The following is a 454,784-nucleotide window of genomic DNA, read 5'->3' as shown; positions in this document are numbered from 1 at the left end:
CGAGCGCGAGCAACGGCAACGCGGTCACGGCCGCGCACATCAGTCCCAGCGGCAGCAATCGCCGCGGTGCGAGCCGGTACATCACCAGCCCGGACAGCAACGCGCCGACAGCGCGCGAACTCAGCACCAGGCCCCACGCGGTCGCGCCGATCGTGTCCTGCGCGATGCCGGGCCCGAGCACCAGCCAGCCACCGGTGAAGACGATGTTGTAGACGGTGAACGCCGTGACCACCCGCCACAGCCAGCCGATCCGCCAAAACTCCCGCCAGCCGGTTCGCACACTGCGCAAGACACTGTCCTGCTCGGAGTGCTTCGCCGGGGGCAAGGTGATTGTCTGGTAGAGCAAGGCGGCGAGCACGAACGACACCCCGTCCGCGGCGATCGTCCAGCCGCCGCCGACCGTGCCGACCAGCACCCCGGCCACGGCCGGGCCGCCGACCTTGGTGAGGTTCTTGCTGGTCGCCAGCAGCGAGTTCGCCTGGCGCAGAGACTCCGGCGGGACGATCTGCGGCACGATCCCGCGCAGTGCCGGAGTGGTGAACGCGGTGCAGATCCCGCCGAGGAACTCGGTGCCGGCCAGCGCGGCCAGCGAGTAGTGGCCGGTGAGCAGGACGGCCGCGGCGGCCAGCTGCGCCGCGCCCGCGCCGAGGTTCGACAGCCGCAGCACCCGGTTGCGCGGGAACCGGTCGCCGACCGCGCCGCCGACGAGCAGGAACGCCAGCAGCGGCACGATCCCGGCGGCGAGCACGACGCCGAGGTCGGTCGGGCGGTGGCTGCTGCCGAGCACCGCGAACGACAGGGCGACCGGGGTCATCGCGCTGCCCAGCAGCGAGACCAGGCGTCCGGCGTAGAAAACGGCGAACGCGCGATGGCGCAGCGGCGTGGCGCGTCCTTCCCCCATCGCGGCGATCTTGCCGGGAACGGGTCGGGAACGCCACAGAGTATTGGCGCGGCCGGGGGCTCCGGTTCAGACTCACGGGTCAGCCGGGAGAAAGGGCAGGGAATGAGCGGGATCGACGCCGAGGTCTTCGGGGGACGGATGCCGTCCGGAGCAGGGGATTTCGCGATCGAAACGCACGGAATCACCCCGATCCCGCACGCGAACCGGTTCGGCAGGCCGTGGCGGCTGGCGGGCGTGTGGTTCGCGCCGAACCTCACCATGACCGCCGTGTTCACCGGCACCCTCGGCGCGACGCTCGGGCTCGGCTTCACCACCGGGTTCGTCATCGCGCTGCTCGGGACCGTGGTCGGTTCGCTGCCGGTCGCGTGGCTGTCCACCTGGGGTCCGCGCACCGGAACCGGCCAGCTGCCGCTCGCGCGGCTCCCGTTCGGCCGCGGCGTCGTGCTGCCCGGCCTGGTGCAATGGCTTGGTTCGATCGCGTGGGACGCGCTGGTCGGGTTGTTCGGCGGCGAAGCGCTGGCCCAGCTCACCGGGCTGCCGTTCTGGGCCGCGGTGCTCGTGGTGCTGGTGCTGCAGTGCACGCTCGGCGTGTTCGGCTACGCGGTGATCCACCGGGTCCAGGCCGTGATGAGTGTGGTGCTGGTTGTCGCATTTGTCGCGCTCGCGGTAAAGGTGGTGCTTGATCACCCGATCACGTTCGCCGATTCCGCGACCGGCGGCGATTTCGCCGGTGCGGTGGTGCTGTTTTCCACCATTACGCTCAGCCTCGCTATTTCCTGGGCTCCTTATGCGTCCGATTTCAGTCGTTACCTGCCCGCCTCGACGCGGCCGAGCGGCGTCTTCTGGTTCACTCTGCTCGGGCTGACCGCGTCGTACGCGATCGGCGAGGGCATCGGTCTCGCGCTCGGCACGGCATTGGGCGACCAGACCGCCGCCGGGGTGTCGACGCTGCTCGGCGGCGGGGTGCTGGGCGCGGTGGCGTTGCTGGTGATCGCGCTGGCCGCGGTGTCGTCCAACGCGATGAACGACTACAGCGGCTCGCTCGCGCTGCAGACCGTCGGCGTGCGGGTGCGGCGTCCGGTGTCGGCGGTGGTCGTGACGGTGCTGGCGTTCGCGCTGATCCTCTGGATGCACAGCGGCGATTTGGCGGCGAAGTTCCAGAACGTGCTGCTGGTGGTGAGTTACTGGATCCCGCCGTTCCTCGGCGTCGTCGTACCGGATTGGCTGCGCCGCACGCGTCGTGGCCGCGAGGTCGATGTGCTGGCTGAGCTGCAGCGTCCGGTGCGCGGCTGGGCCGCGATCGTGGCGTTCGTGGTCGGTTTCGCGGCGGCGGTGCCGTTCATGAACACGACTGTCTACACCGGACCGGTCGCCGCCGCGCTGCACGGCGCGGATCTGGCTTACTACGCCGGGTTCGTGGTTTCGCTGCTGGCGTATCTCCTGCTGCGCGGCCGCCGGGCAGTTGACCTCCAGTAAGGTAGAGGTCGCACGCTGGCAGGTGCCTACTTTCTGGAGGGACCCATGCCAGTAGCTGTTGTCACCGGCGCTTCCGCCGGTCTGGGCCGGGCGCTCGCCTCGGCCCTCGTCCGTCGCGAATGGACAGTGCTGGGCACCGGACGCGACCCGGAAACGCTGCGCGCCGCCGCGGCGGACGCCGGGTTCACCCCGGTTCCCGGCGACGTCACCGATCCCGCGCATCGCGCCCAGCTCGCCGAAACCGCCGGACCCCGGCTCGACCTGCTCGTCAACAACGCCAGCACGCTCGGCGTCAGCCCGCTGCCGCCGCTGGCCGAGTATCCGCCGGACGAGCTGGAAACTGTCTTCCGCACCAACGTTTTCGCGCCGCTCGCGCTCTCCCGGCTGCTATTGCCCGCGCTCGCCGCGGCAACGGGAGTGCTGATCAACATCAGCTCCGACGCCGCGGTGGAGGCGTATGAGGGCTGGGGCGGTTACGGTTCGGCGAAAGCCGCGCTGGACCACGTGAGCGCGGTGCTCGGCGTGGAAAACCCGGACCTCGCGGTGTACGCCGTCGATCCCGGCGATCTGCGCACGGCCATGCACCAAGCGGCTTTCCCGGGCGAGGACATTTCGGACCGGCCGCTGCCGGAGACCGCGGTACCGGCTTTCCTTCGGCTGCTGGAGGAACGCCCGCCGAGCGGCCGGTTCAAGGCAACCGATCTGCTGGTGCGGTCATGACCGCTCCGCGTACCCGGTTCGACCTGGCCGAAGGCCGGAGTGCGTCCGTGCCGCCCGAAGCGCGCGGGCTCGCCCGGGATGAAGTACGGCTGCTCGCGGCCGGTCCGGCAGGCGTGCAGCACGCCACTTTCCGGGACTTGGCTGAGTTCTTGCAGCCCGGAGATTTGCTGGTAATCAACACTTCCGGCACGCTGCCCGCCGCCGTCGACGCGGTCCGGGGCGACCACGTCATCACCCTCCACTTCTCCACCGAACTCGACGACGGCACCTGGGTCGTCGAACTCCGCGCGCCCGGCGGGCCTCTCCTCGACGGCCACGCGGGGGAGCGGCTCAACCTGCCCGCCGGTGCCGTCGTCACCCTCAGCGAGCCGCACGTCGCCGGTGCGCAACGGTTGTGGCGCGCGAAGATCGAAGTGGAAGGCGAGGTGCCCCGGTATCTCGCGAAGGTCGGTCGGCCGATCCGCTACGGCTATGTCCCGCGCGCGTGGCCGTTGCCGAATTACCAGACGGTGTTCGCGCTCGACCCGGGTTCGGCGGAAATGCCGAGCGCGGCCCGGCCGTTCACCGCGGAGCTGGTCACCCGACTCGTCTCTCGGGGGGTGTTGTTCGCGCCGATCTTGTTGCACACCGGCGTCTCCTCGCCGGAAGCCGGAGAACCGCCGTACGGCGAACGATTTCGCGTTCCGGCGACGACGGCCGCGTTGGTCAATTGGGTACGGGACCAGGGTGGACGCGTTATCGCAGTAGGGACAACGGCGGTGCGCGCGATCGAATCGGCGGCGAATCCAGGCGGACTCGTCACCGCGGCGGCGGGATGGACGGAACTGGTGCTCGGTCCGGACCGGCCCGCCCGCGCGGTCGACGGGTTGCTCACCGGACTGCACCCTCCCGAGGCTTCTCATTTGCTGCTTCTCGAAGCCGTCGTGGGGCCGGAGCTGGTGCAGCGGGCTTACGACGCGGCAGTGCGAAGGGAGTATCTGTGGCACGAGTTCGGCGACGTCTCGCTCCTGACAAGCAGGTGAGGCCCGGGCCTGTCAAGTAATCCCACACAATTTCCCGGGATGCGGATGCCTATGCAGTCTCGCGGGTGAACGTGTCATTCTCCCCGCGTTCCGTTGACCGCGAAAGGGCCATTTGTGCGTACATTTCCGCGAACCCGATTGCTCGCTTCCGCACTCGCCGCGCTGACGGCGCTCGGGGCGCTCGCCGGGTGTTCCCGCGCGGACCGCACCGAGGCCGCCGCCAACCAGGGCGCCGCCGGGGAGGTGCGCGTCGGCTTCTTCCCGAACGTGACGCACACGCCCGCGCTGATCGGGGTCAAGAAGAACTTCTTCGCGCAGAACCTCGGCGGCACGAAACTCACGACACAGACGTTCAACGCCGGTCCGTCCGAAGTGAACGCGCTGCTCGGCGGTTCGCTCGACGTCGCGTTCATCGGCTCCGGGCCGGCGATCAACGCCTTCACCAAGTCCAAGGGCGCGATCCAGCTCGTGGCCGGCGCGGTCACCGGCGGCGCCCAGCTGGTGGTCAAGCCGGGCATCGACTCGGTCGATCAGCTCAAGGGCAAGACGATCGCGACGCCGCAGCTGGCCAACACCCAGGACGTCGCGCTCAAGAAGTTCCTCGCCGAGAAGCACCTCACCGGCCAGGTCAACGTGACCAACCTGGACAACCCGAAGACGCTCGACGCGTTCCGCAAGGGCGAGGTCGACGGCGGCTGGCTGCCCGAGCCGTGGTCGTCGCGGCTGGTCACCGACGCGGGCGCGAAGGTGCTGGTGGACGAGAAGTCGCTGTGGCCCAACGGCCGGTTCCCGACCACCGTCGCGATCGTGCGCAGCGAATTCCTCAAGCAGCACCCGGACACCGTGCGCGCGCTGCTGAAGGGCGAGCTGCAGGCGATCGACTGGGCGAAGAAGAACCCGGCCGAGGCGAAGACCGTCGTCAACGGCGCGCTCAAGGAGCTGTCCGGCAGCTCGCTCAGCCCGGCCGTGCTCGACCGCGCCTTCGCGAACATCGAACTGACCACCGACCCGGTGCCCGCGCAGTTCCCGCAGCTGGCCAAGGACTCGGTGACCGCGGGCGTGGTCGACAAGGTGGTGGACCTGAAGGGGTTCGCCGACTTCGGCCCGCTCAACGAGGTCCTCAAGGCACAGCAGCTGCCCGCCGTCAACGCGCCCGAACTGGCGAAGTGACGTCCCGACCGGAAGGCGATCCGCGATGACCACCACCTTGGCGCGACCAGTGACCGCCGCCGTGCACCTCGACCGCGTCGGCAAGGTGTTCGGCACCGCGGGCAGCGCGGTGACCGCGCTCGACGGGGTCGACCTCACCGTCGAACCGGGCGAGTTCGTCTGCCTGCTCGGCGCGTCCGGCTGCGGCAAGAGCACGCTGCTGAACCTCGTCGCCGGTCTCGACCAGCCGTCCGCCGGTGAGATCACTCTCACCACTTCGCGGCCCGCGGTGATGTTCCAGGAGGCCGCGCTGATGCCGTGGCTGACCGCGTCCCGGAACGTGGAACTGCCGCTGCGGCTCGCCGGCTTCGGCCGCTCCGAGCGCCGCGAGAAGGCCGCTGAGCTGCTGGACCTGGTGCGGCTGAGCGACGCCGCGCGCAAGCGTCCGCACGAGCTGTCCGGCGGGATGCGGCAGCGGGTCGCGCTGGCCCGCGCGCTCGCCGCGACCCACCGCGTCGGCGGCGACGACGGCAACGCGTTGCTGCTCATGGACGAACCGTTCGCCGCGCTCGACGCGATCACCCGCGACGTGCTGCAGGGCGAGCTGCTGCGGGTGTGGCGCAGCACCGGTACGTCGGTGCTGTTCGTGACGCACGATGTGCGCGAGGCAGTCCGGCTTGGCCAGCGAGTGGTGCTGCTGTCGTCGCGTCCGGGTCGCGTCGTGCGCGAATGGCACGACGTGCCGTCCGCCGACGCCGAACTGCTGGCCGAGGAGATCACAGCCGATCTGCGAAAGGTGATCAGCACCCATGCCGCAGCCTGACCAGGCGGCCCCCGACCTCGACGAAGCCGTCGGTGCCGGCCTGGACCGGCTCGACACCCCCGCCGGCGCGCGGCCGACGTCGCTGCGCCGCCGGTTCGTGCGCGGATTCCTGCCGCCGGTCGGCGCGCTCGTGCTGCTGATCGCCCTCTGGCAGATCCTGTGGGCCGCCGCGTTCTGGCCGGAAACGACGCTGCCCGCGCCGCTGGACGTCTGGGCCGAGTTCTGGAGGACGGTCACCGACGGTTCGGTGTTCGGCTTCGTCTGGACCTCCGTGCACCGCGCCGCGCTCGGCTTCGCCGCCGGGGTGCTCATCGGCACGCCGCTGGGCATCCTGGTGGCGAAGGTCCGCGTGGTGCGCGCCGCGATCGGCCCGCTGCTGAGCGGATTGCAGAGCCTGCCGTCGGTGGCCTGGGTGCCCGCCGCGGTGATCTGGTTCGGCATCAACGACGCGGCGATCTACTTCGTGGTGCTGCTCGGCTCGGTCCCGTCGATCGCGAACGGCCTCGTGGCGGGCATCGACCAGATCCCGCCGATCCTGCCGCGCGTCGGCAAGGTGATGGGAGCCGGCCGGTTCGCCGCGGCCCGGCACATCCTGCTGCCCGCCGCGCTGCCCGGGTTCCTGGCCGGGCTCAAACAGGGCTGGGCGTTCTCGTGGCGTTCGCTGATGGCCGCGGAACTGATCGCCCGGTCGCCGAGCCTCGGCGTCGGGCTGGGCACGTATTTGAACGACGGTTCGTCGTACAACTCGATGCCCATGGTGATCGCGGCGATCTTCCTGATCCTGTTCGTCGGGGTGGCGATCGAACTGGCCGTGTTCCGCCCGCTGGAGCGGTCGGTGCTGCGCGCGCGGGGCCTGACGACGTCACTCTGAGTACCTGCCCGCACGACGCACGGGCACGCCAGACAGAATGCTGGACCATGACCTCCGGGCTGTTCGCGCTGGCTTCCGTGCTCGTGTTCGCCGTACGGTTCGCGCGCGAGCCCCGACGGGTCGGCAACGCGGTGTGGTTCCTGGTCGCGCTCTTCTTCACCGGGCTGTGGCTGCTGTCGTTGTTCAACCACGTCGAATGGGCCCAGATCGCGGTCATCGCGCTGGTGGCGCTCGTCGGCGGGCTCGGCGCGCTGGCCCTGCCGTGGGCGTTGATCGCGAACGGCGTCGTGATGCTGCGGCGGGAAGGGCGGCGGCTGGCGAACCTGCTGTCGCTGCTGGCCGGGCTGGGCCTGCTCGCGGTGTTCGCGCTCGCGGTGAGTTCGCTCGTTTTCGACGATCAGCCGCTGCTGCGGGTGGCCGCGATGGCGGTGCTCTTCGTGACGGGCTATCTCGCGTTTTTGTTCACCGCGTTGCTGCTGTACTCGATTCTCTACAGCCGGGTCACCCGCCGCGCCCGCGCCGGCGCGGTGGTCGTTCTCGGCTCCGGACTGCGAGGCGACCGGGTGCCGCCGCTGCTGGCCAGCCGGCTCGACCGCGCGGTGCAGGTGCAGCAGCGGTCGCCGGGTGCGTTGCTCGTGGTGTCCGGCGGCCAGGGCGCGGACGAACTGACCTCGGAAGCCGATGCGATGGCGCGGTATCTCGTCGCGGCCGGGGTGCCCGCGGACCAGATCGTGCTGGAGGACCGCGCGACGACCACCGGCGAGAACCTGCGGTTCAGCGTCGCTTTGCTGGAGCAGCGCGGGTTTTCCGGCCCGATCCTGGCGGTGACGAACAACTACCACGTCTTCCGCACGGCGGTGCTGGCACGGCAGCTGGGGTTGCGGCTCAACGTGATCGGGGCGAGGACGGCGTCGTACTTCGTGCCCAGCGCGTTCTTGCGGGAGTTCGTGGCGTTGCTGGTGGAGTACCGGAAGACGAACGCCGCGGCCTTGTTGTTGCTGGGGGCGGGACCCTTCGTGCTCTACCTGCTCAGCCACTGAGCAAACGGTGCGCACCCCGGGTCCCGCTCCTGGACGCTCCTTAAGAGTTCGGCTGCCGCCGCCCGCCGGAACCGTTGCGCCGGTTGCGCGAGGGCTGACCCGATCCGCGCCGGTCGGCGCCAGCGGTACGGCCGGTGCCGGAACCGCGGCGCTGGTCCTCGCGGCGAGCCTGCCCCGGCTGCCGCTCCGAACCCGAAGCAGCTCGAGCAGCGCGCGGCTCCGTCCCCTGCCGAGGTCCGCCGCGGCCGCCGCCGGAACGCCGGGACTGCGAACCGGTCCGGGCGCCGAGCCCGCCTCGGTTTTCCGAAGGCGCGCCGCGGCGTCGGCCGGCGCCCGGCGCGGCACCGGAAGCGGTCACCGTCTTCGGGCGGTTGTCCACCACCGGACGGCGCGGCGAAGCGGTGAACGAGCGGTCCCCAGGGGCCAGCTCGGCCAGCAGCGGGTGCGACGGCGAGATCCGCGTGGTGGTCGGCGAGATCCCGGCCTTGCGGGTCAGCGCGCGGACATCCGCGACCTGCTCGTCGGTCATCAGCGTCACCACGGTGCCCGACGCGCCCGCCCGCGCGGTGCGGCCGGAGCGGTGCAGGTACGCCTTGTGCTCGACCGGCGGGTCGGCGTGGATCACCAGCGTGACGTCGTCCACGTGGATGCCCCGGGCCGCGATGTCCGTGGCCACCAGGGTTTTCGCGGTGCCCGACGAGAACGCTTCCAGGTTGCGCGTGCGCGCGTTCTGGCCGAGGTTGCCGTGCAGTTCGACCGCGGGGACGCCGCTCGCGACGAGTTTGCGCGTGAGCGCCTTCGCGCGGTGCTTCGTGCGGGTGAAGACCAGGGTGCGGCCCGGCGCCGCGGTCAGGTCGACCAGGACCGGCAGGCGGTGCGTTTCCTCGAGGTGCAGCACGTGGTGCGTCATCGTGGAGACGGGCGACTGCGCCGAATCGACGCTGTGCAGCATCGGGTCGTTCATGAAGCGCTTCGCCAGCACGTCGATGCCGTTGTCGAGCGTCGCGGAGAACAGCATGCGCTGGCCGCGCTCGGGAGTGGCCGCCATGATGCGGCGGACCTCGGGCAGGAAGCCCAGGTCGGCCATGTGGTCGGCCTCGTCGAGGACGGTGATCTCGATCTTGTCCAGCTTCGCCTCGCCGGAGCGCATGTGGTCGGCGAGCCGTCCGGGGCAGGCGACGACGATGTCGACGCCGTCGCGCAGGCGGGTGATCTGCGGGTTCGCGCTCACGCCGCCGAAAATCGTGGTGGCCTTGAGGCCGAGCGGACGCGCCAGCGGCACGATCGCGGCCTCGATCTGGGTGGCCAGCTCGCGCGTCGGGGCGAGGATCAGCGCCCGCGGCCGGCCGGGGCGGCGCCGGGTGGGGCCGGCGGCGAGGCGGGCCAGCACGGGCAGCACGAAGCCGTAGGTCTTGCCGGAGCCGGTGCGGCCGCGGCCGAGCACGTCGCGGCCCGCCAGCGTGTGCGGGAGCGTGGCGGCCTGGATCGGGAACGGCTCGGTGACGCCCTGCGCGGCGAGTGCGTCGACCAGGGGCTTGGGCAGGCCGAGTTCAGTGAAAGTCGTCATGGTTGGTGCGGACGCGAAAGCGTCCCGTATCTCCGTACGTAGCGCGGTTGTCCTGCCCGGCGCGGCCTCGGGTGGCTGCGGCGCGTGGTCGTCGACAACATCGAAACGCGGTCCGAGGCAGAACTGAGCGGACCGCACGCTCCACTATACCGTCCCAAGATCCGGCGGGCTACGTGATATCGCCCGCAGGCCGCCACGCGCGAACCGACGAAGCGGACGCGCGATGTTCGTCCGTTTCCACCATCGCCGCCGCGCCGGCGGGTGCGAGGCTGGCCGCATGAGCGCAGACGAACTCCGGGGACTGCTGGGCGAATGGGCGCGGGAAGCGAACGTGCCCGGCGTCTCGGTGGGGATTTTCCACGAGGGCAACGAAACCCTGCTGACCGCCGGAGTGTCCAGTGTGGACACCGGAACGCCGGTGGACGACGACACGCTGTTCATGATCGGCTCCACCAGCAAGACGTTCGCCGCCGCCGCGGTGCTCGTGCTGGTCGAGGACGGCGTGCTCGAACTGGACCAGCCGGTGATCGAGTACCTCCCGGATCTGCGGCTGTCCGATCCGCTCGCGGCCAAGACGGTGACGCTGCGCCACCTCCTCACGCATTCCTCCGGCTTCCTCGGCGACATCGAGGTCGACACCGGCTGGGGCGACGACGCGCTCGCTCGCGCGGTGCAGGGGTTCGACGAGCTGCCGCAGGTGTTCCCGGTCGGCGAGGCGTTCTCCTACTGCAACGCCGGATTCCTGCTGGCCGGCCGCGTCGCCGAGGCGGTCTCCGGCGGCACCTACGAGGACCTGGTCCGCACCCGGCTGCTCGAACCGCTCGGCATGACCGATTCGTTCTTCCAGCCCTGGGAGGTGCTGACCCGGCGGCACGCGGTCGGGCACGCGCTGCGCGAGGACGGCCCGGCGGTCGCGCACACCGTCGGGCTCGCCCGGGCGGACGCGCCGGCCGGCGGTCTCTGGTCGACCGCCCGTGACCAGCTGAAATGGGCTCGATTCCAGCTGACCGGCGGGGAAGTGCTGAGTGCCGAGGCCCGTCGGCTGATGCACGCCGCGCAGCGCAAGGGCGCGTTGCCGTTCGAGGAGGTCGGGCTGTCCTGGCTGCGGCTGAGCCACGGCGACGCGCAGCTGGTGCGGCACGGCGGGAACATCAGCAATCTGCAGCTGTCGGAGTTCGTCATGGTGCCGAGCGAGAACTTCGCGGTCAACGTGCTCACCAACAGCGCGGGCGGCGGGGCGCTCGGCCCGCGGGTCGTCGACTGGTGCCTGGAGAACCTGGCTCACCTGCCGAAACCGGGCAGTCGTCCGCCCCGGGCGATCGACCCGGGCGACTGCCCTGGACGGTATCGGACCGGCTCGCTCGTCTTCGAGGTCACCGAGCGCGACGGCTCGCTCTGGGCGCAGATGATCCTCGACACCGACGATCCGGACATCCTCTCCGCGCCGCCGTTCGAGGTCGTCTTCGTCGCCGAGGACGTGCTCGCCCGCGCCTCGGACACCCGCAGGCCCAGCGCGCGTTTCCGCCGCGATGGCCGCGGCCGGGTGGACGCGGTGGAGTTCGGCGGTCGCACCGCGCTAAAGTTACCGGGCAGTAATATCAGCTGACCTGGAGATGCGATGAGCGAAACGGCGACGGCGCTGCTGAACCCGCGGGACTACGACGCCCGGAAGTTCGACCCGGAGACCCAGCGCTTGCTGCGGGCGACGATCGACTGGTTCGAAGCGCGCGGCAAACGCCGTCTCGCGCAGGCGTATCACGACCGCGAGTTCTACGCCGATTTCCTGGAGTTCGCGGGCAAGGAAGGACTGTTCGCCACCTTCCTGACCCCGGCCGCGGATTCCGCCGGAAATCCGGACAAACGCTGGGACACCAGCCGGATCGCCGCGCTGGCGGAAATTCTCGGCTTCTATGGACTCAATTATTGGTACCCCTTTCAAGTTACCGTTCTCGGCCTCGGACCGGTATGGCAGAGCGGAAACGCGGCCGCCCGCAAGCGTGCCGCGGAAGCATTGGCCGAGGGTGGCGTCGGCGCGTTCGGACTGTCCGAAAAAGAACACGGCGCGGACATTTACTCCACCGACCTCGTGCTCACCCCGGACGGCGAGGGCGGCTACCGTGCGAACGGGTCGAAGTACTACATCGGCAATGGAAACTGCGCGCGCACGGTGTCGGTGTTCGGCCGGATCGACGGCGTCGAAGGACCTGAGCAGTACGTGTTCTTCTACGCCGATTCCGAGCACCCGAATTACCACGTCGTGAAGAACATCGTGCCGTCGCAGATGTACGTCGCGGAATTCCGCCTCGAGGATTACCCGGTGCGCGCCGAGGACATTCTCCACACTGGGGCTGAAGCCTTCAGTGCCGCGCTGAACACGGTCAACATCGGCAAGTTCAACCTGTGCTTCGGCGGCATCGGAATGGCGACGCATTCGCTGTACGAGGCGATCACGCACGCGCAGAACCGGATCCTGTACGGCAACCCGGTCACCGATTTCCCGCACGTGCGCCGCGAATTCGTCGAGGCCTACGCGCGGTTGACCGGGATGAAGCTGTTCTCCGACCGCGCGATCGACTACTTCCGCTCGGCGAACCAGCAGGACCGCCGCTACCTGCTGTACAACCCGATCACCAAGATGAAGGTGACCACCGAGGCGCAGAAGGTGATCGGGCTGGTCGCGGACGTCGTGGCGGCCAAGGGGTTCGAGGCCGACACCTATCTCGCGATGGCCAAGAACGACATCGACGGCCTGCCCAAACTTGAGGGCACGGTCGCGGTGAACCTCGCGCTGATCGCGAAGTTCATGCCCGCGTACCTGTTCGCCCCGCAGGAATACCCGGCGGTGCCGACCCGCGACGACGCCTCCGACGACGATTTCCTGTTCCGCCAGGGCCCGGCGCGCGGGTTGTCGAAGATCCGGTTCCACGACTGGAAACCGGCGTACGAGAACGCGAAGCACCTGCCGAACGTCGCCCGGTTCACCGAACAGGCCGACGTGCTGGTGCGCCTGCTTTCCGAGGCGACGCCGGACGAGGCGCAGCAGAAGGACCTGGACTTCGGGCTCGCGCTGACCGAGCTGTTCACCCTCGTCGTGTACGGGCAGCTGATCCTGGAGCAGGCCGAGCTGACCGGCGTGTCCGACGATGTGCTGGACCAGCTGTTCGCCGTGCTGGTGCAGGACTTCAGCGTCGCGGCGGTCGAGCTGCACGGGAAGCCGAGTTCCACGGAGAAGCAGCAGGAGCTGGCACTGGCCGCGCTGCGGAAGCCGGTGGTGGACCACGAACGGTTCGGCCGCGTGTGGGAGAAGGTGCGCGAGCTTTCCGGCGCGTACGAGATGAATCCGTAAGCCACCCCACGGAAACGGCCTCCGCGCTCGAAAGCGTGGAGGCCGTTTCCGTCTCTGCGTTACTTGCCGAATCCGGCGCGCCGCAGCGCTTCCGCCATCGCGCCGCCGCCTCCGGAGTCACGACGGTCCCGGCCGCCGCGCTGCTGCGGCTGGTTCCGGCGCTGACCGCCGCCGCTCTGGCCGCGGTCCCGGCCGCCGCCACCGCCGCGGTTGTTGCCCGCGCCGGGCTCGTCGTCCAAGCGCAGCGTCAGCGAGATCCGCTTGCGCGGCACGTCGACGTCCAGCACCTTCACCTTGACGATGTCGCCCGGCTTCACGACGTCGCGCGGGTCCTTCACGAAGTTCTTCGACAGCGCCGAAACGTGCGCGAGGCCGTCCTGGTGCACGCCGACGTCGATGAACGCGCCGAACGCGGCCACGTTCGTCACCACGCCCTCCAGGCGCATGCCCGGCTTGAGGTCGGCGATCTTCTCGACGCCCTCGGCGAAGGTCGCGGTCTTGAACGCCGGACGCGGGTCGCGGCCCGGTTTCTCCAGCTCGGCCAGGATGTCGGTGACCGTCGGGAGCCCGAAGGTGTCGTCGACGAACTCGGCGGGCTTCAGCGACTGCAGGGTCCGCGCGTTGCCGATCAGCTCGCGGATGCCGGTGCCGGTGCGGTCGAGGATCCGCCGCACGACCGGGTAGGCCTCCGGGTGCACCGAGGACGCGTCGAGCGGGTCGTCGCCGTCCGGGATGCGGAGGAAGCCCGCGCACTGCTCGAACGCCTTCGGGCCGAGCCGCGGGACCTCCTTGAGCGCGGTGCGGGTGCGGAACGGGCCGTTGCTGTCCCGGTGCGCCACGATGTTCTCCGCGAGCGACGTCGTGATGCCCGAAACCCGCGTCAGCAGCGGCGCGGACGCGGTGTTCACGTCCACGCCGACCGCGTTCACGCAGTCCTCGACCACCGCGTCCAGCGACCGCGACAGCGACACCTCGGACAGGTCGTGCTGGTACTGGCCGACGCCGATCGACTTCGGGTCGATCTTCACCAGTTCGGCCAGCGGGTCCTGCAGCCGCCGCGCGATCGAGACCGCGCCGCGCAGCGAGACGTCCATGCCCGGCAGTTCCTGCGAAGCGAACGCCGAAGCCGAGTACACCGACGCGCCCGCCTCGGACACGACCGCCTTGGTGAGCTTCAGCTCCGGGTGCTTCTTGATCAGCTCGATCGCCAGCTTGTCGGTTTCGCGCGAGGCGGTGCCGTTGCCGATCGAGATCAGGTCGACGTTGTGCTTCTTGGCCAGCGCCGCCAGCTCGGCGATCGACTGGTCCCATTTGTTCGCCGGCTGGTGCGGGTAGATCACGTGGGTGTCGACGACCTTGCCGGTCGGGTCGACCACGGCCACCTTCACGCCGGTGCGGAAGCCCGGGTCGAGGCCCATCGTCGCGCGGGTGCCCGCCGGGGCGGCCAGCAGCAGGTCGCGCAGGTTCGCCGCGAACACGCGCACGGCGTCGTCCTCGGCCGACTGGCGCAGCCGCATCCGCAGGTCGATGCCCAGGTGCAGGAGGATCTTGGTGCGCCAGGCCCAGCGCACGGTGTCGCCGAGCCACTTGTCCGCCGGGCGGTCCTGCTGGCTGATCCCGAACCGGGCGGCGATGCGCTGCTCGTACTCGGTCGGGCCGACGCGGACCGGAGCGTCCTCGGCCACCGGCTCGGACGGCTCCATCGTGAGATCGAGGATCTCCTCCTTCTCGCCGCGCAGCATCGCGAGGATCCGGTGCGAGGGGAGCTTGGTGTAGGGCTCGGAGAAGTCGAAGTAGTCGGAGAACTTGGCCCCGTCGGTCTCCTTGCCCGGGCGGACCTTCGACGACAGGTGGCCCTCGGCCCACATCTTCTCGCGCAGCTCGCCGATCAGGTCGGCGTCCTCGGCGAAGCGCTCGACCAGGATGGCGCGCGCGCCGTCGAGGGCGGCCTGCGCGTCCGCGACGCCCTTGTCCGCGTCGACGAACACCGCGGCGGCCGCCTGTGGGTCCTTCGTCGGGTCGTTCAGCAGGCCGTCGGCCAGCGGCTCCAGGCCGGCCTCGCGGGCGATCTGCGCCTTGGTCCGCCGCTTCGGCTTGTACGGGAGGTAGATGTCCTCCAGCCGCGACTTGGTGTCCGCGGCGAGGATCTGCGCCTCGAGGGCCTCGTCCAGCTTGCCCTGGCTCCGGATGGACTCCAGGACCGCGGCGCGGCGCTCGTCCAGCTCGCGCAGGTAGCGCAGCCGCTCCTCGAGCGTGCGCAGCTGCGCGTCGTCCAGCTCTCCGGTGACTTCCTTGCGGTACCGGGCGATGAACGGCACCGTGGACCCCTCGTCGAGGAGGGTCACGGCGGCCTTGACCTGCCCTTCGCGCACCCCCAGCTCTTCGGCGATCCGCTGCTCGACCGACTGCACGCTCAAAACCAGGCTCCTGCTTCGTCTCGGGTTGCTCCGAGCCTGCATTGTGCCGCTGCCCGCCCGGCCCGCCGCGCATGGCCCGCCGAAGCACCTCCGGAAGTTCCTTGACATCCGTATTGGTCTAGTCCATTTTGAGGTGACCTGGCTCACTGTCGTGCGGAGGTCTGCCCGTGTCCCCACACCCGTCCCCCCGGCGGCTGCCTGCCCTGGTGTCCCTGCTGGCCTCGGTCGCGCTCGCGCTCGGTGTCACGCTGGCCCTCGGCACCGGCAGCGCTTCGGCCGCGAACATCCTCGCCAATCCCGGCTTCGAGAGCGGCTCGCTCTCCGGCTGGACCTGCACCGGCACCGCCTCGGTCGTGTCGGCCCAGGCGCACGACGGCAGCCACTCGCTGAGCGCGGCGCCCTCGGGCTCCGACACCGGGCAGTGCTCCCAGCAGGTCACCGTGGCGCCTAACACCGCGTACAAGCTGTCCGCGTGGGTCCAGGGCAGCTACGTCTACCTCGGCGTCTCCGGCTCCGCGGTGCAGAACACCTGGACGCCCGGCGCGACCGGCTGGCAGCAGCTCAGCCTGAGCTTCACCACCGGCTCCTCCACGAGCCTCACGGTGTACCTGCACGGCTGGTACGGCCAGCCCGCCTACCTCGCCGACGACGTCAACCTCGACGGCCCCGGCACCCCGCCCACGACGTCCACCACACCGACTTCGCCGACGAAGTCCACCACTCCCACGACGCCGACCACCCCGACTACGACCACCAGCACGCCGCCGCACAACGGCGACCTGCCGAAGCACATCCTCACCGGCTACTGGCAGAACTTCGACAACGGCGCGAAGACGCTGAAGCTCGCGGACGTGCCCACGACGTACAACGTCATCGCGATCGCTTTCGCCGACGCCACCACGACGCCCGGCGCGGTGAGCTTCACTCTCGACCCGGCGTTGTCGGCGAAACTCGGCGGCTACACCGACGCGCAGTTCCGCGCGGACATCAAGACCGTGCAGGCGCGCGGCCAGAAGGTGATCATCTCGGTCGGCGGCGAGAAGGGCACGATCAGCGTCGGCGACAGCCAGTCGGCGAGCAACTTCGCCAGCTCGGTGAAGCAGCTGATCTCCACTTACGGCTTCGACGGCGTCGACATCGACCTGGAGAACGGCATCAACGCCACCTACATGGGACAGGCGCTGCGCAGCATCCACGACGGCGGCGGCTCGGTGATCACCATGGCGCCGCAGACGATCGACATGCAGTCCACCCAGGGCGGCTACTTCCAGCTGGCGCTGAACGTCAAGGACATCCTCACCGTCGTCAACATGCAGTACTACAACTCGGGCGCGATGAACGGCTGCAACGGGAACGTCTACTCCCAGGGCACCGTCGACTTCCTCACCGCGCTCTCGTGCATCCAGCTGCAGGGCGGCCTGCGGGCCGACCAGGTCGCGTTCGGGCTGCCGGCCTCGGGCTCGGCGGCGGGCGGCGGGTACCAGTCGCCGTCGAACGTCGTGTCGGCGATGAACTGCATGGCCAAGGGCACCGGCTGCGCGTCGTTCAAGCCGTCGACCACGTATCCGGAGTTCCGCGGCGCGATGACCTGGTCCATCAACTGGGACGCGTCGAACGGCTACTCCTTCGCCAACACGGTCAGCGCGGGCCTGAAGAACCTGCCCTGAGGAAAAGCTCGTGAGTGGCGATCACGGTTCTCACCGTGATCGCCACTCACGAGCGCACCAGGTAGTCGGCCGGGTCGAGGACCCTGGTCCGGCGGTCGTATTCGGTGACCAGTCCGGGCCAGTTGGTGCTCACCCGGCCGTTTTCCTGGCGGTACCAGCTCGTGCAGCCGCTCCAGACGCTGTGCGAAAGCCGCGCTTGCACTTCGCGGTCGTAACGCTGTTCGACCTCGGCCCGCACCTCCAGCGCCGCGACGCCCGGCCGGGCGAGGTGCTCGACAGCCTGGCGGAGATAGCGGGCTTGCCGCTCGATCATGTAGATGATCGAACCGGCGCCGAGGTTGGTGTTGGGGCCGTAGACGCAGAACATGTTCGGAAATCCCGGCACGGTCAAGCCGAGGTACGCCCGCGCGCCGCCGCTCCACGCCTCGGCCAGCGACCGGCCGTCGCGGCCGAACACCTTCATCGGGCCGAGGAATTCCGTCGCCTTGAATCCGGTGCCGTAGATCAGCACGTCCGCCTCGTGCTCCACGCCGTCCGCGGTGCGCACGCCGCGCGGGGTGATCTCCGTGATCGAGGACGTTTCGACGGAGACGTTCGGCTGGGCGAGCGCGGGCAGGTAGTCGTTGGTGAACAGGATCCGCTTGCAGCCCAACGGATAGTTCGGCGTGACTTTGCGGCGCAGCGTGCGGTCCTTGAGATGACGCCGGCGCAGCTGAGCGGTGCGCAGCTCGAAGATCTTGGTCAGCACCGGGTGTTTCGTCATGCCGTAGGTGGCGTACTCGGCGAGCAGGAAGATCCGCGCGCGGCCGAGCAGCTGTGTCTTCGGCAGGCGACGGAAAAGCCGCTGCTGCCAGGCTTTGTAGCGGCCGTCGTTCTTGGCCATGGTGTACGGCGGCGTGCGCTGGAAAATGGTGACGTGCGCGGCTTCCTTGCGGATCTCCGGCACGAACTGGATCGCGCTCGCGCCGGTGCCGATCACCGCGATCCGCTTGCCCGCCAACGAGATTTCGTGGTTCCACTCCGCGGAATGGAATGCTTCGCCGGAGAAGGTCTCGCGGCCGGGGATCGAGGGGAACGCGGGCCGCGACAACTGGCCGACGGCGGGCACGAAGACGTCCGCCTCGAACGTTTCGCCCTGCGCGGTTTCGACCCGCCAGCGGCCGTTGTCGTAGGTCGCGGACGTGACTTCGCGGCCGTAGCGGATGTGCGGTTCGATGCCGTACTTCGCGATGACGCGCTTGAGGTAGGCGTGGATGTCCGGCTGCATCGCGTACCGCTTCGGCCAGTCCGGGTTGGGCTCGTAGGAGAACGAGTACAGCGGCGACGGGATGTCGCAGGCCGCGCCGGGATAGGTGTTCTCGCGCCACACGCCGCCCGGTTCGGTCGCCCGCTCCAGGATCGTGACGTTCGGGAAACCGGCGCGCTTCAGCTCGATCGCGGCGCCGATTCCGCCGAATCCGGTGCCCACTATCAGCACCGACGGGGTGTCGTCCATAGGCCGAAGCTACGCAGGCGGCCGCCGGTGCGGAAGGGCACGAACGGCCACTCGATCGAGAATTCCGGCCAGTGGACGCGGTTATCCGGGCACGACCTGGACCTCGTGCGTCTTGCCGGGTTCGGTCCAGGCGAGCAGCTTCCGCGCGTTGCTCTCCAGCGCGGCGGTGTCGCGTTTCGAGAGCCGTTCGAACGGCGTGAGGACCAGCGTCGCCGACCCGCGGGTGGTCGTGGTTTCCCAACCGCCGCGGACCTGGCCGTCGACCAGGAGGGTGCCTTTGACCAGGCCGTTGACGGTGATCACGCGCTTGCGGTGCTCGTCGCTGATCATCCGCGTGCGGTCGGCGTAGGACAGCAGCGTCTGGTCGAACGGACCGAGCAGCCGCGGCGGGACGGGCGTGTCCTCGTCGGGCAGCGTGGCGTCCGGCAGGTCGTAGAGCGTGCGGCCTTCGGGAGCGCGGTAGGTGCGCAGATCCATCCCCTCGACCACCTCGCCGAGCTTCGTGACGCCCGCCCAGGCCTGCATGTCCGCCACCGTCGCCGGGCCGAACGCGGCGAGGTAGCGGCGGATCAGTTCGGCGGCGGACGGTTCCGGCGCGGCGACGCCGTCGAGCCAATGGTCCGCGACCTGGTAGGTCGGCTGCCCGGCCTTGCCCCACACGCCGCGCGGCGGGATCTGCACGAGCGGCAGGATGGCCCGGACGAGGAACATCAGCGACGCGGCCGGTGTCTCCGGATAGTGCTCGACCAGCGCCTTGCCGAGCTGATCGCTCGAATACGGCCGTTCGCGCAGCAGTTCGGCGGTCGTCTTCGCCACCGCGTCGTGGTCGAGTTTCGCCAGCGGTTCCCGGTGCTGGTTGGCCGCGGTCAGGGCGCGGTCCATGACGACCTGCACGAGCGGACGCCACGCCAGCGCGTCGGCGGCCGGGACGAGGTGCACGGTGCCGCGCATCAGCACCATCCGCACCACGCTGCGGTCGAGCAGCAGGCTCGCCAGTTGGTCCGGCTGAAACCCTTGCACCCGGCACCACAACGCGTAATACGGCGGGGACGGAGCCTGCGCTTGCAGGCCGGCGAGGTGTGCGACGGCGTCGAGAACCGGCATCTTGGCGGGCTTGAGGAGCAGTTGCCGGTGGAGGGTCGCGCGGTTGAGGACGCGGCGGGAAAGGTGCACGGCGGGAGCTTAACGAGCGGCCCCGACAGTTTTGGCCCTCGAACGGCACGCGGGCGGCCGGTTCATCCATAATTCCGGCCATGGCCGAGCTAGCCGCACCCGCCATCCGCGACTGGGACTTCCCGCGCGGCACGGCGAGCGTCCTGCTCATGCACCGGTTCGCCGAGGACCGCGGCGTCTCGCTGCCCGGCCTCCAGGTCGAGGAACTGCGCGCGCCGGATCGGCAGCTCGACGCGCGGCAGGAGCTGGCGGTGGTGCGCGCCTTGCTGGCGACGGTCGGCTCGGGCGACGACGTCGCGCTCAGCCTCGGCTGCCGGTACCGCGTGACGACGTTCGGCATTTTCGGCTTCGCCTGCATCAGCAGCCCGACGATGCGCGACGCGATGGTCTTCGCGTTGCGGTATCTGGATTTGTCCTTCACCTTCTGTATTCCGCACGTCGAGCTGGACGCTGCCGGACTCCGCCTGGTGCTGGACGATTCGCGGGTGCCAGACGACGTCGCCCGGTTCCTCGCGCTGCGCGACCTGTCCGCGATCTGCACCGTCATGCGGGACCTGCTGCCGGAGATTTCCCTGGCGGGACTGGAGTTCCGTTTTCCGTCTTCGTCCTTTGTGGACTCGTACCGGACGGCTTTCGGGATCGACCCGATTTTCGGTGCGGCCGAGCATCAGGCGATCTTCGACCCCGATCTGCTGAACCGCCCGTTGCCGCAGGCCAACGAACAAACCGTCGCACTGTGCGCCGCGCAATGCGACGCCCTGGTCGCCCGCCGCCGCGCACGCTCGGGAGTCCCGCAGCTGGTGCGCGAACGACTGGTGCGGCTGGGCGGCGCGGACGCCGGGATGGACGAGATCGCCCGCCAGCTCACCCTCAGCACGCGAACCCTGCGCCGGCGGCTGACCGAAGCGGGTACCGGCTACCGCCAGCTGCTCGACGAAGTCCGCCAGACGCTCGCGGAGGAGATGCTCGACACCGGCGCATTGTCCGTTGACGACGTCGCCTTGCGTCTTGGCTATGCCGAAGCGTCGAGCTTCATCTACGCCTTCAAACGCTGGACCGGCACGACGCCCGCCGCGTACGCCCGTCGCAACCGCTGAGCCCCCCGTTATGGACACTGCGTTACACAATGCCGTAGGCTGCCCGCATGGCCCGACCGCGTACCTTCGATCGCGAGCAAGTGCTCACCGCCGCCACTGAGCTGTTCTGGCGGCGCGGCTTTCACGCGACCAGCGCCGAAGAACTGTGTCAGGCAACCGGTCTCGGCCGCAGCAGCCTGTACAACACGTTCGGCAGCAAAGGCGCGCTGTTCGCGGAATGCCTTGCCCGCTATCTCGATGCCACCGCGCAAGCCACGGCCGAGGTCATCGCGAAGAAGGGCGACGCGGTGTCGCGGATCGAGGCTTACCTGACGAAGGTGGTCCTCGAGGAAGCCGAGCGGTCGAGCACCGGTGCGCCGAGCGGATGTCTCGCGGTCAACTCCGTCGCGGAACTGGCCGGCGACACCGAGAACGCGGAGTTCCTGGAGCAGGTGGCCCGGGACACCGATGCCCGGCTGCGCTTGCTGACCGACCTCTTGCGGGCAGGTCAAGCGGCGGGTGAAGTCACCGCTGAGGTTCCGGCGGAGGGGCTGGCCGCGTATGTGAACGCCAGCGTCGCGGGGCTGCGGATCTCCGCGCAAGGCGGTGCGCCGCTGGCCCGGCTTGCCGACATCGTCCAGGCGGCCGCCCGGGCGCTTCGTCCGTAATCCCGTCCCTTCCGGCTTCCCGCTGGCCAAGTTTTGAACCGATCGTTACAGGAAAGGGTTTCCCATGTCCCGTGTGCCGTCCGCGGTCTATGTACTGGCCGCTGGCATCTTCGCCATGGTCACCAGCGAATTCGCGGTAGCCGGGCTGATGCCGCAGCTAGCCGCCGGACTCGGCGTCGAGGTCGCGCAGATCGGCTATCTCATCACCGTGTTCGCCGTCGCGATGGCGGTCGGCGGCCCGGTGCTGACGGTGGCTTTGCTGCGCGTCCGGCCGAAAGCCGCGCTGATGGTCGTCTTCGCGGTGTTCTTGGCCGGCAACGTGCTGGCCGCGCTCGCGACGACGTATTCGGCGATGGTGGTCGCCCGCGTGGTCAGCGGCGTCGCGTCCCAAGCGTTCTTCGGCATCGCGATCTCCCTGTGCGGGCAGCTGGCCGGCGAACGGATGCGCGGCCGGGCGATCGGCGTCGCGATGAACGGGCTCATGCTCGGCACCCTGCTCGGGCTGCCGCTGGCGACCTTCGCGGGCGGCCATTTCGGCTGGCGGGCGGCGTTCTGGACGATCACCGTGCTGACCGTCCTCGCCGCGCTGCTGACTCAGTTCCAGGTGCGCGATCCGGGGCGGGCCGAACGCCGGGAAGCCGCGGACTTCCGCGTTTTCCGTCGTCCGCGGCTGCTTCTCGCGCTCGTCTCCAGCACGCTGATCATCGGCGCGACGTTTTCCGCGTTCAGCTTCTTCACTCCGATCCTGACCCAGGTGAGCGGGTTCTCCGCGGACACGGTCCCGGTGCTGCTGCTCGGCTACGGCGCGGCCACGGTCGTCGGCAACAGCGTCGTCGGCAGGCTCGCCGACCGGCACCCCGTCTCGACGCTCGCCGCCGGCACGCTCCTGAACGCGCTCTTCCTCACCGGCTTCGCGCTGTTCACCGACGTGCCCGCGGCGGCGGTGGGGTTCCTGCTCGCGATCGGACTGGCCGGGGTGACGATGAACCCGGCGATGGCGGTGCGGGTGCAGCGGGCCGGGAACCCGAGCCCGCTGGTCAACACGGTGCACTCGTCGTTCATCACGCTCGGGGTGATGCTCGGCTCGTCGGTCGGGGCCAGCCTGATCGAACCGTACGGCCTGCGCGCGCCGATCGTCCTCGGCGCCGCGATGGCGGTGGCCGCTGTCCTGACGATCCTGCCCGCGTTCCGGGCGGTTCAGCCGCCGCTGCCCGCTCCGGAGGTGTGCTGCGCCAGCACGGCCGGGTAGGTGGTTTCCAGCAGTTGCACCAGCGTTTCGACCAGGAACGTGCGCAGTTCGGCTCGTTCCAGTGTGCCGCGGACCAGCCATTCCCGGGACGCGGCGCGCAGCATGCCGCCGTATGCGCGGATCATCGCCCGCAGCTGCGGATGCCCGTTCGCGGGCAGCAGGGCGGCGGCGAGCACGCGGTCGGCGGCGATCTCGTCCGCCTCCCGCATGATCCGCTCGACCTCCGGGTCGTGCGCCGCGTCGATCACCGTGAGCCAGGCGTCGCGGTTGCGTTCCACGACGTCGATCCACCGGTCGATGCCGACCTCGAGACGCAGCCGCGGCGGGCCGTCCGGCAGCGCGTCGACGACCGGGGCCGGCACGATCGTCATCTGCCGCACCACTTCGAGATACAGCTCGCGTTTGCCGCCGAAATAGTGGTTGATCAGCGGCCGGGCCACTCCCGCCGCCGCCGCGATGTCCGAAGTGGACACCGAGGAGTAGCTGCCCGCGCCGAAGCACCGCCGGGCCGCGGCGAGGATCTCCGCGCGGCGCTCGGCGGGGTCCAGCCGCCGCCGGGTTCCGCTGCTCACCGGGCCAGCCTCGCCGCCGGGCGACGTCGTTGTCAACACGGCGCGGAGCCGCCGGCGCCGGATGCCGTTACCCAACCGGAACAACCGGCCGGTAACTCCGGCGCCCCCGGCCGCGACCTTCAGCCGGGGGACCTGGGGCGGAGCGGGAGCGGGTGATGGAGGGCACGGACCAGCGGCCTCGGCCGCCCGGCCGGTGGGTCGGGGTGCGGCTGCACTGCCGGCACGTCCGGATGGACGACCGGCCGTGCGCGACCGGCTGCCCGGAGGACGAGCTGACGGTGTCGTATCCGGGAATACTGATCAGCAGCTACGACGACGGCGAACTGGTGGAGGAGCGCTGGGTCCCGCTGGGGGCCGAGCCGACCGAGGAGGACGACGAGACGCTGATCGAACACCTGAGGGCGGCGCTGTGGTGGCAGCTCGGGGAGAATCAGCCCTGAGCCGGCTCAAGGACGGTTCAGCCGCCGTTCGACGCCGTCGAGGAGCAGACGCAGGCCGTACTCGAAGGTCTGGTCGAGGGTGAGCCGGGTCTGGATGCTCGTCAGGCGGTCGAGGGCGGGGTAGCGGCCGGTCTCGACGATCCGGCGGAACTCGGCCTCGTGGCCGTCGAGCCACGCGTCGTTGGCGAGGCCGGTGTCCTGGCGCGCCCACGCCTCCGACTGCCAGGTGAGCGCCAGGCCCCGGACGTGGCCGAACAGATTCAGGTGCACGAGAAGCAGTTCCCCCTCGGGCAGCCCGGCCCGGTGCAGTGCGGCCAGCGCCCACTCGGAGTAGCGCATCAGATTCGGCGCGGGCCGCGGCCGCGTCATGGACAGCGCCTCGGCGACCCACGGATGACGCCGGCACACCGTCCACAAGAGACGGACGGTGTGTTCCAGGCACGCACGCCACGGAACCGGCGGTTCGCGGCGGATCTCTTCGCCCGCGACGACGTCGGCCATCAGGTGGACCAGTTCGTCCTTGTCGCCGACGTGCCGGTACAGCGACATCGTCGCCGCGCCGAGTTCGGTGGCGATCCGCCGCATCGACACCGCGGGCAACCCGTCCGCGTCGGCGATTTCGACGGCGACGCGCACGATCCGGTCCCGGCTCAGCTCCGGTTCCCGTTCCCGCCGCACCGAACGCACGACGGTGCCCGCGCCCGGTTTGGGGTCGACCAGCCCTTGGTCGCGCAGTTCGGCGATGACCTTCGTCGCGGTCGCCATCGCGACGCCCCATTCCCGGGTGATCTGCCGGGTCGACGGCGCGCGGTCACCCGGCCGGAGCCGCCCGCTCGTGATGCGCTCGCGGATCTCGGCCACGATCCGCTGGTAGGGCGCGGGGTCCATCGCCGCCTCCAGTGCACTAGTGCGCTCCGCCGCTCTTGTGGTGCGGCAGAAGAACTGCACTAGAACAAAGGTACTCGCCGGAAAAGCGCTCGTACGGTGTACACATGCGCACTGTCCTGATTTCCGGCGCGGGTGTCGCCGGACTATCCCTCGCTTACTGGCTGCGGCAGCACGGTTTTCACCCGACGCTGGTCGAACGCGCCCCTGGCCCGCGCCAGGGCGGGCAGGCGGTCGACCTTCGCGGCGCGGCCCGGGAGGTCGTCGCGCGGATGGGACTGCTGGACGAAGTCCGCGCCGCGCACACCGGCATCCGCGGCATCGCGTGGGTCGACGAACGCGGCCGTCGAGCGGCGGAGATGGCGGCGGACGCGCTCGGCGATTCCGGCGGGGTGGTCGCGGACCTCGAAATCCTTCGCAGCGACCTCGTCCGGATCCTGCACGACGCCGCTGGCGTCGACATCGAGTACCGCACCGAAATCACCGCGCTGGACGAAAAGCCCGACGGGATCCGTGCCGCCTTCGCTCGCGGGCCGGCGCGAACGTTCGACGTCGTGGTCGGCGCGGACGGAATCGGCTCGGGTGTGCGGTCGCTGGTGTTCGGCCCGGACTCCGTTCGCGACCTGGGCTACCACCTCGGGTACTTCCCGGCCCGGACGCGGCTCGACCTCGACGGCTGGGAGACCGTCTGCAACCTGCCCGCGGGCAACGGCGTCGGCGGCCGCGTCGTCATGCTGTACCCGTTGGGCGCCTCGGGAGAATGCCGGGTCCTGGTCGGTTTCGTCTCGCCGAAACCGCTTGCCCCGGAAGAAAACCCGGCCGCGGTGGTCGCCGAGGCGTTCGCCGGCGCCGGATGGGAAATCCCCGCGCTCCTGGAGCAGCTCCCGGACGACCTGTACTTCTCCCGCGCCGGGGAGGTCCGGCTGACCGAATGGCACCGCGGCCGCACGGTCCTGCTCGGCGACGCGGCCTTCGGCGGCTCGCTCGGCATGGGAACCAGCCTGGCGCTCGTCGGCGCCTACGTCCTCGCCGGTGAACTATCCACTGTGGACGATCCGAGGACCGCCTTCGCCCGCTACGCCGACGAGATGCGGGATTACGTGGCAGCGAACCGGAAACGCCCGCCCGGCGGAGCCAGCGGATTCGCCCCGCGGACCCGGACTGGCATCCGGTTGCGCAACGCCTTCCTGCGTGCGCTGCCGCATCTGCCGGGCAGGCACCGGATGCTGGGCGGGCTTCAGCGCTCGGCGAACGCCATCACGCTGAAGCCCTACCCGGCCTTACGCCCCTGACCCGGTGACCGCCCGGTCGGGGGTCTCGGCCTTCTCCCGCAGGTCCACGCCCCGGGTTTCCGGCAGCGTGAACACCACCAGCGCACTGACCACCATCAGCACGATCCCGTAGATGATGAACAGCGACGGATGCCCGTTCCCGGCGAACAGCGTCTGCAAGTACGGCGCCGTGCCGCCGAAGGCCGCGACCGCGATCGAATACGGCACGCCGACTCCGACCGCTCGGATGCGGGTCGGGAAGATCTCCGCGTAGACCGCCGGGCCGATCGAGGAGAACCCGGCCATGAACAGCAGCGCGATCGACATCGCCACGAACAGCTGCCACGGTTCGTGCCCGACCATCGCGTTCAGCGGGAAGCTCAGCAGGAGCAGGCCCGCGATCGCGAGGAACAGCACCGGTTTGCGGCCGATGCGGTCGGACAGCATGCCCCACAGCGGCAAGGCGACCAGGAAGACCACGTTCGCGAACACGCCCGCCCACAGCGCGCCGGTCGGGGGGACGCCGCGCACGGTGATCGCGTACGACGGCGCGGCGACGGCCCACATGTAGTAGATGACCGTCGCGCCGACGGTGAGCCCGACGACCTGCGCGAGCAGCTTCGGGTTCTGCTTGATCGTCTGCCAGATCTGGCCCTTCTCCTTCGCCGTGTCCTTCTTCGCGGCCTGGAAAACCTCGGTCTCGCGCATGCGCAGCCGCACGTAAAGCGAGTAGATCCCGAAAACGCCGCCGAGGATGAACGGGATCCGCCAGCCGAAGGAGAGCATCTGCTCGTGGCTCAGCACGCCGGAGAGCACCGCGCCGAGCAGGGTGCCGACGAGCACGCCGCAGGTGCCGGAGAAGTAGATGAGGCTCGACCACAGTCCGCGGCGGGCGGGCGGCGCGACTTCGGCGATGTAGGTCTGCGCGGACGGCAGTTCGCCGCCGTGCGCGAGGCCTTGCGCCAGCCGCGCGACCACGAGGATCACCGACGCCCACACGCCGATTTGGCCGTAGGTCGGGGAAAGGCCGATGACCAGGCTGCCCGCGGCGGCGATCGCGACGGTCAGCGACATCGCCAGCTGCCGGCCCTTGCGGTCGGCGATCCAGCCGAACACCCACCCGCCGATCGGCCGCGCGGCGAACCCGACCGCGAACACCGCCAGCGTGCTCAGCAGAGCCGAAACCGCGCTGTGGGCGTTGAAGAACTGCGCGGCGAAGAACGACGCGAACGTGGCGTAGACGTTCCAGTCGAACCATTCCATCGCGTTGCCGGCACCGAGCCCCAAGAGGGTGCGGCGCCGGTCTGGGACCACAGAAGTCATCGCAGTGCTCCTTCGGCGAACCGGTCGAGCCGGCGGACGGCGAGTTCGGCGTAAACGGTGGCGGCACGGGACAGCACGGACGGGTCGAAATCGGCGTACGGGCTGTGGTTGTTGGGCGCGGTGTGCGGTTCGAGGCCCGGCATCAGCGCGCCGAGGCCGAGAAAGGTTCCCGGCACCGCGGCGAGCACGCGGGAGAAGTCCTCGGAACCGGCGACCGGGTTGGGCAGATCGGTGTAGTACTGCTCGCCGATCGTCTCGCGGACGACCTCGGCGCCGAACGCCGTCTCGTCGGCATCCGTTACGGTCACTGGATATTCGTTCTCGAACACGACATCCGCGGTGACGCCGTTCGCCCGCGCGACACCGTCGATCGTTTCGCGGATCGCGGTGTCGAGCAGCGCGGCGGTGTCGTCGGAGAAGCAGCGGACGGTGGCCTCGAACTCGGCGGTCGCCGGGATGACGTTGCGCTTCGTTCCGCCGCGGATGACGCCGACGGTCAGCACGGCCGGGTCGAAGATGTCCAGACGACGCGTGATCATCGTCTGCAGCGCGGTAATCATCGCCGCGGCGGCCGAGATCGGGTCCTTGGCGCGGTGCGGCATCGACCCGTGGCCGCCTTCGCCGTGCACGGTCACCAGCAGCTTGTGCGAGGCGGACATCAGCGTTCCGGGACGGCTGGCGAACTGGCCGCTGGGCAGCATCGAGGAGAAGACGTGCAGCCCGTACGCGGCGTCAACGCGTCGGCCGGCGGCGTCGAGTACGCCTTCCTTCAGCATCACGCCCGCGCCGTCCCAGCCTTCTTCGCCGGGCTGGAACATCAGGACGACGTCGCCGTTGAGCCGGTCGCGGTGGGTGTGCAGCAGCCGGGCCGCACCGACCAGCGACGTGGTGTGCAAATCGTGGCCGCACGCGTGCATCGCGCCGTTGGTGGCAGCGAAATCGAGCCCGGTCGCCTCCTGAACCGGAAGCGCGTCCATGTCCGCCCGCAACAGAACCGTGCGCGGCTGAGCCGCGTCGCGAGCCGAACCCTCGCCGCGGAGCACGGCGGTCACCGACGTCGTTTCGGTTCCGGTCGAGATCTCCAGCCCGAGCCCGTCGAGTTCGCGCAGGACCCGTTCCTGGGTGCGCGGCAGGTCGAGGCCGATCTCAGGCTCGCGGTGCAGTTCGCGGCGCAGCTGCGCCAGGTCGTCCTGCTGGCTGCGGGCGTCTTCGTGGAGGTCCACCGGCTCGGCTCCTCTTCGTCGGGGAACGGCGTCTTGGTGGTCGAGTGTGCGAACTCACGCCCGATATCGCGTTAGAGTTGTCGGAATCGCTCGCAAAGCCGCCTTCTGGAGAAGAAACAATGATCGAAGCACTGGAGGAGGAAGACTTTTCGCTCATCCACGCACTGCAACTGCGCCCCCGCGCCACCTGGACGCAACTGGCCGCGGCACTCGACTCCTCCCCGGTGACGCTGGCCCGGCGCTGGGAGCGGCTGCGCGACGGGGGAGCGGCGTGGGTGACGGCGTATCCGCACGTGCCCGGGCTGTACCAGGTGCAGGCCGCGTACGTGGAAATCCGCTGCGCGAGCGGCCAGGTGCGAGAGCTGATCCGGGAACTGTCGACGTGGCCCTCGGTGGCCAGCATCGAGGAAGCTTCGCGCGAATACAGCCTGGTGCTGACCGTTTTCGGCCTCGGTTTGCGCGACCTCTCCGCCCTGCTGCTGGACGCGATCCCCAGCCTGCCCGGCGTGCTCAACACGCGATCGCACCTGGCGTCGCGACTGCACGTCGAAGGCAGCTCATGGCGAGTGGGCGCACTCGACCGACGGCGCGTGCAGGCCCTGTCGCAACTCCCGTCCATCGGCGGCGGGCGGACGGCGAAACTGCAGCCGTGGGAAGAGCCTTACGCTCCGCTGACGGTGGCCCTGGGCGAGGACGGCCGGCGCAGCGCCGCGGACCTGGCGCGGATCACCGGCCGTCCGGTGTCGACCGTGCGCCGCCAGCTCGGCCACCTGCTGGGCGCCGATGCGTTGACGTTCCGCTGCGAGATCGCACAGGGGCTGACGCCGTCGCCGATCGTGGTCAACTGGTGGTGCCAGGTCCCGGTGGCACACGTGTCGACGTGCGTGGATCGCTTGCGCGCCAACCCGACGGTGCGGCAGATGGCGAGCCTGCCCGGTCCGGCGAATCTTCTGGTGACCACGTGGATGCGGTCGATCGAGGAGTCGATGCGGATGCAGGAATATCTGGAACAGGACCTGGCGCCGCTGTCGGTGGTGGACTCGGCGCTGATCCTGCGGACGGTCAAGCGGATGGGCTGGCTGCTGGACGATGTGGGGCGGAGTACCGGGTTTGTGGTGACTATGCCTGCTCCGGCCCGGGAGGAAACGCCCTAGCGCTGCATCAGGTCAACCGGAACGTCGCACGGTATTCGGACGGCGAAACGCCCAGTGCGTCGCGGAAGTGCCGGCGCAAGGTGGCGGCGCTGCCCATTCCGCAGCTCGCGGCGATCTGGCCGACCGAGGAATCCGTGCGCTCGAGAAGTTCCTGCGCGCGGGCGAGCCGCTGCTGATGCAGCCAGTTCAGCGGTGCGGTGCCGAATTCGGCACGCATCCGGCGGGCGAGTTGCCGCGAGCTGAGTCCGGCGTGCCGGGCGAGGTCGACGACCGTGAGCGGCTGGTCCAGCCGGGACCGCGCCCACTCCGCGGTGCGGGCCAGTCCGGAACCTCCGCGGGGAGGCGGCGGCGACACGAACTGCGCCTGGCCGCCGTGCCGATGGGGCGGGACGACCAGCCTGCGGCCGAGGTCGTTGGCGACTGCCGCGCCCAGGTCCCGGCGCACCAGGTGCAGGCACAGGTCGAGGGCGGCCGTCTTGCCCGCGGAAGTGAGGATGTCGCCCTCGTCGACGTAGAGCACGTCGGAACGCACTTTCACCTGCGGATAACGGCGGGCCAGGTCGTCCGCGTGCATCCAGTGGGTGGTCGCGATCCGGTCGTCCAGCAGCCCCGCCTCGGCGAGGACGAACGAGCCGGTGCACAGGGCCGCGATCCGGATTCCCCGCGCGTGCGCCTCCCGGAGCGCGGCCGCGAGCGCTGGATCGATCTCCTCGCCGGGAGAATCCGTGGAAGGGACCACGATCAGGTCGGCGGCGGCTTCGCCGATTTCCGAGACGCCGATCGCGGGCAGGTGCGGCAGCCAGTGCCGCGGCGACCTGTCCGAGCAAGCGACGACGACGTCGTACCAGGTGCCGACGGGGGAGAGAGCCGAACGGTCGACGCCGAAGACTTCCGCGGCGATCGCGACCTCGTACAGCATCGCGTGCTCATGCAGGACCAGCACCAGACGCGGCATGTCCGATACTGTACGCAACTCGTCCTTTCAGACACTCACTGGTGACGCGGGACAGCGTCCAGGATTGGCGTCATGGCAGATTTCCAGCGTGTTCTGGTTTATGGCGCGAGCGGGCACACCGGAAGGTTCGTGGTCGCCGAGTTGCTGCGCCGCGGTCTTCCGCCGGTGGTCGCGGGGCGCAGTCTCCCGCGGTTCGCCGATTTGGACCGGCGTGCGGCGAGCATCGAGGACGGCCCCGGCCTGCGGGCGCTCCTGGACGACGTCGCGGTCGTGATCAACTGCGCCGGACCGTTTCTGGACACCGCGCTCCCGCTGGCGACGGCAGCCGTCGAGACCGGCACCCACTACCTGGACGTCACCGCTGAGCAGCCAGCCGTCCAGCAGCTCTACCGCGAACTCGACGCGCCCGCCCGCTCGGCCGGGACAGCCGTAGTGGCCGCCATGGCGTTCTACGGCGGACTGGCTGACCTGCTCCTCACCGCAGTGCTCGGTCCCGAAACGTCCGCCGCCGAGGCCGAGATCGCCATCGGACTCGACCGGTGGTGGCCCACGGCGGGCACCCGGGCCACCGGCGCGCGCAACACCGCGACTCGGCAGGTGATCCGCGACGGCGCCCTCGTCCCGCTCCCCGCCCCGGCGCCGACCGGCAAGTGGGACTTCCCGGAGCCGATCGGGGCACAGTCCACTGTGGAGCTTCCGTTTTCCGAGGTCGTCACCATCGACCGGCATCTCAAGGTCAAAACACTGCGCTCCTGGCTGAACACCGCCCCGCTCGACGACCTCCACGACCCGGACACTCCGGCCCCGCACGCCGGCGACGAGCGCGGGCGCTCGGCACAACGCTTTGCCGTCGAAGTGACAGCCGGCTCCGGTGCGCAGCGTCGCCGCGGCAGCGCGACCGGGCGCGACATCTACGCCACGACCGCCCCGATGCTGGCCGAAGCAGCCGTCCGGCTTCTCGACGGCCGGTACCGAGGCTCTGGCGCGCTGGCCCCTGGCGAAGCATTCGCCGCGGCCGACTTTCTGGCGGCGATACAGCAGTCCGACCCTGATTTCGAAGCCAGCTGGCAGTGAACCGCAGTCAAGCGCGCAACCCGTCGAACGCCATCTTGCACACCGCGTCCGCCAGCTCCTCCGGCGATGCCCCGCGCCGCGGCCGGTACCACTCGATCAGCGAGTTCACCGTCCCGAACAGCAACCGCGCCGCGATCGCCGGGTCGATGTCCGGGCGGACGTCCCCTTCCGCCTCGGCCTGCTTGACCAGATCCGTCACCAGATGGTCGAACTCGCGCCGTCGCGCCAGTGCCGCTCGTTCGGCCTTCGTATTGCCTCGCACCCGCAGCAGCAGCGTCACGAACGGCAACCGGTCCGCCAGCACCAAGACGCTTCCGCGCACCAGGTGCTCCAGACGGTCGATCGCGCGCCCGTCCAGTGCCTCCGTCGATTCCGCGACCTCGAAAAGCCCGTCCAAAGCCCGGTCCACCGCCAGGCGCAGCAGTTCTTCCTTGCTCGGGACGTGGTGGTAGATCGCGGATTTCGTGATGCCGAGCTTGCGCGACAGGTCCTCCATGCTGGTCCCGTCGTAGCCGCGGTCGTTGAAAAGCTTGACCGCGACCTGGAGCAGCGACTCCAGGTCGTAGCCGGGCCGGCCGCGGCGGGCGGGGGCGGTCACGAGCGTTCGTCCAGCACGCGGCGCATTTTACCGAGCGAGCGCTCCAGCGTGTCCGGGTCCACGACCTCCACCGAAACGCTTACCCCGACGCCGTCCTTCACCCCGGCGGCCACCGCGGACGCCGCCGCGGACCGGCCCTCGGCGGTGGTGTCGGCGCGGGCTTCGACGCGCACAGTCAGGTGGTCCAGGCGGCCGCGGGTCGAGCGGACCAGCTGGAAATGCGGGCTCAGTCCCTCGGTGCGCAGCACGATTTCCTCGATCTGCGTGGGGAAAACGTTGACGCCGCGCACAATGATCAGGTCGTCGCTGCGGCCGGTCACCTTCTCCATCCGGCGGAAGGCCGGACGCGCGGTGCCGGGAAGCAGACGCGTCAGGTCGCGCGTGCGGTAGCGGATGATCGGCAGCGCCTGCTTGGTCAGCGACGTGAACAGCAGTTCGCCGCGTTCGCCCTCGGGCAGCACCTGCTCGGTGAACGGGTCGATCACCTCGGGGAAGAAGTGGTCCTCCCAGATGTGCAGGCCGTCCTTGGTTTCCGCGCATTCCTGCGCGACGCCCGGGCCCATCACCTCGGACAGGCCGTAGATGTCGACCGCGTCCAGGTCGAACCGTTCCTCGATCTCGGACCGCATCTGCTCGGTCCACGGTTCCGCGCCGAAAATGCCGACCTTGAGCGAGCTGGCCCGCGGATCCACGCCCTGGCGCTCGAACTCGTCGAGCAGCGTCAGCATGTACGACGGCGTGATCATGATGATTTCCGGCTTGAAGTCCGTGATCAGCTGGACCTGCCGGGCGGTCATGCCGCCGGACGCCGGAATCACCGTGCAGCCAAGCTTTTCCGCGCCGTAATGCGCACCGAGTCCGCCGGTGAACAGGCCGTATCCGTACGCGACGTGCACCTTGTGCCCTGGCCGGCCGCCCGCGGCGTGGATCGAGCGCGCCATCACCGTGGCCCAGGTGTCGAGGTCGTCCTCGGTGTATCCGACGACGGTCGGCTTCCCGGTGGTGCCGCTGGACGCGTGCAGCCGGCGGATCTGGTCCTGCGGCACCGCGAACATCCCGAACGGATAGCTCTCGCGCAGGTCGGCCTTGGTGGTGAAGGGGAACTTCGTCAGGTCGCCCAGCTCGCGGCAGTCGTCCGGGTGCACGCCCGCTTCGGCGAACTTCTTGCGGTACAGCGGGACGTTCTCGTACGCGTGCCGCAGGGTCCACTGCAGCCGTTCCAGCTGGAGCGCGGCCAGCTCGTCGGCGCTGAGGGTTTCGGAGAGATCGGCAGTCACTGTGGTTCCCGGGTTTTCTCGATGACGCGGCTGCGGCCGCGGAATTCGGCGACGACCTCGGGCCCGCCGGGGGTCTCCCGGTGCACCGTGACGTCGTAGATGCCGTTGCGGCCGTAGCGGGTGCGCTCGGCGGCCGTCGCGACGAGGTGGTCGCCCAGTTTTCCGGCGGCGACGAACGAGATTTCCGCGCCCGCGGCGACGGTGACCGGTCCGTGCGTGTTGCAGGCGAGGGCGAAAGCGGTGTCGGCGAGCAGGAACACGTAACCGCCGTGAGCGATGTCGTGCCCGTTGACCATCGTCTCGGTGACCTTCATCGTCGCCACCGCCCGGCCGTCGGCCGCCTCGACGAGTTCGATGCCGAGGGCGCGGGACGCCTCGTCGGTGTCGAACATGGCGTGCGCGGCGTTGCGGGTCACGAGCTAGGCCTCCGGGACGGTGACTTACTGACCGAATGGCCGGTAATCCCGGCTGGAGCCCAGTAAAGGCCGCGGCTTCGGCGGTGTCAAGCAATGCGGGGGTTCCGATCAGCGGGGGGAACGGCTATCCTGCGAATTACTGAACGTCCGGTTGGTAATTCGGCGAGAGGGTCGGCATGGTTCTGCTCCGCAGCTACGTCTCCGGGGGATGGCACACGGCGCCTGGCGAGGGCGCTCCGTTGCACGACGCGGCGACCGGGGAGGAAGTGGCCCGGATTTCGTCGGAGGGGATCGACTTCGCCGCGGCGCTCGAGTACGGCCGCAAGGTCGGCGGTCCGGCGCTGCGGAAGCTGACGTTCCATCAGCGGGCCGCGCTGCTGAAGGCGCTCGCCTCGCACCTCCGCGAGCACCGCGAAGAGCTGTACGCGCTGTCGGCGCGCACGGGCGCGACGCTCGGCGACTCGAAGTTCGACATCGACGGCGGCATCGGCGTCCTGTTCAGCTACGGCTCGAAGGGCAAGCGCGAGCTGCCGAACGACACGGTGTACGTCGAGGGCGCGGTTGAGCCGCTGAGCCGCGGCGGCACGTTCGTCGCGCAGCACATCGCCACGCCGCTGCAGGGCGTCGCGATCCAGATCAACGCCTTCAACTTCCCGGTATGGGGCCCCCTGGAGAAGTTCGCGCCCGCGTTCCTCGCCGGCGTGCCGAGCCTGATCAAACCGGCCAGCCAGACCGCGTACCTGACCGCGCGGCTCGTGGAGCTGATCGTCGATTCCGGGATCCTGCCCGAGGGCGCGGTGCAGTTCGTCGCGGGCAGCGTCGGCGACCTGCTCGACCACGTCACCGCGCAGGACCTGGTGTCGTTCACCGGTTCCGCGTCCACCGCGCAGAAGCTGCGCGCGCACCCGGCGATCGTGCGGAACTCGGTGCGGTTCAACGCCGAGGCCGACTCGCTGAACTGCTCGATCCTCGCCCCGGACGCCCGGCCGTCCACGCCGGAGTTCGACCTCTTCGTCAAGCAGCTGGTCACCGAGATGACGGTGAAGGCGGGCCAGAAGTGCACCGCGATCCGCCGCGCGTTCGTCCCGGCCGAGATGCTGGACGACGTCGCCGAAGCGGTCAGCGCCCGGCTCGCCAAGGTGACCGTCGGCAACCCGAGCGCCGAGGGTGTCCGGATGGGCGCGTTGGCCAGCCTGGAGCAGAGGGAAGAAGTACGCCGTTCGCTGAAGGCGCTGCTCGACGCGGGCAGCATCGTCTTCGGCGACCCGGAGCACGTCGACGTGGTGGACGGCGACGAGGCGACCGGCGCGTTCATCTCGCCGATCCTGCTCAAGGCGGACCCGGAACGCGCCGAACCGCACGAGGTCGAGGCGTTCGGCCCGGTGTCCACGCTGATGCCGTACACGTCGGTCAAGCAGGTCATCGAGTTCGCGGCGCGCGGCGGTGGCAGCCTGGCCGGGTCCGTCGTGACCGGCGACCCGGTGTTCGCCCGCGAGATCGTGCTGGGCGTCGCGCCGTACCACGGCCGGCTGCTCGTGCTCGACAGCGAGGACGCGAAGGAATCCACCGGGCACGGTTCGCCGATGCCGCAGCTGGTGCACGGCGGCCCCGGTCGCGCGGGCGGCGGCGAGGAGATGGGCGGTATCCGCGGCGTGCTGCACCACATGCAGCGCACGGCCGTGCAGGGCAGCCCGAAGGTGCTCGGCACGGTCACCGGCCGGTGGGTCGAGGGCGGGCCGCGCGTCGAAGGCGAGCACCCGTTCCGGAAGTCGCTGGCGGAGCTGAGCATCGGCGACACCGTGGTGGCCGGTCCGCGCACCGTCACCCGCGCCGACATCGACCACTTCGCCGAGTTCACCGGCGACACCTTCTACGCGCACACCGATGAAGCGGCGGCCGCGGCCAACCCGCTGTTCGGCGGCATCGTGGCGCACGGCTACCTGGTCGTCTCGTTCGCGGCGGGCCTGTTCGTCTCGCCCGAGCCGGGCCCGGTGCTGGCCAACTACGGCCTGGAAAACCTGCGCTTCCTCACGCCGGTGAAGGTGGACGACCAGCTGACGGTCACCTTGACCGCCAAGCAGATCACGCCGCGGATCGACCAGGAGTACGGCGAAGTCCGCTGGGACGCCGACGTCACCAATCAGAACGGCGACTCGGTCGCGAAGTACGACGTGCTCACCCTCGTCTCGAAGGAGCAGCCGTGACCGCTGTAGCCGATTTGGAGACCCAGTTCGAGCACACCATCGAACGGGACCAGCGCATCGAACCGCGCGACTGGATCCCCGAGGGCTACCGCAAGACGATGATCCGCCAGATCGCGCAGCACGCGCATTCGGAAATCATCGGCATGCAGCCGGAGGGCAACTGGATCACGCGCGCGCCTTCGTTGCGGCGCAAGGCGATCCTGCTCGCGAAGGTGCAGGACGAGGCCGGGCACGGGCTGTACCTGTACTCCGCGGCGGCGACGCTCGGCGCGGACCGCGCGGACCTCACCGACAAGCTGATCAACGGCAAGCAGAAGTACTCGTCGATCTTCAACTACCCGACGCTGACCTTCGCCGACGTCGGCGTGATCGGCTGGCTGGTGGACGGCGCGGCGATCTGCAACCAGGTGCCGCTGTGCCGGTCGTCGTACGGGCCGTACGCGCGGGCGATGATCCGGATCTGCAAGGAGGAGTCCTTCCACCAGCGGCAGGGCTACGAACTGCTGATGACCATGATGCGCGGGACCCAGCAGCAGCGGGACATGGTGCAGGAGGCGGTGAACCGCTGGTGGTGGCCGTCGCTGATGATGTTCGGCCCGCCGGACGCGGATTCGCCGAACACCGCGCAGTCGATGGCGTGGAAGATCAAGCGGCACACCAATGACGAGCTGCGGCAGCGCTTTGTCGACATGTCCGTGCCGCAGGCCGAGGCGCTCGGCGTGACCTTCCCGGACCCGGAGCTGCGCTGGAACGAAGAGCGCCAGCACTACGACTTCGGCGCGGTCGACTGGGACGAGTTCAAGAACGTGCTCAAGGGCAACGGGCCGTGCAACGCGCAGCGGATCGCGCACCGGCGGCGGGCGCACGAAGAAGGTGCCTGGGTTCGGGAAGCTGCCGCGGCGCACGCGGCCAAGAAAGAGGTTTCGGCATGAAGCACGACTGGCCGTTGTACGAGGTTTTCGTCCGCGGGAAGCGCGGACTGAACCACGTGCACGTGGGTTCGCTGCACGCGGCGGACGACGAGATGGCGCTGCACCACGCGCGCGATCTCTACACGCGCCGCAATGAAGGGGTGTCGATCTGGGTCGTGCGCGCCTCGGACATCACCGCGTCGTCGCCGGACGAGAAGGATCCGTTCTTCGCGCCCAGCGGCGACAAGGTGTACCGGCACCCGACGTTCTACGACATTCCCGACAACGTTCCGCACATGTGAGGTCTGGGATGTCTTTCGACAACGTCTACGAAGCCATCACCGAGGACAACGACGCCCGGTGGGCCTTCGGTACCGGCTTCGCCGATCCGCTGTCCGGAGTGGACACTTCGGTGCCGTCCGGAGTGGACGGTGCGCGGCTGGCCGCGTACTGCCTGATGCTGGGTGACGACGCGTTGATCTTCTCGCACCGGTTGCAGGAGTGGGTGAGCAACGCGCCGGAGCTGGAGGACGAGGTCGCGATCGCGAACATCGCCCTCGACCTGCTCGGCCAGGCCCGGTTGCTGCTGGCCCGGTCCGGCAAGGCGGACGGCACGGATCGTTCTGAGGACACGTTGGCGTTCTTGCGCGCGGAGAACGAGTTCCGGAACGTGCGGCTGGCTGAGCTGGGCGGTGGGCATTTCGGGCATCTGATCGCGCAGCTGTTCGTGTTCTCGACTTGGCGGCTGGCGTTGTTCCAGAAGCTGGAGTCCAGTGTGGACCCGGTGCTGGCGGCTATCGCGGCCAAGGGTGTGAAGGAATTGGCCTATCACCGGGATTACGCCGCGCAGTGGCTGGTGCGGTTGGGCGACGGGACGCCGTTGTCGCATGAGCGGATGGCCGAGGGGCTGGCCGCGGTGTGGCCGTATGTCGAGGAACTGTTCGCGACGCATCCGGATGAGCTGGTGGACGCGGCTTCGTTGCGGCCGGAGTTCGACGCGGTGATGGATCAGGCGTTGGCGGCGGCTACCTTGGCGCGGCCGGAGATCGGGGCTATCGCCGGGGTTTCCGGGCGTACTGGGCGCGATGGGGTGCATACCGAGCAGATGGGGTTCCTGCTGGCTGAGCTGCAGAGCGTGGCTCGGGCGATGCCGGGGGCGTCGTGGTGACCGCGCTGGCGGTGGCCTCGACGGTCACTGATCCCGAGTTGCCGATGCTGACGCTCGCGGATCTCGGCGTGTTGCGCGAAGTGTCCGAAGAGGACGGTCGGGTGACGGTTTCCATTACGCCGACTTATACCGGTTGCCCGGCTATGGACACTATGCGGGACGACCTGGAGCATGCGCTGCGCGGTGCGGGGTATGCCGAGGTGGATATCCGTACGGTGCTGGAACCGGCTTGGACGTCGGATTGGATCAGCGAGGACGGGCGGCGGAAGCTGGCGGAGGCGGGGATCGCGCCGCCGGGGGCCGCGCCGCGGCGGTCGGGCCCGATTCCGTTGACGCTAGGGCCTTCGGTGCGACGGGTGGCTTGTCCGCGGTGCGGGTCGATGGATACCGAAGAGCAGTCTCGGTTCAGTGCGACCGCATGCAAAGCGTTGCGGCGGTGCCGGTCTTGCTGGGAGCCGTTCGAACACGTCAAGGAGATTTGAGTGACTGCCACCGTTTCCCGCCGTGCCGGGTTCCATCCGTTGCGGGTGGCTGAGGTTGAGCGGCTTTGCGACGACGCTGTGGCCGTGACGTTCGACGTGCCTGCCGAGCTGGCCTCGGTGTATGCCTTCGCGCCTGGGCAGTCGTTGACCTTGCGCCGGGTTGTTGACGGGCGGGAGGAGCGGCGGTCGTATTCGATCTGTGCGGCGGTGGGGGAGCGGCCTCGGGTCGGGGTGCGGCTGGTGCCGGACGGGGTGTTCTCGTCTTGGCTGGTCAATGAGGTTCGGCCGGGGGATGTGGTCGAGGTTTCCGCGCCCGCTGGGTCGTTTACTCCTGATCTTGGCGCTGGTGGTCATCATGTGCTGATCGCTGCTGGGTCAGGGATTACGCCGGTGTTGTCGATCGCGGCTTCGCTGCTGGCTACGCCGGACGCTTCGGTGACTGTGCTTTACGGCAACCGGCGGACGGACACGGTGATGTTCGCTGACGAGCTGGCGGATTTGAAGGATCGGTATCCGGCTCGGCTGGAGCTGGTGCATGTGCTGTCCCGGGAGCCGCGTGAGGCTGAGTTGTTCACGGGGCGGTTGGACGCGGACAAGCTGCGGGCGTTGTTCGCATCAATCGTGCCGGTCGAGGATGTCGATCATTTCTGGCTGTGCGGGCCGTTCGGGATGGTGACTTCGGCTCAGGATGTTCTGGCTGCGCTGGGGGTGCCGGAGGAGCGGGTGCATCAGGAGCTGTTCTATGTGGACGACGTGCCGCCGGAGCCGGTCAAACATGTCGATCCCGCGGTGGCTGGGGCTTCGTCCGAGGTGACGCTGGTGCTGGACGGGCGGTCTACGACGATGAGTTTGCCTCGGGAATCGTCGGTGTTGGACGGGGCGCAGCGGTTTCGGCCGGATTTGCCGTTTGCTTGCAAGGGCGGGGTTTGCGGGACTTGCCGGGCCCGGGTGACCGAGGGGGCGGTGGAGATGCGGCGGAATTTCGCGTTGGAGAAGGCTGAGGTGGAGGCTGGGTTTGTGCTGACTTGCCAGTCGCATCCGGTTTCTGAGCGGGTTACTGTGGATTTTGATGCTTGATTTCGGCTCGTCGCCCTGGCGGGCGACATTGCCGGTTAGTGGTTGCGTGGGGCACCCCGAAGCTTGATTGTGCTGACGGTCTGGGGGTGCTTGTCAAGGCGGGAAAGATGCCTTGACAAGCACCCCCAGACCGCAGGGAGGCTTCGTATCGGGGTGTGGGGGAGGGGCTGGGTGCCTCGATTTTTGGGTGCAGCGGCTGCGGTTTTAGGGTCTCGCGGACGGTTAGCGGCGTCGGCGGCGTTTGCGTGGGGTGGGGAAGTCTTCTGGGTCTGGGGTTTCCGGCGGGGGTGGGTCGCCTAGGCCCAGCATTTCCGCGGCCAGTTGCTGGGAAGAGGCGAAGCGGCCGGTGGGTTTGTCTTTTGCTCGGCGCAGGGCGGAGGGGCGCAGGCGGTTGTAGCCGCGGACTGCGATCGGGCGGCGGGTGCGTAGGTCGAACTGGGGCAGTGATTCCAGTTCTGCGGCCAGTTCTCGGTCTACCAGCACGGTTCCGGGGCGGGCGGCTGAAGTGAGCCGGGCGGCCAGGTTCACCACGGAGCCGTAGACGTCGCCGAAGCGGGACAGGACTCTTCCCGACGCCATTCCGCCTCGGACTGGGGGCAGGCCGCCGTCTTCGCCGGTGCGTTCGGCTAGCGTCAGGGCGATTTCCGCGCCGTCCGCGGGGGTGTCGGTGACGAAGAGGACTTCGTCGCCGATCATTTTCACTACTCTGCCGTGGTGTTCTGCGATGACTTCCGTCGCCAAAGACTCGAAGCCGTCCAGGACTTGGGTTAGTTCTTCTTCGTCTGCTTCTCTCGTGAAACGCGTGTAGCCGACCATGTCTACGAAGCCGACTACCAGAGCGCGTGTTTCCAGGTCCTCGTCTGGGCTGGCGAAGGCGCGTCCGGCGAAGGCGGCCAGGTGGCGGCGCCAGACGTAGCTTTGCACTTGCTCCAGTTCGGGGAGCAGGCGTTCGACCAGCCGAGTCACCTGGCGGTCGCTGCGGGCCAGTTCCGGGTTTTCCGTGATCAGTTCCCACAGCATGTGGACCTGCCACTCGGCCAGCCTGGACAGATGCTGGCCGAGGGCACGGGTCACCGCGACTTCCATGCCCGGCGCGACCAGGCCCGAACTCACCAGGCCGTCGGCGATGCGCATCGCTTCGACGTCCGCGTCGGTGAAGACCACCTCGTCGTCCTCGACGGTGGCGAAACCCAGGGCCCGCCACAGCCGGCGCGAGCGTTCTTCGGGCACACCGGCCCGTTTCGCGACTTCGAGCCGGGTGTAGCGGCGGGGCCCGCCCAGCAGGGCGCGTTCCAGCCGCTGCTGCAGGTCCCGGGAAGTATCGGCCACGGCCTCAGGTGGTGTGCACGATCAGCACGTCGACGCCCGACTTCCGGGCCACCTCCGACGGCACCGAGCCCAGGATCCGCCCGGCCAGGGTGTTGAGGCCGCGGTTGCCGACCACGAGCAGATCGGCCCCGCGGTCCTTCACGACCTTCCGCAGCATGTCGACCGGCTGGCCCTCGAGGGCGACCGTTTCGATCTTCGTGGCTCCGGCCTTCGCCGCGCGGTCCCGGGCGGACTGCAGCGTGTCCTCCGCGGGCGCGGACCCGACCACCTGGTAGGCCTCGTCGCCCAGTTCGTCCTGCGCGCGTTCCACGTCTTGGCGGCTGGCCGGGTGGTACGCGCAGACGACGACCAGCGTCGCCCCCGCGTCGGCAGCCACTCCGGCGGCCTTGTCCACCGCGGCGAAGGACGAGTCGGACCCGTCCGTGCCCACCACCACAGTCCGATAGACAGCCATCCACAACCTCCCGGCGAATCGGTCAGCGGGGCGGCGCGGCCCCTTCGCGGGGGAAGGTTACTCGCCAGTCGGTTTTCCCGCCGGACGCGGTTGCGGCTGCGGCTTGGGCACGTCGGACGTGCGCAGCCGGACGGTCTGCTCGACATCGCCGCCCGCCACCGGCTTCCCGCTGGCCGCCGGGGCGTTCTTGCCGCTCTGACCAGCGGAGTTCTGCCCGGCCGGAGTGCTGGGCTTGCCGGTCTTCGCGGCCGTGGCTCCGCCGCCCGGGGCCGCCTTGCCGGGTGCGGGCGGCGGGGCAGGCGGGGCAGGCGTGGCCGCTTTGCCGCCGCTCGGCGAGCCGTTGGCTCCGGACTTGGGCCCGGACCCGTTGGCGGTCTCGGCCTTGATGTCCGCGGGCACCTCGCCGTCCATCTCGCCGAGCACGTGCTGCGCCTCGGCCAGCACGGTGCGGGCCGCCCGGACCTGCTCGGCCAGGCTCGCCCGGACCGCGCGCAGGGCCTCGACCCGCTCGTTGGCCTGGGTGATCCGGCGGTTGGACTCGTCGGTGGCGGTGCGCACGCGGCGGCGGGCCTCGTCGGCCGCTTCCGCGAGCCGCGCGTTGGCCTCGGTGATCGAGTCCTGACGGCGCTTGTTCGCGTCGGCGACCGATTCGCGCTGGCGGCGGTCGATGTCGGCCTTCGCGGCCGTCTCCTCTTCCAGCACCTTCGCCCGGATCGCGGCCGCGTCCTCGGCGGCCTCGCGGACCCGGCGCTCGGCTTCGGCCTTGCTGGCCGCCTCCTGCTCGGCCAGCACGCGCATCGCCTCGGCCCGGCGCGTGGCCATGGCGATCTCGAAGTCCTCCTCGACCTGCGTGCGGCGGGCCTCGGACTCCGCGTCGAGCTTCTTGCGCTCGGCCTCGGCCTCGTCGGTGATCCGCTTGGCCTCGGTGCGCGCGTCCTCGAGCACCTTGCGGTGCTCGGCTTCCATCTCCTTGCGGCGCAGGTCCAGCTCGGTGAGCAGCTGCTCGTACCGGGCGCGCATGGCGCTGGCGTCGGTCTCCGCCTTGGCCCGGATGTGGCCCGCCTCGGCCTCGGCCCTGGCGCGGGTGTCCGCGGCCTCGTCCTGCGCCAGCCGCAGCATCCGCTGGAGGCGCTCGGACAGGCCCTCGACGCTCGTCGGCGGCTGCGCGAGCCGGTCGACCTGACCGCGCAGGTCGGCGATCTCGCCGCGCGCGACCTCCAGCTGCCGGGCCAGATCGCCGGCTTGGGCGATGGCGGCGTCGCGGTCGGCGGTGAGCATCTTCAGGTCGCCGTCGAGCCGTTCCAGGTGTTCGTCGACCTGGGCCCGGCTGTATCCCCGCTTCGCTACGTCGAAGCCGGCTCCCAGCGGCACGAGTTCGCGTTCATCGCCAAGACTCATGACACCACCGTAGTCGCTCCGCGGTCACGGACGGGTGAGCACCCACGGGGTCCGGCCGCTCGTGCGGCGAGCGGCCGGACCGAAGAGGCAGGTGGTCTGCCCTCACGCCCCGCGGAAGGCGTTGATGCCGTCGAGGTGCTTCGCGCGCAGCTCCTCGTCGCGCACGCCGAGCCCTTCCTCGGGGGCCAGCGCGAGCACGCCGACCTTGCCCTGGTGCGCGTTGCGGTGCACGTCAAGGGCGGCCTGGCCGGTTTCCTCGAGCGAGTACGTCTTCGACAGCGTCGGGTGGATGAGGCCCTTCGCGATCAGCCGGTTGGCCTCCCACGATTCGCGGTAGTTCGCGAAGTGCGAGCCGATGATCCGCTTCAGGTTCATCCACAGGTACCGGTTGTCGTACTGGTGCATATACCCGGACGTGGACGCACAGGTGACGATGGTGCCGCCCTTGCGCGCCGCGTACACGGACGCGCCGAAGGTCTCGCGGCCCGGGTGCTCGAACACGATGTCCGGATCCTCGCCGCCGGTCAGCTCGCGGATCTTCGCGCCGAACCGCTGCCATTCCTTCGGGTCTTGCTCGTTCTCGTTCTTCCAGAACTGGTAGCCCTCGGCGGTGCGGTCGATGATCAGCTCCGCGCCCAGCTTCCGGCAGATCTCCGCCTTCTCCGGGCTGGACACGACGCACACCGGGATCGCGCCGCCGTTGAGCGCGTACTGCGTCGCGTACGAGCCCAGACCGCCCGACGCGCCCCAGATCAGCACGACGTCGCCCTGCTTCATGTCCGCGCCGTTGCGCGACACCAGCTGCCGGTACGCGGTCGAGTTCACCAGCCCGGGGGAGGCGGCTTCCTCCCAGGTCAGGTGCCCCGGCTTCGGCATCAGCTGGTTCGCCTTGACCAGCGCGATCTCGGCGAGCCCGCCGAAGTTCGTCTCGAAGCCCCAGATCCGCTGCTCGGTGTCGAGCATCGTGTCGTTGTGCCCGTCCGGGCCCTCCAGCTCGACGTTCAGGCAGTGCGCGACGACCTCGTCGCCCGGCTTCCAGTTGTGCACGCCCGCACCGGTGCGCAGCACCACGCCGGACAGATCGGAGCCGACCACGTGATACGGCAGGTCGTGCCGCTTGGCCAGCGGCGAGAGCTTGCCGTACTTGCGCAGGAACTTGAACGTCGGGATCGGCTCGAAGATCGACGTCCACACGGTGTTGTAGTTGATCGCGCTGGCCATCACCGCGACCAGCGCCTCGCCCGGACCCAGCTCCGGCGTCGGCACCTCGTCCACGTGCAGCGAACGGCGCGGGTCCTTGTCCCGGCTTTCCAGGCCCTCGAACATGTCGACCTCGTCGGCGTGCACGGTGACGCCCCGGTAGCTCTCGGGCACGGGCAGCTCGGCGATCGCGTCGAGGCGGCCGTTCAAGATCGCCTGCTGGATCTCGTCGAGGTGCGTCATCGGGAACCTCCAGGGGTCGGTCGCGGCGCGACAGGACGAAATTACTCGTCGGTAACCGGGGGCCTCACTGTACGAGACAGACACCCCGTACACGAGTCGAAGTGTGACGCACGAATCTTGACCGGCTGGCCAGTCAAGGCGCATAGTCGGGAGTGGGAAATCTCCCTGAACGGCTCTTTTCCGGCGGAGGTGAGCACGAATGAGTGAAGTCTCGACGCGCGCCTGGACGCGGCCCTACGACTGGGCCGAGGTCGTCATCGGTGTTGTCGCCGCTCTTTCACCCCTTTGGCTGAGCACGAACACCACGATGGTGTGGACGATGGTGATCCTCGGCGCGCTGATCGCGATCGACGGCCTGGTGTCGCTCGCGGCGCCGAGCATGGTTTACGGCGAGGGCGTGCAGATCGTCCTCGGCGCGTTGCTGTTCATCGCGCCGTGGGTGATGGGGTACACGGAACTCAACGGGGCGTCGTGGACGTCCTGGGTGGCCGGTGCGCTGACGATCATCGCCGGCGCGGCCGCGATGCCGGAGGCCAACGCCGCGCACCGGATGGCTGGCCAGCACTGATCGGGGCAGCGGAGCCCTGACGAGGAAGGCGGACATGACCGACGACTCGGCGAAAGAACGGATCCTGTGCGCGGCGGAGGAGCTGTTCGCCGAGTCCGGCTTCGAAGCGACCCCGACGTCCCGCATCGCGGAGCGCGCCGGGGTCCCGAAGGGCCTGGTCCACTATTACTTCCGCCGCAAGTCCGACCTGCTGGCCGCCTTGGTCGACCGGCTGCCGGACGAACGCATCGAACCCGCCGCGGTCGTCGTTCCGGGCGACCTGGCGGGTTCCCTGCGCAGACTGGTCGGCGAACTCGACCGCCGGTTCACCGGTTCGCTCGGGCTCTCGCACCTGCTGTGGCGCGAGGCCGACACCCACCACGTGGTCCGCGACGCGCTGTCCGAACGCTTCCAGCAACTGGTCCGGCTGATGCGGTCGGTGATCGTGGCCGCCACCGGCGGGCGGCTCGCCGGAGCGGACATCGACCACGCGTCGGGCCTTTTGGCGCGCGCGGTCACCCACCGGCACGCGACGGCCCGGCACACCGGCGACGACCGGCCCGCGGAGTTCGACGGCGAGCTGACGTTCGTGGCGAACGCGTTGTCCGCCCGGGCGGGCAAGGGGACGCCGCCCGCTTCGGCGGTGTGAGGGTGCTCGTGAGCGTTCATCCCGGTTAGAACCGCGATCGCCGCTCACGACCCCCCGCGATTCAGTGCGCGGAGGCGGCGGGCTCCACCAGCTCGACCAAAACCCCGCCCGCGTCCTTCGGGTGGACGAAGTTGACCCGGCTGTTCGACGTCCCGCGCTTGGCCTCGTCGTACAGCAGCCGCAGCCCCTTCTCCCGCAGCGCCGCCGCGGCGGCGTCCACATCGGACACTCGCAGTGCGAGCTGCTGCAGGCCCGGCCCGTTGCGGCCGATGAACTTGGCGATCGTGGAATCGTCCCGGGACGGGGCGAGCAGCTGGATCATCGTCTCGGTGCCCGCGGCACCCGGGGCGCGCAGCATCGCCTCGCGCACGCCCTGCTCGTCGTTCACCTCCTCGTGCGCGACCTCCAGGCCGAAGTGGTCGCGGTGGAAGGCGATGGCCGCGTCGAGGTCGGGCACGGCGATGCCGACGTGGTCGATCGCGGTCACGAACGGCTTGAGCACGGATGCGCTGGGCTCGGTGTCCATACCGGGGAGGATAAGCCCCGGCGGGCCTCGCGGAACCCCGCGTGCGCCCCCTCACACTGGCTCCATCAAGACGCACCGCGAACCCCGCGCAGGCCGTATCGTGGGAACACTGCCAGTGCACCGATGCTTTGGAGGACGACGTGTCCGGTTCCGTGATCCTGGGCGCTGCCCGTACCCCGATCGGGCGGCTGCTCGGCTCGTTGAAGGACTTCTCGGGAGCCCAGCTGGGCGGGATCGCGATCAAGGCCGCGCTCGAGCGCGCCGGCGTCTCCCCGGACCAGGTCCAGTACACGATCATGGGCCAGGTGCTCACCGCCGGCGCGGGCCAGATCCCGGCGCGCCAGGCCGCGGTCGCCGCGGGCATCCCGATGGACGTCCCGGCGCTGACCATCAACAAGGTCTGCCTGTCCGGCCTCGACGCGATCGCGCTCGCCGACCAGCTGATCCGCGCGGGCGAGTTCGACCTCGTCGTCGCGGGCGGCCAGGAGTCGATGACCCAGGCGCCGCACCTGCTGCCGAAGTCCCGTTCCGGCTTCAAGTACGGCGACACCACGCTGGTCGACCACATGGCCTACGACGGCCTGTTCTGCGCGTTCGACCAGGTCGCGATGGGCTCGTCGACGGAGAAGTACAACAGCCGCTACGGCGTGACCCGCGAGCAGCAGGACGCGTTCTCCGCGCGTTCGCACCAGCGCGCCGCCGCCGCGATCGAGGCCGGGTTCTTCCGCGAGGAGATCGCGCCGGTGTCGATTCCGCAGCGCAAGGGCGACCCGGTGGTGTTTTCCACTGACGAGGGCGTGCGGGCGGACACCACCGGCGAGAGCCTCGCGAAGCTGCGTCCAGCGTTCGCCTCGGACGGCACCATCACCGCCGGTTCGGCGTCGCAGATTTCCGACGGCGCGGCCGCGGTGATCGTGGCCAGCCCGGAGAAGGCGGCCGAACTGGGCATCACGCCGCTGGCCGAGATCGGCGCGCACGGCGTCGTCGCCGGTCCGGACGCGAGCCTGCACGAGCAGCCGTCGAACGCGATCCGCGCCGCGCTGAAGAAGGCGAAGCTGGACGTGTCCGACCTGGACCTGGTGGAGATCAACGAGGCGTTCGCCGCGGTCGGCCTGGTGTCGAGCGAGAAGCTCGGGCTGGACGAGTCGAAGGTGAACGTCAACGGCGGCGCGATCGCGCTCGGCCACCCGATCGGCGCGTCCGGGGCGCGGCTGGCGGTGCACCTGGTGCACGAGCTGCGCCGGCGCGGCGGCGGTCTCGGCGCGGCCGCGCTGTGCGGTGGCGGCGGCCAGGGCGACGCGCTGCTGATCCGCGTTCCGTCGGCGTAAGTTGGCCGGCCCGGACCTCGACGAGCTGGTCGGCCGCGCGCGGGAAGGACAGCCGCGCGCGGTCGCCCGGCTCATTTCGCTCATTGAGTCGGACACTGCTTCGTCGCCGCAAGCCGCGGACATCGCCCGCGCTTTGACGCCGTACACCGGGCGGGCTCGCGTCGTCGGGCTCACCGGGCCTCCTGGGGTCGGGAAATCGACGTCGACGTCCGCGCTGCTCACCGCGTTGCGCGGCGAGGGATTGCGGGTCGGGGTGCTGGCGATCGACCCGTCGTCGCCGTTCTCCGGCGGGGCTTTGCTCGGCGACCGGATCCGGATGACCGAGCACGCCACCGATCCCGGGGTCTTCATCCGCTCGATGGCCACCCGGGGGCACCTCGGCGGCCTGTCCTGGGCGACCCCGCAGGCGGTGCGGGTGCTGGACGCCGCCGGGTTCGACGTGGTGCTGATCGAGACTGTCGGGGTTGGACAGTCCGAAGTGGACGTCGTGAAACTGGCCGACACCACGGTGGTGCTGCTGGCCCCGGGCATGGGCGACGGCATCCAGGCGGCGAAAGCCGGGGTGCTGGAAATCGCGGACGTGTTCGTGGTCAACAAAGCCGACCGCGACGGCGCCGACGCGACGGTGCACGACCTCAAGCAGATGATCACCCTGGCCCGTCGTGAAGTGCGCGGACCGAGCTGGCGGCAGCCGATCGTCCGCACGGTGGCGGCGAAGGGCGAGGGCGTCGACGAGGTGGTGTCGGCGTTGCGCACGCACCACGAATGGCTTGTGGCGCACGGGGAATTGGACCGCCGCCGCGCCGCTCGCGCCCGGGAGGAAGTCGCCGCGATCGCCTTGCGGAGGTTGCACGCGGAGCTGGCGGACCTCCGGGACGGCGACCGGCTGGGCGACGTGGCGGCGCGAGTGGTGGCCCGGGAGCTGGACCCGTTCGCGGCGGCGGACCAGTTGATCGCGGAGCTGAAGCGCTAACGCTGCGCGGCTTCGTACAGCGGCTTGGTCACCTTGCTGCTGAACTGCGGTCCGACCAGATACCGAGTGCAGCCCTCGTCATAGGTGCACGGTTTTCCGTTCGCGGCAAAGAATCCCGCATGCGTGTTGTCTCCGACGACAATGCCCGAACCGGTCGCCGGGTCGAAGTCGCGCAACCGGGGACCGCCGCTCGAACCGCCGCCCATGACGCACGCCGTGCCCCACTGGTCGGGAGAATCCGGGTGCGCCGGCGTGCCGGGCCACTGCCGGGCGGTGCCAGTGCAATACGCCAGCCTCGCCCCGGTGTACTCCGGCAGTCCTTCGCGAGCCAGATCGGACGCCGCCCGCGGGTAGCCGAACTGGGTCACCTTCGCCGCGCCCGGAAGGTCGAAACCGATCTGCTGCGCGCCGACCGCGTCCTGCACCAGCTGTCCGGACTCGTTCGGGCCGAGGACCGCGAAGGCTTGGTCGTAGGTGTCGTATTTCCGCCCGTCCTGCTGGTCGTTCGCGAGCCAGGTGCGGTCGACGACGCCGAACCGGGCGGCGAACTTCCCGTACGGCGCCTGGCCGTCGCGGTAGCCGGGGACGAACATGACGTGTGCGTTCCAGGCGTTGTGCTCGCCGAGGAGATCGGTGTTGTTGACGCAGTGCCCGGCCGTGACGATCGTGCTGCGGTTCTTGCTGCGCACGACGGTCGCCGTGCAGCTCGCGTCCTCGCCGTGGTCGGTGTAGAAGAGCCGGCCGACGGTCTTCGGGAGCGGATCCGGCCACGGGGCTCCGTCCGGACCGCTCTTCGGCGGATTCTGCGACGACGGTTCGGTCAGCGCGGCCAAGCGTTGCGGGGTCCAGTAGGCGAGCACCGCCTGCTGTTCGGCGGCGGACGACGCGAGCGGTTGCCGCACCGGACCGGCGGGGACGGCCAGCAGCCCGGCGACCAGTCCGGCGAGGAGGGAAGCGATCATGAAACCGCACCGTAGGACGCGGGTGTCAGGAACCGGTCAGGATGCGACTTTCGCCGGAAGCGCGGGCAGTTTCCCGTCCCTATACTGCGATCCTCCGTGCACTGGGAGGGAACCGGAATGAAAAGACTGCTCGTGTCCGTGCTGACCGCGTTGTCGCTGGTCGCCGTCGCGGTACCGGCTTCGGCCGCGGACTCGGCACCGCCGAAGGTCACGTCGGGGCCGTGCCAGTACACCTCGACTCCGGACGATCCCGCGGTGCGCCCGGTTTCGCTGCCGCGCGACCCGAAGCACACGCCGAACCACGGCAGTGTCGACGTCGCCGTGTTCTCCAACCAGGGCCTGCTTCCGCTGAAGCTCGACCGCGCGCAGGCCCCGTGCACCGTGCAGAGCTTCCTGCACCTGGCCGCCCACGGTTTCTACAACCAGACGACCTGCCACCGGCTCACCGCGTACCCGACGCTGAAGGTCCTGCAGTGCGGCGACCCGTCGGGCACCGGCGAGGGCGGGCCGGGCTACAAGTTCCGCGACGAACTCCCGACGACGCTCCCGCCCGCCCCGACCGACCCGACCGGCAAGCGCCGCACGTACGCCCGCGGCCTGCTGGCGATGGCGAACGCCGGCCCGGACACGAACGGCTCGCAGTTCTTCGTGGTGTACGGAGATTCCAGCCTGCTGCCGAACTACACGGTCTTCGGCACGGTCGGCGAGGCCGGACTGCGCACGCTGGACCGCGTCGCGGCGGGCGGCATCGAACCGGACGCGGACACGCCGCCGGGGAAGACGCCGGTGGACGGGAAACCGGTGCGGAAGACGGATCTGGAGCTGGTTTTGCCGCTTTGCCTGTTCTGCGGTCGCTGACCGAGCGGGACAACGGGCGGATGCGTCCAGAGCCTGGCCAGGTACTGCACTTTTCCGCGGACCCGGGGATCACGCGGTTCATGCCCCACGTCGCGGCGACTGCCCGGCAACCGCAGCGGTACGTCTGGGCAGTCGACGCCGCCCGCTGTCCGGATTATGGGTTCCCGCGACAGTGCCCGCGGGCGATGGCGTGGGCCACGCCGCTGACCACGGACGCCGACCGGGAACGCATTCTCGGCGGCGACGACCGGGTCCACGCCGTCGAATACCGCTGCGGTGACCGCCAGCACCACGGGGTTCAGCGGGATCCGGCTCCGCAACGCCCGGCCGCGCGCCTGACTGGCCCAAGCCGTCCACGCTGAACTGGACCACCCGGTTAGGCCAATCCTGATTAGCGTGGGTGGCATGACGAAGCGAATCGCGCTCGCGACGGGCGCGTTGTATCAAGCGATGTCCCACTTGCAGGGCGAGGTGAAGAAGGCCAGCGCGAACGCGGGGCTCGACGTGAAGCTCATCGAGCTGGTCAAGATGCGCGCGTCGCAGATCAACGGATGCGCCTACTGCCTGGACATGCACGCGGCGGAGGCCGTCGCGGCCGGGGAATCGCCGCGGCGGCTTTACGTGCTCGAAGGCTGGCGCGAGACCGACCTGTTCACCGAACAGGAACGCGCCGCGCTCGCGTACACCGAGGCGATGACGCTCATCTCGGACCACAAGGACGTGCCGGAAGACGTTTACGCCGAGGCGGTCCGCGTGTTCACCGAGGACCAGTACCGCGCGCTGGCGTGGTGCATCGTCGCCATCAACACCTGGAACCGGCTCATGGTCACGAGTCACGCCGAGTTGCCGGAGCGTGCGGAGTGAGCGCCGAGCAGTTGCGGGCGCTGCATGTGCCCGGGAAGCCGTTGCTTCTGCCGAACGCTTGGGACGCGGATACCGCGAAGGCGGTGGAAGCGGCCGGATTCCCCGTGGTGGCAACGAGTTCCGCGGCGGTCGCGGCGGCGCTCGGGCACGCCGACCACGAAGGGGCGGCGGCGGACGAGATGCTCGCGGCGGCCAAGCGGATCGTGGACGCGGTGTCGGTGCCGGTGACCGTGGACGCCGAGGCCGGGTACGGCTTGGCTCCGGCCGAACTCGCGGCCCGGCTGAAGGAAATCGGTGCGGTCGGCTGCAACATCGAGGACACCGACCACAGCCGGGGCGCGCTGCGCCCGGCGGCCGAGCAAGCCGAGCGGATCGCCGGACTGCGGCAGGCGGCCGGCGACGGGCTGGTGCTCAACGCCCGGGTGGATTCGTTCCTCGGCGCACCGGACGAGCAGGCAGTACTCGACGATGCTGTCGCGCGCGGGCGGGCGTATCTCGAAGCCGGGGCCGACTGCGTGTACCCGATTCTCGTGCGTTCGCCGGAAGTGCTGGCCGAATTCGTCCGTCAGGTCGGCGGTCCGGTCAACGCTTCGGCGCTTCCCGGCGGTCCGGGGCTGGCCGGGCTCGCAGAACTGGGGGTAGCCCGGATTTCGCTCGGCGCGGGATTGTGGCGGTATCTGCGGAGCCTGCTGGAAAGCACGCTCGGCGAGATCGCGCAGGGGAAGCTGCCGTACTGAAAAACCGCTGGGCGCCGCGGCAAAAGCGGCGCCCAGCGGTTTCCTTGCGCTGAGAATCAGTGCTGCACGGCCTTTTCCGCGCCCGCGCCGGTCAGTGCCCGTACTTCCATTTCGGCGAACTTCGCCTGGTCGTGTTCCTTCGACAGGATCGTGCCCAGCCAGCCGAGAACGAACGCGATCGGGATCGACACCAGACCCGGGTTGTCGAGCGGGAACCAGTGGAAGTCCACGCCCTGCAGCATCGACGCGCTCTTGCCGGTCTTCGGGTCGACCGGCTTCCCGGAAACGGCGGGCGAGAACACGATGAGCACGATCGTCACGATCAGCCCGCCGTAAATGCTCCACAGCGCGCCCTGGGTGTTGAACCGTTTCCAGAACAGCGAGTACAGAATCGTCGGCAGGTTCGCCGAGGCCGCCACCGCGAAGGCCAGCGCCACCAGGAACGCGACGTTCTGCCCGTTCGCCAGAATGCCGCCGAGAATCGCGACGATGCCGATCACCACGGCGGTGATCCGCGCGACGCGGACCTCCGACCCGGTGTTGGCCTTGCCCTTCTTCAGCACGTTCGCGTAGACGTCGTGCGCGAACGAGGCGGACGCGGTGATCGTCAGACCCGCCACCACGGCGAGGATCGTGGCGAACGCGATCGCCGAGATCAACCCGAGCAGCACCGGACCGCCGAGGTTCAGCGCCAGCAACGGCGCCGCGGAGTTCACGCCGCCGGGCGCCTTCTTGATCGCGTCCGGTCCGACCAGCGCGCCCGCGCCGTAGCCGAGCACCAGGGTGAACAGGTAGAACACGCCGATCAGCACGATCGCCCACACCACCGAACGCCGCGCCTCGCGCGCGGTCGGCACCGTGTAGAAGCGCATCAGCACGTGCGGCAGGCCCGCGGTGCCCAGCACCAGCGCGATGCCGAGGGAGAAGAAGTCCAGCTTCGTCGTGCCGTCCTTGCCGTACTGCTTGCCCGGCCCGAGCAGCGCTTCGCCGGCCTTGCCCGCCTTGTCGACCGCGCCCTGCAGCAGGGAGGAGAAGTTGAAGCCGTACTTGCCGAGCACCCACAGCGTCATCGCCAGCGCGCCGACGATCAGCAGCGCCGCCTTGATGATCTGCACCCACGTGGTGCCCTTCATGCCGCCGATCAGGACGTAGGCGATCATGATCACGCCGACCACCGCGATCACCAGCGACTGCGCGGCCTTGCCCTCGATGCCCAGCAGCAGCGCGACCAGCCCGCCCGCGCCGGCCATCTGCGCCAGCAGGTAGAAGAACGACACCACGAGCGTGGAAATCGCCGCCGCCGCGCGCACCGGACGCTGTTTCATCCGGAACGCCAGCACGTCGCCCATGGTGAACTTGCCGGTGTTGCGCAGCAGTTCCGCCACCAGCAGCAGCGCGACCAGCCACGCCACCAGGAAGCCGATCGAGTACAGGAACCCGTCGTAGCCGTACACCGCGATGGCGCCGGCGATGCCGAGGAACGACGCCGCCGACAGGTAGTCGCCGGAGATCGCGATGCCGTTCTGCGGGCCGGTGAACGCGCGGCCGGCCGCGTAGTAGTCGGACGCGGTCTTCGTGTTGCGGCTCGCGCGGAACACGATCACCAGGGTGATGACCACGAACAGCGCGAAGATGGTGATGTTGAGCGCCGGGTTGCTTCCTTCGACGCTCGCGGCGAGTGTCTTCACGCCCCCTCCTTCGCCGGGTTCTCGATGTCGTCCCTGATCCGCTCAGCCAGCGGGTCGAGCTTCTTGTTGGCGTAGCGCACGTACAGCCACGTGATCAGGAACGTGGACACGAACTGCAGCAGCCCGAAAAGCAGGCCGACGGTGAAGTTGCCGGCGATCTTCGTGCTCATGAAGCCGTGCGCGTAGTCGGCGAGCAGGACGTAGAGCAGGTACCAGGCGAGGAAGAGTCCGGCCATCGGGAAGACGAACCGGCGGAGCCGCCCGCGGAGTTGGCGGAACTCGGCGCTGTCGTGCACCTGCTCCCAGGTCGGGTCCGGCGGCGCGCCGGACGGGTCGCCTGCGCTCATGGGATCTCCCTTGTGCGACGCTGCGGATGTGGTGCGCGACACAGTAGGGAGGACGCCGGGGCGAGGGAAGGCGTCAGCGGCTCAAACGCCTCGCCGCACGACGAACGGTTGACGAACGGTCCCCGGAAGCGGACGAAGGGCCTTCGTCGAGATGCAACCGCAACATCGCGGCCCCGGCCCAGGACGGTGGGCGCCCGCGCAGTGACACCGCGATCATCACGCCGAACGCGAGCGGTACCGACCAGGGTGCCGGTTGCGAGACCAAGATCGCCACCCAGCCTCGCATCGGCGGTCCGGCCAGCGCGAACAAGATCGACCCGGAGGAGGCGGCCAGCCCGGTCAGCACCCCGGCGATCGCGCCGGCCGCGGTGAGCCGCTGCCACCAGATGCCGAGCACGAGAAGCGGGCAGAACGTCGAGGCGGCGACGGTGAACCCCCACGTCACCAGCACCCCGGCGTCGAGCCGCGCGGACGGCAGCGCGAGCAGCACCATCGCGATCGCGGCGAACCCGACGGTCACCCGCAGGCGGCGCAGCCCACCAGGCATCAGGTCGTAGGCGAGCGCGCCGGACATCACCAGCAGCAGCCCCAGCGACGTCGCCAAGAACGCGGCGAACGCGCCCGCGGTGAGCAGCGCGGTGAACAACTGCCCGGCCCAGCTGTGATCCACTTGCGACGGCAGCGCGACGACCACGGTGTCGGTGTTGCCGGACAGGTACAGCTGCGGCACGAGCACCCGGCCGAGCACGCCGTAGACGCCGGGGAAAAGGTAGAAAACCCCAAGCAGCGCCACGGTAATCGCAGCGGTGCGGCGCGCGGCGCGGCCGTCCGGGCTGGTGTGGAAGCGCATCAGGACGTGCGGGAGGCCCATTGTGCCGAGGACGGTCGCGATGAGGACCGCCCAGGTGCCGAGCAGCGGGTAGCCCTTGTCGATTTCCAGCAGCGGGCGTTGCCAGTCCGGGCCGCCGAGCGCGACCTCGCCGCTGACGCCCGGGACCTGTGCCCCGGCGGCGAAGGTGAGCTGTTCTCCTTTGTGCACCACCAGTTGCCCGGGCGCGACCGTGCCGCGGTTCTCGATCGCGGTGGGTTCGCGGAAGGTGAGGGTGACGTCGTGGTCGAACTGCACCGGGGTGGCGTGCGAGAAGCGGGTGAACTCGACCGGGGTAAGGCTCGCGTCGCGGGTTTCGGCACCGATCTGGAGCACCAGCCACAACGCGGGGACGAGGAACAGCACGAGTTTCAGGAAGAACTGGAACGCCTGGACGTACGTCGCCGCGCGCATCCCGCCGAGCGCGAGCGTGACGCTGACCGCGGTGCCCGCGATGACCACGCCGACCCAGTACGGAGTCCCGCCGACCGCGGTGAGCACCAGCCCGGCGGTGCGGAATTGCGGGACTACGTAAATGGTGCCGATCACCAGCACGACGACCGCGGCGAGGCGGCGTAGCGCGGGGGAGGCGAGGCGTGCTTCGGCGAAGTCGGGGACGGTGAGTGCGCCGGATCTGCGCATCGGCGCGGCGACGAGGACCAGCATCGCAACGTATCCCGCGGTGAAGCCGACCGGGTACCAGAGCGCGCCGACGCCGTCCTTCACCATCAACCCGGCGACCCCGAGGAACGACGCCGCGGAGAGGTACTCGCCGGAGACCGCGGCGGAGTTGACGAAGGGGGAGATGCGCCGGGACGCCACGAGGAAGTCGGAGGTGGTGCGCATGGCGGCGACCCCGCGCACGCCGATGAGCAGCGTGACGAGGACGACCGGGGCTACCGCGAGCGCGATGTCCATCTCACCGATCGTCCTCGATCTTCTCCGCGCGGCGCAGCTGCCACCAGGAGAGCCCGGCCAGCACCGGGTACGGCAGGACCGCGATCAGCAGCCAGGACAGCGGAATTCCCCACAGCCGCACGGCGTCGAGCGACGGGGCGAGCGAGAACAGCACCGGCAAACCCAGCACCAGCACGAACATCGCCACCAGCGCGGGAATCCCGCGACGCCGCTGGATCCGGTACAGGACCGCCGCGCGTTCCGCTTCCGGCGCGCGCAGCCGGGGCATCCGCCACCGGCCGCGTTCGAGCCGCCGCGACCGGGCGAGCCTGGTCTGCGGACTGGTGACGGCGACACGTTTGGTGCGGCTCACCGGACGGCCCGCGCAAACCTCGTGCGCGGCGATCCCGGTTCTAACCGGGAACGCCACTCACGAGACGCAAGCAGGCACCTAACCGCACCGCTCCCCGGCTGCTCCCGAACTGCCCGCGCTCCGCCGCTCACCGGGCACTCCCGAGCTGCCCGCGCTGCGCCGCCTCCAGCAACCGGTCCCGGAGATCGCGCGCATGCCGTCGGCTCACCGGCACATCACCGGCCTCGGTGTGCGCCAGCAGCCCGCCCGTCGTGTCGCTCCGCAGCTCCAGCACCGCGCTCACCGCGAGCAAAAACCCGCGGTGCACCCGGGTAAAACCGGTGCCCTCCCAATATTCCTCGAGCCGCGAGATCGGCATTCGCACCGGATGCACGCCGTTGCGGGTGTGGAGCCGGACGTAATCGCCGTTGGCTTCGGCGAACAGCACGTCGTCGCGGCGGACGTACCGCGTGCGGCCGCCGGAATCGACCGGCAGCGCGGCCATCGCGTCCGGCGTGGACCGCCGAACACCGCTTGGCGCCAACCGGGTCACCTTCGCCAACGCGGCGGAAAGGCGTTCCGTGCGCACCGGTTTGAGCAGGTAGTCCACCGCGCCGATGCCGTACGCGGTCACCGCGTGCCCGTCGTGCGCGGTGACGAACACGATCACCGGCGGTTCGGACAGTTTCGCCAGCAGCGACGCGAGTTCCAGCCCGTCCAGGCCAGGCATGGAAATGTCGAGGAAAACCGCGTCGAAATGGTCTGCCTGCAACAGTTTCAACGCCTTCAACGCATCGCTCGCGCCGACGACCTCGCCGACTTCCGGCGCCTCCCGCAGCATCCGGCACAGTTCGGCCAGGGCCGGCGCGAGGTCGTCGACCGCCAGCACCCGCAGCCCGCTCACGGCAGCACCCCCGGCTGGAACCGCGGCACGCGCAGGACGACCCGGGTGCCCTCGCCGACCGCCGTTTCCACCGTCAGCCCGTACCAGGCCCCGTACACGGTGCGCAATCGTCTGTCCACATTGGCCAGTCCGAGCCCGGTGCCGTCGCCGCTGCCCGCGAGGATGGCCGCGGCGCGCTCGGGCTCCATGCCGACCCCGTCGTCCTCGACGCTGATCACGCAGTCGTTCCCTTCCGCCTGTCCGTGCACCTGGACGAGCCCGGTGCCCGACCGCGGCTCGATGCCGTGCCGGATCGCGTTTTCCACGAGGGGTTCGAGTACCAGGTACGGCACCGCCACCGCAAGCACTTCCGGCGCGACCCGCACCTGCACCTTCAGTCTTTCGCCCAGCACCGCCCGCTGCAGCGCGAGATACGTTTCCACCGCGCGGAACTCCTCGGCGACGACGGTGTACTCGCCGTGCCTCGACAGGCTGTAGCGGGTGTAGTCGGCGAAATCGAGCATCAGGTCGCGGGCGCGGTCCGGTTCCGATCGGACGAACGAGGCGATCACGGTCAGGGCGTTGTAGACGAAATGCGGCGACATCTCCGCGCGCAGCGCCCGGAGTTCGGCTTGCGCGGCCTGGTCCGCCGACGCTTCGAGCCGACCGCGCTCCAGAGCCTGCACGACCAGGTCCGCGGCTTGCCGGGGCACCCCGCTGGAAACCTCGCCGACCAGCAGCAACGCACCCACCAGTTCGTCGTGGACGTGCAGCGGAACCGCGGTCACGCCACGCGAGGTGATCGGCTCTTCCCGGTGCAGCACGTCGTCCAGGATCTGGGACACCGCGTCGTCGGCGCCAGGGCGGCCGGACCACATCAGGGTGCCGGACAGGTCGGAGAGCCCCAGCCCGGGGACGTCGAACAGCCGCCGCAGACCGTGGGCGGCGCGTCGCGCGCGGACCCCGGACAGGCCGTCCTTCAGGTCGTCGGAGACTTTCCGCGCCGCGCCGAGCACGCCGACGGCGTCCGGGCGGGAGCGCCACCGCAGCCGGGCACTTTCGGTCATCGACGAGCCTCCCCTCAGGTACCTGGGGGAGTAGATCCTAGCCCGTAACATGGCGAAGGGGACTTTCCGCGCGAAAAGTCCCCTTCGGCCGGACCAGCGGTCAGCAGCTCTGCTTGTAGAAGTACTTCGAGTTGGCGTCCAGGTCGTCCTTGGTGATCGAGTGCAGCTGCGCGGTCAGGTTCCGCTCGTTCGGCTTGCCCTCGTGCGCGGCCACCGCCTGGTCGACGCCCTTGGTGCCGATCTGCGCCGGGTCCTGCGCGATGAGCGCCTGGTACTCGCCCTTCTTCAGACCGTCCACTTCGGACGGGCTGGCGTCGAACCCGACCAGGTTGACCTTGCCGATCTTGCCCGCGTTGCGCAGGCCGGTCGCCGCGCCCTCGCCGGTGTTGAGGTTGGTGGCGAAAATCCCGACGAGGTCCGGCGTCGAGACGAGCGCCGCGGTCACCTTCGACGCGGCCTGCTCCGGTTCGTTCTGGGTGAACTGGACGCCCACCGACTTGAGGTTCGGGTGGTTCTTCAACTCGTCCTCGAAGCCCTTCGCCCGGGCGGCCGTGGTGGACGTGCCCGCGATGGTGTCGAGGACCAGCACCGAACCCGGCTTGTCGCCGACCAGCTTCGCCATGGTCTGCGCGGCCAGCTTGCCGCCCTCGGCGTTGTCCGAGGAAACCGACGACACCGCGACGCTCTTGTCCTTGAGCGACGTGTCGACCTCGACGATCTTCGCGCCGCGGTTCTTCACCTGCTGGATCGGCGCGAACATGGCCTGGTCGTCGGTCGGGGCGATGAGCAGCGCGGCGGGAGGGTTGGACCCCATCGCGTTGACGATCGACGTCTGCATCGCCGCGTCGAATTTCTGCGGTGCCTGCACGGTCAGTTCGTAGCCGAGCTTCTTCGCTTCTTCCTGCGCGCCGCACTGCATCGAGATGTAGAACGGCTCTGCTTGCACGCCCGGCACCAGCGCGAGCTTCTTGCTGTTCGCGGAGTTGCCGCCGGGTTTGTCCCCGGACCCGCTCTGCCCCACCTGCCCGGCGCCGCACGCGGCCACCAGCATCGCCGCGGACGCGAGGGTCCCCGCGGCGAGGACGGTTTTGCTGAATTTCATCGTAAGCACCTCTTTGTACTCGGGGACCGATTCAGCGGGAGTTGCGTTTGCGCCGGTGGCGCTGGTCGAACCACACCGCCGCGACCAGGACCGCGCCGACCGCGATGTACTGCCAGTAGTCCTGCACGTGCGTGATGTTGAAGCCCTTCCGCAGCACCGCCGGGATGAACACCCCGATCACCGTGCCCAGCATCGAGCCGACGCCGCCGAAGAGGCTCGTGCCGCCCATCACCGTCGCGGAGATGGAGTTGAGATTGTCGTTGGTGTGCGCGGAAATCGTGGTCGACGCGTAGTAGGCGAGCGACATGAAACCCGCGACCCCGGCGAGGAAACCGGTGAGCAGGTACACCTTCAGCAGGTGCGCGGTCACGCCGATGCCCGCCCGGCGCGCCGCCTCGGCGTTCGAACCGACGGCGAACGTGTAGCGGCCGAACCGCGTGGTGTGCAGCAGCCAGGAGCCGATCAGCGTGATCACCACGGCCACCAGCACGAGGTTCGGGATCCCGCCGAACGACGTGCCGTACCCGAGGACCTTGTTCAGTTCGGCCGGCACGCTGCGCACGTCCGATCCGCTGTTGAGCAGCAGCGACACGCCGAGCGCGGCGCCCATGGTGCCGAGCGTGACGATCAGCGGCGGGATGCCCGCCACGGCGATGAGGAATCCGTTGATCAGGCCCCAGACCGCCCCCGCCAGCACCGCCGCGACCAGCCCGGCGGTGATCACGCCCCAGCCCGCGTGCGAGGCGTCGCCGCCGCTGAGCGCTTCCATGGTCTTGCCCGCGACCATCCCGGCGAAGATCAGCACCGATCCGACGGACAGGTCGATGCCGGAGGTGATGATCACGAACGTCATGCCGACCGAAAGCACCAGCAGCACGGACGTTTCGATCAGCAGCGTCTGGAAGGTGAACAGGGTCGCGAACTCGGCGGGCGCGATGGCGGTGAACACCGCGATCAGCGCGACCAGCACGAGCGCGATCCAGAACGTGTTGGCCCCGACGAGCCGTTTCCCCAGCGGCGGCTTGACGAACTCGCCGTCCACAGTGGTCTGAATGTCCTTCACCGGGGTGCTCATCAGGCCGCCTCCTCCTGGACCAGCGAGCCGGTCATCGCCGCGACCAGGTCCTCGAGTTTCGTGTCCGCGCCGGCGAACCGGGCGACGCGCCTGCCCTGCAGCAGCACCTCGACCCGGTCCGCCACCGAAAGCACGTCGGGCATGTTGTGGCTGATCAGCACCACCGCGATGCCCTTGTCCCGGACTTTCTTGATCACGTCCAGCACCCGTCCGCGCTGCCGCACGCCCAGCGCCGCGGTCGGTTCGTCCATGAACACGACCTTCGACGCCCACGCCACCGACCGGGCCACCGCGACGCTTTGCCGCTGCCCGCCGGACAGGGAGCCGATCGGCACCTCGGTGCTCTGCAGCTTGACGCCGAGCTTCTCGAACTCGGCGACCGCCTGCCGGCGCATTTCCGCCTTGTCGAGCATGCCGAGCTTGCCCAGCAGGCCCTTGCGCGGGATTTCCCGGCCGAGGAACAGATTCGCCGCCGGGTCGAGGTCCGGCGCGACGGCGAGATCCTGGTACACCGTCTCGATGCCGAGCCGGCGCGCGGCCACCGGCGAGTCCAGGCGGACTTCCGTGCCTTCGAGCAAGATCCGGCCCGACGTCGGCTGTTCGGCCCCGGACAGGCACTTCACGAGCGTGGACTTGCCCGCGCCGTTGTCGCCGATCAGTGCGGTCACCTCGCCCGCGCGCGCCTGGAAAGACGCGCCGCCCAAGGCTTCCACCGATCCGTAGTGCTTGGTCAGGTCCACCGCTTCGAGCAGGATCTCGCTCATCGGCGCTAACTCCTTTCCGGGGCGGGCGGACGGCAGCGGATGACGGTGAGCGAGCCGGACAGTTCGGTCTGGCCCGCGGAGTACGGCACCGCGTAGGTGTCGCCCTTGGCCACCGGGAACTCGCCGCCGTTCTCGGTGCGCAGGGTGCCCTCGCCGTCGAGCGCGACGAGCACGCTGAACGACGGGTCGAGCGAGAACGCGTTGCCGGACAACTGGATCCGGTCGGCGCGGAAGAACTCCGCCGAGTCCGGCGCGAGCAAGTCCACTGTGGTCGCTTCGGCGCCGGAGGTGTGCTTCACGATCGTCTTGAGCCGGTCGTCGTCCCAGCCCGAGGTGTCGAGCGTTTCGATCGCGGTGTCGAAGCCGATCCCGAGGTGGCCCTTTTCCGGCGAGGCGAGGAAATCGCGCCATTCCAGGGTCAGCGAGAAGTCCGTCGGCTGCTGCAGTTCGACCACGAACACGCCCTCGCCGATCGCGTGCGGCAGCCCGGCCGGGATGTAGACCGTGTCGCCGGGCTGAACCGGGATGCTGTTGAGCGCGCCCAGCATGCTCGGCGCGTCCTGCTCGCGGGTCCACTCGGCGACGGTTTCCTTGCTCAGCGTCTCCCGGAAACCCGGGTACACGCGCGGGTCGTCGCCGTAGGTGCCGACCACGATCCACGCCTCGGTCTTGCCGAAGTGCGAGTCGAAGTGCTTGCGGGCGAAGGAATCCGACGGGTGGAAGTGCACCGGAAGCCGCTGTCCGGCGTCGAGCAGCTTCACCAGCAGACCGGTCGAATCGCCGAGCTTGGCGACGTGCGCCGCGCCCAGCCACGCCTCGGCGTCCGCGCGGATCGCGTCGCGCAGCCAGATCCCGCTGGGCAGCTTGGTGAGGCCGTTGGTCTCCTGGCCGAACATGGTGGTGACGGAACCGACCCAGTCCTCCGGCCCGAATTTCGAGTCGGTGCCGCTGGCCCCGCGCAGGGCGGCGATCGCGTCGCCGCCCCGGTAGAACTGCGGCGGCTGGTTGGCCGGGAGCGAGACCGGCTCGAGGTGCTGGGTCACAGGGCGGCCTCACCGGAACCGCGGGCGACTAGGTGCACGGGCAGAACTACCTTTCTCGGGGCGGACTGGTCGCCCTGGATGCGGGCGAACAGCAGCTCGGCCGCAGCGCGGCCGAGGGCGCTGACGTCGTGGGCGATCACGGTGACCGGCGGGTCGAGCAGGTCCGCCAGTTCGAAATCGTCGAAGCTCACCAGGGCGGGCCGTCGTTCGGCGTGCGCGAGCGCGCGCAGCAGGTGCACCGCGACCCGGTTGTTGCCCGCGATCACGGCGGTGGCCGGATTCGGGCCGTCGACCAGCTTGCGCACGGCCTGTCCGACGGTTTCCGGCGTCGGCGTCTGCATCGCCACGAGGCTCTCGTCGTAGGAGATCCCGTTGCGCACACAGCCTTCCCGGAACCCGCGCAGGCGTTCGGCGGCGGTGAAGATGTCCGGGCTGTCGCCGAGGAACGCGATCCGGCGGTGGCCGTGCCGCACGAGGTGGCCGACCGCCTCGATGGTGCCGCCGAGGTTGTCGACGAGCACGGTGTCGGCCACGATGTCGCCGGCCGGGCGGTCGAGGAACACCACCGGCGTGCCCGCGCGCATCTCCGGCACCAGATAGCCGTGCTGCAGCCCGGCGGGCACGATCAGCAGCCCGTCCACGCGCCGCGCGCAGAACTCCAGCGACAGCTCGCGTTCGCGGTCGGAGTTCTCGCCGGACGACCCGGTCAGCACGTGCCTGCCGAACGACGTCGCGATCCGTTCCACCGCGCGGTTCAGCTCGGAGTAGAAGGGGTTGCCGACGTCCTCGACGACCAGGCCGATGGTGCCGGTGGTCGAGCCGCGGCGCAGGTTGCGGGCACCGAGGTTCCGCCGGAACCCCAGCTGTTCGATCGCGGCCACCACGCGTTCGGCGGTGTCCGGATGCACCGCGGGCTCGTCGTTGACGACCCGCGACACCGTTTTGATGCTGACGCCGGCCAGCCGCGCCACATCGCTCATCGTGGCCCGCCTGCTGGCGGGGCGGGGAAGCCCGTCCGCGTCCCGGCCCGAGTGAGACAACGTTGTCATAATGCGGGGGATTGGACACCATCCGCGCCCGCGCTGTCAATGCTTGCCGCTTCGGGCTGCCCGCTTCGCCGAATCCGCTGGTGCGGATGGTGGACATCGTTGTCTCGAATCGGACAGGCTCTCACCGCGGTCTTGACGATCCGGTGAGCCATTGCCCAAGGTGGCCCGCATCGACGGTGCGCGACAAGGTTGTCATCGATGCCTCGAGTCGGTGGCGGCGGGTTCGCGCCGGAGGAACTGGAGAGGCGATGGCGATGGCGCGAGCGCGCTGGAGAGCCGGACTGATCTTCCTGACATCCGCGGTCGTGGCGACAGGGGCTTCCCTGGCCCCCGCCGCCCCCGCACTGGCCGATCCCGCACCGGCCGATTCCGCGAAAGCCGCCGACCCGGCGAAGTGGGTGAACCCGTTCGTCGGCACCCGGCCCGGCGGCGCGGACCACGGAACCGGCGGCGGCGCGGGCAACACCTTCCCCGGCGCGGTCGCGCCGTTCGGGATGGTGCAGTGGAGCCCGGACACGAAGAAATCCCAGCCGGGCGGCTATTTCTACGACGACACCACGATCACCGGGTTCAGCCTCACGCACCTTTCCGGCGCGGGCTGCACCACCTACCAGGACCTGCCGTTCATGCCGTACGTCGGCGAGATCAGCACGTCGCCGGCGACCGATCCGGGCCATTACACCTCGACGTTCTCGCACCAGAACGAGCACGCGACCGCGGGCGCGTACGACGTCGCCCTCGACAACGGCGCGAAGGTCGAGCTGACCGCGACCCAGCGCACCGGTTCCGGCCGGTTCACCTACCCGGCGGGTGCGGCGTCGACGTTGCTGGTCAACACTTCCGGCTCGGTCAACGGCACCGACGACGCGTCGATCAGCATCGGCAAGGACACCATCAGCGGCTGGGCGACCAGCGGCCGGTTCTGCGGCGCCAAGGATTCCTACCGGATCTATTTCTCGGCGAAGTTCGACACCCCGTTCGAGTCCGTCGGGACGTGGAAGAACGGCGCGGTGACCCCGGGCAAGACCGCGGAGACCGGCGGCGCGAAGGCGAAAGTCGCGCAGCCCAACGGGATCGGCGCTTCGCTGGCGCGTCCAGCCGCGGCGAAACCGCAGGACACCACGGTCAGCGGACCGGGCAGCGGCGGGTACGTGACGTTCCCGAACCTCAACGGCGCACAGGTCAATGTCCAAGTTGGACTGTCCTTTGTGTCCGTCGACGGGGCGAAGGCGAACCTGAAGGCGGAGAACAACGGCAAGAAGTCGTTCGAGGCGGTGGCCGCGTCCGCCCGGCAGGCGTGGAACGACCAGCTCGGCAAGATCCAGGTCAGCGGCGGCAGCGACGCCGACACCACGACGTTCTACACCTCGCTGTACCACTCGCTGATCCAGCCGAACGTATTCTCCGATGTGGACGGCCGGTACCCCGGCTTCGACGGCCGGATCCACCAGGCGGAGCGCGGGCACGCGATGTACACCAACATCTCCGGTTGGGATATCTACCGCTCCGAGGTTCCGTTGCTGGCCACGATCGCGCCGAAGCAGACCTCCGATCTCGTGCGCTCGATGATGGCCTTCGCCGAACAGGGCGGTTCGTGGGACCGCTGGACGGTGGCGAACGACTACACCGGCGTGATGAACGGGGATCCGTACCACATCATCGTCTCCAGCGCCTACGCGTTCGGCGCGCGTGACTTCGACGCGCAGAAAGCGTTGCTGCTCATGCTCAAGGGCGCGACGCAGCCGACCCAGGGTTACGTCGAGCGTCCGGGTCTGCAGGACTACCAGCGCCTCGGCTACGTGCCCGGCGCGGCGGCGGACACGCTGGAGTACACGAGCGCGGACTTCGCCATCGCCCAGTTCGCGAAGCGGCTCGGCGACAGCGCCACGTACACCACGTTCATGAAACGCGCGCAGTACTGGCAGAACCTCTACAACCCGGGCAGCGGACACCTGCAGCCGCGCAACTCCGACGGCTCGTTCTCCGCGAACTACGACCCGGCCAGTTCGCAGGGCTGGGTCGAGGGCAACGGCGCGCAGTACGACTGGATGGTCCCGTACGACCTCGCCGGTCTCGTGACCGCGTTCGGCGGCAACACCGCGACGCAGTCGCGTTTGGACACGTTCTTCACCAAGCTGAACGCCGGAACCCATGAGCCGTACGCGTTCCTGGGCAACGAGCCGAACTCGAACGCGCCGTACGTGTACTCGTTCGCCGGTGCTCCGGCGAAGACGCAGAACATCGTTCGCCGGGCGATGGACGAGCTGTACAACCCGCGTCCGGAAGGCCTGATCGGCAACGACGACCTCGGGCAGATGTCCTCCTGGTATGTCTGGTCCGCGCTCGGCGTCTACCCGGAGATCCCGGGCCGCGCCGAAACCGTGCTGACCACCCCGCGATTCGCGCACGCCGAGGTGACCACCGGGGCGGGCAAGAAGATCACCGTCAACGCTCCCGGCACCGGCGAGTACACCAGCGGCCTGAAGGTGAACGGCAGTGCGGCCAGCAAGGCATGGCTGCCGGAAGGATTGATATCTCAGGGCGGCAAGCTGGACTTCACCCGCTCGACGACCGCGACCGCGTGGGGTTCCGCTCCGGCCGACGCGCCGCCGTCGTTCCGCGAGCAGGAGAAGCCGAGCCTGTCCTTTGTGGACCCGGCACGCGCGGTGGTGCCCGCTGGCACGACCGCGACCGCTTCGGTGGGCGTGCAGGACCTGTCCGGCACCGCGAGGACCTGGACCTATTCGGCGGGCAGCGCGGACGGCATCACGCTGACCCCGGCGACCGGTTCCGTCCAGGTCCCGGCGGCGGGCAAGGGGCACGCTGACGTGACGGTGAGCGTTCCGGCGGGCACCTCCGACGGCCCGCGCCGGATCCCGGTCACCTTCTCCTCGCCGGGTCTCGCGGACGTCCAGGCGGTGCTGACCGTCCTGGTGGCGAAGCCGAACAGCTGGCTGGCCACGGTGAACAACACCGGTCTGTCACCGGACGCGAACTCGGCGGCGGGCAACTTCGACGGCGGCGGCTGGAGCTACTCCGCGGACGCGCTGGCCAAGGCCGGGGCCAAGCCGGGCAGCACGGTGTCGAGCGACGGGCTGAACTTCACCTGGCCGTCGTACCCGGTGGGCGACCCGGACAACGTGGTCGCCGCAGGGCAGACGATCAACCTCACCGGTTCGGGACGGCTCGCGCTGCTCGGCGCGGCCAGCAACGGCAACGCCCAAGGCACGCTCACCGTCACCTACACCGACGGCAGCAAGTCGACCGCCACCATCGGATTCTCCGACTGGACCCTGGGCGGCGGCGGAGCGCAGCCGGCGTTCGGCAACCGGATCGTCCTGTCCACGCCGTACCGCAACTCCGCGGGCGGCGACCCGCAGCAGATCCGCACGATGGTGTTCGCCACCGCGCCGATCACGCTGGCCGCGGGCAAAACCGTCGCGAGCGTGACACTGCCGAGCGGCGTCAGCGGCGGAGACCTGCACGTCTTCGCCATCGCCGCGGGCTGACCTTCCGTGAGGGGAACCCTGAGGGACTCAGCTTCCTTCAGGGTTCCCCTCACGGACTTTTCCCAGAGGAGTCTCATGAGGAGCAGGGTTTTGGCGGGCGCGCTGGCGCTCGCGGTGACCGCGGCCGGGCTCACGCCGGTGGCGGCACAAGCGCGTCCAGCAGATCCGCTGGACGCGGTCAACACCTTCATCGGCACGCAAGATGAGGGCAACACTTTCCCGGGCGCCTCCGCGCCGTTCGGCATGGTGCAATCCAGCCCGATCACCACGCATTACGCCGGATACCTCTACACCGACACCGCGATCCGCGGCTTCGGCCATTTCTTCCTGTCCGGGGCGGGTTGCTGGGAACAAGGCGGCCTGGTGTCCATGCTGCCCACCACCGGCGAAATCGGCCCGGGCGCGGCTTTCGACACCAGCAAGCCCGCGACCTTCGACCAAACCAAATACGCCGCGCCGTACACACACGAAGGCGAAGTCGGCAAACCCGGCTACTACAAAGTGCATCTCACCGGCTACGGCGGCATCGACGTCGAAACCACCGCCAGCACCCGCAGCGGCGTCGAACGGTACACATTCGCGAAACCCGGCCCGGCCAACGTTTTCGTGAATGTCGGACAGGCCAACGCGAAGGAGCCGGTCACCGGCAGCAGCGTCCGGATCGTCGACGACCACACCATCGCGGGCACCGTCGAATCCCAAGCCTTCTGCGGCGGAAAGCCCTACACCACTTACTTCACCACGAAATTCGACCAGCCGTTCTCTTCCTACGGCACGTGGTCGCCGGAGGGCGGCACGCCGGGCAGCCGCTCGGCACAGGGCGGCGCGGGCTTGCGCGGCGCATGGCTGACCTTCCCGAAGGGCGGCCAAGTCACTGCCACCACGTCGATTTCCCAAGTGGACGCTCGCGGCGCGGACACGAACCTCGCCGCCTCGCGCGTCCGTCCGTTCGACGCGGTGAAGAACGACGTCCAGCGGGACTGGCGGCGCGAACTGTCCAGTGTGGACATCACCGGCGGCACCCCGGACGACCGCACGGTCTTCTACACCTCGCTCTACCACGCCTTCTTGCAACCGCTGACCGCGAACGACGCAGACGGCCGGTACTACGGCTTCGACAAGAAGATCCACCGCGCGATCGGCTGGACGTACTACGACTTCTTCTCCCTCTGGGACACTTACCGCTCGCAAAACCAGCTGCTGGCCCTGCTCAAACCGGACCGGGCCCGCGACATCGCGAAGAGCATCCTCGCCATCCACGACCAGGGCGGCTGGCTCCCGCGCTGGGCGTACGCGAGCCAGGAAACGAACACCATGACCGGTGATCCCGTCACGCCGTTCCTGGTCGACCTGTGGCGATTCGGCGCGCTGAGCGGCAACGAAACGCACGCCTACCAAGCGCTGCTGCAGAACTCCCGCGAGATCCCGCCCGCGTCGTCGCCGTTCCAGGGCCGCTCCGGCAACGCGAGCTACCAGGCCGACGGATTCGTCCAGTACGACCCGAACTTCCCGAAAAAGGGCCAGGACACCGACCCGGCCCACGGCGCGTCCGCCACGCTGGAGTACGCCCTCGCCGACTGCTCCCTCTCCGTGATGGCCTCCGCGCTCGGCCGCGAGCAAGACGCGAAGCAGCTGGCGGCCAAGGGCCGGACGTACGCGACGCTGTGGGATCCGTCGGTGACCGACCGCGGCTTCACCGGCTACTTCCGCCCGAAGGTGAGCGGCGGCAGCTGGTACACCCCGGCCGACGGCCCGTACAGCCCGCAGGGCCAGGATGGCTTCCACGAAGGCACCGCGTGGCAGTACCAGTGGCTGGTGCAGCAGGACGTGCCCGGCCTGGTCGCGAAGATGGGCGGCGCGGCCAACGCGGGCAAGCGGCTCGACGACTTCTTCGCCTACGACGACCTGGTGAAGGACCCGGCGAAGACCGCGCACGAGAAGTGGGTCGTCGGCCCGTACGACTACTACCGCCAGTTCCGCTACAACCCCAACAACGAGCCCGATTTGCACTCGCCGTGGATGTACACGCTCACCGGGCAGCCGTGGAAGACCTCCGCGGTCGTGCGGGCCGCGCACACGCTGTTCACGAACGCCCCCAACGGCGTCACCGGCAACGACGACCTCGGCACCATGTCCGCCTGGTACGTCTTCAGCGCGCTCGGCCTCTACCCGGCCGTCCCGGGCACCGGCGACTTCGTGCTCAACGCGCCGCGGTTCGCCAAGTCCGTGCTGCACCTGCCGAACGGCCGCGACGTCACCATCACCGCGCGCGGCGCGCACGGAGCGCAGCTGCAGTACGTCTCCGGGCTGCGCGTCAACGGCACGGCGTCGGACAAAACGTTCGTCAGCCTCGAACAACTGCGCCGCGGGTCCACTCTGGACTTCTCGCTGACCGGCGACGCGCCGCGAGCCACGTGGGGAACGTCACGCTCGTCCGCGCCGCCTTCTCCTTGTGCCGGTTAGTGTTCGATCGTGGACAGTCGGTGAAGACCGCCTCCCGGATCTTGGGATCGGGAGGCGGTCTTTCCCGTTAACCGGGCATTTCCCGCCCGTTTCCGCCTGCCGTCCGGAATTGGTGCAGACCTTTGCCGCGATCGCTCGTGACCAGAGTCACGGGCCCCGGTGTTCCGGTGAGGCCGGTCACGCCTCACACTGGTCTCATACCCGTTCGACAGTGCTGTTGACGCCAGGCGGTTCCGTCCGCCTTGGACAGTCCGTCGGACGTGTTTTTGTGTGTGCAGTCAGCACGCACCAGGTGACGCACAGGAGGATGTCGTGTCCAGCAAGGCCGCTCTCGTGTTCCGCGTGGCCGCAGTCGCCGAGGCTCTGTCCTGGCTCGGCTTGCTGATCGGGATGTTTCTCAAGTACGTCGTCGACGCGTCCAATGAGGGCGGCGTTCCCGTCCTCGGCATGGTGCACGGCGTCGTCTTCGTCCTGTACGTGATCACCTCCCTGTCCGTGGCGAAGCCGCTGGGCTGGCGCGGCAAGACGCTGACGCTGGCGCTGCTCGCGAGCATCCCGCCGCTGTTCACCTGGCTGTTCGAGAAGTGGGCGCTGCGCAACGGCAAGCTCGACGGCCCGCAGCGGCTGTCCCACGGCGGCGTCGGCCTCTTCGTGCGCACGCGCGAGACTGTGAACGCCTGATCTTCGCTTTTCCGGAGGGCCCACGCGACGACCGCGTGGGCCCTTCGTGCGTTACGAGGTGAAGTCGCCCGCGGACTTGCGGACCTTGGTGAGCAGCTCGGTCAGCTGCTCCACCTGCCGCTCGGTGAGCCCGGTGAGCCCGAAGTCGATGTCGGTCACCGCGGCGGTGGCGGCCTCCCGCAGCGCGCGGCCCTCGTCGGTGATCTCGACGAGCGTGGTGCGCCGGTCGGTGGGATGCGGCACGCGCTTGACGAGCCCGTCGCGTTCGAGCCGGTCCACTATGTTGGTGACGCTGGTGGGATGCAGTTGCAGCCGTTCGCCCATCACCCGCATCGGCAGCCGCGCGTTGCGGGAGAAGGTGAGCAGCACGAGCGCCTCGTAGCGGGCGAAGGTGAGGCCGTGCGGCTTCAGCGCGCCGTCGACCGCCGACTGGATGATCTGCTGCACCCGCATCACACCGGTGACCGCGGCCATGGTTCCGGCCGGGCCGATCCGGTCTTCCCACAGCTGCGCGGCACGGGCGATCGGATCGAACGGCAGCGGACGGTTCATGGCAACCGAAGCTACCAGCGGGTACCCCGGTCGTGGGGGTCGGTATGGGAGAACAGGGAAAGGAAGCCACATGATCGTCGCGTTCAGCGTGAGCCCCTCGGCGGCGGAGCCGGACGGCGGAGTGAGCGAGGCCGTCGCGCGCGCGGTGAAGGTGGTGCGCGAATCCGGGCTGCCGAACTCGACCAGTTCCATGTTCACCGAAGTCGAAGGTGAGTGGGACGAGGTGATGGCGGTCGTGAAAAAGGCGGTCGAGGCCGCGGGCGAGGGCTCGGCGCGGGTCGGGCTGGTGCTGAAGGCCGACATCCGTCCCGGTTACGACTCCGGCCAGCTGACCGCGAAGGTCGAGCGGGTGGAAGCGCACCTGCGCGAGGACTGAGCTACGGGATCGGCGGGGTGAAGGCGACGGTCCAGCGTCCTTTGGCGCTGGTCACCGCGAGCCGGTAGCTGAACTGCTCGCCGGTGCCGGTCTTCCCGCGCACGACGGCGGTCGTGGGGGAGTGTTCGTCCGGGGAAAGCTGCACGGAGAGGTCGTGTGCGTTGCCGTCCTTGAGGACGTTGACGTAGTCCTTCGCGAGATCGTCGCCGCCGGAACCGGGGACGTCGAAGAGCCCGGCGAGCGCGTCCGCGTCCCGCCCGGCCAGCGCGGCGGTCAGTTCCGCGCGCAGTTCCGGCGGGGACGCCGCACCCGGCGGGTCCTGGTGCGCGACGGTCAGCGTGATGCTGGCAATCCACGCGACCGCGACCACCACGGCGGCGGCCACCGTGGCGTTGCGCCGGCTCAGCATCCTCGGGCCTCCTCGTTGTCCTCGCCGGAAGCATGCCTCAGCGGGGTGCCCATGCCAAAAGCGAACCTCGGGGCTGCTGCTGAACTCTCGCGGCGAGGCGTGCCAGGATGGAGGGCGTGACACACCCACGCGGATCTGCAGCGAACTCAGCGGCGTTGTCCGCCGCGTTGTCCGGCGCGGTCGACCTGTCCGCGCTCAAAGCCAGGGCGGAGGCGAACCGGAACCAGCCGCAGGCCCCGCCCGCGCGCCCGTCCGGCGGCGAGCCGAGTGCCTCCGCGCCGCCCTCGGACGCGGTGCTCGAGGTCACCGAGGCCACCTTCCAGGCCGACGTCGTCGAACGCTCGCTCAACCAGCTCGTGGTCGTCGACCTGTGGGCCGAATGGTGCGGGCCGTGCAAGCAGCTGAGCCCGGTGCTGGAACGCCTGGCCGGCGAAGCGGGCGGCGCCTGGGTGCTCGCGAAGGTCGACGTGGACGCCAACCCGCGCATCGCGCAGCTCTTCGGAGCCCAGTCGATCCCGACGATCGTCGCCATCGCCGGCGGCCAGCCCGTGGACGCCTTCTCCGGCGCGCTGCCGGAGCCGGAAATCCGCAAGTGGCTGGGCTCGCTGCTCGACGCCCTGCGCGACCGCCTGCCCGGCATCCGCGCCGCCGAAGAGGCCCGCGGCCCGGTGGAGGAGCCGGAAGACCCGCGCTTCACCGAGGCCGAGGAAGCCTTCGAACGGGGCGACTACGCCGCCGCGCAGGCCGCGTACGAGCGCATCCTGGACGCCGAACCGGCCAACGAACTGGCGAAGAACGCCCTGGCCCAGGTCAAGTTCACCGCCCGCGCCGAAGCGGCCGACCCGAGCGCCCGCGAGAAGGCCGCGGCCGACCCGAAGGACATCGACGCCCAGCTCGCGGCCGCCGACCTGGACATCGCGGAGCAGGACGTGGAAGGCGCGTTCCGGCGGTTGGTCGACGTCGTCCGCCGCACCTCCGGCGACGACCGCAACCGGGTCCGGGAACACCTGGTGGCGTTGTTCGACCTCTTCGACCCGGCCGACGAGCGGGTCTCGAAGGCCCGGCGGGACCTGGCGAGCGCCCTGTTCTGAGCTGACGAAAAGGGCCGCACCGGAACGGGTGCGGCCCTTTTCGCTGTCAGGCGTACAGCTTCGAGCAGGAAGACGAGCCCTCGAGATATCCCCGCCGCAGCGCCTCGACCCGGTCGAACCCGCTGTCCGGCCGCTCGCCGTTCACGTTCGCCGACACCAGCCCGTCCGGCCGCAGCAAGTCCGCGATCGCCTCGTCCAGATCCCCGGAGGAGAGCTTCAGCTTCACACCCCCGGTCGGATGGTTCGAGAACGCTGCCCAAGCCCCCACCAGACAGGCCGTCCGCAGCCCGGCATTGGGCGTGTCGATCGACGCCCCCACGCCCTTCTGCACCCCGATCGCATACCGCGACGCCAGCTCGGCGAAAGCGGCGAAGTCGCCGAGCCCGCCCCCGGCCTTCCCGGCCATCTCGGCTTCCTGGTCCACCGGCTCGGCCAGCCGCTCCAATGCCCGCTGGTCGAAAGCCACCGTGTTGTCGTTGGGGCAATAAGACGCGGGCGGCGTGCTCGGCCCGCCGGGGCAGCTGCCCGACCCGGCCCGGAACTGCGGCCCCTGCACCCCGGCCCCCTTGAACGCCTCGTCAAGGCTGGCCTTCACCCTGGCCAGCAGCTGCTCGTCGAACCGGACGTCGCCCTTCCCCCGGTCCCCGGAGTCGAACGGCCGCTCGGTCAACCGCTTCTGCACGTTCTGCGCGTTCATCCCCGCGCATTCCTTCGGCCCCTTCTCGAACCCGGCCTGGAACGCGTACGTCCGGTCGAACGCGGTCCCGTGCGCCTGCCGGTCCGTCGCGCTGGTCCCGGCCTGGTCGCGGATGAAGAACATCGCCGCCAGGATCTGGTCCAGCCCCTCCGCCGTCGACACCCGGTAGAACTTGCTCTTGTCCTCGGCGACCCACCGGAAGTACCCGCCGGCGAAGCAGTCCGCCTGCTGTTCCTTCACGACGGTCGGCGTCGACTTCGAGATCCCCGCCGCGGCCCCGAGCCGGTACTGGATCGCGTGGCCGAACTCGTGCGCCAGCACGGTCACCACCGCCATCGGGCCGAACCGCTTGCGCAGCATCGGCAGCAGCACGCCGCGGTCCCACGCCACCGAATCGTCGCCCGCGCAGTAGAACGCGTTCACCAGCTGCTTGACGCTGCCGCACGCGGTGTCCTCGGTGTCGCGCTTCGAGTCGTACGACAGCAGCGACTTGACCGGCTCGAACTGCTTGCCGCCGAACTCCGCGGGCAGCGCCTCGCTCCAGTACGCCTGCACGTCCGCGATCGCGGCGGTGGCCAGCTGGTCGTCCTCGCCGCCGCCGGCGTTGCGCACCCGCAGGTCCGGCTTCGGCGCGCCGGAACGCAGCCCGCTCTCGAAGTGCGTGACCGGCAGCCCGGCGACGTTCCCGGCGCCCGGCGTCGCCGCGGGAGCCTTGTCCCCGCACGCGGCCGTCCCCAGCACGGTCGCCGCGACCAGCGCGACCAGCGCGTACCGGCGTCCCCCTCGGCTCATGTTCCCTCGTTCCACTTCCGCGTCCGACAACGAACCCGGACATTACTGACCCGGACGGCGCACTGCGCGGACAATCCCCGAAGTGGGGTGCGAGCGCGCGCGAAGCGGGCCGGATATCGTCGCTGACCATGCGTGCAGTTCGCCGGTTCACCGTCCGCGCCAGCCTGCCCGAGCCGCTCGCCGGGCTCGGCGCACTCGCGACCAACCTCCGCTGGACCTGGCATCCGCCGACGCGCGACCTGTTCGCCTCGATGGACGCCGAGCTGTTCAACAAGATCCGCGACCCGCTGCGCATGCTCACCGCGCTGCCGCCGGAGCGGCTCGAGGAGCTGGCGAAGGACGAGGACTTCCTGCGCCGCACCCGCGAGGCCGCGGCCGGGCTGGAGCGCTACCTCACCGAACCGCGCTGGTACCAGCGGCGCACCGATGAGGGCCTGCCGCAGGCGGTCGCGTACTTCTCGATGGAGTTCGGGGTCACCGAGGCGCTGCCGAACTACTCCGGCGGCCTCGGCGTGCTCGCCGGCGACCACCTCAAGGCGGCTTCGGACCTCGGCGTGCCGATGGTCGGCGTCGGCCTGCTGTACCGGTCCGGCTACTTCCGCCAGGGCCTGTCGCTCGACGGCTGGCAGGTCGAGCACTACCCGGTGATCGACCCGAACGCCTTCCCGCTGGAGCTGGTGACCGAGGCCGGCCGCCCGGTGCTGGTCGAGGTCGCCATGCCGGGCGGGCGGGACCTGCGCGCGCAGATGTGGCGGGCGCGCGTCGGCCGGATCCCGCTGCTGCTGCTCGACACCGACATCGAGGCCAACGACGAGGACCTCCGCTCGGTCACCGACCGGCTCTACGGGGGCGACGCCGACCACCGGATCCGGCAGGAGATCCTGGCCGGCATCGGCGGGTTCCGCGCGGTGCGGAAGTTCTGCGAGCTGACCGGGCATCCGCAGCCGAAGGTGTTCCACACCAACGAGGGCCACGCCGGATTCCTCGGGCTGGAGCGCGCCCGCGAGATCATCCAGTCCGACGGGCTCGCCTTCGACGAGGCGCTGCCCGCGGTCCGCGCCGGCACCGTGTTCACCACCCACACCCCGGTCAGCGCGGGCATCGACCGTTTCCCGGTCGACCTCGTGCAGCGGTATTTCTCCGACGGCAGGCTCGTCCCGGACGTCGACGTCCGGCGCGTGCTGCAGCTCGGCGCGGAGGACAACCCCGGCCTGTTCAACATGGCGCACATGGGACTGCGGCTGGCGCAGCGCGCGAACGGCGTCTCCGAACTGCACGGCCGCGTCACGCGCCGGATGTTTTCCCGGCTGTGGCCCGGTTTCGACGAGGCCGAGGTGCCGATCTCGTCCATCACCAACGGCGTGCACGGGCCGACCTGGGTGGCGCGCGAGCTGAGCGCGCTGCTCGGCGGCAACCACGAGGAGTTCGGCCACGAAGGACGCACGCCGGACAGTTCGCTGCGCGACGGCGTCAGCGACCAGCAGCTGTGGGAACTGCGCCGGGAACTGCGGGAGAAGCTGGTCGGCGAGGTCCGGCGGCGGGTGCGCGCGGCGTGGATGCAGCGCGGCGCCTCAGCGCTGGAACTGGGCTGGACCGACCGCGTTTTCGATCCGGACGTGCTGACCGTCGGCTTCGCCCGCCGCGTGCCGACGTACAAGCGGCTCACGCTGATGCTGCGCGATCCGGACCGGCTGCGCGCGCTGCTGCTGGACGAAAAACGGCCGATCCAGATCGTGATCGGCGGCAAATCGCATCCCGCCGACGAGAACGGCAAGCAGCTGATCCAGCAGATCGTGCGGTTCGTCGACGATCCCGCGGTGCGGCACCGGATCGTCTTCCTGCCGGACTACGACATGTCGATGGCCCGCTACCTCTACCGCGGCTGCGACGTGTGGCTGAACAACCCGGTGCGGACGCTGGAGGCGTGCGGCACGTCGGGCATGAAGAGCGCGCTCAACGGCGGCCTCAACCTGTCCATCAAGGACGGCTGGTGGGACGAGTGCTACGACGGCTCGAACGGCTGGGCCATCCCCACCGCGGACGGCGTCACCGACCCGCTCCGCCGCGACGACCTCGAAGCCGCGGCGCTGTACGACCTGCTCGGCCAGCAGATCGCGCCGCTGTACTACGACACCGGCGAGGACGGCGTGCCGACCGGCTGGCTCGCGATGGTGTGGCACACGCTCGAAACGCTGGGCCCGCGCGTGCAGGCGTCGCGGATGGTGCGCGAGTACGTCGATTCCGGTTACCTGCCCGCGTCGCGGATGGTGGCCGCCGCCACCGGCAACGGCCACCAGGGCGCGCTTTCGCTGGCCGACTACCGGACCAAACTGGAGGTCGCCTGGCCGCGCGTGCGGATCTTCGACGCCGAACTCCAGTACGACCACACCGAACGGCTCGTGGTGGGCACCGAGGTCACCATCCGCGCCCGGATCGACCTCGCCGGGCTCGATCCGTCCGAAGTGGACATCCAAGCCGTGGTCGGCCAGGTCGGCGACGGGGACGAACTCGCGGATTCGGTGCAGGTGCCGATGATCCCGGACGGCATCGGCGCGTTCGCCGCGACCCTGCGGCTGCCGCGCGCCGGCTCGGTCGGCTACACGGTGCGGGTGCTGCCCAAGCACCCGCTGCTGGCCAGCCCGGCGGAGCTGGCGCGCGTCGTGCTCGCCTGAACCGGTCGACGGCGGAAGCCGGCCGGCCGGGCTCAGTGGCGGCATTCCGTCTCCCGTTCGGCCAGTTTCCGCTCCAGGCGCCGCCGCGCGTTCCAGCACACTCCGACGGCGGTGAGGCACACGCCGTTCGTCCAGGCCAGCACGACAATCACGAACAGTTCCACCGGATCGCTCCATTTCTTTCCCGTGGACGCTTTCGTCGTGAACGTAGCCGCGGTCCGGCGGGGTACACCGCTGTTCCGGTGATTCTCGCGGGAAAGTCGTGAGCCCGGAGGCGATACGCGTCGTCATCCCGAATTGCCGCTGAGTAATCCTGGCGTGATTTTCCCGGGATTTTTCCCGTTGTTGACCCGGTGCCAGCCGGGACTTTTCCCCGTTTTCCCAGGAAAACGCGGGGGCGGGCGTTCGACAAGGAATATTCCAGGAACGGACGGCGGCGAAATGTCGTTTAGGATCCTTGCCCGTGATCGACAAAGGGGGAGTCCGCGTGAGCTGGTCGCGCCCGGAACCGCCGATGAGCGTCGCGTTGCGCAAAGCGGTGGAGGGATTGCACAAGGGAAGCGGCGTCTGGCACGAAGACCTGCGCCGCCGGCTCGGCGCGGAACTGTGCGGCCGCTGGCAGATCCCGGCCGCGGCGCCCGCGGCGGACGTGCGCGTGGTCGTCGTCGCGCGGCTCGCCGCGGTGCTCGAGAGCTTCGGCGACGACCGGCTCTCCCGCGTGTTCTGGGCGGCGTTCAACGTCGGCCTCCCGCGCGACGAGGAGAACGCGAAACTGGCGGGGCGGTGCGCCGGGCTCGGCATCAGCCGCACCAAATTCGATGAGCAGCGGGAACTGTTCACCCGCCGGATCAAGGAAAGCCTCGTCCGCCCGCTGCCGCCGCTCGGCCCGGCCGAGCTGGCCGCCGCCCGTGCGCTGCTGGAGCCTCCGCCGGCGCGTCCGGAAGAGCACGTGCTCGACGCGCTCGCGGACGTGCCCCGGCTCGTGCTGGCGAAATTCCCCGAGGACACCGTGCGGATGCCGTTCGTCGGCAAGGAACTGCTGATCGCTTCGCTGGGCGGGGCGGGCGACTGGTGCTGCGTGTTCACCAACGACCGCGGGCTCGGCGAATACGGGAAAGCGCTGGGACAGCGGTGGACGAGCGTCCGGTCGTGCTCGGGCCGGGAAGCCGCGCGGGCCGCCGCCCGCGCGACGGCGGGGCTGCTGGTGAACCCGAACGCGGGCTTCGGCGGCGGAACCGAACGGATGCTGTCGCTGCCGCTGTCGGTGGTGCGGGAGATCGCCGGAACGGAGCCGCGATGACCGGGTACGAAACCGATCCCGCGCAGCTCGGCCAGGCCGCCGACGGCCTGGCCGAACTGAACGCGGACGCGAAACACCGGCGTGGCGCGCTTCGCTACAGCGCCCAGCCCAGCCGGGCAGGCGAGGTGCTGCTGGCGCGCAGCCTGGAGCGCTTCCAGGCCGCTTCCCTGCGCGCCGCAGACCTGGTCTCGACCGACCTCGCCCGGCTCGCCGAGCGGCTCGAAACGGCCGCGAAGCAGTACGCCGCTTACGAATCCGATGCCGCCGCCGCGATCGAAGAGATCGCCGACAAGCCGCCGGAGGACAACGGCCCGAGCGAGATCCGGACGGTTCTCGGCTGATGGCGGAGTGGTCCGACGACATCTCGTCGCTGATGCGCGCCGAGGCCGACCGGTGCGGCTGGCTCGCCCGCCTGCTGGACCCGCTCGCCGCGGGGCTGGAGGAGCACGCCCTGCCGGAGTGGACCGGCACGGGTGCCGAGGCGTACGCCACGGTGCGCGAGAAACAGCGCGCGCAGGCCGAAACCGCCGCGGAAGCCCATCGGGTCGCCGCGGCGGCTTTGTACCGGTACGCCGATGCCGCGCAGAGCTTGAAGAACCGCCTGCTCGACGGCGAAGACGAGCCCACGCTGCTGTCCGAACGCGGCCGGTGCGCCGACGAGGCCGCCCAAGCGCTGGACCTGGCCACCGAGCGGCTCGACGAGCTTCAGCCCACTTTGGACGCGCTCCCGCAGCAGCGCGCGGTCACCGTCGAACGTCCGTCGGCGGCCGAACGCCCGGTGGTGCTGAACCTGCCGACGCAGACCCGGCAGCCGGAATGGGACCGCGCGCAGTTTCCGGTGCCGGGCGGGCAGAACCCGCACCTGCAGGCGCTCAGCGACGCGGTCCTCCGGCATTTCCAGGCGAGCATCGGCACGATCTCGGCCCGCCTGGAACCGGACCGCTGAGCCAGTCAGTCGACCGCCCGCGAACCGCCTTTTCGCACCGGCAACCCGGCCGCGGCCCACGCCCGGAACCCGCCGACGAGGTCGGTGGCCTTGGCCAGCCCCAGCCGTTGCAGATCCGCCGCCGCGAGGCTCGACGCGTACCCCTCGTTGCACACCACCACCGCGACGGTCTCCGCGGAAACCCCGGGCAGCCGCCATTCGCTCTCCGGAGCCAGCCGCCATTCCAGGTGGATCCGCTCGACCACCACCGACCCGGGGATCTCGCCCTCGGCGACCCGGTTGGCGTACGGCCGGATGTCCACGATCAGCGCGCCGTCGGCCTGCAGGTCCGCGGCGCGCGCCGGGTCCGCCCGGTCCAAGGTGGACCGGGCGGCGGAGAGGAACTCGTCCAGTGCGGTCATGACCGCACAATGGCAGGAAGCGGCGGGATCTCGTTCGGCACGTCGGCGAGGCTCGCGTACTCGCGGGTCGGCACCAGCGGCGGCGAGTAGGCGTGCACGCTGGCGGCCGGTTCGTCGCCGACGCCGAGCACCTGGTGCGCGCGCCCCGCGCCGAAGCCGATGCCCTGCCCGGCGGTGTGCGTACGGCGGCGCACCGGGCCGCCGGGGTAGCGGTACTCCTCGCCGAGTTCGCCCTGCAGCACGGTGAACGAACCGGACGCGCCGCCGTGGTCGTGCGGCTTCGTGTGCTGGCCGGGCAGCCACGACAGCAGCCACAGCTCGACGCCGTCGGTCAGGGCCAGGCGTGCCCACCAGCGCCGGTCTTCGTCGAAGCGCAGGACCTCGCGCAGGCTGGTGGTCAGTTCGGTGGTGACGGTGCGGGTCAGCTCGGCCAGCTCGCGCGGCGTCCAGAGCAGCCGCGCCGGGTGCAGCAGCTCGGGCAGCAGCGGATCGGTCAGCTGGGGGTGGATCTCGACTTCCGGACGGACGATGGACGTGGTCAACGGAGGCTCCTGGAATATGTCGGAAAAGTGCCGGGGCGCGAGGCAGCGCGGCACGCCGACGAGGATCAGCGTGCGTGCCGCGCCCGGCTACATCCGCTGGAAGCGACCAGGAGCAGGTCGATCGCGCGACGGCGCCAGAACACGGGGCGCGCGGACCTGGTCATGGCCTGGATGCTGCCACAGCGTCGCGATCAAGGCCGCTCGTCCCATCCGCTGGACACCCGGCGCGCGGTTGCCGGTCCGCACCGGCCCCGGGCGCCCGCTCAAGTTCCTGGCATCGAGCGTTACGCCCGGGCGGGTGCGCGCCCGCGCCCGGGCGACCGCCACAATGGGGCCCGTGAGCGAGCCGATCCTGCCCAGCGATCCTGACGACCTCGTCGTGCGGATGTCCGGTGTCGGCGTCCGCCGTACCGGAAACGACCTCCTCGCGGCCCTCGACTGGGCGGTGGAGCTGGACGAGCGATGGGTGGTGCTCGGGCCCAACGGGGCCGGCAAGACCACCCTGCTGCGCCTGGCCGCCGCCGAACTCCACCCCACCTCCGGCACCGTCGACCTGCTCGGCGACCGGATCGGCAAGGTGAACGTCTTCGACCTGCGCCCGCGCATCGGGTTCACCTCCGCCGCGATCGCCCAGCGCGTGCCCGGCGACGAGCGCGTCGGCGACGTCGTGGTCAGCGCCGGGTACGCGGTGATGGGCCGCTGGCGCGAGCGGTACGACCGGATGGACCTCGACCGGGCCACCGAACTGCTCGGCACGCTCGGCATCGCGCACCTGGCCGAGCGCACGTTCGGCACGCTCAGCGAGGGCGAGCGCAAACGCGTGCTGATCGCCCGGTCGCTGATGACCGACCCGGAGCTGCTGCTGCTCGACGAGCCCGCCGCCGGCCTCGACCTCGGCGGCCGCGAGGACCTCGTGGCCCGGCTGTCGGCGCTCGCGATGGACCCGGACGCGCCGGCGATGGTGCTGGTCACCCACCACGTCGAGGAGATCCCGCCGGGCTTCACCCACGCGCTGCTGCTGCGCGAGGGCCGCGCGGTGGTGTCCGGGCTGGTCGACGACGTGATCACCAGCGAGAACCTGTCCAAGACGTTCGACCAGGACCTGGTGCTGCAGCGTTCGGGCGAGCGGTTCTTCGCCCGCCGCAGGTAGGTTTGCGCTTACCGGCCGGTAGCCTGCTGTCAGTTCGTCAACGAGGAGGAATCCCGTGGGAGAGTTCGTAACCCTGGAAGTCGAGGGCGGGGTCGGCACGATCCGGCTGGACCGGCCGCCGGTCAACGCGCTGAACAACCAGGTGCAGGCCGAGCTCGCCGAGGCCGCGCGCGAGGCGTCCGACCGCGACGACGTGCGCGCGGTGATCCTCTACGGCGGCGAGAAGACCTTCGCCGGCGGCGCGGACATCAAGGAGATGGCCTCCCGCACGTACCCGGAGATCGCGAAGTTCGGCGCCGAGCTGACCGCGTCGCTCGCCCGGGTCGCGAACATCCCGAAGCCGGTCGTCTGCGCGATCACCGGCTACGCCCTCGGCGGCGGCCTCGAACTGGCGCTCACCGCGGACTGGCGGATCGCGGGCGACAACGTGAAGGTCGGCCAGCCGGAAATCCAGCTCGGCATCATCCCCGGCGCGGGCGGCACGCAGCGGCTCACCCGGCTGATCGGCCCGAGCAAGGCCAAGGACCTGATCTTCACCGGCCGCTTCGTGAAGGCCGACGAGGCGCTCAAGCTGGGCATCGTCGACGAGGTCGTGGCGCCGGACGACGTGTACGCGGCGGCGCACAAGTGGGCCTCGCAGTTCGTGAACGGCCCGGCGGTGGCGCTGCGCGCGGCCAAGGCGGCGATCGACTCCGGCCTCGACGTGGACCTGGCCACCGGCCTGAAGATCGAGACGCAGCTGTTCACCGCGCTGTGGGCGACCGAGGACCAGAAGAACGGCATGCAGTCGTTCATCGACAACGGCCCCGGCAAGGCCAGCTTCGAGGGGAAGTGACTTCCGTGTCCGACCCGGCGCCGAACCCGCACGCCACCGAAGACGAGGTCAAGGCGGCCTACGCCGACCCGAAGCTCGCGAACGTCCTCTACCACGACTGGGAAGCCGGGACGTACGACGAGAAGTGGTCGATTTCCTACGACGAGCGCTGCATCTCCTACGCCACCGACGTGTTCAACGCGGTGGCCGGCGAGGACGGCCAGCCCTACCAGCACGCGATGGAACTGGGCAGCGGCACCGGGTTCTTCCTGCTGAACCTGATGCAGGGCGGCGTCGCGAAGAAGGGTTCGGTCACCGACCTGTCGCCGGGCATGGTGCAGGTGGCGCTGCGCAACGCCGAGAACCTCGGCCTCGACGTCGACGGCCGGGTTGCCGACGCGGAGCGGATCCCCTACGACGACAACACGTTCGACCTCGTGGTCGGGCACGCGGTGCTGCACCACATCCCGGACGTGCGCCAGGCGTTCGGCGAGGTGCTGCGCGTGCTCAAGCCGGGCGGGCGGTTCGTGTTCGCCGGCGAGCCGACGAAAATCGGCGACCGCTACGCCCGCCGGCTCGGCCAGCTCACCTGGTTCCTGACCACGAACGTCACGAAGCTGCCCGCGCTGAGCGGCTGGCGGCGTCCGCAGTCCGAATTGGACGAATCGTCGCGCGCGGCGGCGCTGGAGGCCGTGGTCGACATCCACACCTTCGACCCGTCGGAGCTGGAAGCGATGGCGCGCGGGGCCGGTGCGCAGGACGTCCGCGCGGTCACCGAGGAGTTCTCGGCGGCGCTGGCCGGCTGGCCGATCCGCACCTTCGAGGCCGCGGTGCCGCAGGAAAAGCTCACCGTGCGCTGGCGGCTGTTCGCCTACCACCTGTGGCTGCGGCTGTCCGCTTTGGACAAGAAGGTGCTGTCGAAGGTGCTGCCGCGCGAGCTGTTCTACAACGTGATGATCACCGGGACCAAACGGCCGTCCTGAATTGCCCTACAGTTTCACGCTCGACGACGTCGCCTTCCTGCGCTCCGGCGCGGGACGGGCGGCGCTCGCCGAGTGTTCCGCTTTGGACGGTTCGCGGATCGCGGACGTCACCATGGCTCGTCGCCTGGTCGGGGAGCACGCTTCGCCGGTGCTGGAAACCGTTGCGCTGCGGCGTAAATCGGCCTTGAAGCTCGCTGCCTCCGCGGATTGGCTGTTCACTGGCGACGCCCTGCAGCAGGCGAGCGCGACTCCGGTGGCCCGGCACCGGGCTTCCCGGCTCGCGGGGTTGCCGGTGCATGACGTCACCTGCTCGGTCGGCGCGGACCTGGTTGAACTGTCTCGGGTCGCGTCGGTGGCTGTGGGGTCCGATGTGGACCCGGTGCGGTTGGGAATGGCTCGGCACAACGCTTCCGCCGCCGGAGTTTCGCCGCTTGTCGCGCGTGCTGACGCCTTGCGTCCGGTTTCCCGCGACACCGCCGTGGTCGCCGACCCCGCCCGCCGTGATTCCGCGGGCCGCCGGGTGTGGCGTCCGGCCGACTTTCTGCCGCCGCTGGACGAACTCGTGGCTGCCTACCCCGGCCGGGTCCTGTCGGTGAAATGCGGCCCCGGCATGGATTTCTCCATCGCGCCGTGGGCGGACGAGGTCGAACTCGTGTCGCTCGACGGCCAAGTCCGCGAAGCCTGCCTGTGGCGAGGGCTTTCGTCCGGCGTGACGCGCCGCGCGACAGTGTTGCGTTCGGACGGTGCACAGTGGACTCTCACCGACGCGGAACCGGACGACATCCCCGTGCGGGCGGCAGGGGAGTGGCTGATCGACCCGGACGGCGCGGTCGTGCGGGCAGGCCTCGTGCGCCATTACGCCGCGCGGCACGGCTTGTGGCAGCTGGACGAACGCATCGCCTACCTTACCGGTGACACGCCGCCGCCGGGAGTGCGTGCGTTCCGGGTGCTGGAACAGTTGCCGTACCGGGAAAAAACGCTTGGGCAGGCGTTGAAGAAGCTCGACGTCGGACGGCTGGAGATCCTCGTCCGCGGCCTTGAGGTAGACCCGGACGCCTTGCGGCGCAAGCTAAAACCGCGCGGCAGTGAAGAGTCCACTGTGGTGCTGACGCGAATCGGCCGGTCGCCGGTGGCGTTCGTCTGCCGGGCCGAACGCATCCCAACGGAGGGTTTTCAAGCCGGGGAACGCGGCGTAAGTTCGGCGGGTTGACGAATCACCACTGGAGGGTCGCTGTGTCACGTTTTCCCGCTCTCGTCAAACTGGCCGCCGCGGCGGCCGTCGGCGCCACCGTCGCAGGCGGCGCGACCGCGCTCGCCGGATCGGACGCGGCCACCGCCGCGCACGGCCGCGAACCGGCCAACATCGGCCAGGTGAAGAACGACGTCAAGGCGTACTACGGCGACTGGCTCGACGCGTCCGGCAAGCACCACTACTCCGAAACCAGCCGGTTCGTCACCGACACCAAGCGCGTGGTCGCCGACGCGAAGCGGTACCTGCAGCAGAAGCTGGGGAAGGTGAAGAACCCGGCGATCGTGCTCGACGTGGACGACACGTCCGAGGTCACCTACGGCTGGGAAGCCGACAACGACTTCGGCTTCGACCCGGTGAAGCAGCAGAAAGCCATCGACGACGGCACTTTCGAGGCCAACAAGCCGGTGCTGGAACTGGCGAAGTGGGCCGCCGACCGCGGCGTGCGGATCTACTTCCTGACCGGCCGCAACGACAAGCAGGGCCCGCAGTCGCTCAAGAACCTCGCGAACGAGGGCTACCCGACCCCGGCCGGCGCGTACTTCAAGCCGAAGACCACCCCGCCGGACTACCTGCCGTGCGGGCTGACTTGCAACACCGTGCAGTACAAGTCGGGCACCCGCGCGCACATCCAGTCGACCGGCGCGCACATCGTGCTCAACCTCGGCGACCAGTTCAGCGACCTCGAAGGCGGCTACGCCGATCACCCGGTGAAGCTGCCGAACCCGATGTACTACCTGCCCTGAGTCTTTACCGGAAGCAGCCCGGGTCCCGCGCCGGGCCCGGGCCGCTCCGTCTCTTCTCAGCCGGAATACCCGGCGAAGATCCTCGAGAATTCGTACGGCTGCTGGGAAATGTTGGTGCACCGGTAGAGCGGCCCGTTGCACGCGTTCGCGTCGCGGCCGAGTTCCCAGAACGACAGCATTCCGATGTGGACACTCTGCGCGAAGCTCACCACGGCGCTGGCGTCCTTTTGGTAGAAGATCTCGTTCTGCGAATCGTTGACGCCCAGCATCGGCGTGAGCCCGACCTTCCGCCAAGCGTCCGCATCGGACAGTCCGAGCGCCGATTTCAGTTGCGCCTGCGTGGATCGCGCCGCCTGGATCGCCTTGGCCCCTTGGTCGCCGGAGCCCTGGTAGTAGTCCATCGCCATCACGTTCACCAGGTCGAGGTCGACGCCCGCGTCCCGCGCGGAGGTCACGACGTTCACTCCGTCCGAGGTGAGCCCGGTGGGAAGCACCGGCAGGGTCAGGGAAATCTTGAGCCCGGGATTGTCGTCCTGCACCTTTTTCAGTGCCTGCGAACGAAGTTTGATCGAACCGGGATCGGCGACCGCCGCGCCCTCGATGTCGATGTCGATATACTTGAGGTCGTAGGCTTTGATCACCGCCTCGTACTCGCCGGCCAGCGAATTGACGTCCCCGCACGCCTGCGCGAGCTCGACGCCGGACGCGCCGCCGAAGGAGACTTTGACGTCCCCGCCCGCCGCGCGGATCTTCGCGATCTCGTCGGACTGCCACCCCTGCCGAGGGTCGTAGGCCGCGAACCAGCTGGCCTTGCAGGCAGCTCCGGTGACGAAGCCGAGGGTGAAACTCTTGATGCCGCTCTGCGCGGACATCGAAGACAACACGGGCGACGGCCAAGCGCCCATGTCCACATAGGGCGCGAGCGCGATCGACGAGCTGCTCGCCGCGGCGCTCGGCGGGACCGCCAGTCCGGCTGCGGCCAGCAACCCGCCGAGCGCGGCCGCCAGTTTCCGGGGGGAGGGGAGACGCATAGGTGGAACCTCCACGGTGAGGACCGAGGGGCGGTGAACCCCTGTCCAAATGGTATAGACCAATAACTCCGCAGAGGCCATACTCCATTAGTAGGCCGATCCGTCCCGCTGAGCGGGATTCGCCCGTGTCATGGCGAGCCGGTGCCAGATCCTCGAACACTGCACCCCCGGCTCCGAGCCCCACCGGCAGGAGACGCACTTCACCAGCTCAACGCACTGCCGCGCGATCTTTCCCCTCCCGGCGGTCCGCCGATCTCACCGATCCTCGGACGCCAGATTCTCCGCACAGATGCTCAACAGCCCAGCCAGCCGCCGCCGCTCCGACTCCGACATCCCGGCCAGCATCCGCTCCTCGACCTCGCCCACCACTCGATGCGCGTCTCCCAGCCGAGCTTCCCCATCCGCGGTGAGCCGCACCGGCCGCGCCCGCCCAGCCGACGCCTCCTCGGCAACCGCGACCAGTCCAGCCGTCTTCAACCCGGTCAGCACATCCCGCAACGACTGCCGCGTCACAAAACACCGCCGCGCCAACTCGGCCGACGACGCCCCCGGATTCTCCGCCAAGGCGACCAGCACGGCGTACTGCGACATCGACAACCCGATCGGCCGCAACCGCTCGTCCGACACCTGCCGAAACGCCTGCTGCACCCGCTTCACGAGATACCCCGGCCGCCGCGTCGTCTCTTGACTCATGACAGGAACCTTACACATACTGCGTCTGCCAGTCAGGTCGAAGGAGGAGCCATGACGACTATCAGCACCGACGCCGACGTCGCCACCCTGGTCAACGTCTTCACCGTAGCCCCGGAAAAGCAGCAGGCCTTGGTCGCCGTCCTGACGACAGCGACGGAGGAGGTCATGCGCCACCGTCCCGGCTTCGTATCCGCGAACATCCACGCGAGCACCGACGGAACCCGCGTGGTGAACTACGCCCAGTGGGCCAGTGCCGATGCGTTCCACGCCATGCTCGCCGACCCGCACTGCCGCGAGCACATGTCCGCCGCCACGGCCCTGGCCGAGGACGACCCGCACCTGTACACAGTGGAATCCATACACCACGCCTGACGCGGGTTCGCTGCGCGCCGTCCAGCCAGGTGCTTCCCGCGTCCCGGGTCAGGCCCGCTCCGACGGGAGTTGCTCGTCGCGCGCCTTTCCTCGACCATGCTTTTCACCGCCCCACCTCCAGCCCGGCCGAGCCGCGGGCCCGCTTCCCTGAGAGGTGTCGCTGGGCGGCCTTGCTCGGGGACGCTTTCGCTGCTTGCCCCGCCCCAGCCTGGCCAACCCACCGCCTCCCGACTAACCGGCCGCCACCTCTGAACCAACCGCCCCCACTTCCGTCCGCGCTTGTCTCGGTACCTCAAACGTCTCCGGCCTGGCCGAGCTGCCGCTCCCGCCTAACTTGGCCGCCGCCTCCGTGCCCGCCGTCCCGCTTCGTTCGGCACGTGCCTCGGCGCCTCAAACGTCTCCGGCCTGGCCGAGCCGCCACTCCCGCCTCACCGGCCGCCACCGCTGAACCCACCGCCCCCACTTCCTTCCGCGCTTGTCTCGGCACCCCAAACGCCTCCAGCCCGGCCGAGCCCCACCCGGCCGGACCGAAGCCACCCCTCACCTCTTCCGTGCCACCAGCACCGTGTCCCGAACCACCGTCTCCCCGTCCGCCGCGGCCCGCTCGCGCACCTCCGCGGCCACCGAATCCCACGACTGGTCCAGCGTCTCCGCCACCTCCTCGGCCGTGAACATCATGTCCGGCATGTGCGGCCGCCCGGCGTGGTGATCCGCGGGGTCGTGCCCCACCACCAGCAGCGTCCCGCCCGGCGCCACCGCGTCCGCGAGCCGCGCGAACGCCGCCGTGCGGGCCGCCGACGGAATGTGCAGGAAATGCGACGTCACCAGGTCGAACTTCGACTCCGGCACCCATTCGGACAGGTCCGCGGCGAGCCACGTGATCCGGTCCGCCACCCCGAGTTTCGCCGCCTGCGCCCGCCCGCGGTCGATGGCCGTCGCGGAGAAGTCGACCGCCGTCACGCGCCAGCCCTGCTGCGCAAGCCACAGCGCGTCGCCGCCCTCGCCGCAGCCCGCGTCCAGCGCGTGCCCCGGTTTCAGGTCGCGAGCCTCGGTCACGAGCTGGTCGTTCGGCCGCCCGCTCCAGATTTCGTCCCGCGAGCGATACCGCTCCTCCCAGGAAGCGCGATCGAACGGCGGCGCCGCGTGCTGCTCGTTGGCCCGCGCGACCTCCCGCTCCATCTCGTGCGAGAACGGCATTTCCCGCAGCCGCACGGCTTCCGCGGCCTCCTCCTCGACCAGGTCGCCGTTGATCGCCGCCCCGGCCGTCAACCCCGCCGCGGCCGAAACCACGACCTGCGCCCGCATGTCCGTGACGTTCCCCGCCACCCACAAGCCGGGCACGGCCGTCCGGCCGGTCGCGTCCGCGGGCACCCGGGTGCCGATCACGAAACCGTTGAACTCCACCGGTTCCGGTTCGATGCCGAGCGGCGCGAGAAAGTCCGCCCGCGTCCTGGCCGGCGCCGCGACCGCCAGCGCCTCGCGCGCCACGACCTCGCCCGATTCGAGCCGCACCCCGGTCAGCTGGTCACCCTCGGCCTCGACCGCGACGACGACTCCATCCACGATCCGGATTCCGCGGGCCAGCAGCGGAGCCTCGTCGAAATCCGCGTGCGTGTGCCGGAAAACGACCACGTCGTCGCTCAGCTGCCGCCACATCAGCGCCTGGTGCAGGGTCATCGGGCCGGTCGACAACACGCCGATCGCCCGGTCTCGAACCTCCCAGCCGTGGCAGTACGGGCAATGCAGCACGTCCCGTCCCCAGCGCGCTGCCAGCCCGGCGACCTCGGGCAGCTCGTCCACGAGACCGGTCGCGACCAGCACCCGCCGCGCGTGCGTGCGCCGTCCGTCGGCCAGCGAGACCTCGAACCCGTTGTCTCCCTTGGCAATCGACGTCACCGTCTGGGCGAGCACCTCGCCGCCGTACCCGGCCAGCTCCGCGCGACCGAGCGAGAGCAGCTCGGCCGGCGGCGTGCTTTCGCGGCCCAGGTAGTTGTGCACGTGCCCGGCGGGCGCGTTGCGCGGTTCGCCGGAGTCCACGACCAGCACCGACCGCCGGGATCGCGCGAGCGCCACCGCCCCGCTGAGCCCGGCCGCACCGCCGCCGACCACCACCACGTCGTACTTCTCGTCCACTGGATCCTCCTGTCGTCCCCGTGCCACGGACTATCCGGAGAACGCGCCGACTTGACAAAGTTCTTTGCCGAAGTGGCAAATTGGGCGGCATGAGCGAAGACGACCAGGACCTCGGCGAGGTCCTGCACGCGGTCGGCCCGAGGCTGCGCGCCCTGCGCAAACAGCGCAACGCGACGCTGGCCGGCCTCTCGGAAACCACCGGGATCTCGGTGAGCACCCTGTCGCGGCTCGAATCCGGCCAGCGCAAACCGACCCTGGAGCTGCTGCTCGCCCTGGCCCGCGCCTACCGGGTCCCGCTCGACGAGCTCGTCGGCGCGCCCCCGCCCGGCGACCCGCGCTTGCACCCGAAACCGTTCGTCCGGCACGGCCGGACCTATCTGCCGCTCACCCGGCGTCCGGGCGGGCTGCGCGCGTACAAGATGCTCCTGCCGCCCGAGCCCTCCGCCGAGCCCCCGGACCTGCGGGTCCACGAGGGGTACGAGTGGATGTACGTCCTTTCCGGACAGTTGCGCCTGCTGCTCGGCGAGCACGACGTGCTCCTCCGTCCGGGCGAGGTCGCCGAGTTCGACACGCACGTTCCGCACTGGTTCGGCAACGCCGGCTCCGAGGTCTGCGAGATCCTGGCCCTCTTCGGCCCGCAAGGAGAGCGATTCCACGTCCGCGCCCGGCCTGCCTCTTGACGCATACCCATATCGGCATATGATTGCCGCATGGCACGGGCAGCGACCACCGCGGACGTCTTCAACGCCGTCGCCGAACCGCGGCGCCGGGAAATCCTGGACGTCCTGGCCGAGGGCGAACGTCCGGTGAACGACCTCGTCCGCGTGCTGGGCCTGGGGCAACCGCAGGTGTCGAAGCATTTGCGGGTGCTGCGCGAGGTCGGCGCGGTCGAGGTGCGGGACGAGGGCAGGCAACGGCTTTACCGGCTGAACGGCCGGGCCCTCAAACCGATTCACGACTGGGTGCGCCGCTACGAACGTTCCTGGGAGGAACGGTTCGCCTCGCTGGACGCCGTGCTGGACGAAATGGGCGCGACCGAGGAGGAAGACCACGACCGAGACGACGACCGGCACGGCGAAGGTGACCCTGCCCGCTGACGACCAGATCCTGATCACCCGCGATTTCGCCGCCCCGCGGCACCGCGTGTACCGCGCCTGGACCACGCCGGACCTGGTGAAGCGCTGGTGGGCGGGCAAGCACGGCACGGTGACGTCGGTGGACATCGACCTGCGAGTCGGCGGCCAATGGCGGTACGTGATGGTGGCGAACGGCGATTTCGAGGTCGCCTTTCACGGCGAATACCGAGAAATAACGCCCAATGAACGCCTCGTTCACACCGAGGTCTACGAAACCCCGGGAGCCGCGGACGTGGAGGCCCCCGTGGTCACCGTGACGTTCGCCGAAGCGGGCGACCGCACCACGGTGACCATGCTGATGGAAACGCACACCAAGGAGCTCCGCGACACCATTCTGGAGTCCGGGATGGAGGGCGGCATGCAGGAGTCGATGGACGCGCTGGAGGAAGTCGCGGTCTCGTTGGATTGAGCGGCTGACTCTGGCAACTCGGTGCTGGCCTGGGTGCGGACGTTTGCTGAATCCGCGCTCAGGCCAGACCCTGTTGTGTTCCGCATTCAGCACGACGGCTCGGTCGCGAACCATTGTCTCCAAACGGTTCCAGCCGCTGGCTGGTTGGTCGGGGGACGTCTTGGCACCGCACCGGCTGCCGATGGTGCTCGGTGTCCGCGCGATCTGCCCGGACGCCCGACTCCTCGCGCCGCAGCTGACCCCGACGGTCGGTAGCCACCACACCGCGCTCGCGGTGAAGGACGACGGGCCGTGGTTCGAGGTCGTGCCGTCGCCGATTCAGCCGTACGAGTAAAACCCCTCCCCGGACTTGATCCCGAGCTTCCCCGCGTCGACGTAGCTGCGCAGCAACTCCCGCGGCCCGGCCGGCAGATGCGGATTCTCGTCGGCGTAATGGTTTTCGATGTCCAGCACGACGTCCAAGCCGACTTGGTCCATCATCTGGAACGGCCCGTACGGCAGATGCCAGTTGATCTTGAACATCCCGTCCACGTCCTCCGGCCGGGCGACGCCCTCCGCGACGACGGCCAGCGACTCCCGTTTGATCGCCGCCCACACGCGGTTGAAGATGAAACCGACGCTTTCCTTGCGCGCCTCGAACGGATGAATGCCGAACTCCGGCAGCACCCCGAGCAGCGTGTCGAGCACGGCGCGGCTGGTTTCGCCGTCCGACATGAGGTCGACCGCGTTCGCCGTCGGCGGCATGTAGAAGTGGATGTTGCACAACCGCGATTTGTCGCGCACCTTTTCGGCCATCATCCGCGACGGATACGACGACGAGTTCGTGGCGAAGATGGCGTCGGCAGGCGCGGCCTCGTCGATTCGGCCCCACAGCGGGATTTTGAGATCCAGCCGTTCCGGCACCGCTTCCACGACGAGCCACGCGTCGCGCAACGCGTCCTCCATCGACGCCGCGTCCTCGACCCGGCCGATCTCGCCGCTGCCGCGTTTCTCGAGCACGACGGGCAACGCCTCCGCGACGTATTCCGCCGCCGCCGCGACCTGTTCGGCGTTCGGGTCGCTGATCCGGACAGTCCCGCCGCGCGAGGCGAACATCAGCGCGATGCGCCTGCCCAGCGTCCCGGCACCGAACACGGTGACCGGCCGGTCGCGGATCTGGTCGAATGTGTACGCGTACGGCATGGCGGCTCACCTTTCGATCTTGAGCCAAGAAGACCACCCGTCCCCGCCCGCCGCAATTCCGCGTCCACCGCCGGGGGACGGGCCGCGTAGAATGCGGCGGTGGTCGAGGTTCGCGAGGTTCGCCGTCTCTGTTACGACTTCGCCCGGCGCACCGGCGGAACGGTCGCCGACTTCCGCGTCCCGAACGGCACGCCGAATTTCTGGCAAGCCGTCGTCGAGTATCCGGACCGCACGATCTCGGTCGTCGCCGCCCGCGACGTCCCGGTGCTCGCGCTCGCCCGGCCTCGCTCGTTCGAGTTCGCGCCGGCCCGCGATTCCGGACCGCTCGAGTTCGCCGACGAACCGGAACTGGCCGCCGTGCTCGCGGAAACGGAGCAGTTCCGGGTGCTCACTCCAGCCGACCTCGAACGTCCCTTCGTCGCCGAAGACTGGCCACACCTCACTCGATCCAACCTCGCGTACTGGAAACCAGCGACGGTCGGCGAAGCTCTGTTCAATTACTGGGACTGACCTCCCGAACCCCGGACAGCGGGAAGGTGCCGCCGCCGGAAATCGTGACGGAGCCGGAGAACACGTCCCCGTCGACCATGCCGGTCACGCTCACCTCGAAGCGCGCCGGATCGGTCACCAACGCGGTGAAGGCCACCTCCGGCCCGTCGACCTTCCCGGACACGATGGGGACGGTCACCTTCAGTTGAGTGTCGAAAATGGACCCGGACACCGTCGAGCCGTCGGTCGTGAGGTCGAGGAGCAGGTCCTTGCTCCCCGCCGGATGGATGAACGTGACCTTCCACCTGCCGTCCGGGCCGGTTTTCCCGCTGGCGGGCCGGGACTCGTGGTCCGGGAGTGCCACGGGCGCCGGAGGTTCGCCGAGCGCCGGTTGCCCGGGTTTCACCGGGACACCCGCGGAATTCAGGAACCCCGCCATCATCCGGTAGTAGCCGACGAGGAACAGGATCTCGATGATCTCGGCGTGGTCGCGGGTCGCGGCGAGAGCTGTCCAGGTTTCGTCGGACACGAAGACATTCGCGCACAGTTCGTCGACAGCGCGCAGCACCGCGTCGTCCTCGGGCGGCCAGCTGGCGTCCGGATCGGTAAGGGCGGAGATCTCGGCTTCGGTCGCGCCCCCGCCCAGCGCGGCGGGCGCGTGGTTCGCCCATTCATAGGGCGCGTCGCACCGGAGCGCGACGCGAAGGATCGCCAGCTCGCGAATCCGCGGATGGAGTTTGCCTTGGCCCAACAGGTAAGCGCCCAGCTCGCCGGACGCCTTCATCACTTCCGGCGCGCGGGCCAGAACCTGGATCACGGTGTCCGCGCCGAGCTTCGCCAGCTTTCGCTGCTCAGGAGCCATCTCGCCGAGTCCGAGCGGCGGGATGCGGGGAATCGTGGCGTGCGGCATGTCAGTTTCCTTCCGCGGGCAGGCGAGCGAGCGCCGCCCGCGCTTCGTCGAGGCTGAGCTGTGGATGCGAATAGATGTCGATCAGCGCGCGGGCGAGCATGTTGTCGCCCGCCGGGCTGAGGATGTCCACGCCCGCCGCACGGGAAATGTGCTGATGCAGCACGGTGATCGACAACGCCATCGCGGTGCCGATCGCGGCGCGGACCTTGGCGTCGACCGTCGGCGGATCCGGCCGTTGCCGATCAGCGGCGACGAGCCGGCTCGTGCCGAGCTCGACCATCTCGTCGAACAACGGCGCGACGCCGCCTTCGACCAGCGCCCGGACGAGATAATCCCGATACGGCCCCACGGCGATGCGCGCCGCCGCCACGGGATTCGCCGTGATGCTGGCGGCCAAGTCTTCCGGCACCTGGTCGTTGAGCTGGCGGATGAGCTTGATCAGGTGCGCGTCGCACGCCTCGCGGAGTGCTTGTTTGGAGCCGAAATGGTGCCGCACCAATCCCAGGGACACCCCGGCTTCCACCGCGATGCCCCGGATCGTGGCGCGTTCGAAGCCGTGTTCGCCGAAGTGTCGCATCGCCGCGTCGCGGATCCGGGCGCGGGCGGTCAGGTCGTCGGGGTCGGTCATGACATCGTCACTATACGCATGAACAACATGCTATACCCATGTATAGCCGCCCGCCAGGGTGAACTTGCGCGAGGACGCCGTTGTCCCCGCGCTCCTGCTGGTCAGAACTGCTTTTCGCCGCCGTCGACGTAGATGTTCGCGCCGAGGATGAAGCTGCTCCGCTCCGACGCCAGGAACACCACGGCCTCAGCTACCTCGCGCGGCGTTCCCATCCGGCCGAGCGGAACCCGCGCCGCGAAACTCGCCCGCGCCTCATCGACTTTCTCCGCGCCGACCGCCTTCTCGAGCACTGGCGTGTCGATCGTCCCCGGCGAAACCACGTTGACCCGGATGCCGCGGTCCTTCAATTCGTTGGCCCAAGTCCGGGCGTAGGAACGAAGGGCGGCCTTGGACGCGGAATAGGTCCCGAACGACGCGAGGCCGTCGTCCGCTCGCACCGACGAATTCAGGATCACTGACGCGCCCTTGTTGAGGAGTGGCAACGCTTTCTGAACGGTGAAGAGCGTCCCGCGGACGTTGGTGCCGAAGACCTGGTCGAAGTGCTCCGCGGTGGTCTCCTCCAGGCTCGCGAAGGATCCCGCTGCCGCATTCGCGAAGACGACGTCAAGTCCCTTGCCGCGAGCGCGAACCGCGTCGTAAAGCCGATCCAGGTCGGCCAGGTCGGCGATGTCGCCGGGCACCGCGGTGGCCGAACCGATGGACTTCGCCGCCGCGTCCAGTGCTTCTTGGTTCCGTCCGGTGATGAAGACGTGCGCGCCCTCGGCAGCGAGCCGTTCGGCGGCAGCCAAGCCGATCCCGCTGCTGCCGCCGGTCACGACTGCTGTCTTGCCCTCGAGCTGTCCCATTTGCTGACCTCCGGGTAGTTCGGTACCGATCGGTGCTGAAGGTGACCGTAGCACTTCTGAACCGATCGGTACCGAAGGGGTATGCTGGCGGGGTGACCAGTCAGGACAAGGCGCACATCGGCCGCCCGCGCGGATTCGACGCCGACGAGGCGCTGCACCGCGCCATGCTGGTGTTCTGGGAGCGGGGCTACGAAGGGGCCAGCCTGGCCGACCTGACTGGGGCCATGGGCATCACGAAAACCAGCATGTACGCGGCTTTCGGCAACAAAGAGCAGCTCTTCCGCAAGGCCTTGGCGCTCTATAGCGAAGGCCCCGCTTCGTATGGCCCGCGGGCCTGGGCGGAGCCGACCGCCGAGAAAGTGGCTGCCGCGATACTCAACGGCGCCGTCCGGGCGACGACCGATCCCGACTGCCCGCCGGGTTGCCTTGGCGTCCAAGGCTCATTGGCAGCCGGAGAACTAGGCAATCCGGCGCGTGAACTGCTGATCGAGTGGCGAAACGCCGCTCGCCGAGCCCTCGAGAAAAGATTCCAGCGCGCCATCGCGGAACACGATTTGCCGCCGAACGCCGACGCGGCCCGGCTGGCTCGCTACGTCATGACGGTCGCGTTCGGAATCGCCGTCGAAGCGGCCAGCGGCGCGACTCGCGCGGAGCTGCAGGAAGTCGCTGACACGGCCATGCGCGACTGGCCGCCCGTCTGAGTTTCAGCGCCCGCAGTAAAGGTCGACCGCGACAGTCATCCGGGCCCGGAATTCGTCGCGCGTTTCCGCGTCGTGCTTGATCCCGATCGCGGTACTGATCAGCGTGCCAGCGACGTCGGCGGGGGAGTGTCCGCCGATCGCCTCGACGACGAGCGCGCGAAACCGCTTCGGGTATTCAGCCGGCATGGTGCCCAGCAGGTCGGGATTCGAGTCGATCAGCACGCCGATCTCCGCGGCCATCGGCCCGACGTACCGACCGGCCCAGTGATCGAACGCCTCGATCAGCCGTTCGCGCAGCGGTCGCCGCACATCGGCGAGAGCGAGCCGAGCCGCCTCGATGCTGCCGTCGAGCGAATGCCGCACGGTGGCACGGAACAGCTCCGGCTTTGAGGAGAAGTAGAGGTACAGACCAGGCCGCGAGATGTCCGCAGCCTTCGCGACGTCGTCCATCGACGCCTTGCGATAGCCGTAACGCGCGAACACCTCCAAGGCCGAGTCCAGTACCTGCGTGCGCCGATCGCTGCCCATGGACCCACTATACAAAACACGTCCACTGCGTATAGTACGAAGAGTGCCCCAACCCTCCCTAATCCGCACAGCCTTCGACGCCACCAGCACCGCCGACGACGTAGTCGCAGGACTGGACCTCGTCGGCATCCGCGCAATCGTCACCGGTGCCACGTCCGGCCTGGGCCGCGAAACAGCCCGCGCGCTCGCCTCCGTCGGCGCGGACGTCATCCTGGCCGTACGCGACACCGCCCTAGGCGCGAACGTCGCCGACGAAATCTCCGCATCCACCGGAAACCGCGCCGTCCGCGCCGCGCACCTGGAGCTGGCCGACCTGGCAACCGTCACCCGCTTCGCCGCCAGCTGGGACGGCCCGCTGCACCTGCTGATCAACAATGCCGGCGTCATGCGCCCGACCCTGGGCCGCACTCCGCAGGGTTGGGAACTGCAGTTCGCCACGAATCACCTCGGCCACTTCGCGCTGGCACTGGGCCTGCACGACGCCCTAGCCGCAGGCGCGAACCAGCGAGGAGCGGCCCGAATCGTCGCGGTGACTTCCGGCGCGCACATGTACTCACCTGTTGTCTTTGATGATCTCCACTTTACCCGCCGCGCCTACGACCCCCAACTGGCTTACGGGCAGTCGAAAACGGCCAACTCGCTGTTCGCGGTGGAAGCGACCCGCCGGTGGGCGGCCGACGGAATCGTCGCCAACGCGGTCAACCCCGGCGGAGTTTCCACTGGCCTGCAACGAGATTTCACCCAGGACATGAACGACCACCTGGACCGGCTCGAAGCCGCTGGAGTCTTCGCGTACAAAACCGTCAGCCAAGGCGCGGCCACCACTCTCGTCGCCGCGACCGCCCCGGAATTCGCCCATAACGGTGGTCATTACCTGGATGATGGCAACGAAGCCGCGACAGTTCCCGACGACGTCGACTTGACAGGCAACAGCCACGCCGTCAAACGCTGGGCCCGCGACGACGGGACCGCGCGCCAACTCTGGAACGTTTCCGCCGATCTCGTCCGGCAACGGTGAACGCGTCCACTGCCCAACACAGTAAACGTGAAGCAGGTTATTTGTTGCCGCAGGAGAGTTTCGTGGTCCGCATCCGCTAGATTTTGGCCGTGGACACGACGGACCAAGTCGCGAATCTGTGGTTGTCGTTGCGGACGGCGCACGCCATGGACCACGGTGCGGAGAGAACCGCGCTGCTGGTCGACGCGGTAAGAACGGCCGACCGCCTGCGGGAACCCCAGGCCGCGTTCCGTTCCCGTCGGATGCTCGCCGAAGCGTATCGCCTCGACGGGCAATGGGTTCAGACGCGCCGCCTGCTCTTCGAATGTCTTGACGCGTACGACCAGCGCCGGTGGCAATTCGACCGGAACGAAGAGGCCGAACTGCTTGGCTGGTACGCCTGGCTGGTCGAATGCATGGTCGACTTCCCCGACGTCAGCCTCGCCGAAATCCGGTCCTCCCTGCGAGGAGTGGAGGACCGGTACACCGCCGCCGGCTTGCCGCAGCACGAGATCTACTCGGCGCAGCGCGGAGTAGCCGCGCACCTCGGCGATTGGCCGACCGCCGACAAGGCCTACCTGCGCTGGGTCGCCACCGCGCCGACCGACGAAGACGACCGATGGCTCGACGTCATCGCGATCGACCACTACCTGGGCAAGGGAGACGTGGCCCGCGCGCGGCGAATCGCGGCCGGCATGCTGGAGAACCCTGTGTCCTCCGGCGAGCCGGTCGCGCTGGCCCGCTGCCTGATGCTGCTGCCGCTGGCCCGCGCCGGCGAATGGGACCTGGCGGCGCTGACCTTCCGCCGGATCCGGCGTGCCATGTTCGGCGAGTTCTATTCGCCGGAAAACCTCGGCCGCATCATCGAGTTTTGCGCGCTGACCGGCAACACGCTCGCAGGCGTCGACTGGCTGGCCGCGATGGCGGGTTTCGAGAAGCGGCAACGCCCGTTCGGCACCATGGAATTCGCTGCCTCGGCCGCGGTGCTGGCCAGCGCGCTGGTCCGCGCCGGCCGCGGGGATACCGTGCTGGATCTGGGACCGGACGACCCCAACACGGTCCCGCTGCGGGTTCTCGCCCGCCGCATGCGCCGCCTCGCCCTGGACCTGGCCGACCAGTTCGACCGCCGCAACGGCAACACTTTCCAAGGCGACCGGATCCGCGCCCGTCTCGCCGCCGAGCCGCTCACCGACTTCCTGCCGCTCGAACCGACCAGCCGCCCGCCGCTGAATCTCCTGCCGCCGCCCGGACTGTCCGACGAGGCTCTCCTCGCCCGCGCGGAATGGCACGACCTGCGCTGCGAGGCCGACGAAGCACGCGCCTGCCTGACCCTCGTGCCCGACGACCTCCCTCCGCACCTCTCCGCGCGACTGATCGAGCTGCGAGCGAAGTTCTTCCAGAGCGAGGAAACCGAACCAGCGCTGCGTTACGCCATCGACCTCCACTACCGGTACCACGACGAACCCCGCGCCCTGCTCGCCGAATGCTGGCTCAGCCTGTGGACAGCCCACGCCGGCCGCCCCGACGAAGCCGTCGCGAGCGCCGCGGCCGCCGTCGAACAACTGCGCCGCTCCGGCAACGACACCCATTGCGCCTGGGGCGAATACTGGCTGGCCTATCTCCTCGCCAGCCAAGGCGCACACGCCGACGCACTAGCCGCATTAGCGCGCGGCCAACGACACGCCGAGGCAGCGTCCGACCATTTAGCGCGAGGCACGCTCTTGATTCTCGACGCCACGCTACGCCCGTCGCTCGCCACTGCGACAGCCGCGCTGGACGCACTCATTACCGCACGCGCACCGGAAAAAGCCTTGGAGGCACTAGAACAACTCACACACCATGACGGATACCTTGAGGTCCTCGACAGCATCTTAGCCGCCCCGCCCCCAGGAATGCCTCGCTTGATCGGGCGAATGCGCTACCTGCGCGGCTGCTCCCGGCCCAACCCCGCGGACTCCGTCGACGACTTCGCCGAAGCCATCGGCCAAGCCGCCCTGCGCGGCGAGGACACCGCCGAACAGTGGCATCAGCTGGCCCAAGCCAACCTCGCCGCAGGCCGCTACGAAGACGCCGTCGACGCAAGCCAACGCGCCACCGAACTGCTCGCCCCTGAAAGCGACGCCAGCGACCAAGCCAGATACCTGCTGGCAGACAGCTACCGCCACCTAGGCGACCACCGCGCGGCCCTCCGAGAATACCGCCGCCTCGCCGACGGCGACGGCCCACTCGCGGCGCAAGCCTTCGTCGCCGGCGCAGCCTTGCTGGAACAACTCGGCCTCACCGACTAGCCGAGCTGACCACTTCGCCCAAGCCGCGCCCTCGGACCCCGGCCCATCGCTGCTCACCAGCCGACCGCTCCGGGCTCCCACACTCTCTCGCCACTAAACGGCGAAAGCCCACCCACCACGAAATCTATTCGGAAACACCCTCACCCCGCGAGGCAGCACAGCTTCTCTTCCGAGACGCTCCCGCGCAGGTCAGGCAGTCGGCCGCCCCGCCCCCGCGTAGTCGTCGCCAGGCTTCCGATACGGATGAACCTGCACCGCCTGCCCAGTCTGCGGCGCGTCGATCATCTGCTGATTCCCGATGTAAAGCCCGACGTGGTGGATCTTCGTAGCGGGCGCACCGTAGAAGATCAAATCGCCCAATTGAGGTTCGCTCACATGGGGGATGCTGCGGAACTGCGTGTCCGCCGTCCGCATCAGCTTGACGTTAGCGCTCGCGTAAGCCGCGGTGGTCAAACCGGAACAGTCAAACCCGGGGTCGGCGTCGCGAGTGCCGTTGCCGCCCCAGACGTACGGCAGCCCGATCTGATCGATCGCGAAGTCGACCGCCGTAAGCACCGCCGGATTGGGCGGCTGATCACTCTGGCCGACCGTGCCGTAGACGTTGGTAGTCGCAAGAGTCCGATGCAGCACGACCGGTGCCGGCTCTAACGTGGCGACCCCGTTCCACCAGTCCGTCGCCAAATCGCGGCCATTCGCGCAGAGAGCACGGCCAGCCGTGAGCGCCGAGTCGTCGATGTTCTGAATATCCGGCTTGCCGCCGGACGCACTGCGCTGCCACTTGCTCCACACCGCGGGCGAGAGCTGCAACGGCCCGGCCGCCCCCGGTGTCGACACCGGCCGGTGATAAAAGTCGAGAACCTCCACCGTGCCAAGCGGTTTCGCGAGAGTCCCGTTTTCCCCGACTCGATCACCCTGCGCCCGCCCGTGATCGCTGGTGACCTTCCCGATCGCAGCGAGAGTGATCCAAGACAGGTGACAGTCAGGCTGTTCCTTGCTGAGCGTGACGGTCGCCTGCGCATACCCGTTCATCGCCCGCAACGGAATGTCGAGCCACTGACTAGTCCGCGAAGCCCACGCCCCGAACTCCCCAGCCCGCGGCACCCCAGGCTGAGTAGGCACCACAGACGTGGGCGCAACAGAGGCGGACGACGAAGCACTGGGCCTCAACGACGACGTCGCCGCGACACTTCCGGAGTCCGCCTCACCGACATCACCGCCCGGCAAAACCCGCACCGCGACAACCAACGCCGCCACAACCACCACAACCGCCGCCAACACCACCGCGGCGCGCCGATTCCGTGCGAGAAAACCCTGCCCCGTAGAACGCGCGCCCGCTTCGCCCTCCGACGCCCGCGCCGATTCGCCACTAAATGGCGACTCGCTGGTCAGCGCAGTCGCATCACCACCAGCAGGCGAGCTGGCCGCCCGAGATACGTCGCCACCCAGGGACGACGCCCCGGTCACGTCAGACGCCTCGTCGCTGAGCGGCGACCCGCTGGCCGGTACGGCCATGTCGCCACTGACCGGCGACTCGCTAGCCAAGTCCACGGCACCGCCACCCAACGGCGACTCCCCGGTCACCTCGGCCGCCCCACCACCCCGCGACGACCGATCAGCCAGCCCGGAGGTCTCGCCACTCAGCGGCGACACCCTGGTCGAAGCCGGATTTTCGCCTACCAACGCCGACGAACCATCCACGGCCAAACCACTTGAGCCAACCGTTTCGCCGTTCAGTGGCGAGACCTCATTCGCGGACGGATCGCCGGGGCCACCCGTGGGGCCACTCAGCGGCGAGGCCCCGCCCGCGGCCGAACCACTCGAGCCAGCCAATTCGCCATTCAGTGGCGAGACCCCGCTCGCGGACGGATCACCGGAGCCAACCGATTCGCCATTCAGTGGCGAGACCTTGTTCGCGGACGGATCACCGGAGCCATCCGGTTGGCCGCTCGGCGGCGACGTGCCGTCGACGCCCGGACCGCTCGAGTCGACCGTTTCGCCATTCAGCGGCGACGCACCGTCGACGCCTGAACCACTCAAGCCACTCGTTTGGCCACTCAGCGGCGACGTGCCGTCCACGCCCGGACCGCTCGAGCCGACCGTTTCGCCATTCAGCGGCGACGCCCCGCCCATGCCCGAACCACCCGAGCAACCCGATTCGCCCCCAACCGGCAACGCCCCCGAGCCCTCAGTCTCCCCACCGCCCACACCCGCCGCACCAGGCGTGACCTGCGATTCGCCATCCAGCGGCGACCCCCCGCCCCGCCCCATCACCGGCCCCCGGCGAGTCTCGACAGCACGAACTCCCGCAGCGCGTCCAGCTCCGTGTCCACTGCCACCTCGACCGGCCGTCCCGTTGACCTGCTCGGCACCGCCCTCCGGTCGACGATCGTCATGCCGCGGGTCGGGCCGAAGCCGGAGTCGATGTCGACCGGGTAAGTCTCCGTGTGCAGGAGACCCGGACGGATCGCCTCGGCGACGGCCACCGCGTCGTGCAGGACGATGCCTTCGTAGCCGAGCACCTGCCGGTAGTGCGCGAGGTAATCCGGCGTGAACGAGTTCAGCGCCTGCCCGATCGGGCCGGACGCGGCGAGTTTCGCCAGCCACGTGCTGTCGACCGCGCACCGGTGAGTGAGGTCGAGGGGGACCATCACGCACGGGACGTCGTCCTCGGCGAGCACGCGCCGTGCCGCGTCCGGGTCGGCCCAGATGTTGAATTCGGACACGGCGGTCGAGTTGCCGAGCGTGATCGCGCCGCCCATCAGCACGATTCGCGCGATCTTCGAACGCACACCGGGGTGGGCCGCGAGCAGGGCGGCGATGTTCGTGAGCGGGCCGATCGGCGCGATGGTCACCGGTTCGTCCGAGGCCTCGAGCAGCGAGACCATCAGGCTGACCGCGTCGGACTTCTCGAGCGGGCGGGTGGCGTCGGGCAGCGAAGCGGCGTGCCCGGAAAGTCCGTCGGAGCCGTGCACGGTGCTCGACCGGTGCAGTTCGCGGTAGAGAAGGGGCCGTGCGGCACCCGCGGCAACCGGTACGTCCGGGCGGTCGCACAACTGCAGCAGCCGGCGCGCGTTCGAGGTTGTCGTGGTCAGCGGAACGTTGCCGAAAACCGTCGTCACGGCCAGCAGGTCGACGTCCGCCGACCTCGCGGCCAGTGCGATCGCGAAAGCATCATCGACGCCGGGGTCGGTGTCGATGATCAGCTTGGTCCCCATCCTGCTCCCCTTGCCTGTGGCCGGCCGTCATCCACAGGTTACGGTCAGAGGCATGACGTCGATGTGGGGTGCGCCCGCGTTGTCGCGCGTGCGCGCCTGGCGGCGGGCCCGGCGGGACCCGCACCAGGCGAAGTTCCTGACGGCCGACTCGCTGCGCTGGGTGCTGCGCAACCGCGCGTACACGCCGTGGTACCTCGTGCGCTACTACCGGCTGCTCAAATTCCGCATCGCGAACCCGCACATCATCCTGCGCGGCATGGTGTTCCTCGGCAAGAACGTCGAGATCCACTGCCGTCCCGGATACGGCCGGATGGAGATCGGCCGCTGGGTGCACATCGGCGACGGCAACGCCATCCGCTGTCACGAGGGGTCCCTTCGCATCGGCGACAAGTCGGTGTTCGGGCGGCAGAACGTGATCAACTGCTACCTCGACATCGAGCTCGGCGCCGCCACGCTCGTCGCCGACTGGGTGTACATCTGCGACTTCGACCACGTGACCGCGGACATCCACGTGCCGATCAAGGACCAGGGCATCGTCAAGTCGCCGGTCCGGATCGGCCCGGACACGTGGCTCGGCACGAAGGTCAGCGTCCTCAAGGGCACGCGTGTCGGCCGCGGAAGCGTGCTCGGCGCGCACGCAGTGGTGCGCGGTGACATCCCGGACTACTCGATCGCGGTCGGTTCACCAGCCCGGGTGGTCCGCAACCGCGAGGACGACTACGCCGCGGATGCGGCCCGGCGCGAGGCGGTCGCCGACATGGCGCGCAAAGCGAACAAGGCACTGCAGAAAACGCTCGGCGACAGCTGACGCAGCCATCCCGCGAGTGGAGTCCGGCGGCGAAAATGGCCTGACAGCGTCGATAGCCTCGCCATATGAGCGAAGCCCTGGATCGGCACGTCGCCGCCTTCAACAACCGTGACCTTCAAGCGCTCCTCGACGGCTTCACCGACGACGCGGTCTGGATCACCGGCAGCAGCGTCGCGCGCGGACGCGACGAGCTCACAGAGTTGTTCAGCGGTGCGATGGAACAACTTCTCCCGACGTTGACGGTCGAGAACGTCCTCGCGGACGGTGACCAGGTCGCCGCCCAATTGACCGAACGGCTCACCCACAACGGCGAGGAGCACGTTTTCGCCATCGCCGGCTTCTATCGGTTGTCCGGAGACCGCATCAAGTCGGCGAAGATCTACCGCGAGGGCAGCGCCGAGCTCGACTGAACGGTGTTGCCGTTTTTTGGCGAATCGCGCTGACCTGCGTAAACGATCCCGTATCAGGCTCGATCAGCCGCTCGGTGGCAGGAACCGAACTGTCTGACTGCCCTCGGCCGAGGCCGCCGATGAGAGGGCTCCGACAGTGGCGTTGCCGTTACGTCGGCGATGAAAGCGGTCTTCGCTACGGTGTAAGCGGCGCGGTCGGTACGGAAGCGAGGGGCGAGTGAACGCTTCAGCGTCGCTCACCGGTGAGCGGTGTCCGGGGGCGCAGGAAGCCCTGAACGCGAGTACCCGGGCGAGATTCACATTGTCGGCGGCGCAGGCGTAAAGGCGATCCGGGTGGGGTTCCGGGAGGCCGAGCGAAGTCTATCGGCCAGGAATGCCGAGATCGCCTTCGTACCGGTAGCCGATTCGCCGCAAACTGGCGACAACAGCGGGCGGGTCGTCGCGGGGGTAGCGAGCTCGATGATCGGTTTAGCGGTCAGGCCGGGGACCGCGGTGCTGCCAACATGCTCGACGCGCCGCGCAAGTGCGCAGCGGCGTCTCAGAGCAGGAAGTGGAACAACGGACTCCCCGGCTCCACCCGCTCCACCTGCAGCGGACTCTTCCCCAGCCGCGCCAGGAGCCCCGGCAGGTCCGCACGTCGCGGGATTTCGACGCCGATCAGCGCCGGGCCGATCTCCCGGTTGTTGCGCTTGATGTACTCGAACCGCGTGATGTCGTCCTCCGGACCGAGGATTTCGTCAAGGAAACGTCGGAGCGCCCCGGGTTCCTGCGGGAAGCTGACCAGGAAGTAGTGCTTCAGCCCCTCGTGCATCAGCGAACGTTCGAGGATTTCGCTGTACCGGCTGACGTCGTTGTTGCCGCCGGACACGACGCACACCACCGTCTGCCCCGGCTCGACCTGAACGCTGGTTCCGAGCGAAGCGGCCGCGAGCGCACCCGCGGGTTCGGCGATGATGCCGTCCGACTGGTACATCGACAGCATTTCCGTGCACACCGCGCCCTCGTCGACGGACGTCAGCTCCGCTCCGCTGTCCCGGATCAGCGGGAACGTCACCCGGCCGGCCTCGCGCACCGCGGCACCGTCCACGAACGGGTCGACCGCGTCGATCCGCACCGGTTCGCCCGCTTCGAGAGCCGCTGCCATGCACATCGCACCTGCCGGTTCGACGCCGACGACCCGGATCTCCGGATGCCGCTCGCGCACCCACGTCGCGATCCCGGCCAGCAGCCCGCCGCCGCCAACCGGCACCACCAGGACATCCGGCACGAAGCCGAGCTGCGAAACCACTTCAAGCGCGACAGTGCCCTGACCGGCCACAGTGCGCACGTCGTCGAACGCCGGCACGAGCGTCGCCCCAGTGCGGTGGGCGTCGTCTTTCGCCGCGGCGAAAGCGTCTTCGTACGTCTCGCCGACAACGATGACCTCAATGTGCGCGCCGCCGAGCGCCGCAATGCGCTCGCGCTTCTGCCGAGGCGTCGTGCCCGGCACGTACACGCGACCATTCGCCCCTAAACGGCGACACGCGTACGCGACACCTTGCGCGTGGTTGCCCGCGCTCGCGCATACGACACCGCGCGCCCGCGTCTCCGCGTCGAGCTGCACGATGAAGTTGTACGCGCCGCGGATCTTGTACGAGCGGACCGTCTGCTGGTCTTCGCGCTTAAGCCAGACGCGCGCGTCTACGCGGGACGAGAGGCGCGCGTTGGGCTCTAGGGGCGTGCGTGTGACCACGCCCGCGAGCCGTTCGGCGGCCTGCTCGACCAGTTCTGCGTTCACCGTGTCGATGTCGTGCACTCGGGTGAATGTACTTCGCACCCGGTGAACACGTCCGGGGCACTCACGTCACCGACCGCGTTCACGTCTTCGGCACCGCCGGGTACGGGACGAAGGTGCTGGTGTTTTCGTCCACCGTGAGCGGTTTGCCGATCGCCGGAAACGCGCGTTGCGAACAGGCCGGCCGGTCGCACACCTTGCACCCCATGCCGATCGGCGTCGCGGCGGCGGGTTCGTCCAGGTCAAGGCCGGTCGAGTAGATCAGCCGGCCCGCGTGCCGCAGTTCGCAGCCGAGGCCGACGGTGAACGTCTTGCCCGGACTGCCGTAGCCGCCGATATTGCGCGACACCGTCCGCGCGACCCAGAAGTACCGCTTGCCGTCGGGCAGCGCGGCGATCTGCGTGAGGATCTTGCCCGGCGAGGTGAAGGCCTCGTAGATGTTCCACAGGGGACAAGCGCCGCCGACGCGGGAGAAGTGGAAACCCGCCGCCGACTGGCGTTTCGACATGTTCCCGGCCCGGTCGACCCGCACGAACGAGAACGGCACGCCGCGCTGCTTTGGCCGCTGAAGAGTCGACAGCCGGTGGCACGTGGTCTCGAACCCGACGCCGAAGTGGTCGCAAAGCCGCTCGATGTCGTACCGGAACTCCTCGGCCGCGGCCAGGAACGGGCCGTACGGCAGGATCAGCGCGCCGGCGAAGTAGTTCGCCAGGCCGACGCGCGCGAGCGTCCTCGCGGCCGGGCCGGAAAACGCCCACGAATCCGCGAGTTCGGTGATCAGGTCGTCGTATTCCAGCAGCGCGATCTGGGACGCCATCCGGAACGCCTGCTGCCCGACGCGCAGGCTTGGCGCCAGCCGCAACACCCGCGTCGCCGGTTCGTACCGATGCTGTTCACCTGCGGATTCGTTGATGCCCTCGTTCGTCACGTCGACGCCGTAGCGCTGCCACAGCCGTTCCTTGAGCGACCCGAGCACCGACCCGCGCCGCAGCGGGATCTGCGCGGCCATCTTCTCCGCCCGCTCGTCCAGTTCGGCGACGTAGTTCTCCCGCTCGTAGAAGAAGTCGCGGACCTCCTCGTGCGGCAGCGGTGCGGCGGCGCTCCCGTGCAGGCCAAGGCCGTTTTCCGTGGTCAGCGCAGCGGTGCTCTCGACGGCGTTGCGGTAGCTGCGGTGCAGCTTCACCAGCGCCTGTGCGATCGACGGCAGGTTGCTGGCCAGGTCGTTCAGCTCGCTCATGGTCGCTTCGACGCCCACAGCCTCGTCGAGCAGGGCTTCCTTCACGTCGGCGACGAGCCGCGAGGTGTCGTTGTTGGCGAAGAACTCGGTGTCGACCCCGAACGCCTGCGTGATCCGCAGCAGCACGGGCACGGTCAGCGGGCGCGAGTTGTGCTCGATCTGATTGAGGTAACTGGGTGAGATCTCGAGCACACGGGCGAGATCCGCCTGGCTCATCGACCGGCTTTCGCGAAGATGCCGCAGTCGCGCCCCGGCGAAAGTTTTGTCCATGAGTGCTCCGTCCGGCCGGAAGGTTTCCGGGCCTGAACGATTACGTGAACGATCAAGCCCGCGAATTTTCGCTGCGGTTGCGAACCGCCGATTCGCAACCTTTGCAACATGCTAGGCAAACTTCGCAGAAATTGGCAAATTGGAGCGGTAGACCAGGTTTTCCTGCTCGTGTCAGGGTCGGGACCAGGCAAGGCGAGCAATCGCAAACTTCGCAACACGGGAGAGTCCGATGACCGAGCAGGCCAATCAGCTCGAGCAGGCGGCGGCCGAGCTGGCCGAGCAGTGGAAGACCGACCCCCGCTGGGCGGGTGTCCAGCGGACCTACTCCGCCGCCGACGTGGTGAAGCTTCGCGGTTCTGTCGTCGAAGAGCACACCCTCGCCCGCCGCGGCGCGGAGAAGCTGTGGGAGCTGCTGCACAGCGAGGACTACGTCCACGCGCTGGGCGCGCTCACCGGCAACCAGGCCGTGCAGCAGGTGCGCGCCGGCCTGAAGGCCATCTACCTGTCCGGCTGGCAGGTCGCCGCCGACGCCAACCTCGCCGGCCAGACCTACCCGGACCAGAGCCTCTACCCGGCCAACTCGGTCCCGGCCGTCGTCCGCCGCATCAACAACGCGCTGGGCCGCGCCGACCAGATCAACTGGGCCGAGGGCAACGGCGACATCGACTGGTTCGCCCCGATCGTCGCCGACGCGGAAGCCGGCTTCGGCGGTCCGCTGAACGCGTTCGAGCTGATGAAGGGCATGATCGCGGCCGGTGCGGCGGGTGTGCACTGGGAAGACCAGCTGGCGTCGGAGAAGAAGTGCGGCCACCTCGGCGGCAAGGTCCTCATCCCGACCAAGCAGCACGAGCGCACCCTGAACGCCGCCCGGCTCGCCGCCGACGTGCTGAACGTGCCGACCCTGGTCGTCGCCCGCACCGACGCGCAGGCCGCGACCCTGCTGACCAGCGACGTCGACGAGCGCGACCGCAAGTACCTCACCGGCGGCCGCACCTCCGAGGGCTTCTACGAGGTCAACAACGGCATCGAGCCGTGCATCGACCGCGGCCTGGCCTACGCGCAGTACGCCGACCTGCTGTGGATGGAGACCTCCACGCCGGACCTCGAGGTCGCCCGCAAGTACGCCGAGGCGATCAAGGCGCAGTACCCGGACCAGATGCTGGCCTACAACTGCTCGCCGTCGTTCAACTGGAAGAAGCACCTCGACGACGACACCATCGCGCGGTTCCAGCGCGAGCTCGGCGCCATGGGCTACAAGTTCCAGTTCATCACGCTGGCCGGTTTCCACGCGCTGAACTACTCGATGTTCGACCTGGCGCACGGCTACGCCCGCAACGGCATGAGCGCCTACGTCGACCTGCAGGAGCGCGAGTTCGCTTCGGAGGAGCGCGGCTACACCGCGACGAAGCACCAGCGCGAGGTCGGCACCGGCTGGTTCGACCTGGTGTCCACCGCGCTGAACCCGGAGAGCTCGACCACCGCGCTCAAGGGTTCGACCGAAGAAGACCAGTTCCACTGACGAACCCCCGCGGGCCGGCGATTCCGGTCGCCGGCCCGCGCCCTTCCTTTCCCCCTTCGCGGAGGTACGAGATGGCTGACACGTTGAACACCCGCCTCGAGGTCACCGGGCCCGCCGATGGCCGGTTCGCCGAGATCCTCACCCCGGCAGCACTGGACTTCGTAGCCAAACTCGACAACACCTTCGCCGGACGCCGCCGCGAACTCCTCGACGAGCGCCGCCGCCGTCGCGAGCGGCTGCAGTCGGGGGAGGAGCAGCTGGACTTCCTGCCCGAGACGCGGTCGATCCGGGCGGACGAGAGCTGGCACGTCGCCCCGGTCGCGCCCGGCCTGGAGGACCGGCGCGTCGAGATCACCGGCCCGACCGACCGGAAGATGACGGTCAACGCGCTCAACTCCGGTGCGAAGGTGTGGCTGGCGGACTTCGAGGACGCGACCTCGCCGACCTGGCACAACGTCATCGACGGCCAGCTCAACCTGTTCGACGCCATCCGCCGCAACATCGACTTCACCACCGAGGCCGGCAAGCGCTACACGATCGGCGACGACCCGGCGACGATCGTCGCCCGCCCGCGCGGCTGGCACCTGGTCGAGAAGCACATCCGCATCGACGGCCGCCCGGTTTCGGCGAGCCTCGTGGACTTCGGCCTGTACTTCTTCCACAACGCCCGGCAGCTCCTGGCCCGCGGCAGCGGCCCGTACTTCTACCTGCCGAAGCTGGAAAGCCACCAGGAAGCGCGGCTGTGGAACGACGTGTTCCTGCTGGCGCAGAAGGAACTCGGCATCCCGCGCGGCACGATCCGCGCGACCGTGCTGATCGAGACGATCACCGCGGCCTTCGAGATGGACGAGATCCTCTATGAACTGCGCGAACACGCGGCCGGCCTCAACGCCGGACGCTGGGACTACATCTTCAGCGTCATCAAGAACTTCTCGGCGCACGGTGCCGACTTCGTGTTGCCGGACCGCGCCCAGGTGACGATGACGGTCCCCTTCATGCGCGCCTACACCGAACTGCTCGTCAGCACCTGCCACCGCCGCGGGGCGCACGCGATCGGCGGCATGGCGGCGTTCATCCCGAGCAAGGACCCGGTCGTCAACGAAAACGCGCTGGAGAAGGTCCGCCAGGACAAGGAACGCGAGGCAGGCGACGGCTTCGACGGCTCGTGGGTCGCGCACCCCGGCCTGGTCCCGGTGTGCCGCGAGGTGTTCGACCGCGTGCTCGGCGGCTGGCCGAACCAGCTCGGCAAGCTGCGCGAGGACGTGAAGGTCGACGCTTCGGACCTGCTCGACGTCGCGAGTGCCGGCGGCGAGGTCACCGAAGCGGGGGTGCGGGCGAACATCAACGTCGCCCTCCGCTACATCGACTCCTGGCTGCGCGGCACTGGTGCCGCCGCGATCCACAACCTCATGGAGGACGCCGCGACGGCCGAGATCGCGCGGTGCCAGGTGTGGCAGTGGATCCGCAACGGCACGAAGCTCGAGGACGGCACGGCGCTGACCCACGAGCTGGCCGTCGAATTCCTGGACGACGAACTGGCGAAGGTCCGCACCGACCTCGGCCCGTCGGCCCGCCTCGACGACGCCCGCGAGATCTTCACCGAAACCGCCCTCGGCGAAAAGCTGCCGAGCTTCCTCACGACTGTCGCCTACGCCCGCTACCTGACCGAGCGGTGACAGGCTCCGGTCGCCAGTGACCTGACCACCGGCGACCGGTTACCCAGCACCACTTTTTGGGAGGGTGCTGGGACGGGTCCGGTGGCGGAGGCTCCCCGCCACCGGACCCGGGTCTTTCCGGACCCGCGCTCTTTCGCCGCTGAGTGGCGAGAGGCGCGGGTTTCGGTTTTCGCGGGGTTCTTGGCGCTCTGGGCCGGGGCTTTTGCTTAGCCTGCTTCCGGTTTCACTCGGCCCCCCGCTCGTGCCCGTTTGGAATCTCGGATGCTGCTCGAGCTGTTGCCGTGGTCGCTCAGCGGCGAATCCCTGCCCAGCGCTAGACCTCGCTCAAGCACGACCCTCCTTCGGTGCCGGGACCCCTTCCGCTGCCGGTACTCGATTCGGACGTGCCATCCGACGCCGCCGTCAGACTCGTCCGAACTGCGCTAAGCCCATGCCAGGTTAACCTCGTCCGCCCCGCCCAATCGGAGCCCAGACCCGTTAATCGCGCCCAGTCGTCGCGCTCGCGAGCCGAACGATCCCGCCGAAAGTCTGCCTCCCTGCCCTGTCCTGCCAGTGCGAACGGGCCGCGCCGAACGGGCTGCGCCGAACTCTCCAGCTCCGACCTCGCTCGCCCGAACCGCTGTTGCCGCTCAGTGGCGAATACCTGGTCAACGCCACTTTCCCAGCATCGATCACCCGGGTAGCCGCCGCGACTCGCTTCCGCTCGAGGTCACTCTCGACAGCTCCCGCCCACCCGCCGAACACCCCTTGCTTATTTGATTCGACATACATATATTGCACATGTAACTACCTGGGGGAGCGTCACCGGCGAGTTGCCGGGCAGCTTCCGATCTGACTCGCACCCGGAGAAACCATGCACTGGCTTTACCTCGGCATCGCCGTGTTCTTCGAGATCGCCTTCGCGCTCGGAGCCAATGCCACGGACGGATTCACCAAACTGTGGCCGTCGGTGTTCACGCTGGTGATGGCAGCCGGCGGCATCTTCTTCCTCAGCCGAGCCCTGCTGACCTTGGACGTCGGCGTCGGCTACGCGATCTGGACCGGTCTCGGCTCGGTCGGCATCGTCCTGCTGGGCGCGCTGATCTTCAAAGAGAAGCTCAGCTGGCGCAAGCTCATCGGCTTCGGCCTGGTGATCGTCGGCATCGTTGGCCTCCAGCTGACCGGTGCCTGACCACCGTCTTCCCGCTCCCGAAAGGATTTCCGCCATGTCCGTTCAGCCCGAAGCCGCACCGGTCATCGTGCCGGGAAAGGCGCAGACCACTCGCCGCGCATGGGGCATTCTCCTCTTCGCTGGAGTCTGCGAAATAGCGTTCGCCGTCAGCACTGACGGCAGCCGCGGCTTCACCAACCTGCCGTGGTCGATCGCCACGGTGGTCGCCGCCGCGGCAACGATCTTCACGCTCAGCCTGGCCTTGCGCACCATCGACGTCGGCGTCGGCTACGCGGTCTGGACCGGCATCGGCGCGAGCGGTGCCGCGATCTTCGGCGCGATCATCTTCGGCGAAAGTCTGGGACCGCTGCGCATCCTGTTCCTGGCAGTGATCATCGCCGGAGTCATCTGCCTCAAACTCGCCGGAGGCTCAACCGATTCGGCGAAGACTGACGACTGACCGTATCCACCCGACGTCCCACCGAACCCCATCAATCGGCACGGAACTCGCCGATTTCTGGCCAACGCGAAGACGTTTGTCACTACGCTGCACCGGCGCGGCACCACTGTTTGCGACGAACCTGGAGGCCAGCCGAATGCCCATGGCGACAGTCAACGACCGCCCGATCTTCTTCGCCGACACCGGGGGAGACGGACCGGCTTTGCTCCTGGGCCACGGCTACTTCCTGGACCACTCCACCTTCTCACCGCAAGCAGCGGCGCTCGCGCCGGAGTGGCGTCTGATCACCTGGGACGCCCGCGGCCACGGGCAAACCCCAGACGAGTCCGACGCGCTGTACACCTATTGGGACCAAGCCAGAGACGCGCTCGGCCTGCTGGACCACCTGGGCATCGAACGCGCCGTCGCAGGTGGACTGTCCCAAGGAGGCTTCACGGCACTACGCATTGCGTTGCTGGCACCCGAACGTGTCGCAGGCCTGGTGCTGTGGGACACCGAAGCGACACCGTGCGATCCAGCCGACAAGGCAGCCTACGGCGAGATGTTCGCCGCCTTGCGCGAATACGGCCCAATTGATGACCTCATCATACCCCTGTCGACGCAATTGCTTGGAGAGTCCGACCTGCGTGCCGAGCTACGCGCACGATGGCGTGCCGCACCCGCGCTCCCGCTTGGCCTGGCTGCGCACTGCCTGCTGGAGCGAGACGACGTCTCGGACCGCTTGAACGAAATCACCTGCCCGACGTTGCTGATGTGGGGCGAACAAGACGTCTCACTCCCGCGCGACCGCATGGACCTGCTGAGCGAGCGCCTCCCCAACGCCAGCGATGTGCAGGTAATCCGCGGCGCGGCCCACACGCCGACCCTGACTCATCCAGAGCAGGTCAACCCGTTGCTGCGGCAGTTCCTGCAGACATTGGCCTGACCGACTCCGCCTGGCTCCCCAGGTCACCGCGCAACCAGAATGCCGAGTCCTCGCACCGGTTCAACACCACCCAGATCAACCACGGTTCAGGCGATGAGGGGCTTGACGAGCGCCCAATTGCATGCACGCACATGTGCTATACAAGAGGTCTCGGCGTCACTTCTCGATGCCGGACAAGGCTTTGCCGGAGAGGTCGTTCGCGTGACCACCACACCTTCCCCTGGCCGCAAGCAGGCAGGGGCGAAACTCACCACCCTCGGCGCGATGTGGCCCCGCATGGTGGCACTGCGCAGCCGCATCGACCACGAGGTCGAACAAGCCTTGCAACGGCAGCTGCACCTGGGATTCTCGGAATTCGTCGCCCTCATGTCGCTGGCCGGTCGCCCCGACGGCGAACTCCGCATGCAGGAACTCGCGGACGCGACGTCGCTCAACCAAAGCTCCGCGACCCGCCTGGTCGGCCGGCTGGAGCGGACCGGCCTCACCGAACGCCGCCTCTGCGAGCACGACCGCCGCGGCGTCTACACCGGAATCACCGACGCCGGACGAACCACGTTGCGCAAAGCCGTCCCGATCTACGAAGCCGCGCTGGCGAGCGCTTTCGACCGGATGGCAGCAGACCCCGACTACCGCGACCTCATCGCCGCCGTCGACCCCCGCTGACAAGCACCCTGACCAGGCATTCGCCACTGAACGGCGAATCCCGCGAACCGCGGCCGGCCGGCGTTTCCTACACCTCGAACGCGTTGCCGGTCGCGATCTTGGGCCGTCCCAACTCTACCGGCTCGCCGACTCGAGCCTTCCGGTAAACCTCGACGGTCGCCTCCGCGATCCGTCCCCAATCGAAGTCCGCACCAAGACGGGCCTGCGCCGCACGCGCCCGCCGGGTCGCGGCCGGAACGTCGCTCAAGACCGTCACCACGGACGAGGCGAGGCCAGCGACGTCACCCGGCGCGAAAGCCAAGCCGGTCTCCCCGTCGATGACCACCTCGCCGAGCCCGCCCGCGGTCGACGCCACCAGCGGTGCTTTCGCCGCGGCAGCCTCCAGCGCGACGATCCCGAACGGCTCGTACCGGCTCGGCAGCACGACCGCGTCGGCCGCGGCCAGGAGAGCGCGCAGGTCGCGGTCGGAGAGATGGCCGACGAAGTCCACCGCCCGGCGAATCCGCAGCTTGCGAGCCTGCGCGACAAGCTCGTCGTGATGTCGCCCTTTTCCGGCGACGACCACCCGGGTCCCCGGGAACCGGCGGCGGATCCTGGGCAACGCCGCCAGCAGGTCTTGCACGCCCTTTTCCCACTCCAACCTGCCGAAGAACAGCAGGAACGGAGCCCCGTCCGGACTGTGCTGCTCCCGCATCCGCGCGACTTCGCCGGACGACACCCGCCAGCTGCGTCCCTCGATGCCGTTGTGGATCACCGCGACGTCAGCCGGGTCGATCTCGAAGAGGTGCGCGACTTCCTTGCGCATGGCCTGCGAACAGGTGATCACCGCGTCGGCGCGGTTGGCCAGCCACCATTCGACCGAATGCACCTGCTGGTTGAGCGGATGCGACAGCCACCCCGAATGCCGCCCCGCTTCCGTCGCGTGAATCGTCCCGACGAGCGGCACCCGAGCAGCCTCGGCGACCGCGATCGCCGGATGGGTGACCAGCCAGTCGTGCGCATGCACGACATCGGGCTGCCACGTGCGGAGCAAATCCTGCGCCGCCCGGATCATGGCGTGGCCCATCGCGAGCGTCCACGCGACGAGGTCCCGCTCGAAAGTCAGGTGCATCGGGTCCTCGGCGACGCGGACGACCCGGACCCCTTCGATGACCCGATCGCTGCGCGGATGCGTCGAGGCGTCGGTGCCCGCGGTGTGCCGGCAGAGGACGACAACGTCGTGGCCCTGCTGCGCGAGATGCCGCGCCAGCGCGTGCACGTGCCGGGCCAGCCCGCCGATGACCACCGGCGGATACTCCCAGGACAACATCAGCACGCGCATGGCCCGAGGTTACTCGCCAGTCGCTTACCCCGGGGCGGCCGCCCGAACGACTGGCGCAAAGCTTCGTCGCCACCTGGCGAAAAGCTGCTGGAGCAGGACAGAAACGGCTGGTCAGAGCGTTTCGCCAAAAAACGGCAACAGCTCCACCTCGTCAGTCGGCCAACCCGTGACGACCACATCCGCGCAGCTCAGCACCCTGCCCGCGCAGCACCGAGCGACGCGAGTTCCCAGCAACGGCCATCTGCGGCGACGAGCGCTCCTACTCACCGTCGCTCGCCCCGTGAGCGCGGGGGCGAAGGCGCTCACCAGCGGCTGACCACCTATTAGCCACTGAGTGGCGAATCGGTAATCGACGGCGGTGGCTCCGCTCTCGCCGGGGTGAGGAAGCCTGCCGAGAACCAGTTGCCAGCCGTCGACCACCGGCAGCCAACATCGCCATCGAGTCTTCGCTAGCCCGGTCCGAGCAGCCGTCAACCCATGCCGCGGACCGCGATTCTCTGCCACCATGAATGGCGATGACTCCACCAGAGCCCGAATGGCAGCGAGCGGACCCGCCGCTGACCACCCCGTGGACCGACCGAGTCGACCCGGCCGCAGTGCTGCCCGAGTACCCGCGCCCCCAGCTTCGCCGGCCGGAATGGCTGAGCCTCAACGGTGTCTGGGAGTACGCGGGATGGCCCGCTTCGCCCACGGAGCCGCGACCCGTCGGGTACAACGAGCGCATCCTGGTCCCGTTCGCGCCGGAATCGGCGCTGTCCGGAATCGGCCGACGCGACGAGGTCCTGTGGTACCGGCGGTTGTTCGAGCTCCCGGAAAGCTGGAGTGGGCAACGGGTCTTGCTGCATTTCGGTGCAGTCGACCAGAAAGCCGAGGTGCGGGTCAACAACCAGTCGGTGGTCACCCATGAGGGCGGGTACACGTCGTTCTCCGCGGACATCACAGACGCGCTCCGTGCATCGGGACCGCAGGAAATTACCGTTCGCGTCGAGGACCGCACGGACATCGAGCCGTACCCGATCGGCAAGCAGCGCAACGAACCTGGCGGTATTTGCTACACGCCGACGTCGGGAATTTGGCAGACCGTCTGGGTCGAGCCGGTGCCGAACGAGCGCATTTCCGCCCTCGAAGTCGCTTCAGACCTGTCGGGCGTGTCGGTGTTGCCGCAGGTCACTGGCGGTGCTGAGGTGGAGTTGATCGTTTCGCCGCCAAACGGCGACGAGGCAGTGTGCGTACGAGGCACCGCCGGTGCGCGGCTGCGGGCAAATCTCCCGGAACCACACCCGTGGTCCCCTGACGACCCATTTCTCTACGACCTCACTGTCCGGCTCCTGGATGCGCACGGTGACGTCCTGGACGAAGTTGCCAGTTATTGCGGCCTGCGAACGGTAGAAATCGTCCCGGATGTCGACGGACGGCCACGGATCGCTGTGAACGGCCGGATCACCTTCCTGCACGGACCACTCGACCAGGGATACTGGCCGGACGGCGGTTACACCGCGCCGACCGACGAGGCGCTCCGGTTCGACCTCGAGAAGACGAAAGAACTCGGCTTCAACCTGGTTCGCAAACACGTCAAGGTCGAGCCCGCGCGCTGGTACTACTGGGCGGACCGCCTGGGTTTGGCCGTATGGCAGGACATGCCGTCTCTGGTCGTCTCCTTCGCCGGGCCGCCCGGGCACGCGCCGGATCCGTTGCCCGAAGGACAACGGCGATTCGAGGCCGAGCTGCGGGAAATGGTCGCGCAACTGCGCAATGTCACGTCGATCGTCGCCTGGGTGCCGTTCAACGAAGGCTGGGGAGAATTCGACACGGCCCGCATCGCGGCACTCGTCAAGGAACTCGACCCGACGCGGCTGGTGATCGCCAACAGCGGAGTGAACTGCTGTTTCTCTCGCCCGGACACCGGTGCCGGCGACATCTACGACGATCACACCTACGTCGGGCCGGGCGAACCGCACGAGGGGGACCATCGCGCACTGGTGGACGGCGAATACGGCGGCCTGGGCTTGGTTCTCGAAGGCCACGTTTGGCCAGGTCCGCCCAATGCTTACGAAATGACGACCGATTCAGCGCACCTCACTCGACGGTACGCAGAGGTGAGCGAACGCCTCGAAAGACTGGTTTCCGACCGGGGGTTGTCCGGTGCGATCTACACTCAGACCACTGATGTAGAGAACGAAGTGAACGGCCTCCTCACCTACGACCGGCGAGTGCAGAAACTCGACTTCGCCGACGCCGCGAACCACAACCGAGCGGTGATCGCGCGGGGTTCGCACCCCGAGGTGAAGACCGCTGCCGAGCTGGCCGGCGAGGCTCCGGACGGCCGTTGACCTGCGATTCGCCTCTAAACGGCAACGCAAGATGTGCAGTCCCGCATCGGGACTGCGGCCTGGGACCGAGCCAGGCCGGCTTGCGATTCGCCGTTTACTGGCGACAAGCTGGCCAACGGCCTGACAAGCTGGCCAACGGTTCTTCGACGTTGGCGAGCGATGTCTTCCGCTCGGACGACTTGCCTCGCGGTCGCCGGGCAGCGACTAGTCCGCCGCGGCGACTTGTGGCGTCGAATTTGCCTCTGGACGGCAACGGCCTCCTCGTCGTCGGCGCACGGCTGACATTGTGCTGCGTGGCGACGTCTGCTCAATGGCGACTCACGTCGTTAGTCGCCGTTGAGAGGCAACAGCCGCAGGCGAGCAGAGACGTCGAACGCCCGAGTTTCGCCGCTGAGCGGCAACGGCTGAAACCAAGAGGCAGAGCTGCTTCTCCGCAGGCCTGCCGCTTCCGCGTCGGCCGAGAGTCGCCGAAAAACGGCAAAAGCTCTCCGGCCGCGGTAAACGCTGGCCGGAGAGCAGGAGCGAAGCTCAAGCAGGCAGAGCCGCTTCGATCGCCGCGATGATGGTCTCGTCTTCCGGCTCCGTGCGCGGGCGGAACCGACCGAGCACCTCGCCGTCCGGGCTGATCAGGAACTTCTCGAAGTTCCACTGCACGTCGCCGGCTTCGCCGTCCGCGTCGGGAGTTTCCGTGATGCTCGCGTACAGCGGGTGCCGGTGTTCCCCGTTGACGTCGATCTTCTCGAACAGCGGGAACGACACTCCGTACGTGGTGGAGCAGAACGTCTGGATTTCCTCCGCCGTGCCTGGCTCCTGGCCGGCGAACTGGTTGCACGGGAACCCGACGACCGAGAAACCTTTGTCGCCGTAGCGTTCCTGCAGCCGTTCCAAACCGGAGTACTGCGGCGTCAGCCCGCACTTCGACGCCACGTTCACCACCAGCAGCGTCTTGCCGGCCAGCGGACCGCCGAGAGTGGCGTCTTCGCCGGACAGGGTTTTGAGGGGAAGGTCGCGGATTCCCATGGAATTCCCTTCGGTCGTCATGCGGGAGGACGGCGCAGGGCGCGCGCGTCCAGATGTCCGAACGGGCCGTCGGCCCGGCGGTATTCCTCGGCCAAGGCAAGCGCGCGAGCACGATCACCGCTGCGCAACAACCCGGCCAGGGCATCGAATCGTTCGGTGTGCACCCGGGCGCGCCGGCGAGCGTAGTCCGCGGCGGAATCTTTGGTGACCATGAACGCCCAGTCGCTGGACAGCGCCATCATCGCCTCGGCGACGGCTTGATCAGCGACGGCGTCGCGAGTGGTCCCATCGTGCCGGTCGACCAGGTCGAGCAGGCGGGTCTGCAACGCGGTGTTGTCCTGCACCATGTCCGCCACCTGTTCGCCGTCCCAGACTCGCCAGTCCTTGCCGGATCCCCATGAGGATGCGGGCAGCTGGACGGGTTCGCCTAGATGGCCGGCTTCGAGTGCGCCGCGCAACGTGGTTACCCGGACTCCTGCTTCGGGCAACGCGCGCAGAATTCCTTCAAGCCACGCGGGACCCTCGTGCCACCAGTGTCCGAAGAGCTCCGTGTCGTAGGCCGCAACCACCAGCGATTCGCGGCCGTGTTGTTCGCGCAGAGACCGCAGCCGCGCGACGACTGTTTCGACGAAGTCCTTGACGTGCGACCCTAAAACATCCGCGGCGAGTGCCGGGTCGTATGGAGCTTTATCTTGTGGCTCAACGGTTTTTCCGGTGACGCGCGACGCCTTCAGTCCGACTTCGTGCGCCCAGGTGTGGAAATCCCGGTATGCCGCGTGTCCTGGGTAACCCGCTTTCGGCGACCAAACCCGGTAGGTGACCTCAAGATCGCGGCCGAAGCAGACGACGTCGGAGTCGCCGACGGGATGCGCGGACGAAGTGTCACCATGGAGTGAAGGGCCGTCGACAAGGAAGCGCCGCACGCCAGCCTCGTGATAATCTCGCTCCATTCCCGGTGCATAACCACATTCAGGTGCCCATATACCTTCTTGTGCGCGGCCAATGCGCAGCGCGGTGTCCTCCAACCCCGCTTGGAGGGCGAACCGTCGCACTCGCTGGTCCAGCAATGGCTGGAACGGATGCGCCAGCGGTCCGCCGAGCAGCTCGATCGTCTCGCTGTCCACAAGCGACCGAAGAATCGGCGAGAAACCGTGCCGCCAGCGCGTTTCCAGTTCCTCGGTGGCGTGCATCGCGGCCTGGTGCTCGGCGGCGGCGAGGTCCCGCAGCAGGGGATCGCCGCGCCAGAGCGTGGCTGCGTGCTGCGTGCGCAGCTGCCAGTGACCGACCCAGTCATGGCATGCGCGGATGGCGTACGGATCGTCGAGTTGCGCGGCGAGCACCGGTGTCATGCCGAGCGTCAAGACATCGCGTCGCCCCTCAGCGGCGAAACGGCGCAGCAGGTCGACGACCGGCAGGTACGAATGCGTCCACGCCTGGTACAGCCATTCTTCGCCGACCGGCCAGCTGCCATGGTGCGGCAGCCACGGCAAGTGGCTGTGCAGAACGAGGCAGAACGTGCCTTCGGATGCGGGGTTCCGGGTGCTCACGGGCGCACCGCCACAGCCACCAGGTCGAGGCTCGCGTCGAGGTCATCGCCGTGCACGGCGAAGTCGTCGGCTCGAATCGCGGCGACGTCCGCGAGGAGATCAGCTGGCCACGTGGCTTGTCCGGGAAGGGAGCCCATTACGACGTCCAGTTGCGCGTCGATGATGGAGCCGCCGTAGCGGGTTTCGACAGTGCGCAGGGATTCCGCGTGGTGCAGCCCGTTCAGCTCCGCGACGGTGAACCCGGCGGCGCGCAGCAGGTCGTCCATTTCGGACGGTGCCAGTTCGCGCGTGTGGAACGGGTTGAGCGGGGTGTCGCTGTCCGGCGTGAAGGTGAGCCTGTTCGGGGTCGTGACCAGCAGTTTCCCGCCTGGGCGCAGGACTCGGAAGCATTCGGCGAGAAATCCGCCCTGGTCCCAGAGATGCTCGATCACCTGGAAGTTCGCCACTACATCGACCGCGGCGTCCCGCAAGGGGAGGTGCGCCAGATTCGCCCGCGCGACGGCGACATCCGGGTACCGGCGTGCGACGTGCTCGGTGGTCGGCACGTCGTAGTCCAGCGCGAGCACTCGCCGGGCGTGCTGGGCGATGAGCCCGGCGCCGTAGCCCTCGCCGCAGCCGGCTTCGAGCACGGTCGCGTCGGCACAGTGGGGGAGTAGGGCGAGGTACGCGGCTTCATGGCGGCGGAACCAGTAATTCTCCTCGGGGATGCCGGGGACGGTCCGTTCGCCGGTGAGGTGCAGTGCCTCGGCCCGGGTGGCTGCGTTGGTCACCTGCGCGACCCTAGCGCCTGTCACGTTTCGCGCAGCCGTCTCGTTCCAGCCGTATGCAACGGACGATCACGCGCATCCTCCTGATTCTGCTCGGCCTCTACACCCTGGTGCAGGGGCTGTGGCCGCTGCTCGATCCGATGGGGTTCTACCAGGACTTTCCCGGTTTCCGGCACGGCTGGGTCTCCATGGACGGGCCCTACAACGAGCACTTCATCATCGATTTCGGCGGCCTCAGCCTGGCGCTCGGCGCGATGCTGGTCGGCGCGGCCGTGATGGGCACCACAACTGTCGCGCGCTTGGTGGCGATCGCGGCACTGCTGTTCGCTGTCCCGCACCTCGTCTACCACGCAGGGCACGTCGGGCACTATCCGCAGCTCGACCAGGTGCTCATCATCGGCGGGCTCGCGGTGACGGTCCTGCTGCCGCTCGTGGTGCTTTTGGTCCCCGGGCGGCGAATCGAGGTCAGTTCGACGGCGACACCGTGATGCTGAGCGCACCCGGGCCGACGTGGGCGCCGATCACGGTGCTCGCGTCGCCCACCACGATCTCGCCCGCGCCCGGGACGCGCTCCCGGAGCCGCTGGACGACCTCGCTCTCGTCGGAGCCGAACCGGGTCACCGCGAGGTCCACGGGCTGGTCGCCGGCGGCCTTCACCGCCAGGTCGACGAGCCGGTTCATCGCTCGTTTAGTGCCGGGAACGCGGGCGAGCGGGCTGACTTCTCCATTGCGGACGGTGAGCAGCGGCTTGATCGCGAACGCACTTCCGAGCATCGACTGGGCGGCGCCGATCCGTCCCGACCGCCGCAAGTACTCAAGCGTGTCGACGTAGATCAGTTCGGTCGAGCTGCGCACTCGCCGTTCCGCGGCGTCCAGGACCCGCTCGAGCTGTCCGCCGGCCCCGGCGACGCGGGCGGCGGACACCGCGGCGTAGCCGAGGCTCATGCTCGCCGTCCCGCTGTCGAGGATGTGCACCGGAATCCGGACCTGCTGGGCGGCTTCGCGGGCGGCCTCGACGGTCTGCGAAAGCCGTCCGGAGATGTGCAGGCTCACGATGGCGGACGCACCGGCGGAAGCCGCGTCCTGGTAGCTCCAGAAAAACGCACCCGGATCGGGCGGCGAAGTCGTGACGGTCGCGCCGGATTTCATCGTCTGGATGAGCTCGCTCCGGTCGAAGCGGTGCTCGTCGTCCGTCTGGTCGCCGACGTGCAGCTGGACCTGGACGACACTGATTCGCCACTGGGCGGCGAGTTGCTCGGGCAGGCACGAGGTCGAGTCGGTGACTACGGCGATGTGCGCGGACATGGTGCCGGAGCGTAACCCCTAACGGCCTACTGCGAGTAAGTGACCGTTGCTCCGATCGGGCGAGCGGCGCGCTGGACGGGCTAACCGGCAAACTATTAGGACGATGGTCCCATTAGATTGCTCATCCAGGTGAATGCCGTCACCTCGAGGGGTCCGGCCGCGGAATTGCCCCTAATCTACCGCTCAGTAGAGCACTGTCCCGCGGCCGAGAGCCGGCCCCAACCGGGAGGTCGAAGAAGACCCATGACGAACATCGTTGTCCTGGTCAAGCAGGTACCGGACACCTACTCGGAGCGGAAGCTCTCCGGTTCCGACAACACCCTTGACCGCGAATCCGCCGACGCCGTGCTCGACGAGATCAACGAGAAGGCCGTCGAAGAGGCCCTCAAGATCAAGGAAGCCGGCGAGGGCGAGGTCACCGTGATTTCGGTCGGCCCGGACCGCGCGACCGACGCGATCCGCAAGGCGCTCTCCATGGGCGCCGACAAGGCCATCCACGTTTCCGACGAGGCGCTGCACGGCTCCGACGCGATCGCGACCGCGAAGGTCCTCGCCGCCGCCGTCGGCAAGGTCGAGGGCTTCGACCTGATCCTGGCCGGCAACGAGGCGTCCGACGGCCGCGGCGCCGCCGTGCCCGCGATCCTCGCCGAGCTGCTCGGCGTGCCGCAGCTGACCTACGTGCGCCAGCTGACCGTCGAGGGTTCCTCCGTGAAGGCGGACCGCGAGACCGAAGACGGCATCACCCACCTCGAGGCGAACCTGCCGGCGCTGGTGAGCGTGAGCGAGAAGATCAACGAGCCGCGTTACCCGTCGTTCAAGGGCATCATGGCCGCGAAGAAGAAGCCGGTCGAGACGCTGACCATCGCCGACCTGGGCATCGACGCGGGCGAGGTCGGTCTCGCCAACGCGTGGTCGACGGTCGTCGAGGCCTCGCCGAAGCCGCCGCGCACCGCGGGCGAGAAGGTCGAGGACGAGGGCGACGGCGGCACGAAGGTCGCCGAGTACCTGGTCGCGCAGAAGCTCATCTGAGACACGGTTTCGAGGAGGATTCCGGAAAATGGCTGAAGTACTCGTCCTCGTCGACCACGTCGACGGTGATGTCAAGAAGGTCACGCTCGAGCTGCTGACCGCCGCGCGCGCCCTCGGCGAGCCCTCCGCCGTCGTGGTGGGCCCGACCGGCACCGCGGCGAAGGCCAAGGAAGCGCTCGCCGGCCACGGCGCGGCGAAGGTGTACGTCGCCGAGGGCGACGACGCCACTGGTTACCTGGTGACCCCGAAGGTCGACGTGCTCACGAAGCTCGCCGAGCAGGTCTCCCCGGCCGCGGTGCTCGTCGCCGCCAGCGCCGAGGGCAAGGAGGTGGCCGCGCGGGTCGCGCTGCGGCTCGGCTCCGGTCTGCTCTACGACGCCGTCGGGGTCAACGCCGACGGCACCGTGGACCAGTCCATCTTCGGCGGCGCGTTCTCCGTGAAGGCGAAGGCCGCCAAGGGCGCGCCGGTCGTGTCGGTGCGTCCGGGTGCGGTCGAGGCGGAGGCCGCCGACGGCGCGGCCGCCGAGGAGACCGTCGAGATCCCGGCGCAGGACCCGGCGAAGTCCGCCAAGATCACCGGCATCGAGCCGGTCGTGGGCGGCGACCGTCCGGAACTGACCGAGGCGTCGATCGTCGTGTCCGGCGGCCGGGGCGTCGGTTCGGCCGAGAAGTTCGACGTCGTGGAGAAGCTGGCCGACTCGCTCGGCGCGGCTGTCGGCGCGTCCCGTGCGGCGGTCGACTCCGGCTACTACCCGGCGCAGTTCCAGGTCGGACAGACCGGCAAGACGGTGTCGCCGCAGCTGTACATCGCGCTCGGCATCTCCGGCGCGATCCAGCACCGCGCCGGCATGCAGACGTCGAAGACGATCATCGCGGTCAACAAGGACGCCGAGGCTCCGATCTTCGAGATCGCCGACTTCGGTGTGGTGGGCGACCTGTTCAACGTCGCGCCGCAGCTGACCGAGGCTGTCGACAAGCGCAAGGGCTGACGTTTTCTTTCGCTCCGAAGGCCGTCGCGTGCTCGCCACGCGGCGGCCTTCCGCGTTCTCCGGAAGCTTCTCGGGAGTCTGAGAGGAACCTGAGAACCGGCAATTAACTCAACGTGCACTGACCGGTCATCGATTGGCACTCTCCGAGGCCGCTTACCGGCAGGTACACCTTGACCATGACGTCGTCACAGCTCCTCGTCAGTACTGATCAGGCGGGTGCCGACCTTCCCGCAGGCGCGCCGCGGTATTCGCTTCTGGTCGCCAACGGGAACGATGAAGTGCTCGCCGCGCAGAAACTGCGATACCGGGTTTTCGCCGAGGAGATGGGGGCGGAGCTGCATTCCCCGGAGCCCGGCCGGGACGTCGACTACTTCGACGAATTCTGCGACCACCTGGTGGTCCGCGACGACAACACCGGCGAGATCGTCGGCTGCTACCGCATGCTCCCGCCCGAGCGTGCCGCGCAGGCCGGAAAGCTCTATTCCGACAGCGAGTTCGACCTGACGACGCTCGCCGCGCTGCGGCCGTCCTTGGTCGAGACCGGACGTTCCTGTGTCCACCCCGACCATCGCAGTGGTGCTGTCGTGAGCCTGGTGTGGGCCGGGATCGCGCGCTACATGCTCCTTTCCGGACACCGCTATCTCGCCGGCTGCGCTTCGGTCCAGCTGAATGATGGCGGCAGCTACGCCGCGGGGGTCTGGGATGTCTTGCGCACTAAGCATCACGCCGACGACTCGTTGCGCGTCTCGCCGCTGAACCCGTGGGACCCCGGCGCGGTCGCGCGTCCCGACCGAGCCATGCTTCCGCCGCTGATCAAGGGTTACGTGCGGCTGGGTGCCAAGGTGTGCGGCCCGCCGGCCCTCGACGCCGACTTCGGGGTCGCGGACTTCTTCGTCCTTCTTGATCTGCAGCAGGTCGACGAGCGGTACTTGAAGTTCTTCCTTGGAGCGCAAGGATGAGCCACGCCTGGATGCCGACGTCGCCCTGCGGTGACGGTTGTCTGACCGAGGGTGCACCCACGGTCAGTTTGCCACGACGGATGCTGCGCTTCACCGCAGCCATTTCGGTGGTCTTCGCGGCGCTGCTGATCGCGCCGGCATTGCTGGTGATCCGCGGCCGGAGCCGGGAACGCTTGGTGCGCCGGATTTTCCGGGCGGTGCTGAGGTCCTTCGGCGTGCGGATGTCTGTAGTGGGCGGTGCGGACTTCCTCGCCGCTCCGGCCGGCCGCGGCGCGCTCGTGGTGAACAACCACATCTCGTGGCTGGACATCATCGCCATCAACGCACTGCGCCCGATGCGCGCGCTCGCGAAGATCGAGATCGGCTCCTGGCCGGTCCTGGGCACGCTCGTCCGTCGCGGCGGGAGCATTTTCCTGGACCGCAACCGTTTGCGCACCCTGCCGGACACCATGGCCGAACTCGCCGACACCCTCCGCGCCGGCGCGCTAGTCAACGTCACTCCCGAGGGCACCACCTGGTGCGGCCTGGCTTCCGGCCGCTTCACGACGGCCACCTTCCAAGCCGCGATCGACGGCGGAGTCCCGGTCCGGCCGATCGCCCTGCGCTACCGCCTCGCCGACGGCCGCGAAACCAGCCAGCCGGCGTTCATCGGGCCGGAGTCGCTCATCGCGTCCTTGCGCCGCGTCGCCGCGCTGCGCGGTCTGGTCCTGGAAGTGCACGTGTGCCCGGAGATCGCCCCGGGCCGCGCCGAAGACCGCCGGTCACTGGCCGCTCTTGCCGAGGCCGCTGTCCATTCGGCCCTCGGCACAGTCCGCATCCCGCCGCAGCGTCGCCGGGCCCGGGTCGGCCGCCCAGCGTCCTCCCAGCCGGTTGTGCATTGACGAACACCCTGGTCACCGGGCCGCTCAGGGGTGTTGCCGTTTTTTGGCGACACCCCTCAGCAGCTCTCCGACCCTCGCCGACCAGCTTTCCGGCTGACCGCAGCCAACCCATTCGCCACTCAACGGCGACAACCATCCGACTCGCCTCGCCGCCAAACGACTACGGCGTCTCAGCTCGTCTCTCGCGACCGCCGCTTCATCATCCCGTCGCCGCCGCATAGCCACGAATGACCCGCGTCAGCGCACGTTGGTTCCTGCACTCCGTATCCGTTTCGCCGCTGAGTGGCGACAGCCGCTCGCCTCGGCGCGTCCACTCGCGGCGCTCGGCTTTCGCCACTCAACGGCAACAGCCCACTTGCCGCGGTAGCCGCTAACTGGCGAGGCCAATCCGTCAGCTCCACCCGAGCTGCACCTTCGCCGAGCCTAGCCGACGATCGTGGTCAGGAAACGGCAATTGTCAGCTTCCCGCCGGGGTGCCCCTTCCGGCTCTCTTCCTGCGCAGCCGCTGCTTCCTCAAGCGAAAAGGCCTTCCCCTGCGCAATCTGCAGCCCATTGCGTACATAACCGAGGATCTCGTTCAGCACTGCCTGCGTCTGCTCGTCCTGTCCGCCAGACGAGAACGGCAAACCGAGCTGGAACGCCGCACCGTCGGCAATGGTCACGATGCGCTCCTTCGATCCTCGCAACTCGATCGATTCCGGCAAAACGCCATGACCGGACGCGTCGAACACCGCGTCGACAGGTCGGTCCGCCACTTCACGGACCCGTTCCAGCCACCCGTCGCCGTAACGGACCGGAATCGCGCCCAGCGCTTTCACCTCATCGAGATTGTGCTGTCCAGCCGTTCCGATCACCGTCGCACCCAACGCGACCGCGATTTGTGTAGCGAAACGACCGACAGCGCCACTCGCTCCATGGACAAGCAACAGCTCGCCAGCCTTGACGTCGAGCAGACGCAACACGCGCAACGCGGTTTCGCCAGCAACCGGCAACGCCGCCGCGTCATCCCAGGAGAGGTCGGCCGGTTTGCGAACGATCGCGCCTCCGAGCGCGAATTCCGCGTACCCGCCGGTTGCCGACCAGCCAAACACCTCATCGCCGACGCGGAACTCGGCGCCGTCGCCCACTGCGTCGACCACTCCGGCGATCTCCAGCCCCGGGATCTGCGGGCCTTCGAGCGCCGCACCGCCGGCCATCGCCCCAGAACGAATCTTCCAGTCGATCGGGTTGACCCCCGCGCGCCGGACTGCAACCCGGACCTGCCCCTCACCGGGCTCCGGTGCCGGAACCTCTTCCAGTCGCAACACTTCGGGCCCGCCGTACTCGGCGAAAGTGATGGCTCGCATCTCGGTTCGCACTCTCCTTCGGTCGCCGTACGTCCTACTTAAGCCAACCAGCATCCGGCGCATTCCGAACCGCACGCTCGATTCGCCAGTCAACGGCAACAGCCGCACTTTGTCGCCCTCGACCATCCCGGCCTGACCGGGCCTCATGACGAAGACAGAACAACCCCTAGCCGCAAGGGAGCCTGATCCATCGATCTAGGTGACCACTACGACGTCGGCAGCTACCCCGCGTCATCGACTTCCTGAGCCGAACGCCCCTCGATAACCCCGCTACGGCATCGACGGACTTCCGCGAGCCCGGTCCGAGCCGCGGCACGTCAACCCGAAGCCTCGAACTCCGCCCCGATGCGATGTGCTCCCACGGGGCACCCCGAACGGTCGGCGGGCGACTTGACCTCCAGGGCACTGGAGGTTGCAAGCTCGCGATCATGAGCCAGACCGTCGAAGCGCAGCCTCGAAAAAGCGTCCTCTGGAATCGCGAACACCGCCTCGTCACCGTCGGCCTGCTGCTTGTGGTCACGCTGGTGGCCTTTGAAAACATGGGCGTCGCCACCGCGATGCCGACGCTGGTCGCCGAACTCCACGGTCTCGCGCTCTACTCCTGGCCGTTCACCACGTTCCTGGTGGCGAGCGTCGTTGCCACCGTCTTGTCCGGACGGCTTGGCGACCGAAGAGGCCCAGCACCAGCTCTCTTGGTAGGCCCGGCATTGTTCGCCGCAGGACTGGCTGTCGCGGGTATCGCCACAACGATGCCGATGCTCCTGGTCGGCCGTGCGCTGCAGGGCTTCGGCTCGGGATTTCTGCTGGTGTCCGTCTCACTACTGATCGCCCTGACGTTCACCGACCGCGAACGCCCCGTCATCTATGCGGCCAACGCGGCCGCTTGGGTCCTGCCAGCCGTCATCGGCCCGTCCGTCGCCGGTTTGGTGACCGTGACCGTGGGCTGGCGATGGGTCTTCCTCGGGCTGCTTCCGCTGGTCGGGATCGGCGTCGTCCTCCTCTACAAGATCACTCGCCGGTTGCCCGCCCACGCGCCGCTGCCAGCTGGACGTCGCGCGGGCGTCGTGCCCGCTGTCGTCGCTGCGCTCGGCGTCGCCGCCCTGAGCTGGGCCGCGCAGCATCCATCACCTGCCGCGATCGCGTATGGAGCATTGGGCCTTATCGCGTTAGCTATCGCACTGCGCAAGCTCCTGCCTGCCGGAACCATGACCTCTCGTCCCGGATTGCCCACGGTGGTCGCCTCCCGAGCCCTGATCGCCGGCGCATATGCGGGGATGGAGGCGTACCTCCCGCTGACCATGACCGCCGTCCACGGCTACAGCCCTGCGCTCGCAGGCCTGCCGCTGACTATCACCGCGCTTGGCTGGTCCGCCGCGTCCGCCCTCCAAGGCCGGTTCCTCGACTGGTCCCGGGAGGCATCGCTGCGTACCGGCTTCGCGCTCGTCGCGGCTGGCCTGGTCGGCTTCGGTTTTGTCGCCCAACCGTGGTTCCCGGCCTGGGTGGCCTTCGCGGTCTGCGCGGTCGGCGGAGCGGGGATGGGAATCGCGATGCCCGCCATCTCGGTCCTCCTCCTGCGCTATTCGCCGGAGGGGGAGCGGGGCTTCAACACCTCCGCGATGCAACTCGCCGACTGGGTCGGATCAGCGCTGCTCATCGGCCTCGGCGGGGTGCTCCTGGCCGCCGTCGCGTCCGCCGCTCAGCCGTCTGCCGCGATGGGACTGCTCAGTGTCGTCCTCGTCCTGCTGGCGCTGCTCGGCGTCCGGCTCACGAGCAGGTGGCCGAAACAGGTGTGACGTGCCACTCCGCGGCCCGGGGCGAGCTTCGTCACAGGCCGCATCGGTCTACCCTGGTAGAGCGATGACCTATCTCGACCATGCGGCAACGACTCCGATGCTGCCCGAAGCCATTGCGGCGATGACTGAGGCTTTGTCCACCGTGGGCAACGCCTCCGCGCTGCATTCTTCGGGCCGGCGGGCTCGGCGTGCTGTCGAGGAAGCGCGCGAAGTGATCGCCGCCGCTCTGGGCGCGCGTCCGTCGGAAGTCATTTTCACCGGTGGCGGCACGGAGAGTGACAACCTCGCGGTCAAGGGCATCTTTTGGGCCCGTCACGGCGAGGACTCCGCTCGCCGCCGCATTCTTTGCAGCACCGTCGAGCATCACGCGGTCCTCGACACGGTCGAGTGGCTGGAGCAGCACTCTGACGCCGAGATCACCTGGCTCGAGGTAGACGACCAGGGCCGGGTGCCGCCGGAAACGCTTCGAGCCGCGATTGAGTCGGCACCGGAGACTGTCGCGCTGGCAACGGTGATGTGGGCAAACAACGAGGTCGGCACTGTCAATCCGATCGCCGCTCTCGCCGAGGTCTGCATCGAATACGGGGTTCCCCTGCACACCGATGCCGTCCAGGCGGTCGGCGCAGTCCCCGTCGATTTCACCGCATCCGGTGCAGCGGCACTCACACTGACCGGTCACAAGCTCGGCGGCCCATATGGCGTAGGTGCTCTTCTCCTTGACCGTGACACTTCGTGTGTCCCAGTCCTCCACGGCGGGGGTCAGGAGCGCAGCGTCCGGTCAGGCACCCTCGACGTCCCGGCGATTGTCGGCTTCGCCGCTGCGGTCCAAGCGGCGATCAGCGGCCGCGCTGAGTATGCGGACCGGGTTGAGAAGCTGCGCGACGAACTCGTCGCCGCGGTCCTGCGCGAGGTCCCGGACGCGATTCTCAATGGCCGCGACGGCGAGCGTTTGCCCAGCCACGCTCACTTCACTTTCCCCGGCTGCGCAGGTGACAGTCTGTTGATGCTCTTGGACGCCAAAGGCATTGAGTGCTCCACCGGCTCGGCGTGCACCGCGGGTGTCGCGCAGCCAAGTCACGTCCTCCTGGCAATGGGCGCAGACGCCGCCGCAGCTCGCGGTTCGCTTCGATTCTCGCTTGGCCACACGTCGACACTGGACGACGTGCATACCCTGGCCCGCGAGATCGGCGGCGTCGTCGCCCGCGCCCGACAGGCCGGCCTCGCCGGCATGCGCAAGCAGACCCAGAAGCAAGAGGTGTAGAGAATGCGCGTACTGGCCGCAATGAGCGGAGGGGTCGACTCGGCTGTCGCCGCTGCGCGTGCAGTGGATGCCGGTCACGACGTCGTCGGAGTGCACCTGGCGCTTTCAGCACAACCTGGCACGCTGCGGACCGGTTCCCGCGGCTGCTGCACTATCGAGGATTCACACGACGCCCGGCGGGCCGCGGACATCCTCGGTATCCCGTTCTACATCTGGGATTTTGCGGAGCGCTTCACGGAAGAAGTCGTCGAGACGTTCGTCGGCGAGTATGCCGCCGGTCGTACCCCGAACCCTTGCGTGACTTGCAACGAGAAGATCAAGTTCGAAGCGCTGCTTGAGAAAGCGCTCGCTCTTGGCTTCGACGCCGTTGCGACTGGCCACTATGCGCGCCTGGCGACCGTCGATGGCGAGTTGGAGCTTCGCCGGAGCGCGGACGAGGGCAAGGACCAGTCATACGTGCTGGCTTCACTGCAGCCAGAGCAGCTTCGTCATGCGATGTTTCCTCTGGGCGACTCCTGGAAGTCGGACGTGCGTGCCGAGGCGGAGCAGCGCGGGCTTTCCGTTGCGCGGAAGCCGGACAGTCACGACATCTGCTTCATCCCGGACGGCGACACCAAGAAGTTCTTGGAGAAGCGGCTCGGCGAGCGTCCCGGTGAACTTGTCGACGCAGAGACAGGTGCGGTGCTCGGGCGTCACACTGGCGTGCACGGATTCACCGTGGGCCAGCGGAAAGGCCTCGGCATCGACGCGCCGGCCGCTGACGGGCGACCGCGGTATGTCCTTTCGCTCGAACCTGTTTCGGGCACGGTGAAGGTCGGGTCGTCGGCAGACCTTGGTGTCCACGCCATCGACGCGGACCGGGCGATCTGGCCGAGCGGACGAGCCCTGGACGGACCGACCGAGTGCACCGTCCAGGTCCGTGCGCATGGAGGCATTGCCGATGCGGTCGCCGAAGTAGGCGAAGACGGTCGAGTCTCCATCCAGTTGCGCGAGCCTTTGCGCGGGGTGGCACCTGGCCAGGTAGTTGTCCTTTATCGGCGAGACGACCAGGCGGGTGACCTCGTGCTCGGGAGCGCCAAGATCTCAGGCACGCGCTGATCTTCTTATGCGCCTAGGCGTTCCTCTCCAGGTTGTTCCGGCGTGGGTTGAGGGTCGTGCAGCGGCGGAGGTGCGCTTTCAGCTTTCTCGCCTGTCGGTGTCGTGACAATCAGCTTCCCGTCCTGCATGACCTCGTAGCTCCAGTCGGCTCGATTCTTGAGACGGCGGTGGCGTAGGCAGTAGCTCAGAGTCGAGTCTGTGTCCGCGGAATCAGGCCCAGTCGGTTCCGTGAGGCAGTTCTGCGCGGGCCGAGGACAGCCGGGCTGTCGGCACTCGCGGTCGCGGATCCGCACGAACTCGTCGACATCGATGCTCGGCCGGTGCCGGAACTTGCCGACCTCGATCACCTGCCCGGTCAGCGGGTCGGTGATGACCCGGCGGACAACCGTGTCGGGACCAGTGGCGATGTGGCGCGCGAGCTCGGCCGGGATGTGACCGTGGCCGGCGAGTTCGCCGGGATCGTCGTTGAGGCCGAGGTATGTCTTCAGATCGACATAGAGGTACACCTCGGTTTGCTCTGGAACGCCGCCTTTGCCGCTGAGCAGGAGATCGATCGCGACGTCAGCGCGCAGCTGGTCGAGAGTGCGTTTCTCGTCGCCTGTTTTGAGCGATCGAGCGATCTTGTCCACGCGGAGGTAGGCCGCTGTGGCTTTGTCGGTCGAGGCGTTGTCGACGGAGAGCCGCGAGATGCCTTCGCTTTGGTGCTGCAGGATGACGCGCCGCTCGGCTTTCCGTTGAGCCAGTCGGTTCATCGCACCGTCGGGGTCGATTTTTGTTGCGGCGTAAGCGGTTGCCTTGCGGACTTGGGTCGGATTCTTGTCCTCGAGCCGGTGTTCGAGCAGGTAGTCGACCATCCGTGCATGGCGGTCGGACAACTGGCTGGTGCCGTCGGTGACCTTCATGGCGCGATAGAGATCGAACTTTCCCTCATCCATCAGCCGGAAGATTCGAGGCAGGCGCTGAGCCAGAGCTTCGGCGGCGGCGATCATCGCTCCGGCTCGGGTATCGGTGATACGCAAGGCAAGCGCGAACTCGCACGCCAGCTCGTGCGGGTCTGATCTTCGTCTTCGCATGCCCGCCATGCAATGCAGCTGCAACGCCTGCAGTCGGGCGATCTGGCGGTTCGCGTCCTTCACCGCCGCCATCAGCTGGTCTGGCTGCAGGCGATCGAGAAGGTTGAGGTTCGCGTGCATGGCGCGAAGCAGGAAGGCGAGGTCTGCGGTTTCGGTGGTGTTCTTGGTCTTGCCGGAGTGCTCCGCCGGCGTGGTCGACTTGCTCATGTTCGTCACGATACGCACTTATTCGAGCACAGTCAGCTAAATTGCACGAAGGGGCCCCTCGTGCAATAGCTTGGCTTTTGCGTGACGACTCTGGCACGGTGGAAGCCGGGTGATCGAGCGCGTGTCCGGCTGAAGCTGCGTGGAGGGGGTGATCAGAGATGCAGCTTGAAGCCCGTGTGACTCGCGACAAAGCCCAGTCTTTCGTAGAAGCGGTGCGCTGCCGTTCTCGTTGTATCCGAGGTGAGCTGGACTAGGTTGCAGCCGCGTCGTCGCGATTCGTCGATGGCCCACTGCACGAGTTGTGCGCCCATGCCTGAACCGCGGTGATCGCGGTGTACCCGCACAGCTTCGATCTGCCCGCGAAGTGCCCCACGCCGCGCGAGGCCAGGGATGATCGTCAGCTGAAGTGTTGCTACCGGTCGGTCGTTTGAGGTTGCGACTACCAGCAGCTGATTCGGGTCTGCGGCAATGGCTTTGAACGCTTGCAGGTAGGGCTCCAGGTCAGCTGGTGAGTCGCGGGTTGCTCCGAGTTGGTCATCCGCAAGCATTTGAACGATCGCTTCGACATCGTCGGCGCGAGCTCGTCTCACAGTGATAGGAGGCACGCGGGTCAGTATTCCACCGGGTGAGCCGTGGGCGGTTGGCTCCTACGTGGTCTTGTAGCGGCGAATGCCGTCGACGTCTTCGGCTTCGAGCTTGTTCTGCGAGACCAGTAGATCCAGGTGCGCACCGGTCTCCAGGACGGCGAGCATCTGGTTGAATGCGTCCATTTCGGACAGTTTGCGGCCGCGGCGGGTCCAGCCGAGGCGGTTGGCGGCTTCATGAGCGGTGCTTGCTCCGGCTGCAATCTGAGCCGCCATCGTTTCGAGCCGTTGCCGGTGGTGTTCTAGAAGTTCATCGATGCGGGCGTGCACGCTGTCGGTGACCGGGCCGTGCGCAGGCAGCATGCGACGGTCCGGCATGCCTCGAACCAGACGGAGGGAGTCGAGATAGTCGTTCAGCGGCAACTCAGCCGGAACTGGCTGGAAGCCGATCGACGGAGTGATGTGCGGGAGCACGTGGTCGCCTGAGAACAACAGGTTGGCCGCGCCGTCGACGAAAACCACATGGCCGTTGGTGTGTCCTGGGGTGTGGACCACTTCGAACTCGCGGTCGGGCAGCACTGCTCGCCGGCCAGGCGTCAGCCATTCGTCCGGCTCTTCCCAGAGATTTGCCTCTGTGTGGCGAGGTTCCAAACCGAACAGCTTGCTGAGCGCGGTGATGACTTCTTGTCCGCCGCTGAGCCGAAGGAGGTCGAGCTGGGCTTGCATGGGGAACTGGTTCGGGTTGGCGCTCGCGTCGAGCGAAGGTTGCTCGAGCTTGCCGAGAGCGATCCGGTTGCCGAACTCGCGTCGAAGCGCGACTGCCTGCGTGTAGTGGTCGCGGTGAACGTGGGTGATGAGGAACTCGCGGACGTCGCCGAGTTCGGCGTCGATCGCCTTGAGCGCGTCGGCCAGTAATTGGCGAGACTCGGTGAGGGCCCACCCTGAGTCGACGAGCACGAGGTTCGTGCCGTCGGTGACGGCGTAGACGTTGACTGCGCGCAGGCCGTCGTTGGGCAACGGCAAGGGGATCCGGTAGACGCCCGCGGCCACTTCGTAGACCCCGGGATCGGCCCAGTTCAAGTTACTGCCTTCGGGCAACGGCTCCACGGCGACCTCCGTCCAGGCGGGACTTCGGCGTCCCGGACTTTCCTTACATTGGGCCGTAATTCGGTCGCTGTCCACCTGGCGGGACTGAGACTCCGGTCACGTGGTCAACCGGGTCATGCGGTGAGCGCGATGTCGATAGTCAACGTTGTCGCGACGAGCATGCTGGCCAGCGGCTCGGGGACCTGCAGCGGGATCTCGACAAGGTAGGAGTCGCCGCTGACCGGCGAAAGCTCCGGCGATGGTTGTCCGACGCGGGCTACCTCGGTGCCAGCCGCGTCCTCGACGGTGATTTCCCGTCGTTGCCGGCCACTGGCGACGACGGTTGCGATTGTCTTGCCTTCGGTGCGAAGAGCGAAACGGACGCGGCCGGCGTCGGTCGGGATGATTTCGCCGATTGGCGTCCCGTCCGCGCGGGTGACTACGAAGCGGGCCAGCGGATCCTTCGACGGTTTCGCGACCTTGAGGACAGTGCTTTGGCTCGCGTCACGGACCTCGAACTTGCGGCTTACGTACTGGTCGGATTTCCGCAGACGCTGAATGACTTTGCGCAGGAAGCTGGGCGTTGTGACAGCAACCCCGCCGATGCGGAGGCCGTGGCGGTCGAATACGCCGTACTCCTGGCCGGCGGCGGTCGGCTTTGCCTCGCGGCTGACGTAAAGGACCGGCTCAGTGAAGAGGGTCCGCTCAAAGGAGCGGTTTGACGCCCGGCGGTACGGTGCTCCGGGCATGCTGCCCTGCCGCGGCTCCCGGGCGGATGCGTCGCCGGGTGTTTTGCCGGGCGGTGGCGGGGCGGGGCTGGTCATGACGATCCAGACTAACGCGATGACCGCGAATTCGGTGCAGGCAAAGGGATATGCGGCGAATGTCCGGCTATTGCCGCGCGGTCGGGTGAAGCTTGTCCGCAGGGGCGGTGCGGACGGCGGCCGCCCGTTCCGCGACAATCCGGCCTGTGAGTGAACGACCTTGGCCCGCGGGCGCGGCGACTGGAATCGGGTCCATGCCGGGGACCGATCCCGTCGAGGCCGCTGCCGTGGTGTTCGGAGAGCTTCCCGGCTTCCCGTATGTGCCCGAATTGCCGGCTCGCGGCGTCGGTGCCGACCTGGTCGGACGGACCGCGGCGTTGCTCGTCGACCTCGCGATCGAGGTGGTGCCCAGCGGTTACCGCGTCGCCGGGAGGCCCGGGCACGACCATCGGCGGGGGCGCGACCTGCTCCAGTGGGACCTCGACGCAGTCCAGGCCGCCCGTGAGAACGCTGGTGCGCCGGCGGTTCTCAAGACCCAGATCGCCGGGCCCTGGACGCTCGGCGCGGGGGTCGAGCTCGCCCGCGGGCACCGGGTGCTTACTGACCGCGGGGCGTTGCGGGACTTCACCTCGTCGCTGCTCGACGGGCTTGCTCAGCACGTCGCGGAGCTGACCGCGAGGACTGACGCGCCGGTGGTCGTGCAGCTCGACGAGCCGACGTTGCCCGCTGTTCTCGCCGGAAAACTGCCTACTCCGTCGGGATACGGCAACGTCCCCGCGGTGCCTGAGCCCGAGGTCCGGGAGCTGCTTGCCACGACGATCGAACGGATCGGCGCGATGACCGGGCAGCCGGTCATCGTCCACTGCTGCGCTCCGCGGCCGCCGATCGCGCTCTTCCGTGCCGCGGGCGCCGGGGCTGTCGCGTTCGACATCAGCATGCTCGCCGGGGCGTCTGCCGAGCTTCTGGACGAAATCGGCGAGGCTTGGGACAGCGGGATTTCGTTCTTCTTGGGCCTCGTGCCGGCAACTGACCCGGTGACGGTTCCGGGGCTGAAGGACGTCGCGTCGCCGGCGCTCAAGCTCGTGGACCGGCTGGGGTTCAACCGTTCCATCCTGGCTGAGCGTGCTGTTCCGACGCCTGCGTGCGGTCTGGCCGGTGCCACGAACGAGTGGATGCGCCGCGCCCTCGCTCTTAGTCGCGACCTGGGCAAAGCGTTCGTGGAGCCGCCGGAGAAGTGGTGATTCCGCGGACGTGCTGCCGTCGCGCCGCGTACCGTGGCTGGTGAAGAGAAACAACCGGGGGAAATTCCGAATCATGCGTTTGTTCCGTCGCCGCTCGGGAGCCGACACCGAAGCCGCGCCGCCGGATCCTCGTACGCCGTGGCCTGAGCAGCACGTGCCGTCCGACGCGGTCGCTGCGGCAGCTGCGTTCTGGGAAGGGTGGTACGACCTCCTGCCCGAGATCAGTGCTGCGCTGGGCGAGGGCGAGCCGCATCGGGTCGAGCACGACCTGTGCGTGCTGGTCGAGACGTTCCACCCGCGGCTGCATTTCTCGCTCGAACGCGGCCGGACCGCCATCTACGCGTTGGTCGTCAGCGGGCAGGAAGACCCGGAGCTGCGCCCGTACACCGACGCGTGGAAAGCGGCCGGACCGCCGGACGACGCGATCTGGGAGTACCACGATTCGGTGCCTCCGGTCCCGGACCCCACCGAGGTAACGGTCAATCTGGGCGAACACCGCATCTCGCTGGCCGACGTCCGGGTCGTCGCGCAGGTGGACGACGGGGTGGTCGACGTCGCGGTCCACCATCCCGCTTTCGCGGATCTGGACGAGGATTCGCGCACCACGATGACGTTCCTGCCGCTCGACGCGACGCTGGGCGAGCGTCTGGCCGCCGAGCGGCTGCGCCGGGTCGAGACCGCCGAGGCCGCGCCGGAGGGCACGATCGATCTGCTGGAGTTCCGGGAGCTGGTCCGCGGGCTGACGGAGCAACCGGACGAAAGTGTCGGTGCCTCCGGCTAGGCTCACCACCCGTGAGCAGCACCGACCTTCCCCCAGACCAGGTGGCCGTGGAGGCCGCCCAGGACGTGACCGACGTACCGGCCGACGTGCGCGAGCGCCACGGAGCGCTCGCCGAGGAGATCCGCGGCCATCAGTTCCGGTACTACGTGCTGGATTCGCCGATCATCTCCGACGGCCAGTTCGACGCGCTCCTCGGCGACCTTCAGGAGATCGAGGACGAGTACCCGGCGCTGGTCACGCCGGATTCGCCGACCCAGAACGTCGGCGGCACGTTCTCCACCGAGTTCACCGCGCACGACCACCTCGAGCGCATGCTGAGCCTGGACAACGTCTTCGACACCGACGAATTCCTCGCCTGGGTCGAGCGCGTCGAGAAGGAAATCGGGTCCACGGAGTACCTGGCCGAGCTGAAGATCGACGGCCTGGCCGTCAACCTGCTCTACGAAAACGGCAAGCTCACCAGGGGGCTTACCCGCGGTGACGGGCGTACCGGCGAGGACGTCACGCTCAACATCCGCACCCTCGACCAGGTACCGGACCAGCTCACCGGCACCGACGAGTTCCCGGTGCCGAAGCTCGTCGAGGTGCGCGGCGAGGTCTACTTCCGCGTCGAGGACTTCCTCGAGCTCAACGCGAAGATGGTCGAGGCGGGCAAGCTGCCGTATGCGAACCCGCGCAACACGGCTGCCGGGTCGCTGCGGCAGAAAGACCCGAAAATCACCAGGGAACGTCGGCTGCGGCTGATCTGCCACGGCCTCGGCAAGCGCGACGGTTTCGAGCCCGTCACGCAGTCGCACGCGTACGACGCGCTGGCGGCCTGGGGACTGCCAGTGTCGCCGCACACGCGAGTACTGCGGACTGGCAAGGAACTCACCGAGCACATCGCCTATTGGGGTGAACATCGGCACGACGCCGGGCACGAGATCGACGGTGTGGTGATCAAGGTCGACCAGGTCGCCTTGCAACGTCGGCTCGGCACCACGTCGCGTGCGCCGCGGTGGGCGATCGCGTACAAATATCCGCCGGAAGAAGCGATCACGACGCTGCTCGACATCCAGGTCGGCGTGGGGCGCACGGGCCGGGTCACGCCGTTCGCCGTCACCGAGCCGGTCAAGGTCGCGGGCTCGACGGTCGCGCGCGCGACCCTGCACAACCAGGAGGAAGTCAAGCGCAAGGGCGTGCTGATCGGCGATCGGATCGTGATCCGTAAGGCCGGCGAAGTGATTCCCGAGGTGCTGGGACCCGTCGTCGACGCGCGGACCGGTGCCGAACGCGAGTTCGTGATGCCGACCGAATGCCCGGAATGCGGCACGACGCTCGCCTATGAAAAGGAAGGCGACAAGGACATCCGCTGTCCGAACACGCGGTTCTGTCCTGCGCAGTTGCGGGAACGGCTGTTCCATCTCGCCGGTCGCGGTGCGTTCGACATCGAGGTGCTCGGTTATGAAGCGGCGGTCGCGCTGCTCAACGCCAGGGTGGTCGCCGACGAGGGCGACGTGTTCGACCTCAACGAGGATTCGCTCGCCGAGGTGGAGTTGTTCCGCACCAAAGCCGGCGAGCTGTCGGCGAATGCGCGGAAGCTCCTGGCGAACCTCGATTCGGCGAAGGATCGTCCGCTGTGGAAGGTGATCGTCGCACTGTCGATCCGGCATGTCGGGCCGACCGCGGCGCAGGCATTGGCGCGCGAATTCGGTTCTCTGCAACGAATCGAGGACGCGACCGAGGAAGAACTAGCGGACGTCGATGGCGTCGGCCCGACCATCGCGCACGCGGTGCAGGAATGGTTCGAGGTCGACTGGCACCGGCAAATCGTCGAAAAATGGCGACGGGCCGGGGTCCGGATGGAGGAGGAGCGCGACGAGTCCATCCCGCGCAACCTCGAAGGGCTGTCGATCGTGGTGACCGGTTCGCTCGACGGGTTTTCCCGTGACGAAGCGAAGGAAGCCGTCATGGCGCGCGGCGGTAAGGCCGCCGGGTCGGTGTCGAAGAAGACGGCGTTCGTCGTGGTGGGCGAGGCTCCGGGGTCGAAGTACGACAAGGCGGTGCAGTTGAAGGTGCCGGTGCTGGACGAGAACGGGTTCCGTGCGTTGCTGGAGCGCGGCCCGGAGGCGGCTGCGGAACTGGCGCTCGACACCGGTGCCGACGAGGGAGCCGAGGGCGGCGATGAGTGAGATCGTGATCCGTCCGGCGCGGCGCGAGGAGTTCGATGTGCTCGGCGAGGTGACCGTCGAGGCTTACCGGATCGAGGGATTCTTCGAGACTGACGCCGCTTACGAGGCGAAGCTTCGCGACGTCTCGGGGCGGGCGGAGCACGCCGAGTTGCTGGTCGCGGTCGATCCGGACGGCCAGGTCGTGGGGTCGGTCGCGGTCGTCCAGCCGGGCAGCGAGCTGTCCGAGATTTCCCGGCCGGGGGAGCTGGAGTTCCGCATGCTGGCGGTCGCGGAGGCGGCGCGCGGGCGAGGGGTCGGGGAGGCGCTCACCCAGGCAGTGCTGGACCGCGGCCGCGAACTCGGCGTTGACAGGGTCGTGCTGAGCAGCCTCGACGTGATGCGGAAGGCGCACCGGCTCTACGAACGGATCGGGTTCCGGAGGCTGCCGGAACGGGACTGGCATCCGCATCCGGGAGTCAACCTGATCGCCTACGAATACGGCTTCTGAGGTCCGTTATCGCAGGTCAGAGTCTTTTGCCGATTTTTGGCGAAAGCGTTGGGCGGGGTTCGCCGCCGGTATTCGCCGTTGAGTGGCGACGGTTTGGCGAACCTCTCCCGGCTCTCGTCGGGAGCTGGCGGGCGCCTTGGCGGGCCTCGCGGAGAGCGTCGGCCGGACGTGAACGGTCACGGCCGTCGCTGGTGGACGGTCGCGAGTGGAGGGTCTGTTTGGCGAGCTTCAACCGGCTACGGTTGTAACGGGTAGATGTCTGGCTTCGACTCAAGCTGTCACGCGTGAAGTACTGACTCGTATCGAGGAAGCGTGATCATGGCGAAGTTCGTTCAAGCTGCCGTCCCGGTCATCGGTGTTGCCGCGTTTCTTGCCGTCGCGTGCAACGCTGCGCCGCAGCCGGGTGGTACCTCCAAGACGGTCGCGACGGAGACGGTGATCGCGACGGCCACCCAGTCCGCGACAGTACCCGCAAGCGCGCCGGTCAGCGCTGCACAGCCGGCAACAATCAAGGTCCCTGACGTGTCCGGCATGAATCATCAGGACGCGCAGGACGCCATGCAGGCGGCTGGGCTCTACAACCTGCGCGAGGTCGATTCGTCCGGGAAGAAGCGGATGATGATCATCGACCGGAACTGGTGTCAGACCGGGCAGGATCCGAAGCCCGGGACCGTGGTGCCTGCTGACACGGTCGTGACCCTCTATGCCGACAAGTGCTGATTGGCGCCGTCCGGGCTGTCAGCGAATTCGGTCGTCAATCTCACCTTGATGAGGGGGATTGTCTGCACTTGAGGACAGCGGACGGCGACTGAACCCGGGCAACGAACGGCTGGGCCAGCCGCGAACCGGGTGCCGACCACCGGCGTTCGACAGGCTGATTGGCCGATTGGCGGCAACCGAGAGGTCAGCAGCTCGGCCGAACTCTCGACGCGGCGGCCCGCGAATCTTCAGGACAGGCGACCCAAGGTATGGGTCACCCGTCCAGAACCACCGCGACGATCCCGGCGAAGTGTGCCAGCCGAGCGACCTCGGCGGCACGGAAGTTGGGCCCGCCCGGCCGGGCGACGAGCATTGCCTTCCCCGGCTTGCCCAGCGGAGTAGCGGCCAGCTCGGTGCCGAGTTCCTTCCACGTCTCCGGGACCCACGAATCCTCGCCGTCCAAGACGGTCGCTCGCTCCAGCGGCAGCCACGGCAAATCCGTGAACGGGTTCTCCGGAGCCGCGCTCGACGAAGCCAAGCGCCGAGGCCCCGATTCCGAGTGCTCGACGATCACCGCCCACCCGGCTCGAATGATCTTCGGCACACCTTCGGCGAGCAAGTCCAGCCCGGCTTTCGGCTGCGCGGCGATCTCCTCGACCAGCTCGAGCTCGCGATGGGTGTCGAGAATGCCCGCGTACGGCCGCACCGCGTCGACCTCGACGCCTTCCACGCTTTCGGCCGCGGTGATCAGCGCGTCCGGGAGCCGGCCTGACGGGAGTTCGACCACCAGGTCGTCGATCGCGAGCCCGCCGCCGCGTTCCACCACGTCCACGCTCAGGATGTCGGCCCCGACCGTGCCGAGCGCGGTCGCGACCGCGCCGAGGGTGCCGGGGGAGTCCGGTAGCTGGACCCGGATCAGGAACGACACCACGCGCCCCTCTCGCCTCAGGCGTCCCAGCCCTGTCGTGGGACGCGCTTGCCGGGCGCCGATTGTGACAGACCGGGTACCCGCGGGGGCCCGCCGTCCGGCAAGCGGGACGCCCTGCCCGGCGCCCGCGGCCCGATAACCCGGTCGAACCGTCCGACGCCGTCACCATAGACTTGCAGCTTCCGAGAGCACCCGCACAGCACACCCCGGGAGTCACCCGCGTGCCCAACATTTCCCGAGACGAGGTCGCACACCTCGCCAGGCTGGCCAGGCTGGCCGTGACCGACGACGAGCTGGACGTTTTCGCCGGCCAGCTCGACCAGATCCTGGACTCGGTGGCGAAGGTCAGCGAAGTCGCCGCGGAGGACGTCCCGCCGACCTCGCACGCCGTGCCGCTGACGAACGTCTTCCGCGAGGACACCGTCCGGCCCAGCCTCGAGCAGCAGGAAGCGCTGGCCGCCGCGCCGGCGGCCGAGGAAGGCCGGTTCCGGGTGCCGCGGATCCTGGGAGAAGAACAGTGAGCGAACTCGTCAAGCTGACCGCCGCCGAGCTGGCGGCGAAGATCCACGCGCGCGAGGTGTCCGCGGTCGAGGTCGCGCAGGCGCACCTGGACCGGATCGCCGCGGTGGACGACCACGTGCACGCGTTCCTGCACGTCGACACGGAAGGCGCGCTCGGCGCGGCCAAGGCGGTCGACGAGCAGCTGGCCGCGGGGGAGCAGCCGGCGTCGCCGCTGGCGGGCGTCCCACTGGCGCTGAAGGACGTGCTGACCACGAAGGGCATGCCGACGACCTGCGGGTCCCGGACGCTCGAGGGATGGCTGCCGCCGTACGACGCGACTGTCACGCGCAAGCTGCGCGAAGCAGGCGTCGTGATCCTCGGCAAGACGAACATGGACGAGTTCGCGATGGGCTCCTCCACGGAGAACTCGGCGTACGGCCCGACGCACAACCCGTGGGACCACGCGCGCATCCCGGGCGGTTCGGGCGGTGGCTCCTCCGCGGCGATTTCGGCGTTCGAGGCCGCTCTCGCGATCGGCACGGACACTGGCGGCTCGATCCGCCAGCCGGGCGCTGTCACCGGCACTGTGGGCGTGAAGCCGACGTACGGCGGAGTGTCGCGCTACGGGCTCGTAGCGTTCTCGTCTTCGCTCGACCAGGCCGGACCGTGCGCGCGTACGGTGCTTGACGCCGCGCTGCTGCACGAAGCGATCGCTGGCCACGACCCGATGGACTCGACGTCCATCAACGCACCTGTGCCGCCGGTTGTCGCCGCCGCGCGCGAAGGCGCGAAGGGCGACCTGTCCGGCGTACGCGTCGGCGTCGTGAAGGAGTTCGGCGGCGACGGTTACCAGGCAGGCGTGCTGCGGTCGTTCGAGGCTGCTGTGGAGCAGCTTCGCGCTCTCGGTGCCGAAGTAGTCGAGGTGTCGTGCCCGCACTTCACATACGCGCTGCCCGCGTACTACTTGATCGCGCCGAGCGAGGCGTCGTCGAACCTCGCGCGCTTCGACGCTATGCGATACGGCCTGCGCGTCTCGGACGACGGCCAGCACAGCGCTGAAGAAGTCATGTCGCTGACCCGCGAGAAGGGCTTCGGCGCTGAAGTGAAGCGTCGCATCATGCTGGGCACGTACGCGCTTTCGTCGGGTTACTACGACGCGTACTACGGCTCCGCGCAGAAGGTGCGCACGCTCATCACGCGCGACTTCACCCAGGCCTTCGAGAAGGTCGACGTGCTCGTGTCGCCGACGACGCCGACCACGGCGTTCAAGCTCGGCGAGCGCGTGGACGACCCGATGGCGATGTACCTCGCCGACCTGTGCACCATCCCGTCGAACCTCGCGGGCAACGCCGCGATGAGCGTCCCGAGCGGACTGTCCGACGAGGACGGGCTGCCGGTCGGCCTGCAGATCATGGCCCCGGCGCTCGCCGACGACCGGCTGTACCGCGTCGGCGCCGCGTACGAGGCCGCGCGCGACGCCGCTGCCGGCGGCTCGCTCGTGCACCAGGTTCCGGAGCTGGGAGGAACGAAGTGACTGCCGTGGCCGAGTTGATGGACTACGCCGAGGTCGTCGAGCGGTTCGATCCCGTGCTCGGGCTCGAGGTCCACGTGGAGCTCAGCACGAACACGAAGATGTTCTGCGGCTGCGTCAACGAGTTCGGCGGCGAGCCGAACACCAAGACGTGCCCGACCTGCCTCGGACTGCCCGGGTCGCTGCCGGTCGTGAACGGCAAGGCGGTCGAGGGCGCGATCCGGATCGGGCTCGCGCTCAACTGCGAGATCGCGGAGTGGTGCCGGTTCGCCCGGAAGAACTACTTCTACCCGGACATGCCGAAGAACTTTCAGACGTCGCAGTACGACGAGCCGATCGCGTTCGACGGCTACCTCGACGTGACGCTGGACGACGGCGAGGTCGTGCGCGTCGAGATCGAGCGCGCGCACATGGAGGAGGACACCGGCAAGTCGCTGCACATCGGCGGCGCGACTGGCCGGATCCACGGCGCCGAGCACTCGCTGCTCGACTACAACCGCGCCGGCGTGCCGCTGATCGAAATCGTCACGAAGCCGATCACCGGCACCGGCGAACGGGCGCCCGAGGTAGCGCGCGCGTACGTCACCGCGTTGCGCGACCTGCTGCGAGCGCTCGACGTGTCCGACGTCCGCATGGACCAGGGCTCGCTGCGCTGCGACGCGAACGTGTCGCTGATGGCCAAGGACGCCACGGAATTCGGCACGCGCACCGAGACCAAGAACGTCAACTCGCTGCGCAGCGTCGAGCGCGCGGTGCGGTACGAGATGACGCGCCAGGCGGCGATTCTCGCCGAAGGCGGGTCGATCCGGCAGGAGACGCGGCACTTCCAGGAAGCCGACGGCACCACGTCGTCCGGGCGCGCCAAGGAAACCGCGGAGGACTATCGGTACTTCCCGGAGCCCGACCTCGTGCCGATCGCGCCGTCGCGCGAATGGGTCGAGGAGCTGCGCGCGACGCTGCCGGAGATGCCGTGGGAGCGGCGCAAGCGGATCCAGGAAGAGTGGAAGCTCTCGGACGAAGCGCTGCGCGACCTGCTGAACGTCGGAGCCGTCGACCTCGTGGCGGCGACGGTCGAAGCCGGCGCGACGCCGGACGAGGCACGCGGCTGGTGGGTCAACACGCTGGCGCAGGAAGCGAACGCGCGCGAGGTCGAACTGGCCGAGCTGGCGATCACGCCGGCGCAGGTCGCCGAGGTGATCGGGCTCGTGTCCTCCGGGGAGCTGACGAACAAGCTCGCCAAGGAGGTCGTGCAGGGCGTTCTCGCGGGCGAGGGTTCGCCGCGCGAGGTCGTCGAGAAGCGCGGTCTGAAGGTCGTCTCCGACGATTCGGCGCTGCTCACCGCCGTTGACGAAGCCCTGGCCGCGCAGCCGGACATCGCCGACAAGATCCGCGGCGGCAAGGTGGCCGCGGCGGGCGCGATCGTCGGCGCGGTCATGAAGGCGACCAAGGGCCAGGCCGACGCCAAGCGGGTGCGCGAGCTGATCATCGAGCGCGTCGGGTCCTGAGTGGCTTTCTCGCTCCGACGCGTCACCTGGCGCGAGTGGCGCACTGGCTCTGACCTGCGAAAACGCGGATCGGCACCTGGGGGAACGGAAGGTAGTTTCTAGGACTGTTGTACCTGGTCAGACGGCGTTCGCGCCGTCTGGCTTGGTAACGGTTCGGAGCGTCTGGTTGCGGGGGTTGGTCCCACGGTCCGTCCCACGCGGTCCCACGGCCTTCGGGGGCTGCCGCTCGCCGAGCGCCGCCAGCATCCGGGAGTCGGCCTCCGGCGTCTCCTGCACGTAGCCCGCCAGCTCCTCGAGGTCGGCGTGGCCCATCACTCGCTGCACGGCGAACGGGTCCGCGCCGCCCTCGATGGTGCGGGTCGCGAAGCTGCGGCGGATGGCGTAGCCGCTCTTCGACCCGATCTCGGCGTTTTCGGCAGCGGCGCGCATCTGCGCGCTCAGCATGTTCGCGTTGACCGGTCGGCCGAGGGTGTTCACGAACACGAGTGGGTGTTTGCAGTCGGTGCCGTCGAGGTGATCGACCCCGCACCCGGCATCAGCGTCGCGGCCGTCCAGCCGCCGATCGACGATGCGCAGGGCAGCGGCGCTCAGTGGAACGTGATGGATATCACCGTCCCCGGGGTGGCCGCGGACCACCTTGCGTCGGGTGGTGCACACGTCGGTCACGAGCACCTTGCGGCGCTTCCGATAGATCCGGTGTGCGCGGAGCCCGGCGAGTTCGCTGGGCCGCATCCCAACCTCCAAGCCGAACTCGATCATGTCAGCGTAGAAGCTCGCCTTCTCCGGGAAAGTGCGGCCGCATCGCGGCCGCGTTCTCGACGCTGACGTACGACTTCGCCTTCTTTCGCAGCTCCGGAAGCTCGATCTTGAAGCACGGGCTCGCGTCCAAGATCTCCTCGTCGACCGCCTTGTTCATGCTGATCCGGAACACCGAGAAAATCTTGTGCGCGTACGCCGGTGACATCCTCGGCCGCTCCTTCAATTCGGTCGCGACCCACTTCTTCACCGCCTTCCGCGTGATCCGGTTCAGCGGCGTCTCGGACCACTGGGGAATCAGCCACTTGCTCGCGATGCTGGCCTCCTTCGACGGAGTTTCCGACGGCAGCTTCGCGCGTTCCTTGCTCAACTCCTCCCCCCAGGCGCCCCACAGCGTGCTCGGCGGCAGCGTCCCGTCCTTCACCTGAGCGGTGCGTTTCGCCTTCGCCTGAGCGTCCACCGCGGCGTCGAACGCATCCTGCTCGCGAGCGAATGTCCCGGGGACGCGCTGTCTGTCGCCCTCGGCGTCGCGGTACAGGCCGCGGTATTTACTGCTCGGGAGCTTCTCTGTGCTCGGCATGTTCACTCCTTTCGCCGGTCAGATCAGTTGGCAGCGTGTTGAATGAAGAGACTCTGTAGGAGTCGTGCATCGAGGGATGACGTTGTGTTAAACCGCGAAGTTCGGCGGTGTACACCTCGCGCGACTGCTCCGCTCTAAGAAGCGATTCTTGTGCGCGGCGCAACAGGTCTTCATCATTGTTGTTGGCGGCATCTATAATTGTACGCGCCCAATCTTCAGTGCTGGCCCGTGTTGCCATTATGCGCGATTGCAGGTAACTTGCACGGCTTTCTGCTGCGGTGGGATCGTAGAATTCTATTTTTCTGCCTCCGTTCTTTTCTGTCTCCCTGTCTTTGAACTGGTGCAACCTTGCGCGTGCTTCGTAGAATTGATGGATGGCCACAAGTTCGGCGTCTGTTGCGGATACTGCAGTTAGGTTCAGTTTCTCCTGTAGCTCTTTATTGCCAGAATGGCGCGCATCCTCGACTGATGCAACGAGCCTGGCGCGCTGCTCTCGCGCCATCGCTAAGGACTCTTCGACTGCTGCCACCTGCATCGCGAGTGAGTTCCGCTCAGACTTCACGAGCGCTCCGATTGCGCCGTCGATCACGTCGCGCAGTCTTCTCAGTTCGGCGAGGCCAAGAACGCTTATGCGATCGGTGAGACTCGGGTTTGCGACTCCGGGATCGCCTTTTCGCTCAGGCTCTCTCATTGTATTTTTCTTAGGTGACATTTGGAATACTTCAGCTGCGTCGATTTCTCCGGTGTATGCATCAAATGAGACGCCGCCGGGGAGCCCGAATAGGTTGTCCAGCTTTGCGATCGTAAGAGGGCGAACCGGAACTCCGTCTTCGATGGCTGCCAGGTTTTCGGGGCTACGCCCGCTCGGCGAGCTGCCTCGTCGGCAGTCCAGCCGCGCTCCACCCTGGCTCGCTCGACGGCTCTGCCGAACTCCTGTCGCACTGCGTGGTGGCCGCAACCCCCTTGGCGGCCGCCGTCTCGCCTGTGTTCACGGTGTCCCGTCTTCAGCAACTGGTGACCGCCGACCTCGCTGGGCTGCGCGCGGGAACCCTCGCGCCCGGCGATGCCGCCGACCGGATCGAGGCCACGGTCGCGTCGTTCGCCGAGCAGCGTGAGGCCGCGACCGCGCGGCTCATGGCCGAAGTCTCCGCGAATGCCGAAGGCATGATGTCGGCCGATCGCGGGTTCCGGCGCCGCCAACTACAACGTGTCCGGAATCGGCTTCGCGCCGAGCAGCGACTGCTACTTCACCGCGAGCTTCTGGCAGTCGTCCGGAACCGCCGACAACGCGGTCACCTTCGGGCAGGCCACGTCGATCGACCTCGTCAGGCTCGGGTGAGGGAAATGAGCAACGACGGCGGAGTGGTCATCACGTTGGACAAGATCTACGACCAAGTGATCGCCACCAAGGAAATCGCGGCGAAGCTGGTGGACAAAGTGGACGCCGTGGAGAAACGCGACAGCGACCACGAGGCCAGAATCCGCGCCCTGGAACGAAAAGTATGGATGGCCCTCGGTGGCGGAGCCGCGGGGACCATCGCCGCAGCGATACTCGGAGGCTGAACCATGATGCTGACCATGCTCGCCGATATCGCGCGGTCCGCCGGGCTGCGCGTCGTCGAGCAACCCGGCTGGCGCACCCGCGGGCACGGGCAGATGTCCGGCGTCCGCGCCGTCGTCTGCCACCACACCGCCGGTTCCCCCAGCGGCAACGCACCCTCGCTCGGCGTTGTCCAGAATGGACGGTCGGACCTCGCCGGTCCGCTTGCGCACTACGTGCTCGGCCGCGACGGCACCGTTTACGTCGCCGCCGCCGGGTTGTGCTGGCACGCCGGCGCGGTGCTGAACAACGACTGGTCGAACAACTACTCGGTCGGAATCGAGGCCGAGGCGACCGGGGCGGACGACTAGCCCGAGGTGCAGCTCGACGCGTACGCGCGACTGTGCACCGCGTTCAGCCGGCCGGTCGCGGCCGTGCTCCGCCACAAAGAAGTGTGCTCGCCGCGGGGCCGAAAGAGCGACCCCAATTTCGACATGACCGGGTTCCGCGCCCACGTCACAGCCGTCGGCAAAGCACCGGCGGCCCCACCCCGCACCGAGGAGGAAGACATGCCCGACCGCGAACTCAGGCCCACCAACGGGAAGGACGCGTGCGTCACTACCGTCGTCCCGAAGAACGCCACGAAAATGGTGATCTCGCTCGGCTGGGTGCCGATGACCGTGAAGAAGGTCGCCTTCTTCGGCCCGACGCCGGGCTCCGGGCTGAACCATCTTTGGGCCACGTCCAACCCGCAGCGGATCGACGCAGCTGGCGGCTCGACAAAGAACCGGACCAGACCGTCAACCTGATCGTGTCCACCGCCGGCGCGATCCTGTCCGTCGTGAGCAGCGTGCTCGTGCGTCGCCGTGTCGTGCCGGTCGCCAAGCTCGACCAAGACTAACCTGGCATGGAACCGCCCCGCCGCGCAACCGAGGGGGCGCGGCGGGGCGGAACTGAGCAGATGGCGGGTCGGTGCGCCCGGCTAGGGCGTGGCCGACGGGGTGCCACGTTGCTTGGCCGCAGGGAAGAGGCGACAGCCAAGGTCGAGGCCAAGGCTGGTGTTGAGCGCGGTGCCGAAGGAGATCGCTCCTTCATCGGTCCGGTTATGGAAGACGGCGTCGTGTGATCCGGGCGCGTCGTGCAGACGCTGGGGTCGCGGGTCGAATCCGTAGCGTTGCGCGACGGATCCAATGACAACGAGCGCTTTCTCGTAGTCGGCGTCCGGCAGGTTCCCGGTCACCCCGTGGTCACCGAGGCTTGCCTGTTCGCCGTCGTTGCCGACGCCGGGGAATCGTGCGCCGCACGCTGCTCGCGAGCCGTTGCCAAGCGGCGTCCAGGGCGTCAGTTTGGGGATGGCGGCGGTGAGGGCTTGGCGGAGTTCAGTGTCGAGTTGCTGGTATTGCTGGCGGGCTTGGTCGGTGTCGGGCAGGCGCATCAGTGCGGCCCAGACTTCTGCGGGGTCTCGGTCCACGTTGTCTCCTGGGAAGGGCGATTTCTCGACGCTGCACGCGGTCAGAGCGGCGGCGGTCAGGGCTACGGCGAGCGCCGCGTGCAGGCGGCTGGGGTGCGGCGTCATCGGGGGCCTTCGGCGAGGACGGTGCCCTTGTACTGGGCGAGGTCGGGATGTCCGGTGGTGATGGCGGCCATGTTGTACATGCTGGTCGACTGGGCGTCGAGGTAGCCGCTGTGTCCTTCGGTGGCGTTGAGCGGGCCTGCTTCGGTGAGGCTGGCGTCGGTGGACATCTGGTGGTAGTTGCTCGCGTCCGGGCTGAAGTAGGGGCTGGGTCCGAGCACTCCGGTGTTGCCGTAGTTGGGCACGAGGGTGTCCCCGGCGTCCTGTGCGGCGAAAAGGTGGCCTTGCGGGACCTTGAGGTGCTCGGCGCCCTGGCCGGGTGAGCCGAACAGCATCGCGTCCTGCACCGGGGTGTCGTGGCTGAGAGCGTAGCCGGTGGTGCTGGAGCCGTAGCTGTGGCCGAGGGCGGTCAGGTGCAGCGGTGTGTTCGACGCCTCGTGCCCCGCGCCGATCCCGTTGTAGAACTTCGCGAGGCTCTCGCCACCGGCCTGCGCAGCGTGCGGAGTGAGCACCGACTGGTCGGGGTTCGCGATCCCGCTCCACTGCGGGGCCTGATACCCGATCCACGTCACCGCCGCTGTCGGCCCGCCGCCATGGCGAAAATCAATCCGGTCGGCCATCCGTTTCATATCGTCCATGTTCGTGTCGTACTGTGCGAGGTCGCCGTTCACCGTGGTGGTGAACCCTGGGGTGAACACGGCGACGTTAGCCGCTTTGTCCACGTCGCCGACCGCGATCGCGGCCTCGACCCGGGGATGGGTGCTGTCGAGGAACAGCAGCTGCCGGTTTCCCTTGGCCAGGGTGTCGTGGACGGCGTCCAGCGACGAGATCTTCTCGTTGAGCGCGTCGAGCTGGACTTGCAGGTCGTGGTGCTCGTTCTGCTGTTGCGGATCGGACATTTTCAGCCCGTCCATGCGATGTTGCAGGTCGTCGCGTTGGCGGCGCAGGTCCGCGTAATCCCGGTCGAGCACGACCCTGTTCGCCTTGTCCCGGTCAACCGCGGGCAGCCCGTCCATCGCACCGATCACACTGGGCCGGTCGCGGATGAGGGCGTCGCGGGCGGAGGCGGGCAGGGTAGCCCACCAGGCCGCGTTCTGCGCCGGGGTGGCGTTCGGCGGCGGCTCCGGGAACGTCATCCCCGGTGCTTTCAGCCCGTCGGCGGCTGCGGCGGCGACGGTGGATTCGTTGCCGGTGCCGAATTGGCCGGCGGCGGCTTTGTCCAGGACTGCGGCGAGGTCGCTGTCGATGTCTTCGGCGGTGCGCAGGATCTGCGCGATATCGTCGGCGAGTTGCTGTTGTGCTCGTGCCCGGTCCTGCGGGTGCAGTTCCGGTGGCGGGTCACCGCCGTAGACGCAGGCGATCGCGCCGTCGGCGGTGATCGCGAACCCGTATTTGCGGGCCAGCTCGTCGGCGTTCTTGATCGCGGCCTGCACCGCGAGGACCGCGTCGGCGGCCTGCCCGACGGCTTTGCCGATCGCGGCGGCTCCGGCGACGTAGGTGTCCAGGCCCTGCATGTGGGTCTTGTGCTGGGCGGCCGCGCCCTCGGCGGCGGGACCGCTCCAGCCGTCCACCGGGAGCAGTTTGCCGTAGTCGTCGCCCTCGTTGGTCAGGACCTGCACCTTCGCCTGCACGCCGGAGCAGACCTCGTCCAGCACGCCCGGGTCCCAGGCGCGCACGTCGGCCAGCGACACCATCAGCGCGGCCCCCGCATCGTCGGAGCGGTCGGGAACACCCCCGCGGCGGCCTGGTCGCCGCGCGCGTACCGGTCGGCCGCGACTCCCAGGTTCTCCCCGAACCGCTGCGCCTGAGCACACCACTGCGCGAACGTCGACGACAACGCTTCTTGACAGCCCCCGGCCGCCGCCCCGGCCTTCCCGCCCCGCATCGCACCCGAGACCCGCCCGACCAGACCCGCGCAATCCCCGCCCCGCAGACCCGCCGCTTTCTCCCCCGCGGACCGCCCCGCCGCTCTCAACGCCTCCGGCACACTCGTAAACCCCATCAGCCTCCCCCTCCCATAACCGAGAGTCACGTTACGGGCGCCGGGGCTCGGAGATCAACGGCGTCTCCCCCTCAAACGGGGGGCTCGCCAGCGAACACGCGAAGACCTACCTAGGCGCAGCTAGGTAGAACTACGCAGGAGGAGGAGAAGCGACGCGTGGCACGACCTGATGTGCAGCGCCGAAGGACCCGTGAACGCTAGATCACCGCCGTGGCGCGTCGCTCGACCGGCACATGTCACCGGACAACGGAACCGCCCCGCCACGCACCTGAGAGAGGGAAGCATGTGGACGTGCGGCATTTATGTGCGGGATCGGAGGGTTAGCAGGGGCGAGAGCTCGATGGCGTTCTGGCCGCCGTGCGGGCGAATCGTCACCTTGTGTTTCTTCAGGAGCCGACGGATCGTGGCATAGCACGTGCTGTGTGCGTCGGCGACTGCCTGTATGGATGCGCCGTTTTCGTAATCGAGAATGATCTGTTCGATGTCGAGGTCGGTGCGCTTCACGCCCTGTCGGATGGGCGGCAGCACGGCCCCTTCATGCCGCAGCAGCCGCCCTGTCCAGCTCAGCGACAGCCCGTGCTCCCGAGCGATCTCGATGACCGACTCACCGGCACGCCAGGATTTGAGCATCCGGCGGTTTAGCTCGATCCGTTTCGCGCGTGCCTCTTCTGGCGTGTCGGCCATTCGCTGTCCCGTCGTCGCAAGTCTGTGGATGGGGACGGTGATCTTCGGGAGAGGCCACCGCCCCCGGCGCCCGGCCCGGTGGGGGCGCACCCGGTGCCGCGGCGTGTCGGGGGATTGCCGTCGCGGCACTCGGGGGTCTATTTGCCGCAGGCCCAGAAGGGCTCGCCGCATTCGCCGCACCTGCGGTCTGTCGCCGTGGCGGTAGCTCCGCACGCTTTGCAGGCGAGCCGGATCCGCGTCGTCGTGCGCGGCGGGCCCGTCCGGGCGAACCCGGAGCCTGACGCAGCCAGTCAGCGAAGAGGAACAAGGGGATTGATCCCGCATTCGTCGTCCGAGTGGTGGCGTCGCCGGTAGGTGTTGCTTCGACGTTGTGGCGCTGCCGCGGTCATTGCGCGGCCAGCCCTGTGCAACCGGTGCACCAGTCGGCATCGACGAACCTGGTCAGGTCGATCTCGCTGCGCTCGTGGCGTTCCGGGTAAGAGTTGCCGAACGAGCACCACGGGATCAACCACCGCACCGACGGGTCGGCAAGCTCCCGCTTCCAGTAGCGGTGCGTCGTCTTCCGATTCCGTCGGTCGGGTCGGTGTACACCCGCAACGCCAGGTCCGACGTGCGTGGCCCGTGGTGGCGCTGCGTTGTCCACGCTGTCATGACGCGAACCCTCCCCACAGGTTTCGTTGCTGACAGTTACTTTCGTGAGGCTAAGAGCGATTGCGACGCTAAAGGGAAACCAAAGGGACACCGGCCGACGGCAGGAGACACCGAATGCACGTCCCCGAACTTCCCGGAGGCAGCGTTGCCGACCGGCTCAAAGCTGCTCGCAAGCTCAAGGGCCTTAGTCAGTCGCAACTTGCGCAGCGTACGAACTTCTCGACCTTCCTGGTCAAAAAGTGGAGCAGGGGACAAAGCCGCCGAGCGCCGCTTTCGTGGCCGGCACTGCCCGAGCGCTCGGTATCAAGGTCTCCACGCTCTACGGCACGCATGAGAACGAAGTGCTGGACGAACCGAGCCAACAATCCGCCGGCGTCGCCGACCTGCGCAGCGCTCTCGACGCCTATGACGACCCGCGGCCGGAGGGCCGGATTTCGGCGACTGTCGCCGGACGTTTCCGGCAAGCCGAGTCGCCGCGATCGCGTCCGAACGACACATCCAGCTCGCCCCGCGCACGGGAGACCCGCTGCGGATCGCGATCAGCGCGTACCACCGCAGCACTCGATACCTGCAGCACGGCGACTACCGAAACGGTCTTCGCCTGCTCGACTGCGCTCGCGAGCATGTCGGCGTCAGCGCGACCGATCCATCCCTCGGCCAGGCTCTCGATGCAGCTGGACAGTGCAGAGCCCTTCGGGGTCTCGCAGGGCTGCCTCTTCGCTGGCTTGCTGTGAGCGGCCGAAATGGGGGTGGTTGGTAGCGTTTTGTTGTGCACGGGAACTCCTCGGAAGGTCGCCCCTCCATCCCACGTTTGACCCATGGTCGTGCTGTTCGTGCAGGTCAGTGGGTTATGCGCGTCACCTGGCGCGAGTGGCTCGGCTTGGTGGCCGGGCTGCTCGCGGTCGGGTCGACGTTCCTGCCTTGGACCGTGTTGTCGGCGGACACCGCGACGTCCGACGTCCGCGAGGCGTTCAAGACGTTGCCGCACAGCGACGTCGTGCGCACCGCGTGGCATTCGGATCTCTTCTCGTGGGGGCCGCCGCTGCTGCTCGCTGTGGTGGGACTTGCCGTGGTGCTGTTCGGGCAGGTCACGAAGGCACGAGTGAGCGGGCTGCCGCAGCTGTGGCTGGTGGGCTGCTTGACGACGGTGTTGCTGATGGTGATCGGCTGGTCGACGCTGGACTGGGTCTTCGACAGCGACCAGCGTGCGTTCCTGGACGCCGCGGGCGTGTCGATCTCTGGCGGGCTCGGGCGGTATCTGGGGATGGTGTTCGCGGTCGGGTCGGCCGCGGTGGCGATCGTGGACATCCGGGCTGCTCGGGCGGAGAGCCGGGCTTCGCGTCGTCGCCGCTGAATGGCGAGACGGGTTTGCCCGCGCTGAGCTTTGGCGGATTCGCCGTTCAATGGCGACGGGAGGATTGGTCTCTCGTCGGCGTGGGGTTCGGTGGATTCGCCGCTGCGTGGCGACAGGGCACTCGGATCGAGTGGTGGCTCTTCGCGGAGTTGCCGTTGAGCGGCGATCCGGTGCGCTCAGCTGAGCGGCGGTGTTGGTGGATTCGCCGTTGAGCGGCGATGGGGTGCACCGCTTGAGGGATGGCTCTCAACGGATTTGCCGTTGAGTGGCGACGAGGGTCGTCGCGGAGGTCGTCGCCATTGAAGTTTGCCGTTGGGGGCATTAGGGCAGCGGCGGACCTCCGGAGTTGCCGTTAAGTGGCGACGGTGATGTCTCTCGGCCGACGCCGACGCCGACGCCGACGCCGCCCGGATGCCCACGCTGATGCCGACGCCGCCCGGATGCCCACGCTGATGCCGACGCCGCCCGGACGCCGACGCTGATGTCGCGGCGGGTGTCGATCTGGGTCGGCACCGGTTTGGTGCCGATCGATGGTTAGGGGTTGTCGCCGTTTAGCGGCGACTCCGGCCGGACTCGATGCGGTCGAAAAGAGCCTCAACAGCCAGCTCGAGGAGACCGGTCATCACCGGGGGAGGTGGACCGGATCAGCTGTCGCCGCTAAACGGCTAATCGCAGGTCAACCGCACTCCCGGGCCCGGAAGCGCTCGGTCACGGTGCACCCGGGCGTCAGTCCTTGCCCGGACCGCCGCCCGTGTCGCTCACCACGATCAGGACCACGCGGTCGTCGCTGGAGACAGGTTTGCCGCCGTCCTTGTTGACGGTTCCGGCGACGGCCAGCTGGGGGTTGATCATGCTTATCGCGGAGAGCCGGCCGTACGTCGTGGCGGACTTGCTTTTGCCGTCGAGGGTGACCGTCGGCTTGCCGGTGACCGCGCCGTCCTTGTTGACCGGCACGTTCTGCAACCCGGTGGACGACGCGATGCCGAGGATGCCGTTCGCGTCGACGAAATCGACGCAGCCGCCGAGGGAAGGCTTGTCCTGCCAGGTCCACGCGGGCGTGCTGAGCGGTTGTCCGGACTGGAGGCGGTACACGGCGTCCGGGCCGTTGGCCGGGTGATCGGTCACCCACGCGCGCTTCCCGTCGGACGAACGGCAGATGCCGCCGGGGGAGTGCAGGCCCGAGGCGTAGACGGCGGATCCGGGCTTGGGATTCCCGGCCGCCGGTTTTCCGGACACGTCGATCCGCAGGACCTTGCCTGCCAAGGAATTCGGGTCCGCCGCTGCGGCCGGGTTGCCGGCGTCGCCCGTCGCGACGAGGAGTGCGCCGCTTCCGTCGCTGGCCAGCGCGCCGCGGTTGCCCGTCGGGCCTTTCGGGATTCCGGTCAGCACCGGCTTGGGGGCCTGGCCCTTGGCGAAGCGCACGACCCGGTTGTCCGAAGCCGTGGTGACGTAGGCGAAGACCAGCTGGTCCTCGACATAGCTCGGCGACAGCGCCAGGCTGGTGAGCCCGCCGTCGCCGTCGGCCCGGACGTCCAGCTGCGCGAACGACGTCGCGTCGTGTCCGGAGCTGGCCAGCATGACCCGCCCGGTTTTCCGTTCACCGGCGAGAGCGGCTGGCGCGGACCCCTCGCCGGGAAGTCCGGCGACGGCGGCGACTGTGTCCAGGCAGGTGGCGATGACGGCCTTGTCGAAGTCCTTGCAGCCCTGCGGAGGCGGAACGGGCGAGGGCGGCGCTTGCGCGGGGCCGGTGCGGGGACCGCGACCGGGGCCGTCGCCGTGCTCCTGGACATGCGGCGGAGATTCGGGGCTCGGCACCGGCGCGGGGGTGAACGTCTGGCCGGCGGCGGTGTCGTCGAACCGGGCGCAGCCGGAAAGCACGAGGCCGCCGCAGGCGAGGAGGGCCAGCGGCGCCGACCACCGGTACCGGGTACGCATGATGTCCCAGCCTAGGTGGCGCGGCGTGAGCCACTGGTAAGTGGTTACCGTGGTGATCATGACAGTCACCGTGCTGGTCCCGGACGACGAGGGTGTCGCCGTGCTGTCCGAAATCCCTCTCGTCAACGCGGTGCGCTACGAATGGGGTCGTCCGCTGCCGCCGGAGGCTGCGAAAGCCGAGGTGCTCGTCCCGCCCATGGCTTCGACCGGCGACGACATCTGGAGCGATCTGCCGAACCTCAAGCTGGTGCAGCTCCTGACCGCTGGAGCGGAGGACTGGGTCGGCCGCGTCCCGGACGGCGTTCTGTTGTCCACCTGCCGCGGTGCGCACAGTGGCAGCATGGCGGAGTGGGTTGTCGGCGTCCTGTTGTCGATGTACCGGAATCTGGACGTCTACGCGGCGGCGCAACGGGCCGGACACTGGGAGCAGCTGCCGTCCGACACCTTGCAAGGTCAGCGTGTGCTGATCGTCGGGGCTGGCGACGTCGGGCGGCAGTTGCGCCGTCGGCTGGAGCCGTTCGACGTCCGTTGCACGATGGTCGGGATGTCTGCGCGCGAGGGCGTGCACGGCGTTGATGAGCTGCCGGAGCTGCTGCCGCACCACGATGTGGTGGTCATGATGGTCCCCCTCACGTCGCGGACGAGAGGCATGGTCGACGCCGATTTTCTTGCCGCGATGCGTGATGACGCGGTGCTGGTGAATGCTGCTCAAGGGCCGGTTGTGGTGACCGACGCGCTGGCGGCGGAACTCGCGGCGGGGAGGCTTCGGGCCGCGCTCGACGTGACCGATCCCGAGCCGTTGCCGGCGGACCATCCGCTGTGGACAGCGCCCGGTTTCGTGCTGACGCCGCACGTCGCCGGAGCGGTGCGGGGCGTCCGGCGGCGCGCTTATTTGGTGGCCGCGGCGGAAATCGCCCGGTACGCTGGCGGAGAGTTACCTGGCAATCTCGTGCGCGGCGAATACTGATCATTTCCCGGCTGTCGGCCTGGCACTCAGGGTGAACCCTGAAAGAGCCCCTGACCTCGGCGTGCTCGCTCGCGGGGCACGGCTGAATCCCCTAATCTTCGCCGCGTGACCACTCAAGGGGACGACTACCAGACCAGCGTGCTGTCCGGTGTCGAGGACTCTGCCGGCAACGACTACGACGAACCCCGGCAGGGCGGTCTCGGCTTCGGCCTGCTCGTCCTGCGCCTGGGGCTCGGCGTGATCATGGGTGCGCACGGCCTGCAGCATTTGTTCGGCGCTTTCGGCGGACCGGGCGTCGGCGGGTTCGCGCACGTGCTCGAGATGTTCGGGTACCACAAGCAGACGACGCTGCTGTCCTGGATCACCGGCATCACCGAGGTCGCGGGCGGTGCGCTGGTGATCGTCGGCCTGTTCACCCCGCTCGCCGCGGCCGGGCTGCTGGGCGTGGCCGCGAACATCGTCTACGCGAAGTTCCACGGCGGCTTCTTCCAGGGCACCGGTCAGGGCTGGGAGTACGAGCTGCTGCTGGGCCTCTGCGCACTGACGCTGATCTTCACCGGCGCGGGCACCATTTCGCTGGAGCGGAACACGCCGTGGCGGAAGCGGCCGTTGCCGCTCGGGCTCATCTCGTTGCTGCTGGCTGCGGCTGCTTCTGTGGTGGTCATCGTTCTGACCCGATGACTTGCTGACTCGCGGACTCGCGACCTGCGGATCCGCGACCTGCGACTCGCTGACCCGTGACCTGCGGACTCGCGGGCTCGCGGACCCGGCTGGAGTTTGCGTCTCTGACCCTGCCGAGTCGGCTGGAAGCAACGTTGGGCCTGGCGAAGTGATCCGGCCGTTGACCAGGCTGGCCAGGTGTTGCCGTTTAGTGGCGAATGCCTGGTCAGGGCGGAAATCGGGGGCTAGTTGCCTGGTGGGTTGGCCCGTGAGCGGCGACGGCAGGCGCAGGGTGCCACGGCTGGAGGCGGAGTCTCGGCGTGGGCGGGGCGACCGGTGGCCGTTCAATGGCGATTCGCACCGCTCGGAGTCGTGGGCTAACCCGGAATCGGCTGTTTGCCGGTGAGTGGCGAATCGCGTCGATCAGAAGCTTGGGCTGACCCGCGCGAGGAGCGTTCGCCGTTTAGCGGCGAATGTTGTGGACCGGGGACGCGGGCTGGCCCGTGCTGACCGGTGGCCGTTTAGCGGCGAATCGCGCCGACCGGGATCTGGCGGGGAGCGCGTCCGAGATTTCGGCGGTGGAAGCCGACTTGGTCGCGACACCGAAAAGGGGCCCACGCACCACGCGCGGGCCCCCTCCCAGCAGAAGCAATCGGGCAGGATCAGCGGTTCGGATCCCGAACCGCGCCGGTGTCGGCCGAGGTGGCCATCCGGGCGTAGGCCCGCAGCGCGGAGGTGATCGGGCGCTCCCGGTCCTTCGGCTGCCACGGACGCTCCGAAGCTTCCATCTTCGCCCGCCGCTCGGCCAGGATCTCGGGGTCGACGAGCAGCTCGAGCCGGCGCTCGTGGACGTCCAAGATGATCTGGTCGCCGTTCTCCACCAGGCCGATCAGCCCGCCCGCGGCGGCTTCCGGCGAGATGTGGCCGACCGAGATGCCCGAGGAGCCGCCGGAGAAGCGGCCGTCGGTGATCAGGGCGCACTTCTTGCCGAGGCCGGAACCCTTGAGGAACGCCGTCGGGTGCAGCATTTCCTGCATGCCGGGGCCGCCCGCCGGGCCCTCGTAGCGGATGACCAGCACCTCGCCCGGCTGGATCTCCTTCTTGAGGATCGCCGACACGGCCTCCTCCTGGCTCTCCAGCACCCGAGCCGGGCCCTGGAAGTGCCACAGGTCTTCGTCGATGCCCGCGGACTTGATCACTGCGCCGTTCTCGGCCAGGTTGCCGCGCAGGATCGCGAGGCCACCGTCCTTCGTGTAGGCGTGTTCGACGTCGCGGATGCAGCCGCCGACGGCATCAGTGTCCAGCGACGACCAGCGGTTTTCCGTCGAGAACGCCTGCGTGGTCCGGACCCCGCCCGGCGCGGCGTGGAACAGCTCCAGCGCCTTCTCCGACGGAGACTCGGCGCGGATGTCCCACTCGTTCAGCCACGTGGCGAGGTCCGGCGCGTGGACCGCGTGCACGTCGGTGTTCAGGAGACCGCCGCGGTACAGCTCGCCCAGGATGGCGGGGATTCCGCCGGCCCGGTGGACGTCTTCCATGTGGTAGTCGGAGTTCGGCGCGACCTTCGACAGGCACGGCACCCGCCGCCCGATGGCGTCGATGTCGCTGATCGTGAAGTCGACCTCGCCTTCCTGCGCGGCGGCGAGGATGTGCAGCACGGTGTTCGTCGACCCGCCCATGGCCATGTCGAGCGCCATCGCGTTCTCGAACGCCTTCTTCGTGGCGATCGAACGCGGCAGCACCGACTCGTCGTCGGAGCCGTACCAGCGCTTGCACAGTTCGACCACCGTGCGTCCGGCGTTGGAGAACAGCTCTCGCCGGGCCGCGTGCGTCGCGAGCGTGGAACCGTTGCCCGGCAACGACAACCCCAGCGCTTCGGTGAGGCAGTTCATCGAGTTCGCGGTGAACATGCCGGAGCACGAACCGCAGGTCGGGCAGGCGGAGCGCTCGACCTCGGCCAGACCGGCCTCGTCGATCGCCGAGTTCGCGGACGCCGCGATGGTGGTGATCAGGTCCGTTGGGGCCTGCGCGACGCCTTCGACGACCACCGCCTTGCCGGCCTCCATCGGACCGCCGGAGACGAACACGGTCGGGATGTTGAGCCGCATCGCGGCGTTGAGCATGCCCGGCGTGATCTTGTCGCAGTTGGAGATGCACACCAGCGCGTCGGCCTGGTGCGCGTTGACCATGTACTCCACCGAGTCCGCGATGATCTCGCGCGAGGGCAGCGAGTAGAGCATGCCCGAGTGGCCCATCGCGATGCCGTCGTCGACCGCGATCGTGTGGAACTCGCGCGCGATGCCGCCGGCTTCGGCGACCGCCTCGGCGACGATCTCGCCGAGGTCCTTGAGGTGCACGTGGCCGGGCACGAACTGGGTGTAGGAGTTGGCGATCGCGACGATCGGCTTGCCGAAATCGCTGTCGGTCATTCCGGTCGCACGCCAGAGCGAGCGTGCGCCCGCCGCGTTGCGACCGTGGGTGGTGGTCCGGGAACGGAGGTGCGGCACGGCATTCTCCCAGGTCAGAAGGCTGAACCAGGCGGAGGGGAACTACGGCTCCGCAAACTGGTCCTACCAATTCTACTCGGCGGGTTTGCCGTTGCCGCCGCCGGTCCGTTCCGCGTCGGCGGCAGGCTCCGGTGCGACGGGCCCGGGGGAGGGCTCGGGAGCGGGTTCCGGAGCGGGCTCTGGCGCGGCGTCCGGTGCGGTCTCAGCGGCCGGTTTCCGCCCAGCGAGTTCCTCGTCGCTCAGCACGCCCGACGGGTCCTTGATCTTGCCCTCGCTCACCAGAGCCAGTACCGGAAGGTGCCGCGTCCGCACCGTGGGAAGGCTGACCTGGGTGTCGTCGCCGAGAACCGCGCGCACGCGGGCTTTGTTCGTGATCGCCAGGCCCTTGAGCGACGACCACGGCAGGTCGCGCTTGCCGAAGACGGTCCGGACGTGCAGTCCCTCGCGGGTCGCGACGGTGCGCGTGCGCGCGACGAACACGAGCAGCGCGAGCGGGAAGACGTACAGCCACTGGAATCCGCCGATCTCGCCCAGTGCGATCGGTGTCACACAGACGGTCAGCAGACCGATCGCGAGATACGCCGTGGTCGGGATCCGGAACACGGCCTTCCGGCCCTCGTCCGCACGCTGGTCCTGCTGTTTCTTGGCCACGAAGGAATGGTGCACCGACGCCGCGAGCGACCTGCGCCCGGGTCGCGCGCGGGCAGTACTGGCCGTCCACGATGCGGAACCGCCGTCCCGTAGAGTTGACACTCGCCCGGGCGCGCGACTAACGTCGGGGCCGTGATTACGCAGACCGGTCTCGTACTTCCCAAGCGCGCCGACGCTTAGGAAGAGTCCTCTGCGTCGACGCGCGACCCTCGTGCGACCTTACGGTCGGCGAGGGTTTTTTGTTGCGTGAAACCGGTTCCCCGACCGGAAGTACGGCCCAGACAACCCGAACGAGTGACACCGAGAACCCACGAGGCAGAACCGATGACCAGTGCCACGTCGCGCAGCGACGCGAAGCCCGGGCCGACCGCGCCCGGTGTCCCAGGAGCACGTCCGAAGCCCGCCCCGCCGGCGGGTACGCCGGTGCGCGTGACCGGCGCGCAGTCGCTCGTCCGCTCGCTCGAGGCGGTCGGCGCGGAGGTCGTGTTCGGCATTCCGGGTGGCACCATCCTTCCCGCCTACGACCCGTTGCTCGACTCCACGAAGGTCCGGCACGTCCTGGTCCGCCACGAGCAGGGCGCCGGGCACGCCGCCACCGGCTACGCGCAGGCGACCGGCAAGGTCGGCGTCTGCATGGCGACCTCGGGTCCGGGGGCCACGAACCTCGTCACCCCGCTGGCCGACGCCAACATGGACTCGGTCCCGGTCGTCGCCATCACCGGGCAGCAGTCGCGCAGCCTGATCGGCACCGACGCGTTCCAGGAAGCCGACATCTGCGGCATCACCATGCCGATCACCAAGCACAACTTTCTCGTCACCGACCCGGCGGAAATCCCGAGGGCGATCGCCGAGGCGTTCCACCTGGCCGCGACCGGACGCCCCGGTCCGGTCCTGGTGGACATCCCCAAGGACGTGCTGCAGGAGATGACCTCGTTCTCCTGGCCGCCCGAACTCCGGCTGCCCGGCTACCGCCCGACGCTGCGGCCGCACGGCAAGCAGGTCCGCGAGGCCGCGAAGCTGATCGCGCAGGCCCAGCGGCCGGTGCTGTACGTCGGCGGCGGCGTGATCAAGGCCGAGGCGTCGCAGCAGCTGCGCGAACTCGCCGAGCTGACCGGCATCCCGGTCGCGACCACGCTGATGGCGCGCGGCGCGTTCCCCGATTCGCACCGTCAGCACGTCGGCATGCCCGGCATGCACGGCTCCGTCGCCGCGGTCGCCTCGATGCAGCGCGCTGACCTGCTGGTCGCGCTCGGCGCCCGGTTCGACGACCGGGTCACCGGCCAGCTGTCGTCGTTCGCGCCGGACGCGAAGATCGTCCACGCGGACATCGACCCGGCCGAGATCTCCAAGAACCGCAAGGCGGACGTGCCGATCGTCGGCGACTGCAAGGAGATCATCGGCGAGCTGATCGAAGCGGTGAAGACCGAGTTCGAGCGCGCCCGTCCGGACCTGAGCGACTGGTGGACGCAGGTCGATTCGTGGCGCGAGGACTACCCGGCGGGCTACGAATGGCCCGACGACGGTTCGCTGTCGCCGCAGTACGTCATCGAGCGGATCGGCGAGCTGGTCGGCCCGGACGCGGTGTACGCCGCGGGCGTCGGGCAGCACCAGATGTGGGCCGCGCAGTTCGTCAAGTACGAGAAGCCGCGCACCTGGATCAACTCCGGCGGCCTCGGCACCATGGGCTTCGCCGTCCCGGCCGCGATGGGCGCGCAGTTCGGCCTGCCGGACACGCAGGTGTGGGCGATCGACGGCGACGGCTGCTTCCAGATGACCAACCAGGAACTCGCCACGTGCGCCATCGAAGGCGCGCCGATCAAGGTCGCCGTGATCAACAACGGCAACCTCGGCATGGTCCGCCAGTGGCAGAACCTGTTCTACTCCGAGCGGTACTCCAACACCGATCTCGGCACGCACAAGCACCGCATCCCGGACTTCACGCTGCTGGCCGAGGCGCTCGGCTGCGCGGGCCTGCGCTGCGAGGCCAAGGAGGACGTCGACGCGACGATCCGGCGCGCGATGGAAATCAACGACCGCCCCGTCGTGATCGATTTCGTCGTGGGGAAGGATGCCCAGGTGTGGCCGATGGTCGCCGCGGGCACCGGGAACGACGAGATCATGGCCGTCCGCGGCATCCGGCCGCTGTTCGACGACGACGAGGTTTCGCAGGAAGCCGCTGCCGAGGCCGCCGCCGCGGAGGGAGAGCAAGCATGACTGTCCACACGCTGAGCGTGCTGGTCGAGAACAAGCCCGGCGTGCTCGCCCGGGTCTCCGGACTGTTCTCCCGCCGCGGCTTCAACATCGAGTCCCTTGCTGTCGGGCCCACGGAGAACCCCGAGGTGTCCCGGATGACGATCGTGGTCGCCGTCGAAGAGCTACCGCTCGAACAGGTGACCAAACAGCTCAACAAGCTGGTGAACGTGATCAAGATCGTCGAGCTGGAAGCCGGCAGCGCGGTGCAGCGCGAACTGCTGCTCGTGAAGGTCAGGGCGGACGCCACCGTGCGCAGCCAGGTCCTCGAGACCGTCCAGCTCTTCCGCGCCAAGGTGGTGGACGTCTCGCCGGAGGCGCTCACCGTCGAGGCGACCGGGACGTCGGACAAGATCGGCGCGCTGCTGCGGATGCTGGAGCCGTACGGCATCCGCGAACTCGTCCAGTCCGGCATGGTCGCGGTGGGCCGCGGGGCCCGCTCGATCACCGCCACTTCTCCCCGCTGAACCTCAGATTTCGTGTAAGTACGGAAGGAAGTAGTACCCCCCATGGCAGTGGAAATCTTCTACGACGACGACGCCGACCTGTCGATCATCCAGGGTCGCAAGGTCGCCGTGATCGGCTACGGCAGCCAGGGCCACGCGCACTCGCTCAGCCTGCGCGACTCGGGCGTCGACGTCCGGATCGGCCTGCAGGAGGGGTCCAAGTCCCGGGCGAAGGCCGAGGAGCAGGGCCTGCGCGTGCTGTCGGTCGCCGAGGCGGCCGCCGAGGCCGACGTGATCATGATCCTCGCTCCGGACACGAAGCAGCGCTTCATCTACGAAGAGCACATCGCGCCGCACCTCAAGGACGGCGACGCGCTCTTCTTCGGCCACGGCTTCAACATCCGGTACGACCTGATCAAGCCGCCGGCGAACGTCGACGTCGCGATGGTCGCCCCGAAGGGCCCGGGCCACCTGGTCCGCCGCCAGTTCGTGGACGGCAAGGGCGTGCCCTGCCTGATCGCGGTCGAGCAGGACGCTTCGGGCAACGCGCAGGCGCTCGCGCTCTCCTACGCCGCGGCGATCGGCGGCGCGCGGGCCGGCGTCATCAAGACGACCTTCACCGAGGAGACCGAGACCGACCTCTTCGGCGAGCAGGCCGTGCTGTGCGGCGGCGCGTCCGCGCTGGTGCAGACCGGTTTCGAGGTGCTCACCGAGGCTGGCTACGCCCCGGAGATCGCCTACTTCGAGGTGCTGCACGAGCTGAAGCTGATCGTCGACCTGATGTACGAGGGCGGCATCGCGCGCCAGCGCTACTCCATCTCCGACACCGCCGAGTACGGCGACCTCACCCGCGGCCCGCGCGTCATCTCGCCGGCCGTCAAGGAGGAGATGAAGAAGATCCTGGGCGAGATCCAGGACGGCACCTTCGCCCGCGAATGGGTGGCTGAGGACGAGGCAGGCCGGCCGAACTTCACGAAGCTCGAGGAGCAGGGCAACCAGCACCCGATCGAGAAGACCGGCAAGAAGCTCCGCGACCTGATGTCGTGGGTGGACCGGCCGATCACCGAGACCGCCTGACCGGTTTCCTCAGGAGGAGGCCCTGTCGTCCGTTCGCCGGACGGCAGGGTCTCTTTCGTTCCAGGCGTTGCCGCTGAATGGCGGATACGCTGTGCCGATGAGCCGCCCGACCGACGACAAGGCGCACATCCGGCACGAACTCGACCTCACCGGCGCGACCTGGATCCGCGCCGAACCGGCGGGCGTGACCCTGGAGCATTGCGCGGAGTACGCGTTCGTCCCGCACTCGGACGGGGTGACCTACGTGGCCATCCGGCAGCCGACCGATCCGGACGGGGCGGTGCTGGTTTTCACGCCTTCGGAGTGGGACGCGTTCACTCGCGGGGTTCGGGACGGGGAGTTCGAGTTGCCGGAGTAGGTCTTCGGACCCATGGGTTCTGGCTGGATGGAGATCCGGCCGCGGTGCCTTTGGACGGCTGTTGCCGTTTAGTGGCGAATCCGTGGTTCGCGGCGTGATTGCCCAGGTCCGAGGTCTTCGTCAGTGCGGTTGTGGCGTTTCCCGCGCGGCGGTGGGTTGTCTGGAGCAGATGGCTCCGAGCGTCGCGATGAGTGCGGTGGTCTGATCGGCAGTCCGCGGCTGGAGACCAGTGCGGACGTGGGAAACCGGCTTGGCTCCGGCACACGAGTTCGCCGGGGTGACGGCTGCGTGGCCGATCAGGTTTTCGCCGTTTCGCGGCCATTCCGTCCAGCCGGACCCGTTCGTGTCCCGACGGATCGCCCGCCAGGACGCCAGTGATGTACCTGTGGGCTGACTTTCAGGACGGCAGGAAGATCGCGGCCGCTGCGTCGGCGAGTGCGTCGGGACTTGGCGAATCCGGCTCGGTTTGGGCTAGGTGCAACAGCCCGAGAATGGCCGCGTACGCGACTCGTGCCCGGTGCTCGGCTTGGTCCGCCGGGAGGCCGAGTTCGCGATACGTGCTGGTCAGAAGGTTGAGTCGGGCTTGGTTGACGCGGCTGACCGCGTCCTTGACCCGCGGGTCGTTGCGATCGCCGAGCAGGCTCAGGTGCACCGACGGGGCCAACGGCTGGACGGCGCGCACGACGGCGGTGAGCAGTTCGCGCAGCCGTTGCCGCGGATCGGCGATTGCGGCGTACTTGGCGAGCCCCGCTTCGCCGTGGTTTCGCCCCCAATCGGCGAGAGCCGCGGTGATCAGCTCGTCCCGGTTGCGGAAGTGCGCGTAGAAACTGCCCTTGGTCACGCCGAGCGTCCGCGCGAGCGGTTCTACTCCGACCGCGGCCAGCCCGCCCTCCGCGATCGCCTTCAGCGCGGCCCGCGTCCAGTCCTCGGCGGACAGCCGGGGCGAGTCGTTCACCATGCGCGGAGGATACGCCACCGTATTGACGGCCCTGTCCGCACTGGATACGGTGGCGTATCCATACGCAACCGTATCCATACGCAACCGTATCCATACGCAGCCGTATCCATACGGTGCCGTACTGAGGGGCGAAGTGATGGCACACGCGAAGGTTCGCCGAGTGGTCACCGGGCACGACTCCGACGGCAAGGCCCGGGTAGTCGCCGATGGCGCCGTCGAGCCGATCGCCTCCGGCTTGATGCCGGGCTGCGCGATCTACCGGCTGTGGGGCAGGGACGAGCGACCGGTATTTCCCGACGACGGCTCGCCGCATCGGGCTGAGGCGTATTACCCGCCGCGGGACGGTTCGCGGTTCATGATCAACACGATCGCGCCTGGCGAGCTGACGCCGGCGCCGGATCTCGACGTGGCGGCAGCGTGGGAAGAACTGGAGCGACAGGCACCGGGTGCGGTCGCCGCAATGGAGCCTGACGCGCCGGGCATGCACACCACCGACACCCTCGATTACGTCCTGGTCGTCTCGGGCGAGGTCACGCTGGAGCTGGATGACGGGGATCAGACGGTCTTGCGGGCAGGCGATGTCCTCGTCCAGAACGGTACGCGGCACGCCTGGCGAAACCACGGCGTCGAACCGTGCACGATCGTCGGCGTCGCTGTCGGTGCAGATCGGGCGTAGGCCGGATTCGCCACTGAGCGGCGACACCGTTTTCGCCACTGAACGGCGACGGTTCCTTTTGCCTGCCGGGTTTGACATTGACATTGTGACAAGGTCTTCACTGGTCGGCGGAGGTGATCCCGATGAACTCGACACAGATGAATTCCCAGCTCACGCGGCTGATCGAGGCGTTGGGTGCCGGAAACTCGTCGACGCGGCTGCAGGCCGCCCTGACGGTCGGAACGCACCCGGACGACCCTCGTCTCGTGGAGACGCTCGTCGCACGGTGCGCGATCGAGCCGGACTTTTTCGTGCGCGACATGCTCACCTGGGCGTTGACCCGGTTCCCGGCGGAGGACACCGTGCCGCGGCTTCTCACGGAGCTGCGGTCCCCGGTGGCGCAGGCCCGGAGCCAGTCGCTGCACACGTTGTCCAAAATCGGCGACAAGAACGCGTGGCCAGCGATCACCCGATCGTTGCTGTGCGACGCCGACGACGAGGTCGCGAGAAGCGCGTGGCGAGCGGCTGTCGTCCTCGTGCCGGACGGCGACAAGGCCGGGCTGGCTGCGGAACTTGTGACTCAGCTCGGTCGTGGCGACCGAACCGTGCAGCTCAGCCTCAGCCGGGCGTTGGTCGCGCTCGGTCCCGTCATCGAGCCGGTCTTGGAGGACACAGTGACGAGCCCAGACCCGGCCGTCCGGGCACACGCCGCCGTCACCTTGCGGCTGCTCCATGACCCGGACACCGGTTTCGACCAGGCCGTGGACGAGGCGAAACGGATCGTCGCGCTCGGTCCCGAGCGGGCTCAGGAAATCGCGTGCTGATCGGCGAGGTCGCCCGCCGCTCGGGGGTCAGTACCCGGATGCTCCGGCACTACGACGCCCTCGGGCTGGTGCGGCCGACCGGCCGCACCGTGGGCGGCTATCGCGAGTACTCCGCGGACGACATTCGCCGCATCTTCCATGTGGAAAGCCTGCGGTCGCTCGGGATGTCGCTGCGGCAGATCGGCCGGGCGCTGGAAGATCCCGCCTTCGTGCCGTCGGAGCTGGTCGGCGACCTCATCCGGCGGACCGAAGACCGGCTGAAGCGGGAACAGGAGCTACTTGACCGGCTCCGTGCGGTCGATGCCTCGGCACCCTCCGGTTGGGAAGCTGCCTTGCGCATCGTCGAGCTGTTGCGCGGGCTCAGCTCGCCGGGTGCCGCGCGACGGCAGCAAACCGTCCTGGCTCCCGCCGACGATGTGCCGGTTCCGGCTGAGGTCCTGGCCAAAGCGGTTCTCGCCGAATCCGATCCGAATGTCGCCGGCGCACTGCGCTGGGCCCTCGCTCGAACCGATGGCGACGGGGTGGCGAATGTGGCGGCTGGTCTCGGTTCGGAAGACGCCGAGGTCCGCCGGCGCGCGATCCTGGCACTTATTGAGTTGCCCGGCGAAGAGGTGACTGCGGTGTTGATGGACGCGCTCGCGGGTTCAGACGCTGTGGTCCGTCGGCATGCGGCACTTGCTTTAGGCGCACGCGGAGCGAAGGAGGCTGTGCCGACGCTGGTCGAAATGGTCGTCGAGGGGCGAAACGACGTCGAGGCGGCTGAAGTTTTGGGTGCGTTGGCGGATGGGGGAGTGGACGGGATTGTCGGCGCGTTGGTCGATGCGTTGGCGGCGCATCCGGTGGATTCGGCGGTGCGGATCCGGTTGACGCAGGCGCTTGCGGAGATGCCGGGGACACTCGCGCACGAGGCGTTGCGGCGGTTGGCGGGGGATGGGGATCGGGATGTCGCGTTGGTGGCTTCGGTTCTGGTGAGGGTGGTGGAAGAGCGTGAGGGCGTTGGTGGGGGCTCTGAAATCAGCTAGGCGGTGCGGGCGGTTGGCGGAGGTTTTCGGCGATCGGTGCTGGTCAGGGGCTTTTGCCATTTAATGGCGAAAGTTGCTGCGGGGCTCGTTGCCGTTTAGTGGCGACAGGCCGGGCCGGGTGGTTGGCGGCTTGCGAGGTGAGTTGCCGTTGATTGGCGAAAGCTGCAGGGACGGTTGTCGACCGGCAACGGTCGGGTGTTCGCCGATTGAGGGAGGCCGGGGCACGGGTGTTTGTCGTCGGACGGCGAGGGGTCGGGATGGCGGGTGTTTGCCATTGAACGGCGAGGGGCGGAGTAGTGAGTGGTTGCCGATGCGCGGCGAGAGCTGTGGCGGCAGATGTTTCCGCTGAATGGCGACGGACGCGGCGGCGCATAGTGACGGCTGTAGTCGTTGGGTGGCGATGAGCGTGACGGCGACGTTGCCTCTGAGCGGCGACGGCTCTCAGCGTGCTTGTTCTGCAGGCAGGCCGCGGTGGTGGATGTTGCCGCTAAATGGCGACGGGCGTTTCAACGGCTGGGTCATCGGACGGCGTGGCGGTGACTCGCCACTGAGCGGCAACGTTGGGACGCCGTCGTTGCGAGGTGACGGCGTCCAGCCTTGATGAGGGTGTCGCCGTTTAGTGGCGACACAGTGCTGGGCTGCCGTGGAGCGGTCGCGTCTGGCGTCCAGTGAGGCGTTGCCGTTTAGTGGCGACAGCGTGGTCGAGTTGCCGCTATTCGGCGACGCGGGCGATTAGTTCCGGCAGTCGACCGGTGGCTGCGGCCAGGGCGAGGTGGTCTCCGTAGTCGCGGGATTCGACGATTTCACCGTCTCGGATGCGCATTGCGAAGATGTTGTTCACCTGAAACGGGGTGCCGGAGCTGGTTTCGCCTACATAGGTCGATTCGCCGATGATGACTTCTGGGTCGGTGCTCAGGTGGAGTACCAGATCGGTCACCTCGATGCGGAATCCTGCTGCGGCACCGATGGCGAAGTGGGCGCGCAGGTCGTCTCGGGTGCGGAGGCCGGGGGCTCCGGGCAGGAACGGGTGGCGGACATCGGTCTTTGCCGCATAGAGGTCGGGGAGTTCGGACCAGCGTCCGTCGGCGACGCCGAAGACGACTCGTTGGAATACGCCTTCACGGCTGTTCGGGGAGAAGAGTTCGGACGGGCGCGGGGCGATGGGGCGGGATTCGTAAGCGGGCGCTTGGGCGTAGGCCTCGGCTAAGTCGCCAGCGGCGTTTTGGATGGCGGCTAGGCGCAGGTAGTCGTGGTAGTCGCGGGTGTGGATGAGGAGCCCGTCGCGGGCGCGGAGGACTTGGATGTTCGCCGTTTCGGCCGTCCGGCCGGTTTTTCGCGACTCGGCGGTGTACTGGTATTCGGCGACGATGACTTCGGGGTCGGCGGTTTCGTGGATGGTGACGTCGTGGCGGTTGAGCCGAAGGAGCTGGCCCAGGCCGCTGACGAAACGGTCGTGCACCGCGGCTCGGCCTTCTATGCGGCCGGGCCTCGGGACGGCGGTGGGGTGTTCGACGACGGTGTCCTCCGCGTAGAGCTGTGCGAGGTCGGCGAAGCGGCCGTCGGTGATTCCGGTGGAGAGCTGGTCGAACAGGTCGCGTGCGGTGGGCATGAGGGTCTCCGCGGGGTCGATTAACCGGAGTCGGTAGTCCGTTACGATACGGACTGTCTACTCCGGTTGTCTACTGTCGGGAGTTGCCGATTAGTGGCGACTGAGGCGGCGCAGTAGTTCTCGGGCGTCGGGGCTGTCGCAGGCTTCGGCCCAGCCTTCGGGGGTGCTGTCCCAGAGGGCGTCGCGGGCGGTGAGGTCGGCGCCGGCGGATGCGAGGATTTCGATGACGTCCAGGCGGTTGCTTTGGGCGGCCAGGTGCAGCGCCGTGACACCGGCGCCGTGGCGTGGGCCGCCGAAGGTGCCGATCTGGTTGACGTTCGCGCCCAGTGACAGAAGCGTTTCTGTTGCCGCTGAGTGGCCACACGTCGCCGCCCAGGCGAGGGCGGTGCCGCGGTAGACGTCGGCGTCCAGGTTCGCGCCGCGGGCGGCCAGGGTGCGGAGTGCGGCTACTTGGTTGTTGCGGGAGGCCCAGGCGAGGGACTCGTCGAGGATCTCTGCTGGGTCGTTTGTTGGCTTCCAGAAGGGAAAACCGCTGTGTGGACGGTAGAACTCACGGTGTGCGCCGGCCGCTGGGGAAAGAGTCCCCTTTGGACTGACGAGTTCATCCAGCAGTGCGGCGTCGCCGAGACCGGCTGCGACGCGAAGGTTGCGAGGGGACCGTTCGTGCGTTGCCAGTTTTTCGGCAACAGCGCGATTTCCCCAAAACAGGGCCACAATGAGCGGCGTTCCGCCGTCGCCGCGGCCGGATACGGTCAAGGGCGCGCCGGCGTTGAGCAAAAGGTCGGCGATCAGTGGTAAGTTGCTGTAGGCGGCTTGATGTAAGGCAGTCCATCCGTGTGCGTTGGCTCGCGCGGGGTCGGCACCGTGGGCGAGCAGGACGCGGACGAGGCGTTCGTCATGGGTCGCGGCGGCCATGCCGAGAAGATCGTTTCCGTTGGTGCCTCGGGCGCGGGCCAGGTGCGGAGCTTCGGTCAGCAGCGTCGTCAGCCCGTCGACGTCTCGGGCTTCTACCAGCTGATAAGCCCGGGCGAACGGTTCGCCGTTTTTCGGCAAATCCTCGACGTGGGCTTTCAATGCCCGCCAGGCCGGGAAGCCGTGCTCGCGGGCGATGACGGTGAGCGCGCCGGTGCGGGTCAGCGGTTGTTCGTGCCGGGCGAAGGCGGCGCGGGCGTCCGGGGTGCCGTCTTCGGCGGAGGCGAGGAGGCCGGTGGCGCGGTCGCGGTAGTACTCGACGTCCTGGTGGTACGCGTGCTGGACGTCCGGGCCGTGTTCGGCGATGCGGCGGACGTACGCCTGAAGTTGCGGCCAGCTGGGGAATCCGTAGCGGCGGGCGAGCCGGAACTGCGCTTCCGACAGGGCGACCGAGTCGGCGCGGGCGAGTTCCTTCGCCTGTTTGCGGAGCTGGCCGAGGTCGGGGTTGGCGGGCAAGGCCGTCATCGGAAGTCCTTCCTTCCCTTGCGCGCCCGTGGTCCGCCGGCACCGGGCAGGGAAGAAGGAAAGCTCGGCAACTCGTGGTACGGGGGTGGGCTCAGCCCTTTCCGCGGACAGGACGCGGCCCCTGCCGCGCGAGAACCACTGTAGCTCAGAAGGGTCAACGTCCGCCGGTGATGACGCTGACCGCGATGCCGAGCGTGGCCGTGTTGTACATGAAGGACAGGACGCTGTGCGCGAGCACCAGGGAACGGATCGACGTCGTTCGCGTTTCGACGTCCGAGACCGCGAAGCTCGTCCCGATGGTGAACGCGAAATAGGTGAAATCGGCCAGTATGGGGCGTTCGGTTTCGGGGAAGCGGAAGTGTTGCGTCGGGAGGCTGTCGTAGTACTTCTGGGCGTAGCGTTCCGCGTAGCCGAAGTGCAGGATCGCCCAGGCCAGCAGGACCGCCGGAACGCCGACGATTTTCGCTTGGTCCGGGTCGATGCCCGCCGTTTCCGGCAGGACGATCGACAGTCCGGCGGTGACGCCGACGAGGCTGGTCAACAGGGTGAACAACAGTCCGAGCCGACGGCCCAGAACGCCTTTCAGCCACCGGGCGTCGGTGTGGTCGATTTTCCGGCTGCGGGACACTCGCGCGACCCGGATGCCGAGGTAGACCAGAGCGAGCAGGTCCCGTAAGAGGAGGACGAGGACATTGTCGTCTTGGATGAAGGTGGCGATCCCGAGCGTCAGCAGGACGAGTTCGACCATTCGGGACGCGGCGATGGCGAGTTTCGTGAACACCGGCGGCTCCCGGGGGCGAACGCGGGCGAGGCGTTCCGCGAAGATAACAGCGGGTGGTGGCCGCTGAACGGCGAAACCGTCTCGTCCGGATCGCCCGTTCAGGGGAAGTGTTCGCTGGGGTGGCCGTGGCGGGCCGGGCAGTGTGGGAACGTCGGTGTTGAACGGGAAAGTGGCCGTATGCAGGGGATGAAGAGTTTCGCCGTTTAGTGGCGAATCCATGGTGAGCTGGGTTTTCCGGGGTCTGGGCTGCTTCGGCGAGTACGGGTCGGCTGGGTCGGCGGAGACGTCGGGTGCTGGTCGCGGTGGGGCTTCCGGGAGAAGCCTCGAAAGCCCCACCGGGAGTCAGGGAACCAGCGGAGCGAGGCGACGCCAGCCGTCCAGCGGGATCTCCGGTCCGGCGGCGAGGACCTGGACGCAGACGTGGTCCGCGCCGGCGTCGAGGTGTGCGCGGATTCGGTCGGCGACTTCCTGCTCGCTGCGGTAGGCCACGATGGCGTCGACGAGCCGGCCGCTGCCGCCGTCGGCCAGGTCTTCCTCGGAGTAGCCGAGGCGGCGGAGATTCGCTCGTTGGTGTGGAGCCATCCGCACGTAGCCGGCGACGTGTTCGCGAGCGATTTGCCGCGCTCGCAATGGATCTGCGTCGAGGACAACGGCTTGTTCGACGGCGAGGTACGCGTCCGGTCCGAGCGTTTCCCGGGCGAACGCCGTATGCTCGGGAGGGACGAAGTAGGGGTGTGCGCCGTCGGCCTGGGTTGCCGCGAGTTTCAGCATTTTGGGTCCGAGCGCGGCTAGAAGCCGACGCGGTCGGGAATCAGAAGCAAAGTCCAGATCCGCTGCGTCCATGGCGTCGAGGTAGTCCTGCATCGCGCTGCCTCCGCCGCCAGGTCGATGCCCGCCCAGCCCCAGCGTGAACCGTCCCGGATACGCCTCTGCCAGTGTGCGTCCCGCGGCTTCGGCGGATGCCGCAGACCGTTCGGAAAACCGGGCGATTCCGGTTGCCACGGTCAAGGTCGTGGTCGCTTCGAGCAGCAACGCGGCCTGAGTGAACGCCTCCCGCCCGCGGTATTCGCCGAACCACAGCGCCGTGAAGCCCAGCGACTCGACCTCGCGGGCGGCCGCGCGTACTTCGCCGATTTCCTTGCCGTCAAAGGCGAATGTCCAGATCCCGACTGTCATTGCGCCTCGCCTTCCGTGTCGGCGGCGAATTTCGCGAACAAATCCACAACGGACTCCAAGAAGTTTCCAGGCCGCAGGAGCGCGGCATTGATCCCGGAGCAGCCAAGGCCGGTACGTCCACTGAGGACGCACCCTAAAACAGAGGCTGCCTCCGGTTACTATACGGAGGACCCCTCCGATTTGTCACGGGATAAGCTGAGACCCGAGATGAGCGACGCCAAGCCGATGCGCGCGGACGCCCGCCGCAACTACGAACGCCTGCTGGTCGAAGCGAGGCGTGCCTTCGCCGAGCGAGGCGTCGACGCCTCGCTCGAAGACGTCGCCCGCAGTGCCGGCGTCGGGATCGGCACCCTCTATCGCCACTTCCCGACCAGGGAAGACCTGATCGAGACGCTGCTGCGGGACCGCTTCGACACCCAGGCGGAAAGGGCGCGCGAGCTGCTGCTCGCCGACGATCCGCTCGACGGGCTGTACACCTGGCTCATCGGCTTCGGCGAAACCTCCGCCGTTTACCGCGGCCTTACCGAAATGCTGGCCGACGCCTTCGACGATCCGGAGTCGCGGCTGCACGCGTCCTGCGAAGCGATGCGGGAAGCCGCGTCCCACCTAGTGGACAGGGCGCAGGCGGCCGGCGTTTTCCGCGCCGACGTGACGGTCCGGGAGCTGCTTTTGTTGCTGCACGGTGCTTCCTGGGCCGGATCCCACCTTCCGGGAGAAGGCGGTACAGAGCGCCTGATGACGCTTGTCTTCACCGGATTACGAACAAGTGAACAGCGGGGGCAGCGGGCTGTCAGCGCACCGCGTTAAACTCCCGCGAGTCCGGGCACAACGACGTGCGCCGCGAGAGAGCGTCCTCGATTTCGTGACCAGATAGTGGGAGCCGCATCGTGACCAAGCCCAGCAAACCCGTAGTCCTCATCGCGGAGAAGCTCGCGCCCTCCGTGCTGAGTGTGTTCGGTGAAGAGGTAGAGGTCCGGCACGTGGACGGCACCGACCGTCCCGCTCTGCTCGAGGCGGTGAAGAGCGCCGACGCGCTTCTGGTCCGATCCGCCACCAAGGTCGACGCCGAGGTGCTCGGGGCGACGACTCAGCTGAAGGTCGTCGCCCGCGCGGGCGTGGGCCTGGACAACGTCGAGGTCCCGGCCGCCACCGAGCGCGGGGTGCTCGTCGTGAACGCGCCGACGTCGAACATCGTCTCCGCTGCCGAGCACGCGGTCGCGCTGCTGCTCGCGGTTGCCCGCCGCGTTCCCGCCGCCGACCAGAGCCTGCGCGGCGGCGAGTGGAAGCGCAGCTCGTTTTCCGGCGTCGAGATCAACGGCAAGACGGTCGGCGTCGTCGGGCTCGGCAAGATCGGCCAGCTGTTCGCCCAGCGGCTCGCCGCCTTCGGGACCAAGCTCATCGCGTACGACCCCTACGTCTCGGCCGCGCGCGCCGCCCAGCTGGGCATCGAGCTGGTCACCCTCGACGAGCTGCTGGAACGCGCCGACGCGATCTCCATCCACCTGCCGAAGACGCCGGAGACCAAGGGGCTCATCGACGCCGAGGCGCTCAAGAAGACCAAGCCCGGCGTGATCATCGTCAACGCCGCCCGCGGCGGTCTCATCGTCGAGGAAGCGCTGGCCGACGCGGTGCGCAGCGGACACGTCGGCGGTGCCGGCATCGACGTGTTCGTCACCGAGCCGACCACCGAGAGCCCGCTGTTCAACCTGCCGAACGTCGTCGTCACGCCGCACCTCGGCGCGTCCACCGCCGAGGCGCAGGACCGCGCGGGCACGGACGTCGCGCGTTCGGTGCTGCTGGCGCTGCGCGGCGACTTCGTGCCGGACGCGGTGAACGTGTCCGGCGGCGGCGCGGTCGGCGAGCACGTGCGGCCGTACCTGTCGCTTACCCAGAAGCTCGGCCAGGTGCTGACCGCGCTGAACCCGAAGGCGCCGACGTCGCTGACCGTCGAGGTCAAGGGCGAGATCTCCAGCGAAGACACCGCGGTGCTGAAGCTGGCCGCGCTGCGCGGGCTCTTCTCGGGCGTGGTCGAGGACCAGGTCACCTTCGTCAACGCGCCGCGGCTGGCCGAGGAACTCGGCGTGCAGGCGGAGCTGGTCGCCGAGTCGGAAAGCCCGAAGTTCCGCAGCCTGGTCACGCTCCGCGCGGTGCACGGCGACGGCGCGACGCTCACCGTGTCCGGTTCGGTCACCGGCAAGGACGAGGTCGAGAAGATCGTCGAGGTCAAGGGAAGGCACTTCGACCTGCGCGCCGAGGGCGACGTGCTGGTGATCGAGTACCCGGACCGGCCCGGCGTCATGGGCCGCGTCGGCACGCTGCTCGGCGAGGCGGGCATCAACATCGAGGCCGCGCAGATCAGCCAGAGCACCGACGGTTCCGACTCGATCATGCTGCTGCGCGTCGACCGGCACGTGGACACGAACGTGCTCGAGCCGATCGGAGCCACCGTCGGGGCGCACACCATCCGCGCCGTCGACTTCAGCTAGTCCCCAGCACGCCGAACGGCCCCTTTCCCGGACTCCCGGGGAAGGGGCCGTTCTGGCGTCCGCCCGCACCGGCAACATTCGGGTAACGGACGTTTTTCCGCACGAAAGTAGGGGTTTCGGACAGCTAGGTTCTTGCCGCGAGGCTGAACCACGCGCCGTGAGAGCACGGTGCGGCGCCGGTGCTCACCGTCGGGGGTGCGAATGGGGAGCGCGGGCAGGTTCGTGATCCGGGCCTCGAGAAGGGGTTACTCATGAGCAGAACCCGGTTGCCCGGGTGGGCTGCCCGCTCGGTGGTCGTGGGTTCCGCGGTGGTGCTGGCGGCGGCCGTCGCCGTGCCCGCCGCGTCCGCGCAGGGCGCGCCGCTGGCCGAGCCGGTCGCTCCGGCCAAGATCGACGCGAGCAAGGTCGAGGGCAAGCTTTCGCCCCGGCTGAGCGCGGCGCAGGGCCAGATCACCGCGTTCGTCGAGCTGGCGAAGAAACCCGCGGTGGACGCGTTCAAGGAGGAGCAGGGCAAGGGCAAGGAGAAGGCCAAGCAGGCGGCGAAGGCGGCCAAGGCCGACGTCGCCGCGGCGGTCAGCTCCGTCGTCGGACAGCTGCGGTCCGCGGACGCCGGCACGAAGCTGGTCACGCAGACGGCCAACGCGGTGCCCGGCGCGGTCGTCACCGCGGACGCGGCCAAGATCCGCCAGCTCGCGGAACGGCCGGACGTCGTCTCGGTGCGCACGGTCGTGCCGAAGAACCGCACCAACGCGAGTGCCGAACAGCTCACCAACACGCTTGCCAGCTGGCAGAAAACGGGCAAGTTCGGCGACAACATCCGCGTCGGCGTGATCGACGACGGCATCGACTACACCCACGCCGACTTCGGCGGTCCCGGCACGCCCGAGGCGTACCAGGCGGTCGACCGGGCCAAGCCGTCGCCGCTGTTCCCGAGCGCCAAGGTGGTCGGCGGCACCGACCTCGTCGGCGACGACTACGACTCGGCGGGCAAGACCGGGTCGCCGACGCCGAAACCGGACCCCAACCCGATCGCGTGCGGCGAGCACGGCACGCACGTCGCGGGCACGATCGGCGGCTTCGGCGTGAACGCCGACGGCAGCACGTTCACCGGCGACTACAAGAAGCTGAACAAGAAGACCCTCGACGCCATGCGGATCGGCCCGGGCACCGCGCCCAAGGCGCTGCTGTACGCGATCAAGGTCTTCGGCTGCAAGGGTTCCACGAACGTCACCTCGCAGGCGCTCGACTGGGCGCTCGACCCGGACGGCGACGGCGACTTCACCGACCACCTCGACGTCGTGAACCTGTCGCTGGGCAGCGACTTCGGCGCGCCGGACGACCCGGACTCGCTGTTCGTGCGCAAGCTCGCGCAGAACAACGTGCTGCCGGTGATCTCGGCGGGCAACGGCGGCGACATCAACGACATCGCCGGCTCGCCGGGCAACACCCCGGAAGCGCTCACCGTGGCCAGCAGCCGCGACGCGGGCGAACTGCGGGACGCGATCGAGGTCAAGACGCCGACCGCCGGACCGCAGCCGGGCCAGTACAGCCAGGAGTACACCGGCTACGACACCCTCGACCTCACCGCGCCGGTGGTGCCGATTTCGGCGGGCAACAACGCCGGTTGCGCCGCCTATTCGGCTGAGGACAAGGCGAAGGTCGCGGGCAAGATCGCGTGGCTGGAGTGGGACGACAACGACGCCACCCGGCCGTGCGGGTCTGCCGCGCGGGCCAACAACGCGCAGGCCGCGGGCGCCAAGGGCGTGCTGCTTTCGTCCACTGTGGAGCATTTCGGCGCGGGGATCGCGGGCAACGCGGCGGTTCCGATGTTCCAGCTCACCGGCAAGGCCACCCAGGCCGTGCGGGCGGGGCTGACCGCGGGCACGCTGACCGTGCGGCTGTACGGCGCCGGGCGGACCACGCTGCAGACGTATGACCAGTCTATTGTGGACACTCCAAGCTCGTTCACTTCGCGCGGCGGACGCGGTCCGTCGGTGAAGCCGGACGTCGCCGCGCCTGGCGACACGATCACGTCGGCGTTCCGCGGCAGCGGCAACGAGCGGCTGGTCATCTCGGGCACGTCGATGGCCGCGCCGCACACGTCGGGCATCACGGCGCTGGTCCGCCAGGCGCATCCGGACTGGAGCGTCGAGGAGGTCAAGGCCGACGTCGTGGGCACCGCGGTGCACGACATCACCGACGGCGCGGGCCACACCTACGGCCCGCAGCGCGTGGGCGCCGGCCGGATCGACGCGAAAGCCGCGCTGGACAACCAGGTTCTCGCGTACGTGCAGGACGACCCGGGCGCGGTGAGCGTCACGTTCGGCACCGTCGAGGCGGCGGGTCCGGTCACCTTGAGCAAGACGATCAAGGTGGTCAACAAGGGCGTCAAGGCGGCCGAGTACTCGGTGGGCTACGAGGCGGTCAACAGCCTGCCCGGCGTTGAGTACACAGTGGACAAGACCTCGGTGAAGCTGAACCCGCGCGGGGTCGCGACGGTGAAGGTGACGCTGAAGATCACCGATCCGAAGGCGCTGCGCAAGGTTCTCGACCCGACCATGGCGGCTTCCCAGGCCGGGCTCGCCCGCCAGTTCGTGGCCGACGCTTCGGGCCGGATCGCGTTCACCCCGAAGAACGGCGCGACCGTTCCGCTGCGGGTGGCCGTGTACTCGGCGCCGAAACCGGTTTCGGCGATCACCACCCCGGGCGGCGTGCGCTTCGGCGCGAACGCCGACCAGGCCGTGCTGAACCTCGGCGGCAAGGGCATCGACCAGGGCAGCGGCTCCCAGCGGTACCGCTCGCTGATCAGCGTGCTCGAACTGCAGGCCGAATCGCCGCAGCTGCCGGAATGCGACTCGCACGTCACGTCCGACTGCACCCTCAACCGCACCGCGAAGGGCGGCGACCTGCGCTACATCGGCGCGGCGTCGACGGCCCCGCTCGCCAAGGCGCAGGGGGAGCCGGAGAACGCGACGCTGGCGTTCGGCATCACGACCTGGAGCGATTTCGCGAACCTTGGCAGCAACACGGTGCCGTTCGTGGACATCGACACCACCGGCGACGGCAAGCCGGACTTCGAAACCTTCGTGACGAAGGCGAAGGGGTCGGACGTGCTGCTCGTCAACACGGTGTCGCTGACCAAGCCGGGCAACCCGTCGGTGGACCTGCAGGCGATCAACGGCCAGCTCGGCGACGTCGACACCAACGTGTTCGACTCGAACGTGATGGTGCTGCCGGTCAGCATCGCCGCGCTCGGGATCGACCCGAAGGAGGCGTCGCACCGGATCAGCTACACGGTCGGCACCGCCGGGTACTACGTCGCGCCGGGTACCTCGAACGGGTTGATCGACCAGGTCAGCACTCCGCTGTCGTTCGACGCGCTCGCGCCGGCGTACTCGGTCCAGGGCGGCGGCGACGCGGCGCTGGGCTACGTCGCCAAGCCGGGCACGGCTCTGGTGGTCAACCGCAACAAGGCCGCCGTCGCCGGGGACAAGGCGAAGGGCCTGCTGGCGATCGAGCACCACAACGCGACCGGGCAGCGCGCCTCGGTCGTGCGGATCGAATCGGAGGTCCCGCGCGGCTGACCCGGTTCACCCGATGAGGGGAACTTGAGGTGCGCCGCGGAAGTGGCCGCATAGCGGGACGCGGGGGCTTGCGCAGGCTGTCCGGCCTGGGCAAGCCCCCGTTTCCGTTCGCCCGAACGGGTGTCTCACCCTGTGGGAGGATGCGGCATAAGGGTGGTGCGGCTACGGCACCTTGTCTACGGCCGGTAACCTTCCGCTGCTGGCGTTTTTGTGCGAATGGGCCATCGGTGCGCCCGGTGGCCTGGGCTACGGAGGTGTGTGGATGCGGCTCGCGGTGATCCCAGGGGACGGGATCGGGCCCGAGGTGGTCTCCGAGGCGCTCAAGGTGCTCGGTGAGGTAGCACCGGCGGCGGAGATCACGAACTACGACCTCGGCGCCTCGCGGTGGCACGCCACCGGGGAGCTGCTCCCGGAGTCGGTGCTCGGCGAACTGCGCCAGCACGACGCGATCCTGCTCGGCGCGGTCGGCGACCCGACGGTGCCCAGCGGCATCCTCGAGCGCGGCCTGCTGCTGCGGCTGCGGTTCGAACTGGACCACCACGTGAACCTGCGCCCGGCGCGGCTGTACCCCGGGGTGCGCGGCCCGCTGGCCGACGCCGGGGACGTCGACATGGTCGTGGTGCGCGAAGGCACTGAAGGCCCGTACGCGGGCAACGGCGGTCTGCTGCGCAAGGACACCGAGCACGAGATCGCCACCGAGGTCAGCGTCAACACGGCCTTCGGCGTGCGGCGCGTGGTCGCGGACGCGTTCAACCGCGCCGAAGAGCGGCCGCGCAAGCACCTCACGCTCGTGCACAAGACCAACGTGCTGGAGCACGCGGGTTCGCTGTGGTCGCGGATCGTCGAAGAGGTTTCGCTGGAGCACCCGGACGTCACCGTCGCGTACTCGCACGTGGACGCCGCCACGATCCACCTGGTCACCGACCCGTCGCGGTTCGACGTGATCGTCACCGACAACCTGTTCGGCGACATCATCACCGACCTCGCGGCCGCGGTGACCGGCGGCATCGGCCTCGCGGCCAGCGGCAACCTCGACATCACGCGCCGGAACCCGAGCATGTTCGAGCCGGTGCACGGCAGCGCGCCGGACATCGCCGGACAGGGCCTGGCCGACCCGACCGCCGCGGTGCTGTCGGTGTCGCTCCTGCTGGACCACCTCGGCCAGAAGGAAGCGGCGCGGCGCATCGAAGCCTCGGTGGCGTTCGATCTCGCCACGCGCGACCAGTCGTCCCCCGGCGCGACCCAGGCAATCGGCGACCGCCTCGCGGCGCTGGTCTCGTCGAACGCACGTCAGGCCGGCTGACTCCGTCCTGAGCTTTTCGGACCCCCGCCGCGGAAGCCGGTCGAAATCCGGCGCTGACCCGCAACGGTAGGCCTTCGGCTCCCTCATGGGAGCCGAAGGCGAGCCCGATACCGGCGGAGGTTCCTCGAACCTCGTCCCCTCCCGTCGTGGTCTGCGGGAGACGACACTCCCGCCACGGGCGGCTGCCGTCTTTTGCGGGCCCAATGTCTTGATTGGGTCGTCGCCGGTGGTGTCTTCGTCTTCTCCTTCGTCTTCGTTTGAACGATCTTCTGGTTGTGCTGGGGCCGTCGTGGGCGGGGCTGGGGGGTCGCCGGGTATTGGCGACGGTGGTTATGGGGCTTCGCCGCCTGCTGCCGGGGGTGAATCGGCTGGGGGTAGCGGGGGCGGCTGTTTTTCGCCGTTGAGTGGCGAGAGTGCTTCGGGGCCGTCTGGTGGTGGCTCGCTAGCGGGTGGTTCTGGTGCTGCTTCGCCTGTTGATGGGGAGGGTGCTTCTGGCCGTACGCCGTCTGGTGGCGAGGGTGCTTCTGTTCCTTCGCCGTCTGGCGGCGACGGTGTTCTGGACGTTTCGCCGCTGAGCGGCGAGGGCGCGCCGAGCGGGTTGAGTTCGCCTGCTGGTGGTGCTTCGGACCTTTCGCCGCTGAACGGCGACGATGTGCCCGGCAGTTCGACCTCGCGTGTTGGTGATGTCTCGAGTGCCTTACCGTCTGGTGGCGAGGGTGTGCTGGGCAGTTCGAGTTCGCACGTTGGCGGTGTCTCGAGTGTTTTGCCGCCGAACGGCGAAAGTGTGCCGGGCGGGTCGGCTTCGCGTGGTGGTGATGTCTCGGACCTTTGGCGACCGAGAGGCGAAGGTGGGCCAGCCGGCTCGAGTTCGTGGGTTGAGGGCGGTTCCGGTGTTTCGCCGCTGGGTGGCGAGGACGCATCGGGTAGTTCGAGCGGCAGTGGCGAGGACGATTCGCCGTCTGGCGGCGACGGTGGGTCGGCCGGTTCTCGTTCCAGTGGACGGCTTGCTTCGGGCCATTCGCCGCTGAACGGCGACGGCGGTTCAGGCGATTCGCCATCCAGCGGCGACGGCGGTATCCGCGACTCGCGCCACCAGAGCGACTTTGCTGCGGGGGCGGATTCGCCATTTCGCGGCAACACGGTGCACCGCGGTGAGCCACCGATTGACGAGTCGTTGGTCGAGCACTCGGTTAGTCGTGAACTGACTGGCTCCGGCGCTCGTGCGGTCTCGCCGCTGGATGGCCAATCCTTGGGCGAGGGGCAAGCGTCGCCGCCGGTTGGCGAATTCCGGAGGAAGCGGGTCGAGTCGCCGCGGATTGGCGAAGCTCGGGGTCAGCAAGTTGCGTCGCCGTTGAGTGGCGAATCCCAGGTCGGGGATGTTGCCGGTAAGCGGCGACGGTCGTTGACGCCGGTGCTTCTCGGGCTTGCGGTGGCGTTGCTCGGGTCGGTTGTCGCCGCGGTCGGGATCGGGACGGTGGCGGTGCCGGTCACTCACACGTGGGCCTTTCTCCGCGCTGGGTTGTTCGGCGGGACGATCGGTCCGGACGAGGTCGGGGATTATCGGATCATTTGGGACCTCCGGCTTCCTCGCGTTCTGCTCGCGGTGGTCGTCGGGGCTGGGTTGTCGACTGTCGGCGTCGCGATTCAAGCGATGGTGCGCAACGCGCTCGCCGAGCCGTATGTGCTGGGGATTTCCTCTGGCGCATCCGTCGGGGCGACGGCGGTGACGTTGTTCGGCGTCTTCGCCTCGCTCGGGATCTATGCGTTGTCGGCCGGAGCGTTCGTGGCTGCGCTCGCCGCGACCTTGATCGTTTATCTCGTCGCCCGTACGCGGCAAGGGCTCACACCGCTGCGGCTGGTGCTGACTGGGACGACCTTGTCTTACGGGTTTTTCGCGATTACCACGGTCATCGTCTTCCAAGCGCCGAATGGCGAGGCCGCGCGGTCAGCGCTGTTTTGGCTGCTTGGCAGTCTCGCCGGGGCGAATTGGGGCACGTTGCCGGTCGCCGCGATCGTGGTGGTCGGCGGGGTCTTGTTGTTGCTGGCGCTGGCCGGCCGGCTCAACGCGCTCGCCATGGGCGACGAAGCGGCGACGACGCTTGGCGTCGACGTCGGGAAGCTGCGGATTCTCTTGTTCATCGTTTGCGCAGCTATGACCGGGGTTCTGGTCGCGGTGAGCGGAGCGATCGGATTCGTCGGGCTGATCCTTCCGCATCTGGTGCGGCTGGTCGTCGGGGCGGACCATCGCCGCGTGCTCGCCGTGGCACCGCTCGCTGGTGCGGTTTTCCTGGTGTGGGTGGATGTTGCGGCACGGGTGCTCGCCGCGCCGGAGGAGTTGCCGATCGGGGTGCTTACCGCGGCGGTCGGTGTGCCGGCGTTCCTGCTGTTGATGCGCCGTCGCTCTTACGTGTTCGGAGGTGCGTGAATGGACCTCTCGCTCAACGGCGTCAGCGTCACCGCGGCCGGCCGCAAGCTGGTCGATGACGTGACCCTCGAAGCTCGGCAAGGCCAATTCGTCGGGCTGCTCGGGCCGAACGGCAGCGGAAAGTCGACCACCCTGCGCGCCGTTTACCAAGTGCTCAAGCCATCAGCTGGAGTGGTCCTGGTCGACGGACAGCCGGTGGACGGCATGGCTCCGCGCAAGAGGGCGCGCGCGATCGCCGCGGTCGTGCAGGAATCGCACGCGGAGTTCGACTTCACCGTCGCTGAAGTGGTGGCGATGGGACGAATGCCGCATCACGGGGTGCTCGACCGGATGAGCGCGGCCGACCATCGGGTGTGCGCCGACGCGCTGGCTCAAGTCGGGCTGGCGCATCTTGCCGATCGCGGCGTGCTCACCTTGTCCGGCGGCGAACGGCAACGGGTGCTGATCGCGCGGGCACTCGCGCAGCAGCCTCGGATCCTGGTGCTCGACGAGCCGACCAACCACCTCGACATCCGGCATCAGCTCGAAGTGCTCGCGCTCGCTCGCGCCAGCGGGCCGACGGTGCTGGCCGCGCTCCACGACCTGAACCTGGCCGCCGCCGTGTGCGACATGGTGCATGTGCTCGACCACGGCCGCCTCGTCGCGAGCGGGACCCCGGCCGAGGTGCTCACGCCTGCTTTGCTCGCCGACGTGTTCGGGGTGCGCGGGCATGTGGTGCCGCACCCCGCCACCGGGCGTCCGCAGTTGTTGTTCGACCTGCTCGAGTCCCAGGAGGACAGTCATGCGTAGGACAGTCGCGTTGCTCGTGACGGTCGCCCTCGCCGCCACCGGATGCGGTGCTCAGGTGTCCGAAGGGAACGGCGGGGCCGCACCGGCCGGGTTTCCGGTGACGGTGACCAACTGCGGTTCGTCGTTGACCGTGTCCAAACCTCCTTCTCGGGTCGTTACGAACGACATCGGCATCACCGAGCTGATGTTCGCGCTCGGCCTGGGCGACCGGATGGCCGGATACGTGGTCGACAAAGGACAGTCCGGGGGCGTGGCCTCGTCGCCCTGGAAAGCCGATTTCGCCAAGGTGCCCAAGCTCGCGGAGAAGATCAACCGTGAGGTGGTGCAAGGCGCGGGAGCGGACCTCGTGTTCGCGGGCTGGAACTACGGCTTCTCGGAGGCAACCGGATTCACCCCGGATTCCCTGGCGAAGCTGGGGATCTCCAGCTACTTGCTCACCGAGGCATGCCGCAATGGGAATGGCAAGCAACGGGGCATCATGCGACCGCTCGACGCGCTGTACACAGATGTGCGCAATCTGGGAAAAATCTTCGGAATCAGTGATCGTGCAGAACGTTTGATCGAAGAGTACCGCTCGCGGGTGGCCGCTGTCACCAACGCGGTTCAGGCCGGACGGCCGAAGCCGAAGGTGTTCCTCTACGACGACGGCCGTGACCAGCCGTTCACCTCCGGGCGGAACGCGGGTCCGGACGAAATCATCACCAAATCGGGTGGTGCCAACATCTTCGCAGACCTCAACGACAGCTGGACCAGCGTCAGCTGGGAGGCCGTGGTCCAGCGCGCGCCGGACGTCATCCTCATCAACGACTACAGCGGCGAGGTCGGCACCGTGGCCGACAAGGAGAACTTCCTCCGCTCGCGTCCCGGTCTGCGCGACATCCCGGCGGTGAAGGAAGGGCGCTTCTTCGCGCTGCCGTACGCGGCTTTGGTGGAGGGTCCGCGGAACGCGGCCGCGGTCGAAGAATTCGGTCGCTACCTGGCGAATCTGCCCGGCTGACGGCTCTCACAAGGTGGGACGCTTCGCCCGGCGCTTGGAAGCCGGGCGAAGCTGTGGCATGATGGCCGATATGACCGCCATCTCCGTCATTATTGCCTTGCGCGCCGGATAGACGCTCCACAAGAGCTACCGGCGCGCAACCTCTCGCACCCATGCGGGAGGTTTTTTTGTTGCCTGGACCAGGTTCTGCCCCGCCACAAGGAGAACACCGTGACCCGCACGGAACCCGCCGGCACGCCGCTCGGCGATGCCTTCCACCTCTACGACACCACTTTGCGCGACGGTGCTCAGCGCGAAGGAATCACCTACTCCGTCACGGACAAACTGGCCGTCGCGCGGCTGCTGGACGAATTGGGTGTCGGGTTCATCGAGGGCGGCTGGCCGGGTGCGCTGCCGAAGGACACGGAGTTCTTTTCCCGCGCGGCAAAGGGAGAACTGCCGCTCAAGCACGCCGCACTCGTCGCGTTCGGCTCGACGCGCAAGGCGGGCACTGCCGCGGACAAAGATCCGCAGGTCCGCGCGTTGGTCGATTCGGAGGCTCCGGTCATCACCTTGGTGGCCAAATCGGACCTTCGGCACATCGAGCGGGCGCTGCGGGTGGATGTCGACGAGGCGTGCGCGATGGTGCGGGACACAGTCGCGTTCCTCGTTGGTGAAGGACGGCGAGTTTTCCTTGACGCGGAACACTTTTTTGACGGCTATTCTTTCTCGCCCGAAACTTCGCTGCGGGTGCTCGACGCGGCGGCGCACGCTGGCGCGGATGTTCTCGTGCTGTGCGACACCAACGGTGGGCAACTGCCGTTAGGACTTGCCGAAACCGTAGGAGAAATCAAAGAAAAGACCGGATTCCGGCTTGGAATCCATTGCCAGGATGACACTTCCTGTGCCGTGGCGAACTCTGTCGCCGCGGTACAGGCCGGCGCGACGCACGTGCAGTGCACCGCGAACGGCTACGGGGAACGGGCGGGCAACGCCGACCTGTTCGCCGTGACGGGAAACCTCGTGACCAAACTCGGGATGGACGTCCTCCCGACCGGAGGAGCCGCCGAGCTCACTCGCGTCTCCCATGCCTTGGCCGAAATCGCCAACCTCGCACCCGACACCCACCAGGCTTACGTCGGGTCGTCCGCTTTCGCCCACAAGGCGGGGCTGCACGCGAGCGCGATCAAGGTGGATCCGTTGTTGTACAACCACATCGATCCGTCTTCTGTCGGCAACGGCATGCGAGTGCTGGTCACTGAGATGGCCGGCAGGGCCAGCCTCGAGCTCAAGGGACGTGAACTCGGGGTCGACCTTGCCGGCCGTCCCGACGCACTGACGAACGCGGTGCGGAAGGTGAAGGAACTCGAATCGGAGGGCTGGTCGTTCGAAGCGGCCGACGCTTCGCTGGGACTGTTGCTGCGCCGCGAGGTCGAGGAGGATTCCGGCGAGAAGTCGGATCCGCCGCCGTTCGAGCTCGAGTCGTACCGGGTGGTGCTGGACCACCGCCTGGACGGCGAGGTCGTTTCCGAGGCGACGGTGAAGGTGCACGTCGCGGGCGAACGAGTCATCGCGACCGCGGAAGGGAACGGTCCGGTGCACGCCCTCGACGCGGCGTTGCGCCAGGCGTTGACGCCGTATCTGTCCTGGTTGGACAGCGTGGAGCTGGCGGATTACAAGGTGCGGATCCTGCCGTCGAATCCTGGTACGGACGCTGTGACACGGGTGCTTCTCGAAAGTAGTGACGGCGAACACGAATGGACGACGGTGGGGGTGCACGGCAACATCGTCGAGGCGAGCTGGCTGGCCATGTGCGACGCGTTGGTCCACAAGAGCCTGACGATCGCGGCGGAGTCTGTGTCTGAGCTGGGGGTGGCTTCCGTGGGCGGGTGAGCCGGGACTTCCGGGTGCGTTGGATTTGGACGTGCGCCGGGTGGTCTTGGGGTGGCGCAGATCGCTGGTGGCTGTTCGTGCGGGAGTGGGTGGTTTCGCTGGCGTGACGGGTCCTTTCGCGCCGGTGCGGTGACGGCCGGTCAGCTGGTGTGACGGGTCCTGTCGTGCGAAACGGAGCGAGGGGGACTGTCGCGCACGCTCGGGGTGCGCGACAGTCGGTGGGGGTACGTAGACTGGTGTTGTGCGTCTAGCTCGTATTGCTCATCCCAGTGGTGTCGCGTTCGCTTCGATCGAGGGGGACGGCGACGATGCCCAGGTCCTGGAGATCGCGGAACACCCGTTCGGCCAGCCGAACTTCACCGGCAAGCGCTGGCCGCTGGCCGACGTCCGGCTGCTCGCGCCGATCCTGCCGTCGAAGGTGATCGCCGTCGGCCGGAACTACGCGAAGCACGCGGCGGAGTTCGGCAACGAGGTGCCGTCCGCGCCGATGCTGTTCATCAAGCCGTCCACGACGGTGGTCGGGCCGAACGCTCCGATCCGCCGTCCGTCGGACGTCGGGCGTGTCGACTTCGAGGGCGAGCTCGCGGTCGTCATCGGACAGCCGGTCAAGAACGTGCCCGCGGCCCGCGCGTCCAGCGTGATCCTCGGCTACACGGTCGCGAACGACGTGAGCGCGCGTGACCTGCAGAAGTCCGACGGCCAGTGGGGCCGGGCGAAGGGGTTCGACACCTTCTGCCCGCTCGGTCCGTGGATCGACACGTCGATCGACCCGTCCGACCTAGCGCTCCGCAGCGAGGTCGACGGCGAGCTGAAGCAGGACGGCCGGACGTCGGACCTCGTGCACAAGGTGCCCGAACTGGTCGAGTTCGTGTCGCGGGTGATGACGCTTCTTCCCGGCGACGTGATCCTGACCGGCACGCCGGAAGGGGTCGGCCCGATCGTCGACGGGCAGTCGGTGTCCATCACGATCGACGGCATTGGGACTCTGACCAACCCGGTGCAGGACATCTGAGCTGGCCGTCGCCGTTGAGTGGCGACAGTGGCTCGGCGGGTGGGTTCGGGTGTTGCCGATTAGTGGCGAATCCCTGGTCGGGGCTGGTTTTTCTGAGCCTGGGGGATGGCTGGGCGGCGGCTCGGGCTTGTTGCCGTTGGGCGGCTGGCGGGTGCCGGGATTGGTGAGCTGGCGGTGCTGTTGCCGTTGAGTGGCGAATGGTGGTCGGCGTTCCGGTAGTGGGTGGTCGGTGCTGTTGCCGTTGAGCGGCGAGTGCTGGCTGGCGTTCCGGGGGTGGGCGGTTGGCGCTGTTGCCATTGAATGGCGAATGGTGACTGGGCGCTCCGGTCGTGGGGCGTTGGCGCTGTTGCCGTTCAGTGGCTGAGGCGAGTTGACGCTCGGTTGGTGAGTGACGATGTTGTTGCCGCTGGGCGGCGAGAGGTTGTTGCCGCATGGGTGGGTGGCGGTGGGGGCTGTTGCCGTTGGGTGGTGAGAGTGCCCGGTGGGGTGCTCGGCTGCTGGGTCGTCGGGGGCTTTTGCCGTTCAGTGGCGAGGGGGATCGGCTGCTGGGTGAGCGACTCGCGGTTGCCGTTTGAGGGCGAGGCCGGCTCGTGTCCGGTGGTGTCGTTGCCGGAGGGTGGCGAGAGCGGGGCGTCTTTGGGTGGTCCGGGCCCACCGGCCGGGGGTGGTTGCCGGTGGGTGGGTGAGCAGGTGATGGTGTGCTGGTTGACGGCGAGGTGGGTGGGGGGGTCAGCGGCTAGCCGGTTCCGTGGGGCGGCGGGCGAAGGGTGGGGCCGATTCCCGGCGGATGCCTACGCCGATGAGGTAGGCCGGGACTCGCGAGAGTTGCGGGAAGCGCTTGAGCAGGGCGATCAACTGCGGCGGGGGGCCGTCGGTGCGGCCGGTCATCACGGGGCCCATCACGCGGCGGTGGAGAAGGCGTTGCAGGCCTTGGACGGCGACGGTCGGCAGGAGGCGACGGCGGCGGACTTCGGCGAGGTCCTTTTCGGTCGGTTTGCCTCGGAGGAGCGGGTCGGCCAGTAGCCTCGCGGCGGCGACGGCGTCTTGTACCGCGAGGTTGATTCCGACGCCTCCTACCGGGGACATCGCGTGGGCGGCGTCTCCGATGCACAGCAGGCCGTCGACGTGCCAGCGGTGCAGGCGGTTGAGGCGGACGTTGAGGAACTTGACGTCGTCCATCGACTTCAGTTCGTGCACGCGGTCGGCGAATTCCGGGCAGACCTCGGTGACGTCGCGGCGGAAGCTTTCGATGCCGGCGTCGTTGAGGTCTTTGCCCTTCGGGGCGAGGTAGGCGATCTGGTAGTAGCCCTTGCGCGGCAACGGCACCGCGAAGCGGCGGTTGCGCATCCTCGGCACCAGCGTGGCTTCCTGTTCCTCCGCCTTGCGGGGAAGCCGGAACCACCAGGCGTCGAACGGGGTGTAGTACTCGCGCGGGGTGAGGCCGGCGGAGCGGCGGGCCAGGGACCAGCGGCCGTCCGCGGCGATGACCAGGTTTGCGTTCAGTTCGCCTTCGGCGCCGTCGGCGGTGCGGTAGCGGACGCCGGTTACTCGGCGGCCTGAGCGGAGGAGGCCGGTCATTTCGGTTTCCAGGCGGAGGGTGAAGGTCGGCTCCTTCTGCGCCGTTTCGGCGAGCAGGTCCAGGAAATCCCATTGGGGGACCATCGCTACGTACGGGCGGTGGACCTTCAGGCGGGACAGGTCGGCGAGGGTCAGAGCGTCGCCGTTCGGGGCCGGGATTCCGACTGTGGTCACCTTGGTGTGCGGCAGGGCTTCGAATTTCTCGCCGAGGCCCAGTTCGTCCAGGAGCGTGAGGGTGGACGGGTGGACTGTGTCGCCGCGGAAATCGCGGAGAAAGTCCGCGTGCTTTTCCAGCACGGTGACCTCCACGCCCGCTCGGGCCAGGAGCAAGCCCGCCACCATGCCTGCCGGTCCGCCGCCGACGATGACGCAGCCCGTGTGCTCGGTCATCTTCCCCAGCTCCCTCTTATTCATCGTCTGTTGAATAAGGTGATGGTGCACCTTGGGCGGAGGGTGCGTCAAGTCGGCCGATGGGGTGCGTTGGGGATCGCGAGGGAGCGAGGGTTTCGGAGGGGTTTGTGCGGGGGACGTCGCGGGGCGGCTTGCGGGGAGCGGAGGAGGGGAGCGGTGGAGGGGAGTGGCGGACAGGGAGTGGTGGCGGAAGTGGTTGGGGCGTCGGGGCGAGGTGTGCGGACGGGGGTGAAACGGGTGGACGGGGAGGAAGAAGTCGGGGTGCTGAGGGGGCGAAGGAAGAGTGAGCGGGGTGGCCTGCCGGACGCGGTGAGGGGTGAGGCATCGCGGAGGACGGGAAGTCGACTGGCTGGCGCCGACAGCGGAGTTGATGTTGTCGCGCAGGGGCCAGAATGTGGGGAGTTTGCGTAATAGCGCGTGGTTCACGTATGTGGATCTCGGGCGAGGGCGGAAAGGGTGAGGCGGCGGCAATTTCCGGAAAGGGATTTCGGGCGGTTGGTTCGGCGGCGGAACTTATGCGTGGTTGTTGTTGCTTTGAGGACAGTCAGGGGGCGCCGGGGCGTGGACGCCGGGGCGGGAAAGGGTTGGGGCGACTGGGTTTCTCGGCGAACCCACGACGGGGTAGCGGCGCGAACGGGGGAGGAGATCGTTCTGAATTGGCAAGTTTCGGGGGAGCGTGGAGTAAGCGTCTTTCACCCGCTCGGCCCTCTGGGGCGGTGGTGAACGTCACCGGGCGGACACTTTGCGCACCGGCAGTAGAGCCGGTCAGCGGCAACGGCTTCGCGGTAATCACCTTTTTGGCCGCGTTGCGAACGCGGCGAGTGCCCTAGCCTCACGGGGTGGATTTCGCCCCGGCCGCTCTGTCGCGTGCTCATGCTGCCCCGCCGGCCGCTGCCGGCCGCGAACCGTGGGCGCCTCCTGAGCTGAGCCTGGTCTGTCTCGACATCGACGACACGTTGATCGACTGCACCGCCGCGATCCGCCGCACTCTGCACGCGCTGACCGGGCGCGACGATCTTTGGCCGTTGTGGGATTTGATCACCGAGGAGCACGTCGCGCTGGTCGTCGCGGGGAAGCTCGGCTACGACGTGATGCATCACCGGCGCACGGAATGTTTCCTCGCCGAGTTGGGGATCTTCGGGGATTCCGCGCAAGTGAGCGCGTTCGAGGCGCGCCGGCTGGAGATTCTGGCTCGGTCCTGGCGGCTGTTCGACGACGTTCTTCCGTGCCTGGAATGGCTGCGCGCCGCCGGGCTTCGGCTCGCCGCCGTGACGAACGCCTCAGGGGTTCATCAGCGGCGCAAAATCGCGGAACTCGGGCTCGCGCCGTTTTTCGACCACGTGGCGATCGCGGGCGAAGTCGGGGTCGCGAAACCCGATCCGGTGATGTTCCACTCGGTATGCCTGGCGCTGGACTGCCCGCCGGAACGCACCGTGCACGTCGGGGACAAGCTCGACACCGACGCCATCGGCGCGTTCGACGCCGGGCTCGGCGCGGTGTGGCTCGACCGCGACGGGACCAGTCGCACCGGCGAGCGCGCGCCGGAGGGGGTGCACACCGTGACCGGGCTCGACGAGCTTCCTGAGCTGCTGGTTTCGGAGTACGCGACGGTCGGCGTCCCCGCCCCGCGCGCGGCGGGGACCCCCGCTGCGACGGTCCGCGGCGGGATGTTCTAGTATTTCTTCTCGTGCGGCACTGACCTGGGCAACCGGGAAAGTACCTCACTGGGGTATGGTGTAATTGGCAGCACGACTGGTTCTGGTCCAGTTAGTCTAGGTTCGAGTCCTGGTACCCCAGCTGCAGAGAGGACCCCCTCTCGGAAGCGCGAAAATCGCTTCTGGTAAGTTCTCTCTCGCAAGAAACGCCCCGGAAACGGGGAAGTTCCTAAGCCCCCGTCGTCTAGCGGCCTAGGACGCCGGCCTCTCACGCCGGTAGCGTGGGTTCGAATCCCATCGGGGGTACAGCCAGCCCGGTTGATCATCAAGGTCAACCGGGTTTTGTTGTGTTCGCGGGGAAAGCCCGGAAACCGGAGGATTCAGCGCAGAGCCGGGGGCGACGAGCGAAAAGCCAAGATCAATCCTGCCGCGCGCCGCCGAACATTGTCGCCGCCGAGCGGCCATTCGCCTGGTTTTCCGCCACATACGGCCGGAGTTCGGCCTCGTACTCGGCGAAAGCCTCCGGGTACGCCGCGTCCGCCAGGTGCCGGGCCAGCGAACGGGCGCCCAGCAGGGCCTGCGAGGTGCCCATCCCCGCCGTGGGCGCGGCGCAGTATCCGGCGTCTCCGACGAGGGCGATCCGCCCGGTCGACCAGCGGTCGAGGTGCACCTGCGTGCTTGAGCTGAAGTAGAAATCCGACGCTTCCGACATCGCCGCCAGCAGGCGAGGCGTGTGCCAAGCGTCACCGGCGAAAGCGGCTCGCGTAGCTGCTTCCTGCTCGGCTCGGGGAAGACGGTCCAGTGCCCCGGAGGGCGTTCCGAAGGACAGGCTCACGGTGAGACGATCCGGATCCGCTGAGCTGAACAGGTAGACCGCGGTGCCGTCGGAGGTGCGGAGGAGGCCGCTGTGGTCCAGGTTGAGGAAGTTCGGCATGGTGAAGCCCGCACCCGAGAGGCCTAGGTGCTGCAACACCGCCGAGTGCGGGGCGAAGGCGAGTTGGCGGACCTTCGAGTACACGCCGTCCGCGCCGAAAACGAGGTCGTAAGTCTCCGTCGAGCCGTCGGTCAGTTCGGCGGTCACGGCGGCCTCAGTTTGCGTCAGCGACGCGATCGAGGTGCCGAAGCGGTACTCGACATGATCGACAGTCAGGGCGTACAGCAGCTCGTTCAGGACGTGCTTCGGCACCTCCAGCTCGCCCGCGAAAGCTTCGGCGGGCAGCAGGTCCACCTGGACGCCGTCGCGGTCCACGATGGCGGTTCCGGTCATCTTCGTGTCGTGCCGGCGGACGTCGTCGAGGATGCCCAGCTCGGAGAGGACATCGAAGGCGGCGCCGCGGAAATCCACTGCGTAACCGGTGTGCCGGAGGGCGGGGGCGCGTTCGGCGATCGTCACGCGGTGGCCGGAGCGGGTGAGGAGTTCGGCGAGGGTGGCGCCGGCCACGCCGGCTCCGGAGATCAGCACGTTCATGGGGGAGACCGTAGCCTCGGTTTGTCCATTTGGTCAAACCATTCGGATAAACCATTTGGGCAATAGGTCCGCTACGCTGGCGCCATGGGCAATCGCGAGGATCTGCTGGCCGGGGCGAAGCGCTGCTTGATCGAGCGGGGCTGGGGCAACACGACGGTGCGCGACATCGCGGCCGCGGCCGGGGTCAGTCACGCGGCGATCGGCTACCACTTCGGGTCGCGGGACGCGTTGCTGACGCAGGCGCTGGTCGCGGCGGTCGACGAACTGGGCGGGCAGGTCGCGGATTCGTCGTTCGACCTGTCCGAGCCGGGGCTCGAGCGGCTGATCGACAGCTTCGGCGAGCACCGGGCGCTGTGGGTCGCGCAGCTCGAGGCGCTCGTGCAGGCCGAGCGGTCACCGGACGTCCGGCGGCATCTGGTGCAGGGGCTGCGGGAGGCGCGGGCCGGGGTCGGCGGGGCGGTGCAGAGCGCGCTGGTGATCGGGCTGATGGTGCAGTGGCTGCTCGACCCGGAGGAGGCCCCGTCGGCGAAAGAGGTGGCCGCCGGGATTCGCGCGGTGGCGGCGGAAAGCTAGACCCAGACGGCCTCGGCTGGGTTTCCGGCCGGTGGTTCGCCGCCGGCTTCGGCGAACGCGGTCAGCGCGCCGACCAGGCCGCGGCGGGCCGATTCGGGCATTTTCTCCACGATGGCCGCGATTTCGCGCCGGCGCCGCTGGGTGACGACGCGGACGATCCGGTCGCCTTCGCGGGTGAGTTCGATGACGACCTCGCGCCGGGACGACGGATTGCCCAGCCGGGCGACCAAAGCGACCGCGACCAGGCGGTCGATCATCCGGCTCGCGGTGGAAGGCGTGACGCCGAGGTGCTCGGCGAGCGCGGCCTGTTTCAGCGGGCCGCGGGAATGCAGCACCACCAGGAGCCGGAACTGCGGCACCGTGATGAGGTCGCCCGCGGAGGCGATGGACCGCGCGGACACCGCGACCAGCAGCCGGGACGCGGTGAGCACGGCTTCGGTGACCGCGTCGACGTCGTCGGGTACGTCGGTGCGGGCAGAGATCGGCGCGCGAGACATGTGCCCAGTGTGCCGCATCGCGCGGCGGATTCCGCTCGATAACGGTGCTGGGCAACGAATCAGGCGGGAATCGGGCCACCTCAGCTGCCCTTGCCTGCTGAAAAAGAAACGACCCCGCCGTCCCGGCGAACGGGAGGCGGGGTCGTGCGGCACGGGCTCAGAGACCGGCGAAAGCCTGGTCCACGAACTGCTTGTGCTGATCCGCCCACTGCTTGGCGGCGGTCTTTTCCTGGCCCTTCGGGGCCTTCTGGATCGCGTCCTCGAGCGAACCGAGGTCCTCGTCGGACATCTTCAGCCTCTTCGCCACGGCGGCCAGCGCTGGGAAGTCCTTCCCGAAGCCCTTGCGGCCCAGCGCGTGCAGCTGCTCGCCCTTGCCCATCGCGCCCTTCGGGTCCTTGAGGTCCTTGAGCTGGTAACGCGAGTACGCCCAGTGCGGGTGCCACAGCGTCACGACGATCGGCTTCTTCGCCTTGATCGAGCTGTCGAGCGCGGCCAGCATCGCGGTGGTCGACGAGTTCTGCAGGGTCATCGCGCCGTCGAGGCCGTACTGCGGGATCGCGTTCTTCTGCACGATGCCGGTCTCGCCCGCGCTCGCCTCGATGCCGGTGATCTTGCCGCCGAACATGCTCGCCTTGTCCTTGAGGTCGGCGATGCTGTTGACGTCGCTCACGTAGTCGGGCACGGCGAGGTTGAGGGTCGCGTTGTCGTACCAGACGCCGAGGTCTTCGACCTGGTTCTGGTACTGGTCCCAGTACTGCTTGTGCGTCGCGGGCAGCCACGAGTCGAGGAACAGGTCGACGTCGCCCTTCGCGAGACCCGCGTAGATCGGGCCGACGTCGAGCATCTGCGTCTTGACCTGGTACCCCTTCTCCTCCAGCACCGCCTGGTACAGGTTGGTGAGGGCGACGTCCTCGTCCCAGTTGATGTAGCCGATGGTGACGCTCTTGGCTTCCTGGCTGTTGTTCGACTGGGACTCCCGGCCGCCGCACGCCGCGGTGAGGCCGACCAGGGCCGTCACGGCGGCGCCCACGGCGAGGATCCGGCTGAGCCGTTTCGAAGTGCGCACTCGTTCGTCCTTTCTCGTTGCGGTGGAGGTGGATCAGGCCGCGTCGGCCCGGCGGAGGGCGCGTCCCACCGCGGAGCGCGCCCCCAGCGAGGAAGTGAGCCGGTCGAGGTAAATGGCCAGCACGACAACGCCGAGACCGGCGTTGAAACCCAGGTCCAGCTTCAGGCTCGTGACCGCGGCGTAGACCTCGGCGCCGAGCCCGGGAGCGCCGACCATGCCGGAGATCACGACCATGGACAGCGACAGCATGATGATCTGGTTGATGCCGGCCATGATCGACGGCATCGCGAGCGGGATCTGGATCTCCCGCAGGATCCGCCGCGGCGGCGAGCCGAACGCCTCGCCCGCCTCGACCATTTCCGGGTCGACCTGGCGGATGCCGAGTTCGGTCAGCCGCACGCCCGGCGGAAGCGAGAACACGACGGTCGCCACCACGCCCGGCACCGGGCCGATCGAGAAGAAGAAAATGACCGGGATCAGGTAGACGAACGCGGGCAGCGTCTGCATGAAGTCCAGGATCGGCTTCACGAGCCGGCTCACCGTTTCGTTGCGCGCGGCCGCGATCCCGACCGGCACCGCGATCGCCACCGCGACCACGCCGGAAATCAGCACCTGCGACAGCGTCTGCATCGCGGACGGGAATTCGCGCAGGCTGTCGATGAGCGCGAACCCGATCGCCGAGCCGAGGCCGAACTTCCAGCCGCGCAGCCACCAGCCGAGCCCGGCGAACACCACGACCAGCACCGGCCACGGCAGCCAGGTCAGCCCGGAGGCGAGCCCGGTGACCGCGCCGTTGACGATCTTGTCGACGAAATCGAAGAACGGGCCGATGTTGCCCTGCAGCCAGTCGATGACCGCCTTGAACCAGGTGCCGACGGGAATCTGCGGCAGGTCGCCGACGAGGACGTTGTCAGACACGGGCGTTCACCTCCTGGTCGTCGTTTTCTCCGGTGCTCAGCGCGTTCAGCAGCGCCTCGCGGGTCACCGCGCCGAGCAGCGTGCCGTCGGCGTCGACCACCGCGAGCGGCGCGGGTGCGGAAGCGGCGTGGCCGAACAGTTCGGCCATCTGGGTTTCCGGGCCGGTGCGCGCGGCGGACCGGTCGACCAGCGCGGCGATCGTTTCGGTGCCGCGGTCGGCGGCCTCGCTCACCGCGCGGCGGTCGACCGCTCCGGCGAACTTGCCGTCCTCGGTGACGAGCACGCCGGAAAGTTCGTTCCGGAGCATCGTTTCCCGCGCTTCGGCGACGGTGGTGGCCGGGGTGAACGAGATTTCCGCGGGCGCCATGACGGCCGACGCGGTGAGCACCCGGGAGCGGTCGACGTCGCGCACGAACTTCGCGACGTATTCGTCGGCCGGCGCGGTGAGCATCTCCTGCGCGGTCGAAACCTGCACGATCCGGCCGTCGCGCATCATCGCGATCCGGTCGCCGAGGCGCATGGCCTCGTTGAGGTCGTGCGTGATGAACACGATCGTTTTGCCCAGCTGTCGCTGCAGGATCAGGAGCTGGTCCTGCATCTCCTTGCGGATCAACGGGTCCAGCGCGCTGAACGCCTCGTCCATCAGCAGGATCTCGGTGTCCGCGGCCAGCGCGCGGGCGAGGCCGACGCGCTGGCGCATGCCGCCGGAAAGCTGACCGGGCAACCGGTCCTCCCATCCGGTGAGGCCGACCATCTCCAGTGCTTCGGCGGTGCGTTCGCGCTGCCGCTCGCGCGGCGCGTTCTGCACGCTCAGCCCGTAGGCGACATTCTCCGCGACGGTGCGGTGCGGGAACAGCGCGAAGTGCTGGAACACCATGCTCATCCGCCGCTGGCGCAGCTCGCGCACCTGTCCCGCGGACTTGTCGGTGAGGTCGATGTCGTCCACCAGAACCCGGCCGGAGGTGGCCGGGAGCAATCCGTTCAGGGTGCGCAGCAGGGTCGACTTGCCCGAACCGGACAGTCCCATCACCACGAAAATTTCGCCGCGCTCCACGGTGAAGGAGGCGTCGATCACCGCCGCGGTCACGCCGGGCAGGTCCAATTCGGCGCGGTCCGCGCCGTTCTCCAGCTTGCCGACCGCTTCTTCCGCCCGGCGGCCGAACACTTTGTACAGCTTCTCCACACGAACTATCGGCACAGTCGTCTCATGTTCTCGCATTCGGGGTCCTTTGCCGGGCGACATGATTGCATAGACCAACACTGATCGGAGCCGATCGCGCGACCGGTTCACCGATGACGGCCGGTTTTCGTGGCCCGGCACCCACTTTCGCCGGCGCGGTGCGCGCGCCCGAGAGACACCGGTGCGGCGGCGGGGAAAAGACGGTGTGCGCTGGCGAAACCAGTCCGGAATCGGCTGTTCGCCCGACTGGATTACCGGTGGCCACGGTGCGTGGTTGTCACGTTCGCATAACAACCCGAAAGTCTGTTGTGGACCGTGCGCGGCCCGGGTGACCGCGGACACCCGACGGCCACGCATGGTGCCGGACCGGACACGGCAAGGAAACGCTTCGCGCCGGTAGGTGCAGTTGCTTGGGGGAACAGGTGATCGACTGGCCGCGGGCTCGAGATGGCCGGTGTGCTCAGGGAAACGGCGGGGTGGGTCCTCGATTTCCTTCGCGCTGCGCGGATGTGGTCCGGCGGGGACAATGCCCGCCGCGGAGGCCCCGGTGGAGGCTTCGCGGTCCGCGAGGTTCGGACGGGCAGGCGTGCCAACGGATCTTGGCGGCGGCCCGTCGAACGCTCTGGTGCTGCTTCGGAAATCGGCGGCGTGGGTTCGGTGCCGCGCCGGCTGCGGAGGCGGGACGGTGCGGGTGGGGGAGGAGAGGGCAGGGCTGCGACGAGCCTGCCGGGTCGGACGCTTTGGTGCTTTCGGAAATCGGTGGCGCGGGTTAGTCGCCGGTGTCGTGCCTGCTGTGGAGGTGGGGCGGTGCGGGCAGGGATGCGGCAAGTCCCGCCGAGTCGGACGCTTTGGTGCTGTTTCGGAATCAGCGGCGCGGGTTCGTCGCCGGTGCCGAGCCCGCTGCGGAGGCCGGACGGTGCGCGCGGGGCAGGAAAAAAGGGCAGAGATGCGACAAGCCCCGCCCGGGGAGAAGCCGGGCGGGGCTTGTCGTCAGGTTCCGGAGAACCGGAGTTACTTCTTCTTCGCGGCCGAGGTGCGCTTGGCCGGAGCCTTCTTCGCGGTCGCCGTGGTCTTCTTGGCGGCCGGCTTGGCGGCGGCCTTCGCCCGCGTGGTGGTGGCCTTCGGAGCCGCCTTGGCCGTGGTGGCCTTGGTGGCGGTCGCCTTGGCGCGGGTGGTGGTGGCCTTCGCGGCGGTGGCCTTGGCGGGAGCCTTGGCCGCGGTGGCGCGGGTGCGGGTGGCGGCCGGCTTGGCGGCGGCGGCCTTGGCGCGAGTGGTGGTCGACGCCGTGGCGCGGGTGGCGGTCGCCTTCGCGGTGCTGGCGGTCGCCCGCTTCACGGCAGTCGCCTTCGGCAGCTTCTTGGAGCCGGAGATGACGTCCTTGAACGTGGTGCCCGCGCGGAACGCCGGAACGTTGGTCTTCTTGACCCGCACGGCTTCGCCGGTGCGCGGGTTGCGCGCGGTGCGGGCGGCACGAGCGCGCTTTTCGAAGACGCCGAAGCCGGTGATCGTGACCTTTTCGCCCTTGTGGACGGTGCGGATGATGATGTCGACGAGACCGTCGACGGCTTCCGCGGCTGCCTTCTTGTCGCCGATGCGCTCCGACAGAGCTTCGATCAGCTGGGCCTTGTTGGCCATTCCAGTTCCTCCAACCAGAACTTGTTTTATACGGCCATACAGGCCGAACGCAGTCATTATCACCCATAGACTTCGCAAGTCCAATCGGGACCTGCCTTTTTCGTTGCCGTGTCGGGCAACCGGAGAGCGCGCGGACGGGCCGGGTCGCCGGATTCTTTCACTGGCCGGAAGACGCGCGAGAGTGCTTGCGGCACCGGCAAAGTCGCATGTAGACACCCGTTGTCCTGCGGTTTTGCCTTTTCTTGAGGTGGTGCGGCGGGGTCGCGCGCGGTCGCTCGGGCGACCCCCGAAGCGGCCGGACGGTCTACTGAGGACGATCGAAAACCGCGCGAAAAAGGCTGCCCCGCACGGGCGTGGCGGGACACCGGCCGGGGTTGGGGCGCGGCGGGAGCGGGGGTGCCGGAGGCGTTGCCGGAGCGGGACGGCGGCGGGGAGACGGGCCGCCGATCGCGCCGGTTCGCGGTCGGCGGCTCGGCACGGTGGCGGAATGGGGGACGGGAGCGCTCGCGGTGTCGGTTTCGGCGGCGCTTGGGGTCTTGGCCGCCGGGTGCGTTCGGCCGGGGCGGTGGCGCACTGGCGGTTGTGGCGGAGGGGCGGCGGCGGTTCTGCCGCTTGTGGCGGTTCTGGCGGAGGGGCGGCGGTTCTGACGGTTGTTGCAGTGGTGCGGTGGCGGTTCTGACGGCCGGGGCGGTGATGCGGTGGCGGTTGTGGCGGAGGAATCGGGCGCGGGAAGGGAACGCTCGCAGAGCCGGGTTCGGTGATGCTTGGGGGTTCCGGCCGCGGGGTGCGTTCGGGCGAGCGGGTTCGCTTTGCCGGAGGCGCGGAGGGGGCTGAGGTGTTCGGCCGGACCGCCGGTGCGGTGCCGGAGGAATCGGGGGCTCGCGTCCGGCGGCGTTTCGCGCCCAGCCGAGGGCACGCGTTGAGCGGAGTGCGTTCGCCGGTTGTGAAGCCGGCGAGGAACGGCTGCGCGAAAAAAGGCCGCCTCCCGCCGGTGCGGCGGGGAGGCGGCCTGGGGTTGGCGCGTGGTGGGAGCGAGGCGTCAGAGGCGTTCCTGGAGCGCGTCGGCGGCGGCGAGGAGGTCCGCTGCCCATCGGGCGCCGGGCTTGCGCCCTATGCGTTCGATGGGGCCGGACACTGAGACCGCGGCCACGACGGTGCCGGAGGAATCGCGCACCGGCGCCGAAACGCTCGCGACGCCCGGTTCGCGTTCGGCGACGCTTTGCGCCCAGCCGCGGCGGCGGACTTCGAGCAGCGTGCGTTCGCCGTAAACCGCGTCGGCGAGGATCGTCCGCTGCGTGTGCGGATCCGACCACGCGGCAAGGACCTTCGCGCCCGAGCCCGCCGTCATCGGCAGGCGCGAACCGATCGGGACCGTGTCGCGCAAACCGCTCGGCGGTTCCGCCGTCGAAACGCACACGCGCTGCACGCCGTCGCGCCGGTAAAGCTGAACGCTTTCGCCGGTGATGTCCCGAAGCTTCGGCAGCACCGAGCTCGCCGCGTCGAGCAACGGGTCGGTCGAGCCGCCCGCCAGTTCGGCGAGCGCGGTGCCCGGCCGCCAGCGTCCGTCCGGGCCCCGCCGCAACAGGCGATGCACTTCGAGCCCGACCGCGAGCCGGTGCGCGGTCGCGCGAGGAAGACCGGTGCGCGTGCAGAGTTCCGCCAGCCCGCACGGGTCCTCGGCGACCGCCTGCAGCACGGCCACGGCTTTGTCCAGTACTCCGATACCGCTATGCTGTCCCACGACGCGATACTATCTTCCCGCAGTGTGGGAAGTCCAGAATCTGGGAAAAACGAAACCCGGAGCCGCGGACAGCCGCGGCTGCCCCCTCCTCACCGGCACGTCCGGGTTCCGTGCTCCCGGCCGATCCCGAGGAAGGAGCCGGAGATGACCAGCCCCACCGGCAAGGCTCGCACGCTGGCGGAGAAGGTGTGGGACAGCCACCTCGTGCGCCGAGGCGAAGGCGCCGAGCCGGATCTGCTCTACATCGACCTCCACCTGGTGCACGAAGTGACCAGCCCGCAGGCGTTCGACGGACTGCGGCTGGCCGGGCGGAAGGTGCGCCGCCCCGACCTCACCATCGCCACCGAGGACCACAACGTCCCCACGGTGGACATCGACCTCCCGATCGCCGACCCGGTGTCGCGGACCCAGGTCGAGACGCTTCGCCGCAACTGCAAGGAGTTCGGCGTCCGGCTGCACCCGATGGGCGACGCCGAACAGGGCATCGTGCACGTGATCGGGCCGCAGCTCGGGCTGACCCAGCCGGGCACCACCGTGGTGTGCGGCGACAGTCACACCTCCACGCACGGCGCGTTCGGCGCGATGGCGTTCGGCATCGGCACTTCCGAGGTCGAGCACGTGCTCGCCACCCAGACGCTGCCGCTGCGGCCGTTCAAGACGATGGCGGTCAACGTCGACGGCACGCTGCAGCCGGGCGTCACCGCCAAGGACGTGATCCTCGCGGTGATCGCCAAAATCGGCACCGGCGGCGGACAGGGCTACGTCCTCGAGTACCGCGGCAAGGCCATCGAAGAGCTGTCGATGGAAGCCCGGATGACCATCTGCAACATGTCGATCGAGGCGGGCGCGCGGGCCGGCATGATCGCGCCGGACGAGACCACCTTCGCCTACCTGAAGGGCCGTCCGCACGCCCCGAAGGGCGAGGACTGGGACGCCGCCGTCGCCGCCTGGCGCGAGCTGCGCACCGACGAGGGCGCCGAATTCGACGCCGAGGTCCACCTCGACGCGGACCAGCTGACGCCGTTCGTGACCTGGGGCACCAACCCCGGGCAGGGCCTGCCGCTGGGCGAATCGGTGCCCGACCCGGCCGAGATCCCGGACGAGAACGCGCGCTTCGCCGCTGAGAAGGCCCTGTCCTACATGGATCTGAAGCCGGGCACGCCGCTGCGCGAGATCGCGGTCGACACCGTGTTCCTCGGCTCCTGCACCAACGGCCGGATCGAGGACCTGCGCGCCGCGGCCGAGGTGCTGCGCGGGCGGAAGGTGGCCGATTCGGTCCGGATGCTCGTGGTGCCCGGTTCGATGCGGGTGCGCAAGACCGCCGAGGAGGAAGGACTGGACAAGATCTTCGCCGAGGCGGGAGCCGAATGGCGGCAGGCCGGTTGCTCCATGTGTCTCGGGATGAACCCGGACCAGCTCGCCCCCGGCGAGCGCAGCGCGTCCACCTCCAACCGCAACTTCGAGGGACGGCAGGGCAAGGGCGGGCGCACGCACCTCGTCTCGCCGCTCGTGGCCGCCGCCACCGCCGTGCGCGGGACCCTGTCCTCGCCCGCCGACCTGCCCGCCTGACTTCCCCGAGAGGAGCCACTCCCATGGAACCGTTCACCCAGCACACCGGGATCGGGGTCCCGCTGCGCAGGTCCAACGTGGACACTGACCAGATCATCCCGGCCGTCTACCTCAAGCGCGTGACCCGCACCGGATTCGAGGACGGGCTGTTCGCCGCCTGGCGCGCGCAGGAGGACTTCATCCTCAATCAGGAACCGTTCGCCAACGGGTCCGTGCTCGTCGCCGGGCCGGACTTCGGCACCGGTTCGTCGCGCGAGCACGCCGTGTGGGCGTTGCTGGACTACGGCTTCCGGGTCGTCATCTCGTCCCGGTTCGCCGACATCTTCCGCGGCAACTCCGGCAAGGGCGGCCTCGTCGCCGCGCAGTGCGAGCAGTCGGACGTCGAACTGCTCTGGAAGCTGCTGGAGAACGAGCCCGGCACCGAGGTGTCGGTGGACCTCGAGGCCAAGACCGTGCGGGCCAAGGACTTCACCGCGCCCTTCCAGATCGACGACTACGTCCGCTGGCGGCTGCTCGAAGGGCTCGACGACATCGCGCTGACTCTGCGCCACGCGGGGGACATCGACGCGTTCGAGTCCCAGCGGCCTTCCTGGAAGCCCGTGACGCTTCCCGCCGCCACCTCCTGACCTGCTCCGCCGGGGGCGGATTCCCTGCTCGGAAAGGGAATCCACCCCCGGCGGGCCCCTCTTCGCCCACGCCAAACGGCGCCTCCCGGGACCGGAATCGGGTCCTTCGGGAGGGCGGAACCGTTCCCGCCGCAAGGGAAAATTTCGCGTGCCGTTTGGAATTTGTGCTGTCTTGGTAATACCGTGTGCGTTAGCCGGCCGACCTGGCCGTGGACGAAGAGTTCTTCTTGGAGGGACTGGAATGGCCAACAAGGCCCAGCTGATCGAGGCGCTGTCGGAGCGCCTGGGCGACAAAAAGGTTGCTTCGGAGGCCGTCGACGGTCTCGTCGACATCATCATCCGGACGGTCAACAAGGGCGAAAAGGTGAACATCACCGGCTTCGGGGTGTTCGAGAAGCGCGCTCGTGCCGCCCGCACCGCGCGCAACCCGCGCACCGGCGAAGCCGTGCGAGTGAAGAAGACGAACGTTCCGGCGTTCCGCGCGGGCACCACGTTCAAGGACGTGATTTCCGGTTCGAAGAAGCTGCCGAAGGCCACGGCGGCGAAGCGGGCCACCGGCACCACCGCGCGCGCCACCACCGCCCGCGCCGCCTCGACGACCACGCGCAGCACCCGTGCCACGGCGGCGAAGCCCGCCGCCACGCGCACCCGCGCCACCGCGGCCAAGGCTCCCGCCAAGGCCGCCGCGACCAAGACGACGACCCGCGCGACCGCGGCGAAGTCGACCGCCACCCGCGCCAAGGCGGCCCCGAAGGCCACCACCACGCGGGCGAAGGCAGCCGCCAAGCCCGCCGCCAAGACCACCACCGCGGCGGCGAAGAAGACCACGGCCGCGGCCAAGAAGGCCCCGGCGAAGCGCACCTCGGCGGCCAAGAAGAAGTAACAGCCCCGGTATTCGTTTCGCGGCAGGGCCCCGACCTCGGGTGAGGTCGGGGCCCTGCCGCGTATCGGGGACGTGACCGGCTGAATGGACGGAAGTCCATGCGGCGGGCGGGGTTGTCGGGCGGGGGAGGGGCGCGGTGTTGCGGGGGCTTGGTTTCGGCTGGGTGGGGTCGCCGGGCGGGGGAGAGGCGCGGCGTTGTGGGGGCTTGGTTTCGGCTGGGCGGTGTTGCCGGGAGGGGAGGGACGCGGTGTTGTGGGGGCTTGGTTTCGGCTGGGCGGGGCTGCCGCGAGGGGGAGAGGCGAGGCGTTACCAGGGCTCAGTTTGGGCTGGGCGGTGTTGCCGGGAGGGGAGGGACGCGGCCTTGCGGGGGCTTGGTTTCGGCTGGGTGGGGTCGCTGGGCGGGGAGAGGTGAGGCGTTGCCGCGGCTCGGTTCCGGCTGGGCGGGGTTGTCGGAAGGGGAAGAGGCGCGGTGTTGCGGGGGCTTGGGTTTCGGCTGGGCGGGCCGGGGCTGAGTTGTCGTGGTGGCGCGGTGATTGTCGGGACCGAGTTCGGCGGAGGCTTGGAGGGGCGGGCTGGGCTGCCCGCGGACGCGGCGGGCGGATGGCGGGGACGGCCTGGCCGGCAGGGCGGCTGAGCGTTGTGGTTGGCGGGGTTTCGAGGCTTGGCGAGCGGGTACGGCGGTCGGCAGGGCGGCCCAGCCGTTGTGGTCGCAGGGTTTCTGGGCAAGGCAGCTGTGGTGGCGGACCAGTTCGCGGAAGTGGGCTGAACAGCGTGGGCCGTGGCCGCGTGAAGGCACCGTTTTCCGAGGTCGGCGGGTCCTTCGGGCACCGGAAAGAGCCTCGCCGAATTTGCTGATAAGACAACAGATCCATCTGCGCCGAGGCAGCCGGGGAAGGCAATCGGATTCCCGCCGCACCGTCCGAGAGGGCTAATCCGGCGCCCGGAGACAAATCCCCGCCGGGGGTAATGGGGCCCGGCACGGCTGTCTCGGACGTCGCTTATGCCGGGACCGGAGATAACCGCGGCGCAATACCCGTCTCTATAGAATCCGCCGCCGAATGGGGTGGAAGTGCGTTCACGAGAAGGGCCCGGCATCGCCGAAGCGACGCCGGGCCCCGCGAAAAAGATCAGCCTGCCGAAGGCACCGGAGCGGGCAGCGGGCTCGGGTAATAATCCGCGCCCACCAGAACCGGTCCGTCGTCGCCGGGACAGAACGACAGGACCCACAGCGAGCCCTTCTTGCTCGGCACCACCCCGTCGCGGGCGGCGGGCAGTTCCAGGCCGTCCCGGTCGGCCAGCGCGCTCACCAGGTCCGGGATCACGCCGCCCTGGCTGCTGATCAGCGGAGTGCCCCCGTCGGCGGCGATCGCCAGCAGGCGGCGGATTCCGAGCAGCGGGTCCGGCCAGTAGCCCTCTTCCGACAGCAACGGCTCGTGCCGCACCTCGACGCCGAGTGCGTCCGCGATTCCGCCGACGGTCTGCACGCATCGCAGCCGCGGCGCGGAGAACACCCGGTCGGGGCCGAAGAGCGGCAGCAGGTCCCGCAGGGCGGCGGCTTGGCGTTGCCCGGCTTCCGACAGCGGACGGAGGTCGTCGTCGCCGGTCCAGTCCTCGCGTTTGCCCGCCTTGGCGTGCCGCACCAGCAACACCGTCGTCAGCGCGGGCGGGAGGGCGCAGAACTCGCGCAGCACCCGCACATCCGCCGGGCGCGTGAGCAGCCGTTCGGCCTCGACCGGGGGCAGCCAGCGCAGTTCGTCGACCTCTTCGTTCGGCTCGAAGGTTCCCGCGACGGCTTCGGCGCTGAAGTAGTCGACGCTCTTGCGCAGCAGCCGTCCGTCGTTCTTCCCCGGCACCTCGTACGTCGTCTGCGCCACATAGCGGCCCAGCACCGCGCGGAACCCGGTCTCCTCGGCGATCTCGCGCACCGCGGTGGCGGCGAGCGTTTCGCCGGGGTCGACCTTTCCCTTCGGCAGCGACCAATCGCCGTAGCGGGGCCGGTGCACCAGGGCGACCTCGATCCCGTCCCCGGCGTGCCGCCACAGCACCGCGCCGGCGGCCCGGACGTCCACGCTCATCCGACGGCCCCGTGCCGCTTCGCGAGTTCGAGCTGGTGGTCGCGCACCTGCGAACCGGCGGCCGGGAACGGCTGCCATTCGCCGGAGGAACTGAGCACCCAGCAGCGCGTGTGCGGGTCGAGCGCCGAATCGAACACCTCGTCCAGCTGCCGCGTCAGCTTCGGGTCCTTGACCCGCACCAGCGCCTCGATCCGCCGGTCGAGGTTGCGGTGCATCATGTCCGCGCTGCCGATCCAGTGCGTGCCGCCGGCGCGGAAGTGGAACACCCGCGAATGCTCGAGGAACCGGCCGAGGATCGAGCGGACCCGGATGTTCTCGCTCAGTCCCTCGACGCCCGGCTTCAGCGAGCAGATCCCGCGCACCACCACGTCGACCGGAACGCCGGCCTGCGAAGCGTGGTACAGCGCGTCGATCACCTGCTCGTCGACGAGCGAGTTGCACTTGATCCGGATGCCCGCTTCGAGCCCGGCGCGCGCGAGTTCGATCTCCTCGCCGATCGCGCGCACGATGCCGCGGCGGATGCCGTGCGGCGACGTGAGGATCGTGCGGTAGGTGTCCTGGCGCGAGTAGCCGGTGAGGACGTTGAACAGGTCGGTGATGTCCGCGCCGATGCTCGGGTCCGCCGTCAGCAGGCCGAGGTCTTCGTACAGCCGCGCGGTCTTCGGGTTGTAGTTGCCGGTGCCGATGTGGCAGTAGCGGCGGATGGTCGAACCCTCCTGCCGCACCACCATCGACACCTTGCAGTGCGTTTTGAGGCCCACCAAGCCGTACACGACGTGCACGCCCGCGCGTTCCAGCGTGCGCGCCCAGGTGATGTTGGCCTGCTCGTCGAACCGCGCCTTGATCTCCACCAGCGCCACGACCTGCTTGCCCGCCTCGGCGGCGTCGATCAGCGCGTCCACGATCGGCGAATCGCCCGACGTCCGGTACAGCGTCTGCTTGATCGCCAGCACCTTCGCATCGGCCGCGGCCTGTTCGATGAACCGCTGCACGCTCGTGGAGAACGAATCGTAGGGGTGGTGCACCAGCACGTCGCCCTCGCGCAGCGTCGCGAACACGCTCTTGGGCGTCTCGCGTTCGCCGAACGCCGGATGCGTCGCGGGCACGAACGGCCGGTCCTTCAGCTCCTTGCGGTCGACCGCCGACAGCTGGAACAGGCAGGTGAGGTCGAGCAGCCCGGGCACCTCGACGACGTCCTCGGGATCGACTTCCAGCTCGCGCAGCAGCAGTTCGAGCATGTGCTCGCTCATGTCCTGCGCCACTTCGAGCCGCACCGGCGGGCCGAACCGGCGCTGCGCCAGCTCGCGTTCCAAGGCCTGCAACAGGTCCTCGTCGCGGTCTTCCTCGACCTCGAAGTCGGCGTTGCGGGTGACGCGGAAGACGTGGTGCTCGGTCACCTCCATGCCGGTGAACAGATCGCTCAGGTGCGCGGAGATCAGTTCCTCGAGCGGAAGGAAGGTGGCGGACCGGTTGCCGCGTTCGGTTTCCACGCGCATCAGCCGCGGCACGTTGCTCGGCACCTTCACGCGGGCGAACCGTTCGAGCCCGCCCTGCGGGTCCCGCACCGTCACCGCGAGGTTGAGCGACAGCCCGGAGATGTACGGGAACGGGTGCGCCGGGTCGACCGCGAGCGGCGTGAGCACCGGGAAGATCTGCTCGGAGAAGTAGCTCGACAGCCGCAGCTGGTCGGCCCCGGACAGGTCGGCCCAGCCGACGATCCGGATGTCCTGCTCGGCCAGCTGCGGGCGCAGGTGCTCCTCGAACGCGGCGGTGTGCCGTTCGACGAGGTCCTGGTTGCGCTTGGCGATGTAGTCCAGCTGTTCGCGCGGCGTGAGCCCGTCCGCGCTGCGCACCGACAGGCCGGTTTCGTCGCGCCGTTTCAGCCCGGCGACCCGGACCATGTAGAACTCGTCCAAATTGGACGCGAAAATGGCGAGGAACTTGGCCCGTTCGAGCAGCGGCTGCGATTCGTCCTCGGCCAGCGCGAGCACGCGGGCGTTGAAGTCGAGCCAGGACAGCTCGCGGTTGAAATAGCGGTCGTCGGGAAGCGATTCGACGGCGGTGGGCGCGGACGTGACCGCGGGCGGGGCCGACGGGACGGAGCGGAATTCTTCGCCGCTCTCCGTCGTGGTCCGGCGCTGTCGGACGGCGGCTTTGGTGACGGCGGGCGGTGCGGCGGGTTTCTTCGCCGTGGTGCGCAGCGCGCTCGAGGAGGTTTTGCGCTTGGCCGGTTTGGCGTTGTCCTCCGCCGAAGCCGCCTTGGGTTTCGCCCGACGGGCCGCGGCGGCGTCAGCGTTCCCGCGCGAGGTCGCCTTCCTGCCCGCGGTGCGCGGGGCCGGGGACGAGGGGGTTGCGCTGCTGCCGCTTTTCACGCGCCGCCGGGCCGGAGTGCTGCCGTCTTCTGTGCTCACGCTGCCCATTGTTCACTACGAAGCCGCGGTTTGCGCAGGCCGCGATGAAGGTCGAGTGAACACCTCAGCGCGATTGCGCCCGATCGGCCGGGAGCAATGCCGCGGTGCGCTTCCCGAGGCCGAGCCGCGCGGCGTGGCGGAGATCATCTTCGGTGTCGACGTCGCTGCGCAGCGACGGCAAGGTCTGGGTGAGCGGGATCGCACCGGACGCCCGGTGCAGCTCCGCGGAGCCGGCTCCGAAACGCGGGTCGAGAGGTTTCCCCGGCGCGGACAGCAACAGCGTGGTCCCGGTGCCCTGGCGGTCGGAAACCATCGCGCGGCGGCCGGCGGCTTCGGTCAGCGCCTGCTCCAGATCCACCGCTCGCAACGCGGGAAGATCCGCTTGGAGCGCGCCCACCACCCCGTCCGGCGCGTCCGTGCGCAGCAGCTGCGCGCCGTGCCGCAGCGCCTCGTTGAGCCCGCCGCCCGCCGGTTCGGCGGCCAGCTCGACGCCGAGACCGGCCAATTCGGACAGCGCGGCCGGATCGGAGGTGACCACGAGCACGCGCCGGACCCGGGCGACCGACGTGACCGCGGCCAGCGTGTCGCAGGCCAGCGCCAGCACGAGGTCCGCGTGCCGGTGCGCGGCGACCGCCCCGCGCAGCCGGGACTTGCCCGCGCCCGGCGGTTTCAGCGGCATGACCAGGTCTGCGTCCACCTGTCCATCTTTACCCGAAACCCGCCGCGCGCGTGCGTGAGCGCACCCTCCCTGGACTGCGCGAACCGGGGCGCGGCAGGATCACCCGGAGCAGAGGCGATCCGAGGAGGAGAACTGTGGCACGGCGTGAGAAGGGCGGATTCTGGGTGGGGCTGGCCGCCGCCGCGTTCTACCCGCTGACCGCCATCGGCAAGCGGGTGTACCTCGGCGCGGAGAAAATCCCCCGGCAAGGGCCCGCGGTGCTGGTGATGAACCACATCTCGCACCTGGACCCGGCGGTCGACGCGGTGTTCGTGCACCGGCAGAAGCGGGTGCCGCGGTTCTTCCTGAAGGCGAGCCTGAAGAACGTGCCGGTCTTCGGCCGGATCGTGACCGGGTCCGGGCAGATCCCGGTGGAGCGCGGGTCGAGCGCGGCGGGCGACAGCCTCAAGGCCGCGCACCAGGCGCTGCAGGAGGGCAAGGTCATCGTGATCTACCCCGAGGGCACCATCACGAAGGACCCGCTGGGCTGGCCGAAGGAGGCCTACAGCGGCGCGGCGCGGCTGGCGCTGCAGAACGACGTGCCGGTGATCCCGATCGCGCGCTGGGGCACGAACCAGATCTTCAACGGCTACACCAAGAAGTTCACGCCGTTCCCGCGCAAGACGGTGACGCACCTGGTCGGCGATCCGATCGACCTGTCCGCGTACCGGGGCGGGAATCCGCGCAGCGCCTCGACGCTGCGCGAGGTCACCGCCGTGCTGATGGACGAGGTGACCCGGCTGCTGGCGGAGATCCGGCAGGAGGAACCGCCGGCGAAGAAGCCGGGGACGGACGCTGTTCCGGAAACCAAGGCGGAGACCAAGGCGGCGGCCGACGCGGACGCCAAAGCGGAGGTCACCGCCGAGCCCAAGGCGGAGGCCGAGAAGCCGGAGGACGGTGCCTGATGGCGGGTTTCGCCGCCGACGTGCAGCGGGTCACCGTGCTCGGCGCGGGTTCGTGGGGCACCGCGTTCGCGAAGGTGCTCGGCGACGCGGGCCGGGACGTGACGATGTGGGCGCGCCGGGAAAGCGTCGCCGAGGAGATCCGGGAACGGCACACCAACGAGTCGTACCTTCCGGGAACGTCGTTGCCGGAACGGATCACCGCGACGTCCGACGCGGCCGAGGCGCTCGACGGCGCGCAGGCGGTCGTGCTCGGGGTGCCGAGCCAGAGCCTGCGCGCGAACCTCACCGGCTGGCGGCCGCAGCTGCCGCCCGAGGCGATCCTGGTCAGCCTGGCCAAGGGCGTGGAACTGGGCACGCTGAAGCGGATGAGCGAGGTGATCGCCGAACTCGCCGAGGTCGATCCGGGCGAGATCGTGGTGGTGTCCGGGCCGAACCTGGCCCGCGAGATCGCCGCCGGGCAGCCCGCCGCCGCGGTGCTCGCGTGCGCCGACCACGAGCGGGCGAAGGCGGTGCAGCAGGCGACGTCGAATCAGTATTTCCGGCCCTACACCAACACCGACGTGGTGGGCTGCGAGCTGGGCGGCGCGTGCAAGAACGTGATCGCGCTCAGCTGCGGGATGGCCGCCGGGATGGGCCTCGGCGCGAACACGATGGCGACGCTCATCACGCGCGGCCTCGCCGAAATGGCGCGGCTCGGCGCGAAACTCGGCGCGGACCCGCTGACGTTCGCCGGTCTCGCCGGGCTCGGCGACCTGGTGGCGACGTGCTCGTCCCCGTTGTCGCGCAACCGCACCTTCGGCGAACGGCTCGGCCGCGGCGAAACCCTGGCCGAGGCGCAGGCGGCGACCGGCGGCCAGGTCGCGGAGGGCGTCGCGTCGTGCTCGTCGATCCGCGAACTGGCGCAGCGGCACGGGGCCGACATGCCGATCACGGACGCGATGTACCGGGTCTGCCACGAGGGCGTCGACCCGCGGCAGGCGGGCGCGGAGCTGCTGGGACGCTCGCGGAAGCCGGAGTGGCCGTGAGTGTTTGTCCCGGTTAGAACCGGGACTGCCGCTCACGACGAGCGGGCCGGGCTTGGCGGCGAAGCGCGGTGGCCCGGGGCTCGTGAGTGCTGGCGCCGGTGAGGACCGGCGTTGCCCCCCACCAGGGTGTGAACCCGCGCTCACCTGGGCGGTCCAGCGGGTGAGACGGGTTGACCGGGCGGTCCGGGGCTGGTTCGCTGTGCGGCATGCTGACGTGCGAGATGACGATGCGGCCGGGGTCTGCCGACCTCCGCCCCGTCATGGGCATGTCGTGTCGCTGTTGTCGGTGAACCCCGCCCCGGCCAGTTCGACACTCATCTTCTTCCCGTGAGGACTTCTTTTCATGTTCGCCGTTCCGGACAACACCCTGCTGCGTCCCGAGAACCCCGCCCTGCGCCACCCGGTCCGCGTCGCCGTCGACGTGGCCGCCGACCGGGAACGCTGGGGCAGCCTGCTGCGCTATGACCCCGACCAGCGGTTCTCCGCCCTCGTCGAACGCACCGACGACCAGGAGATCTGGCTGCTCAGCTGGCTTCCCGGCCAGCACACCGACCTGCACGACCACGCCTTCTCGACCGGTGCGTTCACCGTCGTGTCCGGGCGGCTGACCGAAACCGTCGCGCGGCGCGCCCCGGGCGGCCGTGCGGTGACCGAGGTGCACGGGCTGTCCGCCGGGCAGTCGCGGGTGTTCGGGCCGGGCTACGTGCACGAGGTGCGCAACGACGGCCCGGACCCGGCGATCAGCGTGCACGTCTACCGCCAGGGCGGCCGGCAGATGCGGTCGTACCAGGCGAATCCGGTCGACGGGCCAGCTCTGAGCTCGTGAGTGCTCATCACGGTGAGAACCGGGATCAACACTCACGAGTCGAGGTCGCCGCGTAGTCTGAACTGCCGCTCGATCTCCTCCCGGCTCACGCCCGCCGCGAGCAGAACCTGCAGCAGGACCCGCGATTTCCGCGGGCACAGCCAGCCGGCCATGGTCGCGCCCATCCGGATCAGGCTCGATTCGGAGCCGTGGAACCCGTAAGTACTCCGGAAAGTCGGGCCCGCACCGGTCCGGGAGGCGATGACAACCGGCACTTCCGCCGCCGCGATCACGTCCGCCGTCGCCGTCGACACGTGTCCGACGCCGTTGGCGGCCACCACTACGCCGCGCGCGCCGTTCTTGAGCACCAGCGACAGTAGTTCGCCGGTGTCTTCGAGCCCCGATTCCAGCAGCGGAACGAGGTCGACGGTTCCGGCTCCCGGCAGCACCGGCAGGCGCGGCGGCGACGGGTGGAAGTAGTGCACCGATCCTTCGGCGACCATGCCGAGCGGACCCGCCGGCCGCGACGAAAACGTTTCGACGTGGCTGGAATGCGTCTTCCGCACCCACCGCGCCGCGTGCACGTCGTCGTTGAACGCCACCAGCGCGCCCCGGCCGCGGCTGCGCGGATCGGCGGCGACGGCGAGCGCGGCGAGGAGGTTCGCCTGTCCGTCCGGGCTGGGCAGGCTCGGGTTCCGCATCGCGCCGGTGATCACCACCGGCGCGTCGGACGGCCACGTGAGGTCGAACAGGTACGCCGTTTCCTCCAGCGTGTCCGTGCCCTGCACCACCACGAGACCGTCCGCGCCCGCCTCGATCTGCTCGATGCCCCACTCCCGGGTCCGGGCGAGCGTCGCGTAGTCCATCGACGAACTCGACAATCCGGCCAGCGTCGCCGCGGTGACCTCCATCGGCAGCCGGGAACCCAGTTCTCCCAGCAGATCCTCGGCGCTCAGCCGCGGTACGACGCCGTCCTCGAGCGAACGTCCGGGAGCCATCGAGATGGTGCCGCCCAGCGCGGCGACGGCGATGCGAGTCATGTCCCGCACTCTATGCGGGGCGCCGCGCCTGCAGGGTGTAGCTCGCGGCGATCCGGCGCGAGCGGTCGCGCAGCCGCCATTCGCCGCCCCCGGCCTCTTCCATCTCGTGCGGCAACGCGTTCCACGCCGCGGTGTCGTGCTCGGTCAGGCCGGTCAGGATCAGGCCCTGGTCGAGCAGCGCGGTGACGACCTCGCCGAGCGAATGGTTCCAGCTGTGCGTGGTCGTCGTGCGCATCGGTTCGTCGGTGTCGACGTACGTGGTGTCGTCGCTGAACACGAGCGGTTCGTCGTGCTCGAAATAGTCGTACTTCGGCCACGCGCGTTCGGATTCCTCGTCGAGCGTCCACAGCATCGGATGGCCTTCGCGCATGAACAGCCGTCCGCCCGGCCGCAGCAGCCGCGCGACGACCTCCGCCCACCGCGAGATTTTCGGCAGCCAGCAGAGCGCGCCGACCCCGGTGTAGACCAGGTCGAACGTGTTCTCGCCGAAGACTTCCACCGCGTCGTAGACGTTCGCCTCGTGGTAGTCGATGTCCGCGCCGGCGGCCTCGGCGAGCTTGCGCGCCTCGGCGAGCGACGCCGGGGAAAGGTCCAGACCAGAGATCTTGGCCCCGAGCCGGTGCAGCGACAGCGTGTCCGTGCCGATGTGGCACTGCAGGTGCACGGTGCGCAGCCCGGAAACGTCGCCGAGGCGGGGCTGGTCGAAGCGCACGACCTGGCTCAGATGCGCGGGATCGGACTTGAACTTGTCGAACTCGTAGTACGCCGAGCGCGCGTGGATCGGCGCGCGGTCGTCCCAGTTGGCGCGGTTGATCTCGAACGAATCACTCATGCCTTCTCCGCCGTGCTGCGCAGGACGCAAAATTCGTTGCCTTCCGGGTCCTGGAGAACCGCCCAGCCGCTGCCGTCCTCGCGGCGGTGGTCGGAGTGCAGGGTCGCGCCCAGCTCGAGCAGCCGGTCCACCTCTTCGTCGCGGGTCCGGTCCTCCGGCTTCAGGCAGAGGTGCAGCCGGTTCTTGCCCGCCTTGGGTTCGGGGACGGCGATGAACAGCAGCGTGACGCCGGAGTCGAGCCTGATGCCGATTTCCGGGTCGCCCTGACGGTCGTCCTCGCCGACCGGGCGTCCGGTCACTTTGGTCCAGAACTGGGCCAGTTCCCACGGGTCCGCGCAATCGACGGTGATGTTGTCCACGACTGAGGTCATCGGGCTCCTTGTGCTCAGGGTTTCCGGGGCGGAGTCTGCCCGGAATGCCCGATGCGCGCGAGGGATTTCCTGTCGAGTGGCTGTCAGCTCGGGGTTCGGCTCGCGCGCCCGCGCGGAAGTCGCGGAGGATGGCGGGGTGGAGAACCCGAATCCGGTGCGGCTGCTCGTCGTGGACGACGAACCGCACATCGCCGACCTGGTCGCGACCGTCGCCCGGTACGAGGGCTGGCAGGCCGTGACGGCCGGATGCGGCGCGGACGCGCTCGCGCGCGCCGCGGAGTTCGCTCCCGACATCGTCGTGCTCGACCTCATGCTGCCCGACTTCGACGGCTTCACCGTGCTCGACAAACTGCGCGAGAAGCACGACGCGGTCCCGGTTGTGTTCCTGACCGCGAAGGACGCGACCGCCGACCGCATCGCCGGCCTCACCCGCGGGGGTGACGACTACCTCGTCAAGCCGTTCTCCGTCGAGGAGCTGATGGCGCGGCTGCGCGCGGTGCTGCGGCGGACGTCGGAGAAGCCGGACCCCCGCCCGGTCGTGCTGCAGGTGGGCGATCTCACTTTGGACGAGGAGACGCACGAAGTCCGCCGCGGCGGCAGGCTCGCCGAGCTGACGCCGACCGAGTACGAACTGCTGCGCTACCTGATGCGGCGCTCGCCGGCGGTGCTCACGAAGGCGCAGATCCTCGACCACGTCTGGGAGTACGACTTCGGCGGACGGTCCAATGTGGTCGAACTCGCCGTCTCCCGGTTGCGGCGCAAGCTCGACACGGAGGCCGAACCGCTGATCCACACCGTGCGCGGCGTCGGGTATTCCGTGCGGCAGGCGGGCCGGTGAACCGGATCGGGCGCTGGGCTCGCCGGTGGTACCGGGCTTGGCGCGCTTCGCGGCTGGGCACGCGGCTGGCGTTCGGGCTGGGCGCGCTGTCGCTGGTGGTGTTCGCGATCGTCGGGGCGCTGACCGTCGAGCTGATGCACGACTACCTCAACCGGCGGCTCGACGAACAGCTCAAGACGAGCCAGGTCGCCCAGGTGCCGCATCTGCGCGAGTCGAAGGACAGCCCGGAAGTCGTCTACTCCTGGTACTCCGCGGTTTTCGAGGTGCGGGAGGGACACGCCGTTCCGCAGCCGGGCAGCACCTTGCCGAACGACGTGCGGCCGTTGGCGCGCATTGCCGAAGAAGCGACTGGCGGCGACCTTTTCCGCACGATCGCCTTGCCCGGCCAGGGTTCCTACCGCGTCCGCGCGTGCCCGGTGGAGACGTCGCAGAACGGGACCGCGGGCACCGTGCTGTTGAGTGCCGCGCCGCAGGCCGATCTCGACAACACGGTGCAGCAGCTGATGTTGATCGAAGTGATCGCGTTCCTGATCGCGTTGGCGATTCTCGTCGTCGCTGGCCGGGTCGTACTGCGGCGTGGCTTGCGGCCGTTGTCGGACATGGCTGGCACCGCGCACGACATCGCTTCACACGATCTCACCGCGACCGCGGCGTTGCCGGTGCGCGCGTCCGGAACTGGTGGTGGCGCGGAGGTCGAGGAGCTGCGGACGGCGTTCAATTTGATGTTGAGCCACATCGAATCCTCGCTGGCCGCGCGCACCGAGGCGAACGATCGGCTGCGCCGGTTCGTCGCCGATGCTTCGCATGAACTGCGGACCCCGTTGACGTCGATCCGCGGCTACGCCGATCTTTTCCGGTACGCCGCCGCGAACGAGCCGGAGGAACGCGAGGCGCACCTGGAGAAAATCCGGGCCGAGACCGCGCGGATGAGCGTGCTGGTCGACGATCTCCTGCTGCTCGCCCGGCTGGACGCCCGCGATGTCGAACCGCCGGTGCGCCCGCGGCGAATGGATCTCACGGAGGTCGCCGCGGCTGCCGCGGACGCGTTCCGGGCCGGTCGTCCGGGACATCCGCTGACGGTGTCGATTCCGGAGGAACCCGTGCTGCTGCACGCGGATCCGGCGCGGCTGCGGCAAGTCCTGGACAACCTGCTGGCGAACGCGGCCGTGCACACCGCGGAAGGAACCCCGGTGGAGCTGGCGGTGACGGCGGCGGACGGAATGGCCGTCGCCACCGTCGCCGACGCCGGGCCGGGAATTTCCGCGGAGGATCAGCAGCGGATTTTCGACCGGTTCTATCGCGTCGACAACTCCCGGACCCGCGCCGCGGGCGGCACCGGCCTGGGGTTGGCGGTGGTGCATTCGCTGGTGGTGGAGCACGGCGGGACGGTCTCGGTGGACAGCCGCCCCGGGCGGACGGTGTTTACCGTGCGGCTGCCGTTGTCTGCGTGACGCGCGCGGTGACGTGCTCGGGAACGGTCCAGCCTGGCGGCAGGTCGGCGGAAGGTTCCGGCTCGCCGAAGACCGTGCGCACCGGCAGCACCCCGGCCCAGGCGGCGTTGGCGGCGACGTCTTCCGGCTCGTCGTCCGGTCCTTCGGCGCGGAGTTTCACCGAGGCTTCCGTCAGGTCGAGCGCGATGACCGAAACCGCGGCGAATTCTTTCTTGTTCACCGGCCGGGCGTGTTCCCACGAACCGGGGGAGAGGTGGTCGGTGAGCACGTGCAGGCCGTGCATTTTCTCGTCCGGGTCGGTCACCAGCCGGGCCTTGCCGAGGATGACCGCGCTGCGGTAGTTGACCGAGTGGTTGTTCACCGAGCGGCAGTAGACGATCCCGTCGAGCAGGGTGACCGTCACGCAGACGTCGGTTTCCCCGGTGGCGGCTCGCAGACTGGCCGCGCCCGTGGAACCATGCAGGTACAGGGTGTCGCCGGCGCGGCCGTATCCGGTGGGCAGCACCAGCGGGACGCCGTCGCGGACCACGCCGAGGTGGCAGATCAGCGCCTCGTCGAGCACGGCGTGCAGCACGGCGCGCTCGCTGGCGGCGCGGTGGCGTTTGCGGCCGAGCGTGGTGCGTTCGGTGGGCGAAAGGCTGCTCATGCGTTCAGTGTGCGGCGAGCAAGTGGCTACGTTGAATGTCCACTTCTTCTACACTTGAGAAGTCCACTTCGCTGTGAACGGAGGTCCGCCGTGTCCTACGCCGACACCGCCCTGCCGGTGAGTCTCGACCGCGAAGCGGCCACCCCGCTGGCCGTGCAGCTGGCCGACGCGCTGCGCGAAGCCGCGGCGGGCGGACACCTCCGCGGCGGTGACCGGCTGCCGTCCACGCGCGCACTGGCGGAACGGCTCGGAGTCTCGCGCACGGTCACTTCCGCTGCGTACGAGCAACTTCACGCCGAAGGCTGGATCGCCGGCCGGCACGGTTCCGGCACCTACGTGACCACTCCGCCGACCCGCGCCGCCGCGTCCGTCACGGTGCCCGGTTCTCTGCTCGCCGAGGCCGAATCGGCTCCGCTGCTCGACCTCGCGCCGGGTACGCCGTGGGCGGGCGGGCTCGATCGCGCGGCCTGGCGGCGGGCGTGGCGCGCGGCCGCCGATCCCGAGCCGCTCACGCGCGCGCACCGCGCGGGGTTGCCGGAATACCGCGCGACTGTGTCGGAACACCTGCTGCGCCACCGCGGTCTGGCCGCGGGCTCGGTGCTGGCGACCGGCGGGACGACCGCGGCGGTCGTGGAACTCGCCGCCGCGGTGCTGCGCCGAGGTGCGGTCGTCGCCTTCGAGGAACCGGGTTATCAGCGTGCGGTGCAAGCGTTCCGGCAGGCCGGGCTCACCGTCGTGGGCGTGCCGGTGGACGAGGAAGGCCTGCGCCCGGACGCGATTCCGGCCGGAGCGCGCGCGGTTTACTGCTCGCCCGCGCACCAGTACCCGATGGGCAGCAGGATGAGCGCGGCCCGCCGCGTGCAGCTCGTGGAACGCGCTCGCGCGGAAGGCATGCTGGTCATCGAGGACGACTACGACGGCGAGCTGCGCTTCGACGTCGCCCCGCTGCCGATGCTGGCCGCGCTCGCCCCGGACGTCGTCGTGCACCTCGGGACCACCAGCAAAATCCTCACCCCGACGCTCGGCGCGGGCTGGCTCGTCGCGCCCGCCGCGGTGGCCGATTCCATTCTGGCGTACCGGGATCTCACCGGAACCCGTCCGTCGCCGGCCGGTCAGCGGGTGCTGGTCGAACTGGCCCGGACCGGCGATCTGGGCCGGCACCTGCGGAAACTGCGCCGGGAAATGGCCGAACGCCGGACGGTGCTGGTGGCCGCGCTGTCGAACGCCGGGATCCCGTTCGTCGGCGACGACGCCGGTGCACACCTGGTGGTGCCCGCCGAGAGCGCCGAGGCGGAGGCCGAGCTGATCGCGGCGGCGGAGCGGCATTCGATCCGGCTGGACGGGCTGGCGCGGCATTTCGCGGGAACGCCGACGGTGTACGGCATCGCGCTGGGGTACGCGGGTTGTTCGCGGGAAGCGTTGATGGCCGCGGTGCCGACGCTGGTGGACCTTCTCCGCTGACCGGCTCGGCTCGGACCTCGGGCTCGCACGCCGTCCGACCAGCGCGGACACCCCCGGCGCGCGCTGCCGGCGATGCTCACCCGGTACGGTGACCGGCTATGAGCGCTGAAAAGATCCGGGTCGCGGTCGTGTTCGGTGGCCGCAGCAGCGAGCACACCATCTCGTGCCTGTCCGCGGGCAGCGTGATCTCGAACCTGGATCCGGACCGCTTCGAGGTGCTCCCGGTCGGCGTCACGCCGAGCGGCGGCTGGGTGCTCGGCACCGGCGACCCGAAGCAGCTCAGCATCCGGGGCCGCGAGCTGCCGTCGGTCGAGTCCGGCCGCGCGCTCGTGCTCGCCGGCGACCCGACCAGCCGCGAGCTGCGCACGGTCGACCCCGGCCAGGCCACCGAGGTGCTCGGCACCGTCGACGTCGTCTTCCCGGTGCTGCACGGCGCCTTCGGCGAGGACGGCACCATCCAGGGCCTGCTCGAACTCGCCGACATCCCGTACGTCGGCCCCGGCGTGTTCGCCAGCGCGGCGGCGATGGACAAGGAATATGCCAAGAAGCTGCTCGCCGCGGAGGGGCTGCCGGTCGGCACCTACGCCGCGCTGCGCCGCGGACAGTCCACTTTGGCCGAAGCGGACCGCGAACGCCTTGGCCTGCCGGTGTTCGTGAAGCCCTCGCGCGCCGGTTCGTCGGTCGGCATCTCGCGCGTCGCCGACTGGGCCGGCCTGGGCGCCGCGATCGAACTGGCCCGGCGCACCGACCCGAAGGTGCTCGTCGAGGCCGCGGTGCGCGGGCGCGAGGTCGAATGCGGCGTGCTGGAATTCCCGGACGGCCGCGTCGAGGCGTCGCTCCCGGCGGAGATCCGGGTGCTCGCCGAGGGCGAGGACGCCTGGTACGACTTCGAAACCAAGTACCTCGGCGAGGACGCCGAACTGGACATCCCGGCCAAACTGGACGACGCGCTCGCCGACCGGCTGCGCGCGATGGCCGTCGAGGCGTTCCGCGCGCTCGACTGCCAGGGCCTGGCCCGCGTCGACTTCTTCGTGACCGAGGAGGGCGACCTGGTGATCAACGAGGTCAACACGATGCCCGGGTTCACCACGAAGTCCGCCTACCCGAAGATGTGGGAAGTGACCGGGGTGGACTACCCGACGCTGCTGTCGACCCTGATCGACACCGCGCTCGCCCGGGGCACCGGCCTGCGCTGATCGACCGGGTCCGCGGCTTCTCCGGACTGCGCACGCCGCCTGCCCTGAAAACGAACCTGCTCGCCGCCTCGGCGCTCGAGGACCGGCACGACGCCGCCCGCGGCCGGTTGCTGAGCGAAGTTCTCGGCGCCGCTCGCGTGTGCTTACGATGCCCGTCGAACAAGCCCAGCAGGTCCCCGTCGTGAGGAAACAGCGCGTGCAGATCGCTTCCCGGCTCGACCGGCTCCCAGTCACCCGGCGGCACCGGTACTTCGTCGGCGTGGTCGGGATCGCCACCTTTTTCGACCTCTACGACCTGTTCCTCGCCGCGACCATCAGCACCGTCCTCACCAAGGAGTTCGGCGTCACCCCGACGACGCTGAAGTACGTCCTGGCGTCGGCGTTCGTCGGCGCGTTCGTGGGCGCGGTGTTCCTCGGCAGGCTGGCCGACCGGCTCGGCCGGCGCCGCGCGTTCCTGCTCACCCTGGGCCTGTACTCGGTGTTCACCCTGCTCGGCGCGTTCAGCACCGACGTGTGGATGCTGGTGATCTGCCGTTTCATCGCCGGGATCGGCATCGGCGCGGAACTGCCGGTCGCCGACGCCTATCTCGCCGACCTGCTGCCCGCCCGCGCTCGCGGTCGCGCGACCGCCTGGGCCTACACGATCGGCTTCTGCGGGGTCCCCGCTGCCGGATTCCTCGCCCGCGCGCTCGTCGGCCACGCGCCGCTCGGCATCGACGGCTGGCGCTGGCTGTTCGTGATCGGCGCGCTGGGCGCGGCGGTCGTGTGGGCGCTGCGGTTCACGCTGCCGGAGTCACCGCGTTGGCTTGCGGCGCAAGGAAGAATCGGCGAAGCGGACGAGATCGTGCGCAAGCTCGAAGCGAGCGCGCCGCAGCCGTTGCCCGAACCGGAGCCGGAACCGCCCGCGCCCGAACCGGTTCGCGCGTCGGCGTTGCTGCGTCCGCCGTGGTTCCGCCGCACGGCGATGCTGTACGTGTTCCAGCTGCTGCAGGCGTTCGGCTACTACGGTTTCGGTTCGCTGGTGCCGATTGTGCTGGCGGCCAAGGGTTTCGGCCTGGTCAGCTCGCTGACCTTCGCCGCGCTCACCTTCCTCGGCTATCCGATCGGCTCAGCGCTGTCCATCCCGATCATCGAACGGCTGGAACGCAAGTGGCTGATCGTCGCGAGCGCGGCGGCGATGGCGGTGTTCGGCCTTGCCTTCGGCTACGCGACTTCCGGCGTGCTGATCGCGGTGTTCGGCTTCTGCTACACCGCCGTCAGCAACGTCTTCTCCAACGCCTTCCACACCTACCAGGGCGAGCTGTTCCCGACGTCGCTGCGCGGCACCGCGGCCGGTTCGGCCTACGCGCTGTCGCGGCTGGCGACGGCCGCGATGCCGTTCGTGCTGCTGCCGATCCTGCATTCGGCGGGCGCGACGACGATGTTCGCCGTGGTCGCGGGCGCGATGGTGCTGCTGATGATCGACGTGGCCGTGCTCGGCCCGCGCACCACCGGCGAATCGCTGGAAACGATCGCGGCTAGAACGTCAAAGGCTTGACCGGCAGCTTCGCCGAGATCGCGTCCGAAATGGCCTGCAGCGGACCGGTGCCCGCGCTCGCCGGGACGGTCAGCGCGACGTACACCGGCCGGTCGACCGCGTACCAGGTGGCCGAGCCGCCCTGCTCGATCTGCAGCCACTGCACCTTGTTGACCACCCGCAGCTGCGCGGTCCGGGTCAGCTCCGGCGGGCGTTCGAGGCCGCAGCGCAGCACGACCGGGTCCGGTTCGCCCCACGCGACGGTGGCCTTCGGCGCGGGCTCGGCGAGCGTGCGCGGCGAGAGTTCCTTGCCGTTCGACGTGAGCGTGCCCGGGACCCCGGCGATCAGCTTCGCGCAGTCCGGCGACCCGGCCTGCGGCGCGGGTACGGACACGAGCGCGAGCGGCTGGTTCTGCTCGGGCTGCCCGGAGGAGTTCTTCGTCAGCGCGACGACCGCGACCGCGACCGCCAGCGCGGCCACGAGCAACGACGCGGTGACGAGGACGACCTTCGGCGGGGCCCCGGTGTCGGTGTCTGCCACCGGCTCAGTGGACCACGGCTCAGAGATGCACGACCGGGCAGGTCAGCGTGCGCGTGATCCCTTCCACGTTCTGCACACGGGCGACCACGAGCTGGCCGAGCTGGTCCACAGTGTCCGCGGCGGCGCGCACGATCACGTCGTACGGTCCGGTGACGTCCTCGGAGCTGGTCACGCCCGGGACCCCGGCGATCTCCGCAGCCACCGCGGCCGCCTTGCCGACCTCGGTCTGGATGAGGATGTATGCGTGGACCACGGCGTGCCCTTTCGTCGGTGGCGGTCTAGTCGAGGTAGGAACGGTGTAGACGGTGTAGGAAACGTAGCGCCAGCCCTGGGAAAAACCTAGGGGATCCGATTGTCGGTGGCCGATCCGACACAGGCGAGGGAAACAGGAGGTGACCGGTGTCACCGGACGAGCACTCGGTGGCCGCGACAGGCGAGTTCGGCCTGATCCGGCGGGTCACCGAAGGACGCGCGCAGCCGCCGTCGACACTGCTGGGCCCGGGCGACGACGCGGCGGTTCTGGCCGCGCCGGACGGCCGCGTGGTCGTGACGACCGACGTGCTGGTCCACGGCGTGCACTTCCGGCTCGACTGGTCGAGCCCGGAGCAGGTCGGGCGCAAGGCGGTCGCGGTGAATCTGTCCGACGTCGCGGCGATGGGGGCGAAGCCGACTTCGGTGGTCGTCGGGATCGCGTGCCCGGCGGACACCCCGGCGCAGGTCGTGACCGAGATCATGGACGGCATGTGGGCCGAGGCGGGTTCGGCCGGGATCGGAGTGTCCGGCGGGGACCTGGTGAGCGCGGACCAGCTCGTGCTCAGCGTCACCGCATTGGGCGACCTCGAAGACCGCGAACCGGTGACCCGGTCCGGCGCGCGTCCCGGCGACGTGCTCGCGGTGTGCGGACGGCTCGGCTGGGCCGCGGCCGGGCTCGCCGTGCTGCGCCGCGGCTTCCGGTCGCCGGTCGGCGTGGTGAACGCGCAGCGCTGCCCGGAACCGCCGTACGCGGCCGGTCCGCAGGCCGCGCTCGCCGGCGCGACGTCGATGATGGACATCTCGGACGGCTTGCTCGCCGACCTCGCGCACCTGGCCGCGGCTTCCGAGGTCGGGCTCGACGTGCAGACCGCGCTGCTCGAGGTGCCGACGCGGCTGAAGGAGGTCGGCAGCGCGCTCGGCGCGGACCCGCTGCAGTGGGTGCTGACCGGCGGCGAGGACCACGCGCTGGTCGCGACGTTCCCGCCGTTCGACGACCTGCCGGACGGCTGGCGCAAGATCGGCGTGGTCACCATGCCCGGCTCCGGGGTCACTGTGGACGGACGGGAGTACGACCAGCAGGGCGGCTGGGAGCACTGGCAGCAGTGATCCTTCATTAGGCTGGTGCCGTGGACATTCGTGTCATGGCCTTCGACCATCCCGACGCCGCCAAGCTGATGGCCGAGGTGCAGCTGGAGTACGTGCGCCGGTACGGCTCCGAGGACGAGACCCCGATGGACCCCGCGGAGTTCGCGCCGCCGCGGGGCCTGTTCCTGGTCGGCTACCTGGACGACGTGCCGGTGGCGTCCGGCGCGTGGCGCGCGCACGACGGTCCCGAGCCGACGTTCCGGCCCGGCGACGTCGAGCTGAAACGGATGTACGTGGTCGAATCCGCGCGGGGCCGCGGTTTCGCCCGCGCGATGCTCGCCGAACTGGAACGCACCGCGGTCGCCGCCGGACGGCGCCGGGTGGTCCTGGAGACGGGCACCGAGCAGCCGGAGGCGATCGCCCTCTACCGTTCGTCGGGCTATGCCGAGATCCCGGCTTTCGGTTATTACGGCGATCTGCCCGAAAGCCGGTATTACGGCAAGGATCTCGCGCCCGACTACTGACCCGGAGGCGGCATTGGCCATCTACGCGCTCGGCGACCTGGTCCCGACGATCCACCCGGACGCCTACGTCCATCCCGACGCCACCGTGATCGGCGACGTCCGGATCGGCGCGCGCGCCTCGGTCTGGCCGCAGACCGTGCTGCGCGGCGACCACGGGTACATCGAGATCGGCGACCGCTCGAACGTGCAGGACGGCTGCGTCATCCACTGCACCGCGCGGCATCCGACGATCCTCGGCCCGTCCTCGGCGGTCGGGCATTCGGTGCACATCGAGGGCGCGAAGATCGGCACCGGCTGCCTCATCGCGTCGGGTTCGGTGGTGCTGAACGGAAGCGTGATCGAGGACGGCGGGATGGTCGGCGCGGGCGCGGTGCTGTCGTACGAATCGACGGTCGGCACCGGCGAGATCGCACTGGGAGTTCCGGCGAAAACGCGGCCGAACAAGTCGTTTTCGGAAGACCAGATCGCCGCGGTGGTGGATTCCTATGTCCGGCGCGGAGCCCGCTTCCGGGCCGAGTTGCGCAGGCTGGACCCGCCACAGTGACGCCCGGCACGTGGCGCTAGGCTCGCGGGCCGTGACTGGACGACCGCTGGACGAAATCGTCGAAGCTGGCTGGGCGAAAGCCCTTGAGCCGGTGGCCGCACAGGTCGCCGCGATGGGGGAGTTCCTCCGCGCCGAGATCGCCGCGGGCCGCACTTATCTTCCCGCGGGCGAGCACGTGCTGCGCGCGTTCAAGCAGCCGTTCGACGACGTCCGCGTGCTGATCGTCGGCCAGGACCCGTACCCGACCCCCGGGCACGCGGTCGGGCTGAGCTTCTCGGTGGCCCCGGACGTGCGGCCGATCCCGAAGAGCCTGATCAACATCTACCAGGAGTACTGCGAGGACCTGGGCCACCCGACCCCGTCCAACGGCGATCTGACGCCGTGGGCGGAGCGCGGCGTGCTGCTGCTGAACCGGTCGCTCACCGTGCAGCCGTACAAGTCCAACTCGCACCAGGGCAAGGGCTGGGAGCAGGTCACCGAGCAGGCGATCAAGGCGCTCGCCGCGCGCGGCGGCCCGCTGGTGGCGATCCTGTGGGGCCGCAACGCGCGGAACCTGCGGCCGATGCTCGGCGACGTGCCGTGCATCGAATCGGCGCATCCGAGCCCGCTGTCGGCGCGCAACGGGTTCTTCGGGTCGCGTCCGTTCAGCCGGGCGAACCAGCTTCTGGTCCAGCAGGGCGCGGAACCGCTCGACTGGAAACTTCCCTGACGCGGCGTGTCCTGTTCCCGCGGCCGGTTCCGACCACCAGGGTAAGCACCGGCTGAAACCCTGGAGGAAAACCATGACCGCCACCGTCACGTCCGCCGACGGCACCCCGATCGCCTTCGACACCTACGGCTCGGGCTCGCCGGTGCTGCTGGTCGGCGGCGCGGTGAACGACCGGACGACCGTCGCCGGGCTCGCCTCGGTGCTCGCCGACGCCGGTTTCACCGCGATCGCCTACGACCGGCGAGGCCGCGGCGACAGCGGCGACGCGCAGGTCTACGCGGTCGAGCGCGAGATCGACGACCTGGAAGTGCTGATCGAGGCCGTCGGCGGCTCGGCCGCGGTGTTCGGGCACTCGTCCGGCGCGATCCTGGCCCTGGAAGCGGCGGCGCGGGGCCTGCCGATCACGAAGGCGGCGGTGTACGAACCGCCGTTCGTCGTCGGCGACCGCCCGCGTCCCGCCGAAGACCTGGTGGACCGGGTCAGCGCCCGGCTCGCCGACGACGACCGGGACGGCGCGGTCGAGCTGTTCCTGGTCGAGGGCACCGGGACGCCGAAGGAGATCGTGGAGTCGATGAAGGCCGCGCCGGTGTGGGGCTGGTTCGTCGGCTTGGCGCACACCCTGCCGTACGACCTGACCGTCTGCGGCCGCGGCAACCACCTGCCGACGGACCGGCTGGCGGCGATCACCGTCCCGGTGCTGTCCCTGTCCGGCGGCGCTGGGGAGGCGTGGATGACGTCGTCGGCGAAGGCCGTCGCGGCCGCGGTCGGGCACGGGCGATGGGAGGAGATTCCCGGCCAGGATCACGGTGTGCTGAACGCGCCGGAGACCCTGCGCGGGGTGCTGGCGGACTTCCTGAGGTGACGAAAAAGGGGCGAGTGCCGAAGCGCTCGCCCCTTTTCCTGCAGCTTTACCCCGAAGGTGACCCCACGCGGGGGTCCAGGGGGCTTGCCCCCTGGCGGGGGCCCGGGGGTTCGACCCCCGGAAGACACCTGAGCGCAGAAAAATGGCGAGTGCTCTCCACGAGCACTCGCCATCCTTCACGTTGTCGCTACCCGCGGACGACCTTGCCAGCCTTGATGCACGAGGTGCAGGCGTTGAGCCGCTTGCGCTGGGACACGCCGACCTTCGCGTGCACAACCTGGATGTTCGGGTTCCACCGGCGGTTGGTACGCCGGTGGGAGTGCGAGACCGACTTGCCGAAGCCGGGTCCCTTGCCACAGACGTCGCACACGGCAGCCACGTCGAACTCCTCTGGATATGGGACAAAGAATGCGCGCCCGAACGGGCCGGGCAACTCGACCATAGTAACGAGTGGTCTCCGGGGCCTTGCCGCGGGGTCGTTACCCTCGCGGGGACCGGCTAGGAGGTTACGGGGTGCGGGTGCTGGACGCGGCGGCGGTGCGGGGCTGGGCGGCGGCTTCGGTGCGCAGCTTGGACAGGCTGCGCGGGGCGATCGACGGCATCAACGTCTACCCGGTCGCGGACTCCGACACCGGCTCCAACCTGCTGTACACGATGACCGGCGCGCACGAGGCGCTCGCCGCGGCGGAGCCGGACGGCGCGGCCGAGGCGCTGGCCGCATTGGCGCGCGGGGCGGTGGCGCACGCGCGGGGCAATTCGGGCGTGATCCTCTCCCAGGTCATGCGGGGGATGGCCGACTGGGCGGCCGCCGGCGGGGACCTCGACGGGGCTGGTCTCGCCGCCGCGCTCGGGCAGGCGGACCAGGCCGCCACGGGCGCGGTCAGCAGGCCGGTCGCCGGGACGATGCTGACCGTCCTGCACACCGTGGCCGCCGCCGTCCGGGGCTCGACGCGGACGTTGCCCGAGGTCGCGCGCGAGGTCGTCACGGTGGCTGCGGCGGCTTTGGAGGAGACGCCCAAGCAGCTTCCCGCGCTGGCCAAGGCGGGGGTCGTCGACGCGGGAGGCCGCGGTCTGGTCGCGGTGCTCGACGCGCTGGCCGGCGTGATCACCGGCGAACCCGTGGACCCTGGACACGACCTGAAGGCGGTCGCTTCGCTGCCGGAGCCGGCGCCGTACGCGTGGGAGGTCATGTACTTGCTGGACGAGGTCGACGAAGCCCGCCTGCCCGCGTTGCGGAAGGAGCTGAGCGGCTTCGGCGACAGCGTGACCGTGGCCGGGGACGGTTCGGGCAGCCACGCGGTACACGTCCATTGCGCGGACATCGGCGCGGCGATCGAAGCCGGGCTGCAGCTGGGCCGGCCGCGGAAGATCCGCGTCGAACCGCTGCGCACGCCGACGCCGATCGAACCCGGAGGCGGCCTCGACCGGTCCGTGGTCGCGGTGGTGCGCGGCGGCGGGCTCGCCGAACTGCTGCGGGCCGAGGGCGTCGCGGTGCTGGCGGTGCCCGACGGCGAACTCCCCAGCGTCGAGGACATGATCGGGCTGTTCAACGAGGCGGCCGGACAGCATCTGAGCGTCCTGCCGGGCGGACCGGACCTCACCGCGGCCGCCGACGCCGCGGCCGGGCATCCGATGGCGGGCGAGCGCGACGTCGTGGTCATCCCGTGCGCGTCGCCGGTGCAGGTGCTGGCCGCGCTCGCGGTGCACGACAGCGGCCGCCGGGTCAACGACGACGTCGTCGCGATGGCCGAGGCGGCCGCCGCGACCAGGCGTGGCGAGCTGCGGATCGCGCACGAGGAGTCGCTAACCTGGGTGGGCCGGGCCCAGTCCGGCGACGTGATCGGCCTGGTCGACGACGAGGTGGTGCTGATCGAGCCCGCCCCGGCGTCGGCGACGAATCTCGTCGCGGCCGCGGTCAGCGTGCTGAACCGGATGCTGGCGCTCGGCGGCGAGCTGGTCACCGTGCTGAGCGGGGCGGACGCACCGCCGAGGGTGGCCGCCGAACTCGCCGAGCAACTGCGGCTGGAACACCCCGAGGTGGAGTTGACGAGTTACGCCGGCGGGCAAAGCGACGCTGTGCTGCTGATGGGGGTCGAATAATCATGGCCGGGCTTCGCGACAAGCTCCCGCTTCTGCTGGGCGCGAAAACGGCGAAGGCGTTGTCGACCGCGCTCGGCATCGAGACGGTTTCCGATCTGCTGCGCCATTATCCGCGCCGGTACGCCGAACGCGGCGAGCTGACCGACATCGCCGGGCTGGAACTGGGCGAGCACGCGACCGTGCTGGCGCGGATCGAGAAGATCAGCAAGCGCCGGATGAAATCCCGCAACGGCACCATCCTCGACATGGTGATCACCGACGGCAAGCGGCGGCTCGCGTGCGCGTTCTTCAACCAGGCGTGGCGCGAGAAGGAGCTGGTCCCCGGCAAGACGGGGCTGTTCGCGGGCAAGGTCACCGCGTTCCGGGACACGCTGCAGCTGGCCAACCCGGAGTACGAACTGCTCGACGCCGAACGCGAGGCCGAGGCGGTCGACAACTTCCTCGCCGAGATCATCCCGGTTTACCCGGCGGCGCAAGGCATGCCGACGTGGTCGATCGCCAAATGCGTGCGGCAGGTGCTGGACGTGCTGGAGGTCGGCGAGGACCCGATGCCCGAGGAACTGCGCAAGCGGCACGGATTGCCTGGCCTCGAGCGCGCGCTGCGCGGCATCCACCGTCCGGAGGACTGGGCGCACCTGGAGTCGTCGCGGCACCGGCTCAAGTGGGACGAAGCGATGGCCGTGCAGCTGATTTTCGCGCAGCGGCGGCATTCCGCGGTGTCGCGTCCGGCGAAGGCGAGCCCGCACGTCGACGGCGGCCTGCTCGACGCGTTCGACAAGCGGCTGCCGTTCGACCTCACCGCGGGCCAGCGCGCGATCGGCGACGAGATCGCGGCCGACCTGTCGACCGAGCATCCGATGAACCGGTTGCTGCAGGGCGAGGTCGGTTCCGGCAAGACGGTGGTCGCGCTGCGGGCGATGCTGCAGATCGTCGATTCCGGGCGGCAGGCGGCGATGCTCGCGCCCACCGAGGTGCTGGCCGCGCAGCACGCGCGCTCGCTGCGCGAAATGCTCGGCGACCTCGGCATGGCGGGCGAGCTGGGCGCGGCCGAGAAAGCCACCCGGATCACGCTGCTCACCGGGTCGATGGGCGCGAAGGAACGCAAGAAAGCGTTGCTGGAGACGGTAAGCGGCGAGGCGGGCATCGTCGTCGGCACGCACGCGCTGATCCAGGACACCGTGCAGTTCGCCGATCTCGGGCTCGTGGTCGTGGACGAACAGCACCGGTTCGGCGTGGAGCAACGGGACGCGCTGCGCTCCCGCGGGGCCGATTCGACGAGTCCGCACGTGCTGGTCATGACGGCGACGCCGATCCCGCGCACGGTCGCCATGACGGTCTACGGCGACCTGGAAATCTCGGCGCTGCGCGAAATGCCGGTCGGTCGCTCGCCGATCAAGACGACAGTCGTGCCGGTCGCGGAGAAACCGGCGTGGTTCGACCGGGTGTGGCAGCGGGTCCGCGAGGAAGTAGGCAAGGGGCACCAGGCGTACGTCGTGTGCCCGCGGATCGGCGACGAACCTCCGTCGGACAAGAGCGACAAACGCCCGCCGCTCGCGGTGCTGGACGTCGCGCCGGACCTCGCCAACGGCGCGTTGAAGGGGTTGAAGATCGCCGCGCTGCACGGCCGGATGCCGACCGACGAGAAGGACGCCGTCATGCGGGCGTTCGGCGCGGGGAAGATCGAGGTGCTGGTCGCGACGACGGTGGTCGAGGTCGGCGTGAACGTCCCCAACGCGACGGCGATGGTCATCCTCGACGCCGACCGCTTCGGCGTGAGCCAGCTGCACCAGCTGCGCGGCCGCGTCGGGCGGGGGAGCGTGCCCGGATTGTGCTTGCTGGTCACGGAAACCCTCGACGGCACGTCCACGCGCGAACGGCTGGCCGCGGTCGAGTCCACCACGGACGGGTTCGAACTGTCCCGGTTGGACTTGGAGCTGCGCCGCGAGGGCGACATCCTCGGCGCGGCCCAGTCGGGCAAGCGGTCCGGGCTGAAGCTGCTGTCGCTGCTGCGCGACGAGGACCTGATCACCGAGGCGCGGGCACAGGCGCAGGAGCTGGTGGCGGGCGATCCGGAGCTGGCTTCGCTGCCGGGCCTGGCGCAGATGGTGGCCGACGTGGTCGACCTGGAGCGGGCGGAGTACCTGGAGAAGAGCTGACGCGCTGGTTTCGGCTGAGGCGTGGCCCGGGGTTTCCGGGCCACGCCTTTTGCTTGGTGGCGGCGGGTTTCGCGGTGCGTCAGGCGTCGTAGAGGTCGTCGTCGGAGTCGTAGCCGCGATTCCTGCGGCTGCTGCTGCCGCCTCCGTAACTGCCGCCGTAGCTCCCGCCGTGGCTGCTGCCGCCGTAGCTGCCTCCGTAACTGCCGCCGCCGGAGGACCGGCTCGGTTTCGGCGGCACCAGATCCCAGTCGTGTTCCGGATTGCCCACGTAGCCGGATTGGTTCTTGTCCCAGTAGACCCGGTTGGAGTTCGACGGGTCCGGGGCCTTGAACCTGGGCTCCTGGGATCCGCTCGCGGCGGAGGCTTTCGCCGGTTCGAGGTGCTTGAAGATCCGGACGTCGGAGTTGTGCGCGAAGTTCTGCGCGGGAGTCTGGTGAATGCCGGTCTGGTTGAAGTGGGTTCCGGCCGACGGGTTGTGGCCCATCACGACATTGCTGTGGCCGCGGACGATGCCGGTGGGATTGCCCAGGTAGTCGTACGTCTGGTAGCGCCGCCTCGGGTCCATGTACCACTTCGTGTCCTCGCCGCGCCTGCGGAACGTCGGCGGCGGCGAAACCGCGTGCTGCTCGAACAGCGGCCGCATCTTGGAATGCCGGTGCGACAGGTTCTTGTAGCCGTAGTGCTCGCGCCTGCGCGCGCCGGCCGCGATGGTCGGCGGCCCCTCCTGGTAGACCCGGCCGCCGGGGGACCGCACCCGCCGTTCCCCGCTCGGGCCGGGGCTGGGCGTGCGCAGGCGGCTCCGGCCGCGCTGGGAACCGCCGCCGGGGCCCTGCCCGCCGCCGAGGCCGCGGGAGGTGTTGCAGGACCCGCCGACGAGGCCGAGCGGGTCGACCGAGACGTGCGGGTTGCTGACGTAGGCGTGCGGGTCCAGCCCGCCGCCGAGCCCGAGCGGGTCCGGGCTGAGGTAGCGGGCGAGCACCGGGTCGTAGTACCGGTGGAAGTTGTAGTGCAGCCCGGTTTCCTCGTCGAAATACTGGCCCTGGAACCGGAGCGGGCTCCCGGTTTCCCCGGACTCGGCGACCACCACGCCGAACAGGCTGCTGCGGGCCTGCCAGACGATCTCGCCGCGTTCGTCGAGCAGTTCGGTCGGCGTGCCGGACGGTTCGGCCACGATGGCGAAGAACTGCTCGTCGACGCGGTGCTGGTCCGCGGAACCGGTGCGCCGGCGCTGCAGCAGCGGCACGAAGGAATCCGGTTCGTAGTCCCACACCGTGGTTTCGGCGGTGTTCGGGCCGGACCTGGTCGCCTCGGCCAGTGTTTCGCCGTCCCAGGCGAAGTCGACGCGTTCGAGCAGCGTCCTCCGGTCGGCGGCGAAGTGTTCCTTGCGGATCCGGCGGCCGAGCGGGTCGTAGGTGTAGCGCCAGGCCGTGCCGTCCGGGACCTCGACCGCGACGAGCCGGTTCAGCGGACCCCAGGCGTAGGTCCAGGTCCGGCCGTCCTCGTGCCGCCGGGTGCGCATCCGGCCGGCCTGGTCGTAGGTGTAGCGGACGCCGCCGGCTTCGGTGATCACCGAAGCGGGTCCGGCCCGCCTGCCGCGCCGGTCCTCGTCTTCGGGCGCGGGCCAGTCGGCGTCGACGAGCCGTCCGGTCGGATCGTAGGCGTACTGCTCGTTCCAGCCCCGGGCGCGCACCGAGATCACCCGGCCCCGGACGTCCATCGCGAGCCAGCGCGATCCGGCCGTGCGGTCGTCGATCCGGTCGGGAAGTCCGTCGGGCCGGTAGTGGTACTGCCGGTCCTGGCCGAATTCGCCGCTCGCGGACCGCACCGCCTGCCGGGCGAGCCGTCCGGCAGGGGTCCAGGAGCGGACGATCGCCGCGTCCTGGCCGAACGCGCGGAGGGTTTCGCGGCCCGCCCGGTCGTACTCGAACCGGGTGGTCCGGCCCGCGGCCCGCACCGCGGCCGGGACGCCGGCTTCGCGGTATTCCCAGACGCTTTCCGCTCCGGACGGCGTCTGCCGCCGGATCTGGTTGCCGGAGGAGTCGAATGCGGAGCGGACGGTGCGGCCGTTGACCGTTTCGCCGACGATCCGGCCGGCCGCGTCCCGGGTGTACTCGACGCGGGTCGTCCCGTCGTCGAGAGCGACGAGTTCGCCGAGGACGTCGTACTCGAAGCGGGTGCGCAGGGTCCCGGACGGTCCTTCGACGATCTCCTCGGCGATGTTGCCGCGCACGTCGCGGAGCAGGGTGACGACCTCGCCCGCCTCGTTGCGGATTTCGGTCAGCTCGCCGGCGGCGTTGTAGCCGTAGGACGTGGAAGCGCCGCCGAAGTCGGTCTCGCGGGAGAGGTTGCCGGCCAGGTCGTATTCGTAGCGCCAGACCTGGCCCTGTTCGTTGGTCACCGCGGTGAGCCGGAGTTCGGTGTCGTAAGAGTATTCGAGCCGGGTGCCGTCCGGCCGGATCTCGGCCGAGACCAGGTCGAAGTGGGTCACCTCCCGCTGGGTGAGCGCCGAGGAGGCGTCGGAGTGCAGGCGGTTGTTGCCTTCGCCGTCGTAGCGCCATTCCTCCGTCGACCCGTCCGGCAGCCGGTGCCAGGCGAGCGCGCCGTCGACGGTGTAGCCGAATTCCTCGGTCGCGCCGTTCGGATCGACGATCGCGGAAAGCCTGCCGAAACAGTCGTAGGCGTAGGCAGTCGTCGCGCCGCGGGCGTCGGTGACGGTGATCGGATTGCCCGCGTCGTCGGACACCACGGTCAGCGTCGAGCCGTTCGGATCGGTTACCGACGCGACGTGCCCCCACTCGTCGTAGGTGTAGCTGGTGATCCCGCCGCCCGGTTCGACAACGCGGGTCACGTTGCCGCGTTCGTCGTATTCCCACCGGGTTTCGACGCCCGGCGCCTCGGCCATGCGGACCGCCTGGCCGAAATCGTTGCGCTCGATGGTCAATTCCGTGCCGTCCGGCCGCTGGAGGGCGACCAGGTTGTTCATCTCGTCGTAGCGGTAGGTCCGCCGCCTGCCCAGTTCGTCGGTTTCGCCGACCAGCCGGTCCAGCGCGTCCCATTCGTAGGAGCGCGCCGCGCCCGTCGGGTCGACTTCGCGCACGACCCGGCCGGTTTCGTTCAGGTGGTAGGCACTGCGACGGCCCAGCGAATCGACGACGTGGGTGATCCGCGCGGCCAGGTCGTAGTCCATGGTGACGGTGAGGCAGTCGCCGGAGCCCTCGGTGCGCACGACCCGGCCCTCGCGGTCGTAGTGGAAGCGGTACCACTCGCCGTTGCGGTCGGTCCATTCGACGATCCGCCCGAAACTGTCGTAGGCGTAGCGGAACGGAAGGCCGGATTCGTTGATGATCTCGGTCAAATTGCCGTCGGTGTAGCCGTAGCGAACCAGCGGCACCTCGTCCCCGTCGCCGGTCACCGTGGACAGGCCGGTCACGAGCCCGCCTTCGGTGGCGATCTGGATCAGGTAGCCGCCGCTGTGCCGCATCGCGACCGGCGTGCCGTGCTGGTCGCGCTGGAAGTGGATGTGCTCCTTGCCGCGGCCGCTGATCGAACGGATCGGCCGGACCGGGCCGGAGCCTCGCTCGAAGGTCAGCACCCGCTCGCTTTCGCGGTCTTCGAGGACGAACCCGCCGCCGGGTTCCTCGGCGAGATACCGCGCGGGCCCGTGCTCGGCGGCGACCCACTGGTCGCCGCGGGGGCGGGGGAACACCTGGACGATCCCGTCCGCGCCGGCGAACCACACCTGGTCCTCGTGCACCTCGATCCGCTCGTCCAAAGTGGACACCCAAGCCGGGCCGAGCCAGCCGCCAGCGCGGAACGACGAGAAGTGCGTGCGCTCGAAGACCATCGGCAGCGCGCTGAGGAAGGTCGCGTCGGTCTCGGCCATCACCATCTGGCCGCTGGCGACGTCGATCGGATCGCCGGTGGTGCAGATGTTGTCGAGGCCGCGCGAGTTCTCGCCCTGTTTGTCGAGCGACCGGGAGCCGCCGCCGTTCCCGCCTCCTCCTGGCGAGGAACTGCCGGAGACCGAGGTGAGGCCGTCCTGCCCGCTGTTTTCGTGGTTGCCGTTCGTGTTGCCGGAATCGCCGTGGTGCCCGCCGGTGCCGCCGCCTCTGCCGCCGCTTCCGGCGCTGGAGGTATGCGTGCCCTCGTCCCCGCCGGGATGCGACCGGGCGCTGTCCCCGGATTTGACGTTGATGTCCTTCGGCTTGGGGCTAGGCTTGGTTTTGCCGCCCTTGAGCCCCTTCAACGCCTTCCCCGCGTCCGCGAACAGCGTCCCGGCCTTCTTCAGAAGCGGGATCAGCGCCTTGAGCGCCTTCACCAGCTTCGTCGTGACCTGCGTGATCTTCGAAGCCGTCTTCGCCACCGCGGAAATCACCTGCGGCACCACCCAGGCCATCCCGATCCCAAGCGTGAACACCACCTGCAGCGCCCACGAAATCAAGTGCCCGACCAGATCCGCGATCGTGTCCCGAACCAACGACCGCACCGCGGCGACGATTTCCCCCGCGGTCTTCACCCCGCTCGCCGCGCCCTCGCTGCCCTTCTGCGCGCTGGCGATCAGCGCGGAAGTGTCCTCGGCCTTCTTGCGGTAGGCGTCGGCCGCCTCGCCCTGCCAGTCCTGCAGATCCTTCTTGACCAGCTCCGTCAGCTCCGCCGAAACGCTCTCCAGCTCCTTGGCGACATTCGTCCACGTCTCCGACTGGGACTTGATCTCGTCCGCGTTGCCGGTCAACGCGTCAAGCGCCTCCTTCAACGGCCCGACATGCTCCATCAGCCACCCGACCCCCGCGGCGAAAATCGCGCCGAACGGATCCATCACCGCGGTGAGCACATCCAGCGCGGTCCCCACCGCCCCGATCGCGACGGCCGCCCAGTTCTTGCTCTCGATCGCGGTCTTGAGGCCGGTCGCGTCCTCCAGCAACGGCACCCCGGCCATCGCCGACGTCTCCTTGACCGGTGCGATCAACGGGTTGGTCATCGGTTGTCCCATTTCCTGGTGCGCACGGGCAGGACGAATGAGCGGAGCATGATCCGCCAATCCGACGAGGCTATCGGCCGATGCCCCCAGCCGCCGCCGAGACGAGGCGGCGATGCCTGAACTCCCGGAGCCCTTTGCCCGAACTTTCCCCTCCGACTGTCCTTTGTGGCCGCCCGGGCAAATCACGTGCGAGCAGGCGTGCTCTCGTGCTGAACTGCCAGAAGCCCGCTCGACCCCCTGGAGGTACCGGTGCCCGCCCCGGAAATCCGCCCCGCAACCCCATCCGACGCGGCAGGCATCGCAACAGTCCACGTCGCCTCCTGGCAAGCGGCCTACGCAGGCCTGCTGCCGGACGACTTCCTGTCCGCCCTGTCGATCGAGACGAGGGAACGGTTCTGGGCTTCGAACCTGGCAGACCCTTCCCGCCCGCACACCATCCTCACGGCCCGGGTGGCGAACGAGGTCATCGGCTTCGCAGTCTTCGGCCCCAGCCGAGACGACGACGCCACCCCGAAAACGGGCGAACTGTCATCGATCTACCTCCTGCCGTCCGAGTGGGGCCGGGGGACAGGCCGTGCGCTGCACGAGGAGTGCCTGCGCAGCCTGTCGACCCGGTTCGAGACGGCGACGCTGTGGGTGCTGTCGACGAACACAAGAGCCCGCGCGTTCTACGAGCGGGCCGGGTGGGTCCCGGACGGAAAGACCAAGGTAGAGACGATGTCCGACGGGGCGGTGACGTTGGAGGAGGTCCGGTATCGGGTGGTGTTGGGGGAGTAGGCTTCGTTGCTTCGTTGCTTCGTTGCTTCGTTGCTTCGTTGCTTCGTTGCTTCGTTGCTTCGTTGCTTCGTTGCTTCGTTGCTTCGTTGCTTCGTTGCTTCGTTGCTTCGTTGCTTCGTTGCTTCGTGCCGCCGCCTGTCTCTTTGCTCTCGTTAGCTACTGCTCGGTCTCGCTCCCTAGGTAGCTTCTCGCCGTCGCCGTCGCCGTCGCCGTCGCCGTCGCCGTCGCCGTCGCCGTCGCCGTCGCCGTCGCCGTCGCCGTCGCCGTCGCCGTCGCCGAACCGCCGCCTACCGACGACCGCTGCATCCAGCCACCGGCAGACGACCCGCCCCCGTCCCGTCCCCGCTGTTGTCGCGAACGCAGCCACAGCCCTACGATCCGCGACCGAGCGGCGACTGCCCACCAACCCTGTTCCTCAAGCGCGCGCTGTGCCCGTCGCCGTTGTGCGGCAACTGCCTAGCCACCCTGTTCCTCAAACAGGCTTCGCCCGTCACCGTTTCGCGGCGACTGCCAGGTCCGCGAGCCCGACGTTCTCGGCGTTGTCGCCGTTAGGTGACGACTGCCTGGTCCGCGCCTCCGGGCACCCGGCTTTGTCGCCATTCGATGGCGTCTGCGTAGTCTGCCCGCTTCGGTCTGCTTGGCTTCGGTCTGCTTGGCGTTGTCGCCATTGAGCGGCGACTGCCCGGTCCGCGCGCCTGGGCCGCTCGGAGTTGTCGCCATTCAGTGGCGACTGCCCGGCCCGCGCGTCTCGGCCTGTTCGGTGCTGTCGCCACTCGGCGGCGACTGCCCGGTCCGCGCGCCTGGGCCGCTCGGAGTTGTCGCCATTCAGTGGCGACTGTCCGCTCCGCGCGTCTCGGCCTGTTCGGCGCTGTCGCCACTCGCCGGTGACTGCGGAGTCTGCCCGCCTCGGCCTGCTCAGCGTTGCCGTCATTCGGTGGCGACTGTCGAGTCCGCGCACACCCCGGGCACTAGGTGCTGCCGCCATCTCCTAAATCCGCCACCCGAACGCTCGACCTCGTCGCCATCCAGCGGCCACCAGCCTGCGAGACCGCTCCCCAACCGCCTCGCCTCCGCTGAGCACAGATGCTCAACCCCGGCTCGACACGGGACGTTCGCCGTTTCGCGGCAATTCCGAAACCACCTCATCCACCAGCCCCGCTCGTCTTTAGCCGTTCCGCGGCAACAGACGAGCCCGTCCCCAGCCGCCCCGCTCCACCCGTCGCCATTTTCCGGCAACGACCCCTAACCCGCCCCGGGCAACAACCTCGGCCCAGCCCCGGAATCAACCTCCGTCGCCATTCCCCGGCAACCTCCTGCCCAACACCCCCGCCCGAGCAGCCGCAGCCCCCGCCTCCGCCGCGACCTCAGCCGTCTCCTCCGACACCGGTTCCCGCGACACGAACAGCCGGTAGAACACCGGCCCGCACACTGTCCGCGTCACCTCGTCCGGATCGGTGTCGGCCGGAACTTCTCCGCGCGCGACCGCCCGCTCCACGATCACCGCGGCCCTGGCATGCCGGTCCTGATAAAACTCCCGCAACGCCTCGGCTGCCCGTTCCGAGTGGAACGCCGCCAGCACCGCAGCGGTCGGAAGCTCGCGTTGCCCCGGAGCGGTCAACGCGAGCACCACGTCCAACGCCATTTGCCGCAAATCGGCAACAAGCGAACCGGTGTCCGACGGGCTCCACGGTTCGCCGGCACCGAACCGCAACGCGGCCGCGACCAGTCCTTCGAGCGATTCCCACCGGCGGTAAACCGTCGTCTTGTGCACGCCGGATCGTTCGGCGACGGCCTCGACCGTCAGTTCGGTGAACCCGACCTCCGCCAGCAGATCGAGCGTCGCCCGCAAAACGGCGACGCGCGTGCGTTCCGTGCGCCCGCCCGGCCGGCTGGTCCCTGGTGACTCGGTTGCCAATCGCTACCCCTGTTGCATTAGTGTCCTCAGTATGACACCGCTGAGCACCCGTTCGCCGCTGGATGGCGACGTCGCCTCGATCACCAGCCTGATCGGTGACGCGCGCATCGTCGCGATCGGCGAGAACAACCACCACATCCGCGAGTTCGGCGAACTGCGCACCCGGTTGCTCCGCCGCCTCGTCGAGGACCACGGGTTCACGGTGCTCGGCTTCGAATCGGGATTCGCCGAGGGCGACTTGGTGCAGCAGTGGCTGAGCGGTGGTCCCGGCACAGTCGCCGAGGTCGCACGAGAAGGATTTACCTTTTCCCTCGGCGATTCGGTCGAGGTGCACGAAATGCTGACCTGGATGCGCAGCCATGGCGGCCTCCGCTACTCCGGACTCGACTTGCCCAGCTCGAGCGGTTCGCCGCAGCCGGCGTTGCGGATCGTCCGCGGCTTCGTGGAGGAGGTCGATCCGGAGGTTCTTCCGCTGGTCGACGCCGCGATCACCGCCTCCGAGCCGTATTCGGCGGTCAGCAACGCGGTCGCGCCTGGCCGTTATGCGGCAATGGCCGCCGCGGAGCGGGACGCGGCCACGGCTGCGTTGTCCACGCTCGTAGCGCACCTTCGTTCTTTGTCGCCAGTTTATCGGCAACGGACTGACCCGGCCCGGTACGCAATTGCGGAACACCACGCGGTCGGCGCGCTTCGCGTCGACACGTACCTGCGTGAGCTGAGCGCGATGATGGCGGGAACAGCACCGTCACTCCAGGGGTCGTCTCGCGACACGTACATGGCTTCAACAGTGAAGCTGCTTCGCGAGCTGTATGGCGAAGGCGAGAAAATCGTGGTGATGGTCCACAACGGACACCTCCAGCGGGTGCCGTTCGCCGCTTTGCCGACCATGACGTTCCCTTCCGCAGGCACGCACCTCGCCGAGGAGTTCGGCGACGACTACTTCGCCCTCGGCCTGACCGCGGGCACCGGCACGACCACCGGCCTCGAACCGGACGAGAGCGAGCGTCTCGGGTTCCGGGTCTATGGACAGGAACTGGAGCCGCCCGTCGAGGGCAGCGTCGAAGCGGCTTTGACCGGCGCGGATCCGTGCGTGGTCGATTTGCGGCCAGACCGAGCGCGAGGACTGACCGGACCCTCGAGCATGCGGCACGCGCACATGTTCACGAAGGTCGACGTCGTGCAGGCCTTCGACGCGCTGGTCTACCTGCCGACAATGTCGGTGAGCGCGCACGTCCCAGCGGCGAAGTAGCTGGCGGACTGCCAACGGTTGGCCAGTTAACGGCGACATCTCTCGACCGGCCGTCCGTTGGCCACTCAGCGGCGAGACCTGTTGATCGGCCACCCGTTGGCCACGTAACGGGGGGCTTGTCGATCGGCCGTCCGTTGGCCACCTAGCGGCGAGACCTGGCGGTTGGCCAACAGTTGGCCGCCTAGCGGCGAAACCTGTCGGTCGGTCAGCAGTTAGCCGCCTAGCGGCGAAACATCGGCAGGTGCAGGTCATCGCCCCTCCGCACCTGTCGTTTGTTGGTACGGCCAGGCGGCCGACCGTCGGACCGGGACCAGCCCATCGTGTGACGTCGAGTTGCCGTTGGATGGCGACCGGGATACGACCGCAGGCATGCGGAACCGAGCGGCGCGTGGCCTTTTTTCGGCAACTCTGACATTTCTGCTGGTCGCCGGGGTGCAACCGGCCGCGCTGGCGGCGAGCGGGATTCAGGCCAACCCGCCGAGCTGGGCGCTCGACCGGATCGATCAGCGAACCGGTCTCGATCAGAAGTACCACTACGACTCGGACGGATCCGGCGTCACCGTCTACGTGATCGACAGTGGTGTCGACGCCAAACACCCGGATCTGCGGGACCGGGTCCTGCCCGGCAAGGATTTCCTCACCACTGGCACGGACACGTCGGACACCAACGGCCACGGCACCCGGGTCGCGGGAATCGTCGCGGGACACAGCTACGGCGTCGCCAAAGGCGCGCAGATCTTCCCGGTCCGGGTTCTCGACAAGGCCGGCGGCGGCGCGACCGACACGATTATCGCGGGTCTGAACTGGGTAGCCCAGAACGCACACCAACCAGCGGTCGCGGTGCTGGGCATCGGCGGCGTGCCGAACGAACAGCTCGACAACGCGGTCAAGGGAGTCGCCGCGGTCATGCCGATCGTGGTTCCGGCAGGGGAGGGCAGCACTGACGCCAGCCAAACTTCGCCCGCGCGAGTGCCGGAAGCCCTTACCGTGGGCGCGACCGATGTCCAAGACCAGGTCGCGCCGTTCTCGAACTTCGGCATGCCGCTCGACCTGTACGCGCCGGGCGTCGACATCCCCGCGCCCATCGCCGGTACCGCGGAGGTCGGGACGTTGTCCGGGACCTCCATGGCCGCTGCGGTGGCAGCTGGCGCCGTGGCCCTCTACCGGTCCGCGCACCCCGACGCCGCGCCCAATGCGGTCAGCGAAGCAATTGTGCAGGACGCAACGCAGAACGTGGTCAAGAATGCGCCCTCCGGAACCGCGAATCGGCTGCTGTGCACACTGCCTGCGGGAACGCCCTGACGGTTGCGGCGCGGCGGCTCGGCCAGCATCATGCATGCAGGTCGGCGTGCATGATGTCCATCACCTGGACTACGGCTCCCGCACTGCGGGACTCACCGGGTAACGTGCCTTCGATACCGATCCGAAAAGGGAAGGACCGGGCATGTTCCGCAAAGTGCTGGTGGCCAATCGCGGCGAAATCGCGATCCGGGCGTTCCGCGCAGGCTACGAACTGGGCGCGGGCACAGTCGCTGTGTTTCCGCACGAAGACCGCAACTCGCTGCACCGGCTGAAGGCCGACGAGGCCTACGAGATCGGCGAACCGGGCCATCCGGTCCGCGCCTACCTCTCGGTCGAGGAGATCGTCAAGGCCGCCAAGAAGGCGGGCGCGGACGCGGTCTATCCGGGCTACGGCTTCCTGTCGGAGAACCCCGACCTGGCCATGGCCTGCGAAGAAGCGGGGATCACCTTCGTCGGCCCGAGCGCCGAAATCCTCGAACTCACCGGCAACAAGGCGCGCGCGGTCAAGGCGGCGCGCGAGGCAGGCGTCCCGGTGCTCGGTTCGTCGCAGCCGTCCAGCAACGTCGACGAACTGGTCGCGGCGGCCGACGAACTCGGCTTCCCGGTGTTCGTCAAGGCGGTCGCCGGCGGAGGCGGCCGGGGCATGCGCCGCGTCGAGGACCCGGCGTTGCTGCGCGAGTCGATCGAGGCGGCCGCGCGCGAGGCCGAGTCAGCGTTCGGCGACCCGACGGTGTTCCTGGAGAAGGCCGTGGTCGAACCGCGGCACATCGAGGTCCAGATCCTCGCCGACGGCGAGGGCAACGTGATCCACCTCTTCGAACGCGACTGTTCCGTGCAGCGCCGCCACCAGAAGGTCGTCGAGCTGGCCCCCGCGCCGAACCTCGACCCCGAACTGCGCGACCGCATCTGCGCCGACGCCGTGAAATTCGCCCGGCAGATCGGCTACCGCAACGCGGGCACCGTCGAATTCCTGCTGGACCGCGAAGGCAAGCACGTGTTCATCGAGATGAACCCGCGCATCCAGGTCGAGCACACGGTCACCGAAGAGGTCACCGACGTCGACCTCGTGCAGTCCCAGCTGCGGATCGCCGCCGGCGAGACTCTCGCCGACCTCGGCCTGTCGCAGGACAAGATCTACCTGCGCGGGGCCGCGCTCCAGTGCCGCATCACGACCGAGGACCCGGCCAACGGATTCCGTCCGGACATCGGCATGATCAGCGCCTACCGCTCGCCGGGCGGTTCGGGCATCCGGCTCGACGGCGGAACCGCGTTCTCCGGCACCGAGATCAGCGCGCACTTCGACTCCCTGCTGGTAAAACTCACCTGCCGCGGCCGCGATTTCCGCACCGCGGTCGGCCGGGCCCGCCGCGCGGTCGCCGAATTCCGGATCCGCGGAGTGGCGACGAACATCCCGTTCCTCCAGGCGGTGCTGGACGATCCGGACTTCCGCGAGGGCAACGTCACCACGTCGTTCATCGAGGAACGGCCGCACCTGCTGACCGCCCGGCACTCCGCCGACCGCGGCACGCGCCTGCTGACCTACCTCGCCGACCAGACGGTGAACCGGCCGAACGGCGAGCGTCCGCGCACCCCCGACGCCGTGACGAAGCTGCCGAAGCTGCCCGCGGATCTCATTCCGCCGGACGGCTCCAAGCAGAAGCTGACCGAACTCGGCCCGGAGGGATTCGCGCGCTGGCTGCGGGAAACGCCGCAGCTCGGCGTCACGGACACCACCTTCCGCGACGCGCACCAGTCGCTGCTCGCGACGCGCGTCCGGACGAAGGACCTGCTCGCCGTCGCGCCGGTGGTCGCCGCGACTGTGCCGCAGCTGCTGTCCCTGGAGTGCTGGGGCGGCGCGACCTACGACGTCGCGCTGCGTTTCCTCGCCGAGGACCCGTGGGAACGGCTGGAGCAGCTGCGCAAGGCCGTGCCGAACATCTGTCTGCAGATGCTGCTGCGCGGTCGCAACACCGTGGGCTACACGCCTTATCCGACCGAGGTCACCACGGCCTTCGTCGAGGAGGCCACCGCGACCGGCATCGACATCTTCCGCATCTTCGACGCGCTCAACGACGTCGAGCAGATGCGGCCGGCCATCGACGCCGTCCGCGCCACCGGCACCGCGGTCGCCGAGGTCGCGCTCTGTTACACCTCCGATCTGTCCGATCCGAACGAAAAGCTCTACACGCTCGACTACTACCTCAAGCTCGCCGAGCAGATCGTCGGAGCCGGGGCGCACGTCCTGGCGATCAAGGACATGGCCGGCCTGCTCCGCGCGCCCGCCGCGGCTCGGCTGGTGACCGCGCTGCGCAAGGAATTCGACCTCCCGGTGCACATCCACACGCACGACACCGCAGGCGGCCAACTCGCCACCTACCTGGCCGCCATCCAGGCCGGTGCCGACGCCGTGGACGGCGCCGTGTCGTCGATGGCGGGCACCACGTCGCAGCCGTCGCTCGGCTCGATCGTCGCGGCCACCGACCACTCCGACCGCAGCACCGGCCTCGACCTGCACGCGATCGGCGACCTGGAGCCGTACTGGGAAAGCGTCCGCAAGATCTACGCCCCGTTCGAGGCTGGTCTCGCGTCGCCCACCGGGCGCGTCTACGACCACGAGATCCCCGGCGGCCAGCTCTCCAATCTGCGCACGCAGGCGATCGCGCTGGGCCTCGGCGACCGCTTCGAGGACATCGAGGCCATGTACGCCGCGGCGGACAAGATCCTCGGCCACCTCGTGAAGGTCACGCCCTCGTCCAAGGTGGTCGGCGACCTGGCGCTGCACCTCGTCGGCGCCGGCGTCTCCCCGGAGGACTTCGAGGCGGAGCCGAACAAGTTCGACATCCCCGATTCGGTGATCGGATTCCTGCGCGGTGAACTGGGCGACCCGCCTGGCGGCTGGCCGGAACCGTTCCGCACCAAGGCCCTCGAAGGCCGTTCGGCGGCGAAACCGGTCGCCGAACTGTCCGAAGAGGACCACAAGGAACTCGCCGACAACCGCCGCGGCGCGCTGAACCGGCTGCTGTTCCCCGGGCCCACGAAGGAATTCCTCGCGCACCGCGAGGCCTACGGCGACACCAGCGTGCTCCCGAGCAAGGACTTCTTCTACGGCCTGCGCCCGGGCGAGGAGTACTCGGTCGACCTCGAACCCGGCGTCCGGCTGCTCATCGAGCTGGAAGCCATCGGCGAGGCCGACGAACGCGGCATGCGGACCGTCATGTCCACGCTCAACGGCCAGCTCCGGCCGATCCAGATCCGGGACCGGTCCATCGCCTCGGACATCCCGGCCACCGAAAAGGCCGAGAAGGGCAACCCGAAGCAGATCGCCGCGCCGTTCGCCGGCGTGGTGACGCTACAGGTGGCCGAGGGCGACGAGGTCGCGGCCGGTGCGACCGTGGCGACGATCGAGGCCATGAAGATGGAAGCGTCGATCACCGCTTCGGCGGCGGGCAAAGTCGGTCGGCTGGCAATCACCTCCGTTCAGCAGGTCGAGGGCGGGGACCTTCTCATCGTGCTCGAATAGCCCGCTTTCGCGCCACTTTTTAGCGCACGAGGGGTCCCTTCGCTCCAAAACGGAGCGAGGGGGCCCCTCGCACCATTTACTGCTCGCTTTTTCCGGGGTGTTCGCGCTAGCGTCGATGCATGCTGATCAACGCGGTGCCGCAATGGCAGGGCGCGATCAGTCCCCGAGCGAAGGGGCTGATCGAGGGCTGCCGCGCACTTTCCGAACTGGCCGGGCACGTGCTCGGCAAGCCGGTGCACCACGTACGTCAGGACGCAGCGACGTCCGACGTCGTCGCCGGAATAGCCAACCGGGCCGTGCTCACGGGCACGAACCGGCAGTTGCAGCTCGCTGCGCTCGAAGCACCGGAAGGTCCGGTGCTCACGATCGGCGGCGACTGCGGCGTTGAGCTGGTCCCGGTCGGCGTCGCGCGTTTCCGTTACGGCGCAACGCTTGGCGTCGCGTGGTTCGATGCGCACGCGGACTTGAACACGGCGGATTCGTCGCCTTCAGGCGCGTACCACGGCATGGTGCTGCGGTCGTTGCTCGGCGAGGGCGACAAGGATTTCGCCGCGAGCCCGGCTCTCGAACGAGGCCGGGCGGTGCTGTTCGGCACCCGCTCGCTCGATTCCGCGGAAGAGGAAGCCATCGCCGGTGGTCTCGCCGTGCGCTCCGACGACGTCGCCGGAGCGCTGAACTCCGCGGGAGCGGACCGCGTTTATCTGCATGTGGATCTGGACATTCTTGATCCCGCCGAGTTCCCTGGAGTGAATTATCCGGAGCCGGGCGGGCTCACGATCGCCGAATTAGTGGAAGCAATCGACGGGCTTTCCGGAATGGAGGTCGTCGGTGCGGGCATCACGGAATGCGTCGGCACGGAGGTCGCCGCGCTGGAACCCGTGCTGGCCGCAGTGGGGAGGGTGCTGATGGAGGGCTGACCCCTCCGCATCGAGGCGGTGAGATCCGCGCCTCGTCCGGTGAGTGGACCACGGGAACGCACGGGCCATAAGGAGGTGTGCCCGAGACCGTGCGGAAGACGGTTCACAGAACGGCGAAAACCGCGCCGGCCGGACGATCGAGGCGGGTTCACCGCGGCGGTGCGTCCAGGCTCGCCAATGCCGCGCGCACGGCGTCGACGGCGTCGTCCGGCGTGACCCCGAGTTCCCGGCTGTGCCGGGCGTATTCGGCGGCCGCGGCGCGAAGCAGCGTGCCCGGCTCCGGTCGTTCGGCCGGGCCGGTCACGACGGTTCCGCGTGCCCGTGCGGTGGTGACCCATCCGGCGGACTCGAGTTCGCGGTACACGCGGGCGACAGTCCCGGAGGCGAGTCCGAGGTCCCTCGAAAGCTGACGGATCGGCGGCAGACGGGCGTCCCGGGCAAGGGAGCCGGTCGTGATCGCGCGGACTATCTGGTCGTGCACCTGACGCCAGGGCGGAACCCCGCTTTCGGCGTCGACCACCACTCGCAGCGGCATCTACCGCGCTGCCGTGGTTGTTGCCGCGCGCTGCTTCGGCGGCGGGCCGACGATCGCGAGGAACGCGGCGACGGTGGCCACGAACGCGAGGAACGAGGTGAGGTCCCCGACCGTCCAGCCGAGCGTGGCAGCCGTTCCGGTGCCGAGCCCGAGAGCGACGCGGGCGCTGCGAACTCGCAGTGCCTGGTCGACTTCCGGGTCGCCGGCCGCCGGACGCCGCACCGCGAGGAGCACGATGGTCCACGCCACCGCGGCCGCGCCGACGGTCACCGCGAGCGGGCCCCATTGCCGCAAAACGGCGAGATGCCCGACGGCGGCGACGGTGGCCAGCCCGGAGACGACGACCGTCCACAACGGAGCGAAATCGAGCACGCCGCGTGGTGCCAGCACAGCTTCCCTGCGGGGTCCCCGCGAGGGGCGCTGGGCGAGGATTTCGGCGGCCAGCCCGCCGAGCAGCACCACGAACACCAGCGAGTTCGCGGTCCGTTCGCCGACCAGATTCGTCGCGCCCGGGATGAGGGGGAGGCCGAGGAACAGCCACGGATACCAGAATCGCCGACGGCGCAGGTAGCGCACGGCCACCGGCACTTGGTCGGCGGTCGGGTTCCGCACGCCCCATTTCGCGAGCAACCGGGCACCTTGCTTCTCGCCCGGCCACAACGCGACGAGGATGATCAGCCCGAACAGGCCGGTGATGCCCGCGACGGCGAGCGCCGAGTCGAGTTGCATCGTGGACCCCTCCCTCTTGTATCAAGTGCATGCTACAAGAGGGTTGCGCGTCCTGCCGGGTGACGCTCCGTGGTCGTTTTCGCTGCCCGTCCGGGTCGCCGCTGAAGGCAGGCATGAGGGTTGCCCCGTTTGCACGCATGACGTAGTGCGCCCGGTGGTGTGTTGTCGCGATGTGCTCCTTCGACCTCGTGAACTTGTCACGAACGTGACAAGAAATCGGTTTCTTCGCGGACTGATGACACATTTGGCGTGGGATTTTCGATGTGTCGGGTGTCACCCCTCAATGGATGCGGGGGCTTCCGGCAGCGCGGAGGCGCGGCCGGGGAACCGGGGCGGAGCGAAGGAGCTGCGATGTCGGTGGAGCGGGGACTCGATCACGCTGTGCCGTCGGCTGCGCTGCCGCGCAAACTCGCCGAGATCCTGCGGCCCGAGCTGGCGAGCCTGTCCGCCGAGATCGTCGACGAGATCCGCGCGACGATTCCCGCCTACGCGCGGCCGCTCGACGGTCCGTACGGGAGATCGATCCGAGCGGGCGTCGAGTATGCGATCACGTTGTTCGTCGCGCAGATCGCCGATCCGCGGGCGTCGAAGGAACAGTCGCACGAGGTGCACCACCGGCTCGGGCAGAACGAGATGCGCGAGGGGCGGAGCCTCGACACCCTGCAGTCGGCCTATCGGGTGGGCGCGCGGGTGTCGTGGCGCCGGATCATGCGCGTCGGACGGCGAGCCGGCCTTTCGTCGGCGGTGATGTCGCAGCTGGCTGATGCGATGTTGGCGTTTATGGACGAATTGGCGTCGGTCGCGCTGGATGGCTATTTAGAGGCGAAAGCCCGCACCGCCGGCGCATTGGACACTTGGCGGCGACGGCTGCTCGGCGTCCTGCTGGAGGTGCCGCCGGCCCCGCCGAAGGCGATCGCGGAGCTGGCGCAGCTCACCGGTTGGGCTGTGCCGGAACAGGCATCGCCGATAGCCGTCCAATCGCCGCTGAACGGCAGGGCCCGCCGGCACGCGACGCTGGACTCGGACATCCTGGCCGAGCTGGACTCCGCTGAACCGTGCATCGTCGTGCCCGGCGCGGTCACTGGCGCCCGGCTGGCGACTCTTCAGGCCGCCTTGCCGAATTGCCGCCTGTCCGTCGGGCCGTGCGTGCCGCTGGCGAGCCTCGCCGATTCCCTGCGGTGGGCACGCCGAACGCTGGTTCTCGCCGATAGGGGGCGAATCCCTGGTGAGCGAGTGCTCCGAGCGGAGGAACACCTCGCTGCCTTGCTGGTGCATTCGGACGACGCGCTGATCGACCTCCTCCGCACCCGGCTTTTCGCCCCCTTGACGGACATGACTGACAAGCAGCAGGACCGGCTGCTCGAAACGCTGCGGGCTTGGCTCGACAGCCAGGCGAACGTGGTCGAAATCGCCGAGCGGCTGCAAGTCCATCCGCAGACGGTGCGGTACCGCATGCGCCAATTGCAGGCGACGTTCGGCGAACTGCTGCGCGATCCGGCGGCGCGATTCGAAATGGAACTGGTCTTGCGCGCGACCGCGGACGACCGGCCGCGGCCGGGACCGTCGTGGCGTCCGCACCTGACCGGGACGACCGTGGTGCCAGCCAGTCGTCGGCCATCCTCGTGCGAGGACTCGCCCAGTCGCCGCTGAGTGGCGAAAGCTGTGGGTTCCGCCGGTCGGAGGGCTATGGCGTGGCAAATGACGGCGGGCGTTTCGCGGTATCGGTGGCTGTCGCCGAATCCGGCAGGGTCTTCGTGTCGCGTGCGAAGCGGACTATGCGTCACGAATCCGTGGTGCATGTCTGGGGCCCAGGCCGTCGCCTTCGATTGGCGGCGGTCGGCCTGCGATGCCTCCACAGTTTCACGAGACCGTGCGGCGCTGTTCTGTCGAGCCGTGATTTGGCGGAGGGACTGAGCTGGGGCGCATGGCGTGCCGTGGCGGGTCTCGGAGCGGGATGAGTGAGCAGGTCGCCGATTTCGGGCATGCCCGGCTCGTCGACCGGGCTGGTGACTGGGAGCGAATGGAGGGCGGAACCTCGTTCCGTTGAAGGTTCTCATCTTTTCGCCGAATTTCGGCTATTCCGGCAGGCGAGGCGTCGGCTCGGCTTCAGCGGGGAGGAGTGTCCGGGATCGGCTTGCACTTCGTGTGGTCCGGGAACTTGTTCGAGGCGCATTCGACGAAGTTGACGTTGACCACCTTGGCCTGGTTCAGGTTCTCCGCGGTGGAGGCCATGCCGGTGAGCAGCGGACTGAGCGGTTCGGTGGTGCCGCAGTGCACGAAGGGCGGCAGGGCGAAGCCGCGGTAGTCGGGGTCGGGCGAATTCGGGTCGGTGCTGATGATGCCGCCCGTCGTGGCGTTGTATTTGCCGGACAGGTTGAGGGAGACTGGTTTGGCGGTGACGCAATCCGGGCCGAGGTCCAGTGGCACGCCGTTGACTTTGGCGTTGCTCATCCGGGCCATCACCTGGACACGGGTGGTCAGGTGGACGCCGCCCCAGAGTTGGCCGGTGAGGTCGATCAGCTGGGAATTGCGGTAGTCGACGGGCAGGAACTCGACAGTCGCGGTCACCGGCACGAAGCCGAAACCGAGGAAGGTCGCGGTGACTGGCCGGAAACCGACGACGCCGGAGATCGTGCTCGGGTCGCGCGGGATGTAGTCGGGAGGGTCGAGGATCACCGTCCAGGATCCGTTGAGCACTCCGGTTTTGCTGCTGGCGACGGTGGCTCCCAGCCGGTAGATCGAGGAAGTCGCGGTGACCTGGACGTAGTTGAGCGGGGTGACGAGCGGGAAGCCGTCGTCTTTCGGCGTGACTGCGTCGCGTTCGGCGGCGGGCGGGGTCGGTGCCGGCGGGGGCTTCGGCTTGTCCGGGCTCGGGGTGGCGGCCGGGGCTTGGGTTGCGAGGATCGACGTCAGAGTCGTCGTCTGGTCCGGGAGCAGGGTGCAGGCGACTGGAGTCGCTTCGGCAGCACCCTCGGCAGCAGACTTCAATGCGATGGTCGGGGCACCGAGGTCGAAGCTGACCTTGCCGGGGACGGTGATCGCCTGTTCCGGCAGGTCTGCGGTGGCGGTGAGCTTGATGTCGCCGTTTTCTGGCAACGGGGTCGCGGCGATCGTGAAGGGGATGGGGATCGCGGCGTGCTTGTCCCCTTGATGTGCCGTCAGGTCAAGGGTGAGACCGCCGCGAATGCCGTCTGAGGACGTCGGCACCAATTGGGTGGCGACGGTGTGGGGGAGGAGGAAAGATGCGGTCAGAGAGCGGAATTTTAATCCGGAGCCGACTTGTACCGTCGCGGGTACTGTGGCGGAAGCGGTGAGGGTGATTTGCTGGGAGCCCGCGGGGGCGGCGAAGGGACAGTCGAGGACGACGTCTTTGCTGACTTGTTGCTCACCGGCCGAAGGCGGCGGCGGGGCGCCAGGCGTGGACGTCTCGGTCGAGGCGGAGCTGACGCCGGTGAGCGCTCCGGTGCCGATCGACAGTGCGGCGAGGACTGCGAGAGCGGCGAAAGTCGTCCGGCGGCGGGTAGTCCGGCCGCGTGATTCCGGCATGGTGCGCCTCCTCGCCCGTCGGACCCGAGAAATGGCTTCCGAGCGAAGTTACCGGTGAGTTTCGCCGGGGCGCAAGCATGTCCGGGCGACGACGGTTTTCCGTTGTTCCCAAGGGGTTTTCTTAGATTCATGGGCTAGTTCGGGATCGGGTTTTCATCGGATTCTGACAAAGAACTCGCACGTTTGCCGCGAGGGGCCGCGGGGCTGGAATCATCTTTGCCAGACGTTCGGAGGAAGGAGCTGCGATGGCGGCCGGACACCGGCGATGGGGCAAGGGTGCGGCGGCGGTCGCTGCGGTCGTCGTGGTGGGGGCCGGGGCTGCGTCGAGCGGCCCGGCAGTCGCAGTGAACGCGCTGCAGCCGAAGTCGGCGGGTTCACTGCCCGCGACGCAGTTTGACGCAGCGGGAAGCGCGGCCGGCGCGGCGAATGTGCCGCAGTTGACGGCGGCCGGGGGTATCTACCAGTGGGGGACCCGGGGCATGTCGGGACTGCCGGCGGCCACCACGTCCGGCCTCTCCGCGGTTTCGGCCGGCGGATTGTTCGGGCTGGCGCTCAAGAACGGTGCCGTGCTCGCCTGGGGCGACAACAATTTCGGCGAAAGCGAGGTGCCGGCGGACCTGTCGTCCGGCACCACCCAGATCGCCGCTGGCTGGCTGCACGGGCTTGCCCTCAAGAATGGCAAGGTCTACGCGTGGGGCAACGACTGGTACGGCCAGACGGAGCTTCCGGCATCGGTGTCCAGCGGGGTCACCGCGATCTCCGCCAGTACGGTGCACAGCCTCGCGTTGCTGCGGAACGGCCAGGTGGTGAGCTGGGGCAGCCGGGCGGACGTGCCGGACTTCGCCCAGTCCGGTGTCGACGCGATCTCGGCGGGCGGGGACCACAATCTCGTGCTGAAGAACGGCGTTGTCCTTGCCTGGGGCAGCAACGCTTTCGGCCAGTCGGCCGTTCCCGCGGCGGCGCAGTCCGGGGTGACCGCCATTTCGGCCGGGTATGAGCACAGCCTCGCGCTGAAGGACGGCGGCGTGCTCGCCTGGGGGCACGACAACTACGGGCAGACCAACGTTCCCGCAGCGGCCAAAACCGGGGTTGTCGCCATCGACGCGGGGTGGAACCACAACTTGGCGATCAAGGCGGACGGGTCGCTGGTCGCCTGGGGCAACAACTCGTACAGTCAGGCGACGGTGCCGAAGCCGCCGGTGTGCGGGCCGGTCACCGGTGCGTCGGCGGGCTACGAGTTCGGCCTTGTGATCACGGACCGGTCGGTTCCCTGTCGTCGCTGACTGGCCGGTTCCCCGGAAATCCGTTGCGCTGAGAAGGAATCGTGGGACGTCGGGGCGGTTCCTGAGCGCGTTGGAGAGGGCTGGCTGTGCGGGTTCTTTGTTCTGGAAGTGAAAGCTTGCCCAACGTCGGGCCGGGAGAAGGTTGCGCAGCCGGGGCGGCCTCTTCCCTAGACGGAGTGCTGTTGCCGTACTCGGCGCTGGTTCCCTGTCGCTGGGCCGATTCTCGCTGCGGGAGAAGCCGAATCGGTGCCTGACAGTCCGGCGAAACGACGACGGAGGGACGGCATCCAGCCGCCCCTCCGTCGAGGCCGGGTCAGGAAATGGTGCCCGACGGGCTGAAGTTCGTGCCCGACGGGGCGGTGCACGTCATGGTCCACGGGGTCCAGCTGTCGTCCGACGGCTTGTGGAATTCGAGCTGGGCGGAGAGCGTCGTGTCGAGGCCGAATGTCACCGAGCCGGGGCTGCTCGGCGCGGTATAGGTCGGGATCGTCGACGTCGACGTCTGCGCGATGTTCACCGTGATCGCGCCGCCCGCCGGGTAGATCTGCTCCGGGATCTGCAGGCCGGAGGCGGACGACGGGGACAGCGAACCGTTGTCGACGGTGATCGGGACGTCGGCGGTGCCGCGGATGCCGTCGTACCCGGCGGCGGTGAGCAGCGCGTGGACCAGCGCGGTGATGGTCGCGGTGCCGGACACGTTGGACGGCGTCGTGGTGCCGTTCACCGGGATCGTGTCCGGGCCGTCGAACTGCGCGGTGACCGCCACGGTCTGCGGCGGGATGGCCGGGAACGTGCAGCTGTAGTTCGCGGGGCCGGCCTTGTAGGTCGCGGTGGCGGCCGAGGCCGTGCCCGCGGTCAGGACCGCGATCGCGCCTACGGCGACGCCGGTCACCACGCCCGTGGACAGTTTGCTGAGCCGGGGCATACCATTCTCCTTAGATCGGACTGCAGTTTTCGCGGCGATCCTGCGCGGTGGGGGCGGAGGTTTCCGCGGATTCCGTTCCGGATCAAGTCTTCGGGAACGGGAATCGGCTCGGTGGGGACTACCGGCCGCGAGTCCAAGGTTACCCGCGAGTTCAGTCGGCAACAACCCTGGTATGCGCCTGTTCTGTGGTTCGGAAACTGGACCGATTCTTTTGTCATCGTCCGAGTAAACAGTATCGGCGTCTCGTGTGCTGCTGACAATTTCGGGAAGATCGAGTATGCGAAAAACGGAGTACCGGAACAGTTTCCGGTACTCCGTTTTCGTGTGGTTGATCAGCTCTTGGAGGTCAGCGTCAGGGAGATGGTGTTGTCCGGTCCGGACACCAGTGCGCCGAGTGCGAGATCGGCGATGAAGCAGTTCTTGAATTCCGGAATGGCGTAATTTCCGGTGAGGGTGATCGGCTTGGTGATGTCGACGTTCGCCGCGGTCAGGGTCAGGTCGATCGGCTTGACGGTGGTGCAGCTGCCGGGCACGGTCGGCACCGGGAAGACCGGCACGATCGGGCCCGCCCAGATGTCGCTGATCTCCATGTTCGCGGTTTCGTGCGTGGTGAGGGTGCCGTTCGCGAGACTGCCGGTCGCGGGCGCGGTCGGGATCACGGTGACCTTCGCCTTGATCCGGAATCCGCCTGCGAGCAGCGAAATGTTGGCGGTGGACGGCGGCAATTGCAGATTGGCGTTGAGACCGACGGCTCCGGTTTGGTCGTCGACCAGGAGATTCCCGGCGAGGCTGCCCGGGCCGAGGTTGAGAGTGCTGCCGGTTTTCTTTACTACGGTGCTGCCGGTGACCGAGTAGGAGATCGGAATGGGTATTTCGGTCGCTGCTGCGGGAACTGCGGAGGCGAGACTGACCGCGGTCGCGGCGGCTGCTGCGAGCACGCCGATTCGGGCGAGCCGGAAAATGGGCATGACGGTACTCCTTCGGCGGTGAGGAAACAGAATTTCATCGGGGCACGAGATCGGTGACGAACCAGTTTCCGTCCATGCGCTCCGCGGTGACGGCCAGTTGTGCCGCGGCTGTCTCCGGAGTGGCGGAATTCCCTCTTACGGCGGACTGGTCGAGGAAGACGAGCAACTGTGCGTGGTCTTCGGTGAGTTGCTGGACGGAGGTGGCGGAGACTCGCGAGGTGAGGCTCAGCTGTTGATTCGGGGCCATTGTGCGGACCTGGGCGAAGAGTTTCGCGTAGGAATCGCGGGCGCGGCCGCGCAGCAAGGTGGCTGCGGCGTTCTCGGTGACGCCGGTTTTGTCGTAGGTATAGGAGAAGATCTTGTTGAGGGTGAGGCTGACCGCGGACGTGACGGCGGCGGTGCCGGGCTGATCGGTCAGCGCGTGATTCGAGGAGGCGGTGGACGCGGTGGTGGAGCGGGCTTCGACGGTGCACCAGACGCCGACGGCGGTGAGGAGGACGGTCAAGGCCAGGAGGAGTGCGGGAAGGCGGTTTGTCTTGGGGGAAGGGGAGGGATCGGGATCGGTGGGAGGTGGGGTCGGCTCGGTGGCAATGGGGTCGGGTTCGGAGAGCTGGGTGGACACGGGGTCAGGCTCAGAGGGTCGGGTGGCAACAGGACCGGAGGTTTGGGTGGCAACGGGCTCGGAGTCGGAAGGCTGGGTGGGGCCGGTGGTGACGCATGCGCGGTCTGTGTCAGCGGTGTCTGGCTGGGCGGCTTTGGCCGCGACGGGTGCCTGGTCCGCATTGGCTGCGCTTGGCCGGTCGGGTCCGTCGGTGAGGGGAGGGTGGTCTGTGCTGGGTTTGCTTGGCGCGGTGAGTTCGGTGGCGATGGGTGTCTGGACTGCGTTGGCCGGGTTTGCTTGGGCCGCTTCAGCTTTGACAGAAGCCGGTTCTGCGTTTGGCCGGGTGGCTTTGGCTGCGATGGGTGCGTGGTCCGCGCTGGTCGCGTTTGGCCGGGCGGACTCGGCAGTGACGGCGGGAGGGGGGTCGGATTCGCTGGTGGCCGTAGGGGAATCGGCAGGCTCTGTGCCTCGCCGGGACTTGCGCGGGGGGAGGTTCACGATCCGGCCACCCCCAGCTGTTCCAGTGAGCTGAGTTTCCAGCCGGAGGCTGTGCGGGCCATCGTCGCGGCTAAGCGGGTGCGGCGGACCGGCTGTGCGGTGCCGTTCTCGGTTACGGTGATTTCCACCGAGGCGAGGAGTTTCGCGGTACCGGCTTCGGTGTCCAGGTCGGAGAGTCCGGCGTCGAGGACGTGGCCGGTGGTGGCGGAGCCGTCGGGTGGGACGTTGCCGGGCAGGGACGTCTGGAGAGCGCCGGTCGTCGCGGCTTGCCAGTGGGCTAGGTCTTGGTCGCGGTGCTGGGGGTTGAAGGTGGTGACCGTGGCGATCAGGGTGCGTCCGGCGGTGACGGCCTCGTCTCTGGCCGCGCCGGCGGTCGCGGCGGGGGAGGTCGCGGCGGCGTGCCACGACCAGGCTGACCAGGCAGCGAAGGCGGCTGCTGCGGTCAGGGCGATTCCGGCTGCCCACGTCAGGGTGCGACGGGGGTTGGTGGTGTTCAGGCGCGGGGAGGAGGGAACGGCGGGAGCGGACGGGTTCGGTGATGCTGCGGTTTCGGTGGTGGACGCGTCAGTGTCGGCTGGATGGGACGCGGCGCGCCTGGTGATGGGAGAGGGATCAGCAGGTTCGGCGGAGGCGTCCGGCGTGGAGGCGGGGTCGCTGGCGGGTCGCGCGGCAGGAGACTCGGCGCGAGCGGAGTTATTGGCGAGGCGCGCAGTATCTGGTTCGGAGGAGGCTGGGTCGTTGGCGAGACGTGCGGCGGCAGGTTCGGCGGAGGCGGAATCGTTGGTGGGTCGCGCGGCAGCGGATTCAGCAGGAGTGGAGTTGCTGGCGGGTCGCGCGGCGGCAGACTTGGCCGGTGTGGAGTCATTGGCGAGGCGCGCGGCATCAGCTTCGGCGGAGGCGGAGTTGCTGGCGGGTCGCGCGGCAGCGGATTCAGCAGGAGCGGAGTCGTTGGCGGGACGTGCGGCAGCACGCTCGGCGAAAGCGGAACCACCGACGCCCCGCGCAGCAGAAGGCTCCGCCGCAGGAGGCAATGCGACACCGTCAGAACAAACCGCCCCCGGTGAGGTCTTCAGTTTCCCCGGCGTAGCCACAGCATCTCCTCCAGATCGGTCGACGTCGCGAGCCCCGATGCCACCCCGGGAAGGCCGTCGGGTTTGGCTGGTTCCGGGACCCCTGGGTGCGGAGCGTGCTGGGCCCCTCGCACCGAGGACGGGTCTCCGGCGGGCAGGGTGCAAGCTGCGGAGGTGTTGAACGGGAGTACGGGCAGTTCGGCGCTGCTGCGGATTTTCGTGCTCTCGTACCCTTTCCGGCACGGTGGCGGGTCGAAGAACGTCAAGGCCAGCGACAATCGTCCGCTGTCTGGGGTGATGGCTGACGACGTCGCGGCTACGGTTTTCGGCAGGGTCACCAGCAGTTGCTCCACGCCGTCGGTTCGGGCGCTGAAGACGTCGGCCGTCGTCAGCAGGTTTGCCAGCAGGATTGGCAGGCCTGGGCTGTTGTCGCGAAGCAAGCCCGTGACCTGGGAAGCGGCCGGCGGGGCGGTGGCGATCAGCTGGCGCAGGTCGCCGTCCGAGGACGCTAGCTGCGAGGCGAACAGGTGGGCGTTTCGGCTGAACTCTCGCCATGCGGTCGAGGACTCGGCTTGCGTTTTCAGGACCGTCGAACCGTCGTTGATGAGTTTTGTTGTCTGGGGGAGGTGGGTCGAGGCGGAGTCGGTGAAGGACCTCGCGGTGTCCATCAGCAGTTGCAGGTCTGGGCCGCTGCCTTGCAGGGCGTTGTCCAGTTCGTTCACCACGGTGCGCAGGTCTTCGGTCGGCACCGAGGCGGTCAGCGCGTCCACATCGGACAGGAAGGTCTGCACTGGCAAGGGCAGGACAGTTGAGCTGCGAGGGATGACGCTGCCGTCCTCCAGGTACGGGCCCTGGGTGCCGGACGGTTGCAGGTCGACGTACTGCTCGCCGACGGCGGAGCGGTTCGCGACGATGGCTCGGGCGTTCGAAGGGATCCTTGGCGAGGAGGTGTCCAGCAGCAGGTCTGCTTCCATGCCGTGCTCGGTCAGGCGCAGCTGGCCGATCCGGCCGACAGCGACGCCTCGGTAGGTGACCTCGCCGTTGGTGAAGATGCCGCCGCCTTCCGATAATTCGAGGCGCACGGTGTAGGTCCCGGCACCGAACAGGCGCGCGATTCCGGCGTATTTCGCGCCGACGAACGAGGTCGCGGCCAACGCGACTACCACGAAGGCGATGACCTGCAGCCGGATCCGTCTGGTGAGCATCAGCGGCCCCCGGACGGGGGCGGCAGCGTAGGGAGTCCTGGCGGGACGCCTTGGCCGGGCGGAGGCAGCGGGACGCCAGCGCCGGGAGTCACCGTGGCGTAGACGTTCAGGTAGTCGCCTTTGAGCGCGTCCAGCACGGGGTCGGTGAAGGGGAACGAAGGGAGGATTTCCAGCGCTCGGGGCAGGTTTTGCCCGGCATCGGCGAGACGGCGCAGGATGGGGGCGAGGGCGCGCAGGTCGGCGGCCAGGTCGTCGCGGCTCTTGTTCGCGACGTCGGTGGCCACTGTGGACAGCTGGTCCAGCGACTGCAGCATCGTCACCAGCTGCGGTCGCTGGTCGGTGAGGGTTTTCAAGCCTGGGGTCAGGTCGGTGAGGGCGTCGGCGATCTGCTGGTTCCGGTCGGCCAGCGACGCCGACAGGTGGTTGAGGCCGTCCAGCGCGGCGGTGATGTCGCGGCGGTGGGCGTCGAGGTTCGTCATCAGCTGGTTGACCCCGGACAGGAAGCTGCGGATCTCCTCCTCGTTGCCGTCCATTGCCTTGGTCAGCTCGCGGTTGATCGTCTGCAACTGCTCGATCCCGCCGCCGTTGAGCAGCAGGGACAGCGCGCCGAAGATCTCCTCGAACTCCGGGTTGCGGTTGGTCCGCGACACCGGGATGACGGCTTTGTCCGCCAGCTGTCCGGAGGGGGAGGCGACCGGCGCGGCCAGTTCCACGAACTTCTCGCCCAGCAGCGACGATTGCCGCAGCCGGGCGACGGCGTTCGCGGGCAGGTGGACGTCGCCGTTCACGGCCAGGACGGTTTCGGCGGTCCAGCCGTCGGCGCCCAGCCGGATCGACTGGACGCGGCCAACGGGAACGTCGTCCACCTTCACCGCGGCCTGCGGGACCAGGTCCAGGACGTCGGCGAACTGGACGGTGACCTCGTACGGATGCGCGCCGAGGTCCGCGCCGCCGGGGAGCGGGAGGTCGTAGACGCCCCGGAAGCCGCCGGGGGCCGCGCAGCCGGCGAGCGTGCTTACCGCCAGGGCCAGGACAAGCCGTCGCGCCTTCATCGGCCGCCTCCCGTCACGGCCGCGTCCGTCGCCGGGAACGGCAGGTAATCCAGCAAGTTGGCACGGCCTTGCAGGCGTCCGGTCTCCGGGTCGATCGCGTTCAGCACGTTCTGCGCGGCCAGTGGGGCGACGTCCAGCGTTTCGGCGAGCGAAGCGCGTTGGTCCGCCAGCGTCTGCGTTGTCTTGGCCAGTTTGTCCACATTGGACTTGAGGGCGGCCCGGTTGTCCCGGATGAAGCCCTGGACCGAGGCCAGCGCGCTGCCGAGCGAGCGCAGGGCCCCGGACAGCTCGCCGCGGTTCGCCGCGAGGGTGGCCGACACCTTGGCCAGCTGCTGGTTCACGTCCGCGACCTGCCGGTCGTTCGTGGCGAGCATGGTGGTGAACTTCTGCAGCTCGTCGACCGTTCCGAACAGGTCCGACGAGTTGCCCGCCAGCGTGCGGGCGAGGCGGGCGAAGTCGCGGACGGACGTGTTGAACGCCTTGCCGTTGCCGTCGAGGTTCGCCGCGCCGGTGCGGAGGAGGTCGGACAGCGCGCCGTTCGAGTTCGCACCGTTCGGGCCGAGGGCTTTGCTCAGCGTGTCGAGGCTCGAGTACAGCTGGTCCAGCTCCACCGGCGTGCCGGTGCGGTCGGTGCCGATGACCGCGCCGTCGGCCAGGCGCGGGCCGCCTCGGGCGAGTTTGCCCAGCTGGACGTAGCGGTCGGCGACCACGCTCGGCGCGATCACCAGCGCGGTGGTGTCGGCGGCGACCGGGATGTGCGGATCTACCGACAAGTCGACCCGGACCTGGCCGCCCTGCGGAAGGACCGCGGTGACCTCGCCGACCTTCACCCCGAGCACCCGGACGTCGGATCCGCTGTAAACGCCGACAGCCCGCGAAAAGTACGCCGTGACGCGGTATCGGCCGGATCCGGAGAACACCCACCACATGACGCCGCAGATCACCAAGGCCATGACCAGGAGGAAAACCACGAAACGGTATGCGCGCGCGGTCATTTCGCGCCTCCCTTCGGCGGGGTGCACGGATCGCGGTTCTCCGGGAGGAGGCCGCACAGGTAGCTGTCGATCCAGCGGCCGTTGCCTGCGGTGTTGGTCAGCACGCGGAAGTACGGCCCGGCCAGCTTGAGGCTTTGCGCGAGGTTCGCGTCTTGGCGCTGCAGCAGGTCCGTCACCTGGTTGAGCTGCCGCAACGCCGGAGCGAGCTGCGCGGTGTTGTCCGAAACCAGCCCGGACAGCTGTTTCGCGAGCTGCTGGGTTCCGACGAGCAACTGGTGGATCGCGTCGCGGCGGTGGTCCAGTTCGGTGAGCAGCAGGTCGCCGTCCTTGACGAGGTTTTCGAAGTCGTCGTTCGAGTTGGCGATCGTGGTGGTCAGTTTGCGTGCGTTGGCCAGCAGTTCGGCGATCTCGTTGTCGCGCGACGAGACTGTCTTCGACAGCGCGCTGAGCCCGTCGAGCGCGGTACGGACGTGCTGTGGCGAGTTGCGGAAGGTGTCGCTGATCGTGGAGAAGCTGGTCGCGAGCTGTTTCGTGTCGATCGCGCCCGCGGTGTCGGCGAGGCCGTTGAACGCGTCGGTCACGTCGTACGGGGTCACCGTGCGGTCGCGCGGGATCGGCCGGTCCGGGTTCTGCTCCGCCCGGCCGGCCGGGTCGAGGGCGAGGAACTTGCGGCCCAGCAACGTTTTGATCTTGATCTGCGCCGACGTCCGGTCGCCGATCCACGCGTTCTTGACCCGGAAGCTGACCAGCACGTGGTCGTCGTCCAAGTCCACTTCGGACACTTCGCCGACCTTGATCCCGGCGATCCGCACCTCGTCGTCCGCCTGCAGCCCGGCCGCCTCGGTGAATTCGGCCTGGTAGGTGGTGCCGCCGAGGAACGGCAGGCGGTGGTAGTTGAGCGTACCGGTGAGCACCGCGGCCAGCGCGACGCTGCCGACGATCCCCAGCACGAGCGGATTGCGCTCCCGGAACGACTTCACGCGCCACACCTCGCCGCGGTCGCCGCCACGCCGCGCGGCGGCGACGTTTCCAGGACGGCTTTGCACAGGTAGAAGTTCATCCACGAGCCGTACGACCCGAGCGTGCCGATGCGGTCCATCTTCTTGGGCAGCGTGGTCAGTGCCTTGTCCACGTCGGCCTCCCCCTTGTTCAGGTTCCGGGTCAGCGCGTCGAGAGCGGAGATGCTGTCCTTGAGCCCGGGCCGGATCTCGGTGAGCAGCCCGCTGGTCGACTGCGTCAGCTCGGCCAGGCCGGACACCGCGTCGCCGATCGCCGTGCGGTCCTCGGCGAGCCCGGACACGAGCTGGCGCAGGGTCGACACCAGCGTCGCGAGCGAATCGCCCTTGCCGTTGACGGTTTTCAGCACCGAGTTCAGGTTGCCGATCACCTCGCCGATCACCTTGTCGCGGCTGGCGAGCGTGCTGGTGAGCGACCCGGTGTGCTGCAGCAGTTCGGTCACCGTGCCGCCTTCTCCCTGCAGCACCTGGACAATCTCGCCGGACAGGTCGTTGACGTCCTTCGGCGACAGCGCCTGGAAAAGCGGTTTGAAGCCGTTGAACAGGTCGGTCAGGTCGAGCGCGGGCGTCGTGCGGTCCAGCGGGATTTCGCCGCCCGGCGGCAATACTCCGGCCGCGGCTCGCGGGCGTTCCAGCGAGAGGTAGCGCTGGCCGACCATGTTGCGGTACTTGATCACCGCGGTCACGTTGGCGGGCACCGTGCGGCCGTTCTCCAGCGAGAAGCTGACGTGCGCGCGGTTGCGGTCGACCACGTCGAGGCCTTCGATCTGCCCGACCTTGACCCCGGAAATCCGCACGTCATCGCCTACGTTCAACGCGGTGGCGTCGACGAAAGTGGCCCCGTACCGCTTGCTTCCGCCGACCGATCCGCCGGTGATCGACAACGCGAGAACGACCGTCGCGAGGACGGTGACCAGGATGAAGATCAGGCTTTTGACCAGGGGAGCGGCAAGGTTTCTCACTTCGCCGTCACCTCCGTTCCGCGGTAGAGCGGGCCGACGAGCACGCTGCTCCACATCGGCACGTCAGCGGTCGAAACGCCCAGCGAAGGCGCGATCAGCGGGGCCAGAAACTGCTGCTCCTGCGGCGAATTCGCGATGCCGAGGTCACCGGTCGACGGCACGGTCGCCGGGGTTCCGGCGGTCGGCATCACTCCGCTCGGGTAGCAGCGCGGGCCGGTTTTCTCGGTGTACGCCGGATTGTCCTTGCCCGGCACGTATTTCCCGCGCGACTTGGACACGGTGACCTCGACGTGCAGCCCGGGCTCCTTCGTTCCGGCGCCGAGCACCCGATCCATCGACGGCTTCAAGTCGGTGAGTGCCTGTAGAGTGCAAGGGAAGCTGGGGGAGTACTTAGCGCCGATTTCGAGCGGACGGCGGCTGTCCGCGGACAACGCGATGAGGTTGTTCCGGTTCTGCCGCAGGAACGTCGTGAGGTCCCGCGACGACGTGGTGACCTGCTGATACAGCGAGCCGAGGTCGATTCGCTTGGCACTGACCGTGCCGAGCGTGACCGACGCGTCGGTGAGCGCGTCGAGCAGATCGGGCGCGATGTCGCCGTACATCTGGGTGACGGTGGCGAGATCGCGCACGTTTCGGTCCAGCTGCGGCAGGTTCGGGTTGAACCGCCGCAGGTAATCCGACGCGGTCGCCAGCGTCTGGCCCAACTGTGCGCCGCGGCCCTGCAATGCCGTGGAGACCGCAGTCAGCGTGGTGGCCAGTTTCTGCGGCTGAACGGCTTTCAACACCGGGAGCAGGTTGTCGAAGACGCGCTCCAGCTCGATCGCGTTCGCCGACCGGTCCTGCGAGATCACGTCTCCGGCTCGCAGCGGCCGCTGCCGGTCAGTGTCCGGAATGGACAGTTGGACGTACCGTTCGCCGAACAGCGTCTTGGGAACCAGCAGCGCGGACACGTTGACCGGCAGCCACCGCACCTGCTCCGGGTCCAGTGCGAGCGAGATCTCCGCACCGCCACGGATCGCGTGCACGCCCCGGATTTCGCCGACCACGACCCCGCGCGCCTTCACCTGCCCGCCGGCGCGCAGCTGGTTGCCGACGCGATCGGCCTGCAGCGTCACCGGGACCGTGGGGGTGAAGTCCTTGTTGTAGATCTTCACCGTGAGCAGCACGAACGCCGACAGCGCCGCCAGGAACAGCACCCCGGCGGTGCGGACTCCGGTCTTGTGCCAGCGCCGGTTCATCCGGCCACCTGCACGGTCGTCGTAGCGCCCCAGATCGCGAGGCTGAGGAAGAAGTCCAGGACGCTGATCGCGACGATCGCCGTCCGCACCGCCCGGCCGACCGCGACCCCGACGCCAGCCGGGCCGCCGCTCGCACGGAAGCCGTAGTAGCAATGCGCGAGCACCACGACGACGCTGAAAATCAGCACTTTCCCGAACGACCACAGCACGTCGCCGGGTGGCAGGAACAGCAGGAAGTAATGGTCGTACGTGCCAGCCGACTGCCCGAAGCCCCACACGGTGACCTGCCGCGACGCGAGATACGACGACAACAGCCCCACCGCGTACAGCGGAATCACCGCGATGAACCCGGCGATCACCCGGGTGGTGACCAGATACGGCACGCTCGGGATGCCCATCACCTCGAGCGCGTCGATCTCCTCGGAGATCCGCATCGCGCCCAGTTGCGCGGTGAACCCGCAGCCGACCGTCGCGGACAACGCCAGCCCGGCCACCAACGGCGCGATCTCACGCGTGTTGAAGTACGCTGAAATGAACCCCGCGAACGCCGACGTGCCCACCTGGTTCAGCGCCGAATACCCTTGCAGCCCAACGACAGTACCGGTCGCCACGGTCATCCCGACCATCACGCCGATGGTCCCGCCGATCACCGCGAGCGCGCCGCTGCCGAAGCTCACCTCGGCCAGCAGCCGGACGATCTCGCGCAGGTACCGGCGCACCGCGCGCGGCACCCAGCCGAGCGCGCGCAGGAAGAACAGGATCTGGTCGCCGAGGGTGTCGAGGAAGCCCAGCCTGCGGTCGATGGCCTCGAGCACGCGCGTCGGAGTCGGGGTGGCCATCAGCTTCCCTTCGGCGGCACGAGCTGGAGGTACACCGTGGTGAGGATCAGGTTCAGCACGAACAGCAGCAGGAACGTGATCACGACGGACTGGTTCACCGCGTCGCCCACGCCTTTCGGACCGCCGCGCGGGTTCAGCCCCCGATACGACGCGACGACCGCGGCGACGAACCCGAACAGCAGTGCCTTGATCTCGCTGATCCACAGATCCGGCAGCTGGGCCAGCGCGGAGAAACTCGCCAGGTACGCGCCCGGCGTGCCGCCCTGCATGATCACGTTGAAGAAGTAGCCGCCGAGCACGCCGACCACGCTGACCATGCCGTTCAGGAACACCGCCACGCCCATCGCGGCCAGCACCCGCGGCACGATCAGCCGCTGGATCGGCGAAACCCCGAGCACCTCCATCGCGTCGATTTCCTCGCGGATGGTGCGCGACCCGAGATCGGCGCACATCGCGCTGCCGCCCGCGCCCGCGATCAGCAGCGCGGTCACGATCGGGCTGGCCTGCTGGATGATCGCGAGCACGCTCGCCGCGCCGGTGAACGACTGCGCGCCGATCTGCGTGGTCAGCGACCCGATGTGCAGCGCGATCACCGCGCCGAACGGGATCGACACCAGCGCGGTCGGCAGGATCGACACGCTCGCGATGAACCAGAACTGCTGCACGAGTTCGCGGAACTGGAACGGACGGCGAAACGTCAGCCGGACGACGTCGAGCCCCAGTGCGTAAAGCCGTCCGGTCTGGTGCAGTGCCGCGGCGCCGGGAAACGCCATCGCCCGACCTCCCAGCAATGTCCGGGCACGGCGGAATGCCCGCCGAACTTCCGTTCCGGTGCTGCTCCGTTTGGCGGACCGGCGGGAAGGAAAGCGTCGGCGGGGGGTTACCGTGCGGTTTCGTTACTGGTCAGTACGCTAACGAGGGCTTTGCCCGCAGACAAGAACTTGCCCTCTGCCGCGGGGTCACGGAGGCGTAACCGCGAAATTCTTGTGCGATTTTGACAACTGCCGGGAATGCGCTTGTCAGCGCAGGAAAATAAATACCAGCGCGGCGGTTTCCGGATATTTCAGCGAGCGAGCCAGCGGTGCAGCGAAGCCGTCAAAGCCTCGGGTGCGTCGAGCTGGATCAGGTGCCCCGCCGAACGGACCAGTTCCAGTCCGGCCCCCGGGATCATCCCGGCGAGCCGGTGTGCGCGGTCGACCGGGATCCAGGTGTCCTCGATGCCCCACACCACGAGCGTGGGCACGCTGACGTCGCGGTAGCGCGGTTCGATCTCGTCGGTGTAGCGCTGATCTGCTTGCGCGATCTGCCTATAGAAGGCGGCCTGTCCAGTCGAACCGAGCCATGGCGCGACGAGCATGTCGTGCGCTTCGGCGGACAACGGACGATGCGCGGCACCCGCGATGTACTCCCGCACCAGCGCTTCGTGCAGATTCGGCGGCAGCTGCGCGAACACGGCCGCGTTCTCCGCCACCAGACGGAAGAACTCCGAACCCCACGGCGCCAGCGCGACGACGTCCACCAGCGCCAGCGACCGGTAAGCCGCGCCGTGCAACAGAAACGCGCGCAGGCTGACCGCGCCGCCGTAGTCGTGCGCCACCACGTCCGGCTCTTCGAGCCCCCAATGGTCCAGCAGCGCGGCGAACGTCTCGCCCTGCGCGGCCAGCGAAACGTCCTGGCCCTCGGCCATGGTGGAACTGCCGTAGCCCGGCATGTCCCACAGGTACACCGTGAAGTCCGGCGCGAAGGTCGAAGCGATCGGCTCCCACAGCTTCGACGACCACGGCGTGCCGTGGCAGAACACGAGCGGCGGCCCCGAACCCTGCCGGGACCACCGAACCTCTTGGCCGCGCCAGTGGAAGACCTCCATCAGCGCTTCAGGTCCGCCACGATCTCGTACGAGCGCACCCGGTCCTCATGCCCGTGCACCATGGTGGTGATCATCAGCTCGTTCGCGTCGGTGTCGGCCAGCAGCTGGTCCAGACCCTTCCGGACGGTCTCCGGCCCGCCGACGATACTCGACCCGAACCGCTCGGCCAGGAACGCGCGGTCCATCTCGGTGTACGGGTACTCGGCGGCGTCCTCCGGCGTCGGCAGCGCGATCGGGCGGCCGCGGCGCAGGCTCAGGAAGGTCAGCCCGCTCGGCCCGGCCAGGAACTCCGCCCGCTCGTCGGTCTCGGCGGCGATCACCTGCACGCCCAGCATCACGTACGGCTCTGAAAGCACCTCGGACGGACGGAAGTTCTCGCGGTACAGGCGTAGTGCCGGCAGCGTGTTCTCGGCCGCGAAGTGGTGCGCGAAGGAGAACGGCAGCCCCAGCCGTCCGGCCAGCTGCGCGCTGAAGCCGGAGGAACCGAGCAGCCACACCGGCGGCTTGTTGCCCTCGGCGGTGACCGCGTTGACGCCGCGCGCCGGGTCCGGCTCGAAGTAGCTGATCAGCTCCATCAGGTGCTCGGGGAAGTTCTCCGCGGACAGCCCGCCCGGCCCGCGCAGCGCGAGCGCGGTGCGCTGGTCGGTGCCCGGCGCGCGGCCGATGCCCAGGTCGATCCGGCCCGGGTGGAACGCCTCCAGCGTGCCGAACTGCTCGGCGACCACGAGCGGCGCGTGGTTCGGCAGCATGATCCCGCCGGAGCCGACGCGGATGCTCTCGGTGGCGTCCGCGACGTGCCCGATCAGCACCGCCGTGGCCGAGCTGGCGATGCCCGGCATGTTGTGGTGCTCGGCGAGCCAGTACCGGTGATAGCCCAGCCGTTCGGCGTTGCGGGCGAGATCGAGCGTATTGCGCAGCGCCTCGCCGACCCCCTTCCCTTCGGAAACGGGGGACAGGTCGAGCACGGACAGCGGCACGTCAGGCAGGGAAGTCACGTAAGGGCGTAACGCACGGGGCGGCGGTTCCCTTCCCGGTCGCCTTCTCGTGAGCGGCGATCACGGTTCTAGCCGCGATCGCCGCTCACGAGGCGGGCAGCCAGTCCGGGTTCGAGGCGAGCACGATCAGCTGCTGGGTCGCCCGGGTGAGTGCGACGTACAGCACGCGCCGCCCGGTCGAGGACTCGGTGACCAGGTCCATCGGCTCGACCAGCACGACCGCGTCGTACTCGAGGCCCTTCGAATCGAGGCTGCCGACGACCTTCAGCCGCTCGTCGGTCTGCCCGGCGAGCCAGCCTTCGACCTCTTCGACGCGGTCCATGGCGGTGATCACACCGACCGTGCCCTCGACCGCGCCGAGCAGTTCCTTCGTCGCGGTCTGCGTCGCACTCGCCAAGGCGGCCTGGTCGACCGGGCGGACCTCCGGCTCGATTCCGGTGGTGCGCACCGCCTTGGGCAGCTCGTCGGCCCGCGCGTGGCCGGCCACGACCTTCGCCGCCAGGTCGAAGATCTCCGCCGAGTTCCGGTAGTTCGTGCGCAGCGTGAAGCGCCGCCGCGTGGTCTTCACGCCGAACGCCTGGTCGCGCGCCTGCGCCGCCTCGTCCGGGTCCGGCCACGAACTCTGCACCGGGTCGCCCACGACGGTCCAGCTCGCGTACTTGCCGCGACGGCCGATCATCCGCCACTGCATCGGCGAAAGGTCCTGCGATTCGTCGACGACCACGTGCGAGTACTCGTCGTAGTGCTCCGGACGGTGCGGCGCGCCGCCGGAACCGCCGCGCTCCGGGGCCGCCTCGACCACGGTCTGGCGACGGCGGCGCTTCGGCTCCGGCCCGACCAGCACGCGCAATTCGTCCAGCAACGCGACGTCCGCGACCGACCAGCCGCGGGAACGGTCCGCGAAATCGGCCGACAGCAGGCTGATCTCGTTCCGGTTCAGGATGCCCTTGGCCGCCGCGGCCATCCGCTTCTCGGCGCCGAGCCACTTGAGCACCTGCGCCGGGTACAGCACCGGCCACCACACCACGAGGAAGCGGTGGAAGTCGATGCGCTCGCCGAGGTCGTTGATCAGCTCCGCGCGATCGATCTCCTTGCCGTCCGCCTTCGCGTACTCCTCGGCCTTGTCCGCCAGCGCGGCCAGCAACAGCTCTGCGACGCGTACGCGCGAACGGTTCGGCGGCGCGCCCTGCGTGTGCGCCTTGCGCCGCACCTTCTCCAGCTCGCGCGCGGTGAGCTTCAGGACTTCGCCGCGATAGACGATCTTCAGCTCCGTCGGCGCTTCGGGCGGGGTGTCGCGCAACGCGCGCAGAAGCACCTTTCGCATCCGAAGCGAACCCTTGATCGCGGCCAGCGCAGCCGTGTCCTGTCGCGTCGCTTCGAGACCGTCGAGCACTTCGCCGAGGGCGCGCAGCTCTACGTTCGTTTCGCCCATCGACGGCAGCACGCGCGAGATGTACGTGGTGAAGACGCCCGAAGGGCCGATCACCAGCACGCCCGCGCCGCCGAGCTGACGGCGGTGCCGGTACAGCAGGTACGCCGCACGGTGCAACGCCACGGCCGTCTTGCCGGTGCCGGGACCGCCGGTGATCTCGGTGACCCCGCGCCACGGCGCGCGGATGACCTCGTCCTGTTCCTTCTGGATCGTGGCCACGATGTCGCGCATCTTCTCGCCGCGCGAACGGCCGAGCGCGGCCATCAGCGCGCCCTCGCCGACGATCTGCATGTCCTCGGGCACGGCGTCGGCGATCAGCACGTCGTCGTCCACGTCCAGCACGGTCTGCCCGGAGCAGCGGATCACCCGGCGGCGCACGACGTCCATCGGCTCTTCCGCGGTGGCCTGGTAAAACGCCGCGGCCGCGGGCGCGCGCCAGTCGGTGACCAGGTTGTCGAACTCGGTGTCGCGGATGCCGAGGCGGCCCACGTAGATGTGCTCGCGGTCGAGGTGGTCGAGCCTGCCGAAGACCAGGCCCTCGTACTCGGCGTCGAGCGTCTGCAGGGTCTGGTTCGCGTGGTAGACCATCATGTCGCGCTCGAACAGCATCGACGCCTGCTCGAAGATCGCTTCGCGCTGTGCGCCCTGGCCCAGCTCGTAGCCCTTGGCCCGCATCGCCTCGGCTTGGGTCCGCAGCTCGGCGAGCCGCGTGTAGACCCGGTCGACGTGGGCCTGCTCGACGGCGATCTCAGCCCGTCTCACCCGGGGTTCGGACACGCAACGCTCCCTTGAACTCCATCAACGCGCCCCTGGAGGGCGAAGGACGACTCTACGCGCCCGCGCGCGCGGGTTCGGCAAGTCCTGCCCAATGCCACATCGCGACCTTGGGCGAAGATGGCCGGGTGACGAGGATCGTGGCGGGGAAGGCGGGCGGACGGCGGCTGAAGGTGCCGCCCAAAGGCACCCGTCCGACGTCGGAGCGGGTGCGGGAAGCACTGTTCAACGCCCTCGAAGTGGCCGGTGAACTGGACGGCGCCCGCGTGCTCGACCTCTACGCCGGCTCGGGCGCGCTCGGTCTCGAAGCGCTTTCGCGCGGTGCTGCGGACGCGTGGTTCGTGGAAGCCGATCGTCGCGCGGCAGACGTGCTTCGCGGCAACGTCGCCGAGTTGCGGCTAGGCGGCACGGTGCGCGCCGGTCAGGTCGAGACCGTGGTCGCCGCGCCTGCGCCAGTGCAGTTCGACGTCGTGCTCGCAGATCCGCCGTACGCGGTCGACGCTGCTTCGCTGGGCGCGGTGCTCGCTTCGCTGCACAGTGGAGGCTGGCTCGTTGAAGGCGCGTTGACGGTGATCGAACGTGCTGCGCGCGACGGTGCTCCGGACTGGCCGTCGACCTTCAAGCCGCTTCGCGAGAAGCGCTACGGCGACACGGCGCTGTACTGGGCTGAGTACGACAGCTCATCTGGGGTGTGACGCAGTCGTCACGAGAGCGCGCGCGGCGGCGCGGCTTGATAGCGTCCGCGCCATGCGGCGTGCGGTCTGTCCCGGTTCTTACGATCCGGCCACCAACGGACATCTCGACATCATCGAGCGGGCTTCGAAGCTCTTCGACGAGGTCGTCGTCGCGGTGGGGGTGAACAAGAGCAAGAAGGGCCTCTTCAGCGTCGAAGAACGCATGGAGATCCTGCGCGAGATCACCGCGGAACTGCCGAACGTGCGCGTCGATTCGTGGCAGGGCCTGCTCGTGGACTACTGCCGCGACAACGACATCGCCGCGGTCGCGAAGGGCCTGCGCTCGGTCAGCGACTTCGACTACGAGCTGCAGATGGCCCAGATGAACCGCGAGCTCACCGGCCTCGAAACGCTGCTGATGGCCAACAACCCGGCGTACGGGTTCGTGTCCAGCTCGCTGGTCAAGGAGATCGCGGCGCTCGGCGGCGACATCGAGAACCTGGTGCCGCCGGTCGTCCACGAACGCCTCCTCGCGGTCTACGCCAAACAGGACTGAGCACCGCGTCCGGCCGCGAGGCCAGTCCAGCGGCCGATTTAGCCTGAACGGATTACTGCCTTCGTCGGGACTTCGGCCGCGGCCCGAAGCTGTTCACCTCGCGTCATTCTGCGGACTACCCGTCCGGGTTACCGTCCGAAAATGACCAACAACCGCAGCCGCATAGTCGGTGTCCTTTTCGCACTGCTGGTCGGTTTCCTGGGGTTCGGCACGGCCGCGGAGGCCGTCCCGCTGTCCCCGGCGGCTCCGGCGTCCGTGCAGCCGAAGCAGAACTCCTGTGGGGATCTGTCCGGCTTCACGCACGTCAAGCTGTCGGCGCTGCCCCCGGAGGCGACTGACACCTACAAGCTGATCCAGACGAACGGGCCGTTCCCGTACCCGAAGAACGACGGGGTCGTCTTCACCAACCGCGAGGGGATCCTGCCCTCCTGCGCGTCGAGCTACTACCACGAGTACACCGTGCCCACGCCCGGTTCGAGCACGCGCGGCACCCGCCGGATCGTGACCGGCCAGGGCGGCGAGTACTTCTACACCGGCGACCACTACGCGACCTTCCAGGTCATCGACATCGACGGCGGCAGCACCCCGGCGAAGTGCGGCGACCTGTCGAAGCTGAGCCCGGTCGGCTACTCGACGTTGTCCGACGACGCCAAGCAGGTCGTCGACGGCGTGCGCGCCGGCACCCTCAGCGACGGCACGATCTACCAGAACCGCGAGGGCGTCCTGCCCGCGTGCGACGCCGGCTACTACACGCTGTACGACGTCGGCTCGGAAGACCGCGTGATCTCCGGCAAGGGCGGCGAGCTCGTCTACACGCCGGACCACTACGGCACCTTCCAGAGGATCGATCTGGCGGGCTGACCCCGGCCAGTCGGGGGCGGTCCCATCGGCCGGGTGAGACCGCCCCCTTCCCCGCGAGGCCAGGACACGCCCGGTCGGGTGCTCGTTCACCGGTTCAGGCTGCGAAGCGGGCAGACTGGAAGCCAGTGATCGGGGAAACTGCTTGAGGGAGTGGCCGTGTACCGGGTTTTCGAGGCACTCGACGAGCTCGTCACGATCGTCGAAGAGGCCCGTGGGGTTCCCATGACGTCCAGCTGTGTGGTGCCCCGCGGCGACGTCCTCGAGCTGCTCGACGACGTCCGCGACGCGCTTCCCGGCGAAGTGGACGACGCGCAGGACGTGCTCGACAAACGCGACGACCTGCTGCTGGCCGCGCGCAAGGAGGCGGGGGAGACCGTCGCCAGCGCGAACGAGGAAGCCGAGCGGACCGTGTCGGACGCCACGTCCGAGGCCGAGCGCATCCTCGCCGACGCGCGCGCCCGCGCGGAGCAGATGCTGAGCGACGCGCACAACGAGGCCGAGCGCATGGTCGCGAGCGGGCAGGCCGAGTACCAGAACCTCACCGAACGCTCGCGCGCCGAATCCGAGCGGATGATCCAGGCCGGCCGCGACGCCTACGATCGCGCGATCGAGGACGCCCGCGCCGAACAGGCCCGGCTCGTCTCGCAGACCGAGGTCGTGCAGGCCGCGCACGCCGAATCCGCGCGCATCGTCGACGAGGCGCACGCCGAGGCCGACCGGCAGCGCGTCGACTGCGACGCGTACGTGGACGGCAAACTGGCCGAGTTCTCCGAACTGCTGGCCACCACGCTGCGCACCGTCGACTCGGGCCGCAACCACCTGCGCTCGCCCGCCACCGGCCACGGCGGCGGCCGTTCCACCCTGTACGACTACCAGGTCTGAGGCGTTTTCCCTCGCCCGCGAGGCCGCGGAACCGGCCGAACGCGGGCCCGGCGGCGAGAGCGTCGGGCAGGCCCGCGCCGGTCCCCCGCGGCGGCCTCGTTCACCGGGTCTGACCAGCCGCTGCGGCGACCCGCGCGGGGGCTGCGTACGCTGGTGGGCGATGTCCGAAAACCCTGCCCAGAACCCCCGCCCCGCGCAGCTCGACGACCGCAGCCCGTGGGTGGTCGACACCCGTGAGCTCGGCCGCCGCGCGGGACTCAGCCGGGAGCTGCGCCGCAGCGCGCCCGTGCCGGCCTCGCTCGGCGTGCCCGGCGTGCTCGAAATCCGCGAAGGCGAGCCGGTCGAGCTCGACCTGATGCTCGAATCCGTCGTCGAGGGCGTTCTCGTCACCGGCACCGCCGCCGCGGTCGCCACCGGCGAGTGCTCGCGCTGCCTCGACCCGGTCACCGAGAACGTCGAGGTCGACCTCACCGAGCTGTTCGCCTATCCGGGCTCGGCCACCGAGGAGACCACCGACGAGGACGAGATCCCTCGCCTGGTCGACGACCGGATCGACCTCGAGCCGACCGTCCGCGACGCCGTGGTGCTGGCGCTTCCGCTCGCCCCGCTGTGCCGCGAGGACTGCCCCGGACTGTGCATCGAATGCGGTGTCAAGTGGGCCGATCTCGAGCCCGGACACGGGCATGAGAAGATAGACCCTCGGTGGGCCGCGCTGGTCGAGCGATTCGACGAGAACGCGGGCGAAAAGCCTGCGCACGGCTCCGGAGAGCAAGCCTGACGAGCGCCCAGCTCGATCCGGGAGAAAGCAAGTTCGCTCGCATCCGCGAGCAGACCGTTTGAAGGAGATCTACTCGTGGCCGTCCCGAAGCGGAAGATGTCGCGATCCAACACGCGCTCCCGCCGCAGCCAGTGGAAGGCGGCTCCGGTTCAGCTGGTGCCCTGCTCCAACCGCGCCTGCCGCCAGCCGAAAATCCAGCACGTCGCTTGCCCGGCTTGCGGCCAGCACAACGGCCGCCAGGTCGTCGAGCCCGCCTGAGCGGGCAGCCGACCATGGGGGGTAAGCCCGTCGGAGGACCCGCGGCCGATCCCGCATCGTTGCTCGAGGCGCTCGGGGTCGAACTCGACCCCGAGCTGCTCCGTCTTTCGCTCACCCACCGCTCGTACGCGTACGAGCACGGCGGCCTGCCGCCGAACGAGCGACTGGAGTTCCTCGGAGACGCGGTGCTCGGCCTCGTCGTCACCGACCACCTCTACACCACGCACCCCGACCTGCCCGAGGGCCAGCTCGCGAAGCTGCGCGCCAGCGTCGTCAACATGCACGCGCTGGCCGGCGTCGCGCGCGGGCTCGGCGAGGGCGGGCTCGGGGCGCATCTGCTGCTGGGCAAGGGCGAAGAGCTCACCGGCGGCCGGGACAAGGCGAGCATCCTCGCCGACGGTCTCGAAGCCGTCATCGGCGCCACGTACCTCGCGCACGGCATCGAGGTCGCGCGCAAGCTCGTGCACCACCTCTTCGACGGGTTGCTGGCCGAGGCTCCGCTGCGCGGGGCAGGCCTCGACTGGAAGACCAGCCTGCAGGAGCTGACCGCCTCCGGGGGACTCGGCGTGCCCGAGTACCGCGTCGAGGACAGCGGTCCCGACCACCGCAAGGAATTCACCGCCACCGTGCTGGTGGCGGGCCGCGCGCTGGGCGAGGGCAACGGCACCACGAAGAAGGAAGCCGAGCAGAAGGCCGCGGAGACCGCCTGGCGGGCCCTGTCGGAGGAACTCGGCAGGGGCGACGACGCGAGCTGACGCGTTCTCCCTTCTTTCCGGGGCTGGTTGGCGAGATTCGCTGATCAGCCCCGTTTTGTGCGCCGGACCGGCGGCTGTGCCCGGTTTTCCTGCCAGACGGGGGCGTCTGAGTCCTCCCGGCCTCGTCGCGGGTTGTGCACCGGCCCCGGAATTGTCGGGGGCGCCGGGCAGAATGAGGGCATGCCCGAACTACCCGAGGTCGAGACCGTCCGCGCCGGTCTCGAAGCGCACGTCGCCGGCCGTACCGTCCGGGCCGTCGAGGTGCTGCACGACCGCGCCATCCGGCGGCACGCCCAGGGAGCCGCCGACTTCACCGGACGGCTCGCCGGAGTCACGATCGAGGCCGCCCGGCGGCGCGGCAAATACCTGTGGCTGGAACTGTCCGACGGCGAGGCGGTCCTGGCGCATCTCGGCATGAGCGGGCAGATGCTGGTGCAGCCCGAGGACGCGCCGGACGAGAAACACCTGCGCGTCCGGGTCCGCTTCGCCGACGGCGGCCCGGAGTTGCGGTTCGTCGACCAGCGGACGTTCGGTGGCTTGGCTTTGGACGAGCTGGTCGAGGTCGACGGTGACAGCCTGCCGGGGACTATCGCGCACATCGCGCGGGACCCGATGGATCCGAAGTTCGATCCGGAGGCGGCGGTGCGCGCGCTGCGGTCGCGCCGGACTGAGGTGAAGCGGGCGCTGCTGGATCAGACGTTGGTGTCTGGGGTGGGCAACATCTATGCCGACGAGGCGTTGTGGCGGGCGAAGCTGCATTGGTCTCGGCCGACGGAGAAGCTCACGGCTGCTCAGGGGCGGGCGTTGGTGGCCGCTGCCAGTGACGTGATGGCGGCGGCTTTGGTGGCGGGCGGGACTTCGTTTGATGCGCTTTATGTGAACGTGAATGGGGAGTCTGGGTATTTCGAGCGTTCGCTTGACGCGTATGGGCAGGAGGGGATGCCTTGTCGGCGGTGCGGGACGGCGATTCGGCGGGAGCCGTTTATGAATCGGTCTTCGTTTTCTTGTCCGAGGTGTCAGCGGCGGGCTAGGTCGGTTTAGCTGGGGGAGGGTCGGGTGACGGCTCGTCGCCCTGGGGGGCGACATTGCCGGTTGGTGGTTGCGTGGGGCACCCCGAAGCTTGATTGTGCTGACGGTTCGGGGGTGCTTGTCAAGGCGGGAAAGATGCCTTGACAAGCACCCCCGAACCGCAGGGAGGCTTCGTATCGGGGTGCGGGGGAGGGGCTGGGTGCCTCGCTCTTGGGTGCAGAGGTGCGGTTTTAGGGCTGGGTGCCACGCTCTTTGGGTGCACCGGCTGCGGGTTTGGGGCTGGGTGCCTCGATGTTTGGGTGCAGCGGTGCGGTTTTTAGGGGTGGTTCAGCGGTTTGGGGTTGGCGGCTGCGGGTGGATTGGGTGTGCGAAGTCGAGCGAAAACCAAGCCCGCAACCGTAATTGCCAGTGAGAGCCAGGCGAACCAGTCGCCGAATTTGGTGTGGAACGTTGGGCCGGGGCCTGCCGGAACGTCGGCGACGACCGACGTGAACGGAGTGGGGCCGCCGGTTCGGGCTTCGGCTTGGATGCGGCCGTAGCCGTCGGAAAGCATCAGGGTGCCGTTTGCGTCGGACAGTGCTATTGACTGTCCGCTTTCTACACCTCGGAGCAGTGCGTTGCGGGTGTGCTGCCAGCCGCCTTCGTCGTTGCTGTCTGGCGGGACTGCCAGTTCCGCTGGGATGGCGAGGATTCGCGAGCCGGCGGCTGCGTAGTCGCGGCTGGGGGCGGTGAAGGTCGTGTCGCCGCAGATCACCAAGCCGGTCGGGGCGGGCGCGCCGGGGACGAACACCAGGTCTCGGCCGGGTGGGCTCACCAGGTCGTGGTGTTTCAGGTACCGAACGGGTGCGGCGCCGTCGGCGGGGAAAGCCAGTGCGTAGTCGTAGTTGTGTTTGCCTGGTCGGTCGTAGTACTCGAACCCGACCACGATCGCCGTGCCTCGGGCCTTGGCGGTGCGGCGCATTGGTTCTACCAGGGCGGTCGGCCATTCTTCTTCGGCGCTGAAAGCAGCTTCGGGCAGCACTACGAGCTGTACGCCGTCCGGCATGGCGGAAATTTGGTCGAGGTAGTCTTGGACCAGGGCTCGGCCGCGGGCGGTGCCGAGTTCAGGGCCCCAGTGGTAGCCCGCGTTTTGCGTGATCGCGGCCATTCGCACCGACGGACCGCCCGAAGCGGAAAGGCGCAGGGCGCCGCCGCCGAGGGACAGGGTCACCAGGACTGCGGTGACGACACCGGTGCGCAGCCGGGACGCTCCGGGCGCGCACATGGCGGCGACCGCGGAAGCGGGCAGCAGCACCAAAAACTCGATGCCCCACATCCCGGCCCACGAAGCGGTTTGCAGCACGAGCGGCGCGTCGCCCTGGTCGTTGGCCAGGGAACCCATCATGCCCATCGGATTCGAGATGGCGATCAGATACAAGAGCGCGGTCCACGCCGCCGGTGCGGCCAGACTGGCCAGCAGCGTCCGGCGACGGCGTGCCAAGGCCCAGAAAAGCCAGACCGCGAACGTGAACACCAGGGACATCCCGACATCGATGGCCGCCCCGAACGGCCACAGCGGTTCGTCGCCGGAATGTGCTTGGTAGGCCCACATATTCGCGGTGCCGAGCAGGAAAGCGCCGAAGGCGGTGCCCGCGGCGGTCCAGCCGCCGACCCGAGTCGCCAGCAACAGCACGGGAAACGGCGCGAGCCAGGTGAGGACGGCGATCGGCGCGAGTCCGGTGCCGAAGTAGAAAAGCACCGCCGACGACAGGAGCGCGGCCGGGACCTGCCAGCGGGCGTTAGGTGTTGAGGCCATGGAGGATTCTCCGGGAGGTGCGTCGGCATAGTGCGCGGAATTTGGGTTCTGCTGTGCCGAGGCTGTCGGCGAGGTGGTGCTGCACGGTGGCTTGGGTTTGTGTGCGGATTTGCCTGTGGGCGTTAGGTTTTGAGGCCATCGAAGATCCTGCGGGAGGTGCGTCGGCATAGTGCGCGGAACTCGGGTTCCGCTGCCCCCATGCGGCCGGCGAGGTAGTGCAGAACCATGCCTTGCGTCTGCGTGCTGACGGTGAGCGCGGCTTCCAGCGGATCGTCCTCGCGCAGTACGCCGTCGCGCATGCCTTCTTCAATCAGTCGGACCAGGGCGGTGAACGGCGGCGAACCGGGTTCGCGGAAACCGTCCGGGTACAGGCGGGCTTGGGTCCAGCCGTCGGTCATCAGGAAGCGGTACAGGTGTGGCTGGCCGAGTGCGAAGTCCAGGAACCGGTCCAGCAGTGCGTCGAAGCGGTCGAGCCATTCGCCGCCGGGGGCCGGGTCTTTCCATGCCGCGCCTAGTTCGCGGCCGGTGGCGTCGGCGACTGCGCGCAGCAGGACCTCGCGGTTTTCGTAATGCCGGTAGATCGCCATCGCGGTGACCCCGGCGGCTTCGGCGACCCGGCGCATGCTGACCGCCGCTGCGCCCTCGGCGGCGATGATCTCGCGTGCTGCCGCCGCGAGTCGTTCGGCGGTGGGAATCTCGGCCATGTCTACACTGTAGACCACGATGTCTACGCTGTATACCCGACCGTTCGGCTCCCGCTGACCAGGACGGATGGGCAGCGATACCGCCGGATGGCCGCGTGCCGTGCACACTACTGCGCTATGCGTGGTACCTTCTCTCGCGCAGGACCGGGGAAGGAACGCCGTGGAGATCAGTCAGCTGCTCAAGGGAGTGCTGGACCTGGCGGTCCTCGCGGTGCTGCGCGACGACGACGGGTACGGCTACGACGTGCTGCGAAGACTTCGCGTCGCCGGCCTGGAGGAGGTCGGGGACGCATCGGTGTACGGCACGCTGCGGCGGCTGTACAAGGCGGGCTTGCTGACGTCCTACGTGGTTCCGAGCGAAGAAGGCCCGCACCGCAAGTACTACAGCTTGAACGACCGGGGCAGGGCGCGGCTCGCCGAATCGGCGCGCACGTGGCGCAGCTTCGCGTCCATTATGGACAGTTTGGTGAACGAGCGGGCCTGACCGCGCGGGCAGGCGGCACGAATCGGGGAGAGGCAGCATGAGCACGGACAAGCCGACGGCCGCGCGGGTGTACCTGTCGAGGGTGCGCACCGCGCTCGCGGATCTGCCCGCGAACGAGATCGAGGAACTGCTCGAGGACGTCCGGCCGCAGCTGGCCGAGATGGAGGCGGAGGCCGGGGCGGCGGCGCGGGTCGAGGACCTCGTCGCGCGGCTCGGCACTCCGGAGAGCTACGCGGCGGAGCTGCGGGCGTCCGGCGGCTACCCGCCCGCACCGGCGGCTCCGGAAGCCGCGACCGAAGTCCTGCCGACCGCGAAGCCGGGCCGGCTCGGAGCCCGGCTTGCCTTGTGGGGCTTGCTTTTCTGCGCGGCGGGGACGGCGCTGGTCGCGTTCTACACCGCGGTGCGCTTCGATTCCGACGCGCTGGTCGGGATGCTCGTGCTGGCCCCGGTGTTCGCGGTGAGCGTGGCGTTCCTGCTGCTGCGCGGCGTCGATGCGATCCGCGAGCTGCCGGAGGCGGTCCGCGCGCGGGCGATGCTGAAGTCGATGCGGGAGGACCGGTCGGCCGACCGCGCGCTCGCCTATCTCAACTCGCTGAAACCGGCGTGGTGGGTGGTCTGCGGGTTCGCGCTGCTGGCGTTCGGGCTCCTGCTGATGATCCGCGACCTGCACGCGGTCCTGCTGCTGCCGGTGCTGCTCGTCGGCGCGGGCCTGGTGATGTGGGCGGGCCCGCGGATCAAGGCCGACGGGCGGATGCTGTGGATCGCGGTGCCGGTGTCGGCGTTCGTCGTGGGCAGCGCGTTCGGCGGCCTCGGCGCGGCGGTCAACCTGGTCCGGGACCGCACGTACTCGTCGAACTCCGCCCCGGTGTACGCCTCGTCGAGGTACGAGGACGTTCACGGCAACGAGGCGCTGCGCTACGGCTCGCACGAACTGAGCAACGTGTACGTCTTCGACGCGAACGGCAAGCCGCTCGAGAACGTCTACCTGTACGACGACCGCGGCCGCCCGCTCACGATCACGCGCTACGGCTGCGAGAAGGACAGCGGGACGAGCCAGATGACCGGGCAGGACAACCAGTTCCCGCGCCCGAAGGTCGTCGAAGGAGTGCAGGACGACCGCGGGAATGTCAACGGCTACAACGGTTATCGCGGGTACTGCCGGGAGGATCACGGGGTGCCGTTCGCGGCGGTGATCCCGAAGGCTCCAGCGACTTCGGCGACGCCGGTTCCGCCGACGAAGGCTGCTCAGCCGACCAAATAGGCGGGGTGCCTCCGCGACAGCTTGTGAGCCGGTGCTAGGTGGTCGGCGGGAGGTCTGGGGCACGAGCCCGACAGTCCGGACCGCCGGGAGCCGGGGCAGCCGCGCCTCGCGAGGAGGCTCGGGCGCGGGACCGGTTTCGGTGGCCGGGAGTCGGCTGGATTGGCGGCGGGCTCGTCCCGCGGTGAAGCCCCGGAGTGCGAAACGGGTTCTGGGTGGCCCGGACTTGGCTGGGGCGGGCTCGTTCCGCTGCCGGGTCTTGGATCGCGCATCCAGTTCTGGTCGGCGGGGCTGGCGACCAGGCTCGTCCTGCGGCGAAGGGTCGGGGTGCGAGACCGGTTCTGATTGGGCGGGATACAGCTGGACCGCCCGGGTCCGTCCTGCGGCGATGGGCCGGGGGCGCGAGGCCGGTTCTGCTTGGCCGGGAGATAGCTGGACCGGCGGGCTCGTCCTGCGGCGATGGGCCGGGGGTGCGAGACCGGTTCTGCTCGGCCGGGACACAGCTGGACCGCCCGGGTCCGTCCCGCCGCGAAGGCCCGCAACGCGAAACCGGGCGCCCCGGCCGCGAAACGGCCCGGGCGCCCGGGAGGCGAGTGCCGGAACTCAGTGGTTGAAGGCGGAGCGCGCCGCGAGGTCCGCCAGCAGCTGGCGGCCCTTCTCGGCGTTGCGCGGCTGCGCCAGCACGTCGTAGCGCTGCGCGACCAGCTGGCTCTGCGAGATGAACCCGCGCTTGTTGCGGTTCGCCGCGTAGCCCAGTGCGCCGAAGGCCACGTTGAACACGACACCCGCGGCCAGGCCGAGCACGATCGACAGCAGTCCGGCGGCCGGGTTGAGCATGCTCAGCACCAGGCCGAGGAACAGGCCGAACACCGCGCCGGACATGGCCGCGCTGCTGAGCATCCGGCTCCAGCTCATTTTGCCCGCGATGCGCTCCACCAGCATCGGCTGGACCCCGACGATGGTCACGTCGGTGACCGGGAAATCAGCGTGCGCGAGGTGGTCGACGGCCTGCTGGGCCTGCTCGTAGGACTCGTACGACCCGATCGGCCACCCGGTGGGCAGCGTCGGGAGCTGCGGCCGCGCCTGCTGCTGGCTGAACGTGGTCTGCGTGAATGCTTCAGTCATCCCTCTCACCTCTCTTGCCCGGTCCAACGCACGAGGCGGCGGATTTGGTCCCGGACGCACCGGATTCACAGTATCTTCTCAGCCGGGCAACCCGGACATAGCAGGCGCCGCACGGGTGAGGTCGGCGAAGCATCCGTTTAAAGGTCTAAAAAAATACCTTTTAGTGGATTGACCACGCCCCGGCGGCCCGGTAGGAAGAAGCCGCAAAGGACCTGATCCGAACCTTTGGGGCGATGCGATGGCGGCCAGGCGAGGAATGCTCACGCTGGAAGACCTCCGCGAACGGGTGACGGCGGGCACGATCGACACGGTGCTCGTCGCGCTCACCGACATGCAGGGGCGGCTGCAGGGCAAGCGCTGCTCGGCGGAGTACTTCCTCGAAGAGGTGGCCGGCCACGCGACCGAGGCGTGCAACTACCTGCTCGCGGTGGACGTCGACATGAACACCGTCGACGGCTACGCCATCTCGTCCTGGCAGAGCGGCTACGGCGACTTCGTGCTCCGCCCGGATTTCGCGACGCTGCGGGAGATCCCGTGGCAGGAGGGCACCGCGCTGGTGCTCGCGGACGTCGAGCGCGTGCAGGGCGGCCCGGTTTCCGTTTCGCCGCGCCAGGTGCTGCGCCGTCAGCTCGACCGGCTCGCCGAACTCGACCTGAAGGCGTACGTGGGCACCGAACTCGAGTTCATCGTGTTCGACGACTCCTACGAGTCCGCGTGGGACAAGCGCTACCACGACCTCAAACCGTCCAATCAGTACAACGTCGACTACTCCATGCTCGGCACCGCGCGCATCGAGCCGCTGCTGCGCCGGATCCGCAACGGGATGGCGGGCGCGGGCCTGTATCCGGAGTCGGCGAAGGGCGAGTGCAACCCGGGTCAGCACGAGATCGCCTTCCGTTACGCCGAAGCGCTCGCGACCTGCGACAACCACGGCATCTACAAAAACGGCGCGAAGGAGATCGCCGCGCAGGAGGGCAAGAGCCTCACGTTCATGGCGAAGTACAACGAACGCGAGGGCAACTCCTGTCACATCCACCTGAGCCTTCGCGGCAAGTCCGGCGAAGCGGTGCTTCCCGGCGACGGCGAACATGGCTTCTCGAAGCTGATGCAGCACTTCCTCGCCGGACAGCTGGCAGCGTTGCGCGAGCTGACGTACTTCTTCGCCCCGAACATCAACTCCTACAAGCGTTACGTCCCTGGCAGCTTCGCGCCGACTGCGATCGCGTGGGGCACGGACAACCGTACGTGCGCGTTGCGCGTTGTCGGGCACGGTGACGGGTTGCGCGTCGAGAACCGGGTACCTGGCGGAGACGTGAACCCGTACCTCGCTGTCGCCGCGATGGTCGCCGCGGGGCTGCACGGCATCGAGAACGAACTACCGTTGGAGCCTGAGTTCGTAGGCAACGCGTACGAGTCCGACAAGCCCACTGTGCCCGTCACGCTTGCTGAAGCGGCTCAAGTGCTCGAAGGCAGCCGTATCGCGCGAGATGCCTTCGGTGCCGATGTAGTCGACCATTACCTCAACGCCGCGCGGATCGAGCGCGAAGCGTATGAGCGAGCTGTGACCGATTGGGAGCGCATCCGTGGTTTCGAACGACTCTGACCCGCCTGTCATCGGCCTCAGCACCTATTCGGAACAGGCGAAGTTCCTGGCCTGGGACACCGAAGCGACGCTGCTGCACCGCGTGTACGCGGACTGTGTGGTGAAGGCGGGCGGGATTCCGGTGCTGTTGCCACCCGTCACCGACCAGTACGCCAGGCTCGTCGAGCGCATCGACGGTCTCGTCCTCACCGGCGGCGCGGACGTCGAACCCAGCCGTTACGGCCAGGAGCCGCACCCCGCGACGTACACGCGAGAAGAGCGCGACGCGTTCGAATTCGGCTTGTTCGCGGCGGCGCGCGCGGCCGGAAAGCCGGTGCTCGGCGTGTGCCGCGGGCTGCAGGTGATGAGCGTCGCGCTCGGCGGCACGCTCACGCAGCACCTGCCGGAAACCCTGGGCGACGCGACGCATCAGCCGGCCCCGGCGACGTTCGGCACCAGCACAGTCACCCTGGTCGACGGCACGCGGGCGGCGGCGATTCTGGGCCAGGAAACGAAAGTCCACTGTTACCACCATCAGGCGATTGACCGGCTCGGCTCCGGTTTGCTCGCCTCGGGGCACGCGGAGGACGGCACGATCGAGGCCGCGGAGCTGCCGGGGGAGTTCGTGCTCGGCGTGCAATGGCATCCGGAGCAGGACGGCGACGACGTCCGGCTGTTCGCCGCGCTGGTGAACGCCGCGCAGGAGGGGAAATGACGACGTTCGAGGTGCGCAATCCGGCGACCGCGGAAGTGGTCCGCCAGGTCGAGCTGACCAGCGAGGCGGAGACCGACGCCGCGATCGCCCGCGCGCACGCCGCGTTCCCGGCCTGGCGGGCGGTCGCCCCGGGCGACCGGGCGAGGCTGCTGCGCCGGTTCGCGGACGCGGTCGACGCCGATCTCGAACACCTCGCCCGGCTGGAGGTCGAGAACTCCGGGCACACCATCGGCAACGCTCGCTGGGAAGCGGGCAACGTGCGGGACCTGCTCGAATACTCCGCGGGCGCGCCGGAACGCTTGCTGGGCAAGCAGATTCCGGTCGACGGCGGCGTCAACGTGACCTTCCACGAGCCGCTGGGCGTCGTCGGCGTGATCGTGCCCTGGAACTTCCCGATGCCGATCGCGGGCTGGGGCTTCGCGCCGGCGCTCGCGGCGGGCAACACCGTCGTGCTCAAACCGGCCGAGCTGACCCCGCTCACCGCGCTGCGGCTGGCCGAACTCGCCCGTGAGGCGGGACTCCCGGAGGACGTCTTCCAGGTGCTGCCGGGCAAGGGATCCGTTGTCGGGCAACGGTTTGTCACGCATCCGGCGGTGCGCAAGGTCGTGTTCACCGGCTCGACCGAGGTCGGCAAGCAGGTGATGGCCGGCTGCGCGGCGCAGGTGAAGCGGGTGACGCTGGAGCTGGGCGGCAAGAACGCCAACATCGTGTTCGCCGACGCCGACGTGGAGAAAGCCGCGGCGACCGCGCCGTACGGGGTGTTCGACAACGCCGGGCAGGACTGCTGCGCGCGGTCGCTGATCCTGGTGCAGGACACCGTTTACGACCGGTTCCTCGAACTGCTGGAACCCGCGGTACAGGGCGTGGTCGTCGGCGATCCGGGCGACGAGGCGACCGAGATGGGCCCGCTGATTTCCGCGGACCACCACGCGAAAGTCTCCTCCTACGTCACCGAACAGACGCCGGTCGCCTTCCGCGGCAGCGCGCCGTCCGGGCCGGGCTACTGGTTCGCGCCGACCGTCGTGCTCCCGCCGGGCTTGGCCGATCCGCTGGCCCGCGACGAGATCTTCGGCCCGGTCGTGGCGGTGGTCCGCTTCCGCGACGAGGCTGAAGCCGTGCGGATGGCCAACGACACCGAATACGGTCTGTCCGGCTCGATCTGGACCCGCGACGTCGGCCGCGCTTTCCGGGTCGCGCGCGGCGTCGAATCCGGGAACCTGTCGGTGAATTCGCACTCCTCGGTCCGTTACTGGACGCCCTTCGGCGGTTTCAAACAGTCCGGTCTCGGCCGCGAGCTGGGCCCGGACGCGGCCGCCGCCTTCACCGAGACGAAGAACGTTTTCCTGAGCACGGAGGAATGAATGGTGCAGCGTTTTGACGGCCGCGTCGCGGTGATCACCGGCGGGGCGAGCGGCATCGGCCTCGCCACCGCCAAGCGCCTGGCGAGCGAGGGCGCGAAGGTGGTGATCGGCGACATCGCGCCGGAGCAGGGCAAGGCCGCCGCCGACGCGGTGGGCGGGGCGTTCGTCCAGGTCGACGTCACCGACGCGGACCAGGTCGAGGCCCTTTTCCAGACGACGGTCGACGAGTTCGGCGCGGTCGACGTCGCGTTCAACAACGCGGGCATCTCGCCGCCCGAGGACGATTCGATCCTCACCACGGGAATCGAAGCCTGGGAGAAGGTGCAGCGGGTCAACCTGACGTCGGTGTATCTGTGCTGCAAGGCGGTTCTGCCGCACATGCAGCGCCAGGGTCGCGGTTCGATCGTGAACACCGCGTCGTTCGTGGCCGTGCTGGGGGCCGCGACGTCGCAGATTTCCTACACCGCCTCGAAAGGCGGCGTGCTCGCCATGACGCGCGAGCTGGGCGTGCAGTTCGCGCGCGAGAACATCCGCGTCAACGCGCTGTGCCCGGGGCCGGTCAACACGCCGCTGCTGAAGGAATTGTTCGCGAAGGACCCGGAGCGGGCGGCTCGCCGTTTGGTGCACGTCCCGGTCGGCCGGTTCGCCGAACCGGAGGAGATCGCCGCCGCGGTGGCCTTCCTGGCGAGCGACGACGCCAGCTTCATCACCGCCGCGCAGTTCCTCGTCGACGGCGGCATCTCGGGCGCTTACGTGACCCCGCTGTGACTGTCCGTGAAGGAAACCGGCGCGCGAGATCGCGCCGGTTTCTGGACTGAATCGGGAGGGAGAAATCGGCTTCCCGGCGATCTCGCCGCCTCGGCGGAGCCGAGGCCATGTCACAGCCGGGCGCGGTAGACTGGCGCGTGAAGCGGCAGGTAGAGTGGCCGCACCCACAATCGCATACAGGGCCGTTCGAGCCGGAGCGGGAGAGTCCCATGTCAGCAGTGGGACACCGAAGGAGCAAACTCCCCGGAATCTCTCAGGTAACCGCTACCGCTTTTGGCGAGGCCACTCTGGAAAGCAGGCGCACCCGCGCCTCACCCAAGGTGAAAGCCGTGCCGAGCGCGCGGTGAAACTCTCAGGTGCCCATGACAGAGGGGGAGTTCCCAGTGCACCGCCGCGCCCGGTGCCCGTCCCGAGGAGCTCCCATCACCTCCACCCCCTTCGACACCCGCCACATCGGTCCCGGCGAGGCCGAGCGGGCGAAGATGCTCGCCGAATGCGGTTACGGAAGCCTGGACGCCCTCGTGGAAGCGGCGGTCCCGACCGCTATCCGCACTGCCGGTGACCTGGCGCTTCCCGCGCCCGCGTCCGAGGAAGAGGCCACCGCGGAGCTGCGTGCGCTCGCCGCGCGCAACCGGCCGATGACGCAGATGATCGGCCTCGGCTACTCCGACACCGTCACGCCCGGCGTGATCCGCCGCAACGTGCTGGAGAACCCGGCCTGGTACACCGCGTACACGCCGTACCAGCCGGAGATCTCGCAGGGCAGGCTCGAAGCGCTGCTGAACTTCCAGACCGCGGTGTCCGACCTGACCGGGCTGGCGATCGCCAACGCCTCGATGCTCGACGAGTCCACCGCGGCCGCCGAGGCGATGACGCTGATGCGCCGCGCGTCGAAGTCGAAGTCCAATGTGGTCGTTCTCGACGCCGAATGCCTTCCGCAGACCATCGAGGTCGTGCGGACGCGCGCCGCCGGTCTCGGCATCGACGTGCAGGTGCGCGACCTGCTCACCGGGCTGCCCGAGGAGTTCTTCGGCGTCATCGTGCAGTACCCGGGCGCGTCCGGCGTGCTGCGCGGCCGCGGTTTCTACCACGCGGTTTCCGAAGCGGCGAAGGCCGCGGGCGCGCTGTACACGGTCGCTGCCGACCTGCTCGCGCTCACCTTGATCGCCGCGCCCGGCGAGTTCGGCGCGGACGTCGCTGTCGGTTCCACGCAGCGCTTCGGCGTGCCGCTGGGCTACGGCGGTCCGCACGCCGGGTACATGGCGGTGCGCGCTGGTCTGGAGCGGTCGCTGCCTGGCCGTCTGGTGGGCGTGTCCGTGGACGCGGACGGCAACACTGCGTACCGCCTCGCGCTGCAGACGCGCGAGCAGCACATCCGTCGCGAGAAGGCGACCTCCAACATCTGTACCGCGCAGGTGCTGCCCGCGGTGCTCGCGGCGATGTACGCGGTCTACCACGGTCCTGAGGGACTGAAGGCGATCGCGACGCGGGTTCACGAACTCGCGGCCGGTCTCGCGAACGCGCTGCGCGCCGGTGGCGTCGAAGTCGCCCACGAAGCCTTCTTCGACACTGTCGTCGCGAAGGTGCCTGGCCGCGCCGCTGAGGTGCACGCGGCTGCACGCGAAGCTGGGATCAACCTCGGTCACATCGACGCCGACCACGTCCGCATCGCTTGCGACGAGGTCACGCGTCCCGACACGCTCGCGAAGGTGCTTCGCGCCTTCGGTGTCGACAGTGCGTGGGAAGCCGCGCAGGCGCTCCCGAACGGTCTCGCCCGCGAGAGCGGCTACCTGACGCACGAGGTGTTCAACTCGCACCGGTCCGAGACGTCGATGCTGCGTTACCTGCGCCGCCTCGCCGACCAGGACTTCGCGCTCGACCGCGGGATGATCCCGCTCGGCTCGTGCACGATGAAGCTCAACGCCACCGCCGAAATGGAACCGATCAGCTGGCGCGAGTTCGCGGGCATCCACCCGTTCGCGCCGGCCGAGGACGCCGAGGGCTACCACGAGCTGGTCCGCCAGCTGTCCGGCTGGCTGGCCGAGGTCACCGGCTACGACCAGGTGTCGCTGCAGCCGAACGCGGGCAGCCAGGGCGAACTCGCCGGGCTGCTGGCCATCCGCGCCTACCACCAGGCGAACGGCCAGCCCGAGCGCGACGTCTGCCTGATCCCGTCGTCCGCGCACGGCACCAACGCCGCGTCCGCGGTGCTCGCCGGGATGCGCGTGGTCGTGGTCAAGTGCACCGACGAGGGCAACGTCGACCTCGAAGACCTGCAGTCCAAAGTGGACCAGCACCGCGCCGACCTCGCCGCGATCATGGTCACCTACCCGTCCACGCACGGCGTCTACGAGCACGGCATCGAGCGGCTCGCCAAGATCGTGCACGACGGCGGCGGCCAGGTGTACGTCGACGGCGCGAACCTCAACGCGCTGCTGGGCCTGGCGAAGCCGGGCGAGTTCGGCGGCGACGTCTCGCACCTGAACCTGCACAAGACGTTCTGCATCCCGCACGGCGGCGGCGGTCCCGGCGTCGGCCCGGTCGCGGCGCGCGCGCACCTCGCGCCGTACCTGCCGAACCACCCGCTGCTCGCGCAGGCCGGACCGGACACCGGCGTCGGCCCGATCAGCGGCGCGCCCTACGGCTCGGCGTCGATCCTGCCGATCTCCTGGGCGTACGTGCGGATGATGGGCGCGCCCGGGCTCACCGAGGCCACCAAGGTCGCGGTGCTCGCGGCCAACTACATCGCCGCCCGGCTCGCGCCGCACTACCCGGTGCTCTACACCGGCCAGGACGGCCTGGTCGCGCACGAGTGCATCCTCGACCTGCGCGGCATCACCAAGGAAACCGGCGTGACCGTGGACGACGTCGCGAAGCGGCTCATCGACTACGGCTTCCACGCGCCGACCATGTCCTTCCCGGTCGCGGGCACGCTCATGGTCGAGCCCACCGAGAGCGAGGACCTGGCCGAGATCGACCGGTTCTGCGAGGCGATGATCGCCATCCGCCGCGAGATCGACGAGGTCGCGGCCGGCCGCTGGACCGCCGAGACCAGCCCGCTGCGCGGCGCGCCGCACACCGCTTCGTCGATCGCCGGCGAGTGGACCGCGGACTACGACCGCGAGCTGGCGGTGTACCCGTCCGGCGTGGCGCGCAAGACCAAGTACTGGCCGCCGGTGCGGCGGATCGACGGGGCGCGCGGCGACCGCAACCTCGTCTGCTCCTGCCCGCCCCTCGACGCGTACGACTCGTGAGCGGCAATCCCGGTTAGAACCGCGATCGCCACTCACGACAACGAAAGGCTTCCCGTGACGGAAACCCCCCTGCACCAGGTCCACCAGGATCTCGGCGCGCTGTTCACCGATTTCGCCGGCTGGTCGATGCCGGTGCGCTACGCCAGCGAACTGGCCGAGCACAAGGCCGTGCGCGAGGCGGCCGGGCTGTTCGACCTGTCGCACATGGCCGAGATCCACGTCCGCGGCCCGCAGGCCGCCGACGTGCTCGACTACGCGCTGGTCGGCAACCTGTCCGGCGTGAAACCGGGCCGCGCCCGCTACACGATGATCTGCGACGCCGACGGCGGCGTGCTGGACGACCTGGTCGTCTATCGGCGCGCCGACGAGGAGTACCTGGTCGTGGCCAACGCGGGCAACGCCACCGTGGTCGCGGACGCGCTGGCCGAGCGGGTCGCCGGCTTCGACGCGACGGTGGAGAACCGGTCCGCGGACACCGCGCTGATCGCGGTGCAGGGCCCGAAGGCGGTCGACGTGCTCGCCGCGGTGACCGACGCCGACCTCGGCGCGCTGAAGTACTACGCGAGCGTGCCCGCCGTCGTGAAGGGCCACGAGGTCCTGCTGGCCCGCACCGGCTACACCGGCGAGGACGGCTTCGAGCTGTTCGTTGCCGCCGCCGAGGCTCCGGCGTTGTGGCGGCTGCTGACCGAGGCGGGTCAGGAGCACGGCCTGGTCCCGTGCGGGCTCGCCTGCCGCGACACGCTGCGGCTGGAAGCCGGAATGCCGTTGTACGGCAACGAACTCAGCCGCGAGCTGAACCCGTTCGCGGCTGGTCTCGGCCGGGTCGTGAAGTTCGAGAAGCCGGGCGACTTCGTGGGCCGCGCGGCCCTGGAGGAGCTGAAGAAGGCCGACGTCCCGCGCGTGCGGGTCGGCCTGCGCGGCACCGGCCGCCGCGCCCCGCGGCACGGGTACGCCGTGCTGTCCGGGGATGCCACTATCGGGGAGATCACCAGCGGCGCGCTGTCGCCGACGCTGGGCTACCCGATCGCCATGGCGTATGTAGACCGGGAGCACGCCGAGCCCGGCACCGCGCTGTCCGTCGACATCCGGGGCCGCGTCGAGCCGGTCGAGGTCGTCGCCCTGCCCTTCTACTCCCGAGCCTGAGAGGCCCCCGAACGATGAGCACCATCCCCCAGAACCTGTCCTACACCAAGGAACACGAGTGGCTGTCGGTCAACGACGGCGTCGCGACGGTGGGCATCACCGCGTTCGCGGCCGGCTCGCTCGGCGACATCGTGTTCGTGCAGCTGCCCGGCGTCGGCGACACGGTCACCGCCGGCGAGGTGTTCGGCGAGGTCGAGTCGACGAAATCGGTCAGCGAGCTGTACTCGCCGGTCAGCGGCGAGGTGGTGGCGGTGAACGAGACCACATCGGACACCCCCGAGGTCATCAACTCCGACCCCTACACCGAAGGATGGCTGCTGCAGGTGCGGCTCTCGGGCGACGTCCCGGAGCTGCTCGACGCGTCCGCGTACGCCGAGCTGACCCAGGAGAACTGATGACCGCCCCGTTCGACGCCCATCTGTCCGAAGTGGACCCCGAGGTCGCCGCCGCGGTGGCCGCGGAGCTGGACCGCCAGCAGTCGACGCTCGAGATGATCGCCTCGGAGAACTTCGCGCCGGTCGGCGTGCTCGAGGCGCAGGGCTCGGTGCTGACCAACAAGTACGCCGAGGGCTACCCGGGCCGCCGCTACTACGGCGGCTGCGAGCACGTCGACGTCGTCGAGCAGCTCGCGATCGACCGGGCCAAGGCGCTGTTCGGCGCGGAGCACGCGAACGTGCAGCCGCACTCGGGCGCGCAGGCGAACGCGGCGGCGATGTTCGCGGTGCTGAAGCCGGGCGACACGATCCTCGGCCTCGACCTCGCGCACGGCGGCCACCTGACGCACGGGATGAAGATCAACTTCTCCGGCAAGCTGTACAACGTGGTCGCCTACCACGTCGACAAGGAGACCGGGATCGTCGACGTCGCCGAGATCGAGCGGCTGGCGGTCGAGCACAAGCCGAAGCTGATCGTGGCCGGCTGGTCGGCCTACCCGCGCCAGCTCGACTTCGCCGAGTTCCGCCGGATCGCCGACCTGGTCGACGCCAAGCTGATGGTCGACATGGCGCACTTCGCCGGCCTCGTGGCCGCCGGGCTGCACCCGTCGCCGGTGCCGCACGCGGACATCGTCACGACCACCACGCACAAGACCCTCGGCGGCCCGCGCGGCGGGCTGATCCTGTGCCGCCAGGAACTGGCGAAGAAGATCAACTCGGCGGTGTTCCCCGGCCAGCAGGGCGGTCCGCTGGAGCACGTCATCGCGGCCAAGGCGGTGGCGCTGAAGATCGCCGCGACCGACGGGTTCCGCGAGCGCCAGGAGCGCACCCTGGAAGGCGCGAAGATCCTCGCCGACCGGCTGTCGCGCACCGACTGCGCCGAGGCGGGCGTCCGCGTCCTCACCGGCGGCACCGACGTGCACCTGGTGCTGGTCGACCTGGTGAACTCCCAGCTCAACGGGCAGGAGGCGGAGGACCGGCTGCACTCGGTCGGGATCACTGTCAACCGCAACGCGGTGCCCTTCGACCCGCGTCCGCCGATGGTCACCTCGGGCCTGCGGATCGGCACCCCGGCGCTGGCCACCCGCGGTTTCGGCGCCGACGACTTCGCCGAGGTCGCCGACATCATCGCCGAGACCCTGAAACCGGACTTCGACGAGGCCGCCCAGCAGGCGCTGCGGGGCCGCGTGGAGCTGCTGGCCAAGAAGCACCCGCTGTACGCGGACCTGAACCGATGAGCGCGCAGCCCGAGGGGCGGAAGTTGTTGCGGCTTGAGGTGCGCAACAGCGAGACGCCGATCGAGAAGAAGCCGTCGTGGATCAAGACGCGGGTGCGGATGGGTCCGGAGTTCACCGAACTCAAGGGTCTGGTGCGCCGCGAAGGTCTCCACACCGTCTGTGAGGAGGCGGGTTGTCCCAACATTTACGAGTGTTGGGAGGACCGGGAGGCGACGTTCCTGATCGGTGGTGACCAGTGCACGCGGCGGTGTGATTTCTGTCAGATCGACACCGGGAAGCCTGCTGAGCTGGACCGGACGGAGCCGCGGAAGGTCGCCGAGAGCGTGCAGGCGATGGGTTTGCGGTATTCGACGATCACCGGTGTGGCCCGGGATGACCTCGCCGACGGCGGTGCGTGGCTGTATGCGGAGACGGTGCGGCAGATCCACGCGTTGAACCCGGGCACGGGTGTGGAGCTGTTGATTCCGGATTTCAATGCGGAGCCGGAGCAGTTGGCGGAGGTGTTCGGGTCGCGTCCGGAGGTGTTGGCGCACAACGTGGAGACGGTGCCGCGGATTTTCAAGCGGATCCGTCCCGGGTTCCGGTACGCGCGGTCGTTGGATGTGATCACGCAGGCTCGGGCGGCGGGGTTGGTGACGAAGTCGAACCTGATCCTGGGCATGGGCGAGACCCCCGAGGAGGTCGGGGTCGCCTTGCAGGACCTCTACGACGCCGGGTGCGAGATCATCACGATCACCCAGTACCTGCGCCCGTCGCCGCGGCATCACCCGGTCGACCGGTGGGTCAAACCGGAAGAGTTCGTGGAGCACGCGAAAACCGCTGAGGCGATCGGGTTCCCGGGTGTGATGGCGGGGCCACTGGTGCGGTCGTCCTACCGCGCGGGCCGGTTGTACGCGCAGACCAAGGCCCACCGGGGCGAGGAATTGCCGGAGAACCTCGCCCACCTGACCGCCGAAGGACCGGCGGCGCAAGAAGCCAGCAGCGTGCTGGCGAGGAACTAAGAGAAGGGGCGGATCAATGGCGATCAGCGTCTTCGACCTGTTTTCGATCGGCATCGGGCCGTCGAGTTCGCACACGGTCGGCCCGATGCGGGCGGCCAAGACCTTTGTGGACGGTCTGGTCGAGGACGGCGTGCTGGACACGGTCGCGCGGGTGCAGGCCGAGCTGTTCGGCTCCCTCGGCGCGACCGGATTCGGGCACGGCAGCGACAAGGCGGTGCTGCTCGGGCTTTCCGGCGAGCGGCCGGAGGAAATCGACACCGACACGGTGCCCGCCAAGGTCGCGGCGATCCGGGAGTCCGGGCGGCTGACGGTCGGCGGGACGCATTCGGTCGCGTTCTCCGAGGACACCGACCTGACGATGCACCGGCGGAAATCCCTGCCCGCGCATCCGAACGGAATGGTGTTCCGGGCCTTCGCCGCGGACGGTTCGCTGCTGCGGGAACGGACGTACTACTCCGTCGGCGGCGGTTTCGTCCGCGACCAGTCGTACGAGACCGACCCGGTTTTCGTGGAGGATTCCACGCCGGTGCCGTACCCGTTCCGTACCGGGGCGGACCTGCTGAAGCATTGCGCGGACACCGGCCTGCCGATCAGCGAGATCATGCTGCGGAACGAGCTTTCCTGGCGCAGCCGCGAGGAAATTCGGGACGGCTTGCTGCGGATCTGGCAGGTGATGGCCGAGTGCGTGCGGAACGGGTACACGCACGAGGGCGTGCTGCCTGGCGGGTTGAAGGTGCCGCGGCGTGCCAAGTCGTTGCACGACAAGCTGCTCGCTGAAGACGGCGCGGACGACCCGTTGTACGCCATGGACTGGGTCAGCCTGTACGCGCTCGCAGTCAACGAGGAAAACGCCGCGGGCGGGCGCGTGGTCACTGCTCCCACCAACGGCGCGGCGGGGATCATTCCGGCGGTTTTGCATTACTACCAACGGTTTGTGCGCGGATCTTCGGACGACGGCATCGTCACGTTCCTGCTCACTGCCGGCGCGATCGGCTCGATCCTCAAGCAGACCGGCTCGATCTCGGGCGCCGAGGTCGGCTGCCAGGGCGAGGTCGGTTCGGCGTCGGCGATGGCGGCTGCCGGACTGACCGAAGTGCTGGGCGGATCGCCCGCGCAGGTCGAGAACGCGGCCGAGATCGGGGTCGAGCACCACCTCGGCTTGACGTGCGACCCGGTGGGCGGGCTGGTGCAGATCCCGTGCATCGAACGCAACGCCGTCGGTGCGTCGAAGGCGATCCACGCCGCACGGATGGCGATGCGCGGCGACGGAAGCCACGTGGTGACGCTGGACAAGGCGATCAAGACCATGCGCGAAACCGGCGCGGACATGTCGGTGAAGTACAAGGAAACCGCGCGCGGCGGGTTGGCCGTGAACGTCATCGAGTGCTGATTTTCGTTCCGGGAAGGGCTTTTCGAGGGAATCAGATTCCTTCGAGGAGCCCTTCCCGGCGTTTCGGGGCCGCGAGCCGCAAGCCCAGTTCGATGAGCCACCAGCCGAACCGTTGCCGGACGGGCGCGCGAGTCGTCGGCGAATAGCGGACGCCCGCGACGGCGCGCAGTTCGTCTTGCCGGGCCGCGGCGTATTCGGGCAGGAACGGGTGCATCAGGATTCCCCCTCGGACGTGGTTTCGGCGGCGGAGCGCGGGAACGCCGCCCAGTGCGTGATCACCGACTCGTCGCCGGGGCGGGCCGGGCGGCGGTAGCGCTCGATCACGGCCCCGAGTTCTTCGGCCATCTGCCGGGTTTCGTCGGCCGTGAGAGTCAGCATGGTGCTGCTGAGCGTCGCGCTGTCGCGCCATTCGTCAGCCCAGCGCGGCAGTTCGGCGACGAACCGGGACTGTTCGCGATAGCGCTGGTCCACGTGGTGGTGCAGGAAGGCCATGAGCGAGCCGGCCATCTCCGGGTGATGCACGAAGTCCGCCGCGCTCGTCCGGGTCGAATCCTGCGCCGCCTTCCACCAGCGTTCGCGCTTCGAGCCCCGGCCGGAGTCCTCCACGACCAACCCGGTTTCGGCGAGTTGCCGCAGGTGCCACGACGTGGTGCCGGAGCTTTCCCCGACGCGCTTGGCCAGCCCGGTCGCGGTGGCCGGGCCGTCGAGGGTCAGCAGGTCGAGCAGTTCCATCCGCAGCGGATGCGCCAGGGCGCGCAGGGTTTGCGCGTCGATCTGGCGAGTGCGGCGTTCGTCGGGCATGTCTCGTACCCTAGACCACAGAGAACTCTTTGCAAAGAATTCTCTGCAATCAGGGAGCATAGAATCGGACAGGTGGAGTCGACCTCGGTGGTGAGCGCGAACGCGGCCCTGTTCCGGCCGGTGCGGGCCGGGAACGCCTTCGAGGAGACCGTCGAGCGGCTGTTGCAGGCGATCCGGCTCGGGGTGGTCGGCGCGGGGGACCGGTTGCCCTCCGAGCGCGAGCTGGCCGAACGGCTCGGCGTGAGCCGGGTGACGCTGCGGGAGGCGATTCGCGCGCTGGCCGACGCCGGGTACGTCGAGTCGCGGCGCGGGCGGTACGGCGGCACGTTCGTGAACGAGAACCTGCCGGAGCCCGCGGAACGCGCGACCGGCGAGGTGGACGCGGCCGGGCTGGAAGACGCGCTGTGCCTGCGGCATGTGCTGGAAACCGGCGCCGCGGAGGCGGCCGCGGCGCGGACGTTGAGCCCGGCCGACCGCCAGCATCTCACCGGCACGCTCGCGGAAGCGTCGGCGGCCAGCCTCGCCGACTACCGGCGCAAGGATTCCCGGCTGCACCTGGCGATCGCCGAGGTGACCGCGTCCGCGTCGCTGACCAGCACGGTCGCCGACGCGCGGACCCGGGTCAACCAGCTGCTCGACCGGATCCCGCTGCTCGAACCCAATCTGGAGCATTCGAACGCGCAGCACGAGGCGATCGTCGACGCGATCCTGGCCGGCGATCCGGTGGCCGCGCGGCAGGCGATGGCCGAACACGTCGAGGGCACGGCGTCGTTGCTGCGCGCCTTCCTCTCGTGAGCAATTCACCGGGTCGACAGAACCTTGTCACTGGTTCAGTCGTCCTTCAATCGTGGAGTCAGCCTCGGAGAGTGACCAATCCGCTGGTACCCGTCGCCGGTGGCGCCGTATCCGCAGGGGTGCTTATTACCTGACCGGGTTCGCGATCGGCGTGCCTCTGATCGCCTTCTGGATCGCCTACCTGCTGATGGACGTCCGCAGCCCGCGGGACGTGCTCGCCTCGCTCGGCAAGACGGTCACGCTGAAGTACGCCGACGGCAGCGAGCTGGTGCGCGTCGTGCCCCCGGGCGGCGACCGGCGGTTCGTGCCGTTCGACCAGATCCCGCAGAAGCTGCGGGACGCGATCGTCGCCACCGAGGACCCGACGTTCTGGGCCAACTCCGGCTTCGACCCGACCGGGATCGGCCGCGCGTTCCTGACCGGCGTCGGCGGCGGGTCCGGGATCACCCAGCAGTACATCAAGAAATCGACCGGCGACGAGGATTCGACGCTCTGGCGGAAAATGCAGGAGCTCGTGCTCGCCACGAAGATCACCCAGGAACAGAGCAAGGAACAGATCTTCGAAAGCTACGTCAACATCATCTCTTTCGGCCGCAACACTTTCGGCCCGGCCGCGGCGATGAACGCGTACTTCGGCCGTCCGCTCGACAACACCATCACCTGGAGCGAAGCCGCTTTCCTGGCCGGGATGATCCAGTCTCCGTCGGTGCACGATCCGGCGGTTTCCGGGGACGAGCACGCGGCTAAGCGCTGGCGGTATGTGCGGGACAAGCTGGTCGAGCGCGGTTATCTGAAGAATGCCGACGGCATGGCTTATCCGGGCGCGGAGATCAAACCGCCCGCGGAGACGCGGGTGAGCCTGAGCTACGACCAGTACCATCTCAAACAGCGGGTGCTCACCGAACTGGAGACGGCCGGGTTCTCGCTTTCCCGCTTGCAGCAAGGAAATCTCACCGTTCAGACCACTCTGGACCCAGGCTTGCAGACCGCCGCGCACGCCGCGCTGAGCGACCGGTTGAAGGGTGAGCCAGCGGAGTTCCGCGGCGCACTGGTGGCCGTCGACCCGACGAACGGTGCGGTGCGCGCGTACGACGGCGGCAACAACGGCGTCCGGGATTATGCGGCAACCGGCCATCCGCTGGGCTCGGCGTTCTACCCGTTCACCGCGGCGGCCGGGCTGAAGAACGGGATGTCGCTGGACGAGAAAGTAGCTGCTCCCAAAGAGATTCTGTACCTCGGCGAGAAGTTCGACTATCCGCCGAAATGCCCGCAGCCCTGCACCTTGCGCAGTGCGCTGGCCTCGGGCGCGGACACGCCGTTCATCACGGTCTCCAAGAAGGTCGGCGTCGACGAAGTGAGCGCGGCGGCCCGTTCGGCGGGAATTCCGGACGAGGTGGACGGCACGCCGACGATGCGCGAACAGGACGGCGCCACGATTGGCTCGGGCATCGTCGTCGGCCGGTACCCAATGCGCCCGCTCGACGTCGCCGGGGCGTACGCGACCTACGCCGCCAACGGAATGCGCGCGCCGGTGCATTTGGTGGACAAGGTGCTCGACCGGTCCGGGAAAGTCGTGTGGCAGCACGAAAGCGAGCCGGTCTCGGCGGTTCCGGAGAAGGTCGCACAGGACGTGACTTCCGTGCTGAGGACGACCCTGCCGGACGGCCGCCCGGCGGCTCTGCGCACGGGCGAGTTCGAACGCGGCAACTCGCGAGACAACCAGGACGCCTGGGCAGTCGGCTACACACCCCAACTGGCAACGGCGGTGTGGCTCGGTTCTGACGACAACCGAAAGCTGCTCGACGCGGACGGCAAGAAGGTGACCGGTTCGTCGGCGCCGGCGAACGTGTGGCGGTCCTTCATGGCCCGCCGGTGAATCAAGCCGCCCGGCGGCTGACCTTCGGAATCACCATCGGGCTCCCGCTCTCCGGGCACTCCATCACCCGGCACGGCAGCTCGAAGATCCGCTCCACGTTCTCCGCCGTCACGACCTCCTCCGGCGTCCCGGTGGCCAGCACCTTCCCGTCGCGCATCGCGATCAGGTGGGTCGCGTACCGGGCCGCGTGGTTGAGGTCGTGCAGCACCGCGACCAGCGTGCGGCCCTGTTCGCTGTGCAGCGTCGCGCAGAGGTCCAGGATGTCGAGCTGGTGCGCGATGTCCAGGTACGTCGTGGGCTCGTCGAGCAGCAGCAGGTCGGTCTGCTGGGCCAGCGCCATCGCCATCCAGACGCGCTGGCGCTGCCCGCCGGACAGCTCGTCCACCATCCGCTCGGCGAGGTCGTCGACGCCGGTCGCGCGCATCGCGTCGGCGACTACCATCGCGTCCTCTCGGGACCATTGGCGCAGCAGTTTCTGGTGCGGGTACCGGCCGCGTGCGACGAGGTCGGACACGGTGATCCCGTCCGGCGCGATCGAGCTTTGCGGCAGCAGGCCGAGCCTCCGCGCGACCTCCTTCGCGCCGTAGCTGGAGATCACCTCGCCGTCGAGGTAGACCGAGCCCGCGCGCGGCTTCAGCATCCGGGCGAGCGCGCGCAGCAGCGTCGTCTTGCCGCAGGCGTTGGGGCCGACGATGACCGTGAACGACTTGTCCGGGATGACCACGCCGAGCCGTTCGGCGACCGTGCGGCCGTCGTAGGCCAGCGTCAGGTTCTCGGCGTGCAGTCGGGTGCCTTCGCTCGTCAGTGCCACACAGGTAAGGCTAACCTAGTGACCCCCGTTCGGGGAGTTCCGTGGGTCGCATTAGCGAACAGTGACCGGCCGGTGCCATGATGCGTCCGGGAGAATCCCGGCAGAGCGAGGGTGGGATGGACGACTACCGCGTCGTCGCGGACGAACTCGCCGCCGACATCGAAGCCGGCCGGCTGCGGCCCGGCGACCGGCTGCCGCCGCAGCGCCGCTTCGCACGCGACCGCGGCATCGCCGGCTCCACCGCGGCCCGGGTGTACGGCGAACTCGTCCGCCGCGGCCTGGCGATCGGCGAGGTCGGCCGGGGCACCTTCGTGCGCGCGGCGAAGCCCGGCCCCGAACCGGCGCTGTCCGAACCTGGCGACGCGCGGGTCGACCTCGAGCTCAACTTCGCCGTGCTGCCAAGCCAATCGGCCAAACTGGCGCGAGCGCTCGAACCCGTGCTGCGCGCGGACGTCTTCACCGACGCCCTGCACCCGCTCGGCGCGGCGGGCACCAAAGCGGTCCGCGAGGCAGCGGTCGCGATGCTCGCTCGCGGGTCGTGGACGCCGGATCCGGACTCGGTGCTAGTCGCCGGAAACGGACGGCAGGGCATCGCCGCCGCGCTCGCCGCGTTCGTGCCGACCGGCGAACGGCTGGCGGTCGAATCCCTGACCTATCCGGTGGTCAAAGCCGCGGCGACCCGGCTGGGCATCGAACTGGTGCCGATCGAAACCGACGCGCACGGCCTGGTCCCGGCCGCGCTCGCGGCGAGCGCTCCGGTGCGCGCGCTGTACGTCCAGCCGACCCTGCACAACCCGCTCGGCACCACGATGCCGCCGCAGCGCCGCGCCGAACTGGCCGAGACCGTCCGCAGGCTGGACCTGCCGGTGGTCGAGGACGGCATCTACACGTTTCTCCGCCCGGACACCGAACCGCTCGCCGCGCTGATGCCGGAGCGGACGGTTTTCGTGGACAGCCTGTCGAAACGCGTAGCGCCCGGGCTCACCGCCGGATTCCTCGTGGTGCCGCCGCAGTGGGTCCCGCGACTGGCGAGCGCGATCCGATCGGGCGGCTGGGCGGCGTCCCGATTCTCCGTGGAGGCGGCGCGGCGGTGGATCACTGGTGGCGTGCTGGCGGAGGTCGAAGCGGCGAAGCGCGCCGACGCCGGGGTGCGGGCAAGGATCGTCGCGGAACGTTTGGCGGGATTCCAGGTGTACGGCGACGCCTCGGCTTATCACCGGTGGTGGGTGCTGCCGGAGCAGTGGCGGGCCGAGACCTTCGTGGCCGCCGCCGCCCGCCGGGGGATCGCGTTGTCCCCGGCGGCGGCGTTTTCGGTGGTGCCGGGACACGCGCCGAACGCGGTGCGGATCGCGGTGTCCGCGCCTTCGGAGGAGACGTTGGCGAGCGCGCTGGACGTGCTGGCCGAGTTGGCGAGCGAGTCACCGGACGACCTGCTGGTGGACTCGTGAGTGGTGATCCCGGTTAGAACCGGCATGAACACTCACGACCTCCTTCGCCACACCAGCCGCGTCAGCGTCGCCGCGACTTTCGCCGGGGCGGGCTGCCGGGGCCGCTTTTTGGCTTCCGGCGCGGATTCCGGCATCACCCGGTACACGAGATGCGCCGCGAACCGGGCGAGGTCAGGGGCTGCCAGCGAGGCCAGTTCCGCGGCTCGGCCCTCGGGAAGGCTCAGGATCTGCGGCCGCCGCTCGATCGCCTTCACCACCAGCGCCGCGGCGCGTTCCGGGGAACTCGCGGGCAGCCCGCGGTACGACCCGGTCGGCGCGATCATGTCGGTGCGCACCAACGGCATCCGGACCGACGAGAACGTGACGCCGTCGGACAGCGTCTCCCGCCCGGCGGTCAGGCCGAACTCCTCGAGCGCGGCTTTCGAGGCCAGGTAAGCGGAAAACCGCGGCGTGTCGGTCTGCAGGCCCTGCGTGGTGACGTTCACGACGTGGCCGAACCGGCGTTCGATCATCGAGGGCAGCAGGCCGAGGGTCAGCCGCACGGGGCCGAAGTAGTTGATGGCCATGGTGCGTTCGTAGTCGTGGAAGCGTTCCGTTGACAGCTGCACCGAGCGTCGAATGGACCGTCCGGCGTTGTTCACCAATACGTCCACCGCACCGTGGTCGGCGAGGACCGCCTTTACGAGACTGTCGACCGCTTCGCCGTCAGTGAGGTCGCACGGGTACGCCGCCGCTTCGCCGCCTGCTGCGGTGATCTCGCTACGCACGTCTTCGAGTTCTTCAGCACGCCGCGCGACGAGAAGCACCTTCGCACCGCGACGCGCGACAGCCAGCGCACTCGCGCGGCCAATGCCGGACGACGCACCGGTAATGAGGACAACGCGTCCTTCGAGCCCTGGACGGCGAGCGTGGTCCGGGTCGAGATGCGCGCGCCAGTAGCGGTAGAGCGGTTCGGCGTAGTCGCGAAGCTCGGGAAGGTGGACGCCGCTGCCGTACAGCTCCGAAGTGGTGCGCGCGGTGTCGAACTCCACCTCCATGTTCAGGTGGGGGAGTACTTCGAGGGGAATTCCCAGCTCGGTCAACACGGCGGCCCGCGTCGCCCGTCCAGTCGGCAGACGGTCCACAGCGGTCGCGAGCCGAGACGCTGTGCTGCGAAGCAGGCGAGACGGCACAGTCGTGCGTACGCGCGGCGCTCCGGCAACGCGGGCGAAGGCGTTGTAGACCTCGTGCAGCTTCTGCGGCCGCGGCGAAGCAAGGTGGTACGTACTGCCCGAAGGCGCTTCGCGGTGCATGAGGTTTTCCATCGCGGCGACGACGTAGTCGACCGGAACGAGGTTCGTGGCCCCGAGATTAGGGGCGACAAGCGGCAGCTGCTTCGGCAGCGCGGCGAGCCGCGAGATGGCGGGCAGGAAGTAGTACGGCCCGTCGATCTTGTCCATCTCGCCGGTGCGCGAATCGCCGACGACCGCCGAGGGCCGGTAGACGCGGAACGGCACGTCGGACTGCGCGCGGACCAGCTTCTCGGCCTCGAACTTCGTGGCGTGGTACGGAGAACTGAAGGACTGCCCGAGGTCGAAGTCGGCTTCGGTGAAGCGGCCGGCGTGATCGCCCGCGACGGCGATGGACGAAACGTGGTGCAGCAGCCGCGCCCCGGCGGCCGCGGCGAAGGCGAGCAGGTTCCGCGTGCCCTCGACGTTCGCGGCCCGGTTCGCCGCGTCGTCGGCGGTGAAGTCGTAGATCGCGCCGAGGTGGACGACGTGGTCGACCCCGTCGTAGCCGGCCGGGTCGAGGCCGAGCAGCGGTTCGGTGAGGTCGCCGACGGCGGGGACCAGGCGGTCGGCGTTCGGCCACTCCCGCGCGAGTTCGGCCAGGCGGTCGCGCGAGGTGTTGCGGACGAGCACGTGGACGGCGGTCGTGTCCCGCCGCGCGAGCAACCGGGCGACCAGGCGCTTTCCGAGGAAGCCCGTCGCGCCCGTGACGAAGTAGGTGGTCATGGCCGGCACCTTTCGGGGTCTGCGGGTGCCGACTCTACCTACTGATGAGTAGGAACGGTAGTTGTCAGTCGGTTCCGGTGCGGCGAGCCGACGTCGCGGTGGCCACCACGGCGTCGCGCAGGGCCGCGCGCAGCCGTCCGACCTCCAGCGGGCCCAGCACCGCCGCCTCTCCCGGCGGTGCGACCAGGACGACTTTGTCGTCGCTGCTCACGAACACCGTCACGTCGCGCCGCCGCCCCGCCAGGTCCCGGCAGCCGACCGTCCACTCGTTCCGCACCGCACTGTCGTCCCGCGCTGTCACGGCCTTCGCCCTCCGATCACGTAGTGCCCGTGTCCTTCGTGCGCGAGTGGGACCGGCGGCTTCGGGGCGGCTTACGCCGGTTCACCCGAATTGCCTACTGGCCGGTTTTCCACGGGGTGTGACCAGCCGCGTACCGGAGTAGCGTCGGCCACCGCACGCCGCGGGCACTCGGGAGGACGGATGTCGGAACCTCGGAAGATCGTCATCGTCGGATCAGGGCTGGCCGGCGCCACCGCGGCGGCCACCATTCGAGAACGCAGTCTCGACGGCGAAGTCCTGCTGCTCGGCTCCAGCCCGCACCGGCCGTACGAGCTGCCGCCGCTGTCGAAAGCAGTGCTGCTCGGCAACGCCGACGAACCCGACTGGGTGCGCGAAGAGGGCTACTGGGCCGAGAACGACATCAAGCTGCTCTCCGGCACCACGGCGACCCGGGTAGAACTGGGTGCGCGCCTCGTCCTCGACGACGCTGGAGGCGAACACCGCTACGACCGTCTTGTCTTAGCGACTGGCTCGCGCCCGCGGACATTGAAGGTGCCCGGCGGCGACCTGCCCGGCCTCTACACGCTTCGCACTCTCGATGACGCGCTGCGGCTGCGTGAGGCTTTCGAAGCAGCGAAGCGGGTACTGATCGTCGGCGCAGGCTGGATCGGCACTGAAGCCGCCGCGGCCGCGCGTACGCACGGCGCTGAGGTGACTGTGGTCGCTCCGGAGAAGCTGCCGCTCGCGAACGTCCTGGGCGACGAAGTGGCCGGTGCGTTCTACCGTCTGCACGAAGAACACGGCGTGCACTGGCGTCTCGGCGAAGGCGTCGCAGCGATCACCGGTGACACCTCAGCGACCGGCGTCCGACTGTCGAGTGGCGAAGAGCTGTACGCCGACGTTGTGCTCATCGCTGTGGGCGCTGCCCCCAGCGTCGAGCTGGCACACGCTGCCGGCCTGGAGCTGGCCGACGACGGCGGTGTCGATGTCGACGCAGGTCTGCGTACAGCGGCACCTGACGTGTACGCGATCGGCGATCTCGCTTCGCAGTTCCATCCGCGCTACGGCCGCCGCGTACGCGTCGAGCACTGGGCGACAGCGCGTACGCAGGGCGAGCACGTGGCAGTCAACCTCTTCGGCGCGAACGAGCCGTACCTGAACACTCCGTACTTCTTCTCCGACCAATACGACCCGGACCGCGGCGGCCCGGCGATCGGCTGCGAATACCGCGGCCTGGCGGTCTTGGACCGGGACCGCGTCGTAGTGCGCGGCGACCTCGCGGCTTACGACTTCACGGCGTTCTGGGTGACCCCGGACAATGAGGTTTCGGCCGCGCTGAACGTCAACCAGTGGGACGACGGGGACGCGCTGCAGAAGCTGGTCGACGAACGCATCGCGGTCACCGACGACCAGCTCCGGAGCGGGAATCTCGCCGACCTGGGCTGACCGCCAGCGTCGCGAACGACAGCAGGGCGAGCACCCCGAACCCGGCCATCACGGCGGTCATCGGAACCGCCGTGCCGGACCCGCCGAGCCCGACCAGCGGCGTCGCGATCCCGCCGATCGCGAACTGCAGCACTCCCAGCAGCGCCGACGCCGATCCCGCGGTGCGCGCGTGTGCGGCGAGCGCGAGGGAACTGGCGTTCGGGCTGATGATTCCGATGCAGGACACCATGAGCAGCAACGGAATCAGCAACGCGGGCAACGGAAGGTGCAGGATCGCCGCGGTCAGCGTGGCCAGGCCGGACAGCGTCGACACCGTCAGCCCGGTACGCAGCAGCGTCCGTTCAGGAAACCGGCCGACGAGCCATCCGTTGAGCTGCCCGGCAAGCACGATGCCGACGCCGTTGAGCCCGAAAACGACGCTGTATTCCTGCGGGCTGAGGCGGTAAACGTCCTGCAGCGCGAACGACGAACCCGAGATGTACGCGAATAGCGCGGCGAAGTTGAGCCCCGCCGTGAGCGCATAGCCGAGAAAGGTGCGATCGGCGAGCAGCCGCCCGTACGTACGAAGCACGCCGCCCAGCCGCGCCGGATGCCGCCGCTCGACCGGCAACGGCTCCGGCAGCGCGAACGCGACCGCGCCGAGCAGCAGCACGCCGAACCCGGTGAGGACGACGAACACGCCGCGCCAAGACGTGAACGTGAGCAGTTGACCGCCGAGCACCGGAGCGAGGATCGGCGCGAGCCCGTTGACGAGCAGGAGAAGCGAGAAGAACTTCGTCATCGCGGTGCCGGTGTAGAGGTCGCGGACGGCCGCGCGGGCGATCACGATCCCAGCCGCCGCGCCGAGCGCCTGGACGCTCCGAGCCGCGATCAGCAGTTCAACGCCAGGACTAGCCGCCGCCGCGACCGACCCGGCGATGTACAGCCCCAGCCCGGCCAGCAACGGCCGCCGCCGCCCCAAGGCATCCGACAACGGCCCAGCGACGATCTGGCCGACCGCCAGCCCGACGACGAACGCGGTGAGCGTCAGCTGGACGGTGGTGTCGGAGGCCTGGAAGTCGCCCGCCATCCGGGGGAGGGCGGGGAGATACATGTCGATGGAGAGCGGACCGAACGCGGAGAGGCCACCGAGGACGAGGAGCCGCCGGATCTTGCCCGGGGCCGGACGGTCGGGGAGGGTGGCCGGGTGATCGGCGGGGTGTTCCGTGGTGGGTGGGGTCGCGGTGGGGTGTTGGGCTGCGGAGTGGTCGGCCGTGGGGTGGTTGGGGGTGGGATGTTCCGTGCCGGAAGGGCCCGCACCGGAATGTTCGGCTGCGGGTTGGTCCGGCGTCGGGTGGTTCGCTGTGGAGTGATCGGCTGTGGGGTGGTTGACGGCGGAATGCTCCGCGCTGGATGGAGCCGCGGTGGGGTGTTGGGCGGCGGGTTGGTCCGGCGTGGGGCGGTCCGCTGTGTAGTGGTCGACGCTGGAATGCTCCGTGCTGGATGGGGTCGCCGCGGAGTGATCGGCTGCGGAGTAATCCGTCGTGGGTCGGTTCGCGGTGGGGTAGTCGACGGTGGAATGTTCCGTGCCGCAAGGGCCCGCAGCGGAGTGATCGGCTGCGGAATGGTCCGTCGTAGGTCGGTCCGCTGTGGAGTGATCCGCAGCGGAGTGGTCGGACGTGGAGTGGTGGGTGGCGGAATGCTCCATGTCGAGAGAGCCGTCAGCGGAATATTCACCTGCGGAATGATCCGACGTCCCCCGGCTCACCCTGGACCGATCGGCCCCGGAGCGCCCAACCCCCGAACGCCCCGGCGCCGAGCGATCCGCAGACCCCCGCGGCAGATTGTCCTCCGACGGCGATTCCCGTTCAGCGGCACACAACGATCTCGCCGCACCGCCGGGATGCCGCTCGTCCGGCCCTGTCGTGTCTTCCGTCCCCATCCGCGCCGCACCGTCTCCTCCGTCGTGGCGGGACCTCCCCGCCACGACGAGTGTCCGTTATCCGCCCGGCAGCCCGGTGATCGGATCAATTTCCGCAGCAAATCCTCCTTCCCTCTAGATCTGCCCGCCACCTGTGCGCTATACATCGGATGTATCACGTGAACGGTGTCGAGAGAGGGGTTCGTCCGTGCGGTTTGTGCGTCTCGGGGCAGCGGGGGCTGAGCGTCCGTTCGTCCGTGCCGGTGACGGCACCCTCCACGACCTCTCCGGGGTCACGCCGGACATCGACGGCGCGTTCCTCTCCGGCGACGGCCCGGCCAAGGCCGCGCGGGCGCTCGAAGCCGGGGAGCTGCCGGTCGCCGACGAGGCCGGGCTGCGGGTCGGCGCGCCGATCGCCGCGCCGGGCAAGATCGTCTGCATCGGGATGAACTACCGCCGCCACGCCGAGGAAACCGGCGCGGCCGTGCCGACCGAACCGGTGCTGTTCATGAAAGCCCCCGACGTCATGGTCGGACCGTTCGACGAGGTGCTGATCCCGCGCGGCTCCACGGCCACCGACTGGGAGGTCGAACTCGGCGTCGTCATCGGGAAAACCGCCCGCTACCTGGAAAGCGCGGACGAAGCGCTGGCGCACGTCGCCGGGTATGTCGTGTCCAACGACGTCTCCGAGCGCGATTTCCAGCTGCACCGCGGCGGCCAGTGGGACAAGGGCAAGAACTGCGAGACCTTCAACCCGCTCGGCCCGGAGCTGGTGACCGCCGACGAGATCCCCGACCCGCAGGCGCTCGGCCTGCGCACCTGGGTCAACGGCGAGAAGGTGCAGGATTCGTCCACAAAGGACATGGTGTTCGGCGTCGCCGAGATCATCCATTACCTGAGCCAGTTCATGGTGCTGCGCCCCGGCGACCTGATCAACACCGGCACCCCGGAGGGCGTCGCGCTCGGGCAGCCCGAACCGAAGCCGTACCTGCGCGCGGGCGACGTCGTCGAACTGGAAATCGACGGCCTCGGCAAGCAGCGCCAGACTTTCGGGCAGGCCTGACATGGCGAAAATCGTGGCTATGGAGGTCCGGGACGTCCGTTTCCCGACGTCGCGCGACCTCGACGGTTCGGACGCGATGAACCCGGATCCGGACTATTCGGCGGCTTACGTCGAACTGCACACCGACGCCGGGCCGGACGGTTACGGCCTCGCGTTCACCATCGGCCGCGGCAACGACGTGCAAGCCGCCGCGATCCGTGCGCTGGCACCGCATGTGGTCGGCCGTGACGTGCCGGAAGACGCGGAAGCGCTCGGCGACCTTTCGCGAGCGTTGGTCGGCGACTCGCAATTCCGTTGGCTGGGACCGGAAAAAGGCGTGGCGCACATGGCGATCGGTGCGATCGTCAACGCCGCGTGGGACCTCGCCGCACGACGTGCCGGGCTTCCCTTGTGGAAGTTCGCTTCGCGGATGACGCCGGAAGATCTGGTGTCCCTTGTGGACTTCCGCTACCTGTCCGACGCGCTCACCGAACAGGAAGCGCTCGACATCCTGCGTGCCGCCGAATTCGGGAAAGCCGAACGGATCGCCAAACTCGAGGCCGAGGGATATCGCGCGTACAGCACGTCGGCGGGCTGGCTCGGTTACTCCGACGCGAAACTCGTGCGGCTGGCCGAACAGGCTGTCGCCGACGGTTTCGAGATGATCAAGTTGAAGGTCGGCGGGAATCTCGAGGACGATGTCCGGCGAATGAAACTGGCGCGCGAGACTGTCGGTGCGGGAATCCGGATCGCGGTCGACGCGAATCAGCGCTGGGACGTCGCGACGGCGGTGTCGTGGATGACCGCGCTGGCACCGTTCGATCCATATTGGATTGAAGAGCCGACCTCGCCGGACGACGTTCTCGGCCACGCAGCCATCGCGAAGGCGCTCGCACCGATCAAGGTCGCCACCGGCGAACACGTGCAGAACCGCGTGGTATTCAAGCAATTGCTGCAGTCCGGTGCGATTGACGTGCTGCAGCTGGACGCCGCACGCGTCGGCGGAGTGAACGAGAATCTCGCGATCCTGTTGCTGGCGGCCAAATTCGGCGTTCCGGTGTGTCCGCACGCCGGCGGAGTCGGGTTGTGCGAGCTGGTGCGGCATCTGTCCATGTTCGACTTCGTGGCAGTGTCCGGTTCGGACGAAGACCGCACCATCGAATGGGTAGACCACCTGCACGACCACTTCACCGATCCGGCCGTCGTGCGCGACGGCCGGTACCTCGCCCCGACCGCACCGGGCTTTTCCGCGCGCATGCACGACGCTACGCTGCGCCGGTTCAGTTTCCCGGACGGTCCTGAATGGACGGAGAACGCGCAGTGAGCGAATTCGACGGCTTGGTCGCCGCGGTCACCGGCGGCGCTTCGGGCATCGGCCTGGCCACGGCGAACCTGCTGGCCCAGCGCGGCGCGAAGGTGGCCGTGCTCGACCTCAAGACCGACGAGGTGCCCGAGCCGCTGGCCGGATTCCGCTGCGATGTCACGTCCGACGCCGAGGTGCGTGCCGCGGTCGACGCGGTGGCCGAACGCTTCGGCCGGCTCGACATCCTGATCAACAATGCGGGAATCGGTGCCCAGGGCGACGTCACCGCGAATGACGACGACGAATGGCACCGCGCGTACGACGTGAACGTGGTCGGAATGGTGCGTACGGCGCGAGCTGCCTTGCCGCACTTGAAAAACTCGCCCGCGGCGGCAGTCGTGAACACCTGCTCGATCGCCGCGTGGGCCGGGTTGCCCGCGCGGGCGCTGTACTCGGCCACGAAGGGCGCGGTGCTGTCGCTGACCCTCGCGATGGCCACCGACCACCTGCCGGACCGGATCCGCGTCAACTGCGTGTGCCCCGGAACCGCGGACACTCCGTGGGTCGGCAGGCTGCTCGACACCGCAGCGGACCCGGAGGCGGAACGGAAGGCGCTCGCCGCCCGCCAGCCGATGGGGAGGCTGGTGACCGCGGACGAGGTCGCGAACGCGATCGCGTACCTGGCCAGCCCGCTTTCGGCATCGACTACCGGCACCGCGCTCGCGGTGGACGGCGGCATGTACGGCCTGCGCCCGCGCGGACCCGTGCAGAACTGATCTGCTTAGCCAACAAGGCCTGTCATCAAGGAGGATGCGGTGCGTACGAAGGTGATCCGGCTGGCCGCCGCGGTGGCCGCCTGCGGTTTGGTGCTCGGTGCGTGCGGGTCCACTAAGGACAAACCGGCGGCAGCGGCGAGCGGCGGCGGCACCGGCAAGGTCGGGGCGACCCTGCCCCTGCTGACCTCGCCGTTCTGGCAGGCCTACAACAAATACGTGCCGCAGATGGCGAAGGAGCAGGGGCTCGACGCGCTGCCGACGGTGAACGCCGACAGCGATCCGGCCAAGCTCATCACGGACATCGGCACGCTGCTCAGCCAGGGCGTGAAGGGACTCGTCGTCACGCCGCTCGACTCGGCCGCGGTCGTCGCCGGGCTGAAACAGGCTGAGAACAAGGGCGTTCCGGTGGTCGCGGTGGACGTCGCGCCGGAAAGCGGCAAGGTCGCGATGGTGGTTCGGGCGGACAACAAGGCCTACGGAACCAAGGCGTGCGAAGAAATCGGCAAGCGCGTGAAGAGCGGCAAGGTCGTTCAGGTGATGGGCGACCTCGCGTCGGTCAACGGCCGTGACCGGTCGGCGGCGTTCCGCGAGTGCATGAAGCAGAAATACCCGGATGTCAAGGTGCTCGAGGTCGCCGCCGAATGGAAGGCGGACAAGGCTTCGTCCGGTTTGGACAGTCTGCTGACCGCGAACCCGGACATCAAGGGCGTGTACATGCAGGCCGGCGGGGTTTACCTCGCGCCGACCGAGCAGGCGCTCAAGCGCAAGAACCTGTTCTTCCCGGTCGGCGACCCGAAGCACGTGGTGCTGGTGAGCAACGACGGCATCCCGCAGGAGCTGACCGCGATCCGCAACGGCGAACTGGACGCGACCGTCTCGCAGCCTGCCGACGCCTACGCCAAGTACGGCATGTACTGGCTCAAGAAGGCGATGGCGGGCGAGACGTTCAAACCCGGCCCGACCGACCACGACTCCACGATCGTCGAGATCAGCCCTGGCATCCTGGAAGACCAGCTGCCCGCGCCGGTCGTGACCAAGGACAACGTGGACGACAAAGCGTTGTGGGGTAACAACCTGTGAGCGCGCCGGTAGTGCAGGCGGACGGCGTCGGGAAGCGGTACGGGCCTACCGTGGCGCTGCACGACGTCAGCCTCACCGTGCGGCCCGGCGAGTCACACGCACTCGTCGGCCGCAACGGGGCGGGCAAGTCCACGCTGGTGTCCATCCTCACTGGACTGTCCGAAACGGACACTGGCAGCGTTTCCTTCGGCGGGGTACCGGCGCCTCCGCTGTCCAAACAGGACGACTGGAAGGCGCGCGTGGCGTGCGTGTACCAGCACGCGATGGTGGTGCCGCAGCTGACGGTCGCGGAGAATCTGTTCCTGAACCGGCAAGCTCAGGGCGGTTTCGCGATCGGCTGGAAGAAGCTGCGCCGGCAAGCGCGGGAGCTGCTGGACTCGTGGGACGTCCGGGTCGATGTGGACACTCCGGCTGGCGAACTGTCCGTTGAGGACCGTCAGTTCGTCGAGATCGCCCGCGCGTTGAGTTACGGTGCCCGGTTCATCGTGCTGGACGAACCGACCGCGCAGCTGGACAGTCAGGCCATCGAGCGGCTTTTCGCGCGCATGCGGCAGATGCAGGAAAACGGCGTCACCTTCCTGTTCATCTCGCACCACCTGCACGAGGTTTACGAGGTGTGTCAAGCGGTTACCGTCCTGCGCGACGCTCGGCATGTGCTCACCGCGCCCGTCGAGGAGGTCAGCCGCGCAGCGCTGGTCGATGCGATGACAGGGGAACAGGGCGGCCTGGCCGTGCGCGACGCAGCCACCCGTGACCCGCTTGCGGTCGACGCCGAAGAGGTGCTCGCCGTGGATGGGTTGTCTGGCGACGGCTTCCACGACGTCTCCCTCCGCGTCCACCGCGGCGAGGTCGTCGGTCTCGCCGGGAGCAACGCGAGCGGCAAACATCAGGTGGCCGAGACGGTCTACGGCCTGCGCGCGCCCACCTCAGGAACCGTTTCAGTGAACGGAAAACGCCTGCCTTCGGGCGACATTCCCGCCGCCCTGCGCGCGGGAATCGGCTGTGTCCCCCGGGACCGGCACCACGAAGGCCTGGTGCTGGAACACTCCATTATGGACAACGCGACGCTGTCCGTGCTCGATCGGATGGGCCGCGGCGGCTTGGCGTCCCCGAAGGTCCGCCGCGAACGCGGAGCGCGCGCCCTGACCGACTACGACATCGTGGCGGCCAGCCCGGACCAGCCGGTTTCGGATCTGTCCGGCGGGAACCAGCAGAAAGTCGTGCTCGCCCGGGCATTGGAGAGCGATCCGCGCGTGGTGGTGCTGATCAACCCCACCGCGGGAGTGGATGTGAAGTCGAAGGAGGCCCTGCTCGCGGTCGTGGACCGCGTGCGGGCCGAGGGGAAGGCGGTGCTGCTCGTGAGCGACGAGCTGGACGACCTGCGCCTGGCCGACCGCGTGCTGGTGTTGCGCGCCGGCGAGGTGGCCGCCGTTCACCAGGCCGGCTGGTCCGACGGGGACCTGGTGGCGGATATCGAAGGAGTCGGGCTCCATGACTGACCTGATGAGCGACCCGCAGACGGCGCTGCCCGCGGTACGGGCGAAGCGCCGGAAGTCGGCGTGGCTGCGCGAACTGGCGCTGCTGCCCGCGCTCGTGGTGGTGTTCGTGATCGGCGGGCTGATCAGCGACACGTTCTTCACCTTCGACAACATCATCAGCATCCTTTCCGCGGCGGCGGCGTTGTCGCTGGTCGTGCTGGGCGAATCGCTGGTGCTGCTGACCGGCAAGTTCGACCTGTCGCTGGAATCCACGATGGGCATCGCCCCGGCGATCGGCGCGATGCTGGTCATCCCGGCGGCGTCGTCCGGCTTCGGCACCGAATGGCCCTCAGTGCTCGGCCTGGTCGCGATCCCCGTGGTCGGAGCCCTGATCGGGTTCGTGAACGGCTTCCTGATCGTGAAGCTGAAGCTCAACGCGTTCATCGTGACGCTGGCGATGCTGACGGTCCTGCGCGGAACCCAGATCGGCACGACGAACGGCAAGACGCTGTTCGACCAGCTGGACGCGTTCACCGCGCTGGCGACGACGACGTTCGCCGGACTCCCGATGTCGGTCTGGCTAGCGGCGGCGCTGTTCGTCCTCTTCGGACTGGGCCTGCGCTACCACCGAGTCGGCCGCTCGCTGTACGCGATCGGCGGCAACCGAGAAGCGGCGCGGGCCGCGGGAATCCGGGTAGACCGCATCTCGTGGGCGGTCTTCGTGGTGGCCGGAGTCCTGGCTGCGATCGGAGGCCTCGCGTACACCGGCTACGTCGGCGCACTGGGCGCCGACCAGGGCGACGGCCTGATCCTGCAGGTCTTCGCCGCAGCGGTGATCGGCGGCGTCTCCCTGGACGGCGGCCGAGGCACCCTGGTCGGCGCACTGACCGGGGTCCTGCTGCTGCAGTCGGTGGACAGCCTGCTGCGCATCGCCCAGGTCCCGGCGGAATGGCTGAAGGCGATTTACGGGGGGATCATTTTGATCGCTCTGATCATCAGCCGGTATGCCGGCGGAAAGCCCCAGACCTGATCGGTGGAGGTTCGGTGATCATCCGACCTTCTTGGTGCACAAGCTCGGGCGGCTTCGCGCCTGGTGCGGTGGTTGGCTGGTCGGGTGGCGCGGTCGTTGGCTGGTGGGCTGGTGTGGTTGGTCCGGGTGGCTCGCTGGCTGGCACGGTTGGCCGGTCGGGTGGCGTTGTCCGCCGGGGTAGCTCGGTGACTGGTCTGGCCATTGGCCGATTGGCTGGCGCGGTCGGTCTGAGTGGCTCGCTGGCCGGTGTGGTGATCGGCCGGTCGGATGGCGCGGTGACCGGTGCGGTGGATGGCGTCGCGAGGAAGCTCGTGAAGGGCCCCTTCATCCCGCCAGCCGGCGAACGAGTTTCCTGCGTTTCGGCCCTGCGCGTACGACGGGTCCTTTCGCCTTTCCGGGTTCGGCACTCGCCGTTCCCCGCCGCACGATCGACGCGAAAGTCCCCCTCGCTCCAGCTAGGTGGGAGCGAGGGGTCCCTTCGCTTCGAGCGTCCTGACGTGAAGGGCCCCTTCATCACCGCCGGGCAGGCGCGAAAGTCCCCGTCACGCCAATCGGGCACGAGCGAGGGGTCCCTTCACTCCGAGCACCAAGGAATGAAGGGACCCCTCACCACAACAAGCCGTTCAGGAACTGCTGTCCGCTTAGGAACCGACGCCGTCCGCTCAGGAGGCAGCAGGCTCAGCCTCGTCGCCGGCCGCGGCGTCCTCGACCAGGGTGCTTCGCAGCCACTGTTCCACTCCGGCGACGTGCACCGTCGCCCACGAGCGGGCCAGTTCCGGTTCGCGTGCGGCGATCGCGTCGTAGATCGCGGCGTGTTGTTCCCGGGTCCGGGCTACCGCGCCCTCCTGGGTGAGGCCGCGCCAGATGCGGGCTCGCGCGGTCGGGCCGGAGAGGCTTTCGAGCAGCGAACACAGCACCGGATTGCCCGAACCGTCCGCGATTTTGCGGTGGAACTGCAGATCGTTGGCCACCAGCGCCTCGACGGTCGGCGATTCCTCCAGTTCACCGAGCAGCTCGCCGAGTTCGGCGACGTCCTCGTCGCGCATGTGCAGCGCCGCCATCGCGGTGGCCGCCGGTTCCAGGATCCGCCGCACGGCAAGGAAATCGAGCACGGTGTCGTCGCGATGGAAGTCGACGACGAAGGTCATCGCGTCGAGCAGCAGGTTCGGTTCCAGGCTGGTGACGTAGGTGCCGTCGCCCTGGCGCACGTCCAGCACCCGGATCAGGCACAGCGCCTTCACCGCCTCCCTCAGCGAACTGCGGGACAGCCCCAGCCGCTGCGCGAGCTCGGCCTCCTTGGGGAGCCGGTCGCCCGGAGCCAGCTCGCCCGAAATGATCATGTCCTTGATCTTGTCGATCGCGACATCGGTGACGGGCATCGGGACCGCCCTCCCTGCAGAGACCTCGGATGTTTACCCCTAACAGCGTGCCACGACTCCCGTCAGGAGGAACGATGACCCACGGCCCGGCGCCGCAAACGGTCGCCTTGCGCACCCGGCTCAAGCCCGGAATGGAGAAAACCTACGAGGAGGTGCACGCGGTGATCCCGGCGGATCTGGACGCCGCGCTGCGCCGCGCCGGCGTGCGTTCGTGGCGGATCTGGCGCGACGGGCTCGACCTGTTCCACTTCGTCGAAGTAGACGATTTCGAGCAGATGCGCGCGAAACTCGCCGACGATCCGGCCGACATCGCGTGGCAGAAACGGATCAACGAACTGCTCGACCTCGGCCGTTCGGACGTCGCGCACGGCCTCGGGCTGGTGTGGCAACTCCCGGCGGAGGCGTGACCGTGGACCTTCCTCCGCTGGGACTCGGCGGCGCGCAACTGGGCAACCTCTACCACGCGGTGCCGGACGAAATCGCCGCGGCGAGCGTGCGGCGGGCGTGGGACGAGGGGATTCGCTACTTCGACACCGCGCCGCACTACGGGCTCGGACTGTCCGAACGACGGCTCGGGGCCGCGCTGGCGGCGTATCCGCGAGCCGAGTACGTCCTGTCCACGAAAGTCGGGAGAGTGCTGGAACCACGCGCGGTGGCCCCCGGCGAACGTGACGACCAGGGCTTCGACGTTCCCGCCACTTACCGCCGCCGCTGGGATTTCAGCCGCGACGGGGTGTGGCGTTCGCTCGAGTCGAGCTTGGACCGGCTGGGCCTCGACCGCATTGATCTCGTGTACGTGCACGATCCGGACGAGCATTTCGAAGAAGCGGTTTCGGGTGCGTTCCCGGCGTTGCTGGAGTTGCGCGAGCAGGGCGTTGTAGGGGCGATCGGGGCCGGGATGAACCAGGCGCCGATGCTGGCGGAATTCGTGCGCCGGTTCGATCTTGACCATGTCCTGATGGCTGGCCGGTACACCTTGCTGAACCAGCCGGCGTTGGACGAGTTGCTGCCGCTGTGCGTCGAACGCGGCGTCGGTGTCGTGGCCGGCGGAGTGTTCAACGGCGGAATCCTCGCCACTGAGCAACCCGGTGCGATTTACGATTACGCGGCCGCGCCCGCGGATCTCGTGGAAAAGGCACAGAAGATCGCGGAAATCTGTGCGCGACACGGTGTTTCGCTGCCCGAGGCCGCGCTCGCGTTGCCGCGAACGCACCCGGCAGTGGTGTCGGTGGTCGTCGGTGCGCACGACGCCGAGCAGGTGTCGCTGAACGTTCGCCGGGCAGCGGCGAACGTGCCGCCCGTACTGTGGGACGACCTCGCCGACGCCGGCCTCCTGCGGTCGGCCGCCCGCCCCGTCGCGTCCGGAGGAGCCCAGTGATCGACTCGCACCACCACCTGTGGGACCCGGCGCGCCGCGAATACCCGTGGATGTCCGGCGACGCGCTGGCTCCGATCCGCAAGCCGTACACCGTCGACGATCTACGCACGGCGGCCACCGCGGCGGGCGTCCACGCGACCGTGCTGGTGCAGACCGTCTCGGACGAGACGGAAACCGAGGAATTCCTGGCCACAGCCGCATCCGAACCACTGGTGGCGGGCGTCGTCGGCTGGGTCGACCTCGCTGCCCCGGACGTGGCCGACCGGCTCGCCCGGCTGCGCGAACTGGGTCCGCTGGTCGGCATCCGGCACCAGGTCGAGGACGAGCCGGACCCGGACTGGCTGCTGCGCCCGGAGATCCTGCGCGGCCTGACCGCGGTCGGCAACGCGGGCCTGGTCTACGACCTGCTCGTGGCACCGGCACAGCTCGCCGCCGCCCGGCAGGTCGCCGAGCGGTTGCCGGACGTGCGGCTGGTCCTCGACCACGCCGCGAAGCCTGGCATCGCGGCCGGCAAATGGCAGCCGTGGTCGGACGGCGTGGCGTCGCTGGCCGCGCACGGCAACGTGCACTGCAAGCTGTCCGGCTTGGTGACGGAAGCCGACTGGCGCGAATGGCAGGTGGGCCATTTGCGCCGCTACGCAGACCACGTGTTCGAGTCGTTCGGCGCGAACCGGGTCATGTTCGGCTCCGACTGGCCAGTGTGCGAACTGGCGGCAGCGTACGAAGTCGTACTGGACGCGGCGGTGTCGCTGACCGGCGGGCTGAGCGACCCGGAACGTCTGGAGGTCTTCGAGCGCACGGCGGCACGCGTATATGAGCTGAAAGATGCGGCGGGCTAAAACCAGAGTGCCGTGCGAAGCAGAGCCTGTCGACCGATTCGGCGGTCCGCGGCGGCGTTCCAGCCGTTCGAGTGACGAAACGACTCAGAAGTCCTGGCCCTGCACCATCTCGCGGAGCTTGGACAGCGCGCGGTGCTGCGTGACCCGGACGTTGCCGGGCGAAATGCCCAGCGTTTCGGCCGTCTCGTTAGCGCTGAGGCCGACGACGATCCGCAGCGCCAGGATTTCCTGCTGCAGCGGGGCGAGGCGGGTGAGCAGCTCCTGCAGGCGGCTGCCGAGGTCGAGGCGCAGCGCGTGCGATTCCGGCTCATTGCCGCCGGAGAGCGGGTGCTCCGGGAGTTCGGGCACCGGCTCGGACCGGTCGCGCGCGACGGCCCGGTAGGCGTCGGCGACCTTGTTGGCCGCGATCGCGTGCACGAGGTAGAGGAAGGAGCCGCCGCGGTCCTGGTAGTCGGGAAGGGCCTTGAGGACGGCCATGCAGACGTCCTGCGCGACGTCGTCGGCGGCGAGGTAAGAGAGGTCGCGGCCGCCCATCCGGGCCCGGCAGTAGCGGGCGACGACGGGGCGGAGCACGTGCAGCAGGTCGGCGATCGCGGCTTGATCGCCCTGCCCCGCGGCGCGTACCAGCGGGTCGAGGTCTTCTTTGGTCAGGCGTCCGCCGGACCGGGGCAGCGTCGAAGGGCTCACGTAGCCCGCGACGCCGGACACCGCAGTACGGGACGTCTTTGACGGTGCTGTCATGGTCGTCTCCCCGGCAACCCTGCGACCGTCGCTTGTCTTGGGGTCAACACTCTGTGATGTTGCGGTCGCAAGTACTCCGATTGAACCGGGCGAGCACTGCGATCGTTGCGACGCTCCGTAACCTTAAGCGGCCGGAGGCCGACCGTCCACATTTCAACTACGAATACCCCGTTAGCAGCAGCGGTCTTGACACAAACGAGACCAGCCGACGCACAGTACGAATCCGGCCTCGCAGCATGTGCGGATGTCCGATTTTGCGCGTCACGAAGAGTGATAGCCGGGTAGCTCAACTGAGAGTGGTCGCACTGCGGGTAGAACGGGTTCCACTACCGTTGGTGATCTTGTGGCTCGCCGTCACGCCGCGCCCGGGCGAAAACCCACCACCGCAGAACGGCGAACCGGACGACCCCGCCGACGAAACTGGCCGCGAGAAGGGCGGCGGTCTGCTGCCCGGCCGAGGGGTGCGCGACGACGGCGTCGAGGACCGCCAGGACAACCGATCCGTAGCCTGCGTAGAAGGCGAAAGTGACGAGATCCTGCAGATGCCGCTTGCCCGCGCGACTGCTCCGGCTGGCGAAAGTGACACGCCGGTGGAACTCGGTGTTGCCCGCCGTCGTGATCGCGAGCGCGACGAGATTCGCCCATTGCGCGCCGATTTCCGGCCGGAAGACGAGGAAGAGGACCGCCTGCAGCCCGGTGGTGACGACCCCCGCGGCGAGATACCAGGCGGCGTGTCCTCCGATCTCGCGACGTGCGGTGCGTTTGTCGGGGCGGTTTGGCCGATGGACGCTCTGCGGTGTCGGACGCGTGGCGGGGCTCGCGGCCGGACTCTGGTGGGGCTGGCCGTGGGCGGGGCTGGTTTCGAGATCCGGCGCAGGTCGCGGCGGGCGGGTGGCTGCGGCGGAGATGTTGTTGCCGGTTTTTGGCGACAGGAGGTCGGAGGTTTTCGCTGCTGCTGGCTCGTTCGGATTCGCCGTTGAGTGGCGACTGGCGGGAGGGTTGCTTGCGTCCGAACGCGGCAGTCCGGCGTCGCCACTCGCTGGCCGAGGGCGACGGGGGTCCGTAGCGGTCGTTGGGTGGCGTCCGGCGGGGTCGGACCGTCGCAGCTCGTCGTTGCTGCTTGCCGATTTATGGCGATTGATGCTCGGGTCGCGCACCCGGTCGTGGCTGATGGTTTCGGCTCCGGCGGCTGGCGGTCGCGAGGGTGCGGAGGCAGTTGCCGTTTCGTGGCGAGAGGCGGTGGCGTCGGTCGTCGGGCGGCGACTGGCCTGTCCAGGATTCGGCGGCAGCTGATCGCTATCGGTCGTTTCCTGGCGAGCGGTGCTCGGATTCGCCGTTGAGTGGCGACGGGCGTTCTTCCCGCGGTGGTCGGTGCCGGAGTCCAAGGAGGCGCGAGTGCTGACTTCGTCGATCAGCACGGCCAGACCGTTGTCGGCTGCGCGGTACTGGTCGCTGGCCTCGGCGAAATCCGGGTGACTCGGAGTCGTGCCGAGCGTGCCAAAGTCCGGCAGCGCGTCATCGCCGAGTGGGTCGCTGCTGGCTTTGCGCCGGGGACGGATCCTGATCCGGCCGCGCGGCTTCCACCTGGTGGTGGTCATAGTGCCGACGCTAACTCCCCTTCGTCCGCTCATGCCCTGGCGGACCGCAGGAAACCCCTGTGATTCCGACGACAGCCGTTCGGCCCGTTTCACTCGAGGCCGCCTCGGGTAGCTCACCACGAACAATCCGGACCTGCGGGGAGGTGCCCGTGCGCGATCTTGGTGACGACACTCTCCGTGAGGGTCGACCACCCGATGCGGTGAGTTCTCGCGTCGACCCGGTCCGCGCGTCCGCGCCTGGTGCCGCGGCGCGCGCCGAATCAGCTTCCGGCGAGGTTCGGGAAAGCCAGCGTGCCGCGGAGCAGCCGGAGGTGCGTCCGCCGGTGCATGGCGGGCCGTTCGAGGGATCGGCCGATGCCGCCGGGGAGTCCGTCGACGAGAAGTCTGCCGCTGGGGAGTCTGCTGGCGGGGGCGATGCCGCGCCGGGGTCGCCCGACTCGGCTGGATCCGGCTGGCCGGTGCCTGAACAAGGCGAACGGGTCGACCACGGCGGCTGCACGGTCGCCGACGCGATCCGGTCGGCCATGGCCCGAAGATCGTGATCTCAAACGTATTTGTGACAGGTTCCACCCTCGCGGCAACGGCCTCGCGCTCACACTGCGCGACCGTCGTGCCGCCTTTAGCGTGAAAAACCACCCTGCAACCGACCGCGCGCATCCGACTGCGACGAAGGGAAGGCCGAAAGATGCTGACCGTTACCGAAGCCGCCGCCGAGGCGATCACCGCGTTGACCGCTGAACAAGGCAGTGACTCCGAACAGAGCGGCCTGCGCTTCGCGCTGCAGAGCATGGAAGGCGACGGTGCCCAGCTGGCACTGTCCGTTGCCCCGGCACCGGAGGACGGCGACCGTGTCGTCGGCGCCGACGGCGGGGCGAAGGTCTTCCTCGAGCCGCAGGCTGCGGCCTTGCTCGACGACAAGGTCCTCGACGTTCAGCAGGACGACACCGGCGACGTCGCCTTCGCCGTCCTGCCCCAGCAGCAGTCCGCCTGACGGACTGCGCGAGCAACACCCGGCCACGGGGTTCGCGCGGCGGTGTCCGTCCGTTGAACCCCGTGGGCCGCTCGCCGGTACCGGATGCCTCACCGCAGGCGAGTCCGGTGAGGTGCTCCATGGCCGATCCTTTGGATGGCACAGCCATCCGAAAGGTGGGTTGTCCAGACGACGGGGTGGCTGCGTTGCTGTGCAGAAGCGCTCCCGCGATTGCTCGCGGGGGCGTTCTGCTACCTGGCGCGCAGCCAGTTCCGCACTAGCACTGCGGCCCGTTCGCGCAGCAGTTCCGCGGCGTGGGAGCGGGCGTAATCCAGCGACGGCGCGTGGTTGATCAGCGCGCTGCTGCCCACGACTCCCAGCTCGGCCAGCGCCTCCGTGTCCAGCTGGATCCGTCCGGCGAGCACCAGCAGCGGAACACCCGTCCGTGCGGCCCGCGCCGCGATGCCGGCCGGGGCCTTGCCCGACAGCGATTGTTCGTCCAGTGAGCCTTCGCCGGTGATCACCAAGTCCGCGCCGCTCAGAGCAGTGTCGACGCCGGTCAGGCCGGCGATCAGGTCGAAGCCGGATTCGACCGTCGCGCCGAAACCCGCGATCGCTCCCGCCGCGACACCTCCGCCAGCCCCGGCTCCGGCAAGGTCGGAGACGTCGCGCGCGCCAGCCCGCACAAGCGCTTTCGCCCAGTGCGACAGTGCTTCGTCGAGGGCACGGACGTCGTCCGGGTGGGCCCCCTTCTGCGGACCAAACACGGCCGCCGCTCCGTTCGCGCCGAGGAGCGGATTCGTCACGTCCGTCGCGACCGCGACCGGCACAGTGCCCAGCCGTTCGCGCGCAGGGCTCAGGTCGACGCGCGCCACCTGTGCCAGCGACCCGCCGCCGAGACCGACTGGTGCGCCGGAAGCGTCGAGGACTTTGGCACCCAGCGCAGCCAGCATTCCAGCCCCGCCGTCGGTGCTAGCGGTACCGCCGACGGTCAGCACGAGCCGCCGTGCTCCGCGAGAGAGGGCATCGTTCAGCAACTCGCCGACGCCCCACGTGTGCGCGGCCAACGCGACTTCCCGGCTCGGCGTCACGAACTCGATCCCGCACGCTCGCGCCGACTCGACGTAGGCCGTGCCGTCAAACAGCACGTACCTCGCGTCGACTGGATCGGCGAGCGGACCTCGCACCGACAACCGCACCATGGAGCCGCCCGCGTTCTCGAGCACCTCCAACGTCCCTTCGCCGCCGTCGGCGACTGGGCACGCGGAGATCTCGGCGTCCGGCAACGCATCGCGCACGCCCTGCGCGATCGCATCCGTCGCCTCGACCGCGGTCAGGCTTCCCTTGAACTTGTCCGGCGCGATCACGACCCGCGTCATCGGCCTACCTCCGTCAGCGGTTCGGCACCGGCGAGCACTGAGACGACATTGCGTGCGGCCAAGACCGCCATCGCCGTCCGCGTTTCCACCGTCGCCGACCCGAGATGCGGTGTCAGCACCACGTCGTCGCGGTCCAGCAACCGAGGTTCGACGTCCGGCTCCTTTTCGAATACGTCCAGCGCCGCGCCCGCGATCTCACCGGCTTCGAGCGCGTCGGCCAGCGCCGACTCGTCGACCACCGGACCGCGCGTGGTGTTCACCAGGTACGCGGTCGGCTTCATCGCCCGCAACGCGTTCGCGTCGACTAGGTGCCGGGTCTCGGGAGTCAGCGGACAGTGCAGCGACACGAAGTCGGAACGCCGCAGCAGTTCGTCAAACGACACGAACTCGCCGTCGAAGTCCGGTTTCGCCGACCGTCCGGAGTAGACGACCCGCATCCCGAACGCCGCCGCTCGTTGCGCCACCGCACGGCCGATCTGCCCGAGCCCGACGATGCCGAGCGTCTTGCCCTGCAAGCCGGACCCGAGAAGGAAGCCGAGGTGGAACGACCACGGCTGCCGTGCGCGCAGCAAACGTTCGCCTTCGCCGAGCCGCCGCGAGACGGCCAGCAGCAACCCGAACGCGAGGTCCGCGGTGGCGTCGGTGAGCACGCCCGGCGTGTTGGTGACCACGACTCCGCGCTCGGCCAGTGCACTGACCTCCACGTTGTCGTAGCCCACCGCGACGTTCGCGACGACCTTCAGTCCGGGACCCGCCGCGTCCGCGACTGAGCCGTCGATCCGGTCGTGCAGCATCGACACCACCGCGGCCGATCCGGCGACGAACTTCCGCAGTTCCTCGGACGTGAGCGGCCGGTCCTCCGGCGAGATCTCGACTTCGCCTGCTTCGCCGAGCACCTGCACGGCCTCGTCCGGGATCCAGCGGGTGACAGCGATCTTCGGCATGCGGAGCAGCCTAATGCCGACCGTGCCGCTCGAGCGAGGTTCGCGGCGCGCTCACCGCCGGACACCCGCCTGAGCTGCGACGGAGCGTCCAGCCGCGACAGAACTTCGCCGACGCCGACAGCGCCCGGATTCCGCATTGCGGTACCACGCAACGAAATCCGGTCTGCCGCCGACTGCTCCGCTCTGTGCTTGCCGCGAAACCCGTTCGCCGACCCCTAGCGCACCGTGTTGTCTTATCGCATCACCTCATCTCCCTCGAAGCCGTAAAACCTGGCGTTGTCTTGTGCCGTCTCTCCGGACGTCCGCTTCACCCTTTGGCACTCCCACGGGCGGCCGGATCGTGCTATGTTCTCATGTAGAACTTCTGTGCGCTATGCGAACACGCTAGCACGGAACGGCGGAAAACAGGAAGATCCAGACGGAAGGGCTCGTGATGGCAAGGGTGCTGTCGCTCGGCGAGGCGGTCGCCGAGCTGGTGCACGACGGAGACACCGTCGCTCTCGAAGGCTTCACGCACCTCATCCCCGTGGCGGCCGGGCACGAGATCATCCGTCAGGGCAGGAGGAACCTCACGCTCGTGCGGATGACGCCGGACATCGTCTACGACCAGCTCATCGGCGCGGGGTGTGCGAGCAAGCTGATCTTTTCATGGGGCGGCAACCCCGGGGTCGGCTCGCTGCACCGGTTCCGCGACGCCGTGCAGCACGCGTGGCCGGCGCCGCTGGAGATCGAGGAACACAGCCACGCGGGCATGGCGAACCGTTATGTCGCAGGAGCTTCCGGGTTGCCGTTCGCCGTGCTGCGCGGCTACACCGGCACCGATCTGCCCGCGCAGACGGACACGATCAAGCCGATCACCTGTCCGTTCACCGGCGAGCAGCTCACCGCGGTGCCCGCGCTGAACCCGGACGTCACGATCGTGCACGCACAGCGGGCCGACCGGGCGGGCAACGTTCAGCTGTGGGGCATCGCGGGGGTGCAGAAGGAAGCGGTGCTCGCGGCGAAGCGGTCGCTGGTCACCGTCGAGGAGGTCGTGAACGAGCTGGAGCCGCGGCCGGGCGCGCTGGTCCTTCCGTCCTGGGCGGTCACCGCGGTGGCCGAGGTGCCGCGCGGCGCGGCGCCGTCCTATGCCGCCGGGTACTACGAGCGAGACAACGCGGCGTATCAAGCGTGGGACGAGATCGGACGGGACCGCGAGGAATTCGCCAAGTGGCTGAACGACCTGACCGGGGTGAAGGCATGAGCGAGTACACCGCTGACGAGATGATGAGCATCGCCGCGGCCCGCGCGCTCGGCGAGGGCATGTCGTGCTTCGTCGGGATCGGATTGCCCAGCACGGCGGCGAACCTGGCCCGGCGCACGCACGCCCCGAACCTCACGCTGATCTACGAATCGGGTTGTCTCGGCGCGAAACCCAGCAGGCTGCCGCTGTCGATCGGCGACGGCGAACTGGCCGACACCGCCGACGCGGTCGTCAGCGTGCCCGAGGTGTTCAACTACTGGCTGCAGCCCGGCCGGATCGACGTCGGGTTCCTCGGTGCCGCGCAGCTCGACAAATTCGGCAACATCAACACCACGGTCATCGGTTCCGACTACCGCGATCCGAAGGTGCGCCTGCCCGGCGCGGGCGGGGCGCCGGAGATCGCCGCGTCCTGCAAGGAAGTATTCGTCGTGCTGCGGCAGAGCAAGCGGACGTTCGTGGACAAGGTCGACTTCGTGACGTCGTTCGGCCACGGCTCCGGGCGCGGCGACCGCGAACGGCTCGGCCTGCGCGGAGCCGGGCCGACGCTCGTGGTCACGGACCTCGGCCTGATGCGGCCCGACCCGGAAACCGCGGAGCTCACGCTCACCGAACTGCACCCCGGGGTCGAGCTGGACCAGGTCGTGGAAGCGACGGGGTGGACACTGAAGACGGCCGCGGACCTCAAGACCACCCCCGCGCCCACCGAACGCGAACTGACCCTGCTCCGCGAACTGAAGAAGGCCGGCGAATGAGCGACGCATACATCCTCGACGCGATCCGCACTCCCTTCGGGCGCTATGGCGGCGCCCTTTCCGGAGTGCGTCCTGACGACCTGGCCGCGGGTGTCCTTCGGGCGCTAGCCGAGCGCAACGGCCTCGATCCGTCCACTGTAGACGAAGTGCTGCTCGGCGACGCCAACGGGGCGGGCGAGGACAACCGCAACGTGGCGCGGATGGCCGCGCTCCTCGCCGGATGGCCGACCTCGGTGCCCGGCGCGACGGTGAACCGGCTGTGCGGGTCCGGCGTCGAAGCGACCATGCAGGCGAGCCGGGCGATCCAGGTCGGCGACGCGTCGCTGGCGGTCGCGGGCGGCGTCGAGTCGATGAGCCGCTCGCCGCTGGTGATGCCGAAGCCGGACAAGGCTTTCCCGGCCGGCAACCAGACGCTGTACAACACGGCGCTCGGCTGGCGGATGGTCAACCCGGCGATGCCGTCGCAGTGGACCGTTTCCCTCGGCGAGTCGACCGAACTGCTCGCCGAGCGTTACGGCATCGGCCGAGAAGAGCAGGACGCGTTCGCCGCGCGCAGTCACGTGAACGCCGCGCGGGCGTGGGACGAGGGCTTCTACGACGACCACGTGGTTCCGGTCGAAGGCGTCGAGCTGACCCGGGACGAGGGCATCCGCCCGGACTCCTCGCCCGAGAAGCTCGCGAAGCTGAAAACGGTGTTCCGCAAGGAAAATGGCACCGTCACGGCGGGCAACGCGTCGCCGCTGAACGACGGTGCGTCGGCGTTGCTGCTCGGCGACGAGGCCGCGGCCGAGCGGCTCGGCAAGACGCCGCTGGCCCGGATCGCCGGACGCGGTGCCGCGGGGGTCGACCCGGACGTGTTCGGCATCGGCCCGGTGCGCGCCGCGGAAATCGCGCTGGAACGGGCCGGCATCGGCTGGGACGACCTCGCGGCGGTGGAACTCAACGAGGCGTTCGCGGCGCAATCGCTGGCCTGCCTGAAAGAATGGTCGAAGCTGGACCCGGAGATCGTCAACGTCAACGGCGGGGCCATCGCGATCGGGCACCCGCTCGGCGCGTCCGGCGGCCGGATCATCGGCACGCTGGCGCACCAGCTCCGCCGCACCGGCGGTCGCTGGGGCCTCGCGGCGATCTGCATCGGCGTCGGCCAGGGTCTCGCTGTCGTGCTCGAGAATCGCTGAGAAAGGGGAGGCATCGTGGCCACACCGACCGACCGGCGCCTGCCGCAGTACCGGCCCGATCCGGACGGCACCCACCCGCCGCTCGACTACGCGCCGTACCGGTCCACCGCGCTGCGGCATCCGAAGCAGCCGCTGGTCCTGCTGCCGCAGATGCTCACCGAGGTCACCGGTCCGCTGCTCGGCCCGGGGCGGCTCGGCGAGTTCGACAACGACCTCACCCGCCAGCACGCGGGCGAGCCGCAGGGCCAGCGGATCATCGTCACCGGCAGGCTTCTCGACGGCGACGGCCGGCCGATCCGCAACTCGCTCGTGGAGATCTGGCAGGCCAACGCGGGCGGCCGCTACCGGCACACCGGCGACCGCTGGCCGTCCCCGCTCGACCCGAACTTCGACGGGCTCGGCCGCACGCTGACCGACGACGACGGGCGCTACGAGTTCACCACCATCAAGCCCGGCGCGTACCCGTGGAAGAACCACGACAACGCCTGGCGTCCCGCGCACATCCACTTCTCGGTGTTCGGCTCGGCGTTCACCCAGCGGCTCGTCACCCAGATGTACTTCCCGGACGATCCGCTGTTCTCGCAGGACCCGATCTTCAACTCCATTCCGGACGAGAAGGCGCGGCAGCGGATGATCTCCCGGTTCGACCTCGACCGCACCGAGGAAGAATGGGCGTTGGCGTTCCAGTTCGACATCGTGGTGCGCGGGCGCGAACAGTCGGTGTTCGAGGACGAGGAGGAGGACGAGTGAGGCTGGAGAGCACACCTTCGCAGACCGTCGGGCCGTACCTGTCCATCGGACTGCCGTGGGACGACGGGCCGTTCGTGGTCCCGGAAGGCACCGAAGGCGCGGTGTGGATCCGCGGCGGGGTGTACGACGGCGCGGGCAACCCGGTCCCCGACGCGATGATCGAGACGTGGCAGGCCGATCCGGACGGCGGGTTCGACCACCCCGACGACCCGCGCGGCAAACCCGCCGCTCCGTTCCGCGGATTCGGCCGGTGCCCGACCGACGACCAGGGCCAGTACCGGATTCTCACGGTGCTGCCCGGCATCGTGCCGGACGCGTCCGGGGCTCCGCAGGCGCGGCACATCGACGTGTCGGTGTTCGCCCGCGGGCTGCTGAACCGGGTCGTCACGCGCATTTACTTCGAGGACCAGGACAACGCCGGCGACGCCGTGCTGGCGAGCGTTCCCGAGGAACGGCGGGATACGTTGCTGGCCAAGAAGGACGGTGCCGACTACCGGTTCGACGTGCGTTTGCAAGGCGAAGGCGAGACGGTGTTCTTCGCGGTCTGACCGGCCGTGTCCATTGTGGAGGTTCGAACGTGAGCAGTGTCCGGGTGCACCGGGTCGTCGAAGGCCCGGAGGCGGGTCCGGTGGTGGTGTTCTCCAACTCGATCGGCAGCGACCACCGGATGTGGGAGCCGCAGGTCGCGCCGCTGACCGAACGCGGGTTCCGCGTGGTCCGGTACGACACGCGCGGCCACGGGGCGTCGCCGGTGCCGCCGGGACCGTACGACCTGGCTGATCTGGGCGGTGACGTGCTGGGGCTGCTCGATGACCTCGGCGTCGAGCGCGCGCATTTCGTCGGCCTGTCGCTCGGCGGGATGACCGGGATGTGGCTCGGCGCGCACGCCGCGGAACGGTTGGCGAGCCTCACGCTGTGCTGCACGTCAGCGCGGCTCGGGCCGCCCGAGATGTGGGTCGATCGCGCACGCCTCGTGCGGGCGGAGGGCACCAAGGCGGTCGCGGAAGCCGGCGTCGGGCGCTGGGTTACGCCGGGTTACGCGCAGGCGCATCCGGACCAGGTCGCGTACCTGCGCGAGATGATCGAGGCCCAGCCTGACGAGGGGTACGCCGGCTGCTGCGAGGTGATCGAGCGGATGGACCTCACCGGCGACCTGCCGAAGATCTCCGTCCCGACGCTGGTGATCGCGGGTGCGGAAGACCCGTCGACGCCCGCCGAACCGCACGGGAAGGCCATCGCGGACGGGATCCCCGGCGCCCGGCTCGAGGTCGTCGCTTCCGCCGCGCACCTGGGCAGCTATGAACAGCCGGAGGAATTCACCCGGCTGATCCTCGAGCGGATCACGGAGGGCCAGTGACCGGAGACCGCTACGAGGCGGGCATGCGGGTGCGCCGCGAGGTGCTCGGCGACGAACATGTCGACCGGGCGGTCGCGCGGACCACCGAGTTCAGCAAGCCGTTCCAGGAGTACATCACCGAAGCGGCATGGGGTTCGGTGTGGACGCGCGACGGCCTCGACCGGCGGACCCGCAGCTGCATCACGCTGGCCGCGCTCACCGCGCTGCACTGCCACGACGAGCTGGCGATGCACGTCCGCGCGGCGGTGCGCAACGGGCTCACCGCGGACGAGATCCGCGAGGTCCTGCTGCACACCGGCGTCTACGCGGGGGTGCCGGCGGCGAACACCGCGATCGGCATCGCCCAGCGCGTCCTCGCGGAGCTGGGAGAACCCACCGCCCAGCCGCCGGCCGGATAGGGTTCGCCGCATGGAATCCGACGACCAGGCCGAACGCGGTGCGCACCACGTGCAGTCGCTGGAACGCGGGCTGGCGGTGATCAAGGCGTTCAGCGCCGAGGCGCCGCATCCGACGCTCAGCGACGTCGCACGTGCCACCGGGCTGACCCGTGCGGCCGCGCGCCGGTTCCTGCTCACGCTCGTGGACCTCGGCTACGTCCGCACCGACGGGAAGTACTTCTCGCTCACCGCGCGCGTGCTGGAACTCGGCTACGCGTACCTGTCCAGCCTCAGCCTGGCCGAGATCGCGCAACCGCACCTGGAGCGGCTGTCGGCGGAGGTGCACGAGTCGAGTTCTGTGTCGGTGCTGGAGATCGCCGACATCGTGTACGTCGCGCGCGTCGCGGTGTCGCGGATCATGACGGTGAGCATCAACGTCGGCACGCGGTTCCCCGCGCATGCCACGTCGATGGGGCACGTGCTGCTCGCCGACATGGACCGGACCGAACTCAACGCCTATTTCATCGTCGCCGACCTCGACCGGCTGACCCCGCACACGCTCACCCACCGCACCGCGCTCGAAGCCGAGCTGGCGAAGGTCCGGGAGCAGGGCTGGGCGATGGTCGACCAGGAACTCGAAGAAGGCCTTCGCTCGGTCGCCGCGCCGATTCGCAACCGGGCGGGGCGCGCGGTCGCCGCGGTCAACATCTCGACGCACGCGAGCCGGACGTCGGTCGAGACTGTCCGGACCGAGTTCGTTCCGCCGTTGCTCAAGACCGCGGCCGCCATTTCGGCCGAACTCGCCACGGTCGCGCCCGGGCGTGCGGCCCAGGGCTGAGGAGCGCCGATGACGCAACCGGTTGCCGGACTGCTGCTCGCCGCCGGGGCGGGGAGGCGGTTCGGCGGGCCCAAAGCGCTGGTCGAGTATGACGGGGAGCCGCTGGTCCGGCGAGCGGTGCGGAACCTGGCCGAGGCCGGATGCGCCTCGGTGCGGGTAGTGGTCGGTGCGTCGGCTGAGCAGGTCCGGGAGCTCTTGCCGCCGGACGTCACTGCGGTGCTCGCTCCGCGGTGGCAGGCCGGGATGGGGGAGTCGCTGAAGGCTGGGCTGGAATCGCTGACCGGGGAGCCGGCGGTGGCGGTGCTCGTGCACCTGGTGGATTTGCCGTGGGTTCCGGCGGCGGCGCTCGAGCGGATCGTCGGAGAGGCTTCCGAGGACGCGGTCGCGCGGGCCGCTTACCAGGGGGTTCCCGGGCATCCGGTGCTGTTCGGGCGGCGTTGGTGGGGCGAGATCGCGGGATCGGCGAGAGGGGACCACGGGGCGCGGGACTGGTTGCGCGGGCGTGCTGACGTGCGGCTGGTCGAGTGCGGCGATCTCGGGAGCGGCAGTGACGTCGATCGGCCCGGGGACCTGGCCGGGCCTGGCGCGGAGCGGCGATGAATCGTGCGGTGGTGCGCGGTGCGGTCGGCGAGGGAAATCCGGCAAGGGCCTCGTTGGGTTGGCGAGAGAGCTTGTCTTGTCCGGACGAGGCGGCGGCGCACAGTGCTTCGCTGAAGCTGCAGTCCAGAGGCGGCTTACCGGAGCATGGCTGAACCCGTCGGATCGGAGGGCAGGTGGCGGCGAACGGCGAACTTGACGGTCTCGGATCTACGATCGGGGGCGTGACAGAGTCCCTCGCCTCGCCCGACGCGCTCGCGGCCGCCCTCGACACCACCGGTTACCTCGCCGACGAGGGGCTGGCCACCGCGGGATTCCTCGCGACGCAGATGCAGCGTCCGCTCTTCTGCGAAGGCGAGCCGGGCACCGGGAAGACCTCGCTGGCGCTGGCCTTGTCCGAGGCGCTGAAGTGGCCGTTGGTGCGGCTTCAGTGTCACGAGGGCATCGACGCCGCGCAGGCGCTCTACGAATGGGACTTCCCTCGGCAGCTCCTGCACCTGCGGGCCCTCGAAGCGGCCGACGGCGGACGGCTCGACGCGGAAACTGCCGAGCGTTCGCTGTACACGGAGCGTTTCCTGCTCGCGCGTCCGCTGCTGCAGGCGCTGACTACGACGCCGTGTGTGCTGCTGGTGGACGAGATCGATCGCGCGGACGACGAGTTCGAGGCGTTCCTGCTGCAGTTGCTGGACGAATACACGGTCACGATCCCGGAGTACGGCGAGGTGCGGGCCGAGCAGCCGCCGCTCGTCGTGCTGACGTCCAACCGGACCCGCGAGGTGCACGACGCGCTCAAGCGCCGGTGCCTTTACCACTGGCTCGAGCACCCGGACCTGGCCCGGGAAATCAGCATCCTGCGCCGTCGGCTGCCCGGGATCGGCGAGACGCTCGCGCGCCAGATCGCCGACGCCGTGCACCGGCTGCGGGCAATGGACCTTTTGAAACCGCCGGGTGTCGCCGAATCTCTCGACTGGGCAAGGGCTTTGCTCGCTCTCCAGCGCGACGAACTAGACGCCGCGACGGCCGCGCGCACCCTGGGCGCGGTGCTGAAATACAGCGAGGACCTCGACCGGGTGCGGGCGAAGCTGGACACGCTGTTCTCCTGAGGTTCTGTCTATTGTGGACTGTGCGGTAATTCCGTTGCGGCGGCCGCGGGGATCGGGCATGCTTGAAGCATCACTGAATGACTTCGCCGACTTCACTGATATTTGCCTGAGCTTGTGACTGTGACTGTGCCGGAAGGAGGGCTCGTGACCGACTTCGTCCGGACTGCCCTCCTGGCTGTCCGCTGAGTTCCCGTTCTTTCCTGAAGGTTCCGCGCGCCCGCCTTGCGCTACCGAGGCTGGCCGCTGCGCGCAACCACGGTCCGCGCACGCTGTCCCGGAGGCGGGACGGCGTGCGCGGCCGCCCTTTCGCCGACGCCTTGGCCGGCGGGAGCCTTCGGGACCGTGGTGCGGGTGGCGTGCTTGGCTTGCCGTGGGCGACGACCCGGCTGGGGAGTTGGTGCGGTGTCGGCTTGGCCTCGAGTGCGGGGTTTCCGTGGGCTTCTGTGCGGCGGCGTTTGGCCGGAGGGCCGGGCGTGAGTCGTGACGCAGGGAGCGCGACCGGACGGCCGGAGTGAGCCATGGCGTTGGGCTGGAGGGTCGGGGCGTGAGTCGTGGCCACGGGCCTGAGGCGGAGCGTGAGTCGTGGCGTTCGGCTAGAGGTCGGAGCGTGAGCTGTGGCGTTTGGTCGGAGGCAATGGACTCGAACGTTCCCCTGCGCGGCAGGAGTGCGAGCATGGCGGTTGGCCGGATGACCGAGGTGTAGCGCGAGCTGTGGCGTTGGGCTGCAGGCCCGCGCGTGAGCGTGGCGTTCGGCTGGCTGGCTGGTGCGGGAGCTGTTGCGTTGTGCAGGAAGGGCTGGAACGGCGAGCGTTCGGGCGGGCGAGGCTGGAGCGCGGACGCGGCGTTCGGCTGGAGGGCCGGGGGTGCGAGCCGTGGTGTCGGCTGGGCGTCGCTTCGTGGTGCGGTTCTTCTCCTGCAGGGGCAAGGTGGCCCGCGCTGGATGGAACGGCATGCAGGCTGCTCGGATGCCGCGGAGCGGGTCGAGTTGGCGCGAGCCGGAACATCCGTGGGTTCGACGCGGTTCACACTGGAATGGCGGTGCGGAGGAATACTGGCGAGCTGGAGCAGCTCAAGCCGGAACCCTCGTGTGCCCAAGAGCTTCTGGCTGGCCGGGAACCTCCGCGCGGGCGGAAATTCCTGCGCGCCAAGATCACGGGCGACCGGCCGCGGCTTGTGGTCGAGCGGTCGCGGCTCAGGGCGGCTGAACCGGTCGCGGGTGAGGGGCGTTCGGGCAAATCCGGATCGGCTGTCGCGGCGCGGTTTCCCGGGTGGGGGTCACAATGGGGAGCATGAGCATCGAAGTCGCTGACCCGCTTGCTGGTTATGCGGGGTTCGCGGCGGCGTTGCGGGAGGCGGGCGTCGCCTGTGACGCGCGGCGGGTGCAGGCTTACCTGTCCGCCGTGGCGAAAGTCGATGTCGCTCGTCCGACGCAGTTGTACTGGGTCGGGCGGTTGACCCTTTGCTCCGACCCCGACGACCTGCCTCGCTACGAGAAAGCGTTCGCACGGTGGTTTGAGGGGGACGAGAGCCCAAAGGCGACGTCGGGGACTCCGGTGCGGAAGCAGGCTCGGATCGCTCCGCTCGTCGCGGCCGGCGGCGACGGGGACAGCACCCAGGAATCTCACGACACGCTGCGGGTCGCGGCGAGCGATCACGAGGTGTTGCGGCATCGGGATCTCGCCGAACTCACCAAGGCCGAGCGGGCGCATTTGCGCGAGTTGCTGGCGACGTTGCGGCCCGTGCTGCCTCGTCGGCGAGCGGCGCGGCGGACGGCTGCGCATCGGGGTGCGCTTGATCCGGCGCGGACTCTCCGGGCGATGCTCGCGTCCGGTGGCGAGCCCGTTCGGCTGGCGCATCATCGGCGGGGGACGCGGGCGCGGAAAGTCGTTTTGCTGATCGACGTTTCCGGCTCGATGAGCCCGTATGCCGACGCGTTGCTGCGGTTCGCGCACGTCGTCGCGCGGGCGGCGCCGATGTCGGTCGAGGTGTTTACGCTGGGCACTCGGATGACGCGAGTGTCCCGGCAGCTCCGGCAGCGCGATCCGGAGCAGGCCATGCTCGCCGCGGGTACCGCGGTGCCCGATTTCGCTGGTGGGACACGGCTTGGCGAGACGCTGCGGGTGTTTCTCGACCGTTGGGGACAACGCGGGTTCGCGCGACGCGCGGTAGTCACCGTGTTCTCCGACGGGTGGGAGCGCGGCGACGTCAGCCTGCTGGCCGAACAGCTTGGCCGGCTGCGCCGTCTCGCGCACGCCGTATTCTGGGTGAATCCGCACGCAGGGCACGAGGGTTATGCTCCGGTCCAATCCGGCATCGTGGCCGCCCTGCCGCACATCGACCGGCTGCTGGCCGGGCACAGCCTGGCGACGTTGGAACGACTCCTCGGGGAGATTGCCGATGCGTGACGTACTGGACGACGTGTACCGCCGCTGGCAGGCGGGCGAAACGGTCGGGCTCGGCACGGTGGTGGCCACGTTCTCGTCGGCGCCGCGGGCTCCGGGCGCGTCGATGATGGTCGCGCCGGACGGCACGGTCGTCGGGAGCGTGTCCGGCGGCTGCGTCGAGGGCGCGGTGTACGAGCTGGCCAACGAGGTCGTCGCCGAGCGGAAGCCGGTGCTGCAGCGCTACGGGGTCAGCGACGACGACGCCTTCGCGGTCGGGCTGACCTGCGGCGGGATCATCGACATCTACGTCGAGCCGGTGGACCGGGAATCGATGCCGGAGCTGGAGCGCGTCGTCGAATCGGTGCGCGGCGGCGAGCCGGTCGCGGTGGTCACGATCGTGGAGCACGAGACGCCCGGGCTGGTCGGCGAGCACATGATCGTGTGGCCGGACCGGGTCGAGGGGTCCCTTGGCTCGTCGCGGATGGACGACGCGGTCGCGGACGACGCGCGCGGGCTCCTCGCCGCCGGACGCACCGGCACGCTCCATTATGGACCGGACGGGCAGCGGCGCGGCGAGGGCATGGCGGTTTTCGTGAACTCCTTCGAGCCGCCGCCGCGACTGCTCGTGTTCGGCGCCATCGACTTCGCCGCCGCGATGGCACGGATGGGTGCTTATCTCGGGTACCAGGTGACGGTGTGCGACGCGCGCCCGGTGTTCGCGACCAGCAGCCGGTTCCCGGAGGCGCACGACGTGGTCGTCGACTGGCCGCACCGCTATCTGAAGGCCGAGGCCGAGGCGGGCCGGATCGACGGGCGGACGGCGATCGCGGTGCTCACGCACGACCCGAAGTTCGACGTGCCGCTGCTGGAGGTCGCGCTGCGGCTCGACGTCGGGTACGTCGGCGCGATGGGTTCCCGCAAGACGCACGACGACCGGTTCGCGCGGCTTCGCGAGGCGGGGATCACCGAGAGCGAGCTGGAACGCCTGTCGTCGCCGATCGGGCTCGACCTCGGCGCGCGCACGCCGGAGGAGACGGCGGTGTCGATCGCGGCGGAGATCATCGCGCTGCGCTGGAGCGGGACCGGACAGCGGCTGGCGGCGTTGAGCGGGCGGATCCACAGCTGACCGGACGGCGGCGAGCGGCAAGCGTTTGCGCCGGGACCGGCGGCTGGGATTCTCGAGCGGCGCTGGTGGGGCGGGTTGCTGGATGGTCCAGCGGCTTGGCGGGAGGCTTCTCGACCGGGGTCCGGCGGCTGGTGCGGTTGGGATTCGGGAGTAGCGCCGGTGAGGTGGGTTGCTGGGTGGTCCGGCGGTTCGCGGGACGCTGTGCGGGCAGGGGTCCGTGGGTTGGCGCGGCTGGAGATTCGGGAGTGGCGCTGATGGGGCAGGCTGCTGGGCGGCCCGGCGGTTCGCGGAATGCTTCTCGGCCGGGGTCCAGCGGCTGGTGCGGTTGGGATTCGGGCGTGGCGCCGGTGAGGTGGGTTGCTGGGTAGTCCGGCGGTTCACAGGATGCTGCGGGGGCCGGTGGCTGGCCCAGCTGGGGATCCGGGAGTGGCGCTGGCGAGGCGGGACAGCTGAGTTCGTCAGACGCCGTGCGTGCCGGGATCGTTGGCCGGTGCGAGAGGGAGATCCCGGTGCGAGAGCGAGATCCGGGCAGGCGGCGCAGTTGAGTATTTCGGCAGCTGACCGGCTGCTGCGAGGCGCGAGACCGGCGGCTGGTGCAGCCCGACCGGGAAACCCCAGCCCAGCAACGAAACCGGTGAACCCCCGACCCGAAACCGCGTCCCCCCGGGAAGATCCGCCGCCGAGGGCGGGGCTGAAAAATCACCCGTCCGGCTTCACGCAACTGCGTCTCAAAACGCGCGACAAACCCGCACCTGCGGAACGGCAGGACCGACGTGTGACATCAGGACTTGTCCGCGCGCGAAAGGCGTAGCACGCTCCCCTGTGAGGCCGATCACGCATCGCGCCTTGGCCGTTCCCGAACCGGCCCGCCGCCTCCGCCGGGAGGGTTGGCGGGCATTTGCACTTGGAGGCCTTTGATGCGCATCACCGTCACTGTCGACGGCACGAAATACACCGATGACGTCGAGCCGCGCACCCTGCTCGTCCATTACTTACGGGAACGAGTCGGGAAGGTGGGCACCGTTGTCGGGTGCGACACCAGCAACTGCGGCGCGTGCACCGTCCATCTCGACGGACACAGCGTGAAATCCTGTTCCGTTCTCGCCGTGCAGGCCGACGGATGCGAGGTCACCACCATCGAGGGGCTGGCCCGCGACGGCCAGTTGCACCCCGTCCAGCAAGCCTTCCACGACAATCACGCATTGCAGTGCGGGTTCTGCACGCCGGGCATGATCATGCAGTCCATCGACCTGCTCGCGGACAACCCGGACCCCGACGAGCAGGCCGTTCGCGAGGGGCTCGAGGGCAATCTTTGCCGCTGCACCGGTTACCAGAACATCGTGAAGGCGGTTCGCGCCGCCGCGAAGCACATGAGTCCTGGTGCGGGGCCGGAAGCCGAGAAAATCGAGCAGGCCAACCACGTCGGCGTGGGTGGTGAATGATGACTGCCACGATCGAGCCTGAGGTAGGAAAGTCCCGTCGGCGCAAGGAAGACGAGCGGCTGATCACCGGGCGTACTCGGTGGACGGACAACATCGCGTTGCCGGGCATGCTGCATCTCGCGGTGCTGCGGAGTCCGCTGGCGCACGCGAAGATCGTTTCGATCGACACGTCCGCGGCCAAGGAATCGCCCGGGGTCGTCGCCGTTTACACCGCTGCTGACCTCGATCCCGAGGGGGCGATCGGCATGCCGTGCGCGTGGCCGATCACGCCGGACATGGCTGCGCCGCGGCGTCCGGTGCTGGCGGCGGATCGGGTGAATTTCGCTGGCGAGGGCGTGGCTGTGGTGGTCGCGCGGTCGTCCGCGGAGGCGCATGACGCGCTCGAGGCGATCGAGGTCGAGTACGACGAACTGCCGCCGGTGCTCGACCTCGAAGCCGCGCTCGCCGAGGACGCGCCGCTGGTGCACGAGGAACTCGGCAGCAACAAGAACGCGTTCTGGGTCTTCGACTCGGCCGAGGCGGGCACTGGCGGCAACGTCGAGGAGGCACTGTCCTCTTCGGAGGTCGTGCTGAAGCGGCGGTTCCGCCAGCAGCGATTGGTGCCCGCGTTCATGGAGCCGCGCGCGTGCGTGGTCGACCCGACCGGCGCGCAGCTGACCATGTGGTCGGCCACCCAGGTGCCGCACATCCTGCGCGTGATGTCCGCGCTGACGCTGGGCATCCCGGAGCACAAGCTGCGCGTGATCGCGCCGGACGTCGGCGGCGGGTTCGGCGGCAAGATCGGCGTGCTGCCCGAGGAAATGATGACCGTGCTCGTCGCGAACAAGCTCGGCAAACCGGTGAAGTGGAACGAATCCCGGTCCGAGACGATGCTCGCCGCGCACCACGGCCGCGACCAGATCCAGGACATCACGATCTCGGCGAAGTCCGACGGCACGGTCACCGGGCTCAAGGTCGAACTGCTCGCCAACCTCGGCGCGTACAACGGCCTGGTCGGGCCGGGCGTGCCGATCCTCGGCGCGTTCATGTTCAACGCGATCTACAAGATCCCGGCCTACCACTTCGCCTGCACCAACGTGTTCACCACGACCACGCTCACCGACGCCTACCGCGGCGCGGGCCGTCCGGAAGCGACGTTCGCGATCGAGCGGATCATGGACGAGCTGGCCGACGAACTCGGCATGGACCCGATCGAGCTGCGCGAAAAGAACTGGATCAAGCACGAGGAATTCCCGTTCACCACGGTCTGCGGGCTCACCTACGACTCCGGCAACTACGAGGCCGCGACCGAAAAGGCGAAGGAGCTTTTCGGCTACGACGCGCTGCGCCGCGAGCAGAAGGAACGCCGCGAGGCGAACGATCCGGTGCAGCTCGGCATCGGGGTCTCGACGTTCACCGAGATGTGCGGGCTCGCGCCGTCGCGGGTGCTGGGCTCGCTCGACTACGGCGCTGGCGGCTGGGAATACGCGTCGCTGCGGATGCTGCCGACCGGCAAGGTCGAGGTCACCACGGGTGCGTCGGCACACGGACAGGGACACGAGACGGCGTGGAGCCAGATCGTGGCCGACCAGCTCGGTGTGGCCTTCGAGGACGTCGAAGTGCTGCACGGCGACACGCAGTCCTCGCACAAGGGCCTCGACACTTACGGTTCGCGGTCACTGGTCGTCGGCGGCATCGCGATCGTCAAGGCGGCGGAGAAGGTGGTCGCGAAGGCGAAACCGATCGCCGCGCATCTGCTGGAATGCTCGGAGGACGACCTCGAGTTCTCCGGCGGCAAGTTCACCGTGAAGGGCACGGATTCGTCGACGACGATCCAGGACGTCGCGCTCGCCGTGTTCGCCGCGCACAACCTGCCGGACGGTGTCGAACCGTCGCTGGATTCCGACGCCACCTTCGATCCGGAGAACTTCTCCTTCCCGCACGGCACGCACCTGTGCGCGGCCGAAGTGGACACTGAGACCGGCCAGGTGAAACTGCGTTCGTACGTCTGCGTGGACGACGTCGGCAAGGTGGTCAACCCGCTGATCGTGGAAGGCCAGGTGCACGGCGGGCTCGCACAAGGCATCGCGCAGGCGTTGTTCGAGGAGGCCGTGCACGACGAGAGCGGCACGCTCACCACCGGCACGTTCGCCGACTATCTGCTGCCCTCGGCGGCCGACCTGCCGTCGTTCACCACGGACCGCACGGAAACGCCGTCGACCACGAACCCGTTGGGAGCCAAGGGAGTCGGCGAGGCGGGCACGATCGCCTCGACGCCCGCCGTGGTCAACGCCGTGGTCGACGCGGTGCGCCACTTCGGGGTGAACGACATCGAAATGCCGCTCACGCCGATGCGCGTGTGGAACGCGGTGCGGGGCGGCGCCGCTGACGCCGGCGGACCCGGCGGCGAGGCCGGCGGCGGTCTCGGTTCGATCGACGCCTCCGGAGGTGCCCAGTGATCCCGGCCCCGTTCGACTACGTCGCTCCGTCCACGGTGGACGAAGCCGTGCAGGCGCTCGCCGCGGCGGGCGAGGACGCCAAGGTGCTCGCGGGCGGGCAAAGCCTGCTGCCCGTGCTGCGGATGCGGCTGGCCGCGCCGACTACGCTGGTCGACCTCGGGAAAATCGCCGAAATGCGCGGCGTGCGCGAGGACGGCGACGCGCTCGTGGTCGGTGCGATGACGACGCATTACGAGGTCCAGCGCGACCCGTTGATCGCCGAGCACGCGGCGCTGGTGAAGGAAGCGACCGACACCGTCGCGGACCCGCAGGTGCGCCACCGCGGCACGTTCGGCGGCGCGATCGCGCACGCGGACCCGGCAGGGGACCTGCTGGCCCCGGTGCTCGCGCTGGACGGCGAGCTGGTGCTGGCCGGTCCGGACGGGCGCCGCACGGTGCCCGCGGCGGAGTTCTTCCAGGACTACTTCACCACCGCGCTGGCCCCGGACGAGCTGCTCGTCGAGGTGCGGCTGCCCAAGCACACCGGCTGGCGGGCGCACTACGAGAAGTTCAACCGGGTCGCCCAGGCCTGGTCGATGTGCGCGGTGGCGGCCACCGTGCGCACCGAGGGCGGCGTGATCGAGGAAGCCCGGGTGGCGCTCACGAACATGGGCGCGACCCCCGTCCGGGCGACCGGCGTGGAGCAGGCGTTGCTCGGCGCGCAGGCCAACGCGGAGACGATCCGGGCGGCCGCCGCGCACGCGGCCGAGGGCACCAACCCGGTCGCGGACGGCAATTCCGACGTCGAGTACCGCCAGCATCTCGCGCGGGTGCTGACCGGGCGTGCCGTCGCGGCGGCGGTGGGCGCCTGAGCTGACCGGCCGGGAAGGACTCCTTGGGGGACTCTGCTTCCCCCAAGGAGTCCTTCGCGGCAACGCTTCGCCGGAGACGGCCGTAAGGTGGACGGCAACGGCTCGAAGCAGTGTGCAGGAGAGGAGGTCGGCCCGTGCGGCTCGACCACGAATTCACCGTCCCCGCCCCGATCGGGGAGGTCTGGCAGGCCGTCATCGACCCGGAGCGGGTCGCCCCGTGCATGCCGGGCGCCTCGCTCACCAAGGTGGAGGGGGACACCTTCGCGGGCACGGTGAAGGTCAAGCTGGGTCCGATTTCGCTGCTGTACAAGGGAACCGGCGAGTTCCTGGAGAAGGACGAGGCGGCGCGCAAGGTCGTCATCAAGGCGTCTGGCAAGGACGCCCGCGGCGGCGGCACCGCGGCGGCGACTGTCACCCTCACGCTCACCGAACGCGACGGCGGCACGCACGGCGCGGTCGCCACCGACCTGGCGATCACCGGACGTCCGGCGCAGTTCGGGCGCGGCCTCATCTCCGAGGTGGGCGGCAAGATCCTCGACACCTTCGCGGGGAACCTCGCGGCCTCGCTGGAGAACCCGGCCGAAGCGGCCCCGGCTCCGGAAGCGAAGGCCGAGGAGAAGCCCGAGGAAAAGCCCGCGGCCGAGGAGAAGCCCGGGGAGAAGCCGGTCGCCGAGGAGAAGCCGCACTTGCGGAGCGTTCCGGCGGGCGGTTCGACCGGCGAGACCGAGGCGATCGACCTGCTCGACTACGCGGGGCAGTCCGTCGCGAAGCGGCTGGCTCCGGTGGCCGCGGGCGCGGTCGTGCTGCTGATCGTGCTGGCCGTCGTGCGGAAGCTGCGCCGCCGCTGACCGGCCCGGGAAACGCCCGCTCGCTCTACCCAGAGCGTGCCCGGCGGGCAGTTCGCGGGCGAGTTTTCGCTCGGTTCGGCTAGCTTCGGAGTGGACCCGCTACCCTGGGCAACTTCCGTAGGCCGAATTTCGCGTGGGGGCGCCCGTGACGCAGGCACCTGTCCCCATCGGGGTGCGCGACGCGGTGACGGCTTGGCGCGGCTGGCCGCCGCGCTGGGCGATGTGGGCGGTCGCGCGGCGGCGGTGGATCGGCTACGCGATGGGGTGCGAGGCCCTCGCCGCGGCGCTCACGGTGACCGGTCTCGCGACCGGGTTCGGCGGGCCGGTGCAGGTCAGCTCGTTCGGCGTGCTGGTGGGGCTGGGCATCGCGCAGGCCGAAATGTCGCGCCGGATCGAGCGGCTGCGGCGGTGGATGAGCGGCCAGACGCACATCAACGTCACGTCCGTCTGGTACCTCGCCGGTGCGTTCCTGCTTCCGCCGGCCTGGGTCGCGTTGCTGGCGTTGGTGCTGTACCTGCATCTGTGGCTGCGAGTGTGGCGACACGTGCGTACGCGGCCCGCGCATCGCTTCGTGGCGAGCACCGCGTGGGCGATGCTGTCGTGCTTCGCGGCGTCTGCGGTGTTGACCATCGGCGGTCTGGATCAAGCGCGGCTCGACACCGCGTACGGCGTCCTCGCGCTCGCCTTGGCCGGAGCTGTCTTCGAATTGGTGAACGTGGTGCTCGTAGCGACGGGCATCTACCTGTACACGAACAGCCGCTCGCCCGCGGACCTCGTCGGCACCTGGGAAGACAACGCCTTCGAGCTGGCGACGCTCTGTCTCGGCGGGCTCGCTGCGCTGGCGTTCGTCCACCAGCCGGTGCTCGTGGTGTTCGTGTTGCCGCCGTTGTTCTTGCTGCACCGCTACCTCCTGCTCAAGCAGCAGTTGCAGGTGGCGGTGGTGACCGACGAGAAGACGGGGCTGCTCAACACCGCGGGCTGGCACGAGCTGGCGACGCGCGAATTCACCCGGGCTCGGCGGCGCGGGGCGGGCAGCGGGTTCGCCGTGCTGATGATCGATCTCGACCACTTCAAGCGCATCAACGACACGTACGGCCACCTCACCGGCGACGAGGTGCTGGCCGCGGTGGCCGTGGCGATCGAGTCCTCGGTGCGGCAGAGCGACACCGTCGGCCGGTTCGGCGGCGAGGAATTCGTAGTCCTGCTGCCCGCGACCGGCGGCACGGACGTGCTCGGGATCGCCGAACGGGTGCGGGTCGCGGTGGGGGAGCTGACCGTGTCGGTGGGAGGTCCGCTGCGGATCAGCGGACTCTCCGTGTCCGTCGGGGTGGCGTGTTATCCGCAGGCGGGCAACACCCTTGACGAGGTGCTGCGGTCCGCCGACGCCGCGCTGTACCGGGCGAAAGACGGCGGCCGGAACCGAGTGGCGGTCTGAGCGGAAATACCGGGCGCGGGCAATTGTTGAACGTTGTATGAGCACTGCGGATCACGAGACCGACGTCGTGGTGATCGGGGCCGGGCAGGCCGGACTGTCGGCGGCGTATCACCTGCGCCGGGCCGGATTCGCCAACGAACGCGGGTTCGTCGTGCTCGACCACGGCAAACACGCGGGCGGCGCGTGGCAGTACCGGTGGCCGTCGCTGGTCGTCGGGAAGGTGCACGGGATCCACGACCTGCCGGGGATGGCGTTCGGGACCCCGGACCCGGCGCGGCCGGCGAGCGAAGCCGTGTCGGAGTACTTCGCGCGCTTCGAGAAGACGTATGACCTGCCGGTGCACCGTCCGGTCGACGTGACCGCGGTGCGGCGCGCGGGGGAGCGGCTGGTGGTCGAATCGCCCGCGGAGACGTGGGCGGCGCGTGCGGTGATCAGCGCGACCGGGACCTGGGACCGGCCGTTCTGGCCGCGTTACCCCGGCAGTTTCGCCGGACGGCAGCTGCACACGGCGGATTACCGCGGCGCGGAGGAGTTTCGCGACCAGCGCGTGGTGGTCGTCGGCGGCGGGACGTCGGCGGTGCAGCTGCTGATGGAGATCGGCCCGGTCGCCCGTTCGACGGTGTGGGTGACGCGGCGTCCGCCGGTGTGGCGCGAGGAAGAGTTCAGCGAGGACTGGGGGCGCATGGCGGTGGCGAAGGTCGACCAGCGGGTGCGGGCCGGGTTGCCGCCGGAGAGCGTCGTGAGCGTGACGGACTTGCCGGTGACGCCGCAGGTGCTCGCCGGTCGGGCGGCGGGATATCTGGACCGGCGGCCGATGTTCTCGCGCTTGGTTCCCGACGGGGTCGTCTGGGAGGACGGCAGCTTCGAGCCCGCGGACATCATCCTGTGGGCGACCGGGTTCCGCGCCTCGATCGACCACCTGGCTCCGCTGCACCTGCGGACGCCCGGCGGCGGGATCCGGATGGACGGGACCCGCGTGGTCGCGGAGCCGCGGCTGCACCTGGTCGGGTACGGGCCTTCGGCCAGCACGGTGGGGGCGAACCGGGCTGGGCGCGCGGCGGTGCGGGAAGTCCGGCGGCTGCTGGAGCGGTGAAGTTCCGTGAGGGCCACTTTCACTGACAGGCGGTGAGCGCCAGCGTCCCTCAGGTTTTCCCTTCGCGGCACTTCCCTGGAGCAGCAGCGGGCCATTCCGCTGATCGGGCGGTCTTGATCGTTTCACGTCCGTTCCGGGCTTGTCGGGAGAAACCGGGCCCGCTACTCTGCCGTTTTAGTTAGGAAACTTTCCTAACGCAACGAGACGCCGCAAAACCGTAACGCCGCCGCCCTGTTCCCGTCCGGCCCGAAGGAGTGCGACGTGTCCTCGTCCCGTGTCCGAAGTATCGCCCGGTTCGCCTTGCCGGCGGCCGCCGTGGTGCTGTTGCCCGCCGCGGTCTCGCCCGCGCGCGACGCCAGCGCCGCTGCCGCCGATGTGCTGCTGTCCCAAGGAAAACCCGTCAGCACGTCCACGCTCGAGACGTCCGCGTTGAGCGGCGAGAACGCCGTCGACGGGAACCTCAAGACCCGCTGGGCCAGTGCGGTCAGCGCCGACGCCCAGTGGCTGCGCGTCGATCTCGGGCAGGCCGCCACGATCCACCGGGTGAAGCTGAACTGGGAAGCCGCCTACGCCAAGAAGTACCGCATCGAGATCTCCGACGACGGCGAGAACTTCAAGTCGATCGCGACGATCACCAGCGGCGACGGCGGCACCGACGACCTCACCGGATTGTCCGGGCACGGCCGGTTCCTGCGCTTCGTCGGCACCGAGCGCGCCACGAAGTACGGCTACTCGCTGTGGGAGCTTCAGGCGTACGGCACGCCGGACTCGTCCGGGGACACCCAGGCGCCCACCGCTCCGTCGAACCTCGCCGCGGGCGAGGTCGGCCCGAACAGCGTCGCGCTGACCTGGGCCGCCGCGACGGACAACGTCGGCGTCAGCGGGTACGAGGTGCTGCGGGACGGCAAGTCCGTCGCCACCAGCACGACCACGTCCTACACCGACAACGGCCTCTCGCCGGACACCGACTACACCTACACCGTCCGGGCCAAGGACGCCGCCGGCAACACCTCGCCGGCCAGCGGCGCGGTCAAGGTGCACACGAAGCCGGGGACCGCGGGCAACACCTTCGTGCTCGCTGCGGCCGGCGACATCGCCGAGCAGTGCACCGCGAGCAGCTCCAGCTGCATCCACCCGAAGACCGCGAAGCTCGTCCAGGACATGAACCCGGCCGCGGTGATCACCATGGGCGACAACCAGTACGACTCCGACGACGTCGGACTGAAGCTGCAGAACTTCAAGGACTACTACGACAAGACCTGGGGCAAGTTCAAGAGCATCACGCACCCGATCCCCGGCAACCACGAGACCTACGACGACGACACGCCGTTCAAGGCCTACGAGCAGTACTTCGGCAAGATCGCCACCCCGAACGGCAAACGGTACTACAGCTGGGAAATGGGCAACTGGCACTTCATCGCGCTGGACTCCAACGGCTTCGTCGACGACAAGGACGGCGGCGAGCTCAAGGACACCGACCAGATGAACTGGCTCAAGCAGGACCTGGCGAAGAACACCAAGGGCTGCGTCGCGGCGTACTACCACCACCCGCGGTGGAGCTCCGGCGACCACGGCGACCAGCGCGGTTCCAAGCAGCTGTGGGATCTGTTCGCGCAGAACAAGGTCGACCTGGTCCTCAACGGCCACGACCACCACTACGAGCGGTTCGTGCCGCAGGACGCGAGCGGCAAGGCGAACCCGGCGGGCCCGGTCGAGATCATCGGCGGCATGGGCGGCGCGAACCCGTACCCGGTGCACTCCGCGCACCCGACCACGGCGAAGCTGCTCAAGGACACCTTCGGCGTGCTGAAGCTGACGATGACCGACACCACCTTCTCCGAGCAGCTGATCGGTCTCGACGGCAAGGTCCAGGACAGCAGCCCGACCTACACCTGCCACAACTAGGGGCCGGTCATGTACATCGCGACAAGCCGTAGTTCGGACGTCGCGGCGGGCACCGAGCGGAAGGCCGGCCTGCGCCGGGTGTCGGCGAACGTCGTCGCACTCGGCGCGGTCAGCCTGGTCACCGACATCTCCTCGGAGATGGTGACCGCGGTGCTCCCGCTGTATCTGGTGCTCGGCCTCGGGCTGAACCCGCTGCAGTTCGGCCTGCTCGACGGGCTTTACGCGGGAGCCACCGCCGTGGTCCGCGTGCTCGGCGGGCATCTGGCCGACCGGTGGCGCCGCCTCAAGGCGGTCGCCGGGTTCGGCTACGGCTTGTCCGCGGTGTGCAAGCTCGGCCTGGTCGCGGCCGGTTCTTCGGTCGCGGCGATCGGCGTGGTGCTCGCCGCCGACCGGACCGGCAAGGGGCTGCGCACCGCCCCGCGCGACGCGTTGATCTCGCTCAGCAGCGAGCCCGACACGCTCGGCCGGTCGTTCGGCGTGCACCGCGCGATGGACACCGTCGGCGCGTTCCTCGGCCCGCTCGTCGCGATGGCCGTGCTCGCGCTGAGCCTCGGCAGCTATACGTCGGTGTTCTTCACCAGTTTCTGCATCGCGGCGATCGCGGTGCTGCTGCTCGTGTTGTTCGTCCGCGACCATAAACAGGAAATCGCCGACCGGGCCGCGGTGTCCGTGAAGGCCGCCTTCGGATTGCTGCGCGAGCGGGGTTTCCGCCGCGTGGCGGTGTGGGCGGCGCTGCTCGGATTCGTGACTCTCGGCGATTCCTTTGTGTACCTGGTGCTTCAGCGGCGCTGGGACGTCGCGGCGACGTTCTTCCCATTGCTGCCGCTCGGCACCGCTGGGGTGTATTTGGCGCTGGCGGTTCCGCTGGGCAAGCTGGCCGACCGGATCGGGCGCTGGCCGGTGTTCCTCGGCGGGCACGTCGCGCTGGTCGCCGCGCTGGTCGCGTTGTGCGGGCCGGTGTCCGGATTCTGGCTCGCGGCTCTCGCGTTGGGGCTGCACGGCGTGTTCTACGCGGCTACCGACGGGGTGCTGATGGCTGCCGCCGGACCGTTGGTGCCCGCTGATCTCCGGGCGACCGGGCTGGCCGTGGTCCAAACGGGACAGGCGGCCGCCCGGATGCTCTCGTCTGTCCTCTTCGGACTCGCCTGGACCTTGTGGGATCTCCAGCCCGCGGTCCTCGTGGCGGCCGGAGCGCTCGCTGTCGTGGCGCTCGGCGCCGCTTTCGCAAGGCCGGTGCGCAAATGAAAAAAGTCCTTCTCGCGGTGGTCGGAACTGTGGTGCTCGCGGCGGCCGCGGTGGTGTACACCGTTGCCGCGCGGCCCAGCCCGGCCGAACCGGGGAAAGTCGAGCACCTTTCGCTCGCGCCCGGGCAGTTGTTCTTTCGCAGCACTAAAACGGGCAACGTCGGCGTCGTTCCGCTCGCGGATCCTGGTGCCGCGCCGAAGTTCAGCGATCTGAAGTGCGATCGGTTCGCGGTGTCCGCGTCGACCGGGATGTGCCTCGCGGTGCGGCCGGGCACGCTGCCCGCGGTCAGCGACTTCAGTATTCTCGACCGCAATTTCACCACGACGCACAAGGATTACCTGCCGGGGACGCCGAGCCGGGCGCGGGTTTCGCCGGACGGCAAACGGGTGTACTGGACGGTGTTCGTCACCGGCGATTCCTATGCCGCTACCGGGTTTTCCACCCGTGCCGGGATTTACCAGCTGGACAACGGCGAGCTGGAGAAGACGATCGAGGAACTGCCGGTCCTGGTCGACGGGAAGCGGTATTTCTCCGCGGACGTCAATTACTGGGGCATCACGTTCGCCAAGGACGGCAAGAGGTTCTATTCGACGCTGGGCACCAAGGGCAAGACGTACCTGATCGAAGGCGACTACGACACTTACCGCGGCAAAGCGCTGCGGGAGAACGTGGAATGCCCGTCGCTCTCGCCGGACGAAACGCGGATCGCGTTCAAGAAGAAGGTCGGCGAGGGCGTCTGGCGGCTGTCCGTGCTCGACCTCAAGACGATGCGGGAGACCGCGCTCGCCGAGACCCGCAGCGTCGACGACCAGGCGCTCTGGCAGGACGACCACACGATCCTGTACGGGCTGGAGAACGCCGTGTGGTCGGTGCCCGCGGACGGGTCCGGGGCCCCGCGCAAGCTGGTCTCCGACGCCTCCTCGCCCGCCGTCACCCGCTGATTCGACATCTCTTTACGACGTATAGTACCGTCGTGCCCGACGATACTTTACGACGTAAAGAGATGAGATGGCTGAAGCGACTCTGCACGACGAAACACGGATCGAAGCGCAGGTGCGCGGGGACGGGCCGGTGCTGCTGCTCCCGGTCGACCCCCGGCCGGCCGGAGGACCGGAGGCCGAGGCGGCCCGGCAGTGGGGCGCCGACCCGGAGCTGGGCCGTTCGCTGATCGAGGGATTCGCCGGGTTCCGGGTGGTGGCCTTCGACTACCAGGGGCATCGGATGGCGCATCCGGCCGAGCTGACGCCGGACGTGGTCGCGGCCGACTTCCTGGCCGTGGCGGACGCCGTGGGGGCGGAGCGGTTCTCGTATTACGGGTACTCGTGGCTGGCGTTGTCCGGGTTGCAGCTGGCGTTGCGGACGGATCGGCTGGACGCGCTGGTGATGGGCGGGTATCCGCCGCTGGACGGGCCGTATGCGGCGATGCTCGCGGTGACCCGGGCGACGTACGAGGTGGCGCTGGCCGGGCCGTCGGCGTCGCCATCCGTGGCTGAGCCGGGGGATTGGGATTCGGTGGATGTCCAGTTGTCGACGGGGCAGACGAAGCAGTTCGTGACGTTGTACGAGGCGTTGCAGGATTTCGACGACCGGGCGGTCGAGCTGTCGTGTCCGCGGTTGTGCTTCGCGGGGTCGGAGGATCGGATCGAGTACAGCGAGCGGTGGGGCGGGGTGACAGTCGACATCGCGGGGCCGTTGCTGCGGGAGCGGGCTGAGCTGGAGGCGCGCGGGTGGACGGTGGAGGTGCTGGACGGGCTGGACCACATGGGGGCGATGCAGGCCGCGGCGGTGCTGCCGGTGGTGCGGCCGTGGCTGGAGAAGGTCTTGTGAGTGGCGATCACGGTTCTAACCGTGATCGCCACTCACGACGCCCCGCCTAACCGCAGCTCGTGCTCCAGCGCCTCCAGCTCCGCCCCTCCCGCCATCTGCCGGGTCAGCTCCGGCAGTTCGATCTCCGGCTTCTCGTAGCACCCGAGCGCCGTGCCGCGTTTGAGGAGCAGGAAACGGTCGGCCACCGGATACGCGTGATGCGGGTTGTGCGTGATCAGGACGACGCCCAGGCCCCGGTCGCGGGCCTGGGCCACGTACTTCAGCACCACCCCAGCCTGCTTCACGCCCAATGCGGCCGTCGGCTCGTCCAGGATCAGCACCTTCGCGCCGAAGTGGATGGCGCGGGCGATCGCGACGCACTGCCGTTCGCCGCCGGACAGCGTGCCGACCGGCTGTTCGACGTCCCGCAGGTCGATGCCGAGGTCGGCTAGGGCTTTCTTCGTCAGCTCCCGGCCTTTGCGCCGGTCCAGGGCGCGGAACGGACCGAAGCCGACGGTCGGTTCGGAGCCGAGGAAGAAGTTGCGCCACACGCTCATCAGCGGCACCACCGCGAGATCCTGATACACCGTGGCGATTCCGCGGTCCAGCGCTTCCCGGGGCGAGGCGAACCGCACCGGCGCGCCTTCGACGAGGAACTCGCCTTCGTCGTGCTGGTGCACCCCGGCGAGGATCTTGATCAAAGTGGACTTTCCGGCGCCGTTGTCGCCCAGTACGCAGGTTACCTCGCCCGCATTGACCACTGTGGACACTTCGCGCAGCGCGACCACGGTTCCGTACCGCTTGCCGACGTTCCTGACTTCGAGGAGAGCGTTCATCGCCGCACCCTTTCCGCGCGCCGCCGCAAAGCGTTGTTGACCAGGACCGCCGCCAGCAGCATGATCCCGAGGAACAGCATGAACCAGTCGTTGTCCCAGCCGGCGAACACGATGCCCTGACGGGCCATGCCGAAGATCAGCGCTCCGATCGCCGCGCCGACGGCCGAGCCGAACCCGCCGGTCAGCAGGCAGCCGCCGATCACCGCGGCGATGATGTACTGGAATTCGAGCCCGATGCCCTGATTCGCCTGGACGCTCGCGAACCGCAGGATGTTGATCGAGCCGACGAGCCATCCGGCGAGCGCGGTGCCCATGAACAACAGGATTTTCGTGCGCACCACCGGAACGCCGACCGCGCGGGCGCTGGCCGCCGAACCGCCGACCGCGAAGATCCAGTTGCCGAAGCGCGTCCGCACGAGCAGCCACGCGGCCACCGCGATCGCGCCGAGCCACCAGACGATGGAGATCTGGAACGGCGTGCCGCCGATGTCCACTGTGGAGGCGAAGACGAACCCGGCGGACGCGTAACCGTCGGTGGAGCGCATGCCGGAGACCTGCACGGTTCCGGTGACCAGTCGCGTGACGCCGAGGTTCAAGCCTTGCAGGGCAAGGAAAGTGCCGAGGGTGACGATGAAACTCGGCAGTCCGGTTTTCATCACCAGCCAGCCGTTGAACGCGCCGACGGCCAGCGCGAAGACCAGCGAGACCAGCAGTGCGAGCCAGACGTTCCAGCCCGCTTGGGTGGCGAGGATCGCGGTCACCAGCGAGGTCGACGCGGTCATCACGCCCGCGGACAGGTCGAACTCGCCGCCGACCATCAGCAGCGACACGGCCACCGCCATGATGCCCAGCGTCGCCGCGTCGTCCAGCCAGGTCGCGGCTCCGCTGGCGCTGAAGAACTTGTCGGACGCGAAGGTGAAGAACAGGAAGACCACGACCGCGCCGAGCAACGCGCCGATCTCCGGGCGGAGCACCAACCGGTCGGTCAGCCGTGGCTTCGCCAGCCGTTCGTCGAGGGTCGTCATCGGGTGCCCCTTTGCACGTACTGGCCGACCTTGTCCACTGTGGATTTGTCGACCAGGTCGGGACCGGTGAGCACCGGTTTGCCGCCGCCGACGACGTTCGCGTTGTCCCGGTACAGCTTCAGGAACTGCACCGGTAGATAACCCTGTTCGTACTGCTGCTGGTCGACCGCGAACAGCACGTCCCCGGCCTTGATCGCGGCCACCACGTCGGAGTTGAGGTCGAACGTGGCGACCTGCGCCTTCGCGTTGACCGACTTGATCGCGCTCACCGCCCGCGCGGCGACCTGGGAGTTCAGCGTGAGGACCGCGTCGATCGACGAATCGGTCTGCACCGCGCCGCGGATGCGGGACTCGGCGTCGGTCGGGTTGGAGATGTCCACCTGAAGCGTCTGCACGGTGCCGGCGAACCCGGTCTTCGCGCCGTCGCACCGCTGCGCCTGCCCGACGTTTCCGGCCTCGTGGATCACGCACAGCAGCTTGTGCTTGCCGAGTTCCTTGAACTTCTTCCCGGCTTCCTGTCCGGCGATCGACTCGTTCTGTCCGACGTGCGTGAGCGCGCCGTACGCCGCGCTTTTGTCCTCGCCGGAGTTGATGGTGATCACCGGGATTCCGGCGCGCACCGCGGCCTCAATGGACGGACGGAGCGCCTCGGGGTTCGCCATCGACACCACGAGCCCGCCGGTTTGCTGCGCGACTGCGTTGTCGATCAGCTTCGCCTGCGCGCCCGGATCACCGTCCGAGGTGTACTCAACTTGCACGCCAAGGTCGTTGCCCGCTTGTTCAGCACCGTTTTTCACCACGTTCCAGAACGCGTCGCCCGCGGTGCCGTGCGTGATCACCGAAACCTTCAGCGGTCCGGACGGCGTCGGCGCGGCGGCGGGCGCGGTCGACTTCGGCTCGGCGGCCGGACCGGTGCACGCCGCCAGCAGCAAGCCCGCGGCCAGCAGGCCCGCCACCGCGCGGCCGGAGCGCCGTGCGCGCTCCCAGCGATGGGACATCGTTGTCTCTCCTCGCTTGTTTTCCAACGTCAGCCGGTGATGGCGCGCAGATACGACAGGCTGGCCGCGACGTCCTTGCCGGGGCGGTCCACCGGGCTGTCGTCGCTCAGCGCGGTGTCCTGCTCTAGGACGTACCAGCCGTCGTAGCCCGCTTCGACGACGGAGCGGACCATGGCTTCGATGTCGACGTCGCCCTCGCCCAGCGGCACGTAAAGCCCCTTGCCGACGGCTTCGGCGTACGGAAGTTCGCCCGCACGAACGGCGTCGGCAAGTTCGCCGCGGACGTCTTTGAGGTGCAGGTGGCCGATCCGCCGCGGGTGCCGCCGGGCGAGCGCGACCGGGTCGGTGCCGCCGATCAGCAGGTGGCCGGTGTCGAGGCAGAGCTGGAGATCGGAATCGGCGAGGAAGCGTTCGACCTCGGCCTCGGTCTCCACGTGGGTGCCGACGTGGGGATGCAGTACCGTTCGGAGGCCGTGTTTCGCTGCTGTATCGCGGATCTTGCCTGCCGTGCGGACCAAAGTGGACCATTCGGCGTCGGTCAGAGTGGGCCGTTCGTCGTAACCGTCGAGGCCGGTTGCTGCGGCGAGCACGAGCGTTCCGCCGCCGCAGGCCGCGAACAGCGCCGCCGAGTCTTCCGCTTCGGCGACGGCCGCGTCCGGATTTTCGTGCAGCGGCACGGCGAGGAAGCCGCCGACGAGTTCGAGCCGATGGATTCCCAGCAGCTTCTTCAGCTCGGCCGGTTCGCGCGGCAGGTAACCGGGCGGGCCCAATTCCGTTGCGGTGACGCCCAATCCGGCCATTTCCCCGAGCACCGCCGGGGCGTCGAGCACTCGTCCCCAGCCGGGCACCTCGCAGACTCCCCACGAGATCGGGGCGGCGGCGACGCGGATCTTCGCGGTCATGGATCCCTCTCCGGTCGGGGGACGGGCCCTTGATTAGAGCGCTCTAAGCTTGTAGCGTCCGGACCGTCGCGTCAAGCGCTTCTCCGGGGAGGTTTTCGCATGGGGAAGCCCACCATGGAGGACGTCGCCGCGCGCGCCGGGGTTTCCCGGGCGCTGGTTTCGCTCGTGATGCGCAACGCGCCGAACGTCTCGGCGCGACGGCGCGCGGCGGTGCTAAAAGCGGCCGAGGAACTGGGGTATTCGCCGCACGTCATGGCGCGGTCTCTGGCGAGCCGGACCTCGACGGTGCTCGGCGTGATGGTGAACGATCTGCGCAACGCCTTCTTCGCCGACGTCGTGGAAGGGCTGGACGCGGCGGCTCAATCGGCCGGATTCGATTTGATCCTCAACACCGGTGGCCGGATGCCATCGCGGGAAGGGGCGGCGTTGCGCAGTCTGCTGTCTTTTCGTCCGGCTGGCGTGGTGCTGTTGTCGCCAGTCGTGCCAGCCGCGGCAATCGAAGCCGCGGCACGGCAGTGTCCGGTAGTGTTGGTGTCGCGCACTTCTCGTCTGTCCACTGTGGATACTGTGAACGACGACGGCGAGGCTGGCGCGGCGTTGGCCGTGGAGCACCTGGTCCAGCTGGGGCATCGGCGGATCGCGCATCTCGACGGCGGGGGAGCGGCCGGTGCCGCGGCGCGACGGCGCGGTTTCCAGCGGGCGATGCGAGCGCACGGGCTGGAGCCGATCGTGGTGCGCAGCGAACACACCGACACGGCGGGCGAGAAGGCTGTGCAGGAATTGCTGTCGGTGTATTCACCGACGCCGACCGCGCTGCTCGCGGGCAACGACTTCAACGCGGTCGGGGCGATCTCGGCGCTCGAGGAACACGGGTTACGCGTACCGGAGGACGTTTCGGTGGTCGGCTACGACAACACGTCCTTGGCTTCCCTGCGGCACATTTCACTGACCACAGTGGACCAGCCGCGCGCGGAGATGGCGCGGCTCGCTTTTGACGCGTTGCTGGAACGCGTACGCGGTGAGCGCACCGAGCCGGTGCGGCATCTGCTTCATCCGTCCCTGGTCGTGCGGGAGACCACGGGGCCTAATTCAGGGGAGACACAGCGATGAGGTTGGGACTGGCAGGGGCCGGACGGATCGGGACCGCGCACGCGGAAACGCTGGCGGGCTTCGACGAGGTCGCTTCGGTGGTCGTGGCGGACGTGGATCCCGCGCGAGCCCAGTCGGTCGCGGCTCGGCTCGGGGTCGAGGCGGCTGAGGGAATCGATGCGCTGTTCCGGGCTGGTCTCGACGGTTTGGTCATCGCGGCGGCCACGGACGCGCATCCGAAGTTGATCATCCAGGCGGTCGACGCGGGAGTGCCGGTGTTCTGCGAAAAGCCGGTCGCCGCGGACATCCCCGGCACACTCGCGGTGCTCGACCGGATCGCGGGCTCGGACGTCCCGGTGCAGATCGGCTTCCAGCGCCGGTTCGACGCGGGCTACCAGGCCGCGCGGGTCGCGGTGGAAAGCGGGGAACTGGGCTGGCTGCACAGCGTCCGGGCGACCACTTTGGACCCGGCCCCGCCGCCCGCCGCCTATGTCGCGCATTCCGGCGGCCTGTTCCGGGACTGCGGGGTGCACGATTTCGACATCCTCCGGTGGGTGACCGGCCGGGAAGTCGCGGAAGTTTTCGCCTTGGGCGGCAACAAAGGCGAGCAGTTCTTCGCGGATGCCGGAGACGTCGACACCGCGGCGGTCGCCCTGACGCTCGACGACGGAACCCTCGCGACGGTCTCGCTCACGCGCTACAACGGCGCGGGCTACGACGTGCGCTTCGAAGCCCTCGGCTCGCTGGGGAACGCCGTGGTGGGCTTGGACGACCAGGCCCCGCTGCGGTCGGTGGAACCGGGGGTCGGACCGTTGCCGGGACCGGCGTATCCCGGCTTCATGGAACGGTTCCGGACCGCTTATGCCGCCGAGCTGCGGGCCTTCCTGGACGTCGCCGCCCGGCGGATCCCGTCGCCGGCGGGCGCGGGGGATGCGTTGGAGGCGTTCTACATCGCGGAGGCGTGCGAGGTCTCGCGGAGGGAGAACCGTCCGGTGCGGGTCGCGGAGGTGCGGCGGTAGGCGGGAAAGTATATGAGCACCTCGGCGAGAGCGTTGAGTTCTTCCGCGTCGAAGCGACCGGAAAGCACCGCTGTGTTGCCGTGTCCGTCGCCGACCGCCTCATGGCGAGCGAGGTGTGCGCTTCAACCTCGCGGGCGAAGCAGCTTCTCCACCAACGTATCCACCAACTCCGCCGGTACCGCCGCCCCGGTCAGTGCACTGTAGACGATCGGCCCCAGCAAAGCGTCCCTTGTGGACTCCGGGTCCAGCACCGGGGAAATCTCGCCTGATTCGGCGGCCCGCGTCAGCATCTCGCGCTCGGCGAGCTGCCGCGGCTCCAAGTAGCGCTCATGGAAGCGCGCCGCCGTCCCGACGTCGTGCTGTGCCTCGGCCAGCAGGGTGAGCAGGCATTTGCCCGCCGGGTCCTCGGTCAGGAAGTGCGCGAAGTCGCGCAGATACGCGCGGATGCCCTCAGCCGTCGGCAGGTCCGTCGGCACCGGCAGGCGTTTCGCGCTGTCCTCGATCAGCGTGTCCAGCAGGATTTCGACCTTGGACGGCCACCAGCGGTAGATCGTCTGTTTCGCGACGCCGGCGCGACGCGCGATCGCTTCGACGGTCAATGCGCCGAAGCCGTGCTCGACCAGCAGGTCGTCGGCGGCGTGGAGCACCGCTAGGCGGGCGGCCTCGTCGCGCCGGTTGCCGGAGCGTGCCCTGCGGGGCTGGGAATTGACTGCGGGCATACCGGACACCTTACCGTGCTACTGTCTAGACGTGACGTTGCGTCTAGACAAGGGAGCGGCCATGACAGCACGCCGGGCAGTGGTGGTCGGGGCTTCGCGCGGACTGGGATTGGTGCTGGTCACCGAACTGGACCGGCGCGGATGGGAGGTCATCGCGACCACTCGCGACGGGTCGGTGCCGCTGGAGGGAATGCGGACCGAGCACCTCGAGATGACCGACGAAGCACAGATCGCCGCGCTGAGAGACAGAATGGACGGTCCGCTCGATCTGCTCTTCGTGAACGCGGCGATCGACCGTGGGAATCTGCCGATCAGCGAAGTGCCCACTGAGATGTTCGCCGAAGTGATGATCACGAATGCGTTGGGGCCGTTGAGAGTCCTCGAAGGACTGCGCGATCTCGTCGCGCCGGGCGGCACGGTCGCGGTGATGTCGTCCGAACAGGGCAGTATCTCGAGGAACGTCGAACCGGGATACGAGCTGTACAAAGCGAGCAAGGCCGCGCTCAACCAGCTCATGCGCAGTTACGCCACCCGGTACGAGGGCGACGGGCGCACCAAACTGCTCATCGACCCCGGCCACAACCGGACGCGGCTCGGCGGGCCGGACGCGCCGTTGCTGCCGGAAGAAAGCGTGCCCGCGGTCGTCGACGTGCTCGAAGCGCGGGCGGGCGAGCCGGGGCTGCGGTTCCTCGACCGGTTCGGCGAGCAGATTCCCTGGTAACGACTAAGCCGATCGGGTAGCGCCGGGCGGCTTCGCGTGCCAAGCTGCGGGGCGTGCCTGGATCGGGAGAATCCGAGATCGTGCTGATCCCGCTCGACGAGCAGGGGCTGGAGCGGCTGCTGGAAGCCGCGGTGGCCGACGCCGATCCGACGGAGGTCATGCCGCCGGTGGAGGGTCCCGCCGGATGGACCGAAGCCCGCCGCGAAGCGTTTCTCGCCTTTCACCGCCGACGATCGCTCAATCCGGACACCGCCATCGAGACGACGTGGGTCGTGGAGGTCGACGGCCAGGTCTGCGGGGCGGCCCGGCTGCGGCCGGTGTCCGGGCGGGCCGCGCTGGAGGTCGAAGCCGGGGTGTGGCTCGGCCGTTCGGCGCGCGGCCGCGGGATCGGGCGCAAGGTGACCGCGGTGCTGCTGGACGCGGCCCGCGACGGCGGCGCGGCGAAGTTCGTCGCGACGACCACAGTGGACAACGCGGCGGCCCAGCGGCTGCTGAGCGGGGCCGGTGCGGAACTGGACGTCCGCGGCACGGAGATCGACGCGCACCTGGACTTCTGACCGGCCCGGCACCGCCGGGCGAGGCCAAGGTCCGTGAGGGGAACTCTGAGAGACTCAGCTTTCCCCTCACGGACAGCGGGTCAGTTGAGTTCCAGCTCCGGCGAGTACATGTCGAACCAGTGGTGCAGGTCCAGCGCCCGGTCCATGCCGACGCGCTGGGCCTGGCTGATCGCCGACGGATCGGTGTCCGCCGACTGCTGCAGCCACTCCCGGCTGACCATCTGGAACACCGGATTGTCCTTCTGCGCCAAGGCTTCCTTGACCTGCTGCTGCAGCGCGATCGCGTACCCCGGGTCCTGAGTGGACGGATACGGGCTCTTCACCCGGTCCCGCACCGACGCGGGCAGCACGTGCTTCGTCGCGTGCCGCAGCAGGCTCTTTTCCCGGCCGTCGAACGTCTTCAGCGACCACGGCGCGTTGTAGACGTACTCCACCAGCCGGTGGTCGCAGAACGGCACGCGCACTTCCAGGCCCACCGCCATCGACATCCGGTCCTTGCGGTCGAGCAGCTGCCGCACGAAACGGGTCAGGTGCAGGTTCGAGATGACCCGCATCCGGGACTCCCGCTCGGATTCGCCGTCCAGCAAGTCCACTTGGGACACCGCGGTCCGGTACTGGTCGTCGACGTAGGAATCCAGGTCCAGCTTCGCGGCGAGACCCGGTTCGAGCAGCGAACCCCGGTTCTCCATCAGGCTGTTGCGGAAGGCCAGCCACGGGAAGGTGTCCGCGTTGACCGCGGCCTCGTCGTGGAACCAGCGGTACCCGCCGAACACCTCGTCGGCCGATTCGCCGGACAGCGCGACCGTCGATTCCGCCCGGATCGCCTTGAACAGCAAGTACAACGACGTGTCCATGTCGCCGAGCCCGGACGGGATGTCGCGGGCGCGCAGCACCGCGCGGCGCACCTCGGGGTCGCTCAGGTCGGCCGGGTTCAGCATCACGTCCTGGTGCGCCGAACCGACGAGCTTGGCGACGTCGCGGATGTAGGGCGAATCGGGCGTGTCGCGCATTTCGTCGGGCTGGAAGTTCTCCTCCTGCCCGAAAAAGTCGACCGAGAAGGTGCGCAGCTGCTCGCCTTCCTCGGCGAGCCGGGCGGCGGCGAGGCCGGTGACCGCGCTCGAGTCGAGACCGCCGGACAGCAGCACGCAGCGCGGGACGTCGGCGATCAGCTGCCGGTTGACGATGTCGGTCATCAGCTCGCGCACGCGCGCGACCGTCGTCTCCTGGTCGTCGGTGTGCTCCTTCGCGTCGAGCTTCCAGTAGGTGCGGGTGTTGATGCCTTCGCGGGTCACCGTCACGACGGTGGCCGGGTCGACCTCGTACATGCCCTTCCACAGCGACCAGCCCGGCCGCTTCGTGAAGCCCATCAGCTCGCGCAGGCCGTCGCTGTCGACCACCTTGCGTGCCAACGGGTTCGCCAGGATCGCCTTCGGTTCGGAGCCGAACAGGACGCCGTCGCGGGTGGGGTAGTAGTAGAACGGCTTGATGCCCATCCGGTCGCGGATCATCACGAGCTTCTGGTCGCGCTCGTCCCAGATCGCGAACGCGTACATGCCGTTGAGGTGGTCCACGACCTCGGTGCCCCACTGCAGATAGCCGTGCAGCACGACCTCGGTGTCGCTGTCGGTCTCCCAGCGGTGCCCCAGTTTGGTGAGTTCTTCACGAAGTTCGGAGAAGTTGTACGCCTCGCCGCTGTAGACCATCGCGACCTCGCCGTTCGGGGTCTTGACGCTCATCGGCTGGCGGCCGCCCGGCAGGTCGATGATGGCGAGCCGGCGATGGCCCAGCGCGACCGAGCGGCGGACCCAGGTTCCGCGGTCGTCGGGTCCTCGGCAGGCCATGGTCTCGGTCATCGCGTCCGCGATCTCCTGCTGCTGCGTGAGATCGGTGTCGTAGGAAACCCAGCCCGCGATTCCGCACATACGAGCCCTCCCTGAACCTAGTTAGTTAGTTGATACAACTATTGGTTACTCAGGTGTAACACGGACCCCGGCGCTTGTCTGCCCGAATTGCACTCTCTGTCCTTGATCCGCTACCAGCTGTGCCGCAAGTCACCCACCAACTACAGAACGTCACGCGCTCCGCATCACCCGGATGCCGCCCGCCGTAGTGGCCCGGGTCACCGGGCGTCAAGATCGCGTAAACGCCCCCAGGTCGCGGCGTCAAGGAGGCGTCAGACGCGGGTGCTCACGCTCCGCTACGACCGCACAGTGGCTCTCGACCGACGGTCACCCGTGCCGGGTGACCCTTCCTGAGAGGTGCCTCGTGGCGGATTTGCTGTACGCCCTATTGCTCATCGGCGTTTTCGCGGTGCTCGCCGGTGTCCTGCGCGGGCTGGAGAAGCTGTGAGCGGCGCGGGCACCGTGGCCAACATCGTCGGCGGGCTGCTGGCGCTTGGCCTCCTCGGCTACCTGTTCGTCGCCCTCGTGAGGCCGGAGAAATTCTGAGATGAGTGACGTCGCGGCCGGCTTCCTGCAAGCCGGCGTGCTCCTGGTCGCCCTCGCGGTGGTCTACAAACCCCTCGGCGACTACCTCGCCCGCGTCTTCTCCACCGGGAAGCACCTGCGGGTCGAGAAGGCCCTGTACAAGATCGTCCGGGTCGACCCGGGCACCGAACAGCACTGGAAGACCTACGCCTCCGGCGTGCTCGGCTTCTCGTTCGTCTCGGTGCTCCTGCTGTATCTGCTGCAGCGCCTGCAGTCGATCCTGCCGTGGAACTTCGGCCGCGGGCCGGTGTCGCCCGCCGTCGCCTTCAACACCGCGGTTTCCTTCGTGACCAACACGAACTGGCAGTCCTACACCCCCGAGACGACCATGGGCCACTTCGTCCAGATGGCCGGGCTCACCGTGCAGAACTTCCTGTCCGCCGGCGTCGGGCTCGCCGTGGCGATCGCGGTGACGCGCGGGTTCGTCCGCTCGCGCACCGACCGGCTGGGCAACTTCTGGGTCGACCTGACCCGCGGCACGATCCGCGTGCTGCTGCCGATGGCGTTCGTGTTCGCGCTCGTGCTCGTGGCGCTCGGCGTGGTGCAGAGCCTGCGTTCCGGCGTCGCGGTGACGAATCCGGACGGCAGCACCAGCCGGATCGCGCTCGCCCCGGCGGCGAGCCAGGAAGTGATCAAGGAACTGGGCACGAACGGCGGCGGCATCTTCAACGCCAACTCCGCGCACCCGTTCGAAAACCCGAACGTCTGGACCAACGTCGTCGAGATGTTCCTGATCCTGGTGATCCCGGTCTGCCTCACCCGCGCCTTCGGGCAATTGGTCGGCAACCGGAAGCAGGGTTACGTGCTGCTGTCGGTGATGGCCGGTCTGTGGACCGCGATGCTCGCGGTGATCTGGACTTCCGAGGCACGCACGAACAGCCCGGCGGCGCTGGCCGCGGGCGCGAACCTCGAGGGCAAGGAACAGCGGTTCGGGATCGGCGGCACGTCGTTGTTCGCCGACACCACCACCGGCACTTCGACCGGTGCGGTGAACGGCGCGCACGACAGCCTGTCCGGGCTCGGCGGCGGGGGCACGATGCTGAACATGCTCTTCGGCGAGGTTTCGCCGGGCGGCGTCGGCACCGGGATGTACGGCATCCTCGTGATGGCCGTGATCGCGATGTTCCTCGCCGGGCTGATGGTCGGCCGGACGCCGGAGTACCTGGGCAAGAAGCTCGGCAAACGCGAGGTCACCTGCGCGGCGATCGCGATGCTGGCGATGCCCACCGTGGTCCTGCTCGGCTCCGGGATCGCGCTGATGCTGCCGGGAACCCGGGACGCGCTGGGCAACTCGGGTCCGCACGGGCTGTCGGAAGTCCTGTACGGCTACACGTCCGCGGGCAACAACAACGGCAGCGCCTTCGGCGGCCTCACCGCGACCAGCGACTGGTTCCAGGCGTCGCTGTCGGTGGCGATGCTGATCGGCCGGTTCGTGCCCATCGTCGCGGTGCTCTGCCTGGCGGGTTCGCTTGCCGCGCAGAAGAAAGTCCCGGAAACCGCGGGCACGCTGCCCACCACCGGGCCGCTGTTCGGGACGCTGCTGACCGGCACCGTCGTCCTCGTCGCGGCCCTCACGTTCATCCCGGCCCTCGCGCTGGGGCCGATCGCGGAGGCGTTGGCATGACCATCACTCAAGAGCGGACTCCCGAAGAGGAGACGCAGCACCACGTCGAGAACGCCGGAAGGGTCGGTGCCGGTGTCTTCAGCCCGAGGCAGCTGTGGTCGTCCATGCCGGACGCGCTGCGCAAGCTGAACCCGCGCCATCAGCTCAAAAACCCGGTGATGTTCGTGGTGTGGGCCGGTTCGGTCCTGACCACCGTCTTCGCGATCACCGACCCGAGCGTGTTCTCCATCCTGATCGCGGTGTGGCTGTGGTTCACCGTCGTGTTCGCGAACCTGGCCGAGGCCGTCGCCGAGGGGCGCGGCAAGGCGCAGGCGGAATCCTTGCGGCGGACCAAAAAGGAGACCGTCGCGCGGCGGCTCACCGAGGACGGTTCCGAGGAGCAGGTGCCGGGGGTGGACCTGCGCGTCGGCGACCGCGTGGTGGTCGAAGCCGGGCAGGTGATCCCGGGCGACGGCGACGTCGTCGAGGGCATCGCCACGGTCGACGAATCGGCCATCACCGGCGAATCGGCTCCGGTGATCCGGGAGTCCGGCGGCGACCGTTCGGCGGTGACCGGCGGCACCACGGTGCTGAGCGACCGGATCGTGGTGCGGATCAGCACCAAGCCCGGAGAGTCCTTTGTGGACCGGATGATCGCGTTGGTGGAAGGCGCTTCCCGGCAGAAGACGCCGAACGAGATCGCGCTGACCATCCTGCTGTCGACGCTGACCATCATCTTCCTGCTCGCCGTCGTGGCGCTGCAGCCGATGGCGGCCTACTCCGGCAGCGAGCAGTCGGTGATCGTGCTGACCGCGCTGCTGGTCTGCCTGATCCCGACGACGATCGGCGCGCTGCTGAGCGCGATCGGCATCGCCGGGATGGACCGGCTGGTGCAGCGCAACGTCCTCGCCACCTCCGGCCGCGCGGTCGAAGCCGCCGGAGACGTATCGACGCTGCTGCTGGACAAGACCGGCACGATCACCTTCGGCAACCGGCGCGCGACCGAGCTGATCCCGGTCGGCGAGTCCACTGTGGACGACCTGGCGCGCGCGGCCCGGCTGTCCAGCCTCGCCGACGGCACGCCGGAAGGCCGCAGCATCGTCGAGCTGATCGCCGAGCAGCACGGGCTGCCCGGAAAAGCGGACGACAGCGAAAAGCTCGCCGAGTTCGTGCCGTTCACCGCGCAGACCCGGATGAGCGGTGTCGACCTCGATGGCCGCGAAGTCCGCAAGGGCGCGACTTCGGCGGTGCGCCAATGGGTGCGCGACCGCGGCGGCGATGTGCCGGACGAGACCGAACGCGTCGTGGACGAGATCAGCCAGCAGGGCGGAACCCCGCTGGTGGTCGCGGAAGCGGCGGGCGGCACGGCGTTCGTGCGCGGCGTGATCCGGCTGTCGGACGTGGTGAAACCGGGCATGAAGGAGCGGTTCGAGGAACTGCGCTCGATGGGCATCAAGACGGTGATGATCACCGGCGACAACCCGCTCACCGCGAAGGCCATTGCCGAGGACGCCGGTGTCGACGACTATCTCGCCGAGGCCAAGCCCGAGGACAAGATGGCGCTCATCAAGCAGGAGCAGGAGGGCGGGCGGCTCGTCGCGATGACCGGCGACGGCACGAACGACGCGCCCGCGCTCGCGCAGTCCGACGTCGGCGTGGCGATGAACACCGGGACCATGGCGGCCAAGGAGGCCGGCAACATGGTCGACCTCGATTCGAACCCGACGAAGCTGATCGAGATCGTCGGCATCGGCAAACAGCTGCTGATCACCCGCGGCGCGCTCACCACGTTCAGCGTGGCGAACGACCTGGCGAAGTACTTCGCCATCCTGCCGGCGATGTTCACCAGCATCTTCGCCCAGCTCGGCGCGCTCAACATCATGCACCTGGCGACGCCGAAGTCGGCGATCCTGTCCGCGGTGATCTTCAACGCGCTGATCATCGTCGCGCTGATCCCGCTCGCCCTGCGCGGCGTGCGGTACCGGCCGTCGTCGGCGTCCGCGCTGCTGCGCCGCAACCTGCTCGTCTACGGCCTCGGCGGGATCGTCAGCCCGTTCCTCGGGATCTGGGTGATCGACCTGATCGTGCGCCACATTCCAGGGATTGGCTGACATGAACGTCTTGCTCAAGCAGACCTGGGCGGGCCTGCGCCTGCTCCTCGCGATGACCGTGCTGCTCGGCATCCTCTACCCGCTGGGCGTGTGGGCGGTGTCCCGCATTCCCGGCCTCCAGGGGAACGCCGAGGGCTCGGTGGTGACGCAGAACGGCCAGGCCGTCGGCTCGTCGCTGATCGGGATCGACCCGGTGCCCGCCGACGCCGCGCGCGACCCGTGGTTCCACAACCGGCCCTCCGCCGGTTCGAAGGACGTGCTCGGGCCGGGCGACCCGTCGACGTCGGGGCCGTCCAACAAGGGGCCGTACAACGAGGATCTGGCGAAGGCCATCGCGCAGCGGCGGGAGCTGATCGCCAAACGCGAGGGCGTCAACCCGGCGGAGGTGCCCGCGGACGCGGTGACCGCCTCGGGTTCCGGCCTCGACCCGGCGATCAGCGTCGCCTACGCCGAGCTGCAGGTGCTTCGCGTGGCCCGCAACACCGGGCTGAGCGAGGACAAGGTGCGGCACCTGGTCGCGGACAACACCACCGGCAACGGGATCGGCGTGCCGGGCGTGAATGTGCTCCGGCTCAACCTTGCCGTGCATTCGGCCGCTCCTGGCGCACACTGACACAGTGAGCACCTCTGACCCCTCCCGGAAGCCGCGCCGAGGCGAACTGCGGATCTACCTCGGAGCGGCTCCGGGCGTCGGCAAGACCTTCGCCATGCTCGGCGAAGCGCGCCGCCGCCTCGACCGCGGCACCGACGTGGTCGTCGGCCTGGTCGAGACGCACGGCCGGAAGAAGACCGCCGACCTGCTCGACGGGCTGGAGATCGTGCCGCGGCGCACGGTCCGCCACCGCGGGCACGAGTTCGCCGAAATGGACCTCGACGCGGTGCTCGCCCGCGCGCCCGAGGTCGTCGTCGTGGACGAGCTGGCGCACACGAACGTGCCCGGCGGACGGCACGAGAAACGCTGGCAGGACATCGACGAGCTGCTCGAAGCGGGCATCGACGTGCTGTCCACGGTCAACGTCCAGCACCTGCAGAGCCTCAACGACGTGGTCGAGCGGATCACCGGCGTCACCCAGCAGGAGACCGTGCCGGACGAGGTCGTGCGCCGGGCGGAGCAGCTGGAGCTGGTGGACATCACGCCGGAGGCGCTGCGGCGGCGGCTCGCGCACGGCAACGTCTACCCGGCCGAGCGGATCGACGCCGCGCTGGGCAACTACTTCCGGCCCGGCAACCTCACCGCGTTGCGCGAACTGGCCCTGTTGTGGGTGGCCGACCAGGTCGACGTCGCGCTGCAGCGGTATCGCGCCGAGCAGAAGATCACCGATACGTGGGAAACGCGCGAACGGGTGGTCGTGTCGATCACCGGCGGTCCGGAAAGCGAGACGCTGATCCGGCGGGCCAGCCGGATCGCCACCCGGGCGGGCGCGGAACTGCAGGTCGTGCACATTCTGCGCGGAGACGGCCTGGCCGGGATCGGGCCGACCGCGATGGCCCGCTGCCGCACGCTGGCCGAGGAGGTCGGCGCGACCTTTCACACGGTGGTCGGCGACGACGTGCCCACGGCGCTGCTCGACTTCGCGCGCGGGGTCAACGCGACTCAGCTGGTGGTGGGGACTTCGCGGCGCTCCCGGATCGCGCGGCTTTTCGACCAGGGCATCGGCGCGACCGTGGTGCAGCAGTCCGGGCCGATCGACGTGCACATGGTCACGCACTCCTACGCCGGCGGACGGCTGCGGGCGCGGCTGGGCACGAGCCCGCTGGCACCGTCGCGGCTCGTGCTGGGCTGGGTGCTGAGCATCGTGGCGCCGCTCCTCGCGACCGGGCTCGGCGTGCTGCTGCGCGACGCGGTCGAGTTTTCCACGGACGTGGTTCTGTTCGTGCTGGCCACCGTAATCGTCGCGCTGGTGGGCGGGCTCGGTCCGGCGTTGGTGGCCGCGGTCTTCGGCGCGGGGCTGTTGAACTTCTTCTTCACACCGCCGCTGTACACGCTGGATGTGCACAGCCCGCAGAACGTCGTGACGTTGATCGCGATGGTCGTGGTGGCGGTGATGGTGGCGCTCGTCGTCGCTTCGGCCGCCCGGCGCGGGGTGGCGGCGGCGCGGGCCCGGACGGAGGCGTCGCTGCTGGCGTCTTATGCGCGCACCGTGCTGACCGATCCGAATCCGATCGAGCGGTTGCTGGAAAAGGTGCGGGAGAACTTCGGCCTCACTTCCGTGACGCTGCTGGAGAAACGCAACGGAAAGTGGGAAAAGGTCGCGCTCTCCGGCGGTGAACCGTGCGCTGATCCGGATGAGGCCGATGTGGACATCGCAGTGACTGCCGATGTCCACCTGACGTTGCGCGGGCGCGCGTTGCCCGCCGCGGACCGTCGCGTATTGGAAGCTGTTGCGGGACAAGCGTTGCTCGCCTTGCGGCAGCAGCGAATGGCGGCAGCCGCGGCAGCTGCGGAACGGAAAGCCGAGGCGACTGAACTGCGCACGACGCTGCTGTCCGCGGTCGGGCATGACTTGCGGACGCCTCTCACGTCCATCAAGGCCGCGATCGGCAGCCTGCGCGCGCCGGACCTTTCGCTGTCCGATGAGGACACTGAGGAACTGATGGAGGCCGTCGAGCTTTCGGCCGACCGGCTCGCCGGGCTGATCGACAACCTGCTCGACTCCTCGCGGCTGGCCACCGGTGCGGTCACCCCGCATCTGCGGCCGGTCGGCTACGACGAAGTGGTCGCGCACGCGCTGTCCAATGTGGACAACTCGCAGAACGTGCAGGTCTCCGTCGACGCGCGGTTGCCTTCGGTGCAAGCGGATCCCGGCCTCCTGGAACGGGTGATCGCGAACGTGCTCGACAACGCCCTCCGGCACGGCGGCGGCGACGTTTCCGCACGGGCGAGCGCGCATTCGGAGTACGTGGAACTGCGGATCGTCGACCACGGCAAGGGGTTGCGGAAGGGCGCCGCGGAATCCGCGTTCGCGCCGTTCCAGCGGCTGGGCGGGGACCGGGACTCGACGCCGGGCGTCGGGCTCGGCCTGTCCGTCGCGAAGGGGTTCACCGAGGCGATGGGCGGTACGGTTCGCGCCGAGGACACTCCTGGCGGAGGGTTGACCGTGGTGATCTCGCTCCCGGCCTGCACCGGCCGGGAACTGGTGGAAGCCGAATCGGCGGAGGAGGGCGCGGCGCGATGACTGCCGACCAAACGGCCACGGTGCTGGTCGTCGACGATGAACCGCAGATCGTGCGCGCGCTGCGGATCAACCTCAACGCGCGCGGGTACAAGGTGATCACCGCCCACGACGGCACCGCCGCGCTGAAGGCGGTCGCCGAAACGAAACCGGACGTGGTCGTGCTCGACCTCGGCCTGCCGGATCTGGACGGCACCGAGGTGATCGCGGGCCTGCGCGGCTGGACCACGGTGCCGATCATCGTGCTCTCCGCGCGCGGCGATTCCGCGGACAAGGTGCAGGCGCTCGACGCGGGGGCCGACGATTACGTCACCAAACCGTTCGGAATGGACGAACTGCTGGCCCGGTTGCGGGCGGCGGTCCGTCGTTCGTCGGTGGTGGGCACGGACGGCGCGGAAGCCGTGGTGGACACCGGATCGTTCACCATCGACCTGGCGGCGAAGAAGGTGCTGCGCGAGGGCCGCGAGGTGCATCTGACGAAAACCGAATGGGGCGTGCTGGAACTGCTGGTGCGCAACCGCGGCCGGTTGGTGGCGCAGAAGCAGCTGCTGCACGAGGTGTGGGGACCGTCGTACGAGACGGAATCCCATTACCTGCGCGTGTATTTGGCGCAGCTGCGGCGGAAGCTGGAGCCGGAACCGTCGCGGCCGCGGCACTTGCTGACTGAACCCGGCATGGGGTACCGCTTCGAAATCTGACCTGGCGGTAAAGCCGTGAGGGAATCGGATTCCCTCACGGACTTTCAGCGGCTGGTGGGGCTCGTCGGGTTGGAGTCCGAAGTGGACGCGCTCGGCGACGAGGACGGCTGGCCGCCGGTGGAGCTGCTGCCGGAGCTGGGCGGCGGGCTGTCCGGGGGCGACGAGTGGGTCGGGTCGGACGACGTCGACGTCGGCGGGTTCACCGTGTGCGACGAGGGAGGGGTCGTGGTTCCGCCGCCGGGATTGGTCGGCGGGTCGCTGCGTTGCGACGTGGTGCCGCCCGGCGTCGGCTGTCCGCCGCCCGGCTGCCCGCCGGGCTGGCCCGCGTTCGGCGGGGGCGTGATCACGCTCGTCGTCGGCTTGCCGTCCGGGCCCACCGCCACCACGGTCGTCGGGGTCGGCGGGACGGTCTGGCCGGGGGTCGGCGAACCGGGGACGGTCATCGGGCCGCCGGGGACGGCGTTGCCCGGGACGACGACCTGCGAGCCGACCGGCTGGCCGCCCATTCCGCCGCCGCTGGTGCTGGTCGTCGCGGTGTCGGCGACCGAGCCGGGGCCGGCCAGTTCGGCGACCGCGGCGAAGGCGGTGGCGACCACGAGGCCGCTGACGCCCAGGATCGCGTAGCCGGAGCGGCTGAGCCTCCCGCTCGCGCCCTTCGGCGGTGCGGTGCGGCCAGCGCTCACCGCGATCTCCGGCGACGCCGAGCTTGGTTCAGGCCCGTCGGGACGGGACATGCGGGCTCCTTAGAAGAGACAACGCTCAGGTCGAGGGCGGCACGGGGGAGCGGGGCTCCGGCCCCGGATGCCAGGCGGGAGGTTATCACCGCTCAGGACCCGTTCGCGCGGCCCAGGGACGGGGCCGTCACGGTCCGCAGCCGGGCGCGTGCGGCAGGATGGGGCCGGTGAACGAGCAGGAATCGCCCGTCCGGCTGGCCGCCTGGGTGCACGGGCAGGTGCAGGGTGTCGGTTTTCGCTGGTGGACCCGGAGCCGCGCGCTCGAACTCGGGCTGACCGGATTCGCCAGGAACCTCCCGGACGGCCGTGTCGAGGTGGTCGCGGAGGGTGACCGGGACAACTGTGCGCGACTGCTGGCCGCGCTGCGCTCGGGAACCTCACCCGGACGAGTGGATCAGGTCGTTGAACGCTGGACGGACGCCAAGGGCGGGCTGGACGGCTTCGCCGAACGCTGAGAGCGGTGGGACGGCTGCGGCTGATGGGGTGCTTGGGGTTGCCGGGGCTTGGGAACCTGTGCTAGGCGCGCCCGGGCGGCCCGGCCTCCCACGGCGCGCCCGAACCCCCGGGTAGCCTGTCGGCGAACCGGGGGACCGGTAGCCATCCAGTACCCGTGGCCAAGAGGGGTCGGCAGCACGTGCACCTGAAAAGCCTGACGCTCAAGGGCTTCAAGTCCTTCGCCTCGGCGACCACGCTGCGCTTCGAACCCGGCATCACCTGCGTGGTCGGCCCGAACGGCTCCGGAAAATCGAACGTCCTCGACGCGCTGCGCTGGGTCATGGGCACCCAGGGCGCGAAGGACCTGCGCGGCGGCAAGATGGAGGACGTCATCTTCGCCGGCACCGCCGGCCGCGCCCCGCTCGGCCGCGCCGAGGTCACGCTCACCATCGACAATGCCGACGGCGCGCTGCCGATCGAGTACGCCGAGGTCTCCATCACCCGCCGGATGTTCCGCGACGGCGCGAGCGAGTACGAGATCAACGGCGACCGCTGCCGGCTGATGGACGTCCAGGAACTGCTGTCGGACTCCGGCATCGGCCGCGAGATGCACGTCATCGTCGGGCAGGGCCAGCTGTCGGCGATCCTCGAGTCGAAGCCCGAGGAGCGGCGCGCGTTCATCGAGGAGGCCGCGGGCGTCCTCAAGCACCGCAAGCGCAAAGAACAGACCCTGCGCAAGCTCAACAACATGCAGGGCAACCTCGACCGGCTCACCGACCTCACCACCGAGCTGCGCCGCCAGCTCAAACCGCTGGGCAAGCAGGCCGAGATCGCCCGCAAGGCCCAGTCGGTGCAGTCCGACCTGCGCGACGCCCGGCTCCGGCTGCTCGCCGACGACCTGGTCACCCAGCGCGAGTCCATCGCCCGCGACGAGGCCGACGAGCGCACCGCCCGCCAGCGCCGCGCCGAGGTCGAGCAGGCGCTGGAAATCGTGTCCGCCGAAGAGGCCGAGCTGGAGGCTTCGCTCGCCGAGGACGCGCCGCGGCTGCAGATCGCGCAGGAGACGTGGTACAAGCTGTCCGCGCTCACCGAACGGCTGCGCGGCACCGTGCGGCTGGCGGTGGAGCGGCAGCGGCACCTTTCCTCCGACGTTTCCGCGCCGACCGGCGGCCGGGACCCGGAGGAGCTGCTCGCGGAAGCCGAACAAGCCGCCGAACGCGAGCAGGAACTCACCGAGGCCGTCATGGAGGCCCGCGAACTTCTCGCGGAAACCGTGCTGCGCCGGGAAGAACTCGAACAGCGGGTGCAGGCCGCGGAGCGCGCGCACTGGGCCGCGGTCCGGGCGATCGCCGACCGCCGCGAGGGCATGGCGAAGCTGACCGGTCAGGTCGAAGCGTTGCGCAGCAAGAACGGCGCGACCGCGGAAGAGGTCGACCGGCTCACCGTCGGGCTGCAGGAAGCGGCCGAGCGCGCCGAAATCGCGGTCGAGGAGCTGGAAGAAGCGAAAGCCGCCGGCGGCACGGAGGAATCCGACGACGCCGAGCTGCAGCAGCGCCACGACCGTGCGGTGGAGGCGAACAACGCCGCCAAGGCCCGCGTCGAAGAGCTGGTGAAGGCCGAACGCGGCGCCGAGCGCGAGATCGCGTCGGAGAAGGCGCGCGTCGAGGCGTTGTCGATGGGGCTCAAGCGCAAGGACGGCGCGGGCGCGCTGCTGGGAGCTTCTGCGGAACTGCCGGGACTGCTCGGTTCGGTCGCCGCGTTGCTCACCGTGCAGCCGGGCCACGAGGTCGCGCTGGCCGCCGCGCTCGGACCGGTGGCCGACGCGGTCGCGGTGTCCGGCGGCGAGAACGCGCTGTCCGCGCTGAAGTACTTGAAGGAGACCGATTCCGGCCGCGCCGGGATCGTGCCGGTCGGTGCTGGGTCCACTGTGGACACCAGCTCGTGGCCGGCGCTGCCCGAGGGCGCGCGCTGGGCCCGCGAGGTCGTCAGCGCGCCGGAGCAGCTGCGGCCCGCGGTCGAGACGGCGCTGGACCGGCTCGCGCTGGTGCCGGACCTGGAAGCCGCGCGTCAGCTCGTCGCGCAGCACCCGGAAGTGCGTGCGGTCACCGCCGAGGGCGATGTCTTCGGGGCCACCTGGATCGCGGGTGGTTCCGCCGCGCGCGAGAGCGTGATCGAGGTCCAGGCGGCGGTCGACGAGGCGCAGGAACGCTTGCGCACCGCCGAACGCGCGCTGGAGCGGTACTCCGCCGAACTGGAGGGCGCCCGCGCCGAACAGCAGTCCCGGCGCGAAGAGGTCAGCCAGGCGAAGGACGCGCTCGGCGAAGCCAAGGTGCGCAAGGCGCGGTCCTCGGAGCGGCTCAACCGGCTGCAGCAGGCGGCGCGGTCCGCGCAGGCCGAGGTCGAACGGCTGACCCAGCAGCGCGCGAAGGTCGAGCAGAGCCGCGAGCAGGCGCTGGAACAGTTGGCAGAGCTGGAAGAACGGCTCGCCGCGGTCGCCGAGCAGCCGGTCGAGGACGACCCGGACACCGCCGAACGCGACGAGGCGGCCGAGCAGCTTGCCGTGGTACGGCAGGAAGAAGTCGAAGCCCGGCTCGCGCAGCGCACCGCCGAGGAACGCGCGCGCAGCATCGCCGGACGAGCGGAATCGTTGCGCCGCGCGGCTTACGCCGAACAGCAGGCCCGCGAGCGCGCGGCCAAGGCACGGGAAGCGCGCGAGCGCGGCGCGGAAATCGCGAACGCGGTCGTCAACGCCGGCGAGTTCGCACTGGAGCGGATCGAGCTGTCCGTGCAGCGCGCGGCCGCCGAGCGCGACGAAGCCCAAGCCCAGCGCCAAAGCCGCGAAACCGCGCTCACCGCGGTGCGCGCGAAGGTGCGCGAGCTGTCCGGCGAGCTGGAGAAGCTGACCGACGCCGTGCACCGCGACGAGGTGCTGCGCGCCGAGCAGAAGCTGCGGCTGGAAACGCTGGAAGCCAAGATCGCCGAGGACTTCGGCATCGGCCTGGCGGACCTGGTCGAGGAGTACGGCCCGAACGTGCCGGTGCCGCCGAGCGCGGGCGAGATGGCCGAGTACGAGGCGGCCAAGGAACGCGGCGAGGACGTCACCCCGCCGCCGCCGATGCCCTACGACCGCGAAACCCAGGCCCGCCGCGCCAAGCGCGCGGAGAAGGACCTGACCCTGCTGGGCAAGGTGAACCCGCTGGCGCTGGAGGAATTCGCGGCGCTGGAGGAGCGGTACAAGTTCCTCTCCACCCAGCTGGAAGACCTCAAGGACACCCGCAAGGACCTCGAGGCCGTCATCAAGCAGGTCGACGAGAAGATCCTGGAGGTCTTCACCTCGGCCTACGCGGACGTGGCGCGCGAGTTCGAGACCGTCTTCGGCGTGCTGTTCCCCGGCGGCGAGGGCCGGATGGTGCTCACCGAGCCGAACGACCTGCTCGCCACCGGCGTGGACGTCGAGGCGCGTCCGCCGGGCAAGAAGGTCAAGCGGCTGTCGCTGCTGTCCGGCGGCGAGAAGTCGCTGGTGGCGGTCGGCATGCTGGTCGCGATCTTCCGGGCCCGCCCTTCGCCGTTCTACGTGATGGACGAGGTCGAGGCGGCGCTGGACGACACCAACATGCGCCGGCTGATCGGCCTGCTGGAGCAGCTGCGCGATTCGTCGCAGCTGATCATCATCACGCACCAGAAGCCGACGATGGAGATCGCCGACGCGCTGTACGGCGTGAGCATGCAGGGCGACGGCATCACCAAGGTGATCTCGCAGCGGCTGCGCACCGCGGCGGAGGAACCGGTCCCGGCGTCGTAACCGCGAGCCTGACGGTGGCCGCGCGCGAAGAGCAAGCTGCGGCGGGTCGTCATCCGCTGAGCGGACGCGGCCCGGTCCCCTCGGCTTCGAAGGGACCGGGCCGCGTTTCCGTCCTTGCTACGCAGGGGTTTCCACGGGTTCCTCGACCGTCTCGACATTCGGGTCCGCGCCGCGCCGCCGCAGCGACAGCAGTCCGCCCACGAGCAGCGTGATCAGCACCCCGGCGAAGGTGTACCAATACGTCGCCAGCGGCACGAGCGTCTTGGTCGCCGCGCCGAAGTGGATGTGCACCTCGGTGGTCGCCTTGTCGAATTTCACGAACAGGATCAGGAAAGCCATCCCGACCACCGAGCAGGCGAACGCGATCACCGCGTCGGATTGCCGGGCCTTGCGCACCAGCAGGCCGAGGAAGAACGAGCCGAGCAGCGCGCCGTAGGTGTAGCCGACGATGCCGAGGCCCTGCTGGATCACCGGGTCCTTCGAGTTGGTGAACATCGAGGCGAACACCGCGAACACCGCCGCCCAGATGAGTGTCCACATGCGACCGTGCCGGAGCAGTTTGGCGTCCTCGATCGATTTGTGCGTGAACCGCTGGTAGAGGTCGGCGATGGTGGAGGTGGAGAGCGCGTTGAGCGCGGACGCGAGCGCGCCCATGGTCGAGGCGAGGATGCCGGCGATCAAGAGCCCGGCGAGGCCGACCGGCAGGTCGTTGACGATGAAGTTGGAGAACACGTCGTCGCCGGACATCTTCCCGGCCGCGACCGCGGTGGCCGTCGCGCCGGTCTTGCCGCCGGTGTAGACCCACAGCATCGCGCCGACGAGCAGGAACAGCGCGAACTGGACGAACACCACGAAGGCCGAGCCGATCAGCGCGCGCTGGCCGTCCCGCAGGTTCCGGCACGAAAGCAGCCGTCCGACGATCAGCTGGTCCGCGCCGTGCGAAGCCATTGACAGGAACGCGCCGCCGACCACCGCGCAGAGGAACGCGTACGGGTTGGTGAGCAGGTTCGACGCGAAGTCGGTGAGCTGGAACCGGCCCTGGCTCGAGGCGATCTGCGTCCAGCCGGACGGCAGCTTCGTGGACAGGAAGATCACCGCGCCGACCGCGCCGAGGATGTAGAGCGACCACTGGATGACGTCCACCCAGATCACCGACTTGATGCCGCCGACGAACGCGTAGACCACGGTGAGCGCGGTCAGCAGCACGACGATGTGCCAGTACTCGGTGTGGATGCCGTAGTGGCCGAGGATCGCCTTGATCGGGATCGCCCCGGCGAACAGCCGCAGTCCCTCGGCCAGCAGCCGCGTCACCACGAAGGTGACCGACGCGGTGCCCTGCAGCCCGCGGCCGAAGCGGCGGCCGAGGAATTCGTACGCGCTCACGTAATTGCCGCGGAAATAGCGCGGCAGCAGCACGAACGCGGCGATCACGCGGCCGATGATGTAGCCGAAAGCGACTTCCAGGAACAGGAAGGCGCTGCCGAACACGAGCCCCGGCGTGGAGATCACGGTGAGCGTGGACGTCTCGGTGGCCACCACCGAGAGCGTGACCGCCCACCACGGCATGCTGCGTTCGCCGACGAAATAGTCGTTCGCGGACTTCTGTCTGCGTCCGACCAGCACGCCGATGACCGGCATCGCCGCGAGGTACACGATGACGATCACCAGATCGACTGGATTCATGGGGTTCTCCTACCGTGGTTGCCCGGATTGCGCGACCCGGAGCCGGGTCGCGGCGCCCCCCAGCGGGGCGGGGAGATTCAGGGGCGCCGCACCCGGCGTCAGCGCGCCGAGCAGGCGGGGACCGCTCGCTCCGGTGGCCGACGGCAGCGTCGCCGGGACGCCGCACCAGCTCAGCCAGCCGAGCAGCGCGGTCAGGTAGGCCTCTTTGCCGGAGCCGGGGAGGCCGAGGTCGTCGCTGGTGCGGAGCGCGCCGTCGGGCAGTTGCCGGGCCAGCGCGGCCATGGTCGCCGGGTTCGCGACGCCGCCGCCGGACGCGACAACGGTCGCCGCGCCGTGCCGACGGCATTCCGCGGCGACCGTCGCGGCGGTCAATTCGGTGAGCGTGGCCAGCAGATCCTCCGGGGACAACGGCGGCAGTCCGGACAGGGCCGCGTCCAGGTAGCCGGCGTGGAAGTGCTCTTTGCCCGTGGATTTCGGGGGAGGGGCGGCGAAATAGGGGTCGGCGAGCAGCCGGTCGAGCAGGTCTTTCCGGACCGCACCGGCGAGGGCGAGCCGTCCGTCGACGTCGGCGGACAGCTTGCCGTCGCTGACGTGCGCGGCGGCGAGATCGAGCAGCGCGTTGGCCGGGCCGGTGTCGTACGCGAGCACTTTGTCGGACTGGGTGACCACGGTGATGTTCGCGATGCCGCCGAGGTTGAGCGCGGCCACCGGGCGTCCGGTCTCCTCGGCGAGGCCGCGCAGCCACATCGCGTCGAGCGTGCTCGCCAGCGGTGCGCCCTGGCCGCCCGCGGTGATGTCGCGGATGCGGAGGTCGGCGATCACCGGAACTCCGGTGCGCTCGGCGATCCACGCCGGCTGGCCGAGCTGGAGCGTGCCGAGCGCGACGCCGTTTTCGACCCAGTGGTAGACGGTCTGGCCGAGCGAGGCGATCACGTCCACCGGCCCGTACGCGGCGATCCCGCGCGCGGCCGCGTCCGCGAACGCCTGGCCGACCCGGGTGTCGAGAACGGTCAGCTGCCGCGCGCTGCTCGGCCGCGGCGGGAGGGCGTCGAGGAGGTCGGCGCGGAGGTCGGCGGGATAGGGCACGTCGAGTTCGCCGAGCGGGGTGAGGACGACGGTCCCGTTGTCGGAGCGGATTTCGGCGACCGCGACGTCGATCCCGTCCACGGAGGTGCCCGACAGCAGCCCGAGGACGCGGAAACAGTGGCCGGCGGGGGTGGTCATCCGATGTGGTCTAGTCAACGCGGAAGGGGTGGCGCAAGACGCTTCGTGGAGTCTTGGCCGAATCGGAACCGTTCGCGTTACTCGTTGGCTTCGCGGTGGGGTGTCCGGTGGCTCGGGCACGCGGATGACAGGATGGTGGCGTGTCGAGCACCTGGTTCTGGATCGTTGTCGTCGCCGTCGTCGTCCTGGTCGCCTTGCTGGCGTCCGGGCTGCTCATCGCGCGCAAGCGGCGGATCAGCATCGCCGAACAGCGCGAGGTCGAGGAGAAGCCGAAGGGCGGCGGGTACGCCGCGAGCGGCGGGATTTCGCTGGCTCCCGGAGGGACGACCGCTGAGGCGCCGCCTGCTCCCGAGCCCGCGCCGGAGCCGGTGGTCGAGCATCCGGTCGAGGACCGGCCGGAAGTCGACGGCCAGCCCGCGGTCGGCGACGACGCCGCCGTCCCGCGCGATTCCGACCAGCGCACGGTGCGCGACGTCAAGCTCCCCGAACCGGTGGAGGAAGAGGCTCCCGAAGCGGTCGTGCCGGGAACGGCCGAGCAGATCGAGGAGATCGAGTCCCCGTCCGGCCGCCTCGAGCGCTTGCGCGGCCGCCTGTCGAAGTCCCGCTCGGTGTTCGGGCAGAGCCTGCTGGGCCTCCTCGGCGGCGGCGACCTGGACGAGGATTCCTGGCAGGACGTCGAAGACACCCTGCTGATGGCGGACCTCGGCGCCGCCACGACGACCCAGATCGTGGAACGCCTGCGCGACGAACTGAACCGCCGCGCGGTGCGCACGTCCGCGGAAGCGCGCGAACTGCTGCACGAGGTGCTGACCGCGTCGCTGTCCACGGACGCCGAACGTTCGGTCCGCGCCCTCCCGCACGAGGTGGACGGCAAGAAGCAGCCCGCGGTGGTGCTGGTCGCGGGCGTGAACGGCACCGGCAAGACCACGACGACCGGCAAACTGGCCCGAGTCCTGGTGGCGCAAGGCGGAACGGTGGTCCTCGGCGCGGCGGACACGTTCCGTGCCGCCGCGGCCGACCAGCTCCAGACGTGGGGCGAGCGAGTGGGCGCGTCGGTCGTGCGAGGAAAGGAAGGCGCGGACCCGGCGGCAGTCGCGTTCGACGCGGTCAAGCAGGGCATCAGCGAGGGCGTGGACACGGTGCTGGTCGACACCGCGGGCCGCCTGCACACGAAGACCGGCCTGATGGACGAACTCGGCAAGGTGAAGCGAGTCGTGGAAAAGCAGGCGCGAGTGGACGAGGTGCTGCTGGTGCTGGACGCCACGACGGGCCAGAACGGCTTGGCGCAGGCACGGGTGTTCGCCGAGGTCATCGACGTGACGGGCATCGTCTTGACCAAACTGGACGGCACGGCCAAGGGCGGGATCGTGTTCCAGGTCCAGAAGGAACTGGGGGTGCCGGTGAAACTCGTGGGCCTCGGCGAGGGACCGGACGACCTGGCGCCGTTCGAGCCGGGTGCGTTCGTGGACGCTTTGCTGGGCTGATTCCCCCAGACGAGTGAAGAACGGCTAAACCGGACATCCTTGTAGCGTGGCCTGCCACGGTGGGTAGCAACGCGGCTACGACTACGAGGGGTGGGCATGTCGGGGGGTTTCGGCGCGGTCCCGGAAGAATTGTTCCGGACCGCGAATGCGATCGGGGACGTGGTCGGCAGTGCCGCGGGCCTGCTGTGGCAAGGACCGAGCGGCGACTACGGGCACCGCGGCGTCCAGGCCGGGTGGGCCGGGTTCGTCGAGGAAATCCAGGCTGAGGTCGCCCGGCTGACCGGCATCGCCCAGGGCCACGGCGACGATCTGCGGACGGCGGCCGGGAAGTACGCGCAATCCGACGCTGCCGCGACCGGGACGATCGGCGAATTCGGCGCCGGGCTCGGCGACCTCCTGGGCGAGGCCGCTGGAGGCGAAGCGAAGATCGGCAGCAGGCTCGAGGGCGCCCCCGGCGGCGGTTTCACCGGGGGTCTCACGCCGGGCCAGCTGAACGAACGGCTCGGCGAGCCCGAAGCGGGATCGCACGACGTTCCCGGAGGCGGCTGGACCGGCGGGGCGACCGGGCGGATCAGCGGGTCGATCGACGACGACGGGCCGATGCGGATCATGAGCCCGGAGCGTTCCCGGCAGCTCTTCCCCGGTGCCTCCGGCGACACCTCCGGCGGCGGCAACAGGCCGGTCTTCTGATGACGGCGGAACTCGGGCAGACCACCGACCCGAAGGCTCTGATCCCCGGCGAACCGCACCTGCTCTCCGGCGATCTGAAAGAGCTGGTGCGCAACCTCGACAAGATGGCCGGGATTTCCGAGGGGCTCGGCGGGATCGCGCCCCGGGAGTGGTCCGGCGACGCGGCGGACCGGTTCCGGGAAGTCTTCGGACAGGAGCCGAAGAACTGGATCGAGACGATCGGCGTCCTGGGCAAGGGCGCGACCGCGCTCGCCGACTACGGCGACGCGCTGACCTGGAGCCAGAGCGAAGCGCAACGGGCGATCGAGCTCTTCACCCAGGCGCAGGCGGCCTCGCGGGCCGCGGCCGCGGACTACCAGGTGCAGATGCTGCGGGCCAGTTCGATCGGGGAAGCCATCGCTCCGCTGGTGGATCCCGGCCGCGCCGCCATGGCCGAGGCACAGCAGATCCTCGAAAACGCGCGCGCCAAGCTCGAACAGGTCGGCGGCATGACCGCGGAGGCGCTCGGGTTCAGCCGCGACGAGGACGGCACGTACTCGAAGGACGTCGGCAAGGGCAAGGAGTTCGGCGCCGACCGCCGCGAACTCGTCGACCAGGGGAACGACGAGAAGGGCAAGTCCGAAGAGAAGGACCCGGGCGGGTGGCAGAAGGGCCGCTTCGGGCGGAGCTTCAAGGGCGAATTCGGCAGCCAGTCGGACGGGATGTTCGGCGACAAGATCGGCAGCCTGCTCGAATCGCTCGGGATCGACACCCACGAATCGACCGTGTCGGCGGAAGCGGGCGTGGATCTGCTCGACGGTTCGCTCGAGGGCGCATTCGGGTCCGAGCAGTTCGGCGGCAGCGGAAAGATCGAGGGCGCGGTGCTCGGCGCGCATGCCGAGGCGCATGCCGGCGCGAGCATCCTCGGCGTCAACGCCGGCGCCTCGGCCGAGGCGTATTTGGCGAAGGGCAGCGCGGAAGGCGAACTGCACCTTGGCGACCACGCGGGCTTGACGGGTTCCGCCGAAGGCGAGATCGGGGCCAGTGCTTCCGCCGAGGGCTCGATCGGCGTGACCGGGGCACAGGGCCAGGTCGAGGCGTTTGCCGGCGGCCGGGTCGAGGGCGACGTCAGCGCGGAGGTCGGCGGCGTGTCGGCCGGGGTGCACGGCGAGGCCTGGGCCGGGGTCGGGGTGGAAGCGAGCGGCCAGGTCGGCATGGGCGACGACGGCAAGTTCCACCTCGGCGCCTCCGTCGGGGTCGGCCTCGGCGTCGGCGGCAAGATCGGGTTCGACATCGCGATCGATCCGGGCGAGGTCGTGGACACGGTGAAGGACGTCGCCGACGATGTCGGCGAGGTCGTTTCCGACGTGGGCAAGGGCATCTCGAACGCGGCCGGGGCCGTCGCCGGCTTCCTAGGCTTCTGAACACCAGACCCAGATTCGGAGAAACGCAGTGGCATCCACTATTCCGGTCCCGATCCAGTTCTCGTTGCCCGAGGGCTGGCAATCGGTGCCGCCGGACGAAGTCGGCGCCGCGGGGGCGGCGTTCGTCGCCCTGAAGGCGGCGTCGGCGCGGGACGGGTTCACTCCCAACATCTCGATCACCGGGGAGGTCCGGGAGAACGCCGTCCTCACGGAGATCGGGGACGAAGCGGTCGAGAAACTGCGCGCGGCCGGCGCCGCCGACGTCCGGCTCGGCAGGCGGAACGAGGTCGGCTCGGAGTCGGATCCCGCGTTGACCCAGGCGGTGAAGCTCACCATCCCGTTGCGGGGCAAACCCGCCGACCTCGTGCAGTTCCAGGTGTTCATGCTGATGCGGGACCAGCGGGACCCGCGGCGGAGCGCGGTGCTGCACGTGGTGCTGTCCGCGTTGCTGGAGGACCAGTTCGAGCACGTGATCGGCGATTTCCAGAAGTTCCTTGACACCATCGAGCCGGAGAAGCCCACCCGATGAACGAAACAGCCCGGCGCTTGCTCGCCCGGATCGAAGCGATCGATTCCGCCGCGACCGACAACCGGCTGCGCGCCGAGGCGTACCGGCGGATGAACGACGAACTCAAGGAAACGCAAGGACGGGCGACGTCTCCCGACGGCGCGGTCACGGTCGTGGCCGGGCCCGGCGGCGGGATCACCTCGATCACGTTCAGCGAGAGTTCGTCGGAAACCGCCCGGGAAGTGCTCGCCGCGGACGTGCTGCGGGCGATTTCCGAAGCGCAGGCGAACGTCGCGCGGGCGCAGGCCGAGGTGGTGCGCCGGGGACTCGGCGACACCGAATTGCTGGACCGGGTCCTGGATTCCGACGTGGAGTTGTTCGGCGCGTCCCGCCCGCCGTCGGTCAGCGCCGTCAGCGCCGTGGCCGCCGTTCCGGCCGCCCGTCCGCAGCCCGCTTTCGCCGGCCGGGGCAGGCGGGTGGCGGACGAAGAGTTCGAACCGGTCGACATCTTCGACGACGGGGACGAGCGCCGGCGATGAGCGTCGCGCTGATCCTGGTGATCGTCATCGGCGGGACGGTGCTCCTGGCCGGGGCGCTCGTCTGGTTCCTGGTCTGGAACGGCCGTTCCGTCAAACGCGACCAGGAACAGGCCATGGCCCGGCTGCGGCAGGAGATGCGGCGGCGCGGGTGGCGGTACGAGGAGCGCAACGACTCCTACTGCGCCTATTTCGACGAGGGCGACCGCTACCTCGAGCGGAACGTGGTCGAGCAGGTGATGAACCCGCTCGGACCGTACTTGAACCGGCGGGAAGTCTACGAGGCGCGCGAGATCGTCACCGGGACACATCGCGGCAGGCCGTTCCTCGCCGGGGCTTTCCGGGTGCGGACGCCGATGCAGGGCGAGACCAACACGCTCAGAGTGATCTGGGTGCGCGGGCCGGGAACCGGTCCGGCGCTGCAGATCAGCCGCGTCGCCGAGTTGTCCAGCCGGGTCAACGCGCACCTCGGGCAGGGCGACGTGCAGACCGGGGACCCCGAGTTCGACCTTCGGTACGAAGTGCGCAGCGGGAACGCCGATTTCGCCCGCGCCGTACTGAATCCGGCGGTGACGGCGTTCCTCAAAACCGATCCCCGCACATTCCGCGGGTTCACCCTGGTCGGCGGCAAGCTCGACTTTCTCGACCAGGTCAGCGACCACCGGGACCCGAAGTATCTGCTGCCCGCGCTCGATCTCCGCTGCGATCTCCTCGACCGCATCCCCCCTTCCGTCTGGCATTAGGAGAAGAACCCATGCGCGTCCGTTCCGTCCTGCTCGCTGCCGGTGCGCTGTTGCTCGCCGGGTGTTCGGTGAGCGTGAGCGTCGGCAAGGAAGTGTCCAAGGAGAATTTCGAAAAAGGCATTTCCGACGCACTCCAGCGGTCCATCGGCGAGCGGCCGGACACCGTCGCCTGCCCTGGCCCGATCAAGGCCGTCGAAGGGGAGTCGATGCGGTGCGTACTCACCGCCAGCGGACAGAAAGTCGGGCTCACCGCCAAAATCGGGGCGGTGAACGGCACCGATGTGCAATACCACGTCCAGGTCGACCAGAAACCGATGAAGTGACCCGCGTAACCCTCCGCCCCCTCACCGAAGCCGACCGGGCACGAGTGCACGAGATTCTGTCCGCTCCGGAAGTTTCGCAGTGGTGGGGCGATCCCGACGAGGAAACCGACGGGCTTCTCGCCGAAGACGAGGACCAGACGTACGCCATCGAGTACCAGGGCCGGACCGTCGGCGTGATCCAAGGCTGGGAGGAAACCGCCCGGCGCTATCGGCACGCTGGGATCGACCTTGCCGTGCACCCGGAGCACTACGGGCTGGGGCTCGGCGCGGAGGCGATCCGGATTCTCGCGCAGCGGCTGTTCGACCAGGGGCACCACCGGATCACCATCGACCCGGCGGCGGCCAACGTCCGCGCGATCCACGTGTACGAGAAGCTCGGCTTCCGGCGCGTCGGGATCCTCCGCGACTACGAGCAAGGGCTGGACGGCACCTGGCACGACGGGCTGCTGATGGACCTCCTCAAAGGCGAACTCAAGTAACCGGCAGCTGCTGCGAAAGCCGGTCCGCGATCTTCTGCACCACCGGCGCGATGTGGCTCACCGCGTCCGCCGTCAGTCGGCCGGAAGGGCCTGACACCGACACCGCGGCGGGCACCGGTGCGCCGGGGATCGCGACCGCGATGCAGCGCACTCCGAGTTCCTGCTCCGCCTCGTCCAGCGCGTAACCCTGTCCGGCGATTTTCTTCAGCTCCACCGCCAGCGCGTCCGGATCGGTGAAGGTGTGTTCGGTGTACGCGGGCATCCCGGTGCGCTCCAGCAGCGCTGCGACCTCGTCGGCGGGCAGCTCCGCCAGCATCGCCTTGCCCACGCCGGTGCCGTGCGGCAGCAAGCGCCGTCCCACCTCGGTGAACATCCGCATCGAGTGCTTCGACGGCACCTGCGCGACATACACCACCTCGTCGCGTTCCAGCACCGCCAGGTTCGCCGTTTCGCCGACCTCCTCGACCAGCTCCACCAGCAGCGGCCGCGCCCACGCGCCGAACTGCATGCTGGCGTTCTCGCCCAGCCGGATCAGCCGGGCGCCCAGCGCGTAGTGCCGGTTGGTGTTCTGCCGGACGTAGCCCAGCGACACCAGCGTGCGGATCAGCCGGTGGATCGTCGGCATCGGCAGCCCGGACAGGGTCGCCAGCTCCGACAGGCTGGCCTCGCCGCCGGTGTCCGCCAGGTGCTCCAGCAGCTCGAACGCGCGCTGCAGGGACTGGACGCCGCCGTCTCGTCCGCTCTTCTCAGCCGCCACCAGTGGTCCTCCTCACAGACCCGATTGATGTTCCGCTATGCAGAAACTATAGTCCGTCAGGTAAAAACCGTAGGGACGTTATCCAAAGCACTACTCGGGGTGTTGCGCATGTCTGAGGTCCAGGTTCTCGGCGGGTCCGTCGAGCGTGGGGACGAGATTCTGACGCCGGAAGCCCTCGCTTTCGTAGCGGGCTTGCACGACGAGTACGCCGCGCGGCGCGACGAACTCCTCGTCGCGCGCGGGAAGCGGCGCGAGGAGGCCCGCACGACCGGACGGCTCGATTTCCTCCCGGAGACGAAGGAGATCCGCGAGGGCGAATGGCAGGTCGCCGGCGCTCCGGAGGCGCTGCGCGACCGCCGCGTGGAGATCACCGGCCCGACCGACCGCAAGATGACCATCAACGCCCTCAACTCCGGCGCCAAGGTGTGGCTCGCCGACTTCGAGGACGCCAACACGCCGCACTGGGCGAACGTGGTGGGCGGCCAGGTCAACCTGTTCGACGCGATCCGCGGCACGATCACGCTCGACCAGAACGGCAAGCACTACGAGCTGAAGCCCGACGTCGAGCACGCCACCATCGTGGTCCGCCCGCGCGGCTGGCACCTCGACGAGCGGAACCTGACCTTCGGCGGCCGCAAGGGCGTCGGCGCGCTGGTCGACTTCGGCCTGTACTTCTTCCACAACGCCCAGGAGCTGCTCAACCGCGGCAAGGGCCCGTACTTCTACCTGCCGAAGATGGAAAGCCACCTCGAAGCGCGGCTGTGGAACGACGTGTTCACGCACGCGGAGAAGGCGCTCGGCATCCCGCACGGCACCGTCCGCGCGACCGTGCTGATCGAGACCATCCCGGCCGCGTTCGAGATGGAAGAGATCCTCTACGAACTGCGCGAGCACGCCTCCGGCCTCAACGCGGGCCGCTGGGACTACCTGTTCAGCGTCATCAAGTACTTCCGCGACGCGGGCGAGAAGTTCGTGCTGCCGGACCGCAACTCGGTCACCATGACCGCGCCGTTCATGCGCGCCTACACCGAACTGCTCGTGCGCACCTGCCACAAGCGCGGCGCGTTCGCGATCGGCGGCATGGCCGCGTTCATCCCGAGCAAGGACCCGGAGGTCAACAAGGGCGCCTTCGAGAAGGTGCACGCCGACAAGTCGCGGGAGGCCGGGGACGGCTTCGACGGTTCGTGGGTCGCGCACCCGGGCATGGTCGCACTCTGCAAGGAAGAGTTCGACAAGGTCCTCGGCGACAAGCCGAACCAGCTGGACCGCACCCGCGACGACGTGCGGGTGACCGCCGACCAGCTGCTGGACGTCGCCTCGACGCCGGGCAGCGCCACCGCGGCCGGACTGCGCGCGGCGGTCGACGTCGGCATCCGCTACCTCGCCTCGTGGCTGGGCGGCAACGGCGCGGCGGCGATCCACAACCTGATGGAAGACGCCGCCACGGCCGAGATTTCGCGGTCGCAGGTGTGGCAGTGGGTCAAGAACGGCACGCAGCTGGACAACGGCGAGAAGGTCACCGCGGAGCTGGTGCGCGGCGTCGTCGCCGACGTCCGCGGCGAGCTGGCCGCGGAGATCGCCGACGACCTGCTGAAGCCGGCGGTCGAGCTGTTCGAGCAGGTCGCGCTGGCCGACGAGTTCCCGGACTTCCTGACCCTGCCGGCGTACGAGCACATCCAGTAATGGGCGGCGGACGGCTCGCCGAGGACGTCTACACCGCCGCCGACGCGCGGTTGGCCGAGGCCGACGCGCGCGTGGCGGCGAAGTACCCCGGCGAGTCTCCGGGCCGTCGTCCGGTGCACACGGTGTACGTGCCGGCGTCGCAGTACCGCACGCGCCTGGTCGCCGACTGGGGCAAGCAGGCGATGCGGGTCTTCGTCGAGCACGGCGACCTGCTGAACCTCGACCCGGCGGTGGCCGAGCGGGTCCGCGAGAAGCTCCTCACCGAGCCGATCGAGGACCTCCGCATCGACTTCGAGGACGGCTACGGCCGTCCCGGCGACGAAGCGGAGGACGCGGCCGCGGAGGCCGCCGGGCGCACCCTCGCGACCACCGGCGGCACCCCGTTCGTCGGAATCCGGTTCAAGAGCTTCGAAGCCGCGACCCGGCGCCGCGGCATCCGGACGCTCGACCTGTTCCTGTCCGGCTTGCTCTCCGAAGGCTCGCTGCCGGACGGATTCGTGGTGACGCTGCCGAAGGTCACCGCGGTCGAACAGGTCGAGGTCGCCGCGGAAGTGTTGGGGCGGCTGGAAACCGCGTACGGACTCCCCGACCGCGCACTGCGGTTCGAGGTGCAGATCGAGACCGCGCAGTCGATCCTCTCGACCGACGGCACGGTCTCGGTCGCGCGGATCATCCAGGCCGCGGACGGCCGGTGTTCCGGGCTGCACTACGGGACCTACGACTACAGCGCGGGTCTCGGCATCAGCGCGGCGTACCAGAGCATGGCGCACCCGGCGGCCGACTTCGCGAAGCAGCTGATGCAGGTCGCGGCTGCCGGGACGGGCGTGCGGCTGTCCGACGGTTCGACCAACCGGCTCCCGGTGGGCGACGACCTGCCGGGCGCGTGGGCGGAGCATCTGCGGCTGGTGCGGCGGTCGCTGGAGAACGGGTTCTACCAGGGCTGGGACCTGCATCCGCACCAGCTGCCGACCCGGTACGCGGCGACGTACGCCTTCTACCGCGAGGGCGCCCCGGCGGCGGCCAAGCGGCTGCAGGACTACGCGTCGAAGACCTCCGGCGGAGTGCTCGATGAGCCTGCCACGGCGGAGGCGTTGGCGCGGTATCTGCTCGGCGGGTACTACTGCGGTGCGCTGGCGGAGGCGGAGCTGCCGTTCGAGGTGGCCCGGATCGAGGCGTACGCGCGGCGGCAAGCCTGAGACGTCGTGAGTGCCTATCACGGTTAGAACCGCGATAGGCACTCACGAGTCAGGCACTCGCGATCGCCGCCGTGTCCCAGTAAAACGGCCACACCTCGGCGATCCGCCCGTCCTCGATCCGGAGCGTCTGCAGGATCGGGAACTCCAGCTCCCGCCCGGTCGCCCGGGTCCGGGCGCGGACCTGGGTGCGCACCACCGACGTCGCGCCGAGGGCGAGGAACTCCTGCTCGCCGATCTCGAACGACTCCCACGTCCGGCTCATCGCGAGGAAGAACTCCTCCATCCCGGAGTGGCCGCGCCACTCGCCGCCGAAAGGCAGTCCCTCGGCCTGGTGCAGTACGACATCCTCGGCGAAATACGGGGCCAGCGGGGCAAAAGAAGCCGAACCGGGGCCGCCGGCGGCGAAATACTCAGCTTCGGCTCGGTACATGCCGTTGAGCACGGCGGCGGGATCAGTCACGGGCACCAGCCTCGCCATTCCGGGACCGCACTGCTGGCGGCAATCGGACTTCGCGGTCTCCGCTCGTTCTGTCGGCCCTCCTCGGTAGACTTCACGCCGGTCTTTCAGGGGCGAAAGGAAACACGAAAGCCATGGCTGAGGAAACCGGGACGGTCGAAACGCTGGAGTTCCAGTCCGAGGCGCGCCAGCTGCTGCAGCTGATGATCCACTCGATCTACTCGAACAAGGACATCTTCCTGCGCGAGCTGGTCTCCAACGCCTCCGACGCGCTGGACAAGCTGAAGCTGGAGACCTACCGAGACAAGGATCTGCGGGCGGACACGGACAACCTGCACATCGAGATCCTCCTCGACGCCGAAGCGCGCACCCTCACCGTGCGCGACAACGGCATCGGGATGAGCCGGGACGACGTCGTCAACCTGATCGGCACCATCGCGAAATCCGGCACCGCCGACTTCCTGCGCAAGCTGAAGGAGTCGAAGGAATCCGCCGGGCAGGACCTGATCGGGCAGTTCGGCGTCGGCTTCTACTCCAGTTTCATGGTCGCCGACAAGGTCACCCTGGTGACCCGGCGCGCGGGCGCCGACGAGGGCGTCCGCTGGGAATCCACCGGCGAGGGCACCTACACGATCGAGTCGCTTTCCGAGGCGCCGCAGGGCACCTCGGTGACGCTGCACCTCAAGCCGGCCGACGACGAGGACCACCTCTACGACTACACGTCGCCGTGGAAGGTGCGCGAGATCGTCAAGCGCTACTCCGACTTCATCACCTGGCCGGTGCAGATGGCCAAGACGGGCGAGGGCGAAGAGGGGCTCGAGACCGTCAACTCGATGAAGGCGCTGTGGGCGCGCTCGAAGGACGAGGTCTCCGACGAGGAGTACCACGAGTTCTACAAGCACATCAGCCACGACTGGACCGACCCGCTCGAGACGATCCGGATGCAGGCCGAGGGCACCTTCGAGTACCAGGCGCTGCTGTTCCTGCCCTCGCGCGCGCCGATGGACCTGTTCATGCGGGACGCGAAGCGCGGCGTGCAGCTGTACGTCAAGCGCGTGTTCATCATGGACGACTGCGAAGCGCTGATGCCGAACTACCTGCGGTTCGTGAAGGGCGTCGTCGACGCGCAGGACCTGTCGCTGAACGTGTCGCGCGAGATCCTGCAGCAGGACCGGCAGATCCGGGCGATCCGGCGGCGGCTGGAGAAGAAGATCCTCTCCACGGTCAAGACCATGATGACCGAGGACGCCGAGAAGTACGCGAAGTTCTGGGCCGAGTTCGGCCGGGCGGTCAAGGAAGGCCTGATCGACGACCCGGAGAACCGGGAGCAGATCCTGGAGATCTCGTCGTTCGCCTCGACGCACCACGCCGAGAAGCCCACCTCGCTGCGCGACTACGTGTCGCGGATGAAGGAGGGCCAGGAGCACATCTACTACCTGACCGGCGATTCGCGCACCACCATCGAGAACTCGCCGCACCTGGAAGCGTTCCGCGCCAAGGGGTACGAGGTGCTGATCCTCACCGACCCGGTCGACGAGATGTGGGCCGACGCGGTGAGCGGCTTCGACGGCAAGACGTTCCAGTCGGTCGCGAAGGGCGAGGTCGACCTCGGCGACGAGACGACCGAGGAGAAGAAGGCCGAGTACTCCGACCTGCTGAAGTGGATGTCGGCGACGCTGTCCGACACCGTCAAGGAGGTCCGGCTGTCCTCGCGGCTGACCACGTCGCCGTCCTGCATCGTCGGCGACGCGGGCGATCTGACCCCGACGCTGGAGAAGATGTACCGCGCGATGGGGCAGGAACTGCCGCCGGTGAAGCGGGTGCTGGAGCTGAACCCGGAGCACCCGCTGGTGACCGGGCTGCACAAGGCGTTCGCCGAGCACCCGGAGGACGCCTCGCTGGCCGAAACGGCGGAACTGCTGCACGGCATGGCGTTGCTCGCCGAGGGCGGCGAGCTGAGCGACCCGAGCCGGTTCCTGAACCTGGTGGCGGATCGCGCGGCCAAGGCGTTGTGACGGGTACTCGTGAGTGGCAATCCCGGTTCTCACCGGGATTGCCACTCACGAGCTTGAGGAGGTCGCATGAGGACAGTCGTCGAGAACGCCGCGATCGCGACGGTCAGCGGTCCCGAGTACCGCAGCGGGCACGTCGTCATCGAGGACGACCGCATCGCCGCCGTCGGCGACGGCGTCTACCCGGGGACGGCGGACGAACGCGTCGATGCCGCCGGCTGCCTCGTCACGCCCGGCCTCGTCAACACGCACCATCACCTCTACCAATGGGCCACCCGCGGTCTCGCCGCCGACCACCCGCTGTTCGAGTGGCTGGTCGCGCTGTACCCGGTGTGGGCCAAGCTGGACGAGGGCATCACGCACGCCGCGGGCAGCGCCGGAATGGCGCGGCTCGCGCTGTCCGGCTGCACCACGGTCGCCGACCACCACTACGTCTTCCCGTCCGGCGGCGGTGACCAGGTGGCCGCGCTCGTCGCCGCGCGGGAGCGGATCGGGCTGCGGCTGCACCTGGTCCGCGGCTCGATGGACCGGGGCGAATCGGACGGCGGGCTGCCGCCGGACAGCCTGGTCGAGACCGCCGAGGACGCCCTTCTCGGCACCGAAGCCGCGATCGACCGCTATCACGACGCATCGCCGGGCGCGCACCTGCAGATCGCGGCGGGCCCGTGCTCGCCGTTCACCGTCACCGAGCGGCTGATGGCCGAGTCGGCCGAATTGGCGCGGCGCAAGGGCGTCCGGTTGCACACGCACCTGGCCGAAACCCAGGACGAGGAAAAGCAATGCCTCGCCGAAACCGGCCTCACCCCCGCCGAGTACGCGGACAAACTGGGCTGGCTGGCGGCGGACGTCTGGCTGGCGCACACCGTGCACCTCGCCCCGGACGCGATCCGCCGGTTCGGCGCGACCGCGACGGGTTCGGCGCATTGCCCGACGTCCAACGGCCGGCTGGGCAGCGGAATCGCCCCGGTGCGCGACTTGCTGGACGCCGGCGCCCCGGTCGGGCTGGGCGTCGACGGCGCGGCTTCGAGCGAATCCGGCGGCTTGGCGGAGGAACTGCATCAGGCGTTGCTGCAGGCCCGGCAACGCGGCGGCCCGACAGGCTTGACGACCCGGGAAGCGCTGTGGCTCGGCACCCTGGGCGGCGCGCGCTGCCTCGGCCGGGAGCGCGAGCTGGGCTCGGTGGAGCCGGGGAAGCTCGCGGACCTGGCGGTGTGGGACCTGAACGGGCTGAACTACGCGGGCATCGACGATCCGGTCGCGGCGCTGGTCCTGGCCGCGCCGCCGCCGCTGCGGAAGTTGTTCGTGGGCGGGAAGACTGTGGTGGACCAGGGGCGGCTCACGACGGCGGACGAAACGGTGATCGCGGGCGAAATGGCGAAGGCGAGCGCTCGGTTGAGGGAAGACCGGTAGCGAACTCAGACTTCGGCACCGCGAGTCTCGGCGCGGGTCTGGGTTTCCTCGGACTGGCCGCGGTGCTGAGGCAATTCCGTATCGCGCAGGCATGGATATCCCGTCGTCAGCATTCGGCGAACGGCCGCGAGGGCAGTCCCGATTTCTGGCAGGACGCTGAGAATGCCCGGCAATTCGGGTGGACTGTCCTAAAGCGACTACTCCGCGGCCAGGATATGCTTTCCGGAAAGCGGGCGGGCGAGCGGAGAACCTTCAGTGGCGACAGAACTGACCCCGGCGCCGGTCCCGGCGCTGGCGCCAGCCCCGTCGGCGAAAGGAACGAAACGCGCGCTCGGCGTGGCGGTGGCCGCGGTGCTGGGCGCGGCCGCGTTCCTGGTGGTGCTGCACGTCGACCGCTACTGGGGCCCGATCGACCCGGTCAGCGCGATGCTCAGCGACTACGCCTGGACGCCCGGCTGGTGGATGTGGGCGGCGGCGATGCTGCTGGCCTCGGCCGGTTCGGTCGTGGTGGCCGTGGTCCTGCGCCGCCGGAAGATCCTGCGCGGGGCGCTGACGGTCGTCGCGATGCTCGGCTGGTGCGCCGGACTCGCGGCGGTCGCGTTGTTCACGAAGGACCCGCAGGGAAATGCGGTCACGTGGGTCGGCAAAGTGCATCTCGGCGCGACCGGGATCAGTTGCGTGAGTTTGCCGTTGGCCGGATGGCTGCTCGGATGGACGCACCGGAATGCGCCGCGATGGCGGGGTTATGCGCGCTGGTCGCGTATTTTGGCAGTAGCGGCCGTGCCGTTCTTTCTGCCGTTTCTCATTCCGTTCGCGGCCAATGTCGCATTCGGGCAGCATCTGCCGACCGTCGCGACCGGGCTCGTGGAACGGCTGATGGCGGTGCTGGAACTGGTCGAACTGCTCGTGCTCGCCGGATGGGCGTGGCGCGCGGCCGAATGATCAGGTGGCGTCGGGGTCGACCGGCGGCCGCTCGTTCGCCCGCAACGGAACCGGCGCCGGAACCGGCTGGGCGGCTGGCGGCGCGGCCGGGGGAGTGTCGTCGAGGAAATACCGCGTCACGGCCGCGCGCGGGGTGCCGATCCGCAGGGACTGCAGTTCCTGCAACGGTTTCCGCAGCTCCTGGTACTCCGGGCCGAGTTCCGCCTCCAGCTGCGCTTTGGTGCCCGCCGCGAATCCCCGCGCCCGCTTCAGGGTCTGCGCGACCCAGTGCGCCGCCTCCGGCAGCCGTTCCGGGCCGAGGATGAACAACCCGGCGAGCAGCACGATCACGATGTGGTCGATGCTGAGACCGAACACCGGCCACCTCCCGCGGACCCCGGATGCTGCTTCCAGCTTAACCGTCCGCGGGCCGGCGTTTCCCGTCGTCACCCAGTTCGGTCAGCAGCCGTCGCGCTACGTCGACCACGGCCGCGCCCGCCACCGCCATCGGTTCAGTCGTCCGCATGGAGCGGCACAACACGAACGCGCCTTCCAAGCTGGTGATCAAGGCGAGCGTGAGCGTGCGGGCGTGCTCCTCGGGAAGGCCGAACGCGGAAAATCCCTTGGTGCCCGCCCGCGTCCACGCCTCGAACACGTCCGCGGTGGCCTTGCGCAGGGGTTCGTTCGTGGTCGCCACTTCGAGCGCGACGGTCGCGATCGGGCAGCCCTCGACGTAGTCCGTCTCCAGCAGCGTGGTGACCGCGGCCCCGAAGAAGGTCTCGAGGCCGGTGATCAGGTCCGGCGCCGGCGTGATGAAGACTTCGAACAGCTGCCCGTACTGCATCCCCGAGGTGCGTACCACTTCTTCGCCCAGCTGCTCCTTGCCGCCGGGGAAGAAGTGGTACACGGACCCGAAGGGCGCGCCGGCCTTTTCGACGATCTGCTTCATGCCGGTGCCCGCGTAGCCGCCTTGCCGGAACAACTCCGCCCCGGCGGCGAGGATGCGGTCCTTGGTGCCAGTCACGACACCGAGGATAGCTCCTGGACAGTAGAGCGTTCTATCAAACGCGGCCGGAGCACCAGGTTGAGCACCACCGCGGTCACGCAGCCCGCGCTGATCCCGGAGTTGAGCACGACCTGCAGCGCGGCCGGGAACCCGGAGTAGAAGTCCGGCACGGCGATTGGGATCAGCCCGACGCCGAGCGACGCGGCGACGATCGCGACGTTGACCGGATGCTCGAACGACGCCTTCGCCAGCGTCCGGACGCCGCTCACCGCGACGCTGCCGAACAGCACCAGCCCGGCCCCGCCGAGCACCGGCTGCGGCACCAGCGCGATGATCCCGCCGGTCACCGGGAAAACGCCCAGCAGCACGAGCACGACGCCGCTGGCCGCGACCACGTACCGGCTCACCATCCGGGTGAGCGACACGAGCCCGATGTTCTGCGCGAACGCCGTGCAGGCGAATCCGCCGAAGATCGTGCCGACGGCGGTGGAGAGCCCGTCCGCGCGCAGGCCGTCGGCCAGCACGCGGCTGGTGGTCGGCCGGTCCACGATTTCGCCGAGCGCCAGCAGGTCGGCGGTGCTTTCCGCCATCACCACGAGCATCACGATGAGCATCGAGACGATCGCCGCGATGTCGAACGCGGGCGTGCCGAAGTGGAACGGGGTCACGATGCCGAACACCGGGGCCTGCCGCAGCGTCGACGTGTCGACTTGGCCCATCGGCCACGCCGCGACGGTGCCCACGACCAGGCCGAGCAGCAGCGCGATCCGGCTCCAGAACCCGGTCAGGAACCGGGTGAAGACGAGCACCGCGACCAGCGTGATCCCGGCCAGCACCAACCCGCTGGGCTTGGCCGATTTGTGCTGCGCGGCGATCCACTGCACGGCGACCGGCAGCAGCGAAATCCCGATGAGCGTGATGACCGTCCCCGTCACCACCGGCGGGAAAAACCGCGTCAGCTTGGAGAAAAACGGTGCGGCGAACACTACGAACACGCCGCCGGCGAGCGTGGCGCCGTAAACGACGCCCAGCGCGTTGCCGTCGCGATGCTGCGCCGCGATGGACAGGATCGGTGCGACCGCGGCGAAAGTGACGCCGTTGACCAGCGGCAGTCTCGCGCCGAAGCGCCAGAAGCCGAGGGTCTGCAACAGGGTGGCCAGTCCCGCGGTGAACAGCGCCGCGCTGATCAGCAGCGCGAGCTGGCCGGGGGAGAGGCCGACGGCCGCGCCGATGACGAGCGGTGGCGCCACCACTCCGGCGTACATGGCCGCTACGTGCTGGATTCCTCCGAGGATCAACTGCGGCAGCGGAGGCGCCGCGTCCACGGGGTGCCGAGAAGGAGGTGCCTGTGTGTCTGACATGCGCTCTCCCGGGGAGTGTCGTGAGTGGCGTTCACGGTTAGAACCGTGATTGCCACTCACGAGGGGCGGGGCTAGAGCACGGCGTCGGTCCAGGCCGGGCCGGGCTCTTCGGCTTCGTCGCGGACCACCGTGCCTTCGATGAGGCCGTACGGGCGGTCGGCGGCGTAGAACACCTCGCCTGAGTTCTCGAGGCCGAAGGGGCTTAGATCGACGAGGAAATGGTGCTTGTTGGGCAGGGAGAACCGGATTTCGGCTACTTCCGGCCGTGCCTTGAGCACGGCTTCGCCCATCGCGTACAGGGTCTGCTGCAGCGAAAGACTGTGCTTGGTGGCGAACGTTTCCAGAAGCGTCCGCCGGATCTCCCGATGGCTCTTGGCCCAGTCGATCCCGGTGAAGCCCTCGTAGCGCCAGCGCGCGGTCACGGCGGTGGCGAGAATGCGGTCGTCGGTTTCGGCGAGCGTGGTGTATTCGTCTTTCGGGAAGCCGTGGAATTCGGACCCGGTGGACTTGAGCACGGTCAGACCGTCCACTCCGGACACCACCCAGGCGCGGTCGGCGTGCACGGTGACGGTGGTGGTGCGGCGTTCGCCGCCGGAGCGGCTGAACGAATGGTCGTGCGGCGCGCCGTCCACCGTGATGCGGTCCCATTCCTGCTCTTCGATGGAGATCCGCGCGCCGGTGATCTTTTCCTGCGTGCGGACGAAGTGCTGGCCGAGCCGCAGCGCGAAGTCTTCGATCTCGCCGACGTCCTGCTGCTTGGCGAACGCGTACACGGTGTTCTTCTGGGTGTCGGTGGCCAGCACGGCGGAGTTGTCGCCGGTGAGATGCGTGGCCGACAGGTCGCCGCGCAGGGCCGAGGACACCGTGAGGTCGCGCAGGTGGTGCACGCCGCCGGTGCGCCGGACGGTGACGAGGCGGACCTCGGCCTTGCCGTACTGGTTGGGGCCCAACGAGATTCCCATGTCAGCTCCCGCGATAGGTGGAATAGGCGAACGGGCTCAGCAGCACCGGCACGTGGTGGTGCGACGTGCCGTCGACGATCCGAAAAGCGATCGTGACGTCGGGGAAGAACGCCTCCGGGCCGAGGTAGCTCCCGGTGTCGAAGACCAGCCGGTACACCCCGGCCTCGAGCGTGTCCGGGCCGAGGTCGCGGATGCGGCCGTCGTCGTCGGTGCTGCCCTCGGCGATCAGTGAGCCGTCCTGGCGTTCGAAGCGCACGGCGATCCCGGCGGCGGGTTTGCCTGCGGAAGTGTCCAGGACGTGCGTGGTCACGAGGCTCATGCTGATACCGCTTTCGCCAGGCGCAGTTGCGCGATCTTGGCCAGCTCCGCGCCGGCGACGTCGAGTTCGGTCTCCGGGTCGTTGCCGAGCCGGGACCGCAGGTTCGCGAGCAGCTCCTCGCCGCTGCGGCCGCTCGCGCACACCAGGAACACGTGGCCGAACCGGGCCTCGTACTCGGCGTTGGCGGCGGCGAATTCGTCCGCGTTGTCCACGCCGGACTGCTCCGAACGGGACCAGTCCGCGTCGCTGCCCGTGCCCTTCGGCCGTTCCCCGATTCTCGGATGCGCCGCGATCGCGTCGCGGATCTCGTTGCGGCGCAACGGGGTCGCGCTGTCCGCGGCCTTGCTCAGCGCGGCGAAATCGGCGTACGGGCGGCCCGCGAGCACCGTGTCGACCCAGCGCGGCACGGCCAGGCAGGCGGTGAGCGTCGGCCGGAGTTCGGCGGCGGGGGCGGAGTTGAACTCGGCGAGTGCGAGCGGCAACGGAATCTCCTCCGGGGAGGTGGTGTTCCGCTGACCGTACGGCCGGGCCGAGCGTGCGTCAACACTTTGTTGAATCGCAACCCGCGCCTGGTTCAGTCGGCTTCCCGGTTGAGGTAGTTGTAGACCGTGAACCGCGTGACGCCCAGTTCCTCGGCGACGGCCGAAACCGATTTCCGCAGGTTGAAGGCCCCTCGCTCGCGCAGCAGGCGGACCGCGCGCTGTTTTTCCGGGCGGTCGAGATCGCGGAGTTTCGAGCCGAGTTCGCGTTCCACGTCGGAGATCAACCGCGCCAGCGCGCTGTTGAGTTCGACGGCCGGGCTCGCGTCGGAATCGTCGGTCCGGCGCAGTTGCAGCGTCACCCGGGTGGCCCCGCCTTCGAGGGCGGCGCGGGCGATCGACGGCAACGCGGCGAACAGCTCGTCGGCGCTCCCGCGGGCCAGGGTGCCGAGCGGGCCGAAGTCGGTGTCGAGCCCGGCCGCGTCGGCGGCGTCGCGGGCGCGGACGGCGTGCTCCGGCGGCGCGCCCTCGCCGCGGAACGGCTCGCTGGTGAACTCGGCTTCCAACTCCACCGGGTGACCGTAACGTGGGAGGGACGGCGTTGACGAGCCGGGAAGGACGTGTCTAATCTCGGTGAGCGAAAGACTATTTCCGTAACGTGGAACTGGAGGGTGCCGTCGATGGACCTCGTGGTGCGGGCCGCGCGTGCGGTGACCCCCGGCGGTCTCGGGCCGGCGACGATCGGCGTGCGCGACGGCCGGATTGTCGCCGTGGAAGCCGGGGTTGTCGAGATGGCGGGCACGCGGGTCGTCGAACTGGCCGAGGACGAGGTGCTGCTGCCCGGTCTCGTGGACACCCACGTGCACGTCAACGACCCCGGCCGGGCCGAGTGGGAGGGCTTCGAAACCGCGACGCGCGCGGCCGCCGCCGGCGGCGTCACGACGATCGTGGACATGCCGCTCAACAGCCTGCCGCCGACGGTCGACGTTGCCGCGCTGGAGGTCAAGCGCAAGGCGGCGAGCGGTCGCGTGCACGTCGACGTCGGGTTCTGGGGCGGCGCGATTCCGGGCAACGAAGGCGATTTGCGCGGGTTGCACGACGAGGGCGTGTTCGGCTTCAAGTGCTTCCTGCTGCACTCCGGTGTGGACGAATTCCCGCCGCTGGACGCGGCCGGCCTGGAATCGGCGATGCGCGAGCTGAAGTCGTTCGACGCGCAGATGATCGTGCACGCGGAGGATTCCGACGCGATCGACGCAGCACCCGATCCGCACGGCGAGAAGTACCAGGACTTCCTCGGTTCCCGTCCGCGCGGCGCGGAAAACCTGGCCATCACGCACGTGATCGAGGCGGCCCGGCGCACGGGCGCCCGCGCGCACATCCTGCATCTGTCCTCTTCGGACGCTCTGCCGCTGATCGCCAGTGCCCGGCGCGAAGGGGTCGCGCTGTCGGTGGAAACCTGCCCGCATTACCTGTCGTTCGTCGCGGAGGAAATCCGGGACGGGGCAACGCAATTCAAGTGCTGCCCGCCGATTCGCGAGGCGGCGAACCGGGAATTGCTGTGGCAGGGGTTGGCCGACGGGGTGATCGACACGATCGTGAGCGACCATTCGCCGTGCACGCCGGAGCTGAAACGCTTTGACACCGGCGATTTCGGCCTCGCTTGGGGCGGTATTTCCAGTCTGCAGCTCGGGTTGCCCGCGATCTGGACCCAGGCCCGGCAACGCGGCTTCAGCCTGGTCGACGTGGTGCGCTGGATGGCCGAGCGGCCGGCCGCGCAGGTCGGGATGAGGCGCAAGGGCAAACTGGAAGCGGGCGGCGACGCCGATTTCTGCGTGTTCGCGCCGGACGAAGCGTTTGTCGTGGACGTCGCGAAACTCGCCCACCGCAACCCGGTGAGCGCGTACGACCAGCGTCCGCTGGCCGGCGTCGTGCGCGGCACGTGGCTGCGCGGCGAACCGGTGACCGGCGACGAACCGAGGGGGACTTTGCTGACCCGGGGCGATTGCTGAAGAGATGGAGGAGCACGTGTCCGACCGTCCGGAGTGGACTGCCCAGCCCGATCTGGCCTCGCGCCTGTTCGGGGGCACCGTGATGTGGGCGAGCGACGAACTGTTCGCCGAAAAGGAAAACCTGGTCAACCCGTGGCGGCCGGCGCACCGCGCCGAAACGTTCGGCCCGAAGGGCCAGGTGTACGACGGCTGGGAGACCCGGCGGCACCGCGAACCCGGCGACGACCACGCCCTGGTCCGCCTCGGCCTCGGCGGCGTGGTGTCCGGGGTGGTGGTGGACACGGCGTTCTTCAAGGGCAACTACCCGCCGTTCGTGTCCGTGGCGGCGACGTCGGTTCCTGGCTACCCGAGCGCGGCCGAACTCCACGACGCCGACTGGGACGTCCTGGTCGACCACGAACCGGCGGTCGGCGACTCGGAGAACTTCTACAAGGTGACGTCCCCGCGCCGCTACACCCACGTGCGCCTCACCCAGCACCCCGACGGCGGCGTCGCGCGACTGCGCGTGCACGGTTCGCCGGTGCCGGATCCGGCGTTGCTCGACCCGCGCTCGCTGGACTTGGCGGCGCTGGAGAACGGCGCGGTCGTCACCGGATGCAGCGACATGTTCTATTCGTCGCCGAACAACATGCTGTCGCCGGGTCTGGCCGCGCACCAGGCGGAGGGCTGGGAAACCGCCCGCCGCCGCGACGACGGCAACGACTGGGCGACGGTGCGCCTGGCGGGCGCGGGCTTGATCCGGTTCGTCGAGCTGGACACCAGCAACCTCAAGGGAAACGCGCCCGGCTGGGCGTCGGTGAGCGGCCGCCTGGACGAGGGCGAGTGGGTGGAACTGTTGCCGCGCACCAGGTTGCAGCCCGACACCCGGCACCGGTTCGCCCTGACGGACGACGGCCCCGAGGTAACCGAAATCCGGCTGGACATCTACCCCGACGGCGGCCTCGCCCGGCTGCGGCTGTTCGGCGAACTGAGCAAACGCGGCCGGGAAGCCATGACCGCGCGGTTCGCCGAGACGTCCGACTGAGCTTCCCGCCCCTTCCGGTCTCTGCTGGCAAACGTCCGTGAGGACCGCCTTGAGGGAATCAGATTCCCTCAAGGCGGCCCTCGGTCTGTCACTCCGCGCCGGCGGGGTCCGGATGCTCCTGGCGCCACTGTTCGTCCGAGGCCTTCCAGGCTTCCTCGGCCTGCATGTGGATGTCGGTGATCGCCTTGTCGAAGTTGATCGCGTCCTTGCCGACCCAGCCGACGAAGTTCTTGCTGCTCTTGGCGTCGGCGAGGCCCTTGAGGAAGGGGTAGACGTCCGGGTGCTTCTTGAAGTACTCCTCCGGGGCCTTGACGATGTCCTTCCAGACGTTCTTCCCGCCGGTGTACTTCTGGACCTGGGGGAGGTTGCACATGTTCTCGAGCCAGCTTTCGTGCTTCTTCATCCAGCTGAACTCGTACGGCTTGAACGGGGACTGCGGGCTGGACCCGCCTCCGCCGCCCGTGTTGCCTCCGCCGCCCGTGCCTTGAGGGTTCTCGTGGTTGTTGCCGCCCGGGGTGTTTTCGTGGTGGTTGTTGCCGCCCGGGGTGTCTTCGTGATTGGTGTTGTTCCCGCCTGGCGTGTCTTCGTGCGGGGTGTTGTTGCCTGGCGGATCCTCGTGGTGGCTGTTGCCACCGGGCGTGTTTTCGTGGTTCGTGTTGCCGCCGGGCGGGTCTTCGTGATGGTTGGTGCCGCCAGGGGCGTCCTCGTGGTGGCCGTTCCCGCCCGGGGTGTTGTCGTGGCCGGAGTTGGTGCCCGGCGAATTCTCGTGGTGGTTGCCGCCGGGGGAGTCCTCGTGGTGGGGGGTGCCGCCCGGGGTGTCGTGCGGACGGTTGGGCGGCGGGTTGAAGTGCTGGTCCGCGGCCAGCCAGGTGTCGAACGGATCGTCCTCGTGCGGCTGGTTGTTCGGCCGCTCCTCGTGCGGATTGTTGTTCCCGCCCGGCGAGTCCTCGTGGTGGTTGTTCCCGCCCGGAGTGTCTTCGTGGTGGTTGTTGCCGCCGGGCGTGTTGTCGTGGTTTCCGCCGCCGGGAGTGTCTTCGTGCGGGGTGTTCCCGCCTGGCGGGTCTTCGTGGTGGTTGTTCCCGCCCGGCGGATCCTCGTGATGGTTGTTGCCGCCGGGAGCGTCTTCGTGCGGCGTGTTGTTCCCGCCGTGCCCGCCCTGGCCGCCGGTTCCCCCGCCTCCGCCGCCGTGGTTCCCGCCGCCGTGGTTGCCGCCCAGGTCGGTCATCTCGTGGTTGTTCCCGCCGCCGTGCGAGCCGCCGCCGCGCGAGGGCTTGACCTTCTCCGCCAGTTGCGCCAGGCGGCTCGCGGTCCGGCCGCCGAGGCCGACTATCCGGGCGATCTTGGACGTGATCGTCAGCGCCAGCGAGATCCCCGACCGGATCACGTTGCCCACCCCGACGACGATCGACGCGCCGAACGTGAACGCCGCCATCGCGAGCGCGATCAGCATGGTCGCGATGACGTCGCCGAGGAACGTCGTGATCAGGTCGCGGATCAGCGAGCGCACCACGGTGACCAGGGCCATCGTCGTCTCCACGACGTAGCCCGCGACGTCGACCGCCTGTCCGGCGCTGTCGATCTGGCCGCGCCGGTCGCCGATGTTCTTCTTGAATGCCTCCGCGCCCTCGCCCTGCCAGCTGACGACAGTCTGCTGCAGCGTGGTGTCGAGGTCCTTCGCCGCGTTGCGCAGGTTCTGCGCGGTCTTGTGCAGTTCCTCGGCCATCTTCTTGATCGCCGCGGGGTCGCCGGCCAGCTTGTCGAGGCCCTCCTTGAGGAAGGAAATGTGCTCGATCAGCCAGCCGAGCCCGGCCGCGATCAGCTTGCCGAACGGGTCGAGGACGAAGGCCGCGGTGTCCGCGATCGCGCCGACGATCGACACGCCGAGTTCGACCCCCACCGCGGCGGCGTCCGCGCCGTGCAGGTGCTGGATCTCCTGGATCGACGAGACGACGCTGTGCCAGCTGTCCGCGACTCCCGCGCCGGTGGTGCTGTTCGACTCGGTGATGGGAACGACGGCGCTCATTTCACCTGCTCCGGCTTGAACTTGTCGAACGCCTTCGCGAGGTCCTGGTCGCCCTTGCGGTACTGCTCGCTGGCCTGGCGCGTCTTGTCCGCGCTGTCGGTCACGTCCTTCGCGACGCCGTGCAGATTGTCGGAGACGGCCTTCAGCGCGATCCGCGCGGGAATGGCGAGCACCTGCGCGAGCACGACGCCGAACGCGTCGATGTCGCCGCCGTTGGCGTCGTCCACCGCCTTCGCGGAGTCGTCCACCGCGGGCACGGTCGTCTTGTCGAGGTAGTCGCTGAATTTGTGCAACTCGTCCGGGTGGACGGTGAAGCCGTTCCCTGCCACCAACACTCCTTCGCCTGCCGCGATCGGGCCGCGCCGAGTAGAGCAGCGGCGGCTGAACCGGAGGCGACGTCCGTGCGGACGACGGCTGAACGGGACGATCTTCCTGCCCGAGCGTCCGGGCCGGGCTGCCCGGACGGGTCAGCCGCGCGCGCTGGGCCGGTTCAGGTAGGCGGAGAAGGACGACAGCAGAGCCGCGACGCCGACGATCGCGGTGACCCACCACGGGCCGCCGGTCACCAGGTTGAACACGAACGCGGCAGCCATCAGGACGGCGGCGACGATGTTCCTGATCTGCAGCCCGGAGGGTTTCGCCATGCCTCCACCCTCTCATGGCGGCCTTCCGCCGCCCTTGCTTGCCGTCGGCTAGGTTGCTAGCATCCTAGAATGACCGGTGAAGAGGTCAAGCAATTCAACGTCTACCTGCCGGTAGAGCTGATCAAGCAGGTGAAGTACCGGGCGATCGAGACCGAGCAGTCGCTGTCCGCGCTGGTCGCCGCGGCCTTGCGGGCTTATCTCGGCTCCCCGCCGGAACAACGAGAGGACGGCTGACATGAGCGACGGCATCACCACGCTCTTCCTGGAAACGCACAACTGGGGCAAGACCGCGAAGTTCCTGCAGCGCGTCGGTTTCAGCCTCGATTTCGAGACCGACCACAACTCGGGCCAGCTGTCGAACGGCGACGGCCCGCCGGTGTTCGTCGCCGAGGTCCCGGAAAGCCAGGAGCCGCGGACGAGCCTCGTGGTGGCGGTGCCGGACGAATCGGTCGACGCGGAACTCGACGTCGTCACCCCGTTCGAGGACACCCACTACGGCACGCGCGAGATGACCGTGCGGGATCCGGACGGCCGCACCTGGGTTCTGCGGGCCCCGAAGTGAGCGAGCCCGACCACACCGCGGTGCGCGTGGCGTTGTGGCGCGCGCTGCACGTGCTCGCCGATCCGCCGCCGCACGTGCTGGTCGACGAGATCGGCCTCCGGCTGGCCGATCCCGGTCCGGACTGGCGGTCCCGGCCGGACATGGACCTCGCCTTCACCCGCGGGTTCCGCGCGGGAATCGCGGTGCGCAGCCGGTTTGTCGAGGATCTGGTGCGCGAACGCGGGGTCTCGCAGTACGTCTTGCTCGGCGCCGGGCTGGACACGTTCGCGCAGCGCGAGCCGGAACTGGGCGTCCGGGTGTTCGAGATCGACCAGCCGGGCACGCAGGAGTGGAAGCGCGCGCGGCTGGCCGAACTCGGGCTGCCCGCGCCGCACCGCTTCGTGCCGGTCGACTTCGAATCCGGCGAACAGTGGCCGGAACGCTTGGCCGCCAACGGTTTCGAGGTCTCGAAGCCTGCCGTGGTGGCGTCCACCGGAGTCAGCATGTACTTGACGCGTGAGGCCAACGCCGCGACGTTGCGCGCGCTCGCCGGGTTCGCGCCGGGCACCGTGGTGGCGATGACGTTCCAGATGCCGGAGGAGTACCTGGACGAACCCGACCGCGCGGCCCGGGCGGCGGCGATGAAGGGCGCGAAGGCGGCCGGGACGCCGTTCGTGAGCTTCTTCGCTCCGGACGAGATGCTGGATTTCGCGCGGGAGTGCGGGTTTGAGGACGTCCAGCATGTCAGTGCGGCCGAGCTGAGCCAGCGGTATCTGTCGGGCCGTCCGGACGGGCTGACGACGTCGGGGGAGGAGTTCCTGGTGGCGACCGTCAGCTGAAGCCGGTCTCGCGGTATTCGACCGGAAACCCTTCCGCGGTGGGGAAAGCGTGGAGCTGGGTACCCGGCAACCGTAGCCGCCCTGGTCAGGGTGCGGTTTGCCGCCGGGAACTGATCACCCCGGTGTTGAACCCGGCGAGATGCAGCCCGCCCGCGAAGCGCGCGTGTTCGATCTTCACGCAGCGGTTCATCACCACGTCCAGCCCAGCCTCGCGGGCGCGGTCGGCCACCGGTTCGTGCCACAAACCGAGCTGGAGCCACAACGTCCGCGCCCCCGCGTCGATGACCTCCTCGGCCACGCCGGGGAGGTCATCGTGCTTGCGGAACACGCTCACGAGATCCAGCTCGCCCGGCACGTCCGCCAGCGACGGATACACCGGCCGCCCCAGCAAGGTGTCCAGTCGCGGGTTCACGAAGTTGACTTCATACCGCGTCGAAGACAGCAGATACGTCGCCACGAAGTAACTCGGCCGCGCCGGATTCGCCGACGCGCCCACGACCGTCACCGATTTCGTGCGCCCGAGAAGACGCCGCCGCTCGACCGCTCCGACGTCGTAGCTCACGCGTTCACCGCCTTGCCGAGGGCCTGGTCGAGGTCCCACAGCAGGTCCTCGACGTCTTCCAGCCCGACCGACAGCCGGATCAGGTCCGCGCCCACGCCCGCCGCGGCGAGCTGGTCCTCGGACAACTGCGCGTGCGTCGTCGAGGCGGGATGGATCACCAGCGTCCGCGCGTCGCCGACGTTCGCCAAGTGCGACAGCAGTTCCACCGACTCCACGAACTTCTCGCCCGCCGCGCGCCCGCCCTTCACCCCGAACGAAAACACCGCGCCCGGCCCCTGCGGCAGGTACCGCGCAGCCCGCTCGTGGTCCGGATGATCCGGCAACCCGGCGTAGGACACCCACGCGACCCGCGGGTCCGCGTTCAGGTACTCCGCGATCGCCCGCGCGTTGACGACGTGCGCGTCCATCCGCTGCGGCAGCGTTTCCACGCCCTGCAGCAGCAAAAACGCCGAATGCGGCGACAGCACCGCGCCGATGTCGCGCAACTGCTCCGCGCGCAGCCGAGTGCAGAACGCGTACTCGCCGAAGTTCTCCCAGTACTTGAGCCCGCCGTAACTGTCGACGGTCTCGGTCATCCGGGGGAAGTTTCCGTTGCCCCAGTTGAAAGTCCCGGCCTCGACGACGACCCCGCCGAGCGTCGTGCCGTGCCCGCCGAGGAACTTCGTGGCCGAGTGCAGGACGATGTCCGCGCCGTGCTCGATCGGACGGCAGAGGTACGGCGTGGCGAGCGTCGCGTCGACCACGAGCGGGATGCCGTGCGAATGCGCGAGATCGGCCAGCCCGGCGAGGTCCGCGATGGCACCGCTCGGATTGCCGATCACCTCGGTGTAGATCAGCTTCGTGCGGTCGGTCACCGCTTTGGCGTACTCCTCGGTGTCGCCGTGCACGAACGTGGTCTCGACGCCGAACCGCGCGAGCGTCCCGGTGAGCTGGGTGACCGTGCCGCCGTACAACCCGGCCGCCGACACGATGTGGTCGCCGGCCTCCGCGAGCGCGGAGAAGGTGAGGAACTCGGCCGCCTGCCCGCTGGCCGTCGCGACCCCGCCGATAGCGCCCTCGAGACTGGCGATGCGCTCCTCGAACGCCGCGACGGTCGGGTTGCCGATCCGGCTGTAGACGTTCCCGTACTTCTGCAGCGCGAACAGATTGGCCGCGTCGGCCGCGTCCTCGAACACGAAGCTGGTGGTCTGGTAAATCGGCACCGCACGGGCCCCGGTCGTGGGATCGGGAGTGCCGCCGGCGTGCAGGGCGCGGGTGCGGAAGCCCCAGGTACGTTCGCTCATCGAGCGCCACGCTAACCCAGCGCCGGGGGTGGCGGCCATTCCTCCCGGAGAGTGATCGGACGGGCTCTCCAGACCACGGCCAGCGCCGGATCCCCGCCCGGATCCGGTTCGATCCGCTCGACCGCGAAACCTTCCCGTTCGTAGAACGCCGCGGCTCGCACGTTGGCGGCGAAGTGCTCGATGCGCAGCTGGTCGACGCTGTCCGGCAGTTGGCTGGCGAGGGCGTCGAGCAGCCGCGGGCCCAGGCCGTGGCCGCGGTGCGCCGGGTCCAGGTAGAGCTTGTAGACGACGTGGTCCGGCCCGAGCTGCCCGACGCCCACGACGCGTCCGCCGATTTCGGCGACGACGACCCGACCGTCGGCCACGGCGGCCGAGAGATGCGCTTCGTTCCACCACTGGCGGACCTGACGCTGAGCCGCCGCTTCGCCGATCAGCGGCGTGTAGTGCGGCGGGATGTGCGTTTCGCCGAACCGGCAGATCGCCTCGACGTCGTTCAGTTCGGCTTTTCGGATCCGGCTGTCCGTCATGTCACGGACCTTCCACCCGCCGCCAAGTGCTCACCGAAACCGCCAGCGTCACGTCCCGCCCCTCGGCCGCTTCGAGCCGCTCCCGACGCCCGTCACGGTCCAGATGGAATCCCGCGGGGCCCATCGCGACCACATCCCGCACCTGAGCCGCGCTGAACGTCTGCGTCCGGACCACCTCCACCCCGGACTCCCGCGCGAACAACCCGCCCAACGTCGCTTCGAGCCGTTCTTCCTTCCGCGAGTCCACCGCGAGCACCAAATCGCCCAGCTCCGCGAGGTGTCCCGGCAACGGCGACGCCACCACCAGTTTCCCGCCCGGTTCGAGCACCCGATGGAACTCCGCGGCGTTCCGCGGCGAGAACACGTCCAGCACCACCGAAGCCACCCCGTCGCGCACCGGCCACGGTTCCCACAGGTTCCACACCGCCGCGCCCAGCCGCGGATGTGCCCGGGCTGCCCGCCGCAACGCGATCGCCGACACGTCCAGTGCGAGTCCGACCGCGTCCGGCGCGGCGTCCAGGACTCGCGAGAGGTAGTAGCCCGGCCCAGCCCCGGCGTCGATGATCAATCCAGACGCGGCACCGGCCTCGGCGACCGCGTCGGCGAGCGGCTCGTACGCGCCCGAAGACAAGAACGCCGCCCGCGCGTCCACCATCGGCGCGGTGTCGGCCGTCCCCGCCGGGATGCGCGCGTGCAGCAGGTTGACGTAACCCTGCCGGGCCAGATCGAAGGCATGCCGCCGCTCGCAGCGCAGCGTCCGGCCGGTCAGCGAGACCGGCTCCGCGCACACCGAACAGCGCAGTGCATCAATCACCCGATCAGGCAAAGACATGACGGTATTCGACCACGAGGTTGCCTGACCGGACATTTCGCCCCGGGTCCGCGGAAACGTCCCCGTAACAACCACCGCACCGGAGTTCACGCGCGGGAAACGTGAACCGAAGCCTGGCGAAACACCCGCGGCCAACACTTCCTCTGCAGTTGCCCACGGCACGGGAGGACGATTGTGCTGAACGCCGGAGACACCGCCTGGGTGCTGATCAGCGCCGCGCTGGTCATGCTCATGACCCCGGGCCTCGCGTTCTTCTACGGCGGCATGGTCCGCGCGAAGAGCGTTTTGAACATGTTGATGATGAACTTCATCGCGCTCGCGATAGTCGGGGTGCTGTGGGTGCTCTTCGGGTTCTCGCTGTCCTTCGGCGACGACGCTTTCGGCGGCCTGGTCGGGAACTTCGACTACGCCGGCCTGTCGGACGCGTTCGGCAAGCTCGTCGGACTCGCCAGCGCGGGCCCGCCGCCCGTTCCGTGGCCCGGTCCGGACGCGCTGCCGCTGCTCGCGTTCTGCATGTTCCAGCTGATGTTCGCGATCATCACCCCGGCGCTCATTTCCGGGGCCATCGCGGATCGCGCGAAGTTCTGGGGCTGGACGCTTTTCGTGGCGATCTGGGTGATTGTCGTGTATTTCCCGGTCGCGCACTGGGTGTTCTCGTTCGACGGTTTCACCGGCAAGGATTCGGTGGGCGGCTGGATCGCCAACCAGCTCAAGGCGCTCGACTTCGCGGGCGGCACGGCGGTGCACATCAACGCCGGCGCCGCGGGTCTCGCCCTCGCGCTGGTGCTCGGCAAGCGCAAGGGCTGGCCGAAGGACACCGGCCGGCCGCACAACGTCCCGTTCGTCCTGCTCGGCGCGTCGCTGCTGTGGTTCGGCTGGTACGGCTTCAACGCCGGCTCCGCGCTGGGCGCGAACGACCTCGCGGGCGTCGCGTTCACCAACACCACCGTCGCGACCGCGGCCGCGGTGCTCGGCTGGCTGCTGGTGGAACAGCTGAAGTTCGGCAAGCCGACCACGCTCGGCGCGGCCTCGGGTGCGGTCGCCGGGCTGGTCGCCATCACGCCCGCCTGCGGTTTCGTGAGCCCGCTCGGCTCGATCGCGATCGGTGTCATCGCCGGGGTGCTGTGCGCGCTGGCCATCTCTCTCAAGTTCCGCCTCGGCTTCGACGACTCCCTCGACGTCGTCGGCGTGCACCTCGTCGGCGGTCTCGTCGGCACCGTGCTGATCGGCTTCTTCGCCACCAAGAGCGTGAACTCGGCCGGCGCGGACGGCCTGTTCTACGGCGGCGGCTTCAAGCAGCTGGGCATCCAGGTGGTCGCTGCGCTTGCGGTACTGGGCTACTCGTTCATCATGACGTTGATCATCGGCTTCGCGATCAAGAAGGCGGGCGGGTTCCGCGTCAGCACCGAGCACGAGGTCAGCGGCATCGACGAGGGCCAGCACGCGGAGAGCGCCTACGACTTCACCGGCATGGGCGGGCTCGGCCACTCGACGACGTTCCCGGTCAAGCCCGTCACGAAACTCGAGGAGACCAAGGCATGAAGCTCATCACCGCGATCGTCAAGCCGTTCACGCTCGACGACGTCCGCTCCTCGCTGGAGCAGCTGGGCGTGCTCGGGATGACGGTGAGCGAGGTACAGGGCTACGGCAGGCAGAAGGGCCACACCGAGGTCTACCGGGGGGCCGAGTACTCGGTGGATTTCGTGGCCAAGCTGAAGATCGAGGTCGTGGTGGACGACGCCGTCGTCGAGAAGGTCCTCGACGCGGTGACGACCGCCGCGCACACCGGCAAGATCGGCGACGGGAAGGTCTGGGTGACGCCGGTGGAGACGGTCATCCGGGTCCGCACCGGCGAACGCGGCACGGACGCGCTGTAGCCGATGACCGACGGGGGAGAACTCGCCCGAGCCACTGCGCTGCTGCTCGAAGGACGGCACGGAGCGCCCGCACTGCGGACGTCCCTGGTCGATCTTTACGAGTTCTGGCTGGGGAAAGGAGCCGCGGCGGCCGGCGTCGACACTGCGGACCCAAGTGTCGCGCTGGTCGCCGTAGGGGGGTTGGGGCGGCGGGAGCTGGTGCCGTACTCCGATCTCGATTTGGTGTTGCTGCACAACGGAAACAGTCAGATCGGGAAGATCGCCGACGCGCTGTGGTACCCGCTGTGGGACGCGCGGGTCGGCCTCGACCACTCGGTCCGCACCCCCGGCGAGGCGCTGAAGGTCGCCGCGGAGGACCTGCGCACCGCGCTCGGTCTCCTCGACGCCCGGCACCTCGCGGGCGACCCGGGCCTCACCGAACGCCTCGCGTCCGCCGCCCGGGACCAGTGGCGGCGCACGGCCCGCAAACGCCTTCCGGAGCTGGCCGAATCCGTCCACACGCGGTGGCGGCGCAGCGGCGAGATCGCCCAATCCGCCGAACCGGACCTCAAACACGGCCGCGGCGGCCTGCGCGACTTCGGCGTGCTGGAAGCGCTCGCGGCCGGACAGCTCACCGCGCGGCCGGGCGAAGAACTGTTGGCAGCCAAGCAACTCCTGCTCGATGTCCGCACCGAACTGCGCCGCGAATCGCGTCGAGAGCGAGACATCCTCGGTGCCGCCGACGCCGACGTCGTAGCGCACGAACTGGAACTGGGCGACCGATTCGCCTTGGCACGCAAGCTTTCCGGGGCGGGCCGAACCATCGCGTACGCCGTCGACGTCGCCCTTCGGTCCACTGTGGAACAACCACGCCCACGCTTCGGCCGTCGCCCGGTCCGCCGCCCGCTGGCGGAGGGCGTCGTACTTCACGGCGACGAGGTCGCACTGGCCCGAGACGCGCTCCCCGCCCGAGACCCGGCACTGTTGCTCCGCGCCGCAGCCGCCTCCGCGCGTACCCGAAAGCCCATCTCACCAGGTACTTTGCGCACCCTCGCGGAGTCCGCACCCGAACTGCGCGAACCGTGGCCGGACGACGCCCGCAACGCCCTCGTCGAGATGTTGGGCGCGGGGGAGGGCCTGGTCGACGCGGTCGAAGCACTCGACCGCACCGGCCTGTGGGCGCGCCTGTTCCCGGAATGGGGTGCCGTACGCGACCTGCCGCCACGGTCGCCAGTGCACCAGTGGACGGTCGACCGACACCTCGTCCAAGCGTGCGTCGAAGCAGCGAAACTGACCACCACGGTGTCGAGGCCAGACCTGCTGTTGATCGGCGCACTGCTGCACGACATCGGCAAGGGCCGCGAAGCCGACCACTCCGAGTTGGGCGCGAAGATCTCCGCCTCGGTAGCGCAACGCCTGGGCCTGCCGCCCGCGGACGTCGCGACAGTGTCCGCGATGGTCCGCCACCACCTGCTGCTGCCGCACACCGCGACCAGACGCGACATCGGCGACCCCGCGACCATCTCGCGCGTGGTGAAAACCCTGGACCGCGACGTCGTCCTGCTGGAACTCCTGCACGCCCTCACCCGGGCCGATTCGCTGGCGACCGGCCCCGGCGTCTGGACCGACTGGAAGGACCGCCTGCTGGCCGAACTGGTCAGCGGCTGCGAGGAAGCAGTGCACGGCAAGGGTTTCACCCCGCCCGAGCCGCTGGACGACGACCAGCGCGAACTCCTCGCCGAGGCCGCCCGGACCGGCGTGGGCCAAATCCGGATCTCCGCACACGGCAAGGTCGTCACGGTCCTGCTGGCCGTGCCCGCGGATCGGGAACTGCTGGCCCCCGCGGCCGGAGTGCTGGCACTGAACTCGCTGGAGGTCCACTCCGCAGTCCTGCGCGAACACTGCGGCCGAGCAGGCGTGTTCACCGCCTCCCCGAAGTTCGGTTCGCTACCTGATCCCGCGCTGTTGCGGGAACAATTCGCCCGCGCGGTAGCCGGAACAATGCCGCTCACCCAACGCCTGGCCGCGAAGGAACGCGACTACGCCACCTCGTCGCCAGTAGAGGTCAAGCCGATGGTGCGGTGGTTCGACGACGAAACGAGCGGCCCGGACGCCGTCGTGCTCGAACTGCGCGCCGCCGACCAGATCGGCCTGTTGTTCCGCGTGGCGAGCGCCCTGCGCCGTGCCGAGGCCGACGTCCACTGGGCGAAAGCCGCGACCCTCGGAGGCGCCGTGGTCGACTCGTTCGCCCTCTCGCCGCGCTCCGGCCAGGTCACTCCGTCGTGGCGAGCGAGCATCACCGACGCCGTGCTGGCCGCGGTCTCCTGAAGGCCCTCACGGACAGCTGGTCAGCGCACGCAGACCCGGCCGGATTGCGCCATCCGGGCTCACCCGTCCGGGGTGTCGGAAGCGACAACACCGGTTCCGGTGGCAGGATGGCAGGTCCGACCAGGGGGCGAGGTGAACGCGGTGCGAGGTCACGAGAACCTGCCCGAGCTTTCGCTGCCGCCGACAGTCGTGGCCGGGCACCTGAGAACCTGCGCCGAAGAACTCTCCGCCCTCCTCCGCGGCGACGGCTCCGCGGCCACCCTCGGCGAACTCTCCGAGGTCGTCACCCAACTGGTCGCCGGGCAACACGCCCTCTCCCACGCCCTGGCGGGCCTCGCCGGCCGGATGGACGTCCGCAACCCGGCGCTGGCCACCGTCTCGCCGTCGGAAGTAGAAGTCCTCACCGAAGTCCTCCAAGCCGCGGCCTGCGCGGTCAGCTGCTCCGCCGAGGAACTCTCCGACGCCGAACCGCTCTTCGAGTTCACGAGCGACTCCGCGGGCCCCGACACCCGCGTTTGAGTAGTTCTACTCAGCCCCGATTGAGGGACTTCACGCTGCCGCGCGCCCGCACCCGGACGGCAGACTTCTCGCCAACGCCGGGTGGTCGAGGGGGAACCGCTCCGCGTGCCCGCGGCGGAAGGCCTCCTGGGGAGGTGAGCTCTTCCGCCACGGTTCCGGGGACGGCCGTGGGGAGCGGCCGCCCCGGAACTCCCGGGCCTCAGGAATCCGCGATCCGCGTCAGCAGCCCGGCCGCGAGCCGGAGCAGTTCCCGTTCGGTGGGGCTGAGCGTCCGTTCGACGGCCGCGGCCAGCCAGTTCTCCCGCGCGATCGAGTAGGCGCGCAGCTCCCGCAGCCCGGCCGGGGTGATCTCGATCAGCGACCGCCGCCCGTCCGCCGGGTCCGGGGTGCGGGTGATCCATTCGCGTTCGGCCAGCGAGGCCAGGATCCGCGTCAGCGACTGCGGATGGATCCGCTCGGCCTCGGCCAGCTCGCCCGGCGTGTGCGTGCCGCCCCGGTACAGCCGCGACAGCACCGCCAGCACGGCCGGTCCCGGGGCGGGGGAGCCCGCCTCGGAGCGCATCCGCCAGTTCAGCCGCCCGACGCCCTCGCGCACCGCCCGCGCCAGCGTCGCCAGCTCGTCGGCGGATTCGGTCTGCATAAGGCCACATTAGGCGGTTTCTCCCCGCACCAGCGCGGCATACCTGCCGTCCGCCGCGAGCAGCTCCGCGTGCGTCCCCCGCTCGACGATCCGCCCGGCGTCCAGCACCGCGATCTGGTCCGCATGCTCCACAGTGGACAGCCGATGCGCGACGGCGATCGTCGTGCGGCCCGCGGCGAGCCGGTCCAGTTCCGCCTGCACGGCCCGCTCCGTGCGGTTGTCGAGCGAACTCGTCGCCTCGTCCAGGATCAGCACCGGCGGATTGCGCAGCAGGATCCGCGCGATCGCCATCCGCTGCTTCTCCCCGCCGGAAAACCGGTAGCCGCGTTCCCCGACCACCGTGTCGTAGCCCTCCGGCAGCGCCGCCAGCGTGTCGTGGATGTGCGCGGCTTTCGCGGCGTTCTCCAGCTCCTCGTCGGTGGCGTCCGGCTTCGCGAACCGCAGGTTGTCCCGGACCGACGCGTGGAACAGATACGTCTCCTGCGACACCAGCCCGACCCCGGCGGCCAGCGACGCGAGCGTGACGTCCCGGACGTCCGTCCCGTCCACGCACACCTTTCCCTCGGTCGCCTCGTACAGCCGCGCGACCAGGTAAGCGAGCGTCGTCTTCCCGGAACCCGTCGACCCGACCAGTGCCGTCGTGGTCCCGGCAGGCACGTCGAGATCAATGTCGCGCAACGTCCATGGCCCCTCGTCGTCGTAGCGGAACGACACCCCGCGCATCGAAACCGCCCCGCCGCGGAGAACCAGCTCACGCGCGCCCGGCCGGTCGTCGATCTCCACCGGCAGATCGAGCACCTCGAAGATCCGCCCGAACAACGCCTTCGCCGACGCGACGTTCTGCCCCACTGTCTGCATCGCCGTCGCCGGAGCGAGCAGCCGGTTCAGCATGCTGGTGAACGCGACGACAGTGCCCAGCGAAATCGGAGCCGCACCGCCAGCGAGTTCGAGCCCGGCCGCCCAGTAGACCAGGGCAGGAACGATCGTCAGGCTCATCGTCCTCGCCGCTCGCTGCCACCGGCCGGCCAGCGCGGCACTGCGTTCCAGCGCCGCGACCTCGCGCGACTCCTCGGCGAACCGGTCGCGCATCAGCTTCGCGTTGCCCATCGTCTTGGCCAGCAGCACGCCGGTGACCGACAGCGATTCCTCGACGATCGTGGTCAGCCGCGCCATCCGCCGCGTCCGGCCGCGGGCGAGCTTCCGCTGCTTGCCGCCGAGGCGCAGCGTGAACAGCAGGAACAACGGCACGACGACCAGCGACAACAGCCCCAGCTGCCAGTCCATGGCCAGGATGGCCGCCGCGATCGCCAGCGCCGTGGTGCCGTTCTGCACGATCGCCGCGGCGGTCCCGGTCACGACGTTGTCCACGCCGCCGATGTCGTTGAACACCCGCGACAGCACCTCGCCGGTCTTGGTCCGGGTGTAGAAGCCCAGCGACATCCGCTGCAGATGGCTGTACACCGCCACCCGCAGCTCGTTCATCACGCGCTGGCCGATGGTGGTGGACAGCCCGGTGGTCCGCACGCTCAGCGCGCCGGACCCGAGCGCGGCGGCGATCATCCCGGCGGCCAGCAGGCTCACCAGCAGCGCGTCGCGGTGCGGCAGCGCGTCGTCCAGCATCTCCCGCAGCAGGAACGGCGGGGTCACGCCCAGACCCGCCTGCAGGACCAGCAGCGCGCACAGCCCGGCCAGCGCGCTCCGGTGCGGCCGGAACAGGGCCGCGATGCGCCGGAACGGGACCGGTTCGTCCTCGTCTCCTGCCGGTTCGGCGAGCGTCGGACGCCGGGCAGTAGCTGATGTCATACGCCTATGTTTACTGAATTGCCGAGCCTGGTCGAGCAGTTTTCGCATGGTTGACCCGTTGTCGCTCGGCCAGTTAGTACGCGCTTGCGTAGCACCCTTCCCGTACCCGTGAAGGCCAGGCAGCCGGGGCGGCTACCCTCGGAAGATGCCGGGGGTGCCGAGCACCGCCCGGCACGCGAACTTTCGACCCAGCTGGAGCGTGCACCCCCGTGTTCGACACCCTCTCCGATCGGCTCACCTCGGCCCTGCAGTCGCTCTCGCGCAAGGGCCGGCTGTCCGACGCCGACATCGACGCCACCGCGCGCGAGATCCGCATCGCGCTGCTGGAAGCGGACGTCGCGCTCCCGGTGGTCAAGGCGTTCATCGCGAAGATCAAGGACCGGGCGAAGGGCGCCGAGGTCTCCCAGGCGCTGAACCCGGCGCAGCAGGTCGTCAAGATCGTCAACGAGGAGCTCGTCGGCATCCTCGGCGGCGAGACGCGGCGGCTGCACCTGGCGAAGAACCCGCCGTCGGTGATCATGCTCGCCGGCCTCCAGGGCGCCGGTAAGACGACGCTCGCCGGGAAGCTGGCGATGTGGCTGAAGAAGCAGGGCCACGCGCCGATGCTGGTGGCCTGCGACCTTCAGCGGCCGAACGCGGTCACCCAGCTGCAGGTGGTCGGCGAGCGCGCGGGCGTCGTCACGTTCGCGCCGGAGCCGGGCAACGGCGTCGGCGACCCGGTCGACGTCGCCCGCCGCGCGATCGAAGAGGCCAAGCGCGCGCAGCACGACATCGTGGTGGTCGACACCGCCGGTCGCCTGGGTGTCGACGAAGAGCTGATGAAGCAGGCCGCGGACATCCGTGAAGCCGTGCAGCCGGACGAGGTCCTGTTCGTGGTCGACGCCATGATCGGTCAGGACGCGGTCACCACGGCCGAGGCGTTCCGCGACGGCGTCGGCTTCACCGGCGTGGTGCTCACGAAGCTCGACGGCGACGCCCGCGGTGGCGCCGCGCTGTCCGTGCGCGAGGTCACCGGCCAGCCGATCCTCTTCGCGTCCAACGGCGAGAAGCTCGAAGACTTCGACACGTTCCACCCGGACCGGATGGCCTCGCGCATCCTGGGCATGGGCGACGTCCTGACCCTGATCGAGCAGGCCGAACAGCACTTCGACCAGGAGCAGGCCGAACAGGCCGCGCAGAAGCTCACCAGCGGCCAGCTCACGCTGGAGGACTTCCTCGAGCAGATGCTCGCGGTGCGCAAGATGGGCCCGATCGGCAACCTGCTCGGCATGCTGCCCGGCGCGGGCCAGATGAAAGACCAGCTCGCCGCGGTCGACGACAAGCAGCTCGACCGGCTCCAGGCGATCATCCGCGGCATGACGCCCGCCGAGCGCGCCGACCCGAAGATCATCAACGGCTCGCGCCGGCTGCGCATCGCGAACGGCTCCGGCGTGACCGTCCGCGAGGTCAACGACCTGGTCAACCGCTTCTTCGAGGCGCGCAAGATGATGGCGCAGATGGCCGGCCGGTTCGGCTTCGGCGGAGGCGGCGGGAGCAAGAACCGCAAGGGCAAGAAGGGGAAGAAGGGCAAGAAGGGCCCGACGCAGCCGAAGATGCGCGGCGGGCTTCCCGGCGGCATGCCGATGCTGCCCCCCGGCGGCGGGATGCCCGGCGGGATGCCGGACCTGTCCCAGCTCGGCGGCATGAACGACGTGCCCGGCTTCGACCCGTCCAAGTTCAAGCTGCCGAAGGACCCGAAGAACAATTGAGCCCGCTGCACCTGTCCGGCACCGTCCTGCCCGACGGCGAACCGCGTGACCTCTGGATCCACGACGGAAAGCTGTCCTTCGAGCCGGTTCCCGGCGCGGACACGCTGTCCACTGGCGGATTCGTGGTCCCCGGGCTCGTCGACGCGCACTGCCACCCGGGCCTCGGCCCGAGCGGCGGGCTGTCGGTGGAGGAGGCGGCGGACCAGGCCGCGACCGACCGCGACGCGGGCACGCTGCTGATCCGCGACTGCGGCCTGCCGCTCGACGTCCGGCCGCTGCAATCGCGCGCCGACCTGCCCACGATCATCCGCTGCGGACGCCATCTGGCCCTGCCGAAGCGGTATCTCCCCGGGTTCGCGATCGAACTGGACGACCCGGCTTTGCTGCCCGAAGCGGTCGCCGAACAGGCCCGCGACGGCGACGGCTGGGTCAAGCTCGTGGGCGACTGGATCGACCGCGGCCAAGGCGACCTCGCCCCGCTGTGGCCGGACGACGTGCTCGCCGAAGCCATCCAGGTCGCCCACGACCTCGGCGCACGCGTCACCGCACACGTCTTCGGCGAAGCGGCGTTGCCAGGCTTGATCGGCGCGGGAATCGACTGTCTCGAACACGGCACCGCGCTGTCGTCAGACCAACTCGCCGAACTCGCGCGCCGCGACGTCGCGTTGGTGCCCACGCTCATCAACATCGAGAACTTCCCGGGCATCGCGGACAAGGCAGGCAAGTACCCGACGTACGCGGCCCACATGCGCGCACTGCACGCCGGTGTGGCTGACATGGTGTCCTCGGCCGTCGAAGCGGGCGTACGCGTCTTCGCGGGCACGGACGCGGGCGGCATGGTCGCGCACGGCCGTATCGCCGACGAGGTCGAAGCGCTCCACCGGGCGGGAATGTCGCGTACGCAGGCTCTCGCGAGCGCGTCCTGGGAAGCCCGCGAATGGCTGGGCCACCCCGGCATCGAACACGGCGCACCGGCCGACCTGATCGTGTACGCCGACGACCCGCGCGCCGATCTCGCCGCTCTGCACCACCCGACCCACATCGTCTTGGGCGGCACCGTCTTCCACTGAGCACCCGCGCGCACGGACTCCTCAGCGGAAGAGGCGGAAGAATCCGCGCACCTGGTCGACCAGTGATTCCGGTTGTTCCAGTGCGGCGAAGTGGCCGCCTCGGGGCAGTTCCTCGAACCAGCGCAGGTCGGTGAACCGCAGTTCGGCCTCGCGTCGCGATGGGCGGGTGATGTCGCGTGGGTAGATCGACAGCCCGGACGGCGCGGTGACCTGGTCCCGGAAGTGGGCGAAGCTTTCCCAGTACAGGCGTGCCGAGGATGTGGCCGACGCGGTGAACCAGTAGACCGAGATCTCGTCGAGAATCGTCTGCCGGGACAGCGCGTCCTCGGGGTGTCCGTCGTTGTCCGTCCAGGCCCAGAACTTCTCGGCGATCCAGGCGGCTTGCCCCGCCGGGGAATCGGTGAGGGCGTAGCCGAGCGTCTGCGGCCGGGTCGACTGGATCGCCGAGTAGCCCCGGCCGGTGCGTTGCATCTCCTTTTCGGCTTGGAGGTTCGCCAGTTCCGCGGGCGTCGGGTCGGCGAACGTGCCCGCGGCCACGGATCCCAGGTTCAGGTGGACGGCGGCGACGCGTTCGGGCGCCACTTCGCCGAGCGCGCCGGACACTGCCGAGCCCCAGTCGCCGCCCTGTGCTCCGTATCGGTGGTAGCCCAGCGAGGCCATCAGCGTGTCCCAGGCGCGTGCGATGCGGGTGACGCCCCATCCGGTCGTGGACGGTTTGTCGCTCCAGCCGTAGCCGGGCAGCGACGGCGCGACGACGTGGAACGCGTCTACCGGGTCGCCGCCGTGCGCGCGGGGGTCGGTCAGCGGGCCGAGGATTTCGAGGAATTCGAGCACCGAGCCCGGCCACCCGTGTGTGAGCACGAGCGGGAACGCGTCCGGTTCCGGCGAGCGGACGTGCAGGAAGTGGATGCCCAGTCCGTCGATCGTGTCGCGGTACTGCGGGTAGGCGTTCAGCCGCTTGGCGAATCCGAAGTCGTAGTCCTCGGCCCAGCTGCGGCACAGCTCCCGCGCATACGCCAGCGGCAATCCTTGGGACCAGTCGTCCACCGGCTCGGGCTCGGGCCACCTCGTCCGGCGCAATCGGTCCCGCAGGTCCGCGATCTCGGCGTCAGTGACGCTCGCCTCGAACGGCTCGGCGGCCATGGCAAGACTCCTTTACGGGTTCGTCTCTCCGAGTATTGTGTGACACGTGAGAGCGGCTATGAGTGTCACAGTAAAGACCGGTGAGGAGACACGTCAAATGCTTGATGCGTGTTACACCGCCTCGGCGGTCCAGACGGCCGTCGACCTGGCCAACACCCTGCGGCCGGTCAAGGGCGAGGACGCGCTCGAGACCGTGGAACAGCTCCGGGACTTCCTCGCCGACCACCCCGCGGGCAATCCTCAGAGGACCGGCCTGCGCCAGCTCACTCGCGCTGACCTGGCAGAAGTCCGCGCGGTGCGCGAGACAGTGCGTGAGGTGCTGGAGCGAGCGAGCGCGGACCCTGGCGAAGCTGCGGCTCTGCTCAACGACGGTCTGCGACACAGCCGTGCCACCCCGGTACTGCGCCACGAGGACGACCGCTGGCGGACCGAGGTGACCTCCGACACCGACCGCTGCGCGGCGCACCTTGCCGCGACCACGCTCAGCGCGCTGGCCTCCGTGATCGCCACGCTCGGCCCCACCCGTCTCGGCGTCTGCGCCGGACCGACCTGCCGCGCCACTTTCGTGGATCTCTCGCGCAACGGCTCGAAGCAGTACTGCACCCGCACCTGCGCGCACCGGGCCAGCGTCGCGGCCTACCGGAGCAGGCGCAGCGCACGTTGAAGCACCCGCCGTGCGCCGGGAGAAACGAGGCGACCCCGCCTCGATGCGCCACAGCGCAGGCACATAGCGTGAACCCGTGGCCGAAGACGGTGGGGGAAAGCGAATTCTGGGCGCGCACTGGGCGTTCGCCGCGTTCTTTTTCGGAGTAGCCGGCTACTACCTCGTCACCCTCCTCACCGCGGCCGCGTTCAACCGGCACGTCGGCGAGGACGACCCGGTCGAGGCGTACGCGGGACCGTTGCTGCTGCTGGCGTTCCTGCCGAACCTGGTCCTCGGCCTCGGCCCGGCGATCTCCTCGCTGCGGTACGGCTCCGGCCTCGAACGCGACTTCGGCCTCCGCGCCCGGGGCCGCGACGTCCGCGTCGGCCTCGCCTGCGGTCTGCTCGCGCTCGTCGTCGGCTTCGTGCTGAACGCCGCCGAGATCGCGGTCTTCGGCGGCGACGAGGTGTCCGACAGCCCGCTCACCGACCTGCCCGACGTGTCCGGCGGCAGCCCGGTCTGGCTCGTCGCGACCGCGCTGGTGCTGGTGGTCGCCGTCCCGCTCACCGAGGAACTGCTTCTGCGCGGCGCGCTGTGGAACGCCCTGCTGCACTACAAGATCCCGCCGTGGGTCGTGCTGGTGCTCACCTCCCTGGTGTTCGCGCTGCTGCACGGCGAGACCACGCGCACGATCGCGCTGTTCGGCCAGGGTCTGGTCCTCGGGCTGGCGCGGCATTATTCGGGCCGGACCTCGGCGAGCGTGCTCGCGCACGCGGCCAACAACCTGCCGCCAGCCGTGCTTCTCTTCACCGGACATTGAGGGAAACCGGTGACCGGTCGAGTACTGTGCGAAACCATTTCGGCCGCTAGGCTCGACCGGTGAGCAGAGCGAGCACGGGGAGGCGGGCGTGACCACATCACAGCCCCGTGAACCACTTTCTCGCGCGCTCACCCCGGAGGACTTCGTGGCCGAACCGACCGCGTTTCCGGCGCACCGCTGGGGATTCGGGGCGTTCCTGCTGGTCGAAGCCGTATTGCTGGCGTCGGCCGCGTTCATCGGCGCGTTGTCCGGTCCGACCGCCCCTGGCCGGCCGCTGCCGATCAGCACGGTGCTGCTCGGCACGATGCTGCCCACCATGATCGCCGCCGGAGCCGCGGTGCTGATCACCGTCGTGCGCGGCAACGGCCCGAAACTCGACCTGCGGCTCGAATGGCGCTGGGCGGACGTCTGGACCGGGCTCAAATTCGGCATGCTCGGCCTCGTGCTCACCTCGCTGAGCGCCTACGTGTGGACCCAGCTGGTCGGCACGGCGGACGCGACCTCGGCGATCAGCGCGCTGGTCGACGACCGCAAGATGTCCGTGCCCGCCGCCGCGGTGATGTTCGGCTACCTGTGGCTGCTCGGGCCGATCTGCGAGGAGATCATCTACCGCGGCCTGCTCTGGGGCGCGGTCGAACGGCTGCAGTGGCGCAGCGAGCGCTTCGGCCGGGTCGCCGCCTTCCTGCTGTCCACCGCGGTGTTCGCGGCCAGCCACCTGGAACCGCTGCGCACCACGCTGCTGCTGGTGATCTCCATCCCGATCGGGCTGGCCCGGCTGTCCACCGGGAGGCTCGCGGGCAGCATCGTCGCGCACGCGGTCAACAACTTCCTCCCGGCGGTCGCGATCCTGCTCGGCGCGCTCGGCGTCGCGTCCTTCTGACGCTGGTCACGCCCGCCTAACCGGGGCCTTGTGCGTGCGCCGCGCCGGGCATCTGGCAGAATGTTTGCTTGCCCGCTTCCGCCGGACCCTCTCGCCGTGTGGAAGCTCCTGACCTCCGGGCGTCGCAAGCCTGTCCCCACGGGCTCCGCGCGCGTCCTGCACCACACAGCACTGAGGAGTACCCACACCCGTGGCCGTCAAGATCAAGCTGCAGCGCCTCGGCAAGATCCGTGCGCCGTACTACCGCATCATCATCGCCGACGCGCGCACCCGCCGGGACGGCAAGGCCATCGAGACGATCGGCAAGTACCACCCGAAGGAAGAGCCGAGCTTCATCGAGGTCGACACCGAGCGGGCGCAGTACTGGCTGGGCGTCGGCGCGCAGCCGACCGAGCCGGTCCAGCGCATCCTCGAGATCACCGGCGACTGGCAGAAGTTCAAGGGCCTGCCGGGAGCCGAGGGCACCCTGAAGGTCGCCGAGCCGAAGCCGTCCAAGCAGGACCTGTTCAACGCGGCGCTGGCCGCGGCGGGCGAGGAGCCCTCCACCGAGGCCGTCACGCCGAAGAAGAAGTCGGCCCCGAAGAAGGCCGACAAGGCCGAGGCCGGCGAAGCGGCCGAGGGCGAGAAGTCCGAGTGAGCTTCCTCGCCGACTCCCTCGAGCACCTGGTGCGCGGGATCGTCGACAACCCGGACGAGGTCCGGGTCGAGCTGCTGACCACGCGTCGTGGCCGCACGCTCGAGGTGCACGTCCACCCCGACGATCTCGGCAAGGTGATCGGCCGGGGCGGGCGCACCGCGACCGCTCTGCGCACCGTGATGGGCGGCATCGGCGGCCGCGGCGTCCGCGTGGACGTCGTCGACACCGATCGCTGACCCGAGATTCTCGGAAACGGTCAGGTATGGACGTCGTAGTCGGCCGTATCGCGAAGGCGCACGGCATCCGCGGCGAGCTCGCGGTCGACGTGCGCACGGATTCGCCGCGGGAGCGGTTCGCGATCGGTGCGGTCGTCACGACGAAGCTGCGCGACGGCAGCACGAGAGAACTCACCATCGCAGCCGCCCGCGAACACAGCGGGCGGCTGCTGGTGCGTTTCGAGGAAGTGCTCACGCGCGACGTCGCGGAAACCCTGCGCGGCGCCCTGCTGCTGGCGGACACCGACGCGCTGCCCCCCACCGGCGACCCGGACGAGTTCTACGACCACGAACTGGCCGGTCTCCGCGCCGAACTGACGGACGGGACGGTCGTCGGCAAGGTCGTCGAAGTGGTCCATTCGCCGGCCGGGGAATTGCTCGAACTCGATCACGACGGACGCTCGGTGTTGGTACCTTTCGTCCGCGCCATCGTCCCGGTGGTGGACGTCGCGGGGGGCCGGGTCGTGCTCGATCCGCCCGAAGGCCTCCTCGACGCTGACTGAGGGGGAGTTCGTGAAGTTCTGGATCAAGGCCGCCTTCGCGGCAGTTCTGGCCACCGCTTTCGCCGCGCCGCCCGCGCAGGCCGCTTCGCCGGCGTACGGCGACTTTTCGCTGATGTTCCAGCGCAGCGCCGGCCAGTACGCGCCGCCGGGGGAGAAGGCGTTCCAGTGGGCCTGGTCGCCGCAGTCGGCCACCGAATCGCAGATCACCTGGGGCGACCCGGTCACGTGGCCGCCGGCGACCGCCGAGCACTTCGTCCGCTCGGGCGACTGGGTGCTGATCGACGGCTGGGACGGCAACGGCACGTACTACTCGGAGCGGGTCACCGAAGAGTTCGCGTGCACCGGTTCCACCTGCACGCCGATCCCGTCCGACGGCGGCCGCCAGCACTACGTGCGCTGGACCGTGCCGTCCGCCGACTACCGGCTCATCGCGCGCGGCACGATCACCGAGCAGAGCTCGGGCAAGGTCGTGCACTTCGAACATCTGCAGACCTGGGGCGCGCCCGCTCCGTGCTCCAGCGCCCGCTTCGGGGCGCGGACGTGCATCACGCAGACCGAGACCTGGTCGGACGACAACGGGCTGCCCGCCGGATCGCCGATCCGCAAGACGCTGCACCGCAGCATGAAGATCGCGAAGGGGCTCGGCATGGCCTTCGCGATCGACCAGGACTTCCCGAGCCCTTGGCACGCCCAGGCCACCGAGTACTGGAACTGGTAACCGCTTGCGCATCGACGTCGTCACCATTTTCCCCGAGTACCTGGACCCGCTGCGCGCCGCACTGCTGGGCCGGGCGATCGACCGCGGCCTGATCGAGGTCGGCGTGCACGACCTGCGCGACTGGACCCACGACGTGCACCGCGCGGTCGACGACGCGCCGTACGGCGGCGGCCCCGGCATGGTCATGAAGCCGCAGATCTGGGGCCCGGCACTGGACGACGTCTGCGGCGAAGGGACCCGGCTCGTGGTCCCGACCCCGGCGGGCAAACCGTTCACCCAGGAACTGGCGCACGCCTACGCCGAGGAAAAGCACCTGGTGTTCGCCTGCGGCCGCTACGAGGGCATCGACCAGCGGGTCGTCGACGACGCGGCCCGCCGGATGCCGGTCGACGAGGTCTCCATCGGCGACTACGTGCTGGTCGGGGGAGAGGCCGCGGTGCTGGTGATCGTCGAGGCGGTGGTCCGGCTGCTGCCCGGCGTGCTCGGCAACGCGCGCTCGGCCGCCGAGGACTCGTTCTCCGACGGCCTGCTCGAAGGCCCCAGCTACACCCGCCCGGAGGTGTGGCGCGACCTGGCGGTGCCGGACGTGCTGCGCTCGGGCAACCACGCGCTGATCGACCGCTGGCGGCGCGACCAGGCACTGGAACGCACCGCGCGGCGGCGGCCGGATCTGCTGGCCCGGCTGCCCGAGGGCAGCCTGGACAAGCGGGACCGCGAGGTGCTCGAAGGGCTGGACGACCACCCCGGATAGGCCCCGTGCGAGGTCCCCGGGCGCCTCTGCCATAATGGATTAGTTGGCGTGACGCGTGGTGCTTTACAAGCGCTCACAGCGGCTGTTAAGTCGCAATGCCAGCCGTGAATGCCATCAGCCCCGGGCTAGTCGCAGTGAGCTTCACTGCGCGCTCAAGCTGTACGTAAGCCACACGAATACGAGGACGGACCACCGATGAACACCCTGGACGCGCTGGACGCGCAGTCACTGCGTTCCGACATCCCGGACTTCCGCCCCGGCGACACGCTCAAGGTGCACGTCCGCGTCATCGAGGGCAACCGCGAGCGCAACCAGGTCTTCCAGGGCGTCGTGATCCGCCGTCAGGGCGGCGGCATCCGGGAGACCTTCACCGTGCGCAAGGTTTCGTTCGGCGTCGGCGTCGAGCGCACCTTCCCGGTGCACTCGCCGAACCTGTCGCAGGTCGAGGTCTTCAAGCGCGGCGACGTCCGCCGGGCGAAGCTGTACTACCTGCGCGAGCTGCGCGGCAAGAAGGCCAAGATCAAGGAGCGCCGCGAGAACCGCGAGACCACCTCCGCCTCCTGAGTGACGAGCCGGTTACCGGTAGCCTGGCGACGTGGTCGAACCTGTGTCGCGGAACGCCGATGAGGACGGCCCCGAACGCCCGGAGGAGGACCAGGAACGGTCCGGCGGGCGTCGGGGGTCGCACCGGCGGGGCAAGTCCTCGAAAAAGCGGTCGTTCTGGAAGGAACTGCCGATCCTGATCGTGATCGCACTGGTGCTCACGATCGTGATCCAGGCGTTCCTCGCCAAGGTCTACATGATCCCGTCGGGGTCCATGGAGTCCACGCTGCACGGCTGTCCCGGCTGCACCGGCGACCGGATCCTGGTCGACCGCGTCACCTACGACTTCACCGACCCCTCCCCGGGGGACGTGATCGTGTTCAAGGGCCCGCCCGCGTGGACCGAGAACGAGATCGCGCCGCAGGAGTCGAGCAACATCGTCGTGCGCGCGCTGCGCGGGCTCGGCTCGCTGGTCGGCTTCGCGCCGCCGGACGAGCGGGACTTCGTCAAGCGCGTCATCGCCACCGGCGGCCAGACCGTCCAGTGCTGCGACGACCGCAACCGGGTGATCGTCGACGGCAAGGCCCTCGACGAGCCCTACATCCACTGGGAAGACCCGAATCACCGCGTGCAGGAGTCGTTCGCGCCGGTGAAGGTCCCGCAGGGCGCGGTCTGGGTGATGGGCGACAACCGCAACAACTCCGCCGACTCGCGCTACCAGGGCGGCGGCGGACCCAACGGCGCGGTGCCGGTGGACGACGTCATCGGCAAGGCCCGCGTCATCGTGCTGCCGCCGAGCCGCTGGGGCGGGATTTCGGACCACAATCCGCAGCAGAACGCCCAGCCGGTCGCGCTCGGCGCGCCCGCGTGGCAGCAAGGGCTGCCGCTCGGCATCGGCTTCGCCACCGCGGTGCCGACGCTTTTCGTCGGACGCCGGTTGAAGGCAGGCCTCCGCAAGGCGGCCGGCCGGAGACGGTAAGCGGTGCGTTCCGTCGTCCGCGACTCCCGGGTGGTGTTTCGGTGACTCTCCCTCCTCCCCGTACTCCGGCAGAACCGCTGCGCCCGCCGCGGGCAGTGGTGCGCGGCGAGCTGTTCTGGGGTCTGCAAGGCGCACTCGAACGCCGCGGTCTCGGCCCGGTCGCCGGGGTAGACGAGGCCGGTGCGGGAGCCTGCGCGGGCCCGCTCGTGGTGGCTTCCTGCGTGCTCCGTCCCGGCGACGCCGCGCGATTGCCCGAGCTGACCGATTCGAAAATGCTCACCGCGAAGGCCCGGGACCGGGTTTACGACCGCGTCCTGCACCGCGCCCTCGACTACTCGGTGATCGTCATCCCCTCCGAGCAGGTGGACCTGCTGGGCATCCGGGTGATGAACCTGGAGGGCATGCGCCGCGCCGTCGCCGGCCTGCGCACCCATCCCGGATACGTCCTCACCGACGGCTTCCCCGTTCCCGGCATCCCCGCGCCGAATGTCGCGGTGATCAAGGGAGACCGCAGTGTCGCGAGCATCGCGGCGGCGTCGGTGCTGGCGAAGGTGACGAGGGACCGGATCATGGCCGGCCTGCACGAAGAGTTGCCGGTGTACGGCTTCGACGTGCACAAGGGCTACAGCACCTCGGACCATCTGGCTGCGCTGAGTGAGCACGGTCCGAGCCCGGTGCACCGCTGGTCCTACACGAATGTCGCCACCGTCGCGCTCGCGCACGGACTCACTGCCCCGCATCCGGTCGTGCTCACCTACGCTGCACTGGAGAATGCCCTGGAAAAAGCGGGCGGGCCGGTCCGTGCCCCGGGCCGCTCGGTGGGTAAGAATGAACGCTCCGCCGCCGGAGCAGGACGAATGCGAGGAGGGGCGCGGATTTCATGAGCGCAGAGGATCTCGAGAAGTACGAGACCGAGATGGAGCTCTCGCTGTACCGCGAGTACCGCGACATAGTGGGCCAGTTCTCGTACGTGGTGGAGACCGAGCGGCGGTTCTACCTGGCCAACGCGGTGGACGTCCAGGTCCGCGACGGCGGGGGCGAGGTGTATTTCGAGGTGCGCATGTCGGACGCCTGGGTCTGGGACATGTACCGCCCCGCCCGGTTCGTGAAACACGTCCGGGTGATCACCTTCAAGGACGTCAACGTCGAAGAGCTGGACAAACCCGACCTGCGGCTCCCCGAGGACGGCCCGTTCTCGGGCTGATCCCCGCTTCGGCCACGAGGCCACCCGGCACTTGCCGGGTGGCCTTCGTCGTTCTCCGCCCCCTGCACACCGCACCGACAATCCGGCTGACTTTCTCCCTCTCCGGCCAGTGCTGATCCACAACCCCCGGGTTATCCACAGCTGCGCTGAATTGCCCTGGCGCGGGGTTCGATCACGCTGCGATGGTGACAGCACACGCACCGTGATCGGCGGTGCTCACGCTTGTCCGAGGGGGACACCATGAACGACGGCCCGCACCCCGGCGCGCACTGGCGCCGGACGTTCGGCCGCTGGGGCGAGGACCTGGCCGCCCGGCATCTGCAGGCCGCCGGCATGGTCCTGCTCAGCCGCAACTGGCATTGCCGCGAGGGCGAACTGGACCTGGTCCTGTCCGAGGGCGACCGGGTGATCTTCTGCGAGGTCAAGACCCGCTCCAGCACCGCCTACGGCACTCCGGCGGAGTCGGTCACTCCGGACAAGATCGACCGCGTCCACCGAGCCGCCATGCGCTGGCTGAAGGAACACCGGGTCGGCTGGTGCCGCGTCCGCTACGACGTCGTGACCGTCTACGCGCCGGCCGGCGAAGAGCCCGTCGTCCGGCATCTGGTCGGAGCTTTCTGATGCCCCACGCCAAAACCTGGTCCGTCGCGTTGCTCGGCATCGAAGGCCGCGTAGTGGAAATCGAAGCCGACCTGGGCGGCGGCCTGAGCCGGGTCACCCTGGTCGGCCTCCCCGACGCTGGCCTCCGCGAAGCGAAGGACCGAGTCCGCTCGGCAGTCCGCAACTCCGGCCAACCCTGGCCGGACGGCAAAATCACGCTGGCCCTGTCGCCCGCCAACCTCCCCAAAATGGGCTCCGGCTACGACCTGGGCATCGCCGCCGCGGTCCTGGCCGCCATCGGCGCTGTCCCAGCCCGCAAACTCCTGCACACGATCCTGCTGGGAGAACTGGCTCTGGACGGCCGAATCCGCCCCGTGCGCGGGGTCCTCCCCGGCCTGCTCGCCGCCAAAGCCGCGGGCCACGAACGCGCCGTGGTCCCCACCGAATCGCTGGTGGAAGCCGCCCTGGTGGACGGCTTGGAAGTCTCCGGAGCAGCCCGCCTGGCCGAACTCATCGCCTGGCTCAAAGACGAAGGCGAACTGGAACCGCCCGCCGCCCCTGCCGCGGCCGCCCCCGCGGCAGTCCCCGATCTGGCCGACGTAGTAGGCCAGCCAGAAGCGAGATGGGCCCTGGAAGTCGCCGCGGCGGGCGGCCACCACCTCCTGCTGACCGGCCCGCCCGGAGTCGGCAAAAGCATGCTCGCCAGACGCCTCCCCGGCCTGCTGCCTGATCTGTCTCCGGAGGAGTCCCTGGAAGTAACCGCCATCCACTCCGTAGACGGCTCCCTGTCGAAGTCGTCGCCCCTGGTGGCAGTCCCGCCGTTCGTCGCCCCGCACCACTCGATCAGCCCGCCGGCCCTCATCGGCGGCGGCACCGGCCTAGCCGCCCCCGGTGCCATCAGCCGAGCCCACCGAGGGGTCTTGTTCCTGGACGAGGCCTGCGAATTCGGCAACCAGCGCCTCGACTCGCTCCGCACCGTCCTGGAAGAAGGCGAAGTCCGCATCGCCCGCGCCAAAGGCGTCGTCCGCTATCCCGCCCAGTTCCAGTTAGTGCTCGCCACCAACCCGTGCCCCTGTGCTCCGCCCCGAGAAACCGACTGCACCTGCTCGGTCACCACCCGCCGCCGCTACCTGTCCCGCCTCTCCGGCCCCCTCCTGGACCGAGTAGACCTCCGCGTCCGCCTGCGCCCCCTGACCGCCATTTCCGCGCACCAATCCACCACCCCCGAACCGTCCTCAACGGTCCGAGCCCGAGTCCTGGCCGCCCGAGACCGCGCCAAACACCGCTGGCGAGAACACGGCTGGCAATCCAACACCGAAGTCCCCGGCCCGGTCCTGCGCCGAGATTTCGCGCTGCCGCCGCCCGCCACCGCAGTACTGGACCGAGCACTGGACCGCGGCCTGCTGACCGCCCGAGGAGCCGACCGATGCCTGCGCATCGCCTGGACCTTGGCCGACCTGGCCGCCCTGCCCCAACCTGACACCGACCATGTCACCGCGGCCCTGGACTTCCGAGAACGCAAAACCGGCTGACCTCGTCCCGGGAGCACCGAACTCCACACCAAGCCCGGCCCTCGGCCGAAACCCGGTGGCATCAGCTCGCTCGGCCCAGGCGACAGGGTCCGCCCTCCATGGACCGCTGTTCTGCCATCGAGCCTTGGCCGCGGGTGTCTCGTCGCTCGACCCTGCCCGACCGCTTCCGGCTCGGGTTTCGCGCGGCTTGGGCATTGCCGCGGCGGATCGCCCGGCCGCGGCAGGTGGTTCTGGTGCTCCGCTCAGCCGCGCCCAGCGAACCCGTCCGGCTGTTCGCCCCCACCGCGGCGAATACCCGCACCCGATTCCCCTGCCCGACCAGATGTCCTAACCCCGGAAAGGCAAACCCGCCCGGACCTTTACCGACCCGATCCCCCTGCCCGACCAGATGTCCTAACCCCGGAAAGGCAAACCCGCCCGGACCTTTACCGACCCGATCCCCATGGCCGACCAGATGTCCCAACGCCGGAAAGGCAAACCCGCCCGCCCGGACCTTCACCGAAAGGAATACACCATGTCCCACCGAGCCATCCCCTCCTCCTCGCCGCGCACCCGGCACCGCAGGCCGAAGACGCCGCAGCACAAGATCGTCCGGCATCTGCATCCGGTGCGGCACCGGGAAGTCCGCCCCGAACACGACCCGGTCCGGGTTCGAGAACGGCTGGCACTGCATCGCCACCTCGCGGTCGTCCGCTCTGAAAACCCTGGCGGCCGAAGAGGTGCGGCGTGAGCATCGCCGTCGAGGACCAGACCGCGGCGACCGACTCCGAGAGGCTCGCTCGCGCCTATCTGCTCGGTGTCGCCGAACCACCGGCACCGCACTTGCTGGAGTTCGTCGGCACACACGGCCCGGTCGCGGCGGCCGAGCGGGTCCGGGCCGGGGACTGTCCCGAAAAGGTTTTCCGCGAAACGGCCGCGCGGCGGGAATCCACGATCGCGGAACAAGATCTCGAAGAGGCCGCCAAAGCCGGCGCCCGGCTCATAGTTCCGGAAGACCACGAATGGCCTGCGTGGCCGTTGTTGTCGCTGGCGGTCGCGAGCGGAAACGGCGTGAAGCACGTGGCCGCGCCGCTCGGGCTGTGGGTGCGCGGCCACGCGAGCCTGGCCGAAGTCGCGGACCGCGCGGTGGCGGTCGTCGGCGCTCGGCTGGCCACGGACTACGGCCTGCAGAACGCCCTCGAGATCGGCCATGCGTTGGCAACTCGACAAGTACCGGTCTTCTCCGGTGCCGCCCTGGGCATCGACGCCGCCGCCCATCGAGGCGCGCTCAGCGGCGGCGGGGTCACGGTCGCGCTCCTCGGCTGCGCGGTCGACCACGCCTATCCCACCGGCAACAGCGGCTTGCTGGACCGCATCGTCGCCGAGGGCGGGGCAATCGTCAGCGAGTACGCGCCGAAGACACCGCCCGCGCGGCATCGATTCCTGGTGCGCAACCGCCTTATCGCAGGTCTCACCGACGGCACACTCGTTGTGGAGGCTGGGATCCGCAGCGGCGCGCGCAACACCGCCACCATCGCGGGCGCGCTCGGCAAGGTGGTGATGGCGATGCCGGGATCGGTGCATTCAGGCAGTTCAGCCGGTTGTCACGCGCTGATCCGGGAATGCAAGGCCACGTTGGTCACCTCAGTCGACGAGGTGCTCGAAACCGTGGGCCGATTCGGCACCGCGGCTCCGGCGGCCGAGCAGACTCGGCGGCCGACGGACAATCTCGGACCGGAGGCGTCGAGGGTCTACGACGCGTTGCTGCCCCGGGCCGGACGGACGCCGGAGGAGGTCGCGGAAAGCGCGGGAGTACCCGTTTCCCGAGTTCGCGCCTTGTTGCCCGCACTGGAAATCGACGGCTTCGCGGTGCGCGGCGAGACCGGCTGGCGGCAGATAGTGCGAACGGCCAGCCGATGATGGGCGTGGCGATGCTTGACCAATCGCGATGGTTCGCGCAGCGTAATCGTCATGCCGTCAGCGAGTGCGCGCAAGGACGCGGTCCCGCGTCCGGGTGGACACCGGAAACGCCCGCCACGACCCGATCTTCGTGCTCTTCGCGCCGAATTGCCGGAGTCGGCCGAGTCGGTGGTGGCCGATTACGAACGGCATCTGTCTCTGGAGCGTGGGCTGTCGCCGCACACCGTGCGCGCGTACGTCGGCGACGTCGTTTCGCTGTTGGCGTTCCTGACCGTGGGGGAGGCCGACCGTCCCGCGCGGCGCTTTGAGGACTTGGACGTCACGCAGCTGCGCGCGTGGCTCGCGAGGCAGCGCTCGGACGGCGCCGGGCGCACCACCCTCGCGCGCCGCGCCGCGGCCGCGCGCACCTTCACGGCTTGGGCGCACCGCACCGGTGTGCTGAAGTCGGATCCGGGCGGCCGGCTGGCCGCGCCGCGCACCCACCGGACGCTGCCCGGCGTGCTCCGCGCCGAGCAGGCCGACGCGCTCATGGACGCCTCCGCGAAAGGGGCAGCCGAACGGGATCCGGTTGCTCTGCGTGACCGTGCGTTGGTCGAATTGCTGTATGCAACCGGCATTCGGGTGGCGGAATTGTGCGGGCTGGACGTCGGCAGCGTGGACTTTTCGCGCCGCGTGATTTCGGTGGTCGGCAAGGGAGACAAGGAGCGGACCGTCCCGTTCGGCGTCCCGGCGGCCGAGGCGCTGACCGCGTGGCTGGAGGACGGACGGCCCGCCCTGGCTGGGGAAACGTCGCCGGCGGCGCTGTTCCTGGGCGTCCGCGGCAAGCGGCTGGACCCGCGCGCGGCGCGCCGCGTGGTGCACGAGGCGGTGGCCGCGGTGCCCGGCGCAACGGACATGGGGCCGCACGGGCTAAGGCATTCCGCCGCGACCCATCTGCTCGAAGGAGGTGCCGATCTCAGGAGCGTTCAGGAACTGCTTGGTCACGCTACGCTGGCCACGACCCAGCTCTACACTCATGTGACCGTCGATCGGCTGAAGGCGATCCATGACCGAGCACACCCGCGGGCCTGAAGAGGCTGGCGGCGGCTCGGCCGGGGACGGCAGGGCCGAACCGTCGGCGCACGCGCATCCGCACGAGCACGGAGACCACACTGAGCAGCACGCCGAGAACGACCGTGCAATGACTTCCACGTCGCAGGTCACGGAAGCCGGGGCGGAACGCCCCGGCGTGCAGGACGCCGTCAACGGGGACGGTCGTCCTGGTCAGGACGTCGACGCGGGGATTCAGGCGCTGTGGCAGCAGTTCGCCGACAAACCGGACCAGACCTCGCGCGACCGGCTGGTGCTGCACTACGCACCGCTGGTGAAGTACGTCGCGGGCCGGGTCGGCACCGGTCTGCCGACGCATGTAGACGTCGGCGACCTCGTGCAGTCGGGCATCTTCGGCCTGGTCGACGCGATCGAGAAATTCGACCCGGAACGCGGCCTGCGCTTCGAGACATACGCGATGCAACGCATCCGCGGCGCGATCCTGGACGACCTGCGCTCCCAGGACTGGGTCCCGCGCGCGGTGCGCAGCAAGGCGAAGGAAACCGCCCGAGCCCTGGAACGCCTGGGCGCCCGCCTGCACCGCACCCCGACCGACGCCGAACTCGCCGGCGAGATGGGCATCAGCCTGGACGACCTGCGCGACTTCTACGGCCAGCTCCGCCTGACCAGCGTGGTGGCACTGGAAGACCTCGTCGCCGCGGGCAAAGACGCCGGCTCGCTCGTCGACACGTTGCCCGACGACGGCGCGGTCGACCCGGTGGCCGTCCTCGTGGACCAGGACAACCGCCGCCAGCTCGCCGAAGCCATCGCGCAGCTCACCGACCGCGACAAGATCGTCGTCAGCCTTTACTACTTCGAAAGCCTGACCCTGGCGGAAATCGGCAAAGTCCTCGGCGTCACGGAATCCCGCGTGAGCCAACTGCACACCCGCGCGGTGATGCGGCTGCGCGCCAAGCTGATGGAACAGCCCAGCGGCTGACCTCCGGCCGGGATCGACCAGACCGCGACAGGCTGGCTGCTGGACCGCCGCGAGGGTTTGCAGCGGGCTGCCTGGTGCCACTCAGGCCACGGCGAAAGCGGTTTTGGCTGGAAAGCACCCCGACGGCTGGAAGCTGACTGCGTTGTGACGGCCTGGCTGCCAGACCGTCGCGACGGGTTGCCGCGGCCAGCGGTGGGCCACCTTGGGTGGCGTAGGTGGTTTCGGCTGTTGGCCTCCCACGGAGTTGTCGGTTGAGGATTGGTCTGCCGGGCCGGGCGGTTTGGCTCGGGCTCGCTCTACGGTCGGCGGTCGCGAGTGGCCCCTGCCCGGTGCCCGGTGGCCGGTGGTGGCTGGTGGCCGGTGGTGGCTGGTGGCAGGCGTGGCTGGTTGTTCTGGATCGCCCCGCTGCGAATGGCCCGGTTGGTAGACGCCTGGCCAAGATTGCTCGCGGAGCAGGCCGTTGACGGCGAGTTGGGTGCCTCTGAGACCGACCGCCCTTATCGTCTCGTTCCCTGCGCACACCTCCTTTCGGGGACTGGATTTTCGCGAGCAACCCCGGCTCTGGCGGGTGGGATTGAGCGGACCGTCACGGGCCTTCGGCCCACGGCTTGAGCCGCACCCGGCTTGGGGTGCCGACCAAGGCCAGCGGGTCGATGTATTCCGTGCCGCGGCGGGCTCCCCAGTGCAGGCAGGCGGCGGTCGGGCAGCCGGGGTGGCCTGGGGCCGCCGTTCCCAGGGGCTGGCCGCGGTAGATCTGGTCTCCGGCGGTGACCGTCGGGGTGATCGGGAGATAGGTGGTGTGGAGGCCGCCGTCGTGGTCCAAGGCGACTACTCCCTGGCCGGCTACTTGACCGGCGAACACCACTACTCCCTTGTCGGCCGCCAGTACCTGTTGCCCGGCCGCGGTTTCCAGGTCTACGCCTCGGTGGCCGGGGCCGAACGGGGTCGCGGGTGGTTCGAAGTTGCGGGTGACGTGCGGGCGGGGCGTCAGGGGCCAGGCCAGGCGGCCGGGTTCCTCCGGGGCGGGCTGGAAGGAGGCGGCGTCGGCTCGGGCGTTGATCAGGGCTGCTGAACCTGCGGACAGAGTCAAGACCGTCGCCAGGATCAGCCACGTTCGGGTGGTGCTTGTGCGGCTGCGCTGGCTGAACAACCGGAGTTCGCCGCCTGCTCCGGCCAGGCGCAGGGGCGGGTGGCCCCAGCTGAAATCGCACGGCAGGGAGATCCGGATCCTCGGCAAGAGGGTCGCTGCCGTCGGGGAGTGCGGTGGGCGGACGAGCCTCCGGGAGATGAAGAGAGTGTGGCGGGCGGCGGAGGTCGCGCGATTCCAGACGCGGCGGAAAACGGTGCGGATTCTGGGCGGTCTGGCGGGTGTTCTGCGGTGACGGCCGGTCCTGGGGAGCGGGCGCGTCGAAACGGCGGGCCGGGCGGTATCGCCTGGGTCCAGGAGAGCGGTGGCCGCGGACGGCTGCTCAGCGAGCAGCGCGGCGGTTGCCAGAACTACCGGGTGAGGCGTCTCCGACCCCGGGGACACCAGCGGTGGCGAGGGACTGGACTCGCTGCTCGCCTCTCGGTCCGGGCGAGGTGCGGGCGAGTGCGCGGCACAGGCCGCGCGCGGTTTTGAAGACGGATTCGGCGAGGGTTCGGATTGGCTGCTTGCCTCTCTGTCCGGGCGGGGCACAGGCGAGGGCACCGCGCAGGCTGTGTTCGGGGGTGCGGAGGGATTCGGCGTGCGACCGGACTGGCCTCTGCCCGGGCCGGACACAGGCGAGGGTGCCGCGCAGGCTGTGTTCGGAGTTGGGGATGGCTTCGGCGGGGGACCGGACTGGCCTCTGTCCAGGCCGGGCACAGGCGAGGGTGCCGCGCACGCTGTTTTCGGGGTTGGGGACGGATTCGACAAGCGGCCGGACTGGCCTCTGCCCACGCCGGGCACAGGCGAGACCTCCGCACCGGCCGTGCTCGGTGCTGGGGACGAACGCGGCGAGGAACCACCTCGGCTGCTCGCCTCTCGGTCCGGACGAGGCACCGGCGAGACCTCCGCACCGGCCGCACTCGATGCCGAAGACGAACCCGGCGCGGCAGCAGCAAGGGAATCAGCGGGACGGAAACCTGCGGAAAAAGAACGAGTCGTGGTCATGTCCCCATCCTCGACCACCGCCCGACGGAAACCGGCTGTTCAGCGGGGGTTGTCCACAGGCAGGCACAGTTGTGGACAACCCCCGGCGGGGCGAAGGCCGCCCGCGGGGGCGGGCCTGGTGGCAGGGGGTAGAATCAATTCCGCAGTCCACTCGCTGGGCTGACTTCGCGTGCACGTGCGCGCGTCCCCGGACGGGCCGCTTCTGGCGGGAACCCGGACGGAGGGGCGCACGGTGTCCGGCGGTCCCTGGGGGTTGCGCACTTCGAACCCGCGGGTCCGGGCATCGGCCGCGGCACCAGGGCCCATGACCTCCCGGTCGCGGGCGACTAACCGGAACAGCGCCTCCGCGGGCGGGTCGAAACCGACAGCGGGAGCGCGCGAGTACAGAAAAGGTGTGATTCCGGCAATGGCCGTCGTCACCATGAAGCAGCTGCTCGACAGCGGCGTGCACTTCGGGCACCAGACCCGTCGGTGGAACCCGAAGATGAAGCGCTACATCTTCACCGAGCGCAACGGCATCTACATCATCGACCTGCAGCAGACGCTGACCTACATCGACCGTGCGTACGAGTTCATCAAGGAAACCGTCGCGCACGGCGGCACCATCATGTTCGTCGGCACCAAGAAGCAGGCTCAGGAAGCCATCGCCAACGAGGCCGCGCGCGTGGGCATGCCCTACGTGAACCAGCGCTGGCTCGGCGGCATGCTGACCAACTTCCAGACCGTTCACAAGCGCCTTCTCCGCCTGAAGGAGCTCGAGGCCCAGGAGCAGACCGGCGGCTTCGCCGGCCTGACCAAGCGCGAGATCCTCACGCTGACCCGCGAGAAGGACAAGCTCGAGAAGACCCTGGGCGGCATCCGGGACATGGCCAAGGTGCCGTCCGCGGTGTGGATCGTCGACACCAAGAAGGAGCACATCGCCGTCGGCGAGGCTCGCAAGCTCAACATCCCGGTCGTCGCGATCCTCGACACCAACTGCGACCCGGACGAGGTCGACTACCCGATCCCGGGCAACGACGACGCGATCCGTTCCGCCGCGCTCCTGACGAAGGTCGTCGCCGAGGCCGCCGCGGCCGGGCTGATGGCCCGTTCCGGCCGCAACGGCGCCTCGGCCGACGCGAAGCCGGAGACCGGTGCTTCGGACGAGCCGCTGGCCGAGTGGGAGAAGGAGCTCCTCGCGGGCTCGGAGACCGCCGCCGCCGACGCGACCGAGGCCGCTGCCGCGACCGAGACCGCGGAAGCGACCGGCGAGCAGGCTCCGGCCAACTCCTGATCCACCCCGTCCGGGCGGTCCGCGCAGGGCCGCCCGGACGGCGCTCACCGCACACGTACCTGAAACGGACGGATTCAACACGATGGCGAACTACACCGCCGCTGACGTGAAGCGCCTGCGCGAGATGACCGGCGCGGGCATGATGGACTGCAAGAAGGCCCTCGAGGAGAACGACGGCGACTTCGAGAAGGCTGTCGAGTTCCTGCGCATCAAGGGCGCCAAGGACGTCGGCAAGCGCGCCGAGCGTGCCACCGCCGAGGGCCTGGTCGCCGGCGACGGCGGCGTCATGATCGAGCTCGACTCGGAGACCGACTTCGTCGCCAAGAACGACGAGTTCCAGCAGCTCGCGGCGAAGATCGTCGAGACCGCGAAGGCGCTGAAGACCAGCGACGTCGAGGCGCTGAAGGCCGCTGACCTGGGCGGCAAGCCGGTCAACGAGGTCGTGCAGGAGCTCTCGGCCCGCATCGGCGAGAAGCTCGAGCTGCGCCGCGTGGTGTCGTTCGAGGGCCAGACCGCGATCTACCTGCACCGCCGCGGCTCCGACCTCCCGCCGGCCGTCGGCGTGCTGGTCGAGTTCACCGGCGACGACGTCGACGCCGCCCGCGGCGCCGCCATGCAGGTCGCCGCGCTGCGCGCGAAGTACCTGACCCGCGAGGAGGTGCCGGCCGAGATCATCGAGAACGAGCGCCGCATCGCCGAGCAGACCGCCCGCGAGGAAGGCAAGCCCGAGCAGGCGCTGCCGAAGATCATCGAGGGCAAGGTCAACGCGTACTACAAGGACAACGTGCTGCTCGAGCAGCCGTCGGTCAAGGACAACAAGAAGACCGTCAAGGCCCTGCTCGACGAGGCCGGCGTGACCCTGACCCGGTTCGCCCGGTTCGAGGTCGGCCAGGCCTGAGCGAGGCACTGGGACTAGGTTCTGGCACTGTGCCCCGTCTCCGCGCATCGGGGACGGGGCACAGTCGGGTCTACCGAGGGGCAGGAGGCGACAGACATGGGTGAGGACCGGGTCGAGGGCGGATACCGCCGGGTGCTGCTGAAACTGGGCGGCGAGATGTTCGGCGGCGGCGCGGTGGGCGTCGACCCCGACGTCGTGCACTCCGTCGCCCAGCAGATCGCCGACGTCGCGCGCACCGGAGTGCAGATCGCGGTGGTGATCGGCGGCGGCAACTATTTCCGCGGCGCGGAGCTGTCCCAGCGCGGCATGGACCGCGACCGCGCCGACTACATGGCGATGCTCGGCACCGTGATGAACTGCCTCGCGCTGCAGGACTTCCTCGAAAAGGAAGGCCTCCCGACCCGCGTGCAGACCGCGATCACGATGGGCCAGGTCGCCGAGCCCTACATCCCGCGCCGCGCGGAACGGCACCTCGAGAAGGGCCGCGTCGTGATCTTCGGCGCCGGCGTCGGCATGCCGTACTTCTCCACCGACACCGCCGCCGCGCAGCGCGCGCTCGAACTCGGCTGCGAAGCCGTGCTGATGGCCAAGGCCGTGGACGGCGTCTACACCGCGGACCCGAAGACCGACCCGGACGCGAAGATGTTCCACGAGATCAGCCACCGCGAGGTGCTCGAGCGCGGCCTCAAGGTCGCCGACGCCACCGCGTTCAGCCTCTGCATGGACAACAAGATGCCGATCATCGTGTTCAACCTGCTCACCGAGGGCAACATCGCCCGCGCGGTGGGCGGTGAGAGGATCGGCACGCTGGTCTCGACCCCCGCCGACGAGGCGTCCGCCTAGACCTGCTGGGATCAAGCTCAGGTCCGACAACACAACACCGGGAGTAGCCGTGATCGACGAGACCCTCCTCGACGCCGAGGAGAAGATGGAAAAAGCGGTGTCCGTCGCGAAGGAAGACCTCACGTCGGTGCGCACCGGGCGGGCCCACCCGTCGATGTTCTCCCGCATCGTCGTCGAGTACTACGGTGCGCCGACGCCGCTGAACCAGCTGGCCAGCGTCAACGTGCCGGAGGCCCGGATGGCGTTGATCAAGCCTTACGACCAGACGCAGCTGAACGCCATCGAGAAGGCGATCCGCGAGTCCGACCTCGGCGTCAACCCGAGCAACGACGGCAACGTCATCCGCATCGTCATCCCGCAGCTCACCGAGGAGCGGCGCAAGGAGATGGTGAAGGTCGCGAAGGGCAAGGGCGAGGACGCCCGCGTCTCGATCCGCAGCATCCGCCGCAAGGCCAAGGAAGAACTCGACCGCATCGCCAAGGACGGCGAAGCGGGCGAGGACGAGGTCGCGCGCGCCGAGAAGGAGCTGCAGAACCTCACCGACACCTACGTGCACCAGGTCGACGAGCTGGTGAAACACAAGGAAGCAGAGCTGCTCGAGGTCTGATGAGCCAGGTGAGCGAGGAACGCGACGAGCGGGTGAGCGACACCCCGCCACCGGGCCCGGCCGCCGAGCCGGACCCGGTTTCGCGGCTGGAACCGGCTCCGGAACCGCCTGCCGTGCAGCGGAAAACGGACTCCGCGGCGGATGCGCGCGCGGAATCCGGTGCTGCGCTGGGGAATCAGGCGGAGACCGCGGACCGGCTGGCGAAGGGCGCGAAGGGCGTTTCCGCGGGCGGATCGGACGAAGGCGCGAAAGGCGTTTCCGCGGGCGGGCTGAGCCAGGGTGGGAAAGCCGCGGGCGGGCCGGGCAAGGGTGCGAAGGGCATTCCTGCGGGCAGGCCGGGCCAGAGCGGGAAAGCTGCGGTTGGGCCGGGCCAGGGCGGAAAAGCCGCGAGCGGGCCGGGCAAAGGCGCGAAGGCCGTTCCTGCCGACGGGTCGGGCAAGGGTGCGAATGCCGAAGCCGACCCCGTGAATGGCGAAAAGCCCGAACCGGAGAAGAAGGCGTCCCGGGCCGGGCGGAATCTTCCCGCTGCGATCGGCGTCGGGCTGTTGCTCGGGGCCGCGATCATCGTTTCCCTGCTTACCGTTCGGTTTCTCTTCATCGGGGTCATCGCCGCCGCGATCGCGGTCGGCACTTTCGAGTTCTCCGGGGTGCTGCGGCGGGTCGCGGACACCAAGGTCGCGCTGATTCCGGTGCTGGTCGGCGGGCAGGCGATGATCTGGCTGGCCTGGCCGTTCGGCCGGGAAGGCGCGCTCACCGCGTTCGTGCTCACCGTGCTCGCCTGTCTGCTGTGGCGGTTGCCCGGCGGCGCGAAGGGGTACGTGCGCGACGTCAGCGCCTCCGTTTTCGCTGCCGCGTACCTGCCCTTGTTCGGTGCGTTCGCGGCCATGCTCGTGCCGCCGCACGACGGGGTCGGGCGGGTGCTCACGTTCCTGATCGGCGTGGTCGCCTCCGACACCGGCGGCTACATCGCCGGCGTGCTCGGCGGCAAGCATCCGATGGCGCCCACGATCAGCCCGAAGAAGTCCTGGGAGGGCTTCGCCGGTTCGATGATCGCGGGCATCGTCGCGGGCGTGCTCACGATCAGCCTGATGCTGGACGGCCACGCCTGGCAGGGCGTCATCTTCGGCGCGGCCATCGTGCTCACCGCGACGCTCGGCGACCTCGTCGAATCGCTCATCAAACGCGACCTCGGCATCAAGGACATGGGCACGCTGCTGCCCGGCCACGGCGGCATCATGGACCGTCTCGACTCGCTGCTTCCCTCGGCCGTCGTGTCCTGGCTGCTGCTGTCGGCCTTCGTCCCGGCCTGAATCCCTCAGTCGTCGTACGGGTCGTCGACCTCGGCGCGGCCCACGTCTTCCAGCACCCGCGAGTGGTCGATCACCGCGAACACCGCGCCGTCCGGATCGGCGAGGATCGCGGTGCGGCCGAACGGGGTGTCGTACGGCTCGATCACCACCGAACCGCCCAGCATCAACGCCTCGCCCGCCGCCGCGTCCGCGCCGCGCGCGGGGTCGACCTCGAAGTACACGAGCCAGTGCGGGGGAGTGTCCCGGCGGTATTCGGGACCCATCACGTAGCGGTACAGCACCGCCGTGTGCTCAATGGAATATTCCGCATAGTCCACGCTTTCGCCGTCTCCGACCTGACGGCTCGAGTAGTTGAACAGCTTGGTGTAGAAGTGGTCCGCGGCGACGCCGTCGTGCGTGTTGAGGTCCGCGCCGCTGAACGTGTTGGGCACGCCGCTCGCGAACTGCCAGTCCGGCGGGGCTTCCCAGAACACCACCGGCGCGCCGCACGCGTCGATCGCGTGCACGATGCTGCCCCGCTCGGGGATCGCGATCGGCCCGAGCGTCACCTGGCCGCCCAGGTGTTCCACCCATTCGGCCGCGCTCGCGGTGTGCGGCACGGCGAGCTGCAGCGTCCAGCCGGGCGCGCTGCGGGGCCCGGCTTGGTACAGACCACCGGCGGCCACCCCGTCGCTCGAGGCGATGGAGTACCGGCCGGTGGGCGACGCGGGATCGCGCCGGGTTTCGTAGTCCCAGCCGAAAAGGCGGGAGTAGAACTCTTGGGTGCGAGCTTCGTCGTGGCACGCCACCTCGACCCAGCAGGGCAACCCTGCGGGGATCGTGCGGGAGCCTGGCCAGCCGATCGACATTGCGTGTCTCCTCCCCGACGAGGGAGAAGTGTATTCGGACGGGCGGAGTTCTACGCTCTGAGCGGGAAAGCCGCCGCGCCCGCCGGCGCCCCCGAGACGGAAAGGAGTGCCGTGCGCTGGTTGTTCCGCGGTCCGGCGGCGTCCGAAGAAGTCGTTCCCAGCCCGAACATCTGGTATCACCAGCACGTCTACGACGTGGAGAACCGGGCGCAGGACGCGGACGGCGAGATTTGGCGCGTACTGCGCGAAGAGCGCGACTGGACCGGTCTCGACGTCCTCGATCTCGGCTGCGGCGACGGATACCACCTGCCGCTTTTCGCCGAGGACGCGCGTTCGGTGCTCGGGATCGAACCGCACCCGCCGCTCGCGCGGGACGCGGAACGACGGGTGCGGGACCTGGAGAACGTGCGGGTTCGCGTGGGACGAGCGCAGCGGTTGCCGGTGGACGACGCCAGTGTGGACATCGTGCACGCGCGCACCGCGTATTTCTTCGGCCCTGGCTGCGAACCCGGATTGCGCGAAGCGGAACGGGTGCTGCGGCCCGGAGGTTCGATCATGATCGTCGACCTCGACGTGACCAGTGAGCCGTACGGCGGGTGGATGCGGGCAGATTTGCCGCACTATGACCCGCCTGCGGTAGAACGCTTCTTCGCCGCGCACGGCTTCAACTGTCGGCGCGTACGCACGCGTTGGCGCTTCGCGGACTTCGCCGCGGCGGAATCAGTGTTGAAGATCGAGTTCAGCGCGAAGGTCGCGCAGCGGGCGATCGCCGACACGCGCCGGTTGAACCCGGGAGCGGGCGAGGTGACGCTGCCGGTGGGCTATCGCGTGCATTGCCGCGTCAAGCCCACCGGCCTCGTCCTGCCCGGTCACTCGGCTGCCTCGCCGGAGCCCGGCTCGTCGTCCTCGACCTCGCCGAGGATCGAGTAGATCGACCGGCGTGCTTCGTTGAGCACGTCCACCGCGCGGGCCTGCTGGTTCTCGCTGCCCGCGCGCATCACCTGCACAACGGCCGCGGCGAGCGTCGCGCCTGCCTTGCGCAGATCGTGCTCGACCGGTTCGACGTCGTCGGTGAAGTGCTCCCACGGCGGGGTGCCGGTCTGCTGTTCGGCGGCGGTGCGGCCCTCGTCGGTGAGCTCGAAGAGCTTCTTGCCGCTCTCGTCGCGGCTCACGACCAGGCCCTCGTCGGCCAGCATCTGCAGGGTCGGGTAGATCGAGCCGGGGCTGGGCTTCCAGAGCCCGCCACTGCGCTCGCCGATCTCGCGGATGATCTCGTACCCGTGCCGCGGCTGTTCCGCGAGCAGGACGAGGATCGCCGCCCGCACGTCGCCGCGCCGTCCGCGCCTGGGGCCGCGGCGTCCGCCCGGACCGTGGCCGCGCCGTCCGCGCCCGCCAGGGCCGCCCGGCCCGAAGCCGAACTCGCCGAATTCCCGGCCCCACGGCCCGAACGAGGACCGTCCGTGCCTTTCGTGCTCGCCGTGTTCGTGATGTCCGCCGGGGAACGAGCGTCCGCCGGGGAAGGGGTGTCGTCGTCGGTTCATGGTCTTGGTTCCTTTCTCGAACTGTTGCGACACGTTCACGATATATCGGAACCGGTCGGTTGGCAACCGTAACGACAACCCGGGGACCTGACCGACCGGCGGACACCGGGGTCGGCGATACTCGAAGCACTAGCGAAAACACCCGAACGACCTGGGAGACCCGACCTCCGATGCTGGACCGTGCGGTCATCGACGCCCTGTTCCCCGCGGATCTGCCCGAGCCTGAGCACTGGGAACAGCGCTATCCGGCCCGGCAGCTGCCCGACGGCGCGAAGGTGACCCGGTTCGGCCCGTCGCCGACCGGCTTCGTGCACATCGGCGGCATCTACGTCGCGACGATCGACCAGGACGTCGCGCGCCGTTCCGAGGGCCGCTACCTGGTGCGCGTCGAGGACACCGACCAGTCGCGCGAGGTCGAGGGCGCGCTGGAGCAGTTCGAGCGCGGCTTCGCCTACTTCGGGCTGCAGGCCGACGAGGACGCGGTGCGCGGCGGCGACTACGGTCCGTACCGGCAGTCCGAGCGCGAGCAGATCTACCTCACCTACGTACGCCACCTTCTGCGCGAAGGCCGCGCGTACATCGACTTCGCGACGAAGGACGAGCTGGCGGCCATCACCGCACGGCAGCAGGCCACGAAGCTCCCGACGGGCTACTACGGCTCGTGGGCGATCTGGCGCGACGCCGACCCGGCCGACGTACAGGCGAAGCTCGACGCGGGCGAGCCGTGGGTGGTCCGCTTCCGCGCGCCCGACGACACCGGCCAGCGCGTGCGCTTCACCGACGCGATCCGCGGCACCATCGAGGCCGAGGCCAACCGCAACGACGTGGTGATCCTCAAGAGCTCCGACCAGAGCCCGCGGCTGCCGACCTACCACTTCGCGCACGCGGTCGACGATCACCTGATGCGGGTGAACCTGGTGATCCGCGGCGACGAGTGGATCTCGTCGGTGCCCACGCACCAGCAGCTCTTCGAGGCGCTCGGCTTCGAGCCGATCCAGTACGCGCACATCGCGCCGCTGATGAAGCAGGAGGGCGGCAGCAAGCGGAAGCTGTCCAAGCGCAAGGACCCGGAAGCCTCCGTCGACTTCTACCTCGAAGCCGGCTACCCGGTCCCGGCGGTGCTGTACTACCTGCGCGGCCTGGCGAACGGCCGGCTCGCCGAGATGCCGCTGCCCGAAGCGCTCGACGCGCCGATCAACCTCGACGAGTGCGGGGTCGCCGGTCCGCTCGTGGACCTGGTGAAGCTGGACGACCTCGCCGCCGACTACGTCGCGACGCTGTCCGGCGAGGAGATCCTCGCGGCGGTGCTCGAATGGGCGCAGCGGTTCGACCCGGAGCTGAAGGCGGTCCTGGAGTCCTCGCGGGAGCTGGCGTTGCGCGCGCTGGCGGTGGAGCGCGAGGGCGTCGAGAACCCGCGCAAGGACTTGAAGAAGTGGAGCGAGTTCCGCGCCGTCTACGGGTTCTTCTTCCCGCAGCTGCACCAGGCGGCTACCGGTCCCGACGACGAGCGGATCGCCGCGCTCGGCGTTCCGGCGGACGTCGTGCGCGCGGTGGCCTCGGACTTCGTGTCCGCCTACCAGCAGCTCGACGACGGCCAGGAGTGGTTCCAGCAGATCCGCGACGTCGCGGCGAAGCACGGGTTCGCCAAGAACGCCAAGGAGTACAAGAAGGATCCGGACGCCTACCCCGGTTCGATCCGCGAGGCGTCGCAGATCATCCGGATCGCGATCACCGGGTCGACTCGCAGCCCGGACCTGCACTCGATCACGCAGGCGCTGGGCGCGGAGGAAACGTTGCGCCGCTTCGGCAATCTGGTGTCGTGAGTGTTGATCACGGTTCTAACCGTGATCAACACTCACGAGTTGAGGTAGGTCAGCCGGCGATGGCCGCGTTGGACAGGCCTTCCGCCATCAGCTCCAGCACCGAACGCTCGCGTTCGGTCAGCGAGCCGAGGCGCTGATCCGGTGATCCGCTCGTGAGCAGTTTCGAGACCACCGCCGGGTCCATCGCCGTGCCGCCGGCCGCGACGCGTTCGAGGGCGTCGATGAACTGTTCGGCCTCGAAAACGCTGTCCTTCAACAGATATCCGACGCCGCTGGCCCCGTCGGCTAGCAGCTCGCGGGCGTAGAGCTGCTCGACGTGCTGCGACAGGATCAGCACCGGCAGCCCGGGCGTCTCGCGGCGCGCGGCGAGCACCGCACGCAGGCCCTCGTCGGTTTGCGTCGGCGGCATCCGGACGTCGACCACGGCGACGGTTTCCGGACCAGTCGTCGCGGTCGCCACCACCTCGTGGCCGTACGCCTGCAGGAGCCGGACGAGCCCGTCCCGCAGCAGGTAGAGGTCCTCGGCTACGACGATGCGCAGGGCACCATCATCCACGCTCGGGTCGGCCCGCCTTCCGGACTGGTGATCTCCACGGTGCCGTCGAAGACCGCGAGGCGGCGGCGCAGTCCGGCGAGTCCGCCTGCCGGGCGGATTTCGGCCCCGCCGCGGCCGTCGTCCTCGACCTCGGCACACAGCCGGTTTCCTTCCTGCAACAGGGAAACCCGCACCCGCGCCGCGTGGGCGTGCTTCACCGCGTTGGCGAGCAATTCGGCGATTCCGAAGTACAGCGCGGATTCGATCGGCGGATCGAGCGGACGGGGCAGATCGGCTTCCACGGTCACGTCGAGCGGCAGGTCCATCGCCATCGCGCGGACCGCGTCGACGAGACCGCGTTCGTTCAGCACCGGCGGGCTGATGCCGCGGACCAGCTCGCGCAATTCGGCGAGCGACGTGGCCGCGCCGGCCCGGGCGTCGCGCAGCAATTCCTTGGCCTGCTCGCGATTCGTCTCCATCAGCTTCTCCGCGGTCGCCAGCGCGAGGCCGAGCGCGACCAGCCGGGCTTGCGCGCCGTCGTGCAGATCCCTTTCGATACGGCGGATTTCCGCGGCTTGCGCGATGGTCGTGTCCGCGCGCAACGCCGTCAGGGTGTCGACCCGGTCGGCCAGCTCCATGGTCGCGGACGCGCCCAGGAACCGGGTGGCCACCGGAGCGACGCTCCGCCACGCGTACGGCGCGGTCGCGATCGTGACCAGCAGACCGGCCGCGTAGCCGCTCGGGAGGTTCGTCAGTGCCAGGAAGGCCGCGACGACGCCGGCCAGCGGCACGAGCGCGACCAGGACCGCAGTACTCGCATCGGTTCGTCCCCTTGTCCCTCTGGCTTCCCGGTCCACTGTGCACCACGAACCGCCGGATTCCCGCCACCCGAGGACAGGAGTGGGTCCAGGCCCACCTGCTCAAGCGGCCAGGCCCATACCGGACCCGGCCGCGGCTTCCTAGCGTTGCTGGCACAACGGGAAACCACAAGGGAGAACAGTGATGCAGACCATCGAACGCCCCGCCGCACGGGACTTGCTCGGCTTGGCGAAGGGGTTCGTCGTGGCTTACGGAGCGGTGAGCGCGGTCGTGCTCGGCGCGATCGCGGTGCTGGCCCTCTCCGGCGGAGAGGTGTCCAGCTTCATGTGGATCCGGTCCGGGGTGGTGGCCGTCAGCGCCGCGGTCGCGTGGTGGCTGGTTTCGGCCGCGACACGGGGATCGCGCAAGGCTTACGAGCGGATGCGGTTCGTCGCGATCGTCGCGCCGGTCGCGATCGTCGGCGTCGACCTGATCCCCGGCGTGTGCCCGCTCTGGTTCCTGCTGGCGCAGACCGGCTGCGCGATCGTGCTGGCGGGCGCGGCGGTTCCGCTCGTCCGGTCGCGGGCTACCTTCCCGAAGTGACCCGCGGGATCAGCCGGATGCGGGTGTCGAGGTTGCGTTCGACGGCCGGGCGGCTCGACAGCAAGGGGAACGAGCCGCCGGACGCCCACAGGTCGTTCAGGTCGCGGTAGTGCGGGCTGCGCGGGTCGCCGGACTGGCCGGGCGCGTTGATCGCCCGCGACGCGTCCCAATTGCCGACGTCGAGCGCCATTTTGAAGGTCGCGCCGTTGAGCTGCTGGTAGGTGAACGGATGGAAGAACGACGGGTGGACGGTCTGGTAGTCGCCGCCTGCCGGGTTCGGGCCGACGTTCGGGCCTCCCGCCGGGTGCACGAACTCCTGGTACTGCAGCGAGCCCCAGCGCCATTTCGCCGGGTCGCCACCGAGTTTTCCGGCGACGTCGCGGAAAGCGAGCGGGAGGGTGTCGAGGATCAGCTTGTCGCGTTTGGCCGCGCCGCCCGGGCCGAACCACGCGTCCGGGTCGGCGAAGGACGCGAGCACGAGGCTGAAGTCCGGATTGATGGTGCTGGAGAGGATGTCCGCGGCGGCTTGCGGGAGCGTCGCGTGCGCCCAGCCGCTGTGGAGGTACTTCAGCAGCCAGGTTTCGTACAGCGCGGCGGGCGCGGAATCCACCGAGGCGAAGCCGTCGAAACCGCGCAGCAGGTCGAGCGCTTTCGCGGTGTCCGCGTCCGTCGAGGAGAGATTCCGCAGGAACGGGACGAGCCGCGTGGCCAGCAAGGATTTTTCGTCGCGCTGGATGGCGAGCGAATCGGCGACGCGGGCGCGCGGCGTCGACGTGATCAGCTCGTCGATCCGCTCCTTGCGGTACGGCAGCTGCCATTCGTAGTTGGACACCACCGGGAAGTTCGGCGGGAGGTTGTAGTCGTTGGCGGAGGAGAAGAATCCGGCAGGCGGGTTGTGCTGCCACGGGAGCTCGGAGTTGGCGTGGAAGCCGTTCCACTCGTAGCGGCCGTCGCCGGGGACGGGCAGCAGGCCGTCGTATCCGGTCCCGGTGCGGCGCGGGGTCAGCGCGCCGGGGACGTAGCCGAGGTCGCCGTGGACGTCGGCGTAGACGAGGTTCGACCCGGGCGTGCCCCAGGTGCGCATTCCGGCGGTGAACTCGCTGAAGTCGCGGGCCCGCTGGTAGTTCAGGCTGCCGAGATACGCCGCGCTGCCCGGTTCGGTCCACGCGGTGCGCACGGCGAACGCCCGGTGGGCCGCCTCGTCGACCTTCACGATCGGGCCGTGCCGGGTGAAGGACAGTTCGCGGGTCACCGGCTGGCCGCCGAGCACCGGGATGGTTTCGGTGATCTTGGTGATCGGCTCCCAGCCGCCGCGGTAGCGGTACCGGCCGTGGTCGGCGGGGTCGAGGTCGTAGACGTAGAGGTCGGTCTGGTCGACCGGCAGGTTCGTCAGGCCGAAGGCGACGGAATCGTTGTGCCCGATGGCGATGCCCGGGTTCCACGGTTCGCCCGCGCCGGTGAGGTTCAGCCCGGGCGCGGAAAGCTGGGCGACATAACGGCCGGACGGCAGCGAGTCGGAGCGGCGGTGCGGGTCGCTGGCGAGGATCGGCCGTCCGGTGGCGGTGCGGCCGGGGCCGATCGCCCACGAGTTGCTGCCGCTGGTGGCGTCGGCGATGTCCTGCGACCCGGCGACGCCGTGGGGGAACGTGACGGCCGCGGTCGCCTTGTTGTAGACGGAAAGCACGTCGCCGGGGACGGAACAGGGATCGAGGCCTTCGGGTACCGCGGCCTCGTGGTCGGGGTGCAGGCTGCGGAGGTATTTGCTCGCCTTCGGCCCGGCCTGGCACACCATTTGCGCGCGGACGACCTCCCACGTGAGGTTCTCGCCGATCGCGTGCGTGCGGATGCGGACGACGTCCTCGGGCCGCCAGCGCGACGGCTGGTACCCGAGCCTGCCGAACTCCGGCGGGACGGCTTCGGGGTGCTTGGCGAGCCAGTCGACGTAGGAGTTGATCCCCTCGGCGAACCGGGTGGCGGCGAGTTTGGCCTCGGGACCGTAGGCGGCCCATTCCCGCTGCATATCGCCGCGGTAGAGGAAAAGCCGGGCGGCGCGGTCCTGGTCCACATAGGACTCGCCGAGCACCTCGCTGAGCAACCCGAGCCCTCGGCGGCGCCACGTGTCGAGCTGGAAGAGCCGGTCGCGGGCGACGGTGAATCCCTGTGCGTAGAACAGGTCCGAGGTGTTGGCGGCGTAGATGTGCGGGACGCCCCATTTGTCGACGAGCAGGTCGACCGGACGGCTGAGACCGTCGAGCGCGACGGTGCTCGTGGAGGCCGCGGCTGGGGCGGTGCCGAGCAGCGTCAGAACGAGTATCAGGACGGTAGCTTTGGACCGCATTTCCCCACCCCCGGCAGCAGTGTTGACCCCGCGCACGCTAATCGCGGCCGGTACGGGGACCCACCCCTGAACCGGGAGGAGTAGGGGGAACCGGACTCCGGGTGCCGTACTGTCCCTGCACAGACCGAACCCCGGGGGAATCGATGCGCAATGTGGCAGTGCCGGCCGCTGTGGTCCTGGCCGGTGTGCTGGGGCTCGCGGCTTGCGGCGGCAGCACCGAGGGAGGCGACCAGACGGTCCGGACCTCCGACCGCGGTGCCGCGCCGGACGGCAAGTCCGACACCCCGCTCGCGAACACCGACCCGTGCAGCCTGCTCAAGCCCGCCGACGTGCCCGAACTCAGCCAGAAGAGCGGTGCCGCGGCCAAGACCGTCGGCCGCTGGTGCCAGGGCAGCGGCTACGGGATCTTCATCTCCGAGGTCGATCTCAAGGGCTACTTCGGCCTGTTCAAGAACCCGACGGTCAAGCCGATCCCCGACATCGCCGGGTACCCGGCGGGCACGATCGAGGTCGCCGCCCCGGGTGCCAGCACCTGCGCGGTCCTCCTCGCGGTAACGACGCACGAGGTGGTGACCGTCACCGCGGACACCTGCGACATCGGCACGAAGGCGGCGACCGCGATCGCGGGCCGCATCCCGCGCTGAGCTACGAGACGTCCCCGATCGCCTCGTCCAGAATGGACAGTCCGAGGTCGATCTCGCCGTCGGCGGCGGTCAGCGGCGGCGCGATCCGGAACACCCCGCCCATGCCGGGCAGCTGCACGATGTTCAGGTGCAGCCCGAGTTCGAGGCACCGCTGCGTCACGCGCGCGCCGAGCTTGTCCGCGTCCGGTCCGCCGCCGCTCAGTTCCAGTCCGGCGAGCAGGCCACGGCCGCGGATCTCGCCGACCGCCTCGTGCCGCGCCGCGATTTCCTCCAGCCCGGTGCGCAGCCGGTCGCCGAGCTGGCGGGCGCGTTCGTCCAGGCGATCGCGGAGCAGCACGTCCAGGACAGTGTTTCCGACCGCGGCCGGGAGCGGATCCGAGACATGCGTGGTGAAGAACAGGTACCCGCGTTCGTGGGCTTCCTGCTCGATTTCCGCGCTCGTCAGCACCGCGGCTAACGGCAGACCGGCACCGAGCGTTTTGGACACCGTGAGGATGTCCGGGACCACGCCGTCGTGCTCGAAGGCGTACCAGGTTCCGGTGCGGCACAACCCGGTCTGCGCCTCGTCGAGGATCAGCAGCATGCCGCGTTCCCGGCATTTCCGTTGCAGCGCGGGGAAATAGCCCGGCGGCGGCACGAGAATTCCGCCGGAGCTGAGGATCGGCTCGACCAGGCAGGCGGCGAGGCTGCCGACCGACTGCGCGTCGATCAGGTCGAACGCCAGGTCCAGCTGCTGCGGCCAGTCCGGCCCGCTGGGCACCGGAATCGCGAAGTTGCCGGGCGCGCCCGGACCGTAGCCCTTGCGGCCCGCGCTGTAGGTGGCGCTCGCCGCGGCCTGCGTCATCCCGTGCCAGGACCGGGCGAACGAGACGACCTCGTGCTTGCCGGTCACCAGTTTGGCCATCCGCAGCGCGGCCTCGTTGGACTCGGCGCCGGTGGTGAGCAGCAGCGCCTTCTCCAGCAGGTCCGGCAGTGTTTCGGCCAGCCGCCGGGCGAGGTCGACCACCGGACGGCTCAGCATCCCGCTGAACAGGTGGTCGAGCTTCGCCGCCTGCTTCCGGACGGTCTCGACGATCTCCGGATGCGCGTGCCCGAGGATCGCGCTCATCTGCCCGGACGTGAAGTCGAGGATCCGCCGTCCGTCCTCGGTGAAGACGAAGCTCCCCTCGGCGCGGTCGATGATCTCGCCGGTGAACGAGCCGGGGCCGGCGTAGCGGACGAGGTGCCGGTCGACGTCGGACCAGAAGGTGTCGGTGGCCATGTCTTCGACGGTAGAGCCGGTCCGAGCGCCGCGTCCATCTCACAGTTTCTGCTTGCTTGTGCGATGGGATCGAACAACGATGGGGGCATGTTGAACCCGTGGCGGCTGCGGCTGTTGAGCAGGCTCGCGGTGCTGGGCACGGTTCGCGCGGTGGCGCAGGACGTGAATCTCAGCGCTTCGACGGTGTCGCATCAGCTCGCGCTGCTGGAGACCGAAACCCGCACCCGGCTGCTGGAACGCACCGGCCGCCGCGTCCGGTTGACTCCCGCCGGGGAGAAGCTGGCCCGGCAGGCGCGCGCGATCCTCGACCATCTCGACGCGGTCGAGGCCGAACTGCGCGGCGACGAACCGGCCGGGCTGGTGCGGATCGGCGCGTTCCAGAGCGCGATCCACACCTTCGCCGTGCCCGCCGCGACCCGGCTCGCGCGGACTTATCCGCGGCTGGAAACCGAACTGGCGGAACGGGAACCGCACGAAAGCGTCCCCGCGCTGCGGGCGGGCGACAGCGACGTCGTCATCACCACGACCGACTTCGCCGACCTGCCGCTGGGCCCCGATCTCGAGATCATCCGGCTGGCGACCGATCCGATCGTGCTGGTCACCGCGCTCGACCGGCCGGAACCGCCCGGACCGGCGGTGCTCGCGGACTACGCGGGCGAACCGTGGGCGCTCGACATTCCCCCGTCGTACATGGCGAATCTGACGCTGCGGCTCTGCCGGGAATCGGGGTTCGAGCCGCGCGTGGCGTGCCGGTTCAGCAATTACCTGATGACCTTGCAGCACGTCGAGGCCGGGCTGTCGATCGCGTTGCTGCCCGGGCTGGCGGTGGATCCGCGGTATCGGGTCGCGACGAGGGCGCTGGCGACGCCGGTGACGCGCACGATCGTCGCGGTCACCCGGCGGGGTTCGCCGCGGCGGGCGGCGGTGAACGCGGTGCTCGACGCGCTGCGGCAACCGGTCGAGCTTCCGGCGATGGTGGAACAGGCTTAAGGGAGTTCTGCTCTTCGCCGGCTCCGGCGGGGAGAGCCCGGCAGGGGCGCTGGGGGACGCCCCTGCCGGGAGGAATCACTCGCTGTGCTGGGAACGGCGGCGCAGGAGGAACGCGCCGCCCGCGGCTGCCGCGGCCGCTCCGCCGATGGAGAGCGCGATGGCCGGGCTTCCGTCCCCGTCGGTGTTCGGGGCGTTCACGGCGTAGCCGCCGCCCGCGCCGGTCTTGTCGTAGGTCGAGCCGGGCAGCTTGTCGCCGTAGCGTTTCTGCAGTTCGGCCCGGTAGGCCGCCAAGGTCACCCGGGTGCCCGCCGGGACGCCGGAGACCGCGCCGTCGAGGACGGTCACGGTGTTGCCGGCGACGGAGTACCACGCGTTGACCTGCGGTTCGTGCAGCAGGTAGCCGCCGTGCGCGGCCGCCGCGTGGACCTGTTCGTCGTTGCCCGAGGCGACGTTGACGACCTGCCACCCGGCCTTGCTGGGCTGCGCCCACACGGTCGCGGCGCGGCCGTCGGCGAGATGGGCGGGGGAGGCGACGTAGGCGAGTGCGGCGGGGACGTCCGATTCGCCAGCGATGAAGGCCGCGGTCGGTTCGTAGACCGGGATCTGCGTGGTGGCGTCGGCCGCGGCGCGGGTGGCGTGCGCGGCTGCCGGCGCCGCGCCGGGGAACTTCGTGTGCGCGAGACGGGCGGCGGTGTCCGGGCTGGCGAGCAGGCCGGAGATCGCCGCGGTGTCCGACGGGGACGGTCCGGTCGGCGATTCGGCGGCGGACGCCGGGTTCGCGGCGAACACCGCGGCGGCGATGGCTCCCGATGCGACGGTGGTGCGGAGGATGGTTCGCAGCATGAGTCAGCCCACCATTCCGTAGACGGTGTGGGTCCAGGCGAATTGGTTGTTGGAGACGTAGTAGCTGTAGTTCATGGAGTTGTAGCGGTTGTTCGACGGCCACGGGTCGCCGTATTCGACGATGTTGCCGTCGGAGTCGTCGTAGCCGTAGAGGACGTGCATGTGGCCGCCGCCCGACGTCCAGCCGATCCGGGTGCCGATGGGCTGCCCGGCGTCGATCTGGTTCTTGATGCCGGAGAACGAGAGCCGGTATCCGTTGGAATTGTAGCTGCCGGCGTTGCGGAAGCCGAGGTAGCGGAAAACTCTTTGCTGGTCGCTGAGATAGCCCTGCCGGTTGGCGCAGTCGCTGCCGGATTCGTTGTGCGCGATCTGGCAGAACCGGGTCTGGGTCAGGGAATAGCCCCAGAACGCGGCGATGGTGTTGCCGCTGGCGTCCCAGCACCACTGGTCTTTCTGCTGGGCCTGCATCGAGATGTTCGTTTCTCCCGCGTCCGCGGCGGCGGGAACGGCGAGCGCGGCCGTCGCGGCGGCGGCGACCGCCGCTATCGCGCGCAGAATCGAAGAAGGCACTTTCACGGGTCCTCCAATGGGGAAGCCCGGCCGGGCCGGGGAATTCCCGGACCGGTGGGGAAGGGGAGCGATGCGCCCGGAACGCTACGCGCGCGAAGTTTGCGGAGACTACCGACGAACGGCGGTATTCCGTTGCTGTTCCCGCGGCGGCGATATTTCTACGCCGGTCGATTATGTGCGCGCCCGGCGTCGACTATAAGGCAATTCATTCCGGAAAGCATTCGGCAATCCGACTTTCGTAGGGTGTTTTTCCGTTGAACCGCGCCCGTCGTTCGTCGGCGGCCGATCCGGCGACCCGGCGGCCGGATCGCGCCAGGTCGGGCCGCTGCCCCGGTCCGCCCGCCGCGCGCGAGGGGGAGGAGCGCCGGTTTCGGGGGTATGAGACACTTGATCGGTCATGACTGCCCTCCCTCTTGTTTTCGACGCGCCCAAGCGCGGCCTGCCGCCGCGCCATCTCGCCGACCTCACGGTGGCCGAGCGAGCCGAGGCTGTCGTCGCGCTGGGGGAGAAGGCGTTCCGCGCCAAGCAGTTGTCGAACCACTACTTCTCGCGGCTCACCGTCGACCCGGCGGAGATGACCGACATCCCGGCCGCCTCGCGCGAGAAGCTCGTGGCGGACCTGATGCCGCCGCTGCTCACCGAGGTCCGCGCACTGGCCGCGGACGGCGGCGCGACCCGCAAGACCCTGTGGCGCGCGCACGACGGGACGCTGCTGGAAAGCGTGCTCATGCGTTACCCGGACCGCGCGACGCTGTGCATCTCCAGCCAGGCCGGCTGCGGAATGGCGTGCCCGTTCTGCGCGACCGGCCAGGGCGGCCTCGACCGCAACCTCTCGACCGCGGAAATCGTGGACCAGGTCCGCGACGCCGCCGCGGTCATGCGAGACGGTTCGATGCCCGGCGGCCCGGGACGGTTGTCGAACATCGTCTTCATGGGCATGGGCGAACCGCTGGCGAACTACAAGCGGGTGGTGGCGGCGGTGCGCCGGATCACTGATCCCGCGCCGGGTGGCCTGGGGATTGGTCAGCGTTCGGTGACGGTGTCGACGGTGGGTCTGGCTCCGGCGATCCGGAGGCTGGCGGACGAGCGGATGCAGGTTCGGGTGGCGGTGTCGTTGCACACGCCGGACGATGAGCTGCGGGACACGCTGGTGCCGGTGAACAATCGTTGGTCGGTGGATGAGGTTCTCTCCGCCGCCCGGTATTACGCCGATACGTCCGGCCGTCGAGTGTCGATCGAGTACGCATTGATCCGGGACATCAACGACCAGCCGTGGCGGGCGGAGTTGCTGGCGAAGCGGCTGCGGAAGCACTTGGGCCAGTTGGTGCACGTGAACGTGATTCCGTTGAATCCGACGCCGGGCAGTAAGTGGGATGCATCGCCGAAGCCGGTGGAGCGCGAGTTCGTGCGGCTGGTCAACGCGGGCGGCGTCGCCTGCACGGTGCGGGATACGCGCGGTCAGGACATCGCGGCGGCCTGCGGGCAGCTCGCCGCCGAAGGTTGAGCTAACAGTTCAGAGTGGAGTAGTTGTCTTGTTGTGTGCGCCGAGCCTGCTCGATCCGGCGGCTGAGGAACTGAAGCTGGCTGACGTCAACGGCCGCCAGACCGCGGTGGACGTGGCCCGGACGGCCCGCACCCTGCTGGGCGAGCGGTTCGATTCGGGAAGCTTCACCTACGTCCTGATGCGCGCGTTCGAGGTGGACTACCACGCGGCCCGCGAGGCCGCCCGGTGGCACGAATTCCACGGCGGAGCGGCCGCGTTGTCGGACGACGCGCTGGAGAAGCTGCTCGCACCCTGGCTGGGTCGCTGACCGTCGCGGGCACCGGCGGGCGGTGAAGCGCGCCGCGGGGGATGGTGCCGGGTGCACCACTCGGCGCGAATCGGGGTGCGGGGTGTCGTACCCAAGCGCGAACGCGATGGCGACAGTGGGGCCTCACGTTCGAGCGACAAGGACACCCAGATGCCCCCTCAACGACGAGTGCGTGGTGCTGCCGCCGCAGGCGTGGTCGCGGTCGCCACTGTTGTGATCGGAAGCTCCGTCCGCAGGCGCGACGCTTCGTACGGTCTGTCCGCTCCGCGCCGAAAAGTCCGGGTCGTGCGCGAAATCCCGCGGGTGCGGGAGCAGGCGAAGAGCCGGTGGACGGTCTTTCTCGCCTTCGGGATGCTGGCGGTCGCGAGCCAGGCGCTTTTCGTGAACTACGCGCCGGTGACCGCGGACGCCGCCCGGCATTTCGGCGTTTCCGTCAGCGATATCGGCTGGCTGTCTCAGGTTTTCCCGCTGATCTACGTGGTTCTCGCGATTCCCGCGGGGATCGCGCTCGACCGGTTTCTCCGGCCGGCGCTGATCCTCGGGGCGGTCCTGACCGCTTCGGGAGCGTTCCTGCGGCTGGTCGGCGACGACTTCACCTGGGCCTTCATCGGGCAGGTCGTCGCCGCGGCGGGCCAGCCGTTCGTCCTCAACGCCATCCCGGGTCTCGCCGTGGGGTACCTGGCCGCGAAGGACCGTGCCACGGGCATTGCCGTCGCGTCCTCGGCGACCTTCGGCGGCATGGTTCTCGGCTATCTGCTCGGCGCGTTCTTGCCTGGTGAGGGTCACATTCGCACCCTCACGCTGATCACCGCGCTGATCGCACTGGACGCCGGGCTGTGTGTGGTCGGAGCACTGCGCGTGCCACCGGCGCAGGCCAGCCCCAGTGGTGGCCTGCGGGCTTTCCGCGCGGCGTTCGGGAATCGCTACGTCCGCCGGTTGTGCGCGGTCGTCGCCATCCCGATGGGCACGTTCATCGCGCTCGCGACGTTCGCGCAACCGCTGCTGGCGCCGGCCGGAATCCCGGAATCCACCGCCGGGCTCATTCTCGCGGGCACCATGATCGCCGGGGTGCTCGGCTGCGCGGTCGTGCCGGTGTGGGCGGACCGGCGGGGCCGCGAGGTCGGGCTCATGGGCGCGGGGATCGCGTTCACGGCCGTGGCCTGCCTGCACCTGGCACTGGTGCCGAGCGTCCCGATGGCCTTCCTCGCGTTGCTGGGGACCGGTTTCGTGCTGCTGCCGGCGTTGCCGATCGTGCTTTCGCTGAGCGAACGGCACGCCCTCGACGCGGAGAGCACTGCCGCCGGGCTCATCTGGATGGCGGGCAATCTGGGCGGAGTGGTGCTGGCGACGGCAGTCGGTTTCCTCGTCGCCAGCCCGGCTCTCGCGTTCGCGGGGCTCGCCGGGGCGACCCTGCTGGCGCTTCCGGCACTGCACTGGTTCCGGAAGCTGGAGAACTCGTAGGTTCAGCTGGGGCTGGCCGTCATGACTTCCGGCGCGATGTCCAGCACCAGCAGCGCGGCCGCGACATGGGTGGGATTGTTCTCGACCTTGACGACCGACAGCTCGTTGGCGCGCGAGACTCGCCGTTCGACGGTGTTGCGGTGGGCGTAGAGGTTCGCGGCCGCGCGCGTGGTGTTGAAACCGCATTGCACGTAGGTGAGGAGTGCCTGCCGTAGCGCCGGATCGGCTTCGGCCAGCGGGCCGAGAGTGTGGACGACGAACCGGCGGGCGCTGGCTCGGTCTTTCGTGAGGGCGTCGATCAGCTCGACGTCGGCGTAGGCCGTGAACCGCCGGTCGGAGCCGAGCCGGACGATCAGCGCCTGTGCCGCGAGAGCATCCTGGTGGCTGGACCGGAATCCGTCGAGCCCGCGGCCCGGCCTCCCCGCCGCGACGCGTACGTCGTCGGCCGTCGTCACGATCTTCTCGGCCGGGTGCAGGTCCGGGGTCTCCGCTCCGGACAGCCAGATCCAGCGCGAGGTGGCACTGGCCCGGGCGACCAGCGTGCTCCGGTCCGCGTCCGCGGAGCGCAGCGACGCGGTCGCGTGGTCCAGCGCGTCCTGCTGGCCGGGATCGTCGACCCACAGCACGAGGCCCACGTGCCACCGCGCCATCCGGTAGCGCAGGCGGCCCTCGGCGAAATCCTCGGACATCGGCGCCCCGCTGGCGATCATCTGGATCAGGGAGATCGCCTCGGCGTCCGCGTTGCCCATCGCCGCGGCGAGGCTGGCCTCGCGCAGGGTCGCGACCGAGTCGAGGGCGTACTGGAACATCGACTTCGCCGACACGTCCAGTACGCCTACGAGAAGTTCGCGGTCCGCGCAGTGCGCCGTGCATTCCTCCAGCCACCGCCGCCAGCCGAGCCCCAGCGCCGCCCGCCACCCCTCGGCGAAGTCGGGCGCGATCCCGCGGGCGGCGAGATCGCCGATGTACGCGGTGATCCTCGGGCCGAGGTAAGGCTCCACCCGCTGTCCCGGGCGCTGGATGTTCGAGGTCAGCCATTGGACGAGATCCGAGCGGTTGAGTTCGCGGTCCTCCTCGCCCAGCGACGCGTCGGTGAGCACCGCCGGGTTGTACGGCGCCCGGCGGGTGGACCTGGTGACGGCGTCGACCAGCGCTTCCGCGTCCGCCAGGAGTCGCTGGCACACGGACCGGATCGCCTCGGCGACCTCGGGGGGCGGCGGGGGCCACAGCTCTTCCATCCCCGAAGTGTGCCTCGCGCCCGGCGAGTCGGCACGGCCTGTGCCGGGGGAGTGCATCGTGCACCGGCTCCGGGCGAAGCCGGTGCTCGCTGTCGTTGTGACCGGCGTCGCGGCTGGCGACAGTGAAGCCTCATCAGCAGCCGGCTCAGCGAGGAGAGGCAGACATGACAGCTGAGGTGTCCGACGCGGTCGAGGAATTCGACGTCGTCGTCATCGGAGCCGGAATCTCCGGAATCGGCGCGGCGACCTATTTCAGCCGGGAACTGCCCGGAAAATCGCTCGTCGTGCTGGAGGGCCGCGACAACATCGGCGGCACCTGGGATCTTTTCCGCTACCCGGGCATCCGGTCGGATTCGGACCTGCACACCTTCGGGTACGAGTTCAAGCCGTGGCGGCACGAGTCGGCGATCGCCGACGCTCCGCTCATCCGGGAGTACCTCCAGGAAACCGTGGAGGAGAACGACCTGGGGCGGCTGATCCGGCTGCGCCACCGGGTCGTGCGGGCGGAATGGTCCACAGTGGACTCGCGGTGGACGCTGCTCGTGGAGGTCTCGGATCCCGCCTCGGGATCGGCCACGACGAAGACGATCCGGGCGAGGTGGGTGTTCGCCGCCACCGGCTATTACCGGTACGACAAGGGGTTCACCCCGGAGTTCCCCGGGCGCGAAGACTTCGCGGGGACGATCGTCCATCCGCAGCACTGGCCCGAAAACCTCGACTACCGCGGCAAAAAGGTCGTCGTCATCGGCAGCGGCGCGACCGCGGTGACGCTGGTGCCCGCGATGGCAGGCACCGCTCAGCACGTCACGATGCTGCAGCGCACGCCCACCTACATCATGGCGCTGCCCCGCGTCGACCGGGTCGCCGCGCTTCTCACGAAGCTGCTGGGAGAAAAGCGCGGATACGCCGCGACGAGGTTCAAGAACATCTGGGTCGAACACGGGACGGTCAAAGGCCTGCGGGCGTTCCCGAAGCTCGGGCGAGCGCTGATCCGGCGCGAGAACCTCAAGCGGCTGCCCAAGGGATTCGACGTCGACAAGCATTTCAACCCGCCCTACGACCCGTGGGACCAGCGGCTGTGCGTGGCACCGGACGGAGACTTCTTCGACGCGCTCAAGGCCGGCACCGCTTCCGTCGTCACCGACGCCATCACGAGGTTCAGCAAGCGCGGCATCGTGCTGGAATCGGGCGAGGAGCTGGAAGCCGACATCATCGTCACCGCGACCGGGCTCAACCTGCGGCTGTTCGACGGCATGCCGATCGTGGTCGACGGGCGCGAGGTCGACATCGCGGACTCGGTCTCCTACCGCGGGATGCTGCTGAGCGGGATTCCCAACTGGGCGATGGCGATCGGCTACACGACCTCGTCCTGGACGCTCAAGGTGAGCCTGATGTGCCGCTACTTCATCGATCTGGTCCGGCACATGGACGCCCGCGGCTACGACCGCGTGGTCGCGGTCGCGTCGCCGGGGATGCCGCACCGGCCGGTCATGGACCTGAAGGCCGGCTACGCCAAGCGCGCCGAGAAACGGCTGCCCAAACAGGGGCAGGCGGCCCCGTGGCGGATGGCGATGTCCTACCCGGAGGACGCCAAGGCGCTGCGCGGCCCGGTCGCCGACGAGCACCTCGAGTTCGGCGCCGCCCGGCCGGCGGTGGCGCCCGGGGAGAGGCGGTCGGCCCGTGTCTGAGGAGAACCCCGACCAGTACGCCGCGCTGCCGTCCGGCATCACGATCTGCTTCCGCGACCACGGCGACCCGGCCGACCCGGCGATCCTGCTCGTCGCCGGGCTGGGCGAGGACCTCACGTTCTGGCCCGTCTCGTTCGTCGATTCCCTGGTGGCTCGGGGTTTCCGCGTCGTCACGATGGACAACCGCGACGTCGGCCAGTCCACCTTCGTGGCCGCCCCGCCGCCCGCGCTGTGGCGTCAGCTGCTCGCCCGTCCCCGCGGCGACGCCTATTCGCTGGCGGACATGGCCTCCGACGCGCTCGGTGTTCTCGACCACCTCGGGATCAGCCGGGTGCACCTGGTCGGCCGGTCCATGGGCGGGATGATCGCGCAGACGGTCGCGGCGGCCGAACCCGCGCGAGTCCTCTCCCTGACCTCGATCTTCTCGACCACGGGCGCGAAGAAGGTCGGCCAGCCGGCGCTGTCGACGATGCGGTTGCTCGCCGCCCCGCCGGCGCGGACCAGGACCGCGGCGGTGCGCGCCCACCTGCGGATCACCAGCCACATCGCCGGAACGGGATACCCCATCGACGACGCGGCCGAGGCCGCCGTCGCGGCCCGCGGCTGGGACCGCGCCGCCGGCGACCTCGCCGAGGGCACGGCCCGGCAGATCCAGGCGATCCAGGCCTCCGGGGACCGGACCGCGCAGCTGAGCCGGATCACCGCGCCCACCCTGGTGCTCAACGGCGACCGGGACCTGCTGGTCGCCCCCACCGGAGGCGCCGCGACGGTGAAGGCGATCCGCTCCGCGCAGCACGTCGTCATTCCCGGCATGGGGCACCACATTCCCGAGGCGCTGGTCGAGCCCATCACCCAATACGTCTCGGAACACGCCAAGCGCGTCACCGAAGGGGGAAACCATGCCCGGATTTCCTGAACGGAGCGCGGCCCGATGAAGATCGACAACGTCGAGTACAGCACTTTCAGCGGCTGGATCGACCCGCCCGCGGACATTCTCCCCGGCCTCGACGGCGACCTCGCGTGCGACGTCGCGGTCGTCGGCGGGGGCATGGGCGGCATGGCGACGGCGCTGCGGCTCGCCGAGCGCGGCCAGGATGTCGTGCTGCTGGAGGCCGAGTTCTGCGGCTACGGCTCCAGTTCGCGCAACGGCGGCCAGATCGCGAGCGTTCCGGGCGGGGACCTCCGGCTGCTGAGCCTCTTCTATCCCAAGAAGGTGCCCGGAATGGTGCGGCTGGCCGAGAATTCCGCGAGCTTCGCCGAAGACCTCATCAAGACCCACGGCATCGACTGCGACTACGAGCCCAACGGCCTCGCGTTCGCCGCCGTGGGGCACGGGCAGATGCTCCGGACGCGGACCCTGGCGGCGATTCTCCGGCACGCGGGCGGACGCGGTCGCGTCGGCACGAGCGAGGAACTCGGCATTCCCCGCGCCTTCGTCGGCGGCATGCGCGAGGCCGTGGGCGGAATGCTGAACCCGGGCAAGCTGAGCCGGGGAGTGCGCCGCGCCCTGATCTCGTCCTCGGCCCGGGTTTTCGAACGGACCAAGGTCACCGAGGTGCGGCGGCACGGCGGCAAGGTCGTGCTCTCGACGCCCGGCGGGACTGTGCGGGCGAACAAGGCGGTGCTCGCCACGAACGCGTATTCGGGGGAATGGGACATCACCCCCAAGCGGCTTTCGGTGCCGATGTGGCTCATCGAGATGGAGACCGAGCCGATCGCCCCGGAGCGGCTCGCCGCGCTGGGCTGGACCAGCCGGTCGGGCGTCATCACCCAGCACCAGGTCATGGAGCACTACCGGCTCACCGCACGGGGCACGATCGTGTTCGGCGTCCGGCGCGTCGAGCGCGGCAAGACTTACCCGTTGCCGGCGAAGGCCCCGGACCGGGCGATGGTCGAAGAACTCGCCGGTGCGTTCGCGACCCGGTTCCCCTCGCTCGCCGACGTCGCCGTGGCGCGGGCGTGGGGCGGCTGGATCGCGATCACCTCGTCCTGGCTGTCGATCGCCGGCCGGCTCGAGGACGACATCTACTACTCGATCGCGTGCAACGGACACGGATTGGCTCAGGCGCCGTACGTCGGATCGCTCCTGGCCGACCTGATCGTGGACGGCTCGCGGCACGAGGATCTCGACGGCATCTGGGCGGAGAAACCGAAATTTCCTCCCTTCGCGATGGTCGGCCCGCTCGGCTTGCGCATGGTGTGGGCGCTCGACCGCTTCACCGATCTGATCAACGGCAGCCGGCGCCGGGCCCTTCGAGCGGCCGCCCGGGTGCGCTGAACCGATTCCCTCACCTCTCACCGCACGCGAAGCCGCGTGGGCAAAGGAGAAATCATGTCGAGTTCCCGAGCGACCCGCCCCCAGGTCGCTTCAGTCGATGTCGTGGTCGTCGGCGCCGGGTTCGCCGGCCTGAGCGCCGCCGAGCGGCTCGTGAGCACCGGCCAGTCCGTCCTCGTCCTCGAAGGCCGCGACCGGGTCGGCGGCCGGTCGCTGTCCGGCGAAGTCGCCGGGGTGCGCGTCGATCTCGGCGCGACCTGGGTCTCCCGGCGGCACACGGCGATCCGCGACCTCGCGAGCCGGGCCGGGTGCACCCTGACCGGACAGTTCGCCGAAGGCCGCAACGTGCTGTGGATGGCCGGACGGCGGCGCACCTACCAGGGCACGATTCCCCCGGTCTCGCCCGCGGCGCTGGTCGACATGGCCCGCGTGCAGCAGGCGCTGAACAAGCTGGTCGCGAGCATCGACGCCGAAGCGGCCTGGAATTCTCCCCAGGCCGGCGAATTCGACGCGATCTCGTTCGGCGAATGGCTCGACCGGAAGCACGCGCTGGCGGCCACCCGCGCCCTGATGACCATCGTCAGCAAGGTGCAGTGGGGCTGCAGCCCGGGAGACGTCTCGCTGCTGCACGCGTTGCGCTACATCCGCGCGGCGGGCGGCGTGGACCACATGCTCGACGTGGAGGGCGGCCAGCAGCAGGAGCGGTACGTCGAAACGACCCAGGAGATCGCGAAGCGGGTCGCGGAGCAGCTGGGCGACCGGGTCGTGCTCGGGACGCCGGTTCGCCGGATCTCGCAAGACGGCCACGGCGTCACGGTGCGCACCGATTCGGCGGAAATCAAGGCGAAGTACGCGATCGTCACCGTCGCGACGCCGCAACGCGCCGAGATCGAATTCGACCCGGCCCTGCCCGAACAGGCCGAGGGACTCGCGAAAACCTGGCGCATGGGCGTGCTGAGCAAGGCGTTCGTCGCCTACGAAAAGCCGTTCTGGCGGGCCAACGGACTTTCCGGCGAGGCACTGACCGACACCGGAACCGTGTTCATCACCTTCGACGTTTCGCCCGATGTCCACGGGCCGGGCATCTTGATGACGTTCTGCGACCCTCGCGTATTCGACGGGTTCAGTCCGCAGCTCCGGCGCGGCAGGGTCGTCCAGCAGCTCGTCCAGCTGTACGGCACGCAGGCGAGCGCGCCCATCGACTACCTGGACCACTGCTGGGGAGCGGAACCGTTCGCTCCCGGAGGCCCGAACCCGGCCGTCGCCCCTTACGCGACCACGACTTACGGCCCGGCCCTCACCGAACCGCACGGGCGCGTCCACTGGGCGGGCACCGAAACGGCGGGCGAATGGGCAGGCTGCATGAACGGCGCCGTCCTGACCGGTCAGCGCGCCGCCGAGCGCGTCGCGGCCGCCGCGGCGCGCGAACTCCAGGAGGTGCCGGTGCGATGAAGGACGTCCTTTTCCTCCTCGCTGACGTATGGATGATTTTCTGCGGCTATTTCTTCGGCTGGAAATTCATCCGCCGCTACGGCAATTACCTGCTCGGCCTCGAATGGATGGTCGTCGCGACTTCGGGCAGCAACTTCCTCGTCTGGTCGCTGCTCGGTGCCAGCGAGGGCAGCATCCTTTACGACATCGCGTATTTCTTCGACGCCTTCTCGCGGTCGGTCGGCATCACGCTCATTCTGGTCATGGGCTTGATGAGGGTCACCCGGCACTACAAGCCGAGCCTCGCCGTCGACATCGGCGTGTTCGCGTTCGCCACCGCGGCCGGGTTGTTCCTCCGGCACTTCCACGGCGAAGACCCCTGGGTCGACCACGGTGCGTTCGCGGTCGCCGCGTTCTACGTCGTCGTCAACCTCGCCACGGCAGGCTTCCTGGCGTACTTCGTGAAGCGGCTCTGGACCGCCGGCGCGAAATGGCCGGCGATCTGGACCGGACTGGTCACCGCGGCCGCCACCACCATCGCGATCACCTACGACTTCTTCCCCTTCTCGTTCGACGACGCGAACCGCACGTTCTTCTACACCGCCGCGCTGGCGACGTGGGGCACCCAGGGCTTCGTCTACTTCTTCGCCTACCGCGCGCTGCACAACCACAACGTGGCCTCGGGCGCGAAGAAAGCGCAGGAAGCGGGTGCGGCGTCATGAACTCGCCGTCGTACGCCGTGGTCGATCCAGCGACCGGCGAGCTGGTGCGGGAGTATCCGGCCGCGACCGACGCGGCGATGGAGTCGGCACTCGAGGCGGCCGCGAATGCCTACCGCGACTGGTCGAAGCAGACCACTCTGGCTGAGCGGGCCGAGGTGCTGCGGACCGTCGCCGCCCTGCACGACGAGCGCAGCGGCGAACTCGCCCGCATCGCGCAGCGGGAGATGGGCAAGCCAGTGGCGGAGGCCGTCGCGGAGGTCGAGTTCAGCGCGTCGATCTACGCGTACTACGCCGCGAACGCGCACAAGTTCCTCGCCGACGAGCCCGTCGAGCTGCTCGAGGGGGAGGGCACGGCGTTCATCCGCCGCCAGCCGATCGGCCCGCTGCTGGGCATCATGCCCTGGAACTATCCGTACTACCAGATCGCCCGGTTCGCCGCGCCGAACCTCGTGCTGGGCAACACCATCGTGCTCAAGCCCGCGCCGCAGTGCCCGGAATCGTCCGCGGCCCTGCAGCGCATCTTCGCCGACGCCGGCTGTCCCGAGGGCTGCTACGGCACCGTCTACGCGACCAACGACCAGGTCGCCGACGCCATCGCCGACCCCAGGGTGCGCGGCGTGTCCTTCACCGGTTCCGAGCGGGCCGGCGCGGAAATCGCGGAAAAAGCGGGCCGAAACCTCAAAAAGGCGGTGCTCGAACTGGGCGGCTCGGACCCGTTCCTCGTGCTGTCCTCCGCCGACCTGGAAGCCACCGCCCAGGCGGCGGTGGACGCCCGGTTCGAGAACGCCGGGCAGGCTTGCAACGCGGGCAAGCGGGTCATCGTCGTCGCCGATCTCTACGACGAATTCCTTGACATATTCACGAAAAAGGTGCTCGCCACCGCTGGCGGGCTGGCTCCGCTGTCCTCGGCAGCAGCCGCGGAGCGCCTCGAAGCACAGGTGCAGCGGGCTGTCGACGACGGCGCGACCCTCATCGGCGAAGGACGCCGCGAAGGCGCGTTCTTTCCTCCTGGCGTCCTGACCGGGGTGTCGTCGGATTCGCCGTCCGCCGCCGAGGAATTGTTCGGCCCGGTCGCGACGGTCTATCGAGCGGAATCCGAAGCCGAAGCAGTCGAACTGGCCAACAGCACTCCGTACGGGCTGGGTTCCTACGTGTTCACCACGGATCCCGAGCAGGCGATGCGGGTCGCCGACCAGATCGAGGCGGGCATGGTCTTCGTCAACGGCGTCGGGCTCGAGGGCGCGGAACTGCCGTTCGGCGGGGTCAAGCGGTCCGGCTTCGGCCGGGAACTCGGCCGGGCGGGGATCGACGAGTTCGCCAACAAAAAGCTCATCCGCACGGCTCGGGCCTGAACCAGAGGGGAATCTGCGATGACCGTTGAATTCGACGCCGCCGTCTTCACCGCGCCGGACGCGCCGCTGACCATCGAGCGGGTTTCGCTCCCCAGCACGCCGCCGCCCGGCGAGGTGCTGGTGCGGCTCAAGGCGAGCGGGGTGTGCCACAGCGATCTGCACGTGGTCGCCGGGGAATGGGAGACGCCTTCGCCGATGATCCTGGGCCATGAAGGGGCCGGAATCGTCGAAAGCGTGGGCGAGGGAGTCACGAACCTGGCCGAGGGCGATCACGTAGTCCTGTCCTGGACCCCGTCCTGCCGCCGGTGCCGCTACTGCGTCAGCGGCCGTCCGGTCCTCTGCGACCTGGTCAGCCGGCATTCGGCCAACCACCTGTCGTTCGACGGCCGGACTCGGGTCGTCTCGGCGGACGGAGGGGACGTCTACAGCTTCGCCGGCCTCGGCACGTTCGGCCAGTACACGCTCGTGCCCGAATCGGCCGCGATCGCGGTGCGCCGCGACGCCCCATTCGAACAGGCTGCCCTGGTCGGCTGCGCCGTGACGACCGGAGTCGGGGCCGCGGTCAACACGGCGAAGGTCCGGCCGAGCGACACCGTGCTGGTGCTGGGTTGCGGCGGCGTCGGCCTGAACGCGATTCAGGGCGCCCGGCTGTCCGGCGCGCGCAAGATCATCGCCGCGGACCTCTCCGACGCGAAGCTGGAGCAGGCCCGGGTTTTCGGTGCGACCGACGTCGTCAACAGCGGGCGGGACAACCTCGCCGATCGCGTCCGGCAGCTCACCGACGGACGCGGGGTGGACGTCGCCATCGAGGCGATCGGATTGCCGCGCACCATCGAGGCGGCCTACGAAGTGCTGGCGCGGGGCGGGAAAGCCGTGGTGGCCGGGCAGGTACCGGACGGCGTGCGGATCTCGATCGACCCGTTCGTGATGTCCGATCAGGAGCTTTCGCTCGTCGGTTCCAACTACGGCTCGAGCCGGCCCGACGTCGATTTCCCGCTGCTGCTCGA

At 69.2% G+C, this 454,784-nt stretch carries 423 protein-coding genes, 2 tRNA genes, 1 pseudogene and 2 riboswitches (2 of these 428 only partly in view); of the genes and pseudogenes, 261 read left to right on the top strand and 165 right to left on the bottom strand.

The window, feature by feature from the left end:
- Positions 1-901 carry the 5' portion of an MFS transporter gene (locus F9C12_RS16030; RefSeq protein WP_409466404.1) on the bottom strand. Its footprint begins 320 nt before the window's first position, so the window shows 901 of its 1,221 coding nt (coding positions 1-901); the start codon lies at positions 899-901; its stop codon lies beyond the left edge, outside the window.
- Positions 902-1,003: 102 nt separating this feature from the next.
- Here F9C12_RS16030 and F9C12_RS16025 point away from each other — a divergent pair, with 102 nt between their 5' ends.
- From F9C12_RS16025 to F9C12_RS15995, 7 genes are all read left to right on the top strand, one after another.
- Entirely contained in the window at positions 1,004-2,377 is a 1,374-nt protein-coding gene (locus F9C12_RS16025) for a purine-cytosine permease family protein (protein WP_409466403.1), read from the top strand.
- 45 nt (positions 2,378-2,422) lie between these two features.
- Entirely contained in the window at positions 2,423-3,097 is a 675-nt protein-coding gene (locus tag F9C12_RS16020) for an SDR family NAD(P)-dependent oxidoreductase (RefSeq protein ID WP_409466402.1), read from the top strand.
- Entirely contained in the window at positions 3,094-4,119 is a 1,026-nt protein-coding gene (locus F9C12_RS16015; protein WP_409466401.1) for an S-adenosylmethionine:tRNA ribosyltransferase-isomerase, read from the top strand. Before F9C12_RS16020 ends, F9C12_RS16015 begins: the two co-directional genes overlap by 4 nt.
- 114 nt (positions 4,120-4,233) lie before the next feature.
- Positions 4,234-5,289, top strand: a complete 1,056-nt coding sequence (locus F9C12_RS16010) for an ABC transporter substrate-binding protein (RefSeq protein ID WP_409466400.1) — start codon at positions 4,234-4,236, stop codon at positions 5,287-5,289.
- Positions 5,290-5,314: 25 nt separating this feature from the next.
- Positions 5,315-6,091, top strand: coding sequence for an ABC transporter ATP-binding protein (locus F9C12_RS16005; RefSeq protein ID WP_409182759.1), 777 nt, complete (start codon positions 5,315-5,317; stop codon positions 6,089-6,091).
- The gene (locus F9C12_RS16000; RefSeq protein ID WP_409466399.1) at positions 6,078-6,962 is read left to right on the top strand and encodes an ABC transporter permease; all 885 of its coding nucleotides are present in this window, start codon (positions 6,078-6,080) and stop codon (positions 6,960-6,962) included. The genes F9C12_RS16005 and F9C12_RS16000 overlap by 14 nt, the downstream gene beginning before the upstream one ends.
- A 47-nt stretch (positions 6,963-7,009) precedes the next feature.
- Positions 7,010-8,002: a YdcF family protein gene (locus F9C12_RS15995; RefSeq protein ID WP_409182757.1), complete on the top strand. Its 993-nt coding sequence runs from the start codon at positions 7,010-7,012 to the stop codon at positions 8,000-8,002.
- A gap of 40 nt (positions 8,003-8,042) precedes the next feature.
- Here the strand turns inward: F9C12_RS15995 and F9C12_RS15990 are convergent, their stop codons facing one another.
- Entirely contained in the window at positions 8,043-9,569 is a 1,527-nt protein-coding gene (locus F9C12_RS15990) for a DEAD/DEAH box helicase (RefSeq protein WP_409466398.1), read from the bottom strand.
- 277 nt (positions 9,570-9,846) lie between these two features.
- Here F9C12_RS15990 and F9C12_RS15985 point away from each other — a divergent pair, with 277 nt between their 5' ends.
- Both F9C12_RS15985 and F9C12_RS15980 read left to right on the top strand, forming a co-directional pair.
- Positions 9,847-11,175 (top strand): serine hydrolase domain-containing protein, encoded by a 1,329-nt coding sequence (locus F9C12_RS15985; RefSeq protein WP_409466397.1) that lies wholly within the window; start codon positions 9,847-9,849, stop codon positions 11,173-11,175.
- Positions 11,176-11,187: 12 nt separating this feature from the next.
- Positions 11,188-12,915, top strand: a complete 1,728-nt coding sequence (locus F9C12_RS15980; RefSeq protein WP_409466396.1) for an acyl-CoA dehydrogenase — start codon at positions 11,188-11,190, stop codon at positions 12,913-12,915.
- Positions 12,916-12,974: 59 nt separating this feature from the next.
- On the opposite strand, the gene F9C12_RS15975 is transcribed toward F9C12_RS15980, so the two are convergent.
- Positions 12,975-15,374 carry a Tex family protein gene (locus F9C12_RS15975; protein WP_409466395.1) on the bottom strand — a complete coding sequence of 800 codons (2,400 nt, stop codon included), beginning with the start codon at positions 15,372-15,374 and terminating at the stop codon, positions 12,975-12,977.
- A gap of 125 nt (positions 15,375-15,499) precedes the next feature.
- Here F9C12_RS15975 and F9C12_RS15970 point away from each other — a divergent pair, with 125 nt between their 5' ends.
- Positions 15,500-16,999 (top strand): chitinase, encoded by a 1,500-nt coding sequence (locus F9C12_RS15970; protein WP_409466394.1) that lies wholly within the window; start codon positions 15,500-15,502, stop codon positions 16,997-16,999.
- A gap of 46 nt (positions 17,000-17,045) precedes the next feature.
- On the opposite strand, the gene F9C12_RS15965 is transcribed toward F9C12_RS15970, so the two are convergent.
- The gene (locus tag F9C12_RS15965; RefSeq protein WP_409466393.1) at positions 17,046-18,494 is read right to left on the bottom strand and encodes a flavin-containing monooxygenase; all 1,449 of its coding nucleotides are present in this window, start codon (positions 18,492-18,494) and stop codon (positions 17,046-17,048) included.
- A gap of 81 nt (positions 18,495-18,575) precedes the next feature.
- The gene (locus tag F9C12_RS15960) at positions 18,576-19,667 is read right to left on the bottom strand and encodes a winged helix DNA-binding domain-containing protein (RefSeq protein WP_409466392.1); all 1,092 of its coding nucleotides are present in this window, start codon (positions 19,665-19,667) and stop codon (positions 18,576-18,578) included.
- Between the two features lie 80 nt (positions 19,668-19,747).
- Between F9C12_RS15960 and F9C12_RS15955 the strand changes: the two genes are divergently transcribed.
- From F9C12_RS15955 to F9C12_RS15945, 3 genes are all read left to right on the top strand, one after another.
- Positions 19,748-20,764, top strand: coding sequence for an AraC family transcriptional regulator ligand-binding domain-containing protein (locus F9C12_RS15955; RefSeq protein ID WP_409466391.1), 1,017 nt, complete (start codon positions 19,748-19,750; stop codon positions 20,762-20,764).
- A gap of 47 nt (positions 20,765-20,811) precedes the next feature.
- On the top strand, positions 20,812-21,411 hold the full coding sequence (locus tag F9C12_RS15950) for a TetR/AcrR family transcriptional regulator (protein WP_409466390.1): 600 nt from the start codon (positions 20,812-20,814) through the stop codon (positions 21,409-21,411).
- A 64-nt stretch (positions 21,412-21,475) separates the two neighbouring features.
- Complete coding sequence (locus F9C12_RS15945) at positions 21,476-22,660, top strand: MFS transporter (RefSeq protein WP_409466389.1); 1,185 nt, start codon at positions 21,476-21,478, stop codon at positions 22,658-22,660.
- Here the strand turns inward: F9C12_RS15945 and F9C12_RS15940 are convergent.
- Positions 22,609-23,232 carry a TetR/AcrR family transcriptional regulator gene (locus F9C12_RS15940; protein WP_409466388.1) on the bottom strand — a complete coding sequence of 208 codons (624 nt, stop codon included), beginning with the start codon at positions 23,230-23,232 and terminating at the stop codon, positions 22,609-22,611. The genes F9C12_RS15945 and F9C12_RS15940 overlap by 52 nt on opposite strands.
- 155 nt (positions 23,233-23,387) lie before the next feature.
- Here F9C12_RS15940 and F9C12_RS15935 point away from each other — a divergent pair, with 155 nt between their 5' ends.
- Positions 23,388-23,672, top strand: a complete 285-nt coding sequence (locus tag F9C12_RS15935) for a hypothetical protein (RefSeq protein ID WP_409182745.1) — start codon at positions 23,388-23,390, stop codon at positions 23,670-23,672.
- Between the two features lie 6 nt (positions 23,673-23,678).
- On the opposite strand, the gene F9C12_RS15930 is transcribed toward F9C12_RS15935, so the two are convergent.
- On the bottom strand, positions 23,679-24,560 hold the full coding sequence (locus F9C12_RS15930) for a TetR/AcrR family transcriptional regulator C-terminal domain-containing protein (RefSeq protein ID WP_409466387.1): 882 nt from the start codon (positions 24,558-24,560) through the stop codon (positions 23,679-23,681).
- Positions 24,561-24,664: 104 nt separating this feature from the next.
- On the opposite strand from F9C12_RS15930, the gene F9C12_RS15925 reads away from it, so the two are divergent.
- A complete protein-coding gene (locus tag F9C12_RS15925; protein WP_409466386.1) occupies positions 24,665-25,849 on the top strand; it encodes an FAD-dependent monooxygenase in 1,185 nt (394 codons plus the stop codon).
- Here F9C12_RS15925 and F9C12_RS15920 read toward each other — a convergent pair.
- Together F9C12_RS15920 and F9C12_RS15915 are read right to left on the bottom strand one after the other, a co-directional pair.
- On the bottom strand, positions 25,838-27,151 hold the full coding sequence (locus F9C12_RS15920) for an MFS transporter (protein WP_409466385.1): 1,314 nt from the start codon (positions 27,149-27,151) through the stop codon (positions 25,838-25,840). The genes F9C12_RS15925 and F9C12_RS15920 overlap by 12 nt on opposite strands.
- The gene (locus F9C12_RS15915) at positions 27,148-28,374 is read right to left on the bottom strand and encodes a M20 family metallopeptidase (RefSeq protein ID WP_409182741.1); all 1,227 of its coding nucleotides are present in this window, start codon (positions 28,372-28,374) and stop codon (positions 27,148-27,150) included. Before F9C12_RS15915 ends, F9C12_RS15920 begins: the two co-directional genes overlap by 4 nt.
- Before the next feature lie 119 nt (positions 28,375-28,493).
- On the opposite strand from F9C12_RS15915, the gene F9C12_RS15910 reads away from it, so the two are divergent.
- The gene (locus F9C12_RS15910) at positions 28,494-29,528 is read left to right on the top strand and encodes an Lrp/AsnC ligand binding domain-containing protein (RefSeq protein WP_409466384.1); all 1,035 of its coding nucleotides are present in this window, start codon (positions 28,494-28,496) and stop codon (positions 29,526-29,528) included.
- A gap of 7 nt (positions 29,529-29,535) precedes the next feature.
- On the opposite strand, the gene F9C12_RS15905 is transcribed toward F9C12_RS15910, so the two are convergent.
- On the bottom strand, positions 29,536-30,483 hold the full coding sequence (locus tag F9C12_RS15905) for a GlxA family transcriptional regulator (protein WP_409466383.1): 948 nt from the start codon (positions 30,481-30,483) through the stop codon (positions 29,536-29,538).
- A 72-nt stretch (positions 30,484-30,555) separates the two neighbouring features.
- Between F9C12_RS15905 and F9C12_RS15900 the strand changes: the two genes are divergently transcribed.
- Positions 30,556-31,557, top strand: a complete 1,002-nt coding sequence (locus F9C12_RS15900) for a saccharopine dehydrogenase family protein (RefSeq protein WP_409466382.1) — start codon at positions 30,556-30,558, stop codon at positions 31,555-31,557.
- 7 nt (positions 31,558-31,564) lie between these two features.
- Here F9C12_RS15900 and F9C12_RS15895 read toward each other — a convergent pair whose 3' ends face one another.
- Genes F9C12_RS15895 through paaI form a run of 3 tightly spaced genes read right to left on the bottom strand, consistent with a single transcriptional unit; the run spans position 31,565 to position 33,824 of the window.
- Complete coding sequence (locus tag F9C12_RS15895; protein ID WP_009073839.1) at positions 31,565-32,155, bottom strand: TetR/AcrR family transcriptional regulator; 591 nt, start codon at positions 32,153-32,155, stop codon at positions 31,565-31,567.
- Entirely contained in the window at positions 32,152-33,432 is a 1,281-nt protein-coding gene (gene paaK, locus F9C12_RS15890; RefSeq protein WP_409466381.1) for a phenylacetate--CoA ligase PaaK, read from the bottom strand. The genes F9C12_RS15895 and paaK overlap by 4 nt, the downstream gene beginning before the upstream one ends.
- Entirely contained in the window at positions 33,429-33,824 is a 396-nt protein-coding gene (gene paaI, locus F9C12_RS15885) for a hydroxyphenylacetyl-CoA thioesterase PaaI (RefSeq protein ID WP_409187093.1), read from the bottom strand. The genes paaK and paaI overlap by 4 nt, the downstream gene beginning before the upstream one ends.
- A gap of 200 nt (positions 33,825-34,024) precedes the next feature.
- Here paaI and paaZ point away from each other — a divergent pair, with 200 nt between their 5' ends.
- From paaZ to paaE, 6 genes are read left to right on the top strand one after another with little or no spacing between them, the layout of a single operon-like run.
- On the top strand, positions 34,025-36,052 hold the full coding sequence (paaZ, locus tag F9C12_RS15880; protein ID WP_409466380.1) for a phenylacetic acid degradation bifunctional protein PaaZ: 2,028 nt from the start codon (positions 34,025-34,027) through the stop codon (positions 36,050-36,052).
- Positions 36,049-36,984: a 1,2-phenylacetyl-CoA epoxidase subunit PaaA gene (gene paaA, locus F9C12_RS15875; RefSeq protein WP_409182736.1), complete on the top strand. Its 936-nt coding sequence runs from the start codon at positions 36,049-36,051 to the stop codon at positions 36,982-36,984. The genes paaZ and paaA overlap by 4 nt, the downstream gene beginning before the upstream one ends.
- Entirely contained in the window at positions 36,981-37,265 is a 285-nt protein-coding gene (gene paaB / locus F9C12_RS15870; protein WP_009073848.1) for a 1,2-phenylacetyl-CoA epoxidase subunit PaaB, read from the top strand. Before paaA ends, paaB begins: the two co-directional genes overlap by 4 nt.
- An 8-nt stretch (positions 37,266-37,273) precedes the next feature.
- Positions 37,274-38,131, top strand: a complete 858-nt coding sequence (paaC, locus tag F9C12_RS15865; protein WP_409466379.1) for a 1,2-phenylacetyl-CoA epoxidase subunit PaaC — start codon at positions 37,274-37,276, stop codon at positions 38,129-38,131.
- Positions 38,125-38,613, top strand: coding sequence for a 1,2-phenylacetyl-CoA epoxidase subunit PaaD (gene paaD / locus F9C12_RS15860; RefSeq protein ID WP_409182734.1), 489 nt, complete (start codon positions 38,125-38,127; stop codon positions 38,611-38,613). The genes paaC and paaD overlap by 7 nt, the downstream gene beginning before the upstream one ends.
- Positions 38,614-39,690 carry a 1,2-phenylacetyl-CoA epoxidase subunit PaaE gene (gene paaE, locus F9C12_RS15855; RefSeq protein WP_409182733.1) on the top strand — a complete coding sequence of 359 codons (1,077 nt, stop codon included), beginning with the start codon at positions 38,614-38,616 and terminating at the stop codon, positions 39,688-39,690.
- 222 nt (positions 39,691-39,912) lie between these two features.
- Here paaE and F9C12_RS15850 read toward each other — a convergent pair whose 3' ends face one another.
- From F9C12_RS15850 to ccrA, 4 genes are all read right to left on the bottom strand, one after another.
- On the bottom strand, positions 39,913-41,019 hold the full coding sequence (locus tag F9C12_RS15850) for an adenylate/guanylate cyclase domain-containing protein (RefSeq protein ID WP_409182732.1): 1,107 nt from the start codon (positions 41,017-41,019) through the stop codon (positions 39,913-39,915).
- A 4-nt stretch (positions 41,020-41,023) separates the two neighbouring features.
- Positions 41,024-41,473 (bottom strand): universal stress protein, encoded by a 450-nt coding sequence (locus F9C12_RS15845; RefSeq protein ID WP_409182731.1) that lies wholly within the window; start codon positions 41,471-41,473, stop codon positions 41,024-41,026.
- A 57-nt stretch (positions 41,474-41,530) separates the two neighbouring features.
- Positions 41,531-42,844 carry a chromosome segregation protein gene (locus F9C12_RS15840; protein ID WP_409467018.1) on the bottom strand — a complete coding sequence of 438 codons (1,314 nt, stop codon included), beginning with the start codon at positions 42,842-42,844 and terminating at the stop codon, positions 41,531-41,533.
- 129 nt (positions 42,845-42,973) lie between these two features.
- On the bottom strand, positions 42,974-44,314 hold the full coding sequence (gene ccrA / locus F9C12_RS15835) for a crotonyl-CoA carboxylase/reductase (protein WP_409466378.1): 1,341 nt from the start codon (positions 44,312-44,314) through the stop codon (positions 42,974-42,976).
- 199 nt (positions 44,315-44,513) lie between these two features.
- Between ccrA and F9C12_RS15830 the strand changes: the two genes are divergently transcribed.
- Both F9C12_RS15830 and F9C12_RS15825 read left to right on the top strand, forming a co-directional pair.
- Complete coding sequence (locus F9C12_RS15830) at positions 44,514-44,882, top strand: SPW repeat protein (protein ID WP_409182729.1); 369 nt, start codon at positions 44,514-44,516, stop codon at positions 44,880-44,882.
- Between the two features lie 34 nt (positions 44,883-44,916).
- Positions 44,917-45,510: a TetR/AcrR family transcriptional regulator gene (locus tag F9C12_RS15825; RefSeq protein WP_409182728.1), complete on the top strand. Its 594-nt coding sequence runs from the start codon at positions 44,917-44,919 to the stop codon at positions 45,508-45,510.
- Between the two features lie 61 nt (positions 45,511-45,571).
- On the opposite strand, the gene mce is transcribed toward F9C12_RS15825, so the two are convergent.
- Complete coding sequence (gene mce, locus F9C12_RS15820) at positions 45,572-46,036, bottom strand: methylmalonyl-CoA epimerase (protein WP_409466377.1); 465 nt, start codon at positions 46,034-46,036, stop codon at positions 45,572-45,574.
- Positions 46,037-46,176: 140 nt separating this feature from the next.
- Here mce and F9C12_RS15815 point away from each other — a divergent pair, with 140 nt between their 5' ends.
- Both F9C12_RS15815 and meaB read left to right on the top strand, forming a co-directional pair.
- Entirely contained in the window at positions 46,177-47,364 is a 1,188-nt protein-coding gene (locus tag F9C12_RS15815; RefSeq protein WP_009073872.1) for an acetyl-CoA C-acetyltransferase, read from the top strand.
- 1 nt (position 47,365) lies between these two features.
- A complete protein-coding gene (gene meaB / locus F9C12_RS15810) occupies positions 47,366-48,337 on the top strand; it encodes a methylmalonyl Co-A mutase-associated GTPase MeaB (protein WP_409466376.1) in 972 nt (323 codons plus the stop codon).
- Here meaB and F9C12_RS15805 read toward each other — a convergent pair.
- On the bottom strand, positions 48,334-49,299 hold the full coding sequence (locus tag F9C12_RS15805; RefSeq protein WP_409466375.1) for a trypsin-like serine peptidase: 966 nt from the start codon (positions 49,297-49,299) through the stop codon (positions 48,334-48,336). The two genes, meaB and F9C12_RS15805, sit on opposite strands and share 4 nt — an antisense overlap.
- A 117-nt stretch (positions 49,300-49,416) precedes the next feature.
- On the opposite strand from F9C12_RS15805, the gene F9C12_RS15800 reads away from it, so the two are divergent.
- The 4 genes from F9C12_RS15800 to F9C12_RS15785 all read left to right on the top strand — a co-directional run bounded on the left by F9C12_RS15800 (position 49,417) and on the right by F9C12_RS15785 (position 51,758).
- Complete coding sequence (locus F9C12_RS15800; protein WP_409466374.1) at positions 49,417-50,157, top strand: peptidylprolyl isomerase; 741 nt, start codon at positions 49,417-49,419, stop codon at positions 50,155-50,157.
- 80 nt (positions 50,158-50,237) lie between these two features.
- On the top strand, positions 50,238-50,519 hold the full coding sequence (locus F9C12_RS15795; RefSeq protein WP_409466373.1) for a DUF6886 family protein: 282 nt from the start codon (positions 50,238-50,240) through the stop codon (positions 50,517-50,519).
- A gap of 43 nt (positions 50,520-50,562) precedes the next feature.
- The gene (locus F9C12_RS15790; protein ID WP_409466372.1) at positions 50,563-51,021 is read left to right on the top strand and encodes a carboxymuconolactone decarboxylase family protein; all 459 of its coding nucleotides are present in this window, start codon (positions 50,563-50,565) and stop codon (positions 51,019-51,021) included.
- Complete coding sequence (locus tag F9C12_RS15785) at positions 51,018-51,758, top strand: isocitrate lyase/phosphoenolpyruvate mutase family protein (protein ID WP_409182720.1); 741 nt, start codon at positions 51,018-51,020, stop codon at positions 51,756-51,758. The genes F9C12_RS15790 and F9C12_RS15785 overlap by 4 nt, the downstream gene beginning before the upstream one ends.
- A gap of 56 nt (positions 51,759-51,814) precedes the next feature.
- On the opposite strand, the gene F9C12_RS15780 is transcribed toward F9C12_RS15785, so the two are convergent.
- The 11 genes from F9C12_RS15780 to F9C12_RS15730 form a co-directional block, all read right to left on the bottom strand.
- Positions 51,815-53,446, bottom strand: a complete 1,632-nt coding sequence (locus F9C12_RS15780; RefSeq protein ID WP_409182719.1) for a cation acetate symporter — start codon at positions 53,444-53,446, stop codon at positions 51,815-51,817.
- On the bottom strand, positions 53,443-53,793 hold the full coding sequence (locus tag F9C12_RS15775; RefSeq protein WP_409182718.1) for a DUF485 domain-containing protein: 351 nt from the start codon (positions 53,791-53,793) through the stop codon (positions 53,443-53,445). The genes F9C12_RS15780 and F9C12_RS15775 overlap by 4 nt, the downstream gene beginning before the upstream one ends.
- Positions 53,794-53,866: 73 nt before the next feature.
- Positions 53,867-55,579, bottom strand: coding sequence for a cation acetate symporter (locus F9C12_RS15770; RefSeq protein WP_409182717.1), 1,713 nt, complete (start codon positions 55,577-55,579; stop codon positions 53,867-53,869).
- A gap of 1 nt (position 55,580) precedes the next feature.
- Positions 55,581-55,931, bottom strand: coding sequence for a hypothetical protein (locus F9C12_RS15765; protein ID WP_409467017.1), 351 nt, complete (start codon positions 55,929-55,931; stop codon positions 55,581-55,583).
- 127 nt (positions 55,932-56,058) lie between these two features.
- Positions 56,059-56,814 (bottom strand): LytR/AlgR family response regulator transcription factor, encoded by a 756-nt coding sequence (locus F9C12_RS15760; protein ID WP_409466371.1) that lies wholly within the window; start codon positions 56,812-56,814, stop codon positions 56,059-56,061.
- On the bottom strand, positions 56,811-57,860 hold the full coding sequence (locus F9C12_RS15755) for a sensor histidine kinase (RefSeq protein ID WP_409466370.1): 1,050 nt from the start codon (positions 57,858-57,860) through the stop codon (positions 56,811-56,813). The genes F9C12_RS15760 and F9C12_RS15755 overlap by 4 nt, the downstream gene beginning before the upstream one ends.
- Positions 57,861-57,960: 100 nt before the next feature.
- Positions 57,961-58,962, bottom strand: coding sequence for an ABC transporter substrate-binding protein (locus F9C12_RS15750; protein WP_409466369.1), 1,002 nt, complete (start codon positions 58,960-58,962; stop codon positions 57,961-57,963).
- Positions 58,963-58,993: 31 nt separating this feature from the next.
- Complete coding sequence (locus F9C12_RS15745) at positions 58,994-60,037, bottom strand: ABC transporter permease (RefSeq protein WP_409182713.1); 1,044 nt, start codon at positions 60,035-60,037, stop codon at positions 58,994-58,996.
- Complete coding sequence (locus tag F9C12_RS15740; protein WP_409182712.1) at positions 60,037-60,801, bottom strand: ATP-binding cassette domain-containing protein; 765 nt, start codon at positions 60,799-60,801, stop codon at positions 60,037-60,039. Before F9C12_RS15740 ends, F9C12_RS15745 begins: the two co-directional genes overlap by 1 nt.
- A 5-nt stretch (positions 60,802-60,806) precedes the next feature.
- Positions 60,807-61,844 (bottom strand): class I mannose-6-phosphate isomerase, encoded by a 1,038-nt coding sequence (locus F9C12_RS15735; protein ID WP_409466368.1) that lies wholly within the window; start codon positions 61,842-61,844, stop codon positions 60,807-60,809.
- A complete protein-coding gene (locus F9C12_RS15730) occupies positions 61,841-62,824 on the bottom strand; it encodes a LacI family DNA-binding transcriptional regulator (protein WP_409182710.1) in 984 nt (327 codons plus the stop codon). The genes F9C12_RS15735 and F9C12_RS15730 overlap by 4 nt, the downstream gene beginning before the upstream one ends.
- Positions 62,825-63,141: 317 nt before the next feature.
- On the opposite strand from F9C12_RS15730, the gene F9C12_RS15725 reads away from it, so the two are divergent.
- The 3 genes from F9C12_RS15725 to F9C12_RS15715 all read left to right on the top strand — a co-directional run bounded on the left by F9C12_RS15725 (position 63,142) and on the right by F9C12_RS15715 (position 69,546).
- Complete coding sequence (locus F9C12_RS15725; RefSeq protein WP_409466367.1) at positions 63,142-66,402, top strand: GH92 family glycosyl hydrolase; 3,261 nt, start codon at positions 63,142-63,144, stop codon at positions 66,400-66,402.
- A gap of 75 nt (positions 66,403-66,477) precedes the next feature.
- A complete protein-coding gene (locus F9C12_RS15720) occupies positions 66,478-68,865 on the top strand; it encodes a GH92 family glycosyl hydrolase (RefSeq protein WP_409466366.1) in 2,388 nt (795 codons plus the stop codon).
- A 312-nt stretch (positions 68,866-69,177) separates the two neighbouring features.
- Positions 69,178-69,546 carry a DUF3817 domain-containing protein gene (locus tag F9C12_RS15715; RefSeq protein ID WP_409182708.1) on the top strand — a complete coding sequence of 123 codons (369 nt, stop codon included), beginning with the start codon at positions 69,178-69,180 and terminating at the stop codon, positions 69,544-69,546.
- A gap of 51 nt (positions 69,547-69,597) precedes the next feature.
- On the opposite strand, the gene F9C12_RS15710 is transcribed toward F9C12_RS15715, so the two are convergent.
- Positions 69,598-70,098 carry a MarR family winged helix-turn-helix transcriptional regulator gene (locus F9C12_RS15710; RefSeq protein ID WP_009073908.1) on the bottom strand — a complete coding sequence of 167 codons (501 nt, stop codon included), beginning with the start codon at positions 70,096-70,098 and terminating at the stop codon, positions 69,598-69,600.
- 70 nt (positions 70,099-70,168) lie between these two features.
- Here F9C12_RS15710 and F9C12_RS15705 point away from each other — a divergent pair, with 70 nt between their 5' ends.
- Entirely contained in the window at positions 70,169-70,474 is a 306-nt protein-coding gene (locus tag F9C12_RS15705) for an MTH1187 family thiamine-binding protein (protein ID WP_409182707.1), read from the top strand.
- A 1-nt stretch (position 70,475) separates the two neighbouring features.
- Here the strand turns inward: F9C12_RS15705 and F9C12_RS15700 are convergent, their stop codons facing one another.
- Complete coding sequence (locus tag F9C12_RS15700) at positions 70,476-70,883, bottom strand: hypothetical protein (RefSeq protein ID WP_409466365.1); 408 nt, start codon at positions 70,881-70,883, stop codon at positions 70,476-70,478.
- Between the two features lie 116 nt (positions 70,884-70,999).
- Here F9C12_RS15700 and F9C12_RS15695 point away from each other — a divergent pair, with 116 nt between their 5' ends.
- Positions 71,000-71,974 (top strand): tetratricopeptide repeat protein, encoded by a 975-nt coding sequence (locus F9C12_RS15695; RefSeq protein WP_409182705.1) that lies wholly within the window; start codon positions 71,000-71,002, stop codon positions 71,972-71,974.
- A 46-nt stretch (positions 71,975-72,020) separates the two neighbouring features.
- On the opposite strand, the gene F9C12_RS15690 is transcribed toward F9C12_RS15695, so the two are convergent.
- A complete protein-coding gene (locus tag F9C12_RS15690) occupies positions 72,021-73,463 on the bottom strand; it encodes a neutral zinc metallopeptidase (RefSeq protein ID WP_409466364.1) in 1,443 nt (480 codons plus the stop codon).
- 128 nt (positions 73,464-73,591) lie between these two features.
- Between F9C12_RS15690 and glgP the strand changes: the two genes are divergently transcribed.
- Entirely contained in the window at positions 73,592-76,135 is a 2,544-nt protein-coding gene (glgP, locus tag F9C12_RS15685) for an alpha-glucan family phosphorylase (RefSeq protein ID WP_409466363.1), read from the top strand.
- Positions 76,136-76,167: 32 nt separating this feature from the next.
- Here glgP and F9C12_RS15680 read toward each other — a convergent pair whose 3' ends face one another.
- Positions 76,168-76,299 (bottom strand): hypothetical protein, encoded by a 132-nt coding sequence (locus F9C12_RS15680; RefSeq protein WP_409182702.1) that lies wholly within the window; start codon positions 76,297-76,299, stop codon positions 76,168-76,170.
- Between the two features lie 299 nt (positions 76,300-76,598).
- Between F9C12_RS15680 and F9C12_RS15675 the strand changes: the two genes are divergently transcribed.
- Genes F9C12_RS15675 through F9C12_RS15665 form a run of 3 tightly spaced genes read left to right on the top strand, consistent with a single transcriptional unit; the run spans position 76,599 to position 78,381 of the window.
- On the top strand, positions 76,599-77,435 hold the full coding sequence (locus tag F9C12_RS15675) for a hypothetical protein (protein WP_409182701.1): 837 nt from the start codon (positions 76,599-76,601) through the stop codon (positions 77,433-77,435).
- Positions 77,432-77,776, top strand: coding sequence for a hypothetical protein (locus F9C12_RS15670; RefSeq protein WP_409182700.1), 345 nt, complete (start codon positions 77,432-77,434; stop codon positions 77,774-77,776). The genes F9C12_RS15675 and F9C12_RS15670 overlap by 4 nt, the downstream gene beginning before the upstream one ends.
- Positions 77,776-78,381, top strand: coding sequence for a hypothetical protein (locus tag F9C12_RS15665; RefSeq protein WP_409182699.1), 606 nt, complete (start codon positions 77,776-77,778; stop codon positions 78,379-78,381). Before F9C12_RS15670 ends, F9C12_RS15665 begins: the two co-directional genes overlap by 1 nt.
- A 5-nt stretch (positions 78,382-78,386) precedes the next feature.
- On the opposite strand, the gene F9C12_RS15660 is transcribed toward F9C12_RS15665, so the two are convergent.
- Together F9C12_RS15660 and F9C12_RS15655 are read right to left on the bottom strand one after the other, a co-directional pair.
- The gene (locus F9C12_RS15660) at positions 78,387-78,782 is read right to left on the bottom strand and encodes a rhodanese-like domain-containing protein (protein WP_409466362.1); all 396 of its coding nucleotides are present in this window, start codon (positions 78,780-78,782) and stop codon (positions 78,387-78,389) included.
- Positions 78,779-79,324: a cysteine dioxygenase gene (locus F9C12_RS15655; protein ID WP_409182697.1), complete on the bottom strand. Its 546-nt coding sequence runs from the start codon at positions 79,322-79,324 to the stop codon at positions 78,779-78,781. The genes F9C12_RS15660 and F9C12_RS15655 overlap by 4 nt, the downstream gene beginning before the upstream one ends.
- Positions 79,325-79,652: 328 nt before the next feature.
- Here F9C12_RS15655 and F9C12_RS15650 point away from each other — a divergent pair, with 328 nt between their 5' ends.
- Genes F9C12_RS15650 through F9C12_RS15630 form a run of 5 tightly spaced genes read left to right on the top strand, consistent with a single transcriptional unit; the run spans position 79,653 to position 84,266 of the window.
- Positions 79,653-80,474 (top strand): ABC transporter ATP-binding protein, encoded by an 822-nt coding sequence (locus tag F9C12_RS15650; RefSeq protein WP_409182696.1) that lies wholly within the window; start codon positions 79,653-79,655, stop codon positions 80,472-80,474.
- Between the two features lie 55 nt (positions 80,475-80,529).
- Positions 80,530-81,309 (top strand): enoyl-CoA hydratase/isomerase family protein, encoded by a 780-nt coding sequence (locus tag F9C12_RS15645; protein WP_409182695.1) that lies wholly within the window; start codon positions 80,530-80,532, stop codon positions 81,307-81,309.
- Positions 81,306-82,271 carry a class I SAM-dependent methyltransferase gene (locus F9C12_RS15640; protein ID WP_409466361.1) on the top strand — a complete coding sequence of 322 codons (966 nt, stop codon included), beginning with the start codon at positions 81,306-81,308 and terminating at the stop codon, positions 82,269-82,271. Before F9C12_RS15645 ends, F9C12_RS15640 begins: the two co-directional genes overlap by 4 nt.
- A 1-nt stretch (position 82,272) precedes the next feature.
- Positions 82,273-83,481 (top strand): THUMP-like domain-containing protein, encoded by a 1,209-nt coding sequence (locus tag F9C12_RS15635; protein WP_409466360.1) that lies wholly within the window; start codon positions 82,273-82,275, stop codon positions 83,479-83,481.
- A 23-nt stretch (positions 83,482-83,504) separates the two neighbouring features.
- Positions 83,505-84,266 (top strand): HAD family acid phosphatase, encoded by a 762-nt coding sequence (locus F9C12_RS15630; protein ID WP_409466359.1) that lies wholly within the window; start codon positions 83,505-83,507, stop codon positions 84,264-84,266.
- Positions 84,267-84,322: 56 nt separating this feature from the next.
- Here F9C12_RS15630 and F9C12_RS15625 read toward each other — a convergent pair whose 3' ends face one another.
- Together F9C12_RS15625 and F9C12_RS15620 are read right to left on the bottom strand one after the other, a co-directional pair.
- A complete protein-coding gene (locus F9C12_RS15625) occupies positions 84,323-85,297 on the bottom strand; it encodes a chitinase (protein ID WP_409466358.1) in 975 nt (324 codons plus the stop codon).
- A gap of 255 nt (positions 85,298-85,552) precedes the next feature.
- Positions 85,553-85,990 (bottom strand): MarR family winged helix-turn-helix transcriptional regulator, encoded by a 438-nt coding sequence (locus F9C12_RS15620; RefSeq protein WP_409182690.1) that lies wholly within the window; start codon positions 85,988-85,990, stop codon positions 85,553-85,555.
- A 51-nt stretch (positions 85,991-86,041) separates the two neighbouring features.
- Here F9C12_RS15620 and F9C12_RS15615 point away from each other — a divergent pair, with 51 nt between their 5' ends.
- Positions 86,042-86,362: a putative quinol monooxygenase gene (locus F9C12_RS15615; protein WP_409182689.1), complete on the top strand. Its 321-nt coding sequence runs from the start codon at positions 86,042-86,044 to the stop codon at positions 86,360-86,362.
- A 540-nt stretch (positions 86,363-86,902) separates the two neighbouring features.
- Here F9C12_RS15615 and F9C12_RS15610 read toward each other — a convergent pair.
- Positions 86,903-88,495: a methyltransferase domain-containing protein gene (locus tag F9C12_RS15610; protein ID WP_409466357.1), complete on the bottom strand. Its 1,593-nt coding sequence runs from the start codon at positions 88,493-88,495 to the stop codon at positions 86,903-86,905.
- 89 nt (positions 88,496-88,584) lie between these two features.
- Between F9C12_RS15610 and F9C12_RS15605 the strand changes: the two genes are divergently transcribed.
- From F9C12_RS15605 to F9C12_RS15590, 4 genes are all read left to right on the top strand, one after another.
- Positions 88,585-89,175, top strand: a complete 591-nt coding sequence (locus F9C12_RS15605) for a helix-turn-helix domain-containing protein (RefSeq protein ID WP_409466356.1) — start codon at positions 88,585-88,587, stop codon at positions 89,173-89,175.
- Between the two features lie 30 nt (positions 89,176-89,205).
- Positions 89,206-89,592: an ArsR/SmtB family transcription factor gene (locus tag F9C12_RS15600; RefSeq protein WP_409182686.1), complete on the top strand. Its 387-nt coding sequence runs from the start codon at positions 89,206-89,208 to the stop codon at positions 89,590-89,592.
- Positions 89,576-90,040 carry an SRPBCC family protein gene (locus F9C12_RS15595; RefSeq protein ID WP_409466355.1) on the top strand — a complete coding sequence of 155 codons (465 nt, stop codon included), beginning with the start codon at positions 89,576-89,578 and terminating at the stop codon, positions 90,038-90,040. The genes F9C12_RS15600 and F9C12_RS15595 overlap by 17 nt, the downstream gene beginning before the upstream one ends.
- Positions 90,041-90,200: 160 nt before the next feature.
- Positions 90,201-90,374, top strand: coding sequence for a hypothetical protein (locus F9C12_RS15590; protein WP_409466354.1), 174 nt, complete (start codon positions 90,201-90,203; stop codon positions 90,372-90,374).
- Here the strand turns inward: F9C12_RS15590 and F9C12_RS15585 are convergent.
- Positions 90,359-91,222: a 3-hydroxyacyl-CoA dehydrogenase family protein gene (locus tag F9C12_RS15585; protein WP_409466353.1), complete on the bottom strand. Its 864-nt coding sequence runs from the start codon at positions 91,220-91,222 to the stop codon at positions 90,359-90,361. The genes F9C12_RS15590 and F9C12_RS15585 overlap by 16 nt on opposite strands.
- Before the next feature lie 99 nt (positions 91,223-91,321).
- Here F9C12_RS15585 and F9C12_RS15580 point away from each other — a divergent pair, with 99 nt between their 5' ends.
- On the top strand, positions 91,322-91,732 hold the full coding sequence (locus tag F9C12_RS15580; RefSeq protein ID WP_409466352.1) for a hypothetical protein: 411 nt from the start codon (positions 91,322-91,324) through the stop codon (positions 91,730-91,732).
- Here F9C12_RS15580 and F9C12_RS15575 read toward each other — a convergent pair.
- The 3 genes from F9C12_RS15575 to F9C12_RS15565 form a co-directional block, all read right to left on the bottom strand.
- Complete coding sequence (locus F9C12_RS15575) at positions 91,716-92,621, bottom strand: carboxymuconolactone decarboxylase family protein (RefSeq protein ID WP_409466351.1); 906 nt, start codon at positions 92,619-92,621, stop codon at positions 91,716-91,718. The two genes, F9C12_RS15580 and F9C12_RS15575, sit on opposite strands and share 17 nt — an antisense overlap.
- A 1-nt stretch (position 92,622) precedes the next feature.
- Complete coding sequence (locus F9C12_RS15570) at positions 92,623-93,249, bottom strand: TetR/AcrR family transcriptional regulator (RefSeq protein ID WP_409182680.1); 627 nt, start codon at positions 93,247-93,249, stop codon at positions 92,623-92,625.
- A gap of 101 nt (positions 93,250-93,350) precedes the next feature.
- On the bottom strand, positions 93,351-94,094 hold the full coding sequence (locus F9C12_RS15565) for an SDR family oxidoreductase (RefSeq protein WP_409466350.1): 744 nt from the start codon (positions 94,092-94,094) through the stop codon (positions 93,351-93,353).
- A 92-nt stretch (positions 94,095-94,186) separates the two neighbouring features.
- Between F9C12_RS15565 and F9C12_RS15560 the strand changes: the two genes are divergently transcribed.
- Entirely contained in the window at positions 94,187-94,795 is a 609-nt protein-coding gene (locus tag F9C12_RS15560) for a TetR/AcrR family transcriptional regulator (protein WP_409466349.1), read from the top strand.
- Positions 94,796-94,798: 3 nt separating this feature from the next.
- Here the strand turns inward: F9C12_RS15560 and F9C12_RS15555 are convergent, their stop codons facing one another.
- On the bottom strand, positions 94,799-95,323 hold the full coding sequence (locus tag F9C12_RS15555) for a TetR/AcrR family transcriptional regulator (protein ID WP_409466348.1): 525 nt from the start codon (positions 95,321-95,323) through the stop codon (positions 94,799-94,801).
- 43 nt (positions 95,324-95,366) lie between these two features.
- Here F9C12_RS15555 and F9C12_RS15550 point away from each other — a divergent pair, with 43 nt between their 5' ends.
- Complete coding sequence (locus F9C12_RS15550; protein WP_409466347.1) at positions 95,367-96,341, top strand: SDR family NAD(P)-dependent oxidoreductase; 975 nt, start codon at positions 95,367-95,369, stop codon at positions 96,339-96,341.
- Positions 96,342-96,430: 89 nt separating this feature from the next.
- Positions 96,431-98,608 (top strand): tetratricopeptide repeat protein, encoded by a 2,178-nt coding sequence (locus F9C12_RS15545; RefSeq protein ID WP_409466346.1) that lies wholly within the window; start codon positions 96,431-96,433, stop codon positions 98,606-98,608.
- A 189-nt stretch (positions 98,609-98,797) separates the two neighbouring features.
- Here the strand turns inward: F9C12_RS15545 and F9C12_RS15540 are convergent, their stop codons facing one another.
- The gene (locus F9C12_RS15540; RefSeq protein ID WP_409467016.1) at positions 98,798-99,886 is read right to left on the bottom strand and encodes a C40 family peptidase; all 1,089 of its coding nucleotides are present in this window, start codon (positions 99,884-99,886) and stop codon (positions 98,798-98,800) included.
- A 989-nt stretch (positions 99,887-100,875) separates the two neighbouring features.
- Positions 100,876-101,823: a nucleoside hydrolase gene (locus F9C12_RS15535; protein ID WP_409182674.1), complete on the bottom strand. Its 948-nt coding sequence runs from the start codon at positions 101,821-101,823 to the stop codon at positions 100,876-100,878.
- A 52-nt stretch (positions 101,824-101,875) separates the two neighbouring features.
- Here F9C12_RS15535 and F9C12_RS15530 point away from each other — a divergent pair, with 52 nt between their 5' ends.
- Together F9C12_RS15530 and F9C12_RS15525 are read left to right on the top strand one after the other, a co-directional pair.
- The gene (locus F9C12_RS15530; protein WP_409182673.1) at positions 101,876-102,631 is read left to right on the top strand and encodes an acyltransferase; all 756 of its coding nucleotides are present in this window, start codon (positions 101,876-101,878) and stop codon (positions 102,629-102,631) included.
- A gap of 65 nt (positions 102,632-102,696) precedes the next feature.
- Complete coding sequence (locus F9C12_RS15525) at positions 102,697-103,041, top strand: nuclear transport factor 2 family protein (protein ID WP_409182672.1); 345 nt, start codon at positions 102,697-102,699, stop codon at positions 103,039-103,041.
- 296 nt (positions 103,042-103,337) lie between these two features.
- On the opposite strand, the gene F9C12_RS15520 is transcribed toward F9C12_RS15525, so the two are convergent.
- From F9C12_RS15520 to F9C12_RS15510, 3 genes are all read right to left on the bottom strand, one after another.
- Entirely contained in the window at positions 103,338-103,583 is a 246-nt protein-coding gene (locus F9C12_RS15520) for a GrpB family protein (RefSeq protein WP_409187088.1), read from the bottom strand.
- Complete coding sequence (gene ilvA / locus F9C12_RS15515) at positions 103,580-104,836, bottom strand: threonine ammonia-lyase IlvA (protein WP_409182671.1); 1,257 nt, start codon at positions 104,834-104,836, stop codon at positions 103,580-103,582. Before ilvA ends, F9C12_RS15520 begins: the two co-directional genes overlap by 4 nt.
- A 61-nt stretch (positions 104,837-104,897) precedes the next feature.
- Positions 104,898-106,322, bottom strand: a complete 1,425-nt coding sequence (locus F9C12_RS15510) for a short-chain fatty acyl-CoA regulator family protein (protein WP_409182670.1) — start codon at positions 106,320-106,322, stop codon at positions 104,898-104,900.
- Positions 106,323-106,551: 229 nt separating this feature from the next.
- Here F9C12_RS15510 and aceA point away from each other — a divergent pair, with 229 nt between their 5' ends.
- From aceA to F9C12_RS15480, 6 genes are all read left to right on the top strand, one after another.
- Positions 106,552-107,841 carry an isocitrate lyase gene (aceA, locus tag F9C12_RS15505; protein ID WP_100266719.1) on the top strand — a complete coding sequence of 430 codons (1,290 nt, stop codon included), beginning with the start codon at positions 106,552-106,554 and terminating at the stop codon, positions 107,839-107,841.
- A gap of 71 nt (positions 107,842-107,912) precedes the next feature.
- Positions 107,913-109,517 carry a malate synthase A gene (gene aceB, locus F9C12_RS15500; RefSeq protein WP_409466345.1) on the top strand — a complete coding sequence of 535 codons (1,605 nt, stop codon included), beginning with the start codon at positions 107,913-107,915 and terminating at the stop codon, positions 109,515-109,517.
- An 853-nt stretch (positions 109,518-110,370) separates the two neighbouring features.
- On the top strand, positions 110,371-110,688 hold the full coding sequence (locus tag F9C12_RS15495) for a DMT family transporter (RefSeq protein ID WP_409466344.1): 318 nt from the start codon (positions 110,371-110,373) through the stop codon (positions 110,686-110,688).
- 34 nt (positions 110,689-110,722) lie between these two features.
- Positions 110,723-111,127: a DMT family transporter gene (locus F9C12_RS15490; RefSeq protein ID WP_409466343.1), complete on the top strand. Its 405-nt coding sequence runs from the start codon at positions 110,723-110,725 to the stop codon at positions 111,125-111,127.
- A 142-nt stretch (positions 111,128-111,269) separates the two neighbouring features.
- On the top strand, positions 111,270-112,052 hold the full coding sequence (locus tag F9C12_RS15485) for an alpha/beta fold hydrolase (RefSeq protein WP_409466342.1): 783 nt from the start codon (positions 111,270-111,272) through the stop codon (positions 112,050-112,052).
- A gap of 201 nt (positions 112,053-112,253) precedes the next feature.
- Positions 112,254-112,715 (top strand): MarR family winged helix-turn-helix transcriptional regulator, encoded by a 462-nt coding sequence (locus F9C12_RS15480; protein ID WP_409182665.1) that lies wholly within the window; start codon positions 112,254-112,256, stop codon positions 112,713-112,715.
- A 67-nt stretch (positions 112,716-112,782) separates the two neighbouring features.
- Here the strand turns inward: F9C12_RS15480 and F9C12_RS15475 are convergent, their stop codons facing one another.
- A complete protein-coding gene (locus tag F9C12_RS15475; RefSeq protein ID WP_409466341.1) occupies positions 112,783-114,036 on the bottom strand; it encodes a glycosyltransferase family 4 protein in 1,254 nt (417 codons plus the stop codon).
- A 515-nt stretch (positions 114,037-114,551) separates the two neighbouring features.
- Here F9C12_RS15475 and F9C12_RS15470 point away from each other — a divergent pair.
- Positions 114,552-116,366 (top strand): glycoside hydrolase family 2 protein, encoded by a 1,815-nt coding sequence (locus F9C12_RS15470; RefSeq protein ID WP_409466340.1) that lies wholly within the window; start codon positions 114,552-114,554, stop codon positions 116,364-116,366.
- 528 nt (positions 116,367-116,894) lie between these two features.
- Here F9C12_RS15470 and F9C12_RS15465 read toward each other — a convergent pair.
- From F9C12_RS15465 to F9C12_RS15455, 3 genes are read right to left on the bottom strand one after another with little or no spacing between them, the layout of a single operon-like run.
- Positions 116,895-117,386 (bottom strand): glutathione peroxidase, encoded by a 492-nt coding sequence (locus F9C12_RS15465; RefSeq protein WP_409466339.1) that lies wholly within the window; start codon positions 117,384-117,386, stop codon positions 116,895-116,897.
- 17 nt (positions 117,387-117,403) lie between these two features.
- On the bottom strand, positions 117,404-118,933 hold the full coding sequence (locus F9C12_RS15460; protein ID WP_409466338.1) for a 1,4-alpha-glucan branching protein domain-containing protein: 1,530 nt from the start codon (positions 118,931-118,933) through the stop codon (positions 117,404-117,406).
- Entirely contained in the window at positions 118,930-119,703 is a 774-nt protein-coding gene (locus F9C12_RS15455; protein WP_409466337.1) for a methyltransferase domain-containing protein, read from the bottom strand. The genes F9C12_RS15460 and F9C12_RS15455 overlap by 4 nt, the downstream gene beginning before the upstream one ends.
- Positions 119,704-119,756: 53 nt before the next feature.
- Between F9C12_RS15455 and F9C12_RS15450 the strand changes: the two genes are divergently transcribed.
- Positions 119,757-120,188, top strand: coding sequence for a hypothetical protein (locus F9C12_RS15450; RefSeq protein ID WP_409466336.1), 432 nt, complete (start codon positions 119,757-119,759; stop codon positions 120,186-120,188).
- Here F9C12_RS15450 and F9C12_RS15445 read toward each other — a convergent pair.
- A complete protein-coding gene (locus tag F9C12_RS15445) occupies positions 120,166-121,005 on the bottom strand; it encodes a DegV family protein (RefSeq protein WP_409466335.1) in 840 nt (279 codons plus the stop codon). The genes F9C12_RS15450 and F9C12_RS15445 overlap by 23 nt on opposite strands.
- Before the next feature lie 243 nt (positions 121,006-121,248).
- On the opposite strand from F9C12_RS15445, the gene F9C12_RS15440 reads away from it, so the two are divergent.
- The 4 genes from F9C12_RS15440 (at position 121,249) to F9C12_RS15425 (ending at position 124,862) form a co-directional block, all read left to right on the top strand.
- Positions 121,249-122,034, top strand: coding sequence for an electron transfer flavoprotein subunit beta/FixA family protein (locus F9C12_RS15440; RefSeq protein ID WP_409466334.1), 786 nt, complete (start codon positions 121,249-121,251; stop codon positions 122,032-122,034).
- 28 nt (positions 122,035-122,062) lie between these two features.
- On the top strand, positions 122,063-123,022 hold the full coding sequence (locus tag F9C12_RS15435; RefSeq protein WP_409182656.1) for an electron transfer flavoprotein subunit alpha/FixB family protein: 960 nt from the start codon (positions 122,063-122,065) through the stop codon (positions 123,020-123,022).
- Positions 123,023-123,198: 176 nt separating this feature from the next.
- Positions 123,199-123,981 carry a GNAT family N-acetyltransferase gene (locus F9C12_RS15430; protein WP_409182655.1) on the top strand — a complete coding sequence of 261 codons (783 nt, stop codon included), beginning with the start codon at positions 123,199-123,201 and terminating at the stop codon, positions 123,979-123,981.
- Complete coding sequence (locus tag F9C12_RS15425; protein WP_409466333.1) at positions 123,978-124,862, top strand: lysophospholipid acyltransferase family protein; 885 nt, start codon at positions 123,978-123,980, stop codon at positions 124,860-124,862. Before F9C12_RS15430 ends, F9C12_RS15425 begins: the two co-directional genes overlap by 4 nt.
- A gap of 440 nt (positions 124,863-125,302) precedes the next feature.
- Here the strand turns inward: F9C12_RS15425 and F9C12_RS15420 are convergent, their stop codons facing one another.
- A complete protein-coding gene (locus F9C12_RS15420) occupies positions 125,303-126,208 on the bottom strand; it encodes an NADP-dependent oxidoreductase (protein ID WP_409467015.1) in 906 nt (301 codons plus the stop codon).
- 428 nt (positions 126,209-126,636) lie between these two features.
- On the opposite strand from F9C12_RS15420, the gene F9C12_RS15415 reads away from it, so the two are divergent.
- The 3 genes from F9C12_RS15415 (at position 126,637) to mnmA (ending at position 130,360) form a co-directional block, all read left to right on the top strand.
- Positions 126,637-128,001: an MFS transporter gene (locus F9C12_RS15415; RefSeq protein WP_409466332.1), complete on the top strand. Its 1,365-nt coding sequence runs from the start codon at positions 126,637-126,639 to the stop codon at positions 127,999-128,001.
- A 64-nt stretch (positions 128,002-128,065) separates the two neighbouring features.
- On the top strand, positions 128,066-129,262 hold the full coding sequence (locus tag F9C12_RS15410) for a cysteine desulfurase family protein (protein ID WP_409466331.1): 1,197 nt from the start codon (positions 128,066-128,068) through the stop codon (positions 129,260-129,262).
- Between the two features lie 3 nt (positions 129,263-129,265).
- Positions 129,266-130,360 carry a tRNA 2-thiouridine(34) synthase MnmA gene (gene mnmA, locus F9C12_RS15405; protein ID WP_409466330.1) on the top strand — a complete coding sequence of 365 codons (1,095 nt, stop codon included), beginning with the start codon at positions 129,266-129,268 and terminating at the stop codon, positions 130,358-130,360.
- Positions 130,361-130,365: 5 nt separating this feature from the next.
- Here the strand turns inward: mnmA and F9C12_RS15400 are convergent, their stop codons facing one another.
- From F9C12_RS15400 to F9C12_RS15385, 4 genes are all read right to left on the bottom strand, one after another.
- Positions 130,366-131,640: a DUF222 domain-containing protein gene (locus tag F9C12_RS15400; protein WP_409466329.1), complete on the bottom strand. Its 1,275-nt coding sequence runs from the start codon at positions 131,638-131,640 to the stop codon at positions 130,366-130,368.
- A 152-nt stretch (positions 131,641-131,792) separates the two neighbouring features.
- A complete protein-coding gene (locus F9C12_RS15395) occupies positions 131,793-132,236 on the bottom strand; it encodes an N-acetyltransferase family protein (protein WP_409467014.1) in 444 nt (147 codons plus the stop codon).
- Positions 132,237-132,287: 51 nt separating this feature from the next.
- Positions 132,288-133,331 (bottom strand): MBL fold metallo-hydrolase, encoded by a 1,044-nt coding sequence (locus F9C12_RS15390; RefSeq protein WP_409466328.1) that lies wholly within the window; start codon positions 133,329-133,331, stop codon positions 132,288-132,290.
- A 113-nt stretch (positions 133,332-133,444) separates the two neighbouring features.
- Positions 133,445-134,134 (bottom strand): hypothetical protein, encoded by a 690-nt coding sequence (locus F9C12_RS15385; protein WP_409182648.1) that lies wholly within the window; start codon positions 134,132-134,134, stop codon positions 133,445-133,447.
- A gap of 146 nt (positions 134,135-134,280) precedes the next feature.
- Here F9C12_RS15385 and F9C12_RS15380 point away from each other — a divergent pair, with 146 nt between their 5' ends.
- From F9C12_RS15380 to F9C12_RS15360, 5 genes are all read left to right on the top strand, one after another.
- On the top strand, positions 134,281-135,315 hold the full coding sequence (locus F9C12_RS15380) for a methionine synthase (protein WP_409466327.1): 1,035 nt from the start codon (positions 134,281-134,283) through the stop codon (positions 135,313-135,315).
- A gap of 73 nt (positions 135,316-135,388) precedes the next feature.
- On the top strand, positions 135,389-136,096 hold the full coding sequence (locus F9C12_RS15375; RefSeq protein WP_409466326.1) for a hypothetical protein: 708 nt from the start codon (positions 135,389-135,391) through the stop codon (positions 136,094-136,096).
- A gap of 11 nt (positions 136,097-136,107) precedes the next feature.
- Positions 136,108-138,267, top strand: a complete 2,160-nt coding sequence (gene ligA / locus F9C12_RS15370) for an NAD-dependent DNA ligase LigA (RefSeq protein ID WP_409466325.1) — start codon at positions 136,108-136,110, stop codon at positions 138,265-138,267.
- Positions 138,260-138,754, top strand: a complete 495-nt coding sequence (locus F9C12_RS15365; RefSeq protein ID WP_409182643.1) for a GNAT family N-acetyltransferase — start codon at positions 138,260-138,262, stop codon at positions 138,752-138,754. Before ligA ends, F9C12_RS15365 begins: the two co-directional genes overlap by 8 nt.
- 318 nt (positions 138,755-139,072) lie before the next feature.
- On the top strand, positions 139,073-139,474 hold the full coding sequence (locus F9C12_RS15360; protein ID WP_409466324.1) for a PASTA domain-containing protein: 402 nt from the start codon (positions 139,073-139,075) through the stop codon (positions 139,472-139,474).
- Between the two features lie 253 nt (positions 139,475-139,727).
- Here the strand turns inward: F9C12_RS15360 and F9C12_RS15355 are convergent, their stop codons facing one another.
- On the bottom strand, positions 139,728-140,381 hold the full coding sequence (locus F9C12_RS15355) for an amino acid-binding protein (protein WP_037367388.1): 654 nt from the start codon (positions 140,379-140,381) through the stop codon (positions 139,728-139,730).
- Positions 140,382-140,602: 221 nt separating this feature from the next.
- Here F9C12_RS15355 and gatC point away from each other — a divergent pair, with 221 nt between their 5' ends.
- Genes gatC through gatB form a run of 3 tightly spaced genes read left to right on the top strand, consistent with a single transcriptional unit; the run spans position 140,603 to position 143,918 of the window.
- Positions 140,603-140,902 (top strand): Asp-tRNA(Asn)/Glu-tRNA(Gln) amidotransferase subunit GatC, encoded by a 300-nt coding sequence (gene gatC, locus F9C12_RS15350; RefSeq protein ID WP_409182641.1) that lies wholly within the window; start codon positions 140,603-140,605, stop codon positions 140,900-140,902.
- The gene (gene gatA / locus F9C12_RS15345; RefSeq protein ID WP_409182640.1) at positions 140,899-142,416 is read left to right on the top strand and encodes an Asp-tRNA(Asn)/Glu-tRNA(Gln) amidotransferase subunit GatA; all 1,518 of its coding nucleotides are present in this window, start codon (positions 140,899-140,901) and stop codon (positions 142,414-142,416) included. Before gatC ends, gatA begins: the two co-directional genes overlap by 4 nt.
- A complete protein-coding gene (gatB, locus tag F9C12_RS15340) occupies positions 142,413-143,918 on the top strand; it encodes an Asp-tRNA(Asn)/Glu-tRNA(Gln) amidotransferase subunit GatB (RefSeq protein WP_409466323.1) in 1,506 nt (501 codons plus the stop codon). Before gatA ends, gatB begins: the two co-directional genes overlap by 4 nt.
- 117 nt (positions 143,919-144,035) lie before the next feature.
- Here gatB and F9C12_RS15335 read toward each other — a convergent pair whose 3' ends face one another.
- From F9C12_RS15335 to F9C12_RS15325, 3 genes are read right to left on the bottom strand one after another with little or no spacing between them, the layout of a single operon-like run.
- Entirely contained in the window at positions 144,036-144,677 is a 642-nt protein-coding gene (locus F9C12_RS15335) for a tyrosine-type recombinase/integrase (RefSeq protein WP_409466322.1), read from the bottom strand.
- 1 nt (position 144,678) lies between these two features.
- On the bottom strand, positions 144,679-145,254 hold the full coding sequence (locus F9C12_RS15330) for a hypothetical protein (RefSeq protein ID WP_409466321.1): 576 nt from the start codon (positions 145,252-145,254) through the stop codon (positions 144,679-144,681).
- A complete protein-coding gene (locus F9C12_RS15325; RefSeq protein WP_409466320.1) occupies positions 145,223-145,945 on the bottom strand; it encodes a hypothetical protein in 723 nt (240 codons plus the stop codon). Before F9C12_RS15325 ends, F9C12_RS15330 begins: the two co-directional genes overlap by 32 nt.
- Before the next feature lie 293 nt (positions 145,946-146,238).
- On the opposite strand from F9C12_RS15325, the gene F9C12_RS15320 reads away from it, so the two are divergent.
- Genes F9C12_RS15320 through F9C12_RS15310 form a run of 3 tightly spaced genes read left to right on the top strand, consistent with a single transcriptional unit; the run spans position 146,239 to position 147,603 of the window.
- Positions 146,239-146,817: a hypothetical protein gene (locus F9C12_RS15320; RefSeq protein ID WP_409466319.1), complete on the top strand. Its 579-nt coding sequence runs from the start codon at positions 146,239-146,241 to the stop codon at positions 146,815-146,817.
- 3 nt (positions 146,818-146,820) lie between these two features.
- Positions 146,821-147,165 carry an N-acetylmuramoyl-L-alanine amidase gene (locus F9C12_RS15315; protein ID WP_409466318.1) on the top strand — a complete coding sequence of 115 codons (345 nt, stop codon included), beginning with the start codon at positions 146,821-146,823 and terminating at the stop codon, positions 147,163-147,165.
- A gap of 6 nt (positions 147,166-147,171) precedes the next feature.
- Entirely contained in the window at positions 147,172-147,603 is a 432-nt protein-coding gene (locus F9C12_RS15310; RefSeq protein ID WP_409466317.1) for a hypothetical protein, read from the top strand.
- 173 nt (positions 147,604-147,776) lie between these two features.
- Here F9C12_RS15310 and F9C12_RS15305 read toward each other — a convergent pair whose 3' ends face one another.
- The 4 genes from F9C12_RS15305 to F9C12_RS15290 all read right to left on the bottom strand — a co-directional run bounded on the left by F9C12_RS15305 (position 147,777) and on the right by F9C12_RS15290 (position 151,053).
- Positions 147,777-148,370 (bottom strand): LppA family lipoprotein, encoded by a 594-nt coding sequence (locus tag F9C12_RS15305; RefSeq protein ID WP_409466316.1) that lies wholly within the window; start codon positions 148,368-148,370, stop codon positions 147,777-147,779.
- Positions 148,367-150,061, bottom strand: coding sequence for an alpha/beta hydrolase (locus tag F9C12_RS15300; protein WP_409466315.1), 1,695 nt, complete (start codon positions 150,059-150,061; stop codon positions 148,367-148,369). The genes F9C12_RS15305 and F9C12_RS15300 overlap by 4 nt, the downstream gene beginning before the upstream one ends.
- The gene (locus F9C12_RS15295; RefSeq protein WP_409466314.1) at positions 150,061-150,369 is read right to left on the bottom strand and encodes a hypothetical protein; all 309 of its coding nucleotides are present in this window, start codon (positions 150,367-150,369) and stop codon (positions 150,061-150,063) included. Before F9C12_RS15295 ends, F9C12_RS15300 begins: the two co-directional genes overlap by 1 nt.
- A gap of 300 nt (positions 150,370-150,669) precedes the next feature.
- Positions 150,670-151,053, bottom strand: a complete 384-nt coding sequence (locus tag F9C12_RS15290; protein WP_409466313.1) for a helix-turn-helix domain-containing protein — start codon at positions 151,051-151,053, stop codon at positions 150,670-150,672.
- 926 nt (positions 151,054-151,979) lie between these two features.
- On the opposite strand from F9C12_RS15290, the gene F9C12_RS15285 reads away from it, so the two are divergent.
- Both F9C12_RS15285 and F9C12_RS15280 read left to right on the top strand, forming a co-directional pair.
- A complete protein-coding gene (locus F9C12_RS15285; RefSeq protein ID WP_409466312.1) occupies positions 151,980-152,438 on the top strand; it encodes a hypothetical protein in 459 nt (152 codons plus the stop codon).
- 116 nt (positions 152,439-152,554) lie between these two features.
- Positions 152,555-153,058, top strand: a complete 504-nt coding sequence (locus tag F9C12_RS15280) for a hypothetical protein (protein WP_409466311.1) — start codon at positions 152,555-152,557, stop codon at positions 153,056-153,058.
- Positions 153,059-153,784: 726 nt separating this feature from the next.
- Here the strand turns inward: F9C12_RS15280 and F9C12_RS15275 are convergent.
- Positions 153,785-154,993 carry a PQQ-dependent sugar dehydrogenase gene (locus F9C12_RS15275; protein ID WP_409467013.1) on the bottom strand — a complete coding sequence of 403 codons (1,209 nt, stop codon included), beginning with the start codon at positions 154,991-154,993 and terminating at the stop codon, positions 153,785-153,787.
- Between the two features lie 58 nt (positions 154,994-155,051).
- On the opposite strand from F9C12_RS15275, the gene F9C12_RS15270 reads away from it, so the two are divergent.
- Together F9C12_RS15270 and F9C12_RS15265 are read left to right on the top strand one after the other, a co-directional pair.
- On the top strand, positions 155,052-155,960 hold the full coding sequence (locus tag F9C12_RS15270) for a 2-hydroxyacid dehydrogenase (RefSeq protein ID WP_409466310.1): 909 nt from the start codon (positions 155,052-155,054) through the stop codon (positions 155,958-155,960).
- Between the two features lie 105 nt (positions 155,961-156,065).
- Positions 156,066-156,641: a DoxX family protein gene (locus tag F9C12_RS15265; RefSeq protein ID WP_409466309.1), complete on the top strand. Its 576-nt coding sequence runs from the start codon at positions 156,066-156,068 to the stop codon at positions 156,639-156,641.
- 641 nt (positions 156,642-157,282) lie between these two features.
- Here F9C12_RS15265 and ilvD read toward each other — a convergent pair.
- Both ilvD and F9C12_RS15255 read right to left on the bottom strand, forming a co-directional pair.
- Positions 157,283-159,127: a dihydroxy-acid dehydratase gene (ilvD, locus tag F9C12_RS15260; RefSeq protein ID WP_409466308.1), complete on the bottom strand. Its 1,845-nt coding sequence runs from the start codon at positions 159,125-159,127 to the stop codon at positions 157,283-157,285.
- A gap of 72 nt (positions 159,128-159,199) precedes the next feature.
- Positions 159,200-159,778, bottom strand: coding sequence for a PH domain-containing protein (locus tag F9C12_RS15255; protein ID WP_409466307.1), 579 nt, complete (start codon positions 159,776-159,778; stop codon positions 159,200-159,202).
- 324 nt (positions 159,779-160,102) lie between these two features.
- On the opposite strand from F9C12_RS15255, the gene F9C12_RS15250 reads away from it, so the two are divergent.
- The 4 genes from F9C12_RS15250 to F9C12_RS15235 all read left to right on the top strand — a co-directional run bounded on the left by F9C12_RS15250 (position 160,103) and on the right by F9C12_RS15235 (position 163,909).
- On the top strand, positions 160,103-161,992 hold the full coding sequence (locus tag F9C12_RS15250) for an acetolactate synthase large subunit (RefSeq protein WP_409182626.1): 1,890 nt from the start codon (positions 160,103-160,105) through the stop codon (positions 161,990-161,992).
- Complete coding sequence (gene ilvN / locus F9C12_RS15245; protein ID WP_184780531.1) at positions 161,989-162,495, top strand: acetolactate synthase small subunit; 507 nt, start codon at positions 161,989-161,991, stop codon at positions 162,493-162,495. Before F9C12_RS15250 ends, ilvN begins: the two co-directional genes overlap by 4 nt.
- 42 nt (positions 162,496-162,537) lie before the next feature.
- Positions 162,538-163,551 carry a ketol-acid reductoisomerase gene (gene ilvC, locus F9C12_RS15240; RefSeq protein ID WP_009074019.1) on the top strand — a complete coding sequence of 338 codons (1,014 nt, stop codon included), beginning with the start codon at positions 162,538-162,540 and terminating at the stop codon, positions 163,549-163,551.
- A gap of 97 nt (positions 163,552-163,648) precedes the next feature.
- Positions 163,649-163,909, top strand: coding sequence for a DUF397 domain-containing protein (locus F9C12_RS15235; RefSeq protein ID WP_409182625.1), 261 nt, complete (start codon positions 163,649-163,651; stop codon positions 163,907-163,909).
- A 397-nt stretch (positions 163,910-164,306) separates the two neighbouring features.
- Here the strand turns inward: F9C12_RS15235 and F9C12_RS15230 are convergent, their stop codons facing one another.
- A complete protein-coding gene (locus F9C12_RS15230; RefSeq protein ID WP_409466306.1) occupies positions 164,307-164,867 on the bottom strand; it encodes a TetR/AcrR family transcriptional regulator in 561 nt (186 codons plus the stop codon).
- 160 nt (positions 164,868-165,027) lie between these two features.
- Between F9C12_RS15230 and F9C12_RS15225 the strand changes: the two genes are divergently transcribed.
- From F9C12_RS15225 to F9C12_RS15215, 3 genes are all read left to right on the top strand, one after another.
- Positions 165,028-165,543: a cupin domain-containing protein gene (locus F9C12_RS15225; RefSeq protein WP_409466305.1), complete on the top strand. Its 516-nt coding sequence runs from the start codon at positions 165,028-165,030 to the stop codon at positions 165,541-165,543.
- A 122-nt stretch (positions 165,544-165,665) separates the two neighbouring features.
- Entirely contained in the window at positions 165,666-166,346 is a 681-nt protein-coding gene (locus F9C12_RS15220; RefSeq protein ID WP_409466304.1) for a HEAT repeat domain-containing protein, read from the top strand.
- On the top strand, positions 166,340-167,368 hold the full coding sequence (locus F9C12_RS15215) for a HEAT repeat domain-containing protein (RefSeq protein ID WP_409466303.1): 1,029 nt from the start codon (positions 166,340-166,342) through the stop codon (positions 167,366-167,368). Before F9C12_RS15220 ends, F9C12_RS15215 begins: the two co-directional genes overlap by 7 nt.
- Positions 167,369-168,080: 712 nt before the next feature.
- Here F9C12_RS15215 and F9C12_RS15210 read toward each other — a convergent pair.
- The 4 genes from F9C12_RS15210 to F9C12_RS15195 all read right to left on the bottom strand — a co-directional run bounded on the left by F9C12_RS15210 (position 168,081) and on the right by F9C12_RS15195 (position 172,371).
- A complete protein-coding gene (locus tag F9C12_RS15210) occupies positions 168,081-168,977 on the bottom strand; it encodes a nuclear transport factor 2 family protein (protein ID WP_409466302.1) in 897 nt (298 codons plus the stop codon).
- 90 nt (positions 168,978-169,067) lie between these two features.
- Positions 169,068-170,414 carry an ankyrin repeat domain-containing protein gene (locus F9C12_RS15205; protein ID WP_409466301.1) on the bottom strand — a complete coding sequence of 449 codons (1,347 nt, stop codon included), beginning with the start codon at positions 170,412-170,414 and terminating at the stop codon, positions 169,068-169,070.
- A 154-nt stretch (positions 170,415-170,568) separates the two neighbouring features.
- Entirely contained in the window at positions 170,569-171,195 is a 627-nt protein-coding gene (locus tag F9C12_RS15200; RefSeq protein WP_409466300.1) for a DUF1345 domain-containing protein, read from the bottom strand.
- Positions 171,196-171,537: 342 nt separating this feature from the next.
- On the bottom strand, positions 171,538-172,371 hold the full coding sequence (locus tag F9C12_RS15195; RefSeq protein ID WP_409466299.1) for a TIGR03620 family F420-dependent LLM class oxidoreductase: 834 nt from the start codon (positions 172,369-172,371) through the stop codon (positions 171,538-171,540).
- Between the two features lie 207 nt (positions 172,372-172,578).
- On the opposite strand from F9C12_RS15195, the gene F9C12_RS15190 reads away from it, so the two are divergent.
- From F9C12_RS15190 to F9C12_RS15150, 9 genes are all read left to right on the top strand, one after another.
- Positions 172,579-173,178 carry a TetR/AcrR family transcriptional regulator gene (locus F9C12_RS15190; RefSeq protein ID WP_409466298.1) on the top strand — a complete coding sequence of 200 codons (600 nt, stop codon included), beginning with the start codon at positions 172,579-172,581 and terminating at the stop codon, positions 173,176-173,178.
- Between the two features lie 80 nt (positions 173,179-173,258).
- Positions 173,259-174,857 carry a phosphoglycerate dehydrogenase gene (gene serA, locus F9C12_RS15185; RefSeq protein WP_409182615.1) on the top strand — a complete coding sequence of 533 codons (1,599 nt, stop codon included), beginning with the start codon at positions 173,259-173,261 and terminating at the stop codon, positions 174,855-174,857.
- Positions 174,858-175,108: 251 nt separating this feature from the next.
- Positions 175,109-178,441 (top strand): S8 family peptidase, encoded by a 3,333-nt coding sequence (locus tag F9C12_RS15180; RefSeq protein WP_409466297.1) that lies wholly within the window; start codon positions 175,109-175,111, stop codon positions 178,439-178,441.
- A gap of 262 nt (positions 178,442-178,703) precedes the next feature.
- Positions 178,704-179,744, top strand: a complete 1,041-nt coding sequence (locus F9C12_RS15175; RefSeq protein WP_182892214.1) for a 3-isopropylmalate dehydrogenase — start codon at positions 178,704-178,706, stop codon at positions 179,742-179,744.
- Positions 179,730-179,878, top strand: a riboswitch (cobalamin riboswitch). Its footprint overlaps the gene before it by 15 nt.
- 1,217 nt (positions 179,879-181,095) lie before the next feature.
- Positions 181,096-182,169, top strand: a complete 1,074-nt coding sequence (locus F9C12_RS15170; protein WP_409467012.1) for a FecCD family ABC transporter permease — start codon at positions 181,096-181,098, stop codon at positions 182,167-182,169.
- The gene (locus F9C12_RS15165) at positions 182,170-182,958 is read left to right on the top strand and encodes an ABC transporter ATP-binding protein (protein WP_409466296.1); all 789 of its coding nucleotides are present in this window, start codon (positions 182,170-182,172) and stop codon (positions 182,956-182,958) included. It begins immediately after the preceding gene.
- A 184-nt stretch (positions 182,959-183,142) separates the two neighbouring features.
- Complete coding sequence (locus F9C12_RS15160) at positions 183,143-183,955, top strand: ABC transporter substrate-binding protein (RefSeq protein WP_409466295.1); 813 nt, start codon at positions 183,143-183,145, stop codon at positions 183,953-183,955.
- A gap of 210 nt (positions 183,956-184,165) precedes the next feature.
- The gene (gene cimA / locus F9C12_RS15155; RefSeq protein ID WP_409182610.1) at positions 184,166-185,827 is read left to right on the top strand and encodes a citramalate synthase; all 1,662 of its coding nucleotides are present in this window, start codon (positions 184,166-184,168) and stop codon (positions 185,825-185,827) included.
- A gap of 241 nt (positions 185,828-186,068) precedes the next feature.
- Entirely contained in the window at positions 186,069-186,839 is a 771-nt protein-coding gene (locus tag F9C12_RS15150) for a fumarylacetoacetate hydrolase family protein (protein WP_409182609.1), read from the top strand.
- Positions 186,840-187,568: 729 nt separating this feature from the next.
- Here the strand turns inward: F9C12_RS15150 and F9C12_RS15145 are convergent.
- The gene (locus tag F9C12_RS15145; RefSeq protein WP_409182608.1) at positions 187,569-188,807 is read right to left on the bottom strand and encodes an FAD-dependent oxidoreductase; all 1,239 of its coding nucleotides are present in this window, start codon (positions 188,805-188,807) and stop codon (positions 187,569-187,571) included.
- A gap of 860 nt (positions 188,808-189,667) precedes the next feature.
- Between F9C12_RS15145 and F9C12_RS15140 the strand changes: the two genes are divergently transcribed.
- The 3 genes from F9C12_RS15140 to F9C12_RS15130 all read left to right on the top strand — a co-directional run bounded on the left by F9C12_RS15140 (position 189,668) and on the right by F9C12_RS15130 (position 190,789).
- Entirely contained in the window at positions 189,668-190,504 is an 837-nt protein-coding gene (locus tag F9C12_RS15140) for an HAD family hydrolase (protein WP_409466294.1), read from the top strand.
- A gap of 49 nt (positions 190,505-190,553) precedes the next feature.
- Positions 190,554-190,625 (top strand) — tRNA-Gln (locus F9C12_RS15135).
- Between the two features lie 91 nt (positions 190,626-190,716).
- Positions 190,717-190,789, top strand: a tRNA-Glu gene (locus F9C12_RS15130).
- Positions 190,790-190,901: 112 nt separating this feature from the next.
- Here F9C12_RS15130 and F9C12_RS15125 read toward each other — a convergent pair.
- Positions 190,902-191,951 carry an FAD-dependent monooxygenase gene (locus F9C12_RS15125; RefSeq protein ID WP_409466293.1) on the bottom strand — a complete coding sequence of 350 codons (1,050 nt, stop codon included), beginning with the start codon at positions 191,949-191,951 and terminating at the stop codon, positions 190,902-190,904.
- A gap of 84 nt (positions 191,952-192,035) precedes the next feature.
- Here F9C12_RS15125 and F9C12_RS15120 point away from each other — a divergent pair, with 84 nt between their 5' ends.
- Complete coding sequence (locus F9C12_RS15120; RefSeq protein ID WP_409466292.1) at positions 192,036-192,524, top strand: TetR family transcriptional regulator; 489 nt, start codon at positions 192,036-192,038, stop codon at positions 192,522-192,524.
- On the opposite strand, the gene F9C12_RS15115 is transcribed toward F9C12_RS15120, so the two are convergent.
- The 6 genes from F9C12_RS15115 to F9C12_RS15090 all read right to left on the bottom strand — a co-directional run bounded on the left by F9C12_RS15115 (position 192,521) and on the right by F9C12_RS15090 (position 199,561).
- Positions 192,521-193,021, bottom strand: a complete 501-nt coding sequence (locus F9C12_RS15115) for a MarR family winged helix-turn-helix transcriptional regulator (RefSeq protein ID WP_409182604.1) — start codon at positions 193,019-193,021, stop codon at positions 192,521-192,523. The two genes, F9C12_RS15120 and F9C12_RS15115, sit on opposite strands and share 4 nt — an antisense overlap.
- 157 nt (positions 193,022-193,178) lie before the next feature.
- Positions 193,179-194,087: a glycine betaine ABC transporter substrate-binding protein gene (locus tag F9C12_RS15110; RefSeq protein WP_409466291.1), complete on the bottom strand. Its 909-nt coding sequence runs from the start codon at positions 194,085-194,087 to the stop codon at positions 193,179-193,181.
- Positions 194,088-194,120: 33 nt separating this feature from the next.
- A complete protein-coding gene (locus F9C12_RS15105; protein ID WP_409466290.1) occupies positions 194,121-195,005 on the bottom strand; it encodes an ABC transporter permease in 885 nt (294 codons plus the stop codon).
- Positions 194,998-196,224 carry a glycine betaine/L-proline ABC transporter ATP-binding protein gene (locus F9C12_RS15100; RefSeq protein WP_409466289.1) on the bottom strand — a complete coding sequence of 409 codons (1,227 nt, stop codon included), beginning with the start codon at positions 196,222-196,224 and terminating at the stop codon, positions 194,998-195,000. The genes F9C12_RS15105 and F9C12_RS15100 overlap by 8 nt, the downstream gene beginning before the upstream one ends.
- Positions 196,225-197,196: 972 nt before the next feature.
- Complete coding sequence (locus tag F9C12_RS15095; RefSeq protein ID WP_409182600.1) at positions 197,197-197,820, bottom strand: HU family DNA-binding protein; 624 nt, start codon at positions 197,818-197,820, stop codon at positions 197,197-197,199.
- A gap of 1,039 nt (positions 197,821-198,859) precedes the next feature.
- Positions 198,860-199,561: an IclR family transcriptional regulator gene (locus F9C12_RS15090; RefSeq protein WP_009074079.1), complete on the bottom strand. Its 702-nt coding sequence runs from the start codon at positions 199,559-199,561 to the stop codon at positions 198,860-198,862.
- Positions 199,562-199,705: 144 nt separating this feature from the next.
- On the opposite strand from F9C12_RS15090, the gene leuC reads away from it, so the two are divergent.
- From leuC to F9C12_RS15075, 3 genes are all read left to right on the top strand, one after another.
- Positions 199,706-201,130: a 3-isopropylmalate dehydratase large subunit gene (leuC, locus tag F9C12_RS15085; protein ID WP_409182599.1), complete on the top strand. Its 1,425-nt coding sequence runs from the start codon at positions 199,706-199,708 to the stop codon at positions 201,128-201,130.
- Between the two features lie 23 nt (positions 201,131-201,153).
- Positions 201,154-201,756 carry a 3-isopropylmalate dehydratase small subunit gene (gene leuD / locus F9C12_RS15080; protein ID WP_409182598.1) on the top strand — a complete coding sequence of 201 codons (603 nt, stop codon included), beginning with the start codon at positions 201,154-201,156 and terminating at the stop codon, positions 201,754-201,756.
- A 241-nt stretch (positions 201,757-201,997) separates the two neighbouring features.
- Positions 201,998-202,639 carry an HU family DNA-binding protein gene (locus tag F9C12_RS15075; RefSeq protein ID WP_409182597.1) on the top strand — a complete coding sequence of 214 codons (642 nt, stop codon included), beginning with the start codon at positions 201,998-202,000 and terminating at the stop codon, positions 202,637-202,639.
- A gap of 1,127 nt (positions 202,640-203,766) precedes the next feature.
- Here F9C12_RS15075 and F9C12_RS15070 read toward each other — a convergent pair.
- From F9C12_RS15070 to cofC, 3 genes are read right to left on the bottom strand one after another with little or no spacing between them, the layout of a single operon-like run.
- Complete coding sequence (locus tag F9C12_RS15070; protein ID WP_409466288.1) at positions 203,767-204,714, bottom strand: NUDIX hydrolase; 948 nt, start codon at positions 204,712-204,714, stop codon at positions 203,767-203,769.
- Positions 204,711-207,134, bottom strand: a complete 2,424-nt coding sequence (locus F9C12_RS15065; RefSeq protein WP_409466287.1) for an RNA degradosome polyphosphate kinase — start codon at positions 207,132-207,134, stop codon at positions 204,711-204,713. The genes F9C12_RS15070 and F9C12_RS15065 overlap by 4 nt, the downstream gene beginning before the upstream one ends.
- A 55-nt stretch (positions 207,135-207,189) precedes the next feature.
- Positions 207,190-207,822 (bottom strand): 2-phospho-L-lactate guanylyltransferase, encoded by a 633-nt coding sequence (gene cofC / locus F9C12_RS15060; protein ID WP_409466286.1) that lies wholly within the window; start codon positions 207,820-207,822, stop codon positions 207,190-207,192.
- A 116-nt stretch (positions 207,823-207,938) separates the two neighbouring features.
- Here cofC and F9C12_RS15055 point away from each other — a divergent pair, with 116 nt between their 5' ends.
- The 3 genes from F9C12_RS15055 to F9C12_RS15045 all read left to right on the top strand — a co-directional run bounded on the left by F9C12_RS15055 (position 207,939) and on the right by F9C12_RS15045 (position 210,599).
- Positions 207,939-208,748 (top strand): lysophospholipid acyltransferase family protein, encoded by an 810-nt coding sequence (locus F9C12_RS15055; protein WP_409466285.1) that lies wholly within the window; start codon positions 207,939-207,941, stop codon positions 208,746-208,748.
- Complete coding sequence (locus tag F9C12_RS15050) at positions 208,748-209,773, top strand: NAD(P)H-dependent glycerol-3-phosphate dehydrogenase (RefSeq protein ID WP_409466284.1); 1,026 nt, start codon at positions 208,748-208,750, stop codon at positions 209,771-209,773. Before F9C12_RS15055 ends, F9C12_RS15050 begins: the two co-directional genes overlap by 1 nt.
- A gap of 343 nt (positions 209,774-210,116) precedes the next feature.
- On the top strand, positions 210,117-210,599 hold the full coding sequence (locus F9C12_RS15045; RefSeq protein ID WP_409182591.1) for a cysteine dioxygenase: 483 nt from the start codon (positions 210,117-210,119) through the stop codon (positions 210,597-210,599).
- 32 nt (positions 210,600-210,631) lie between these two features.
- On the opposite strand, the gene F9C12_RS15040 is transcribed toward F9C12_RS15045, so the two are convergent.
- Genes F9C12_RS15040 through F9C12_RS15030 form a run of 3 tightly spaced genes read right to left on the bottom strand, consistent with a single transcriptional unit; the run spans position 210,632 to position 212,821 of the window.
- Positions 210,632-211,618 carry an asparaginase gene (locus F9C12_RS15040; protein WP_409466283.1) on the bottom strand — a complete coding sequence of 329 codons (987 nt, stop codon included), beginning with the start codon at positions 211,616-211,618 and terminating at the stop codon, positions 210,632-210,634.
- Positions 211,619-211,628: 10 nt separating this feature from the next.
- Positions 211,629-212,450 carry a class I SAM-dependent methyltransferase gene (locus tag F9C12_RS15035; RefSeq protein WP_409466282.1) on the bottom strand — a complete coding sequence of 274 codons (822 nt, stop codon included), beginning with the start codon at positions 212,448-212,450 and terminating at the stop codon, positions 211,629-211,631.
- Entirely contained in the window at positions 212,447-212,821 is a 375-nt protein-coding gene (locus tag F9C12_RS15030; protein WP_409466281.1) for a VOC family protein, read from the bottom strand. The genes F9C12_RS15035 and F9C12_RS15030 overlap by 4 nt, the downstream gene beginning before the upstream one ends.
- 136 nt (positions 212,822-212,957) lie before the next feature.
- On the opposite strand from F9C12_RS15030, the gene F9C12_RS15025 reads away from it, so the two are divergent.
- Complete coding sequence (locus F9C12_RS15025; RefSeq protein WP_409187083.1) at positions 212,958-213,659, top strand: response regulator transcription factor; 702 nt, start codon at positions 212,958-212,960, stop codon at positions 213,657-213,659.
- Positions 213,656-215,110: a sensor histidine kinase gene (locus tag F9C12_RS15020; RefSeq protein WP_409466280.1), complete on the top strand. Its 1,455-nt coding sequence runs from the start codon at positions 213,656-213,658 to the stop codon at positions 215,108-215,110. The genes F9C12_RS15025 and F9C12_RS15020 overlap by 4 nt, the downstream gene beginning before the upstream one ends.
- On the opposite strand, the gene F9C12_RS15015 is transcribed toward F9C12_RS15020, so the two are convergent.
- On the bottom strand, positions 215,082-215,756 hold the full coding sequence (locus tag F9C12_RS15015; protein ID WP_409466279.1) for a pyridoxamine 5'-phosphate oxidase family protein: 675 nt from the start codon (positions 215,754-215,756) through the stop codon (positions 215,082-215,084). The genes F9C12_RS15020 and F9C12_RS15015 overlap by 29 nt on opposite strands.
- A gap of 90 nt (positions 215,757-215,846) precedes the next feature.
- Between F9C12_RS15015 and F9C12_RS15010 the strand changes: the two genes are divergently transcribed.
- The 3 genes from F9C12_RS15010 (at position 215,847) to F9C12_RS15000 (ending at position 219,950) form a co-directional block, all read left to right on the top strand.
- Complete coding sequence (locus F9C12_RS15010) at positions 215,847-217,217, top strand: PLP-dependent aminotransferase family protein (protein WP_409466278.1); 1,371 nt, start codon at positions 215,847-215,849, stop codon at positions 217,215-217,217.
- Between the two features lie 98 nt (positions 217,218-217,315).
- Entirely contained in the window at positions 217,316-218,413 is a 1,098-nt protein-coding gene (locus F9C12_RS15005; protein ID WP_409466277.1) for a D-alanine--D-alanine ligase family protein, read from the top strand.
- Between the two features lie 196 nt (positions 218,414-218,609).
- Entirely contained in the window at positions 218,610-219,950 is a 1,341-nt protein-coding gene (locus F9C12_RS15000) for an MFS transporter (RefSeq protein WP_409466276.1), read from the top strand.
- Here F9C12_RS15000 and F9C12_RS14995 read toward each other — a convergent pair.
- Together F9C12_RS14995 and F9C12_RS14990 are read right to left on the bottom strand one after the other, a co-directional pair.
- Entirely contained in the window at positions 219,931-220,470 is a 540-nt protein-coding gene (locus F9C12_RS14995; protein WP_409466275.1) for a DUF3515 domain-containing protein, read from the bottom strand. The two genes, F9C12_RS15000 and F9C12_RS14995, sit on opposite strands and share 20 nt — an antisense overlap.
- A 19-nt stretch (positions 220,471-220,489) precedes the next feature.
- Positions 220,490-220,723: an Lrp/AsnC ligand binding domain-containing protein gene (locus F9C12_RS14990; RefSeq protein ID WP_009074118.1), complete on the bottom strand. Its 234-nt coding sequence runs from the start codon at positions 220,721-220,723 to the stop codon at positions 220,490-220,492.
- Positions 220,724-220,869: 146 nt separating this feature from the next.
- On the opposite strand from F9C12_RS14990, the gene F9C12_RS14985 reads away from it, so the two are divergent.
- From F9C12_RS14985 to F9C12_RS14965, 5 genes are all read left to right on the top strand, one after another.
- Positions 220,870-221,829, top strand: coding sequence for a thiamine-phosphate kinase (locus F9C12_RS14985; protein WP_409466274.1), 960 nt, complete (start codon positions 220,870-220,872; stop codon positions 221,827-221,829).
- Positions 221,830-221,849: 20 nt separating this feature from the next.
- Positions 221,850-222,332, top strand: coding sequence for a GNAT family N-acetyltransferase (locus F9C12_RS14980; protein WP_409466273.1), 483 nt, complete (start codon positions 221,850-221,852; stop codon positions 222,330-222,332).
- A gap of 13 nt (positions 222,333-222,345) precedes the next feature.
- Positions 222,346-222,876 carry a gamma carbonic anhydrase family protein gene (locus F9C12_RS14975; RefSeq protein ID WP_409182579.1) on the top strand — a complete coding sequence of 177 codons (531 nt, stop codon included), beginning with the start codon at positions 222,346-222,348 and terminating at the stop codon, positions 222,874-222,876.
- A gap of 31 nt (positions 222,877-222,907) precedes the next feature.
- Positions 222,908-223,585: a uracil-DNA glycosylase gene (locus F9C12_RS14970; protein WP_409182578.1), complete on the top strand. Its 678-nt coding sequence runs from the start codon at positions 222,908-222,910 to the stop codon at positions 223,583-223,585.
- Positions 223,586-223,658: 73 nt separating this feature from the next.
- On the top strand, positions 223,659-224,447 hold the full coding sequence (locus F9C12_RS14965; protein WP_409182577.1) for an alpha/beta fold hydrolase: 789 nt from the start codon (positions 223,659-223,661) through the stop codon (positions 224,445-224,447).
- Positions 224,448-224,634: 187 nt separating this feature from the next.
- Here F9C12_RS14965 and rpmB read toward each other — a convergent pair whose 3' ends face one another.
- Positions 224,635-224,826 (bottom strand): 50S ribosomal protein L28, encoded by a 192-nt coding sequence (gene rpmB / locus F9C12_RS14960; RefSeq protein ID WP_009074135.1) that lies wholly within the window; start codon positions 224,824-224,826, stop codon positions 224,635-224,637.
- 134 nt (positions 224,827-224,960) lie between these two features.
- On the opposite strand from rpmB, the gene F9C12_RS14955 reads away from it, so the two are divergent.
- Both F9C12_RS14955 and recG read left to right on the top strand, forming a co-directional pair.
- Complete coding sequence (locus F9C12_RS14955) at positions 224,961-226,547, top strand: DAK2 domain-containing protein (protein ID WP_409466272.1); 1,587 nt, start codon at positions 224,961-224,963, stop codon at positions 226,545-226,547.
- Positions 226,548-226,549: 2 nt separating this feature from the next.
- Positions 226,550-228,703, top strand: a complete 2,154-nt coding sequence (gene recG / locus F9C12_RS14950) for an ATP-dependent DNA helicase RecG (protein WP_409466271.1) — start codon at positions 226,550-226,552, stop codon at positions 228,701-228,703.
- 79 nt (positions 228,704-228,782) lie between these two features.
- Here recG and F9C12_RS14945 read toward each other — a convergent pair whose 3' ends face one another.
- A complete protein-coding gene (locus F9C12_RS14945; RefSeq protein ID WP_409466270.1) occupies positions 228,783-233,681 on the bottom strand; it encodes an RHS repeat-associated core domain-containing protein in 4,899 nt (1,632 codons plus the stop codon).
- Between the two features lie 249 nt (positions 233,682-233,930).
- Between F9C12_RS14945 and F9C12_RS14940 the strand changes: the two genes are divergently transcribed.
- On the top strand, positions 233,931-234,458 hold the full coding sequence (locus F9C12_RS14940) for an N-acetyltransferase family protein (RefSeq protein ID WP_409466269.1): 528 nt from the start codon (positions 233,931-233,933) through the stop codon (positions 234,456-234,458).
- Positions 234,459-235,740: 1,282 nt separating this feature from the next.
- On the opposite strand, the gene F9C12_RS14935 is transcribed toward F9C12_RS14940, so the two are convergent.
- Positions 235,741-236,373 carry a TetR/AcrR family transcriptional regulator gene (locus tag F9C12_RS14935; protein ID WP_409466268.1) on the bottom strand — a complete coding sequence of 211 codons (633 nt, stop codon included), beginning with the start codon at positions 236,371-236,373 and terminating at the stop codon, positions 235,741-235,743.
- A 31-nt stretch (positions 236,374-236,404) separates the two neighbouring features.
- Here F9C12_RS14935 and F9C12_RS14930 point away from each other — a divergent pair, with 31 nt between their 5' ends.
- From F9C12_RS14930 to F9C12_RS14915, 4 genes are all read left to right on the top strand, one after another.
- The gene (locus tag F9C12_RS14930; RefSeq protein WP_409466267.1) at positions 236,405-237,622 is read left to right on the top strand and encodes an erythromycin esterase family protein; all 1,218 of its coding nucleotides are present in this window, start codon (positions 236,405-236,407) and stop codon (positions 237,620-237,622) included.
- 369 nt (positions 237,623-237,991) lie between these two features.
- Positions 237,992-238,924, top strand: a complete 933-nt coding sequence (locus F9C12_RS14925; protein WP_409466266.1) for a S8 family peptidase — start codon at positions 237,992-237,994, stop codon at positions 238,922-238,924.
- A 142-nt stretch (positions 238,925-239,066) separates the two neighbouring features.
- Positions 239,067-242,444, top strand: coding sequence for a pyruvate carboxylase (locus tag F9C12_RS14920; protein WP_409182569.1), 3,378 nt, complete (start codon positions 239,067-239,069; stop codon positions 242,442-242,444).
- A gap of 119 nt (positions 242,445-242,563) precedes the next feature.
- Positions 242,564-243,361 carry an arginase family protein gene (locus F9C12_RS14915; RefSeq protein WP_409466265.1) on the top strand — a complete coding sequence of 266 codons (798 nt, stop codon included), beginning with the start codon at positions 242,564-242,566 and terminating at the stop codon, positions 243,359-243,361.
- 148 nt (positions 243,362-243,509) lie between these two features.
- Here F9C12_RS14915 and F9C12_RS14910 read toward each other — a convergent pair whose 3' ends face one another.
- Positions 243,510-243,896 (bottom strand): GntR family transcriptional regulator, encoded by a 387-nt coding sequence (locus F9C12_RS14910; protein ID WP_409466264.1) that lies wholly within the window; start codon positions 243,894-243,896, stop codon positions 243,510-243,512.
- Positions 243,897-244,625: a hypothetical protein gene (locus tag F9C12_RS14905; protein WP_409466263.1), complete on the bottom strand. Its 729-nt coding sequence runs from the start codon at positions 244,623-244,625 to the stop codon at positions 243,897-243,899.
- 351 nt (positions 244,626-244,976) lie between these two features.
- Here F9C12_RS14905 and F9C12_RS14900 point away from each other — a divergent pair, with 351 nt between their 5' ends.
- On the top strand, positions 244,977-246,275 hold the full coding sequence (locus F9C12_RS14900) for a PucR family transcriptional regulator (RefSeq protein WP_409466262.1): 1,299 nt from the start codon (positions 244,977-244,979) through the stop codon (positions 246,273-246,275).
- Positions 246,276-246,731: 456 nt separating this feature from the next.
- Here F9C12_RS14900 and F9C12_RS14895 read toward each other — a convergent pair whose 3' ends face one another.
- On the bottom strand, positions 246,732-248,171 hold the full coding sequence (locus F9C12_RS14895; RefSeq protein WP_409466261.1) for a DUF6801 domain-containing protein: 1,440 nt from the start codon (positions 248,169-248,171) through the stop codon (positions 246,732-246,734).
- A 245-nt stretch (positions 248,172-248,416) separates the two neighbouring features.
- On the opposite strand from F9C12_RS14895, the gene F9C12_RS14890 reads away from it, so the two are divergent.
- Entirely contained in the window at positions 248,417-249,454 is a 1,038-nt protein-coding gene (locus F9C12_RS14890; RefSeq protein ID WP_409466260.1) for an RCC1 domain-containing protein, read from the top strand.
- A gap of 313 nt (positions 249,455-249,767) precedes the next feature.
- On the opposite strand, the gene F9C12_RS14885 is transcribed toward F9C12_RS14890, so the two are convergent.
- From F9C12_RS14885 to F9C12_RS14815, 15 genes are all read right to left on the bottom strand, one after another.
- Positions 249,768-250,379 (bottom strand): DUF6801 domain-containing protein, encoded by a 612-nt coding sequence (locus tag F9C12_RS14885; protein WP_409466259.1) that lies wholly within the window; start codon positions 250,377-250,379, stop codon positions 249,768-249,770.
- A gap of 332 nt (positions 250,380-250,711) precedes the next feature.
- Entirely contained in the window at positions 250,712-251,347 is a 636-nt protein-coding gene (locus tag F9C12_RS14880; protein WP_409182561.1) for a hypothetical protein, read from the bottom strand.
- Positions 251,348-251,381: 34 nt separating this feature from the next.
- Positions 251,382-251,852 carry a hypothetical protein gene (locus F9C12_RS14875; protein ID WP_409466258.1) on the bottom strand — a complete coding sequence of 157 codons (471 nt, stop codon included), beginning with the start codon at positions 251,850-251,852 and terminating at the stop codon, positions 251,382-251,384.
- A gap of 590 nt (positions 251,853-252,442) precedes the next feature.
- Complete coding sequence (locus tag F9C12_RS14870; protein WP_409466257.1) at positions 252,443-253,537, bottom strand: hypothetical protein; 1,095 nt, start codon at positions 253,535-253,537, stop codon at positions 252,443-252,445.
- On the bottom strand, positions 253,516-254,721 hold the full coding sequence (locus tag F9C12_RS14865) for an MCE family protein (protein ID WP_409466256.1): 1,206 nt from the start codon (positions 254,719-254,721) through the stop codon (positions 253,516-253,518). The genes F9C12_RS14870 and F9C12_RS14865 overlap by 22 nt, the downstream gene beginning before the upstream one ends.
- A complete protein-coding gene (locus F9C12_RS14860; protein WP_409466255.1) occupies positions 254,721-255,773 on the bottom strand; it encodes an MCE family protein in 1,053 nt (350 codons plus the stop codon). Before F9C12_RS14860 ends, F9C12_RS14865 begins: the two co-directional genes overlap by 1 nt.
- Complete coding sequence (locus F9C12_RS14855) at positions 255,770-256,768, bottom strand: MCE family protein (RefSeq protein ID WP_409466254.1); 999 nt, start codon at positions 256,766-256,768, stop codon at positions 255,770-255,772. Before F9C12_RS14855 ends, F9C12_RS14860 begins: the two co-directional genes overlap by 4 nt.
- The gene (locus tag F9C12_RS14850; protein WP_409466253.1) at positions 256,765-257,748 is read right to left on the bottom strand and encodes an MCE family protein; all 984 of its coding nucleotides are present in this window, start codon (positions 257,746-257,748) and stop codon (positions 256,765-256,767) included. Before F9C12_RS14850 ends, F9C12_RS14855 begins: the two co-directional genes overlap by 4 nt.
- Positions 257,745-258,746: an MCE family protein gene (locus F9C12_RS14845; RefSeq protein WP_409466252.1), complete on the bottom strand. Its 1,002-nt coding sequence runs from the start codon at positions 258,744-258,746 to the stop codon at positions 257,745-257,747. Before F9C12_RS14845 ends, F9C12_RS14850 begins: the two co-directional genes overlap by 4 nt.
- Positions 258,743-259,984, bottom strand: a complete 1,242-nt coding sequence (locus F9C12_RS14840) for an MCE family protein (protein ID WP_409466251.1) — start codon at positions 259,982-259,984, stop codon at positions 258,743-258,745. The genes F9C12_RS14845 and F9C12_RS14840 overlap by 4 nt, the downstream gene beginning before the upstream one ends.
- Complete coding sequence (locus F9C12_RS14835; protein WP_037712855.1) at positions 259,981-260,823, bottom strand: MlaE family ABC transporter permease; 843 nt, start codon at positions 260,821-260,823, stop codon at positions 259,981-259,983. Before F9C12_RS14835 ends, F9C12_RS14840 begins: the two co-directional genes overlap by 4 nt.
- Positions 260,823-261,596 carry an MlaE family ABC transporter permease gene (locus F9C12_RS14830; protein ID WP_009074192.1) on the bottom strand — a complete coding sequence of 258 codons (774 nt, stop codon included), beginning with the start codon at positions 261,594-261,596 and terminating at the stop codon, positions 260,823-260,825. Before F9C12_RS14830 ends, F9C12_RS14835 begins: the two co-directional genes overlap by 1 nt.
- A 290-nt stretch (positions 261,597-261,886) precedes the next feature.
- Positions 261,887-262,690 (bottom strand): alpha/beta fold hydrolase, encoded by an 804-nt coding sequence (locus F9C12_RS14825; RefSeq protein WP_409466250.1) that lies wholly within the window; start codon positions 262,688-262,690, stop codon positions 261,887-261,889.
- The gene (locus F9C12_RS14820) at positions 262,690-263,685 is read right to left on the bottom strand and encodes an LLM class flavin-dependent oxidoreductase (protein ID WP_409466249.1); all 996 of its coding nucleotides are present in this window, start codon (positions 263,683-263,685) and stop codon (positions 262,690-262,692) included. The genes F9C12_RS14825 and F9C12_RS14820 overlap by 1 nt, the downstream gene beginning before the upstream one ends.
- Before the next feature lie 85 nt (positions 263,686-263,770).
- Complete coding sequence (locus tag F9C12_RS14815) at positions 263,771-265,894, bottom strand: HelD family protein (RefSeq protein WP_409466248.1); 2,124 nt, start codon at positions 265,892-265,894, stop codon at positions 263,771-263,773.
- Between the two features lie 125 nt (positions 265,895-266,019).
- On the opposite strand from F9C12_RS14815, the gene rsmD reads away from it, so the two are divergent.
- The 8 genes from rsmD (at position 266,020) to mutM (ending at position 271,696) form a co-directional block, all read left to right on the top strand.
- Positions 266,020-266,586: a 16S rRNA (guanine(966)-N(2))-methyltransferase RsmD gene (rsmD, locus tag F9C12_RS14810; RefSeq protein ID WP_409182549.1), complete on the top strand. Its 567-nt coding sequence runs from the start codon at positions 266,020-266,022 to the stop codon at positions 266,584-266,586.
- Between the two features lie 52 nt (positions 266,587-266,638).
- A complete protein-coding gene (gene coaD, locus F9C12_RS14805) occupies positions 266,639-267,121 on the top strand; it encodes a pantetheine-phosphate adenylyltransferase (RefSeq protein ID WP_409182548.1) in 483 nt (160 codons plus the stop codon).
- Between the two features lie 141 nt (positions 267,122-267,262).
- Positions 267,263-267,982 carry a ribonuclease domain-containing protein gene (locus tag F9C12_RS14800; protein WP_409466247.1) on the top strand — a complete coding sequence of 240 codons (720 nt, stop codon included), beginning with the start codon at positions 267,263-267,265 and terminating at the stop codon, positions 267,980-267,982.
- 156 nt (positions 267,983-268,138) lie between these two features.
- A complete protein-coding gene (locus F9C12_RS14795) occupies positions 268,139-268,864 on the top strand; it encodes a DivIVA domain-containing protein (protein WP_409182546.1) in 726 nt (241 codons plus the stop codon).
- A gap of 160 nt (positions 268,865-269,024) precedes the next feature.
- Complete coding sequence (locus F9C12_RS14790) at positions 269,025-269,642, top strand: YceD family protein (protein ID WP_409182545.1); 618 nt, start codon at positions 269,025-269,027, stop codon at positions 269,640-269,642.
- A gap of 75 nt (positions 269,643-269,717) precedes the next feature.
- A complete protein-coding gene (rpmF, locus tag F9C12_RS14785) occupies positions 269,718-269,900 on the top strand; it encodes a 50S ribosomal protein L32 (protein WP_009074209.1) in 183 nt (60 codons plus the stop codon).
- A gap of 14 nt (positions 269,901-269,914) precedes the next feature.
- A complete protein-coding gene (rnc, locus tag F9C12_RS14780; RefSeq protein WP_409182544.1) occupies positions 269,915-270,655 on the top strand; it encodes a ribonuclease III in 741 nt (246 codons plus the stop codon).
- A 180-nt stretch (positions 270,656-270,835) separates the two neighbouring features.
- Entirely contained in the window at positions 270,836-271,696 is an 861-nt protein-coding gene (gene mutM / locus F9C12_RS14775; protein ID WP_409182543.1) for a bifunctional DNA-formamidopyrimidine glycosylase/DNA-(apurinic or apyrimidinic site) lyase, read from the top strand.
- Between the two features lie 304 nt (positions 271,697-272,000).
- Here the strand turns inward: mutM and F9C12_RS14770 are convergent, their stop codons facing one another.
- Together F9C12_RS14770 and F9C12_RS14765 are read right to left on the bottom strand one after the other, a co-directional pair.
- A complete protein-coding gene (locus F9C12_RS14770; RefSeq protein ID WP_409466246.1) occupies positions 272,001-273,479 on the bottom strand; it encodes a nitrilase-related carbon-nitrogen hydrolase in 1,479 nt (492 codons plus the stop codon).
- Between the two features lie 122 nt (positions 273,480-273,601).
- On the bottom strand, positions 273,602-274,183 hold the full coding sequence (locus F9C12_RS14765; RefSeq protein ID WP_409466245.1) for a TetR/AcrR family transcriptional regulator: 582 nt from the start codon (positions 274,181-274,183) through the stop codon (positions 273,602-273,604).
- Positions 274,184-274,343: 160 nt separating this feature from the next.
- Here F9C12_RS14765 and F9C12_RS14760 point away from each other — a divergent pair, with 160 nt between their 5' ends.
- Positions 274,344-274,667 carry a PadR family transcriptional regulator gene (locus F9C12_RS14760; RefSeq protein ID WP_409182540.1) on the top strand — a complete coding sequence of 108 codons (324 nt, stop codon included), beginning with the start codon at positions 274,344-274,346 and terminating at the stop codon, positions 274,665-274,667.
- Between the two features lie 37 nt (positions 274,668-274,704).
- Positions 274,705-275,928 carry an HAAS signaling domain-containing protein gene (locus F9C12_RS14755; protein ID WP_409466244.1) on the top strand — a complete coding sequence of 408 codons (1,224 nt, stop codon included), beginning with the start codon at positions 274,705-274,707 and terminating at the stop codon, positions 275,926-275,928.
- 600 nt (positions 275,929-276,528) lie between these two features.
- On the opposite strand, the gene F9C12_RS14750 is transcribed toward F9C12_RS14755, so the two are convergent.
- Positions 276,529-277,050, bottom strand: a complete 522-nt coding sequence (locus F9C12_RS14750; protein ID WP_409182538.1) for a general stress protein — start codon at positions 277,048-277,050, stop codon at positions 276,529-276,531.
- 238 nt (positions 277,051-277,288) lie between these two features.
- On the opposite strand from F9C12_RS14750, the gene F9C12_RS14745 reads away from it, so the two are divergent.
- The 10 genes from F9C12_RS14745 to F9C12_RS14700 all read left to right on the top strand — a co-directional run bounded on the left by F9C12_RS14745 (position 277,289) and on the right by F9C12_RS14700 (position 289,936).
- A complete protein-coding gene (locus F9C12_RS14745) occupies positions 277,289-278,653 on the top strand; it encodes a glutamine synthetase family protein (RefSeq protein WP_409466243.1) in 1,365 nt (454 codons plus the stop codon).
- Positions 278,634-279,347: a gamma-glutamyl-gamma-aminobutyrate hydrolase family protein gene (locus F9C12_RS14740; protein ID WP_409466242.1), complete on the top strand. Its 714-nt coding sequence runs from the start codon at positions 278,634-278,636 to the stop codon at positions 279,345-279,347. Before F9C12_RS14745 ends, F9C12_RS14740 begins: the two co-directional genes overlap by 20 nt.
- Positions 279,344-280,708, top strand: coding sequence for an aldehyde dehydrogenase family protein (locus tag F9C12_RS14735; protein WP_409182535.1), 1,365 nt, complete (start codon positions 279,344-279,346; stop codon positions 280,706-280,708). Before F9C12_RS14740 ends, F9C12_RS14735 begins: the two co-directional genes overlap by 4 nt.
- Positions 280,709-281,476, top strand: a complete 768-nt coding sequence (locus F9C12_RS14730; RefSeq protein ID WP_409182534.1) for a 3-oxoacyl-ACP reductase — start codon at positions 280,709-280,711, stop codon at positions 281,474-281,476.
- Between the two features lie 277 nt (positions 281,477-281,753).
- A riboswitch (glycine riboswitch) is annotated at positions 281,754-281,855 on the top strand.
- Positions 281,839-284,730: an aminomethyl-transferring glycine dehydrogenase gene (gene gcvP, locus F9C12_RS14725; protein WP_409466241.1), complete on the top strand. Its 2,892-nt coding sequence runs from the start codon at positions 281,839-281,841 to the stop codon at positions 284,728-284,730. Its footprint overlaps the riboswitch before it by 17 nt.
- 54 nt (positions 284,731-284,784) lie before the next feature.
- A complete protein-coding gene (gene gcvT, locus F9C12_RS14720; RefSeq protein ID WP_409466240.1) occupies positions 284,785-285,873 on the top strand; it encodes a glycine cleavage system aminomethyltransferase GcvT in 1,089 nt (362 codons plus the stop codon).
- Positions 285,874-285,887: 14 nt separating this feature from the next.
- A complete protein-coding gene (gene gcvH / locus F9C12_RS14715) occupies positions 285,888-286,268 on the top strand; it encodes a glycine cleavage system protein GcvH (RefSeq protein ID WP_409182531.1) in 381 nt (126 codons plus the stop codon).
- Positions 286,268-287,545: a serine hydroxymethyltransferase gene (gene glyA, locus F9C12_RS14710; RefSeq protein WP_409466239.1), complete on the top strand. Its 1,278-nt coding sequence runs from the start codon at positions 286,268-286,270 to the stop codon at positions 287,543-287,545. Before gcvH ends, glyA begins: the two co-directional genes overlap by 1 nt.
- Positions 287,542-288,546 (top strand): lipoyl synthase, encoded by a 1,005-nt coding sequence (lipA, locus tag F9C12_RS14705; protein WP_409466238.1) that lies wholly within the window; start codon positions 287,542-287,544, stop codon positions 288,544-288,546. The genes glyA and lipA overlap by 4 nt, the downstream gene beginning before the upstream one ends.
- Positions 288,547-288,562: 16 nt before the next feature.
- On the top strand, positions 288,563-289,936 hold the full coding sequence (locus tag F9C12_RS14700) for an L-serine ammonia-lyase (RefSeq protein ID WP_409466237.1): 1,374 nt from the start codon (positions 288,563-288,565) through the stop codon (positions 289,934-289,936).
- Between the two features lie 31 nt (positions 289,937-289,967).
- Here F9C12_RS14700 and F9C12_RS14695 read toward each other — a convergent pair whose 3' ends face one another.
- Both F9C12_RS14695 and F9C12_RS14690 read right to left on the bottom strand, forming a co-directional pair.
- Positions 289,968-290,150, bottom strand: a complete 183-nt coding sequence (locus F9C12_RS14695; RefSeq protein WP_409182527.1) for a hypothetical protein — start codon at positions 290,148-290,150, stop codon at positions 289,968-289,970.
- Complete coding sequence (locus F9C12_RS14690) at positions 290,150-290,737, bottom strand: winged helix-turn-helix domain-containing protein (RefSeq protein ID WP_409466236.1); 588 nt, start codon at positions 290,735-290,737, stop codon at positions 290,150-290,152. The genes F9C12_RS14695 and F9C12_RS14690 overlap by 1 nt, the downstream gene beginning before the upstream one ends.
- 72 nt (positions 290,738-290,809) lie before the next feature.
- Between F9C12_RS14690 and F9C12_RS14685 the strand changes: the two genes are divergently transcribed.
- Positions 290,810-291,532, top strand: a complete 723-nt coding sequence (locus F9C12_RS14685) for a FadR/GntR family transcriptional regulator (protein WP_409182525.1) — start codon at positions 290,810-290,812, stop codon at positions 291,530-291,532.
- A gap of 151 nt (positions 291,533-291,683) precedes the next feature.
- Positions 291,684-293,408, top strand: coding sequence for a transglycosylase domain-containing protein (locus tag F9C12_RS14680; RefSeq protein WP_409466235.1), 1,725 nt, complete (start codon positions 291,684-291,686; stop codon positions 293,406-293,408).
- Position 293,409: 1 nt separating this feature from the next.
- On the opposite strand, the gene F9C12_RS14675 is transcribed toward F9C12_RS14680, so the two are convergent.
- Positions 293,410-294,219 (bottom strand): ABC transporter ATP-binding protein, encoded by an 810-nt coding sequence (locus F9C12_RS14675; protein WP_409182523.1) that lies wholly within the window; start codon positions 294,217-294,219, stop codon positions 293,410-293,412.
- 116 nt (positions 294,220-294,335) lie between these two features.
- On the opposite strand from F9C12_RS14675, the gene F9C12_RS14670 reads away from it, so the two are divergent.
- Positions 294,336-295,667, top strand: coding sequence for a PLP-dependent aminotransferase family protein (locus F9C12_RS14670; protein ID WP_409466234.1), 1,332 nt, complete (start codon positions 294,336-294,338; stop codon positions 295,665-295,667).
- 32 nt (positions 295,668-295,699) lie between these two features.
- Here the strand turns inward: F9C12_RS14670 and F9C12_RS14665 are convergent, their stop codons facing one another.
- Both F9C12_RS14665 and F9C12_RS14660 read right to left on the bottom strand, forming a co-directional pair.
- Positions 295,700-297,661, bottom strand: coding sequence for an SDR family oxidoreductase (locus tag F9C12_RS14665; RefSeq protein WP_409466233.1), 1,962 nt, complete (start codon positions 297,659-297,661; stop codon positions 295,700-295,702).
- 64 nt (positions 297,662-297,725) lie between these two features.
- A complete protein-coding gene (locus F9C12_RS14660) occupies positions 297,726-297,962 on the bottom strand; it encodes a hypothetical protein (protein ID WP_037810157.1) in 237 nt (78 codons plus the stop codon).
- A 180-nt stretch (positions 297,963-298,142) separates the two neighbouring features.
- Between F9C12_RS14660 and F9C12_RS14655 the strand changes: the two genes are divergently transcribed.
- Positions 298,143-299,387, top strand: coding sequence for an NAD(P)/FAD-dependent oxidoreductase (locus F9C12_RS14655; protein ID WP_409466232.1), 1,245 nt, complete (start codon positions 298,143-298,145; stop codon positions 299,385-299,387).
- Here the strand turns inward: F9C12_RS14655 and F9C12_RS14650 are convergent.
- Positions 299,341-300,480, bottom strand: a complete 1,140-nt coding sequence (locus tag F9C12_RS14650) for a multidrug effflux MFS transporter (RefSeq protein ID WP_409466231.1) — start codon at positions 300,478-300,480, stop codon at positions 299,341-299,343. The genes F9C12_RS14655 and F9C12_RS14650 overlap by 47 nt on opposite strands.
- Before the next feature lie 1,015 nt (positions 300,481-301,495).
- Between F9C12_RS14650 and F9C12_RS14645 the strand changes: the two genes are divergently transcribed.
- The 6 genes from F9C12_RS14645 to F9C12_RS14620 are packed head-to-tail and all read left to right on the top strand — an operon-like array spanning position 301,496 to position 307,996.
- Complete coding sequence (locus tag F9C12_RS14645) at positions 301,496-302,350, top strand: fumarylacetoacetate hydrolase family protein (protein WP_409466230.1); 855 nt, start codon at positions 301,496-301,498, stop codon at positions 302,348-302,350.
- A 1-nt stretch (position 302,351) separates the two neighbouring features.
- Positions 302,352-303,653 carry an enolase C-terminal domain-like protein gene (locus F9C12_RS14640; RefSeq protein ID WP_409466229.1) on the top strand — a complete coding sequence of 434 codons (1,302 nt, stop codon included), beginning with the start codon at positions 302,352-302,354 and terminating at the stop codon, positions 303,651-303,653.
- The gene (locus tag F9C12_RS14635; protein WP_409466228.1) at positions 303,650-304,408 is read left to right on the top strand and encodes an SDR family NAD(P)-dependent oxidoreductase; all 759 of its coding nucleotides are present in this window, start codon (positions 303,650-303,652) and stop codon (positions 304,406-304,408) included. Before F9C12_RS14640 ends, F9C12_RS14635 begins: the two co-directional genes overlap by 4 nt.
- Positions 304,409-304,447: 39 nt before the next feature.
- A complete protein-coding gene (locus tag F9C12_RS14630) occupies positions 304,448-305,488 on the top strand; it encodes a sugar ABC transporter substrate-binding protein (protein WP_037810163.1) in 1,041 nt (346 codons plus the stop codon).
- Positions 305,485-306,987, top strand: a complete 1,503-nt coding sequence (locus tag F9C12_RS14625; protein ID WP_409466227.1) for a sugar ABC transporter ATP-binding protein — start codon at positions 305,485-305,487, stop codon at positions 306,985-306,987. Before F9C12_RS14630 ends, F9C12_RS14625 begins: the two co-directional genes overlap by 4 nt.
- Entirely contained in the window at positions 306,980-307,996 is a 1,017-nt protein-coding gene (locus F9C12_RS14620) for an ABC transporter permease (protein WP_409182514.1), read from the top strand. Before F9C12_RS14625 ends, F9C12_RS14620 begins: the two co-directional genes overlap by 8 nt.
- Positions 307,997-308,658: 662 nt before the next feature.
- Here the strand turns inward: F9C12_RS14620 and F9C12_RS14615 are convergent.
- Positions 308,659-309,375: a FadR/GntR family transcriptional regulator gene (locus tag F9C12_RS14615; protein ID WP_409182513.1), complete on the bottom strand. Its 717-nt coding sequence runs from the start codon at positions 309,373-309,375 to the stop codon at positions 308,659-308,661.
- A gap of 74 nt (positions 309,376-309,449) precedes the next feature.
- Between F9C12_RS14615 and F9C12_RS14610 the strand changes: the two genes are divergently transcribed.
- Genes F9C12_RS14610 through F9C12_RS14600 form a run of 3 tightly spaced genes read left to right on the top strand, consistent with a single transcriptional unit; the run spans position 309,450 to position 311,592 of the window.
- Complete coding sequence (locus F9C12_RS14610) at positions 309,450-309,782, top strand: L-rhamnose mutarotase (protein WP_409466226.1); 333 nt, start codon at positions 309,450-309,452, stop codon at positions 309,780-309,782.
- Complete coding sequence (locus tag F9C12_RS14605; protein ID WP_409182511.1) at positions 309,779-310,753, top strand: aldo/keto reductase; 975 nt, start codon at positions 309,779-309,781, stop codon at positions 310,751-310,753. Before F9C12_RS14610 ends, F9C12_RS14605 begins: the two co-directional genes overlap by 4 nt.
- Positions 310,750-311,592, top strand: coding sequence for an amidohydrolase family protein (locus F9C12_RS14600; RefSeq protein ID WP_409466225.1), 843 nt, complete (start codon positions 310,750-310,752; stop codon positions 311,590-311,592). Before F9C12_RS14605 ends, F9C12_RS14600 begins: the two co-directional genes overlap by 4 nt.
- Positions 311,593-311,676: 84 nt before the next feature.
- Here the strand turns inward: F9C12_RS14600 and shbA are convergent, their stop codons facing one another.
- Together shbA and F9C12_RS14590 are read right to left on the bottom strand one after the other, a co-directional pair.
- Positions 311,677-312,333 carry an RNA polymerase sigma factor ShbA gene (gene shbA / locus F9C12_RS14595; RefSeq protein WP_409182509.1) on the bottom strand — a complete coding sequence of 219 codons (657 nt, stop codon included), beginning with the start codon at positions 312,331-312,333 and terminating at the stop codon, positions 311,677-311,679.
- A gap of 326 nt (positions 312,334-312,659) precedes the next feature.
- Entirely contained in the window at positions 312,660-313,076 is a 417-nt protein-coding gene (locus F9C12_RS14590; RefSeq protein WP_409467011.1) for a GtrA family protein, read from the bottom strand.
- Positions 313,077-314,616: 1,540 nt separating this feature from the next.
- Between F9C12_RS14590 and F9C12_RS14585 the strand changes: the two genes are divergently transcribed.
- Positions 314,617-314,922, top strand: coding sequence for an iron-sulfur cluster biosynthesis protein (locus F9C12_RS14585; RefSeq protein ID WP_409182508.1), 306 nt, complete (start codon positions 314,617-314,619; stop codon positions 314,920-314,922).
- Between the two features lie 230 nt (positions 314,923-315,152).
- Here F9C12_RS14585 and F9C12_RS14580 read toward each other — a convergent pair whose 3' ends face one another.
- Both F9C12_RS14580 and F9C12_RS14575 read right to left on the bottom strand, forming a co-directional pair.
- A complete protein-coding gene (locus tag F9C12_RS14580) occupies positions 315,153-316,280 on the bottom strand; it encodes a glycerate kinase (protein ID WP_409466224.1) in 1,128 nt (375 codons plus the stop codon).
- Positions 316,277-317,224, bottom strand: coding sequence for a 2-hydroxyacid dehydrogenase (locus F9C12_RS14575; RefSeq protein WP_409466223.1), 948 nt, complete (start codon positions 317,222-317,224; stop codon positions 316,277-316,279). Before F9C12_RS14575 ends, F9C12_RS14580 begins: the two co-directional genes overlap by 4 nt.
- Before the next feature lie 433 nt (positions 317,225-317,657).
- Here F9C12_RS14575 and F9C12_RS14570 point away from each other — a divergent pair, with 433 nt between their 5' ends.
- The 22 genes from F9C12_RS14570 (at position 317,658) to F9C12_RS14465 (ending at position 342,013) form a co-directional block, all read left to right on the top strand.
- Entirely contained in the window at positions 317,658-318,467 is an 810-nt protein-coding gene (locus F9C12_RS14570; RefSeq protein WP_409182505.1) for a CoA transferase subunit A, read from the top strand.
- On the top strand, positions 318,464-319,219 hold the full coding sequence (locus tag F9C12_RS14565) for a CoA-transferase subunit beta (protein ID WP_409182504.1): 756 nt from the start codon (positions 318,464-318,466) through the stop codon (positions 319,217-319,219). Before F9C12_RS14570 ends, F9C12_RS14565 begins: the two co-directional genes overlap by 4 nt.
- Positions 319,216-320,397, top strand: a complete 1,182-nt coding sequence (locus tag F9C12_RS14560) for a thiolase family protein (RefSeq protein WP_409466222.1) — start codon at positions 319,216-319,218, stop codon at positions 320,395-320,397. Before F9C12_RS14565 ends, F9C12_RS14560 begins: the two co-directional genes overlap by 4 nt.
- Positions 320,398-320,412: 15 nt before the next feature.
- Entirely contained in the window at positions 320,413-321,147 is a 735-nt protein-coding gene (gene pcaH, locus F9C12_RS14555) for a protocatechuate 3,4-dioxygenase subunit beta (protein WP_409182502.1), read from the top strand.
- Positions 321,144-321,695, top strand: a complete 552-nt coding sequence (gene pcaG / locus F9C12_RS14550) for a protocatechuate 3,4-dioxygenase subunit alpha (protein ID WP_409466221.1) — start codon at positions 321,144-321,146, stop codon at positions 321,693-321,695. The genes pcaH and pcaG overlap by 4 nt, the downstream gene beginning before the upstream one ends.
- Before the next feature lie 29 nt (positions 321,696-321,724).
- Positions 321,725-322,504, top strand: a complete 780-nt coding sequence (pcaD, locus tag F9C12_RS14545) for a 3-oxoadipate enol-lactonase (protein WP_409466220.1) — start codon at positions 321,725-321,727, stop codon at positions 322,502-322,504.
- Positions 322,501-322,902, top strand: coding sequence for a 4-carboxymuconolactone decarboxylase (gene pcaC, locus F9C12_RS14540; protein ID WP_009074285.1), 402 nt, complete (start codon positions 322,501-322,503; stop codon positions 322,900-322,902). The genes pcaD and pcaC overlap by 4 nt, the downstream gene beginning before the upstream one ends.
- Positions 322,903-322,912: 10 nt before the next feature.
- Positions 322,913-323,719 carry an IclR family transcriptional regulator C-terminal domain-containing protein gene (locus F9C12_RS14535; protein WP_409466219.1) on the top strand — a complete coding sequence of 269 codons (807 nt, stop codon included), beginning with the start codon at positions 322,913-322,915 and terminating at the stop codon, positions 323,717-323,719.
- A gap of 9 nt (positions 323,720-323,728) precedes the next feature.
- On the top strand, positions 323,729-324,319 hold the full coding sequence (locus F9C12_RS14530) for an NTP transferase domain-containing protein (protein ID WP_409466218.1): 591 nt from the start codon (positions 323,729-323,731) through the stop codon (positions 324,317-324,319).
- Positions 324,320-324,540: 221 nt separating this feature from the next.
- Positions 324,541-325,419, top strand: coding sequence for an AAA family ATPase (locus F9C12_RS14525; protein WP_051172312.1), 879 nt, complete (start codon positions 324,541-324,543; stop codon positions 325,417-325,419).
- 1,289 nt (positions 325,420-326,708) lie between these two features.
- A complete protein-coding gene (locus F9C12_RS14520) occupies positions 326,709-327,824 on the top strand; it encodes a vWA domain-containing protein (RefSeq protein WP_409466217.1) in 1,116 nt (371 codons plus the stop codon).
- Positions 327,817-328,929, top strand: coding sequence for an XdhC family protein (locus F9C12_RS14515; RefSeq protein WP_409182496.1), 1,113 nt, complete (start codon positions 327,817-327,819; stop codon positions 328,927-328,929). The genes F9C12_RS14520 and F9C12_RS14515 overlap by 8 nt, the downstream gene beginning before the upstream one ends.
- Positions 328,930-329,846: 917 nt before the next feature.
- On the top strand, positions 329,847-330,371 hold the full coding sequence (locus F9C12_RS14510; RefSeq protein WP_409182495.1) for a (2Fe-2S)-binding protein: 525 nt from the start codon (positions 329,847-329,849) through the stop codon (positions 330,369-330,371).
- Positions 330,371-332,809, top strand: a complete 2,439-nt coding sequence (locus F9C12_RS14505) for a xanthine dehydrogenase family protein molybdopterin-binding subunit (protein ID WP_409182494.1) — start codon at positions 330,371-330,373, stop codon at positions 332,807-332,809. Before F9C12_RS14510 ends, F9C12_RS14505 begins: the two co-directional genes overlap by 1 nt.
- Positions 332,806-333,660, top strand: a complete 855-nt coding sequence (locus tag F9C12_RS14500; protein WP_409182493.1) for an FAD binding domain-containing protein — start codon at positions 332,806-332,808, stop codon at positions 333,658-333,660. The genes F9C12_RS14505 and F9C12_RS14500 overlap by 4 nt, the downstream gene beginning before the upstream one ends.
- A gap of 134 nt (positions 333,661-333,794) precedes the next feature.
- Positions 333,795-334,508 carry an SRPBCC family protein gene (locus tag F9C12_RS14495; protein WP_409466216.1) on the top strand — a complete coding sequence of 238 codons (714 nt, stop codon included), beginning with the start codon at positions 333,795-333,797 and terminating at the stop codon, positions 334,506-334,508.
- Between the two features lie 220 nt (positions 334,509-334,728).
- The gene (locus F9C12_RS14490; RefSeq protein ID WP_409187080.1) at positions 334,729-335,943 is read left to right on the top strand and encodes a diguanylate cyclase; all 1,215 of its coding nucleotides are present in this window, start codon (positions 334,729-334,731) and stop codon (positions 335,941-335,943) included.
- A 37-nt stretch (positions 335,944-335,980) separates the two neighbouring features.
- Complete coding sequence (locus F9C12_RS14485; protein WP_409466215.1) at positions 335,981-337,036, top strand: NAD(P)-binding domain-containing protein; 1,056 nt, start codon at positions 335,981-335,983, stop codon at positions 337,034-337,036.
- A gap of 261 nt (positions 337,037-337,297) precedes the next feature.
- Complete coding sequence (locus F9C12_RS14480; RefSeq protein WP_409466214.1) at positions 337,298-338,941, top strand: discoidin domain-containing protein; 1,644 nt, start codon at positions 337,298-337,300, stop codon at positions 338,939-338,941.
- A 9-nt stretch (positions 338,942-338,950) separates the two neighbouring features.
- Positions 338,951-340,186 carry an MFS transporter gene (locus tag F9C12_RS14475; protein ID WP_409182489.1) on the top strand — a complete coding sequence of 412 codons (1,236 nt, stop codon included), beginning with the start codon at positions 338,951-338,953 and terminating at the stop codon, positions 340,184-340,186.
- On the top strand, positions 340,183-341,127 hold the full coding sequence (locus tag F9C12_RS14470) for a hypothetical protein (protein ID WP_409466213.1): 945 nt from the start codon (positions 340,183-340,185) through the stop codon (positions 341,125-341,127). The genes F9C12_RS14475 and F9C12_RS14470 overlap by 4 nt, the downstream gene beginning before the upstream one ends.
- Positions 341,128-341,194: 67 nt before the next feature.
- Positions 341,195-342,013, top strand: coding sequence for an alpha/beta fold hydrolase (locus F9C12_RS14465; protein WP_409466212.1), 819 nt, complete (start codon positions 341,195-341,197; stop codon positions 342,011-342,013).
- Positions 342,014-342,045: 32 nt separating this feature from the next.
- Here the strand turns inward: F9C12_RS14465 and F9C12_RS14460 are convergent, their stop codons facing one another.
- The 4 genes from F9C12_RS14460 to F9C12_RS14445 are packed head-to-tail and all read right to left on the bottom strand — an operon-like array spanning position 342,046 to position 345,753.
- The gene (locus F9C12_RS14460) at positions 342,046-342,828 is read right to left on the bottom strand and encodes an ATP-binding cassette domain-containing protein (protein ID WP_409182486.1); all 783 of its coding nucleotides are present in this window, start codon (positions 342,826-342,828) and stop codon (positions 342,046-342,048) included.
- A complete protein-coding gene (locus F9C12_RS14455) occupies positions 342,825-343,853 on the bottom strand; it encodes an ABC transporter permease (RefSeq protein WP_409182485.1) in 1,029 nt (342 codons plus the stop codon). The genes F9C12_RS14460 and F9C12_RS14455 overlap by 4 nt, the downstream gene beginning before the upstream one ends.
- A complete protein-coding gene (locus F9C12_RS14450) occupies positions 343,850-344,851 on the bottom strand; it encodes a sugar ABC transporter substrate-binding protein (protein ID WP_409466211.1) in 1,002 nt (333 codons plus the stop codon). The genes F9C12_RS14455 and F9C12_RS14450 overlap by 4 nt, the downstream gene beginning before the upstream one ends.
- Positions 344,852-344,880: 29 nt before the next feature.
- Positions 344,881-345,753, bottom strand: a complete 873-nt coding sequence (locus tag F9C12_RS14445) for a sugar phosphate isomerase/epimerase family protein (RefSeq protein ID WP_409466210.1) — start codon at positions 345,751-345,753, stop codon at positions 344,881-344,883.
- A 99-nt stretch (positions 345,754-345,852) separates the two neighbouring features.
- Between F9C12_RS14445 and F9C12_RS14440 the strand changes: the two genes are divergently transcribed.
- Both F9C12_RS14440 and F9C12_RS14435 read left to right on the top strand, forming a co-directional pair.
- Positions 345,853-346,863: a LacI family DNA-binding transcriptional regulator gene (locus F9C12_RS14440; protein ID WP_409466209.1), complete on the top strand. Its 1,011-nt coding sequence runs from the start codon at positions 345,853-345,855 to the stop codon at positions 346,861-346,863.
- A complete protein-coding gene (locus tag F9C12_RS14435) occupies positions 346,860-347,861 on the top strand; it encodes a Gfo/Idh/MocA family oxidoreductase (protein ID WP_409466208.1) in 1,002 nt (333 codons plus the stop codon). Before F9C12_RS14440 ends, F9C12_RS14435 begins: the two co-directional genes overlap by 4 nt.
- 122 nt (positions 347,862-347,983) lie before the next feature.
- Here the strand turns inward: F9C12_RS14435 and F9C12_RS14430 are convergent, their stop codons facing one another.
- The gene (locus F9C12_RS14430) at positions 347,984-348,580 is read right to left on the bottom strand and encodes a TetR/AcrR family transcriptional regulator (RefSeq protein WP_409466207.1); all 597 of its coding nucleotides are present in this window, start codon (positions 348,578-348,580) and stop codon (positions 347,984-347,986) included.
- 61 nt (positions 348,581-348,641) lie between these two features.
- Between F9C12_RS14430 and F9C12_RS14425 the strand changes: the two genes are divergently transcribed.
- Both F9C12_RS14425 and F9C12_RS14420 read left to right on the top strand, forming a co-directional pair.
- Positions 348,642-349,301 carry an SDR family NAD(P)-dependent oxidoreductase gene (locus F9C12_RS14425; RefSeq protein ID WP_409466206.1) on the top strand — a complete coding sequence of 220 codons (660 nt, stop codon included), beginning with the start codon at positions 348,642-348,644 and terminating at the stop codon, positions 349,299-349,301.
- 53 nt (positions 349,302-349,354) lie between these two features.
- Positions 349,355-349,858 (top strand): GNAT family N-acetyltransferase, encoded by a 504-nt coding sequence (locus tag F9C12_RS14420; protein ID WP_409182478.1) that lies wholly within the window; start codon positions 349,355-349,357, stop codon positions 349,856-349,858.
- An 80-nt stretch (positions 349,859-349,938) separates the two neighbouring features.
- On the opposite strand, the gene asnB is transcribed toward F9C12_RS14420, so the two are convergent.
- Complete coding sequence (gene asnB, locus F9C12_RS14415) at positions 349,939-351,780, bottom strand: asparagine synthase (glutamine-hydrolyzing) (RefSeq protein WP_409182477.1); 1,842 nt, start codon at positions 351,778-351,780, stop codon at positions 349,939-349,941.
- Between the two features lie 423 nt (positions 351,781-352,203).
- Between asnB and kdpF the strand changes: the two genes are divergently transcribed.
- The 6 genes from kdpF to F9C12_RS14385 are packed head-to-tail and all read left to right on the top strand — an operon-like array spanning position 352,204 to position 359,929.
- Complete coding sequence (gene kdpF / locus F9C12_RS14410) at positions 352,204-352,305, top strand: K(+)-transporting ATPase subunit F (RefSeq protein WP_037358287.1); 102 nt, start codon at positions 352,204-352,206, stop codon at positions 352,303-352,305.
- 1 nt (position 352,306) lies between these two features.
- Entirely contained in the window at positions 352,307-353,968 is a 1,662-nt protein-coding gene (gene kdpA / locus F9C12_RS14405) for a potassium-transporting ATPase subunit KdpA (RefSeq protein ID WP_409466205.1), read from the top strand.
- Positions 353,965-356,058, top strand: coding sequence for a potassium-transporting ATPase subunit KdpB (kdpB, locus tag F9C12_RS14400; protein WP_409466204.1), 2,094 nt, complete (start codon positions 353,965-353,967; stop codon positions 356,056-356,058). Before kdpA ends, kdpB begins: the two co-directional genes overlap by 4 nt.
- Before the next feature lies 1 nt (position 356,059).
- Entirely contained in the window at positions 356,060-356,671 is a 612-nt protein-coding gene (locus F9C12_RS14395) for a potassium-transporting ATPase subunit C (protein WP_409466203.1), read from the top strand.
- A 4-nt stretch (positions 356,672-356,675) separates the two neighbouring features.
- Positions 356,676-359,234 carry a DUF4118 domain-containing protein gene (locus F9C12_RS14390; RefSeq protein WP_409466202.1) on the top strand — a complete coding sequence of 853 codons (2,559 nt, stop codon included), beginning with the start codon at positions 356,676-356,678 and terminating at the stop codon, positions 359,232-359,234.
- A complete protein-coding gene (locus F9C12_RS14385) occupies positions 359,231-359,929 on the top strand; it encodes a response regulator (RefSeq protein WP_409182472.1) in 699 nt (232 codons plus the stop codon). The genes F9C12_RS14390 and F9C12_RS14385 overlap by 4 nt, the downstream gene beginning before the upstream one ends.
- 44 nt (positions 359,930-359,973) lie before the next feature.
- Here the strand turns inward: F9C12_RS14385 and F9C12_RS14380 are convergent, their stop codons facing one another.
- Entirely contained in the window at positions 359,974-360,663 is a 690-nt protein-coding gene (locus F9C12_RS14380) for a hypothetical protein (RefSeq protein ID WP_409182471.1), read from the bottom strand.
- A 158-nt stretch (positions 360,664-360,821) separates the two neighbouring features.
- Between F9C12_RS14380 and F9C12_RS14375 the strand changes: the two genes are divergently transcribed.
- Complete coding sequence (locus tag F9C12_RS14375; RefSeq protein ID WP_409182470.1) at positions 360,822-361,118, top strand: acylphosphatase; 297 nt, start codon at positions 360,822-360,824, stop codon at positions 361,116-361,118.
- Positions 361,119-361,297: 179 nt separating this feature from the next.
- Positions 361,298-364,900 (top strand): chromosome segregation protein SMC, encoded by a 3,603-nt coding sequence (gene smc / locus F9C12_RS14370; protein WP_409467010.1) that lies wholly within the window; start codon positions 361,298-361,300, stop codon positions 364,898-364,900.
- Between the two features lie 117 nt (positions 364,901-365,017).
- Here smc and F9C12_RS14365 read toward each other — a convergent pair whose 3' ends face one another.
- Both F9C12_RS14365 and F9C12_RS14360 read right to left on the bottom strand, forming a co-directional pair.
- Positions 365,018-366,583, bottom strand: coding sequence for a sodium:solute symporter (locus F9C12_RS14365; protein ID WP_409182469.1), 1,566 nt, complete (start codon positions 366,581-366,583; stop codon positions 365,018-365,020).
- 9 nt (positions 366,584-366,592) lie between these two features.
- Positions 366,593-367,807, bottom strand: a complete 1,215-nt coding sequence (locus F9C12_RS14360) for an anhydro-N-acetylmuramic acid kinase (protein ID WP_409466201.1) — start codon at positions 367,805-367,807, stop codon at positions 366,593-366,595.
- 140 nt (positions 367,808-367,947) lie between these two features.
- Here F9C12_RS14360 and ftsY point away from each other — a divergent pair, with 140 nt between their 5' ends.
- The 8 genes from ftsY (at position 367,948) to F9C12_RS14320 (ending at position 373,973) form a co-directional block, all read left to right on the top strand.
- Complete coding sequence (gene ftsY, locus F9C12_RS14355; protein ID WP_409466200.1) at positions 367,948-369,291, top strand: signal recognition particle-docking protein FtsY; 1,344 nt, start codon at positions 367,948-367,950, stop codon at positions 369,289-369,291.
- A gap of 96 nt (positions 369,292-369,387) precedes the next feature.
- Complete coding sequence (locus F9C12_RS14350) at positions 369,388-369,981, top strand: hypothetical protein (protein ID WP_409466199.1); 594 nt, start codon at positions 369,388-369,390, stop codon at positions 369,979-369,981.
- Positions 369,981-371,384, top strand: a complete 1,404-nt coding sequence (locus F9C12_RS14345) for a putative T7SS-secreted protein (protein WP_409466198.1) — start codon at positions 369,981-369,983, stop codon at positions 371,382-371,384. The genes F9C12_RS14350 and F9C12_RS14345 overlap by 1 nt, the downstream gene beginning before the upstream one ends.
- 28 nt (positions 371,385-371,412) lie before the next feature.
- Complete coding sequence (locus F9C12_RS14340) at positions 371,413-371,913, top strand: hypothetical protein (RefSeq protein ID WP_409466197.1); 501 nt, start codon at positions 371,413-371,415, stop codon at positions 371,911-371,913.
- Positions 371,910-372,431 carry a YbaB/EbfC family nucleoid-associated protein gene (locus F9C12_RS14335; RefSeq protein ID WP_409466196.1) on the top strand — a complete coding sequence of 174 codons (522 nt, stop codon included), beginning with the start codon at positions 371,910-371,912 and terminating at the stop codon, positions 372,429-372,431. Before F9C12_RS14340 ends, F9C12_RS14335 begins: the two co-directional genes overlap by 4 nt.
- Positions 372,428-373,171, top strand: a complete 744-nt coding sequence (locus F9C12_RS14330) for a hypothetical protein (protein ID WP_409466195.1) — start codon at positions 372,428-372,430, stop codon at positions 373,169-373,171. The genes F9C12_RS14335 and F9C12_RS14330 overlap by 4 nt, the downstream gene beginning before the upstream one ends.
- A gap of 11 nt (positions 373,172-373,182) precedes the next feature.
- Positions 373,183-373,494 carry a DUF4333 domain-containing protein gene (locus F9C12_RS14325; protein WP_409466194.1) on the top strand — a complete coding sequence of 104 codons (312 nt, stop codon included), beginning with the start codon at positions 373,183-373,185 and terminating at the stop codon, positions 373,492-373,494.
- Positions 373,491-373,973 (top strand): GNAT family N-acetyltransferase, encoded by a 483-nt coding sequence (locus tag F9C12_RS14320; RefSeq protein WP_409466193.1) that lies wholly within the window; start codon positions 373,491-373,493, stop codon positions 373,971-373,973. Before F9C12_RS14325 ends, F9C12_RS14320 begins: the two co-directional genes overlap by 4 nt.
- Here the strand turns inward: F9C12_RS14320 and F9C12_RS14315 are convergent.
- Entirely contained in the window at positions 373,966-374,730 is a 765-nt protein-coding gene (locus F9C12_RS14315; protein ID WP_409182459.1) for an IclR family transcriptional regulator, read from the bottom strand. The two genes, F9C12_RS14320 and F9C12_RS14315, sit on opposite strands and share 8 nt — an antisense overlap.
- Before the next feature lie 108 nt (positions 374,731-374,838).
- On the opposite strand from F9C12_RS14315, the gene aceB (F9C12_RS14310) reads away from it, so the two are divergent.
- Positions 374,839-376,413, top strand: a complete 1,575-nt coding sequence (aceB, locus tag F9C12_RS14310) for a malate synthase A (RefSeq protein WP_409466192.1) — start codon at positions 374,839-374,841, stop codon at positions 376,411-376,413.
- Positions 376,413-377,609, top strand: coding sequence for a DUF6986 family protein (locus F9C12_RS14305; protein ID WP_409466191.1), 1,197 nt, complete (start codon positions 376,413-376,415; stop codon positions 377,607-377,609). Before aceB (F9C12_RS14310) ends, F9C12_RS14305 begins: the two co-directional genes overlap by 1 nt.
- Before the next feature lie 49 nt (positions 377,610-377,658).
- Here F9C12_RS14305 and F9C12_RS14300 read toward each other — a convergent pair whose 3' ends face one another.
- Positions 377,659-378,069 carry a nuclear transport factor 2 family protein gene (locus F9C12_RS14300; protein WP_409466190.1) on the bottom strand — a complete coding sequence of 137 codons (411 nt, stop codon included), beginning with the start codon at positions 378,067-378,069 and terminating at the stop codon, positions 377,659-377,661.
- 131 nt (positions 378,070-378,200) lie between these two features.
- On the opposite strand from F9C12_RS14300, the gene htpG reads away from it, so the two are divergent.
- The 3 genes from htpG (at position 378,201) to F9C12_RS14285 (ending at position 382,430) form a co-directional block, all read left to right on the top strand.
- A complete protein-coding gene (gene htpG / locus F9C12_RS14295) occupies positions 378,201-380,081 on the top strand; it encodes a molecular chaperone HtpG (protein WP_409182455.1) in 1,881 nt (626 codons plus the stop codon).
- 66 nt (positions 380,082-380,147) lie between these two features.
- Positions 380,148-381,488, top strand: a complete 1,341-nt coding sequence (locus F9C12_RS14290; protein ID WP_409466189.1) for an 8-oxoguanine deaminase — start codon at positions 380,148-380,150, stop codon at positions 381,486-381,488.
- Between the two features lie 255 nt (positions 381,489-381,743).
- Positions 381,744-382,430, top strand: coding sequence for a DUF998 domain-containing protein (locus tag F9C12_RS14285; protein WP_409466188.1), 687 nt, complete (start codon positions 381,744-381,746; stop codon positions 382,428-382,430).
- On the opposite strand, the gene F9C12_RS14280 is transcribed toward F9C12_RS14285, so the two are convergent.
- The 7 genes from F9C12_RS14280 to F9C12_RS14250 all read right to left on the bottom strand — a co-directional run bounded on the left by F9C12_RS14280 (position 382,431) and on the right by F9C12_RS14250 (position 387,108).
- Complete coding sequence (locus F9C12_RS14280) at positions 382,431-382,787, bottom strand: twin-arginine translocase TatA/TatE family subunit (protein WP_409466187.1); 357 nt, start codon at positions 382,785-382,787, stop codon at positions 382,431-382,433.
- A 37-nt stretch (positions 382,788-382,824) separates the two neighbouring features.
- Positions 382,825-383,433, bottom strand: a complete 609-nt coding sequence (locus tag F9C12_RS14275) for a TetR/AcrR family transcriptional regulator (RefSeq protein WP_409466186.1) — start codon at positions 383,431-383,433, stop codon at positions 382,825-382,827.
- Entirely contained in the window at positions 383,430-384,776 is a 1,347-nt protein-coding gene (locus tag F9C12_RS14270; protein WP_409466185.1) for a nucleobase:cation symporter-2 family protein, read from the bottom strand. Before F9C12_RS14270 ends, F9C12_RS14275 begins: the two co-directional genes overlap by 4 nt.
- A gap of 71 nt (positions 384,777-384,847) precedes the next feature.
- Positions 384,848-385,738, bottom strand: coding sequence for a factor-independent urate hydroxylase (gene pucL / locus F9C12_RS14265; RefSeq protein ID WP_409182449.1), 891 nt, complete (start codon positions 385,736-385,738; stop codon positions 384,848-384,850).
- A 1-nt stretch (position 385,739) separates the two neighbouring features.
- Positions 385,740-386,057, bottom strand: a complete 318-nt coding sequence (gene uraH, locus F9C12_RS14260) for a hydroxyisourate hydrolase (RefSeq protein ID WP_409182448.1) — start codon at positions 386,055-386,057, stop codon at positions 385,740-385,742.
- A complete protein-coding gene (gene uraD / locus F9C12_RS14255) occupies positions 386,054-386,539 on the bottom strand; it encodes a 2-oxo-4-hydroxy-4-carboxy-5-ureidoimidazoline decarboxylase (protein WP_409466184.1) in 486 nt (161 codons plus the stop codon). The genes uraH and uraD overlap by 4 nt, the downstream gene beginning before the upstream one ends.
- Before the next feature lie 92 nt (positions 386,540-386,631).
- Positions 386,632-387,108, bottom strand: a complete 477-nt coding sequence (locus F9C12_RS14250) for a helix-turn-helix domain-containing protein (RefSeq protein ID WP_409182446.1) — start codon at positions 387,106-387,108, stop codon at positions 386,632-386,634.
- A 108-nt stretch (positions 387,109-387,216) separates the two neighbouring features.
- Here F9C12_RS14250 and allB point away from each other — a divergent pair, with 108 nt between their 5' ends.
- Both allB and alc read left to right on the top strand, forming a co-directional pair.
- Complete coding sequence (gene allB, locus F9C12_RS14245; protein ID WP_409466183.1) at positions 387,217-388,545, top strand: allantoinase AllB; 1,329 nt, start codon at positions 387,217-387,219, stop codon at positions 388,543-388,545.
- 4 nt (positions 388,546-388,549) lie between these two features.
- A complete protein-coding gene (alc, locus tag F9C12_RS14240) occupies positions 388,550-389,569 on the top strand; it encodes an allantoicase (protein WP_409466182.1) in 1,020 nt (339 codons plus the stop codon).
- A gap of 88 nt (positions 389,570-389,657) precedes the next feature.
- Here the strand turns inward: alc and F9C12_RS14235 are convergent, their stop codons facing one another.
- From F9C12_RS14235 to F9C12_RS14225, 3 genes are all read right to left on the bottom strand, one after another.
- A complete protein-coding gene (locus F9C12_RS14235; RefSeq protein ID WP_409466181.1) occupies positions 389,658-391,592 on the bottom strand; it encodes a hypothetical protein in 1,935 nt (644 codons plus the stop codon).
- Positions 391,589-391,921 carry a type VII secretion target gene (locus F9C12_RS14230; protein ID WP_409466180.1) on the bottom strand — a complete coding sequence of 111 codons (333 nt, stop codon included), beginning with the start codon at positions 391,919-391,921 and terminating at the stop codon, positions 391,589-391,591. The genes F9C12_RS14235 and F9C12_RS14230 overlap by 4 nt, the downstream gene beginning before the upstream one ends.
- Before the next feature lie 138 nt (positions 391,922-392,059).
- Positions 392,060-392,236, bottom strand: a complete 177-nt coding sequence (locus tag F9C12_RS14225; protein ID WP_162836019.1) for a hypothetical protein — start codon at positions 392,234-392,236, stop codon at positions 392,060-392,062.
- Positions 392,237-392,305: 69 nt separating this feature from the next.
- Between F9C12_RS14225 and F9C12_RS14220 the strand changes: the two genes are divergently transcribed.
- Genes F9C12_RS14220 through F9C12_RS14210 form a run of 3 tightly spaced genes read left to right on the top strand, consistent with a single transcriptional unit; the run spans position 392,306 to position 393,616 of the window.
- Complete coding sequence (locus F9C12_RS14220) at positions 392,306-392,470, top strand: ribbon-helix-helix protein, CopG family (protein WP_409182441.1); 165 nt, start codon at positions 392,306-392,308, stop codon at positions 392,468-392,470.
- A gap of 1 nt (position 392,471) precedes the next feature.
- Complete coding sequence (locus F9C12_RS14215; RefSeq protein ID WP_409182440.1) at positions 392,472-392,798, top strand: VOC family protein; 327 nt, start codon at positions 392,472-392,474, stop codon at positions 392,796-392,798.
- Positions 392,795-393,616: a class I SAM-dependent methyltransferase gene (locus F9C12_RS14210; protein WP_409466179.1), complete on the top strand. Its 822-nt coding sequence runs from the start codon at positions 392,795-392,797 to the stop codon at positions 393,614-393,616. Before F9C12_RS14215 ends, F9C12_RS14210 begins: the two co-directional genes overlap by 4 nt.
- An 85-nt stretch (positions 393,617-393,701) precedes the next feature.
- Here F9C12_RS14210 and F9C12_RS14205 read toward each other — a convergent pair whose 3' ends face one another.
- The 4 genes from F9C12_RS14205 to F9C12_RS14190 are packed head-to-tail and all read right to left on the bottom strand — an operon-like array spanning position 393,702 to position 396,820.
- The gene (locus F9C12_RS14205; RefSeq protein WP_409182438.1) at positions 393,702-394,178 is read right to left on the bottom strand and encodes a CoA-binding protein; all 477 of its coding nucleotides are present in this window, start codon (positions 394,176-394,178) and stop codon (positions 393,702-393,704) included.
- A complete protein-coding gene (locus F9C12_RS14200) occupies positions 394,175-395,461 on the bottom strand; it encodes an O-acetylhomoserine aminocarboxypropyltransferase/cysteine synthase family protein (RefSeq protein WP_409466178.1) in 1,287 nt (428 codons plus the stop codon). Before F9C12_RS14200 ends, F9C12_RS14205 begins: the two co-directional genes overlap by 4 nt.
- An 11-nt stretch (positions 395,462-395,472) precedes the next feature.
- Positions 395,473-395,988 (bottom strand): N-acetyltransferase family protein, encoded by a 516-nt coding sequence (locus F9C12_RS14195; protein WP_409466177.1) that lies wholly within the window; start codon positions 395,986-395,988, stop codon positions 395,473-395,475.
- 1 nt (position 395,989) lies between these two features.
- On the bottom strand, positions 395,990-396,820 hold the full coding sequence (locus F9C12_RS14190; protein WP_409466176.1) for a putative RNA methyltransferase: 831 nt from the start codon (positions 396,818-396,820) through the stop codon (positions 395,990-395,992).
- A 174-nt stretch (positions 396,821-396,994) separates the two neighbouring features.
- On the opposite strand from F9C12_RS14190, the gene F9C12_RS14185 reads away from it, so the two are divergent.
- The 4 genes from F9C12_RS14185 (at position 396,995) to F9C12_RS14170 (ending at position 401,523) form a co-directional block, all read left to right on the top strand.
- Positions 396,995-398,362: an ammonium transporter gene (locus F9C12_RS14185; protein WP_409182434.1), complete on the top strand. Its 1,368-nt coding sequence runs from the start codon at positions 396,995-396,997 to the stop codon at positions 398,360-398,362.
- Positions 398,359-398,697 carry a P-II family nitrogen regulator gene (locus tag F9C12_RS14180; protein WP_037358212.1) on the top strand — a complete coding sequence of 113 codons (339 nt, stop codon included), beginning with the start codon at positions 398,359-398,361 and terminating at the stop codon, positions 398,695-398,697. Before F9C12_RS14185 ends, F9C12_RS14180 begins: the two co-directional genes overlap by 4 nt.
- Positions 398,698-398,700: 3 nt before the next feature.
- The gene (locus F9C12_RS14175; RefSeq protein ID WP_409466175.1) at positions 398,701-401,004 is read left to right on the top strand and encodes a [protein-PII] uridylyltransferase; all 2,304 of its coding nucleotides are present in this window, start codon (positions 398,701-398,703) and stop codon (positions 401,002-401,004) included.
- A 141-nt stretch (positions 401,005-401,145) separates the two neighbouring features.
- Positions 401,146-401,523, top strand: coding sequence for a hypothetical protein (locus tag F9C12_RS14170; RefSeq protein ID WP_409466174.1), 378 nt, complete (start codon positions 401,146-401,148; stop codon positions 401,521-401,523).
- Between the two features lie 199 nt (positions 401,524-401,722).
- On the opposite strand, the gene F9C12_RS14165 is transcribed toward F9C12_RS14170, so the two are convergent.
- Together F9C12_RS14165 and F9C12_RS14160 are read right to left on the bottom strand one after the other, a co-directional pair.
- A complete protein-coding gene (locus tag F9C12_RS14165) occupies positions 401,723-402,163 on the bottom strand; it encodes a MarR family winged helix-turn-helix transcriptional regulator (RefSeq protein ID WP_409466173.1) in 441 nt (146 codons plus the stop codon).
- A 9-nt stretch (positions 402,164-402,172) separates the two neighbouring features.
- Complete coding sequence (locus F9C12_RS14160) at positions 402,173-403,966, bottom strand: ABC transporter ATP-binding protein (RefSeq protein ID WP_409466172.1); 1,794 nt, start codon at positions 403,964-403,966, stop codon at positions 402,173-402,175.
- Positions 403,967-404,175: 209 nt separating this feature from the next.
- Between F9C12_RS14160 and ffh the strand changes: the two genes are divergently transcribed.
- Together ffh and F9C12_RS14150 are read left to right on the top strand one after the other, a co-directional pair.
- The gene (gene ffh, locus F9C12_RS14155; RefSeq protein WP_409182429.1) at positions 404,176-405,714 is read left to right on the top strand and encodes a signal recognition particle protein; all 1,539 of its coding nucleotides are present in this window, start codon (positions 404,176-404,178) and stop codon (positions 405,712-405,714) included.
- On the top strand, positions 405,711-406,784 hold the full coding sequence (locus tag F9C12_RS14150) for an amidohydrolase family protein (RefSeq protein WP_409466171.1): 1,074 nt from the start codon (positions 405,711-405,713) through the stop codon (positions 406,782-406,784). Before ffh ends, F9C12_RS14150 begins: the two co-directional genes overlap by 4 nt.
- A gap of 21 nt (positions 406,785-406,805) precedes the next feature.
- Here F9C12_RS14150 and F9C12_RS14145 read toward each other — a convergent pair whose 3' ends face one another.
- Positions 406,806-407,927, bottom strand: coding sequence for an epoxide hydrolase family protein (locus F9C12_RS14145; RefSeq protein ID WP_409466170.1), 1,122 nt, complete (start codon positions 407,925-407,927; stop codon positions 406,806-406,808).
- A gap of 97 nt (positions 407,928-408,024) precedes the next feature.
- Here F9C12_RS14145 and F9C12_RS14140 point away from each other — a divergent pair, with 97 nt between their 5' ends.
- The 18 genes from F9C12_RS14140 to F9C12_RS14055 all read left to right on the top strand — a co-directional run bounded on the left by F9C12_RS14140 (position 408,025) and on the right by F9C12_RS14055 (position 421,940).
- The gene (locus tag F9C12_RS14140) at positions 408,025-408,591 is read left to right on the top strand and encodes a CGNR zinc finger domain-containing protein (protein ID WP_409466169.1); all 567 of its coding nucleotides are present in this window, start codon (positions 408,025-408,027) and stop codon (positions 408,589-408,591) included.
- A gap of 76 nt (positions 408,592-408,667) precedes the next feature.
- A complete protein-coding gene (locus F9C12_RS14135) occupies positions 408,668-409,390 on the top strand; it encodes a CPBP family intramembrane glutamic endopeptidase (protein WP_409466168.1) in 723 nt (240 codons plus the stop codon).
- Between the two features lie 88 nt (positions 409,391-409,478).
- The gene (locus F9C12_RS14130; RefSeq protein WP_409182424.1) at positions 409,479-410,270 is read left to right on the top strand and encodes a lysostaphin resistance A-like protein; all 792 of its coding nucleotides are present in this window, start codon (positions 409,479-409,481) and stop codon (positions 410,268-410,270) included.
- Positions 410,271-410,460: 190 nt separating this feature from the next.
- A complete protein-coding gene (rpsP, locus tag F9C12_RS14125; RefSeq protein WP_409182423.1) occupies positions 410,461-410,907 on the top strand; it encodes a 30S ribosomal protein S16 in 447 nt (148 codons plus the stop codon).
- On the top strand, positions 410,904-411,143 hold the full coding sequence (locus F9C12_RS14120; RefSeq protein WP_003103110.1) for an RNA-binding protein: 240 nt from the start codon (positions 410,904-410,906) through the stop codon (positions 411,141-411,143). Before rpsP ends, F9C12_RS14120 begins: the two co-directional genes overlap by 4 nt.
- A 26-nt stretch (positions 411,144-411,169) precedes the next feature.
- The gene (gene rimM, locus F9C12_RS14115; RefSeq protein WP_409182422.1) at positions 411,170-411,685 is read left to right on the top strand and encodes a ribosome maturation factor RimM; all 516 of its coding nucleotides are present in this window, start codon (positions 411,170-411,172) and stop codon (positions 411,683-411,685) included.
- A gap of 10 nt (positions 411,686-411,695) precedes the next feature.
- Positions 411,696-412,403 (top strand): hypothetical protein, encoded by a 708-nt coding sequence (locus F9C12_RS14110; protein WP_409182421.1) that lies wholly within the window; start codon positions 411,696-411,698, stop codon positions 412,401-412,403.
- A gap of 4 nt (positions 412,404-412,407) precedes the next feature.
- Entirely contained in the window at positions 412,408-413,154 is a 747-nt protein-coding gene (trmD, locus tag F9C12_RS14105; RefSeq protein WP_409466167.1) for a tRNA (guanosine(37)-N1)-methyltransferase TrmD, read from the top strand.
- Positions 413,155-413,349: 195 nt separating this feature from the next.
- A complete protein-coding gene (gene rplS / locus F9C12_RS14100; protein ID WP_037366629.1) occupies positions 413,350-413,718 on the top strand; it encodes a 50S ribosomal protein L19 in 369 nt (122 codons plus the stop codon).
- 31 nt (positions 413,719-413,749) lie between these two features.
- Positions 413,750-414,676 carry a signal peptidase I gene (lepB, locus tag F9C12_RS14095; protein WP_409182419.1) on the top strand — a complete coding sequence of 309 codons (927 nt, stop codon included), beginning with the start codon at positions 413,750-413,752 and terminating at the stop codon, positions 414,674-414,676.
- 95 nt (positions 414,677-414,771) lie between these two features.
- Complete coding sequence (locus F9C12_RS14090; protein ID WP_409467009.1) at positions 414,772-415,560, top strand: ribonuclease HII; 789 nt, start codon at positions 414,772-414,774, stop codon at positions 415,558-415,560.
- Positions 415,557-415,880 (top strand): DUF2469 domain-containing protein, encoded by a 324-nt coding sequence (locus F9C12_RS14085; RefSeq protein WP_003096226.1) that lies wholly within the window; start codon positions 415,557-415,559, stop codon positions 415,878-415,880. Before F9C12_RS14090 ends, F9C12_RS14085 begins: the two co-directional genes overlap by 4 nt.
- 240 nt (positions 415,881-416,120) lie before the next feature.
- On the top strand, positions 416,121-416,501 hold the full coding sequence (locus tag F9C12_RS14080; RefSeq protein ID WP_409182418.1) for a YraN family protein: 381 nt from the start codon (positions 416,121-416,123) through the stop codon (positions 416,499-416,501).
- Positions 416,501-418,012 carry a YifB family Mg chelatase-like AAA ATPase gene (locus F9C12_RS14075; RefSeq protein ID WP_409466166.1) on the top strand — a complete coding sequence of 504 codons (1,512 nt, stop codon included), beginning with the start codon at positions 416,501-416,503 and terminating at the stop codon, positions 418,010-418,012. Before F9C12_RS14080 ends, F9C12_RS14075 begins: the two co-directional genes overlap by 1 nt.
- A gap of 514 nt (positions 418,013-418,526) precedes the next feature.
- Positions 418,527-418,742 (top strand): hypothetical protein, encoded by a 216-nt coding sequence (locus F9C12_RS14070; RefSeq protein WP_409466165.1) that lies wholly within the window; start codon positions 418,527-418,529, stop codon positions 418,740-418,742.
- Positions 418,739-419,911, top strand: coding sequence for a DNA-processing protein DprA (gene dprA / locus F9C12_RS14065; RefSeq protein ID WP_409182416.1), 1,173 nt, complete (start codon positions 418,739-418,741; stop codon positions 419,909-419,911). The genes F9C12_RS14070 and dprA overlap by 4 nt, the downstream gene beginning before the upstream one ends.
- A gap of 51 nt (positions 419,912-419,962) precedes the next feature.
- Entirely contained in the window at positions 419,963-420,982 is a 1,020-nt protein-coding gene (locus F9C12_RS14060) for a tyrosine recombinase XerC (protein ID WP_409466164.1), read from the top strand.
- A gap of 109 nt (positions 420,983-421,091) precedes the next feature.
- Positions 421,092-421,940, top strand: coding sequence for a FliA/WhiG family RNA polymerase sigma factor (locus tag F9C12_RS14055; RefSeq protein WP_043827786.1), 849 nt, complete (start codon positions 421,092-421,094; stop codon positions 421,938-421,940).
- A gap of 586 nt (positions 421,941-422,526) precedes the next feature.
- Here the strand turns inward: F9C12_RS14055 and F9C12_RS14050 are convergent.
- Complete coding sequence (locus F9C12_RS14050) at positions 422,527-423,048, bottom strand: murein hydrolase activator EnvC family protein (RefSeq protein WP_409467008.1); 522 nt, start codon at positions 423,046-423,048, stop codon at positions 422,527-422,529.
- Between the two features lie 1,432 nt (positions 423,049-424,480).
- Between F9C12_RS14050 and rpsB the strand changes: the two genes are divergently transcribed.
- The 5 genes from rpsB to F9C12_RS14025 all read left to right on the top strand — a co-directional run bounded on the left by rpsB (position 424,481) and on the right by F9C12_RS14025 (position 429,005).
- Positions 424,481-425,347 carry a 30S ribosomal protein S2 gene (gene rpsB, locus F9C12_RS14045; protein WP_409466163.1) on the top strand — a complete coding sequence of 289 codons (867 nt, stop codon included), beginning with the start codon at positions 424,481-424,483 and terminating at the stop codon, positions 425,345-425,347.
- 82 nt (positions 425,348-425,429) lie between these two features.
- Positions 425,430-426,245 (top strand): translation elongation factor Ts, encoded by an 816-nt coding sequence (gene tsf / locus F9C12_RS14040; protein WP_409466162.1) that lies wholly within the window; start codon positions 425,430-425,432, stop codon positions 426,243-426,245.
- 96 nt (positions 426,246-426,341) lie between these two features.
- Positions 426,342-427,088, top strand: coding sequence for a UMP kinase (gene pyrH, locus F9C12_RS14035; protein WP_101435129.1), 747 nt, complete (start codon positions 426,342-426,344; stop codon positions 427,086-427,088).
- A gap of 49 nt (positions 427,089-427,137) precedes the next feature.
- Positions 427,138-427,695, top strand: a complete 558-nt coding sequence (gene frr / locus F9C12_RS14030) for a ribosome recycling factor (protein ID WP_009074501.1) — start codon at positions 427,138-427,140, stop codon at positions 427,693-427,695.
- Positions 427,696-428,159: 464 nt separating this feature from the next.
- The gene (locus F9C12_RS14025; RefSeq protein WP_409187076.1) at positions 428,160-429,005 is read left to right on the top strand and encodes a phosphatidate cytidylyltransferase; all 846 of its coding nucleotides are present in this window, start codon (positions 428,160-428,162) and stop codon (positions 429,003-429,005) included.
- Between the two features lie 5 nt (positions 429,006-429,010).
- Here the strand turns inward: F9C12_RS14025 and F9C12_RS14020 are convergent, their stop codons facing one another.
- A complete protein-coding gene (locus tag F9C12_RS14020; protein ID WP_409466161.1) occupies positions 429,011-429,853 on the bottom strand; it encodes a VOC family protein in 843 nt (280 codons plus the stop codon).
- A 111-nt stretch (positions 429,854-429,964) separates the two neighbouring features.
- On the opposite strand from F9C12_RS14020, the gene F9C12_RS14015 reads away from it, so the two are divergent.
- Complete coding sequence (locus F9C12_RS14015) at positions 429,965-430,783, top strand: class I SAM-dependent methyltransferase (protein WP_409466160.1); 819 nt, start codon at positions 429,965-429,967, stop codon at positions 430,781-430,783.
- On the opposite strand, the gene F9C12_RS14010 is transcribed toward F9C12_RS14015, so the two are convergent.
- Entirely contained in the window at positions 430,723-431,394 is a 672-nt protein-coding gene (locus F9C12_RS14010) for a PadR family transcriptional regulator (protein WP_409466159.1), read from the bottom strand. The genes F9C12_RS14015 and F9C12_RS14010 overlap by 61 nt on opposite strands.
- Before the next feature lie 170 nt (positions 431,395-431,564).
- Here F9C12_RS14010 and F9C12_RS14005 point away from each other — a divergent pair, with 170 nt between their 5' ends.
- Positions 431,565-433,217: a glutamate--tRNA ligase gene (locus F9C12_RS14005; protein ID WP_409466158.1), complete on the top strand. Its 1,653-nt coding sequence runs from the start codon at positions 431,565-431,567 to the stop codon at positions 433,215-433,217.
- A gap of 55 nt (positions 433,218-433,272) precedes the next feature.
- On the opposite strand, the pseudogene F9C12_RS14000 reads toward F9C12_RS14005, so the two are convergent.
- Positions 433,273-433,758, bottom strand: a pseudogene (locus F9C12_RS14000) (LuxR C-terminal-related transcriptional regulator); the annotation flags it as partial.
- On the bottom strand, positions 433,743-434,543 hold the full coding sequence (locus F9C12_RS13995) for a sensor histidine kinase (RefSeq protein WP_409466157.1): 801 nt from the start codon (positions 434,541-434,543) through the stop codon (positions 433,743-433,745). The gene F9C12_RS13995 and the pseudogene F9C12_RS14000, both read right to left, overlap by 16 nt.
- A gap of 211 nt (positions 434,544-434,754) precedes the next feature.
- Between F9C12_RS13995 and F9C12_RS13990 the strand changes: the two genes are divergently transcribed.
- Positions 434,755-435,153, top strand: coding sequence for a hypothetical protein (locus tag F9C12_RS13990; protein ID WP_409466156.1), 399 nt, complete (start codon positions 434,755-434,757; stop codon positions 435,151-435,153).
- Here the strand turns inward: F9C12_RS13990 and F9C12_RS13985 are convergent.
- Positions 435,137-437,491 carry a penicillin acylase family protein gene (locus F9C12_RS13985; RefSeq protein ID WP_409182406.1) on the bottom strand — a complete coding sequence of 785 codons (2,355 nt, stop codon included), beginning with the start codon at positions 437,489-437,491 and terminating at the stop codon, positions 435,137-435,139. The two genes, F9C12_RS13990 and F9C12_RS13985, sit on opposite strands and share 17 nt — an antisense overlap.
- Positions 437,492-437,649: 158 nt before the next feature.
- On the opposite strand from F9C12_RS13985, the gene F9C12_RS13980 reads away from it, so the two are divergent.
- Positions 437,650-438,135 carry a DUF3558 domain-containing protein gene (locus tag F9C12_RS13980; protein WP_409466155.1) on the top strand — a complete coding sequence of 162 codons (486 nt, stop codon included), beginning with the start codon at positions 437,650-437,652 and terminating at the stop codon, positions 438,133-438,135.
- 1 nt (position 438,136) lies between these two features.
- Here the strand turns inward: F9C12_RS13980 and F9C12_RS13975 are convergent, their stop codons facing one another.
- A complete protein-coding gene (locus tag F9C12_RS13975; RefSeq protein ID WP_409466154.1) occupies positions 438,137-439,396 on the bottom strand; it encodes an aspartate aminotransferase family protein in 1,260 nt (419 codons plus the stop codon).
- An 87-nt stretch (positions 439,397-439,483) separates the two neighbouring features.
- Here F9C12_RS13975 and F9C12_RS13970 point away from each other — a divergent pair, with 87 nt between their 5' ends.
- A complete protein-coding gene (locus tag F9C12_RS13970; RefSeq protein ID WP_409466153.1) occupies positions 439,484-440,386 on the top strand; it encodes a LysR family transcriptional regulator in 903 nt (300 codons plus the stop codon).
- 75 nt (positions 440,387-440,461) lie between these two features.
- Here F9C12_RS13970 and F9C12_RS13965 read toward each other — a convergent pair whose 3' ends face one another.
- Together F9C12_RS13965 and F9C12_RS13960 are read right to left on the bottom strand one after the other, a co-directional pair.
- On the bottom strand, positions 440,462-441,229 hold the full coding sequence (locus tag F9C12_RS13965; protein ID WP_409466152.1) for a hypothetical protein: 768 nt from the start codon (positions 441,227-441,229) through the stop codon (positions 440,462-440,464).
- A 3-nt stretch (positions 441,230-441,232) separates the two neighbouring features.
- Positions 441,233-441,805, bottom strand: coding sequence for a papain-like cysteine protease family protein (locus F9C12_RS13960; protein ID WP_409466151.1), 573 nt, complete (start codon positions 441,803-441,805; stop codon positions 441,233-441,235).
- Between the two features lie 391 nt (positions 441,806-442,196).
- Here F9C12_RS13960 and rlmN point away from each other — a divergent pair, with 391 nt between their 5' ends.
- From rlmN to F9C12_RS13945, 3 genes are all read left to right on the top strand, one after another.
- Positions 442,197-443,303, top strand: a complete 1,107-nt coding sequence (gene rlmN, locus F9C12_RS13955; protein WP_409466150.1) for a 23S rRNA (adenine(2503)-C(2))-methyltransferase RlmN — start codon at positions 442,197-442,199, stop codon at positions 443,301-443,303.
- A gap of 28 nt (positions 443,304-443,331) precedes the next feature.
- Complete coding sequence (locus tag F9C12_RS13950) at positions 443,332-443,610, top strand: hypothetical protein (protein ID WP_409182399.1); 279 nt, start codon at positions 443,332-443,334, stop codon at positions 443,608-443,610.
- 285 nt (positions 443,611-443,895) lie between these two features.
- Positions 443,896-445,071, top strand: coding sequence for an MFS transporter (locus tag F9C12_RS13945; RefSeq protein ID WP_409182398.1), 1,176 nt, complete (start codon positions 443,896-443,898; stop codon positions 445,069-445,071).
- A 2-nt stretch (positions 445,072-445,073) separates the two neighbouring features.
- On the opposite strand, the gene F9C12_RS13940 is transcribed toward F9C12_RS13945, so the two are convergent.
- Positions 445,074-446,309 carry a helix-turn-helix domain-containing protein gene (locus tag F9C12_RS13940; protein ID WP_409466149.1) on the bottom strand — a complete coding sequence of 412 codons (1,236 nt, stop codon included), beginning with the start codon at positions 446,307-446,309 and terminating at the stop codon, positions 445,074-445,076.
- A 164-nt stretch (positions 446,310-446,473) separates the two neighbouring features.
- Here F9C12_RS13940 and F9C12_RS13935 point away from each other — a divergent pair, with 164 nt between their 5' ends.
- The 7 genes in view from F9C12_RS13935 to F9C12_RS13905 are tightly spaced (at most 54 nt apart) and all read left to right on the top strand, a layout consistent with a single transcriptional unit that may run on beyond the window.
- Positions 446,474-447,997, top strand: a complete 1,524-nt coding sequence (locus F9C12_RS13935; RefSeq protein WP_409466148.1) for a flavin-containing monooxygenase — start codon at positions 446,474-446,476, stop codon at positions 447,995-447,997.
- Positions 447,990-448,913, top strand: a complete 924-nt coding sequence (locus F9C12_RS13930; protein WP_409182395.1) for an alpha/beta fold hydrolase — start codon at positions 447,990-447,992, stop codon at positions 448,911-448,913. The genes F9C12_RS13935 and F9C12_RS13930 overlap by 8 nt, the downstream gene beginning before the upstream one ends.
- Before the next feature lie 15 nt (positions 448,914-448,928).
- Positions 448,929-450,275, top strand: a complete 1,347-nt coding sequence (locus tag F9C12_RS13925) for an NAD(P)/FAD-dependent oxidoreductase (protein ID WP_409466147.1) — start codon at positions 448,929-448,931, stop codon at positions 450,273-450,275.
- Between the two features lie 54 nt (positions 450,276-450,329).
- Positions 450,330-451,724: a flavin monoamine oxidase family protein gene (locus tag F9C12_RS13920; RefSeq protein ID WP_409466146.1), complete on the top strand. Its 1,395-nt coding sequence runs from the start codon at positions 450,330-450,332 to the stop codon at positions 451,722-451,724.
- Positions 451,721-452,425, top strand: coding sequence for a transporter (locus F9C12_RS13915; protein ID WP_409466145.1), 705 nt, complete (start codon positions 451,721-451,723; stop codon positions 452,423-452,425). The genes F9C12_RS13920 and F9C12_RS13915 overlap by 4 nt, the downstream gene beginning before the upstream one ends.
- A complete protein-coding gene (locus tag F9C12_RS13910) occupies positions 452,422-453,777 on the top strand; it encodes an NAD-dependent succinate-semialdehyde dehydrogenase (protein ID WP_409466144.1) in 1,356 nt (451 codons plus the stop codon). The genes F9C12_RS13915 and F9C12_RS13910 overlap by 4 nt, the downstream gene beginning before the upstream one ends.
- 18 nt (positions 453,778-453,795) lie before the next feature.
- On the top strand, positions 453,796-454,784 hold the 5' portion of the coding sequence (locus F9C12_RS13905) for a Zn-dependent alcohol dehydrogenase (protein ID WP_409466143.1). It continues 127 nt past the right edge of the window; the window shows 989 of its 1,116 coding nt (coding positions 1-989); the start codon lies at positions 453,796-453,798; its stop codon lies beyond the right edge, outside the window.

Origin of the sequence: Amycolatopsis sp. GA6-003, from assembly GCF_046267895.1 — a bacterium.
Lineage (GTDB): Bacteria > Actinomycetota > Actinomycetes > Mycobacteriales > Pseudonocardiaceae > Amycolatopsis.
Note: the sequence above shows the minus strand (reverse complement) of the source record. Positions and strands in the feature narration are given on the sequence as shown.

What these genes read in the sequence shown, in the direction of transcription:
- F9C12_RS14145 (WP_409466170.1), bottom strand. Translation starts at nt 407,927, where the DNA reads ATGGCCGCCGAGCCGTTCGAGGCGAGCGTCACTGACGCCGAGATCGCG.
- F9C12_RS14535 (WP_409466219.1), top strand. Translation starts at nt 322,913, where the DNA reads ATGGAATCCGACGACCAGGCCGAACGCGGTGCGCACCACGTGCAGTCG.
- F9C12_RS14235 (WP_409466181.1), bottom strand. Translation starts at nt 391,592, where the DNA reads ATGAGCGCCGTCGTTCCCATCACCGAGTCGAACAGCACCACCGGCGCG.
- F9C12_RS15030 (WP_409466281.1), bottom strand. Translation starts at nt 212,821, where the DNA reads ATGACCTCAGTCGTGGACAACATCACCGTCGATTGCGCGGACCCGTGG.
- F9C12_RS14085 (WP_003096226.1), top strand. Translation starts at nt 415,557, where the DNA reads ATGAGCGCAGAGGATCTCGAGAAGTACGAGACCGAGATGGAGCTCTCG.
- leuD (WP_409182598.1), top strand. Translation starts at nt 201,154, where the DNA reads ATGGAACCGTTCACCCAGCACACCGGGATCGGGGTCCCGCTGCGCAGG.
- F9C12_RS14160 (WP_409466172.1), bottom strand. Translation starts at nt 403,966, where the DNA reads ATGACATCAGCTACTGCCCGGCGTCCGACGCTCGCCGAACCGGCAGGA.
- F9C12_RS14765 (WP_409466245.1), bottom strand. Translation starts at nt 274,183, where the DNA reads ATGGCCGAGATTCCCACCGCCGAACGACTCGCGGCGGCAGCACGCGAG.
- F9C12_RS15210 (WP_409466302.1), bottom strand. Translation starts at nt 168,977, where the DNA reads ATGCCCACCGCACGCGACCTGTTCGACCAGCTCTCCACCGGAATCACC.
- F9C12_RS14475 (WP_409182489.1), top strand. Translation starts at nt 338,951, where the DNA reads ATGTACATCGCGACAAGCCGTAGTTCGGACGTCGCGGCGGGCACCGAG.
- F9C12_RS14790 (WP_409182545.1), top strand. Translation starts at nt 269,025, where the DNA reads ATGTCCGAAAACCCTGCCCAGAACCCCCGCCCCGCGCAGCTCGACGAC.
- F9C12_RS14855 (WP_409466254.1), bottom strand. Translation starts at nt 256,768, where the DNA reads ATGACCGCGCGCGCATACCGTTTCGTGGTTTTCCTCCTGGTCATGGCC.
- F9C12_RS14560 (WP_409466222.1), top strand. Translation starts at nt 319,216, where the DNA reads ATGAGCGACGCATACATCCTCGACGCGATCCGCACTCCCTTCGGGCGC.
- F9C12_RS15670 (WP_409182700.1), top strand. Translation starts at nt 77,432, where the DNA reads ATGACCGGGTACGAAACCGATCCCGCGCAGCTCGGCCAGGCCGCCGAC.
- F9C12_RS15075 (WP_409182597.1), top strand. Translation starts at nt 201,998, where the DNA reads ATGGCCAACAAGGCCCAGCTGATCGAGGCGCTGTCGGAGCGCCTGGGC.
- F9C12_RS14930 (WP_409466267.1), top strand. Translation starts at nt 236,405, where the DNA reads ATGACACCGCTGAGCACCCGTTCGCCGCTGGATGGCGACGTCGCCTCG.
- F9C12_RS14700 (WP_409466237.1), top strand. Translation starts at nt 288,563, where the DNA reads ATGGCGATCAGCGTCTTCGACCTGTTTTCGATCGGCATCGGGCCGTCG.
- rlmN (WP_409466150.1), top strand. Translation starts at nt 442,197, where the DNA reads ATGACTGCCCTCCCTCTTGTTTTCGACGCGCCCAAGCGCGGCCTGCCG.
- shbA (WP_409182509.1), bottom strand. Translation starts at nt 312,333, where the DNA reads ATGACAGCACCGTCAAAGACGTCCCGTACTGCGGTGTCCGGCGTCGCG.
- F9C12_RS15800 (WP_409466374.1), top strand. Translation starts at nt 49,417, where the DNA reads ATGAAAAGACTGCTCGTGTCCGTGCTGACCGCGTTGTCGCTGGTCGCC.
- F9C12_RS14190 (WP_409466176.1), bottom strand. Translation starts at nt 396,820, where the DNA reads ATGTCTTTGCCTGATCGGGTGATTGATGCACTGCGCTGTTCGGTGTGC.
- coaD (WP_409182548.1), top strand. Translation starts at nt 266,639, where the DNA reads ATGCGGCGTGCGGTCTGTCCCGGTTCTTACGATCCGGCCACCAACGGA.
- F9C12_RS14755 (WP_409466244.1), top strand. Translation starts at nt 274,705, where the DNA reads ATGAGCACGGACAAGCCGACGGCCGCGCGGGTGTACCTGTCGAGGGTG.
- F9C12_RS13990 (WP_409466156.1), top strand. Translation starts at nt 434,755, where the DNA reads ATGCAGACCATCGAACGCCCCGCCGCACGGGACTTGCTCGGCTTGGCG.
- glyA (WP_409466239.1), top strand. Translation starts at nt 286,268, where the DNA reads ATGACCGCCCCGTTCGACGCCCATCTGTCCGAAGTGGACCCCGAGGTC.
- F9C12_RS15570 (WP_409182680.1), bottom strand. Translation starts at nt 93,249, where the DNA reads ATGACCGACCCCGACGACCTGACCGCCCGCGCCCGGATCCGCGACGCG.
- F9C12_RS14225 (WP_162836019.1), bottom strand. Translation starts at nt 392,236, where the DNA reads ATGGCGAAACCCTCCGGGCTGCAGATCAGGAACATCGTCGCCGCCGTC.
- F9C12_RS14655 (WP_409466232.1), top strand. Translation starts at nt 298,143, where the DNA reads ATGTCGGAACCTCGGAAGATCGTCATCGTCGGATCAGGGCTGGCCGGC.
- F9C12_RS14140 (WP_409466169.1), top strand. Translation starts at nt 408,025, where the DNA reads ATGCTTGATGCGTGTTACACCGCCTCGGCGGTCCAGACGGCCGTCGAC.
- F9C12_RS14530 (WP_409466218.1), top strand. Translation starts at nt 323,729, where the DNA reads ATGACGCAACCGGTTGCCGGACTGCTGCTCGCCGCCGGGGCGGGGAGG.
- F9C12_RS14905 (WP_409466263.1), bottom strand. Translation starts at nt 244,625, where the DNA reads ATGCAACTCGACTCGGCGCTCGCCGTCGCGGGCATCACCGGCCTGTTC.
- F9C12_RS15535 (WP_409182674.1), bottom strand. Translation starts at nt 101,823, where the DNA reads ATGGGGACCAAGCTGATCATCGACACCGACCCCGGCGTCGATGATGCT.
- F9C12_RS15040 (WP_409466283.1), bottom strand. Translation starts at nt 211,618, where the DNA reads ATGACTCGCATCGCCGTCGCCGCGCTGGGCGGCACCATCTCGATGGCT.
- F9C12_RS15990 (WP_409466398.1), bottom strand. Translation starts at nt 9,569, where the DNA reads ATGACGACTTTCACTGAACTCGGCCTGCCCAAGCCCCTGGTCGACGCA.
- F9C12_RS14350 (WP_409466199.1), top strand. Translation starts at nt 369,388, where the DNA reads ATGTCGGGGGGTTTCGGCGCGGTCCCGGAAGAATTGTTCCGGACCGCG.
- F9C12_RS16015 (WP_409466401.1), top strand. Translation starts at nt 3,094, where the DNA reads ATGACCGCTCCGCGTACCCGGTTCGACCTGGCCGAAGGCCGGAGTGCG.
- alc (WP_409466182.1), top strand. Translation starts at nt 388,550, where the DNA reads ATGGAGGAGCACGTGTCCGACCGTCCGGAGTGGACTGCCCAGCCCGAT.
- F9C12_RS15300 (WP_409466315.1), bottom strand. Translation starts at nt 150,061, where the DNA reads ATGGTGTCGCTGGCCGACGTGCGCGCCTGGGACCCGGGCGTGCTGGAC.
- F9C12_RS15900 (WP_409466382.1), top strand. Translation starts at nt 30,556, where the DNA reads ATGGCAGATTTCCAGCGTGTTCTGGTTTATGGCGCGAGCGGGCACACC.
- F9C12_RS14360 (WP_409466201.1), bottom strand. Translation starts at nt 367,807, where the DNA reads ATGACCACCCCCGCCGGCCACTGTTTCCGCGTCCTCGGGCTGCTGTCG.
- F9C12_RS15205 (WP_409466301.1), bottom strand. Translation starts at nt 170,414, where the DNA reads ATGACGGCCTTGCCCGCCAACCCCGACCTCGGCCAGCTCCGCAAACAG.
- F9C12_RS14445 (WP_409466210.1), bottom strand. Translation starts at nt 345,753, where the DNA reads ATGACCGCGAAGATCCGCGTCGCCGCCGCCCCGATCTCGTGGGGAGTC.
- F9C12_RS14270 (WP_409466185.1), bottom strand. Translation starts at nt 384,776, where the DNA reads ATGTCAGACACACAGGCACCTCCTTCTCGGCACCCCGTGGACGCGGCG.
- F9C12_RS15510 (WP_409182670.1), bottom strand. Translation starts at nt 106,322, where the DNA reads ATGGACAAAACTTTCGCCGGGGCGCGACTGCGGCATCTTCGCGAAAGC.
- F9C12_RS15770 (WP_409182717.1), bottom strand. Translation starts at nt 55,579, where the DNA reads ATGGACATCGCGCTCGCGGTAGCCCCGGTCGTCCTCGTCACGCTGCTC.
- F9C12_RS15965 (WP_409466393.1), bottom strand. Translation starts at nt 18,494, where the DNA reads ATGGACGACACCCCGTCGGTGCTGATAGTGGGCACCGGATTCGGCGGA.
- F9C12_RS15950 (WP_409466390.1), top strand. Translation starts at nt 20,812, where the DNA reads ATGGCCCGACCGCGTACCTTCGATCGCGAGCAAGTGCTCACCGCCGCC.
- F9C12_RS14055 (WP_043827786.1), top strand. Translation starts at nt 421,092, where the DNA reads ATGACTTCCACGTCGCAGGTCACGGAAGCCGGGGCGGAACGCCCCGGC.
- F9C12_RS15450 (WP_409466336.1), top strand. Translation starts at nt 119,757, where the DNA reads ATGCAACGGACGATCACGCGCATCCTCCTGATTCTGCTCGGCCTCTAC.
- F9C12_RS14860 (WP_409466255.1), bottom strand. Translation starts at nt 255,773, where the DNA reads ATGAAGGCGCGACGGCTTGTCCTGGCCCTGGCGGTAAGCACGCTCGCC.
- pucL (WP_409182449.1), bottom strand. Translation starts at nt 385,738, where the DNA reads ATGGGAATCTCGTTGGGCCCCAACCAGTACGGCAAGGCCGAGGTCCGC.
- F9C12_RS14520 (WP_409466217.1), top strand. Translation starts at nt 326,709, where the DNA reads ATGAGCATCGAAGTCGCTGACCCGCTTGCTGGTTATGCGGGGTTCGCG.
- F9C12_RS15620 (WP_409182690.1), bottom strand. Translation starts at nt 85,990, where the DNA reads ATGAGTCAAGAGACGACGCGGCGGCCGGGGTATCTCGTGAAGCGGGTG.
- F9C12_RS15100 (WP_409466289.1), bottom strand. Translation starts at nt 196,224, where the DNA reads ATGCGAGAACATGAGACGACTGTGCCGATAGTTCGTGTGGAGAAGCTG.
- F9C12_RS16000 (WP_409466399.1), top strand. Translation starts at nt 6,078, where the DNA reads ATGCCGCAGCCTGACCAGGCGGCCCCCGACCTCGACGAAGCCGTCGGT.
- F9C12_RS14195 (WP_409466177.1), bottom strand. Translation starts at nt 395,988, where the DNA reads ATGACGGACAGCCGGATCCGAAAAGCCGAACTGAACGACGTCGAGGCG.
- F9C12_RS15795 (WP_409466373.1), top strand. Translation starts at nt 50,238, where the DNA reads ATGCCCCACGTCGCGGCGACTGCCCGGCAACCGCAGCGGTACGTCTGG.
- F9C12_RS15745 (WP_409182713.1), bottom strand. Translation starts at nt 60,037, where the DNA reads ATGAGCACCCCGGTGAAGGACATTCAGACCACTGTGGACGGCGAGTTC.
- F9C12_RS14070 (WP_409466165.1), top strand. Translation starts at nt 418,527, where the DNA reads ATGTCCCACCGAGCCATCCCCTCCTCCTCGCCGCGCACCCGGCACCGC.
- F9C12_RS15930 (WP_409466387.1), bottom strand. Translation starts at nt 24,560, where the DNA reads ATGGACCCCGCGCCCTACCAGCGGATCGTGGCCGAGATCCGCGAGCGC.
- F9C12_RS14505 (WP_409182494.1), top strand. Translation starts at nt 330,371, where the DNA reads ATGACTGCCACGATCGAGCCTGAGGTAGGAAAGTCCCGTCGGCGCAAG.
- F9C12_RS15495 (WP_409466344.1), top strand. Translation starts at nt 110,371, where the DNA reads ATGCACTGGCTTTACCTCGGCATCGCCGTGTTCTTCGAGATCGCCTTC.
- F9C12_RS15650 (WP_409182696.1), top strand. Translation starts at nt 79,653, where the DNA reads ATGGGGCCCGTGAGCGAGCCGATCCTGCCCAGCGATCCTGACGACCTC.
- F9C12_RS15600 (WP_409182686.1), top strand. Translation starts at nt 89,206, where the DNA reads ATGGCACGGGCAGCGACCACCGCGGACGTCTTCAACGCCGTCGCCGAA.
- F9C12_RS14380 (WP_409182471.1), bottom strand. Translation starts at nt 360,663, where the DNA reads ATGTCCCGTCCCGACGGGCCTGAACCAAGCTCGGCGTCGCCGGAGATC.
- F9C12_RS14075 (WP_409466166.1), top strand. Translation starts at nt 416,501, where the DNA reads ATGCCCCACGCCAAAACCTGGTCCGTCGCGTTGCTCGGCATCGAAGGC.
- F9C12_RS15435 (WP_409182656.1), top strand. Translation starts at nt 122,063, where the DNA reads ATGGCTGAAGTACTCGTCCTCGTCGACCACGTCGACGGTGATGTCAAG.
- F9C12_RS15035 (WP_409466282.1), bottom strand. Translation starts at nt 212,450, where the DNA reads ATGAGTGATTCGTTCGAGATCAACCGCGCCAACTGGGACGACCGCGCG.
- F9C12_RS14485 (WP_409466215.1), top strand. Translation starts at nt 335,981, where the DNA reads ATGAGCACTGCGGATCACGAGACCGACGTCGTGGTGATCGGGGCCGGG.
- F9C12_RS13985 (WP_409182406.1), bottom strand. Translation starts at nt 437,491, where the DNA reads ATGCGGTCCAAAGCTACCGTCCTGATACTCGTTCTGACGCTGCTCGGC.
- F9C12_RS14005 (WP_409466158.1), top strand. Translation starts at nt 431,565, where the DNA reads ATGCTGGACCGTGCGGTCATCGACGCCCTGTTCCCCGCGGATCTGCCC.
- F9C12_RS14375 (WP_409182470.1), top strand. Translation starts at nt 360,822, where the DNA reads ATGGGGCCGGTGAACGAGCAGGAATCGCCCGTCCGGCTGGCCGCCTGG.
- F9C12_RS14865 (WP_409466256.1), bottom strand. Translation starts at nt 254,721, where the DNA reads ATGCTCACCAGACGGATCCGGCTGCAGGTCATCGCCTTCGTGGTAGTC.
- recG (WP_409466271.1), top strand. Translation starts at nt 226,550, where the DNA reads ATGGCCGGGCTTCGCGACAAGCTCCCGCTTCTGCTGGGCGCGAAAACG.
- F9C12_RS14835 (WP_037712855.1), bottom strand. Translation starts at nt 260,823, where the DNA reads ATGGCCACCCCGACTCCGACGCGCGTGCTCGAGGCCATCGACCGCAGG.
- F9C12_RS14900 (WP_409466262.1), top strand. Translation starts at nt 244,977, where the DNA reads ATGTCGGTGGAGCGGGGACTCGATCACGCTGTGCCGTCGGCTGCGCTG.
- F9C12_RS14570 (WP_409182505.1), top strand. Translation starts at nt 317,658, where the DNA reads ATGGCAAGGGTGCTGTCGCTCGGCGAGGCGGTCGCCGAGCTGGTGCAC.
- F9C12_RS15095 (WP_409182600.1), bottom strand. Translation starts at nt 197,820, where the DNA reads ATGGCCAACAAGGCCCAGCTGATCGAAGCTCTGTCGGAGCGCATCGGC.
- rpsB (WP_409466163.1), top strand. Translation starts at nt 424,481, where the DNA reads ATGGCCGTCGTCACCATGAAGCAGCTGCTCGACAGCGGCGTGCACTTC.
- F9C12_RS14800 (WP_409466247.1), top strand. Translation starts at nt 267,263, where the DNA reads ATGACCAACAACCGCAGCCGCATAGTCGGTGTCCTTTTCGCACTGCTG.
- F9C12_RS15165 (WP_409466296.1), top strand. Translation starts at nt 182,170, where the DNA reads ATGGACCTCTCGCTCAACGGCGTCAGCGTCACCGCGGCCGGCCGCAAG.
- F9C12_RS14335 (WP_409466196.1), top strand. Translation starts at nt 371,910, where the DNA reads ATGAACGAAACAGCCCGGCGCTTGCTCGCCCGGATCGAAGCGATCGAT.
- F9C12_RS15375 (WP_409466326.1), top strand. Translation starts at nt 135,389, where the DNA reads ATGCGTTTGTTCCGTCGCCGCTCGGGAGCCGACACCGAAGCCGCGCCG.
- F9C12_RS15980 (WP_409466396.1), top strand. Translation starts at nt 11,188, where the DNA reads ATGAGCGAAACGGCGACGGCGCTGCTGAACCCGCGGGACTACGACGCC.
- F9C12_RS14670 (WP_409466234.1), top strand. Translation starts at nt 294,336, where the DNA reads ATGGACGACTACCGCGTCGTCGCGGACGAACTCGCCGCCGACATCGAA.
- F9C12_RS14840 (WP_409466251.1), bottom strand. Translation starts at nt 259,984, where the DNA reads ATGAACCGGCGCTGGCACAAGACCGGAGTCCGCACCGCCGGGGTGCTG.
- F9C12_RS15065 (WP_409466287.1), bottom strand. Translation starts at nt 207,134, where the DNA reads ATGGGCAGCGTGAGCACAGAAGACGGCAGCACTCCGGCCCGGCGGCGC.
- F9C12_RS15750 (WP_409466369.1), bottom strand. Translation starts at nt 58,962, where the DNA reads ATGAAATTCAGCAAAACCGTCCTCGCCGCGGGGACCCTCGCGTCCGCG.
- F9C12_RS13925 (WP_409466147.1), top strand. Translation starts at nt 448,929, where the DNA reads ATGAAGATCGACAACGTCGAGTACAGCACTTTCAGCGGCTGGATCGAC.
- F9C12_RS15690 (WP_409466364.1), bottom strand. Translation starts at nt 73,463, where the DNA reads ATGAGCCGAGGGGGACGCCGGTACGCGCTGGTCGCGCTGGTCGCGGCG.
- paaB (WP_009073848.1), top strand. Translation starts at nt 36,981, where the DNA reads ATGAAGCACGACTGGCCGTTGTACGAGGTTTTCGTCCGCGGGAAGCGC.
- F9C12_RS15575 (WP_409466351.1), bottom strand. Translation starts at nt 92,621, where the DNA reads ATGCCGCACGCCACGATTCCCCGCATCCCGCCGCTCGGACTCGGCGAG.
- F9C12_RS15935 (WP_409182745.1), top strand. Translation starts at nt 23,388, where the DNA reads ATGGAGGGCACGGACCAGCGGCCTCGGCCGCCCGGCCGGTGGGTCGGG.
- F9C12_RS15270 (WP_409466310.1), top strand. Translation starts at nt 155,052, where the DNA reads ATGACAGTCACCGTGCTGGTCCCGGACGACGAGGGTGTCGCCGTGCTG.
- F9C12_RS14440 (WP_409466209.1), top strand. Translation starts at nt 345,853, where the DNA reads ATGGGGAAGCCCACCATGGAGGACGTCGCCGCGCGCGCCGGGGTTTCC.
- F9C12_RS14365 (WP_409182469.1), bottom strand. Translation starts at nt 366,583, where the DNA reads ATGAATCCAGTCGATCTGGTGATCGTCATCGTGTACCTCGCGGCGATG.
- F9C12_RS14395 (WP_409466203.1), top strand. Translation starts at nt 356,060, where the DNA reads ATGAACGTCTTGCTCAAGCAGACCTGGGCGGGCCTGCGCCTGCTCCTC.
- F9C12_RS13915 (WP_409466145.1), top strand. Translation starts at nt 451,721, where the DNA reads ATGAAGGACGTCCTTTTCCTCCTCGCTGACGTATGGATGATTTTCTGC.
- F9C12_RS14885 (WP_409466259.1), bottom strand. Translation starts at nt 250,379, where the DNA reads ATGCCCCGGCTCAGCAAACTGTCCACGGGCGTGGTGACCGGCGTCGCC.
- F9C12_RS14895 (WP_409466261.1), bottom strand. Translation starts at nt 248,171, where the DNA reads ATGCCGGAATCACGCGGCCGGACTACCCGCCGCCGGACGACTTTCGCC.
- F9C12_RS15700 (WP_409466365.1), bottom strand. Translation starts at nt 70,883, where the DNA reads ATGCTGAGCCGGCGCAACGCCACGGTGGCCGCCGCCGTGGTGGTCGCG.
- F9C12_RS13970 (WP_409466153.1), top strand. Translation starts at nt 439,484, where the DNA reads ATGTTGAACCCGTGGCGGCTGCGGCTGTTGAGCAGGCTCGCGGTGCTG.
- paaI (WP_409187093.1), bottom strand. Translation starts at nt 33,824, where the DNA reads ATGTTCGACACCGACGAGGCGTCCCGCGCCCTCGGCATCGAACTCGTC.
- F9C12_RS14020 (WP_409466161.1), bottom strand. Translation starts at nt 429,853, where the DNA reads ATGTCGATCGGCTGGCCAGGCTCCCGCACGATCCCCGCAGGGTTGCCC.
- rnc (WP_409182544.1), top strand. Translation starts at nt 269,915, where the DNA reads ATGGGGGGTAAGCCCGTCGGAGGACCCGCGGCCGATCCCGCATCGTTG.
- F9C12_RS14580 (WP_409466224.1), bottom strand. Translation starts at nt 316,280, where the DNA reads ATGACGCGGGTCGTGATCGCGCCGGACAAGTTCAAGGGAAGCCTGACC.
- F9C12_RS15955 (WP_409466391.1), top strand. Translation starts at nt 19,748, where the DNA reads ATGGCCGAGCTAGCCGCACCCGCCATCCGCGACTGGGACTTCCCGCGC.
- F9C12_RS14730 (WP_409182534.1), top strand. Translation starts at nt 280,709, where the DNA reads ATGGTGCAGCGTTTTGACGGCCGCGTCGCGGTGATCACCGGCGGGGCG.
- F9C12_RS14465 (WP_409466212.1), top strand. Translation starts at nt 341,195, where the DNA reads ATGGCTGAAGCGACTCTGCACGACGAAACACGGATCGAAGCGCAGGTG.
- F9C12_RS15485 (WP_409466342.1), top strand. Translation starts at nt 111,270, where the DNA reads ATGGCGACAGTCAACGACCGCCCGATCTTCTTCGCCGACACCGGGGGA.
- F9C12_RS15050 (WP_409466284.1), top strand. Translation starts at nt 208,748, where the DNA reads ATGGCGGGTTTCGCCGCCGACGTGCAGCGGGTCACCGTGCTCGGCGCG.
- F9C12_RS15360 (WP_409466324.1), top strand. Translation starts at nt 139,073, where the DNA reads ATGGCGAAGTTCGTTCAAGCTGCCGTCCCGGTCATCGGTGTTGCCGCG.
- F9C12_RS14290 (WP_409466189.1), top strand. Translation starts at nt 380,148, where the DNA reads ATGAGGACAGTCGTCGAGAACGCCGCGATCGCGACGGTCAGCGGTCCC.
- kdpB (WP_409466204.1), top strand. Translation starts at nt 353,965, where the DNA reads ATGACCATCACTCAAGAGCGGACTCCCGAAGAGGAGACGCAGCACCAC.
- F9C12_RS15825 (WP_409182728.1), top strand. Translation starts at nt 44,917, where the DNA reads ATGACCGACGACTCGGCGAAAGAACGGATCCTGTGCGCGGCGGAGGAG.
- F9C12_RS15830 (WP_409182729.1), top strand. Translation starts at nt 44,514, where the DNA reads ATGAGTGAAGTCTCGACGCGCGCCTGGACGCGGCCCTACGACTGGGCC.
- F9C12_RS15790 (WP_409466372.1), top strand. Translation starts at nt 50,563, where the DNA reads ATGACGAAGCGAATCGCGCTCGCGACGGGCGCGTTGTATCAAGCGATG.
- F9C12_RS15180 (WP_409466297.1), top strand. Translation starts at nt 175,109, where the DNA reads ATGAGCAGAACCCGGTTGCCCGGGTGGGCTGCCCGCTCGGTGGTCGTG.
- F9C12_RS15910 (WP_409466384.1), top strand. Translation starts at nt 28,494, where the DNA reads ATGATCGAAGCACTGGAGGAGGAAGACTTTTCGCTCATCCACGCACTG.
- F9C12_RS14330 (WP_409466195.1), top strand. Translation starts at nt 372,428, where the DNA reads ATGAGCGTCGCGCTGATCCTGGTGATCGTCATCGGCGGGACGGTGCTC.
- aceA (WP_100266719.1), top strand. Translation starts at nt 106,552, where the DNA reads ATGACCGAGCAGGCCAATCAGCTCGAGCAGGCGGCGGCCGAGCTGGCC.
- F9C12_RS15125 (WP_409466293.1), bottom strand. Translation starts at nt 191,951, where the DNA reads ATGAACGTGCTGATCTCCGGAGCCGGCGTGGCCGGCGCCACCCTCGCC.
- gcvP (WP_409466241.1), top strand. Translation starts at nt 281,839, where the DNA reads ATGACAGAGGGGGAGTTCCCAGTGCACCGCCGCGCCCGGTGCCCGTCC.
- F9C12_RS15470 (WP_409466340.1), top strand. Translation starts at nt 114,552, where the DNA reads ATGACTCCACCAGAGCCCGAATGGCAGCGAGCGGACCCGCCGCTGACC.
- F9C12_RS14615 (WP_409182513.1), bottom strand. Translation starts at nt 309,375, where the DNA reads ATGCCCGTCACCGATGTCGCGATCGACAAGATCAAGGACATGATCATT.
- F9C12_RS15070 (WP_409466288.1), bottom strand. Translation starts at nt 204,714, where the DNA reads ATGAGCGTGGACGTCCGGGCCGCCGGCGCGGTGCTGTGGCGGCACGCC.
- F9C12_RS15005 (WP_409466277.1), top strand. Translation starts at nt 217,316, where the DNA reads ATGAGCGCTGAAAAGATCCGGGTCGCGGTCGTGTTCGGTGGCCGCAGC.
- F9C12_RS15615 (WP_409182689.1), top strand. Translation starts at nt 86,042, where the DNA reads ATGACGACTATCAGCACCGACGCCGACGTCGCCACCCTGGTCAACGTC.
- F9C12_RS13940 (WP_409466149.1), bottom strand. Translation starts at nt 446,309, where the DNA reads ATGGAAGAGCTGTGGCCCCCGCCGCCCCCCGAGGTCGCCGAGGCGATC.
- uraH (WP_409182448.1), bottom strand. Translation starts at nt 386,057, where the DNA reads ATGAGCCTCGTGACCACGCACGTCCTGGACACTTCCGCAGGCAAACCC.
- F9C12_RS15625 (WP_409466358.1), bottom strand. Translation starts at nt 85,297, where the DNA reads ATGCGTCTCCCCTCCCCCCGGAAACTGGCGGCCGCGCTCGGCGGGTTG.
- F9C12_RS14620 (WP_409182514.1), top strand. Translation starts at nt 306,980, where the DNA reads ATGACTGACCTGATGAGCGACCCGCAGACGGCGCTGCCCGCGGTACGG.
- glgP (WP_409466363.1), top strand. Translation starts at nt 73,592, where the DNA reads ATGCGTGCAGTTCGCCGGTTCACCGTCCGCGCCAGCCTGCCCGAGCCG.
- F9C12_RS15410 (WP_409466331.1), top strand. Translation starts at nt 128,066, where the DNA reads ATGACCTATCTCGACCATGCGGCAACGACTCCGATGCTGCCCGAAGCC.
- F9C12_RS15845 (WP_409182731.1), bottom strand. Translation starts at nt 41,473, where the DNA reads ATGGCTGTCTATCGGACTGTGGTGGTGGGCACGGACGGGTCCGACTCG.
- F9C12_RS16020 (WP_409466402.1), top strand. Translation starts at nt 2,423, where the DNA reads ATGCCAGTAGCTGTTGTCACCGGCGCTTCCGCCGGTCTGGGCCGGGCG.
- F9C12_RS14215 (WP_409182440.1), top strand. Translation starts at nt 392,472, where the DNA reads ATGAGCGACGGCATCACCACGCTCTTCCTGGAAACGCACAACTGGGGC.
- F9C12_RS14080 (WP_409182418.1), top strand. Translation starts at nt 416,121, where the DNA reads ATGAACGACGGCCCGCACCCCGGCGCGCACTGGCGCCGGACGTTCGGC.
- F9C12_RS14585 (WP_409182508.1), top strand. Translation starts at nt 314,617, where the DNA reads ATGCTGACCGTTACCGAAGCCGCCGCCGAGGCGATCACCGCGTTGACC.
- lipA (WP_409466238.1), top strand. Translation starts at nt 287,542, where the DNA reads ATGAGCGCGCAGCCCGAGGGGCGGAAGTTGTTGCGGCTTGAGGTGCGC.
- F9C12_RS15660 (WP_409466362.1), bottom strand. Translation starts at nt 78,782, where the DNA reads ATGACCGCACTGGACGAGTTCCTCTCCGCCGCCCGGTCCACCTTGGAC.
- F9C12_RS15665 (WP_409182699.1), top strand. Translation starts at nt 77,776, where the DNA reads ATGGCGGAGTGGTCCGACGACATCTCGTCGCTGATGCGCGCCGAGGCC.
- F9C12_RS14010 (WP_409466159.1), bottom strand. Translation starts at nt 431,394, where the DNA reads ATGAACCGACGACGACACCCCTTCCCCGGCGGACGCTCGTTCCCCGGC.
- rimM (WP_409182422.1), top strand. Translation starts at nt 411,170, where the DNA reads ATGGACGTCGTAGTCGGCCGTATCGCGAAGGCGCACGGCATCCGCGGC.
- F9C12_RS15720 (WP_409466366.1), top strand. Translation starts at nt 66,478, where the DNA reads ATGAGGAGCAGGGTTTTGGCGGGCGCGCTGGCGCTCGCGGTGACCGCG.
- F9C12_RS14345 (WP_409466198.1), top strand. Translation starts at nt 369,981, where the DNA reads ATGACGGCGGAACTCGGGCAGACCACCGACCCGAAGGCTCTGATCCCC.
- paaC (WP_409466379.1), top strand. Translation starts at nt 37,274, where the DNA reads ATGTCTTTCGACAACGTCTACGAAGCCATCACCGAGGACAACGACGCC.
- F9C12_RS15045 (WP_409182591.1), top strand. Translation starts at nt 210,117, where the DNA reads ATGTTCGCCGTTCCGGACAACACCCTGCTGCGTCCCGAGAACCCCGCC.
- F9C12_RS14965 (WP_409182577.1), top strand. Translation starts at nt 223,659, where the DNA reads ATGACCGCCACCGTCACGTCCGCCGACGGCACCCCGATCGCCTTCGAC.
- F9C12_RS15705 (WP_409182707.1), top strand. Translation starts at nt 70,169, where the DNA reads ATGATCGTCGCGTTCAGCGTGAGCCCCTCGGCGGCGGAGCCGGACGGC.
- F9C12_RS15315 (WP_409466318.1), top strand. Translation starts at nt 146,821, where the DNA reads ATGATGCTGACCATGCTCGCCGATATCGCGCGGTCCGCCGGGCTGCGC.
- F9C12_RS14650 (WP_409466231.1), bottom strand. Translation starts at nt 300,480, where the DNA reads ATGTATCTCCCCGCCCTCCCCCGGATGGCGGGCGACTTCCAGGCCTCC.
- F9C12_RS14890 (WP_409466260.1), top strand. Translation starts at nt 248,417, where the DNA reads ATGGCGGCCGGACACCGGCGATGGGGCAAGGGTGCGGCGGCGGTCGCT.
- F9C12_RS14435 (WP_409466208.1), top strand. Translation starts at nt 346,860, where the DNA reads ATGAGGTTGGGACTGGCAGGGGCCGGACGGATCGGGACCGCGCACGCG.
- F9C12_RS15490 (WP_409466343.1), top strand. Translation starts at nt 110,723, where the DNA reads ATGTCCGTTCAGCCCGAAGCCGCACCGGTCATCGTGCCGGGAAAGGCG.
- F9C12_RS15605 (WP_409466356.1), top strand. Translation starts at nt 88,585, where the DNA reads ATGAGCGAAGACGACCAGGACCTCGGCGAGGTCCTGCACGCGGTCGGC.
- F9C12_RS14910 (WP_409466264.1), bottom strand. Translation starts at nt 243,896, where the DNA reads ATGCCGCTGCGAGTGGTGGTCGACGCCGAAAGCGGGGTTCCGCCCTGG.
- F9C12_RS14515 (WP_409182496.1), top strand. Translation starts at nt 327,817, where the DNA reads ATGCGTGACGTACTGGACGACGTGTACCGCCGCTGGCAGGCGGGCGAA.
- F9C12_RS15330 (WP_409466321.1), bottom strand. Translation starts at nt 145,254, where the DNA reads ATGCCGAGCACAGAGAAGCTCCCGAGCAGTAAATACCGCGGCCTGTAC.
- kdpA (WP_409466205.1), top strand. Translation starts at nt 352,307, where the DNA reads ATGAGTGACGTCGCGGCCGGCTTCCTGCAAGCCGGCGTGCTCCTGGTC.
- ccrA (WP_409466378.1), bottom strand. Translation starts at nt 44,314, where the DNA reads ATGACGCACCTCGACGAGATCCAGCAGGCGATCTTGAACGGCCGCCTC.
- F9C12_RS15945 (WP_409466389.1), top strand. Translation starts at nt 21,476, where the DNA reads ATGTCCCGTGTGCCGTCCGCGGTCTATGTACTGGCCGCTGGCATCTTC.
- mnmA (WP_409466330.1), top strand. Translation starts at nt 129,266, where the DNA reads ATGCGCGTACTGGCCGCAATGAGCGGAGGGGTCGACTCGGCTGTCGCC.
- F9C12_RS13935 (WP_409466148.1), top strand. Translation starts at nt 446,474, where the DNA reads ATGACAGCTGAGGTGTCCGACGCGGTCGAGGAATTCGACGTCGTCGTC.
- F9C12_RS15115 (WP_409182604.1), bottom strand. Translation starts at nt 193,021, where the DNA reads ATGTCTCGCGCGCCGATCTCTGCCCGCACCGACGTACCCGACGACGTC.
- mce (WP_409466377.1), bottom strand. Translation starts at nt 46,036, where the DNA reads ATGGACACCGAGCCCAGCGCATCCGTGCTCAAGCCGTTCGTGACCGCG.
- F9C12_RS14455 (WP_409182485.1), bottom strand. Translation starts at nt 343,853, where the DNA reads ATGACGACCCTCGACGAACGGCTGGCGAAGCCACGGCTGACCGACCGG.
- F9C12_RS15400 (WP_409466329.1), bottom strand. Translation starts at nt 131,640, where the DNA reads ATGAGCAAGTCGACCACGCCGGCGGAGCACTCCGGCAAGACCAAGAAC.
- F9C12_RS14450 (WP_409466211.1), bottom strand. Translation starts at nt 344,851, where the DNA reads ATGTCCCATCGCTGGGAGCGCGCACGGCGCTCCGGCCGCGCGGTGGCG.
- F9C12_RS15905 (WP_409466383.1), bottom strand. Translation starts at nt 30,483, where the DNA reads ATGCCGCGTCTGGTGCTGGTCCTGCATGAGCACGCGATGCTGTACGAG.
- F9C12_RS15730 (WP_409182710.1), bottom strand. Translation starts at nt 62,824, where the DNA reads ATGAGCGATGTGGCGCGGCTGGCCGGCGTCAGCATCAAAACGGTGTCG.
- F9C12_RS14610 (WP_409466226.1), top strand. Translation starts at nt 309,450, where the DNA reads ATGACCCACGGCCCGGCGCCGCAAACGGTCGCCTTGCGCACCCGGCTC.
- F9C12_RS14665 (WP_409466233.1), bottom strand. Translation starts at nt 297,661, where the DNA reads ATGACCACCTACTTCGTCACGGGCGCGACGGGCTTCCTCGGAAAGCGC.
- aceB (WP_409466192.1), top strand. Translation starts at nt 374,839, where the DNA reads ATGTCTGAGGTCCAGGTTCTCGGCGGGTCCGTCGAGCGTGGGGACGAG.
- F9C12_RS14830 (WP_009074192.1), bottom strand. Translation starts at nt 261,596, where the DNA reads ATGGCGTTTCCCGGCGCCGCGGCACTGCACCAGACCGGACGGCTTTAC.
- F9C12_RS15290 (WP_409466313.1), bottom strand. Translation starts at nt 151,053, where the DNA reads ATGGCCGACACGCCAGAAGAGGCACGCGCGAAACGGATCGAGCTAAAC.
- htpG (WP_409182455.1), top strand. Translation starts at nt 378,201, where the DNA reads ATGGCTGAGGAAACCGGGACGGTCGAAACGCTGGAGTTCCAGTCCGAG.
- ilvC (WP_009074019.1), top strand. Translation starts at nt 162,538, where the DNA reads ATGGCAGTGGAAATCTTCTACGACGACGACGCCGACCTGTCGATCATC.
- mutM (WP_409182543.1), top strand. Translation starts at nt 270,836, where the DNA reads ATGCCCGAACTACCCGAGGTCGAGACCGTCCGCGCCGGTCTCGAAGCG.
- F9C12_RS14060 (WP_409466164.1), top strand. Translation starts at nt 419,963, where the DNA reads ATGCCGTCAGCGAGTGCGCGCAAGGACGCGGTCCCGCGTCCGGGTGGA.
- F9C12_RS15325 (WP_409466320.1), bottom strand. Translation starts at nt 145,945, where the DNA reads ATGAGAGAGCCTGAGCGAAAAGGCGATCCCGGAGTCGCAAACCCGAGT.
- F9C12_RS15425 (WP_409466333.1), top strand. Translation starts at nt 123,978, where the DNA reads ATGAGCCACGCCTGGATGCCGACGTCGCCCTGCGGTGACGGTTGTCTG.
- F9C12_RS15775 (WP_409182718.1), bottom strand. Translation starts at nt 53,793, where the DNA reads ATGAGCGCAGGCGACCCGTCCGGCGCGCCGCCGGACCCGACCTGGGAG.
- F9C12_RS15530 (WP_409182673.1), top strand. Translation starts at nt 101,876, where the DNA reads ATGACGTCGATGTGGGGTGCGCCCGCGTTGTCGCGCGTGCGCGCCTGG.
- F9C12_RS15925 (WP_409466386.1), top strand. Translation starts at nt 24,665, where the DNA reads ATGCGCACTGTCCTGATTTCCGGCGCGGGTGTCGCCGGACTATCCCTC.
- F9C12_RS14925 (WP_409466266.1), top strand. Translation starts at nt 237,992, where the DNA reads ATGCGGAACCGAGCGGCGCGTGGCCTTTTTTCGGCAACTCTGACATTT.
- rplS (WP_037366629.1), top strand. Translation starts at nt 413,350, where the DNA reads ATGAACACCCTGGACGCGCTGGACGCGCAGTCACTGCGTTCCGACATC.
- F9C12_RS15015 (WP_409466279.1), bottom strand. Translation starts at nt 215,756, where the DNA reads ATGAGCAGCCTTTCGCCCACCGAACGCACCACGCTCGGCCGCAAACGC.
- F9C12_RS14690 (WP_409466236.1), bottom strand. Translation starts at nt 290,737, where the DNA reads ATGCCCGACGAACGCCGCACTCGCCAGATCGACGCGCAAACCCTGCGC.
- F9C12_RS15145 (WP_409182608.1), bottom strand. Translation starts at nt 188,807, where the DNA reads ATGACCGAGCACACGGGCTGCGTCATCGTCGGCGGCGGACCGGCAGGC.
- allB (WP_409466183.1), top strand. Translation starts at nt 387,217, where the DNA reads ATGGACCTCGTGGTGCGGGCCGCGCGTGCGGTGACCCCCGGCGGTCTC.
- F9C12_RS14575 (WP_409466223.1), bottom strand. Translation starts at nt 317,224, where the DNA reads ATGCCGAAGATCGCTGTCACCCGCTGGATCCCGGACGAGGCCGTGCAG.
- F9C12_RS14745 (WP_409466243.1), top strand. Translation starts at nt 277,289, where the DNA reads ATGGCGGCCAGGCGAGGAATGCTCACGCTGGAAGACCTCCGCGAACGG.
- F9C12_RS15305 (WP_409466316.1), bottom strand. Translation starts at nt 148,370, where the DNA reads ATGACGCCGCACCCCAGCCGCCTGCACGCGGCGCTCGCCGTAGCCCTG.
- F9C12_RS14180 (WP_037358212.1), top strand. Translation starts at nt 398,359, where the DNA reads ATGAAGCTCATCACCGCGATCGTCAAGCCGTTCACGCTCGACGACGTC.
- F9C12_RS15420 (WP_409467015.1), bottom strand. Translation starts at nt 126,208, where the DNA reads ATGCGAGCCATCACTTTCGCCGAGTACGGCGGGCCCGAAGTGTTGCGA.
- F9C12_RS15440 (WP_409466334.1), top strand. Translation starts at nt 121,249, where the DNA reads ATGACGAACATCGTTGTCCTGGTCAAGCAGGTACCGGACACCTACTCG.
- F9C12_RS15525 (WP_409182672.1), top strand. Translation starts at nt 102,697, where the DNA reads ATGAGCGAAGCCCTGGATCGGCACGTCGCCGCCTTCAACAACCGTGAC.
- F9C12_RS14735 (WP_409182535.1), top strand. Translation starts at nt 279,344, where the DNA reads ATGACGACGTTCGAGGTGCGCAATCCGGCGACCGCGGAAGTGGTCCGC.
- F9C12_RS15415 (WP_409466332.1), top strand. Translation starts at nt 126,637, where the DNA reads ATGAGCCAGACCGTCGAAGCGCAGCCTCGAAAAAGCGTCCTCTGGAAT.
- F9C12_RS15740 (WP_409182712.1), bottom strand. Translation starts at nt 60,801, where the DNA reads ATGAGCGAGATCCTGCTCGAAGCGGTGGACCTGACCAAGCACTACGGA.
- F9C12_RS15175 (WP_182892214.1), top strand. Translation starts at nt 178,704, where the DNA reads ATGCGGCTCGCGGTGATCCCAGGGGACGGGATCGGGCCCGAGGTGGTC.
- F9C12_RS15160 (WP_409466295.1), top strand. Translation starts at nt 183,143, where the DNA reads ATGTTCGCGCTCGGCCTGGGCGACCGGATGGCCGGATACGTGGTCGAC.
- F9C12_RS14825 (WP_409466250.1), bottom strand. Translation starts at nt 262,690, where the DNA reads ATGGAGGTCTTCCACTGGCGCGGCCAAGAGGTTCGGTGGTCCCGGCAG.
- F9C12_RS15195 (WP_409466299.1), bottom strand. Translation starts at nt 172,371, where the DNA reads ATGACAGTCGGGATCTGGACATTCGCCTTTGACGGCAAGGAAATCGGC.
- F9C12_RS15235 (WP_409182625.1), top strand. Translation starts at nt 163,649, where the DNA reads ATGAGCCGCCCGACCGACGACAAGGCGCACATCCGGCACGAACTCGAC.
- F9C12_RS15430 (WP_409182655.1), top strand. Translation starts at nt 123,199, where the DNA reads ATGACGTCGTCACAGCTCCTCGTCAGTACTGATCAGGCGGGTGCCGAC.
- F9C12_RS14165 (WP_409466173.1), bottom strand. Translation starts at nt 402,163, where the DNA reads ATGCAGACCGAATCCGCCGACGAGCTGGCGACGCTGGCGCGGGCGGTG.
- F9C12_RS15445 (WP_409466335.1), bottom strand. Translation starts at nt 121,005, where the DNA reads ATGTCCGCGCACATCGCCGTAGTCACCGACTCGACCTCGTGCCTGCCC.
- F9C12_RS13920 (WP_409466146.1), top strand. Translation starts at nt 450,330, where the DNA reads ATGTCGAGTTCCCGAGCGACCCGCCCCCAGGTCGCTTCAGTCGATGTC.
- F9C12_RS14425 (WP_409466206.1), top strand. Translation starts at nt 348,642, where the DNA reads ATGACAGCACGCCGGGCAGTGGTGGTCGGGGCTTCGCGCGGACTGGGA.
- F9C12_RS15725 (WP_409466367.1), top strand. Translation starts at nt 63,142, where the DNA reads ATGGCGATGGCGCGAGCGCGCTGGAGAGCCGGACTGATCTTCCTGACA.
- F9C12_RS16025 (WP_409466403.1), top strand. Translation starts at nt 1,004, where the DNA reads ATGAGCGGGATCGACGCCGAGGTCTTCGGGGGACGGATGCCGTCCGGA.
- F9C12_RS15295 (WP_409466314.1), bottom strand. Translation starts at nt 150,369, where the DNA reads ATGGGGTTTACGAGTGTGCCGGAGGCGTTGAGAGCGGCGGGGCGGTCC.
- F9C12_RS15565 (WP_409466350.1), bottom strand. Translation starts at nt 94,094, where the DNA reads ATGGGACAGCTCGAGGGCAAGACAGCAGTCGTGACCGGCGGCAGCAGC.
- F9C12_RS16005 (WP_409182759.1), top strand. Translation starts at nt 5,315, where the DNA reads ATGACCACCACCTTGGCGCGACCAGTGACCGCCGCCGTGCACCTCGAC.
- F9C12_RS13910 (WP_409466144.1), top strand. Translation starts at nt 452,422, where the DNA reads ATGAACTCGCCGTCGTACGCCGTGGTCGATCCAGCGACCGGCGAGCTG.
- F9C12_RS15805 (WP_409466375.1), bottom strand. Translation starts at nt 49,299, where the DNA reads ATGATCGCTTCCCTCCTCGCCGGACTGGTCGCCGGGCTGCTGGCCGTC.
- F9C12_RS15120 (WP_409466292.1), top strand. Translation starts at nt 192,036, where the DNA reads ATGGGCAATCGCGAGGATCTGCTGGCCGGGGCGAAGCGCTGCTTGATC.
- F9C12_RS15190 (WP_409466298.1), top strand. Translation starts at nt 172,579, where the DNA reads ATGAGCGACGCCAAGCCGATGCGCGCGGACGCCCGCCGCAACTACGAA.
- F9C12_RS14200 (WP_409466178.1), bottom strand. Translation starts at nt 395,461, where the DNA reads ATGAGCGAACGTACCTGGGGCTTCCGCACCCGCGCCCTGCACGCCGGC.
- F9C12_RS14305 (WP_409466191.1), top strand. Translation starts at nt 376,413, where the DNA reads ATGGGCGGCGGACGGCTCGCCGAGGACGTCTACACCGCCGCCGACGCG.
- F9C12_RS15920 (WP_409466385.1), bottom strand. Translation starts at nt 27,151, where the DNA reads ATGACTTCTGTGGTCCCAGACCGGCGCCGCACCCTCTTGGGGCTCGGT.
- F9C12_RS14385 (WP_409182472.1), top strand. Translation starts at nt 359,231, where the DNA reads ATGACTGCCGACCAAACGGCCACGGTGCTGGTCGTCGACGATGAACCG.
- F9C12_RS13965 (WP_409466152.1), bottom strand. Translation starts at nt 441,229, where the DNA reads ATGCTGCGAACCATCCTCCGCACCACCGTCGCATCGGGAGCCATCGCC.
- F9C12_RS14220 (WP_409182441.1), top strand. Translation starts at nt 392,306, where the DNA reads ATGACCGGTGAAGAGGTCAAGCAATTCAACGTCTACCTGCCGGTAGAG.
- F9C12_RS14325 (WP_409466194.1), top strand. Translation starts at nt 373,183, where the DNA reads ATGCGCGTCCGTTCCGTCCTGCTCGCTGCCGGTGCGCTGTTGCTCGCC.
- F9C12_RS15250 (WP_409182626.1), top strand. Translation starts at nt 160,103, where the DNA reads ATGACCAGTGCCACGTCGCGCAGCGACGCGAAGCCCGGGCCGACCGCG.
- F9C12_RS15985 (WP_409466397.1), top strand. Translation starts at nt 9,847, where the DNA reads ATGAGCGCAGACGAACTCCGGGGACTGCTGGGCGAATGGGCGCGGGAA.
- F9C12_RS15995 (WP_409182757.1), top strand. Translation starts at nt 7,010, where the DNA reads ATGACCTCCGGGCTGTTCGCGCTGGCTTCCGTGCTCGTGTTCGCCGTA.
- F9C12_RS15335 (WP_409466322.1), bottom strand. Translation starts at nt 144,677, where the DNA reads ATGATCGAGTTCGGCTTGGAGGTTGGGATGCGGCCCAGCGAACTCGCC.
- F9C12_RS15975 (WP_409466395.1), bottom strand. Translation starts at nt 15,374, where the DNA reads ATGCAGGCTCGGAGCAACCCGAGACGAAGCAGGAGCCTGGTTTTGAGC.
- F9C12_RS14460 (WP_409182486.1), bottom strand. Translation starts at nt 342,828, where the DNA reads ATGAACGCTCTCCTCGAAGTCAGGAACGTCGGCAAGCGGTACGGAACC.
- gcvH (WP_409182531.1), top strand. Translation starts at nt 285,888, where the DNA reads ATGAGCACCATCCCCCAGAACCTGTCCTACACCAAGGAACACGAGTGG.
- F9C12_RS14175 (WP_409466175.1), top strand. Translation starts at nt 398,701, where the DNA reads ATGACCGACGGGGGAGAACTCGCCCGAGCCACTGCGCTGCTGCTCGAA.
- F9C12_RS15230 (WP_409466306.1), bottom strand. Translation starts at nt 164,867, where the DNA reads ATGGTGAACGACTCGCCCCGGCTGTCCGCCGAGGACTGGACGCGGGCC.
- F9C12_RS15555 (WP_409466348.1), bottom strand. Translation starts at nt 95,323, where the DNA reads ATGGGCAGCGATCGGCGCACGCAGGTACTGGACTCGGCCTTGGAGGTG.
- F9C12_RS15220 (WP_409466304.1), top strand. Translation starts at nt 165,666, where the DNA reads ATGAACTCGACACAGATGAATTCCCAGCTCACGCGGCTGATCGAGGCG.
- F9C12_RS14640 (WP_409466229.1), top strand. Translation starts at nt 302,352, where the DNA reads ATGGCGAAAATCGTGGCTATGGAGGTCCGGGACGTCCGTTTCCCGACG.
- paaZ (WP_409466380.1), top strand. Translation starts at nt 34,025, where the DNA reads ATGGTTCTGCTCCGCAGCTACGTCTCCGGGGGATGGCACACGGCGCCT.
- tsf (WP_409466162.1), top strand. Translation starts at nt 425,430, where the DNA reads ATGGCGAACTACACCGCCGCTGACGTGAAGCGCCTGCGCGAGATGACC.
- F9C12_RS15275 (WP_409467013.1), bottom strand. Translation starts at nt 154,993, where the DNA reads ATGCGTACCCGGTACCGGTGGTCGGCGCCGCTGGCCCTCCTCGCCTGC.
- F9C12_RS14750 (WP_409182538.1), bottom strand. Translation starts at nt 277,050, where the DNA reads ATGACTGAAGCATTCACGCAGACCACGTTCAGCCAGCAGCAGGCGCGG.
- F9C12_RS14565 (WP_409182504.1), top strand. Translation starts at nt 318,464, where the DNA reads ATGAGCGAGTACACCGCTGACGAGATGATGAGCATCGCCGCGGCCCGC.
- F9C12_RS15280 (WP_409466311.1), top strand. Translation starts at nt 152,555, where the DNA reads ATGCGCGTCACCTGGCGCGAGTGGCTCGGCTTGGTGGCCGGGCTGCTC.
- F9C12_RS14880 (WP_409182561.1), bottom strand. Translation starts at nt 251,347, where the DNA reads ATGCCCATTTTCCGGCTCGCCCGAATCGGCGTGCTCGCAGCAGCCGCC.
- pyrH (WP_101435129.1), top strand. Translation starts at nt 426,342, where the DNA reads ATGGGTGAGGACCGGGTCGAGGGCGGATACCGCCGGGTGCTGCTGAAA.
- leuC (WP_409182599.1), top strand. Translation starts at nt 199,706, where the DNA reads ATGACCAGCCCCACCGGCAAGGCTCGCACGCTGGCGGAGAAGGTGTGG.
- F9C12_RS14470 (WP_409466213.1), top strand. Translation starts at nt 340,183, where the DNA reads ATGAAAAAAGTCCTTCTCGCGGTGGTCGGAACTGTGGTGCTCGCGGCG.
- F9C12_RS14945 (WP_409466270.1), bottom strand. Translation starts at nt 233,681, where the DNA reads ATGACCAACCCGTTGATCGCACCGGTCAAGGAGACGTCGGCGATGGCC.
- F9C12_RS15585 (WP_409466353.1), bottom strand. Translation starts at nt 91,222, where the DNA reads ATGCCGTACGCGTACACATTCGACCAGATCCGCGACCGGCCGGTCACC.
- F9C12_RS15465 (WP_409466339.1), bottom strand. Translation starts at nt 117,386, where the DNA reads ATGGGAATCCGCGACCTTCCCCTCAAAACCCTGTCCGGCGAAGACGCC.
- F9C12_RS13975 (WP_409466154.1), bottom strand. Translation starts at nt 439,396, where the DNA reads ATGGCCACCGACACCTTCTGGTCCGACGTCGACCGGCACCTCGTCCGC.
- F9C12_RS14490 (WP_409187080.1), top strand. Translation starts at nt 334,729, where the DNA reads ATGTGGGCGGTCGCGCGGCGGCGGTGGATCGGCTACGCGATGGGGTGC.
- F9C12_RS14695 (WP_409182527.1), bottom strand. Translation starts at nt 290,150, where the DNA reads ATGCACCCGTTCCTGCCCGAATACGCCGCGGCCCGGCAAGACGAACTG.
- F9C12_RS15475 (WP_409466341.1), bottom strand. Translation starts at nt 114,036, where the DNA reads ATGCGCGTGCTGATGTTGTCCTGGGAGTATCCGCCGGTGGTCATCGGC.
- F9C12_RS14430 (WP_409466207.1), bottom strand. Translation starts at nt 348,580, where the DNA reads ATGCCCGCAGTCAATTCCCAGCCCCGCAGGGCACGCTCCGGCAACCGG.
- asnB (WP_409182477.1), bottom strand. Translation starts at nt 351,780, where the DNA reads ATGTGCGGAATCGCGGGCTGGGTTTCCTACGACACCGATCTCACGCAG.
- F9C12_RS14915 (WP_409466265.1), top strand. Translation starts at nt 242,564, where the DNA reads ATGCTGATCAACGCGGTGCCGCAATGGCAGGGCGCGATCAGTCCCCGA.
- F9C12_RS15710 (WP_009073908.1), bottom strand. Translation starts at nt 70,098, where the DNA reads ATGAACCGTCCGCTGCCGTTCGATCCGATCGCCCGTGCCGCGCAGCTG.
- F9C12_RS14770 (WP_409466246.1), bottom strand. Translation starts at nt 273,479, where the DNA reads ATGGCCTCAACACCTAACGCCCGCTGGCAGGTCCCGGCCGCGCTCCTG.
- F9C12_RS14920 (WP_409182569.1), top strand. Translation starts at nt 239,067, where the DNA reads ATGTTCCGCAAAGTGCTGGTGGCCAATCGCGGCGAAATCGCGATCCGG.
- F9C12_RS15385 (WP_409182648.1), bottom strand. Translation starts at nt 134,134, where the DNA reads ATGACCAGCCCCGCCCCGCCACCGCCCGGCAAAACACCCGGCGACGCA.
- F9C12_RS14510 (WP_409182495.1), top strand. Translation starts at nt 329,847, where the DNA reads ATGCGCATCACCGTCACTGTCGACGGCACGAAATACACCGATGACGTC.
- ilvN (WP_184780531.1), top strand. Translation starts at nt 161,989, where the DNA reads ATGACTGTCCACACGCTGAGCGTGCTGGTCGAGAACAAGCCCGGCGTG.
- F9C12_RS15365 (WP_409182643.1), top strand. Translation starts at nt 138,260, where the DNA reads ATGAGTGAGATCGTGATCCGTCCGGCGCGGCGCGAGGAGTTCGATGTG.
- F9C12_RS15755 (WP_409466370.1), bottom strand. Translation starts at nt 57,860, where the DNA reads ATGACCGAAAGTGCCCGGCTGCGGTGGCGCTCCCGCCCGGACGCCGTC.
- aceB (WP_409466345.1), top strand. Translation starts at nt 107,913, where the DNA reads ATGGCTGACACGTTGAACACCCGCCTCGAGGTCACCGGGCCCGCCGAT.